The organism is Pseudomonas sp. LBUM1678, assembly GCF_059695575.1.
This window is the reverse complement of record NZ_CP166775.1, coordinates 398222-859594: the sequence shown is the minus strand read 5'-3', so window position 1 is coordinate 859594 and position 461373 is coordinate 398222. Positions and strand designations below refer to the sequence as shown.

Below are 461373 nucleotides of genomic sequence, written 5' to 3'. Positions count from 1 at the left end.
GACCTTTCGCGCTGCCGGCACCAGCCTGTCTGGCCAAGCCATCAGCGATTCGGTGCTGATCGTGCTTGGGGATAACTGGAACGGTCGCGAGATCCGCGGCCAAGGCACACAAATCCGCCTGCAACCGGGCGTGATCGGCGCGCAGGCCAACGCCTGGCTGGCGCCGTTCGGGCGCAAGATCGGCCCGGACCCGGCCTCGATCAACGCCTGCAAAATCGGCGGCATCGTCGCCAACAACGCCAGTGGCATGTGCTGCGGCACGGCGCAGAACACCTACCACACGCTGGCCGGAATACGTCTGGTGCTGGCCGACGGCAGCCGTCTCGATACTGAAGACGCGGCGAGCGTTGCGGCATTTCGCCAGACTCATGCTTCATTGCTTGAGCGTCTGGCGACATTGGGCCGCGAGACCCGCGCCAATGCCGAACTGGCTGCAAGAATCCGCCACAAATACCGTCTGAAAAATACCACCGGCCTGTCGCTCAATGCGCTGGTGGATTTCGACGAGCCTGTGGATATCTTGAGCCATTTGCTGGTGGGTTCCGAAGGCACACTCGGCTTCATCAGCGCGGTGACCTACGACACGGTGATCGACCACCCGAACAAAGCCTCGGCGCTGATCGTGTTCCCGGATGTGGAAACCTGCTGCAACGCGGTCACCGTGCTGAAAAGCCAACCGGTGTCGGCCGTGGAACTCCTGGACCGTCGCAGCCTGCGTTCGGTGCAGGACAAACCCGGCATGCCGGCTTTCGTACAACAGCTGTCGAACAATGCCTGCGCGCTGCTGATTGAATCCCGCGCCGCATCGTCCACTTTGCTACAGGAGCAACTGGCGCACATCATGGCGTCGTTGACATCGTTCCCCGTGGAAAAACAAGTCGACTTCACCGAAGACCCGGTGGAAAACGCTCGGCTCTGGGCGATCCGCAAGGACACCTTCCCCGCCGTCGGCGCGGTGCGCAAAACCGGCACCACGGTGATCATCGAAGACGTGACCTTCCCAGTGGAGCAACTGGCCATCGGTGTGAACCGGCTGATCGAGCTGTTCGACAAACATCACTACGACGAAGCGATCCTTTTCGGACACGCGCTGGAAGGCAATCTGCACTTCGTCTTCACCCAAGGCTTCAACAACCCGGAAGAAGTCGCACGCTACCAAGCGTTCATGGACGACGTGGCGCAGCTGGTGGCGGTGGAATTCGGCGGTTCGCTGAAGGCGGAACACGGCACCGGCCGCAACATGGCGCCTTTCGTGGAGCTGGAATGGGGCAGCGATGCCTATCAGCTGATGTGGCAGCTTAAACGGCTGCTCGATCCCAATGGCATTCTCAACCCGGACGTGGTGCTCAGCGAAGATCCGCAGATCCACCTCAAGCACCTGAAACCGCTGCCGGCCGCCGACGAGATTGTGGATAAGTGCATCGAGTGCGGTTTCTGCGAACCGGTATGTCCGTCGAAAGGCCTGACCCTGAGCCCGCGCCAGCGCATCGTGATCTGGCGGGATATCCAGGCGAAGAAACGCGCAGGCGTCGACACATCGGAACTTGAAGCCGCCTACGAATACCAGGGCATCGACACCTGCGCCGCTACAGGGTTGTGCGCGCAGCGTTGCCCTGTAGGCATCAATACCGGCGAGCTGGTGAAAAAGCTTCGCGGTCGCAAGGCGACGCACACGAAAACCGCCAACTGGCTTGAAGGAAATTTCGCCACTGCATTGCAAGGCGCGCGCTTCACCCTGCATGTGGCCAACGGCGCGCGGATGCTGCTGGGCGCACCGCGTCTGGCGAAGCTGTCGGCGACGCTTACCAAGTTGTCCAAAGGCCAGGTCCCGCAATGGACCAACGCCATGCCGCAGCCGGAAAAAGCCATTCGCTTCAGCCCGGTCGTATCGGATGAGCGCCCTCGCGTGGTCTATCTCGCGGCGTGCGTTTCGCGGGTCATGGGCCCGGCGGCGGGTGATAAAGAGCAGATGTCTCTGTACGACAAAACCCGTGGGCTACTGGAAAAAGCCGGTTACCAGGTAGTCTTTCCGGACAACCAGGACAGCCTCTGCTGTGGTCAGCCGTTTGCTTCCAAGGGTTACTCCGAACAGGCCGAACACAAACGCCAGGAGCTGATCGGCGCATTGCTGCACGCCAGTCGCGGCGGGCTCGATCCGATCTATTGCGACACCAGTCCGTGCACTCTGCGGCTGGTTCAGGATTTGGGCGAAGTTCGACTGGACCTGTACGACCCGGTGCGATTCATCCGTACGCATTTGATGGATCGTCTCGATTTCACACCGCAGGAAGCGCCGATCGCAGTGCATGTCACCTGCAGCACCCAACACCTTGGCGAGAGCCAGGCGCTGATCGATCTGGCGCGCAAATGCAGCAACAACGTGGTCATTCCGGAGGGCATTCACTGCTGCGGATTTGCCGGTGACAAGGGCTTCACCACGCCGGAACTGAACGCACATTCGTTACGCACGCTCAAGGATGCGGTGCAGCAGTGCTGCGAAGGGATTTCGACCAGTCGCACCTGTGAGATTGGCCTGACGCAACACGGCGGAATTGATTACCACGGACTGGTCTATTTGGTGGATCGGGTAACGCGGGCGAGGGTCATGCAAGAAAAATAGAACCCTGATGCGCTGCCGTAGTCCACAGATTAAGCCCGGACATTACCGGGCTTTACCCAAACTCGGCAGCCCGTCCTGACGGCCAGCGGTGCCGGGCCCCTCAGTTCAAGGAGATACACATGAAACGTTCTGTACTGTTAGGTCTGTTCGTTACTGCTTCGCTGATGGCGTCCACCTCGTTTGCCGCCGAAAAAGATCTCTGTGCGACCAACCTGCAAACCATCGAAAATGCCAAGGCACAGATTCCTCCGGAGATGACTGAGCAGGTGGCGGCCTCCGTCAAGAAAGCCAAAGCCGATCACGCATTGGGCACCAAGAAAGGGACTGAAGATTGCATCGCTGAGACTAACCAGACCATGCAGGAACTTCAGAAGTTAAGTGACGGTGGCAAACAATAGTCCCCGCAAAGGCCAACCTTCGGGTTGGCCTTCTGGGCCTTGTTGGCGTACACCGCGCAGGCTTGTTGCTCATCAGGATTCACAGAAACCTAAACCCGCCAAGTGCGGGTTTTGTTGCACCTGGGGTTTGGTAATGCATGACCCGCCCACGTCGCTATAGAAAATGCGACACCCTGCCCAAATCCGCGGAAGTCGCAACGCCGCAGAACCTGTAGGAGCGAGGCTTGCCCGCGAAGAACGCTAACGCGTAATACCTGAGAAACCGCGGTGCACTCTTCGCGGGCAAGTCGGATCTCGGCACCGCTCGCTCCTACACGATTTTCGTCGCTCCGCAATTTCAGCCTCTTTTTACTGCCATTGCTTCTATCAAGCAGCTTTTTCATAGCCCTATTTGCAAAAACCGAATTCCTGCGCAATGCCGCAGTCCTTTAAGTACGCCCCATCAATTGTGGCTTGCTTTCCGACCTCGGCCGAGCCGCCCACCCATACGGCAGCACCGAGACCATCAGTTCAAGGAGATACCCATGAAACGTACCGCACTCGCTGGTCTGTTCATCTCTGCTGCAATGTTGGCCTCTCCCGTATTTGCGGCGGACAACGACCTTTGTACGAGCAAGCTGCAGGAACTCAAAAACAAAGTGAGCTCACTGCCGGCGTCCTCCGGCAACGCCACAATGGAGATCAAAAGACTGATGTCCAGCGCCGAAGCTTCCAAAGCCTCCGGGGACGACAAAAAATGCGTCACCGAGGCCACCCAGGCAATGTCACTCGCTGACCAACAGCGCAACCAACCCACCCCATAATTTCTGGCGGCCAACCTTCGGGTTGGCCTTCTCCCGCGTGTTGGCGTACACTGCACAGGCTTGCTGCTCACCATGATTCACAGAGCAACAGGCACGGGGCCGTTTAGGATTCGACGCCGGTCGCGAAACTTTAGGTGCATGCCGAGTTGGTAACAGAACTCGTAAATCCACTGTTGCAACTACTTATAGTTGCCAATGACGAAACCTACGGCCAGGAATTCTCTCTCGCTGCGTAAGCAGCTTTAGATCCTGAGCTTCTGGTACCTTCGGGTCCAGCAATCACCAGGGGATGTCTGTAAACCCAAAGTGATTGTCATATAGAACAGAATCGCCGTGCAGTACGTTGTGGACGAAGCGGCTAAAACTTACACAACTCGCCCAAAGCACCCTGCCCTTCGGGTCGCTGAGGGTTAACTTAATAGAAACGGCTACGCATGTAGTACCGACAGCGGAGTACTGGCGGACGGGGGTTCAAATCCCCCCGGCTCCACCAAATACGAAGCATGACAAAACCCGCCAAGTGCGGGTTTTGTTGCATCTGGGGGTTGGGGATTTGTGGTGCGCGCATGACCCTGCGAAATTATTAACGCCATTCACACCTCACGGACAGCGCAAAACCTGTGGGAGCGAGGCTTGCCCGCGAAGAGGCCAGTCCTGCTACGAAAAATCGACTGACCATAACCTGCTCCGAGACTCCACAGGCTCATCACAAACGTACTTATATCGCTGAACTCCTGCTGTAGATCCCTCCAACAGCCGAGCCTTGAATATGCCGTCTTGTCCCACATCAAATCCTCCGTTTCCGGAAGGCTCAATCACTACCGCCTTCCCGTCCGTCCTAAGATTCAGGGCTGAGGGTCTCTATCAGGTCTTGGGCAATACCAGCCTAGCAACCCATCGGGGCATTGAGGTCAGAGTAGGTGAAGATGATTTGGTCGTTCCCTACCGGATCCATCACGAAGGAGACGAGCTGGCCTTTGAGCGCTTAACTGGACTTCAGAGCATCATGTACTCGTGTCTTCTTACAAGGCATCACGACGGCCATACCCGCCAGCGTCAACTGGAACGCATACTCTCAGTGCCAGAGCCGTGGATTGTCCCGTTTGTGATTCAGCTTACTGGCGAGTATGTAATCGAGATCCTTAAGACCTGTGAGACCCACCTGCCCGCGCTGGATTCCGAGCTGTACGGCACCTTCATTCGGGCCAACCCCAGATACTTTCAAATGACACAAGATCGCATGATCAGTTATTGGGATCGCTACTACCGGGGCCAATACAAGTACCGCTCCGACTACGTCGGATTCCGTCTATTCGATCGGTTCCGTGAGTTTGCAAAACAGAGCCTTTAAGATTCCTACAAACGCATATTTCCAGTTGGAATTCGTATGACTCCAGAATGGATCGGTCGCGGCAAAACCGTCGCACAGTTGATACAAGAGCTTCGTTCTTTCGAGGATCAGAGTCTGGAGGTTCGCATTTCCATTGATGGGGGCGAATCCTCACAGCCCATTTCTCTTGTTACGAAGCAAGGTAAATATGCCGTGCTAGAGAATCACCAGGTCGTGCCCACAATCGTTCGCCACGATGACTAACGATTGAGCCTTTCAAAGAACCCCAAAGGAAGCAGCGCGATGCCCCCTGCATCCCCACAAGCTCTATCCGAATACAAGCCAGTAAAAACTGGCACATTTCGTAGGGCTCAAACGACCCCGCCCCACCAAATACGAAGCAAAACAAAACCCGCCAAGTGCGGGTTTTGTTGCATCTGGGGGCTGGTTAAACACGACCAGGCCTATTCTGGCGATCTACCCGCGAGGAAGCAGCCATGAAATTCAAAGTACTGACTGCCGCGTTGACCCTTTCCCTGACGTCCGGTTGTGCGCACTACAACGACCGAACCACTGACACCAACAAGAATGGGCGGATTGCCTGTGATGCCGAACCCAAGAATCAGGCTGGTGCTATACGAAGCAGTCTAAGGACTGGAATTGGGGTGGGTTGAAGTTTGGGGTTGGGTCTTCGAACTAGATTCTGGCCTTGTAGGAAACCGCCTGGATTGAAGGCGTTTTCTTAAACAACAAGTCTCGCCGTGATCCTACAGACGCTGTGATTTTCGGGGAGGTTTCCGACAGGTCACGGCGGTTGTCGGGTAGGAAGGTGAGTGGATAGTCTTTGTCGGTCGCTGCACATCAGCGACCGGGCCTGGAAACCCGAGGGAATAGAGCTAATCAGTAGTCCACATGACATACTGCGGCGTTTTTTCGGCCTGCAGTTCAATGTTATGGCGGCTGTGTGCGGGAGACCTTCGGGTCTGCCAAGGGTTAGCTCCTACCTCGGTTTCCAGCCCTCGCACAGCTGCCACCCACTCGCCTGGAAATGAAAGTGGCAGCTCCAATTATTTAGGAGCTTTTACCATGATCAAAGAAACACCAAACCCGCCCGCCCCGGACGACGTTTCCCCCTACGAATCCATCGATTCAAAAAAACTCAACGAAGCCGCTGACCGCGCGCTCGATCACTACCTCAACCCCTCCGCCCTGAAATCACCCGTGGCCCGCAAGCCGAGTACGATGTTTTTCGTTGCGCCGGATTTGAAGGACGAAGACCTGTTGGCCCATACCTGTGAATCCCTGGCCCAGGCCAGTGTGATGGCGAGTGATTTTGCCGGGTATCTGGAAGGCCCACATCGACATAGAGCGATGGCCATTCAGCAGGTGGTAATGCTGGCGGAACTGGCGGTGAATCGGATGTTGGATAACGTTGAAGTGCCGAAATCTGCGCCACGCAGTTGATTCATTGTAGGAGTGAGCCTGCTCGCGATGACGGAGTGTCAGTCGACATCCATGTTGAATGAACAATCGCTATCGCGAGCAGGCTCACTCCTACAAAAGCAGTCAGGTGTATGGTTGAGAGTTAAAGCACTTTCAACTCCACCGACACATGCCCGCGCGTCATCCGCGAATACGGGCAGATCTGATGCGCAGCCTCCGCCAGTTCCCGCTTCACACCCTCCTCCAGCCCGGGAATGTTGACGTTCAACCTGACCGCCAGCTGAAAGTCCCCGCCACCGACCTTGCCCAGATCCACCTCGGCATCCACCGACGTATCTTCCGGCAGTTTGATTTTCATCTTGCCCGCCACCACCTGTATCGCGCCGATGAAACAGGCGGAATAACCCAGTGCAAACAGTTGCTCCGGATTGGTGCCGGGTTTACCCGAGCCCGGCGAGCTGAATTTGACATCGAGCTCCCCATCGCTGGATTTGCCAGTGCCTGTGCGGCCGCCGACGGTGTGGGTTTTTGCGGTGTATAGAACGGTTTCCAGTGCAGTGCTCATGATCGTGACTCCAGATGGGAAGCAACAGATGATGGGGCCGGGAGTTCAAGCCTAGCAGCGCAACCCAGACTGACAAGTGACGTCAGTCGGACGAAAAAAAGGCACTGAGCGATAACCGCCAGTGCCTTTTTTCAGGTCTGAAACAACGATCAGCGCGACAACATAAACGTGTCGTACTCCAGATCTTCCAGCGCCGTCGAAAGCCTGTGTAAACCCAGCAACACACAGATCAGCAGCGACAGCGTAAACCCGTACCCGAAGAAGCTTGGCCCCAGGTACATGCTGAACAGCGTCAGCGTGGCGTTCAACACCGCAAACAGCACGCAAAGCTCCAGCACCACCGTGCGCTTGTCGAGGTAGAAGAACACGTTGAGCAACGCCATGAACACCACCTGAATGCTCACACCGATCAGGTCGATGTAGAACAGCGGCAGGTAATAGCTGGAGATGCCCAGCCATTCCAGCAGGCGCGGTGCGAACAGGAACAACAGCACCGCCGTCAGCCCCTGTACCTTGCAGATTTCCAGCAAACCCTGGCGGATCGACAAGGTCATTTCGGTTTTCAGTTGCCCGATGTGTTGCAGGGTTTCGCCTTCGCGGATCGCCCGGAACAGGCGGTCGTACCACTCGGCAAAGTCGGTCTCGATGCGCACCAGAAACACCGCCATGCCGGGGATGATCGCCAGGTAGGCGAGGAAGATCGGCAAGTCGTAAAGGATCGAGGCGCGCAGCGGGCCGACGATTTCGTTGGAGGTGCCGGGGTTGAACCAGAACAGGAACTTGTCGATCCAGATGCCCAGGTTGTAGAAGAAACCGGTGGCCAGCAGGCTGAGGAAAACGTTGCGCCGGTCGAGGAAATCGAAGGCGATCAGTTTCTCGGCGCGGTACTCGCGCAGGATGTCGTAGAGGAATAGAAACAGCAGCGTGCTGTGCCCGATCAACAGTGCCAGCAGCAAGCCCGGCATCTGCAAAAAGCTCAGCACGTAGGCACTCGCGACCATCAGCGTGTAACCCACCAGCATCACCAGCAGAATGCGGTTATAGGCCTTCATCCCCGAGAGGAAGATGATCACCAGCCACAAGTTGCACAACACCACGAAGTTCGCCAATACCAGTACGCGGTAAATCAGCGGCTCATCGAACAACAAGCCCAGCACGACGATCCCCAATAACCCGGCGCCGAGGGTGACCAGCAACAACACGCCCAACAGGTTGGGCAGGATCTGATCGTACTTGTGCTCGAACAAGCGGTCGGACACGAAGCGGGTGAAGAACAACTGCAAGCCGCCCGTCAGGATCAACGAGGTGGCCATCAGGTACGTCACCGTCACCAGGAACTGCCCGACCAGCATGTTCGGCAGCAACAAGCCGATGCTGATGATGCCCACCAGCATCACGCTGATGATCGACAACACCCACGGCCCGGAACTGATCAGCCCCGCGTAGACGTAGGCGTGCAAGGTCGCCGTGTAGGAATCGCGCGAAAGGATTTTTCGCAGTTCAAAGCCAATACCGGCCATTTAGCTGTTCTCCATGGCGGCTTGATACAGGTCGCGGTAACGCTGCAGCATCAAGGCTTCGGTGTAATAACGGGTGACCCGCAACAAGCCGCTGGCCTGGGCGGCCTGCCAGCGTCGCGGGCTGCGCAACAATTCAAGGATCGCGTTGCAGGTGGCTTGTGGATCGGCAATCGCCACCACTTTGCCGGCGTGCCCGAGGTCACGGTCTTCGGCGCTGCCGCCTTCGATCAACTCGCGACACGAACCCACGTCGCTGCTGACCACCGGCGTACCGGCGGCCCAGGCTTCGAGGATCACCAGCGGCTGCGCTTCACTGATCGAGGTCAGCACCATCAGGCCGAGTTTCGGCAGGATGTCCTGAATGCGCTGGAAGCCGAGGAAATGCACCTTGCCTTCCAGGCCCAGACTGGCCATCAGGCTGCGGCATTCGCTGACGTATTCCGGGTCTTCCTCTTCGGGGCCGACGATCCAGCCTTCGGCTTGCGGCATGGCGCTGATCACACCGCGCATGGCCCGCAGAAATGTTTTCACGTCCTTGATCGGCACCACACGGCCGATCAAGCCGACCACGGGCGCAATGCCGTGAGCGCGGGATTCCAGCGCCGCGGTCCACACCGGCAGGTCGATGCCGTTGGGAATGACTTGGGTGCGAGCCGCGAGGGCGCCGTCCTTGATCTGCCGCTGACGGTTGCCGTCGTAGAGCGCGATGATGTTGTCGGCGCTGTTGTAAGTCAGTTGGCCGATGCGCTCGAAGAAACGTACCCACAACGTGCGGATATAACCCGAGCCGGCATCGAGGCTGCGGTTCAGCGCCTGGCCGGAGCTCTCGGCGATCCAGCTGGCCTGGGCCAGGTCGATCTTGCGTTCCTTGGTGTAGATCCCGTGCTCACTGAGCAGGTAAGTGCAGTTCCAGCGTTGCTTGAGGATGCAGCCGAGGAAGCCCGCATACCCGGTGGAAATCGAATGCAGCACCCGCGCTTTCGGCATGCGTTGTGCGGCTTCGGCGAGCATCAGCAACGGTGACTGCATCGCGCGCAGGGTCCAGAAATAATTGACGAAGGACGGGTCGGCGCAATGCTGACGATAGCCTTCGCTCAATGACTCCCAACTGGCGCGGCTGCGCAGCACATCGTCGAGGGTCATGCGGCCTTGGGCGATGCAGTCGAGCAAGCGTTCGCCCAGCGCCGGATCCGGCGCATCCGGGTGATGCAGGAAGCGATACAAATCTTGCAGCTGCTGTTCGTCGGCCTCGCGGGGCACCAGCAGCTTGTCGGCCGGATGGGTCGCATCCTCGAGGAATACTTCTTCGATGTGCAGCACGTTCGCCGGCACTTCGTAGCGCCGGGCCGGATAGGCGTGACGCTGGCCGCCGATGAACATCACCGAAAAAGTCAGTTCCGGCAGGCCGAGGATCATCTGGTGAATCCAGCTGGAAACGCCGCCGCGCACGTAAGGCCAGGTGCCTTCGAGCAGCAGACAGATGTCGGCAACCGGTGCCTGTTCCTTGTGACTCATGTCCAGCTCCTGACCAATGCGGCGAACGGCGGCCGCTGACGGGTTTCCTCGGGAAGGCGTGCGAGCAGTGCGGGAATTTCGTGGTACCGACCGGCCTCGAACGCCAGCTCGGCACGAAACGGCAGCACTTGTGCCGCGCCCATGCCGTTTTCCTGAGCCTGACTGAGCAGCACCTCGGCACGCTCGACGTCACCACGCTCCAGCGCGATGCGCCCGGCCAGCAGCACCAGCTCACCGCCCTCGCCCGCGGCCAGACCAAGCTCGGCATGTTCGCTGGCTTGATTAAGCACGTGGTCGAGCACGCTGCCTTGCGCCAGGCCCAGATACGCCAGCTCCCAATACCAGCGCGCCAGCCTGCCGTGCAGCGCACCCGCCGCTTTGGCATTGGCGTCGACCAGTTCGCCGAGCGCGATCTGGATGTGTAGGTTGATGTCGCTTTCCTGCTTGTCGAGCATCGAATACGCCAGCAGGCGCACATCGTCACTCGGGTCACCGAGGGCCAGTTTGAGGATCGGCACTGCTTCTTTACCAGGCATGCGCCGCGTGGCCAACAGGGCGGCCAGACGCTGATCCGGGTCCGGCGCATGACGCAACACATCCTGCAAACCGCCATCGGCGAAGATCGGCGAATGCAGTTGCAACTGCGCCCGAAACGGCAGTTTCGGGATGCCCACCGCTTGCCACGCTTGCTTGTCGCGTTTGCGCGGCAGGTACAGCGCCGGGAAGATCGCCGCCACCACGCCGACCGCACCGAGCACCGGCACGAAGAACGCCAGGCTGAAGATAAACAGCGGGCTCCACGGCAGCGGCGAACGGTAGCGCGCCGGCAGCAACAGCCACACGGCCGCGCACAACATCACGCATGCCAGGCCATGGCTGAGGATGAACACCAGCAATTGTTGTAACTCGGGCGCCGCGAGCCACAAACTGGCCCAACTGCCCGCCTCTAACAACAAGGCTCCGCTAAACAGCCACTTGCTGATCATTCAGGCCACACTCGTTGAACAGGAAATTACGCAGCCCGTTGCGTTCACAGCCAGGCTCCAGGTTGAACGGCAACACGCGCACGCCGAGGCTGTCGAGGCTGCTTTCAATGCCAAAGTGTTCGTGCAGCATCAGGTTCATCCGCGCCAGATAACCTTCGGTGCCTTGCGGACTGGTCAACGGCAACAGCACCAGCAACAATTGATGATCGCGGTTGTTACGCAGCGGCAATTGCAGATCGAGGCCACGCTGGCTGCGTTCGAACAGTCGCGACAGCTCATCGTTGGGACGGGTGATTTCGAAGGCGAAAAGGCCGGCGGCCAGTTTGTGTTGCTCGACGTCCACCAGCGAACGCTTGAGTTGCAGCGTGAACTGCTGCGCATCGGCATCGGCCAATTGCAGCACTTGCGGATCGCGGCGCAGCAGGTCGGCGATGTGCCCGGCGAGCAACGACAACAGGCTCAGCGTGCGATCCTGGAAAGCGAAGAACGGCATCTGCCGCACCGCCAGAATCGCCAGCAAACGCCCCTCGGCATCGATCAGCGGAATGCAGGCCTGCAACGACGAGAACTGCGCCGAGCTGCCGGCATCAATCAATTCCTGACGCACGCTGACCAGTTCGCCGCGCTCCAGGCACAGCTTGACCAGACCGTCTTCGGTACCCAAAGGCCCCATGACGCCGATGGTCGCCAGGGCTTCGGGCAACACGTTCTCTTCGCGCTCATCGACGCGATACAACCCGGCCACGCGCAACGTGCCGTACTGTCCAAGCATGGTCACGATCGGATCGGCCAGCGCGGCCAGTGCATCGCCTTCGTCCGGCATCACCCGCAGTTTTTCGCGCAAGCCCAGCAACGAACTGCGCAAGCTCTGATCGCTGCCCGCCACGCGCTGCTCCAGCAGGTCGTGGGAGACCCGCAAAATCTGGTGCGCGCGGGTGAATTCGTCGAGTCGATACTGGCGGTAATCGTTCGCCATCTGCAGACGCTGCAAGCGCCGCTCCCACAGATCGCGAACCTCGCCCACCAGCATGCCGCTGACCAGCACGCCGACGATGAAGGACGGATCGAGCTGGGCGTAGGCTTCATGCCCGATATAGCGCAGCGCAAACAGTGCCGCCACCAACAGGCTGGCGCTGAGCAGGCCACGCACAAAACCATAACGCACACCCAGCAGCAACGGCGCCAGCACCGGCCAGGGAAAACCGGCGTGCATTTGCAACGGGTCTTGCGGGGTCAGCCACAAGCCCAGGCCAATGGCCGCGCCGGTGACCAACAGCGTTTCCAGCCAAGACACCGGACCGCTGGCACGCGGCGCGAGGCTGTAATCCATGTGAGGAGAATTCATTGCATTCACTCGAACCGAAGGGCGCCAACAAGTTTGTCGAGCACCGTTTGCGCGGTGCCGGCGAGGCTTTCACGGGACCAGCCCGCGCGCGCGCCGCTTTTGCTCCAGAGCACACGACCGCTGCTGGCTTCAAGCACGCGCAGGCTGATGCCCACCGCCGGCTCGCCGTCCAGACCGTTCTTGTACTGCCACTCTTCAACGCTGCCGGCGACCACGTAATCAAGCTTCTGATCCCGTGCCCAATCGAGCGCGCCGGCCAAGCGTTCGTTGTCGTCCATCAGCGCTTGTTCGCCCTGAGTGCTGACCGGGTAAACCCGTGGTTGCAGACCATGGCTGCTGAGTACGCTGAGCAGGATCTGCTCGGCGCGTTCACCGGCCTGTGGGGTTTGCGAATAGTTGATCATCGGCACGGTGCCCCACTTCGCGTTACGCGGAAGGTTCGGGCTGGTGTCGCCAGTGAAGCTGGCGCAACCGGCGACGAACAGGACTGCCAGAGCCAGGCTCAGATTACGAATTGCTTGCATCAGTTTTTCTCCTGTAAACATTTCATGATCAGCGTCCGAATCGCACGCCGTAGCTCACACCCAGTGTTCCGCCCGCCTGACCGTCCCCGCCTTGTGGCGCGGATTGGTAGCCGACGGTGAGGGCCAATTCGTCACCGCCCAGCACTTCGACGCCGATCCCGGTGTTGATGCCGTAGTTGAAGGTTTGATCCAGCCATTGCCAGCCCGCCGTCACGTCCACCAGCCAGGTGTATTGCGGGCGAGTGCGCACCAGCGCGCCCGGCAAACCTCGGCGCCAAGAGCTGCCGACATACAGTTGGCCATAACGGCTTTGCAGCAGATCGTCGGCCGTCACGATTGCGGGATCGTCCGAGTCATCAACGCTTTTCACCGGGCCGCCGTTGGCGCTGGACAGGTAGTCCAGGGTGCGGTCCTTGACGTTGTTGTGCTGATAATCGACACCGCTGCGCACGGTCCAGTTCGGCCCGGCGAATTCCAGCGTGTGGTTGTATTCCATCTTCAGCGCCTGGCCGTTGCCCAGGGAATCGCCCGCTCGGGTGGAGAACGATTTCTGTGCGACTTCCCAGCTGATCTGATCCCGCGCCGAGAGCCCGTGACGACCGCCGACCCACACGCTGTCGTGCTGGCCGAAAGCGCGCATCAGGCCGCTGTCTTCGCTTTTGCGGTGCCAGTCCAGACCGGTCTCGATCTGGTCACTGGCGCTCAACTGCCAGGTCCGGGACACGCCCAGGCCGGTGCGGTCATCGTCATCGCGCTGACTGGTGTCGGCGAACAATTTGTAGCCGCCGTCCTCCACCGAACGTTGCAGGGTCAGCGCGGCGTTGCGCTCATCACCCATGCGCGATTCGATCAGTTGATCGCTGTTGTAAGTGCCGTTTTCCAGCTCAAGATTGGCGTACCACTGAGCACCAAGGTTGTGCGCGATTTGCAGACGCGGGGCGTTGAATTCCAGGCCACCGAAATCCTGCTGATGCCAGGACAGCTGCGCGCCCTGAGGCGTCAGTTCCTGGAGCTCCACCGCCTGACGGCGCAGTTGTTCGCGCACGGCGGCCGGCTGATCGTCACCCAGTGCCGATTGGCTGAGGTCGAGGGCTTCGTCGAACCGGCCGAGACGACTCAGGGCCTGAGCGCGTTGCGCCGGGTTCAGGTCGCTACTGGCCAACAGCGTTTCGACTTGCGCCTTGTTACGGCTGAGCAAGGCTTGCTGAATGTCTTCGTAACGCTGGACCTTCAATCCCTGGCTCCGCGCCCAATCAAGCCATTGGTCTTTCTGCGATTCCTGGTTCGTTGCGTCGAGACGCGCCAGCAACCGTTCGAACCACAATTGCAGCATTGCCGGCGAGCCGTCCTTCCACTTCGCCACTTCCTGCTGGGCCTTGGCCGGCGAATAACTGCTGGCCATCAAGCGCAACCAGATCGCATAACGCTGGGACGATGGCTGAATGTTCTCGCCTTCGGGGCTGCGCAGCAGCTTCAAGCGCAAGCGTTGCGCCGCGTCCTGATAACCGGCGCTTTCGAGGGCATCGGCGTAGGCCGCGCGCACCAGCCAATCCTGTGGGCTGGTCTTGAGATACATGCGGTACCAGGCCAACGCTTCGGCATCGCGACCGAGCATCTGACTGGCGCTGGCGAACGGCAGCCAGAGGATTCGGTCCTGCCGCGCCTGGGGTTTCCACTCGGTCAGCAAAGGCTTGAGCGCGGCGGTGTTGCCTTGATCGACGTACAGCCACATCAAGCGCTCGCGGAACAGGTTGTCATCCGGGAAACGCGACAAGCCCAAGAGGTACAAGCGCTGCGCTTCGTCGATATTGCCCTGCTGCACCGCCAAGGCACCGCGTATCGCCAGCACTTGGGCTTGCTCGTTGGCGTCCGGGTATTGCTCGGCGTCTTTGAGCAGTGCGACCACTTGCGGCCAGTCCTGCAATTCCTGGGCTTGCTGCAAGGATTCAACCAGACGCTGCGGATCACGGGTGCGTTTCCAGCTGCCGACCATCATGGTCAATGCGCGCTTCGGATCGCTGCTGCGATACATCGTGATCAGCTGACTCTCGTCGCCATTGTTGAGCGAACCCTTGAGCGCGAGGAGTCGCTCCAGGGAAACCTGCAATTCGTCGTCGAGTTCCAGATCCCACGCCAAGGCAGCACGCAGGCGCCAGTAACCCTCATCGGTGATCTTGCGGTTATCAACCTGCAACACGTCCCACGCCGCCTGATTATCAAACAGCTTCAGGTCGGTATTGGCCCAGTCGATGCGCTCGGTCGTGGTCAGTGCGAAACGTTTTGAGTAACGCTTGTAGACCTCGGTTTTCTGCGCGAACTGCCCAGTGTTTTCGAGGTTTTGCAGCAGGCGCGTCCAGGCCAGGCGATGCGCCGGGTACTTGCGCAAGTAGGCGTGCAACCAGGTTTCGGCTTGGGTCGGCGTGCCGCGGGATTCGTGACCGTAGATCAACGCATCGAGCTCGACGTCAGTCAGCGCACGCTGCTCCATGATCTCGGCGAGCAGGGGAATCGACCGGTCAAAGTCGTACTGCTGACTCGCCAGACGCCAGGCGTGTTCACGGGTTTGCGGATCTTCGTGCAGTTTCAGCAGACGAATCCAATAGCCGAGGGCGGCCTGACTGTCGCCACGCCATTCACCCAGATGCCCCATCTGCTCGAGCAACGCCAGGTCATCCGGGTGTTCAGCCACGAGCTGCTGACCACTGTCCCACGCACCGGCCAGGTCGCCGAGGGCCAGGCGCATGCTGAATTCCTTGCGCAGGATTTGCGGATTGTCAGGCTGCAACACGCGCCACTGATCCAGAAAGCGCTGGGCCAGATCAAAGCGCTTGCTGCCGACGGCAACGTCAACGCCCTGTTCCAGCCACGACGAATCAGTTTGCGGATCCTTTAGCTGATCCAGTTCATCGGCCAGCACACGCGCGGCCTGTTCACCGCGACCGGCGGCCAGCAGACTGTTGAACGCCAGTTGCGCGTATTCACGACGCTCGGAGGCTTGTTGGCTGTCTTGTTTGAGCAGCAGATAAATGTCAGCGGCGCGGCCAGGCTGCTCACCCGCCAGGTACCACTGCGCGGCGGACTTGAGCGCAGCAATGCGCTGAGCCGGATCACGGTCGGCGATTTCTTCGTAGACGCTGGCAGCGAAGGCCGGCGCCTGTAACGTCAATGCTAACTTGGCAAGGTTCTGCAATTGCGGCAGCGGCAGCATGCGGTGATCAAAGCTTTGCAGGCGTTCGATCAAGGCTTTCTGCGCGACCGGATCATCGGCCTTCGCCGCTTCCAGCGCATCCAGTTCCAAGCGGTAATACGCCTGCAACTCGACGACCGGTTTCGGCCAGTTCTCAAGGTGCTGGCGCGCCTTCGGGTAGTCGCCGAGACGGATCAACAGATCGACCAGTTGCAAGCGCAGGTGATCGTCATCCGGGTGCGCCGCCAGCAGCAATTCGGCGTAGTTGGCTGACACCGCATCCGGCTCGCGGCCATCGGGCTGGAACACTTCTTCGCGCTGGAACGTCACCCACAGCAGGCCGCCCACGGCCACGGCCACCACCGCCAATGCCCAGGGATTGAGCAGGCGGCTGCTTTTAGTTGCTGAGGCGTTAGATGCAGTAGAGCTGACCATGACTCACCTGCTTCATTGGTAATTGAAAAGTCCACAGGCCGGCGGATGCCTTGCCTGCGAATTGTTGCCCATCCACTTCCACCCGGCAGCTGCTCGCCGAGCGTACGGAGAAGGTCAGGTCGACCTGCCCGGCAAACGAAAAGCTCACGTGCTTTTCGTCCACATATTTCCAGTCCACCAGCGGCAGATTGGCCTCCTCCAGCGCCGGCCGTTGATCCCGGTCGGAACGCAACACCAGCAACGCCTTGTCGCCGCTCAACGCCACATAACGGCCTTGTGGCAAGTCGCGAACACCGGCGACGCCTTGCGAACGCAGCAGATCCGGCCAGCCCATTTGCGGGTCGAGTCGAAGGGTGCGCAGCGCGTCCATACCGCGAACCTGCCAGTCGCCCTCGGCGGTGCGCGCCAGACTGGCCTGATACAAACCGTGCACGCGATCGAGGTAATCGCTCATCCACAGCGACATCGGTTGCTGGTCCTTCATGTAGCCGTAGATCTCGTTCATCGCCTTGATCGAGGCCTGCTTGGTGCTCGAATAGAAGTGGTAATACAGGTGCAGACCGCGCAGGCGCCGTGGGCTGTCGGTGAGTTCGAAGGTGTCGATCACATCGCGGAAACCGTAATACGGCCCCTTCCACAGATTGGTGTAGAGGTTCTCGTTGATGATCGGCGCGTAGTACTGCAAGCCGCCTTCGGTGGGGCGCAGTAACGGGTTGAGGCCGGTCAGCGACGGGTTGGCCTTGGTCAGCATGGTCTCGGCGCCGTTGACGTTTTTCAGACCCGCGTCGTAGGCCAGCTTCAGCGTGGCGGCCGAGGGCAAGGCATCGCCCGGCCAGAAGATCAACTTCACCGGTTTTTCCGGGGTAGTGAGCTGCTGGTTGATGTAGTCGCGCGAGCCAAAAATCTCACGGCGAAAATCAATTTTGTCGTAGCCCGGGATGGCCATTTTCAAGCCGTATTCCGGGTTGAAATTCTCACGTTTCTGCGCCACTTCCGGCTGCATGAAAAACGGATGGCTGAAGGTGTGGCTGGCGACTTCGACTTTCGGGTTGGCAAACAACTCGCGGGCGATGGGCTCCAGTTCGCGCGCCAGAAACGGGAACATGCCGCGCGGTGAAATCTCGCCTTCGACGATCGACACCGAGGTCAGAAACGGGTTGGGCCGAATGAAATCATCGAGCACCTGCTTGCCGGCATACGGCGTGCCGCGCACTTCGGCGCGCGACGGAAAACCATCTCCGTCGATGTGCACGGTGGCGATGCGGCGGCCGTTTTCGGTGGTGGTGTCCGGACGCGGCTGCACCGGCAGGCGCAGGCTGGCCTGGAGGAAGGCGAAGGGATCGAGAATCCAGCGGCTGCGTTCGTTGTTCGTTTCGAGAACGTAAGGCGCAAGGGCTACACCGCCCCACTCGGCCGTCGCCACCGGGGCGAATGTCTGGCCGTCCGCAGTGGTCAGCAGCAACGCGGCTTTCGGACCTTTGGGCAGCAGGGAAATCGCGGTCAGGTCACGGGATCGGGGCTGCACCGGGGCTTCGAAGGCGCCGATCAGTGCCTTGTCTTGATAGCTGATGGTCAACGCTTGAGTGCCGATCGGCGCCGAGCGATTCAGGCCCAGTCGCTTGAGCAACAGCGGGTCTTGAATCGGCAAGCCGGAAAAGAACACCACCGGGACGTGTTCGTCCAGACGCTTGCCGATCCAGCTATTGAAAGCCGATGCATCCTGCGGTGGGCCACTGGTCATCCAGGTAATGATCCCGGCGTACAAACCGCTGAATCGGTGTTCCGGCAAGGTGCTGTCAACGGGCAGGTAATCCACCCGATAGCCGAGGTATTCGAGCAAACCGCCGAGCAAGGTGTGCCCGGCGTTGCGCACCAGGTCACCTTCGCGCGGATCGTAAAGCAGCGCGATTCGGCGCGGCTGGATTTCGATGCTGCTGATGCCCATCGAGTCCAGTTCAGGCGTACCGATGTAGGGAATGAAGCCCTCATCGCGCAGACGTTTGGCCAGTTTGCGCGCCTCGTCGCGACGCTCCGGTGGCAGGTAGTCGATGGCTACCAGCGGAATGCCTTTGGCGCGCAACGGTTGGATCTGGGTTTCCAGCCATTCGCGGTCGGCTTCAGGCACTGGGCGATAGCGCTTGGCGGAAGCGTCCCAGCCGGCGTGAATGGATTCGATCGCCACGGCGGCGGCCACGCCATCGAGGTCGGGCAACACTTCGAAGCCACGGTTGAAAAACAGCTTCAGGTTCGGCTGGCGCTGGTGTAATTCCCGCAGGAAACCGGCGAGGGCCACACGCTGTGTTTCTCGCGACGACTCTGGCAGCAACTGGAAGCTGTCGAGGGTGTCGAGAAACAAACCGGCGTAGCCTTCGGCCTGCAACGCCTTGGCTCGGCCGAACAAATGTTCACGCCAGGCGGGCGCTGCGAGGTCCATGACCTGACTGTCCCACGCGCCATTGCGCACCGGGCTGACCGCCCCCGTGAGGGATGCCTTGTCGAGTTCGGCCTTGCCACCATGGAACTCGCCCACCGACAGATAGGCGAACGGCTGGCTGCCCAATTTGCGCAGGGTTTTGACGTCGCCCACGGTCATGTGCCCAGGCTCGACCACAGACCAGTCGAACTGAGCCAACTCGGAAATGGGCGGTTGATCGGCGTACCAGAAAACCACGCTGGCGGGTTGCGGCAATGCTGCGGCCTGAACGGCGGGCCCGCTCACGAACAACGCTAAAGCGGCGAGCAGCCGTTTAGCGGCCGCGCGGACACGCGTCCTGCGAAAAACGATTTCCATAACTCACTCTTGAATTGACTGAACCGATACTGCTTGGACGTCGGACAGTAGAACCGGCCGGGTTAGAGGCTGCGGATAAGCTGCGCCAGGCCTTGGCCGATGGCGGTCGGTTCCGGGAGCGTGAAACGCTCGAGCAGGCGTCTGTTATTGGCGCGCGAATGGCGAATGTCGCCCTGACGTGGCGCGTGATGAATCACCTTCAGCGGGCTGCCGGTGACGGTGCCCAATTCAGTGATCAGGTCGTTAAGGCTGGTGGAACGACTCAGGCCAACGTTCACCGCGCCGGGGCTCGGTTCGCTGACTTCCAGGGACTGAACGAGGATGCTCACCAGGTCCTGGACATAGACGAAGTCGCGGGTCTGCGAACCGTCGCCGAAAATCGCCACCGACTGCTCCGCCATGGCCAGCTTGGTAAAGATGCTGATCACGCCGGAGTACGGCGATGAAGGATCCTGGCGTGGGCCGAAGATGTTGAAGAACCGAAAGATCATCGGTTCCAGGCCATGTTCGCGGCGATAGAAATCCAGGTATTGCTCACTCGCCAGTTTGTCGCTGGCATACGGCGTGAGCGGGGATTTTGGTGTGTCTTCGTGAATCGCCGTGCCTTCACCGTTGTTGCCGTAGATGGCCGCGCTGGAAGCGAATACCACGCGCTTGATCCCGGCCTTCACCATGCTTTCGCACACATTGAGTGTGCCGACGAAGTTGCTTTGGTGGGTGCTGACCGGATCATCCACCGACGCTTGCACCGAGGCCACCGCGGCCAGGTGAACGACAGCACCGCACTCGCGCATGGCCTGTGCCACCACGGCGCCGTCGGCGACATCGCCGATGACCAGGCTCAGGTTGGCATTATCCATCGGCAGATTGCTGACTTTGCCGGTCGACAAATTATCCAGCACGCGGACTTTGTAGCCTTTACCCAGCAAAGCTTCTACAAGGTGCGACCCGATGAAACCTGCACCGCCAGTCACCAATACTCGCTCAACAAACATGAAATCTCTCCCTGAACAGTAGAGCGGATACGAGTGGTTGAAGTCCGCCGATTTTATGGCGCAAGGCCACCAAAACGCGGCCGATAATGGGAGATCAAATGGCCACTGTCAATACTTTGTCTAACTTATCGCCGAGCGGTATTTTACCCCGAAAAACGCCACTTATTTGACGACATTTATTAGCTACAGGCTGTCATGCAATTGCCATTTCAGGCCGTCAAACTACGTCTAGACCGGAACTTTCGCCATGTCTCAAGCCCCCCTTATTATCGACGTTCACCCCTGCTTTTCCCCCTCCGCGATGGCTCATCGCGGCATTCGGTAAATCATCGGCAACCAGCACAGCGTTGTCATTGTTGTACGTCATGACGAATCCAGAACCCTTTTTTAGAAACAGCTTTGATGGAACCCTGCGCCGGACGATGCAGCCTGATCGAGGCGGATCGCATCTTTACCAAGCACTCGGATGGGGGCGTTGGGGGTGAGACTTTGGGAGCAAAATTTCAAACACACGAAGAGACCGGATGAGCTGTAATCAACCGGGAGCGCTGTGCTAAGGAAGATAGATATGAACATCTGGATCACCGCCGCCCTCGCGGCCATGGTTTCCCAGCCTGCACACCCCGCGACTGAAGTCGCGCCCCGTGAAGAGCAAGTCCCATTCGACAAGGGCACTGATGCCGTCGTGATCAAACAGTCCATCCAGGGCCGACTCACCGCGCAATACCGTGTGAGTGCAAAGGCAGGCCAGATACTGACCGTCGATCTCAAGCCCTCCAACACGTCTGCCTACTTCAACATCACCGCCAAAGGCGCGGACTACGCGCTGTTTAATGGCTCGATCATGGGCAACCATTTCATGGGCCCGTTGCCCACCGACGGCGAATACACGGTTCAGGTGTACCTCATGCGCAACGCCGCACGGCGCAACGAGGTGGCGAACTACAACCTTTCGTTGAACCTCAGCCCCTCTGATACCTCTGACAGCACCCAGCCGTTTGACCAGACGCTTGAATTGCAGGGCATTCGTTTTCATGTGACGGGGGAATGGGTCGACGGGAACCCAGCAGTGCGCATCTCGCCTCAAGGGCTGGAGATCGATAACGCAGAGGTCACTCGGTCGCTGACCGGCAACATCGTCCGGGCGGAAGTCGCGGACCTTGATCAGGACGGTTCGCCGGAGATTTACGTTTTCGCCAGGTCGCCTGGGCGCGGGTTGCCCGGGGAGTTGGTTGCTTATGCAGCCAATCGCAAGAAATCCCTGAGCGAGATTTACCTTCCGGTTGTTAGTGATAATGCGAAAGTGGCGGAGGGTTATCAGGGCGAGGATGAGTTTGCGGTGGTGGAGGGTTCGTTGGTGCGGCGGTTTCCGGTTTATGAGAGTGCGGATGATGGGGCGGGACGGACGGGGAAGATGCGAGAGTTTCGGTATCGGTTGGTGGCTGGGGAGGCTGGGTGGGTTTTGCGGGGGGATGGGGTTGCGGAGTATTGAGGAACGTCGTTGTGGGCAAACGTCCCATTAGCTCAGTGGTGGAGGGGGAGTTTTCCGAGAGATTGCGGCCTCCATTAGCTAAAAAATCGAGCTCGACTCAAAATCCTCTCAATCAAAGCTTGATCACTAACAGCATGCCCACCTTGCGGTGGCCGATTACTCTGCGGAAAGGCAAGTATTTTACCTGAGGTTGCAGACAGGCTAGCGTCAAAAGCAGCAGCGACATGGATTGCATGTTTTAAGTCACCGCGACCAGAATTGAGCTCATCACGAGTCTCAAAAGGAAAAGAAAGCTGGTCGTCATTTTTCACAGCTATTCTCCTTGCTTACCGTTGCGGACCTCAGCGTCCCGTAAAAAGAAAAAAACTCAGTACCGCAGGGCAGAGCTAACAATTGACTGCACGCTGTACTGAGCTGATGGGCAAACTTTGACTCGTCCCTTTCCTCACCGTCAACCGCCAGATCGCGTAGGAATTACGTCTCCGTGATCGTAGTTCGGTTCTGAGTTATCGATTTTCACAGCGTTGCTCTTAGTAAAACCTTATCAATGATTTTCTGGGAGAGACGTAGTCCCCGTCCTAGGAAATTTCCCGCAACTCGTATCTCCTTTCATGAACTGGCAGGCGCTGTTCATCGACGATAGCCTTCAGGTGTCGCTGCAAATCAGCGATCGGCTTTGACAGGCTGACAACCAGAAACTTTCACTCTTCCTGATAAAACGGCATCCTTGCGCGTGTGCAGTTTTTTCATGGCGGCTGTGCGTGGGGCATCTTCGGATGCACCGGTTTCTGGTTTGCCGGTCTGTCAACCCGCGTATGGCTGCCACCCTTCCCTGTTTGACAGCAGGGGCATGGCAGCTCCTTTACAAACCGGAGATGCACCATGAAAAAACACAGCCCAAATCCGCCAGACTTGGCAACAGAGTCTCCTGATTTATCGGATCTCGCCAAAACAACCGAACGCATCATCAGCGCCCGCCTCCGCAACCCAAACCACTCCGACCCCATCAGCCACGTCTTCACCATCCTCCCCGACGTCGACACGCCAACCCTGCTCGCTCACGCCTGTGAATCCCTCGCTTCACTCAACGTCATGACCACCGACCTCGCCTGCGATCTCGAAGGCTCGCGCCGCAACGTGGCATTGGCGATTCAGCAGCTGGCGGTGCTGGGCGAACTGTTGGTAAACCGAGCGCTGGACAATCTCGATCCGCCCGATGGCGTGTCCGAAGTTCCGCCCGCCAGCCACCACTGAGTGGTCGCGCTCTTTTATCGAATGGAGGTTTTGTCATGGATCGATACATGCCTGTTACCGGCATCGACTGCACCATCGCGTCGCTGCTGATCGACACTGAAGCACCGCTAGACGTACTGCATGAAACCGCGGCTTACCGCATTCGCACCGCGACTCAATTGCTGGAAAGCTTTGCTGTGAACGAGGGTGTTCATAGTGAATTGGCGCGAGTGTTGGTGACATCACTGCGCGATGGCTGCGATTTGATGGATGTCGTCGGCCGACGATTGCAGGCGCAGGTTTCGGCATAGAAAAAAAATGGGTGACCTCACTGAGATCGCCCATTTTTTATGACTGCTGGACTTTACATCTTGAAACCAAAACCCGGAACGCTCTCAGCTCCGGTCAATGCTTTCTCCGTCGTCACATACAACTCACGTATATGCCCAACCAAAAACGTCCAGAACGCCGGTTCATTAACGGTTTGCGCGACCAACTCTCCTGGCAGGAACCGCCCCATCTCCTTGCGAAACTCGAGCACCACTTTCGGATCAGCATCGAGCAGTTCTGAACGCTCCTTGAACAGTTTCAAGAACTCATCCTGTTCGCAGTGATGATCGCTCAGTTTCTTCCCAATCAAATCCAGCTGCGGCGTTACACCTTGCTGACGCAGCCAGACCATGTCCCAGAGATCCCGGTTCTTGATTCGGTCAGGACGCAGAGCGAAAGCCACAATTTTGTCGGCATAGATTTCTTCGCGTGTTTCTGCCTGCAAAATCAGGCCACTCGTGCCCATGTCGACGCCATATGGATTGAGCAGCAACATGGGGTGTGGCTGATAACTCGGGATGGAACACACATCGATGTTGATGCGTTGCGCAGGAAGGCCTTTGCGCCCGGGTCGGGTCTGAACCTTCAGCTTCCAGGTATCGACATTTCCCTCCTCACGAACAGGCTCACCGACTTCAACTTCAAGGCCATATTTGGTTTTCAGCGTTGAGACAAGAACGTGAGCAAGCTCAGTCAGACTCTCCCGATTGAAGTCAGCGCCACCAGTGAAATCCAGATCCTCGCTCAAGCGGTTTGAGCCGTAGCAGGCACGCAAGCAGGTTCCACCGATGAAGGTGAGTTTGGCGAGCATGCCGGCAGAACTCAGTGCGAGCATGATGTCGTGGTGCAGCAATTCCTTTTCCACCACGACGCGCAATGGCGCCAGATCCTGTTTGTTTTTAAGTGCCTCATCTACCAGTTCATCAAACAAACTCATTGGCGACGCTCCAATCGATCAAATCCATGTTTCGTTTCGCGGCCTTCATGTCCCGCAACGCTTGTTGCGGTGTTGCCCGCCATAGGCGGCAACGTAAGTCATAGTGGACCTGGCCAACCAGGTCCTGAGGTTTCTGGCGGGTGTGCACGAATTCGATGGTGCCCCAGCGTCCGCATGAAATGGTGCTGCTTCGACCGGAAGACATCAGCGTGATCCAGTTGATGGGGATCTGAGAGATGACGCCGCTATCGCTCAATGCCGTTTCAAGGCTGATGTAGTTGAACTCCCTGGCACGTAGCCTGGCAGCGGCATGAAACAGCACCAATCCGCTGGACGGTTTGGCCGCTTCAAACAGGTAAAGCCCTCTACACACTCGCGTCAGATGACCATCCGAGGCTGCGCGACTCAATAAGGTTTTGTAGGCACCGTCGGAAATATCTGGCACCAACGATCTGAGATCGTCGGGAGCGAACAGGTAGCGCTCTTCGCTGGCCAAACGGGTCAGTTTTTGGAGAAGCCGCCCCATTGGCTGGGTGGATTTTGAGTGTGGATGCATTTCCATGACTCTACAGAAGGTTTCACTTTATGTAACTTACTGTTGAGTCATTGAAAAAGCCATTATTGTTTTTTCCCGTAACCCACTCACCTATTATCCAAATGGCTCAGGAAATCAGCAGAACGTAATCCATGTGCAGTTACCGCAACATTGATAGCCAAATGTGATGAATACGCAACATTACAGCCAACTCAAATTCCGATTTCACGGATGCCCCCTCGCCCGCCTCACCCCAATCCCCATCAATATCCCCACTACAATCGCCCCCAATGGCAGCGCGCCCACCCAAGTCATCGTCGGAAACACCAGCAAAATCTGCGAATCATTTCCACCCAGCATCATTGATGCACCAATCCCCATCATCACCCCCGCCAGTAAATGCTTCACCGCTGCCCTCCATTCAAACCGCTGATAGCTGAAAGTCCGTCGATGCAGCGTGTAACTGAGCATCCCCACCAACAGCATGACGAACACCGCCACGCGCTGGCTGGTCAGTGAGTTGTCGCCCGAGGCCCAGAACATTTGCGAGAGGTTGTAAAAGAACACGCTCGGGGTCCACAGCGGTTCGAAGGTGTAGAGGGCGCTGGTCAAGGCGCCCAGGAGCATGCTGGACAGCACCAGGTGTTTGTCGCCGTGAACACGGATCAGGAAGAGTAATGCCATCAGCACGATGCCGATGGTCAGCCAGTATTGGTGGCCGGAGATCGTCGGCATTTGCAGGGATTTTTGTTCGGTCAGCATGTTCAGGTGATACCAGAGGACGATCCCCAGCACCCAGCCAAAAATCGTGAAGGCTTTGCTGAGGTTGCCGCTGGCGAGTTTGGTGAGGGTACCGACGCTGCACCCGTCGTTGAGCACCGAGGCGATGCCGAACAGCAACCCGCCACCGACCAGCGACACGTAGCCGACTTCAGGAATGAACAACGGCTGACTGACGCCAAACAGCCTGTAAAACGGTGCCAGTAACAGGCCGAACAGGCCGCAGGAGATGAGCGACACAAACAGCGTCGGTCGGCGCCTGAGCAACAACCCGGTGGCATTGACCAGGCACATGCCCATGCGCTGGGATACCCAACCGATAAGGAAGGCCAGCAGCAGCGAAATCAGCAGTGAGAGCACAGGCCTCCTTGTTTCCGGACCCGGACATCGAACAGGTTCCTGAAGGATAGATCAGCCGCAGCCCAAACTTCGGGTGAACCCGCGAAGGCCTTCTACACTAAAACCGCATACGCCCCAAAACACCCACTCAAAGAGCTCCCATGACCATCCTCAAAGACCGTTTGAAGCAAGGCAAGGATGCTCGCAAGAACTGCCCCCGCAATGCTCAAGCCTCAACGGGGAAAACAACCCGCGACCCGCTCCCGCTGATCAAAGCGTCGAGTAGAGACCGCATCAAATCCCTGGTCGAATTACGCTACGGTCGGATGCTCGATTCCCCCTTCACCTTCTACCGCGGCAATGCGCTGTTGCAGGCTCACGACCTCGCCGCTACGCCAACCATGGGGCTGACATCGCCCATCTGCGGCGATTGCCACCTGATGAACTTCGGCGGTTTCGCCACGCCCGAACGCAATCTGTTGTTCGGCGTCCACGACTTCGACGAGGTCCATCCCGGCCCTTGGGAGTGGGACGTTAAACGGCTGGTGACGAGTATCGTGGTGGCCGCCCGCGACTTGCGTCATAGCGAAACAGTCGAAGAAACGGTCTGTCGCGAAGCGGTCGGTGCCTACCGGGAAACCATGCTGGAGTGCGCCGAACAAAGCGCTCTGGAAACCTGGTACGAGTCCATCCGTTACGACGACCTGCGCAAGCAGGCGAACAAAAAAACGCTCGAGCATATCGAACACGCCATCGAAAAAGCCGAGGGCCGCTCCCACGCCGAACTGCTGCCGAAAATCAGCGAGCGTGACGCCCATGGCCGTCTGATCATTCGTGATGACCTGCCGGAAATTTTCCATCTGCACAAAAACACCACGCTGCTGGATGCCGACGATGACTGGCTGCGCCTCTCGGATTGGCGGCCGATCTACGACGCCTTCATGCGCAAGTATCCAGGCACGCTGCAAGCTGACCGACAAGCGTTGTTTTCACGTTTTCATATCCAGGACATGGCGTTCAAAGTCGTAGGTGTGGGCAGCGTCGGTACTCGGTGCCTGGTGGCTCTGCTGACTGACGATCAGGAATTCCCACTGTTTCTGCAGTTCAAGGAAGCACGCCGTTCAGTGCTGGCCAATTACGTGAAGACAAAATCAAAAGAGCGGCACAACGGCCAGCGGGTGGTCGATGGTCAACGGTTGATGCAGGCGGCCAGTGACCTGTTTCTCGGTTGGACCACCGGCCCCAGCGGTCGACACTTCTATGTGCGGCAGTTGCGCGATATGAAAATCTCGGCCGAACTCGAGACCTTCGATGCGGACACCTTCGTGGCGTATGGACGCGTCTGTGGTCGCGCCCTCGCCCGCGCACATGCCAAATCGTCCGGGCAGGCCGCGCAGATCAGCGGCTACATCGGCAAGAGTGATGCGCTGGCCGACGCGCTGTTCAAGTATGCCAATAGCTATGCTGCACAGAATGAACGCGACTTCGAACGCTTCCAGCAGGCCTGCCACGAGGGACGGTTGCGGGCACGCTCGGAGGCGGACTTTGCGGCAGATCATTTGCCGTAAGCGCTAACTCGGGGAAATCCCTCCACATAAATTTTTCTTCACCCCACCGCCCCTCTCCAACCGTTAAAGTGCGCTCGCTCATTCAAGAAACTACGGTTTGCCCGCCCTCCCGCGGGCTTTTTTTTGCCTTTTGATTGATTAGCGGCAGGTTGCCATCCAAAACCCCGCGCCCTGATGCAAATCACACCCGGCCGCTTCATTGGGTGTAGCATGGATGTCTGTCCATCAGATATCAGTTAGCCATGTCCACGCTAAGCGAAGAGAGCCGCCAGATCGTAGCTTCTCTGGCGCACCGTGTTGGCCCCAATGCTGACATCGCAAGGATCGCCCAGGCGATCATTTCAACCTTGCAGGATATGGATGTAGCCCTCACGCCCATCATCGGCCCGCAGGGAGTTGTCGCGCTTTATCGCCGCAGCCTCCACCTGTGCGCATCTACTCATCCGCGTTTAGCCGGCATCTATGACAAAGTGCCGCCCGGCATGGACCTGACTGCCCTCAAGTCCGTAATCGTTGAGCAAAACGACACCGATGCGCTGTTTTTTGGTGAAGTGTTGCTGACTACCTTTTACGAGCTGCTGACCACGCTCATCGGGCCCTCGCTTACCGAACGCTTGCTTCGTGGCATGTGGGAACCTTCTTTGAGCGACACCCCTTCGCAGGAAAATTCGCCATGAGCACCAAAGTGACTATCAACCGCCTGGCCACCGGCGTGCCGGGACTGGACGAGGTGCTGGGCGGGGGATTACCGGAGTTTTCGTTCAACCTGATCGCCGGCCCGCCTGGATGTGGCAAGACCACCCTCGCGCATCAGATGATGTTCGCCCTGGCGACACCTGAACGCCCGGCGCTGTTTTTTACCGTGCTGGGAGAGCCGCCGCTGAAGATGCTGCGCTATCAGCAGCAATTCGATTTTTTCGACAGCGAAGCGATCAACCATTCGATTCGCTACATCAACCTGGCCGACGACACCCTGGCGGGGAATCTGGACGAGGTGCTGCGGCGCATCGTCAGCGAGGTGGAGGCTCACTCACCTGGGCTGGTGTTTGTCGATTCGTTCCGCTCCGTGGTGCTGGCCAGCCAGACTCAGGACAACCCCAACAACAACCTGCCGCAGTTCGTTCAGCAATTGGGCATGTTGATGACCACCTGGCAGGCGACGACCTTCCTGATTGGCGAATATTTCACCGAAACCGACACCAACCCGATTTTCACCGTGGCCGATGGCCTGATCTGGCTGCGCCAGAGCGTTCAGCGCAACTCCATGGTGCGCAAGATGGAAATCATGAAGATGCGCGGCCAGCCAACGCTGCCGGGGCTGCATACCTTCCGTATTGCGACGTCGGGGATCAAGGTCTTCGCACCGGCCTCCGCCAAGCCGGTTGAAGCACCGCTGGAATTCCCGAGTAAACGCCTGAAAATGGGCGTGCCGCAGCTCGATGATATGCTCGGCGGCGGCTTGCCTCGAGGTTATTCCCTGTTGGTGGCCGGGCCGTCGGGCTCGGGCAAAAGCATTCTGGCGTCAACCTTCCTGGCCGAAGGCGCGCGCAATGGCGAAACCGGCGTGATCGCGGTGTTTGAACAGCGGCCTAATCACACCCAGAACACCACCCTCGCGGGACTGATTGAGAGCGGACAAGTCGGCCTGGTCGACAGCCGTGCGCCGGACCTGTCCATCGACGAAATCGTGCACTTACTGCTCAGCGAGATCAGCCGACTGAAAGCCACCCGTGTGGTGATCGATTCGTTGTCGGGTTTCGAACTGGCGCTGGCACCGACCTTCCGCGAAGACTTTCGTGAATCGCTGTCGCGCATGGTCACGGCACTGACCAGCATCGGTGTCAGTGTATTGCTGACCTCAGAACTGGAAGACCGCTACACCGACCTGCGTTTCAGCCCTTACGGCACGGCGTTTCTCACCGACGCAATCATCGTACAGCGCTATATTGAAGTGCAGAGCCGCTTGTTGCGCATCATGGCGGTGGTCAAGGTTCGGGCCAGCGCCCATTCCGACGAATTGCGCCTGTATCGCATCGACAATAACGGCTTGCAGATCGGCGAAATGTTACCGGATCAGGAAGGGTTACTGGGGGGCCGGCCAACCCGGCAGATCACCACGGACGAGGGGTAAACAGGGACTATGACTGAGGCCAATGGCACGAACGCGCAAACGATGGCCTCGGCCGCTCGCGAGTTGTTCCTGATCGGCCAGAAAACCGTCGAAGCCCGCGCGGTGCTGGCGGCGCTGAAAAAAGAATTGAGCGATACCAACAACCGGCTGGTGGACGCCCAGCAAATCGAACAACGGGTCGAAGCCAATCAGCAATTGGTGCTGGCCATTCTGCTCGCGCAATCGGATGCAGAAAAACCCCAGCGCTCGCAAGAAGAGCAGCGGCTGTTTCTGGAAATGCGCGAGGCCAACGCGCAATTGGTGATCGCGGCCCTCAGCGCGCAAAACCTGCAAGCCTCGGCAGAACATATGCTGGCGCAGCAACGCAACCTCCTCACGCTGGTCGCCCATGAACTGCGCAACCCACTGACGCCCATCAGCATGATCGCCGGCCGACTGGTGCGAGTGCCCAGCGAAGAGCTGCCGCGCATGCAGGCGTTGATCGAGAGCCAGGTGCAACACATGACGCGGCTGGTGGATGACTTGCTCGACGTGTCCCGCGCCAGCACCGGCAAGCTGCGCCTCGATTGCCGGATCGTCGACATGGTGCAGATCATCCACGAGGCCATCGATGTGTGCAGCCCGGTGATGAACACCCGGCACCTGCACTTCACCGCCGACCTGCCCACGTGCGCGCTGTCGGTGAACGGCGACCCGGTGCGGCTCACGCAGATTCTCGGCAACCTGCTGGGCAATGCGGCCAAGTACACCCCCGCGCAGGGCCATGTCACGCTGTCGGTCACGGCCAGGAACAACGTGCTGGAGATGAGCGTTTGCGATGACGGCATCGGTATTTCCGCTCAAGCCCTGCCATTTATCTTCGAGCCGTTTGTGCAAGACGTTCACGCCGTCGGCTTTAACGGTGCAGGCCTTGGCATTGGCCTGACGGTGGTTCGCGAATTGGTGGAAGCCCATGGCGGCACGGTGATCGGCAGGAGCGACGGCGACGGCAAAGGCAGCACCTTTATCGTGACATTGCCGCTGGCGGTTTGAGTTTTTCCGTTGGCCACGTAATGCTTGCGCGACGATCCCCACGAACCGGAGCGCCCATGCCGCTGTTGTCCCTGCCCTGTAAACGCTTGACGCTGGCAGTGCTCGACCCTGAACAGGCGGCACTGGAAAGCGACTTCTACCGGCGTAACCAAAGGCATCTCGCCCGTTGGTCGCCGATTCGCCCTACCGATTATCACAGCCCTGAAAACATCCGCCCGCGCCTTGAAGTGCAAGCCAGTGCTTTCCAAGCGGGCCTGGCGGTGCATTTCGCGCTGTTGGCCCCGGACAACGGCCAGATGATCGGCGCGTGCAACTTCAGCGGCATCACTCGCGGGGCGTTTCAGGCGTGCTATCTCGGTTACCACATCGACGAATCCCATCAGGGCCTGGGCTTGATGCAGGAAGCACTGGAAGCGGCCATCGGCTACATGTTCGATGAGCAGAAACTGCACCGGATCATGGCCAATTACATCCCCGGCAATGAACGCAGTGCGCGGCTGCTGGAGCGTCTGGGATTTGAACGTGAGGGCTACGCCAAGGCCTACCTGAGTATCGCCGGGCGCTGGCAGGATCATGTGTTGACGGCTTTGATCAATGATCGCTTTGAATCCCCGGAACAACGCTGGTCCAGACGTCTCTCGTAATACCCGCAGGCTGTTCACAATTCGTTAAGCATTCGCCCCGTATGCTCGGGCTTCCCGGTCCACCTCCTCGGTAGCCAGAAGTCTATGTCGCGTCCCGCCACTTCACTGTTCCTGCTTGCCGCTGTGCTGTTTTTCTTTGCCTTGGGCAATCATCAACTGCAAGGTTCCACGGAGGCCCGGGTTGCCGGGATCGCCATGCAAATGCACCTGGATAACGACTGGGTGACGCCACGTTTGTTCGGCGAACCGTTTCTGGAAAAACCGCCCTTGAGCTTGTGGCTGGATGCCAGCGCCATCCGTGCATTCGGCGGCACGCCGTGGGCGGTGCGACTGGCCTCGGCGTTCGCCGGTTTGTCCAGCGTGATGCTGTTGTACGCGATGCTGCGCCGGTTCGGCAGGCCCAAGGCGATCGCCTGGACGGCGGGCATCCTGCTCGCGACCATGGCCAGTTACTGGAGCAACGTGCGCGGCGTCGGTGAAGACGCGTTGCTCGCCCTCGGCGTGAGCATGGCGCTGCTGGCGTTCTTTCAGGGACAGCGACAGTCGACGCTCGGCAACGCGTTGCTGTTTGCCTCGGGAATCGCCATCGCCACATTGAGCAAAGGCGTATTGGGCCTGGCGATGCCGGGCGTGGTGATTTTCGCCTATTTGCTGGCCGAGACCTTGATGGACAAGCGCCTGAAACTCTCGGACTGGCTGCGCCCCGGTTTACTGACGCTTGCGGGATTGATCCCGCTGATGATCTGGCTCGCCGTGTTGTATCAGCGCGGTGGCGCGCAGGCCGTGGGGGAAGTGCTGCTGACCAACAGCGTCGGGCGCTTCAGCGGTTCCTTCGTCGAGGCCGGGCATTACGAACCGTTCTACTACTACCTGGCCAAGCTGCCCCAAGCGTTTCTGCCGTGGAATATTCTGGTGTACCTGGGGTTGTGGCACTTCCGAAAAAGCCTGATGGCCAATCGTTACTTGCTGTTTTTCACGCTGTGGATCGTGGCGCAGTTTGTCATGCTGACGTTGGCGTCGAGCAAGCGCACCGTGTATCTCATGTCGATGACGCCAGCGGCGGCGGTGATTGCCGCGGAATATGCGAGTGTCCTGTACGAGCGGCTGAGGGTACGCGAAGGGGCGTCGAATCTGTTGGGGCGCATCGCACGGCATCGACGCGGCGTGGCGATTGGCTTGATCGCGATGGTGATCGGCAGCTACCTGGTCGCCGCACAATGGGCATTGCCCCATGCTGATCGCAAACTGTCGTTCCTGCCGTTGACCGCGCAGATTCAGACGATGCAGGCCAACGGGCAACACGTCGCCCTGTTCCAGGCCAACGAACGGGTGGGCGGCGCCAGCGTGTTCTACACCCAGCGAGTGCTCAAGGGCCTGGACACCGAGGCGCAACTGCATGAATTTCTGGCGGCCTCGCCCTCCAACGTGGCGGTCATGTCCGGTGAAACCGAACCGGCCGCGCCGTTGAAAGTGCTCAAGACCATGAAGGTGGGGCGTCAGGCTTACTACTTTGTAAACCAGTAAGCGGCTCAGCCGTCGGCAATTCAGACTTTTGCAGAACCGGCCTCTCCAGCCGCGCTCGCCCGTAAAACGCCAACGCCGTCAGCAAACACGCCAGCCACACGAAGATCCCGGCCCAGAAGGTGTGGGACATGTAGTGCCAGCCTTGCAGAACCCGCGTCGTGCCGTAGACGAAACCGAGCAGCAACGCGCCATACATCAGCGCTTTGGAATAACGCCAGCGGTATCGGCGAGCCACGAAGTACAGCGCGAGCATGGTGAAGCCACCGGAAGCATGGCCGCCCGGCCAGCAACGGCCATCACCGGCCTCCTTGAACAGCTGGAAGTTGTTGTACCACTCCACATGGGCCATTTTTCCACCGTAGAGGGTCGTTTCAATCGGGCAATACACGCTGGTGTGCGCCTTGAGGAAATGGATCACGCCGGTGCAAATGGCAAACGCAAAGACCACAAACAGAAAATCCCGACGATGTTCACAGGCAAACCGGAGCACGAGCGCTGCTTTGCTGCGTTCCAGAAAGCTGCCAAGACGAGGATGCTTTTGCGTGTTGGTCAGCGGCCAGGCAAACGACAGCATCGCGCCGATCAAGGCAATCTCGGCGGTCCAGTTCGGAATGATGCGCGCCCACTTGTGAGTCAGCTTCTCGAAGAAGTGAACCTTGTCGAGCGGAAACGTCTGGGTGACGGGATCAAACAGAAGATTACTGAAGGCGATGTCGATTTTGGTCATGTCGAACATCAGGAAAACCACGGCCGCGCAGAACAGCGGGATACCGAAATTCACCCAGTAAAACCGATTGCGGGAAGATGTCAGCATGGTGTGTCCTGATCCAGAAGGAATATTCATTCGGAGGTCACCGAGCGCCAGTCGGAGGCTTCGATGAAGCCCAGCATGCGCGGTGCTTTAGCGGCTTTGGCAGAGATAAACAATGAAGCGCCGTAACCGAGCGTGGAGGTCGACAAGTTGAGGTCTTTTTCGAGTTGCGCCATGCATTCGCTATGGGTCACCAGAATCAGATTGCGACCCGCCACTTTGTGCGCCAGGGCATCACGCAACATCGTGCCCCTGCAGCTGATCAGCCAGTCCTCGCCCACACCGACCTTGTTGAACATGTAGCTGGCCGTCTGTGACGTACGAATCATGGGGCTGTTGTAGATATCGGCCTTTTCCAGCCCCAATTGTTCGAACCGTGCGCCGACACTCACCGCGACGCTGCGCGAACGGTCGGTTATGCCATCGTTGCCGCTCAGGCACGCGGCTTTCGAGTGATCACAGCGTTCGACATGGCGTACCAGCACGATCACATCACCCTTGGCCCAACCCTTGGCCAATGCTCGTGCGCCCGCCACATTGCCATGCGCCAAGTCCGGCACTGCGGCCGGCTGCAACAGCCATACGATCAATGGAATGACCAGCAGCGCCGAGGCCAGCACCACCGCGGTAGTTCGATAACGAGCCAAAACGCTCAGATTGATCGAGCGTTTTATCCCGAACAGATTCAGTCTCAATTCCACGTCAAACGGCCTCACCCGCATGCATCTTTGTCATTCGATGCCACGAGGGTAGAGAGGCGCGCGTCGGCAGCCAGTGAAACCCATGTGAAAAAAAGCTTAAGCCTCCGACAAAAACCTTGTTACAGATCTGTCCGGCAAAAACCTTTCAGCTCTCGCGATTGCTGCCGATACAGACCTGCTACACACCCTTGCTGGCACTTAAAAACAACAATCTTCCAGCCAACCGACGATCGAAAGCGCAACGTTCCTGGAGGAATTTGATGAATAGCTGGTTCGGCAACATCAGCGTGAACATGAAACTGGGCCTAGGGTTCGGCCTGGTCCTGGCACTCACCTGCGTACTGGCCCTGACCGGCTGGACGAGCCTGGGCGGGTTGATTGACCGCAGTAACTGGATGAGCGACATCACCCAGCTCAACTCCGGCTTGACCAAGCTTCGTGTGGTTCGCCTGCAATACATGCTGACCAACGGCGATGAAACCGCCGCTCAGAACGTACAGACCACCCTTGACGCCTTTTCCGCCCAGCAACAATCGCTGTTGTCGAAGTTCAAGAGCCCGGAAAACCTCAAGCTGCTCAAAGAGCAAGGCACCTACATCGACGCCTACAAGACGTCGCTGAACAAAATGCGCAGCGCTTACCGCACGGGTAATGGCGCCCGTGATGTCATGACCGCCAATGCCGAAACGGCCAGCACGCTGATCGACGCCATCAGCACCCGCGTGCAACAAATGCCCCTGAGCGATCAACGTTTCGAACAGTTCCAGGCCGTCACCGCCGCCAAGGAAGCGTTCATCCTGGCCCGCTACGAAGTGCGCGGCTACACCGCCACCACCAATGCCGAGACCGAGCAAAAAGCCGTCGTCCAACTGGATTCGGCGATTGCCAGCATGAAACCGCTCAACGCGCAGTTTGCTGACACCCAGCAAGACGCCCTGCGTCAGCTGGAAACCGCGCTCGGTAACTACCGCAGTGCGTTGCTCGCCTATAAAGCGGCCAACACCGATGCCGTGCAGGCCCGCAAGGAAATGACCGACCAGGGCGCTGCCATCGTGACCCTGAGCGATCAGCTGTATCAGATCCAGCTCGATCGTCGTGACGTCGAAAGCGCCCAGGCGCGCACGCTGCAGCTGATCAGCACGTTGCTGGCGTTGTTGGTGGGCATCATTGCTGCCGTGATCATCACCCGTCAGATCACCGGCCCGTTGCGCGACACCCTGGCCGTGGTCGAACGCATCGCCAGCGGCGACCTGTCCCAGGACGTCAAAGTGACGCGCCGCGACGAACTCGGCGTATTGCAGCAAGGCATCGCGCGCATGGGCGTGACCCTGCGTGACTTGATCAGCGGCATCCGCGACGGCGTCACTCAGATCGCCAGCGCCGCTGAAGAATTGTCCGCCGTCACCGAGCAAACCAGCGCCGGCGTCAACAGCCAGAAGATCGAGACCGATCAAGTGGCCACCGCCATGCACGAGATGACTGCCACCGTGCAGGAAGTCGCGCGCAACGCTGAAGAAGCCTCACAGGCTGCAGCCGCCGCAGACGGCGAAGCGCGCGAAGGCGATAAAGTGGTCAACGAAGCCATCGCCCAGATCGAACGTCTGGCCAGCGAAGTGGCGCGCTCCACCGAAGCCATGAGTGTGCTGCAACAGGAAAGCGACAAGATCGGCAGCGTCATGGACGTGATCAAAGCCGTCGCAGAACAGACCAACTTGCTGGCCCTCAACGCTGCGATTGAAGCCGCGCGTGCCGGTGAAGCCGGTCGTGGTTTTGCGGTGGTCGCCGATGAAGTCCGCGGCCTGGCCCAGCGCACTCAGAAATCCACCGAAGAAATCGAAGGCCTGGTGGCCGGTCTGCAGAATGGCACTCAACAAGTGTCGATTGTGATGAACAACAGCCGCGCCCTGACTGACAGCAGCGTCGCCCTGACCCGCAAGGCTGGCGTGTCGCTGGAAAATATCACCCGCACGGTGTCCAACATCCAGTCGATGAACCAGCAGATCGCTGCCGCTGCCGAGCAACAAAGCGCCGTGGCCGAAGAGATCAGCCGCAGCATCATCAACGTGCGCGACGTATCAGAACAGACCGCCGCCGCCAGTGATGAAACCGCTGCGTCCAGTGTCGAGCTGGCGCGGTTGGGGGGGCAGTTGCAGCAGATGGTGAGTCACTTCAGGGTTTAATCCCGTCTGATCACGGATCATTCCCACGTTCCCGCGTGGGAATGATCAACATGCGCTCACCAACTGCATCAGGCTTCCCAAGGATTGATCACCACAACTCCGGGAAACGCGAAGTCCCGAACATTACGGGTGGCAATCGGGGCGCCATGACTTCGACAAATGGCCGCAATTTGCGCATCCGCCATCGACGCCGTTCTACCCTCTGCTTCACCGGCAGCGACAAGCGTCGCGTATTCAACGGCAGCATGGGCATCAAAAGGCAAAATCCGCCCAGCAAAGTCCTCTTCAAACATCGCCATCGCATGTGCTTCAAGCTTTTGCTTACGTTTGCCAAACGGAAGCCGGGCAATCCCATGGAGTATTTCTGCCACGGTGATAGCGCTGATCGCCAGGTCCATTGCCGGTTGCGCATCGACCCATGCCAGGACCTGCAATTCGGGCTCGACGCGCATGAATTCCGAAAGAACGTTGGTATCGAGCACTATCATTCGGAGAAATCCACCGCGGTCGCTTTCTCGTCACGTGGAGGAAGAGCGAGCTCAACTCCGCCGCTGGCGCTGAATCTATTGCGGATTCGACTACCAAGCCCTCCAGCGCGATTAACCGTGACCAAGGCTCTACCTAGAATCAGGCGTGCCTCTTCCTCCATAGAGTGCCCGTTGTGAGCGGCAGCGATCCGCAGTTGTTCCTTTACCTGATCGTCCAGGTTTCTAATCGTAATGCTGGCCATGTCGCCCTCTGCAATCAATGAAATCATTGAAATCATTGAAATCATTGATTGAGGCTAACACACTCAATGACTCTAAACGTTATGCAGATGCCAAACGGTCCTCTTCATCGCCTCGGTATACAACCAAGGCGACTTCGAAATAACGGATCACGGTCCTGTCTTGTCTGTCCCACGACGTAGTCCTACATACGTGCCGCCCCCAGTCCCCTACCAAGTGGCGAAACTTCCGGTCCTCGTCGAACGAAAGCGCTGACAGCGCCACCGCACGCCACTCCGTAATGTCGATGTCTCCACTGACTTGAGGCTCGTCGCCATGGACACCCCCCCCTCGGAAAACAATCCCACCACCGAGAACAGCCATTCCTTAATCGATACATTGATCGGGGCCTTCGCTCCCGAGGGCGAATCGAGCTCATTTGAAAAACTCTTCAAAGAAAAGCTGAACATCACTTCCGTGCTCGACATCACCGGGATGACCGAAGCCGAGTTCAAGGACCGTTTAGCGACCGCGATCAATAACGACGATAAGCTCAAGGCACACGCCGAAAGCATCGACACCGGGACACTCTACAAAGACGCCAGATGTTATGCCGCCCAGATCAGCCACCTTTACCGGGAGCAGCGGACATCGGACGGAACGGCACAGCAACACTGGCATCCGCTGGGCATTCGCGCTGTCGAGAAACAGGGCCCCACCTACACCCATCTGTTCAAAGAGAACTGGGACGACGCGTGCAAGAACGACTCGATCGCCGCCATCGATTCACCGGTCGCCTACCTCAGAGCGCTGTACCGGTTTGCCCTGCAACTGGAATCCAGCACCTCGTCAACAGAGGGAGAAAAAGCCAACCGGATCACGCTGGCAAAACGTCGTCCGGATCTTGCTGATCTGTCGATTGATCAGCAAAGCACCTTCACCGCGCAACCGATGCTCGGGATCGTCAATGCGATCCTGGGCCAGAATATTCAGGACGCGCTGAAGACCACCGACGACAGAAGCAAATCGACCTATGACGTTTTGGCGCAACGGTATTACCCCTTTGCCCTTCCGTACGAGTTTTTCCATCATCAGTGCCTGCTGGGTCTGAGCGCGGACAAACCAACGCTCGGGGAACTGAATTACCTCGTCAGCGAATACCTGCCTGTCACGCAAAACTACAGTTCTCGTTTCGGTACGGTGCAGAACGCCTCCTCCGCTCATGCTCAGAGGCTGATGTCCGGGCTGGGCCCGCAGCAACAGACGCTGCTGACTGAACTTCCATGGGCTGAAAGGCTCCTGTCGGACGCGACACTCGCCAGACTCCCCGCCGAAGAACAGAGCAGGCAAAAAGACCACTACTGGAAAAAGATCTACGGCACGGCATCAACCTCAGACCTGAAAACAGTACAGCTCTTCCTTGAGCGAACCGAACTCAAAGCCGAGCAACTGGAGGCATTGCTGGCGCAAGGCAAACACGCGCCCAACACTTCTGCGCATTACTTATTGTCGGCACCTTACACCCAGCCCTACGGCGCCCGGTACGTAAACGGCCCTCTCGCAACCCCTGAAAAAAGCATGTCGCTGGACAGAGAGAAAAGCCCGGCGGAAATCGCAAATGCGACCGAGGACCAACTCGAACGCCTGCATCGAATGATTCGCCTCCAGCGTTGGCTCGACATTCCTTTCACAGAGCTGGACAGTCTGCTGTGCAGCGCATTTGAATTGAAGCGGCCACGTAATGCCCAGATGCAGCTCGACTGCCATGCCATCCGCGCCCTCGGTGTTTATCGTTACCTGAATCGCAAGTACTCAATCAACGCTGAAGAGTTCGGCGCGCTGCTGCACCAGGTATCACCCTGCGCGACCGGCGATAACATCACGCTGTTCGATAAGGTGTTCAATCAGGCCCGGGTATTTGACACACCGCTGAAGCTCGATGGCCGTGTCTTTCGGGCGGATAATTCGGACCCTGCCTCTCACACCATCCTCCAGCACCTGAGCATCAGCCTTGGCTTGCCTCTGACAGAGGACTCGCTATTGCAGGTCGTCAGAAATACGCAAAAACACCTGGGTTCGCTCAAGTGTGATTTGCCCACGCTGTCGTCCATTTATCGCCAGGCGCGCATCGCGCGGATGTTCGGTCTCTCGATCAGCGACAGTTCGACGCTGGCCAATTTGCTGGGAGGGGAAAACATTTCCAGGTGCCTGGCAACGGGCAACGACGGCATGCGGACACTCAGAATAAGGGGCCAAAATGGAACGCAGTTTTTCGAGCTGATCGCACATCTCCTGCTTCCGGAACAGCACGGTCCGGGCAGCGCCACCCTCCTTGCGGGGTCAAGCCTGCGGACCAACACGTCATGGTTCGCAAACAACACAACAGACAAAAGGCTTGACCTGAGCTTTACCAAAGAATCAGGTGAGATGGATGAGCCGTCGATCTACATCAAGCAGACTCCAACCACTGGTTCGACAGGTATCACTTCGCTGGAGGGCCAGAACATCAAATGGAGTGGCGCTGGTTTCGATGAATTGACCCACCGGAAAAATCCGCGCCTGATACTGCAATCCATTTATCAGGGAGGGGGATTAACCTCGATTGGCACCTTGACTGGCCAGATAACTGAGATGCTTTTGAGTCATGAAGCCCCCCAGGGCGTTTTTGCATTCGACCTCCTCGATGTCCTGATGCAATTGGACTGGGTAACCCGCTGGATCAAAGAGTCCGCCTACGACATCCCCATGCTGCAACGTGTTCTTGAATTGCAAACCAGTGCCGATTATCCGTTGGGGAATTTGCAGCAGTACCTCACTAAATTCATCGCCGACACCCACGCGAGTGTGGTCACCGCACAAGAGTGGGCGGCGCTGGCATTGCCGGGGAAAGTTGATTGGAGGGCGATGCTGGCGAATACCCTGTTAGATGACAAAGGGCTGGTAAAAAACTTCGCCCCCACGATCAAACACGATGTACCACAGACGTTGACCGCCGCATTGAACAGACTCGTCGATGACGACTCCATCAAACTGGACGACGATCACGGAAAAAACCGCAAGCTCAAAGACGAGAGCAAGCAGAAGCTCAAGAATTTTCTCTTGCTGGCCCATGATCGTCAGCAGCATCTGATCGAAGCGTTTTTGCAGGAAACATTCTTGCTGCCCATGAACTGTGCAAAAGACGTCGTGATATGGGCGAGCACTTCAGTCCATCAGATTCTCACCGCGGCCCTTGTGTCTAAAGACTCACATGAGCTCGCGCGTACCTTGCATCCGCTTTTGCGCCACACCGAGGCCGCTGTCCGGTTGCAGTTGAGCAACAAGGCCCTGCGCGCACTTCTGAGCACTGCCCGCTGGCTGGACACGCCGGATGGACAACTGAGGCTCTCGTTCAAAACCTTGTACCTGTTCGATCGCTTCAACCGCTTCATGAGCACTTATCAGCAGCCGGAAGAAAACCTGCTGAGCTACCTGGAGTTCGCCGATTTCAATGGTGGCGAGACAAGCGCTGTCAACGAGCGTCTGGCCCAACTCCTGAACTGGACAGCGGCAGAAGTCACCGTGCTTACCTCGCAGTTGCAGTTCCGCAGGGCCCAAACCATAAGGGACATCGATTGGGTCATGCGTTGTCACAGCGCCTGTAAAGCCACCGGGCTGGGCACGAGTGCGTTACTCGGTGCTGCTGCTCTCAACGAGAGCAGTTCGACTGCCCAATGGAAAACGGTCGGTGAAGCCATCATGGCGGCCAGTCACTAATTCCCATACATGCTCAAGGAGTGAACATGTCTGTTGCTATTGAAAAACAACTGAACGAAAGCCTGCGTGATGCGCAGCTCGGTCTCTATCTGTCTGCGATTGTTGCGCAAGACAAGACGCTGCAAGCCTTGAAGATCGCAGAGCACCTCAAGACGGCCGATGACCTCTACCACTATTGGCTGCTTGATGTGCTGGTCAGCCAGGATGTGCCGACCAGCCCGGTAGCCTGCGCAATTGCCAGTCTTCAGCAGTACATCATCAGCATTCTGGCCAACATGGAACCGGGGTATCACACCGCGCAGATTCCAACTGATCAGGTCGACACCTGGCGCACCGTCATGCATCACTATCAGGACTGGGCCACCAATCAGCGCCTGTACTATTTCCCGGCGGCTTACCTTGATCCGACACTGCGCAAGACCCGCACCGCAAGCTTCGAGCAACTGGAAAACGACCTCAACCGTAACCAACTCACAGCCGAGTCCGTGCAAACAGCGGTGCTGGCCTATCTGACCAGACTGGAAGAAGTGGCCAACCTGCAAATCGTCAACGGTTACATCGACGACAGCGATTTCGCCAACAGTACCTATTACTTCATTGCCAAATCCCGTGCTGCCAATACGTGGTACTGGCGCTCGCTGGACATGGCGTGTCGCCCCTTCGTGGCCGGCTCCCGGACTGCCAAATATGATGCCCCGGAACCGCAAGCATGGTCCGACTGGCACCGCATCAATTTGCCGGTTTCCGACAGCACCATTGAACACACCATCCGTCCGGTCATGTTCAACAATCGTTTGTATGTCATCTGGGCGGATTGCGTTTTTCAGGATCAAGCGAGCAAAGAAGACAATAAGAACAAAACCTTTCCCTTGTTTCGTCTGAACCTGTGCTTCAAGAAATATGACGGGAGCTGGAGTACGCCGCAGACATGCATTCAACATTACTGGTCGGCCGAATCGATTGAAGGCATGAACCTGGCGGAATTGAAGGTAAACACGAGAACCATTGCCGCCTGTCATTCCGCGTCCTCATCACTGTTCATCGCCTTGTATGTCAATAAATTGGGTCGAGAAGAGTTTGGTATCTATCTCGACTTCTGCCTGTCTATCGTCATCGACAAAGACGCCGTTATCCAGTCGACCGCTCACCTCAAAACACTCGATAAAGATAAAGACAAAACACTCATTGAGCTGATCGAGAAGTGGCCACCCTCCAACCCGAGAATGCTCCAGTGCAGTCACTCGTCAACCTTGTCGCAAGCTCCCAGTATCGAATCACGTCTGGACAACGTATTAGGTACAACAGAATTCATCGACTTCTCAACGTCCGAAATAAAGAACAGTGAGACTCCGAAAGCCCCGCCTCGCCAACCCATCCGAATGAACATCACCTTCGCCCGGCACCTGATCGAGCGCGCAGAAACCAGCATGGACATGTTGCTGAGCTGGTCCTCTCAGCACTTGCAAGAGCCGCCCTTCGAAAACTCCAAACCGCCCGAGCAACTGGACTTCTACGGCGCCTATGGTCGCTACTTCGTCGAGTTGTTTCTCTACCTGCCCTGGCTGGTGGCACACCGCTTTAACCAGGAGCGCCAATACGGCGAAGCCGAACACTGGATTCAGTACCTGTTCAATCCCGCCCGAAAAGCAGTCAGTGGCAGTAACCCTGACTACTGGAACGCGGTGCCTCTGATCACCGGCACGCCCAAGCCCGGCCAACCCAGCTATGCACTCCAGGGACCACAGGATCCGCACCAGATTGCACTGAGTCATCCCGTGCACTTTCGCAAAGCCCTGTACATGCTCTACCTCGATATTCTGCTCAATCGCGGCGACACCGCTTACCGGCAGTTGTCTCCCGACAGTCTGACCGAGGCGAAACTCTGGTACTTGCGCGCGCAGGATCTGTTGGGCCCGCGACCGGATATCAGGCAAACCGATCTATGGTCAAAAATCACATTGAAAGCGTTCAGCGAGGAGCCCAACAAAAAACTGCGTGACTTTGAAAAAACCTTGGGAGAACAAGGCAAGCACCTCACGACAACTACCGCTTCAGAGCAGGTCCCTCAAGTGTGTGTCCGTCCGTACGTCCACTCACATTCTGCCCATGCGATTGACGCGCCGCATTCGCGCTTGCCCTTCAACCCCGTGTTGCTGCCACGCTGGGAAAAGCTCGAAAGCCGCCTACACAACCTGCGACATAACCTCGACATTGTGGGCCGCCCCCTGAGGCTCGCGCTCTTCGCGGTTCCAGCCGCTTCAAACAAACGACTCGGCGCCAATCCTTCTCGCGCTGCAGAGCCCGGCCTGGCCCAACGTCTGGGCACCGAGATTCCGCCTTACCGTTTCAGTGCCCTGCTTGCCCATGCCATGAGTGCGGTAGACACGGTGATCCAGTTCGGCGAAACGCTGATGTCGTTCATCGAGCGTAGCGAGCAGGCCAGCTATCAGGAACTTCAGCAACAGCACCTCTGGGATATCGCCACCATGGCGGTCGACCTGCAGACCCAGGCCCTGAAGATCGATCAGAAAACCCGGGAAGCGTTACTGGCCAGTAAAGCCATCGTCGAAAGCCGCCGTGATTACTACAGTCAGCTGGTCAACGAGGTCGTCAATCTGGAAGAAGTGACGGCTGCAGCGTTCCATCTGGAGGGGCGTATCGCTGAAGCCGGCGCCCATGCGGCGCATGCCGGCGGTCAGGGCCTGAAAGTGGTCCCCAACATTTTTGGCCTGGCGGACGGCGGGGCTCGCCTTGAGGGCGGCGCGCTTGCCATGATGGCCATGCAACAAGGAGTAGCAACCGCAGCCTATGGCGCGGGCGAAGCCCTGGAACGTGCCGCGCAGTATCGACGCCGGCATCAGGATTGGACCCTCGCCCGCGACCAGGCAAAGCTCGAAATCGCCCAGATCGATGCGCAGCTTGCGGTGGAAATTGAACGAGAGACTGCTTCGCGGCTGCTTCTGCAACAGACTCAAACGTCGCTGGCTCAAGCTCGGACCTCCTACGACTTTCTTAGCCAGCGCTTCACCAACTCACAGCTTTATCAATGGTTCACCCACCAACTCTCCAGCTTCTACTACCAGGTGTACGACTCGACGTTCTCCCTGTGCCAGTTCACCGAACGGAGCTGGCGTTACGAGACGGCCGACAGCACCACTCAACCGTTCTTCCAGAACCAGACCTGGAACAGCACCTACCGTGGGCTCGGCCCTGGCGAACGTATGAAGCTGGCGCTGATGAAGATGAAAAATGCCTGGCTGCTGGGTAACGAACGTGAGCTTGAAATTCGCAAGACCGTGTCGTTAAACAACCTCCACTTGAAGGAAAACATCACGTCGTCGATCAACAAACCCTGGAACGGTACGCTCGCAGCAGACAACACGCTCATCAAAGGAATGAAAGCCATCCTGCTGGATACGGGTTCATGCGAGTTTGAATTGCCGCAGGCCCTGTTTGATCACGACTACCCGGGGCATTGCCTGCGCCGGATCAAGAGCATCAGTATTTCCCTGCCCGCGGTCCTCGGCCCTTATGAAGATATCCGTGCCACGCTGACCCAGACCGACAGCGAAGTAGTCATGCCCGGCGCCGACAAGACCGTCATGAAAAGTCTGCGCGCCAACCAGCAAATTGCCCTGTCGACAGGCATCGACGACAGCGGTCTGTTCACGCTGAGCTTTCAGGATGAGCGCTACCTGCCCTTCGAATACACCGGAGCGGTATCGAAATGGCAGTTGTCATTTCCCAATCATGCGGCTCAGAAAAGCATGCTCGAATCCCTGACCGACATCATCGTGCACGTGCAGTACACGGCCAGGGCAAATGGAGGTGCGCAATGAGCGAACACGCCGCCCTCCCTGTCACCCCTCCTGCCTTGCCCAAGGGCGGGGGGGCGATTCACAGCATCGGTAACGGCCTCGGTGCAATCGGCTCAAGCGGGAACGCCTCCTGCGAGATTCCGCTGCCCATTTCACCCGGTCGCGGATACGCCCCGGCCCTTGCCTTGCGCTACAGCAGTGCTCAGGGCAACGGGGTGTTCGGCCTCGGTTGGACACTGTCTCTGCCGACCGTCACACGACGCACCCACGCCGGCGTTCCGGCCTACACCCGCGATGATTTGTTCATCGGCCCCGACGGCGAGGTCTTGATGCCTGAGCGGAACCGGACCTCCGGCGTGATCGAATCCAGCAAAAAGCGTTGCAGTGACGGCACTCGGCAGATGGAACACACGGTCGTGCACTATCGACCGCGCATCGAAACCACCTTCAATCTGATCGAGCATTGGTCCAGCGCGACAGACGAACCGGGCTTCTGGCTGATACACAACGCCGACGGCACCCAGCATCTGTTTGGAAAAACGCCATCGGCACGCCGCGCCGATCCCGATGCACCCTCGCACGTGGGCGAGTGGTTGCTTGAAGAGAGCATGAATCCACATGGCGAGCATATTGTGTATGAGTACAACGCGGATTCGACCTCGACGCAGGGCCCTGCCGACACCCGAGCCCAGCGATACCTTGGGCGGGTACGCTATGGCAATTTCGCAGCAGATTCTCAGCTGTACTTATGCAAAGACGGAGGGTTCAAGGACATACGTTGGCACTTCGAAATGTGCTTCGACTACGGTGAGCGCAGCACCGCACTGGATGAAAAACCCGCGTATCGGACAACAAAAACATCGCCACTACGGAGCGATCCCTTTTCGGATTTTTCCTATGGGTTCGAGCTGAGAACCCAGCGCTTATGCCAGCAGATTCTGATGTTTCATTACTTCCCCGATGCAACATCGATGGGGCCCGAGCCGGTGCTGGTTCGCCGCAACGTGATCCAGTATCAGACCAGCCCCCATTCCTATAGCTGCCTGAGCGCAGCGCTGGACCAGGCTTACAGCGAAAGCACCGATGAACTCTATCCTCCTCTGGAATTCACCTACACCGACTTCACGCTGGAACCTGAGGTTCAGCGCTTCAAACCGTTCGAGGCGCTGTCCGGGCTCAATCATCAACAGCGCTTTCAATTCGTCGATCTACTGGGGGAAGGACTGCCCGGGGTGCTGCACCGCACCGACAAAAGCTGGCGCTACAGCCAACCGGTGCGCGATGACCTGGGAGGGGATCATGTCACCTATAAAGCGTTGAGCGATCTGCCACATCTGCCCTTAACCGACAGCCGCAAACCCACCCGACAGTTTCTCGGCAACCTTAATGCAAGCGGACGCCCGGACTGGATCGTGGCGCAACCGGGGCTCAGTGGTTTCTTCACGCTGAAACCCAATGGCACCTGGTCAAACTTCACCGCGCTGGACGCCGTTCCGACAGAGTTCTTCCACCCTCAAGGGCAACTGGCCAACCTGATGGGCGCCGGGCTCAACGATCTGGTGATGCTTGGCCCGCGCAGTGTTCGCCTGTATGCCAACCACAAAGGCGCGGGCTTCGCCGGCGCAACCGAAGTCGATCGCGGGGCTGATGAGGATGATCTGCCGCTGCCCGGCAACTCATCCAGCGAACTGGTGGCCTTCAGCGACCTTCTGGGCAGCGGACAACAGCATCTGGTGCGTATCCGCCGCAACGAAGTGAAATGTTGGCCGAACCTCGGTCGCGGACGCTTCGGCAAAGGCCGGGTGATCGCCACGCCGAATCTTTCATTGGGAGAGTTCGATGCTTCGCGTCTGTTGCTGGCCGACCTCGACGGCTCCGGAAGCGCAGACCTTATTTATCTGGAACCCCACTGCGCGCGGGTTTTCATGAACCTGTGCGGCAATGGCCTGAGCCCGGCGACCGACGTGCCATGGCCACTGGGTCTTCGCTATGACCGGTTCTGCCAGGTCAGCGCCACCGACCTGCAAGGACTCGGCTGCTCCAGCCTGGTGTTTAGCGTACCGGGGGCAACAACACGGCATTGGCGATGCGATTTCGTCAGCACCAAACCCTATTTGCTGCAATCGACCAACAACAACATGGGTGCCGCCGGCAGCATCGATTACCGCAGTTCGGCACAAGAGTGGCTGGACGAAAAAAAACAGGTCATCAAAAACAAAAAAACGGCGATTTCACGCTTGCCGTTCCCGCTGTTTCTGGTCAAACAGCAGGCTCGATTCGACGAAATTACCGGCAATCGTCTGACCCAGAATTTCGAGTATCGACGCGGCTTCTACGACGGTACCGAACGCGAATTCCGGGGTTTCGGCCTGCTTATGCAAACCGACATGGGTGGCGATGAAGCGAGCAATCTGCACACAGTTCCGACACTAACCAAAACCTGGTTCCACGTCGGCAATGAAGTTGATCTGATCATCCATGATCGAGATTACAGCGATGAAAAAGCCGTGCTTCTTAAACAAACCCTCCAGAACCTGGGTGAAAGCTGGACGCCGCGCAGCGACCGGCATGTTCCGGCCAACACCCGGTCCAAAGCCCGCCAGCGTGAAATCGCCCGGGCGCTGAACGGACGTGTCTTGCGGGTAGAGGTTTACGGCCCGGAACAGGGCGACCAGTCAAAGCTCCCGTATTCGGTGCAACAACATCGCTATAAGGTCAACGAGCGCAAGGGCATGGGCAGGCACAGCCCTTATTCGATCCTGCACCCGGTGCTGGCGGAGTCGATTCACTATCAATACGAGCGCTTCCCGCAAGATCCGCGCTGTACTCACACAATCAATTTGCGCTGGGACGCCTACGGCTACCTGACTCACCATCTGGAGATCAACTACGCCCGGCGCATCACAGCGGTCGATGCCAGCCCTTTCACCGATCCCTGGAAAAAAAAATGGTGGGCCGACGCCCATGACGAAGCACAGCAGTTCTTTTACGTGACCGAACATAAAGCCCAATTCATTCACATAAACACAACGCAGAACAGGCGGCTTGGCCTGCCTTATCTGCAACGTACAAATGCTCTGAAACTGCCAAAAGCACCGCTGGCCGAAGGCCTGGCGCCTTCCGGCATCAACCATGAGGCGTTGCTGATCCTGAGCGCCTCGGCTGCATGGAGAGCCCGACAGGTCATGACCGGTCTGTCTTTGCAGCGTTACAGAAAACCCGATGCCAGTGGTCCCTTTGCGGATGGGCAGGCCAGTGTCGAAGCGTTGGTCGATCACACGGAAACAGCCGAACTCAATGAGTTGGCGTTGAAGACTTACGACGTGCTCAAGTCGCAGGCTCCGTCCTTTGATTTGACCCGCCGCCTGGAACTCGCAGGCTACAAAAAATTGCCCATCGCCTTACCGGACGACGCTCAGTGGGATAAGCAGGACAATCTGTGGTCGATTCAACGCCACTTCGTCACGTACAGGAAACTGGATGGTTTCTTCAAACCGCTGAGTTTCAAACAGAGCTCGCAACAGGGTCCAGCCACCTTTACCCATGATCCTTATTGCTGCCTGACCACTGGCATCAAGTTGCCGGATAACTGCATGACCACAGCCTCCGATATTGACTACAGACTCCTCCAACCCACTCGGGTCACCGACGCCAATAACGTCGTTCAGGAAGCGTCGTACGATGCATTCGGCCAGGTTCACGCCATCAGCCATTACAAAAGCAGTGACGATGGCAATATCGGATTCTCGCCACTCTCGACCTATACCCGTCGCTATCACGGCCGGCCTGACCTCGCTATCGAAAACCCGCAGCAGGCATTACAGCAAATCGCCAGCGCTTACTTCTACGACGCGTTCAGCTGGATGGGACGTATCGCGCTCACAACACAGGAGGAACAGGCTTGGAGCAAAGAGGCCATTGCCATGGGCGATCTGCTGCCCGGGGGGTACATCCGCGCCAGCGCCCATGCGCGTCTGGCCCGCAGCGGCATCGATAAAACCCCTTACGAACAAGCACTCCAGACAAAGATCGACAGCGTGCAGCGCGAACCGGTCCACTGCGCCACCTTGCAGGCGGATCGATACCTCAACGATTCCGAAAGCAAAAAAATTCGCATCGGAGTCGAGTGTCGGGATGGCTTTGGCCGCTCGTTGCAAAGCAAACACAAAGCGGGGCAAGGAACAGCGTTAGCGGTCAACGAAGACGGCACATTGAAGTGGAAAAACGACAAACCACAAGAACACGAAGTAAGCGTTCGCTGGCGTGTCAGCGAGTGCGTTGAATACGACAACAAGGGCCTGGTGGCTCGTACCTGGCGGCCGTACTTCAGTGACCGGCACCGCTACATCAACGATGAGTCCCTGCGCAAATCAGGCCTTTGCGATCAGTATTTCCATGACCCCATGGGACGGCTCATCCGCGTCATCAATGCCAAGGGTGACGAACGTCGTCACACCTGGCATCCCTGGTATTCCATCACGGAAGACGAGAACGACACCCAGCCCGAGCTGCCGCCTCAAGGAGGTGGGCAATGAGCGTCAATGTTCATCGCCACACCCCGACCCTGAACGTCATCGACGGACGTGGTCTTGCGCTGCGCGAAGTCCGTTACTTGTGCAATGAATCGATCAAGACACCAGAAGCCCGTGTCACACGTTACCGGCATGACATCAGCGGACAGATCATTGAACACTTCTCGCCCGCAGCCCCGGTTGGCTTGACCACCGCAGACTCAAGGCAAGTCAGCAGCCTGTCAGGGGCCACACTGCTGATCGACAGCATCGATGCCGGCTGGCGTCTGACGCTTTGTGGAGAAGCCGGCCAAGCGTTGGACACGTGGGACTCGCGCGGTAGCCATTGGCAAACCGACTATGACAACCAGCTACGCCCACTGGCGATCCACGAAAAATCCGCGCAGCACACCCGCCAAGTCATCGAGCGCTTCACCTACGCAGCCAACTCAACCGATGAAGCGAAAACCAACCGATGTGGACGGTTGATTCGCCACGACGATCCGGCAGGCAGCGTGCTTTCTTCCGGTTATGACCTGACTGGAAAACTGCTCAGCCAAACGCGCCACCTGCTGAAAGATCAGCACGCCGCCCACTGGCCGGAAGATCTCGACGAACGCAAGGGTTTGCTCGAAAACGGTGCCGGCCATACCACCACTTGGCGCTACGCTCCGACCAGCGAAATCCTCGAGCAAATAGACGCCAAAGGACATACGCAACGTTTCTGGTTCGATGTCGCCGGTCAGCTGGAGAAAGTCACCCTGCAACTCAGTGGCACGCCTGAACAGAGGCTGGTTCTCGATCAAGTCCGCTATAACGCGCAGGGTCAGATTGAATCCCAGGTGCTGGGAGGCAAGATCACCAGCAAGGCGATGTATGCACCTGAAAACGGCCGCATGATCCAGCGGAACATTTCGCGTGCAAACACCGATGTTCTTCAGGAACTGCATTACGCCTACGACGCGGTTGGCAACGTGTTGAGTGTCGAAGACCACAGCAAACCCGAGCAGCACAACGCCAATCAACGCGTAACGCCGCGCAGCACCTACGCCTACGACAGCCTGTATCAGCTGATCAAGGCGACGGGCCGGGAAGAGCAGGCAGCCAGCATCCCCGCGGCGCTTCCTGCCTGGCTATCCAGCCCGGCAGATCGCAGCCGACTGCTCAATTTCACTCAGGCTTACACCTACGATGAACGCGCCAACCTGACCAAACTGCAGCATCAGCGCGAAGGAAATAATTACACCCGCGAGATGAGCATTGCCCCTACCAGCAATCGTGGGCTGTCATGGAAAACCGGTGACCCGTTACCCGACTTTGCAACCGGCTTCGATGACAACGGCAATCTGCAAGCCCTGCAAACCGGCCAACCGCTGCTGTGGAACGCGCGTAACCAATTGCAAAGCGTAACGCTGGTGGACCGCGCAGAGCAGGAGGCAGATACGGAAAGTTACCTCTACGACGGCAGCGGCCAGCGCGTTCGCAAACGGCAAACCCAAAAGGCTCATGCCGTCATTCACGTCCGCGACGTCGTCTATTTGTCCAGTCTGGAAATCCGGGAAAGCACGACGGAAAAACTCGAGGTCATCATTGTTCAGGCAGGAAACTGCAACGTACGGTGCCTGCACTGGAGCCTGGGAACACCTTCAGGCATCAGCAATGACGCGATGCGTTTCAGCTTCGACGATCACTTGGGGTCCAACACCTTGGAGCTGGATGGCGACGGCAACCTGATCAGCGAGGAAGGTTACTACCCCTTTGGCGGCACGGCGTGGAGAGCCGCTCGTAACGTGCTGGAAGCGAAATACCGAACCGTCCGTTACTCGGGCAAGGAGCGTGATGCCAGCGGGCTGTATTACTACGGCCAGCGGTATTACGCGCCATGGTTGCAACGATGGATCAGTCCGGACCCGGCGGGCACGGCTGACGGGTTGAACCTGTATTGCATGGTGGGGAATAACCCGGTGCGATTTGCCGATTCGCAGGGGCTGGTGCGCGATGATCTGGTCAACGCTCCCATCGTGCTCGACTACTACGACCGGTTTTCAGAAAAAACCGTTTCGATGACTGACGCTCCAAGGCGATTTACAGAAGCAAAGGACGGGAAACTCGCCGCGCTGAAATCTCAATATCCCAATCGGACGTATCCTCTGACACCCAAGGAAATCGCCGGGGTCGAAGCCACCTCTCCAGCGTTCAAGGCCTATTCGAAAAAGAAACTGAATGAGTACACCGCACACGCAGCGGTCACGACGGCAGACGGAGGCTTTTCGTCCTGGGAGCATTTCAACTTCCCTGAACAGCTGGGGGACAGGCCCTATCCCGGGGTCGCCCTCTTTCGCAATCCGTTCCCCTCAACAAGCGGGCCGGCGGACCTGGGGGTCTTTGAAGTTACCCACCCAGAAACCTACATGGCTCAAGTTGAACGCGATTACGCCAATCAGAAGGACGTAACACTCCACCCGGCGCTGGCCAGGGACATCCGCGACCATTCAGGTCACTCCGGACATTTATTCCCCATTCAATCCGGCACCCCCGGACGTCATGCAGAAGTGCGGAGCAGGAACGCATTGCTCCATAGCCCATTGGGTGCAAGCGTCCCGCTTGAAAACATCTTTGTGATGACTCAACGACTCAAGGGATTTTCCGATTCCCGGCAAGCAACCGATTTCCCCACCTGCATGAACTGCAACGCCTTGATCCCGAGGGACATCAACATCCCAACCGGCCGACTGGAGCCCATTGACTACGCCGCGCATATGCAATCGATGCGCTCATCCAGAACCCATTATCAGCGCGTCGCCAATCCGTAAACCGGCGTTGCTTACATGCAGATCGCGTTGGTAAACACCAACCGGTTGCCGAACGGATCACTGATGGTCATGTCCTGGCTTCCCCAGGGCATGGCCTGGATCTGTGGGTGGGAAAACGGATATTCCTTCGCCAGCAGTTGCTGCTGAAATGCCTCAAGTTCGTCGGTCTCGATCCGCAACGCCGAACCCGGCGTGCTGTCGCCATGGTGCTCGGACAGGTGCAGTACGCATTCGCCACGGGAGACTTGCAGGTACAGCGGGAAATTCGCTTCGAAACGGTGTTGCCAGTCGACCGTGAACCCCAGGAAGTCGACGTAGAACTCCAATGCCTTGGTCTCGTCGAAAATCCGCAGGATCGGGGTGGTTTTGCCGAAGCTCATAGGGTCGCTCTCGCCAAGTAGGTAAGGCCCGTACGCGGCGGGCATTGATTCAAGAACAGAGTAGCCATCAATGTGCAGTCTTGATGCTTGCGTCTTGATAGGACTCCGCATTTTTGTCGGTACGGGCGTAGAAGAAGTAGCCGTAGTCCTGCAAATAATAATAGGTGTTCAGGCGATTGTACTGGGCCGCCTGCAATTGGCATTTGAGCTCTTTGGCGCTGCCGCTCAGGCTTGCATTAAGCTCGCTGGCCGGTAAGTCACGGGCAACTGTGCAGTCCATGGAGGATTCGTACCGGTTAGTTTCACCGAGGATCGAGTTGACGTTGCGGTACTTGGTGCTGAAACCCACCTGGCTGTTGATCGGCATCTGTCGCCAGTCGCCATGAAAAATCAGGCTGGTGGTGCTGCTGATGTCTCTGACGGAAGTGTCCGTCAGAACGGTGAAGCGCATTTGCTCCGTCAGGGAAAACAATCCCCTGAAACTGATTTGATTTTGCTCGAACCCCTTCCCCACAGAACGCTCGCTCAATTGCTGAGAAGCCTTGTCGACATCGATGAAATACTCCTGACGCAGCTCACTGCTCTTTCCCTTATAGGTGTGAGTTCCGACCACTTCCAGGTAGCTCAGTGTCTTGATCGGTGACGGCAGGTTCAAGGCCTGAATCGCGGACGCGACCGCGTCAGACAACGGAGGCAGTGACACGGGTGAGGTTTTTTTCGCACGCGGGATAAATACCGGCAATTGCGACACCGCTTCGGGCCTCCCGCAGACCAACCCGAATAACCGCTGATGGTTCTCGTTGCTGCCGGAAATGGCTTGTGGCGCGAGCGGGAAATTATCCTGCCCATCGGTCACGGTGTTGCTGGCATTCACGTCGTACACGGCTACCCGACGATAACTTTGCTGGGCGCAATCGACGGCGTAGCGTTCACGTTTTTGCGCAGAGGGCGCGTTGTAACGCTCACCAAGGCCGACGACAGGGCTATCGTAAGCCGCCCAGAAGCGGATCTCGGCCCCGTCAGCCTTGAGGCTGTTACGATCCAGCAACACCCACTGCTGGTCGCCACTGCCGTTAACGAGGCGCCAGTCCGATTTCGGTGTATTTGCGCAGGCCTTGATGAAGTCCGGATTGTTTTTCAACACTGGGTAGATGGTCGCCGGAATCGGCTGGCCCGCGGTGTACTGCTGATTGTTGGCTCCTGTATACAGGCGTCCGTCACCCGTCAGGTAGAGCAGGCTGGCTTGCGGCGCTGTGCAGGACGCTTCCAGTTGAGCGGCCAGTCCGGCGCCTTTCTGCGCCGCACCGAACTTGCTGAGCTGAAAAGTCAGGACGTCGCCTTCGCGCATGACTGAGTCAACGGCGATGGGACGGGAAAGCAACCCGCCATAAGTTTTTTCGGCTTGCGCTGCCTGCCGTGCCTGAGGGCTGACACATCCGGCCAACAGCGTGATCGCGGCCAGTAAAGTAATGCGTTGCATGAATCCCCTCGGCGGCTGACGCCAAATCCTTTGAATGTCAGCACTTCGGCTTGGCGGTGAGATTCTTTAATCTCACAACGCCATCATTGCACCCGCCTCATTGAAACCCGTCACGCAAATCCCCTTCCCGCGCCAGAAACCGTCCTTCCCGTTTGCCGTTCGCCTGGCCTTCGCTGTAACTCAATACCCCGTTGACCCACACGCCCTCAATCCCCTCCGCCGCCCGTTGCGGGTCACGAAAATCTGCTACGTCACGAATGGTCAACGGATCGAACAACACCAGGTCTGCCCAATGTCCTTCACGGATTTCACCCCGTTGCTTCAAGCCAAAGCGCGCCGCCGACAGCCCAGTCATTTTGTGTACCGCGGTGTGCAGCGGAAACAGCCCGACGTCGCGACTGAAATGCCCAAGCACCCGTGGGAAGGCGCCCCACAAGCGCGGATGCGGAAACGGGTCTTCCGGCAAGCCGTCAGACCCGACCATCGACAACGGATGGGCGAGGATTCTTCTTACATCGGACTCGTCCATTCCGTAGTACACCGCGCCCGCCGGTTGCAGTCGGCGGGCAGCGTCGAGCAGGGGCACGTTCCATTCGGCGGCGATGTCCATCAGGTCGCGACCGCCCAGCTCCGGGTGCGGCGTTGACCAGGTGATGGTGATGCGATGGGCGTCGGTGACTTGCTTGAGGTCCAGGGTCGAAGAACTCGCCGCGTAGGGATAACAATCGCAGCCCACCGGATGAGTTTTCGCAGCCTCCTCAAGCGAGGCCAGCAGTTGCGGACTACGCCCCCAGTTGCCGGCCCCCGCGCATTTGAGGTGGGAAATGATCACCGGGGATTTCGCATGTCGGCCGATCTGGAAGGCCTCGTCCATGGCCGCCAGCACTGGTTCGAATTCGCTGCGCAAATGGGTGGTGTACACCGCGCCGAATGCCGTCAGTTCTTCAGTCAGTTGCATCACTTCATCGGTGGTCGCCGAAAACGCACTGGCGTAGGCCAGACCGGTGGATAAGCCCAAGGCGCCGGCCTCGAGACTTTCGCGCAGTTGCTCGCGCATCGCGCGGATTTCATCCGCCGTTGCGGTGCGAAACAGGTCGTCGAGGTGGTTGCTGCGCAAGGCGGTATGGCCCACCAGTGCGGCGACATTCAGCGTGGTGTTCGCCGCTTCGACCGCTGCGCGGTAATCACTGAATGTCGGGTAAACAAAAGCCGCCGAGGTGCCGAGCAGGTTCATCGGGTCCGGCGGATCGCCACGCAGACTCACCGGTGACGCGCTGATTCCGCAGTTGCCGACAATCACCGTGGTCACGCCCTGGCTGAGCTTGGGCAGCATCTGCGGCTGACGAATCACCACCGTGTCGTCGTGGGTGTGCACATCGATAAAACCAGGTGCAAGTACGCGGCCGGCGGCGTCGATTTGTTCGTTGGCGGTGGCATCGTGCAAGTCGCCGATGCGCTCGATACGGCCCTTCAGAATCCCCACATCGGCGGGATAACCCGGGCTGTTGCTGCCATCGATGACCAAGGCGTTGCGAATCAGCGTGTCGTACATCATGTCAGTCTCCCAGCGGCAAGTGATCGTCGCCGCCGCGGTAATCGTCGAGGGCGAGTTTGATCCGCCGCAGACGTTCTTGATTGTCTTCAGGATTGGCCAGCGCCAGCTCGGTGGCAAGTACGTCGATGGCCAGCAGCATGCCGTAGCGCGCCGCCGTGGGTTTGTAGATGAACGAGGTCTCGACGCCTTGCAGCGGCAGCAGCACATCCGCCAATTGCGCCAGCGGCGAATCGGCGCGGGTGATGGCGATAATCCGTGCGCCGTAGTTGCGGGCCAGTTCGACGGCTTCGATGAGTTCCGGGGTGATGCCGGTCAGCGAGCAGGCAATCACGGCGCGTTCGGCATCGAGGCTGGCGGCAGTGACGCGCATCATCACCGGGTCGTGGCATGCCGCAACCGGGTAGCCGAATCGCACCAGCCGCACTTGCAGTTCGTCGCTGCACAAGGTCGAGCAACCGCCCATTCCGAACGCATGAATCATCCGCGCCTTGCCCAGCAGTTTCACCGCATCGGCGAAACGCGACTCGTCGAACGCCGACAAGTGCTGGCGCAAGGTCGACTCGATATCACCGACGATCTGCCCGTAAAACGCCGACTGATCCGGCGTGCCCGCCGGGTCGAGAAAACGGCTGCCGACACCGCTGGCCTGGGCCAGTTGCAGGCGCAGATCGCGCAGGTCGCGACAGCCCACCGTGCGGGCAAACCGCGACAGCGTGGCAGTGCTGACTTCCGCTCGCTGCGCCAGCTCATCGAGGCTGGCGGCGGAGGCAAAGCCGACGTCGTCGAGCATCAGCCGCGCGATGCGTCTTTCCCCGGCACTGAAGGAATCCTGTCGGGCGCGGATCTGATAGAGGATGTCCATGGCAGGCGGCTCCGGTTAAATCAGGTAGGAAAGACCGACGGTCAGCGCGAAAGCGACCACCGAAATAATGGTCTCGAGCACGGTCCAGGTCTTGAAGGTCTGGGCGACGGTCATGTTGAAGTATTCCTTGATCAACCAGAAGCCGCCGTCGTTGACGTGGGAAAAGATAACCGACCCGGCACCGGTCGCCAGCACCAGCAACTCCGGATGCGGATAACCCAGACCGATGGCCACCGGCGCCACAATGCCCGAGGCGGTGGTCATTGCCACGGTGGCAGAACCGGTGGCGATGCGCATCAACGCGGCAAACAGCCAACCCATGATCAACGGCGACAGGTGAAATTCGTCGGCCAGGCTGACGATCTGGTTGGTCACCCCGGCGTCCACCAGAATCCGGTTCAAACCACCGCCGGCGCCGACCAGCAAGGTGATGCTGGCGGTCGGTGCCAGGCATTCATTGGTGAACTTGAGGATCGATTCGCGGTTGAAGCCTTGGGCGATGCCGAGGGTCCAGAAACTCAGCAGCGTCGCCAAAAGCAAGGCAATCACCGAGTTGCCGATGAACAACAGGAACTGGTTAAAACCGCTGCCCGGCGTGGAGATCAGGTTGGCCCAGCCGCCGATCAGCATCAGCACCACCGGCAGCAAAATGGTCGCCATGGTGATGCCGAAACCCGGCAGGCTGTCCCGCGGTTCGCGGTCGAGGAACTGCCGTTCCAGCGGGTTTTCCGCCGGCAGTTGAATGCGCGGCACGATGAACTTGGCGTACAGCGGACCAGCAATGATCGCGGTCGGAATGCCGATCAGAATCGCGTAAAGCAAGGTCTGCCCCACCGACGCCTGATACACCTGCACCGCCAGCATCGCCGCCGGGTGCGGTGGCACCAGCGCATGCACCACCGACAGACCGGCGACCATCGGCAAGCCAACCATCAGGATCGACACGCCGACACGCCGCGCCACAGTAAAGGCGATCGGTACCAGCAACACAAAACCGACCTCGAAGAACAGCGGCAACCCAACCAGGAAGGCGATGCAGACCATCGCCCAGTGCGCGTTCTTCTCGCCGAACCGGTCGATCAAGGTCCGCGCCACCTGCTCGGCGCCGCCGGACTCGGCCATCATCTTGCCGAGCATCGTGCCCAGCGCCACGACCAGCGCGATGTGCCCCAGCGTCTTGCCGACCCCGGCCTCGTACGCGCCGACTACGCCGGACGGCGGCATGCCCGCCAGCAGCGCGAGGCCGATGGACACCAAGGTGATCACAATGAAGGGATTGAGTCGGTAGCGGGCGATCAGAACGATCAGGGCAATGATGGCGATGGCGGCATACACCAGCAGCCAATAGCCGAAGGACAGGGTCATGCGGTACTCCTCGAAAGGGTCACGTCGAAAGTTTTGTGAAACTCTTAAATCATTTCGAAGCGTGATTTTCAAACGAGGTGAAAGTTATTTTCGTGCAGAGGTAAGGGATGTCGCACAGAGGTATGCGAGGTCGGTGGATATGAAAATCAGGCAGGCGTATTTACATCATCCTCATGCTGATCGTTCCCATGCTCTGCGTGGGAATGCAGCCGGGGACGCTCTGCGTCCCAGACGCGGACGCAGAGCGTCCGGTGAGGCATTCCCACGCGGAGCATGGGAACGATCGGCTAGCACTCTCAGTCATGACTGACGCGAGCGCGTTTGAGCAACTTCTTGCAGCGCTCGGACAAGTGCAGGACGCGCAGATGCTTGCCGGCCTTGGCGTAGCGCTCACGCAGCGTCTTGAGCGCGGCGATGGCCGAATAGTCGACAAAGCTCAGGTGGCGGCAGTCGATGGTCACGACAGGCGGATCGTTGGCAGGATCGAACTGATTGAGAAACGGCGTGGTCGAGGCAAAGAACAGCGTGCCGTGAAGGTGATAGAGCTTGCTGCCGTCAGCCTCGACATGAGCATCGGCATACAGCTCGCGGGCCTGCTGCCAGGCAAAGTTGAGCGCGGCAATGATGATCCCGCACAGCACGGCAGTGGCCAGATCGGTGAACACGGTGATGACCGTGACCGCGACAATCACCAAGACATCGTTCAGCGGCACCTTGTTCACCACCCGCAACGAAGCCCAGGCGAACGTCTGTTGCGACACCACAAACATCACGCCGACCAGTGCGGCCAACGGAATGCGCTCGATCAGCGGCGACAGAAACAGAATGAACAGCAGAATCAGCACCCCGGCCACCACACCGGACAACCGTCCACGACCACCGGAACTGAGGTTGATAACGGTCTGGCCGATCATCGCGCAGCCACCCATGCCACCAAACACACCCGAGACCATGTTGGCCGCACCCAACGCCACGCACTCGCGATCCGGGAAGCCACGGCTCTCGGTGATCTCGTCGGTGAGGTTCAGGGTCAGCAAGGTTTCCAGCAGGCCGACCAGCGCCATCAATATCGCGTAAGGCGCGATGATGCGCAGGGTGTCCAGGCTCCACGGAATCTCTGGCAGCGCAAACGTCGGCAAGCCGCCGGCGATGTGCGCCATATCGCCCAAGGTGCGCGTCGGCAGGCCGAGCAGGTAAACCGCCAGCCCGACACTCAGGATCGCCACCAGCGCCGGCGGCACGGCACGCGTCAGGCGCGGCAGCAGGTAAACGATCGCCATCGTCAGCACCACCAACCCGGTCATCATGTACAACGGCATGCCGCTGAGCCAGTCGTCACCGCTTTTAAAGTGCTCGAGTTGCGCCAGCGCAATGATGATCGCCAGGCCGTTGACGAAGCCGAGCATCACCGGATGCGGCACCATCCGCACCAGTTTGCCCAGCCTCAGCAACCCGAACGCCAGCATGATCAGGCCCCCGAGCAACACTGTCGCGAGCAGATACTGCACGCCGTGCTGCACTACCAACGCGACGATCACCACCGCCATCGAACCGGCCGCACCCGACACCATCCCCGGTCGCCCGCCGAACAGCGCGGTCAGGGTGCAAATGATGAAAGCACCGTAAAGCCCCATCAGCGGATTGAGGTGAGCCACCAGCGCGAAGGCAATGCATTCGGGTAGCAGGGCGAAAGAGGTGGTGAGTCCGGCCAGGACATCGGCGCGCAGACGTTTTGGTTTCATGGAGGATCGGACACAACAGAGAAGGAGGGAGCGGATGTTACGGAATAGGGGGCGACCCGGCCAGTTGTTGGTTTGCTGAAAACGCAATCGCGAGCAGGCTCGCTCCCACAGTAGATCTCCGTTGCACACAAAATCTGTGTCCTATGAAGATCAAATGTGGGAGCGAGCCTGCTCGCGATTGCAGCGACGCGGTCTAGAGCGAACTCAAACCATCTCGTCCCGAATCCATTCAACCACCGACGTCCGCTTCGGCACCCAGCCCAACAACTCACGCGCATGCTTGCCGCGAACCCGGCTGTTGGAGCCCAGACCATAGTTGGCCATTTCATAACCCCATTCGGCTTCGGCCTCTTTCAACGGCCAGTCCTGCGCCTTGCCGAGTTTCAGGGCTTCAGCCATGGCAGTGGTCATGTCGATGAACGACGCTTCACCGCTTTCGACGAAGTAGAACGTGCCCGGTACGTTTTTGCTCAGCGCCAACAAATAGAGGGAAACCACGTCTTCGATGTGTACGTTGGACCAGATGTTCTGCCCCGTGCCGACATGCCGAACCACGCCGCTTTTACGCGCCTGTTTCAGCAAACGCGGCAGCTGCACGCTGTCGCGATTGACACCCAGGCTGTGGCCGTAAATCAGGGTGTTGCAGATGACGCCCGAGTTCACGCCGTCTTTCGCCGCCGCGAGGATCAGGTTGTCGACGGCCACGCGGGCAGCCTTGTCCACCGTCGGCTCCGGCAGGTTGTCTTCGAAATAGATGACGTCGCTGGATTTGCCGCCCGACGCATCGCCGACGATGCTCGAACCGCTGGTGTGCAGGAACACTTTGTGGGAGCCGCGCAAGGCATTGAGCAAGGCTTCCACCGCGCCGCGATGGTCGCTGCTGGCGGCGTTGATCACGGCATCGGCTGCGCGGGCTTGTTCGGTCAATAGTGCGCTGTCGTCAAGAGTGCCGATCACCGGGGTGATGCCCAGTGCGCTCAGTTCAGTGGCTTGTTCGGCGTTGCGAACCAGGCCGGTGACCTTGTGGCCCGCCCGGACGAGACCGGTGGCGATGGAGCCGCCGATGAATCCAGCGGCGCCGGTAACGAATACGTTCATGGAGAAACTCCCTGCGTGAATAAGTGATGCATTGAGTATCGAGGACCGTCCCGTGGCGAAACAGACCCGCTGACCCAAATCACTCTTGCGCAGGACTCACGAATCAGCCTTTGAAGTCCGCATTGGCATAAGCCGCCAATTTGCCTTGGATGAAGTCCAGGAAGCACTGGATACGCAGGGCAAGTTGCGAGTTGCGGTAATACACCGCGTTGATCGGCTGGCGATAGCCGCTGTTGAAATCCGCCAGCAGCACCTGCAATCGCCCGGCGCGAATGTCGTCGATCGTCATGAAGTGCGACAGGCAGGCAATGCCCTGGCCTTCCAGCGCCAAATGCCGGATCGTCTCGCCGCTAGAGGCACTGATCGAAGCCTGAATCGGCCAACGATCACCGTGCACATACCGCAGCGGCCACTGGTTGAGGCCTTCGTTCTGGGTAAAACCCAGCAACGCATGCCCGGTCAGGTCCGCAACCGCCTTCGGCGTGCCGTGTTGCTCAAGGTACGCCGGGCTGGCGACGATGTGCAGCGGGCTGCAACCCAGCGAGCGCGCATGCAACGTCGAGTCGGCCAGTGTGCCGATGCGGATGGCGATGTCGGTGCTTTGTTCGAGCAAGTCGATGATCAGGTCGTTGCTGTTGAGTTCGAGCTGGATGTCCGGGTAGAGGCAGCGGAACTCGTCGATGTAGGGCACGATGGCGTGCAGCATGAACGGCGACGCGGCGTTGATCCGCAAACGCCCGGACGGGGTTTGCTGGCGTGAGGTCAGGCGTTCTTCGAGTTCGTCCATCTGATCGAGAATCAGCTTGGCGTGTTCAAAGAAATACTTGCCTTCCTCCGTCAAGTCCATGCGCCGCGTGGTGCGGTTGATCAGCGTGGTATCGAGTTTGGCCTCCAGCCGCGACAGCGTGCGGCTGACCGCCGAAGGCGTCTGCCCGACCTGTTCGGCGGCAGCGGAGATCGACCCACACTCAATCACGCAGACGAAAATCTGCAACTCATCGGATCTGGCTTTCACGTGTGTCCCTTATCGATAATTCTGCGCAGCTCTAATGTACAGAGGAAATCCATGTGGCGAGGGAGCTTGCTCCCGCTCGGCGGCGAAGCCGTCGTGAAATCAGGCGCCATGGTCTAACTGAACCACCGCGTTCATTGGTTGGGGTCCGCTTCGCGCACCAGCGGGAGCAAGCTCCCTCGCCACAAATCAGCGTCCGCTCAAGACATCGATAGTAGCCGAGCCTTAAGCCTTGAGGCCAAACACCTCAGTCAAATGCTGCTCATAACGCGCCACATCACCCTCGATATCCGGACGTTTCATCACATCGACCGCCAGGAAGGTCGGCAAACCGGTCATGCCGAGGAACTCGTTGGCCTTGTGAAACGGGAAGTACACCGCGTCCACGCCCTTGCCTTCGAAGAAATCGGTCGGGTCGTCAAAGGCTTGCTGCGGTGCGTTCCAGGTCAACGACAACATGTATTGCTTGCCGTGCACCAATCCACCGCTGCCGTACTTTTGCGAGGCGTCGGAACGGGTGCGGCCGTCGCTGGCGTAGAGGCTTCCGTGGCCTTCGGTGAAGACTTCGTCGATGTACTTTTTCACGGTCCACGGCGCGCCCATCCACCAGCCAGGCATCTGATAAATGATCACATCGGCCCAGAGGAACTTGGCAACTTCTTCGGCAACGTCGTACCCCTCGTCGATAAAAGTGGCTTTCACGTCGACACCACCACGATCCAGCACGCTCAGCGCGGCTTCATGCAGGGTGGTGTTGTAGCGGCCATCAGAGTGGGCGAACTTTTTGCCGCCATTGAGCAACAGGACTTTTTTCATGAGCAGTCTCGGAAGGTTGGAAATTCGATGGCGGCAGAGTAACGACCTGCCTCGCGCGGAAAAAGCGTTGAATTCGCAAAATTCATTTGACCAATACGCACGAATCGACCGGCGATTGTTGCCATAAACTTGCGCCGACTCTGACTTGAGGAGATTTCTGATGAGTGAAATGCAAGGCTTCATCCTGCACGCCAAGACCCGCCCGGAAAAATCCGACGCCTTCGAAGCGTTTTTCAGCGGCCATGTAGAGGCGAGTCGGGCCGAGCCCGGCTGCATCGAGTACCACATGCTGCGCGACAAACAGGACCCGACCCTGTTTATCTTTTACGAGATCTGGCAGTCCCAGGCCCACCTCGACGTGCACTCGAACCTGCCGCACATGCAGCAATTCCGTGAGGTGCGCATGGAGTACCTGGAGCGGGATTTCGACATTCGCGCCGTCAAGATGCTTAGCCCGTCTTCCGCTACCCGCTGATCAGCAGGTGGCTGCCGAGCACGCCGAGGCCGATGAAGAACACGCGCTTGAACAGCACGGCGCTGATCCGCTGACGCAACCATTGGCCAAGCAACATGCCAAGCACTGCCGGGATCAACGCCAGTAACGACGCACCTAACTCGCCACCGCCGAGGGCGCCGCGCCATAACAGGCCGGCGGCCAGGGCGAGGGTCGAGACGGTGAACGACAGGCCGAGCGCCTGCACCAGTTCATCTTTGCTCAAGCCCAATGCTTGCAGGTACGGCACCGCCGGAATCACGAAGACGCCGGTGGCTGATGTGATAACGCCTGTCAGCACTCCGCACAGCGAACCGAGCCAGCGTTCGGTTCTTCCCTCGACGCGCAAGGTCGGCAGGAATAAACCGCTCAGCGCATAGAGCAACAGCGCCCCTCCCAACGCCCGCACCACCCAGTGACCTCCGGCCATGCCGATCCACACCGTGCCCGCCCCGGTGCCGATGAAGATCGCCAGGAGCATTGGCCACAACCGTTTGATCAAGCCGAGCAAATGCCCACCGAATGCCAGTTGCCAGACATTGGTGAGGGTTGCCGGAATGATCAACAGCGCCGCAGCCTGCGAGGGTGCCATAGCCAGACCGAGCAGGCCCATGGCGATGGTGGGTAAGCCGAGGCCGATGACGCCTTTGATCATGCCGGCCAGTAAAAAAGTGGCGATGACCAGCAAGGAAAGGGCCAGACCGAGGTTTTGATAGAACGCGGCGAGAGTATTCATGGGGCTATCGTGAGCCTGGATTGGCCGGTTGAAAATCTGCCATATACTGAGGTTGCCTCTTGATTTGGCAGAGGCTGAAGAATGTATTGATGCAACCGACGCCTTCGCGGGCAAGCCTCGCTCCTACAGTAGGCCGAGTCAGTTCGGACGACGCGGTCAACTGTAGGAGCGAGGCTTGCCCGCGAAGGCGCCCGCCCAGACAACAAACATCCAGAGGCAGAAACAATGCACTTCGACCTGACCGACCTGCGCCTCTACCTGAACATCCTCGACACCGGCAACATCACCGCCGGTGCCGTCCGCAGCCATTTATCCCTGGCAGCGGCGAGCGCACGCATCCGCGCCATGGAATCTTCGCTCGGCATTGAATTTCTGGACCGTGGTCGTCGCGGTGTCACCCCGACCCCCGCAGGTAAAGCGTTGGCAAAACACGCCCGGGCCCTGCTGCAACAAGCCGAACGCATGCAACAGGACCTGGCCGAATACGCCAAGGGCGTCAAAGGTCAGGTCCGGTTGTTGTGCAACACCACCGCGATCACCGAATACCTGCCGGAGTTGCTCGCTGACTTTCTGCGCGAACATCCGAACCTCGACATCGACCTTCAAGAGTTGCCCAGCGCCCGCATAACCCATGCGTTGCGCCACGGCGCGGCAGACCTCGGGATCGTGTCCGACGCGGTGGACACCGATGATTTGCAGACCCGGCCGTTTCGCGATGACCCGCTGCTGTTGATCCTGCCTTCCGACCATCCACTGGCCGAACAGCCGTCACTGACCTTCGCCGACACCTTGAGCCATGACTATGTGGCGCTGGGCGCCAGCAGTGCATTGGCGATCCACCTGGAAGAACAGGCCTTGCACATTGGCCAGCGCATGCCTATCCGTATTCGCGCTGACGGCTTCGACGGGGTCATTCGGATGGTCGCGCGCGGTGCAGGGCTGGCCATTGTGCCGCGGATGGCCATCGAGCGCTGGCCACAAGCCCAAGGGGTCACGACCCGCGCTCTTCCCGAAGACTGGGCCAACCGCACCCTGAAAATCTGTGCCCGCGACTTCGACAGCCTGCCCGGTTACGCCCGGGCCTTGCTGGAGGCGCTGACGCCGAGAACGCCTTGACTCTACCGTTAGGGGCAGACTCTATGCTGCGAGCTTCATTTCAGGAGTACACGCGATGAGCAAACGAATGCTCGTGATTCTGGGTCACCCCTCCACCGACAGCTTCTGCGGCGCGCTGAGCGAAAGTTACGTCCAGGCCGCCAAGGATGCTGGTCACGAGGTGCGGCTACTGCGTCTGGATGCGCTGGACTTTGATCCGGTCTTGCACGACGGCTATAACACTATTCAGCCGCTGGAGCCGGACCTGCTGAAAGCCCAGGCCGATATCACCTGGGCCGAACACCTGACATTCGTTTATCCGATCTGGTGGGGTGGGATACCGGCGTTGATGAAGGGCTTTCTCGACCGCATTTTCCTGCCCGGTTTTGCCTTCAAATACCGTGAAGGCAAGGCCTTCCCCGACAAACTGCTCAAGGGCCGGACTGCGCATTTGCTGGTGACCATGGACACGCCGCCCTGGTATTACAAATGGGTCTATCGCATGCCCGGCCTGCACCAGATGCGCAAGACGACCCTGGAGTTCTGCGGCATCAAGCCGTTGAAGACCCTGACTTTCGGGCCGATCCTGGGCTCCAAGTCGACTCAGCGCGACGCCTGGCTGGAACAGGCCCGGGTCACCGCCGGCAGCTGACGTCCCGCTCGTTGTTTGCTGACGGCGCGCTCGACGTCGTCAGCCTCCCCACGTCCCCTTCAAGCGGTCGTTCGTCGCTTGTGCGCGTCATTTACACGCAGCTGCAACCTTTGAATGTTATTCACTATATTATTCCCTCCGATCAGGCATGAGGCCTGGTCGCGCTACGCCCTGTTTGATCATCGAGACGGATCTTTATGTATATCGGCAAAGCCGCCCAGCTGTCGGGCACCACAGTCAAAAGCATTCGCCATTACGAAGAAATCGGCCTGTTGCCCGAGCCCAAGCGTGAAGGCAAATACCGCATCTACAGCCAGCAGAGTGTCGAGGTGTTGACGTTCATCAAGTGCGCCCAGCAACTGGGTTTCAAGCTCAAAGAGCTGCAGGTGATGTTGAACAACTACCACGGTGATGAATTCCCGTGGGACATGGCGCAAAAAGCGATCGCCGAAAAAAAGGCCGAGCTGGTCTCCCAGATCGGCGCTCTTGAGCAATTGCACGACGGCCTCGAAGCGTTCGAAAACAACCTCAACGATGCCAGAGAGGAATGTCAGTTCGAGCGTATCGCCCGCTATGGCGAAAAAAACCCGGGCAATACACTGAACTGAATACGCTGCTGCGCTGGATGACCCGGCTCGCAGGTCACTTGCGCACCTGCGTTGCCGGTCATCAGGTCAGCTCAAGGCGGGCTTCCCCACTGCTCGATCTTGCCCAGGCACCGGCGCGACCGGAACAATCGCCGCGAAGAACCACGGCGACACTAGCGTCACCAGCAGAATGGTCATGACACCGCTGGAAAACAGTGCCATCGCAACGAGTGCGCCCAGATCGACAATCGGCTTGAAGTCGGAAAACAGCAGCGCCATGAAGCCCACGGAGAAAATCACCACGTTGACCACGGTCGAACGGCCGACGCTGTGCATCGCCTGCAAAATGGCTGCATCGATATGAATCCCTTGCTGCACCAGCAATTTGATCCGTGACAGCAGGTGCACCGCGTAATCGACCACGCCGACCACCAGGAACGTCACCAGCGTCGTACCGATGTTCAGCTCGATGCCGAACAGGAACATGAAGCCATAGACCGTTACCGAGGTGGTCAATAGGGTAAGCATGCCGAGAACGCCCAACCGTACCGACTTGAGCCAATACATCATCATCAGCGTGACCACCACCAACGCCAGGGAGAAACTCAGGACCTGACCCTGGGTGATTTCCTGCAATACGCCGGTCCAGATCAACGGCGTGCCGGCGTGCGTCACTTCGAGGTTGGCCGGTTTGTTCACCAGCAACCAGGCATCGAGCCGATCCAGCATGCCCTGGTAATCGCTGGCCACCGACGACGTCATGGTGTACAGCGTCAGCGCCTTGGAATAGTCGGCGTTGAGTACGTTATTGAGGTCCGAACCACCGCCGTTCTCGAACAGCATCACGTGTTGCTCGATCAGCGAATTGCCCGGCACCTCGAACCGCTCGACCTGTCCCTCGTCATTGACCGACGTCACCTGTTCCAGTGCCTGGGGCACGCGCAAGAAGTCGGGGTTCATGTCGTTGAGCACCAGGTTCATGCGCTTGACGTAAGTGGCCAGGGAGTAGCCGTAACTGACATGCGGCTGCTGCTTGATGAAGTGGTCGAGCTTGTCGATGAACTGCACCACTTCGGTGGTCAGCACGCCGCGCGGCTCTTTGCTGTCGATGGCGATCCAGCCCGGTGCCGTGCCCGCGACCCTGGCGTTGTTGATGAACTGGTCCGAAACGCGGATATGACTCTCGGGCTTGAAGTAGGCAATGCCCGAGTCTTCGATATCGACACGGAAGGTGAACACCGTCATCAGGGCCAGCAACGGCAGGGTCACTATCAAGATCGGTTTGCGCCACTGAATCAGTCGCGCACAAAACGCCACCAGATAGCGCGAGATGATCGACTCCTTGTGTACCGCGGCCAGGGTTTTCGGGGTTTGATCCTTGCCCCAGATCGAGATCCAGGCGGGAATCAGCAACAGTGAAATGATCAGCGCCGCCGTCAAGCCGATGGACATGAACACGCCGAAATTGCGGATGCTGACAATGTTATTGGTGGTGGAAATCATGAAGGTGGCGATGGTGGTCACCGTCGTCAACACCACCGGCACCACCATCAACCGTTGCGTCTCGCGATTGGCTTCGCGGTTACTTTTACCGGCGTTTTTCTGCTCGTAATACTCGGCCATCACATGGATCGCATCCGAGCAGCAAATGGTGAACAGAAACACTGGAAGTACGCTGGTCAGCAAGTCGAAGGGCACTCGCAACAGGGCCATCAGGCCGAGCGTCCAGATGGTACAGAACAGAATGTTGAACAGCGGCAACAGCACGCCCAGCGGTTTGCGGAAGAAGAAAATCAACAGCAGGGTGATCAGCAAAAAGACAATCGGAAACAGCACCGCCAGGTCATGGTCAATGATCTCTTGCTGGGCCGCGATGAAGATCGGCATGCCGGCAATGAAAATCTCGTCCTTGAACTCGGGGTGCGCCGCCTGATAGTCCGCGACGATGCCACGCACAATCTGATAGGCGCGCAGTTGCGCCTGGGCATCGTCTTGCTTGGTGCCCAGTTCGGCCACCAGCATCGCGACTTTCTTGTCCTTGGAGACCACACCGTCGACCATCAGCTCGTTGCCCATGATCTGCGACTCGACCAACGCCGGGTCCATGTCGTAGGCGTTGAGGGTCTTGTGGATCAGCAACTCGCCATCGTGGGTCAGCACGATGTTTTCCAGATCACCCATGGAAGCCATTTCGCGAATCGGGTTAATCCGCTCGGCGAGAAAGCTAAGGAACAGCTGATCATGGGCATCCCAGTTCTGGCTCTGGGCGTAATCACGCAGAGCCTTGGCCTGGGCGTAGTCATTCTGGGAAAAACCGTTCTCCAGTATGTCCCGCGCCAACAACTGCGCACGACTGTCGTCCGGATACCTGGCGACGATTTGCGCCAACTGCTCCTTGTCGGCGTCGTTGGCCAGGATCATTTTGCGCACCGATTGCGACATCGAAAACAGTGCGTTGAGGGTCGGCTTGTTGAACACCGTCTGCGGGTTGTTGATGGCCACCATCACCGAGTCAAACGTACCGGTGAACTCGCTTTGCAGATCGATGATGGTTTTGCGCGCCGGATGGCTTTCCTTGAGCAGATAAGGGTTGGTGTCGGAGATCAGCGAGCCCAGCGTATAAGTGAAATACGCCGTGACCGCCACCAGCAGGAAAACGATCGCCCGCGCATAGCGCTCGACGAAGTTCAGGTATCTTTCCATGATCATGCGTTCCAGGGTCGTCAGGGTCGGCGCTTAGCGGGCAGACACGGCAAAGTCCGGCACGTCGCCGGTTTTCAGCCCGCGCTTGATGGCGGTCTGGGTGAACAAACGGTCTTCCAGTTGCACGTTGTATTGCAGGTGGTTGAAGCGCATTTCTGAACGCGTGCCGTCGATGAAGTGTTCGGTTTCGCTCAGCACGACGCTGTCGATCGAGTCGATGGTTTCGACTTTCTGCGTGCGCATCTGCTTGACCAGCACGCCTTTGACGTCGAAGAAGTCCTGGCGCATGACCAGGAAATTCTGCTTGTCGATCCACACTTTCAGTTTGTTGTAGCCGGTCTTGGCCAGCACCTCGGGCGACGCCGGTTCACGCTCGATCACGTAGCAGTCGCGGCCCTTGACCTGCTCTTCGCCGACCAGCGTCTGGGAGTAATCCTTGACCCGGATCTTGTCCAGGTCGGCGTAGGAGTACTCGCTGCCCATGAACGAACCGCGCTTGTCGGTGGTGGAGATCCGGCGCGTCTGGCGGCTGACCGGCAAGTACATCCACTGGCTGTCTTCCAGGCCCAGGGTTTCGTGGGGGTTTTCGATATGAAAGGCCACGTCGCGCACGTCGGTGGGGGCGGAGAAATACATGCTGAATTTGTCGCTGTCCGGGTAATCCTTTTGCAGGTAGGTGAACTCGCGAACCCGGGTATTACCCTTCTTGTCGTGGAGGATCAACGACACTTGGGACATGAAGCTTTTGCCGTCGTTTCGATCTCGCACCTGGCGGATGATTTCGTCGGCATTCTTGCCGTCGGCGGCGGTGGCGCAAGCGCCGCTCAGGATCAGCGCGGCAGCGGTCAAAGTTTTGAATAGCGGCAACATGGGAACTTCCCTTTTCGTCAGATAAGTACGGTCGAGCCAATGCGCCAGGGGCACGCAGGCGTCATGGGGTTAAAACAGGTAACCGGCGGACAGCCGCACTTGATCGCGGTTGTCGTACTCGCCGAAGGGTTTGTCGGGCTTGCCGAAGAACACATCCACTTCCAGCCCGAGCTTGATCCAGTCCACCGGTTTGTAGGTGAAGATGCCTTGCAACAGCGCATCGTCCTGAAACGGTGGCGAGGCGGCGACCACCAGCCGGCTCTTGAGTCGGTCCTGCCAATGAGTGCCTTCGGCCGACAGGGTGAACAGGTGCTCGCGCTTGTCTTGCAGCATGCCGTCCTGCCAGTCGAGCAATTGCTGTTGCTGCCACTGCACGGAAATCAGCCAGTCGCGTAGCAAGTAATCGACGCCCAGTAACGACTTGACCATCGAGGTGCTGTCAGCGCCGTAGGCACGGGTCGGATTGGTCACCCGCCAGTTGTCGAACCAGGCAATTTCGCTGCGCACCACGATGCTGTGACCGGCGTCGATCGCCAGCCCCGCGCCGCCCATGGTGTAACGGGGAAACTGGCGCTCCAGTCGCGTGCGGCCGTCATCGGCCAGGCCTTCGACGGCGTACACCGGGTCCTGTTGACGGGCGTTCAATGCGACGAAACTGGTGTCCACCGAACCGATCCGGCCGTTGGCGCTCAAGCCATACGAAAAGCCCTTGTCACCGTCGTAGCCGGGCTTGGAATCCAGCAGGAAATACTGCGGATCCGGCGCGGCAAACAGCGGCGCGTCGAACTCGCTGCCCGCCACCGGCGGCTGGTTTTTCACAAAGTCGGTGACCCACAGTGCCTCCAGTTCCCACTCGCCCACCGGTTGCGCAAACCGCACCATGGGCACCGCGATCCGGCTGTCTTCCAGCAGCGGAGTCAGGCCATCGCGATAGTCCACCGGGTTGACCTGATCGAGCACCCGCAACTCATCGGCACGGCCCCAGACCACTTGCTGCCAGCCGATGGTCACCTCGCCGTCGCCCACCGATTGGCCCCAGTACAAATGCCGCCAGTCGGCGTCAAAGCGGTATTTGTCCCGCGCCCGTTCACTGTATGGATTGTTGCCGTCGTAGCGGGCGTCGTAACGCACCCGGCCCTTGGCCTTGTAGTAGCCACCGTCCCAGTTGTCTTCCAGGTTGGCCTTGAAATACATGGCCTTCTGGGTGACCCGGTCGTCACCGTGCAAGCGCAACGCGGTGGCCACGCCGACCTCGGCGTCGGCGTAATCCGGCTTGAGGTCGTCGACCGTCAATTCAGCCAACGCCGGTGGCGCGACCATGCAGGCCAATACCGCCCACGCGGCGCGGTTAATGTGTAATCCCGCCATGGTTACATTCCCAACCCGACACCGCCGTCGATCACCAGGCTCTGGGCGGTGACCCCGCCCGCTTCGGGGCTGGCCAAGTAACGCACCATCGCCGCGACTTCTTCACTTTGAATGAAGCGCCGCATCGGCAGTTTCTTCTTGGCGTTGCGCAGGATCTGTTCCTGGGTCAGCCCGGCAATGGCCGCTTGCGCTGCCAGTTCACCTTGCAGCATGGGCGTATCGATCCACGCGGGGAGAATCGCATTCACCGTGATCAGCCGTGGTGCCAGGTCCATCGCCAAGGCTTTGGTCATACCGACGATGCCGTGTTTGGAAGCGCAGTACGCGGTGTTGCGAACCTTGCCGGCACGGCCGAGGATCGACGACATGTTGATGATCCGCCCGCGATCCGGCATCAACGGCAGGCACAACGAGGTGACGTAGAACGTACCGTTGAGGTTGACCGAAATCACCTTGTGCCAGTTGTGCAGATCTTCCGGTTCGTTCTCGTTGCAGATGCCGGCGCTGTTGACCAGCACATCGACGTAATCCACTTGTTTGGACAGCATTTTGAAGAATGCTTCCATGCTCGGCAGGTCGGCAATGTTGGCCGCATGGGTTTCGACCCGGGCCTTGATCTGCCCGTGTTGCTCGTCAACCCAGCGTTGCAGTTCCGGCAAATCCAGGTCCAGCAGGATCAAGCGGTGATCAGCATCGGCGGCAAAATTCTCTGCCACCGCCCGGCCTATGCCCTTGGCGGCACCGGTAATCAGAATGGTCCGGCTCATGGCATTTTCAACCCGCCGTTGACCGGCAGGACCTCACCCGTCAGGTACAAACCACGATCGGCGATGTACAGCACCGCCTCGGCGATTTCATGGGGTTCGGCGTAACGCTTGATCAGCAACCGCGCCTGGATTTCCTGTTCCTGAGTGCCGATCAACGCTGTGCTCATTTCCGTGTTAACGATGCCCGGGGCCACCGCATTCACCCGAATGTTGCGCGGCGCCAACTCCACCGCCAGGGCACGGGTCAGCGCTTCGACGCCGCCCTTGGCCGCGGCATAGTTGCTTTGACCCTTGCCGGGTTTCTGCGCGGCCACCGAACTGATGTTGACGATGCACCCGCTGCGCTGGCGCATCATGGACGGCACCACTTGCTGACAGCAGAGCAAGGTGCCGATCAGGTTGGTCTGGATCACCTCGATGATGTCGCGGCTCGGCATCGTCGCCAGCAACCCGTCACGGGTGATGCCGGCGTTGTTGACCAACAGATCGACGCGCTGGAAATGCTGGTCGACTCGCTCGAAAAAGCCCTTGATGCTGTCGCCGCTGCTGACATCGCATTGCAGCGCCAGGCACTCGAGACCCTGCGCCTGCACCTCATCACGCAACGACATAGCGGCCACTTCGTCGCGCACATAACTGAACGCAATCTGATAGCCCGCGCCAGCCAGGGCGAGGACGATCGCCCGGCCGATGCCACGACTGCCACCGGTCACCACTGCTACTTTATTCGGCATGACCGTTCCTTAGAGTGAGTTGTCAGTCTTGAACTGCGCGAGGCTGAAACCATGGGTCGCAGCCAGGGCACGAATCTGCTGCACCTGCTCGCGGCTGATATCGCCGTAGGAGTAGTGCTGTTTCATCCCGGACAAGCCCATCAACACCGACTCCGCCATGCAGGCATACAGCTGACCTTCCTTGAGGTAGGCGCGCACGTTGCGGATCAGGCCATCGCCCAACGGGGTCTGGACAATCCCGCCGTGCATGTACAGCACGTCGGGCCGTTGGCTGGAGAGGTCCTGATCGACGTTCAGCGGCACCGCGATATCGCAGATCACGCTGTTTTCGGCGAAGTGTCCGGCACCGAGAAACGGTTGAGGGGCGTTCGCCGCACAGAGCACGATGCGCGCCTGTTTCAACACATCAAGGTCATTGCTGACGGTGATGAACGCATTCGCACCCAGGTGCTCTTCGACCAGACGCTGCACCCGCTGACCGAGATCGGCACCGGCACCGTGGGCCTGCAACAACGCGTCGATGCCGTCGAGTTTCTGCAAGCGGCTGGCGAGGCGATCGTGCTCGGCGACACCCTTGAGAATCGCACGGGCGGCCTCGGCGTAAATCAGCTGGGCGGTCTTCTCCAGACGCCGCAGGGAGCCGTCGCGGCCGCTACCGATAAGAATCAGGTGTTCGACACTGGTGGACAGCAACGAGGCGTAAGTCGAAGCAATGTTGCCGGCCGCGCCGACCACAGCTGCCGTCTGCTGGCTCAGTTCCAGGCCTTGCTGCTTACAGCCCTGCTCGATCGCTTCCAGGCCCATGCCGATGGTCAGCGCGTTGCCCGAGGTCAGTGCCATGTCGGGGATCTTCAGCGCCTGGCAGTTGTTGGTGACGATCGAGGTGTACATGCCCAGGCCGGCCACGCTGTAGCCATCGGCACGGGCATCACGGATGCGATTGCCGACTTCGTCACGGATGGTGTCCAGGTCACCACTGGCGATGTACGCGGCCATGGCATCGGAATCCATGCACAACGGATACAGGGTGAACTCCACGGCGGTGCCGAGTTTCGAGCGAATCAGCACCGGGCCGATCGGCGCGGCACGCCGCTCCGGAGCCATGCGCTTGATGAACTCGCGTTTCTGTTCGGCGCTGAGGGTGGACAGTGACGGGTCGACATCACTGAGCATATCCGAATCGATCAGGTGATTGATGAACGCCACGCGCGCCACCACGCGAACGCTCTCATCAGGCTTTGGGAGATTTTCTGGCTCCTTGAAACTCACCTCGCGTGCCGGAACTTCGCGGATGCTGTCGGCGCACACCCCGGCCGCCAGCGGGAAGGCATCGCGGCGACGCAGCATGTCGCAGACCTTTTGCAACGAGCCGATCAAGCCGTCGATTTCCTCGAAGGTGATGCACGCCGGCGGCTCCAGGCGAATCACGTTGGCGTTGCTGCCCGACGGCGCGACCCGCAGCGATTCGAATTGCAGCAGGTAGCCGGCGATGATGTAACCCAGCGCATCGTTGTACTGTGCCGACGCCTGGACCAGAGAACTGGTGCCGGTCAGGTCGTGCAGTTCGAACCCCAGCAACAACCCGCGACCGCGCACATCGGCGATCACGTCCGGGTACGCCGCTTTGAGTTCGAGCAACGAGGATTTGAGGTACTCGCCTTTCCTGTTCACGTCCTTGAGCATCGCGCTGTCGTTCTCGAACAAGCGGCGCAACGCCGACAGGGCGATATGGCACGAGGCATCGTCTTCGGCGAAGGTCGAGCTGTGGATGTAGCTGAAATCTGTTTCGTAGTGGCTGGCGCGGATGACCGTCGCGGCAATTTTCATCAGGCCACCACCCAGTGCTTTGGACAGGCAGTAGTAATCGCCCTGCAAGTTGAAATGGCTGGCGCCGAGCAAAGTGCCGGTGCGACCGAAACCCGATTGCACTTCGTCGATGATCAGCGGGCATTGCTGCTCGTTGCACAGGCGACGCAGGCCCAGGTAGAACTCGCTGGCGAACTCGTTGATGCCGCCCTCGCCCTGGATCGGCTCCATCAGCACCGCAGTGATCGCACTGAACGCTTCACGACGCACCTGCAAGGTTTCGCCGCTCCACTCCAGGCTCAGCCAATGCCGTATGTGACGGGCCGGCAAATCCTGGAGTTGCTGAGGCTGTTGCGGGTCAATGAACTCGACATTGAGACCAAATCGGGCAAACGGCTGGCGGTACTGTTTACCGTAAGTCAGCTGGACGGTGTTCACCAACTTGCCGTGGAAGCTGCCGCGCAGGGCGACGAATACCGGCTCGACATGCAACTGCGCAAGGTTGTGTTGACGCACCGCTTCCACCACCTGGCGAACGGTCACGCAAGACAGATTGTCCGGCAGCAACCCGGCGGGCAGGTCGAGGTCGTCGACGTCCAGTTCAACGTAGGCCTTGTCGCTGGCGGTCAAATTGGCCAGGGCGAAATCCCGTTCGTCGAACTGCTTCTGCAAGGTTTTCTGGCGGCGGTATTCGGCGTGTTTGACGGCGATTTCCACCGACTCGGCGCCACTGTTGGAGAAGGTCGAAATGTAACGCTCGCTGTTGTTCAGCTCACGGTTGAACGCCTCGCTGAGTTCGCGCCCCAGCAGACCGGCCGCGCCACGCACGGACATCTGCGCATTGAACGGCACATCGGCGCGCAACAGGCCGCAGAGTTGATCGACGAACTGCGGGTCATTGTGGCCATATAACGCAGCGCCGTAACCGCCGAGAAAGTCGGTGACGGTGACCTCGGCGCCCTGTTTGTCGCGGTAAAACAGCTTGCTGCCCAGCGCCCGGTGGAACTGGCACTCCAAGCCCAGGGCCTGCATCAGTTCAACGAATTTCGGTCGTACGTAATCGCGGTAATCCATGACAGTCATATCCCTTGATCAGAAAAATAGAAGCGATTCATTGCGTTCAAAACGGCTGGCCGGCCGCTTGATAATCGAGTTGGTAACAAGCGCTGAAACCGTTGTCGTCGCGGTTGATGATGAGGCAGTCATGCAGCACCGCGTCCCGTCCCTTGCCGCCCACAAACGACAGGTACGGATCCACCGACTGCTGCAGTCCGATGATCGGTGGCACGCACTGGGCATGCAGTGCGTTGCGGGCCAGGATCAGGTCGACCAGGCTCGGCGCGCCGCTGAGAATGCCGGTCACCGGTACGCCACTGGTGATGTGGGTGGCACCGGCACGGGCCAGCGTGCGGGCCAGGTCGGCGTCCTTGTGCGGATCGCCGCTGGCGCTGCTGACCAGCAGATCGACCTGCTTGTCTGGCAGGTTCAACGATCCCAGGCGCGGATGGGCGGAGAGTCCAGCCAGGCAGGTCTGCGGCCCGCTTGGTAGATCGTCGGCCCGGCGCAAAATCAACGCCGCCGCCCCTTCGCCGGCAATCCCGCCCGTGCCTTGGCGATCGAATGCACGCAAGGTTTGAGAGCCGTCGGTGCTGATCACGCCAGCCTCGGCCAGTGCGGCCAGTGCTAACGGATCGAGTTCACTGCCGGCGCCGACCACAATCGCCGCATCGATGCGACCGCTTTGCAACGCCGCGCACGCCTCGCGCAATGCCGCCAGATTGCCGGCCACGCCTTGCATGTAAGCGTTGCATTCACACTCCAGTTTCAGCGCCAGGCTGACAATCCCGAGCAAGCCGTTGCTCAGACTTTTGAGCACCAGGAACGGGTCGAGCGCGCGCTCCTGCAACACTCGTTGAGCGAGGCGCCGCATGTCGGCGCCGGACCCATCGCGACACTCGTGGAGCAACTCGCCATAGGCCGCCAACGACGGATGGGTATAACCGCCCTGGCAGCAATAGAGGCCGTAGCGCAGCCCGTCGTTACCCGGTTCAAGCCCGGCTTCGGCCAGGGCCTGGCGCACCGCGCTGACACCCCAGATCACGGCCGGCGGGCAGTAGCGCTGGAGGTTCTGGGCCACGTCCTGGCGACTGGTTTGATGGTCTTCATCACTGACATGCCCGAAGGCCGTCACGCGCTCACTGTGGAACAGTTTCGACTGCAGCAAAGCGATGCCGCTGCGGGCTTCACTGGCCGCTGACCAGAAGCGCTGCACGCCCCAGCCGCTGGGTAATACGCAACCGCTGCCAGCGATCGCAACACGCAAGGTTGCGCCAGTCATTGTGAGTGCTCCCGATATTTGCCAATGGCCAGCGAGGTGTTGAGCCCGCCAAAACCGAAGGAGTTGCTCAAGGCAAAATCCACCCGGCGGCTGACCGCTTGCCCGGCGCAATAGTCCAGGTCGCACTGCTCATCGACGTCATGCAGGTTCACGGTCGGCGTGACCAGATCGTTCAGGCACGCCAGTGCAGTGACCATGCATTCGGGGGCGCCGGCGGCGGCAATCAAATGCCCGAACTGCGATTTGTTGGCACTGACAGCCAGGGATCGGTAATGCTTGTGCTCGGCGAACACACTTTTGATCGCCAGGGTTTCGGCGACGTCATTGAGCGGCGTCGAAGTGCCGTGGGCGTTGATCAGATCGATCTGTTGCGCACGCAGGCCGGCGTCGTCCAGCGCGGCTTGCATCGCCAGCGCCGCACCCCGGCCTTCGGGTTGCGGGGCGGTGACTTTGTAGGCGTCCAGGCTGCTGCCAAAGCCGAGCACTTCGGCATAGGGTGTCGCCCCTCGCGCCAGCGCGTGTTCAAGGCTTTCCAGCACCACGAAACCACCGCCCTCGCCGGCAATCAGGCCACTGCGATCACGGTCGAACGGCCGGCACAGATCGACACCCCAGCGCTGTTCGCTCGAGGCCGCGCCGAGCAGGTACAGCGCGGCCATGGTGTCGAGGTTCAGCACCGAATCGGCGCCACCGGCAATCGCCACGTTCACTTCACCGCGACGAATCATCTGGAAGGCATTGCCGATGGCCTGTGAGGCTCCGGCGCACGCGCTGCTGATATTGATCACTGGCCCTTCACAGCCCAGTCCGTCGGCAATCACCCGCGCCAGTCGATCATTGCTCTGGCGCAGCGAGCCCTCGGCATTGACCTGTCCGGCACGGGGCATCAGGTGTTGCCAGCCCGGGGCTTGGTCATCCGGGGCCTGGGTCAACAGCATGTCGGCCAGCATGTGTTGGGGCGCGCCCGAGGCGCAGAGCACGGCGGCTTCACGTAGCTGCTCAGGCGCAAGTCCGCTGTCTTTCACCGCTTGGGTGGCGGCCACCCAGCCAAAGCGGCTGCGTTTTTCCAGGTCAACGGTCCAGGCCGGATGGCCCTTCAAGGCCTCGGGCAACAGGTTCATATCCACGGCCGCGGCGTAGCGCACCGGGAACATGCCATCCTCCACCCCGTCGGGCTGCCATGGACGTACACAATGTTCGGCACCGAGCATTTTTTCCCAAAGGGTCTGCCATTCGAAACCGAACCCGGTAACGGCGCCCATGCCGGTGATCACAATCCGTGTCGCACTCATGTGTGCTTCTCCATGGTTTCACTGGCCAGCAGCAAGGCGCCCCAATGTCCGGCGCGGCTATGGCTGACAAACAGCGTGTAGCCCGGTGTCGCCGAAGCGTTTTGGGTGTGGTGCAAGGCCAGCGCGATCTCGGTCAGCAAGGCGCTGGCGCCAAGATCGCCGGTCATGGCCCGGGCGCTGCGAACGTCCCTTGGGTGTTCAGCGAACAGGGTCATCAATTGCGCATCCTCCGGATTGGCGACGATCTGCTCGACGTCACCGAGGCACAGTTTTTCCAGGCTCAACGCCTGGTCGATGACCCGCCGGGCAACCGCTGCGCCACGTTGCGGATCAGCGCTGTAACCCCGGGCGAACCCGGCGATGCGCAAGGCGTGCGAGGTGTTGGGCAATGGTGCCAAGCCGAGCAACAGCGCGGCGGCACCCTCGCCATAAATCCCCTCGCCTGCCTGATGGGGTTCACGCAGGTACAGGGCCGGCGTCAGGTTCGGACTGCTGCTGACCACCAGCGCCGCGTCGGCGCGTTGCTCGACAATCTGCTGGCAGGCTTCGATCAGGGCATCGAGCCCGGCGTTGTCCTGGGAACAGAATCCGCCCATTGGCCCGTGGCATTGCAACGCTTCGGCCACGTAGGCCATCACGCTGCTGTTGAGCAGCGTCAGGGCATGCAGCGGCGGTGTATTGGCCAACAGTTGCGCCAGAGGCTTTTGCGGTTGCTCGCCGATCGCTTGCACCGCGTCCCAGCAAGGACTTGGCGCGTCGACTTCAGGAATGGCCGCCGTCAGGGCAATCCGTGCCGGCGGCAGTTGCAGGGCCGCCAGCGCGGGGGCCAGTCGCGCCACGCAATGCAACAGACGCAAGCCTTGTGGTTCGACGCTGCGCTGGATCTTGCGGTCGAACAGATCGTTGGCCAGGCGCGGTGCTGGCAGTGGATAAGCCTGTCGCGTCGCGTCGAATGCCAGCGGTTGCGGCGAGGGCGGCATTCCGAGCAGGTCGGCACATTCGCTGCCGGCAGCGTTCAATACGGCCGCCGAATGGATGTAAACGGCAATGCTCATGTCATGCCCTCCCCAGAACCAGCGAGCTGTTGACGCCGCCGAAACCGAACGAGTTGGACATCACCACGTTGATCGACTGGCGCATCGGCTCGCTGAGAAATTTCAGCGAGGGGTATTCGGCGCGGTCGTGATCGTAGTTCAAGGTTGGCAACAGCACGCCGTCCCGCAGGCTGATCAGCGACAGCACCGTTTCAATCGCGCCGCTGCCCGCCAGGGAATGACCGATGGCCGATTTGTTGGCGGTGAACGTCACGTGTTCCTGGCACTCGCCGAACACCCGTTGCAAAGCCAACGCCTCGCAGCTGTCGTTAGCCTGGGTGGACGTGCCGTGGGTGTTGACGTGTTGCACGGCGCTGCTGAGTAGCCCGGCGTCTTCGATTGCAGCTTCCATGCATTCCTCGTATTTGCTGCCATCCCGGCTGCTGGAGGTCATTTTCTGTGCCTCGCACACATTCGCGTAACCCAGCACTCGTCCCAACGGCGTGGCTTTGCGACGTTGGGCATGCTCGGCGGATTCGAGAATGACCATGGCCGCGCCCTCGCTGATCACGAAGCCGCAGCGGTCCGGCATGAACGGTCGACTCTGCTCGCTGGCCGGCAGGTCGGCCTGGCACAACGCGCCGAGGCTGTTGAACATGTAATACGGCAACTCGTTGGCCATCAGTTCGACGGCGCCGCAAATGGCCAGGTCGATTTCGCCGCGCTCGATCGCGCGGTAGGCGCTGCCGATCGCCATGGTGCCGGCGGCGCAGGCATCAGAATGAGTCGAAATGTGATCGCGGATACCGAGCATCTCGGCCAGGTGCAGGGTCTGCTGATCGACCCGGCGCCCGAAGACCGCGCTCGATGGCGCCGGGTTTTCCAGCAGTTGATCCAGATCGACACGCCCGGCCTCATCCATGCAGCGACTGGCCCGATGCAGATCGTGACTGTCCGCGCAGTACTTGTTGGCCCCCAGGAACAATCCGCTGCGGCTGTGAGCAAAGGCTAACGGGGTCAGGCCGGCATGCTGCAAGGCTTGTCGTGCGACAAATTCGGCCAGTACGCTTTGCCGCGGGTGCAGCGCGGCATTGCCGCCGAAACCGGCGGCAATCTGCTGCCACTGGCCGTCGTCGATAAACCCGGCAGCGCTGTTGTTGAACCCCAGCGCCTTGAACCGTGGATGTTCGCGAACACAGGACTGCTTCTGGCAGATCCGCTCGAACAACGTGGCGGCGTCCAGCGCCATGGGCGCCACCAGACCGAATCCGGTCACATAGACTTCTCGTGTCCGCATGAGAACTCCTACACCGTCTCTTGGGCGTGAGTGGCCACAAATTGCTCCACCAGGCGGCGTGAAACCTCGTCGCCGTCAGCCGGCACCAGCCGTGCACTGCAAGCGCCGCAGACCACTTGTTGACGTTCGTTCAGTACGGCTTGATGAGCGCCGCAATCGGGGCAGCTTTGCGGCAGATAATTGAAGAGGTTGCGGCACTGTTGCGCCCAGTTGCGTACGGTGGTGGCGGCAAATACCTGAGCTGGCTGCATACCGGCGTTGAGTTGACCCGGGGAGTAGGCGCTCAGGCTCTGTTCGAGCAAGGCCTTGCCGTTCTCGGTAATGCGACCGTTGGCCAGAAACTCGCTGGCGTCGCCACAGACCGCAACGGCGTGATCCAGCACGCTGGTTTTGGGCAAGGTGCAGCCGTACTGACGACCGAGTTGAAAGCTCAAGTCGACGATGTCCAGCGAATCGGCGCTGAGGTCCTCGACGATACTGCTGTTCTCATCGATATCATCGGCGCTCATCACCAACAGTTGCGCGAGGATCTCGCGGGTGCTGGCAATGACGTTTTCCAACTCCAATGGATTGTTCATCTCTATCTCCCTATATCGTGATTGCTTCATGAATTTCGTATGTGAGAAGTAACTATTCCCACAGCAACTTCTCACGCGGCGGAAATCTAAACTCTGCCCTTAAGGGGAGAGTCAACGAACTCTTTAAAGTTTTTTAACAACTTGAGACGGGCGTCCAAATGGGCTTGCGCACCGCACTCGATTGGTGCGAAGCCTAGCGCCAGGCGACTTATTTACTTAACAAAGGCTGTGTATGGTGGGGGCACGCACTGTATCGCTGGCTTAACAGAGAGGGGCCCGAAAGTATTAACTTCTGGCTGACAGCACAGACGTACAATTAATAGAAACCGGACAAGTAAATAGTTATAACTTCATAACCATTGTTCTATATCAGCGCAGCCGTTAAATAATACGCCTTAACGTTTGCGAGCCGATCCGGGCAGACCGGCACAGCGCTTCTGGGTAACTGAGTGTCGAGCACAGACAACTGACCGAGTGCGGGGCGCTATAGGGTGCGACTTCAGTTCTTGAGCCCACTGCCCGGAGTCCACATGACCGCACCTATTACCGTTCTTCGCGACACCCACCCGCTGCCGGTACTCGATGCCTGCAAATGGGAGAAACTCGAAGGCGACCCGCACACCGTCAACCTCAACGCCTACACCAGCGAAGACGGCAGCAAGATCATGGGCACCTGGATCTGCACGCCGGGCAAGTGGTATGTGGAATACGTGAAGTGGGAATACTGCGATTTCCGCGAGGGGTACTGCATCATCACCCCGGAAGGCAAAGAGCCAATCCATTTGCGGGCAGGGGATATTTTCGTGATTGAGCCGGGGATGAAAGGCACGTGGGAAGTGGTTGAAACCGTGCGCAAGTATTTCGTGTTTGCCTGATGCAAAAAACCGGGAGATCACCCGACGTGATCTCCCGGTCAAAAATACTTTTCAGAGCAACACAGAACCTGTGGCGAGGGAGCTTGCTCCCGCTCGGCTGCGAAGCAGCCGCAAAATCAGCAACCGCGTTTAACCTGTAACACCGCACTCGCCGGGTTTGGGTCCGCTTCGCGAACCAGCGGGAGCAAGCTCCCTCGCCACAAAAGCCCGCTCCACAACCAATGTCTATTGCGGTTTGCGATAGCTGTTAATGATCGCCGAGAAGTCTTTACCACCCTCTCCACGCTGGCTCATCGCCTGATACAACTGCTGGGCCACCGCGCCGAGCACCACCGGTTGGTGCGCCTGACGTGCCGCCTCAGTGGCCAACCCCAGATCCTTGAGCATCAGTTCGGCACCGAAACCGCCGGTATAACCGCGTGAGGCCGGCGCCGCTTCGACGATGCCCGGCCATGGGTTGTACATCTCCGAACTCCAGCAACGTCCGGTGGAACTGTTGATGATCCCGGCCAGCACGGTGGTGTCGATGCCGAGCGCATCGCCCAGTGCCATGGCTTCGCTGACGCCGACCATGGAAATCGCCAGCAGCAAGTTGTTGCAGATCTTGGCGATTTGTCCTGTGCCGACTTCGCCGCAATGGACAATGTTGCGACCCATCTGCGCCAGCACCGGTTGCAGGGTGGCGAACAGTTCAGGGGTGGCGCCGACCATGAAGGTCAGCGTCCCGGCCGTCGCACCGCCAGTACCGCCAGAAACCGGTGCATCGGCCATGGCCACGCCTTGCTTCGCAGCGGCCGCAGCCACATCTCGCGCCGTCTGCGGATCGATGGTGCTGCAATCCACGGCCGGCACGCCTTTGCCGATACCGGCGAGCACGCCATCTTCACCCAGCCAGACGCTGCGCACATGCACCGCGGCGGGCAGCATGGTGATCACCAGTTCTGCACCTTGTGCCGCTTCACGGGCCGAAGCGCTGATGCTGCCGCCCAGTTGCTCCAGTTCGGCCAAAACGGTTTTGTTCAAGTCGACCAGGCTCAGCGCGTGGCCGGCCTTGATCAGGTTGCGCGCCATCGGCGCGCCCATGTTGCCGAGACCGATAAAAGCGATTTTCATGCCTGGCTCCTTAACGCAAGTTGATGGTGGTGTTCACACCGTCGTTGACGCTGTCGTCATCGAACCAGCGACTGGTGACCGTCTTGGTCTGAGTGTAGAACTGCACCACTTGCTTGCCATACGGACCGAGATCGCCGAGTTTGGAGCCGCGCGAACCGGTGAAGCTGAAGAACGGGACCGGCACCGGAATTGGAATGTTGATGCCGACCTGGCCAACGTCGATTTCCGTCTGGAACTTGCGTGCCGCCGCACCACTTTGGGTGAACAGGCCCGTGCCGTTGCCGAACGGGTTGGCGTTGACCAGTGCGATGGCCTCGTCGAGGGTATCGACTTCCAGCACGACCAGCACCGGGCCGAAGATTTCCTGGGTATAGATTTGCATTTCGGGCGTCACGCCGGAGAACAGGGTCGGGCCGACAAAGTTGCCCTTCTCGAAGCCGGGAACGGTCACGTCGCGACCATCCAGCTCAAGCTTGGCGCCTTCCTTGATGCCGCTTTCGATCAGATCGAGAATCCGTGCCTTGGCGCGTTTGGAAATCACCGGCCCCACATCAGTGCCCGGCTCGCTGCCGGCGTTCACTTTGAGTTTCTGCGCCAGCGCTTTCAGGTCTGGCAGCCATTGTTTGGCCGCGCCCACCAGCACAACCACGGACGTGGCCATGCAGCGTTGCCCAGCGGCACCGAAACCGGCACCGACCAGCGCATTGAGCGCTTGTACGCGATTGGCATCCGGCAGCACCACAGCGTGGTTCTTCGCGCCCATCATCGATTGCACGCGTTTGCCGTGTTTACCGGCCAGGTCGTAGACGTGAGTGCCGACCGCAGTCGAACCAACGAAGGACACAGCCTTGATGTCTTTGTGGGTGCAGAGCGCGTCCACCACGTCCTTACCGCCATGAACCACGTTGAGTACGCCCGCCGGAACGCCGGCCTCGATCGCAAGTTCCACCAGGAGCATGGTCGACATCGGGTCCTGTTCGGACGGCTTGAGCACGAAGGTGTTGCCGCAGGCAATGGCCATCGGGAACATCCACAGCGGAATCATCGCCGGGAAGTTGAACGGGGTGATGCCGGCACAGACACCGATTGGCTGACGCAGGGTGTAAGTATCGACGCCGCCTGCGACGTTCTCGGCAAACTCGCCCATTTGCAGGCTGCCGATGGAGCAGGCGTGTTCGACCACTTCCAGGCCGCGGAAGATGTCGCCTTCAGCATCGGCGATGGTTTTGCCTTGTTCGTTGCTGAGTACCACGGCGATGCGTTTGGAGTGTTCGCGAATCAACGCCTGGAGCTTGAGCATGATGCGCATCCTCGCGCCGATTGGCGTCAGCTTCCAGGTCTGGAAGGCGCGATGGGCGGCGCTGATCGCGGCGTCCACTTCCTGCGCGGTGGCGAACGGAACCTTGGCCAGCACTTGCTGGGTCGCCGGGTTGACGATGTCGTGCCACTCGGTGGTCTGGGACTCGACCCACTCGCCGTCGATCAACAGCTTGACGTTCTGGACAGTGGTTTCGTTGGGCGTGAGCGATGCGTTCATGCTGGTCTCCTGGACTTGTTGTTATGCAGGGAGCCAAGGCGGATAAGTCGCCTTGATATGAGGCGTGTGTCGCGAATTGGTTGTCGGACTGTTTTTGGAGTATAGATGTGCAAACTTCTAATAAGTACGCACATAAAAGCCGGTCCATCATGCAAAAAAACATCACGTCCTTAGGTTCGTTGAACTGGGATGACCTCAAGTTTTTCCTCGAAGTCGCCCGCACCCGCAAGGCCAGCACTGCGGCCAAGCGCCTGGCGGTGGATTACACCACCGTGTCGCGGCGCATCAGCTCGCTGGAAGCGGCGCTGGGGACTTTGCTGTTCGAGAAATCCCGGACCAGCGGTTTTGTCCTGACCGCCGAAGGCCAGCGTTTGCTGGGTTATGCCGAATCGATTGAAAGCACGCTGCACATGGCCTGCGAACAGGTTTCAGGTTCTGGCGTGGCGCTGTCCGGACATGTGCGCATGGGTTGCACCGAAGGCTTCGGCAGCTTTTTCATCACCCCGCAGCTGAGCCATTTCGTCGACGCCTACCCGGCGATCTCGGTGGACATCCTGCCGCTGCCGCACTTCATCAGCCTGTCCAAGCGCGAAGCGGACATCGTCATCGCCCTGGAGCGCCCGGAGCATGGCCCGTACGTCTGCTGCAAACTCTGCGACTACAAACTGCAGCTCTACGCGACTCAGGACTATCTGGACAAGCACCCACCGATCCGCCGCCCGGCAGACTTGGGCAAGCATTCATTCATCAGTTATGTAGACGATCTGGCGTTCAGCTCTGAGCTGTTGTACCTGGCGAACGTGCTGCCCGGCGCCAGCGCCAACTTGCGCAGCACCAGTGTGATCGCGCAATTCGTGGCGGCGCAGCAAGGACGGTCGCTGGCGATTCTGCCGTGCTTCCTGGCGGCTCAGGACCCGCGCTTGCTGCCGGTGTCGCCGGAAGAAATCAACATCACCCGGCAATTCTGGATGTACTGCCGGGAGGACCTGCGGAAGCTCAAGCGGATCACCCTGTTGTGGGATTACATCCGCGCCGTCACTGAGCAGAATCAGGGTCTGTTGATGGGTGAAAGTCGGGAGATGCTGTTCGCCGATTAGTCGGCGCTCACCACGACCGATACCCGGCGGTTCTCGGTGCGGCCCGCCGCCGTGGTGTTCGATGTCACCGGCTGACTGCTGCCGAGACCGCGCAGCTGGATGTTTTCTTCTTTCATGCCGACCGTGGTCAGGACGTTGCCGACGCTTTTCGCGCGACGCAGGGAGAGTTGTTCGTTGTAAGACTCTTTACCCGAGGCATCGGTGTGACCGTCGACCCGCACTCGCTCGATGCCTACACCGAGCAATGCCTTGCCGATCTTTTGGACGATCTCGGTACTGGCGGTGTTCAGGCTGTCGTCGTCACTGCCAAACAGCACTTTGCCGGATAAACCAAACGCCCAGCCCTCATCGGTCAGCTCAAAACCTTGCTGTTTCAATACAGCGATTTGCGCCGGGGTCAGGCCCTTTTGCGGTGCGGTCTGGCACCCGGTCAATGCCAGCACGGCCATGAACAAGGTGATCGAGAAAAATCGCAGGGAACGCGGGGTGATTGAGAACACAACAATTAGCTCCTGACTTTAACGTGGGCGACCGGGTGCTCCGACCCGGACGTGTGCTGTGCACCTCGGGAAAGGCGTTTGGCTTGATACATGGCTGCGTCGGCGGCATTGAGCAACGCGCCCGGTGTGGCGCCATGATCCGGGTACACGGCAATGCCGATACTGAGTGAAGTTGAGACCTGGGCATTACCCGGCAACGGGATCGGCAGTTCCATGCTGGCGAGAATCTTGTCAGCAATCCGCTCGGCGTCCTCGGTTTTGTGCAGTGGCGTCAGCAGCACCGCAAATTCATCGCCGCCCAGACGGGCCACCAGATCCTCTTCGCGCAACTGCGCCCTAACCCTGCTGGCCACTGCGACCAGCACGGCGTCGCCGGCGGCATGACCGTAGCTGTCATTGATTTCCTTGAACCGGTCGCTGTCGAGAAACAGCACGGCCACGCGCTCATTGAGCTTGTGAGCATTGCGCAGCGCACGAATCAGACGGCCTTCGAAAAACGCCCTGTTCGGCAACCCGGTGAGGCTGTCGTGGCTGGCCTGGTGCGCCAGGGTTTCGTTTTCGCTTTGCAGGTGGGTTTGCCAGGACTCGAGTTCATCGAGCAAGGCATTGAAGTCGTTGCCAAAATTATCGAGTTCTGCAATGTCGGCGGGCGGCACACGCCGGTCGAATGCTCGATCGCTGCGAGCGGCGTGGGCTACGGCGGCCAGACTGCGCAGAGGCCCCGTGATCCCGCGAAGTTGTCGGCGCGCCAGATAGAGTGCGACCCAGGCGCTGATGGCCGTGCACAGAATAATGCCCATCAGGCCACTGAGCAGAAAGCGCATCAAGCTGCCACCGTGACCGGAGAGCTGGATGCTGCCGATTTCCCGCCCTTGATGGACGATCGGCATACTGATGGGCTTTTCGAGGAAGGCCTTGGCAATCTGCATTTCAAGATCGGAGAACAGCCCCGTCTCCGGTCGCTGCCAACGCGCGAGCAACGTGCCTTTTTGGTCCAGCACCTGGGCGTCGGCGACTTCTTCGGTGGAGGCGATCAAAGCCAGGGCCTCAGTGGCCGCGGCTTTGTCGTTGAACACCACCGCGGCTTCCACCGTGTAATTGATCGAACGCGCGATCAGGTGCAGGTTGTGGTCGGCATACACCCGCAACGCCAACACGCCCAGCAGTGTCAGTGAGATGCTGGCCATGGCCACGCCTACCAGGGCGACGATCAAGTGGCCGCGGCCGATGACCGAGCGCAAGGTTGGGCGACTACCCGGTTTGAATAGACTCATGGCGCCGCCGACTTGCGACGGGACAGTTGCAACACGCTGGGGTGAATGCGCACACCGCTGCGGGCGACGGAGTCGAGGTTGACCTCAAAAGACACCTGATCATCAGTGACCCTGAGGCAAAACAGGCTGCCGACGGTGCATTGATTATCGCTTTCGCTGATGCTCAGGACCGGACGCCCTGTCAGCGAAGCGAAAAGCTGGCTGCGCTCGTCGCCGGTCAATGTGCCGATGTACACCGCATCGCATTCACTGACAATTGACGGGTTGTCGGCCAACAGCCGTCGCACGGTGACGGGGCGACCGGTGGCCTGGGTCGTGCCCTTGACCAGGTCGTCGGTGTATTCGGTAGGGCCGACCACACACAGGCGCAGTTGCGCAGGCTCAACAGGCCAGCGTGCGTAACTGAGAATCCCCAGGACGACCTGAGTGACCGATTTGGCTCGTTGGTCGGCCATGCTCACCGGGGTTTGCGATTGAGCGAACACAGCACCGGTCAGCAAGCAGAGAAACCCCGCGAGCAGCACTTGCTTGCGGCCAACGACACGCCCTGTCGTCCAGACAGCCACCTTCATGCAGGGATTCTCTTCGATGTTACGAAATGATGCCGCAACGATAACATAGCGTTTAAGCCCCAGCGAGGCTGCGCACTACGGCACTTCGGACAGTTTCCGTCGTCCAGTGTCACCCTTTTAATGGCTCGAATCGTTCCCATCTTCCAAATCCAGCATCAACCCGCTCAAGCGCTTGACCTTGCGCCGCACAGCCTCCTCAAACACCCCGGCACGAGGTTCGATCAGGGTGAACCAGTTCTTGGCCCGGGTGATCCCGGTGTAGATCAATTCCTTGGTGAGCACAGGGTTCAGGGCATCCGGCAGAATCAATGCCGTATGGGCAAACTCCGAGCCCTGGGACTTGTGGACGGTCATGGCGTAAACCGTTTCGACATCGTTGAGTCGACTCGGTAGGACGAATCGCACGCCACCCTGGCCATCATTGCGCGGGAACGCGACACGCAGCACGTGCTTGCCTGCCGCGGGCCCTTCACGTTCCGGCAGTTTGAGGGCAATACCGATGTCACCGTTCATCAACCCCAAACCATAATCATTACGCGTCATCAATACGGGTCGACCTTCATACCACTGCTGGTCACTGTCTATCAGTCGAGCCTTGAGCAACGCGGCGGTCACACGTTGATTCAATCCCTCCACCCCCCACGGCCCTTTGCGCACGGCGCATAACAACTGGAAGGCGTCGAAGGCTTGCAACACCTGACGCGCCCAATCGGTCCAGCGTTGATCATCGAGCAGACTGTCGAGCGGTGGCCGTTGGCTGCGAAGAAGGTTCAAGTAGTGGCGATAACCTTGCGGTCCTTCGCCATGGCCTTCGAGCAGCAAGCGTTCCAGCGCCCGGTCTTGCTCACCCTTTAGAGGCAAGGAAAATATGTCGTCGTGACTTCGAGCCGCCAGCAACTTGCGGGCTTCCTCCGGTTGTTGCTGGTTGACCCATCGGGCCAACTGGCCAATGCCGCTGCCCTCACCGAACCGGCGTGAGTGACGAAGCATCACCACTTGCTGGGCCAAGGGGTGAGTTCCGTTAACGTCTTCCTGCAAACCGCTGGCCTCCAGGCTTTCACCACTGACCGTCTCCAGCCACTGGCGAGTCTGCGGACTGTACCAACCGGCCTCGGCGTCGCGGCACAAATCACCCAGCACGGCACCGGCCTCCACCGAGGCCAACTGGTCCTTGTCACCGAGCAACACCAGCCGGGCGTGGGCCGGCATTGCGTCAAGCAAGTTGGCCATCATTTCCAGGTCGATCATCGAGGCTTCGTCTATCACCAGTACATCCAGTGGCAAGCGATTACCGGCATGGTGACGGAAGTGCCGGGTGCCGGGCCGACTGCCAAGCAACCGGTGCACGGTAGTGACATCAGACGGGATCTTGCCTCTTACGTTTTCATCGACTTCCAGCGTCCGGACTTGCTGGCTGATGGACTCTGTCAGCCGTGCCGCCGCTTTGCCGGTAGGTGCGGCAAGGCGGATGCGCAGTGGTTTCCCAGCCTCCACCGCAGGCGCCTGGAGCAATGCCAGCAACCGCACGACCGTGGTGGTTTTGCCGGTCCCCGGGCCGCCGGTGACGATACTGAACGCACTTCGGGTAGCCAGGGCACAAGCGAGTTTCTGCCAGTCGATCACATCGCCGGGTTTGGCCGGACCGAACAAGCCTGTCAGGCGTTGGAGTAAATCATTCGGTGTTGTTTCATGTTCAGCCAAGCGCAGGCGCAGGGCATTGTCGATGCGTCGTTCGTAAACCCAGTAGCGGCGCAGGTACAGGCGCTTGCCCGATAAAACCAAGGGTCGGGATTGCGCAGCCTCACGACCATCGACGGCCAGCGCCACCAGACGACTGGACGCCAGGACCTTGCACCAATGGGCGCCGTCCAGCGCTTCAAGCAATTGCGACGGCAACAACATCGCACCACTTTGCAGATCGCCTTCCGGTGGCAGCGACAGGGCGAAATCCGGCTCTTTGAGCGTCTCGAACAGATCCAGGCAGACATGGCCGTGACCCAGTTGGTGGCTGGTCAATGCGGCGGCGAGCAACACCAACGGATCGTCGTCGGGGGCCAGTTCGTGGAGGAAGGCAACGAAGGCCTTGTCCAGTGCTCGCAGCCAGCCGCGCTCCACCCAGCGCGTCAGCAACAGCAACAAGTCATCGGCGCGACTCAGGGGTGCCAGATCTGCCAGGCTTTCGGCTGCCAATGGCGTGGGCAGCAAATCAGCGAAGGTGCGACTCATAGCAGTACTCCCTGTTCCCAGGCGGGTTCGGCCTTGGGTTCTGGCTTACCCTGGAAGAGTCGATCCAGACGCTCGATCAGCTCTCTGGGTGGACGGGCGAAATACACGCCTTGGGTGGATGCCCGCGTACCGCGCAAGAACAGGTACAGCGCGCCACCGACATGCCGGTCGTAATCGTAGTCGGCAAGCCGCGCCTTGAGTTGACGATGCAGGGCCAACAGGTACAGCACGTATTGCAGGTCGTAACGATTGTCGAGAATCGACTGTTCCATGGCTTGTTCGGTGTAAGCCGCGTCATCGGGCCCCAGCCAGTTGGATTTGTAGTCGGCGACGTAATATTTGCCATCGTGCTCGAACGTCAGGTCGATGAAGCCCTTGAACATGCCATTGAGCAATACCGGTTCAGCGGCCACTCGGGCAACGCCGTTGTGGGTATGTTTACGCACCAGTTCATCAAGCTTGAGCACATCGACTTTATGACTGGCGAACCAGAATTCCATCTCGACGCGATATTGGGTGAGCTGCTCGAACACGACCGGAGCCTGCCCCCCGCCGAGGTGCAACGAAGACCTGAGCAAGTGTTGCAGCCAATCGCTCAGCGTGGTGATCCAGCCTTCCCAGCCACGGCGATTGCAGCGACGGGCAATGGCGTCTTCGACGACCTGCGGAGCAGCAGAAAAACCTTCATCACCGGCCCATTCCAGCAAACCATGGAGAAAGGTGCCGGGGTTCGGGCCGCGGGGGAATCGATGGATATCAGCGCCACCAGCGGCCACCTCTCGTGGAGCCTCTGGATCGAGACGTTCGTCATCAAAGAGCTTTTGCGCTTGCGGGTTCTCCGGGGCTTCGTCACTGCCCACGCTCAGACTGTCGCCGATGCGCAAGGCACTGTACGAGGCGATCCACCAGTTTTCGCTGGCCTTGCGCTTGGGTATCAGCGGCGCAAGCAACCTCGCGTCGTTGCGAGGGGGATGGTAATGCTCGGCCGTTGCTTGTGGCATATCACCATACAGAAGTGCCGGGCAGTCCTGCTGGAGGTCTTCGAGCCAGCGTTTCAAACCTGCGGATTCGGCCAGCGGGGCACCGCCGCCCAGCAAGTAACCCAACGCAGAGAGATGCAGCACCGAGCTGTTGTTATTGCCGCGCTTGAGATCGGTCACCCCGATCCAACTGGCATGTTGCGCCCGTGTCAGGGCGACATAAAGCAAACGCAGATCCTCGGCCAGACGCTCATCATCGGCCTGTGCGATCAACTCGGCAGTCGGCTTCAAGGTCACCTGCGCCTTGCCGTTTGCATCGTGGTAATGCAGCGGTAAACGGCTGCCATCCACGGGTTTTGCCGAGCAGATGAACGGCAGAAACACCAAGGGATACTCAAGCCCCTTGGACTTGTGAATGGTCACGACCTTGACCAGTTGCTCGTCGCTTTCCAGACGCAGGATCTGCTCTTCGCCGGCCTGACCGGACAACGCCAGATGCTCGGACAAATGACGAATCAGCGCTTGCTCGCCATCGAGCTCGGCAGCGGCCTGTTGCAGCAGTTCGGACAGGTGCAGCAGGTTGGTCAGAACACGTTCGCCGTCGCTGCGCGCGATCAGTGATCGAGGTAACTGGAAGTCATGCAGCAAGCGCCGCAGCATTGGCAGCACGCCCTGCTTGCGCCACAGCTCGCGATAACCGCGGAACTGCATGACCCGCGCCTCCCAAGCCAGTTCGTCCTGATTCAGCCGCTCCAGTTCCGCCAGGGACAGGTTCAGCGTGATGCAGGCCAGCGCGGCTCGCAGCGGCCGCTCGACATCCGGCTCGGCGCAGGCTTTTAGCCAGGTCAGCAGGTCATGGGCTTCTTGAGCGGCGAATACCGAATCCTTGTCAGACAGATAAACGCTGCGCACACCGCGTGCGGACAGTTCGCCGCGTACGGCCTGGGCCTCTTTGCCGTCGCGAACCAGGATCGCGATGTCCGCTGGCAGCAGGCCCCTGAAGTCCTTGTCCTTCTCTGTGAAACCTGCCCGACCTTGTTGGCCACCATTGAGTAATTCGGTGATTTCACTGGCGCACGCGGCGGCGAGTTTTTGTCGGTACTCAGCGCCGGACAGTGGCTGATCGGCAGACAGGTGCCAGATGTTCAGAGCCGGCACGAGCTGGCCGTCGATGTGCAGAACTTCTTTGCGCCCTTGAGATTCGACGGGCAGAAACGGCACCGGGTTGTCGCCGTTCCTTTCACGAAACAGGAACGCTCCCCGTCCCAGCTCACGAGACTCGGCGCGCTCGAACACATGGTTCACCGCACTGACCATGCCATGGCTGGAACGGAAATTCGTACCCAGGGTATGCAGACGGCCGGTGGTGGCCTGACGGGCGCGCAAGTAGGTATAGATGTCGGCGCCGCGGAACGCGTAGATCGCTTGCTTGGGGTCGCCAATCAGAAACAGCCCGCATTCGGGATTGTTGTCCTCAATGCGATAGATGCTTTCAAAAATCCGGTACTGGACCGGATCGGTGTCCTGGAACTCATCGATCAGCGCCACCGGAAACTGTTCGCGAATCAGGGTCGCCAGGCGTTCACCACCATCGGATTGCAACGCCGCATCAAGGCGCAGCAGCATGTCATCAAAGCCCATCTCCGCACGGCGACGTTTTTCTTCCTCGAACCGTGCCCCGACCCACTGCGCGGCATGTTGCAGAACGGCAGCGTCGGGGGTCGGCAATGAGTCGAGACTGGCCTTGAGACCGGGCATGGCGTCCAGCCCAGGATGACTGGGGGCTGCGCCTTTCCAGGCTTCGGCCATACCGTCAGGCGTCAGGCGAGTGAAGCCCGTGCCAATATCCAGTTGCTCGAGGGACTCATCTTCAGCCCAGGCTTTCAGTTTTTCGAACCAGGGTTCGAAATAACGGGCCTGCATTTTTCGACCGTCGACGCTTTTGCTCGCAACACCTTGATGACAGATGGCAAGCAGCTCATCCGCCCATTGGCGCCAAGGCATCTTGAGTTCAAGCAAGGCTATTCGTCGTTCCTGCAAGCACTCGGTGATCAGCTCAGCAGGCTCTTTACCTTCAACGCTGTCACGCTCGCTGGCGAACAAACTGCGTACCCGCGGCAATAACGCCGCCGGCCCACCCCAATTACCCCGCACCCAGCTCAGCGCATCACCTTGCATCGGGTAGCAGAACAGCCGCCAGTAATCGCGCAGGACTTCGCCCAGCAAATCGCTGTGATCGGTTTCCAGGGTCTGGGTAAACAGACTGCCACTGTCGAACGCGTGCTCGCGCAACATGCGCTGGCACCAACTGTGGATGGTCGAGACGGCGGCTTCATCCATCCACTGCGCGGCAATGTCCAGACGGTTTGCACAGCCTGACCTTTGTTCGGGGAGGTATTGATCACGCAGTTCTGCGATGAGGCTATCGGGCGCCGTGGTCTCATCACGAAAGTATCGCGCTGCTTCGGCAAGACGGGTGCGAATACGTTCGCGCAGCTCTTTGGTCGCGGCATCAGTGAAGGTTACGACGAGGATTTGCGGCGGCAACAGTTCACGCCCGAATCCACCCGATTCGCCGCCGTGTCCGAGGACCAGGCGCAGGTACAGCGCGGAAATGGTAAAGGTCTTACCAGTACCGGCGCTGGCTTCGATCAGTTGGCTGCCGCTCAGGGGGAATGCCAGGGCCAGCGGTGTCTTCGTGGTCATGAGCGCGCCTCCTCGCTGGTCAATGAACGCCAAGGGGCCTCAAGCATCGGTTTGTACAAAGCGGTGCACCAATCGGGGAAAGTCTCGTCGGCGATCAAAGCGTAGTAGTCGGCGAACTGCCGGGCGAGTGCCGGGCTTTCGCGGCGTTCGCCGTCGGTGGTTTGACCGTCGCCTTCATAGGCTTTGCGAGCAGCGGCGTCGGCTTTGGCCGGGTCAGTTTGAGAGAGCCACGCGAAGGCGGTTTTCACAGCAATCGGAAGGGGTTGGCGCATGCCCGTTTGCCATGCTTGCAACAGGTTACTCAGGGCGTGACGTGCAGCGCCCTCCTCCAGAGGGGTCAGCAGCAGACTGTCGTCACTGGCCACTAACGCGGTGGTCATCGGCATGCCGCTGGCGCAAGCGACCAAGTGATTGACCCAGGGGCGCGTCAGACGATGCCACTTGCGGGTCTTGATCGAACCGATGCTGTTGGGAATAGTGGTGACCGACAGCAAGCCGCCGTCCGCACGTTGATGCAGGCCACTGAGCCAGCCTTCCAGGCGCAGACCTTCCAGCTCCAGGTTGACTGGCAACGCGCTGGTGAGCGGTGTCGGCCACAACGCCAAGAGTTGTTGGTAACGCTGCAACAGATCCGGCAATGGCTCGATCAGCTCTCGCTGCAGACATTCGCCGAACCCGGCCATGGGCAAGAGCCCACTGTTTTGCAGGCGTTTGGCCTGGGCCTCAAGCGCGTCGTCGACGTGATCCAGTTGACCGAGCGCCGCTTCGAGCAAACTGTCACTGAGGCTATAGCGCTGGAGCGCATCGAGTACGAAGGGTTCTTCATCTGCCAAGGGAGCTTCAGCCGCTTCGAAGAACACCTTGAGCCGCTGACTGAAAAAATGTCGCACGGGATTGCGCAGGAAATCCTGCAATTGACCGAGGCTCAGCGGCTCTTCTTGAACGTAGGCATCAAGGGCCTGGATATCAGCCGACTGTTCACTGTCTTGATGAAGCACCTGCCACTCACTTGCGAAGCTGAACAGGGCGTCACCTTCATGAAAATAACGGGCGCTGAAGGGTTGCAGCGGGTGTTCCTGAGTCATGGCCTCAAGCAGCTTTTTACTGTCGGCCTGTAATCGCCAGCCGCCTGCGAGGTGATCGCGGAGTTGGCCAATCAGTACCGAAGCCGGGCGCTCACTATTGTCCCGAATGCTGCGGCCGACCCAACTGATATAGAGTTGGTCACGTGCCGACAACAGGGCTTCTAGCAAGAGATAGCGGTCATCCTCGCGCCGGGAACGATCACCCGGGCGGTAGTCGCTGCCCATGAGATCGAAATCCAGCGGCGGTTGCGCTCGCGGGTAATCTCCGTCGTTCATCCCGAGCAGGCAGACCAGTTTGAACGGAATCGCTCGCATCGGCATCAAGGTGCAAAAGTTAACCGCTCCAGCCAGAAAGCGCTGGGACAGGCGGCCCTGGTCGAGACCTGCCAGCCAGGCTTCTCGGACCACGGTCAACGGCAGCTCATCAAACAAGCCCACTGACTCGCAGGTCTCGAGCCAGGTTTCCCGCAGCTCTTCGAGTTGGGCCAGCAAGTAGTCGTCATGCTCATTACTGGCCTGGAAGAACAGCTGCACCAACGCTTGCAACCGGATGCCCCATTGCTTGGGCGCAGCAGGTTGAGTCAGTTCCTGGTGGGCAATTTCCAACGCATCCAGCAGTGCGACCAAAGGACCGATGAGCGCTGCATCCAGACCGCCGATCTCGTCGTAAGGCTCGATGCCTTCGCAAGCAGTAGCGCTGCCAACGGCATAACCGAGCAGCATCCGGCGCAGGCCGAAACGCCAACTGTTTTGCTCCAGCTCTTCAGGCAGGCCCAAACCCGCACGCTGCTCGGCATTCATTCCCCAGCGAATACCAGCGCCTTCGATCCAGCGGTGCAGGGTTGGCAGGTCACGCTCCTCGACACCGAAGCGCGCGCGCAGTGCAGGGACGTCCAGCAGATCGAGGATCTCACTGACGGGGAAACGGCTGTCAGGCAGCTTGAGTAGATGTTCGACAGCAATCAGCAGCGGGTCACGACCGCGTTGGCCTTGGTCCGCAAGCGTGAAGGGAATGAAGCGCGGATCGAAGCGATCAAGTTGACCGAATACTGCACGGATATGCGGTGCGTAGCTGTCGATGTCCGGAACCATCACGATCACGTCGCGTGGCTTCAAGTCTGGATCAGCACTGAAGCGTGCGAGTAACTGATCGTGAAGGATCTCCACTTCGCGCTGGGCGCTATGGGCGATGTGGAAACGAATCGATTCGTCCTGATTGAGATCGATAACCGGCCAGAGCTCGCGAGTTTCGTTCAGGGGACGCAGTTCAAGGATATCGTCCTGCAGCTGGTTGAGCATGTTCTGTGGCTGGCTATCGCTGAACAAGTCGATGCGCCCATCCCTAAATGCAGAACGGTAGCTGTTGGGATCGTCATAGCTGTCAAGCAGATTGATGTAGTCTCGCCCCTGCTTGCCCCATGCCGCCAATAACGGGTGAGCGTGTTGGTGAAGGGTTTGTGGGTCGAGCACAACTGGCATGCCGGTCTTGCGAGCCTGACGCTTGTATTGATGCCGTAACAGATCTTTATCGGCGACGATGTCTGCCCAATGGTGACGACATGGATTATGTACGCAAAGCAGAACCTGACTGAATCGGGCCAGTCCGGCAAGTGCTTCCAGAGCTTGTGCCGGGAGAGAGGAAATCCCGAAAACGATCACACGAGAAGGTAATCCACTGGGTGCCACGTCGAGGCTGTTGATACGTTCGATGAACCGTTGATGAACACCGGCGCGACTTTGCGCCATGCCTTGCTCACCCACATCCAGCAACAGAGCACGCCACAATTCTGCCTGCCAGCAGTTGGCCGAGGTCAGGGGTTTGGACTCACCTCTGCCGTTTCGCAATTGATGACGACCCTCCGCCCAGTCTTCGAGCCAGTCGGCCCGGTATACCTGGTATTGGTCGAACAGATCCGCCAGCCGCTCAGACAACTGATAGCGCTTGCGTAGATCAGTGTCGTTGGTAAGGAAGCGTTGCAGCGGTTCGAAATGCGGTTGATTGATCAGCTGCGGAAGCAGACGCATCAGGCGCCAGGTCAGAGGGGCCTTGTCGAGCAGGGATTTGACCGGAATTTCATCACGCCCCAGAACCATCCGATAGAGCTGCCACATGAAGCTGCCCGGGAGTTGAACGTCGATCGCTGCCGCAATTCCGCAGCCACCCATGTCGTCGTCTTCCGGATCTTCGGCCAGAGCCAGCTTCAACCACTGGGCGATGCCGTTACTCTGTACCAGGGCAATTTCATTTTCCAAGGGAGCCAGCGGGTAGCGCCGCATCCAGCTGACCACCAGGCTGCGCAACTCGTCCAGGCGATTACCATGAACCACCATAAAACCAGCACTGAGGGACGTCGCGTCCGGCATAAAGGCTTCCTTGGGAAATTACAAAAGCTAGGGCCGAACCTTAGCATTGTCGGGAGACTGTGACAGCCGGGAGCCGTCCGATGTTGCTGTACGAACTTTCCTGCGGACAAAACAAAACCCCAACTGCTTTCGCAATTGGGGTTTCGGAATTTAATCTTGACGATGACCTACTCTCACATGGGGAAACCCCACACTACCATCGGCGATGCATCGTTTCACTGCTGAGTTCGGGATGGGATCAGGTGGTTCCAATGCTCTATGGTCGTCAAGAAATTCGGTAGCCAGGTCGTGGGCCTTTGCAGGTTCACGCTCCAGCGAATGGGTATGTGACAGCTTTTGGTGTTTTGTGCTGCTTTTGTGAGTACAGTCGAACTTTCGGTTCGTTTCGTCTTCACACACCGCAATCTGGCGCTCTTTCGCTTTTCAGCTCGAAGCAAGCAAATTGCTTGGGTGTTATATGGTCAAGCCTCACGGGCAATTAGTATTGGTTAGCTCAACGCCTCACAGCGCTTACACACCCAACCTATCAACGTCGTAGTCTTCGACGGCCCTTCAGGGGACTCAAGGTCCCAGTGAGATCTCATCTTGAGGCTAGTTTCCCGCTTAGATGCTTTCAGCGGTTATCTATTCCGAACATAGCTACCCGGCAATGCCACTGGCGTGACAACCGGAACACCAGAGGTTCGTCCACTCCGGTCCTCTCGTACTAGGAGCAGCCCCTCTCAAATCTCAAACGTCCACGGCAGATAGGGACCGAACTGTCTCACGACGTTCTAAACCCAGCTCGCGTACCACTTTAAATGGCGAACAGCCATACCCTTGGGACCGGCTTCAGCCCCAGGATGTGATGAGCCGACATCGAGGTGCCAAACACCGCCGTCGATATGAACTCTTGGGCGGTATCAGCCTGTTATCCCCGGAGTACCTTTTATCCGTTGAGCGATGGCCCTTCCATACAGAACCACCGGATCACTAAGACCTACTTTCGTACCTGCTCGACGTGTCTGTCTCGCAGTCAAGCGCGCTTTTGCCTTTATACTCTACGACCGATTTCCGACCGGTCTGAGCGCACCTTCGTACTCCTCCGTTACTCTTTAGGAGGAGACCGCCCCAGTCAAACTACCCACCATACACTGTCCTCGATCCGGATAACGGACCTGAGTTAGAACCTCAAAGTTGCCAGGGTGGTATTTCAAGGTTGGCTCCACGCGAACTGGCGTCCACGCTTCAAAGCCTCCCACCTATCCTACACAAGCAAATTCAAAGTCCAGTGCAAAGCTATAGTAAAGGTTCACGGGGTCTTTCCGTCTAGCCGCGGATACACTGCATCTTCACAGCGATTTCAATTTCACTGAGTCTCGGGTGGAGACAGCGCCGCCATCGTTACGCCATTCGTGCAGGTCGGAACTTACCCGACAAGGAATTTCGCTACCTTAGGACCGTTATAGTTACGGCCGCCGTTTACCGGGGCTTCGATCAAGAGCTTCGCGTTAGCTAACCCCATCAATTAACCTTCCGGCACCGGGCAGGCGTCACACCCTATACGTCCACTTTCGTGTTTGCAGAGTGCTGTGTTTTTAATAAACAGTCGCAGCGGCCTGGTATCTTCGACCGGCATGGGCTTACGCAGTAAATGCTTCACCCTCACCGGCGCACCTTCTCCCGAAGTTACGGTGCCATTTTGCCTAGTTCCTTCACCCGAGTTCTCTCAAGCGCCTTGGTATTCTCTACCCAACCACCTGTGTCGGTTTGGGGTACGGTTCCTGGTTACCTGAAGCTTAGAAGCTTTTCTTGGAAGCATGGCATCAACCACTTCGTGTTCTAAAAGAACACTCGTCATCAGCTCTCGGCCTTAGAATCCCGGATTTACCTAAGATTCCAGCCTACCACCTTAAACTTGGACAACCAACGCCAAGCTGGCCTAGCCTTCTCCGTCCCTCCATCGCAATAACCAGAAGTACAGGAATATTAACCTGTTTTCCATCGACTACGCTTTTCAGCCTCGCCTTAGGGACCGACTAACCCTGCGTCGATTAACGTTGCGCAGGAAACCTTGGTCTTTCGGCGTGGGTGTTTTTCACACCCATTGTCGTTACTCATGTCAGCATTCGCACTTCTGATACCTCCAGCAAGCTTCTCAACTCACCTTCACAGGCTTACAGAACGCTCCTCTACCGCATCACCTAAGTGATACCCGTAGCTTCGGTGTATGGTTTGAGCCCCGTTACATCTTCCGCGCAGGCCGACTCGACTAGTGAGCTATTACGCTTTCTTTAAAGGGTGGCTGCTTCTAAGCCAACCTCCTAGCTGTCTAAGCCTTCCCACATCGTTTCCCACTTAACCATAACTTTGGGACCTTAGCTGACGGTCTGGGTTGTTTCCCTTTTCACGACGGACGTTAGCACCCGCCGTGTGTCTCCCATGCTCGGCACTTGTAGGTATTCGGAGTTTGCATCGGTTTGGTAAGTCGGGATGACCCCCTAGCCGAAACAGTGCTCTACCCCCTACAGTGATACATGAGGCGCTACCTAAATAGCTTTCGAGGAGAACCAGCTATCTCCGAGCTTGATTAGCCTTTCACTCCGATCCACAGGTCATCCGCTAACTTTTCAACGGTAGTCGGTTCGGTCCTCCAGTTAGTGTTACCCAACCTTCAACCTGCCCATGGATAGATCGCCCGGTTTCGGGTCTATTCCCAGCGACTAGACGCCCTATTAAGACTCGCTTTCGCTACGCCTCCCCTATTCGGTTAAGCTCGCCACTGAAAATAAGTCGCTGACCCATTATACAAAAGGTACGCAGTCACCCAACAAAGTGGGCTCCCACTGCTTGTACGCATACGGTTTCAGGATCTATTTCACTCCCCTCTCCGGGGTTCTTTTCGCCTTTCCCTCACGGTACTAGTTCACTATCGGTCAGTCAGTAGTATTTAGCCTTGGAGGATGGTCCCCCCATATTCAGACAAAGTTTCTCGTGCTCCGTCCTACTCGATTTCATGACTAAGAGATTTTCGCGTACAGGGCTATCACCCACTATGGCCGCACTTTCCAGAGCGTTCCGCTAATCTCAAAGCCACTTAAGGGCTAGTCCCCGTTCGCTCGCCACTACTAAGGGAATCTCGGTTGATTTCTTTTCCTCAGGGTACTTAGATGTTTCAGTTCCCCTGGTTCGCCTCTTAAGCCTATGTATTCAGCTTAAGATAACCATCTTATGATGGCTGGGTTCCCCCATTCAGACATCTCCGGATCAAAGTCTGTTTGCCGACTCCCCGAAGCTTTTCGCAGGCTACCACGTCTTTCATCGCCTCTGACTGCCAAGGCATCCACCGTATGCGCTTCTTCACTTGACCATATAACCCCAAGCAATCTGGTTATACTGTGAAGACGACATTCGCCGAAAATTCGATAATACTCAATTAAGAGCAACTCACAAATTTTACCTTAGCCTGATCCGTTACCAGTGAAAGTAACGCTCAGTCTATCTTTCTATCACATACCCAAATTTTTAAAGAACGATCTAATCAAAGACTAGAAATCAACATTCATCACCGTCTTGGTGGAATGCTCATTTCTAAGCTTTCAACAAACAGAAGCAGTAGTGGTGGAGCCAAACGGGATCGAACCGTTGACCTCCTGCGTGCAAGGCAGGCGCTCTCCCAGCTGAGCTATGGCCCCGTATTTCTACAGGTTCCCACACAAAATTGGTGGGTCTGGGCAGATTCGAACTGCCGACCTCACCCTTATCAGGGGTGCGCTCTAACCAACTGAGCTACAGACCCAATTTCGGGCTGCTTCTTATCGTCTTCTTCAATGAATCAAGCAATTCGTGTGGGAACTTATGGAGCAGCTGATGTCGTCGATTAAGGAGGTGATCCAGCCGCAGGTTCCCCTACGGCTACCTTGTTACGACTTCACCCCAGTCATGAATCACACCGTGGTAACCGTCCTCCCGAAGGTTAGACTAGCTACTTCTGGTGCAACCCACTCCCATGGTGTGACGGGCGGTGTGTACAAGGCCCGGGAACGTATTCACCGCGACATTCTGATTCGCGATTACTAGCGATTCCGACTTCACGCAGTCGAGTTGCAGACTGCGATCCGGACTACGATCGGTTTTCTGGGATTAGCTCCACCTCGCGGCTTGGCAACCCTCTGTACCGACCATTGTAGCACGTGTGTAGCCCAGGCCGTAAGGGCCATGATGACTTGACGTCATCCCCACCTTCCTCCGGTTTGTCACCGGCAGTCTCCTTAGAGTGCCCACCATTACGTGCTGGTAACTAAGGACAAGGGTTGCGCTCGTTACGGGACTTAACCCAACATCTCACGACACGAGCTGACGACAGCCATGCAGCACCTGTCTCAATGTTCCCGAAGGCACCAATCCATCTCTGGAAAGTTCATTGGATGTCAAGGCCTGGTAAGGTTCTTCGCGTTGCTTCGAATTAAACCACATGCTCCACCGCTTGTGCGGGCCCCCGTCAATTCATTTGAGTTTTAACCTTGCGGCCGTACTCCCCAGGCGGTCAACTTAATGCGTTAGCTGCGCCACTAAGAGCTCAAGGCTCCCAACGGCTAGTTGACATCGTTTACGGCGTGGACTACCAGGGTATCTAATCCTGTTTGCTCCCCACGCTTTCGCACCTCAGTGTCAGTATCAGTCCAGGTGGTCGCCTTCGCCACTGGTGTTCCTTCCTATATCTACGCATTTCACCGCTACACAGGAAATTCCACCACCCTCTACCATACTCTAGCTTGTCAGTTTTGAATGCAGTTCCCAGGTTGAGCCCGGGGATTTCACATCCAACTTAACAAACCACCTACGCGCGCTTTACGCCCAGTAATTCCGATTAACGCTTGCACCCTCTGTATTACCGCGGCTGCTGGCACAGAGTTAGCCGGTGCTTATTCTGTCGGTAACGTCAAAACACTAACGTATTAGGTTAATGCCCTTCCTCCCAACTTAAAGTGCTTTACAATCCGAAGACCTTCTTCACACACGCGGCATGGCTGGATCAGGCTTTCGCCCATTGTCCAATATTCCCCACTGCTGCCTCCCGTAGGAGTCTGGACCGTGTCTCAGTTCCAGTGTGACTGATCATCCTCTCAGACCAGTTACGGATCGTCGCCTTGGTGAGCCATTACCTCACCAACTAGCTAATCCGACCTAGGCTCATCTGATAGCGCAAGGCCCGAAGGTCCCCTGCTTTCTCCCGTAGGACGTATGCGGTATTAGCGTCCGTTTCCGAGCGTTATCCCCCACTACCAGGCAGATTCCTAGGCATTACTCACCCGTCCGCCGCTCGCCACCAGGTACAAGTACCCGTGCTGCCGCTCGACTTGCATGTGTTAGGCCTGCCGCCAGCGTTCAATCTGAGCCATGATCAAACTCTTCAGTTCAAACATCTTTGGGTTTTTAAGAAACCCTAAACTTGGCTCAGCAATCGTTGGTTACATCTTTGATTTCTCGCGGAGTAACTTGTGATGCTGATAATCTTGTTGACTATCAGTCTGACTCCACAAGCACCCACACGAATTGCTTGATTCAGTTGTTAAAGAGCGGTTGGTTAAGATCTTTCGTCTCAACCGAGGCGCGCATTCTACAGCAGCCTCTGTTGCTGTCAAGCGGTTATTTTCAGAAGTTTTCAAAGTTTCCTTTGCAACTTCAACCACTTGCGCTTCCGATCTCTCGTTAGCGGGAGGCGAATTCTACAGCGTTACTCGCTGCTGTCAACACCTCTTTTTCTCCGCTTTCGACCGAGAAGATCGAACCGTCAATCACGCCAAACAACCTGCCTGATCAACTCCCTCTGGGCTTCGATGACCTGAAGCAACTCGCTGTCGAAAACCGCGTAACTCTTTGTTTTCCAAGGAGTTTTCCGTTTCGACTGCGCCGGAAGTGGGGCGAATTATAGACTTCCAGAATCTGCCGTCAATACCTATTTTCACATTTCTGTCATATAGGTCAAAAAAGCCCGAAAACATGAAGGCCGAGCCCCAAGGGGCTCGGCCTTCTCCCTTCTACTTACAAGCTAGGGAACGCGAATTGCGATGCTTCATGGCTAGCACGCTGCGGCCAGCGCTGAGTAATGGCTTTGCGACGGGTGTAGAAACGCACGCCATCCGGGCCATACGCATGCAGATCGCCGAAGAGCGAACGCTTCCAGCCTCCGAAGCTGTGATAAGCCACTGGCACCGGCAACGGCACGTTGACGCCGACCATACCGACTTCGATCTCGTCACAGAACAACCGCGCCGCTTCCCCATCACGGGTGAAGATGCAGGTGCCGTTGCCATACTCGTGTTCGTTGATCAGCTGCATCGCCTCTTCCAGGCTGTTGACGCGAACGACACACAGCACCGGCCCAAAGATCTCTTCTTTATAGATGCGCATCTCTGGCGTGACGTTATCGAACAGGCAGCCACCCAGGAAGAAGCCTTCCTCATGACCGGCAACGCTCAGACCACGACCATCCACAACCAAGGAGGCACCCGAAGAAACGCCGTCTTCTATATAGCCACTGACTTTGTCGCGAGCCTGACCGGAAACCAGTGGCCCCATGTCCAGGCCGCAGGTCGTCCCGGCACCGATTTTCAGCGCCTTGATTTGCGGTACCAACTTGGCCACCAATGCATCCGCCACCTGGTCGCCTACACACACGGCCACCGAGATCGCCATGCAACGCTCACCGCAAGAACCGTACGCCGCGCCCATCAGTGCGCTGACCGCGTTATCCAGATCCGCATCCGGCATCAGCACCGCATGGTTCTTCGCACCGCCAAGTGCCTGAACGCGCTTGCCGCGCTTGGTGCCTTCGGCATAGATGTATTCGGCAATCGGCGTCGAACCGACAAAGCTCAGCGCTTTGACTTCTGGCGCTTCGATCAGCGCATCCACCGCAGCCTTGTCGCCGTGCACCACACTCAGCACGCCTTTAGGCAGACCTGCTTCGATCAACAGCTGAGCGATCAACAAGGTCGAGCTCGGATCACGCTCCGATGGTTTAAGGATGAAGCAGTTGCCGCAGACGATCGCCAGTGGATACATCCACAGCGGCACCATCGCCGGGAAGTTGAACGGCGTGATACCGGCAACGACACCCAGCGGCTGGAAGTCCGACCAGGCATCAATGTTCGGGCCGACGTTACGGCTGTACTCGCCCTTGAGGATTTCGGGAGCTGCACACGCGAACTCAACGTTCTCGATGCCGCGTTTCAGTTCACCGGCAGCATCTTCCAGGGTCTTGCCATGTTCTTCACTGATCAACTGCGCGATACGCGCTTCGTTCTGCTCCAGCAATTGCTTGAAGCGGAACATCACCTGCGCACGTTTGGCCGGCGGCGTGTTACGCCAAGCCGGGAACGCAGCTTTGGCCGAGTCGATGGCTTTCTGAATGGTTTCGCGGCTGGCCAACGGCAACTTGTGGATAGCCTGGCCGGTGGACGGGTTGAACACGTCAGCCGTGCGACCGTCTTCGGTCACCAGTTCGCCATTGATCAAATGCGGGATAAGGCTCATGCGGGGCTCCTGAAAAGTTGTCCACAGGCGCCCTTCAAAGGGCGTCCGTCTTTATATAGAGAGAATAGAAGGGAATATCAGTCGATTTTGTTCAACACTTCGCCGACCGCGTCGAACAGACGATCAAGGTCTTGCGGCTTGCTGTTGAAGGTTGGGCCGAACTGCAGGGTGTCGCCGCCAAAGCGCACGTAGAACCCGGCTTTCCACAGCGCCATGCCCGCTTCGAACGGACGCACGATGGCATCGCCGTCACGTGGTGCGATCTGGATAGCGCCGGCCAGGCCGTAGTTACGAATGTCGATAATGTTTTTCGAGCCCTTCAGGCCGTGCAGCGCATTTTCGAAATGCGGTGCGACTTCGGCCACGCTTTGCACCAGGTTTTCCTTTTGCAGCAGATCGAGTGCGGCCAGGCCAGCCGCGCAAGCAACAGGGTGTGCGGAGTAGGTGTAACCGTGCGGGAATTCCACCGCGTACTCAGGCGTCGCCTGGTTCATGAAGGTCTGGTAGATCTCGGAGCTGGCAATCACCCCGCCCATCGGGATCGCGCCGTTGGTAACTTGCTTGGCAATGCACATCAGGTCCGGGGTCACGCCGAAGCTGTCGGCGCCGAACATCGAACCAGTGCGGCCGAAACCAGTGATCACTTCGTCGAACACCAGCAAGATGTTGTGCTGATCACAAATCTCGCGCAGACGCTTCAGGTAGCCCTGCGGCGGAACCAGCACGCCAGCGGAACCGGCCATTGGCTCGACGAAAACGGCGGCAATGTTCGAAGCATCATGCAGCTCGATCAGCTTGAGCAGTTCATCGGCCAGCGCGATTCCGCCTTCTGTCGGCATACCACGTGAGTAGGCATTGCTCGCCAGCAACGTGTGCGGCAGGTGATCGACGTCCATCATCGCCTGACCAAACATTTTACGGTTGCCGTTCACACCGCCAAGGCTGGTGCCGGCGATGTTTACACCGTGGTAGCCACGGGCACGGCCGATCATTTTGGTCTTGGTGGCCTGGCCTTTCAGGCGCCAGTAAGCACGGACCATCTTCACTGCGGTGTCAGCGCATTCGGAGCCCGAGTCGGTGAAGAACACGTGGTTCAGATTGCCAGGGGTCAGGTCAGTGATTTTCTCGGCCAGTTGAAACGACAGCGGATGACCGTACTGGAAGCCCGGCGAGTAATCGAGGGTGCCCAACTGCTTGGCGACGGCTTCCTGGATTTCCTTGCGAGTGTGCCCCGCGCCACAGGTCCACAAACCCGACAGCGAATCGTAGACCTTGCGACCCTTGTCGTCCGTCAGCCAGCTTCCTTCCGCGGCAACGATCAGTCGCGGATCGCGCTGGAAATTGCGGTTAGCGGTGTAGGGCATCCAGTGAGCATCGAGCTTGAGCTGGCTGGCCAGGGAAGTCGGGGCGTTTTCGGGCAAGTTCATGGGCAAAACCTCGCAGAGCAATAAGCGGCATAGAGATCAAAAGCGTTCTTGCAGCTAAATTGCCACGGGGATAAAGTCGGTGAAATCCAACTTTTCTAACGTTCAGTCAGGCCCACACTAAACTATGAGCAGCCGCCGCCCCGATCCACTCGCGCAAGTCAGCGACTTTGATATCCGCCTGCTGCGGATTTTCCGCAGCGTGGTGGAATGCGGCGGCTTCTCCGCGGCGGAATCGGTACTGGGAATCGGTCGCTCGGCCATCAGCCAGCAAATGAGCGATCTGGAACAGCGCCTTGGCCTGCGGTTATGCCAACGCGGTCGCGCCGGGTTTTCCCTGACCGAAGAAGGTCGCGAGGTTTACCAATCAGCGTTGCAACTATTAAGTGCGCTGGAAAGTTTCCGCACCGAGGTCAACGGTCTGCACCAGCATCTGCGCGGTGAATTGACCATCGGCCTGACCGACAACCTCGTCACCCTGCCCCACATGCGCATCACCCATGCCCTCGCGCAACTGAAGGAACGCGGACCGGACGTGCAGATTCAGATCCGCATGATCGCGCCCAACGAAGTCGAACAAGGCGTGCTCGACGGTCGCTTGCATGTCGGCGTGGTACCGCAGGCCAGCGCACTGTCGGGACTGGAATATCAGCCGCTCTACAGCGAACGTTCGCTGCTGTATTGCGCAGTCGGCCACCCCTTGTTTTATGTCGACGACAAACAACTGGACGACGAGCGCCTCAACAGTCAGGACGCCATTGCGCCGACCTTCCGTTTGCCGGCAGAAATCCAGGCGCACTACCAGGTGCTCAATTGCACCGCCAGTGCCTCGGACCGCGAAGGCATGGCGTTCTTGATCCTCACCGGGCGCTACATCGGCTACCTGCCGGACCACTACGCCAGCCTCTGGGTGCAGCAAGGTCGATTGCGCGCGCTTAAACCCAATGCCCGCTTTTATGACCTGAGCCTCGCATCGGTCACGCGCAAGGGTCGCCGCCCGCATTTGGTGCTGGAAAGTTTTCTGGAAAGCCTGGCCGCGACACGCTGAGAAAATGTGGGAGCGGCGGTGCGGCGATCCCACAGGGGATTGTGGTATTCAGGTTTTATCGCGTCGGGACTTGTCTGGAACCTGTGGGTGCGCTATCAACGCATTTGGTTGCACCCACCCATCCTGTTCGGAAGTGCCTATGACCTTTGAAGTCCCCGCTCACGGCGGCAAACCTGCCAGCCGCATTCGTCAGAAGAACGAAGAGACCATCATCAAAGCCGCCGAAGACGAGTTCGCCCGTCACGGATTCAAAGGCACCAGCATGAACACCATTGCCCTGAATGCCGGGTTGCCCAAGGCGAACCTGCATTACTACTTCACCAACAAACTCGGTTTGTACGTGGCGGTGCTGAGCAACATCATCGAATTATGGGACAGCACCTTCAACACGCTGACCGCCGAGGATGATCCGGCAGAAGCGCTGACGCGTTATATCCGCGCCAAAATGGAATTCTCCCGTCGCCAGCCGCAAGCCTCGCGGATCTTCGCCATGGAAGTGATCAGTGGCGGCGAATGCCTGACCGAGTATTTCGACCAGGACTACCGCGCCTGGTTCCAGGGTCGGGCGGCGGTGTTCCAGGCGTGGATCGATGCCGGCAAGATGGACCCGGTCGATCCGGTGAACCTGATCTTCCTGTTGTGGGGCAGCACCCAGCATTACGCCGACTTCGCCACACAGATCTGCCGTGTCAGCGGCCGCACCAAGCTGACAAAGCAAGACATGGAAGACGCCGGCAATAACCTGATCCGCATCATCCTCAAGGGCTGCGGCCTCACGCCAGCTATCTAATACACTTATGCCTTTTACCCTCAGCGGTTTTTGCGAGTACCGCGAAGAGATTCGCAAAAGCCGTTTCATCACCTTCGCCGCGCCAATCTCCAGCCCCGCTGAAGCCCAGGTGTTCATCGATCAGCACAGCGACTTGAACGCCTCGCACAACTGCTGGGCGTGGAAGCTCGGCGACCAATACCGCAGCAACGACGACGGCGAACCCGGCGGCACCGCTGGGCGCCCGATCCTGGCGGCCATCGATGCGCAGGATTGCGATCAGGTCGCGGTGCTGGTGATTCGTTGGTACGGCGGCATTCAACTGGGCACCGGCGGTCTAGCCCGGGCCTACGGCGGCGGCGCGAATAAATGCCTGCAAGGCGCGGCCAAAGTTGAACTGATCAGCCGGGTGTCGGTGAGTTGTGCCTGTGCATTTGGTGAATTGGCGCTGGTGAAACTGCGCGTCGCGGAGTCGGGCGGTCTGGTGGTGGAAGAAACCTTCACCGCCAATGGCGTGGAGTTGCAATTGGCGATCGGCAAGGAGCAGATCACTGCCTTGCAAACGCAGCTCGCAGACTTGAGTCGCGGGCGCATTGTGTTGCAGCACTGATCGCACCAACACCGCTCACGGCCCTTTCGTCGACCCTGTTTACTTGCCCACATCTGCTGTGCACCCGGCTGTGGATAACCTGCGCATATCCTGCTGTAACCCTTCTGTCATGCGGCTTTGCGGGCTTTGCTCATTTTTCGTCCAATTTCCCACACCAATGACTAATTCCACTAAAAAACAAACAGTTAGCATCGGTTATCACCTTTAGAAGATAGCCGCACAGTGCTTATGCCCGTGCTTTCGGCTTGCGCACAAATACTGTGGAACAACCTGTGGATAACCCGTTCATGGCTGGCGCAGCCCTATACCCGGCATAGGTCGCCGCGTGTTGCTCGTTTTTTGACCAACTGCCAGCGAGCAAAATCAGAGCCTGATCAAAGACTTTGCCCCCAAGTGGTGCCTGATCGGGATTCGAAAAATGGCGAGGCCCAGTCCTCAATGCCTTTGCCACCAAGGATTTTCTGTTTTCCTGACTCAATGGCCAGGAAATTGCTTTATCCACAGGCATATCTCCTGTCGACCCGAGCCAGTCATGCCCAACCCCGTGGTGATCCCCGATCAAACGCCCCGCCTGCAATTGCGCAGAATCAGCAAACGTTACCCCGGTTGCCTGGCCAACGACGCCATCGACCTGAACATTGCTCCCGGTGAAATCCACGCCCTGCTCGGCGAAAACGGCGCGGGCAAAAGTACGTTGATGAAAATCATCTACGGCGTCACCCACGCCGACTCTGGCGAAATGATCTGGCAAGGCCAGCGCGTAAACATGCGCAATCCGGCACAGGCTCGCGGATTGGGGATCGGCATGGTGTTCCAGCATTTCTCGCTGTTCGAAACCCTCAGCGTGGCGCAGAACATTGCCCTGGCGATGGGTGCGGCGGCCGGCACGCCGAAACAGCTTGAGCCAAAGATTCGTGAAGTCTCCCGACGCTACGGCATGGCGCTGGAACCGGAGCGACTTGTCCACAGCCTATCGATCGGAGAGCGGCAACGGGTGGAAATCATTCGCTGCCTGATGCAGGACATTCGCCTGTTGATTCTCGATGAGCCGACCTCGGTGCTCACACCGCAGGAGGCCGACGACCTCTTCATCACCCTGCGCCGACTCGCGGCCGAGGGCTGCAGCATTCTGTTTATCAGCCACAAACTCGGTGAAGTGCGTGCGTTGTGCCACAGCGCCACGGTGCTGCGCGGCGGTCGAGTGGCCGGGCATTGCGTGCCGGCCGAGTGTTCTGATCAGCAATTGGCAAAGCTGATGGTGGGTGAGGCGGCTGAACTGATTACTGATTATCCGAAGGTGATTGGCGGCGATGCATTTTTGAACGTGAACGGCTTGTCGTGGCACAACCCCGACCCGTTCGGCTGCTCCCTGACGGACATTGTCCTAGAAGTGCGCAGCGGCGAAATCGTCGGTATCGCCGGCGTAGCAGGCAACGGTCAGGATGAGTTGCTGGCCCTGCTAAGCGGCGAAGAACGGCTGAGCCGAAACGATAACGCGACGATTCGTTTCGGCGGGCAACCGGTCGCCGATTTGCGCCCCGATGCACGACGCAAACTCGGCCTCGCGTTCGTTCCTGCCGAGCGTCTGGGCCACGGTGCGGTGCCCGAATTGAGCCTCGCCGACAATGCCCTGCTCACAGCGTTTCAACAAGGGCTGGTCAGCAACGGGCTGATCCAGCGCGCCAAGGTCGAGGCGTTGGCGCAAGACATCATCCACCGCTTTGGTGTGAAGACGCCCGATACCCAGGCGCGGGCCCGTAGTTTGTCCGGCGGTAATTTGCAGAAATTCATCCTCGGCCGCGAGATCCTTCAGCAACCGAAATTGCTGGTGGCCGCGCACCCGACCTGGGGCGTGGACGTCGGCGCCGCCGCCACCATTCACCGTGCATTGATTGCCTTGCGCGATGCCGGCGCGGCGATCCTGGTGATCAGCGAAGACCTCGATGAATTGTTCCAGATCAGCGACCGCCTCGGCGCCTTGTGCAGCGGACGTCTGTCGCCACTCAGGGCCACGGTCGACACGCGCCTGATCGATGTCGGCGGCTGGATGGCTGGCCAATTCGACGCCCCTCAATCACTTGCATCCGCAACGGTTTAACGGAGTTTTCCATGCTGCTTTCTCTCGAACCCCGTGGCCAGCAATCGCGCCTGATGCTGTGGTGCTCCCCGTTGCTGGCCGCCGTCCTGACATTGGGCTGCGGCTCGCTGCTATTTATTGCGCTGGGCCATGATCCGCTGCTTACGCTGCACACCCTGCTGATCGCGCCGGTCAGCGACTTATATGGTGTCTCCGAACTGCTGGTCAAAGCCTTGCCGATTCTGCTTTGCGCGCTGGGCCTGGCCGTGGCGTATCAGGCGCGGATCTGGAACATCGGCGCCGAAGGCCAATTGCTGCTCGGCGCCCTGGCCAGCAGTGCACTGGCGGTGAATATCATCGATATGCAAAGTCGCTGGGCGCTGGTGCTGATCCTGCTCGTCGGCACCCTGGCCGGTGCCGCGTGGGCCGGGCTGACGGCGTGGTTGCGCACGCGTTTCAATGCCAACGAAATCCTCACCAGCATCATGCTCAATTACATCGCGCTGAACCTGCTGCTGTTTTGCGTGCATGGGCCGCTGAAGGACCCGGCCGGGTTCAACTTTCCGGAGTCGGCGATGTTCGGCGATGCCAGCCGCTTGCCGCTGTTGATGGAGGACGGCCGGGTTCACGCCGGGGTGTATTTCGCCCTGCTCGCGTTGGTGGCGGTCTGGGTTTTATTGCAGAAAAGCTTTGTCGGTTTCCAGATCAAAGTGCTTGGGCTGGACAAGCGTGCGGCGGGTTTCGTCGGGTTTCGCGAGAAGCGGCTGATCTGGCTGGCGCTGTTGATCAGCGGCGGATTGGCGGGGCTGGCCGGGGTTTGTGAAGTCACCGGGCCGATCGGCCAACTGGTGCCGCAAGTCTCGCCGGGGTATGGCTATGCCGCGATCACCGTAGCGTTTCTCGGGCGACTCAACCCCATCGGCATTCTGTTTTCCAGCTTGCTGATGGCGTTGCTGTACATCGGCGGCGAGAGCGCGCAGATGAGCATGAATCTGCCCCAAGCGATCACCCAATTGTTCCAGGGAATGATGCTGTTTTTCCTGTTGGCCAGTGACGTGCTGATTCTCTACCGGCCGCGTTTGAACCTGCGCTGGACTCGCCGCGAACAAGCCACCGCTGTACACGCAGGAGCGCTGTGATGGATATCGATCTGCTGAGCAATATTTTCTACGCCATGGTCCGTTGCGGCACGCCGTTGCTGTTGGTAGCGCTGGGCGAATTGATCTGCGAGAAAAGCGGCGTGCTGAATCTGGGCCAGGAAGGCATGATGCTGTTTGGCGCGGTGATCGGCTTTATCGTCGCGCTGAACAGCGGCAACCTGTGGCTCGGCGTGTTGCTGGCGATGCTTGCCGGGATGCTGTTGTCGTCTCTGTTTGCGCTGGTGGCGCTGGTGTTCAACGCCAATCAGGTGGCCACCGGGTTGGCGCTGACGATTTTTGGCGTGGGTCTGTCGACCTTCGTAGGCGCGGCGTGGGTCGGTAAACCGCTGGCGGGTTTTGAGCCGGTGGCTATTCCCTGGTTGAGTGAGATTCCGCTGATCGGGCGGATGCTGTTTGCGCAGGATCTGCTGGTGTATCTGTCGTTCGCACTGTTCGCGCTGGTGGCGTGGGTGATCCTGAAGAGTCGTGTCGGGCTGATCATTCAGGCCGTCGGGGAAAGCCCGGATGCGGCCAGCGCCATGGGCTTGCCGGTGTTGGGCGTGCGCGCGCTGGCGGTGCTGTTCGGGGGCGCAATGGCGGGGTTGGCCGGGGCTTATTTGTCCCTGGCCTACACGCCGATGTGGGCGGAAAACATGAGCGCCGGGCGTGGCTGGATTGCCTTGGCCCTGGTGGTGTTTGCCAGTTGGCGCGTGTGGCGATTACTGCTGGGCGCGTACCTGTTCGGGCTCGCCAGCATCCTGCACCTGGTGGCGCAGGGGTTGGGGCTGGCGATACCGTCGAGTCTGCTGGCGATGCTGCCGTACGTCGCGACGATTGTGGTGTTGGTTCTGTTGTCGCGAGATGCGGTGCGTACGCGGTTGTATGCGCCGGTGTCGTTGGGGCAGCCGTGGCGGGCTGGGCATTAGTGGTTGCCTGCACCGGACTCATCCCGAGCAGGCTCGGTCCCACATTAGACCGCGTTCCCCTGTGGGAGCGAGCCTGCTCGCGATGACTGCCTGACCGGCAACACCTGAACCACGCCCCACGCCAATTCAAAGACCAGGAAAATCACCAGCAGTGAACTGGCACCCTGGAGCAAGGCATACAGCTGCCAAGTGGAGAACAGAAATCTGCCAACGGCGTCATAGCGGCCATAAATCTGCTGTGGATCACGAATCCGCAGCACCGCCCAGACACACACAATCGAACCCAACAGATTCACCATCAGCATGTGCATCGGCTCAAACGCCGGTAGCTCTCCAGGCAGATTGAAAGCCTGACTCACACTCAACAGCACCCCATGCAACGCGGCAAAACTCCACGGCGTGATAAACGCCGCCGTCACGATCAAGTCATACCAGGCGCTGCCCCGCACCAACCGGCGATATTGCGTTGAAGTCCACATCGGCCTTGCTCCATAAATTCAGGGAGCAACAAGGCTAAAGCCTGGAGTATGCTCCAGGGTCAAGCCCCTCTCGAGACGTCATGATGCGCATCGGTGAATTAGCCCAGGCCAGCGCCGTCAGCCGCGACACCCTGCGCTTCTACGAGCAGCGCGGGCTGATCGCCGCGCAACGCAGTGCCAACGGCTATCGCGACTATCCGCCCGACATGGTGCAACTGGTGCTGTACATCAAGACGGCTCAGCGGTTGGGCTTTACGCTGGGCGAGATCGGCAACAGCGTCGCCACAATCTGGCAATCGCCAGATCCTGACAGCGCCGTCACGCAATTGCTGCAAGACAAGCTTAAGCTGATTGAAACCCGTATGGACGAACTCGGAGCATTGCGCCACGAGTTGCAACAACGGCTCGGGCAACGCTGTCCACTGAGTCCATGATCCTCATTTATCAAGGAAGCCACTCATGTCCAAGGCAAAAACCGCACTCATCATCGGTGCCTCCCGTGGCCTGGGCCTCGGTCTGGTGAAAACCCTGCTGGCCGACGGCTGGCAAGTCACCGCCACCGCGCGCAATCCGCAAAACGCCGAGGCGCTGCAAGCGTTGGGCAAGGTGCGGATCGAAAAACTCGACATGGACGATCAGCAGGCCGTCATCGCCCTGAGCCAACAGCTCAAGGGTGAAATGTTTGATTTGCTGTTCGTCAATGCCGGGGTCAAGGGGCCGGAGGTGCAGACGCCGGGCGGCGCGACGCTGGCCGAGGTCGGCCAATTGTTTTTCACCAACGCCGTGGCGCCGATCAACCTGGCACAACGTTTTGCCGGGCAGATTCGCCCGGATACCGGCGTGCTGGCGTTCATGAGTTCGGTACTGGGTAGCGTGACCATGCCGGACGCGCCGGAGTTGGCGCTGTACAAGGCGAGCAAGGCTGCGCTGAACTCGATGACCAACAGCTTTGTGACGCAATTGGGCGAGCAGAAACTGACTGTGCTGTCGTTGCATCCAGGTTGGGTGAAGACCGACATGGGCGGTGAAGGCGCTGATATCGATGTGGAAACCAGTACGCGTGGGTTGGTTGATCAGGTGAATGCTTATGTCGGCAAGGGCGGGCATCATTTTGTGAATTACAGAGGCGAAACCATTCCCTGGTAATTCACCACCGTCCCTGTGGGAGCGAGCCTGCTCCGGGCGGCGTTCCGACGATAGCGGAGTGTCAGATACCACTGATGTCGACTGACACTCCATCATCGTCGGAACGCCGCCCGGAGCAGGCTCGCTCCCACAAGGAATCATTCCACACAGGGATTTGGGTTGTTCTGTCGGGCCGGGCTTGCCGGCCAGGCGGTTTTGTTTGAAACTCCGCACCTCGCCCTTGCGGCGACCCTGGATCAGCAGACAGGGTAATCACTGAGCTGGCTAACCTGAACCCCACTTTCAGAGGAGCCGGCCAACATGCCTGCGACCCGTACCTGGTTAAAAAATCCCCTCGCCATCTTTACTGCCAATGGCCTCGACGCCCGTAGTGGTCTGGTTGTGCAAGACGGTGTGATCGTCGAAGTGCTCGCCGCTGGCCAGCAACCGTCCGCGCCCTGTGGACACGTCTTCGATGCCCGCGAGCATGTCATCCTGCCGGGATTGATCAACACCCATCACCACTTCTATCAAACCTTGACCCGCGCCTGGGCGCCGGTGGTCAATCAGCCGTTGTTCCCCTGGCTGAAAACCCTCTACCCGGTCTGGGCCCGCCTCACCCCTGAAAAACTCGCCCTCGCCACCAAAGTTGCGCTGGCCGAATTGCTGCTGTCCGGCTGCACCACCGCCGCCGATCACCATTATCTGTTTCCTGAAGGCCTGGAAAATGCGATCGACGTGCAAGTCGAGAGCGTCCGCGAACTGGGCATGCGCGCCATGCTGACGCGCGGCTCCATGAGCCTTGGCGAAAAGGACGGCGGCCTGCCACCGCAGCAGACCGTCCAGGAAGGCGAAGTGATCCTCGACGACAGTCAGCGTTTGATCGCCGAATACCACGAGCGCGGTGATGGTGCGCAAATCCAGATCGCTCTGGCGCCGTGTTCGCCCTTTTCGGTGACCCCGGAAATCATGTCTGCCAGCGCCGAGCTGGCGAACAAACTCGACGTGCGCCTGCACACGCACCTGGCCGAAACCCTCGACGAAGAAGACTTCTGCCTGCACCGCTTCGGCTTGCGCACCGTGGACTATCTGGACAGCGTCGGCTGGCTGGGCCCGCGGACCTGGCTGGCCCACGGCATCCACTTCAATCCGGATGAAATCGCCCGCCTCGGCGCTGCTGGCACCGGGATTTGCCATTGCCCGAGTTCGAACATGCGTCTGGCCTCCGGCATTTGCCCAACCCTGGACCTGACCGCTGCTGGTGCGTTGCTGGGTCTGGGCGTGGATGGATCGGCGTCCAACGATGCGTCGAACATGATGCTCGAAACCCGTCAGGCGCTGTACATTCAGCGGCTGCGTTATGGCGCGGAAAAGATCACGCCGGAACTGGTTCTGGGGTGGGCGACCAAAGGTTCGGCGAGTTTGCTGGGCCGTACCGACATCGGTGAACTGGCGGTGGGCAAGCAGGCGGATCTGGCACTGTTCAAGCTGGATGAGCTGCGTTTCTCCGGTAGCCATGATCCGGTGTCGGCGCTGTTGCTGTGCGGCGCGGATCGAGCGGATCGGGTGATGATTGGCGGCAAGTGGCGAGTGATTGACGGGCAGGTTGAAGGGCTGGATCTCAAAGGTTTGATCGCCGATCACAGCCAGGCGGCCCGGCAATTGATTGCCGGCACCTGACAGGACGCCTTCGCGGGCAAGCCTCGCTCCTACAGGGATGCGCATTTCCCTGTAGGAGCGAGGCTTGCCCGCGAAGCTTTTAGAGGCCCAACAACGACAACATGATGAACGTCGCAAACAACACGAAATGCGTCATGCCTTCGATGGCATTGGTTTCGCCATCATTGAGGTTGATCGCGCTGACGATCAGGGTGAGGAAGATCATCACCGTTTGCACCGGGGTCATCGCCATCTGGAACGGCTGGCCGGTGTAGAGCGCCATCGCTTCCATCACCGGAACCGTCAGGATCACCGTCGACAGTGACGCGCCCATGGCGATGTTGACTACCGACTGCATGCGATTGGCCAAGGCCGCGCGCAACGCGGTCAGAATCTCCGGCGCGGCAGAAATGGCCGCCACCAGAATCGCCGTAATCACCGGCGGTGCGCCCGTGCCTTCCAGACCCAGGTCGAGGGTCTTGGACATCACTTCGGCCAACGCGCCAATGACCACCACACCGAACACCAGCGTGCCGATACTCAAGGCCAGATTGACCGGTTCAGACTCCTCCTCCGGAACTTTCCTGCGGCGTTTTTCCGGGTAGCTGTAACTGAAGAAATAACTGTGCGGCCCGACCTGCATACGCAGGAACAGGGCGTAGAGCACGACCATCGCGCCAATCGTGAACGCCGAATACATCTTCCAGTTGGCCTCGGGGATGAACTCCGGCACCACCATGGACACACCCATGGCGGTGAGGATCATCACGCTGTAACTGCGGGCCGAGTCGTCGTTATAGGACTGTTCGCCATGCTTGATCCCGCCCATCAACGCGGCCAGGCCGAGGATGCCGTTGATGTCGAGCATCACCGCCGAATAAATCGTATCGCGCACCAACGTGGGTGATGCTTCGTTGCTCATCATGATCGCCAGGATCACCACTTCCACCAGCACCGCGGCCAGGGTCAGGATCATCGTGCCGTAAGGGTCGCCAACTTTTTCAGCGAGCAGTTCGGCGTGATGGGCGACGCGCATGGAGGCGACGACGATGAACGCGATCAGCACCAGGCCGGCGGTCAGCGCAACGGGTTGGCCGCTGTGCAGCATCCAGTGTTCCAGCGGGTAGGCAATGAATGCGGCAATCAGGGCCAGCAGCAGAAACTTTTCTTGCTTGAGGAGTGTGAGCATTGCGGGCCTTTTTTTGCCGAGTGGAGCAAACAGAGTGATGAGCTACTGACTGCGGGGCGGCGCTAACGTTTCGTTACACCTTAGCGCACCAGTGGGTGGCGGCAGGTTCGGGACGTGCACTTTTATCGGCCTAACCGGCCTCATCGCGAGCAGGCTCACTCCCACATTGGAATGCGGTCTCCTGTAGGAGCGAGCCTGCTCGCGATGGCCTCGACACGGTTTCGACTCGTTTGTTGTCCTGTTGGTCAGCAATTTGCATTGCCCCTGCCAACCTCACAACAACATGGAGTTCGAATTCATGCACAAACGTCCGTTGAAGAAGCTGCTTTGCGCCGTTGCCGCGGCCATCGGTCTGAGCGCGAGCCTGACCGTCAGTGCCGCCGACCCGCTGAAAGTCGGCTTCGTCTATATCGGTCCGATTGGTGACCACGGCTGGACGTATCAGCATGAACAGGGGCGCAAGGCGCTGGCCGAGAAATTCGGCAATCAGATCACCACCAATTACGTGGAGAACGTCGCCGAAGGTGCGGATGCCGAGCGGGTGATTCGCAACATGGCCAAGGACAACTACGACCTGATCTTCACCACGTCTTTCGGCTATATGAACCCGACCCTGAAAGTCGCCAAGCAATTTCCCAAGGTGACCTTCGAACACGCCACCGGCTACAAGCAGGACAAGAACCTCGGCACTTACCTGGCGCGCACCTATGAAGGGCGCTACGTCGGCGGTTTCCTCGCGGCGAAGATGACCAAGACTAAAAAGATCGGTTACGTCGCGTCCTTCCCGATCCCGGAAGTGATCCGCGACATCAACGCCATCCAACTGGCCCTGAACAAGTACAACCCCGGCACCGAGATCAAGGTGGTGTGGGTCAACTCCTGGTTCGATCCGGGCAAGGAAGCCGACGCCGCCAACGCGCTAATCGACCAAGGCGTGGACGTGGTGTTCCAGCACACCGACAGCCCGGCGCCCATTCAGGCCGCCGAACGTCGCGGCGTATACGCCGTCGGCTACGCTTCGGACATGGCGCACTTCGGGCCGAAAGCGGTGCTGACTTCGATCGTCAACGACTGGGGCCCGCATTACATTCAGGCGACCCAAAGCGTGCTCGACCACACGTGGAAATCGCAGGACTACTGGGGCGGGTTGAAGGAAGGCACGGTTGAACTGCCGATCAGTGACCTGGTGCCTGCGGCGGTGAAAACCGAAGCCGAGCAGATCATTGCCGACATCAAGAGCGGCGCCTTCCACCCGTTCACCGGACCGATCAAGGATCAGGCCGGCACCGAGAAAATTGCGGCGGGCGCGACGGCCAGCAATGCGGAACTGGCGTCGATGAACTACTACGTTGAGGGCATGAAGGCCGACATCCCCAAGTAATCTTCTTCATTTGAAACACAGTACCTGTGGGAGCGAGCCTGCTCGCGATGTCGGTGTGTCAGTCAATATCTTAATCAACTGAGAGACTGCAATCGCGAGCAGGCTCGCTCCCACAATGGATCTCCACTGTTCCTTAGCCAGTGGCACTTTCAGGACAGCAGCATGAACCAACTCCCGATCATCGACATCGCCCCCCTCTACAGCGATGACCAAAATGCGTGGACAGCCGTCGCTGCCGAGATCGACCTTGCCTGCCGCGAATGGGGTTTCTTCTACATCACGGGCCACCCGATTTCCGCGCAACGCATCAACGCCGTGCTCGACCATGCCCAACGCTTCTTCGCCCTGCCCGCCGCCGAAAAGCTCAAGATCGACATCACCCAAACGCGACACCATCGAGGCTACGGCGCCATCGCCACCGAACAACTCGACCCGAGCAAGCCCAGCGACCTGAAAGAAACCTTCGACATGGGCCTGCACCTGCCGGCCGATCATCCGCACGTGTTGGCGGAAAAACCGTTGCGCGGCCCCAACCGCCATCCATCAATCCCGGGATGGGAAGCGCTGATGGAGCAACACTACGTCGACATGCAAGCGCTCGCCCAAACTCTGCTGCGTGCCATGACGATGGCGTTGAACATTGAGCGCGATTTCTTCGACACGCGCTTCCATGAGCCGGTCAGCGTCCTGCGGATGATTCACTACCCGCCCCGTCACACCGCCAGTTCCATCGATCAGCAAGGCGCCGGCGCCCACACCGATTACGGCTGCATTACTCTGTTGTATCAGGACGCCGCCGGTGGCCTGCAAGTGCGCAACGTCAAAGGCGAGTGGATCGACGCGCCACCAATCGAAGGCACCTTCGTGGTCAACCTCGGCGACATGATGGCGCGCTGGAGCAACGACCGTTACGTGTCGACGCCGCACCGGGTGATCAGCCCGCTGGGCGTCGATCGTTACTCGATGCCGTTCTTCGCCGAACCCCACCCCGACACGCGCATTGAATGCCTGCCCGGTTGCCAGGACGAATCGCACCCGGCGAAGTACCCGGCCACCACCTGCGCCGAATTTCTGCTCTCGCGCTTCGCCGAGACCTACGCCTATCGACGGGAACAGCCAGCGGTGTGATGAACCGGCTGGTCAGGTTTTGCTAATTGTTTCTACGGGCATCTGTAGAATGCTCGCCATCTGCACCTGATGAGAAAAGACTATGTACGACTGGCTGAACGCCCTGCCCAAGGCAGAACTGCACTTGCACCTCGAGGGTTCGCTGGAGCCTGAGTTGCTGTTCGCCTTGGCCGAACGCAACAAGATCGCCCTGCCGTGGAGCGATGTCGAAACCCTGCGCAAGGCGTACGCCTTCAACAACCTGCAAGAATTCCTCGATCTGTACTACCAGGGCGCCGACGTGTTGCGCACCTCGCAGGATTTCTACGACCTGACCTGGGCCTACCTGTTGCGTTGCAAGGCGCAAAACGTGATTCACACCGAACCGTTCTTCGACCCGCAGACCCACACCGACCGTGGCGTGCCGTTCGAAGTGGTGCTCAACGGCATCGCGGCGGCGCTCAAGGATGGCGAGCAGCAACTGGGCATCACCAGCGGTTTGATCCTGAGCTTCCTGCGTCACTTGAGCGAAGAAGAAGCCCAGAAAACCCTCGACCAGGCACTGCCGTTTCGCGAGGCGTTTGTGGCTGTCGGCCTGGACAGTTCGGAAATGGGCCACCCGCCGAGCAAATTCCAGCGCGTGTTCGATCGTGCCCGTCACGAAGGTTTCCTGACCGTCGCCCACGCCGGTGAAGAAGGCCCGCCCGAGTACATCTGGGAAGCCCTCGACCTGCTGAAAATCCAGCGCATCGACCATGGCGTGCGCGCCATCGAAGACGAGCGCTTGATGCAGCGGATCATCGACGAGCAGATTCCGCTGACCGTGTGCCCGTTGTCCAACACCAAGCTCTGCGTGTTCGACCACATGTCCCAGCACAACATCCTCGACATGCTCGAGCGTGGCGTGAAAGTGACCGTGAACTCGGATGACCCGGCGTACTTCGGCGGGTATGTGACCGAGAACTTCCATGCGCTGTACACCGATCTGGGCATGACCCAGGATCAGGCCAAGCGACTGGCGCAGAACAGCCTGGATGCGCGGTTGGTGAAACCTTGAAGGTCACCAAATAACCGTGTGGGAGCGAGCCTGCTCGCGATTGCAGTCTGTCAGTTGACTTAGATATTAACTGACACATCGCCATCGCGAGCAGGCTCGCTCCCACAGGTTCTGTGTTCAGCGGCTACCGGCTTAGTCGATCAAACGGCTCTAAAGCGCCATTTCCAGCTCGGTTTCCTTGGCGAAACGATGGATTTCCCGTTGCCCCGCGGCCGTGATCTGCAAAGCTCGTGAATCGTTGGGCAGGCTCAACCAGCCGGACTGCATGAACAGCTGCAACAACGCAGCACCCAGCGAACCGCCCATGTGCGGGCGTCTTTCGCTCCAGTCGGGACACGCGCAGGCCACTCTGCTGTTGCGATGGGCCAAGGCCTGGATGAACACCCCGCGCGAGGCCAGTTGCGTGGACCCCTTGTGGGTGATCATGACGCGCTGTTCGAACTGCTCGATCCAGCCCGCATCCAGCAGCCGCTGGTAAAGGTCGGCGGCCAGAGTGCCTCCCAGGTGGTCATCGCACAGTCGGGCCCGCAACAACGACGAAGGCGCCGCCTGCGGTTTGGCAATGGGGCTGGGACGTTTGAAAACGTCCGGGACTGGCTGCGGGGTACTGGCCAGCGTCGCGCTGGCCAACGCTTCGATTGCCGCACCGACTTCAGGCGCGGCCAGGCGGAAAAAGCGTTTGCGCCCACGGATTTCGACTTTCAACAGACCTCCGGCGGACAAACGCCCCAGGTGTGCACTGGCCGAAGACGGTGACAGGCCGGCCAATAGCGCCAGCTCTTCGGTCTGACGCGCCGAGCCGTCCATCAAGGCCCACATCATTGCGCTGCGCTTGGGGTCAGCCAGCAACGTGGCGATCTGGCTGATGCAAGGTGCATGTTCCATGTATTCACTCCCTGTTGAATCGTTTCGTCTGCTGCTCAGAGACATCTTGACCAGTAATGTGTCGTCGGCCAAGACGCGGAAACCGCCATAAGCCGGGCAAAGTCCCTCACTCACCTGTGCCATTGCCTCGCAGGTATCACGAAGCTCTGGTGCCTGGCCGAGGGGCCGTGCCGACTGGAACGCGGACTCGCCATCGCGAGATCGACGGTGCGTACATGAGGCGGGCGCTAGTATAAGCGGGTTAACCGCCGGTTCCTGCCCTTGGGAAAGCGTGGGTGGTGATAGTTCCTGACAGAAATTTCGCTATTTGCCTGCGACTAATGATCGATGCCCGATATCGTCGGAAATTGGCTGCCTAAATGAGCGCATCGGCTGGCAAGCATTTCCCGCAAAAGGTTCACCGGCTTACTCAATTGTGCGCGATGGGCGCACAGCAGATTCAGCGGTGCGCGCTCGCAGAGCAACTCCGGCATCAGCACTTTCAATCGGCCGGCGAGCACATCGGCGGCGACATCGAGCCAGGACTTATAAGCAATCCCCGCCCCCGCCACTGCCCACAGCCGCACGACATCGGCATCGTCACTGAAACGATCGCCGCTGACGGTCAGGCCGACTTCGCGCTTGCCGTCGTGGAAGCTCCAGTGATCATGGACCCGGCTACCGAGCATGAACAATAAACAATTGTGCTGCGCCAGTTGCTCCAGATGCCGCGGCTCGCCATGCCTGGCCAGATAACTCGGTGCCGCGCAGAGCACACGGCGGTTTTGCGCAGCGATGGGCAGAGCCACCAGGCTTGAGTCTTCTGGCTCGCCGTAACGCAGGGCAATGTCCACCGGTTGGCGGAACAGGTCGGCGATGCGATCGCCCAGCAACAGGCGCACGGTCAGTTTGGGATGCTCACGCTGGAATTCGTCGAGCCATGGCAGCAACAGGTTGCGGCCAAAGTCCGACGGTGCCGACAACTGCAAAATCCCGCTGACCTGGTCCTGACCGCTGGCCAGCAAGCGACGACCTTCATCGAGGTTGCTTAAGGCGGCCCGGGCATATTCCAGAAAGCCCTCACCTTCGGCGGTCAGACGCAAACTGCGGGTGGAACGCGCCAGCAAACGCGCGCCGAGTTGCTGTTCAATGCGCTTCAGCGCCGCACTGGCCACCGCCGCCGACATGTCCATCACCCGCGCCGCCGCCGACAGACTCCCCAGGTCCGCTGCCCGGACGAACAACTGCAAGTCATCGAAACGCAGCATTTCAGCCCCGATTATCAAAAAAATATTGAAAGAGACTGCTCTTTTAGCGGGTTTTATCTTGCAGAGAAATAGCCAATCATCCATCCCATCGAAATCATCCCGTTTCCGGAGTCGACCATGTCCCAGCCTTTTACCGCCATTGCCACCCTGATTGCCAAAGCCGGCCAGCAAGACGCCCTCGAACAGCACCTGCGTGCACTGGTGGAACCGACCCGGGCCGAGGCCGGTTGCGGTCAATACGACCTGCATCAGGACCTGGCCAATCCCCTGGCTTTCTACATGATTGAACACTGGAGCAGCGACGAGGCTCTGCAAGCCCATGACGCCAGCGCCCATGTCCAGAACTTTCGGGCCAAGGCCGGCGACTTTCTTGAGCACTTCGAACTCAAGCGCCTGCGCACCGTCGCTTGATCCCTTCCTTTATTACCGTTCAGGAGCCTTACATGAAAGCCATCGCCTACTACGCCTCTTTGCCGATCAGCGACGCCAAGTCCCTGCAAGACATCGAACTGCCAGAACCGGTCGCCGGTCCGCGGGATCTGTTGGTGGAAGTCAAAGCCATCTCGGTGAACCCGGTCGACACCAAGGTCCGCCAGAACGTCCAGCCTGAGGGCGGCGCAGCGAAAGTGCTGGGTTGGGACGTGGCCGGTGTGGTCAAGGCTGTCGGCAGTGAAGTCACGCTGTTCAAGGCGGGCGACAAAGTGTTTTACGCGGGCTCCATCGCCCGAGCCGGGGGCAATAGCGAATTGCACGTGGTGGACGAACGCATCGTCGGCCATATGCCGAAGACCCTCGGTTTCGCCGAAGCCGCCGCGCTGCCGCTGACCGCCATCACGGCTTGGGAATTGCTTTTCGAGCGCCTGCAAGTGCGCGAAGGTAAAGCCGATGAAGGCCAGAGCCTGCTGATCGTCGGCGCGGCTGGCGGTGTGGGGTCGATCCTCACGCAACTGGCCAGCCAGCTCACCGGGCTGAACGTCATCGGCACCGCTTCTCGCCCGCAAACCCAGAGCTGGGTGCGCGAGTTGGGCGCCGATCTGGTGATTGATCACAGCCAGCCGCTGAATGAAGAGCTCAAGCGTGCAGGCGTGGACCATGTGACCCACGTCGCCAGCCTGACCCAGACCGATCATCACCTGGATCAACTGGTCGAGGCGTTAGCGCCGCAAGGCAAACTGGCACTGATCGATGATCCGAAAGCGCTGGACGTGACCAAGCTCAAGCGCAAGAGCCTGTCGCTGCACTGGGAATTCATGTACACCCGCTCGCTGTTCGAAACGGCGGACATGATCGAGCAGCACAAACTGCTCAACCGCGTGGCCGGGCTGATCGACGCCGGTACGCTGAAGACAACGGTCGGCGAGCACTTCGGGATTATTAACGCGGCGAACCTGCGGCGCGCCCATGAGCTACTGGAAAGTGGCAAGTCCAAGGGCAAGATCGTGCTCGAAGGGTTCTGAAACAAAATGAAACAGGTGTCGTCCATCTGGACGACACCGTCAGTCCGAGAGTTGAGCGTTGTCACAATTGCGATCGTATTCGGGTCTACAATCGAAACCTCTGCGATGCATTCTTTTACGTAACATCTTTTAAGAGAGGAGAGTTCAGCAATGAAGATCCTGATAAAAGAAGTGGCTAAATCCCAGTGGCAGGTCCGTCTGGACCAACACGCGGTAACGTTCCGCAGCGAAGCTGAAGCACTCGCCTTCACTAGAACCCTTGAAGCGCGATTGTTCGCGCCCCATCAATTTCCCGACCGCCAGCAGCGCGCCGCTGGCTGAGTCCGTCCTCAGACCTGGGCTTGCACCAATGCCCGGGCATTTTGCAAACGCCGGGTGAGCATCGCCGCGCTCACCACCAGAATCCCGCACAGGCTGATGACCATGGCCATCGGCACGGCGCTGCCATCGTGTAAAACACCGACCAACGCTGCCGCTCCGGCGGCGACGCTGAATTGCAGGCAACCAAGCATCGCCGACGCACTGCCGGCGCGCGCGCCCTGCCCGTTCATGGCGCAGGCCGAGGCGTTGGGGAGGATGCAACCGAGGCTGGCGATGCAGATAAACAGTGGAATCAGCAACGGCCATAACTGTTCGGTGTGCATCGCACTGACGGCGAGCAGCGTCAGGCCGGCCCCCACGTAGATCCATACGGTGCGCACCAGCAGGAATGCCGGGCCACGCTTGGCCAGCAATCGCGCGTTGACCTGCGCCACCAGAATGAATCCCGCCGCGTTGGTCCCGAACAGCCAGCCGAAATGCTCGGCCGGTACGCCGTAGAGTTTGATGAAGACGAACGGTGAACCGGCGATGTAGGCAAACATCCCGGCAATGGCGATACCGCCGGTCAAGGCGTGGCCGAGGTAGACCGGATCCGCCAACAGCCGACCGTACTGACGCAACGCCCCCGACAACGGTTGTCGCGGCACATGAGCCGGCAGACTTTCCGGCAACCCGATCGCCACGGCCAACCCCGCCAGCGCACTGAAACCGGTCAGCACCAGGAAGATTGACTGCCAGCCCGTGGTGTTGACCAGCAGTCCACCGAGCATGGGCGCGAGGATCGGCGCCAGGCCCATCACCAGCATCAGCTGCGAAAAGACTTTCGCCGAACCCACCGCATCGCATTTGTCACTGACCACCGCACGGGCGATCACCATCCCCGCGCAACCACCGAGGGCCTGAATGAACCGCGCACCGATCAGCCATTCCAGATTCGGCGCAAACGCGCAGGCCAGGGAGGCGGCGGTGAACAGACCGACGCCCGTCAGCAATGGAATCCGTCGCCCGAAGCGATCCGCTACCGGGCCGTACGCCAGTTGACCGAGGGACAGGCCCAGGAAATACGCGGCCAGTGTCAGCTGAACGTGTTTCTCATCCGTGCCGAACGCGAGTGCCATCGCCGGGAACGCCGGCAGGTAGAAATCGATCGCCAGCGGGCCGAAAGCGCTCAGGGCGCCAAGAATCAAAATGGTACGGAAGTTCATCAGGCATCCAGTTGGGCGTAAGTCGGCAGCCCGACAGTCTAGCCGCGCATCGACGCCTTGAACATTCCGATAGCTCGCTAACTATTAAATACCACTGGGTGAATGCAAAACCAATGTGGGAGCGAGCTTGCTCCGGGCGGCGTTCCGACGATAGCGGAGTGTCAGTCAACATCAACGCTGAATGACACACCGCTATCGCGAGCGGGCTCACTCCTACAGGGGATCGTGCTTGGGCTTAAGCGAGTTTTGCGTCGTAACCTTCTTCGGTAATCGCAGCAATCACCTGATCGACCGTCAGCGCGCTTTCAACGCCGACTTCCTTTGCCGCCAGATCGACCCGCACGCTGGCCGCAGGATCCTTGGCTTGCAGCGCCTGGGTAATGGCTTTGACGCAGTGACCGCAGGACATGCCTTGAACGTTGAACACTTGCATGGTGTGGCTCCTTTTATGAGGGTTGCAGGCAGTCTCGAGCTTGCCACCATGGCAAGGTCAAGTTCTGCAGAAATCTGCCGGGCTGGCAATCGGCGTCGCGCTCGGCCAAGCTGCGAGCATTAATGACTCGACTTCAGGAGATTCAGCCATGCGCTGGTCAGCTCTCAGCCTGTTTGGCTTCCTCAGCCTATTTGCCGCGACACCTTCGGTTCAAGCCGCCGGGGAGGACTATGGCGTACTGATCATTTCCCGCGAGCGCCTCGAAGTCGCCACCTCCTGCGAGATCGGCGTGTACATCCAGGATCAACTGTCGGCGCGGCTGTTCCAGGAGCAAAGCACCTCGTTCAACCTGCCGCCGGGCAATGTGTCCCTGCGCCTCAAACTGTTGCCGGGCCAGGCACCGGGTTGCAACCCGGGCATGCTCGCACCGGGCTCGCAGAACATCACGCTCAAGGCCGGGGATGTGTTGAAATTCCGGATTGCGATGACGCAGGAAGGGATGTACCTCAAGCCCACTGCCCTCGGATACTGATCCAGATCTAATGTGGGAGCGAGCCTGCTCGCGATGGCGGTGTATCAGTTGTGTTGATGTCGACTGACACACCGCTATCGCGAGCAGGCTCACTCCCACAGTTTTACGCGGTGGCATAAATAATGGTGCTTGACCTTGCCAGCATGGCAAGGTTGATCCTGTAGGCATCTTCTACAGGGAGCGCGACCGATGTCCGAATCCACCACTTTCGATCTGCCGATTACCGGCATGACCTGCGCCAGTTGCGCCGGGCGTGTCGAGCGTGCCTTGAGCAAAGTCATCGGCGCCTCTGCCGTCAGCGTCAACCTCGCCACCGAGCAGGCCAGGGTCCAGGCGCCCAGCGACAGCCTGCCGGCCTTGATGGACGCGGTGCAGCAGGCCGGTTACAGCGTGCCGCAGCAAAGCCTGGAACTGAGCATCGACGGCATGACTTGCGCATCCTGCGTCGGCCGCGTCGAACGGGCGCTGGCCAAGGTGCCTGGGGTAAAAAGCGCCAGCGTCAACCTCGCCAACGAACGGGCGCACCTGGAACTGCTCGGACAAATCGATCCGCAAGCCTTGATCGCCGCTGTGACCAAGGCCGGTTACAGCGCCAGCGTCTGGGAAGTCGAACACCCGCAAACCGACCAGCAACAACAGCGCCTGCACCGTGAGCGTTGGGCGTTGATCATGGCGATCGCCCTCGCCTTGCCGCTGGTGTTGCCGATGCTGCTGCAACCGTTTGGCGTGCACTGGATGCTCCCGGCCTGGGTGCAATTCGCGCTGGCCACGCCGGTACAGTTCATTTTCGGCGCACGTTTTTATGTGGCCGCCTGGAAAGCCGTGCGCGCTGGGGCCGGCAACATGGATTTGCTGGTCGCCCTGGGCACCAGCGCCGGCTATGGCTTGAGCCTTTATGAATGGGCCACCGCGGCCGGGCGCATGCCGCACTTGTATTTCGAAGCCTCGGCGGTGGTGATTGCCTTGGTGTTGCTGGGCAAATACCTGGAAAGCCGCGCCAAACGCCAGACCGCCAGCGCCATCCGTGCGCTCGAAGCGTTACGCCCGGAGCGCGCGATTCAGGTCATTGACGGCCGCGAGCAGGACGTCGCCATCAGCGCCTTGCGCCTCAATGACCTGGTCATGGTCAAACCCGGCGAACGCTTCCCGGTAGACGGTGAAGTGGTCGAAGGCCAGAGCCACGCCGACGAAGCGCTGATCAGCGGCGAAAGCCTGCCGGTGCCCAAACAACCCGGCGACAAAGTCACTGGCGGCGCGATCAATGGCGAAGGCCGATTGCTGGTTCGCACCCAGGCCCTAGGCGCAGAAACCGTGCTGGCGCGGATCATCCGTCTGGTCGAAGACGCCCAGGCCGCCAAGGCACCAATCCAGAAGTTGGTGGATAAAGTCAGTCAGGTGTTTGTGCCGACCGTTCTGTTGATCGCGTTGGCGACTTTGATCGGCTGGTGGTTGTACGGCGCGCCGATGGAAACCGCGTTGATCAACGCCGTCGCGGTATTGGTCATCGCTTGCCCTTGCGCATTGGGCCTGGCCACGCCGACCGCGATCATGGCCGGCACCGGCGTCGCCGCGCGCTACGGAATTTTGATCAAGGACGCCGAAGCACTGGAGCGTGCGCACGAAGTTAGCGCCGTGGTGTTCGACAAAACCGGCACGCTGACTTCAGGTGCGCCACGCATCGCTCATCTGAGTGCTATTAACGGTGACGAAGCCGCCCTGCTGCAAATGGCCGGTGCTCTGCAACGCGGTAGCGAACATCCGCTGGCCAAGGCCGTTCTGGACGCTTGCGCTGAACGCGGTTTGACCGTGGCCGATGTCAGCGGCAGTCAATCGCTGACCGGTCGTGGCATCGCCGGCACGCTCGATGGTCGTCGTTTGGCGTTGGGTAATCGCAGGCTGCTGGAAGACAGCGGTTTGAGCGCAGCCCCATTGGCTGACTCCGCAACCGCGTGGGAAACCGAAGGCCGCACCCTCTCCTGGCTGATCGAACAAAGCCCCAAGCCAAACGTGCTGGGCCTGTTCGCGTTCGGCGATACGCTCAAACCCGGCGCGCTGCACGCGGTGCAACAGCTCAGCGCACGGAATATCAGCAGCCACCTGCTGACCGGCGACAACCGCGGCAGTGCCAAAGTGGTTGCGCAAGCCCTAGGCATTACCGATGTCCACGCTGAAGTATTGCCGGCAGACAAAGCCGCCACCGTCGCCGAACTGAAGAAAACCGGCGTGGTGGCGATGGTCGGTGACGGCATCAACGACGCCCCGGCCCTGGCGGCGGCCGACATCGGCATCGCCATGGGCGGTGGCACCGACGTGGCCATGCACGCGGCCGGGATCACCCTGATGCGCGGCGACCCACGGTTGGTGCCCGCCGCGCTGGAGATCAGCCGCAAGACCTACGCAAAGATTCGGCAAAACCTGTTCTGGGCGTTCGTCTATAACTTGATCGGCATTCCGCTGGCCGCGTTCGGCTTCCTCAACCCGGTGCTGGCTGGCGCGGCGATGGCGTTGTCGAGCGTCAGCGTGGTGAGCAATGCGCTACTGTTGAAAACCTGGAAACCCAAGGATCTGGAGGACAACCGATGAACATCGGCCAAGCAGCCCGCCAAAGCGGCCTGAGCGCGAAGATGATTCGTTATTACGAGTCCATCGGCTTGCTCAAGGCCGCCCATCGCACCGACAGCGGTTACCGCATTTATGGCGACGACGACCTGCACACGCTGGCGTTCATCAAACGCTCCCGGGACCTGGGGTTTTCACTCGAAGAGGTCGGCAAACTGTTGACCCTCTGGCAGGACCGCCAGCGGGCCAGTGCCGACGTCAAAGCCCTGGCCCGCCAGCACATCGACGAACTGAACCAGAAGATCCGCGAACTCGGTCAGTTGCGCGATACCCTGCAGGACCTGGTCGAGCATTGTCAGGGCGACCATCGCCCCGACTGCCCGATCCTCAAGAACCTGGAGTCGGGCTGCTGCGCGCAACCCGTTCGCCCCTGATCGCGAGTACCTTCACCACCAGCAACGTGGTGAGGGGAATGCCGTGGAACAGCAGCACCACGGCCCCCGGCGTCCACCACGAATAGAACGGCGCGGCGATCAACATGCCGACGCCGAAGCCGGTCATTTGCAGCAGCGTCAACAAGCTGAAGATTGGCAGGCGCAGGCTGTCCGGCTCACGTTGAAGGCGCGACATCAAGCCGACCTCGGAGAACCCATCGCCCAATCCCGCCGGTAACGAGAACAGCAGCAAACCGTAGAGAGTCTGCTGCTGGAACATCAGGATGAAGCCGAAGGACATCAGCAACACCCCGAAGAAAAATCGCCGTTCCAGGTGTGCATTGTCTGACCCTTTCAGGCGACTGGCGATGCGCGCACCGATCAGTTTTCCGCAGGCCCAGACCGCTAGCATCAGGCCGAGCGTGGTGCTGGCCGACTCGGGAGTCAGCAGTCTGGAAATGATCGGGAAGCCAACGTTGTGCGCGGCGCTGCCCAGGGTGTCGGCCATGGTGACGGCGAGCATCGCGGCCACCACGGGTGTACTGCGCAGGCCTTGGCGCAAGGCATGCCACTCACCACGCGTCTGGATTGGCTCAGTACTGGGCTCCGGTCTGAAAAACCGCAACGGCAGGATAAACAACGCGGCCAGTAGATAAGTGACCACGTTCAACGCAAACACGGTTTCAAAGCCAAACGCCGCCACTAAAAGACCCGCCACCAGGCTTCCGCCGACCATGGCAGCGGACGATGCCGAAGTGATCCAGGCGTTGGTCTTGAGCAGGTGCTCGCCTTCAATCAGGTGCGGTAACTGGCTGTTGAGGCCGATGGCGAACATCGAATTGCCAAACCCCAGACCGAACGCGATCAAGGGTAAAAGCAGTGCTTGCTGGGCGACCGGCAGCACCAGCAGCAGGCCCAGCAAACCGGCGCGCAGCAGATCAAAAGCAATCAGCGGCATGCGTCCGGCCCAGCGGCGATAGAACGAAGTGCCGATCAGGCTGGCGAAAACCCCACCGCCCACGCGGCTGGCGAGGAAGATTCCAACGCTCATGGCGCTGTTGCTGAGCAGGTAAACGTAAGTGGCCAGGGCGACCATGTTGAGAAAGGCACCGAAGTCCGAGACCAGACGGGCGGCGATGATCAACTGGGCGTTGCGGGTGGAGGTGTTCACATTCAGTCCTTGAGTGTGGGGAGCAACAGGGAACAAAAAATCCAGTTACACCGCCGCTCCCACATTTAGATCTTCAGTGTCTGGAGATCAGCATTTACAAAAAACCCGGCCGAAGCCGGGTTTTTCGTTAACCGATCACTGCATCCACGGTGGAGGCGGTTCTTCGGTTTTGCCCGGTGGCGCGTCATCTGCCGCGCGCACCGCTTGTTTGCGCTCTTCATCCAGGCGTGCCGCCTCGATCTCGCGCATGATTCCGCCCACGTCAGCCAACTCTTCCGGTTCGTCGAACTCGCCGGTCAAGATGCTGGCCGGGTGCAAGGTGCCGGCTTCGTACAACGCCCACATTTCCTTGGCGAACCGGGTCTTTTTCAACTCTGGCGCAAACCGGCCAAAGTAGGACGCCATGTTGCCGACGTCCCGTTCCAGCATGCTGAACGCGTGGTTGTTGCCCGCCGCGTCGACCGCTTGCGGCAAGTCGATGATCACCGGGCCGGTCGGGGTCAACAGCACGTTGAACTCGGACAGGTCACCGTGCACCAGACCGGTACACAGCATCAGCACGATCTGCGAAATCAGGAACGCGTGATATTCGCGCGCCTGATCCGGCTCCAGCACCACGTCGTTCAGACGCGGCGCGGCATCACCGTACTCATCGGCCACCAGCTCCATCAGCAGCACGCCTTCAAGGAAGTCGTACGGCTTTGGAACCCGAACGCCAGCACCGGCCAGGCGAAACAAAGCCGCCACTTCGGCGTTCTGCCAGGCGTCTTCGGTTTCTTTCTTGCCGAATTTCGAGCCTTTGGCCATCGCTCGAGCCTGACGGCTGTTGCGCACCTTGCGGCCTTCCTGATACTCGGCCGCCTGACGGAAACTGCGTTTATTCGCCTCCTTGTAGACCTTCGCGCAACGTAACTCGTTGCCGCAGCGCACCACATAAACAGCTGCTTCTTTACCACTCATGAGTGGGCGCAGCACCTCGTCGACCAGACCGTCCTCGATCAGGGGTTCAATGCGTTTTGGAGTCTTCATCAGCTTTTATTGTGGGTCCTTTATTACCAAACACGCGAAAGTCATTCGTTATACGGCAATCCGTTCATTCGGGGGAGGGGTTGCCGACCTATGAACGTCGTGAAGCACACAATGTGCCGGAATAATCGCTCAATCACCGCCGGCCGTCATCGGCCGCCCGAGATCATAGCTGAGCCTGCGCCACTTGGTGACGAAGGGGTGTAAGGGCATTTGCGACAGAAGCTGACACCTGAATTCAAACCCTTCGTAGGATTTTTCTCAACAGGCCTCAATTTCCCCTTCATTCAGCCGAAGTCATCAGTGACAGAGTGATTTGTCCGACAATCGTTCCGACAACAATAACGATGGCGCACTCAAGGAACCGAGTGGATCAACACCGTTTTCGGCTGCCAATACTCCGCGAGTCATCTGCACTGCGTGGGCCTACAAGAACAATCTGGAGCGCGGATGAACATCAAACAGAAGTTGACCTGGGCGTTTGCAATCATCGCCTGCTTGCCCGTGGTGCTGGTCGCCACCCTCGTCGTGCTGAACTTGCGCAGTGACGCCAAGGAGAATTTCGTCGACGGCAGTGGTCGTGAAATTCGTCAGGTCAGCAACGCCATGCAACTGTTTTTCGACGGCATCAGCCAGAACGTCGATTACCTGGCCAAACAACCCCTGATCAAAGACTCCGACGACAGCCTCAAGACCTACATGAGCGCCAACGCCGAGAGCATTCCCCAGGGTGAGATGGACAAAAAGGTCTTCAGCCTCCTGCAGGACCTGGGCAACAGCCATCCGTCCTACGCCTATGCCATCCTCGGCACCGCGGCCGGCGGTTATGTGTCCTGGCCGGACGATGCCAAGCTGACCAATTACGACCCGCGCCAGCGCCCCTGGTACAAGGCGGCCCAGGCCAAACCGGGCAAACCGTTTCGCACCGAGGCCTATTACTGGGCCCAGGATGACGCGACCTACGTCAGCACCGTGCGCACCATCGATAACAAATTGGGCACCAATGGCGGCGTGGTCAGTATCGACGTGACGCTCAAGCAGCTCACCGAAATCGTCAAACAGATCAAGCTCGGTGAAACTGGCTACCTGATGTTGCTGGAAAACACCGGCACCGTGCTGGTCGACCCGAAGCAACCGGAACACAACTTCAAGGCATTGAGCAGCCTGGGCGAGGGTTACGCACAACTGGCCAAGGCCGGCAAAGGCCTGGTGGAAGTCGAGTTGAACGGCGAACGCTACATGGCCAACGTCTGGCCGTCGGAGCAACTGGGCTGGACCTTTATCGGCCTGATCAAGCAAAACGATGTGATGAGCTCGGCGACCCAACTGACCTGGCTGATCGCAATCATCGCCGCTGTACTGGCGGTGGTCTTCGCCATTCTCGGTGCCAGTTTCGCCAGTGTCATCGTGCGGCCGATCCGCAGCGTGGCCAGCGGCCTGGAAGGCATCGCCCAAGGTGAAGGCGACCTGACCAAGAACCTGGAAATCCGTGGCAGCGACGAAACTGCGCAGTTGGCGAGCTGGTTCAACCAGTTCCTGACGGCGATTCGCAACCTGATCCAAAGCATCGGCGGCGCCGCGACCAAGATTCTCGCCACCTCCAAGAGCTCGACCCAGGTCTCCAGCGACATGGCTGAAGCCGCCGGGCGCCAGCGTGAGGCGGTCGACATGGTGTCCACGGCGTTCCACGAAATGGTCGCCACCGCCAACGAAGTCGCGCGCTCTTGCAGTCAAGCGGCGGAATCCGCTGACAGTGGGCAGCGTCAGGCGCGTCAAGGTCAGCAACAGATTGATGCGGCAGTGACCAGCGTTGATCGCTTGAGCCAGGAAATCGAACAGTCGGCGCAGTCGATGCAACAGCTTGAACGCGACAGCAACGACATTCAGTCGATCCTGGGGACCATTCGCTCGATTGCCGAGCAGACCAACCTGCTGGCCCTGAACGCCGCCATTGAAGCGGCGCGTGCTGGTGAGCAAGGTCGTGGTTTTGCGGTGGTGGCAGATGAAGTCCGGGCGCTGGCCAAACGCACCGCAGATTCCACGGCGGAAATCGATGGTTTGCTGGGCAACCTGGCCAAGCGCACCAGCCAAGTGACCCAGCAGATGCATGCGAGCCTGGAAGTGTCGCAACAATCGGTGACCCGCATCGGCGAAGCGCGCAGCAGTTTCGGGCTGATTCGTGAATCGGTGGACGTGATCCGCGACATGAACACGCAGATCGCCACGGCGGCGGAAGAACAGCATCAGGTGGCTGAAGACATCAATCGGCACATCAGCCAGATCCATGGCGATGCGCAGTTGGTGGCAGAACTGGCGAACTCGGCGCGACTGGATTCCCAGAGCCTGGCCGGGTTGTCGAATGAGCTGGACGGGTTGGTTCGCCGGTTCAGAACCTGATCCAGAATCCCGGGGGCCGCTACGCGGCCAATCGCGAGCAGGCTCACTCCCACATCGAATTTCAGTGAGCACAATATTTGTGTTCGACATCGATTCCCTGTGGGAGTGAGCCTGCTCGCGATGAGGCCGTCACTGCCGAAACAACTCTCCAGGGGTAAACCCGAATAACCCCTTGAACGCCGCAATAAACGCCGACGTCGAGTCATACCCGCAAGACAGCGCTGCATTGGTCACGCTGTCGCCCTCCTCCAGCAAACTCAACGACGACAGCAACCGCATCCGCTGCCGCCAGCCTCGAAAACTCAACCCGGTTTCGCGCTGAAACAAGCGCATCAGCGTCTTCTCCGACGTTCCCAAGCGCTGCGCCCATTCCTGCAACGTCACATTGTGCTCCGGGCTTTCAATCAGCTCATTGCACAACCCGAGCAACCGCTCATGCCGCGGCAACGGCAGGGAAAACCCAACCTCCGGCAGATTCGCCAGCTGATCCAGCAGCACATTCACCAACCGCGCTTCCTGGCTGTCGCCCTGTGGATATTCCACCGGCAGCAAGCAAAAACTCTTGATCAGCTCTCGGGCCAGCGGCGTGACTTCCAGCACCCGGCAACGCCCGTCCGCCCATTCACAATCCTCACGGCGCACATAGAGGCTGCGCATCTCGGCGCGCATTGAGGTCACCACCTGGTGCTCAAGATCCGCCGGAATCCAGATCCCCCACTGCGGCGGCGCAAAGAAGCTGCCCTCCGCCGTGTGCACACCGAGAACGCCGCTGATGGCGTAGGAAAACTGCACCCAATCGTGGCGATGAGGCGGCGTCCACGACCCGGCATTCAAACTTTCCGCCCGCGCGAACAGCGGACGCGGCAACGCCTTCAGCGTCGGAATCGTTCGTTCGAGGGAAAGTTGTCCGTTAGTCGGCATTGATTGGCCTTATGTCGCAAGACGGCAGATAGGGCCGACGTTAGGCTAAGTCATCAATTCTTACAAATGTATTCGGTGCCTGTTATGCATGCTTTCAAACACCTCAAACGTGTGGTCACCGACTGGTTCTTGTGCGGCATGCTGATCGCCACGCTGCTGTCGTATTTCTTCCCGGTCTTCGGCGCCACGGGCGGCGGGATGCATGCCGAGTACGTGATCAACATCGGCGTGTTCCTGGTGTTTTTCCTGCACGGGGTCAACCTGTCCAGCGAACAAGTCAGCCATGGCCTGAAAAACTGGAAACTGCATGTGATGGTTCAGGGCTTCACCTTCGCGGTGTTCCCGCTGATCTGGTGGCTGAGCGACAGGCTGTTGGGTTCGCACATTCCGTCGCTGCTGATGCTCGGTTTCTTCTACCTCTGCGCCCTGCCGTCGACCATTTCTTCTTCCGTGGCCCTGACCGGCAGTGCCGGCGGCAACGTGCCGGCAGCGATTCTCAACGCGAGCCTGTCCAGCGTGTTGGGGATTTTTCTGACGCCATTGTTGGTGAGTCTGGTGCTCGGCAGCGGTGCCGGCGGCATCGATCTGGGCTCGACCCTGCTCGACCTCTGCGCCATGTTGCTGCTGCCGCTGGTACTCGGCCAACTGTTGCGGCCGCTGCTCGGCAAATTCTTTGCCCGCCACAAGCGTTACACCAACATCGTCGACAAGCTGGTGATCCTGTTGCTTGTGTACTCGGCGTTCTGCAACTCGATGGTCTCGGGGATGTGGCAACAACAGGGCAACAGCGTGATTCTCACGGCATTGATCGGCAGTGCGATCCTGCTGGCGATCATCCTGTGGATGACCACCCGCACCGCCCGCGCCTTGAAATTCAGCCCGGCCGATGAGATCGCGGCGGTGTTCTGCGCCAGTAAAAAATCCCTCGCGGCAGGTGCGCCGATGGCCGCGTTGATCTTCGGCGCCAACCCGGGCCTCGGCTTGATTCTGCTGCCGATCATGATTTATCACCCGTTGCAGCTGATCGTCTGTTCGGTGATGGCCGAGAATTACGCCAACCGCAACCGCGAGCGTATCGCGCAGCAGAACGCCGAACTGATCAGCGCTCGATAATCGCCGTCACGCCCTGACCACCGGCGGCGCAAATCGAGATCAGGCCTCGGCCCTTGCCCGCCGCGTCGAGCAGCTTCGCCAGGTTGGCAACGATGCGCCCGCCGGTCGCGGCAAACGGATGCCCGGCCGCCAGTGAACTGCCTTTGACGTTGAGGCGGCTGCGGTCGATGGAGCCTAGCGGAGCGTCGAGGCCGAGGCGGGTTTTGCAATACTCCGGATCCTCCCAGGCCTTCAACGTGCAGAGCACCTGCGCAGCGAAGGCTTCGTGGATTTCGTAATAGTCGAAGTCCTGCAGCGTCAGCCCATTACGCGCCAATAGACGCGGCACGGCGTAAACCGGTGCCATCAACAGCCCTTCGGCACCGTTGACGAAATCCACTGCGGCGGCCTCACCGTCACGCAAATACGCAAGGATCGGCAAGCCACGTTCCTTCGCCCATTCCTCACTGCCCAGCAGCACCAGCGACGCGCCATCGGTGAGCGGCGTGGAGTTGCCGGCCGTCATCGTGCCCTTGGCGCTTTTCTCGAAAGCCGGTTTCAGCGAGGCAAGTTTTTCCGGGGTCAGGTCAGGGCGCAGGTTGTTGTCGCGGGTCAGGCCGAGAAACGGCGTCATCAGATCGTTGTGCCAGCCTTCGGTGTACGAGGCCGCGAGTTTTTGATGACTCTCCAGCGCCAGTTGATCCTGATCTTCGCGGGAGATGTTCCAGGTCTGGGCCATCAATTCGCAATGCTGCCCCATGGACAACCCTGTGCGCGGTTCGCCGTTACGCGGGAACTCCGGGATCAAGTCCCGGGGACGCAGTTGCAGAAACGTTTTCAGTTTGTCGCCGGTGGTCTTGGCGCGATTGGCTTGCAGCAGCACTCTGCGCAAACCTTCACTGACGCTGATCGGCGCATCCGAGGTGGTATCGACGCCACCGGCAATGCCGCAATCGATCTGTCCCAGGGCAATCTTGTTGGCGACCAGCAACGCCGCTTCAAGACCCGTGCCGCAAGCCTGTTGGATGTCATACGCCGGCGTATAAGGGGACAACCGTGAACCGAGTACACACTCGCGCGTCAGGTTCATGTCTCGGGACAGCTTGAGGACCGCCCCCGCGACCACTTCGCCGATGCGCAGGCCGTGGAGGTTGTAGCGTTCGATCAAGCCTTCGAGCGCTGCGGTGAGCATCGCCTGGTTACTGGCGGTGGCGTACGGCCCGTTGGAGCGGGCGAAGGGAATACGGTTACCGCCAATAATCGCGACGCGGCGCAGCTGAGTCATGAAAAACTCCTGATCAATTTTCTGAAAGTTAAACCGTCCCCCTGTGGGAGCGAGCCTGCTCGCGATAGCGGAGTGTCAGTCACATCAATTTGGCTGTCACTCCGCTATCGCGAGCAGGCTCACTCCCACAGGGATCTGCATCTGCCTGAAAGTCCTGCTGAACCCAGGTTCAACTAATCTGCTGAGTTCAAGCGTAGGCCTAATCTCGTGGATCGAACGACTGATTGCCATTCGTGGTCCACACTTTGAACCCCAGCTGCCGGAGTGCGTTCCATGTCTGACCGTTATATCGACTTCGCCAATTCGTCCATCGGCCATCGTCTGGTCGGGGCCCTGGGACTGCCGTCTCCGGTGCGCCTGCAGCGTTGGCAAGCAGGCCGTCTACGGCCTGTCGAAGGGGCGCTGTTGATTGGCGGCGGCCCGTTGGCGGAGAAAGTCAGTGCTTTCGCCAATCGCCTGACCGACGCAATCTACAGCTACGGCGCCGAGCCGTCCCTGGCCACCGCGTGGATTCCCGGCCACGGCCCCAAGCTCAAAGCTGTGGTGTTCGACGCCAGCGACCTGGTGCAGACCGACCAGCTCAAACAGCTGCGCGAGTTCTTCCAGCCGCTGATGAAAAACCTCGATTACAGCGCGCACCTGGTGATTCTGGGGCGTGCGCCAGAGACATTGAGCGACCCGTTCGCCGCCAGCGCTCAGCGTGCGATGGAAGGTTTCAGCCGTTCGCTGGCCAAGGAACTGCGCAGCGGCGGCACCCTGCAGCTGATCTATGTCGGTGAAGGCGCCGAGGATCAACTCGAAGGGCCGCTGCGGTTTTTCCTCTCGCCTAAAAGCGCGTTTGTGTCCGGGCAGGTCGTCCGCTTGAAGGCCTGCGCTACGCAGGTGTCGGACTGGACTCGCCCACTGGCCGGGCGCAAGGCGCTGGTCACGGGCGCGGCACGCGGCATTGGCGCTTCCATTGCCGAAACCCTGGCCCGTGACGGCGCCGAAGTGATTCTGCTCGACGTGCCGCCAGCGAAAACCGATCTTGATGCACTCGCTGCACGCCTCGGCGGGCGCAGCATCACCCTGGACATTTGCGCCGAAGACGCCGCTGCGCAGTTGATCGAACTGCTGCCCGACGGCGTCGACATCGTGGTCCACAACGCCGGCATCACGCGGGATAAAACCCTGGCCAACATGACCCCGGAATTCTGGGACGCGGTGCTCGCGGTTAACCTGAACGCGCCGCAAGTGCTGACCAAGGCACTGCTCGACAGCGGAGCCCTGCATGACAACGGTCGTGTAATTCTGCTGGCGTCCATCAGCGGCATCGCCGGCAATCGCGGGCAGACCAATTACGCGGCGAGCAAGGCCGGGCTGATCGGTCTGGCTCAGGCCTGGGCGCCGCTGCTGGATCAGCGCGGCATCAGCATTAACGCGGTGGCGCCGGGGTTCATCGAAACCCAGATGACCGCGCACCTGCCATTCGGCATCCGCGAGGCCGGGCGACGCATGAGTTCATTGGGCCAGGGCGGCCTGCCACAAGACGTCGCCGAAGCGGTCGCGTGGCTCGCTCAACCGGGGACCGGCGCATTCACCGGGCAAGCGTTGCGAGTCTGCGGACAAAGTGTCTTGGGGGCGTAAAGATGATCACCGATTGGCACACACTCAACCGCGAACCGAGCCTGACGGGTCTGTACGTGCAGGCGGCAACGCGACGCAAAATCACCGGCACCACGTTGCCCGATACGGGTTTGCGCTGCGGGGTCGAGGTCGATCCGAAACGCCTGGCGGCGTATCGCAAAGTTTGCGGTTTTGCCGACAACGGATTGCTGCCGCCGACCTATCCACACATCCTGGCGTTTGCCTTGCAGATGCAATTGCTCACGGCCAAGGACTTTCCGTTCCCGCTGCTCGGGCTGATTCACCTGAGCAATCGCATTCGCGTCTTGCGCCCCATGGGCGGAGTGAATCGCGTGCGGGTCAGTGTGCAGGTGCAGAACCTGCAACCGCATGCCAAGGGGGCGACGTTCGATCTGGTGACGTCGCTCGACGATCAGTTGGGGCCGCTGTGGGAGGCTGAAAGCCAGATGCTATGTCGCGGGGTCAAGCTGGAAGGCGAACCTGTCGAGGAAGTCCTGGCCTCCACCCTGGAGATGCTGGAAGTGGCGCGCTGGAATGCGCCAGCGGACATTGGCCGGCAATACGCCAAGGTGTCCGGGGACTACAACCCGATTCACCTGAGTGCCGTCAGCGCCAAATTGTTCGGGTTCCCGACAGCCATTGCCCATGGGCTGTGGAACAAGGCTCGGACACTGGCGGCGTTGAGTGAGCATCTGCCCACGGCGAATGTCGAGATCGCGGTGCAGTTCAGGAAACCGGTGCGGTTGCCGAGTGAGGTGACGTTGCTGGCCAGCGCGGCAGGGTCCAGTGGGGATTTTCAGCTGGTGGGCGCGGGGGATCTGGAGCACATGATGGGGCATTGGCGGCCGGTAGCCTGATTGATTACGGGTGTCTGTAAGATCGCCATCGCGAGCAGGCTCGCTCCCACAAATAGATATCTTGCGGACACAAAACAGGTGATCGCCAGAGAACGAATGTGGGAGTGAGCCTGCTCGCGATGGCGGTGTATCAGGCGACATCTGCATCGACTGCACGACCGTCATCGCGAGCAGGCTCGCTCCCACAGAGGGTTTGTGGTGTTTGAGGGTTTGGTGGTTAGTGCGGTGGATAGTTGGCGAGGATTCGCCCCACAGTTTCACGTATCGCCGTGCTGCGATCCGACGGATTGGTTGTACGGCTGAGCATTTGCTCATCGCTGCCACGCCACACCAGTTTGCCGTCCTTGCCATCGAGCAGGTCGATCTGGATGGTCGCCACCTTATAGGTCACGTTGCGGGTTTCGTTGTACATCGGCCCGCCCCAGTAGCCGTTCCAGGGGTTACCCCAACCGCCGCCATAGTTGGTGGTCACCTGTTGCTGGCGCTCTTCGACGATCAGGTAGGTCTGAACGTTCAATTCACCTTTGCTGCCGGCTGCGGCCGGACGCAGGCCTCGCTGATCGAGTTGATCGGCCACCGATTGGCGGATGCGCTGTTCGGTCAGGTCGCTCTTGATCCGTGGATCATCGGGGCGATATTGCAGGGCGGGTTCTTTCCAGGTCCAGCTGCGATAGGCGGCGAAGTCGCGGCTGGCATCGAAGTCATTATTGACCCGGTTGGCGGCGCAGGCACTGAGCAACGCGGCCACAACCAGTAATGCGAAACGGCGGATCATGATGGTTCTCCGGTTGAAGACATGAACCTGTGGAATGCTTCTCAACTAGAGAAGCTAACTGGGAGGATACGCCGACATGGCCTTTTCTACAGCCTCCCGTATCGCATCGGCACGCTCACTCTGGCTGCCCCGATTACCGGTTTCGGCGCTGGCACTCCACACCGGTTGACCACTTTGAGCGTCGAACAATTCGACCCGCACCACCACGACCTGTTCCTGATACGTGCGCACGATCGGCACCGTGTTGTACATGCCATAACCATTGCCGTAGCGGTTGTAGCCGCCATAACCACCGCCGTAATAACCGTAATCGTCCCGGACCTGGCGCAAACGGGTTTCCAGATGCAGATTGGCGCTGACAAACAGGTCGGCCGGTCGGGCGTTATCGTGTAACGGACGCAACCCGCGCTGGTCGAGGGCGTTGCTCACCGCTTCGGCGACCTGGGCCGAGTCCGCCCAGGCGCTGCCCGGTGGCAGTTGCCCGTTGAGCCAGGCCCAACTGCGGTAACGCCCATAGTCACGCGGCGCTGCCGGGTAAGCGCTGCGGTCGAAGGTGTTGGCCGCCTGAGGCGGTGCGGGCGGCAAGGGATTGGATGTCGCCACATAAGGGTTGCTGCCCTGGCAGGCCGCCAACCCGAGACAGATCACCAGTAACCCTGAACGACTTTTCATTTCGCGCTCCGATCAGACCGGCCGACAGATCCAGTGCAAATAGCGCCCAAGCCCGGCGAAGCTTGGGTGACGGCGGTGGGCCAGCTCCATTTCGAGCAAGTCCACGAGTTCGGCGCGGGCCTGGAATTCCACCGGCATGTAGTCGTGAAAAACCCGCACCCCACTCTGGGTTTCGACCTGCCACAAGCCCTCAAGTTGCGCCGCCAGTTCACGCGGATCAAGGGGCTGCTGCGGGGTCAGGCTCTGCTTCTCGCCGGCCATGTCGTTCTTGCGCATCTTGCGGAAATGGCCTTTGAGCAAGTTGCGATAAATCAGCGCATCGCGGTTGTAGAAGGCCAGTGACAACCACCCGTCCTGCTTGGTCAACTGATGCAGCACCGGCAGGATCGCGTGGGGTTCGGCCAGCCATTCAAGTACGGCGTGGCACAGCACTAGGTCGTAAGGTTCAGTGAGCTGACCGAGCAATTCCTGCCACGGCGCCTGAATGAACGTGGCGGTCTGCCCGGCATCGGCGAAGCGCTGGCGGGCGCCTTCGAGCATCGGTTCGGCGGGTTCGGCCAGCGTGACGTCATGACCGCGCTGGGCCAGCCACAACGACATGTGGCCCAGCCCCGCGCCGATATCCAGCACGCGCAACGGCCGGTCCGGCAGGGTTTCGGCCAGGTCGGCTTGAAGTACCGCCAGACGGATCGCGCCTTTGGCACCGCCGTAGATTTTTTCGGCAAACCGGGTCGCCAGTTGATCAAAATGACGATCGCTCATCAGCTGAACCTCTTTTCGCTGTCCGCGAGTTTGCTGCGCACCACTTCATTCATGTCCAACCCCAACTCGCCGCACAGCAGCAATAGATAGAGCACGATGTCGCCGATTTCCTGCCCGGCGTGGGCAAGCTTGTCCGCCGGTAACTGGCGCGACTGGTCTTCAGTCAGCCACTGGAAGATCTCCACCAGCTCGGACATTTCCACGCTCGCGGCCATGGCCAGGTTTTTCGGGCTGTGAAATTGCCGCCAGTCATTGCGGTCACGGATGGCGTGCAGGCGTTCGGTCAGTTCAACAAGGTTCATCGGGCTCTCCTGAAGGCGTATAGCTTCGGGGGGATCCTCAATCAAGGCAAGGTCTATGTAGCAGCTGGCGCAGCCTGCGTCCGGCTGCGCAGCAGTCGTCAATTCTGTGTGCGAGATTCGCCTGATACACCGAGTTGTGGTGTTCTACGACTGCTTCGCAGCCGAACGCAGGCTGCGCCAGCTGCTACAAGGTTCTTGCGCCATACTCAAACGATCCTGGCAACAGGGAACTCGGCACCGTGATCCATGGCCCAAGGCTCAAGTCCGGCAAGCACGCCACCACTTACATCAGGACGTTTACGACATGCAGGTAGAAAGTTTTTTCGAATGGCTCGGCCAGGCACTCGGTTCGGTCATCCGGTTTATCGTTGATGGCCTCAGCGGCTTGTTCAACCTGTTGAGCCATGCCGGCAGCAATTTTGTCGAAGGCTTGTCCCGTGCTCTGGGCATGGACACTTCGATCATCAGCATCATTGCGCTGATTCTGGGGTTGATGCTGTTGTGGTCGGCGATCCGGGCGTTCATGAATGCGTCGATCATCATGGGGATTATCTGGTTGGTGTTGGGGCTGTGGTTGCTGAGTTGGATTATCCACTGACACCACCAATCCGCCTGTGGGAGCGACGGTGCGGCGATCCGACCTGCTCGCGATGACGTCGTGACAGTCAACATAGATATTGAATGTGCCGGCCTCATCGCGAGCAGGTCGGATCGCCGCACCGTCGCTCCCACATTGGATCGCTATAGATTTCAAATGTGTCGTTACAATGCGCGCTCCCCAAGGAGCCTGCATGTCCAACCTGATTGCCGACTGGCGCGACCGCCCTACCCATCGTCGGGTCTGGGCGCTTGCCGCGCCGATGATTCTTTCGAACATTTCCGTTCCGCTGGTGGCGCTGGTCGACAGCACCGTCATCGGCCACCTGCCCCACGCCCATCAGTTGGGCGCCGTCGCGGTCGGGGCCAGCCTGTATACCTTTCTGGCCTGGGGCATGGGCTTTCTGCGCATGGGCACGACCGGTTTCGCTGCCCAGGCGGCCGGCCGTGGGGATGGCGCGGCGTTGCGGCAGATTTTGTTGCAGGGCTTGTTGCTGGCGATGGGGCTGGCCATTGTCCTGGGCGCATTGGGCGTCCCGTTGAGCGGCGTCGCGATGCACTTCATGCAACCCTCGGCCGAGCTCGACCAACTCACTCGTGAGTTTTTTCACACTCGGCTATTCGGTCTACCCGCTGCACTGGCCAGTTATGCGCTGGTGGGCTGGTTCCTTGGCACCCAGAACGCCCGGGCACCGCTGGCGATTCTGCTGAGCACCAACCTGGTGAACATCGCGCTGAACCTGTGGTTCGTGCTCGGACTGGACTGGGGCGTGGTCGGCTCGGCCAGGGCGTCGGTGATTGCCGAATGGACCGGCGCAGTAATCGGTCTACTGATGACTCGCAAAGCCCTGCGCACCTATCCCGGCCACATCGCCTGGGCCGCATTGGCATTGTGGCAAAGCTGGCGGCCACTGCTGGCCGTCAACCGCGACATTTTTATCCGCAGCCTGGCGCTGCAATCGGTGTTTTTCCTGATTACTGTGCAGGGCGCGCGGCTCGGTGATGCCACTGTCGCCGCCAACGCCTTGCTGCTCAATGGCTTGCTGCTGACCGCCCACGCGCTGGATGGTCTGGCCCATGCCGTGGAAGCCCTGTGCGGGCATGCCATCGGCGCGCGCGATCGAGAGGCGCTGCGTCGCTCATTGGTGGTTGCCTGCGGCTGGTCGTTGCTGGCGAGTCTGGGCTTTGCCGTGCTGTTCGCCTTCGCCGGGCACCTGTTCATCGAGATGCAGACCGACATCCAGAGCGTGCGCGACACCGCGTTTATCTACCTGCCCTACCTCGCAGTGCTACCGTTGATTGCCGTCTGGAGTTACCTGCTCGACGGGCTGTTCATTGGCGCCACGCGGGCCCGGGAAATGCGCAACGGCATGCTGCTGACGGTCATTGTGCTGCTGCCGTTCGCCTGGGCACTGCAAGGCTTGGGCAACCATGGACTGTGGATAACGTTCCTGTTGTTCATGGCGCTACGCAGCCTGACCCTCGGCGGGTTCGCCTGGATTCTGCGCAAGAACGACGGCTGGTTCACAGGCCGGGTTGATTGAGTCGGCATGCACCGGATAGGCGCCGCCATCAATATCGAGCCGTGTGTTCAGGGTTGATCGTTCTGCCACAAGTTGCGCAGGCTATCGAGACGTTCCTGTTGGGTAGCGCCCGGCAATGGCTGCACGGGCGTAGCGCCAGGGTACTGCAAGCGCAGCCATAACCAGCCATCGAGCACCGCGCGTTCACTGAAACCCAGTGCCAGCCCTTCCTGCACGTAGGCCCAAAGGCGGTGGTAATCGCTCCCGGTGGACTGGCTCCAATGCCAGACGTGTTGCTCAAGCAGGCAGGTTTGCAAGGTGTCCCGCTGACGAGGCGTCAGATTTTCTTCGATGGCCAACGGGCTGACGGCAAGCCCCGGATTGAACAACTGCTGCCAGCCCTGACTGCCGATTGCGCGGTCGGCCCAGGTTCCACCGAACCAGCGCAATTGACTGATCGGCCCCAGCCAGCGACTCAGTTCCAGCGCATCGCAGGCATCGAAAAAGTAACTGGCGGTGTGGGGGTTGTAGTAACTCAGCAACGCGCGGTGATGCAGGCCAAAGGTGACCGTGAGCATGCGGCGCAAATGCTCGAGCAACTGCGCCGATGAAGCCTCACTGACCAGCAACAATCCACTCCAGACGTGCGGTTCACGCAGGCACAACTCACCCAGCGCCGGACAGCCCTTGAGGTCGACCAACAGCGGCCCGTGCTCGCGTAACGGCTGCAATTCGGTGCCATCGAACAGCCGGAACCGTCGGACCTGCGCAAACTGCTGGCGCAGCACCGCACCGGCCCGGGGCTCCCCCGGTACGTCGAGTAACAGCCATTGTGCGATGGAGTCGGGCGCCTGGGCGACGATCATGCCGCACCGCTCTGGCCAAGCTGCGTCGCTGCCCGGCAGGTGCAGAAGGCTTGCGCACAATGGCTGAAACTGCCCCCGCCGGGTAACAGACACAGCAGCACAATCGGTTCGCTGGATTGCAACAAACGCAACAATCCGCCGACCGCCCCGTTTTCATCTGCCGACGCGACGGAGGGGAGCTCGGGCAAGCCTGACGCTTGGGTGAAGGGTGGGCCGGGAAGGAATCCGGTGATTAAGGGTTGATCCGGGTCACCTTCGATAAAGCTCACCAGGACCTGCGCACCTTCACTCAACGGCATGACGTGCGCGCCGTCCAGTTCCGGTGCCAACGGCAGCCAGCAGTGGCTGGGCGCAGCGCCTTCGCCCTGATAGACCCAGTCAAATTGCACGGCAACGGGTCTGGATGAATCGGGTTGCACCTCATCGACATCAACCACCCAGGCCCGCTGCAAGCTGTGCATCCGGGGGCTCATGACTGAATGAGGCGCCGCGAAAGGTAACGCCCCGGCAACAGCGCGGATCTGGTTGCCATAAGCAAACCCCGGCGTCTGCCCACCCTGATGCTCGACATGGATCAGCAGCCAGAGACGATTCCAGTCGGCGCACGGATGGCCTGATAGCAAAACGCGTTGGCCGCTGCGCAGCGTCATCAGGTTCGTCTGACCTTCGCCAGCCTGCGTATTGCCTTGAACCTTGAACTGCTGCACGCCGGGCTGTTCGGTGTCGGGCTCAAAGACCATCTCGGCTCCCTGCTGAAATTGTTCCTGCCCATCACCAAAAACCAGACAGTGCCCGCGCCGGCGATGCTCGAAGTGGTAGTGAAGCCGTTCCTGAGCACACAAACGCTGGAGAAACTGCAGATCCGATTCCCGGTATTGCGTGCAGAAATCACGCGGCGGGTAATCGCCACTCAAGTCAAAGCGCCGATCCTTGCCGGCAATGCCATGCTCCTTGAGCACCTGGGCGAGGATCTCGGGTACGGAACGGTTGCTGAAAATGCGCTGGCTGAAACGCTGGGCCAGGCAGGCCAGCTTCGGCCTCAGACGCACACGGCAAAGCCTCGGGGCAGCGCCATGGCCAGCCTGGACGAGCTCATGCAACTGTCCGTGAAAACCGGTCCCCGGCGGCCCGAGATGCAAAAAGGCCGGACGGTACAGCAGGCTTGCCAGGTCCAATGTCGGGTCATCGATCAGCAGATCCACATCGAACACGAAGGGTTCGCTGATCGCTTCACTGCCGGTAAAGGCCAAGACCTCAACGGGGTCGGGCAGACCCTCTACATCCAGACGAAATGACGGCTCGTTGACTGGATCGAACATCGGCGATTCTCTACAGGAGGGGCGGCCGGGGATTCTCTCTGAGAGAGTTGGCCGAGTAGAGTGCCGAAGTACAACTTAGGAAATGACCTACGCGAAAAGAGGACCACATCGCTTGGATAGCCGGGGATGTGAGTCATTTCGCTTTAAATCAGGGAAGTGTCTCACCAGGTCATCTGAAATTTCCGCAGCGTGCGGAACATTTTCTGACAACCTGATGAGAGCGGCGCCTTACCTCAAGAAGACAGGTAAGACGAACGGGTCAGGCCCAGGCGCAGAGCATCGAGGAACTGGGTGCGCTCGGCGGCCGTGATGCGGGCACTCGCGCACTTGTCGCGGTAATGGGTCATCAGCTCTTCCGGCGACAAGTGCACGTAACGCAACATGTCTTCGATGGTGTCGTGGGTTTCGATACCCGCGTGGTACACGCTGCCGTCGGCGTTCTGGTAGATGTTCACCGAATCGGTGTCACCGAACAGGTTGTGCATGTCGCCGAGGATTTCCTGATAGGCACCGACCAGGAAGATCCCCAGCAGGTAGTCTTCACCCTCGTTCAGACCGTGTACCGGCAGGCTGGTTTCGATGCTCTGCTCGTCGACGTATTGCTTGATCTTGCCGTCGGAGTCGCAGGTCAGATCCTGCAGCACGGCGCGACGCAGCGGCTCTTCGTCGAGGCGGTGCAGCGGCAAGATCGGCAGCACCTGACCGATGGCCCAGGTATCCGGCAGGCTCTGGAATACCGAGAAGTTGCAGATGTACTTGTCGGCGAGCTTGTCGTTGAGTTCGTCGAGCACCTGACGGTGCGAACGCTGACGGGCCTTCAACGAGTTGTGCAAGCGACGGCACACGGCAAAGTAGCATTGCTCGGCCAGGGCTTTTTCAGCCAGGGTCATCTTGCCATCGGCATACTGGGTGGCCACGTCGCTCATGTAGTGCGTCGCGCGCCAGTAGGTTTCGGTGACCATCTCGATGTCGGTCGGGCCCAAAAGGTCAACCAGCCACTGCACGGTTTCCGGCAGTTCTTCCTTGTTCTCGATCTGCGGCACGTCGTCGTTGTGCTTCTCGACGTCGGTCACCTGCACCACCAGCATGGCGTGGTGAGCGGTCAGCGAGCGGCCGCTTTCGGAGAAGATGTTCGGGTGCGGCAGGTTCTGCGCGTCGCAGAACTCCTTGAGCATCCCGACCACGACACCGGCGTAATCGTCCATGTCGTAGTTGATCGAACTGGCGTTGCGTGAGTGCGTACCGTCGTAGTCGACACCCAGACCGCCACCGACGTCGATGTGGTCAACCGGCAAGCCGAGGTTGCGCAGTTCGCCGTAGTAACGAATCGCTTCCTTGAAACCGTGCTGGTAGTCCGCCAGGTTGGCGATCTGCGAGCCCATGTGGAAGTGCAGCAGGCGAATGCCCTGATCCAGGCCGGCCGCGCGGAAACGCTCGACCACCGACAGCAGCTGCGCCGCCGACAGACCGAACTTGGATTTCTCGCCACCGGTGTCCGCCCACTTGCTCGAGGCCAGGGACGACAGACGCACACGCAGGCCGACTTGAGGCTTCACCTTCAGCGAGGCCGCTTCTTCGATCACCAGGGCGACTTCGGATTCTTTCTCGATCACGATGAACACGTTGTGGCCGAGTTTCTGACCCATCAGCGCCAGACGGATGAACTCGCGATCCTTGTAACCGTTGCACACGATGGTGCCGCCCTTCGGCGCCAAGGCCAACACGGCCAGCAGCTCAGGCTTGGAGCCGGCTTCCAGGCCGATGGAAACGTCCTGGGTGGCGATGATGTTTTCGATCACCGCTTCTTGCTGGTTCACCTTGATCGGGTACAGCGCGGTGTACTTGCTCTGGTATTCCAGGCGCTCGATGTTGGCGTCGAACGCACCGGTCAGCTGACGCACGCGGTCTTGCAGAATGTCCGGGAAACGCACCAGCAACGGCAAGGACAGGCCGCTTTTGCGCAGCTGGTCGACTTGCTCGAAGAGGTCGATAGGCGAACTGGCCGGACCGTTCGGACGAACTTCGACGCGACCGGCGTCATTGATCGCGAAGTACCCGGCCCCCCAATGGCGAATCCCGTAAACACTGCGGCTGTCCGCAACTGTCCATTGGCTGCCATCGTCTTTGCGTGTGCGTCGTACGGACATTGAAGTCCCCTATAAAGAAGTCATAGAGCGTCGCCTGGGTTCAGGCCGGCGCAGTCTAAAGAATGAAAATGACGATTAGCCTGCATGCAAGGGCCATAGACCTCACATTCAGCGCTGAGTTTAGAAACCGGTCAGAACAGGCTCTGTGAAAACCATGTAGACGACGCCAGGCCAGAGTTGAATCGGGACTGGATCAAGCCGAGGGTGGTTTTCACAGAGGCTGCTAGCCGCCGGATTTCTTCGCTTTGAAACCCAGCTTGATCAATTCAGCCAAGAGTAGCTCGACATGATCGCCCTGGATTTCGATGATTCCGTCCTTCAACGCTCCACCGGTCCCGCACCGTTTCTTCAACGTGGTGGCCAAGTCCTTGAGCGCTTCTTCTGCCAACGGTACGCCGGTGATGGTGGTCACCGTCTTGCCGCCGCGGCCCTTGCTTTCGCGACGCACGCGAGCGATGCCGTCGCCGGCCGGGATAATGGTCTGTTTGCAGATGCAGGCGTCCACCGGTTTACTGCAATCGGGGCAATGACGACCTGCGTCGGTGGAAAATACCAGGCCACCAAGGGCGGCGAAGGATGCGGCTTTTTTGGCCACCGGCAATCCTCTTGGGAGGACAAAGACTGGTCGCGGCAACTTGGGAAGCTGCCATCGACCGCGAAGCCCCACTCAGGCAGGGGCAGCGCTACTGAAACGGTACAACCCTGTAGGAGCGAAGCTTGCTCGCGAAGAACGCAAGGACGATGCGTAAAATCTGGATGCACGCGTTATCGTTAACGTCCATCGCGAGCAAGCTTCGCTCCTACAGAAAGCAATGCCGGTTCAGCTTGAAAAGGTCGCGCAGTGTAACGGCAAAAAGCCGACTTGCTAAGAGCCAATCGGCGCCAATTTATAGCTCTTTTGCGACGTCCTCGCCACGGGCGCGCAGATAGCGCTTCAACGCGGCCAAAGAGTCCGGGCAATAAGGCTTTTGCTGAATTTCCAGGAGGACCTGATCGATGGGGATAAAGCGCGCTTCCAGCACCTCTTCCGGCTGCAGGATCAACGGACCGTCCCACACCGCCGAAAACGCCGAACACCAGAGGCGATTGCCGGTGTCCTCGAAGAAGAAGTGATCATGGGCGGTCAATTCCACGCCGCTCACACCCAGTTCTTCTTCCAGTTCACGTGCCGCCGATTCGGCGTATGTCTCGGTGGCGAGCACCATGCCGCCCGCCGCCACGTCCCAGTAACCGGGGTAAATGGCTTTGCTCAGGGTTCGACGGTGAACGCACAGTTCACCGGAAGAATTGAACAGCATGATGTAGGTGCCACGCCCGATCAGCCCGCGCTCGCGCAGGTCGGAGCGGACCAGGGCGCCGAGCAGGTTGTCCTGCTCGTCGACCCAGGCGATCTGTTCGGCATCCGAGGCCGCGCGATGGGCAGCCTCCTTGGCGGTATCGACCATGACTCAGCCTTGATTGAGCAATTGACGCAGATCGATCACTGCGGCGTTGGCCCGGGAGATGTAGTTGGCCATGACCAGCGAGTGGTTGGCCAGCACACCGAAGCCGCTGCCGTTGAGGATCATCGGGCTCCAGACCGGCTCTTGCGACGCTTCCAGCTCGCGAATGATCTGACGCACGCTGACCGTGGCGTTCTTCTTGGCCAGCACATCGGCGAAGTCGACTTCGATGGCGCGCAGCAGATGGGACAAGGCCCAGGCTTGGCCACGGGCTTCGTAGAACACGTTGTCGATCTGCATCCACGGGGTTTCGACGATTTCTTCATCGACCTGTGGCACTTGGCCTGGGGCCAGGACTTCGGTTTTCAGCGCGGTGTTGAGCTTGACCCGGCCGACGCTGGCCGACAGGCGTTGTGACAGCGAACCCAAACGGGTGCCGACATCGCCCAGCCAGTTGTTCAGGTTGTCGGCGCGGGCATAGAACAGCGCGCTTTTCTGGCTTGGATCGGACAGACGTGCCTGATAACGGCTCAGGGAATTGATGCCTTCCTGGTATTCGGACTCACTGGACGGCAGTACCCAGCTCTTGTTGTCGAAGTTGAAACGCGGCTCGGCCTTGGCCAGGTCAGCGTCTTCGGTGGACTGCGACTGGGAGCGAGCAAAGTCTTTACGCATGGCACGACTCAGGTCGCGGACCTGAACCAGCACGCCATATTCCCAGCTCGGCGTGTTGTCCATCCACAAGCCCGGCGGGAAACGGTCGTTGGAAATATAGCCACCTGGCTTGCTCAGCAAAGTACCGGCGACGGTCTTGAGGGTTTCGACCGTGGTGTACCCGACAACCATCTGCTTGCCTTCTTTTTCGGCAGCCGCTTGAGCATTTTGTTGAACCGGGAACAGCGCAGGCTCCTGGCTCCAATACCACCCCAGCCCAATCGCCACCAGCAGGTAAAGGCCAATCAGCGTGGCCAGCGCCCGGCTGAACAACAGGCCGCCAACGTAACTGCGGGTGGCCGATTTCGGTTCAGCGGCACGTTCAGGCGCGCTGCCCGCGCGATTCTTCCAGTCCAGCATGGCGATATCCTTTCAATCACTTGAGTTCATCGGTTCGACCACAACCCTACGCCATCGTGCCTCGTTTGCCGCGCATTAATCGGGTCGAGGCCCCACTATAAATGAAGCACACACCTTTGTAGCAGCTGGCGTAGCCTGCGTTCGGCTGCGAAGCAGTCGTGAATTCGTACGATGCGGTGTTTCAGAAAGACCTCGCGTTCAGGTTTTACGACTGCTTCGCAGCCGAACGCAGGCTGCGCCAGCTGCTACAAGTATTACGCACAGCGGCGAGCCTAAGCGACCAGCCAGTCAGAAACTGAATGTTGCCGCTTTGCAGATTATTGACACACGACACTCATGGGATTGAAAAGAGGTGCTAGCATAGAGCCACCAGTCGATCTCAGCATGCACCCTAACTAGTAGTCAGGATATGACCGAGCCAGAAGACCCCAGCCGTGAGCGCCTCAAGCACCACTTTGCCCAGCGGGTAATTCATCAGGCACGTCAGATTCTTGAGATATGGCAGCGCCTGCAACGCAGCGAGTGGTCCACTACCGATTTGTCGGAGCTGAGCGAGGCCAACCTGCGCCTGCTGCGCTTTGCCGAGCGTTTCGAACAACCGGAACACACTCAACTGGCGCGTCACATCGGCCAGTCGCTGGAGGCTGTCGACGCCAATCGCGGACGCCTGAGCAGCGGACTGATCACCGACCTCAATCGCTTGATGCAGCGCCTGTCGCGAACCGGCCTGCGCCACGGCGATCAACTCGAACAAACCTTTCTGCCACCGCTGCGCAAGCCGATCTACGTGATGCTGCAAGATCACGACCGCGCCGAGCGCCTGGCCAAGCAGCTGGAATTTTTCGGGCTCAGCGCCCAATCCCTGGACAGCGTTGCTGCGTTTCGCTCCTCGATGGTCGAGCGCCTGCCCGCGGCGATCGTCATGGACGTGGACTTCAGCGGCCCCGGCATCGGCCTGAAACTGGCCGCCGAGGCCCAGGTCGGACTGGACGAGCCTTTACCGCTGCTGTTCTTCAGCTTGCTCGAGACCGACACCCCGACCCGCCTCGCCGCCGTGCGTGCCGGTGGCCAGGAATTCCTCACCGGCACCCTCGAAGCCTCGAGCCTGCTGGAGAAGATCGAAGTCCTGACCTGTGTCGCCCAGTACGAACCTTATAAAGTGCTGATCATCGACGACTCCCGCGCCCAGGCCTTGCACACCGAGCGTCTGCTTAACAGCGCCGGAATCGTCACGCGCACCTTGATCGACCCGATTCAGGCCATGGCCGAACTGGCGGACTTTCAGCCGGACCTGATCATCCTCGACATGTACATGCCGACCTGCACCGGCACGGAACTGGCCAAGGTGATCCGTCACAATGACCGTTACGTCAGCGTGCCGATCATTTACCTGTCGGCCGAAGACGATCTGGACAAGCAACTCGACGCCATGAGCGAAGGCGGCGACGACTTCCTGACCAAGCCGATCAAGCCGCGGCACCTGATCACCACCGTGCGCAACCGCGCGGCACGGGCGCGCAATCTGAAGGCACGGATGGTCCGCGACAGCCTGACCGGTCTGTACAACCACACCCACATTCTGCAATTGCTCGAAGACTGTAGCTTCCGCGCCCGCCGCGAGAACAAGCCGTTGAGTTTTGCAATGCTCGACATCGACCACTTCAAACGGGTCAACGACAGCCACGGGCACCCCATGGGTGACCGGGTCATCAAGAGCCTGGCGCTGTTCCTCAAGCAGCGGTTACGCAAGACCGATTTCATCGGCCGCTATGGCGGTGAAGAATTCGCCATCGTCATGCCGGACACCGATCTCGAAGCAGCCCACAAAGTGCTCGATGAAATCCGTCAGCGATTTGCCGAAATCCACTACCCGGCCCAGCCTCAGGATTTGTGGTGCACGTTCAGCGCCGGGGTGGTTGAGCTGTGCGAACACTCGGACAGCCTGATGATGGCCAGCCAGGCAGACGAAGCGCTGTATCGCGCCAAGGACGGCGGACGTAACCGCGTGCAGGCTGCGCGAACGTCAAAGCAAAGTGCCACTTTTTCATCGGAATGGACCCATTCGGTCATAACCCTGTAACAGAAACGCAATAACTTCAGGCGCTTACCATTCTGCCGTTGGTAGACCCGCGATGCGCCTGAAGCTGCTGACCAATCTCAATACCCTCCTTTTAGTCGCCGTGTGCGTGGCCCTTGGCGCGACGCTCTGGTGGTCGCAAAAAGCCCTCGAACGCCCTTATCTGCTGATGGAGCGTTACCTGGGGCTGTCCCAGCAATTTCAGAATGAAGTGGCGCGCAACGTCGAGGACTACCTCGCCAGCGGCGATGCCCTGCGCCTGAGCAGCGCCAGCCAGTCCATCGACAGCCTGCAAAAGGAACTCGGTGAACTGCCGCCGGCCTTGGCCGACACGTTGCGTCCGAGCCTGTCGAGCCTGAATGAATTCAGCAAAACCGACCTGCTGGCCGCCGGCAAACTCGCTGGTGATCCTCAGGCGCTGTTGCTGCAAGCCGAACGCGAACTGGGCGCCAGTCTCGACCAACTCAGCCAATACGCCAGCGGCAACGCGGCATACCTCGCGCCCTTGCTCGCCGCGTCCCAGCACCTGGGCAAACTGTCGCTGGCCCGGGACAAACTGGTCAGCAGCGGTCGCAGTGAACTGGCCGCCGACGTCGAGCGCGAAGTCGCCAGCATCCGCGCGCAGTCGGAGCTGATCGGCGCCTTGCCGCTGCTCGGCGTGGCGGCCAGCAGCGAATCCGGCACGGATGATTTCGCCGCGATGATGGGGCTGGAGAACACCGAAAAAGCTGTCGCCGAAGATGCTGGCGTCGGCCTCAAACGGGAGCTCAACAGCCTTCTGACACGTTACCCCGCCGAACTGGCGCGGACTCGCGACCAGATCCAGAAGCGCACCGACCTCAGCACGGCGACGCACCTGAAAATCGCCGACGTGCAGCAAGCCATCGCCGCATTGGAGCCGGTGGTTCGTGCCCAGCACGGGCAGATCCAGGGCGAAGTGCGCTTGATGCAAGGCGTGATGATCGGCCTGATTCTGCTGATCGCCTTGTTGATCGACACCTTGCAACGGAAACTGGCCCGGACGCTGACCAACCTCGCCCCCGCCCTTTCGACCTGGGCCGAAGGCGACTTCAGCCAGGACATTCAATTAGGCAAAACCAATCGCGAACTGCACGACATTGAAGCGTCGCTCAATCGCATGCGTGCGTACCTGGTGGACCTGGTGGGGACCATTCGCCTCAATGCCGAGCAGGTCGCCGGCAGCAGCCGCACCCTGGCCGAGTTGAGCAACGACTTGCACAGCGGCGCCGAACACCAGGCCGGCGACACCGCGCTGATTCGTGATTCTCTCGGCGAACTGGAAGCAACGATTCAACAAGTCGCCGGCGATGCCAGCCAGGCTGCCGACGCCAGTCGCCATGCCGGACTGGCAGTTGAGCATGGTCAGAAAGTCATCGGCCTGAGCCTCACCGGCCTGCACGCGCTGGTGGGTGAAGTGCAAGGCAATGCGCAGATGATCGAGCACCTGGCTGAAGAGTCGGCGACCATCGGTGGCGTGCTGACGGTGATCCGCTCGATTGCCGACCAGACCAACCTGCTGGCCCTGAACGCCGCCATCGAAGCCGCCCGCGCCGGGGAGATGGGGCGCGGGTTTGCGGTGGTGGCGGAAGAGGTTCGCTCACTGGCGCAACGCACGGCCGGGGCCACGGCAGAAATCCAGACCTTGATCGCCGGCCTGCAAACCGCCGCGCGGCAATCGGTCGAAGGCATGCGCGCCCAGGTCGAACACGCCGAAGCCACGGCCAATCAGGCGCAGGCGGCCGATGGTGCACTGGATAAAATCGTCGGGGCGATCCAGACCATTTCTGACACTGCCGTGCGCATTGCCGACGTCACTGCGCAGCAGAGTGGTGCTGTCAGTGAGATCCGCGATCACAGCGAGCGGATTCACCAATTGGGTGGGGATAACTTGCTGCGCATCGGTGAAGGACGTGTGCAAGGGGAGAACTTGTTGGTGCTGGGTGGCCGACTGCATACAGCCGTTCAGGCTTTTCGCGTCTGATAGATTGCCATCGCGAGCAGGCTCGCTCCCACAGGGGATCTGCATTCCATTGTGGGAGCGAGCCTGCTCGCGATGGCGTCAGAACAATCACCATCAAACGCCCCGCCCTGCACGCCCGCCCGACGTCCGCTATCATGCCCCCAATTCCGATACGCGAGATTGTCATGCGCCGTTTGCTCTGCCTGCTGCTTTTAGTGCTCGCCCTGCCGGCCTCCGCCGCCGGGTTGCTGGAGAGTCGGCCCAGTTCCACCCTGGGCTCGATCAACAACAGCGCCGACTTCCTGCCGGTGCGCGAGGCGTTTCAGCTGAGCCTGGTAGACAGCACGCCGCAATCAATCAAACTGCGTTTTGTCGCGACAGAGGGTTACTACCTCTATCGTCATCGCTTTCAGTTTCGCGCCGATCCAGCCGAGGTTGGCCTTGGCGCGGCGCAATTGCCCAAGGGCGAACAGAAGCACGATGAGTACTTTGGCGACGTCGAGGTCTATCACGGCATTCTCGACGTCGAAGTGCCGCGCACCGATCCGCGCGCTTTCACGCTGGCCGTGACCTATCAGGGCTGCGCCGACAAAGGCCTGTGTTATCCGCCTGAAACCGAACGCCTGAACATTGATGGCATTGGCGCACCGACGCCCGTCACGGCACAGCGCTGGAGCTGGCGCGAACTCGCCTTGTTCTTTCTCGCAGGTCTGGGTTTGACCTTCACCCCCTGTGTCCTGCCGATGCTGCCGATCCTCTCCGGCGTGGTCTTGCGCGGTCAGGTCGGCGGGTTGCGCGGCTTTAACTTGTCGCTCGCTTACGTCCTGCCAATGGCCGCCTGCTTCGCCCTGCTGGGGGCGTTGATGGGAATGTTCGGCGCTCAGCTCAACCTTCAGGCGCGTCTGCAATCGGCGTGGGTGCTGGTGCCCTTCGCGATGTTTTTTGCGGTATTTGCCCTCGCGATGTTCGGCGTGTTCGAACTCAAGTTGCCACAGGCCATCAGCAGTCGCCTGGACCGGATCGCCGGTCGCACTGAAGGCGGTTCGCTCTGGGGCGCCGCGGTGCTGGGCGTGGTCTCCAGCCTGCTGGTGTCGCCCTGCGTTTCGGCACCGCTGGCCGGTGCGCTGCTTTACATCAGCGCCAGCGGCGATGCGCTGGGGGGTGGATTGAAACTGTTCATGCTTGGCCTCGGCATGGGCGCACCGTTGTTGCTCGTGGCCACCGGTGGCGCGGCTTGGCTGCCGAAAAGCGGGCCGTGGCTGGTCTATGTGAAAAATGCGATTGGCGTGTTGTTGCTAGGATTGGCGATCGGGTTGGTCAGTCGCGTATTGCCGGGCCAGATCACCTTGCTGCTGATCGGTTTGCTGGCCGGTGGCGTCGGTTTGTTCATGGGCGCGCTGGAATTCGTCTACAAACCTCCTCGAAAACGCCTCAGCCAGCTGCTCGGGATGTTCCTGCTGTTTTACGCACTGGCCTGTTGGTTCGGGGCGTTCAGCGGTCAGACCGACCCGCTCAACCCGATTGGCCAGCCGCGCATTATTGCCGGCAATGAACGACCGCAAAACACCAGCGCCTGGCAAACCATCAGCACCCCGGCCGACCTGGACCGGGTCCTCGCCGAAGCCAGATCCGCCGGCACCCCGCTGCTGCTCGACTGGTACGCCGACTGGTGCATCAGTTGCAAAGTCATCGAACGCGAAGTGCTCAACGACGCCACGGTCATCGAACGTTTGAAAGGCTATCGCCTCGTGCGCTTCGACATCACCGCCAGCAATGCCGAGCAGCGCGCACTGCTCGATCGCTACAAACTGTTTGGCCCTCCGGCCCTGATGTTTTTCGGCAAGGACGGTGTCGAACGCGGCGATGTGCGAGTGATCGGCGAGATCAATGCGAAAGACTTCGCCGAACGTGTTGCGAAAGCAAATGACCGGATTTAATCACCCGGTCACATATTTCGCGCAAACATCGGCCATCGTGCTGGCTATTGCATAGAACTGGACAGTCACAAAGGCTTTGCGGCATAGTCGCCGGGTTCTGACAACTGCACACAGATAACAAGGAACAGCAGATGGCGACGCTATTGGTTCTGCACGGCCCCAACCTGAACTTGCTCGGCACCCGCGAACCGGGCACCTATGGCGCTACGACACTGGCGCAGATCAACCAGGACCTGGAACGCCGTGCCCGTGAAGCCGGCCACCATTTGCTGCACCTGCAGAGCAACGCCGAGTACGAATTGATTGACCGCATCCACGCCGCTCGCGGCGAAGGTGTGGACTTCATTCTGATCAACCCAGCAGCTTTTACGCACACAAGTGTCGCATTACGTGACGCGCTGCTGGCGGTGAGCATCCCATTCATCGAAGTGCATTTGTCTAACGTGCACAAACGCGAACCTTTCCGCCATCACTCTTACTTCTCCGACGTAGCGGTGGGAGTGATCTGCGGCCTTGGCGCCAGCGGTTATCGACTGGCCCTGGAGGCTGCACTAGAGCAGCTTGAACAACAAGCTATACGCCCCTGACCGACCCTTGGGAGTTGATGATTCATGGATATCCGTAAAGTTAAGAAACTGATCGAACTGCTGGAAGAGTCCGGCATCGACGAGCTCGAGATCAAGGAAGGCGAAGAGTCCGTACGCATCAGCCGTCATAGCAAGACGCCGGCTCAGCAGTACTACGCGCCTGCTCCAATGCACGCTCCGGCACCGGCACCTGTTGCTGCCGCTCCCGTTGCCGCTGCAGCGCCTGCGGCTCCGGCCGCGCCAGTGCTGAACGGCACCGTTGCCCGTTCGCCGATGGTCGGCACCTTCTATCGCAAATCTTCGCCAAGCTCGCCGTCCTTCGTTGAAGTCGGCCAGACCGTGAAGAAAGGCGACACTCTGTGCATCGTCGAAGCCATGAAGATGATGAACCACATCGAAGCTGAAACCAGCGGTGTGATCGAATCCATCCTCGTCGAAGACGGCCAGCCGGTTGAGTACGACCAACCGCTGTTCACCATCGTTTGAACCGCGGAGAGACTTTGATGACTGCGAAGTTGGAAAAAGTTCTGATCGCCAACCGCGGTGAGATCGCCCTGCGAATCCTGCGCGCCTGCAAAGAGATGGGCATCAAGACCGTCGCCGTGTACTCCACGGCTGACAAAGAGCTGATGCACCTGGGCCTGGCAGACGAATCCGTCTGCATCGGTCCGGCCTCGGCTGCAAAGTCTTACCTGCATATCCCGGCAATCATCGCGGCAGCCGAAGTGACCGGCGCTACCGCCATTCACCCGGGCTACGGTTTCCTTGCGGAAAACGCTGATTTCGCTGAACAGGTCGAGAACTCCGGCTTCGCGTTCATTGGCCCGAAAGCCGACACCATTCGCCTGATGGGCGACAAGGTTTCGGCCAAGCACGCCATGATCGCTGCAGGCGTTCCAACCGTTCCGGGCTCCGACGGTCCACTGCCTGAAGACGAAGAAACCGCTCTGCGCATCGGTCGCGAAGTCGGTTACCCGGTGATCATCAAAGCCGCTGGCGGCGGTGGTGGTCGCGGCATGCGCGTCGTGCATAAAGAAGAAGACCTGATCTCCTTCGCAAAACTGACCCGCACCGAAGCCGGCGCAGCGTTCGGCAACCCGATGGTCTATCTGGAAAAATTCCTGACCAACCCACGTCACGTGGAAGTTCAGGTGCTTTCCGATGGCCAGGGCCACGCCATCCATCTGGGCGACCGCGATTGCTCGCTGCAACGTCGTCACCAGAAGGTTCTCGAAGAAGCGCCGGCACCGGGCATCGACGAGAAGGCTCGCGCTGAAGTCCTCGCACGCTGCGTCAAGGCCTGCATCGACATCAACTACCGTGGCGCGGGTACTTTCGAGTTCCTGTACGAGAACGGCGCGTTCTATTTCATCGAAATGAACACCCGCGTTCAGGTTGAGCACCCGGTTTCGGAAATGGTCACCGGCATCGACATCGTCAAGGAGATGCTCAGCATCGCCGCTGGCAACAAGTTGTCGTACACCCAGGAAGACGTGGTTATCCGCGGTCATGCACTGGAATGCCGAATCAACGCCGAAGACCCGAAAACCTTCATGCCAAGTCCAGGCACGGTCAAGCATTTCCACGCTCCAGGCGGCAACGGCGTTCGCGTCGATTCGCACCTGTACAGTGGCTATGCCGTTCCGCCGAACTACGACTCGTTGATCGGCAAGCTGATCACCTACGGCGCAACCCGTGATGAAGCCATGACGCGCATGCGTAATGCGCTGGACGAAATCGTTGTAGACGGGATCAAGACCAACATCCCGCTGCACCGAGACCTGGTCCGCGATGAAGGCTTCTGCAAAGGTGGAATCAACATCCACTACCTGGAACACAAGCTGGCTGGCGACAAGCACTAAGCTTTAGCCGGATCAACAAAGCCGCCTTCGGGCGGCTTTGTTGTTTCTGGAGATTGCTGAACACCGAACCATTGTGGCGAGGGAGCTTGCTCCCGCTCGGTTGCGCAGCAACCGCAAAACCATTCAACATAATTGCATCAGACCCGGCTCGGCCGTTTGGGACCGCTTCGCGCTCCAGCGGGAGCAAGCTCCCTCGCCACAGATGATTTGTTCACTTCCGGACCCCGTCTACCCGGTCGTCTTCTGTCTCGCGCTCGCGTAAACTTGCGCGCTTCTCGCAGCCCGCTAGGCTGCAATCAATATTTTTCAAAGGTGCCCGCCATGCCTTGGCTGCAAGTCCGTCTCGCCATCAGCCCAGAACAAGCCGAAACCTACGAAGACGCTTTCCTTGAAGTGGGCGCCGTGTCGGTGACCTTCATGGACGCCGAAGACCAGCCGATCTTCGAGCCAGAACTCAACACCACGCCGCTATGGTCGCACACGCACCTGCTGGCCCTGTTCGAAGGTGGCACCGAAGCCGCCAGCGTGCTGGCCCATCTCGAGTTGCTGACCGGCAGCCCGCTGCCCGAGCATCACAGCGAAGTGATCGAAGACCAGGACTGGGAACGCAGCTGGATGGACGATTTCCAGCCAATGCGCTTCGGTCAGCGCCTATGGATCGTGCCGAGCTGGCACGCGGCCCCTGAACCCGACGCCGTGAACATTCTGCTGGACCCGGGCCTGGCGTTCGGCACCGGCACCCACCCGACCACCGCGCTGTGCCTGGAATGGCTCGACGGTCAGGATCTCAAAGACTGCAACGTCCTCGATTTCGGTTGCGGCTCGGGGATCCTGGCGATTGCCGCCCTGCTGCTGGGCGCCAAGGAAGCGGTCGGCACCGACATCGACGTGCAAGCACTGGAAGCGTCCCGCGACAACGCCGGGCGCAACAACATTGCCGAAGCACTCTTCCCGCTGTACCTGCCGGAAGATCTGCCACAGGTTCAGGCCGATGTGCTGGTGGCCAACATTCTTGCCGGCCCGCTGGTTTCCCTGGCGCCGCAATTGTCCAGCCTAGTCAAATCCGGTGGTCGTCTGGCGTTGTCGGGCATCCTCGCCGAGCAAGGTGAAGAAGTCGCCAAAGCCTACGCCCAGGACTTCGATCTGGACCCGATCGCCAATCGCGATGGCTGGGTGCGCATCACTGGCCGTCGGCGCTAGAATGAGCGCCTGCATAAACCGGATCGCCGCATGACCGACAGCTTCGTCACTCAGTGCCCGCATTGCCAAACCAGCTTCCGCGTCAGCCATGCTCAATTGAGCGTGGCCCGCGGAGTGGTTCGTTGCGGCTCGTGCTTGCAGGTGTTCAACGCCGCCAAGCAGTTGCTTGAGCAGCGGGCAGGCAAGGAAGCGGACACACCGGTCGCTCCGGCCATCGTCGAACCGCCGGCACAGCGCGCCATCAGCCAGAAGCAGTGGTCCGCCACGGAAATGGATCTGGACAGCCTGGACCTGGACGAAGAACTCGCCCGGCTCGAACAGCGGGAAATCCAGCCGACCACGGAATTCGGCCAGCATCGCGAAAACGGCATCAGTGCTCGCCGCGACTCTGTCGAGCACGATGATGAACCCTGGTCCGACAGCCTCTTCAGCGAATCGGCGGCTGATCGCGCCCAGGCGGTCGAAGCCGACCAACGGGAAACGCAGCCAGACCCGGGCAAGCACTCGCGCACTGAACCTTCGTTCTCGCTGGAACCGGTTGATCTGGACGACGAGCCCCAGGCGCCGCAACTGCGCCTGAATGATCCGCTCGACATGCCCCTGCGCCATGATCGCCTGTCGGCAACCGATGCACCTGATGCACCTGATGACGACCTGCCCCCGATTGCCCCCCTGCGCAAGCGACACGTACGCAGTGAGTCGACCGAACGTGCCGACGCCTTGCAGGACCTGTCCGACGACCCGCTGCAACTGGATTGGCAAAAACGTCGCTCCCCTTGGGGCCGACGGCTTTTTTGGCTACTGCTGGTGCTGCTCGGTGCTGCCGCTCTCGGCGGCCAATACATCGCTTACCACTTCGACGAACTCGCGCGTCAGGACCAGTACCGTCCATGGTTCCAGCAGCTGTGCCCGCAACTCGGCTGCTCGGTGCCTTCGAAAGTAGACATCGCGAAGATCAAAAGCAGCAACCTGGTGGTCCGCAGCCACCCGGAGTTCAACGGAGCGCTGGTGGTCGATGCGATCATCTACAACCGTGCGCCCTTCTCCCAGCCCTTCCCGCTGCTGGAACTGCGCTTCGCCGATCTTAACGGCCACCTGATCGCCAGCCGTCGCTTCAAACCCGGCGAGTACCTCAACGGCGACCTCGAGGGCATGGCGGAGATGCCGCCACAAACGCCGATCCACATCGCACTGGATATCCTCGATCCAGGCTCCAAAGCGGTGAATTACAGCCTGAGCTTCCATTCGCCCGAGTGAAACGCTTCAGTGTTACGGCTTTGACGGCATATTTCTGACTTCGACCGCTCATACCAAACCGCTGGCGATAACAGAATTACTGTTCAGATTTTGTTCAATTCAGCCTTTATCCAGTCATCGAGAGCGGGTATCATGCCAACCCTTTTTCGAACTCTCATGATCCGGCCCCACAACAGGGAAGTCCTATGTCGGCGGTACGCATCGGTCCATATACATTGCACAACGGCTTGATTCTCGCCCCCATGGCGGGCGTCACCGACCAGCCCTTTCGTCAGCTGTGCAAGCGACTGGGCGCAGGGCTTGTAGTCTCGGAAATGGTCACCAGCGACATGAGTTTGTGGAACACCCGCAAATCGCGGATGCGCATGATCCACGAAGGTGATCCCGAGCCACGCTCGGTCCAGATCGCCGGGGGAGATGCACAGATGCTGGCGGATGCGGCCCGGGCCAACGTCGAAATGGGCGCACAGATTATTGACATCAACATGGGCTGTCCGGCGAAGAAGGTCTGCAACAAGGCCGCCGGTTCCGCCCTGTTGAAGGATGAAGCATTGGTGACCGAGATCCTGCAAGCCGTGGTGGCTGCGGTTGATGTGCCGGTCACCTTGAAGATCCGTACCGGCTGGGACCGGGACAACAAGAACGGCCTGACGGTGGCGAAAATCGCCGAGCAGGCAGGCATTACGGCGTTGGCGGTGCATGGCCGCACCCGTGCCGACCTGTACACCGGTGAGGCCGAGTACGACACCATCGCGGCGATCAAGCAGGCGGTGTCGATGCCGGTCTTCGCCAATGGCGATATCGATTCACCCGAGAAGGCCCGGTACGTGCTCGACGCGACCGGTGCCGATGGTCTGTTGATAGGCCGGGCTGCCCAGGGGCGGCCATGGATTTTTCGCGAGATCGATCATTTCCTGCGTACCGGCGAAAAACTCCCGGCGCTGGAACTGACCGAGGTGGAACGCATTCTGCTAGAGCATCTGGCTGCGCTGCACGTCTTCTATGGAGACGTCATGGGCGTCCGTATCGCTCGAAAGCATGTGGGCTGGTATCTCGCAACCTTGCCGGGCGCCAGGGAGTTTCGCGCCCACTTCAATCGTTTGGAAGATACGGAAGCACAATGCGCCAACGTTCAGGGCTTCTTCGCCGAACGTTATAAGAGCCTGACAGGGGACGGAGAAGGGGTGGCCGCATGACGATGATGACCGAGACTTTAGTGAGTGGAACAGCACCCGTGAGCGACAATGTGAATTTGAAACAGCACCTCAATACGCCGAGCGAAGAAGGTCAGACCCTTCGCGGGAGTGTCGAGAAGGCGCTGCACAATTATTTCGCCCACCTTGAAGGCGCTGCCGTCACGGATGTGTACAACCTGGTGCTCTCCGAAGTCGAGGCGCCCCTGCTCGAGTGCGTGATGAACTACGTCAAGGGCAACCAGACCAAGGCCAGCGAGCTGCTCGGGCTGAACCGAGGCACGCTGCGCAAGAAACTCAAGCAGTACGATTTGCTGTAAGCATTCAATCAAACCAGAAAGGCGCCCGCGTAAAACCGGTCGCCTTTTTTGCTGACTCCTTTGCTTTTGATGGAAATTGAAATGACCGACCAGACTACCCGCCTGCCGATCCGCCGCGCCTTGATCAGCGTTTCCGACAAGACCGGGATCCTCGAATTCGCCAAGGAGCTTGAAGCCCTGGGCGTCGAGATCCTCTCCACCGGCGGAACGTTCAAGCTGCTGCGCGACAACGGTGTTGCCGCAGTGGAAGTCGCGGATTACACCGGTTTCGCAGAGATGATGGACGGTCGGGTGAAAACCCTGCACCCGAAAATCCACGGCGGGATCCTCGGTCGTCGCGGTATCGATGACGCCATCATGAACGAGCACGGCATCAAGCCGATCGACCTGGTCGCGGTCAACCTGTACCCGTTCGAAGCCACCATCAACAAGCCAGGCTGCGACCTGCCGACCGCCATCGAAAACATCGACATCGGCGGCCCGACCATGGTCCGTTCGGCAGCAAAAAACCATAAAGACGTGGCCATCGTGGTGAACGCCAGCGACTACGCCAGCGTCCTCGAAGGCCTCAAGGCCGGCGGCCTCACCTACGCTCAGCGTTTCGACCTGATGCTCAAGGCCTTCGAACACACTGCGGCCTATGACGGCATGATCGCCAACTACATGGGCACCGTGAACCAGGCCGCTGACACCCTCAGCACCGAAGGTCGCAGCGAATTCCCGCGTACCTTCAACAGCCAGTTCGTCAAGGCTCAGGAAATGCGCTACGGCGAGAACCCGCACCAGAGCGCGGCGTTCTACGTGGAAGCCAAGCCTGCCGAAGTCGGCATCGCCACCGCGACCCAACTGCAAGGCAAAGAGCTGTCGTACAACAACGTGGCCGACACCGACGCCGCGCTGGAATGCGTGAAGAGCTTCGTCAAACCGGCCTGTGTGATCGTCAAGCACGCCAACCCGTGCGGCGTTGCCGTCAGCCCGGACGCCGAAGGCGGTATCCGTCAGGCGTACGAACTGGCTTACGCCACCGACACCGAGTCGGCGTTCGGCGGCATCATCGCGTTCAACCGCGAACTGGATGCTGAAACCGCCAAGGCGATCGTCGAGCGTCAGTTCGTCGAAGTGATCATCGCACCAAGCGTCAGCGAAGAAGCCCGCGCCATCGTGGCGGCAAAAGCCAACGTGCGCCTGCTGGCCTGCGGCGAGTGGTCGGCTGATCGCGCCGCTGCCTGGGACTACAAACGTGTCAACGGCGGTTTGCTGGTTCAGAGCCGCGACGTCGGCATGATCGGCAGTGAAGACCTGAAAGTCGTGACCAAGCGTGCGCCGACCGAACAGGAAATCAACGACCTGATCTTCGCCTGGAAAGTCGCCAAGTACGTTAAATCCAACGCCATTGTCTACGCCAAGAACCGTCAGACCATCGGCGTCGGCGCTGGCCAGATGAGCCGCGTGAACTCTGCTCGCATCGCTGCGATCAAGGCTGAGCATGCCGGTTTGCAGGTGGCGGGGTCGGTCATGGCTTCCGATGCATTCTTCCCGTTCCGCGACGGTCTGGATAATGCGGCCAAGGTCGGCATCACGGCGGTGATCCAGCCGGGTGGCTCGATGCGTGACAACGAAGTGATTGCAGCCGCAGACGAGGCTGGCATCGCCATGGTCTTCACCGGCATGCGCCACTTCCGTCATTGATTCAACTCGATCCAAATGTGGGAGCTGGCCTGCCAGCGATAGCATCTCCTCGGTCTAACTGATGAACCGAGTCGCCTGCATCGCCGGCAGGCCAGCTCCCACAGAAAAGCAGCTTCAGCGCTGCCCACAGAATTAGCGTCATCCGAGGTTTTTGAAATGAATGTTTTGATCATTGGCAGCGGTGGCCGTGAACACGCACTGGCCTGGAAAGTGGCTCAGGATCCGCGCGTGCAGAAAGTGTTTGTTGCCCCGGGCAACGCCGGCACCGCCATTGAAGCCAAGTGCGAGAACGTCGCTATCGACGTACTGGCCCTTGAGCAGCTGGCAGATTTTGCCGAGAAGAACGTTTCCCTGACCATCGTTGGTCCGGAAGTGCCGCTGGTCGCTGGCGTCGTCGATCTGTTCCGCTCCCGTGGCCTGGATTGCTTCGGTCCGACGGCCGGCGCTGCCCAGCTGGAAGGTTCGAAAGCCTTCACCAAGGATTTCCTGGCGCGCCACAAGATCCCGACGGCGGATTACCAGAACTTCACCGAGATCGAGCCGGCGCTGGCTTATCTGCGTGAAAAAGGCGCGCCGATCGTGATCAAGGCCGATGGCCTGGCCGCCGGTAAAGGCGTGATCGTTGCCATGACCCTGACCGAAGCCGAAGACGCGGTGCGCGACATGCTCGCGGGCAATGCGTTCGGCGACGCCGGTTCCCGTGTCGTGATCGAAGAATTCCTGGACGGCGAAGAAGCCAGCTTCATCGTCATGGTTGACGGCAAAAACGTGCTGCCGATGGCCACCAGCCAGGACCACAAACGCGTCGGCGACGGCGACACCGGTCCGAACACCGGCGGCATGGGCGCTTACTCCCCTGCCCCGGTGGTCACCGCCAACGTCCATCAGCGGGTCATGGACCTGGTGATCTGGCCGACCGTGCGTGGCATGGCCGATGAAGGCAACGTCTACACCGGTTTCCTGTATGCAGGCCTGATGATCGACAAGGCTGGTAACCCAAAAGTTATCGAGTTCAACTGCCGTTTCGGTGATCCTGAGACCCAACCGGTGATGCTGCGCTTGCAGTCGAGCCTGGTGTTGTTGGTCGAAGCGGCCCTGGCGCAAGCTCTGGACAAGGTCGAAGCACAATGGGATCCACGTCCGAGCGTCGGTATCGTGCTGGCTGCGGGCGGCTATCCTGGCGACTACGCTAAAGGTGTTGCCATCAACGGTCTGGATGCAGCCGCCGCACTGGAAGGTAAAGTCTTCCACGCCGGCACTGCACTCAAGGACGGTCAAGTGGTGACGGCCGGTGGTCGGGTGCTTTGCGCAACCGCCATGGGCGCCAGCGTTGATGCTGCCCAGCAGCAGGCTTACAAACTGACGGCAAAGATTGACTGGGAAGGCTGTTTCTATCGCAAGGACATTGGCTACCGTGCCATTGCCCGCGAGCGTGGCGAAAATCAGGAATAAGCGATCCGTTCGGCAGGGCTTGGGCTTCAGGCCCTTGCCGGACTGTTCCGGCGCCGCGCATAGTTATAATCTGGCATCAACCTACGAAGGGATTTCGCCGTGCGCTGGCTCAGGATTGCCATAGGTTTAACCGTCACGTTGCTGACCTTGCTCTGCATGCTCCCGGCCCAGGCCGCGCAAGGCAGTGGCTGGGCGGTATTGCTTGACGAACAGGGCGACCTGCAGCTGAGCGACATCCGTTCCGCTCGCTACACCAATCAATTCAGCCCCATCGAACTCGACCGCCTCACCGCGGCCGAGCCCCAGGGCGCGTTGTGGCTGCGTTTCAGGCTCGCGCCCGGCAAGCACGAACAATTGCTGCGTGTGTTCGCCCCCGACCTGTCGCACCTTCATCTGTATGTGCTCGACGGCGACACGCTGATCGATCAATTGAACACCGGCACCGGCCAGCCCCAGACTGACCGTCCCCTGCCCAGCAGCGATTTCATGTTGCCGCTGCCGCAAAGCGACAAACCCCTCGACGTCTACCTGCGACTGGTGTCCGAACACCAGTTGCGGCCGTACATCACCCTGCAATCGGCCGTCATGACTGCCGCCAATCAGAACCAGATGCTGATTTACGGCCTGCTGTTCGGTTGCATCGGCATGCTGATCCTGCACAACCTCGTCCGCTATGCCTATACCCGCTCGCGCAGCAGCGTCTGGCTGGCCGGATGCGAAGCCTTGTTGATGCTCAGCCTGTTGCTGTTGCTGAATCTGGCAGGGCCATGGCTACCCAACTGGCACGCGGTGCAGACGCCCGGCGCTTATCTCGCCTTGTTGCTGACGGCGCCCTGCGGCCTGATGTTCGCCTATCGCTTCTTCGCACCGCTCGGGTCGCACCCGCTGAACAAGCTGTTGCTGGGAGACATTCTGTTCATCGTGGTCTGCGGCTTGCTGCTGTTGTTCGTCAACACGCTGCCGCTGAACATCATTACCTACGCCCTGGTCGCCCTGGCGGGCCTGAGCATGTTGTTCGTCGGTGCCTATCACTGGCAAAAGGGTTATCGCCCGGCGCGTCTGTTCGTGGCGGCGATGGTGGTGTTCAACATTGGTACGCTGATCATGTTGCCGGCTCTGTTGGGGCTGACCCTGGTCGCGCCTCAAGGCTTGATCATGACGCTGCTTGCGTTCGTCTGCATCAGCGGCCTGTTGATGAGCATTGCGCTGGGCGAACGTCAGCGCAGCATCACTGAAGATCGTTTCAGCGTCAGCCGCGACCTGGCGGCCAGCAACGCCGAGATCAACGCCAAGGCCGAGTTCCTGGCCAAGATCAGCCACGAAATCCGTACCCCGATGAACGGCGTGCTGGGCATGACCGAACTGCTGTTGGGTACGCCGTTGTCGGTCAAGCAGCGTGACTATGTGCAGACCATCCACAGCGCCGGCAACGAACTGCTGACCCTGATCAACGAGATTCTCGACATCTCCAAGCTCGAGTCCGGGCAGATCGAACTGGACGACGTGCAATTCGATCTCAACGCTTTGATCGAAGACTGCCTGAGCATCTTCCGCGCCAAGGCCGAACAGCAGAACGTCGAACTGATCAGTTTCATCCAGCCGCAAGTGCCGCGCGTGATCAGCGGTGACCCGACACGTCTGCGCCAGACTTTGCTGAGCCTGCTGGAAAACGCCCTGAAGAAAACCGACGAGGGCGAGATCCTGATCGTCGTCGCCCTCGACGAACGCAGCGCCAAACCGCGCCTGCGCATCGCCGTACAGGACAGCGGTGTGCCGATGGAGGCCGAAGAGCGCGATGCACTGATGCACGCTGAACTGCACAGCAAACACTTCCTCTCCGCGACCAGCCTGGGCGGCAATCTGGGGTTGGTGATTGCCCGTCAGCTGATCCGCTTGATGCAAGGGGAGTTCGGTATCAAGAGCGGCGCCAACCAGGGCAGCACCTTGTGGCTGACCTTGCCGCTGGACCCTGATCGTCTCGAGCACCCGACCTCCGACCTCGATGGGCCACTGCAAGGTGCGCGCGTACTGGTGGTGGACGATAACGACACCTGCCGCAAAGTGCTGGTGCAGCAATGCAGCGCCTGGGGCCTGAACGTCAGCGCCGTGCCATCCGGTAAAGAGGCGCTGGCGCTGCTGCGCACCAAGGCTCACCTGCGCGATTATTTCGACGTGGTCCTGCTGGACCAGAACATGCCCGGCATGACCGGCATGCAACTGGCGGCCAAGATCAAGGAAGACCCAAGCCTGAACCACGACATTCTGCTGATCATGCTCACCGGTATCAGCAACGCGCCGAGCAAGATCATCGCGCGCAACTCGGGGATCAAACGCATTCTCGCCAAACCGGTGGCCGGCTACACCCTCAAGACCACCCTGGCGGACGAACTGAACCAGCGCAACAAAGGCGCCGTCTCACAGCATCTGCCCACCGGCCCGACGTTGCCGGTCAAGGTCCCGAGTGATTTCCGTATCCTGGTGGCCGAAGACAACAACATCTCGACCAAGGTGATTCGCGGCATGCTCGGCAAGCTCAACCTGCAACCGGACACCGCCAGCAATGGCGAAGAAGCCTTGCAGGCAATGAAAGCCCAGCGTTATGACCTGGTCCTGATGGACTGTGAAATGCCGATTCTCGATGGTTTCTCTGCCACCCAGCAGCTACGTGCCTGGGAAGTCGGCAACCAGCGGATTCGCACGCCAGTAGTGGCGTTGACCGCACACATCCTGGCCGAGCATAAAGAGCGTGCACGCCAGGCCGGCATGGACGGGCACATGGCCAAACCGGTCGAACTGTCGCAGTTGCGCGACCTGATCGAGCATTGGGTTGCGCAGCGGGATCAGCAGAACCGCACAGTGTCGACCATCTGAGAGCCCTCGGGCTGACGCTCGGTCAGATGTCCAGAGCGCTCAAATATTTCAGGGACTGGGACACCACAGATTTCTTCACCTTCTCCCGGAACGTGCCGTAATGAAGCGTGTTGAAGGTGATCGTGGTTATCTGTTCGGTGCTTTTTTGCTCAAGCGAATCATTTTTGCTGAACATAAACCGAGAGATATCTCGCACTATCGAAAACTCGCGGTGATAGACGGCCATATCCACCTTATGCGCGCCGTTCATCACGCAAGGAATCATCTGAAAGTAGGCGATATCTCCCTTCAGGGTTATGGACTCAAACATTTCGAGCGCCAGAGAATCGCGCTCCAACGCTGTCAGGGCGCGGCTGATGGGTATTGAGAATCTATCACCGATGGATTCCCGGATACGTTGTATCGCCTTGCTGCCCATCGGCGCGACAGGCGCGGGTGAAAACGTTTGAGGTGTGGGCACATCCCATCCCAGAAATCGGAGTTGGTTGCAGTAGTAGTCGAACCAGTCGCCCGATAATCCATCAATCATTGCATCGCGTGTGGCTCTTTGCGCAAAAGCCGTGCTCATGTAGACGTCTTCGCGGTGAGACGCAGGCAGTCCGCTGGCGAACGACACGATACTGCCACCCACCACCGCTGCCGGTGGTGCAATCAGATCCGTCATGACCGAACCTCCTCTGGCTGCGTGGTGCTGCAGATATCGCCGTGCAAGGTCAACCTTGCAACATTGGTCTCGATGCGGTCTTTGACCTTCAGAGCAATTTGATCTCGTACAGGTGCATATATCGCTTCCGACAGCCTCGCCCGGACGTAACGGCGGCTAATGAGGCCTTGTACATCTTCGCCAGAATAGAGGTGCGCCAAAGGGTTGGAACTCAGCAATTGATGGGTTTTGAGCTCGATACATACACTGCTGAACGAAGTCGGTGCTGACGCCACGATCACCAGCAAACGAACATCCATCGCAGGTGCCGGCACCTCGGCGGACTGCTCTTCAGACACTTTTTGCATATGGCTGCGCAACAAGTTGGTTGCCGGGTTGATGTCCGATTCGTTGACAATTCGTGACAACACATCGGTAGTCACATGCCCTTCATCTGCCCCCACTTTGGACATCGCTGCGGCCGCCCACTGAACCGCCGACTCAACACTCTCTGGAGGCAGATTCAAGTCTTCGCGCGCTTTAACGGGCCACCTCCAGATACCATCCAAAACTTTCATGTAGGTGTCATACCAACTCACACCTGGCTCTAGTTGTGTTTTTTTATTGGCTGCCAACTGTGCATACAACACCGTATTGACCACATCATCATAAGTGGTCAGATCCTTTGATTCGGGGACTATCAAAACCGCAGCCCCGACAATCAACACTGAATAATCACATCTCATTCAAATACCCCCCACACAGAGAAGAGCGGTCGTTGTTTCGACCGCCCTTCCAGGCATCTATCAAATATCGTAGTCGAGTTTATCAGTCGAGTACTTCACAAGTTTCGATGCAATCAGCTCACGAGTAGCCGCAGCCTGCAGATCATTCTTTTCGAAAACTGACTCACCGCGATACAGATTTACGTTACGAACATCCACATCGACGAATAACACTTTATGCGATGAGTTCTCGCGTAGAAAACGTACGGCACCAATGGCAAAAACAGTAGTACCGTTAACATCGACACACGAGCCGGCCGATATGCCACCCACACCATGTTTCAGCAAGTTGCTCTCATACAGCGTCAATGCGGTATCGCGTTTTTGCAAGGCGGAAATCGCATCCCCCGCGGTTTTCAGCATCAGAGCAGCAGCCGGGCCCGGTACGGCAAGGCCTGTGACTACCGAAGCAAGGATCTCCAGTACCAACTTGTCCATGCGTACACTGGTTCCCGACACGTCCAGATTGTTGAAGTACTTGCTAGTCTCCGCCCAACCAATCTCACCCATGACTTTACGGAACTGCGCGTACCACTCCTTGCCTTGGTGTTCCAGTGGAAACTGTTTGTTTGCCACAAGCGTCGCATACTGATAAGCATTCTGTGCGTCACTGCGGTTAATACCGGTGAGGTTACCGCTGAAACTAATAAGGCCTTCGCCTACGACCGATGCTTTCGACGGCACTTCAACTTCATCACCCAACGCAAACAAACCGCGAGGCCTAATAAACAGTTGCTCGCCCAAATCATAAGCCTGAAGACTTTTCAAACAGGCAGCAATATGACCTTCACCAGACAAATTATTCATAACTTCTTCCTTTTCGACATTACCGCAAGCTCCTCATGAACTTGCTGAAAGAAACAATAAACAAACAAACTAATCCTGACAAACCAAAACTTGTAACATCATCCACAGAACCAACAACCCACAACTAACTAATTAAATTCAGCCCAATAACCTATACAGTAAAAAATAACTTTCAGATCTTTCAAACTCGACACCCACAGACAATTGGCCGACTGATAGACTCCGACTTACCCTTCTCTGGATGCGAGCCAAAACCATGCTCCACGTGCTATTCAGCGTTTACCTGAAGATGCTGGTGCTCTACAGCCCGTTCTTCGTGTTGTCCTGCTTCATCAGCCTGACCCGCGGTTATTCACGCAAGGAACAACGGCGACTGGCCTGGAAAGTGGCAACCGCCACACTGGTCTCCAGCGTCTTGCTGTATCTGTTCGGGCGGGTAATTTTCAGTGTCTTCGGCATCACCGTGGACGCGTTCCGCATCGGTGCCGGCAGCGTGCTGTTTATCTCGGCGCTGGGCATGGCCCAGGGCAAGTCGGCGGTGCAGACTGACAACGTGCAGCAGGACGTGACCATCGTCCCGCTGACCATTCCATTGACGGTCGGCCCCGGCACCATTGGTGCCCTGCTGGTCATGGGCGTGAGCCAGCCGCATTGGGACGACAAACTCACGGCCATTCTCAGTATTGCCCTGGCCAGTTTTACGGTCGGCGTGGTGCTTTACCTGTCCAACCGTATCGAGCGGATTCTTGGTGACCAGGGCTTGCAGATTGTCAGCCGGTTGATGGGACTGTTCGTGTGCGCGCTGGCGGCACAGATTATCTTCACGGGCGTGAAAGGTTATCTGGTGCCCTGATAAGCCAGCGGACGCAGGGCCTAAACAGCCGGTTCTGCGATCACGTCGAGCTGATAATTCGACATCAGCTGCGCCAACGTTGCGCTGCCGGAAACGCCCTTTTGCTTCAGCAACTCGGTCACTATTTCCGAAACCGCACGTGATCGATAGCCATTGAGCGAAAGAAACACATCACCCCGCAACGCGACATCTGTTGAGTAAACGCCACGAAAAATCAGGCTATGCCCGCTATCCTGACCGTTCATCACCAAGTGTTCATCGACCAGGCTGACCCATAACTGATCCATGATCGAAGCATCCAGAATCAGTTTCCCCGGAATCAAGGGTGGACGCTCAAGCGGATAACGACAATCGACGATCACCGATTCAAGTTTCAACCAGGCCGCCCGGGTCAGCCGGCCAGTCGTTGCCCCCTGCCCCATTTTGAGCACCAGGATGCTGACATCATCGGCAATCAACGGCAGAAGGTCAGTGACCGTCTTCGCCCCCTCGACCACCAGCACTTCGGCGTTTCGCTGCACATAGTCGAGCGGCCCTACCGAGCTTCTCTGCGGATAGGTGTGCAACAGCCCATCCCCGCTTTCGTGCAGCATCACATTGGTTTGATCCCGGGTGCCCACCAGCGTGTATTGCGCAGTAATGGCGGCTTTCGGAATCCGGATCAATCGTCCGGTCCGGACCACATACCATTGAAGGTCATCGGGGTTTTTGACCGACAGGAAATCGGCGCATCGATATTCGTTGGCCAGTGCCGCCAGCCCCTCACTCAATGGCCCTTCCAATGCCATGACCCAGCGGCTGTCCACACCCGTAATCCGTACCGGTTCGTTGTGTTGTAAATCCACCTCCAGGCCATCGAGCGTCGTGGCCCTCAAGCCAGCACCCTCCACCTTCACGTCGGTAAAGATCCAGGGTGCCCACTCCTGCATCGGGGCGGGTAATGCCTCAGCTTGCAAAAGCCTGGTTCCTTGGCCGAATGCAGCGTTCAAGAGTTCCGAATCGATAAAGCGCTGGCGGAAAATCCTGCCCGTTGAGAGATCGAACAACCAGGCGGCTTGACTGTCTGGAGCGATACTCAGCAACCGCACTTCTTTGCCATGGCCGAGATCCGCGAGCAACAGCCGATCCTCCAGGTACCAGGCGCACAAACCGGCGTCCCCCGCAAAGTTGGTCAACCCCAGGAGGGCGAAACTCGACACCGGATACTGCGTCGACACGGCTGGCAATGCGGCCCACCACTGGGTTCGATCCTTGAACCAGGTTTCGGTCAAACCGCCCAAACGCAGATACCCGTCCGGCGTCATATTGAAGAACAGGCCCGAGTCGGTCAGGGCGAGATGACCCTGCTCAACAGCAACAACATTTTTCAACCCGGGAGGGGCAATTTGCCTGGACGACCATTGCTCGCGTCCCTCCACCATCGATCGCTGCTGTCGCATGAGGCTTCCAACAGGCTTGTCGTAAGTGACGAATACCTCTCCCTCGGCACCGGCGGGAGCGACAAGCAAAAGGGTATTCAAAGCCTTGATCGAATCTTCCCATCCCCTCGCATGGTGACGTCGGGCAGCCGCACGGATGATCAACCCGTCAACATCGCGGACCCAGACCAGATCACGAGACGTGTCTTCGAACTGCCAACAAATCGAAACCAGCGCACCGGGGCGCCAATTCACGGTATCGATGGACTCTGCCGGCAACACATAGTCGCCCAGTACCTGCTTCCAGTCCGTGAGCGTGTCGCCCTGTAAAACGGCCTGCAATGCCGGATCGTGACCGCGGTTGATTGAGCCAAGCAACACGGCCCCTTCATGGATCATAAAAGTCAGCTCATCGTGCGGGCCATCCTTTGGCGTGGACTGCTGCACGACCTGAATGCCGCCGTTGGCCACAGCCTCACAGCGGGTAATGGTCAAGCCCTCGCTGACCAGCAAACGATAGCGTCGGACCAGCGTGCCGGTGGTCGCGTCGACCTGCCAGACATCGAAACTCTCGGGGTGATAGAAATAGGCCGAGCCTTCGACCACCGCTCCCAACACCACCTCATCGGCCAACAAGACATTCGGATCGCGGATATACAGAAAACGATCCTGAGCCGAGTCGTAATAGGCGACCACCGTCCTCGGCTCGTCCGGTTTTTCAAACGGCACCACAAAGTTGTGAACGGCGGTGTAAGGCATGGCCAGTCGATGTGCACGAGCCAGTGACTTGAAGTGATCCAGCAACGCTTCCTCGCCGAGCGCCGGATCGGCCTCCTCTTCGACCACCTCCAACGTCAGGGCAACAAGATCAACGCGCATGATTGTGTTACCCGCAAGCTTGAGCAACACATCGTGAACACCGCCGCCTGTGAACGTCACACCCAACGTATTCGAAATGAGGCGACCACCAGCGGCTATCCGGATGTCTGCCTCGGCCAGCCACGGAACCTGCAGCACCCAGCGCATGGCCGTATGGCCGGGCGCGTCGAGCTCAAGGTCCACCCCGGGATTGAGCAGCACGGAGCATTGGGCACCGGCACCTTCGATCCGGTAGGTAACCAGGCCGTGCCACGCTTTCGGCAGAGCAGGCACCACCAGCGAGCGCTCAACGTTGTCGAGACGAACGTTGAACACCGTTGCTTTGTAGACAGGGTTCAGCCGGTTGACCACGTACTCGCCGGGAAACGAGTAGAACGAAAACAGAAACTGCCATTGCCCCTGTTCGTTCTTTTTCTCCAGGCGACGTGCCGTATCAAAGCCGCCGGCATGACGAAACGAGACAAACGGCAGCAACTTGTACTCATAGCCGTACCAGGTTTTTGGGGTGGCGGGCAATACGATCGTCTGCCCGGGCTGCGGCGAAAAAGACGCCGAGTCGGGCAACCCCAGGCCTACGCGGATATCGGTGGCGCGGTCGTAATCCACATCGAAATCCGGGACCCCGAAATGGTCGCGAAGCGGGAACAGTTTCGGGCTGTCAAAACGGACCACCGATGCGCGCAAATCAAGCTCGGCGCATACCAGCAAGGGATGTGCAATCCAGGCATTCGAGGCCTTGTCCAGATGATAGCCGCCCTGTAGATAAGCCTTTTCCAGCCCCTCAAAAAACCGGGCGACTTCTTTGGCTTCCTCGGCAATGGTGGCAAACCCTTCGGCCAGCGCAGCGACGCCCACCGCCAACCCGCCCAGAATCACCCCGGCACCGCCCAGCACCGCCGCCACGGTACCCGCGCCCGCCAATGCCGCACCCAGCCCGGCTGCGCCCAACACGGCGCTCGCGGAGTCGAACGCCAACTGCGTCCCGAACTGCGCCTTTTCAATGTCATTGGTGGCATGGCTCAACTGGTAAATATCAAACCCGACATTCACCATCCCCAGTACCGTACCGACGCCTTCATTGGCCACATGACCCAAGGCCTTTTGCACCAACGGCGCACTGGTGCGGGCGATCAGTTTTTCATCGTCCAGCGCCTGGCGCACCAGTGCCACAACGCCAATCACATCCACCACGTTGCCGTGGACCAATTGGGCGTAGTTGACGTAGGCATGCAAGCGAATGGCAGTGGTCAGTGCCTTGTCACCACCGCTGTCCGCGCCTTCGTGATGACGCAGTGCGTTCATCAAGGCTTGCACGGTGAAACCGGCATTGAGCGTATGGACACTGCCGGCGTCCGTCGGGTCAGACAAGCTGGCCGCTTCATGGGGTTGCGCTGCCAACGTATGGAAGGTTTGCGAGAGGTAGTTCTTGATCCTCAGGAATCGCGGATCATCGGTGGTGACGCGCACAATGGTGTGAGCTGGATCGGTATCGACCAGACTGATTTTGTACTCACCTGCCGGGGTTATCTCCAGGGTCTCGAACAACGCAACGGTGCCCGACGCCAGCCCGTGTTGCTCCTGCAACTGCCGAGTCGCTTGCGCGATCTGCCTGCCCCACCAGTGGGCGCCCAGTTCCAGTAACGAACTGCCCAGGACACCGTTATTGACCAGCGACTGTCCGCGCGCGCTGGCCAGTCGCTGTCTGACCCGCGGCGCTTGTTCTGGCAGGCTGCCCGAATCGGAAAGACTGGACACCCGCACGCCCGACGACAGTACCTTTTCATTGAGTCGACCCGCGTCGAGCTCAATCAGATCAAAGGCCGGACGAGCGGGCTCGCCATAAGCGGCGTAAGGCCTGGCCATCTCTTGTCCAACAAAAAAATGAGTCAGCGCTGCGCTGAACGCCTTTGCAGTATCGAACTCGAAAACACCAAAATTCGGATCGTAGAAATGATAGGTACTGCTCTCGCCAACGACACTTTTGGCCACCAGCATCGAATGGTTATCCGAGTTGAGCATCAACGTGCTGCTGCCGGTTTTCTCTTCAAGCGTTGCAATCACCTGTGCCAGATCGGAGCGCTCCACCGCCCCCCCCAGGTCATGAACGTCGACATCGCGAAGCTCTTCGAGAATGCTCACGAATGCAGTCGAATCGCTGGTACCCGGTTCAATGACCGCCAGGTAAAACCGCTCACGAAGGAGGTTGCCCGCTTCGCTCCCCTTGCTGATCGCAGCCGCCATGGCCAATGCCAACGGGTAGCAACGCCCGGCGATCCGGTCACCGGCGCCATGAAGCAACAAGTCCTGAGGCACCAGCTTGAAGGTGCCTTGATCGAAGCTTTCCAGCACATCGGTCATGCGCTCGCTGATGCGGTCACGGAATTCGAGTTTGGCCACCTGCTGAATCCGGGCGACCTGGCGCCCCCATTGCAGCAAGGTCAGTGACTGCTCCAGCGCCAGCTTCTTCAACTCGATGCTTGTCTCGGACAACGCGACGGAGGGTGTTGAGGCACTGGCCAGACCATCAACAAACGCGGGGTGATTTTCTTTGAACAACTCTCGCTCAATGGCCCCGTAACGGTGTGATACCCCCAGTTCAGACACGTTGTTGGCAAGGTTTTCCAGCCGCGCGCTGACCTGATTAAAGTGCCCTTGATCCATGGCCCGCGCGCCCAGCAACGAGCCGATCAACAGCCGCTGCCGTGGATTAAACTGCTCAACTTGCAACGTGCCACGACCAATTCGGTGAAGCAATTCATCCAGAGGTAAATCCCCGGCTGCCGGCTCACCCACCAATGACGGCGGTAGCGCGATCTCCTGCGCGATGATGGATTGACGCTCGTCAAAACTCAGCTGCAATGTCTTGTCGAAAGTCACCTCACCGGTGGTCCGTTGACTCATCGCTCGCCAGAAGGGTTCACCCAGGTGTTGCGCCAGCGATTGCAGCAATTCGGTCGACAACACATGTCGACCTTCAATGACGGGCCAGCCATGGTCGAAATGGATCGTCTGGCTCTTTAGCAACTGATCCACTTTTCCCACGTAACGCGCCTTGAATTGCCCGGTTTCCCAACGTTGCTTTTCGTTCTTTAGCCAGGCGACGGTGTCGCTTTCGTTTTCTTTCCAGGAATGGTCCAACTCCTCCTCGGTATGTCGGTTCACTGTTGCGGAGGGGTCAATCGCCACATCCTTGCGCCAGACGCCCGCGGCGCGAGGGGTGAAGTGCATTTTCGCGTAATCGGCGAGCGCATCGCGCATCGCAGCGGGCCCAGTCAAATAGATGGTCACTTCGCTTTGGGGGCGAATACCATCGCTGTAGTAACTCGCTGCAGCCTTGACCAGAAAATAAAGCGCGAGCTCTACATCCGTTGGCAGCGCTTCCAAACGGCCGAACTGTGTTTCGACGACGTCCTGCGCAATACGGCTCATCGCCTCAGCATCGACAGCGGCGACCTGTTGCTCCATGGCCAAGCGGGCCGTGGTATCCACGATCTCATAATTGAGTTTGAAGCGATCGATCACGGCGCTCAACATCGCCGATCCGGGATGAGCCATGAGAAACGCATTACTCAGGCTCCCCCCTTCGGCAACCGCTCGCAGCCCGTTCGGACGAACGAGACGTTCTTGGGGCGCGTGAAAAACACTGGTCAATGGCGGGCTACTTTTAGCGAAACGTTCCAGCGCCGGGCGATGTTCTTCAGGAATGCGCTCGAAGTAACTTTTGTATTTACTTCTTGATGCTACGCGACCAGGCATCCATTGCGGATTTTGATCCAGCAACAACTGCAATACAGGCAGGCGTACATCATCGCTCAAATCACTGATGTCCACATCGCCCAGCCTCTCTACAAGAGGAGGCAGATTATCGACATCAGCATACATTCCGCCTTCCGCCATCAAAGCCTCGATGCGTACTACATCGGAGGCCGCGGCAAAGTTGCCTCGCAGACTGATTTCCCGTTGGTAAATGGCCTGCAAGTGAAGCGGTGTAACATTTGCTGCAATATCACGAAGTTCCACACCCTCCTCACCCATGGCGGAAATACTCTGGACATTCTTGTCCCGCAAGGCTTTCAACGTTGTTTCATTCTGGCCATACCCACGAACCAGCAAATCAATTCGCGCTTCATCCGCGCTAATACCGCGCTCTACTGCTTTGTTGATATGGGCGAACATTTGTTGTTTGAGAACAATGGCCCGCTCTTCATATTTATCACTAAGATCAATATCCGATTCTGTGCTATGTCCGCCATTAACCATCGCATCGGCCTTCGTGGCCTCGACAACGATCCGGTTGGTTTCATAGGCCAGTAACGCATCGCTGTCGTACCAGAGCTTCACGGCATATCCCTGCCCGGCCAACACCTTGCTCCAGACATCGATATAGTCGCGCTGGATTGTTCCGAGGCCACCTCCAAGCCAGACGAAGTGCAGATTTTTCGGCACTTCCGTGGCCGCGGCACTCAGCTGTTCAACGCTGTCGGACAGGCGCGCCTGAAAGCCTTCGACCCTGTCGCGGATTTCAGTCAGCCCCGGAGCGGCAGCGCCCTGCGGCGCAGTTTGCGGGTCCACTCCGGCTGCACGTCGTCGCCGGCGCTTGGGCTCGACGAAAGACCCGAGCGCCTCGCGGAGCAAACCCAGCGGTGCGAGCATCCTCGGAAAATCGAGCATGGCGATACAAGCGAAGTAATATCGAAATACCGCGTCGTATTCATCTGTCCCTTGATGTTCCTGTAACGCCTGTTCAAGATCGGACAATTTAAATAGATCAATAAAATCGACATAGCCGTTTACACGACGAACAGCTTGCTCACCCATAAAGATTACTTCCCTGTAAAAATAAAAGCGGGCCACCCATCAAGGTAGCCTTCTCAAAAAACACTAACCGAACAAACTTCCAGCCTCAAAGAAGAAAACAAACAATTGATGACCAAACGAACATCCAGAAACTTTAAACCCATCAAAAATCACAAATAAAAAACAAACGAAAAGACAACCACCAACGAATACGGCAGTTCTCTTTACGCCAAAGCAAACATCAACTTACATCAAGGCATCGAACCGTCTGCCGCAAAGACTTCCTGTTCATTCACGACAGACAGTTATAAAAGCGGCCTCAGGACGAGGCCGCCGACATTTACGAAGTTGGCTTGTCGCCGTACCAACGAGGCGTATACACCCACTTGCCACCCTCGGCACGCGGGAACACGCAGGTGGTGGAAGAGCCGATCAACACCATGGTGCGCATGTCGACCTGATCGGGGGTCAGTTCACCGAGTGTGGTGACGCGTAACGTCTGGCCAGGACGACCAATATCGCGTCCCAACACGACCGGCGTTTCAGCGGTGCGGTGCTGCGCGACAATCTCCAGTGCGCGGCCCAACTGCCAAGGGCGCGAACGCGAGATCGGGTTGTAGAACGCCAACGCCAGGTCGGCCTGAGACGCCAGGTCCAGCCGCTTCTCAATAATTGCCCAAGGCTTGAGGTTGTCCGACAGCGACATCACGCAGAAGTCATGGCCCAGTGGCGCGCCGGCCTGAGCCGCCGTTGCCAGGGACGCAGAAATGCCCGGAAGAATCTCCAGATCAACGCTGTGCCAGCTCGGCTCGCTCGACTCGTGTAACGCTTCGAGCACCGCCGCCGCCATGGCGAATACGCCCGGATCCCCCGACGAAACCACCACCACCGATCGCCCTTGAGCCGCCAGTTCAAAGGCGTGGCGAGCGCGCTGCATTTCCTCGCGATTGTCGGTGCAATGCAGCACTTGATCCTCGCGAAATGGCCCGGCCATGCGCACGTAGGTTTCATAACCCAGCACGTCATTGGCCCGCGCCAGTTCGGCCTTCACTGCCGGCACCATCAGTTCGGCGGCGCCAGGGCCCAGGCCGATCACAGCCAAACGACCGCGCGCACGACCGATCTGTGCAAGCTTCAGTGGCTGACTGGCCACTGCGATGGCGATACCGGTATCCGCCGACACAACGGTAGCGTTCGGCACGGTGTGGCGAACCAGCTCGCTGACGCCGCCGCTGACCGAGGCAAACCGCAGCGGCACGCCCAGTTCAAGCGCTACTTCACGCAACGCAGGGTTGACCATGTCCAGATCGCTGGCAAGCAGACACGCCAGCGACTGCACCGCGATGTTCGCCTGATGCAACGCCGCGCGAATCGCATGCGGCAAATCCGCCACATCGGCGTTCACCGCCACCAGTACGCTGCGCGGGTAGATCAACAATTCATTGGCCGTCGGCGTGCGCTCGGCACTGCCGACATGGATCGACAACTGTGCCTGCGGGTCTTCCGGCAGCTGCGCTTGCGCCAGCCACGGCGCGGCGCCTTCGATGCGCACGCTTTGCCCGGCGAGCAAATCCGAGACGAAGCGCTTGCCCAGTTCCAGATCGCCGAGGGCATAACCGCTGGGTGGATTGAGCAGGCAGGTGCCGAAGCGCAATTCACCGCTGGTGGTGATCGCCGCAGTGACCTCGAGGCCGGCAGCAATCTCCCGCGCCATGACGTTTACGCCACCGAGGCCGCCGAGCAGCGGCACCACGGCGCTGCCGTCTTCGGCCACAGCCAGCACCGGTGGCTCGGCGCCCTTCTCCAGCAGCAACGGCGCCAGCGTGCGGATCACGATGCCCGCCGCGCACAAGGCAATGATCGGCGTGTCTTGCTGATAGAACTCGCGCAAGGTCGCGCCGAACTCGTGATAGACACGGTCCGCGCCTTCAACCCGCTCGCCCAGGCCGTGGATCAACGCGCCGGGGTAGACCTGTTGAATCTTGCGTGCAGTGGCGAGGCTGCCATTGCCAAGAATGACAATCGCCGGAACTGGACGGGCCATCAGCCTTGCCACCGTTCGCCGGGCACGATGATCAACGAGAAGTACGGCGAGGACATCGGCTCGACCTGATCCAGCGCAACGATTTTCTGATTGGCCATGGTCGCGCGCTCGACGTACAGCGCACGCTCTGCCAGACCGAGTTCTTCGAGTACCTGACGGACCTTGGGGAAGTTACGCCCCAGCTTCATGATCACGGCGGCATCGGCATCGGCCAGACGACGCTTGAGATCGTCCGCGGGCAATACACCCGACAGGACCGACAAACTCTGATTGCGATACACCAGCGGCGCGCCCAATACAGAAGCACCGCCGAGCATCGAGCAGACACCCGGCACAACTTCGGCTTCATAGCGCTCAGCCAGACGATCGTGCAAGTACATGTAGGAGCCGTAGAAGAACGGATCACCTTCGCAGATCACCGCCACGTCACGACCGGCGTCCAGATGCGCGGCGAGTTCTTCGCCCGCTGCATCGTAGAAATCGCTGATTACTTGCTCGTACGACAGCGGTGCCGGCAGCGCTTCAGTGGTCACCGGATACACCAGCGGCAGCAGCGTCTGTGCGTCCTGCAAATGCGCTTCGATGATGCCGAAGGCGTTGCCTTTTTTGCCCTTGGCGACGAAGTACGCCACCACCGGCGATTCGCGCAGTAAGCGCAGGGCTTTGACGGTAATCAGTTCCGGATCACCGGGGCCGACGCCCAGGCCGATCAAACGTCCAGGTGACTGCATCATTCGATCTCCGTGGCGAGGGCGTTGATGGCGGCGGCGGCCATGGCGCTACCGCCCAGCCGGCCTTGCATGATGACAAACGGCACGCCGCGACTGTCTGCCGCCAGCGCTGCCTTGGATTCCGCGGCGCCGACGAAGCCCACCGGGAAGCCAAGGATCAGCGCCGGTTTCGGTGCGCCGGCATCGAGCATTTCCAACAGATAGAACAAAGCGGTCGGCGCGTTGCCGATCACCACCACGCTGCCTTCCAGATGCGGGCGCCACAGTTCCAGCGCGGCGGCGGAACGGGTGTTGCCCAACTCACGGGCCAGCTCCGGAACGCTTTCATCGCGCAGGGTGCAGATCACCTGGTTGTTGGCCGGCAACCGCGTGCGGGTCACGCCTTCGCTGACCATCCGCGCATCGCACAGAATCGGCGCGCCAGCGGCCAGCGCCTCACGCCCGGCCTTGCCCGCACCTGCGGAAAATTGCAGCCCGTCGATGGCATCGACCATGCCGCAGGCGTGGATCACCCGCACCGCGAGTTTTTCCAGATCGGCCGGGATTCGCTCGAGGTTGGCCTCGGCACGAATGATCGCGAAGGAGTTGCGATAGATCTCCTGACCGTCGCGGATGTAATCAAGCATCTAAGGGGCTCCGTGAGCGGGCGTCGAGCAAGGCTGCGACCGCTTCAATAGTAAGATTGCGTGCGTGCAGCGCGCCGAAACCCGGCTGCGCGGCATCGCGAAAATAGAGGTCGTAGTGACCGGGAGAAACCGCCAGCAAAGTGACCGGTGCGATGTGCGCGGCCGCGCAGGAACGCTGGCAGCCGGACAGGTGCACGTTCAGCGTCTGGCCGTGGCGTTGCAGCAGCGCCGCCAGTTGTCGGGCATCGCCCTTGGTGTCGGCCAGTCCTTTGCCGCAACCGGTCGAGCCGGTGCAGGCGATGAGATGCGCCAGGGCATCGTCGGCCGAGCAACGCAGACCGAAGTGTTCGAGGCTGTGGATAACTTGAGGCGCGTCATCACCAAGGACGCCGGGCAATAACAGACTTTGCCAAGGCGTGAAACGCAACGTGCCGTCGCCCTGTTCGCGGGCCAGTTGTGCGGCGCCCCTGAGCATCGCCGGATTCAGGCGGCCCAGCGGCGGCACTGCGCCGATGTACACACGCCCGGCGTCACGCTGTGGATGGGGGCCGATGTGCAGGGCACCTGGATTTGCCTCGCGCTGCCAAGCCTTGATGGACATCAACGGCACACGTTCGGCGAGGCGCGCGAGAAACGTGTCGAGCGAACACTCGGCGAGCAGATGCCGCAGGCGGGTCTGCTCGGGGCGCGCCAGTTCCAGGAACAACTCCAACACCGCGACCACCAATGCGTGGCCCTGCTCCAGCAACACCGCACCGACGGGCAGGTCGACGAGGCAACCTGCCAGACCAAATGCAAACACCCGCTCACCGTCTCGTTCAGCTGCGGACAACCAAAGGTCATGAGGGTGTTCGAGCATTGCCAGACTTTCACCGCCATCCAGTTGCACGGCGAACTTGGCGCTGAGGTCGTGGAAGCGTTCGTCGCTTTGCAGCGTGGAGAGGATCTGTTCGGCCAGTGGGCGCGTATTGATCAGCATCTGCTGATCAATGCCAGCGCCAGGACTGAGCATCAGATTGCGCACATCGTCGCCCGCCGCGCTGGTCGGACCGAGCCCGGCCGCCATCAGGCTGTCGATCAAGGCGCCGTGTTCACTGCCGATCCCGCGAATTTGCAGGTTGGCGCGGTTGGTTGCCTCGATCACCCCGCCAGCGAAACGCTCGGCGGCATCGGCCACCGCTTCGGCCTGGGCCGCACTGATTGAACCGCCAGTCAACTTGATCCGGCAGATGCCGCCATCCAGCGCCTGGACAATACGCAGCAACCCCGGGCAGGCCGAGGGGCGTAAGGCTGAAGACATCGGGCGTTCGTTCAAGGGGGCGACCGGCAATGGGGGAAAGACGCTTCACGGGCGAAGGCGCGGTATTATGCCTGCTTTGTTCGACGGCATGAAAAGCCTGCCCGTCGGAACAACTCGTTTGAAGACTATTTGAGGGCTACAGATGTCACCCTGGCTGACAGTAGTGGGAATCGGCGAAGACGGCTTCAAGGGCCTGGGCAAAAACGCCCGGCACGCCCTGTTGCGTGCTTCGCGGATCGTTGGCGGTCAGCGACAACTGGATTTGCTGCCGGCCTGCATCCGTGGCGAGCGGCAGTTGTGGCCCAGTCCATTTTCCCTCGCCCCTCTGCTCGCGCTGCGTGGCGAACCGGTCTGCGTGCTGGCCAGCGGTGATCCGATGTTCTTTGGCGTCGGTGCCAGCCTTGCCCGGCAAGTGCCCAACGATGAAATGCTGATCCTGCCCGCGCCCTCTTCTTGCTCGCTCGCTGCGGCGCGCATGGGTTGGCCGTTGCAGGAGGTGGTGACGCTTTCGGTGGTTGCCCGGCCGATCGCCGCACTGAACGCGCAGTTGTTCAGCGGCGTGCGTTTACTGGTGCTGAGCAACGATGGCCAAAGCCCCGCCGGCATTGCGGCACTGCTGCGTGAGCGCGGTTTCGGTCCGAGTCGTCTCAGCGTGCTGGAGCATGTAGGCGGTGCAGCCGAACGACGCATCGATGGTGTGGCCAATGACTGGAACGCTCCATCGGTCGCCGATCTGAACCTGATCGCCATCGAGTGCATCGCCGAGCCGAACACGCCGCGCCTCTCCCGACTGGCCGGTCTGCCGGATTCGGCCTTCAAGCACGACGGTCAGCTGACCAAACGCGACGTCCGTGCGATCACCCTTGCGCGCCTCGCTCCGGTCCCCGGCGAACTGCTGTGGGACGTCGGTGCCGGCAGCGGCTCGATCGGCATCGAATGGATGCGCACTCACCCCGGTTGCCGCGCGCTGGCGATCGAAGCCGATGAAGGTCGACAACAGCTGATCGAACATAACCGTGACGCCCTAGGCGTGCCCGGTTTACAGCTGATTCGCGGCAGTGCGCCGCAGGCCTTGGCCGGGCTTGAACGCCCGGATGCGATTTTTATTGGCGGCGGGGTCACCCGGGAGGGGGTGCTCGACACCTGCTGGGCGCAGCTCAAACCCGGTGGTCGACTGATCGCCAACGCCGTCACCCTGCAAAGCGAAGTGACCCTGATGGCCTGGCGCGAACGTCACGGTGGTGAGCTGACCCGCATTCACGTCGCCCAGGCCCAGCCGCTGGGGGAGTTCGACACCTGGCGTCAGGCACTGCCGATTACCTTGCTGGACGTGACGAAACCTCTCGATGCGTGACGAAACCGCCGAACAACCCGCACCGCTGCGCAGCGGCCTCACCACCGGCAGTTGTGCCACCGCGACCAGCCTCGCGGCGGCCCGTTTGTTGTTGAGCGGGATGAGCGCAGACGCCGTGGAAATTGTTCTGCCCAAGGGCAAGCAGGTGCAAATGCGCCTGGAGTTCTGCCGATTGATCGACGACGGCGCCGAAGCCGGGACGATCAAGGATGCCGGGGATGACCCGGACGTGACCCATGGCGCGTTGCTGTATTCCCAAGTGCGACTGAGCCACGAGCCGGGTATCCGTTTCAGTGCCGGTCGCGGTGTCGGCACGGTCACCCGGCCAGGGCTGGTATTGGGTGTCGGCGAACCGGCGATCAACCCGGTGCCGCGCAAAATGATCACCGAACACCTGACGCTGTTGGCCGAAGAACTCGGCTACAGCGGCGGCTTTGAGGTCACGGTCAACATCGAGGACGGCGAAGCACTGGCGCTGAAAACCATGAACCCGCGCCTGGGCATTCTTGGCGGGCTGTCGATCCTCGGCACCAGCGGCATCGTCCGGCCGTTTTCCTGCGCGGCCTACATCGCCTCGATCCACCAGGGTATCGATGTCGCCAAAACCAACGGTTACCTGCACATCGCCGCGTGTACCGGCAACGCCAGCGAAGACACCATGCGCCGCGTCTACGACCTGCCGGAAATCGCCTTGATCGAAATGGGCGACTTCGTCGGCGCTGTTCTCAAGCACTTGCGCAAAGTGCCCGTGGATAAGCTCAGTCTGTGCGGCGGCTTCGGCAAGATCAGCAAACTGGCCGCCGGGCACATGGATTTGCACAGTCGACATTCCAGCATCGACCTGCCGCAACTGGCCGAATGGGCCGCTGCGATTGGCGCCGATGAGGCGTTGCAGCAAGGCATTCGCGAGGCCAATACCAGCCAGCAAGCCTTGGCGATGGCCAGCGCGGCGGGCATCGCCCTTGGTGATGCGGTGTGTCAGCACGCATTGGACTTCGCCCGCAGCGTGGTGCCGGCACAGGTTCAGGTTGAAGTGTTTGCCATCGATCGCCAAGGCGGGATTGTCGGCCATGCAGGAGCTTTTCAATGAAGCGCATTTTGCTGCTGGGCGGCGTGACCGAAGCCTTGGCCATCGCCCGCACGCTGGGGCCAGAACATCTTTACAGCCTGGCCGGTGTCGGCCGAGTGCCGACGGATCTGACCTGCCAGGTGCGCGTCGGCGGATACGGCGGCGCCGAAGGCCTGGCGCAGTTCATTCGCGATGAAGGCATCGACCTGCTGCTGGACGCGACCCACCCTTACGCCGCACAAATCAGCCAGAACGCCGCCATCGCCGCGTATCTGACCGGCATTCCCTGCTGGGCCCTGCGCCGTCCGGCATGGCAACCGCAGCCGGGTGATGACTGGCGTGAAGTCAGCGATTGGGGCGAACTGATCGAAGCCCTGAAACCCTTCCGCCGCCCGCTGTTCACCCTCGGCCGCGAACCGCTGCAGCACTTGCACGAAATTCCGCCGGAGCAATTCTGGACCTTGCGCGCACTGGACGTTTACCCCGGCAACGAACGCTGCGAAGTGATCGGCGCACGCGGGCCGTTTTTGATCGAGGATGAACGTGAGCTGTTTGAGCGTCGACAGATTGATGTGTTGATCAGCAAGAACAGTGGCAGCACGGCGACCGAACCGAAGCTGGAAGTGGCACGAGAGCGTGGGGTGCCGGTGATTGTGTTGCAGCGGCCGGTGTTGCCGGGAGTGGATCGGGAGTTTGGGTCGGTGGGTGAGGTACTGAAAGCCCTGATAGCAGAAATCGCCACATAACCTGTAGCAGCTGGCGAAGCCTGCGTTCGGCTGCGCAGCAGTCGTAAAATCTTGCACCGCGATTCTGCAGGTAAACCGTGGTGTCAGGATTTACGACTGCTGCGCAGCCGAACGCAGGCTTCGCCAGCTGCTACAGTGCGCAACGCCCTACATCTCTATCGGACCGCACACACAGCATCATCCAATTTGGCTGACTAGTCGGGTCGTAACCCCACCCCTATATTTCCGAGCACCTTCAATGTAGCGCTCGGAAGACGAATGACTGAAAAATTCTCTCGTTTCGATATTGCGGAGTTTCTCCATACACCTGCCGATATGTGGAACTACCTCAAGGCTAGTGAAGAGGAGGATTCGGGAGACGGACGTTTCATCCGTTTAGCGTTCAAGGACGTCAAACACACCATCCGTGCACGAATTCAAAGTGACCCACATTTTGCTCAGGCAATCCGAATCGAAGTCGCTACACTCTTTCATAATGGCGAAACGGAAATGGCTCACAGCCTGTTGCTTCTGTTAACTCAAGCGCTGCGACACCACACCGCACGCCGCTTTTTTACTTATCGGCCCTGATCAGGCTAAATAGCCGCGCCTGATCGCCCACCCAACGGATTTTGTCCCATGTCCCGACAAAGGCTCGCAATTGCCTGGATCGCCTGCTTCGCAGTGCTGTTCAACATGCTCGCCATGCCGATGACCGGAGCCATGGCACAGTCGGCGAAAACACCCGCCGAGCAATTGTTGTGGGGCAGCTTCTGTACGTCCAGCGGCACGAAGATGGTGGCAATTTCCCTGGCCTCGCTGGAGCAGAAAGCGCCGCAAAGTGACGATCATTCCAACATGCAGCATTGCTGGTGCTGCTCCGGTTCCGCACCTTTGGTAGCGTTGCCCGGGCATGTGCCGCAGCTGTATTTCGCCCGATTCGACGCCAACCGAAGCGTGCCTGCGACCTCTCTCGAAACACCTACCCCACGCCAGCAATGGCCGAACCTCAACCCCCGCGCTTCCCCTCTGGTGTGATTCCTTCTCGCAATTGACCTGCGTCTTGAATCGCTCTGGAGAACCGCCATGTTGAACAAACTCATCGTTCTGGCTGCGTTGCTGCTGCCTGCCTGCTTTGCCAATGCCCATGAATACAAGGTGGGCGAACTGGAGATCGCTCACCCGTGGTCGCAGGAGTTGCCGCCCAACGCACCAACCGTAGCGGCCTATTTTGTCATTCAGAACCCAGGCAAAACCGCTGACCGCCTGCTCAGCGTCGACTCGCCGATTGCAGGTATTGCGCAATTGCATGAGCACGTCATGAAAGACGATCTGATGAAAATGCAGCAAGTGCCGAGCGTCGATGTTCCTGCCGGTGGCAATGTCACGTTTGCGCCGATGGCCTATCACGTAATGCTGCTGGAGTTGAAAGACCGCAACCTGCTGAGCGACGGCAAGCGCTTCCCGCTGACCATGCACTTCGAAAAGGCCGGTGACGTGACGGTCGAAGTCTCAGTGCAGAAGAAGCCGCCGGAAGACTCGCAGATGCACGCCCACGCCCAGTAATCGACTGAGCCGAACACGCCATGCGCCCGCTTAGCGCCAGGTCATCCGCACACCGTCGTCAGTCGTCGAGCCTGACGCGCGGCGGCTGGATCAGCCTGTTCGCCATGCTGATGATCTTTATCGGCCCGCTGATTTCTCAGTCGATGCCGATGGATCAACGCGCCTCGTCGATGTCGATGAGCATGTCGATGGACATGTCGGCCATGGAGCACGACGACCACGGCGCGCAACCCGCCGCCGAGCACTGCCCGCCCAAAGCCTCGCACCACGCGCTCTGGGAAAAATGCGGCTATTGCAGCCTGTTGTTCAATTGCCCGGCGCTGACCGGCGGCCAGACCTTCGCCGCGTTTAATACGCCAACAGCCACCACCTTCACCACACCCTCCCCGCGCCTGGGCCACGCCCGTCAAACCTTTTTCCCCGGCGCCAGAACCCGCGCACCACCCATCGTCGCGTAAACACGCACCTCCGATTTCACACGGTTTTGAAAACAACCTAAGCAACCTGGGGCAGTGAGCCAGTGTGGCGAGGGAGCTTGCTCCCGCTTGAGTGCGCAGCACTCATAAAAGGGGCCGCTACGCAGCCCAGCGCGAGCAAGCTCGCTCGCCACAACAGCTCGCGCCCTCAGGGATTGCTCCGGTTGTCCGCCGTGTCGTTTACGACTGTTCGATGGAAATTGTCATGTCCAGGTTTGCTGCTGACACACGCTTGAGCCCTGCCCAAGCTTCTTTTGCCCCGAACGAATCGAGTATTCGTTTCAGGCACGCCACCGCCGTCCTTTGCGGCGCATTGCTGACACCCTCGGTGCTGGCCAACGAACACGCGGGCCACAGTGAAGAGCTGAGCCCGACGGTGATCACCGCCATCGCGCCGAGTTCGCCACTGACCATCGTCACCAATCCCAAGGACCCGCGCCAACCGGTTCCGGCCAGTGACGGCGGCGATTACCTGAAAACCATCCCCGGCTTCGCCCTGGTACGCAACGGCGGTACCAACGGTGATCCGGTGCTTCGCGGCATGTTCGGTTCGCGGCTGAACATCCTCACCAACGGCGGCCAATTGCTCGGCGCCTGCCCCGGCCGTATGGACGCGCCCACTTCCTACATCTCGCCGGAAACCTACGACAAACTCACCGTCATCAAAGGCCCGCAAACCGTGCTGTGGGGACCGGGCGCATCGGCGGGCACCATCCTCTTCGACCGTGAACCGGAAAGCTTCGGCGAACTGGGTACGCGCGTGAACGCCAGCGTATTGGCCGGCTCCAACGGCCGTTTTGACAAAGTGGTAGACGCCGCTGCCGGCGGGCCGCTGGGTTACGTGCGCGTGATCGGCAACACCGCGCACGCCGATGACTACAAGGACGGCAACAACGACACCGTGCCGTCGCGCTACGACAAATGGAACGGCGACGTGGCGCTCGGCTGGACGCCGGACGCCGACACCCTGCTGGAACTGACCGCCGGCAAGGGCGATGGCGAAGCGCGTTACGCCGGGCGCGGCATGGACGGCTCGCAGTTCAAGCGTGAAAGCCTGGGCCTGCGCTTCGAGAAGTCCAGCATCGGCGACGTGCTGGACAAGGTCGAAGGGCAGATCTACTACAACTACGCCGACCACGTGATGGACAACTACACCCTGCGCACGCCGTCGGGCACCGGGATGATGGCCGGCCCGATGGCCTCCAACGTCGACCGCCGCACCCTCGGCGCGCGAATCAAGGCCACCTGGCGCTGGGCCGATGTGCAGCTGATCAGCGGCGTCGACGCGCAGACCAACGAGCATCGCCAACGCGGCAGCATGGGCATCGATACCTACAAGGACCTGCCGTATACCAAGGATGCCGACTTCCATAACTACGGTGTGTTCAGCGAACTGACCTGGTACGCCGCCGACCGTGACCGGCTGATTACCGGCGCGCGCCTGGACCGTGCCTCGGCCAAGGATTATCGGCAGACCACCGGTTCCGGGATGATGACCCGCCCCAACCCGACCGCCGACGACACCCGCGCCGACACCTTGCCGAGCGGCTTCGTCCGCTACGAGCATGACCTGGCCGACAGCCCGACCACGTTGTATGCCGGCCTCGGTCACACCCAGCGTTTTCCGGATTACTGGGAACTGTTTTCACCCAAGTCCGGCCCCGCCGGATCGGTGAATGCCTTCGATTCGATCAAGCCGGAAAAAACCACCCAGCTCGATTTCGGCCTGCAATACAAGACCGAAGACCTCGAAGCCTGGGCTTCGGGTTACGTCGGGCAAGTGCGCGATTACATCCTGTTCAACTACACCCCGACCATGATGGGCACCACCTCCCAGGCTCAAAACATCGACGCGCGAATCATGGGCGGCGAACTCGGCGCGGCCTACCAACTGACCTCCAACTGGAAAACCGACGCGACCCTGGCCTACGCCTGGGGCAAGAACACCAGCGACGGCAACGCATTGCCGCAAATGCCGCCGCTGGACGCGCGTTTCGGCCTGACCTACAGCGAAGACAACTGGAGCGCCGGGGCCTTGTGGCGCGTGGTCGCGGCGCAGAACCGCATCGACCGGAACAAGGGCAACGTCGTCGGCAAGGACTTCGACAAGACCTCGGGTTTTGGCGTGTTCTCGCTTAATGGTGCCTACCGCATCAACAAAAACTGGAAGGTCAGCAGTGGCGTCGACAACCTGTTCGGCAAAGCGTACGCCGAGCATTTGAACCTGGCCGGCAACGCCGGTTTTGGCTACCCGGCCAATGACCCGCAGGCCATTAAAGAACCGGGGCGAACGCTCTGGACCAAGGTGGATATGAGTTTCTAAGAGCATCGCGAGCAGGCTCGCTCCCACATGGACCGTTTTAAACCTGTGGGAGCGAGCCTGATCGCGATCGGTTGCGCAGCAACCGCAAAACAAACAACTAAAAGATCCATGCCAAAGCGGAGCACACGTGATGAAACAGCCCAAAGTGAATTTCTACAACCTGGCCTGGCGCTGGCATTTCTATGCCGGTCTGTTCGTCGCGCCATTCATGGTGATGCTGGCACTGACCGGTGTCATTTACCTATTCAAGCCGCAACTCGATCCGTTGATGTACGGCAGCCTGATGAACGTCCCGGCCGGGCATCACAGCGTCCCGGCCGACGACCTGCTCAAGCGGGTGAAACAGGCGTATCCACAAGCCACGATCAAACAGTACCTGCCACCGGTCAACGCCGAGCGCAGCGCTCAGTTTGTGGTGATCAATGGTGGCACCGAGCTCAACGTATTTATCGATCCCTACCAGGGCGACATCCTCGGCGAGCAAGACGCCAAGAAAAATCTGCAAGCGGTGGCCCGAGCGATTCACGGTGAATTGATGATCGGCACCGTCGGTGATCGATTGGTCGAACTGGCTGCCGGCTGGGGCGTGGTGCTGGTGGTTTCCGGCGTATTCCTGTGGTGGCCGCGTGGCCAGGCCGCGGGTATTTTGTGGCCGCGCCTGACCAGCCGCGGTCGCGTGCTGTGGCGCGATTTGCATGCCGTCACCGGTTTCTGGGGTGCATCGCTGCTGCTGGTGATGCTGCTCAGCGGCATGACCTGGACCGGGTTCTGGGGCCAGAAATACGCGCAAGTGTGGAACGTGTTTCCGGCCGCGATGTGGGACAACGTGCCCAAGTCCGACGTCGAGGCCCGAAGCCTGAATACCGCCACGCGCCAGACCGTGCCCTGGGCCATGGAAAACACGCCGATGCCGATGTCTGGCGACCACGCCGAACACATGGCCCACGACGGCGCACAAGCCGGCCCTGCCGCGCCGACCATCAGCCTGCAAGACGTGCAGAACATCGCCGTGCAACGCAAGGTCGAGCCGGGTTACAGCATCACCTTCCCAACCACTGCAACGGGCGTGTTCACCATCGCCGTGTTTGCCGACGACCCGCGCAACGACGCCACGCTGCATGTCGATCAGTACACCGGTGATGTCCTCGCCGACGTGCGCTACGAGCAATACGGCACTGTCGCCCGCGCCACGGAAATCGGCGTGATGTTGCACGAAGGCAAGATGTTCGGCGTGTTCAACCAGATCATCGTGTTGCTGATCTGCCTGATGATTTTGCTCAGCGCGGTCAGCGGTGTGGTGATCTGGTGGAAGCGTCGTCCGCAAGGCAAGTTCGGCGTTCCGCCGCTGCGCCACGACCTGCCGAAATGGAAAACCGCGATGGTGATCATGTTCGCCCTGGCCGTGGCGTTTCCGTTGGTGGGTGCTTCGTTGGTGGTGGTGTGGGTGCTGGATCGCGTGCTGTTTTCGCGGTTTACACGCCAAACTGAATCGGCCTCACCTTCATCATGAAACAGGCGAGATGCGCGGTTTAGAGGGATCTGTAGACTTTCCGCGCTTATCTCCCGGTCAAATTTAGTGTTACGGTATAACCACAAAACACCCTTCTGATTCAAAGGCCCCATCGCGAGCAGGCTCGCTCCCACGGGATTTGCGCGATCCCTGTGGGAGCGGGCTTGCCCGCGATAGGGCCATCAGCCGCACCGAAAATTTCAGAGTTAACGCATGACCTCGCTGAACCTCACAAACCTCGCCTGGACGCCCCTGGGCCACGGCCATTGCCATCACCAGTTCCAGCTGCGTGATGCCTCTCTGCACGTGGCCGGCGGTGAGTTCGTCGGGTTGATCGGCCCCAACGGCAGCGGCAAGACCAGCCTGCTGCGTTGCGCTTATCGCTTCAGTAAGCCGGAGAGCGGCGAGGTCCGGCTCGACCACCACAACGTCTGGAAGCAATCCTCGCGCTGGTGCGCCCGACGCATTGCCGTGGTGTTGCAGGAATTCCCCGACGCTTTCGGCCTGACCGTCGACGAGGTGGTCGCCATGGGCCGCACACCGCACAAAGGCCTGTTCGACGGCCACACCCTCGAAGACCGGAATCTCGCGACTCAGGCCCTCGAATCCGTCGGCCTCAAAGGCTTCGAAGACCACGCCTTCGCCACCCTCTCTGGCGGAGAAAAACAACGCGTGATTCTCGCCCGCGCCCTGGCCCAGCAACCGCAATTGCTGATTCTCGATGAGCCGACCAACCACCTCGACCCGCGCTATCAGCTCGAACTGCTGCAACTGGTCAAACGCCTGAATACCGGCACCCTGGCCAGCATCCACGACCTCAATCTGGCCGCCGCTTTCTGCGATCGTTTGTACGTGATCAATCACGGTCGCATCGTCACCAGCGGCACACCGAAAGAGGTCCTGACCACCCCGCTGCTGCGCGAAGTATTTGGCGTGGAAGCGTTGATCGATGAACACCCCTTGCACGGCTACCCACGAATCACCTGGATAACCCAACCATGACTTTGCGTTCCCTGCTTTGCGTCACCCTGTTGCTGGGCAGTGCCCAAGCGTTGGCCGAAGCCACGAAATACCCGTTGACGATCCAGAGCTGCAACCGCGAAGTGACGTTCAGGCAAGCGCCGAAACACGCGGTCAGCCACGACATCAACATGACCCAGATGATGCTCGCCCTCGGCCTCAAGCCGAGCATGGCCGGGTACAGCGGCGTCACGGGATGGAAGTCGGTCACGCCCGAGATGCAGACCATCCTCGACGGTTTGCCAGAGCTGGCAGCCAAATACCCGTCGGTGGAAACCCTGCTCAACGCCAATGTCGATTTCTTCTTCGCCGGTTGGGATTACGGCATGCGCGTGGGCGGTGACCTCACGCCGCAAACGCTCCAGCCATTGGGTATCAATGTCTACGAGCTGACCGAGTCCTGCGCCTTCGTCATGAAGCGCCCACCGGCCAGCCTGGAAGACACCTACAACGACCTGCGCAACCTCGGCAAAATCTTCGACGTGCAGGATCGCGCCAATGCCCTGATCGCCGACATGCAGGCGCAAGTCGCCGAAGTGCGCAAGGATTTGCCCGCCGATAAGCCGCGGGTGTTCCTCTACGACAGCGGCGAAGACCGCGCCATGACCTCCGGTCGACTCGGCATGCCACAGGCGCTGATCGATGCAGCGGGCGGGCGCAACATCCTGGACGACGTCGAGGCCAGTTGGACTCGGGTCAACTGGGAAAACGTGGTCGAGCGCAATCCGCAGGTGATCGTGATCGTCGATTACGGCGAAGTCACCGCCGAGCAGAAGGAGCAATTTCTGCTCAGTAACAAGGCGCTGCAATCGGTGGACGCGATCAAGAACCAGCGCTTCATCGTGATTCCATACGTGCAGGCCACGCCGGGCATCGACAACGTGTTGGCGGTTGATACCCTGGCCAAAGGTTTCCACGGCGAATGATCGATCGTCGCTATGCCTTGCTGCTGGTGACGCTCGGCGCGCTGTTGCTGGTGTCGTGCGTGGTGTCGCTGGGCTTCGGTCCGGCGCGGGTTCCCGTGGACGTTGTGTGGCGGATCTTGCTGCACAAGATTTTGGGTATCGGCGTTCCGGACTGGACCGCCGGGCAGGAACACATCGTGTGGTTGATCCGTGTGCCGCGCATGCTGCTCGGTGCGTTGGTGGGTGCTGGCCTGGCGTTGATCGGCGCAGTGTTGCAAGCGGTGACGCGCAATCCGTTGGCCGACCCGCATCTGCTCGGGGTCACGTCTGGCGCGACCCTTGGCGCGGTGATCGTGGTGCTGCATGTCGGTGAAATCGTCGGGCTGCTGACCTTGCCGATCGCAGCGTTTATCGGCGCGCTGCTGAGCATGTTGATCGTGCTGATGATCGCCAATCGTAACGGTCGCCTGGACAGTGATCGGCTGTTGTTGTGCGGCGTGGCGGTGTCGTTCGTGATGATGGCGATTGCCAATTTGCTGCTGTTCCTCGGCGATCACCGGGCGAGTTCTGCGGTGATGTTCTGGATGCTCGGCGGTCTCGGGTTGGCGCGTTGGGAGTTGCTTGCGGTGCCGGCCGCCAGTGTGTTGCTGGGTTTGGTTTTGCTGCTGGGCATGGCCCGCCCGTTGAACGCGCTGATGGCTGGTGAACAGACCGCCGTGACCCTCGGCTTGAATGCTCGTACCGTGCGGCTGCGGGTGTTTTTGATTGCGTCGTTAATGACGGGAGTGCTGGTGTCGATCAGTGGCTCCATCGGGTTTGTCGGGCTGATGGTGCCGCACATTGCCCGTCGATTGGTCGGCGCCGAACACCGGCGTTTGTTGCCGGTGTGTGTGCTGTCGGGCAGTGTATTTCTGGTGTGGGTCGATGTTGCCGCACGCACCCTGATCGCCCCCGAGGACTTGCCCATTGGCGTGGCCACGGCGGCGATTGGCGGGTTGTTTTTCATCGGCCTTATGCGCAAGCGTTGACCGGGTCCTACTGGATCAGGCTCCTGACACGGTTACAACTCATCCCGGGGAAGCTGGACGGATACGTCGGGAAACTGTTGGCGTACGTTTTTCCAGTCGGTGCCCATCCGCCCGGCCAGGCGCCAATAACCGCCGGCCTTCAACACTTCCAAATGGCTGTTGTTAGCCAGCCTGGAAATGAAAGCATCGAACGACAACACAGTGGTCCATTGATCACTGGGGGGTTGCACCAGCTTGACTTTAAGCAGTGCTTGCTCCGCGATCGAATAGGTCGGTACGTATTTCAACAATGCACCGTCGCGTGACGAATAGTAGAACGCCGTAAGACCAAAACCTTTGTTTTTCACGACCTGGGTGTGCGAATGAATCGAGTCGGGAGAGGCGAAATACGCAGCGTCGACATTTGATCCCGATCGCGCGTCATCTGATTGAGCAATCTGATGACTAGCCATCCATGTGTAACCGTCAGGCAAGCGTGGCAATCGGGTGCCGGGTGAAGCTGAAACGTCGCTCGCCGTGCGGAAGATCAGCCCGATGGCTGCATCGGGATCACGCGTGCCTGCGAGGGGTTGCATGCCAACGTATGAATAGGTACCGGGTTTAGTCAGGATTGCGCCTGTACACGCCATTCCTCGATTGAACCGTGCCGCTCGAAGCTGAGCATAACGAGCGGCATCGTCCGGATGATGAAACATCGGTCCAAACGGCAGCCTGGCCTTGCTTGCCCACCTGGCTTCGACGGACACAGACGGCATACCGGCAATCCAGTCCTGACCCACCTCCCCCGGCCGGGACCAGTAAGCGCTGGTCAACAGCACCTCCAGTTTCCCCGCCGCCGCCATACGCCGAACGTAATCGGTCATCGTGAATGAGCCACGGTTGATAGCGTCCTGATCACGTTGAGCCTGCGCCGTTGTCGCAAACGGATTGTCCCTGACTTGGACCTGGCCAAATCTATCCTGAGACACAACCGGATCGAAGGGGGCGAGTTCAAGCCGTAGCAATGCGCCGTCGCCACAGGAAAAATAAATCGGCCTGTACCCGTTGGACGTACGGACGCTGTCACGCGCCAGGCTCACATCCATGGGTGAAAAGAAGTGCCGATAGTCATCGTCCGACAGCCCCAGCGGCGTAGCGGCTGCACACATGATGAGCCCACTGTCCACGTAGCGATAAGGCAATACACCGGGGAAGACACGGTCATACGCTAACCGCGAGTTGCGCACACTCACGGGCAGCGTTGCGATGTATGAACCGTCGCGAGCGTTGCGCAGGATAAATCCAAAGCCAAGGAGTGAGCGACTGCCTGCCTGTTCATGTGCCAGACGTGCGGCATCCTGCTCCTGAATGCAGACCGCGCTATAAGCCGGTTCCACCAAAGCCCTTGGGTAACCTGTCGTATGGGCTATTGCCTGATACGGTTCAAACTCCGTGACGTCACGAGGCGCCCCCCAGAGACGGCTTACTGCAACCACCTTCAGATACCCGGAACTGACCAGCTTTTTAACCCACGCGGTCGGCGTCAAAGCACCGGCATGGATCTGTTCCTTGATCCAGGTGGCATCCAGATCACGAGCCGGTTTACCCGACAGGCTGATCGCAATGCCCAGATCCGCGCGGATGCGCTCCCAAGTGCCGATCCGGTAACGGATGATCGCTCCGTCGGGTGCAAACAGGTATTCATCGAGCGCCTGGGTTCTACTCATGAAAGCGGTGTAAACGGAATCGACAGAGAGCATGTTGCGATAGAGCTCTTTGTCGACGTCGGACAAGAGCACAGGTAACGCGCGCAGCACCCGTGAACGATAACGCGCAACGACCGTGCAGTCTGGCGGAAACAGGCCCCGCTCGACCGCAGCCTCCGCAAAGATCCACTGGGTATCAAAATCTTCCTGGAGAATGTCGACAGGATCAGTGGCCACATACCTTCCATCAGAGCGCAGTAGAATCAGACCACCGAATGCTCTTGGCGTGCCGGCGGGCACCTGCGAACGCGCATGCACGGCGGCGTCATCAGCCGTCAGGAACACCGGGCCGAGCGGACGGCGCTGCAGGTTCTGGTACGGCGCCCAGTGAGGGCCGACTGGCCCTTTCCTGTCCCAGCACACACTGGTGCGCAACACCTGCAATGCATCGTTGCGGGCGACCGTCGCGACAAAATCGGTTGCGTTCGACACGCCCTTGGCCAGATTGTTTTGAATGGCCTCCAGGCCCATGTTCGGGACATCGTTGTCGAACAGCGGGGTGTCCGGGCGGGGCACATACTTCAGCAGCGCGCCGTCCGGCGTCGACACGTAGAGTAAAGCCGGAACTCTTTCCCCGAAGACAGGGCGTTTTTTTGCGTTGTAGACAGCGACCCACAAATCTTTCGGAACAATGAAATGCTCGGCCAACCAGCGTCGGGGGGCATCCCGCTCATGCTTGACCCACTGGCGCGAGTAGAAATAGGAGTGAAGGGTGAATGATTCGGGATAGACATATTCTCCGGATTTTGGGGAACGGCGGAACAAACTGCGCTCCAGGAAAAGCTTGTCTCTAGGAAAACTGACGGGAACCAGTTCGCCCGCGACATATTCATCTTTGTCCTTGTGCTTGAGAATGAACCCGTACCAGGTCTGCCCTTCATCACGCTGTGCGGAGTTCCGCGAATGACGATCCAGAGCCGCTTCATCGGCAGACTGGAAAACCGCACCCATCGGCACCCTGTCCGGGACGCTCCGCGCCCAAGGCCCGGGAACGAGAGGCTCTGTGACTTTCCCCCGAGGTCGCCAGCGCCCGTTGCTGATAATGACCCGCAAATCGCCGGCGGCCGCCGCCTCTGTCACAAGTTGTTCCGGTTTGACCACTCCCTTTTCCAGGTCGAGGGCAAGTTTGCCGGGCGATTGGGTGGTTCCCAACTGTTTGAGCAGTGCCTGCGAGCGCGAGTCATCCGGAGTGAAACTGATCAAACTGTCTTCGGCGCCCGACAGATAAACCGATAACGTAGTTATCAGGATATTGCGCAGTTCCTTGACACTGAACATCAGCAGGCTCGTCGCCGCATCGTCGACGGACCATTCCAGATCCGCTATTTCGTGTGCGTCGAGTGTCGAAAGCGCCGGGTGAGAATAAAACCGACTGTGCAAGACATGATTGTCGGGGACAAGCTGGTGATGCGTGCTCGAACTGGCCGGTTGTTCAGCGGGTTCAGTAATCACGTACCGTTGATCATTTCGCTGAAGGATATAGCCGTAGTAGCCGCGATTACGGCGCCGCCCTACCCGTTCGTGGGCATAACAGGCAGCGTCGTCCGCCGAAAGAAAGGTCCGGCCCAACACACTGAGTGTTGATACAACGCTTGTCGAGTCGGACTGTTGTGGTCGCTCATCCATGAGGGGGTACTCCATTGAGTCTTCATTGAGCCCCACTGTTGCACTGTGAACTACGCCCATGGCGGTACATAGTTATTCCTCTTCCCTGACGGATCGCGTTCGCGTGACCACGGCGGGATTGGCCGGTTGTTTTTCATCGGCCTCATGCAACGCCGCTGAGCCATGCCCACCTGGGGGGGCACGGCTCATCCGGCACTCAGTTCACGGAAAGCCGCGCTCTACAGTTCATATCGGTCCGGCTTCACGTCTGGCTTCACGTCTGGTTTTACAGCCGGCATCCAGGTCGAACTCAGACGTCCGCGACGGAGCCAGTAACCATCGACGTCCACTACTTCAAGCCGGCCGACGCTGGCGAGTCGGGCGAGGTATGCAGCGACCCCGTCCTTTGCCTCCTCATTGAAAAATGCGGTTTCCTGCGCCGAGAAGCTGGGGGTAAATTTGAACAGCGCCCCCCCACGACCGGTGAAGTAGTAACAGCCACCGGAGACCCCGCTCTTTTTCACCACGTCCCTGCTGAACCACAGGTCCGCCAGGGCCAGGTTATCCAGCAGCAATCGATCAGACTCGCTGGGGTCCTTCACGAACAGATTGAAGCGTTTGTAGAACTGATGAACAGCCACCCATTTGTAGTCCCGGGGAAAAACCGGCATTGGCAAGGGCTGCGCCCCTGGCAAGGTGCCCGATGCAATGGGCCCGCCCGGCCCCGAGTAAAACAGCGCGCTGGCAGCGCCACTGTCGATGCCGTCTTCAAGCGGCTCGACGGCGACGAACGAAGAAGACGCCTGGTGGAGCAGCACGCCCCCCAAATACTGCTGGCCGACGTACTCGCCGATCTTTCTTTGGGCCGAGCGAGCGGCGTCATCGGCATGCGCGAATACAGGCCCGAAAGCAAAGCGGTTATCCCGCGCCCACCTGATCAGCCCGATGCCGCTTTTCACACCCCGGGCGTCAACCCTGAACGGCGACCAGAAAGCGCTGCGCACCACGACCTGCAACTCACCGTTAGCGATCACTTTGCGCAGATAGTCGATCAGCGATTCGTACCCTGATTGCACAATTTTCTCGTAGGCCACCGTGGCATGAAACAAGGTCCATTCAGGTGCCTTGGTCTTGGGGGCATAGCGCAACAAGGCGCCATCGGCGCAGGAAATGTAGACGTTGAGGAACGTTGATTTTTCAGCCGTGCGCACACCGACAGCGTCCAGCCCGTAAGACAGATCCCGAGGCGAGATGAAGCTGTGCGTCACGTCATGGGGTAAGAGGCCTGGACGGGTCGACGGACACAAATAGATGCCCTCGACTCGATACCCCAACGGCAGTAACGCTTCGGGAAACACCCGCTCGATCGTGAGATGCCCTTGTCGCCCGTCGATCGGGAGCGTCGTGACGTACCGTTCGCCTTTCAGCGACTTGAGCACAAAACCGAACTTCAGGCTGGCACGCGCGCCCACCGTGCGATGGACATACCGTATCGCATCGTCCATCTGCGTGAAGACCGGGCTGAGCGCCGGATCGGCAATGGCAAATCGATGCACGTCCAATGAGATAACGCCGGGATACGCACTCCAGTCTGACAACCGCCGGGCCTCACCCCACAGTCGACTTCCCTGAATCACTTGCAACCGGCCGGCGCTTGCCACCTGATTGACGTACTCAGTCGGGGTACGCGTGCCGTTGCGCATGTGCAGTTCTATCGGGGTATGCCGGCGCTGCAATGAGCTGGGTGGCGCCAATGCCCGGGCGAGTTGCTTTTCGCTAGCGCTTGCACTGAGGGTGTAGCTGATCAGGCTGCCGTCCAGCCCCAGCAGATACTCCTTGCCGGGCGACAGCGATGGGGAAAGTCCGGAACCGGTCAGGATGTCCGCAAGAAAATCGGTGGAGAACATGTTGAGGTACACGTCCCGCTCGCGGTACGAAAGCGCGAAAATCGGCTCGACCTGGACGCGGGAATGGTAGCGGGCGACGACCGTGCTTCCGGTCAGAAACAAACCCTGTTCAGTCAATTCATCCAGACGAATCCAACCGGCAGGGAAATTCTCGATCTCGACGGCCACCGGCAACGTCGCGACAAACAAACCATCGACCCGTCGCAGCACCAGGCCACCGTAGATCCGCTCGCGCCGCGAGCCCAACTGCGCCAGCGCATAGCGCGCGGCATCGTCCTGCGACAGAAAAACCGGGCTGAGGGCTCGCCGCTGGAGCTGCACGAAAGGCTTCCAGTCAGGGCCGACAATGCCCGCCTCGTCCCACAGCTCACTGTTACGCAGTACCTTCAGTTCTCCGGCCTTGGCGATCAATTGAATGACGTTGGCATAGGGTGGCGTGTCCTTAGCCAACGCCGACGTCAGTTGCTGCATACCCTCATCGTCGAATTGCGTTGAGGTGGCCGAGTACTGGTACCGCAACAACGCCCCATCCAGTGTCGCGATAAAAATGCTCAGGTCCTGAAAATGCGTAAGGCGTTGAGTTTTGTTGTCGTCGTAGATCGCTGTAGCCAGATCGCTGATGGACGCGAAATGCCGGGCAAACCAGGCGTCCGCTGTCGATAAACCCTTAGGCAGCCAGCTTGCCGAGTAATAAAGCGCGAGGGTGCGAAACTCGTCGATCAACACGGGAGCGCCAAAGTCGCTCGCCTGGTTCAGTGCACCCAGGCGCCTGACAGGAACAGTTTCGGTCGCCACATACTCCTCGCGTTCCTTGTGCTTGAGGATAAATCCCCAACCCGCCGCAGCCGCACGATAGTCGAGCCTGGCTCGATGACGAGCATTCAGCACCGCGTCTTCGGTGCTGGCAAAAATCGCCCCGAGCACCGGAGCGGAAACGCCTTTGCGGGTTGCCTGATTGTTTGACTCATCACCCAGCACCGTCCCTCTCGGGCCCCACACGTCGTTGCCGACCACCACGCGCAATCTGCCCGTATTGGCCAGTTCGTCTACCGCTGCGCCGGGCTCAAGTGTGCCGGCCGCCAGCTCCTGATCTATCTGCGTTTTGCCATCAGCGAGCACCGCAACCCGCCCTTGCAGTTTGTTGCGAGCCTCCACTTTCGAGACATCGGGGCTGTAAACCAACAGGCAGTCGGCCGAGCCGGACAGGTAAAAATCGACAACCTGCGCACTCTTGTCAAACACCGAGCGAATGTCTTCGGTGGTGAACATTTGCGTGGCCGTCAGTTGCTCTTGCACGTCAGTACGTGCGATGGCCCTGGAATCGGCTTGCCAGCGCGAGGCGTACATCCCATGAAACGTATGTCCCTCGGCCAGCACAATCGGTGCGCCAGTGGCGTCGAGGGGACAGAGCCTGTCCAGTGCAAACCGTGGTGTTGCGGCAAACACCGGTACCGTGGCGACGAACCGTTTGTGTTGATCTTGCAGAATCATTCCGGCAAAGCCTTGCTCCCTCCGGCTGCCGATGTATTCATGGGCAAAACGAGCGGCATCGTCTGCCATGAGGAAGGCGGGGCTCAAGCGCCTAGACCCGGCATAGGGTTGCCAGTCGGTGCCAACGTTCCCGATAACATCCCACAGTGCACTGTCCTTCAGCACCGTCAGCTCGCCGCCTGCTGCCGCCTGCCTGACGTAGTCCGCAGGCTTGAGCGTGCCCGCCTTCAATCGAATATTGAAATCCGCGCTGTTCTCCAACGGGACTTCATGCAGGTGCCCCGAGGGGCGGTACTGCAACACCGCACCGTCGCGGGTCCGGGCGTATACCGTCAGATAATCCGGGTACTCCTGCCGGTGAACATCCCCTAGCGAAAACCCGATGCCTGCGGCCAACTCGTCCGGTGAAAAAAACCGCTCATACAGCCAGGGCTCAATGGCACTCTGCGCCCCATCGCTGTGCGGCATGAAATAAACGCCGTTCAGGTCAAAATCGAGCAGGGGCTCCAGCTTGCGATCGGCTTTCAACGGAAAGGTTTTGACCAGTTCGGCTGCCGGCTGACTGGAGAGGACCGGATAGGTCGCCATGCACTCCGAGCTGCCGGCAGAGGTCACGACAAACCCCAGATGAACGCTGCCGGGGGACGGGGACACCGTCGCAGCGGCCGCTTCGATGGCCTTGTCCACTTGATCGAACACACCACAAAAAAACGGCTGTACCGGCGTCAGACTTCGCACCGCAGCGGTACCCAGCGTCCAGCTCGCCGACACGTTTCCTCGTACGCCGCCCCACTGTTCATTGGCCACCAGTACGCTCAGCGTGCCGGTATGGGCCACTTTTTGAATCAGGTGTTCAACGTCTGAGAACGGCCCGAAAGCCTTGAAGGCCTGCTCAAAGAGTTTTTTCTCTTCTGCCGGCTGGGTGGACTCGTACTTGATCAGTGAACCATCCGGCCCCGACAGATAGTGACGCTGGCCATAGGCACCCGGGTCCTGCATGTGCTGCAGGATATGGTCTGTCGAAAAAAAGCCGAGGCTTAGCTTGATCTGCTCGGCCGTCCAGTCTGGATGAAAACGCAGGACATCGGCGTGCCTGGCCGAATGAGAAAGGTAATACGCCGCGCCGCTGTAGCCGATGGGGACGAAAAGCTCCCCGGGCTTGTCGGTAGACAGCAGGGTGCCAAAATCGAAACGCCCTTTCATGCCTGCCAAAGGTAGCGTGGGCTGAAATTTACCGTCGGCCCGTTGCACGATTACACCGCCGTAGTACCGGTCACGGCGCGCGCCGATCTGCCGGTGAACCCAATAGGCCGCGTCATCCGCACTGATGAACGCCGGTCCCAAGGCCGGAAATACTGCCGTGCGTCGGGGTGTTGAAGGTGTGCTGGTAGAAGTGCCGTTCATGCGCTGCTCACTCGATTGAGAAGCCAACGATGATCGAGATCCCGGAGCGCCGCAGGTGGTACATATTTATCGCCACCAGGTTTTCTGCTTTTGGCGCAGCTGGCACCAATGCCGCGCACGACGATGCACCCTCGCCTTGATCAAGCCCCAGTCTGGTGCGTCGCCAGAATCGCCGAGGGCTCTATCACGCTGTTTCCCTGCCTGTGCCGATCAGGCACAGCCCTTGCTAAAGACCTTTCAGTCGTCCGCTCTGCCAACCCAGAAAAATTATTAACGTTCATGGAGATCGCACAATGAAGCGTCGCAGCTTGATCAAGGCTTTCACACTCACGGCAAGCATTGCCGCGATGGGCATGACCTGGACCGTCCAGGCCGCCGAGACCATCAAGGTCGGTATTCTGCATTCGTTGTCCGGCACCATGGCGATCTCCGAAACCTCGCTCAAAGACATGGCGTTGATGACCATCGACGAGATCAACGCCAAGGGCGGCGTGAACGGCAAGATGCTGGAACCGGTGGTGGTCGACCCCGCATCGAACTGGCCGCTGTTCGCGGAAAAGGGTCGTCAATTGCTGACTCAGGACAAGGTCGCCGTGGTGTTCGGTTGCTGGACGTCGGTGTCGCGTAAATCGGTGTTGCCGGTGTTCGAAGAACTCAATGGCTTGCTGTTCTACCCGGTGCAATACGAAGGCGAAGAGATGTCGCCGAACGTGTTCTACACCGGCGCGGCGCCGAACCAGCAGGCCATCCCGGCGGTGGAATACCTGATGAGCGAAGAAGGCGGCAGCGCCAAGCGCTACTTCCTGCTGGGCACCGACTACGTGTACCCGCGCACTACCAACAAGATTCTGCGCTCGTTCCTGCATTCCAAAGGCGTGGCGGACAAGGACATCGAAGAGGTCTACACCCCGTTCGGCCACAGCGATTACCAGACCATCGTGGCCAACATCAAGAAATTCTCGGCCGGCGGCAAGACCGCGGTCATCTCCACCGTCAACGGCGACTCCAACGTGCCGTTCTATAAAGAGCTGGCCAACCAGGGCTTGAAAGCCACCGACGTTCCGGTCGTGGCGTTCTCGGTCGGCGAAGAAGAACTGCGCGGCATCGACACCAAACCGCTGGTGGGCAACCTCGCGGCATGGAACTACTTCGAGTCGGTCGAGAACCCGGCGAACAAGAAGTTCGTTGCCGACTGGAAAGCCTACGCCAAGAAACACAACCTGCCGGGCGCCGACAAAGCGGTGACCAACGACCCGATGGAAGCCACGTACGTGGGCATCCACATGTGGGCGCAAGCGGCTGAAAAAGCCAAGTCCACCGACGTCGACAAAGTCCGCGAAGCCCTCGCCGGCCAGACCTTTGCCGCGCCGTCGGGTTACACGCTGACCATGGACAAGACCAACCACCACTTGCACAAGCCCGTGATGATCGGCGAGATCCAGGCCGATGGTCAGTTCAACGTCGTGTGGCAGACCGAAGGGCCGATCCGTGCCCAGCCGTGGAGCCCGTTTATTTCGGGTAACGACAAGCGGCCGGATTATGCGGTGAAGAGCAACTGAGTCGGATCTGGAGTTTGGGGTGGGTCTGAGATCCACCCCTCACCCTAACCCTCCCGAGACGTCGGACCGCCCCAGAGGGGCGAGGGGACTGACCGAGTTGTCTGGTCGAAATACTGCGACCTGCAATCTCAAGTCGAACTCAGGATTTTAAAAGCATGAAGATCGGCCCCCTTTCCCCCTCTCCCCATTGGGGAGAGGGCTGGGGTGAGGGGTCGATTTAACAGGAACACCACTTATGCCCACCGCCCTTTACCGCGTCATCCTCGCCCTCGCGCTGCTACTGCCGATGGCCACCCATGCGGGCGATGCCGAAGACTTCGTCGCCGCCAACCCCGTGCAGCAAGCCAAACTTCTCGAATCCTGGGCCGCGCAGCCCGACCCGGCCCGTGTCGAATTGATCAACGCCCTGCAACAAGGCGAGTTGACCGTCGACGGCCAACCGAAAACCCTGCGCCTGAATAACCGCCTGCGGGGTCTGATCGACACCGCGGTGGCCAGCCACCAATTGCTCGCCGCCGACGCCAAAATCCGTCTGGCCGCCGCGCAGCAATTGCAGAAAAGCGCCAAACCCGCGCAGTTGAAATACCTGGATCGGCAACTGGCCGGCGAAAAAGATGAAAGCGTCCATGCCGCATTGAGCCTGGCCCTGGCCAACCTGCAACTGGTCGACACCGACCCTGCCGTGCGCCTCGCGGCGGTGCGTCTGCTTGGCGAAACCGGCGATCCACTGGCGCGCACCCGCCTCGAAAGCCTGCTGGAACCGGGGGTCGAAGCCGACGCCAACGTGCGCACCGCCGCCGAAACCAGCCTGGCGCAAGTCAAACGCAAACTGCTGATCGGCGAGATCCTCGGCCAGGCCTTCAGCGGCATGTCGCTGGGTTCGATTTTGCTGCTCGCAGCATTGGGCCTGGCGATCACCTTCGGCCTGCTCGGCGTAATCAACATGGCCCACGGCGAGATGCTGATGCTCGGCGCGTACTCGACCTACGTGGTGCAGCTGATGTTCCAGCGCTACGCCCCGCAAGCCATCGAGTTCTACCCGCTGATCGCATTGCCGGTGGCGTTTTTCGTCACTGCCGCGATCGGCATGGCGCTGGAACGCACGGTGATTCGTCACCTCTACGGCCGCCCGCTGGAAACCCTGCTGGCGACCTGGGGCATCAGCCTCATGCTGATTCAGCTTGTCCGATTGGTGTTCGGTGCGCAGAACGTTGAAGTGGCCAACCCGGCGTGGCTCTCGGGCGGGATTCAAGTGCTGCCCAACCTCGTGCTGCCGTACAACCGCATCGTGATCATCGCTTTCGCGCTGTTTGTGGTGGTGCTGACCTGGTTGCTGCTGAACAAGACACGCCTCGGTTTGAACGTTCGCGCCGTCACCCAAAACCGCAACATGGCCGCCTGCTGCGGCGTGCCGACCGGGCGGGTCGACATGCTCGCCTTCGGCCTCGGCTCCGGCATTGCCGGCCTCGGCGGCGTGGCGCTCAGCCAGATCGGCAACGTCGGCCCCGACCTCGGCCAGAGCTACATCATCGACTCGTTCCTGGTGGTGGTGCTCGGTGGTGTCGGTCAGTTGGCCGGTAGCGTCCTGGCCGCGTTCGGCCTGGGCATCGCCAACAAAATTCTCGAACCGCAGATCGGCGCCGTACTCGGCAAGATCCTGATCCTCGCGCTGATCATTCTGTTCATCCAGAAGCGTCCGCAAGGCCTCTTCGCACTGAAAGGACGGATGATCGACTGATGAACCAGCCTCTGATGCTCACGGCCAGCCAAAAGGCCGGCCCCAAAGTCACGATCGCCGTCGGTGCGGTGGTCCTCGTTCTGTTGCTGGCGTTGCCGCTGCTCTCGCTGTTGTCGCCAGACAGCGCGTTTCACGTCTCGGCCTACACGCTTACGTTGGTGGGCAAGATTCTGTGCTACGCCATCGTCGCCCTGGCCCTCGATCTGGTCTGGGGTTACGCCGGCCTGCTGTCTCTCGGTCACGGCCTGTTCTTTGCCCTCGGCGGTTATGCGATGGGCATGTACCTGATGCGCCAGGCGTCGGGCGATGGCTTGCCGGCATTCATGACCTTTCTGTCGTGGACCGAATTGCCGTGGTACTGGACCGGTACCAGCAGCTTTCTGTGGTCGATGTGCCTGGTGGTGTTGGCGCCGGGTTTGCTGGCGCTGGTGTTCGGGTTCTTCGCCTTCCGCTCGCGGATCAAGGGTGTGTATTTTTCGATCATGACCCAGGCCCTGACCTTCGCCGGAATGCTGCTGTTCTTCCGTAACGAAACCGGGTTTGGCGGTAACAACGGCTTCACCAACTTCCGCACCATTCTCGGGTTTGGCATAACTGAACCGGGTACTCGCGCGGTGCTGTTTTTCGCCACGGTGGTGTTGCTGGTGGCGAGCCTGTTTATCGGTTGGCGGCTGGCGCAAAGCAAGTTTGGCCGGGTGCTGACGGCGCTAAGGGATGCGGAAAACCGCCTGATGTTCTGCGGCTACGACCCGCGGGGTTTCAAGCTGTTTGTCTGGGTGTTGAGCGCGGTGCTGTGTGGTCTGGCCGGTGCGTTGTACGTGCCGCAGGTCGGGATCATCAACCCGAGTGAAATGTCGCCGACCAACTCCATTGAAGCTGCCGTTTGGGTGGCCCTCGGTGGACGCGGCACGCTGATCGGTCCGCTGCTCGGCGCCGGCGTGGTCAACGGGATGAAGAGCTGGTTCACCGTAGCGTTTCCCGAATACTGGCTGTTCTTCCTCGGTGCGCTGTTCATTGTCGTGACCTTGTATTTACCCAAAGGCGTGATCGGTCTGCTGAAAAAGAGAGGTGAATCATGAGAGTCACTGCGACGGCTGAATTCATGCTCGAACCGGCGTTTTTTCCGCCTCTGGAACCCAACCGCGACGCCGGCAGCAGCCGCGACGCCATCGGCCTCGGGCAACGTGTCGGCCCCGGCCTGGACACTCGCCACGGCACGATCCTGACCCTGGAAGACATCAGCGTCAGCTTCGATGGCTTCAAGGCGCTCAACGATCTGAACCTTTACATCGGCGTCGGCGAACTGCGCTGCATCATCGGCCCCAACGGCGCCGGCAAGACCACGCTGATGGACGTGATCACCGGCAAGACTCGCCCCAGTCACGGCAAAGCCTGGTTCGGTGAAACCCTGGACCTGACGTCGATGAGCGAAGTGCAGATTGCCCAGGCCGGCATCGGTCGCAAGTTCCAGAAGCCGACGGTGTTCGAAGCCTTGAGCGTGTTCGAGAACCTGGAGTTGGCGCAGAAAACCGACAAGTCAGTGTGGGCCAGCCTGCGGGCTCGCCTCAGTGGCGAACAGAAAGACCGCATCAGCGAGGTGCTGGACACCATTCGCCTGACGGCCTCGGTCAATCGCCCCGCGGGGTTGTTGTCCCACGGTCAGAAGCAGTTTCTGGAAATCGGCATGCTGCTCATGCAAGACCCGCAACTGCTGCTGCTCGACGAGCCGGTGGCGGGCATGACCGACGCCGAAACCGAGTTCACCGCCGAACTGTTCAAAAGCCTGGCCGGCAAGCATTCGCTGATGGTGGTGGAACACGACATGGGCTTCGTCGGCTCCATCGCCGACCACGTCACCGTGTTGCACCAGGGCAGCGTGCTGGCCGAAGGGTCGCTGGAACAGGTGCAGGAAAACGAGCGGGTGATCGAGGTCTACCTCGGTCGCTGAACCTGCCAACACGGACACTGTGGGAGCTGGCCTGCCAGCGATAGCAGTGGGTCAGGCAACATCAATGCTGAATGTGCCGCCCCCATCGCTGGCAGGCCAGCTCCCACAGGGGTTCTGTTTGAAATTAAGGAATCTGGACATGCTGCAAGTCGACAAGCTGCACCAGTACTACGGCGGTAGCCATATCCTGCGGGGCCTGACGTTTGACGTGAAGGTCGGCGAAGTCACGTGCCTGCTGGGGCGCAACGGCGTGGGCAAAACCACCTTGCTCAAATGCCTGATGGGTTTGCTGCCGGCCAAGGAAGGCGCGGTGAACTGGGAAGGCAAGCCGATCACCACGTTCAAGCCGCACCAGCGGGTGCATGCCGGGATCGCTTATGTGCCTCAGGGACGCGAGATTTTCGGCCGGTTGACCGTGGAAGAAAACCTGCTGATGGGCCTGTCGCGATTTCCTGGCTCTGAAGCCAAGGAAGTCCCGGCGTTCATCTACGAGCTGTTCCCGGTGCTGCTGCAAATGAAGCAACGACGCGGTGGTGACTTGTCCGGCGGCCAACAGCAACAATTGGCGATCGGTCGCGCACTGGCCAGCCGTCCACGGTTGTTGATTCTCGATGAACCCACCGAAGGCATCCAGCCGTCGGTGATCAAGGAGATCGGCGTAGTGATCAAAAAACTCGCGGCCCGCGGAGACATGGCGATTCTGTTGGTGGAGCAGTTCTACGACTTCGCCGCCGAACTGGCCGATCAGTACCTGGTGATGTCCCGGGGCGAGATCGTGCAGCAAGGTCGCGGCGAAAACATGGAAGCCGAGGGTGTACGTGGTCTGGTTACGATCTAATCTGAAGCGTCCTGACGATAATTAGAAAATATGAATTTACCTCTCCCCACTGCCCTGTTTACCCCGAGTTGGCACGCCGAGCTGGAACTGGCTTACGCCCGTTTCGGCGACAGCACGCGCCCGGTCCAGCGCCGGCACAAAGGCCCGCTGCGGGTGCAGAAGCACCTGTATGCCGAAGGGCCCGAGGTGTGCCAACACATCATTGTCCACCCACCGGGCGGCATTGCTGGCGGTGATCGGCTGGATATCAGCGCCAGCGTCGGCCGCCAGGCCTGGGCGCAAATCACCAGCCCGGGTGCTGCCAAGTGGTATCGCGCGGCGGGGCCCGCCTATCAGCGTCTGGCATTGAAAGTGGCACCCGGTGCGACACTGGAATGGCTGCCGCAAGAGACGATTATCTTCAGCAACGCTCAGGCCGAACTCAGCACCTCCATTGATCTGGAGGGCGACGCCCGGTTGTTTTACTGGGACATTGTGGCACTGGGCCGGCCGGCCAGTGGCGAGCGCTTCGACCTCGGTCATTTTCAGGCGCAACTGGATATCCGCCGTGACGGCCGGTTGCTCTGGCACGAACGCCAGCGCATTGTCGGGGATGATGGCCTGCTCGATTCGCCGATTGGCCTGGATGGGCAACCGGTGTTTGCAACGTTGCTGGTGACGGGGGAGATTGATAGCGAGCTGCTGGAAACCTGTCGCTCGCTGCCCAATGACGTGCGCGGGGATCTGACGCAATTGCCGGGGCTTCTGGTTGCCCGGTGCCTGGCCAGTGAAGCGCTGTTGGCGCGGGGCTGGTTGATTGATTTGTGGCGTTTGCTCAGGCCTGCATTGCTCGGCCGGGAAGCCTTGCCACCCAGAATATGGAGCACCTGAAATACGATCCCCCTGTAGGAGCCGGCTTGCTGGCGATGGCGATTTATCAGGCGCCTGATTTGTTGAATGTGCCGTCGCTATCGCCAGCAAGCCGGCTCCTACAGGTTACGTGTTTACAGATCCGAATACCTTTTATCTGCCCAGATGGATTCCAAACGATGGACCTGACCCCACGCGAAAAAGACAAGCTGCTGATCTTCACCGCTGGCCTCGTGGCCGAGCGGCGTTTGGCGCGCGGCGTGAAACTCAATTACCCGGAAGCCATGGCTTACATCTCCGCAGCGCTGCTCGAAGGCGCGCGTGACGGCCAGACCGTGGCCGACCTGATGCACTACGGCACCACCCTGCTCAGCCGCGAACAAGTGATGGAAGGCATCCCGGAAATGATCCCGGAGATCCAGGTTGAAGCGACCTTTCCCGACGGCACCAAACTGGTCACCGTTCACCAACCCATCGCCTGAGGACGCGCCATGAGCTATCAAATCCGCGATGCGCTGCACGCCGACCTGCCGGCGATCCGCGACATCTACAACGACGCCGTGCTCAACACCACGGCGATCTGGAACGAACAGGCCGTGGACCTCGGAAACCGTCAGGCCTGGTTCAGCGCCCGGCAAGCCCAGGGTTATCCGATCCTGGTGATTGTCGACGGTGATAACAGCGTGCTGGGCTACGCTTCATTTGGCGACTGGCGGCCGTTCGACGGTTTCCGTCACACCGTTGAGCATTCGGTCTACGTGCGCAGCGACCAGCGTGGCAACGGTCTCGGCCCGCAATTGATGACGGCGCTGATCGAGCGCGCCAAAGGCTGTGACAAACATGTCATGGTCGCGGCCATCGAAAGCGGCAACGCTGCTTCCATTCGTTTGCATCAACGGGCCGGTTTCGTGATCACCGGTGAGATGCCGCAAGTGGGCACCAAATTCGGCCGCTGGCTGGACCTGACCTTCATGCAACTGACCCTCAATCCTGGCGCGGAGCCGCCGCCCGCCAACAAGGAGTAATTGCCGATGAACGCTGCCCAACTGCGCCGCGTCAATGTTGAAAGCTTTGCGCACTATCGCCAGGGTTTGATTGACCTGCTGCTCGACGCCGTCGGCTATGGCGCCAGTGTCGGGTTCATGGCCAATCTGGACGCCGCTGCGGCCCGCGCCCATTTCGATGACGTTCAGGACAACCTGAACAAGGGCAACGTGCTGCTGTGGGTGGTGGTCAAGGACGAGCAAGTGCAGGCCAGCGTGCAGCTGACCCTGTGCCAGAAGGCCAATGGCCTGAACCGTGCCGAAGTGCAGAAGTTGCTGGTGCGCGAACATGCGCGCCGTCGGGGTCTGGGCCAACAGTTGATGAGCGCGCTGGAACAGGCCGCGCTCCAGCACAAGCGCGGCATGCTCTACCTCGACACCGAAGCCGGCTCCCCCGCTGAAGATTTCTACAAGGCCCTGGGTTACACCAAATCAGGTGAGATCCCTGACTACGCCTGCGACCCGAGCGGCCAGTACAAACCGACCGCCCTTTACTACAAGATTCTCCAGGGGGCCCATTGATGATTCCCGGTGAATACCAGATCCAGCCCGGTGACATCGAACTCAATGTGGGCCGCCGCACTGTCAGCCTGAAAGTGGCCAACAGCGGCGACCGGCCGATCCAGGTCGGCTCCCATTACCACTTCTTCGAAACCAACGACGCCCTGACCTTCGACCGCGCGGCCAGTCGTGGCATGCGCCTGAACATCCCCGCGGGCACTGCCGTGCGCTTCGAACCAGGGCAGAGCCGCGAAGTTGAGTTGGTCGACCTGGCCGGGCATCGCCGGGTGTTCGGGTTTGCCGGCAGGATCATGGGTGACCTCGACTGATCGGCCCCTGTGGCGAGGGAGCTTGCTCCCGCTCGGCTGCGCAGCAGTCGTAAAACCCTACCGCCATGGCTATTCAGCTAAATAGCGCCACCTGTATTGCGAGCGCTTCGCACTCGAGCGGGAGCAAGCTCCCTCGCCACAATGGACCGCGGATTGCCGCAACTTACTTTCAAGGCGTGCACATGAAGATTTCCAGACAAGCCTACGCCGACATGTTCGGCCCCACCGTCGGTGACAAGGTCCGTCTGGCCGATACCGAGCTGTGGATCGAAGTGGAAAAAGACTTCACCACCTACGGGGAAGAAGTGAAATTCGGCGGCGGCAAAGTCATCCGCGACGGCCAGGGCCAGAGCCAACTCCTGGCCGCAGAGGTTGTCGATACCCTGATCACCAACGCGCTGATCATCGACCATTGGGGCATCGTCAAAGCCGACGTCGGCCTCAAGGACGGGCGCATCGCCGGCATCGGCAAGGCCGGCAACCCGGACGTCCAGCCAAACGTGACCATCGCGGTCGGCGCCAGCACCGAAGTCATCGCCGGTGAAGGCATGATTCTCACCGCCGGCGGCATCGACACGCACATCCATTTCATTTGCCCGCAGCAGATCGAAGAAGCGCTGATGAGCGGCGTCACCACCATGATCGGTGGCGGCACCGGTCCGGCCACCGGCACCAACGCCACCACCTGCACCTCCGGGCCGTGGCACTTGGCGCGCATGCTCCAGGCTGCCGACGCGTTCCCGATGAACATCGGCTTGACCGGCAAAGGCAACGCCAGCCTGCCGGAGCCGTTGATCGAACAGGTCAAGGCCGGCGCCATCGGCCTCAAGCTGCACGAAGACTGGGGCACCACACCGGCGAGTATCGACAACTGCCTGAACGTCGCCGACCAATACGACGTGCAAGTCGCCATCCACACCGACACCCTCAACGAGTCGGGCTTCGTCGAAACCACCCTCGCCGCCTTCAAGGGTCGCACCATCCACACCTATCACACCGAAGGTGCGGGTGGCGGCCACGCCCCGGACATTATCAAGGCCTGCGGTTTTGCCAACGTGCTGCCGAGCTCGACCAATCCGACCCGGCCGTTCACCCGCAACACCATCGACGAACACCTCGACATGCTGATGGTCTGCCATCACCTGGACCCGAGCATTGCCGAGGACGTGGCCTTCGCCGAAAGCCGCATCCGCCGCGAAACCATCGCCGCCGAAGACATCCTGCACGACCTCGGCGCGTTCTCGATGATCAGTTCCGACAGCCAGGCCATGGGCCGCGTCGGCGAGGTGATCACGCGCACCTGGCAGACCGCCGACAAGATGAAAAAGCAGCGCGGCGCGCTGCCCGGTGATGGCGAGGGCAATGACAACTTCCGCGCCAAACGCTACATCGCCAAGTACACGATCAACCCGGCGATCACCCATGGCATCAGCCATGAAGTGGGCTCGGTCGAAGTGGGAAAATGGGCAGATCTGGTGCTCTGGCGTCCGGCGTTTTTTGGCGTCAAACCGACCTTGATCCTCAAGGGCGGCGCCATCGCGGCCAGCCTGATGGGCGATGCCAATGCGTCAATTCCGACACCGCAACCGGTGCATTACCGCCCGATGTTTGCCAGCTACGGCGGCTCGTTGCACGCCACCAGCCTGACCTTCATCAGCCAGGCGGCGCAGGAGGCCGGGTTGCCCGAAGCCTTGGGTTTGAAGAAGAAAATCGCCGTGGTCAAAGGTTGCCGCGACGTGCAGAAAACCGACTTGATCCACAACGACTATCTTCCGACTATCGATGTCGATCCGCAGACTTATCAGGTCAAGGCAGACGGCGTTTTGCTGTGGTGTGAGCCAGCGGATGTGCTGCCGATGGCCCAGCGATATTTCCTGTTTTGACCGCTCGACTGGCCTGACCAATCGAATCGAAATCGCACGGACCTGGCATGCCAGGCCCGTGCGAAAACCAACAGCAATCAGCTATCCGGCTGCACGGTAAATGGGATTTCTACCTTTTGCAGTTTTGCCCGATCGATCGCCTGCTGTGTGAGGGTCTTGAGCAACGCCTTCTTGTCTTCATCGATCACCTCCAGCTCAGCGGCGTATTCCGTATCGGTCATGACGCGTCCCGGCGCAAAGTCGCTTTCCGGTTTGTTCAGTTCAGCGCCGAGCACCCTGAGCTCTTCCTTCACTCGAGCCTTTTGCTCAAGCGAAAGCGTCGTGTCGGTCGCGCGCCTGTCCAACGCCATGTAGAACTCTGTCGTGGCATCGATCCGGCGTCTGAAGCCTTTGAAGGCAGTTCGGTTGGAACCCTCGACATAGGCTGTCCAGAACGGTTGCTCGACGAGCAGATCGCTGAGCAGTTCGCCCTCTTCAAGGTCCAACACGCGTAGGTACGCAGACTCGATCATCTCTGGCGTTACGCCCGCAATCTTTCTGAACTGCATGTTTCGAGACTGCCATGGCAGGTCCAGTCTGTCGGCAAGATCCGTCATGAATGCCAGGTGAACTTCAACTTCATCAATCGTGCCTGTCACCTCGTCCGTGGCATTCACGCGCCTGAACTCCTCGCCCGTCGCCTCGCGCTCGGAGATCGTTTTGCGGGCAATCCTGCTCAGTTCATCCAGTCGTGACTTGCCCCGCGCCAGTGACACCAGCTCCCCCTCTACCAGCGAGGGGTTGGCCAGTTCATAGGCCTCATGAATCAGCACCTCCAGCCCCATGGCATTGAACAGCTGCGCGCCGGCATCAACGCACGCCGTGGGCACGGTGGTCAGGGTGAAGAGTTTTTGCCGAAGCTCGGTATTTTTCGACATCGCCTCGAGCATGCGCCAGACCTTGGCGGTCATATCGACCCGAAACCCAGGGTCGCTCTTGAAATGCCCCGATTCGGTGAGTTTGCGAATCTCGTTGAAAAAACCGACTGATCCGTGCTCATCCTCGACGCTGTTCCAGACCTCTTGTTTCGCCACCCATTCCGGCCGTGTCATGCCAGACTCCCAATCAAGACTGTCGCGCACGCCACGCGGCGGATAGGGTCGATCAGGGTCCATGCCGACGGACTCGATGTAGTCCCTGAGCGTTTGCAGATTGGCCTCCGCCAACCACGGCGGCTCCCGGTTCAACACCGTGCGCGCCAGCAGTTCCGCCTGGACGGAACCATGAGGCACCGTCGGAATCTGGGTGATTTCGTTACCCTGCATATCGAGGAAAAAATGCCGGAACCGGGGTTGTGCGAACAACCCCTCAGGCCAGAGATGAATGCCGGTGTCAGCCAGGATCAGCGTATGCAGCCGTCTCATGCTGCCAATATCCGGGACTCGTCCCAACGGATTGCCGAGCAGGTCCAGGACCTCAAGCCGTGTCAGGTTGCGCAGGTCGGCGACGCCTTGCGCGTCCAGGACGATCCGGTTTCCTCGCAAGTTGAGTTCTGTCAGCGCGCGCATGCGGCCGATGGCACGAGGCAGCCCGGTGAGCGCATTGCCGTTGATGTTGAGCGAACGCAACTGGGGGAAATGGTCGAGGAAGGAAGCATGCGCGTCGGTCAATTCGGTCAGGGTCAGATTGAGGCGTGTGACGTGATCGAAATTGCCTTCCAGCGCGGGCATGGTTCCCAGATGACGCCCCAACGGCATGTTTTCCAGGTCGAGCACTGCGCCGCGCAGTTCGCCCAATGAATCCACGTCGCGCAACCCGATTTGCTGCCAGCATTCCCTGACAGCCTTGTAGATCGCGTTTCTGGATTGCCATTCGGCGATGCCGGCAGGCATGAAGCCGTACGCTTCGGTCGGAGATTTCAGCCAGCGTTGAAAGTTGTCGTTGAGCCGATTGAACTCGGCTTCGAGTGCGCTCGCCCTCTGCTCCAGACTGACTTCACTGCCGCCCTCTTGCAGGTAAGCCTGGGCTTCGGCCTCCGTCCACCCGGGGCGAACGACTCGGACCCGCTCTTGCGGCGTTATTGGCCCGGTGACCTGACGTACCCCCTGAGCAACCCCGCGCATGCCGCCCCTCAGGCGCATGGTGACGGGATCGAACCTCGGTTTGCGCACAGGGTTATCCGCAAGAAGGGCACTGAACGTGTCCCGTGGTAACGGCGCTTTCTGGATGGCGTGTTTGAGGGTCGTGCCTTGATTGATGTGATACCCCAATGCGTTTCGTTCGGCATCAGGCAGGGCATGCAACACCGAAGCGTAAAGATCATCGGCCCCGTGCAAGTGAAGATCCTCGGTATCGCGGGTTTGGTACTGACCGTCCTCACTGACCAGGATTCTGCGGTAAGTGGCATCTGCCGGACCGACGCTTTCGCGCAACGGACCGTCGAATGTAGATTCACGGATTTCGATCCGAACGTTTTCGGGCCAGTTGGGCAGTGCTTGCAACGAGCGCAGTGCCAGCCGCTCGGTGTCCGCTCCGTACGCCATATCGAGGAAGAGCCCTTCATAGGCGCGCGCGGTTCGTATCGCCTGCAAGGTGGCTCTCACACGTTCTCTGAGTTGCAAGGGGATGCGCGACGGTCCGGTAATGTTGAGCAGGTCTTGCGGTTCGATGTCTGCCAGCAACTCCCGCGCTACCGCAGTGGGGAGTTCGCTGAAGGCGTCCTGGAGCACCCGCACTTGCGGGTTACTGGTCTGTTGCAAACGACGATTCAGCGCGTCAAACAGAGGCCCGCGCCGATTACCGGCTCGTTCGGCAAGCTGGTTTTTCAAGGCATCGATTCGGATTTGCTCGTCAGTGGAAATGCCTCGCCCGAGCATCGCGTGGATGTCGGGCTCGTTTACAAACTTCACGGCAAGCTCCGGCAGTTTCCCTGCGCGGACCTCGGCACGGCTTATCTTCAGGGTGTTGGCCGGCAGTGCATCGACGTTGCCAAACCTTATGGAGCGCCCACCCTGCCCGGCACCGTCAATAAGCTCGATGCTTTTGAGCTCAGGCCATCTCGGCAGTTCAACCAGCAACCGGGGCACCTGTTCGATGAAGACTTCCGGAACCTCATTGAGCCTTATCTGCCCGGGCAGCTTTTGCACATCAGCCCAGGTCTTGAACCGTTCGATGGTGTCGGTCAGCAACGCTGGCGGCGCATCGTTGACGACATGCAACCTGCGCAAATCGTCTTCCGCTACTCCACTGACGAGACGAATCTGCTCCAGCGTGTCATCCGTGAAAACCTCGACCGACGACCCCATGCGCCGCATAAGCGTGGTGTTGTCCCATTCGAGCGGGCGGTCGAGTTCTGTCTTCCACGCGCCGCCACCGTTGTGCTCCAGTTTCGGTTGATAAGCCTGTGGCCGATCCGGATGACGCAAGCGTGGCTGGCCGGTGCGTGGATCGTTTATCACTTCGAAGTGTTGGTTTTCATGCGTGAGGATGTCTTTTTCGCCGTGCCGGTACAGCCCCCGCTCGTTTGGCTTCGCCTCTGTGGGCAACGCCATGTCATGGGCGTAAGGCGCAAGGTCCGGGTTCCAGAGGCGCGTCTTGCCATCAGTCGACTCAACCTTTTGCAACTGATCGATAAAAGCCGATGGTTTGACAGGCGCAGCCGCACGGGCGGGCAAGACATGCCCGGCGGCCATAATGGCCAGCTGCGCAAAATTGATCATGACACCGGTGAGATGGGCCGCCGCTTCTTCCTTGTCGCCCTTGCTCCAGTCTTCGAGGCCTTCCATGGTTTCGAAGAGCATCTGCCCGACCATGACCGCCAGCATCGCTTCGCCCAGATAGGGAACCAACATGGCGCCAAAATTGAACACGTTCCAGCCGATGTTCAGGTAACTGCTCAGGCGATTCCAGCGCGTGGTGGCGTCTTCATCCCCGGTCGGCACGGCGATCTGCCGCGCATCTGCAATCGCCTTCTCCCTTCGCCACAGAGCCATTTGCGGCCAGAGATCGCCAGGAATGATATCGGTGACGGGCTCCGCGTTGGCATTTTCAACGGCTGTTTCCCGCCACCATGGCCCCATGTCCAGCGACTCGCGCTGTTTCCAGGTGAAGGTCGAGAGCCGCTCGCGAACCCGGGCAAAAAATTTGCCTTTGTCTTTTTGCGCCACGAAACGGCTGAAAAACTGTTGATAGCTCGGCGAGCGCAGCTGGCTCGTCAGTTCCTTCATGAAGTCAGTGAAGGATTCGTATTCTTTGAAGGGGTGGTCGGGATCATCAGGGACATACGCAATCAACGTCCCGTCGAGACGACTTTGTTGATAAACATCATCCCTTTGCAACATGGCGTCGACGAGACCACTGGGGCCATTGGCGAAAAACGCCTCGAGCAACTTGAACTGTTCAAACTCCTGTCCCGGGAGCAATGTCAGACGGCGCGACCATTCCAGCATCGTTCGTTGATGCTGCGGAATCAGCGCGTCGTAAGTTCGTTTGATTGTTGACGGGTCCGCCACCGCACTGAACAACACAATCCCGGACAACCTGAAGCCCATGAGCGAAAGCCGATGGCATTGCAAGGGACGACGCCCCATCAGAATGCCTGGTTCGTTGTCCCGAATCTGCCGAAGTTTCCCGTAGCCATAGGACGTGATGTCTTTTTTCAGATACGCGATCAGCGCCGATTCGTTGAAAGCGGCTTTTTCACTGGCCGTGGATTGCCGCACAACTGTCGCTTTGGCCGCGACCTCTTCGGGTGCCAGCAATGCCTTGATGTGCTGCTGATATTGCGCACCGATATCGAGCGACCGACACAGGGCAGCAAATCGTTCGACCGTCAGCGCCTGCCGCTGAAGTTCGTTTTCGTCGTCCCTGATGAAGATGCCCGATCCATCGCGAAATGCGCCCTCCTGCGTTTCGGGCGCCTCGAAATTGTGCAACGCCGCTTCCAGCAATGAGGATTGTCTGAGCCGACTGGCATTGGTATCGATGCCGATAGCCAGTTTGGCAGGGATGTACAGTCGAATCAGCGTCGCATTGACGTCCAGTTCCAGATTCAATTGTTCTTTTAATGCCTGAACCAGCAGGGGTCTGGCAAAGGCATGAATGTCCTGCTGCACGTTCTTCAGCGTATCCTCCAATGGACCCTGGAGGCGCCAATGTTCGTCGATCAACTCCTTGAGGTACTGGCGATCAATGGCCCTTGCATTCAAATACCATTCAGGAAATTCCGGTTTCGAATGGGCAAGTGAAACAAGGCGTGAGGCGGGTGCATCTTTGATCGGCGAGGGCAGTTTGCTCAGAAGATAATCACGATAGACATCGGTTTCTCCCTCTTCTCCTGCGTACCCGGTCGTTATCTGCAACAACGGAGTGCCCGAAAGTTCGCTCATTTCGCAAATCCTTATGCGATGAAAGGAACGCCCAGACTATTGATTGGCGACAAAAACAAAAGCGCAAAAAACAGCCCAGAAATCAGTAATACATCACAATCGCATCGGATTTCAGAATGCAAAAAACAAGTAATTACCACCCGAACGCCGCCGAAAAGAGCCTCCCGCGTAATGGTAGTTTTTAGCCAGTAACAAAGAGGCTAAGATGCGCCAGACTTCCCCTCAGGACTCCGGCCATGCGCCTACCCGAATTCATCAGGCAACACGTGGACCGTATCGTCGATGAATGGGAGCAGTTCGCCAGCACCATCACGCCGGCGGCCGAGCACATGGACAGGGTCGCCTTGCGCGATCACGCCAAGGCCATTTTGTTGGCCGCGGCACGCGACATGACCTCGGCGCAAACCTCCAGTGAGCAGATGGCCAAGGCCAAGGGTGAGGGCCCGGAAAAAACCCCGAGCCTGGATGAGGCTGCCGCCAGCCATGGCGAACTGCGGCATACCGTGGGGTTTGATCTGGTGCAGATGACGTCGGAGTTCCGTCATCTGCGGGCGTGCGTCATCCGTTTGTGGGTCGCCAGCCTGGAGTCGCCGGACCTGGCCTATTTCCAGGACATGATCCGTTTCAACGAAGCCATTGACCAAGCACTCGCCGAATCCACCGCCGCTTACGCCGAACAGGTCAATCGTTCGCGGGATATCTTTCTGGCGATCCTCGGGCATGACCTGCGGGCACCTTTGCAAGCGGTGAGCATGTCCACCGAATTGCTGATGCGCAAAGTAACGCTTGAAGGCGATGCACTGGCCTGCGCGATCAATATCAAGCATGGCGCGCGGCACATGGCGGTGATGGTCAGCGATTTGCTGGAGCTGGTGCGCAGTCGACTGGGTAAAAGCCTGCCGATCGAACCGGCACCCATGGACCTGGCCGATTCCGTCCATGCGGCGATTGCCGAAGCCTGCGCCGGTAATCCGGAGTGCAATCCGACGGTCGACGTAGTGGGAGACACCCGAGGTGCCTGGGACGCCGGGCGGGTTGGCCAACTGCTGCAGAATCTGATCGGCAACGCGTTGCAGCATGGTTTGAACAAACGTGACGTAACAGTGACCCTGACAGGCGAGCCAGACACGGTTCGCCTCACGGTGCATAACTACGGCGTGCCAATTTCCGAGGACGCGATCGGCACGATTTTCGATCCGCTGGTGCGCAGCGCCGACGAAGAACTCGGCCAGCCTTCCACCAGCCTTGGCCTGGGGTTGTTTATCGTCAAGGAAGTGGTCGACGCGCACGGCGGGACGATTGAGGTCAGCTCCAGCGAGACGGATGGCACGCTGTTTACTGTGGTGTTGCCGAGAAAGGCATGAAGGCGTAAGACCGAGTCATCGTTCATCGTCGGAACGCCGCCCGGAGCCGGCTCACTCCCACATTGGATCGGGTTCCTCCAGAAGGAATACGGACGAATGTGGGAGCGGGCTTGCTCGCGAAGGGGCCATGTCAAGCGACACAAAACCATCAGAACACCTACTCGACCACCAACCGCCCCAACCGCTGCTTGAGCATGCGATTCTCGGCCCGCAGCTGCTGGACCTCTTCAAGCAGGTCCAGCGCCAGGGCGACGCCTTCCCACTCCAGTTCCAGGTCGCGCCGCAGCTTGGCGGCACGCTTGGCCAGGGCCAATTCATAATCGTTGAAACGCCAATCCTTGGGCTGCGTGCCCTGAGGTTCGAGGATGCCGTGCTCGACGATTTCGATCACGTAGACGTCCGACAGGTCGGTCGCCTCACAGAATTCTGCCATGTCCAGTTGAACGATCAGGGGGGCGCTCATGAGGGGCTACTCCGTCTCTTGGATCAGAAATTTTCTCTCGGGTCGAAAGCGGCTTTTTTTGCCAGTTCCTGCCACAGGGCCTTGACCTCATCGCTCGACGTCTTGGGCATGACTGCCTTCAATTGCACGAACAGGAAGCCGCGTTCGCCCGCCTTGTTCAGCAGACCGTGGCCCTTGGCGCGCATGCGCTGGCCATTCTGACTGCCGGCCGGCACCTTGAGGTTAATCTTGCCTGTCAGTGTAGGCACTGCCACTTCGGTGCCCAGCGCCAATTCCCAGGGAGCCAGCGGCAAGGTGATGATCAGGTTCTCGCCTTCGACATCGAATTTGGGGTGCGGCGCGAAGCGAATGATCAGGAACAGGTCGCCATTGGCGCCACCACCGGTGCCCGGCGCACCCTGACCCTTGAGGCGGATGCGCTCGCCGTCGGCCACGCCGGCCGGGATCTTCACGTTCAGGCTTTTACTGGTGTTGCTGACATGCTGGCCGGCAGCGTTGTACTGCGGCACCTGGAAAGTGACCTTCTTCGACTCGTTCGAGAGGGTTTCTTCCAGAAAAATCCCAAGTTCCATTTCCACGTCTTGCCCTCGACGCCCGGCGCTGCGGCCTGACTGTCCACCACCAAAACCCGGACCACGGTTGCCGAAGATCGAACTGAAGAAGTCCGAAAAATCGCCCGAGTCCTGACCACCACCGAAACCACCGCCGCCACGACCCTGCCAACCCGGCGGCCCCTGGAACGGCTGGCCATGCTGGCCGTATTTGCGCAAGTCGTCGTATTCGGCGCGTTTGTCGGCACTTTTCAGCGCCTCGTAGGCTTCCGAGGCGTCCTTGAACTTGGACTCGGCGTCCTTTTCCTTGCTGACGTCCGGGTGGTATTTGCGCGCCAGTTTGCGATAGGCGGCCTTGATCGCCTTGTCGTCAGCCGTCGGCTCCACACCGAGAATCTTGTAATAGTCTTTGAAGTCCATCGAGGGAATCACCATCCGTTATCGATATCGCGCCGCCACCGGCAGTCTGCGCTCATTGGCAGACGTCGGGTTGACCGATCTCAAGTTGTTGACCGGGCAGCGCATCAGAAGTTTATCGGCAGCGGCGGGCGGTTCTTGCGACCGTCCTGTGGCTGCCAGGCCCAATGCAGACAAGTTTGGGGCAAAGGATAGTCTTTCAAGGCGCTAATAGCTGAGATTTAGCGGATAGTCGGCCTTCGAATATTCGCCGCACTGGCATACACTGCGCGGCCGTTTTTTAACCGGAACTCGAAAGACATGAAAAACGCATCTCCAGCCCGTGCCTGTGGTATCGACTTCGGCACGTCCAACTCCACCGTCGGCTGGCTGCGCCCCGGCATGGAAACGCTGATCGCGCTGGAGGACGACAAGATCACCCTGCCCTCGGTGGTCTTCTTCAATATGGAAGAACGCCGCCCGGTGTACGGCCGGCTGGCGCTGCACGAGTACCTGGAAGGCTATGAAGGCCGGTTGATGCGCTCGCTCAAGAGCCTGCTGGGCTCCAAGCTGATCAAGCACGACACCAGCGTCCTCGGCACGGCGATGCCGTTCAAGGACCTGCTCGGTCTGTTTATCGGTCAACTGAAGAAGCGCGCCGAAACCGCCGCCGGTCGGGAGTTCGATGAAGTGGTGCTGGGCCGCCCGGTGTTCTTCGTCGACGACGATGAACTGGCCGACCAGGAAGCCGAAAACACCCTGGTGGACGTCGCGCGCGCCATCGGCTTCAAGGACGTTTCGTTCCAGTACGAACCGATTGCAGCGGCATTCGACTATGAGTCGACCATCGAAAAGGAAGAGCTGGTGCTGATCGTCGACATCGGCGGTGGTACGTCCGACTTCTCGCTGGTGCGCCTGTCCCCCGAGCGTCGCACCCACGACAACCGTCACGATGACATCCTCGCCACCGGCGGCGTGCACATCGGCGGGACCGATTTCGACAAGCAGCTGAGCCTGCAAGGCCTGATGCCGCTGTTCGGCTACGGCAGCCGCATGAAGAGCGGCGCCTACATGCCGACCAGCCACCACATGAACCTGGCGACCTGGCACACCATCAACTCGGTGTACTCGCAGAAGTCGACTCTGGCGCTGGGCAGCATGCGTTACGACATCGAAGACACCGGCGGCATCGATCGTCTGTTCAAGCTGATCGACCAGCGCGCCGGCCACTGGCTGGCCATGGAAGTGGAAGAAACCAAGATCCAGCTGACCCACGCCGACAGCCGCCACGTGCCGCTGGACCGCATCGAGCCGGGTTTGAGCGTGGAGTTGAGCCGGGCACTGTTCGAATCGGCCATCGACAACCTGCTGGAGCGCGTACGCAACAGCGTCACGCAATTGCTGAACGACGCCAACGTGCGTGTCGATCAGGTCGACACGGTGTTCTTCACCGGCGGTTCGAGCGGGATTCCGGCGCTGCGTAACAGCGTGTCGGCGATGTTGCCGAATGCGCGGCATGTGGAAGGGAACATCTTTGGCAGCATCGGCAGCGGGCTGGCGATTGAGGCGATGAAGCGTTACGGCACGATGGATTGATCCCGCAGTGATCGTTCCCACGCTCTGCGTGGGAATGCATCCCGTGACGCTCGGCGTCACAGCCTCAACAGCGGACGCAGAGCGTCCATGGCGGCATTCCCACGCAGAGCGTGGGAACGATCGGGTGGTGGTTAAACCATCCCCACCTGCTTCAACTCACTCTTCAGATACGCGTAATAAATCGGCCCCGCCACAACCCCCGGCAGGCCGAACGCGGCCTCGAACACCAGCATTGCCAGCAGCAACTCCCACGACTTGGCGCTGATCTGCCCGCCGACAATGCGCGCGTTGAGGAAGTATTCGAGCTTGTGGATAACAATCAGGTAACCCAGCGCCGCCACGGCCACCCAGATCGACAGCGACAGGCCGACGATGGTGATCAGGGTGTTCGATATCAGGTTGCCGATCACCGGCAGCAGCCCTAGCAGGAACGTCAGCACGATCAGGGTTTTGGTCAGCGGCAGCTTGATGCCGAACATCGGCAGGACCACCGCCAGGAAAATCCCGGTGAAGAAGGTGTTGAGCAGGGAAATCTTGATCTGGGCGAACACGATGTTGCGAAACGCCTGGACCAGCAGGTGCAAGCGGTCGAACAGCGCGGCGGCCAATGGCTTGCGCTTGGTCAAGTCCGGCACGCGCTGCAAGGCAATGATCGCCCCCAGCACCATGCCGATCAGCAGCGTCACAAACATGTGCGCCGCGTCCTTGCCCACCAGTTGCAAGTCGCTCAGGTGTTTGCTCATCCACTCGCCAATCGCCACGCGGAATTCGGCGGCACTGGCGGGCAGATAGGCGTCGATGAACGGCGGCAGTTGCCCGCGCGCACGGTCGACGACAACCATGAATTTGTCGAGAGATGCCCCGGGGTTCTCCGCTTCGTGCAGCAAAAAGCTAATGGCGCCGGCAAAGATCAGCGTCAACACACTGACCACCAAAGTCCCCAACAACGCCACCGCCAGCCAACGCGCACGCCGACCTTCGATCAGCCGCTGCAATTGCGGGGTGAGCATGTTGACCAGTTCGAACACCAGCAAACCGGCCAGGAGGCTGGGCAGCAGTCGCAGCGGGATCACCAGCAGCAAACCACCAAAAATGATGACCCAACTGATCAGCAGCAGAACTTGGCGTTGAGAAAACGTGGGCATACAGCCTCAAAACGAACGACGTAAAAGGATTGGCAGTCTGCCAGCGTTCGGAGGCCAGCACTAGGGATTGTGTAGGTCGACCTTAGTGGGGCATTGGCGATTTTTTGCAGCGTCCATGCCGGCCTCTTCGCGAGCAAGCCCGCTCCCACAATGGATCTGTGTTCGCAGGACTTATGTGGGAGCGGGCTTGCTCGCGAAGGGGCCCTCACAGCCGCCACAATCTGCCGCCCCCTATGACTAAGTTATCTATTTTTTCTTCAGGCAATCACTCATGAAGGCTTTACGCGCATCGCCTTTCAAAGCCTGGGTAGCCGCGGTGGCGTTGCAGGTTTTCATCTTCTCTTGCTGAGGGGTCAGGGCTTTCGCGTCATTGGCGGCCGGCGCCGCTTTGAGGCAGGTGCTCATGAAGGCTTTGCGCTCATCGCCCTTGAGGCTTTTCGCGGTGGCGTCAGCGTTGCAGGTAGTCATCTTGTTCTGTTGCTCGGTGGCAGCGAAGCCTTGGGCGCAAAGCAGCAAACCGATCATCAACAAAGGGACACGCAATATCTTCATGGAGTTTCTCCTTGTTGCCGCACCAAGGGGTGCGGCCTCAATCTGGAGTGTAGACAACCCCTGTTACACCTTCATCCACGACGCATCAGAGGGTCTTCAATCGGTATCTGTGTCCTCGCCCAGAAGATCCTTGAATGCCTCCCGGTATCGTGTGTATGCATTAATCCGGTTTTCAATGACCAACGCAGGCATCCGCTCGAAGGAAACTGGTGTGCCTCCCTCGACAGCATAGGTCTGGCCAAGCTTATCCAATGACGTCCATTGGACGTATGTCCGCGCCGTCTTCAGATACAGCTTGTTCATTTTTATCTGTCGATACGTGTTTGCCTCAGAAACCGCGGGCAATGTCGCCGGGCCTGGTGGCGTGTCATTGATAAACCTGTATTCGCCCACGGCCGGCCCTGCGGGCAGTGTCTCCAAGGGCGTCGTTACAAACTCGAATGTCCCTTTGCTGGCCAGGTGCGCGGCGGGAAATTCCGGCCAGGAGTCAGCGACGACCAATCCATTGAGATTGCTCAAATCATCACCAATCACCACATACTGATGGTCAAACCCGGAGACTTTGACGATGTGAATAGCGGACGTCCGGGGTTGGCTGGCGAGGATCGAAAACGTGACTTTGGAGTTCTCCGAGCAATTGCCGCCCTTGATTGCGATGGCCTTTTCTGACGCTTGCGCGATTGTCAGGTCCGAGGTGAACACGCTCTCCGCCCCAAGGTCCATTCCCCTGAGGTGTTTAATACCCGCGATTGCCGAACCGCCTTTCTCCCACATGCTCGCCAACTGATTACTCGACAACGGCAAGAGCTCCTTGGCTCGATAGATCGCTTCCTGTGCCATTTTCAAGTTGGCCATGATTTGAGCCGACACCTGAATCGGCTCCCCGGACGTGGCTACGTCTTCGAACAGCAACTCTCTATATTCACTTAAATCCCTCAGCTTCGGATTCGACGTTACACCGTTCTCCCGGACTGAACGTATCAGCGCCTGGTATTCATTGGCGCGCCCGGTCTGTTCCAGATTCCGCGCATACATGCCCAGATTTCGTTCCGACTCCGTGAGCGGCACCAGGCCCTCTTCGGTAAACAGACGCCCGGTCAAGGCGTCGAACTGCTCAGGCCGTATGAGTGACTGCAATTCGGGTAATACTTCAATGCTGTCGAGGACTGGCTGATTATTCCCCTCACCGTTAGCTTTGATCACTGCGTAATGCATCGATAAAACGCATTCATCAGAAAATCGCTCGTGCAACAACTTCAAACCGCGCAAGAAGTTGTATCTTTCAATCATCGGAGTCGATTCATGAAACGAAAGATCAATCAGCTCTTTATATTTACCCGCTATGAACTGCAACTGTGCCACTTCCCCAATAGAACTTGGCGGCCCTGCGCGAAGCCGCATGAAGTCCGGGTCGAACGTGGACCGATACGGTTGCGGGAGATTGGGCAGGAGTTCCAGTAAGCGGTACGGCATCAACGCATTCCTGCGCAAACAGGTTTACAAACTTTTTACATCACTGATTTTTAGTGACTCGCGCTTATCGACCAAAAACGTTTCAAGGATCGAATTGTAGAAATCTGTAGCGGGATACAGGGCATTGCCTTCGACATCGTGAGCCCGGTAAGTCCCGTATCCGTCCTCTACGAAAGTCAGGTGAGTCGTCACGTTACTTTGACCGAATGCGCCCAACAGTTCGCCATCGAAACTGTCCTGACGAATTTCGATGCGAATGTCTTCCCCCCAGAGCCCCAAAGCTCCCGACGTATATAGAGTCAGCGTGAAGTTATCAGGCGAATTGACCGAATCCAGATAAAAACCTTCGTACGCGCGGCTGACAAGGATGTCCTGAAGCGCCCAGTGACCCAGGGTTTGAAGTCTTTCGGGGAGAATCCCACGCCTGATTTTGTCCAACTCTGCCGGCGTGGCGATGTCTACCAGCTCTCGCGCCACAACTCCCGGCAACTTCAACTGCTCCTGAACGAATAGCGCTTCGGTAGTCGTGGCCTTATCGACATCGCGATAACGTTGATCAAACAGGTAGGTTTTATACGGGTCAGCCAGCTGTGCAAGTTCGCGCCTAAGGTGCCTGGCATTCGCTTCAAGCGTGGCCGGCGGTTCATCGGACGCAACGTTCAGCAGGGATTTTGTTTCAGCCTCATCCAGATGCGACAGCACGGTTTTGAGCAGGTCGCCGTCGAGCAATTGATCGCGTGGTATGGGCACCGGTGATGAGCCTTCACGTTCAATTGTGCTCAGCACCTTGCCATTGGCATCCAGCAATGACATCGCCTTGTCTGGCCAAATTACATTGAGCAGTTCGAACTGAAATAACAAATCGGCCTGCAAATAATCTTGCGCACGATCGCTGCGCAGGTTGTCGATGAAGCGACCCATCTCGCGATCAATCCTGAACCGGGCCACCGTGTCCTGAAGCAAGGGGATGATGCGCTCATGGTTGGCGTACATGCGTCGGACTGCATTTATATCGGCGCGACTCACTGCAAGTATATCGGCGCCGGCCTCTTCCAGACCTTGAGCCTGCGAACCGAGACGGTTGATCAGGGTCTGCTCATCCCATGCATACGGCCGCTCGCCTTCGATCACCCGCTGGTAAGCATATCGAGGGTCGGTCACGCGCTCGGGCTCAGTCTGCAGGCGCCACAGCTTGCCGACCGGATCGCGTATGAGTACGGGGCCAGTAGCGGTCAGTTCATTAGGCAGCTTGGCGCGGTACAGCCCGGTTTCAGGGTCTTTGCCAACTTGTACGATGCCAACGTCTGCAACCTCGGCATACAGACGGTTTCGGAATGTTCGCAAGCCGTCGGCGTTGGCTTCTGTCAATTTGCCCGTCGCAGGAACCCGATAGGCTGTCAGCGGATGCTGCGCCGATGCGATTGCGGAAGTGGAGTTGGAAGTGGAGCTAGAGCTGGAACTGGAAACCCTATCGCTGGCTGCTATCGACGACGTGCCGGCTGCGGGCGTATCGATGCTCTCGGGGATTCTGCTCGTCCCGGACAAATCAAGCCGGCCTGCTCCCGTCACCGGGTCGACATCGACTCGCGGAGTATCGACCCGTGGGGCATCGGTCCGCGAGGTGTCAGGGCGCGGTGTCTCTCCACCCCCTGTCGAGACAGGTCTGTGAGTGTCGGGGCTGGTATTGCCTCTGGGAGGCCGTCTGGCTGCCATGAATCTTCATCCTTGTAATTGACTGTGGCGTCGCTGCCGATTGTGAATAAGTTCAAACACGCAAACATATTACTTACCCACAATAATAACTTGCAGAAGAATAAAAATCCTGCCGCCTCTTGTATATCAATTAATGAATTCCGAACAACTTGTGCATATTTATATTTAATTCACAGAATCCTTCATCAACAGCCTATTTACCAGAAGCAAAGTTCGAACTAATGCGTAAGAAAGTTCTCGGAAGGGATCAATACACGCTGTTACGTCGATAATGCTCCGGCGTGCACCCGGCCTGACGCGCAAACATGGCGATAAATGCCGAACCGCTGCTGTAACCCAGATCGAAAGCGATGGCCTGCACGCTGCGCGGACTTTCCAGCGCCTCGATTGCGGCAAGGAAGCGCAGTCGCTGGCGCCACTCACCGAAACTCATGCCTAACTCGCGGACGAACTGCCTGGCCAGGGTCCGCTCACTGACATGCACCTGCGCCGACCAATGCGCCAGTGGCTGGTGATTACCCGGGTCGGCGTTCAATGCCTGGAGGATCGCCAGAAGACCGGGACTGCTGGCGTACGGCAGATAACATTCGTGCACCGGCGCCTGTTGCAGTTGGTCGACCAGCACCTGCGCCAGACGTTTGTCGGCGTCCTGTTCGGGAATCTTCACGTCGCGAGCGGCGAAGTCCTTGAGGATCGCCTTGAGAATGTCGCTGATCGCCAGCGTGCAGGCTTGCTGTGGCAGCGCGTGGCACAACGTCGGCGCCAGGCAGACCGCGCGATAGTTGATCGGTTGATTGCTGTAGAAACTGTGCTCGGTCTCGGGCGGCACCCACACGGCGTACTGCGGCGGCGACATGAAGCGGCGGCTACCGATTTCCATGTGCAACACACCGTTGGCCGAATACTCGAGAGTGCCCCACGGGTGACGATGGGTCGAAGCGTATTCGTGGGTATCGAAGTCGGCATAACGGAAGTACACCGGGGACGGCAGTTCCGGGAAGTCGAGCAGGGCAATGTGTTTACTGGTCATGCTGTCCGTCATCAGGGGCAGGTTGTCTGGATCGAAGTATAGGCTTGCATCCAGACAGGCGGATAATTGCCCCTCACTTATGCTTCTGGTTTTTTCTGATGCAATACGCTTATCCCCTGCTGGCCATTTTCATTTGGGCCGGCAACACCGTGATCACCAAGATGTCAGCCGGGGCGATCTTTCCCGCCGAGATTGGTTTCTACCGCTGGCTGCTGGCCGGAATTCTGTTCACGCCCTTCATGCTCAAACCGGTGATCGCTCAATGGCCGCTGATTCGCCCGAACCTGGGCAAGATTTTCATCCTTGGCGTGCTCGGCATGGCGGTCTATCAAAGCTTGGCGTACTTCGCCGCAACGCTGACGACGGCCACCAACATGGGGATCATTTTGTCGCTGATGCCATTGATGTCGCTGGCCATGGCAATTGTCAGCCTTGGCCAGCGTTTGACGGCGGGCGCGTTGGCGGGCGCGGTGCTGTCGTTTGCCGGGGTTCTGGTGGTGGTGTCGTCCGGCAGCCTGGGGGCGCTGCTGGAGCATGGCGTGAACCTGGGTGACGCGATGATGCTGATTGCCACGCTGGCCTATGCGATTTACAGCACCCTGTTGAAGAAATGGCAGCTGCGTCTGCCACCGCTGGTGTTGTTGTATTTGCAGGTGCTGGTGGCGGTGGTGGTGCTGTTTCCATTGTTTGTCGCTTCACCAAAGGTTGGCCCGACCTTGCAGAATATTCCGCTGGTGCTTTATGCCTGCCTGTTGGCTTCAATGCTTGCGCCGTTGGCGTGGATGCAGGCCGTGATTCGCCTGGGGCCGAGCCGGACCACGCTGTTTTTCAATTTGCTGCCGTTGATTACGGCGCTGATTGCGGCGGCGGTGCTGCATGAACAACTGGCTATGTACCACTTGGTGGGTGGGGTGTTGACGTTGGGTGGGGTGGTGATTTCGGAGCGTTGGACCACGGTGCTCGGCAGGGCGTAAACCTCTGTGGCGAGGGGGCTTGCCCCCGTTCGGCTGCGCAGCAGTCGTAAAACCAGCCAACTCAGTAAGTCTGAAGAGTTGCAGGGGGCCGCTTCGCAGCCCAACGGGGGCAAGCCCCCTCGCCACAGGACGGCTAAACGCCAGCCGCTTTCAACCGCGCCGCATGCTCGACAAACAACCGCACCGGATCAGCCCCTTTCCCCACCAGCCCCAGCGACTGATTGACGATGTCGAAGTGATCCATCGGATACTCATCGCCAATCACCGTCCCAAGGTGCGAGCTGTAACGCCCGACCATCCCGTCGCAATGCCCCGTTTCGCGCACGAAGGTTCTGGCAAACAACCGGCAACTGCGATTCGTCCCGTCGAACAGGTTGCCCCCGCGATCCGTCTTGCCCGGCTGCAACGTCCCGGACCAGGAGTAATAGCGCACGCCGTTGACCTCTTCCGGCCCGTGACCGCCCCAGGTTTCAGGCAGGCCCTGTGGATAACGCTGATTGAACAGCGCCACCCCGGCAGTCGTCAGGGACTCATGGGAAGCATGGATATCCACAGGGAATTTCGGCCCGCGATAGCCGGTTTCCAGCAGGCTCATCAACCCGCCGATCACCCGCAGTAAAAACGCCAGCAGCCGGCCCTTTGCGCTGTCGGCCGGATAATGTTTTTCCAGATAATCCGCCAGTTCCGAGCCATGATTGGGCCCCGCGACAGAAGTGACAGAAGCCACGCGATCCGGGCGTTTGGCCGCCGCGTAACGGGCCGTGAGCGAACCCTGGCTGTGGCCGATCAGGTTGACCTTCTCGGCCCCGGTTTCCCGCAGGATCTCTTCGATCCGCGCCAGCAGCTGCTCACCGCGCACCTCACTGGAATGGAGCGGCGAGACCTGCACCGCAAACACCGTCGCCCCGCCCCGGCGCAACGCTGAAATGATCCCGTACCAGTACGGATACAACACCAGACGGATAAACCCGAGCATTCCCGGGACCAGCACCAACGGGTAACGCGTAGCGGAACCTTGCGACATGGGCGAACATCCTTGTGATCGGTGAGATGAAGCAAGGCGCGATGCAAGACATCAGCCAAGCATCGTCACCCAAGATGACAACTCGACGACCAGTCTATGACATCCGCCCTACTTCAGCCCCACCACGCCCGCCACGATCAGCCCGACCGACACCAGCTTGATCGCCGTCAGGCTTTCGCCCAGCAACGCAAAGCCGAGAAACACCGTGCCCAGTGAACCGATGGCGGTCCAGATCGGGTAGGCGATGCTCACCGGCAACTCGCGCATGGCCAGGGTCAGGAAGTAAATCCCCCCGACGGCAGCCACGACCGTGATCAGCGATGGCCAAAGCCGGGTGAAGCCTTCGGCGTACTTCATGCCCATGGCGAAGGTGACTTCGAACCCGGCGGCGATCAGCAGAAACCACCAGGCCACCTAAAACTCCCTGGCCAGGGTCAGCAAACGCTGCTCGGCCTCAGCCGCCGAAATCTCGAAAGTGCGCGCGGCGGACTCTTCGCCTTCAGCGGCCACCACGGTGATGTCGGTGATGCCGATGAATCCCAGCGCGGTGCGCAGCAACGGATCGGCATGGTTCATCGCCTCCAGTTCACCGCCCGGCCCGAACCCGAAGCCGCCGCGACTGGTGACGATCAGGGCTTTTTTACCTCGCACCAACGGCTCGTACTGGGCCACGCCATTGTCCAGCGTGTGATTGAACGTCAGCCCGAGCCGCACAATCTGATCGATCCAGGCCTTGAGGCCGCTGGGCACGCTGAAGTTGTGCATCGGCGTGGAAATCACCAGCAGATCGTGGCCCAGCAACTCGCCGACCAGTTCATCGCTGAATGCCAGATCGGCCTGCATCGTCAGCGGTCGTGCGTTGGGCTCGGGGTAAAACGCCGCGGCCACAAAGGCCTCGTTGACCGGCGGTATCAAGGCCCGACCGACTTCCCGGCGAGTCAGGTGAGACTCGGGATGTCGCGCCTGCAAGGCCGACAGAAACACTTCGGCTAAACGCCGGGAATGAGAACGTTCGCCGCGCGGGCTGGCGTGGACTGCAAGAATCTTACTCATCTGAATCTCCTTGAGGGCTAAACTAAAACTGCTTGTGGCTTGCAGCTTGTAGCGCGCAGCCGCCCTTATTCAACTGAGTAGAAATCAGTCCGGATGAATCCATTTCATCCATGGAGTGTTTGAATGTTTGCCTCGCTGCCGCTGACCGCCCTGCGCGCCTTTGAATCTGCCTCACGCCTGCTCAGTTTCAAGGCTGCCGCCGAAGAACTCTCGGTGACGCCAACGGCGGTGTCCCATCAGATTCGTTCGCTGGAGAGTTGGCTCGGTGTGCCGCTGTTCGAGCGGCTGCCACGGCAAGTTCGCCTGACCGACTGCGGCGAACGGCTGTTCCGCAGCCTGCATGGCGCGTTGCTGGAAGTGGCGCAAAGCGTCGACACCCTGCGCCCGCAACGCAGCGGCGCGAGCCTGACGATTTCCACCACGGCAGCCTTCGCCGCGCTGTGGCTGGTGCCACGATTGGGTCGGTTCTACGCCCGTCATCCGAACATCAGCCTGCGCCTGGATACCCATTGCGAGGTCATCGATTTGCATCAGGACGCCAGCGTCGATCTGGTGGTGCGCTACAGCCTTGGTGACTACCCGAACCTTTATGGCCTATGCCTGTTCGACGAATCGTTCGGTGTCTATGGCTCGCCCGAGCAAGTGGCCCTGGCGGCTGATCGGGCGCCCACGCTGATCAGCGTGCGCTGGCATAACTCCAAACTGTACGCCCACGGCTGGGCGGCCTGGTGCGCGCAGTCCGGCGAGGCCTGGCTGACGGGAGAACCGGCGGTCCGTGAGTACGACGAAGAGCATTACGCCCTGCAAGCGGCGATCGCCGGGCAAGGCCTGGTACTGGCGAGCAACATTCTGGTGTCGGAAAGCGTGGCCAGCGGTTTGCTGGTGGCTTATCGCGGCGAGATCCAGGTGGATGGCGCCGGCTACAGCGCGCTTTGCGTGCCTGGGCGCGAACGACATCCGCCGGTTCGGGCGTTCTTTGCGTGGTTGCGCGAGGAGGCATTGCTGTCTGGACACGCCTTGGCGTGATTGCTTCAACCCTGATCGGCAAATGCCCAATTACATAAAACTTTTCGCCGTGCCCGTCACTCACACCTTACGCAGCGATCACTTCTCTAGAAGGTGACGCAAACCGGATTAGCCTCCAGGAGAACGAGATGAGTGACATGCATTTGTCTGATGTAACCACCCTTCGCGAACGTGCCCGCAAGAACGTCGAGAACGGTGCGGTGACCGAAAGCTACAGCGCTGACATTGATGAAGTGTTGCGCCTGCTCAACGAATCGCTGGCCACCGAACTGGTCTGCGTATTGCGCTACAAGCGCCACTACTTCATGGCCAGCGGCTTGAAAGCCAACGTCGCGGCCGATGAATTTCTCGAACACGCGAAACAAGAAGCCGAGCACGCCGACCGTCTGGCCGAACGTATCGTGCAACTCGGCGGAGAACCGGAGTTCAACCCTGACCTGCTGTCGAAAAACTCCCACGCGCAATATGTGGCGGGTAATTCACTTAAAGAGATGGTCTATGAAGACCTGGTCGCCGAGCGGATCGCAATCGACAGCTACCGCGAGATCATTCAGTACATTGGCGAAAAAGACCCGACGACCCGGCGCATCTTCGAAGACATCCTGGCTCAGGAAGAAGAGCATGCGGATGATATGGCTGACATTCTGAAAGATTTGTAGCGCCTGTCAGATTGCTATCGCGAGCAGGCTCGCTCCTACAATGGACCTGTATTCACAGAAACAATGTGGGAGCGGGCTTGCCCGCGAAGGCGTCCTGACGGACGCCGCAGATTTACTTGGTGGGCTTGACGGTCACCGGCGCCTTGCCCGCCTTCATCTGCTCCAGCAACGGCGCGCACTGATTTGGCTCACCCCCGCTCGGTGCCACCAACGCCAGCAACCCCGCCGCCGGCGCCGCAATCAGACCCAACGCAACCATCCCCGCGCCCCGCAAAATCAGCGGCACAGCCTTCACACCCGCATCCGGCTTGATGAACTTGCCCCGCACATACAGCGGCGATCGCAACGAAATCAATCGCCAGCCTTTGGACTCCGGGTTAATCGTCAGGTCCAGTTGCTCCGTCGCCATGTTCGCGGTGCCATCGATATAGATGATCGCGTTCTCGGTATCGAACACAAACAATCGAGTGGTGGCCAAACCGGTCTTGATGTCGAAGTCGGCCGCTGCACAATTGATCTTCACTTCCTTATCACCAAAGATCTTGCCCACCACGTAGTTGCCGACGTTGAGCCCGGCCAGCTCCATCAACTCACGGCTGATGGCACCGTCATTGATCAGCATTTTCAGATTGCCATCGGCGCTGCCCAGCAGCTTGGCCACCGAGTTGCCGCGGCCGGTGATGTCGGCATCGCCATTGAGCTCGCCGAAGCTGGTTTTCATCGGTTCAAAGGTCGGGAACAGCTGCTTGAGCTTGAACTTGCGCGCGGTGAGTTTGGCCCGGCCTTCCAACGGTTCGGTCCGGCCATTGAGGCGAATCTGTGCATCCAGGTTGCCGCCCGCCACGCCGAAACGCAGGGGCTCGAGACTGAGGACACCATCGGTCAGCACCAGATGCGTGTAGAGATCCTTGAACGGCAGTTTTTCGCTGTGGACGATGCGCTTGCCGGTGAATTCGACGTCGGCGTCCATATCGCGCCAGCGCTCGGTCTTGAACTCCTCGACCGGCAACACCTTGTCCGTCGGCTGCTTGCTTTCGCCACCCCGGGCCTTTTGCTTGGCATTGGAATCGGCGCCGATCAGCGGGGCCAGGTCGGCGAACAGCAGTTGATTGGAAACCAGCGACCCACTGAGTTTCGGCCGCGGCTGGCTGGCGACGTAGGCCAGGCTACCGTGAATGTCGCTCTCGCCGATCTTGCCGTTGAACTCTTCATAGCGGAACACCGCGCCGCCTGGCTCATGCAGCTTGGCGATCAAATGCCCGTCGGTCGCGTACGGCGGTGTATCCGGCAGCGTCACACCGGTAAGCGGATAGAGATTGCCCAGGCTGGTGCCGGCCAGTTTCAAGCGCAAGTCCAGGGCGCCGAGGTTCAGCGGATCGGTCAGTGTGCCGGCCAGCTCGACGCTGGTGTCGGCGATTTTCACTTGCGCCTGAAGCGGGAACGGCCTGGCCGCATCCTGCAACGCCAGCAACCCGCCGATCTTGCCTTCGCCCGCGAGTTTCTGATTGTGGTACTGGCCTTTGACCTTCAACGCGAACGCGTAATCCTGCGGCGCTGCGCCTTTCTCCTGCGCGGTTTTCGCGGCTTTGTCGCCGACGATATCGCTGAACGGAATCGGTTTGCCCAGCGGATCGATCAGCACATCGAGCTGAGTCTTGAGGTTTTGGTCGTCGAGGGTGACATGGCCCTTGTCGAAGCCGATGGCACCGATGTCCACCACCCAGCTCGAAGGCTCGGCGTTCGGATCTTTGGGGTCGAATTTGAACGTCCAGTTGGCGCGGCCATCGGCCAGACGCTGCAGGTCAGCATTGGGCTCAGTCAGGTCAATGCGCGGAATGACCACCCGTTGCGCCAGCAGCGCCAGGGGAGAAATGCGCAGCTCGACGCGTTTGAGGGTGACCATCTGCGGCTTCTTCGACCAGTCCGGGTTACCCAGGCTCAAGTCTTCAGCCACCACGTGCGGCCACGGTACCCAGGCTCGCCAACCGCCCTCTTCGGGCTCACGCTGCCAGACCACCGCGAGGTTGCCATTGATGGCAAACGGACGATGCAGCTCTTCAGAGACTTTGGCGTTAAGGGGCAGTTTGATCCGGTTCCAATCGAAGAACACGATGATCAGAACCAGTACCGCCAGCAAGACAATCAGGCTGGCGAAGGTCCAGGTAACAATTTTACGAGTGCGCGTCATTGCACAGGGCTCCTGATACGACTGAGCGCCCTGACTGCGACGCACGTGTGAAACGTTAGGCCAGAACAAGCCTGCCATGAAATCTACGACTGAAAAACGGCTCGCAGGTTTAACCGAAACGCTGATTAATCCTCAAATAATCGGCCGGGGACAGACTGCCCCCGAATCCGGTGTTACCGCCCCGCACTTTTGTGCGGCACGAGCGGGTCGAAAATACCCACTCCAGGGCAAAAACCTTCGCCGGAAACGCCCGTTCTAGAGCGCTTTGGCAGAACAATCAATTCCGTTGATTATTACCATTGCGTTTATGAACTTTTATATCGACTTATCGAGAGTAGCATTGCCCTCGTACCCACTTTATCGCCCTCCCAAGGAGCAACCATCATGAAACGCCAATTACTGCTTAGCCTTACCCTCTCAATGCTGGCCAGCACCGCTTTTGCTCTGCCCGCCGCTGACCAGGCCACTCCGCAAGTCAAAGACAGCCACTCGGTGTTCAGCCAAACCGTCGCTGCCGATGGTTCCGACCGCACTCCACAAGGCCAGACCCTTGCCGAAGGTGGTAATGATCGCCTGAAAGAAAAAGGCTTGATCACCCAGGATGGCTCGGACCGTACCCCACAAGGCCAAACCCTCGCCGCTGATGGTTCCGACCGCACTCCACAAGGTCAAACCCTGGCTGCCGACGGTTCCGATCGCACCCCACAAGGTCAAACCCTGGCTGCTGACGGTTCCGATCGCACTCCACAAGGCCAAACCCTGGCTGCTGATGGTTCCGACCGCACCCCACAAGGTCAAACCCTGGCTGCTGACGGTTCCGACCGTACTCCACAAGGTCAAACCCTTGCTGAAGGTGGTGGTGACCGTGTAATCGAACGCAACAGCACTGTGAGCTGAGCCCATGGCGGCCCTGAAAAAAAGCCCAATCCCCGGATTGGGCTTTTGACTTTATAGGGTTTGACCGTTTTGAAGCTGCATTTCCCCGCTTGATCCCCCGATAGTCGTTCGACGCCAGCGAAGCCGATTTGCTAGAGTGCGCCGCTGTCCCTGTCCAGAAAAACACCCTTGCGATGCTGCCCCGCGCCGAACAGAAACAACAAACCCGCAACGCCCTGATGGACGCTGCCCGTCACCTGATGGAATGTGGTCGAGGATTCGGCAGCCTGAGCCTGCGCGAAGTCGCGAAAACCGCCGGGATCGTGCCCACCGGTTTCTACCGGCATTTCGCCGATATGGATGAACTGGGCCTGGTGCTGGTCAGCGAAGTCGGCCAGACCTTTCGCGAAACCATTCGCCTGGTGCGTCATAACGAGTTCGTCATGGGCGGCATCATCGACGCGTCGGTACGGATCTTTCTCGACGTGGTCTCGGCCAATCGCTCGCAGTTCCTGTTTCTCGCCCGTGAACAGTACGGCGGATCGCTACCGGTGCGTCAGGCCATTGGCCGCCTGCGTGAAGACATCAGCTCGGACCTGGCAGCTGACCTGTCCTTGATGCCGAAACTGCAGCATCTGGATATCGCCGGTTTGAGCGTGATGGCTGATCTGATCGTCAAAAGCGTGTTCGCAACCTTGCCGGACATCATCGATCCGCCGGCCGAGGCCCTGCCCGAGCACCTGACGCCCCAGGCAAAAATCACTCAGCAGCTGCGCTTCATCTTCATCGGCCTCAAGCACTGGCAAGGCCTCGGAAGCACCGAATAACCCCTGTAGGAGCGAGCCTGCTCGCGATGAGGGAGTGTCAGAAAACAAATGTTTGGGATGACACTCCCTCATCGCGAGCAGGCTCACTCCCACAAAATGTACTCAAGGCATCAAATTGGTGCCACCAAACAACCCTCGCACCATTCCAGTTCAAAATTCTGCAACACCCTGAAACACCCACTACGCTCCGACAGGTATTTCCTACGTATCGCCCGATTGGCAAGCACCTTGCTCTAGCCTGAGCATTGTTCATTGCTGGAAGCCTCCCGATGCTGGTGATTCATCGCAGAATCGACCCTCAACCCGTCTGGGCCGCCGAGTTGCACCTGACCTTCGAAGCCCGGAGCAAAAGCCGTCTGCGCTGTTTCAGTGCCGAAGGTGAGGACGTCGGGTTGTTTTTGGAGCGCGGCCAGCCGCCACTGCATGACGGCGAATGCCTGCAAGCCGAGGACGGGCGCATCGTCCGTGTCTGCGCCCGCCCCGAACAGCTGCTGCACGTCACATGCGCTAACGCATTCGAATTGACTCGCGCCGCGTATCACCTGGGCAACCGCCACGTCGCCCTGCAAGTCGGTGATGGCTGGCTGCGCCTGCTCGACGATTACGTGCTCAAGGCCATGCTCGAACAGCTGGATGCCCGTGTTGAAAACATTGAAGCCTCGTTCCAGCCGGAACACGGCGCCTATGGCGGCGGCCATCACCATTCGCGCCACGGCGACGAGGACTTCAACTACCCGCCGAAACTGCACCAGTTCGGCGTCCGTTTATGAACCCGGCCTGGGCGCTGCTGCGCCTGGCCAGCCCACAACTGCCGATTGGCGGCTACAGCTATTCGCAAGGCCTGGAAATGGCCGTGGATAACGGCCGGGTGAAGGATGCAGACAGCGCGCGACGCTGGATCAGCGATCAACTGCTGCTGAACCTCGCGCGTTTCGAAGCGCCGCTGCTGCTCGCCCATTGCGTGGCCGCCGCCGAAGAAAACTGGGCAGAGTTGCTGCAACGCTGCGAAGAACACCGCGCCAGCCGGGAAACCCGCGAGCTGCATCAGGAGAGCCGGCAGATGGGCTATTCGTTGCAGCAACTGCTCAATGGTTTGCCGGAGCTCGATGCGCCGGCCCGCGCCTTTCTCGAACAGCGCCCCGAACCGCACCTGGCCCTCGGCTGGGCGCTGGCCGCTCGCGCCTGGACGATCAGCCCGCAAGATGCGCTGGCGGCGTGGCTCTGGAGCTGGCTGGAAAATCAACTGGCGGTGCTGATGAAAACCTTGCCGCTCGGCCAGCAAGCAGCACAACGCCTGACCAGCGAACTGCTGCCGTTACTGCAACAAGCCCAGCAGAACGCCACCCGAATCAACCCCGAACACTATGGCAGCGCCGCGTTCGGCCTGTCCCTGGCATGCATGGCCCATGAACGCCAGTACAGCCGTCTGTTCCGTTCCTAGGGCCTTTAAATCTGGAGAATCACATGAACACACAACCCCTGCGCGTCGGCATTGGCGGCCCGGTCGGCTCCGGCAAAACCGCCCTGACGCTGGCGCTTTGCTTGGCCCTGCGCGACCGCTACAACCTGGCCGTCGTCACCAACGACATCTACACCCGCGAAGACGCCGATTTCCTGGTGCGCAACGAAGCCCTGGCGCCTGAGCGCATCATCGGCGTGGAAACCGGCGGCTGCCCGCACACGGCAATCCGCGAAGACGCCTCGATCAACCTCGAAGCCGTGGATCAACTGAACCGCCGCTTTCCGGGCCTGGATCTGATTCTGGTGGAGTCCGGCGGCGATAACCTCTCAGCGACTTTCAGCCCGGAACTGTCCGACCTGACCATTTACGTGATCGACGTTTCGGCCGGCGACAAACTACCGCGCAAGGGCGGGCCGGGGATCTGCAAATCCGACCTGCTGGTGATCAACAAGGTCGACCTCGCGCCGCTGGTGGGTGCTTCGCTGGAGATGATGGACAGCGACACCAAACGCATGCGCAACGGCAAGCCGTTTGTCTTCAGCAACCAGAAAACCGGTTTGGGCCTGGAAGAGATCATCGCCTTCATCGAACGCCAGGGCTTGCTGACCGCAGCCTGATCACGACTTATCAACAAGGAAGCTTATCCATGACACTTAAACGCATTCTGGGCGCCATCGCCCTGCTGCTGACGCCGGCCATCGCCTTCGCCCACCCGGGCCATGGCGACAACGGTTGGGTCGCCGGCATCAGCCACCCGATTGGCGGCCTCGATCACTTGCTGGCGATGGTTGCGGTCGGTCTGTGGGCAGCGCAGCAGAAAGGCGCCGCGCGCTGGGCGCTGCCGTGCACATTTGTTGGCACCATGCTGGTTGGCGGGCTGCTGGGTTTTGAAGGACTGAATCTGCCGGCGCTGGAAAGCGGGATTGCGGCATCGGTGCTGGCGCTGGGTCTGGCGGTTGCGTTGGCAGTTCGTCCGCCGTTGAGCGTGGCGGTGGGGGCGACTGCCTTGTTTGCGCTGTTTCATGGTGTGGCGCATGGGCTGGAGTTGCCAGACATGTCGAGCCCTTGGGCTTATGCGGCGGGGTTTGTGGCGGCGACGGCGGCGTTGCATGCAGCGGGGTATGGCGTGGTGCGCGTGTTGCCGCAAGCAGCGGCGCCGTTGGTTCGATTGGCTGGGGCGGCTTCGGCGGCGACTGGTGTGTGGTTGCTCGCAGGTTGATCTTTTATTGCCTGTGATGACCCCATCGCGAGCAGGCTCGCTCCCACATTGGAATGCGTACTCCTGTGGGAGCGGGCTTGCCCGCGAAGGCGGCCTGACAGACACCGCATCTCTCAGGCCTGCTAACATGTCGCGCAATCAACCCTGCCGTGACGACGCCAGCCAATGCCGCCTGTTTCCCGCTCCGCCTCCCAGCCTGAATTGACCGCTCTGTTCGCATCGGTGCAACAGCATTTCCAGGACGTGATCGTGCCGCTCTGGCAAGGCCCCGGCTGGAATGCCGACATGGCGTTGCCTTATGAAGCGCTGGACGCCGGGCATCAGCCGCTGCCGCCCCAGCGATACAGGGCGATGGCTTGCGCGCGGCAGCTGTATCTGTTTTCCAGCCTGATTGGCCAGGTGCCGGCTGCGGAGGATCGCGCCGCGGCGCTGTTCCGTTCCTTGCAACAGCATTTCCACGACGCCGAACACGGCGGCTGGTTCTACAGCATCGACCCGCAAGGTGCGCCGCTGGATCAGCGCAAAGACCTCTACACCCATGCCTTCATCCTGTTCGCATGCGCCCATTACTGGGACAAGGTTCGCGAACCGCTGGTGGAATCGGTGCTCAACGCCACGCTGGAAGTGCTGGCGCGACGCTTCGCCACAGGCGACGGCCTGTATGAAGCCTGCCTCGACCGTGACTGGTCCTCGCTCAACTCCGGCCCTCTGCAAAATCCCCTGATGCACCTGGCGGAAGCCTTCCTCGCGACCCTGTCGGTGCGCGAAGACATCGCCGTGCAGCGCGCGCTGGTCGAGTTATGTACAGCCATGCAGAAGCGTTTTATCGACCCGCAACACAGCGTGTTGATGGAGAAACCGCTGGGTGCTGTGGATAACTGGTTTGAACCGGGGCATCAGTTTGAGTGGTATTTCCTGCTGGAGTCTTCGCCGTTACTGCGCGGTTCAAAACTGCATGCTTCGCTTGAGCGTGCATTTGCGTTCACCGAGCAACTGGGCGTCGATCCGCAAACCGCTGCAGTGCGGGCGTCGCTCGATCTGGACGGCCACCCCAAGGATGCCACCCAACGCATCTGGGCCCAGGCTGAATACCTGCGCGCCCTGACGTTGCGCCCGGACAGCGAAGCCTTGGTACAACACCAATTGCAGGCGTTGCAGCAACGCTTTCTGCATGTGGACGGATGGTATGAATGCCGCGATGAGCAGGGCGAAGTCAGCCGCAAGGACATGCCATCGACGACGCCTTATCACTTGGCGACTTGCTACAGCGGGTTGGTCGATTATCTTCGCTGACTGATCGAACGCCTTCGCGAGCAGGCTCGCTCCTACATTTGATCTCTGCTGTTCACAAATAATGTGGCCAAAGGAAATCTACTGTGGGAGCGAGCCTGCTCGCGATTGGCCGTTACGCGGTCTTAAGCTTTGTTATTACGCTCAATCGCAAACCCGGCCCACGTCTGGCTCACCGGCATCAGCTCCAGGCTGTTGATGTTGATGTGCGCCGGCGCATTGAGTACCCAGAAAATAGTCTCGGCGATGTCCTGCGGCTGGATCGGCTCGGCGCCAGCGTAGGTCGCGTTGTAACGCTCCTGATCACCCGCAAAACGCACCAGCGAGAACTCACTCTCGCACAGGCCCGGCTCAATATTGCTGACGCGCACACCAGTGCCTTGCAGGTCGCAGCGCAGGTTCAGCGAGAACTGCCCAACGAATGCCTTGGTCCCACCATAGACATGGCTGCCCGGGTACGGATAGTTGCCGGCGACGGAGCCGAGGTTGACGATACCGGCACCGCGACCATGGGCGATCAGGCGTGGCAACAGCAGGCGAGTGGCGTACATCAGGCCTTTGATGTTGGTGTCGACCATGGTGTCCCAATCATCGAGATCGCACTTCGGTGCCGGGTCAGCACCCAGTGCCAGGCCGGCGTTGTTGATCAGCCCGCGCAGCTTGGCAAAGGACGGCGGCAAGTTGGCGATCGCCTCCTCCATGGCCTTGCGATCACGCACGTCGAGCACCAGGCCATGGACCTCGGTCTGCTTCGACAACTCGGCGCACAGGGCGTTGAGGCGTTCTTCACGACGGCCTGTCAGCACCAGTTTCCAACCGGCATCGGCAAAACGACGGGCACAGGCTTCACCAAAACCGGAGGTCGCTCCGGTAATAAACAGGGTGTTGGACATCGTGTTCTCCTTGCTTCGGCTGATCGACAGCCATTGGAATAGAAAATCAACAGGCAGCATGCCCGGCCTTGCTCACAGCGGCAACCGTCGTAAAAACTGTACGAAAAACGATCAACCTCGCCAACGCCATAGTCGCCGTGGCTTGCAGGCATGTACGCGCACCTTATCCACAGGCCGGTCCACAGTTTCCGGGGGCAAGTGGAAAAGCTGGAAGCCGCTATCCACAAGGCTTTGCGGGGAGATTACAAAGTTTTTTGCTTGACCCTCGGGTGTCAGCTGTGTAGCTCAAGGCATTTTGCACGATGGGATGATCAAACCGACGATGGCGCCAAGCCAGTAACTACGGCCCTCAGCCGAGTCTTTCCAGAGTTTAACCACAGACTTATCCACAGGCTCGCCCTTCACATTTCGAGTCAGTTTGGTCGCCAACAAAAAGGTTGACAAAGCCGGTTCCGGGTCCAGCAAAAACGCCTGATCAAAAAACAACCACATCGCTGCAAGCCACGGATTCAAAGGCTCGCAGACAGCTACTCCCACGTTATTCACAGCCAGCTCCACAGCAAACGGGGACAAGTCAAAAGCGTGACAAAACAACTATTTGCAGCGGCTTTATGTCGCGCTTCAAGAGCTTGTGAATATTGTTTTCCACAATTTCAAAAAAGCATATGCGGCCCCTGTGGGAGTGAGCCTGCTCGCGATAGCGGTAGATTAGTAAAAAGCTTGTCGTCTGACACTCAGCTATCGCGAGCAGGCTCACTCCTACAGGGGGAATGGGGTGTATTGGAGGTGTAAAAAAGCCCCGGCGATTGCTCGTCGGGGCTGTGGATATTTCGGCGACGTATCAGTGCCCGCCGAGATAAGCGTTACGCACCTCCTCGTTGACCAGCAGCTCCTTGCCGGTGCCGGTAAGGCGAATCTCACCGTTGACCATCACGTACGCCCGGTCTGACAACTTGAGGGCGTGGTTGGCGTTCTGCTCGACCAGGAAGATGGTCATGCCGGTACTCGCCAGCTCCCGCAGGGTCGCGAAAATCTGTTTCACCACGATCGGTGCCAGCCCCAGGCTTGGTTCATCGAGCAACAACAGCTTGGGCCGACTCATCAGCGCACGGGCGATGGCGAGCATTTGCTGTTCGCCCCCGGACATGGTCATGGCCCGCTGGGTACGCCGTTCTTCGAGCCGCGGAAACAGCTCGAACATGCGCTGCATGTCTTCCTTGGCGTACTTGTCACCGATAGGGATGGTGCCCATCAGCAGGTTTTCCTCGACGGTCATGTCGGGGAAAACGCGCCGGCCTTCAGGCGATTGAGCAATGCCGTTGGACGCAATGTAGTGCGACGACTTGTGGGTGATGTCCACGCCCTGATAGATGATCTGCCCGTCCGCCGCTCGCGGCTGGCCGAAGATCGACATCAACAGGGTCGATTTACCGGCGCCGTTGGAACCGATCAGGCTGACGGTTTCACCTTCATTAATATGCAGCGAGACTTTTTTCAGGGCCTGGATCGGCCCGTAAAACACATCCAGATCCTTGAGTTCGAGGATGGGTTGGCTCATAGCACCACTTCCTCTTCATCAGCGCCCAGGTAGGCCGCAATCACTTTCGGGTCGTTGCGAATCGCATCAGGTCCGCCCTCGGCGATAACGATGCCGTGGTCCAGCACCACGATGTGGTCGGAAATGCTCATTACCATGCCCATGTCGTGTTCGATCAGCACCACGGTCAGATCGTGCTCGTCGCGCAGCAGACGGATCATCGCGCTCAGCGCTTCGGTTTCCTGAGGGTTGAGGCCGGCAGCCGGTTCGTCGAGGCAGATGATCTGTGGCCGGGTGCACATCGCCCGGGCGATTTCCAGACGGCGCTGTTGGCCGTAGGACAGTTCACCGGCCAGACGGTTGGCGCAGTCCACCAGGTCCACGACTTCAAGCCAGTAGAAGGCATGGTCCAGCGCATCGCTTTCGGCCTTGCGGTAGCCCTTGGTGTTGAGGATGCCGGCCAACATGCTGCGGTTGACCCACATGTGCTGGGCCACCAGCAGGTTTTCCAGCACCGACATTTCCTTGAACAGGCGAATGTTCTGGAATGTCCGCGCCAGCCCGGCACGGTTCACCAGGTGGGTGCCGCCGAACATCTTGTAGCGGAGCCGGGTGATGAAGCTTTTCGGCGAAACGAAATCCGTGGCTTTGAACGATTCACCCAGCAGCTGGATGACATCGGTACGCTCGCCGCGGGTATTGAGTTCGATCTTGCCGCCGGAGGCCTTGTAGAAACCGGTCAGGCAGTTGAACACGGTGGTCTTGCCGGCGCCGTTGGGGCCGATCAGGGCGAAGATCGAGTTGCGATGCACCTTGAGGCTGACATCGCTCAACGCCTTGATGCCGCCGAAGTGCATCATCAGCTTCTCGACCGAGAGTACGACTTCGCTCATGGCGCTACTCCTTTACGCGGGGTCACACCGGTACGGCTGATCCGAATCAGGCCGCGCGGTCGCCAGATCATCATCAACACCATCAGGATGCCGAACAGCAGCACACGGTATTCCGCGAAGCCACGCAGCAGTTCCGGGGCCACGGTCAGCACGAACGCTGCAATCACCACGCCGATGGTCGAGCCCATGCCGCCAAGTACCACGATGGCGAGGATCAGTGCCGATTCGAAGAATGTGAAGGAGGTCGGGTTGACGAAGCCTTGATAGGTGGCGAAGAACACACCGGCCAGGCCGGCAGTCGATGCACCGATGGTGAACGCCGAGAGCTTGACCAGTACGTGGTTCAGGCCCATGGAGCGGCAAGCGATTTCGTCTTCACGCAAGGCTTCCCAGGCGCGGCCGACCGGCATCTTGACCAGACGATGCTTGATGTACAGCACGGCCAGCACTACCAGGAACAATACCGCGTAGATGAAGTAATACTTCACGTCCGGGTTATAGGCGATGCCGAAGAACTCATGGAACGGGACCCCCCCCTCCTTTGCGCGCTTGCCGAATTCAAGTCCGAAGAAGGTCGGCAACGGAGCCGCCATGCCATTCGGACCGCCGGTCAGGGACAGCCAGTTGTTAAGAACCAAGCGAATGATTTCGCCGAAACCCAGGGTCACGATCGCCAGGTAGTCACCGTGCAGACGCAAAACCGGGAACCCGAGGATGCAACCGGCAAGGCCCGCGGTGATCGCCGCCAGCGGCAGCACCGTCCAGAAACCCAGCCCCAGGTATTGATAACCCAGTGCCAGGCCGTAGGCACCGATGGCGTAGAACGCCACATAACCCAGGTCGAGCAGGCCGGCCAGACCAACCACGATGTTCAGGCCCAGGCCCAGCAATACGTAGATCAGCCCGAGGATAACCACGCCCAGCAGGTAGGAGTTGGAGAAAAACGGGAACACCACGGCAACGACGATCACCAGCGGGATGATCCAGCGCAACCGGGATTTGTAATCAGGTGGCAGTACATGAACCCCGGAGCCGGTGCTTTCAAAGCCTTCAAGAATTTTCAGGCCCTTGGGGGTTTGCAGGAACAGGCTCAGAGCAAACCGGCCAGCCATGACGATGGCGACAATCCATGCCACCCGGGTCGTTTCCAGATTGAAGCCGTAGCCGTCGAGGACCACGCCGACAATCGGGCCGAACACAATCAGGGCGACAAGGCCGGCAAGAATCGCGTCAACCAGGCTTCTTTTGAGATCAATGGTTTTTTTAGTGGTTGAAGACATCGCTTACACCTTCGACACAAGAGGACGGCCGAGCAGGCCTTGGGGCCGAAAGACCAGAACGAGAACGAGCAGCGAGAAGCTGAAAACGTCTTTGTAGTCCGAGTTGACCAAACCTGAGAACAGCGACTCGGAGATCCCGAGAATGATCCCGCCGAGCATCGCGCCTGGCAGCGAGCCAATACCGCCGAGCACCGCGGCGGTGAACGCCTTGATACCGATGATGAAGCCGGCATAGAAGTCGAACGTGCCGTAGTTCATGGTGATCAGCACGCCGGCCAGGGCCGCCATCGCTGCACCGATGATGAACACGTAGGAAATCACGCGGTCGGTGTTGATCCCCAGGATCGAGGCCATCTTGCGGTCTTGCTGGGTGGCGCGGCACATGCGGCCGAGCTTGGTGTACTTGATGATGTAGGTCAGCAGAGCCATGCCGGCGAAGGCGGCAATCAGGATAAACACCTTGGTGTAGGTCAACTGCACGAAGCCGGTGCCGATTTCGACGCGCCAGGCGCCTGTCAGCAAGGTCGGAACGCCTTGTTGCTTGGCGCCTTGGGCGATCTGGGCATAGTTTTGCAGGATCAGCGAAATCCCGATGGCGCTGATCAGCGGTGCCAGTCGGGTGGAGTTTCGCAGGGGTTTATAGGCGACGCGCTCAATGACCCAGCCATACACCGCCGTGACCACGATGGTGAAGATCAAGGTGCCGAGCATCAGTAGCGGGAAGGATTCAATACCGAAGTATGCCAGCAGAGCCAGACTGATTGCCGCGAGGTAAGCGGAAATCATGTAAACCTCGCCGTGGGCGAAGTTGATCATGCCGATGATGCCATAGACCATTGTGTAGCCGATGGCGATCAGGCCATAGACCGACCCGAGGGTCAGGCCGTTGACCAGTTGCTGCAGGAAAATACCATCCATAACGCAATCTCACGCATTTGAGAGACTGCACAGAAGCCGGGTGCGACGGACCGGGGTTCAGCCGCCGGCGCAACTCGGTTGTGTGCAGCTCTACGAGAAAAGACAGACGGGCCTTCTGGCGGATACCAGTCAGCTAACTAACGGTGAACGCAATCTTTGTGGCGAGGGAGCTTGCTCCCGCTGGGCCGCGAAGCGTCCCCAAAAACAGGACTGCTACGCAGTCCAACGGGAGCAAGCTCCCTCGCCACAGGCCGTTCACACGTTCATATCACTTCTGTTTTTCCAGCTGGTGGTATTTGCCGTCCTTGTCCCACTGGTAAACCACGTAGTCGGAGACTTTCAGGTCGCCCTTGGCATCCCAGGTCTTCTCGCCCATCACGGTTTTTACCGGATTTTTCTTCAGCCACTCGGCGGCTTTCTCGCCACTGTTGGACTTGGCGCCGTTGAAGGCTGCGGCCAGGGTCTGAACCGAAGCGTAGGCGTACAGGGTGTAGCCCTCAGGCTCGGTACCGGCCTTGCGGAACGCGTCTACCACGGTTTTGCTGTCTGGCAGCAGGCGTGGGTCGGCGCCGAAGGTCATCAGCACGCCGTCTACGAATTGCGGGCCGCCAGCGGTGGTCACCAGTTCGTCGGTCACGATGCCGTCATCGGACATGAACTTGACGTCTTTGAGACCTTGCTCACGCAGTTGACGAACCAGAGGACCGGCTTCCGGGTGCAGACCACCGAAGTAGACGACGTCGGCGCCAGCGCCGCGGATTTTGGTGACGATGGTGCTGAAGTCTTTTTCACCACGGGTCAGGCCTTCATACAGCACCGGCTTCACGCCGCGTTTTTCCAGCTGGGCCTTGGTTGCATCCGCCAGGCCCTGACCGTAGGTGTCCTTGTCGTGCAGGACGACAACTTTTTTGCCCTTGAGCACGTCGACGATGTAGTCGCCGGCCACGATGCCTTGCTGATCGTCACGCCCGCACATACGGAACATGGCACTCAGGCCGCGTTCGGTAACCGCCGGGTTGGTGGAACCAGGGGTGATTGCAATGATGCCCGCTTCGTCGTAGATCTCGGAGGCCGGGATGGTCGACGAGGAGCAGAAGTGACCGACCACGCCGGCGACTTTCTGGTTGGTCAGGTCCTTGGCGACCGTCACAGCCTGTTTCGGTTCGCAGGCGTCATCGCCCTTCACCAGTACGATTTTTTCCCCGTTGACGCCGCCCGCCGCGTTGACCGCGTCGGCTGCAGCCTGTGCACCCTTCATGTACTGCTCGCCAAATGCCGCGTTGGCACCTGTCATCGGACCCGCCACACCGATTTTCACATCAGCCTGTGCAAACGCAGAAACACCCAACGCAGTTGCCACTGCGAGGGCCAGAAAGCCTTTCTTGTAAAACGTCTGGGACATGAGGTGGTGCTCCAAGGTTTTTTTTAGTTGGCACTTCGACTTCTCTGAATGCTCAGAGCAAGTGCCGTGCCATCGGTTTTTTATTCTGAGAAAAGTCGCTGCTTTATTGTTATTTCGACTGTTTCGATCCCATTTTCATTGGGCGTGCAACCGTCTAAACCGCGGAAGGTGAAACCATTTATTTTTAAAGGCGCAACCCGCACGCGCCATCATTGCAACCGCGGCGCCAAACGACGTGCAACCAGCCTGTAACAACGTGCGTCACCGAAGTGCACACTGCTGGTGCGGTACTGCTACAACCCGCACCTTTTACAGGCTAGTCGCTGCGCCGAAAAGCGCCGCTTCCAGCAACAAATTTCAACAATCAAATAACGATCCGCAAGCACTGGCCTGCGTGATACAGCGAGAACCCGGCCTCGTACAGACAACTGCGCAAACCCACCCCTGCCAGTGGCTGCATGGGGGCGAAGGGAATCGGCAGCGCCTGAGGATTTCCGTTACACAGATAATCGGCGAAGGCTTTGCCAACCACCGTCCCCGTCGTCACGCCCCGGCCGTTATAACCGGTGACTGCCACTAAACCGGGCGCCGGCTCGAACAAACGCATCAAGTGGTCGGGGGTAAACGCAATGCAACCGGTCCAGGTGCATTCCCATTCCACGGGTTGGAGGTAGGGGAAATAGTGCTGCTGAACCCGATCCGCCCAAGCCTTTAGAAACCAGGCCGGTTTCTGATTGCCATTGCCGAGACTGCCAAGTAACAGACGACCGTCCTTATCGCGACGAATACTGCTGAGTACCTGGCGAGTGTCCCAGGAACCCTGGCCGCCGGGCAGGATTTGCTGTGCGGCATCTTCAGTCAGTGGGACCGAAGCCACCTGATAGTAATAACCGGGGAAGAAATTGCGCCGCAGCTCGGTCCAGTCGCCTTCGGTGTAAGCGTTGGAGGCAATCACCACTTGCTCGGCGAGCACCGAACCCTGAGCGGTTTGCACCGACCAGCGTTGGCCCTGACGTTCGAGTCGGGTGACCGGAGAATGATCGAACAGCTGACCGCCGAGGCTGATGGCCGCTTTGGCCAGCCCCGTGGTGTAAGCCATCGGGTTGATCGTGCCAGCACGCTTGTCGAGCAACGCGGCAGCGATTTTTTTGGTGCCCGTCGCTTGCTCGCAGGCTTGTCCGGTCAGCAACTCGACCGGCGCGCCGCGACGCTTCCATTGTTCTTCACGACTGCGCAGATCGGCTTCGCCACGGGCGTTGTGCGCCATGTGCAGCGTGCCTTCGCGGCGTAACTGGCAATCGATGTTGTACTTGTCCACAAGGCTGAACACCAGGGACGGTGCCGCGCCCAGCATGCGATTGAGCTGACTGCCGACCGCTTCGCCGAACCCGGCTTCGATCTCGTCCGGTGGAATCCACATCCCGGCATTGACCAGCCCGACGTTGCGCCCCGAACCGCCATGACCGGCGCGATGGGCTTCCAGCACGCAGACCGTTTTACCTTTTTCCAGCAGATGCACCGCCGCCGACAGACCGGTGAAACCGGCACCGATGACGCAAACGTCGACCGTCACTTCGCCCTTGAGCGCCGCGTTGTCAGGCCTTTGCGGCGTCAGTTTTTCCCACAGACACTCTTCGCGTAACGGCATTGCCAGACTCCAACAGAAACCTAACAAACAACAAAGCAAGAGCTTCGCGGGCAAGCCTCGCTCCTACAGGTTTAGTGCCGTGTCAAAAAACCGTGGCACACACAATCCTGTAGGAGCGAGGCTTGCCCGCGAAGGGGCCCGTCAGTCGAACGTAATGCCCTGAGCCAACGGCAACTCCAGCGAATAGTTCACGGTGTTGGTCTGACGGCGCATGTAGCCGCGCCATGCATCGGAGCCCGATTCACGACCACCGCCCGTTTCTTTCTCACCCCCAAACGCGCCACCAATTTCCGCGCCGCTCGGGCCGATGTTGACGTTGGCGATGCCGCAGTCGCTGCCCACCGCCGACATGAACTGCTCGGCTTCACGCACGTCGGTGGTGAAGATGCACGAGGACAGACCTTGTGGCACCGAGTTGTTCAAGCGCAGGGCTTCGTCGAAGTCCTTGTAACCGACCACGTAGAGAATCGGCGCGAAGGTTTCGTTGCAGACCACATCGCTCTGCTCCGGCATTTCAACGATGGCCGGCGAAACGTAGTAAGCATTCGGGAATTTGTCTTCCAGCTGGCGTTTGCCGCCGAACACCCGGCCGCCTTCGCTCAAGGCTTGCTCCAGCGCGTCCTGCATGTTTTCGAAGCTGTGCTTGTCGATCAGCGGCCCAATCAGGTTGCCCTCGAGCGGATTGCCGATGCGGACCTTGGAGTAGGCAGCCTTGAGGCGGGTGACGATTTCTTCCTTCACCGACTCATGGGCAATCAGACGACGCAGGGTGGTGCAACGTTGGCCGGCGGTGCCGACGGCGCTGAACAGGATGGCGCGAACAGCCATGTCCAGGTCGGCGCTTGGGCCGAGGATCATGGCGTTGTTGCCGCCCAGTTCCAGAATGCTGCGGGCGAAGCGTGCGGCGATTTTCGGCGCCACTTCACGGCCCATGCGAGTGCTGCCGGTGGCGCTGATCAGCGCGACACGCGGGTCATCGACCAGGGCTTCGCCGGCATCGCGGCCGCCAATGATCACCTGGCTCAGGTGTGGAGGTGCATCGCTGAAGTTCTTCAGTACGCGGTCGAACAGCGCCTGGCAGGCCAGTGCGGTCAGCGGGGTTTTCTCGGACGGTTTCCAGATCACCGGGTTGCCGCAAACCAGCGCCAGCGCAGTGTTCCAGGCCCAGACCGCAACCGGGAAGTTGAACGCACTGATCACACCGACGACGCCCAGCGGGTGCCAGGTTTCGCGCATGTGGTGGCCAGGACGCTCGGAAGCGATGGTCAAACCGTACAACTGACGGGACAGGCCGACGGCGAAGTCGCAGATGTCGATCATTTCCTGAACTTCACCCAGGCCTTCCTGAGTGATCTTGCCCGCTTCCCAGGACACCAGCTCGCCGAGGTCGGCCTTGTATTCGCGCAGGATGTCGCCCAGTTGACGCACCAGTTCGCCACGGCGCGGTGCCGGGACCTTGCGCCACAATTCGAACGCATGATCTGCACGACTGATGTGCTGCTCGACTTCAGCGGCACCTTCCCAGTTCACGGCGGCAATCTGGCTGCCATCGATCGGCGAATGCACCGGCACTTTGCCGTTCTGGTACAGGGCCGGGTTCACACCAAGACGATCAAGCAATGCGGCAACCATGGGTCACTCCTCAAGCAAAAAACAGAAAACGTGCAGCCGGACATTCACGACTGATCAGACCTGTAGTTTTAGCTCCCCGGAGGTTACCCAACAAACGACCTTTAAGAGAGATATCATTCCGTTTATTCATGCTTTGAATTGCTGGCAGTAAAGAAACAAGAAAAAAGGACCGTCCATGCTGAATAAACGCTACTTGCCGTCGATCACTGCACTGCAGTGTTTCGAGGCCGTCACCCGGCATTTGAGCTTCACCCGGGCCGCCGAAGAGCTGAACCTGACCCAGAGCGCCGTCAGCAAACAGGTCGCGCAACTTGAAGAGTTGCTGCAGCACCTGCTGTTTCGCCGGGTGCGCCGACGCCTGCAAATGACCCCGGCCGGTGATTTGTACCTGGTGGAGGTACGAAAAATCCTCACGCAGGTCGAGATGTCGACCCATTACCTGCGTTCTTACGGCGGCGAGACCGAAGTCTTGCGAGTTTCAACGCCTCCGACCTTCGGCGCGCGCTGGCTGGTGCCACGCTTGAAAGGTTGGCGCCTGCGCCATCCCTCGATCCATCTGGACCTGTGCAGCGAGCAGGAAGCCGATGACTTGCTGCAAGGTCGCAGCGACCTGGCGTTCTATTTCGGCCAAGGCTCGCGACCCGGCACCGAATGCCTGAAGCTGTTTGGCGAAGAACTGGTGCCGGTTTGCGCCCCCGGCAGCCTGCCGGACACGCCGTTCACCGATCCTACGCAACTCACCGACCTCGTCCTGCTGCAAAACGCCTCGCGCCCCCAGGCTTGGCACGACTGGTTCGACAGTCAGGGCTACCACACCGAACACAGCTACCACGGCCCGCGCTTCGAAACCTTTTACATGTGCATCCGCGCCGCCCAAGTCGGCTGCGGCGTGGCATTGTTGCCGCGCTTTCTGGTGGAAGAGGAATTGGCCGATGGCAAACTGGTCATACCCTGGCAGCACGCGATGCCCAGCACCGATGCCTATTACCTGGCGTATCCGGAGCATTCGGCGGAAGTGCCGAAAGTGCGGGATTTTGTGAAGTGGATGCTGGAGCAGATTGATAGCCCGGATGCACCGTAGATTTGAAGCCCCGGCTAATCCTTGTGGCGAGGGAGCTTGCTCCCGTTGGGCTGCGCAGCAGTCCTGTATTGGGGCGCTTCGCACCCAGCGGGAGCAAGCTCCCTCGCCACAAGGATATGCACTGTCTAAAAAATCACTGGCAATAACTGCCATTGATATGCGCCACTAGCCCCATTCATTGAAACAGCTGCAACGTCGCTGCCACGGGCCGCGGCCAGCCTGGAGACCCCCCGTTATGAGCGAGAGCGTGTTTGGCGATCGCATCGTGCAGAACCTGCTCGACACCGACTTCTACAAACTGACGATGATGCAGGCAGTGCTGCACAACTACCCGAACGTGGACGTCGAATGGGAGTTTCGTTGCCGTAACAGTGAGGATTTGCGCCCGTACCTGGCGGAGATCCGCTTCCAGATCGAGCGTTTGGCCGAGTTGAGCCTGAGCGCCGACCAGTTGAGCTTCATGGAACGCATCAGCTTCATGAAGCCGGACTTCCTGCGTTTTCTCGGGCTGTTCCGCTTCAACCTGCGCTACGTCCACACCGGCATTGAAAACGGTGAACTGTTCATCCGTCTGCGTGGGCCGTGGCTGCATGTGATCCTGTTTGAAGTGCCGCTGCTGTCCATCGTCAGCGAAGTGCGCAACCGCTATCGCTACCGCGAAATCGTGCTGGAACAAGCCCGCGAGCAGCTCTACCGCAAATTCGACTGGCTCACCGCCAACGCCAGTGCAGACGAATTGTCCGAATTGCAGGTAGCCGATTTCGGCACACGCCGTCGCTTCTCGTACCGTGTGCAGGAAGAAGTGGTGAACGTGCTCAAGCATGATTTCCCCGGGCGTTTCGTCGGCACCAGCAACGTGCACCTGTCACGAGAGCTGGACATGAAACCCTTGGGTACCATGGCCCACGAATGGATCATGGCTCACCAGCAACTCGGTCCACGGATGATCGACAGCCAGATTGCCGCCCTCGATTGCTGGGTCCGCGAGTACCGCGGCCTGCTGGGGATCGCCCTCACCGACTGCATCACCACCGACGCCTTCCTCAACGATTTCGACCTGTATTTCGCCAAGCTTTTTGACGGTTTGCGCCACGATTCCGGCGACCCGGTGATTTGGGCGGAAAAGGCCATTGCTCACTACCACAAACTCGGCATCGACCCGATGAGCAAGACGCTGGTGTTCTCTGACAGCCTGACACTGCCCAAGTCCCTGGAAATATTCCGGGCATTGCGCGGTCGGATCAATGTCAGTTTCGGGATCGGGACTAACCTGACGTGCGATATTCCGGGTGTCGAACCGATGAGCATCGTGCTTAAAATGGCGGCCTGCAACGGTCAGCCCGTGGCAAAGATTTCCGATGAGCCTGGCAAGACTCACTGCAAAGACCCGAATTTCGTCGCCTATTTGCGACACGTTTTCAAAGTACCTGCCGCCCTTTCCAGCACATCTGGCACCACTAGCAAGGAGTGAATTCATGCAAGCCGTACAGCGTGAGATTGCTGAGCAGCTCAACGTTCAACCGCCGTTCGCCGACCATGCCGCCCTTGAGGCCGAAGTCGCCCGACGGGTCAGCTTCATTCAGGACTGCCTGGTCAATTCCGGGCTCAAGACCCTGGTGCTCGGCATCAGCGGCGGCGTCGATTCCCTGACCGCCGGCCTGCTGGCCCAGCGCGCCATGCGTGAACTGCGCGAGCAAACCAGCGACAAAAGCTACAAGTTCATCGCCGTGCGCCTGCCGTACGAAACCCAGTTCGATGAACACGACGCCCAGGCCTCGGTGGATTTCATCGCCCCGGACGAACGTCATACCGTGAACATCGGCCCGGCAGTGAAATCCCTGGCCAATGAAGTGGCGGCCTTCGAAGGCAAGCACGCGGTCTCTGTGGATTTCGTGCTCGGCAACACCAAGGCACGGATGCGCATGGTGGCCCAGTACACCATCGCCGGCGCGGCACAGGGCCTGGTGATCGGTACCGACCATGCGGCAGAAGCGGTGATGGGCTTCTTCACCAAGTTCGGCGATGGCGCCTGCGACCTGGCCCCGTTGAGCGGTCTGGTAAAGAACCAGGTTCGGGATATCGCCCGCAGTTTCGGCGCACCGGAATCGCTGGTCGAAAAAATCCCCACGGCCGACCTTGAAGACCTGTCGCCGGGCAAACCGGACGAAGCGTCCCACGGCGTGACCTACGCCGAGATCGACGCGTTCCTGCACGGCAAGCCGGTGCGGGAGGAGGCGTTCAAGATTATTTGTGATACGTATAAAAAGACTCATCACAAGCGTGTGATGCCGTTCGCGCCTTGAAATTGCTGGTGTCTGTACTGACGCCATCGCGAGCAGGCTCGCTCCCACAAGGACCACGCTGTACCTGTGGGAGCGAGCCTGCTCGCGATGAACGATGACGCGGTCTTTCGTCAGGCATAAAAAAAGCGTCCCGATCGGGACGCTTTTTTTATGTGCTCGAATCGATTACTTCAGCGTAACCGTACCTTTCATCATCGAGATATGGCCCGGGAATGAGCAGAAGAAGCCGTACTTCTCGTTGGCATCGAGCTTCGACACGTCGAAGGTCACCGAGTCGGTTTCCTTGGCACCAATGATTTTGGTGTGGGCGATGACGCGAGCATCACCTTCCGGCAGGTAGCTCTTATCGATGCCAGCGGCCAGGCCAGCGGTGGCGATCGGCTGCATGTCAGCTTCTTTGCTCAGCACCCAGTTATGGCCCATGACGTTTTTCGGCAAGCTGCCGGAGTGGGTCAGTTCAACGGTGAACGTCTTGCAGCTTTTGTCGATTTCGATGGCCTTGGTGTTGAAGGACATCTGATCGGTGGAGTCGACAGTGACCTTGCATTCGGCAGCCATCAGTTGGCTGCTGGCCAGTGTCAGCAGGGATACCGCAACAAGTTTGGCAAACATGGTGAATCTCCAAGGCAGGGTTAACAAAAGTGCGAATGGACAGAAGACTGCCTGAAAACTTCGCAAGTTCCTATGACCTGAATCAAAAATTGTATACAACTTTCGGGCTATGACACCTATCGAAACAATCTACCAGCCAGACGTCTGGCCCGGCCCTATCATCAGGGCGTCATCCCTCATCTGGAGCGCCTGTCATGTCCTTTAACAGCCTGTTACGCAGTTTGCTCGCTGCTTATGCCTGCGGCGCCAGCGGTACATACGAAACACCTGAACGCGAAGTTTAGACCTTGGAGCGCCGCGCGCCTGCCTTTACTCTGTGGCCATCCTGACCATGGAGTAAGGCATGTCTTTAGCGTCCGTTTGTGTATTTTGCGGTGCCAGCACCGGCACCAACCCGGCTTATCGTGAAGCGGCTGTCGCCCTGGGGCGAGCACTGGCCGAGCGCAAGCTGACCCTGGTTTATGGCGGCGGCGCCGTCGGGCTGATGGGCATCGTCGCCGATGCGGCACTGGCGGCCGGCGGTGAAGTAATCGGGATCATCCCGCAAAGCCTCAAAGACAAGGAAATCGGCCACAGCGGCCTGACTCGCCTGGAAGTGGTCGACGGCATGCATGCGCGCAAGGCGCGGATGGCCGAGCTCAGCGACGCATTCATCGCGCTGCCCGGCGGCCTGGGCACTCTGGAAGAACTGTTCGAAGTCTGGACCTGGGGCCAGCTCGGCTACCACGGCAAACCGCTCGGTCTGCTGGAAGTGAACGGTTTCTACAGCAAATTGACCGGTTTTCTTGATCATATCGTCGGCGAAGGCTTCGTTCGCGAAGCGCACCGTGACATGCTGCAAGTGAGCGAATCGCCGCAAACCCTGCTCGATGCCCTGGACGCTTGGCAGCCGACAGTGGTGCCAAAGTGGACAGAGCAAAAACCCAGCTAACGGCTCGGCACCGATACAGGGCAGAATATGCGCCGCTCAACCTCACCTTCGACCCCAGAGGATCGCCCATGGCTAAACCTAATTATTCCTTCGCCAAACGTCAGAGAGACTTGGCCAAGGAGCAGAAGAAAGAGGAAAAGCTTCAGCGCAAGAAAGCTACAGCTGAAGAAGAAGCAGCAGCACTGAACCCGGATGCCGAAGGCGAAGTGGCTACAGACGAAACTGAAGCACCGAAAGATCAGGCGCCCGACGCCTGAGACCCTCAGGGCCCGATGATCTGATCAGGCCCACCGGATCTGTGTCCAGGGTCAGCAGCGACGTTGCTGACCCTCACAGTCCCCTCTGAAAAATCCATCCCGAATTTATGCACATTCCCCTGAGGGAGCGAGCTTTGTGGCGAGGGGATATTTGTCAGTCCAGTGGCATCACGGTGACGCGGACTTCGGGGTCGTGGTTACCGCCTCCCAGAATCACCCCACGCAACGGCGAAACATCGGAGAAATCCCGGCCCCAGGCCAAGGTGATGTGTTCCAGCGCCGGCTGCACATTGTTGGTCGGATCGAAATCGACCCAGCCCAGTACCGGGCAAAACACTGAAACCCAGGCATGGGACGCATCGGCGCCGATCAATCGCGGCTGGCCGGGCGGCGGCTGGGTCAGCAGGTAGCCACTGATGTAACGCGCCGCCAGTCCACGGGAGCGCACGCAAGCGAGCATCAGGTGAGCAAAGTCCTGACAAACCCCGCGTCGACGTTCCAGTACCTCCACCAGCGGCGTCGCCACTTGGGTCGCTTCGGCGTCGAAGGTGAATTCACTGAAAATCTTCTCCATCAATGCCTGGACGCCCAGCAACAACGGCCGCCCCGATGGAAAACAGCTTTCCGAGAATTCGACAAAATTGCGTTTCAAATGCACGTAGGGCGATTCGAACCGGTAACGGCACGCTTCCAGCAACTCAGGGGAAAGCGGCTGACTGTTGTAGGTCAGCGCATTGCGGGTTTCTTCCCACGCAGGGGATTGATTGAAATCCAGCGCTGGCCGGGCCAGCACCTCGACAGTGAGCCGAGCATTGACCAGCAATTCATCGTGCGGCCGCTCAAACGCCAAACGAGTGAGCGGATTGCCAAACACATCAAGTTCATCCCGGCGCGAGGTCGGGTCGGGACTGATCTGCAAGTGTTGCTCGGTGCAACGCTGCCAGGCACAGGCCCGTGGCCACAGGTGCGCGAGTTGCTGGGCCAGGGACACCGGGCTGTCGTAGTGATAATGGGTGTCGTGGAGAATCTGGTAATGGGCGCTCATCAGACGGACACCGTGCGCTGGCTGACATCATCGACATGGGCGAAATGGCGCAAGGCCAGGCGATCCGACACTTGTCCGCTGGCATCGGCGATCTCTTGGAGCAAATCGGCCAGACCGTTGATGGCGGCGCGGACGCTGGCTTCGCCGAACAGCGAATTCTCCAGGCAGCCCAGATCGAAACGCGCCAAGCGCTCCACCAATTGCGGCAGACCCGCTTCGCGAGGCGCACCAAAATCATCGTTTAAGCGTTTCAGTGTGCGGGTCACCAGTTTCAACTGGAACAGCACCGCGTGAGGGTTTTGCTCGTCGAGCAGCAAAAGATCGAGCACCGGAATCAACTGCGCCACCGCCAGGTACCGCGAGCGGTAAGTAATGCTGCTGTTGCCCAGTTCCAGCAGCCATTCCAGCCCGGCCTGATCGAAAGCACCGGCACCGCGCAGAAACGCCGCCAGGCTGGCACTGAGAAATTGCAGGCGCTCGATCCGCCGGCCAATCATCAGGAAACGCCAGCCTTCATCCCGGGTCATGTCGTCCAGGGCAAAACCGGACAGCGCCGCCAGGGACATCACCAATCGGTTGAGGAAATCCAGCAACTCGCCGAAATCCGGTTCTTCGGTTTCCAGTTCCATGGCTTCGCGCTGCAACTCCACCAGCGCCTGCCAGTTTTCCCGCGAGAGCTTGCCGCGCACTTGCGAGGCCGCCCACTGCAAGCGCTGCAGGTTGGAGCGCAGGCTGAAGGGCCAATCATCGCCGAGTAGCGCGGCCAACAGTCGCTCGGGCAACTCGCCTTCGTCTGGCAACAGATTCAGGCGCTCGCCGAGATCGACCGCCGCTTCCAGGGCCTGCGGATCATCGCCATCGACGTAGCGCGCCAGCATGATCCGCAGCAGTCGCGCGCTGTCATCACAACGCTCGCAATAGCGGCCAAACCAGAACAGGTTCTCGACCACCCGCGATGGCAGGTACGGATCTCGTCGAACAAGGTCATGCACACCAATCGTGCGCTGGGTTTTCCATTGCTCGCCGCTGGGTGGACGATCCCCCAGCACCCAGGTGTCTTTGCTTGCACCGCCGCGCTGCATCGACACCACTTCGGCATCCGCCTCGGCGGCAACCCGGGTCAAACCGCCGGGCAATACCCGATAACCGTCGCGACTGGCCACCGCATACACACGCATTCCGATGGCGCGCGGTTGCAGCTGACCATCCTCGGCCTGCCAGATCGGTGCTTGGGACAATTGCGCCAATTCTTGCGCGACATAGGCATAAGGGCGTGCCTGCATGCGCTCGGCCAAGGCCTGGCGCTGTTTTTCACTCAGATCGCGGCCAAACACGGGGGCGAAGCTTTGCGACGGGAAGGCGGGTTTGATCAGCAACTCGGGCAGTTTCTCTAACGCTTGGGCCAGCACCGGCGCTTCGCCGCACCACCACGTCGCGATGGAGGGAAGGATCAGTTCTTCGCCGAACAGGAATTGATTGATCTTCGGCAGAAAGCCCAGCAACCCCGGCGACTCCAGCACGCCACTGCCGAGGGCGTTGGCCACCAACACCCGCCCCTGCCGCACGGCTTCGAGCAAGCCCGGCACGCCGAGGGCGGAATCGGTACGCAGTTCCAACGGATCGCAGAAGTCGTCGTCGAGCCGTCGCATGATCGCGTGAACCCGACGCAGGCCACTGAGGGTTTTCAGGTACACCGTGGCATCACGCACCGTGAGGTCGCCGCCTTCCACCAGCGGATAACCGAGCTGGCGCGCCAGATAAAGATGTTCGAAATAGCTCTCGTTGAAACGCCCCGGCGTCAGCAGCACGATCAGCGGCACGTCATCATCGCTTGGCGCCTGACGGGCGAGGGTTTCCTGAAGCGTGCGGAAGAACCCGGCCAGGTGCTGCACCTTCAGGTCGCGGTACAACTCGGGAAAAGCCCGGGACACAATGGTGCGGTTTTCCAGCGCATATCCGGCACCGGATGGCGCTTGAGTCCGGTCCGCCGTCACCCACCAGCGGCCATCCGGCGTACGCGCCAGATCGACGGCATACAAATGCAGAAACGCCCCGTCCGGCGGCGTAATGCCCTGACAGGGCCAGAGAAAATTGTTGTGACCGAACACCAGTTCCGCCGGCAGCAACCCTTCGGCAATCAAGCGCTGCGGGCCGTAGAGGTCAGCCAATACGGCGTTCAACAGCCGAGCCCGCTGGGCGATCCCGGCCGATAACTGCTGCCACTCATCCGCAGCAATCACATGCGGCAGCAGGTCGAGTTCCCACGGCCGGTCGGCCCCCTTGGGGTCGGCGTAGACGTTGTAGGTCACGCCGTTTTCCTGGATCTGCCGGGTCAACAGTGCCTGACGCTGCACCAATTGCGCTGGCGTGCTGCGTTGCAATTGGTCGAACAACCGGCGCCAGTGCGGGCGCACGGCGCCGCTGTCGTCGAGCAGTTCGTGATAAGTGCCCGCCGTCAGCGGGTAGCGGTCAAGCAGGTCAGGCATGGAAAGCTCGGCAGACAGCAAAGAACGGTCAGACTATCGCAGGCTCATGACGCTCGGATATACGAAACATCCGAGCGTCGCGTACGGTTTAGAAACGTCGTAAATCGAGTGTCATCGGCAGCTCGTCGTTAATTTGCAGAATCGGTACAGGAAGTTTCCCCGGGCTGTGTCCGATGCGGAAGAAACGCGCCATCCGCCGGCTCTCGGCTTCATTGGCATTCACCGGCAAACTGTCGTAGTTGCGCCCGCCCGGATGGGCGACGTGGTACTGACAGCCACCCAGCGAGCGCTGCATCCAGGTGTCGAGCAGGTCGAACACCAACGGTGCGTGGACCGGGATGGTCGGTTGCAGGCAGTTGGCCGGTTGCCAGGCACGGAAGCGCACGCCAGCGACGAACTCGCCGACCCGTCCGGTCGGCTGCAAGGGCACTGGAACGCCGTTGCACGTCAGCAAATAACGCTGCGGCGTCAGGCCGTTGAGTTTCACTTGCAAGCGCTCCAGAGACGAATCCACGTAGCGCACCGTGCCGCCGACCGCGCCCTCCTCACCCAGCACATGCCAAGGCTCCAGCGCCTGGCGCACTTCGAGCTCGATGCCGCTGACGGCGTAATCGCCGACCTTGGGAAAACGGAATTCCAGGTGCGCAGCAAACCACTCCGCCCGCACGGGGTAGCCGGCGGCATTGAGATCGACAATCACATCCGCGAAGTCCTGTTCGATAAAGTGTGGCAACAGGAATCGGTCATGCAGCTCTGTGCCCCAGCGCGCCAGTTTCGGCGGCGCATATGGCTCGCGCCAGAACCGCGCCACCAGCGCCCGCAGCAACAACTGCTGCGCCAGACTCATGCGCGCATGCGGCGGCATTTCAAAGGCGCGCAATTCGAGCAATCCAAGACGCCCCGTCGCGCCATCGGGCGAATAAAGTTTGTCGATGCAGAACTCGGCGCGGTGCGTGTTGCCGGTCACGTCGATCAGCAAGTTGCGCAGCAACCGGTCGACCAGCCATGGCGCGCACTCCTCGCCCGGCTCTGGCATTTGGGAGAAGGCGATTTCCAGTTCGTACAACGCATCGTTGCGCGCTTCATCGACACGCGGCGCCTGGGACGTCGGGCCGATGAACAGTCCGGAAAACAAGTAGGACAAGGACGGGTGGTTATGCCAATAACTGATCAGGCTGCGCAGCAGATCGGGACGGCGCAGAAACGGTGAGTCAGCCGGCGTCGCGCCACCCAGTACGAAATGGTTACCGCCGCCCGTGCCGGTGTGCCGGCCGTCGATCATGAATTTCTCGGTGGTCAGTCGGGTCTGGCGTGCTTCTTCGTAGAGAAACTCGGTGCGCTCGACCAGCTCATCCCACGTGGCGGACGGCTGCACGTTGACCTCGATCACGCCCGGATCGGGGGTGATGCGGAAGTTGCTCAGGCGCGGATCGCTCGGCGGCTCGTAGCCTTCCAGCAACACCGGGCAATGCAGTTCCTGAGCCGTGGCCTCGATCGCCGTGACCAGCTCCAGATAATCCTCGACCCGTTCCAGCGGCGGCATGAACAGGTACAACCGGCCTTCCCGAGCCTCGGCGCAGAACGCAGTGCGGGTCAGCCAATCGGCGGATTCATCGACCTCCAGATCCCGCTCAATCGCTTCGGCGGGTGCGCCCGGACTGTTCAACTGCTGAGTGTCGGGAAGCGCGGGAAATTCCTGGTTGGGGTCGTTCGGGTAGATAAACGGATACTCGGCTGCTTTCACCCAGGGCTGCGACCCCAGCGGCAAGCGATAACCCAGCGGCGAATCCCCCGGCACCAGTCGACAATGGTCGTCACGCAGATACCAGCGACCGCTTTGCCATTGATCGCCCTTGGCGGTGCGCGCCAGCGGCAGGACCTGGCCGATCACCTTGTCCAGCCCCTGACTGAAGACTTTACGCAGACGCGCCCGCTCCAACGGTTCTTCGAGACGTGAATCTTCGGCGCTGACGTTCTGCGGCAAAGTCCCTTCGCGCCAGAGGTAATAGAAATTGTCTTCGTAGGCCGGAAAAACAAAGCGCGTCGGAATTTTCAGGCGTTCGGCGACACTCGACAGAAAACGCCCGGCCAGCTCACCGTCGGCGCCGTAGTCTTCTTGCTCATCGGCGATCAGCGCGCTGTTGTGCCAGATCGGCACGCCATCGCGGCGCCAGTAACAATTGAGCGACCAGCGTGGCAGTTGCTCGCCGGGGTACCACTTGCCCTGACCGAAATGCACCAGGCCCTTGGGCGCGTAGTGTTTGCGCATGCGCTGGAACAGCTCTGCGGATAGCCGACGCTTGTCCGGCCCGAGCGCGGCGGTGTTCCACTCGGCGCCGTCCGGGTCATCGATGGAAACGAAGGTCGGCTCGCCGCCCATGGTCAGGCGCACGTCGCCTTCCAGCAAGTCGGCATCGATCTGCCGGCCCAGCGCCTGGATCGCCAGCCACTGGTCTTCGGTGTAGGGCTTGGTGACCCGCGGCGCTTCCCAAATCCGCTCCACGGACATTTCGTGGGTGAATTCGCACTCGCACGGTTCCACCAAGCCACTGATCGGTGCCGCAGAGCCCGGATCGGGACTGCACGCCAACGGAATGTGTCCTTCACCGGCAAACAGCCCCGAGGTCGCGTCCAGGCCGATCCAGCCGGCACCGGGCAAGTAGACCTCGCACCAGGCGTGCAGGTCGGTGAAGTCGACTTCGGTGCCCGAAGGGCCGTCGAGGCTTTTGACGTCGGCGGTAAGTTGAATCAGGTAGCCGGAGACGAAACGCGCCGCCAGCCCGAGGTTGCGCAGCAATTGCACCAGCAACCACGCCGAGTCGCGGCAGGAACCGGAAGCCTGTTCAAGGGTGTGCTCGGGCGTTTGCACCCCCGGCTCCATGCGGATCAGGTAGCCGATGTCTTCGCTCAGGCGCTGATTGAGCGCCACCAGAAAATCCACGCTCGGCAGCGGCGTGCGGTCGATGCCGTCCAGATAGGCCTTGAACGTCGGCGTCAGGGGCAAGGTTTCCAGGTACGGCGCCAGTTCTTTGCGCTCGTCCGCGGCGTAAGTGAAAGGGATCTTTTCCGCGTAGGGCTCAAGGAAAAAGTCGAACGGATTGAAGACCGCCATCTCCGCCAGCAAATCGACCTCGATCCGCAGTTCATCGGTTTTCTCCGGAAACACCAACCGCGCCAGGTAGTTGCCCTGGGGGTCCTGCTGCCAGTTGATGAAATGCTGCTCGGGGGAAACTTTCAGCGCATAGGACAGAATCCGCGTGCGACTGTGGGCGGCCGGGCGCAGGCGAACGATCTGCGGACCGAGTTCGACGGCGCGGTCGTAGCGGTAATGCGTGACGTGGTGCAATGCGACATGAATCGACACGGCGTGCCTCCTGCGAGCCTTAAGCGTATTGGAAAGCGCGCAAGACTTATGCCATCCAGCAGCGCTGGCGCTTTCTTCGGTTGCTTGAGGCAGTACAGCACCAAAATCGGGCGATGCGGGAAATTGGTTGGGAGGAGTTGCACGGAAATGTTGCGATCGGGGCCTGTCAGCCAGAATTTGCTGCGGCTGTACCGGCCTCTTCGCGGGCAAGCCTCGCTCCTACAGGTTTTGTGTCGAATCACAATTCCGCGAGCGACACATGACATGTAGGAGCGAGGCTTGCCCGCGAAGAGGCCAGATGCCCCAACACAGCTTCTCGTTCCACTCCCGCGAGGGAACGATCATTTCCCGACATCCACAACGCAAAACGCCAACCCGAAGGTTGGCGTTCTGTTAACAGCACTCAGTGCTTAGCGCGGCACAACCGGCTTGCGCGCAGGCTTCGGCCCTTTACCTTTGGCCGCATCCTTGCGCTCCTTGGCCGCCTGCTGGTTGCGCGCGAATGCCGCCGCCTTGGCCTGTTCACGCTTGTCCCACGGATTGCCGCCATCGCTGGCGCGCGGTGGCAAGCCAGTGTGCTGAGTCAGGATCTTGGTGGTCTTTTCCCCTGCCACTTTATGGCTGCCGGCGGGTGTCGAGTTCTTGCGACGGGCGCTCTGGTAGCTGTCGGTCGCCGGCTGATGCAGCGGGATCAATTGGTTCTTGCCCGGCCCGATCAGGTCGGCGCGGCCCATTCGGGTCAGCGCTTCACGCAGCATCGGCCAACCTTTCGGGTCGTGATAACGCAAGAACGCCTTGTGCAGACGACGTTGCTCTTCGCTCTTGACGATGGTCACGCCGTCGCTCTTGTAAGTGACCTTACGCAGCGGGTTCTTGCCCGAGTGGTACATCGCGGTGGCCGTGGCCATCGGCGACGGGTAGAACGCCTGCACCTGATCGGCACGGAAACCATTGCCCTTGAGCCAAAGGGCCAGGTTCATCATGTCTTCGTCGGTGGTGCCCGGGTGGGCGGCGATGAAGTACGGAATCAGGTACTGCTCTTTCCCGGCTTCCTTGGTGTACTTCTCGAACATGCGCTTGAACTTGTCATAGCTGCCGATGCCCGGTTTCATCATCTGGTTGAGCGGACCTTCCTCGGTGTGTTCCGGGGCGATCTTCAGGTAACCACCGACGTGGTGCGTCACCAGTTCCTTGACGTATTCCGGCGACTCGACCGCGAGGTCGTAACGCAGGCCGGACGCGATCAGGATCTTTTTCACACCCGGCAACGCACGGGCGCTGCGATACAGCTGGATCAGCGACGAGTGATCGGTGTTCAGATTCGGGCAGATGCCGGGGAACACGCACGACGGCTTGCGGCACGCGGATTCGATTTCCGGGGTCTTGCAGGCAATGCGGTACATGTTCGCGGTCGGGCCGCCGAGGTCGGAAATGACGCCGGTGAAGCCTGGCACCTTGTCGCGGATCTCTTCGATTTCGCGAATGATCGACTCTTCGGAACGGTTCTGGATGATCCGGCCTTCATGCTCTGTGATCGAGCAGAATGTGCAGCCGCCGAAGCAGCCCCGCATGATGTTCACCGAGAAGCGGATCATGTCGTAGGCCGGGATTTTTTCCTTGCCGTACGCCGGGTGCGGGACTCGTGCGTAAGGCATGCCGAACACGTAGTCCATTTCTTCGGTGGTCATCGGAATCGGCGGTGGGTTGAACCAGACGTCGACTTCGCCGTGCTTCTGCACCAGCGCACGGGCGTTGCCCGGGTTGGTTTCCAGGTGGAGCACGCGGTTGGCGTGGGCATAAAGCACCGCGTCGCCGCGGACCTTTTCAACCGACGGCAGACGAATCACGGTCTTGTCGCGGGTCATTTTCGGGCTGGCCAGAATCTGCACGACCTTCGCTTCGCTCGGATCCTCTGCACTTGAAAAAGTCGCACCCTTTTCCTGCTCGATGGTGCAAGCCGCAGTGTCCTGGGTGTTCACGTACGGGTTGATGATCTTGTCGACCTTGCCCGGACGGTCGATACGCGTGGAATCGACTTCGTACCAGTCTTTCGGCGTATCGCGACGGATAAACGCCGTGCCGCGCACATCGGTGATGTCTTCGATCTTGTGACCGTAGGACAGGCGCTGGGCAACTTCGACGATCGCACGCTCGGCGTTGCCGTAGAGCAGGATGTCGGCACAGGCATCGATCAGGATCGAGTTGCGCACCCGGTCCTGCCAGTAATCGTAGTGGGCTATGCGGCGCAGGGAAGCTTCGATGCCACCGAGCACGATCGGCACGTCCTTGTAGGCTTCCTTGCAGCGCTGGCTGTAAACCAGGCTCGCGCGGTCCGGACGTTTGCCCGCCATGCCGCCGGGGGTGTAGGCGTCGTCGGAACGAATTTTCTTGTCGGCGGTGTAGCGGTTGATCATCGAATCCATGTTGCCGGCCGCGACGCCGAAAAACAGGTTCGGCTCGCCGAGCTTCATGAAATCGTCTTTGGACTGCCAGTTTGGCTGGGCAATGATCCCGACGCGAAAGCCTTGCGACTCCAGCAGCCGGCCGATGATTGCCATACCGAAAGACGGGTGATCGACGTACGCATCACCGGTGACGATGATGATGTCGCAGGAATCCCAGCCAAGCTGATCCATCTCCTCCCTGCTCATCGGCAGGAATGGCGCGGGACCGAAACATTCGGCCCAGTACTTGGGATAGTCAAATAACGGCTTGGCTGTTTGCATGACGATGACCGGTGTTGAGATGAAAAATCGCGGGCGCGGAATATAGCACAAAAAATAACCAATTCCGACGGCTATGGTCGGAAATCGCGCAGACGTTTGTTTGAAGGCCTGAAGGCAGCATAGCCTTCTGTGGCGAGGGAGCTTGCTCCCGCTGGGCTGCGAAGCGGCCCCAAAACCTGTGACCGAATTTCATCGGGCAGAACGAATTCTCTGACTTTACGACTGCTTCGCAGCCGAGCGGGAGCAAGCTCCCTCGCCACAAAAGCTTCCTCGCAACAGGATCCGGCAGGATTACTCGTCGTCGAAGTTGTAGCTGCCCGGCGCGAGGTTTTCGAAGCGAGTGTACTTGCCGATGAACGCCAGTCGCGACGTACCGATCGGGCCGTTCCGCTGCTTGCCGATGATGATTTCGGCGATGCCTTTGTGCTCGGTTTCCGGGTGGTACACCTCGTCCCGGTACACGAACATGATCACGTCGGCATCCTGCTCGATCGCTCCGGACTCCCGGAGGTCGGAGTTGATCGGGCGTTTGTTCGGTCGCTGCTCCAGGGAGCGGTTGAGCTGAGACAACGCCACCACCGGGCAGTTGAATTCCTTGGCCAGGGCTTTCAAGGAACGGGAGATCTCGGAAATCTCGTTGGTCCGGTTGTCGCCGCCCGAACCCGGGATCTGCATCAACTGCAAGTAGTCGATCATGATCAGGCCGACATCGCCGTGCTCACGTACTAAACGCCGGGTCCGCGCGCGCATTTCCGAAGGGCTGATGCCCGCCGTATCGTCGATGAACAGCTTGCGATCGTTGAGCAGGTTGACCGCCGAGGTCAGGCGCGGCCAATCGTCGTCTTCCAGGCGACCGGCGCGGACCTTGGTCTGGTCGATACGACCGAGGGACGACAGCATACGCATGATCAGCGATTCGCCTGGCATCTCCAGCGAGTAAACCAGTACGCACTTGTCACTGCGCAACACGGCGTTTTCCACCAGGTTCATCGCAAAGGTGGTTTTACCCATGGATGGACGGCCGGCGACGATGATCAGGTCGGACGGTTGCAGGCCGCTGGTCATCCCGTCGAGGTCGGTGTAACCAGTCGACAGGCCAGTGATGGCGTTGTCGGTGTTGAACAAGGTGTCGATGCGATCGATAGCCTTGGTCAGCAGGTCATTCACGCTCACCGGGCCGCCGGTTTTTGGCCGGGCCTCGGCGATCTGGAAGATCTGCCGTTCGGCTTCATCGAGGATCTCTTCAGCCGTGCGGCCTTCCGGGTTGAAAGCGCTGTCGGCAATCTCGGTGGCGATGCCGATCAACTGACGCAACGTCGCCCGAGCGCGGACGATCTGCGCATATGCCTTGATGTTGGCGACGGACGGCGTGTTTTTTGCCAACTCACCCAGGTAACCGAGGCCGCCGACTTGCGACGTCTGACCTTCCTTGTCCAATTGCTCGGCAAGGGTCACGACATCGATGGGGGAGTTCAGATCGGCGAGCTTGGCGATCGCGCGGAAGATCAAGCGGTGGTCATGTCGATAGAAATCGCCGTCCGACACTTGATCCAGCACGCGTTCCCAGGCGTTATTGTCCAGCATCAAACCACCGAGCACGGCCTGTTCGGCCTCGATGGAATGCGGCGGCACCTTCAGGGCAGCGGTTTGCAGATCGTATTGCTCGGGAGCGGAGATATCGTTCATGGCCACTTGGAATTAGGGGGGATCAGAAAGACAAAGGGCACGACCTGTAAACAGGATCGTGCCCGATGTTACCGGCAAGCACCCAAGGGTGCCAACCGACAGTGCTGCTTAAGCTGCTACCACGACAACGCGTACGGTGGCTTCAACTTCGGCGTGCAGGTGCACGGCTACGTCGAATTCACCTACGTTACGGATGGTGCCGTTCGGCAGACGAACTTCGCTTTTTGCAACTTCAACGCCAGAGGCGGTGAGTGCATCAGCGATATCGTGAGTACCGATCGAACCGAACAGCTTGCCTTCGTCACCAGCGGTGGCAGTGATAGTCACTTCCAGCTCAGCCAGTTGGGCGGCACGGCTTTCAGCCGAAGTTTTACGGTCTGCTGCGGCTTTTTCCAGCTCAGCGCGACGCTCTTCGAACGCGGCCAGGTTGGCAGCGGTCGCAGCGGTAGCTTTGCCGTAAGGCAGCAGGTAGTTACGACCGTAACCAGCCTTGACGTTTACTTTGTCACCCAGGTTGCCCAGGTTGGTGACTTTTTCCAGAAGGATCAGTTGCATGTGAAAATCCTCTTAACTTTTAACCTTCACCGTTCGCGCTATCGGCGTCTTTCGGCGCCGAACGACCGCGAAAATCAATCAGGCTGTCGACGATGGCCAAGACCACCAGCAACGGATAGATCAGCTGCATGAACAGCAACAGCGTGACGTACAACCCCACCAGCCAGAACCTGGCCAGTCGCTTTTGCGCCACCAGCCCGTGAATCAGGGCCAGCCCGGCGAACACCAGCGGTACGCTGCACAACGGCGTCAACATGGCCATCTGAGGACCGATGTTCGGTCCCAGAAGCATGAACGCCAGCAGCAACATCGCTGGTAAGAGCGGGAATCGGATGGCGCGAAACTCGCGACCAAAACCACCCGGGTTGTACAACAACGCCTGCCAGTAGCGCCCGACAATCAGGCTCAGCACACTGACGATTTGCAACAAGGCCGCAATCAGGCCGGTCAGGACCGGTGCAATCAGGGACGCAAAATGCGCTTGCTCGTCTACCGACAACTTCTGGTAGACATCACCGAGGAGCGACGGCATGACTTTTATCAAAGCCTGCGCCAGCATCTCGATTTGGGGAGCAAAAACTGTCCCCAGCACCACTGCAAACACCACTCCCATCGCTATGCTGACCAGCAGCACGCGGTTCCAGGACTCGCTTGCGCGCAAAACCAACGCAAGGCTCCAAGACCCCAACAGCACCAGAAGTGCGCGTGGGTCATCGGAATAAAGCCACCAGGCCAAGGCCGGTAACAGTCCCAAAGCAAGGACGCCAAAGGCGTCCTTCAATCCGCGCCGCAGGAGCACGAAGCATCCAGCGGCAGCACCCAACCAATACAACAACGGCAATGCCGCGCATCCAGCCACTACGAGAGTGGCCTGCATACGGCCGCGCATGATGAACTCAGCTATGGCACGCATGCATTCAATCCTTTGCTACGTGTCGACTGCCCGGTCTCAGCGGCCGTGGCTGTCGGTGTAGGCCAGCAGGGCCAGGAAGCGGGCGCGCTTGATAGCGGTGGCCAGCTGACGCTGATAACGAGCTTTGGTACCGGTGATGCGGCTTGGAACGATTTTGCCGGTCTCGGATACGTAGGCTTTCAGAGTGTTGAGATCTTTGTAATCGATCTCTTTCACGTCTTCAGCGGTGAAGCGGCAGAATTTACGACGACGGAAGAAACGTGCCATTTGATAGGCTCCTTAAAAGGTCCGTGGATTACTCGTCAGCGTTATCGCTGTTGTCGCTGTCATCACTATCAGCGCTTTCAGCGCCTTCGTGCTCAGGACGGTCGCGACGCTCACGGCGCTCACTGCGGTTTTCTTCAGCCTTGAGCATCTCGGATTGGCCAGTAACGGCTTCTTCGCGACGGATGACCAGGTTACGGATCACTGCATCGTTGTAGCGGAAGTTGTCTTCCAGCTCGGCCAGGGCCTTGCCAGTGCACTCAACGTTCAGCATCACGTAGTGAGCCTTGTGAACATTGTTGATTGCGTAGGCCAGTTGACGACGGCCCCAATCTTCCAGACGGTGGATTTTGCCGCCGTCTTCTTCGATCAGCTTGGTGTAACGCTCAACCATGCCGCCGACTTGCTCGCTTTGATCCGGGTGGACCAAAAAGATGATTTCGTAATGACGCATGAATGCTCCTTACGGGTTGTAGCCTGCCGCTAAAAAGCGGTCAGACAAGGAGTGAATGACACTTATGGACTTGCTTGCGATAGACACATGCGTGCCTGCCGTCACAGCAAGGGGCGCAATTGTAGAGAAGGGACAGGAGAGGTGCAAGGCAATTGGTGATTATTTGAACAGTTCGTTCACACCACCAATCTTTGCATTGGTACATAACCAATGTGGGAGCGGGCTTGCTCGCGAATGCGGTACATCAGTCAACATTGATGTCGACTGACACTCCCTCTTCGCGAGCAAGCCCGCTCCCACATTTGGATCGCATGCGGCTTAAGACTTCTTGGCGGTTCCGGCGGCTTTTACGCTGCGCTGGCGCTGGGCCTCGAACAGGCAAACGCCAGTCGCCACCGAGACGTTGAGGCTGCTGACGCTGCCGGTCATCGGCAAGTGCACCAAGTAATCGCACAGGTCGCGAGTCAGACGGCGCATGCCGCTGCCTTCGGCGCCCATGATCAGGATGGTCGGGCCGGTCATGTCTTGCTGATACAGACTCTGCTCAGCCTCGCCCGCCGTACCGACGACCCACAAGCCGCGCTGCTTGAGTTTTTCCAGGGTGCGCGCCAGGTTGGTCACGGCGACCAACGGAATCACTTCCGCCGCGCCACAAGCGACTTTTCGTACCGTCGGGGTCAGGGTGGCTGACTTGTCCTTCGGCACGATCACCGCCAGCGCACCGGCCGCATCGGCCGAACGCAGGCAAGCGCCGAGGTTGTGCGGATCGGTCACGCCGTCGAGCACCAGCAACAACGGTGCACCTTCGGAGCGATCCAGCAACTCGTCGAGCATCGCCTCGCCCCAGACCTGGCTCGGACTCACGTCCGCGACCACGCCTTGGTGCACACCATCCACCCAGGCATCGAGTTCACGACGCTCGGCGTTGCCGACGGGCACGCGATTTTCATTCGCCAGCGCGATCAGCGCTTGTACACGCGGCTCACTGCGGCCTTCAGCCAGCCAGATCTGCTTGACGCGTTTCGGGTGGTGGCGCAGCAACGCTTCTACCGCGTGCACGCCGTAGATCTTTTCCAACTGACTCATGACTTGGCCTTAGGTTTACGTGCCCCGCCGCTTTTGGCTGGAGCCGAACCCGCTTTCGGCGGGCCTTTACGGTGTTTGCCTGGCTTGCTGCCGGGGGCCTTGTCAGGCGCCGACCGCCCGGTCTTTCCCCCAGACGCCGCTTTACCGCCGCTTTTCGCTTCAGACAGCAACGCCTGTTTCAATTCACGGCTTTTACGCAGTTCGGCGTTTTTCGCCGCGGCATCGCTTGGGCGATAGGCTTCGACAGCCTTTTCCTTGGCAGGACGACGACCGGTTTTCGCCGGAGCCGGCTCTGCCGCGGTTTTCGCAGCAGCCTTGGAAGCTGGTTCAGCCTTTTCAGTCCCGCGCTTTTTGCGACCGATCGGTGCGCTGATGGTTTTTTCCGCCATCTCGAAGTCGATCTTGCGTTCGTCGAGGTCAACGCGCATCACACGCACTTCAACGGTGTCGCCAAGGCGGAAGCTGCGACCGGTACGCTCACCGGCGAGGCGGTGGTGCACAGGGTCGAAGTGGTAGTAATCGCCCGGCAGCGCGGTGACGTGCACCAGGCCTTCGACGTAGATGTCGGTCAGCTCGACGAACAGGCCGAAACCGGTCACGGCGGTGATCACACCCGGGAACGATTCGCCCACGCGATCTTTCATGAACTCGCACTTGAGCCAGTTCACCACGTCGCGGGTCGCTTCGTCGGCACGGCGCTCGCTCATCGAGCATTGCTCGCCGAGCTGTTCCAGCGCCGCTTCGTCGTACGGGTAGATGCGCGCTTTGGGAATGGTCATCGCGCCGGCACGGCGAACGTGCGGCGTGTCCTGCTTGGAATGGATGACGCTGCGGATCGCCCGGTGCGTGAGCAAGTCCGGGTAGCGGCGGATCGGCGAGGTGAAGTGGGTATAGGCTTCGTAATTCAGGCCGAAGTGGCCCTGATTATCGGCGCTGTACACCGCCTGGCTCAACGAGCGCAGCATGACGGTCTGGATCAGATGGAAATCCGGACGGTCCTTGATGCTGGCCAGCAATGCCTGGTAATCCTTCGGCGACGGGCCGTCCTTGCCTTTGTGCAGGGACAGGCCGAGCTCGCCGAGGAAGGCGCGCAGTTTTTCCAGACGCTCCGGTGGCGGGCCGTTGTGAACGCGATACAGCGCAGGGATTTCGTGCTTCTTGAGGAATTCAGCGGTGGCCACGTTGGCCGCCAGCATGCATTCTTCGATCAGCTTGTGCGCATCGTTGCGAACGGTCGGACGGATTTCGGCAATCTTGCGCTCGGTGCCGAAGATGATCCGGGTTTCCTGCGTTTCGAAATCGATCGCGCCACGCACGTGACGAGCGCCGAGCAGCACTTTGTACAGTGCGTAAAGCTGCTTCAGGTGCGGCAGAACATCGTTGTACTCGCCGCGAAGCTGACGCGCCTCGGTGAGTTTCGGCGTCTCCAGCATCGAGCTGACCTTGTTGTAGGTCAGGCGCGCATGGGAATGAATCACTGCTTCGTAGAAGCAGTAATCAGTCATCTCGCCGGTTTTCGAGATAGTCATCTCGCAGACCATGGCCAGGCGATCGACGTGCGGGTTCAGCGAGCACAGTCCGTTGGACAACTGCTCCGGCAGCATCGGCACTACGCGCTCGGGGAAGTACACCGAGTTGCCGCGAACCTGGGATTCGTTATCCAGGGCCGAACCGATTTTCACGTAGCTGGAGACGTCGGCGATCGCCACGTACAACTTCCAGCCACCGGAGAACAGGCGCAACTTGCCCGGCTTGGCTTCGCAGTAAACGGCGTCATCGAAGTCGCGCGCGTCTTCACCGTCGATGGTCACGAACGGCAGGTGACGCAGGTCGATGCGCTTCTCTTTGTCTTTCTCTTCGACTTCAGGCTTGAGCTTGGCGGCTTCTTTCAAGACCGCTTCAGGCCAGACGTGCGGGATATCGTACGCGCGGAGGGCGACATCGATTTCCATGCCCGGCGCCATGTAGTTGCCCACGACTTCGACCACGTCGCCTTGCGGCTGGAAGCGTGGCGTCGGCCAGTGAGTGATCTTCACTTCGACGAACTGACCGACCTTGGCATTGGCGTTGCGACCCGGGGTGACCAGCACTTCCTGCTGGATCTTCGGATTGTCGGCAACGACGAAGCCGATACCGCCTTCTTCGAAGTAGCGTCCGACGATGGTCTCGTGGGCACGGGAGACCACTTCGACGATCATGCCTTCGCGGCGACCGCGACGGTCGAGGCCGGAAACACGCGCAAGGGCACGGTCGCCATCGAACACCAGACGCATTTGCGCCGGGCTCATGAACAGGTCGTCGCTGCCGTCATCCGGGACCAGGAAGCCGAAGCCGTCACGGTGACCGCTGATGCGGCCGAGGATCAGGTCGAGCTTGTCCACCGGCGCATACGTGCCGCGACGGGTATAGATAAGCTGAGCATCGCGCTCCATGGCGCGCAGGCGGCGACGCAGGGCTTCGATCTGGTCTTCTGTGGTCAGACCAAACTCTTCGACCAGCTGCTCGCGGTTAGCAGGCGAACCCCGATCAGCAAGATGCTGAAGGATCAGTTCGCGGCTAGGAATAGGGTTATCATATTTTTCCGCTTCACGAGCGGCCTCGGGATCGAGGGACTGCCAATCGGCCATTAGAGAGTTTTCACCTTGTCTATATGCGGGTTAGTTTGGCATAGGCGTAATGAAACGGGAAATTTCAGACTGTGACAGCCCATCTAAAGCCTTATATCGACAGCGCAAAGCTGATTTAAATGCCGCTGGTAAAATTTTCCAGGTTTTTTTGATGCCAGGGGTTTACAGTTAAAAAGACGCTCCGTATAGTGCGCGCCATCGACGACGCACTAGCGTTGCCGATACTGCCCAGATGGTGAAATTGGTAGACACGCCAGCTTCAGGTGCTGGTGACCGCAAGGTCGTGGAAGTTCGAGTCTTCTTCTGGGCACCAATTTAGAGCTTGAGATTAGATCAATTTCAAGGCTCACACAAAAACCCGCGAAAGCGGGTTTTTTGCATTCTAAACATCTGATTTATTAAATCTAAATCAGGGGTTTACAGATTAAAACGCTCTCCGTATAGTGCGCCACATCAACAGCGGCAACGCTGAAGATTATGCCCAGATGGTGAAATTGGTAGACACGCCAGCTTCAGGTGCTGGTGACCGCAAGGTCGTGGAAGTTCGAGTCTTCTTCTGGGCACCAATTCAAATTCAAGGTCAAGATCTTGGATTTCACAGAAACCCGCGAAAGCGGGTTTTTGCGTTTCTGGCGTTTGAAAAACCAATCTCCCTACATCTGAATCACGCGATTTGTAGCAGCTGGCGAAGCCTGCGTTCGGCTGCGCAGCAGTCGTAAAATCTGAGCGCAGGGTCTTTCTGATACACCGCATCGATTGATTTCACGACTGCTTCGCAGCCGAACGCAGGCTTCGCCAGCTGCTACAAGTGCCTGCGCCAGCCGCTCTAGCAGACACTTCCCAGCCCCGCAAGGCGCACATGAGAAACAATATCGTTTATCATTGTTTCAAGTTTTTGCAATGCGACAGTGAGGAACCCTGCGAATGATGTTCAGAAATACCCTGCGCCGCGGCCTGACCTTCACCCTGCTCGGCCTGGCACTCGCCACCCCCCTCACCCAGGCTGCTGACCCAGTTTCCCTGACCCTCTACAACGGCCAACACAAGGAAGTCGGCGACGCCATCGCCAAAGCCTTCGAAACCAAGACCGGCATTCACGTCAACGTCCGCAAAGGCAGCAGCAACCAGCTCGCCAGCCAGATCGTCGAAGAAGGCGATCGCTCCCCTGCCGATGTGATCTACACCGAAGAGTCGCCACCGCTGAACAAACTCGGCGAACAAGGCCTGCTGGCCCAGACCGATGCCGCCACCCTCGCCGTTTTGCCAAAAGACTACGTTGCCGGCAATGGCACCTGGATCGGCATCACCGCTCGAGTCCGCGTCGTCGCGTTCAACCCGAAACTGATCGATGAAAAAGACCTGCCCAAGTCGGTCATGGAATTCTCCGATCCGAAATGGCAAGGCAAGGTCGGCTTCGTGCCTACCAGCGGCGCGTTCCAGGAACAGGCCGTGGCAATCATCAAAGTGCACGGCATGGACGCGGCCGAAGAATGGCTGACCGGCCTGCGCGCGTTCGGCAAGACTTACAGCAACAACATGGTTGCACTCAAGGCCGTGGAAAACGGCGAAGTCGCCACCGTGCTGGTCAACAATTACTACTGGTTCGCCTTGCAGCGCGAAAAAGGCCAGCTCGATTCGAAACTGCATTACTTCACCGGCGGCGACGTCGGCGGGCTGATCACCGTTTCCAGCGCCGCCGTGCTGAAATCCAGCAAACATCCAAAAGAAGCGCAGCAGTTCCTCGCCTACATGGCCAGCGAAGAAGGTCAGCGCGTGATCACCCAGACCACCGCCGAATACCCGCTGCACAAAGGCATGGAATCCGATCGCGGCCTCAAGCCATTCAGCGAACTCGAGGCACCGAAAGTGACCCCGGCCGACCTCGGCAACGCCGAAGAAGCCCTTGACCTGGAACGTGACGTTGGCTTGAACTGATGAGCGCATCGTTATCCGCCCCCGCCTCGGGTTACGTGCCACGATGCAAGCGGCCGTCGATCTGGCTGCTGCTACCGGTTTTGCTGTTGGTTGTACTCAGTCTTTTGCCGCTGGCGTATGTTGGGCTCAAGACCTGGCAAGCCGGCTGGGCCGAGGCGCTGCACTTGCTGTGGCGGCCTTATGTGTTCGGGCTGCTGCGCAATACGCTGGCGCTGATGGTCGGCGTGACAGTCGCTTGCGGCGTGATCGGCTTGTCCCTAGCCTGGTTGCTGGAACGCAGCAATCTGCCGGGACGGCGGTTGTGGGGCGTGATCCTGTGCTTGCCGTTCGCTGTGCCGGCGTTCGTCAGCAGTTTCACCTGGGTGTCCCTGAGCGCGCATTTCGAAGGTTTGGGCGGGGCGATCCTGGTGATGACCCTGTCGAAGTACCCGCTGATATTTCTGCCAGTCGCGGCGACCCTGCGCAATCTCGATCCTTCTCTTGAGGAGTCCGCACGGACCCTGGGGCAGAATCGCTTGGGCGTGTTTTTCAGAATCACCCTGCCGCTGCTCTGGCCGTCATTGCTGGCCGGCTCGCTGCTGATCGCGCTGCACATGCTGGTGGAATTCGGCGCCCTGTCTATCATTGGCCTGCAAACGTTCACCACCGCGATCTATCAGCAATTCGAACTCGAATTCAGCAACGCCAACGCGGCGATGCTGTCGGCGGTGCTTCTGGCGCTGTGCCTGGTGCTGTTGTGGCTTGAGCTGCGCGTACGCGGCAAAGGTCGGCACGTGCGCACCGGCCAGGGCGCTGCGCGACGTGCGGAACAGGTTCGATTGGGACCGTGGACGGTCGCCGCACAGGTTTACTGCCTGACACTGGCGATCATCGGCAGCGGTATTCCGCTGGGGATGCTCGCGTACTGGCTGGCGGTAGGTTCGTCGGCGGCATTCCCGGTGGCGGCGATCAGCGAGGCGCTGTTGTCCTCCCTGGCGCTGTCGCTGGGCGGCGCAGCGCTGTGCCTGGTGCTGGCGGTGCCGGTGGGATTGTTGGTGGTGCGTCATAAGGGCCGACTGGCGATCTGGGCCGAGCGCTTGCCGTATCTGCTGCATGCACTGCCAGGCTTGGTGATTGCGCTGACGCTGGTGTATTTCGCCCTGCACTACGTGCCGGCGCTGTACCAGACTTCGGCGTTGCTGCTGATCGCTTATGCGCTGCTGTTTTTGCCACTGGCTCAGGCGCCGATTCGCACGGCGCTGAACAAGGCCGCGCCGCAACTGGAAGAGGCAGCACGCACGCTGGGAGCGTCGTCTTTCAGCGCGTTTTGTCGGGTGACGCTGCCGATCATCTTCCCGGCGCTGGGTGCGGCGTTCGCGCTGGTGTTTCTGGATGCGATGAAGGAACTGACGGCGACGCTGCTGCTGAGTCCGACCGGGCTCAACACACTGGCGACTGAGGTTTGGGCGCATACCGCGAATGTGGAGTTTGCGGCGGCGGCGCCTTATGCGGCGTTATTGATTTTGGTGTCGGGGTTGCCGGTTTACCTGTTAACAACACGGATGTATTTGAGCCGCTGAAAAGCTTCGCGGGCAAGCCTCGCTCCTACCAGGGATCGCGTTCCCCTGTAGGAGCGAGCGGTGCGGCGATCCGACTTGCCCGCGAAGGCGCCAGACCAGTCAATACAGATCTAAGCCCTGAACTGCCCCAGGCTCGCCTTCAACTGCGCCGCCAACCCATCCAGCACCTTGCCACTGGCCGTGGTTTCCACCACCGCCTGAGCCGCTTTCTCAGCTTGCGCATGAATGGTCTCAACCCGACCCCGCACCGCTTGCGCGCCTTGCGCCTGATGGGCCGCCGCCTGCGTCGCCAGACCAATCGCCGCATGCACCTGCTCGACCGACGCCTGCACCGATTGCTGCAACCTTGCGCTATCACGCAACACCAGCAAGCCTTCATTGGCCTGACGCCCGGCCTGGCCAATCGCCGCCACCGCCTCACGCGCACCTTGCTGCAAGGCCACGATGTGCGCCTGAATATCGCCGGTGGAGCTCTGGGTCTTGCTTGCCAGCGCCCGCACTTCGTCCGCCACCACCGCAAAGCCGCGACCGGTCTCGCCGGCACGCGCCGCTTCAATCGCGGCGTTGAGTGCCAGCAGGTTGGTTTGTTCGGCGATCCCGTGAATCACCGTCAGCACCACTTCAATCTGCTCACTCTGCTGCGCCAGCCGCTCGATGACTTTCGACCCGGTATCGACCTGCCCGGCCAACGCCTCGATCAGGCTGCCGACTTTGGCCGAGGTCCGGGTGTTTTCATCGGTCGCCGAACGAATGTCCACCACCTGCTGCAACGCTGCCTGCATGGCGTGGCTTTCTGACTGCGCTTCATCGGCCATCTGCGACAACGCGCGCAAGCTCTCGGCCACTTCATCACGCTGCATGCCCGCCGCTCTATCGGCTCCAGCATTGCGCAGGGTCATTGCGCCGATTTCCACGCCGGTGCGCTGAGCCACATCACCCGCTTCGCGCACGATTGGCTGCAACTTATCCACAAAGCGGTTGACCGCCGCGGCCATGTCGCCGATTTCGTCTTTGCTGTTGATTTGCACACGCTTGGTCAGATCACCCTCGCCAGCCGCCAGGTCATCCATCGCGGCGATGAGCATTTTCAAGCGATTGACCACTCGACGGCCTAGCACAACAGCGAGCAACAACAGCACACCGCAACCGACCAGCGCCAGGAACATCCCGATGCGCCAGCGCAACGTCGCCGCCGCTTCCTGAACGGTGCTGGTGGTGTTGGCTTTCATTTCCGACGCCGTGGCCTGCGCGGACGTCAGACGTGCACGCATCGCCGTGGCACTGTCTGCCGCTGCGCCTTTGAGGCTGTCGCCGACCAGCTGATCACCACTGGCGATCAGCGCCGCAAAACGCTTATCCAGGGCTGCCAGATCGGTTTCCACCGAAGCAGTGGAGACGCCCATCAAGACCTTGCCGATTTCCACGCCATTGGGGTTGATCGAGGCTTCGAGGTAATAGACCGACGGATCGTTCTTCGCCGCATCCAGCACTTTGTCCAGCGCACGCTCACCCTGACCTTTCTCCAGCAACGCCTTGTTGATCGGGTTTTCGCGGTTGAGGTAGCGCGTCAGGTGCTGACCCGTCGCGTCGTCATACACCACGAACAACACGTTGGGATTGCGCTGGGCCCGGCGGGCAAATTCGGACAGGGTTGGAACGTCGCTGTCCCACATGGCGCGAGGAGCAACGGAGGCCAGCAGCTGCGCCATGTCGTTGGCCGAATCTTTCAGATCCTTCTCCAACGTTGCACGCAGTTGCACCTGCTCGTCTTTCAATCGCGTAGACAGGCCGGCGGTGAGTCGCTGACGGGTGCTGGTGGAGAGATTGTCCAGGCTCGACGTGACTTCACGCCCCGCCTGCTCAAGTTCAGCAGACAGTTTTTGACTGTCGGCACCCAGGCGCACACCGAGATCGGCTTCAAGCGCAGTCACCGTGCTCCGAGTCAGGGCGACAGCCACCAGCACCTGCACCAAAAGGGCGATACCAAGGGTAACGAACACAGGCCGCAACAAACGGCTTTGTAACAATGAGAGAACGGCCGACACTTGGAATCCCTCTGCTTTGGCGCCATTAAATTGATGGCGCGCTGGAAGCGATGCTTTTATTCAACATCACAGCAAAGGTCATGCCGTCCGGCAGGCATAAACGACAAAGGGTCCAATTAAGGACCCTTTGCTTTCTACATCAACGACTTATTAAGCGAACGGGTGACGCAAAACGATGGTTTCGTTGCGGTCCGGGCCCGTCGAAATAATGTCAATCGGCGCACCGACCAACTCTTCAACACGCTTGATGTAGTTGCGAGCAGCTTGCGGCAGCTCTTCCAGCGTCTTGGCGCCGACGGTGGACTCGGTCCAGCCTGGCATCTCTTCGTACACCGGCTCCAGGCCGATGTAGCTGTCGGCGTCAGTCGGTGCGTCGATCACTGCACCATCCTGGTTCTTGTAGCCAACACAGATGTTGATGGTTTCCAGACCGTCCAGCACGTCCAGCTTGGTCAGGCACAGGCCCGAGATGCTGTTGACGTCGATAGCGCGACGCAGGATGACGGCATCGAACCAGCCGCAACGACGGGCACGGCCGGTGGTAGCACCGAACTCGTGGCCACGCTTGGCCAGGAAGGCGCCAACGTCGTCGAACAGCTCAGTCGGGAACGGACCCGAACCGACGCGAGTGGTGTAAGCCTTGGTGATGCCGAGGATGTAATCCAGGTACATCGGGCCAAAACCCGAACCGGTGGCAATGCCGCCCGCGGTGGTGTTGGAGCTGGTGACGTACGGGTAGGTGCCGTGGTCGATGTCCAGCAAGGAGCCCTGGGCGCCTTCGAACATGATGTCTTTGCCAGCGCGGCGCAGCTCGTGCAGCTCGGCGGTGACGTCGAGCATCATCGGCTTCAGCAGCTCGGCGTATTCCATGCACTCATCCAGAGTTTTCTGGAAGTCGATCGCCGGCTCTTTGTAGTAATTGACCAGGACGAAGTTGTGGTAATCCAGCAACTCGCCCAGCTTGGCGGCGAAACGCTCACGGTGGAACAGGTCACCGATGCGCAGACCGCGACGTGCAACCTTGTCTTCGTAAGCCGGGCCGATGCCGCGACCGGTGGTACCGATCTTCAGCTCGCCACGGGCCTTTTCACGGGCCTGGTCCAGCGCTACGTGGTAGGACAGGATCAGCGGGCAGGACGGGCTGATACGCAGGCGCTCACGCACCGGTACGCCTTTCTCTTCCAGCTTGATGATTTCCCGCAGCAGAGCGTCGGGTGCAACCACCACGCCGTTGCCGATCAGGCACTGCACGCCTTCGCGCAGCACGCCCGACGGGATCAGGTGCAAGACGGTTTTTTCGCCATCGATCACCAAGGTGTGACCAGCGTTGTGGCCGCCCTGGTAGCGCACTACGGCGGCAGCATGTTCGGTCAGCAGATCAACGATCTTGCCTTTGCCCTCATCACCCCATTGGGTGCCCAGGACTACGACATTCTTACCCATAACACTTGTCCTCATTCGCGCAAACTTGGTGCCGGCCGCGGCCGGCGGGAAAACTCAAGAAGCCAGTGGCGATACTTGCCAAAGCCCGTTCTGCTGAATCAATTGCCGGTCGCAGTCCGCTTCACGGGCGGCGGCCAAAGGTTGTCCAGGCAACGCCTGAACGACACGCTGACCCTCACTGCGCAACTGGCAAACCTGCTGCCAGAGTGCCGCATCCGTACTGTCAGGCATCCAGATACCGCCAGACGGTAGCTCGATCTCAGCACGCCCCAGGGTCACCAGGGTTTTCAAATCGGTAGAGAAGCCGGTTGCCGGACGCGCGCGACCGAAGTCGGCGCCGATGTCGTCATATCGACCGCCCTGAGCAATTGACTGGCCCACGCCCGGTACAAACACTGCGAACACTACACCGGTGTGGTAGTGGTAGCCGCGCAACTCGCCCAGATCGAAGTAAAGCGGCAATTCCGGAAAACGCGTGGACAGACGCTCGGCAATCGCCAGCAGATCGTCCAGCGCTGCCAGAACAGGCGCCGGTGCTCGCGCCAGACGCTCGCGGGCAGCGCTCAATACTTCGCGACCGCCACACAAATCGACCAACGCTCGCAGCATGCCCGACAGATCGGCAGGCAAACCTTCGGTCAAGGTAATGACCTCGTCGATCGCCTTGCGTTGCAACGCATCGAACAACTGCTGTTCAACTTCACCGGACAAACCGGCCGCACGGGCAAGGCCGCGGTAGATGCCGACATGACCGAGGTCCATGTGCACATCCGGCACATCGGCCAGTTGCAGCATGGCCAGCATCAGGCTGATGACTTCCACGTCGCTGCTCGGGCTGGCATCGCCGTACAACTCGGCACCCAGCTGGATCGGGCTGCGCGAGGACGACAAGGCACGTGGCTGGGCATGCAGCACGCTGCCGGCATAGCACAGACGGCTCGGGCCTTCGCGACGCAAGGTGTGCGCATCGATGCGCGCCACTTGCGGCGTGATGTCGGCACGAAAGCCCATCTGCCGGCCCGATTGCGGGTCGATGACCTTGAAGGTACGCAGATCGAGGTCCGAGCCCGCGCCGGTCAGCAGGGATTCGAGGTACTCGATATGGGGAGTCACGACAAACTCGTAACCCCAGCTCTGGAACAGATCCAACACCTGACGGCGCGCGACTTCAATGCGCGCCGCCTCTGGTGGCAGTACTTCTTCGATGCCATCTGGCAGCAGCCAGCGGTCTACCGTTGCCATTACGCCATTCCCCTATGATCCGGGCGGCCAGCCGTTGGGCAAGCCTTGAGTGAAGCAGAAAATGATCGGCTCATGTGCAAACCACGCGCATAAACAACGTGGCGAAAAGCCTGAAACCGGCTTCGCCAACCACTTTCCTCGAAAAACCTTTGAGCCATTCAACTCAGGCGTCTGCCTAAAAAACCGCAATCAAACGTGCAGACGCAAAAAAGCCGGGAATTTCCCGGCTGCCGCATCATACACACGTTTTCCCAAAGGATCACCCCGCCCGAGGCTTTAGCCGCCAGGCGGGGGATGATTCAGGTCAACGTCGTATCAAGGCTTGGCTTTTTCCAGGTAACGGAAGAAGTCGCTGCTTGGGTCCAGGACCATGACGTCGGATTTGTTCGCGAAGCTTTCACGGTAGGCACGCAGGCTACGGTAGAAACCGTAGAACTCCTGGTCCTGGCCGTAGGCCTTGGAGTAGATCGCAGCAGCCTGGGCGTCACCGTCACCGCGAACCTCTTCGGATTCACGATAGGCTTCAGCCAGCAGCACGCGGCGTTGACGATCGGCGTCGGCACGTATGCCTTCTGCCAGCTCGTTACCCTTGGCGCGGTGCTCGCGAGCTTCACGCTCACGCTCGGAGCTCATACGCTCGAACACACTGCGGTTCACTTCTTTCGGCAGATCGATGGCCTTGACCCGAACATCAACCACTTCGATGCCCAGCTCTTTTTCCGCCATCTTGTTCAGCGAAGCCGTGATATCGGTCATCAGCGCATCGCGCTCACCGGACACCACTTCGTGCAGCGTGCGCTTACCGAACTGGTCACGCAGGCCCGACTCCAGACGACGGGAAAGACGCTCGTCGGCAATCTGCTTGAGGCCGGAGGTCGCGGTGTAGTAACGCTCAGCGTCCTTCACGCGCCACTTGGCGTAGGCATCGACCATGACGGCTTTCTTTTCCAGCGTCAGGAAGCGTTGTGTCGGTGCATCCAGCGTCATCAGGCGTGCGTCGAATTTGCGCACCTGGTTAACGTAAGGCACTTTCACATGCAGGCCCGGCTGAACATCAGTCTGGACCACTCGACCGAACTGCAGCAGCACCGCGCGCTCGGTCTGAGCCACGATGTAGAAGCAGTTCCAGGCAGCGATGGCCACGACGACGACGACAATTAGGGCGATCAGCGATTTATTGCTCATCAGCGACTCTCCCTGGTACGAGCTTGCTGTTGCTGCAGATCGGCTGCCGCACGCGCATTCGCTTCATTGCTGCTGGCTGCCGCACCGGTCACCGGAGCGCTGGTGTTGCGACCACTTTCGACCATTTTGTCCAGCGGCAAGTAGAGCAGATTGCTCTGGCCATTCTTGTTACCGGTCACGAGAACCTTGCTGGTATTGCTGAAGACTTCCTGCATGGTGTCCAGGTACAGACGCTCACGGGTCACTTCAGGTGCCTTGCGGTACTCGCTCACCAGTTTGGTGAAGCGATCGGCCTCACCCTTGGCGCGCGAGACGGTTTCGTCGCGGTAACCGTTGGCATCTTCGATGATGCGCTGGGCCTGACCACGGGCTTCCGGCACGACGCCGTTGGCGTAGGTTTCAGCCTGGTTGCGCGAACGCTGCTCGTCTTCACGGGCGCGGATCACGTCATCGAAGGCTTCCTGCACTTCACGCGGTGCCGCTGCGCTCTGTACGTTGACCTGTGTGACGGTGATACCGGTGCGATAGGTATCCATGAAGCGTTGCAGACGCTCCTTGATTTCGCTGGCCATCAACTCACGACCTTCGGTCAGCACCTGGTCCATCGCGGTGGAACCCACCACATGGCGCAAGGCACTTTCGGTCGCGTGCTGCAGGCTGATTTCCGGCTGATCGACGCTCAGGACGAAGTCCTGCAGGTTGCTGATCTTGTACTGCACGGTCAGCGGCACTTCGACGATGTTCTCGTCTTCAGTGAGCATTTGACCCTGCTTGGTATAGGCACGCTCACGCGTGACGTTTTCCAGGTACTTGCGATCGATCGGCGGGAAATAGATGTTCAGGCCCGGGCCGACGGTTTCGTAGTACTTGCCGAAGCGCAGCACCACGGCTTGCTCCTGCTCGTCGACTACGTAGACCGCGCTGTACAGCCACACAGCCGCCAGCACGACCAGGCCGATGCCGAGCAGGCCGCCGAAGCCGCCACTCTTGCCCGAACCACCGCCGTCATCACCACGTTTTTTACCACCACCGAACAACCCGTTCAGGCTTTCCTGCAGCTTTCGGAAGGCCTCGTCGAGATCCGGTGGTCCCTTGCGGTCGCCGTTATTGCGGCGCTTGCCACCCCAAGGATCCTGATTATTCGAGTTGCCACCCGGCTCATTCCAAGCCATAGCGCTCTCCATCTGATAAAGCAAAGACGCACCCACGGCGCGCCGACCAATGCTACAGAATGCCTGTCACCACGGCACAACCGCTTTCTCAGGCTTTTATTGCAAAGTGTGTTGCTCGATGAAATCCATCGGCTGCAATCCTTCGCGGCTCACGAGTCGATTCAACTCGATCCGTGGCAAACGAACGGCCAGCAGGCAGGTGCCTTCTTCGTCGTGTTCTTCTTTCTGTACCGCGCCCAGTTCGAAAAACTGTGCACGCAGTCGCGCAAAACGCTGAGGCAAGCGCAAGGTACCGATAAACAAATCACCGCCCAGCAACTCGGCAATGGCTTGCTCAAGCAATTCCAGTCCACTGCCATCACGCGCCGACAACCAGACCCGTTGGGGCTTGCCGTTTTCGTCGCGCTGGATTTGTGGCTCAACGCCTTCAAGCAAATCGAGTTTGTTATAGACCTCGAGGATCGGCAAGTCCTGGGCACCGATCTCGCCCAGCACCACCATCACTTGCTCGATCTGCAACATGCGATCCGGTTCGGCCGCATCAATCACGTGCAACAGCAGGTCGGAATTGCTCGACTCTTCGAGGGTAGACCGAAATGCCTCAACCAGTTTGTGGGGCAAGTGGCGGATGAAACCCACGGTGTCAGCCAGGACAATCGGCCCCAGGTCGTCCAGTTCCAGACGGCGCAAGGTCGGGTCCAGCGTGGCAAACAACTGGTCAGCCGCGTACACGTCGGATTTCGTCACGTTATTGAAGAGCGTGGATTTACCGGCGTTGGTATACCCCACCAGTGACACGGTAGGAATGTCAGCACGCGAGCGGCCGCGTCGGGACTGTTCGCGCTGACTGCGCACTTTTTCCAGCCGGCCCTTGATCTGTCGCAGGCGAACCCGCAGCAAACGGCGGTCGGTTTCCAGTTGGGTTTCACCCGGGCCACGCATGCCGATACCGCCACCTTGACGTTCAAGGTGAGTCCAGCCACGAACCAGCCGGGTGCTCATGTGGTCAAGCTGGGCCAGTTCTACCTGGAGCTTGCCTTCATGGGTACGGGCACGTTGGGCGAAAATATCGAGAATCAGACCGGTGCGGTCGATCACGCGACACTCGAAAACACGTTCGAGGTTACGTTCCTGACTTGGCGTAAGGATGTGATTGAAGATCACCAGATCGGCCTCTTCGGCATGGACCAGGTCGCGTAGCTCCTCGACCTTGCCGCTGCCAATCAGGAATTTGGCGGTTGGCCGATGACGCGGCACGTTAAAAAACGCAACGGTCTCGGCGCCGGCCGAATTAGCCAACTCCTGAAACTCCTGCGGATCTTCGCGCGCCTCAGGGTCCTGTCCATCCAAGTGAACGAGGATCACTCGCTCACCACCACCGTGGCGCTCAAAGAACAAAGGAGACTCCTATCAGGCGTTACCTGGCTCAGCGTCACCTGCTTCGGATTCGGTTGCGCTAGGCAGACGAATTGGACGAACCGGCACCACTGTAGAGATAGCGTGTTTGTAAACCATCTGGCTGACGGTGTTCTTCAGCAGGATAACGAACTGGTCGAAAGACTCGATCGTGCCTTGCAGTTTGATCCCGTTGACCAGGTAGATGGACACCCCAACTTTCTCTTTACGTAAAGTATTCAAGTAAGGGTCTTGTAGCGAATGCCCTTTTGACATGTGCCGCACTCCTTTAAGGATTCAATATAAAAAATAGGTAAACAGATGGCTTGTGGCCGTCACACCCCCAAGGATAGACGGCAATTGCAAGGACTCAGCTCAATATGGAGATGGTCCCCAGGTATTTCAAGGCGCGCGGCAGATTGTCGCAATCCAGGCTGTCCAGCCAGTGTAAATCAGCCCAACTGCGCAGCCAGGTGAACTGACGCTTTGCCAATTGGCGCGTGGCAATGATTCCACGCTCCTGCATCTCGGCTTGCGTCAGCTTGCCATCCAGGTAGTCCCAGACTTGTCGGTAGCCTACCGCACGTATAGACGGCAACCCTGAATGCAGGTCACTTCGCTTACGCAGGGCTACGACCTCGTCAATGAATCCCTGTTCCAACATAACTGTGAATCTTTGTTTAATTCGCTCGTGCAGTACCTGGCGATTTGCCGGAGCAATGGCCAAGTTCGCGACAGTATAGGGCAATTGTTGCAGTCCCGAAGCGGCTGCTTCAGTACTTTGCGCACTTTGTCTCAGTCGCAGCTCGGTCATGCTCTGACCGCTGACGCGATAAACTTCCAGCGCTCGACTGAGTCGCTGCGGATCGTTCGGATGAATTCGCGCCGCAGAAACCGGATCGATGACCGCCAACTGTTCGTGCAAGGCTTGCCAGCCAAGGCGTGCAGCCTCTTCTTCGATCTGCGCGCGAACCTCGGGATCCGCCGCCGGCATTTCTGCCAGCCCTTCGACCAAAGCCTTGTAGTAGAGCATCGTGCCGCCTACAAGCAGTGGAATTTTGCCTCGCGAAGTGATCTCGGCCATCGCCTCAAGTGCATCGCGACGGAAATCGGCGGCCGAATAGCTCTCGGCCGGGTCGAGAATATCGATCAAGCGGTGCGGAAATTCGGCCAGAATCTCTTTCGAGGGTTTGGCGGTGCCGATGTCCATGCCGCGATAGACCAGCGCCGAATCGACGCTGATCAGCTCGCAAGGCAGGACCTTGGTCAGCTCGATGGCCAGGTCGGTCTTGCCCGCTGCGGTCGGGCCCATCAGGAAAATCGCAGGAGGGAGCTGGCTCATCAACGACCGCGCAAGAACAGTTTGTCCAGATCGTCCAGGCCCAGCTGGGTCCAGGTCGGTCGGCCATGGTTGCATTGACCGCTGCGCTCGGTGTTTTCCATGTCCCGCAGCAGACCGTTCATTTCCGGCAGCGCCAGACGCCGATTCGCCCGAATCGCGCCGTGGCAGGCCATGGTGCCAAGAAGTTCGTTCAGGTGCGCCTGGATGCGGTCGCTGGTGCCGTATTCCATCAGATCGGCCAGCACATCACTCACCAATCGATTGGCTTCGGCTTGCTTGAGCAAGGCCGGAATCTGCCGAATGGCCAGCGTTTCCGGACCGAGACGCTGCAATTCAAAGCCCAGGCGCTGGAACCATGCGACGTTCTCTTCGGCGCAATCGCCTTCGCGCTCGCTCACCGCCAACGATTCCGGAACCAACAGCGGCTGGCCACTCAGGCCTTCGCTGGCCATGGCGATTTTCAAGCGTTCATACATGATCCGCTCGTGGGCGGCATGCATGTCGACCAGCACCAGGCCCTGGGCGTTTTCCGAGAGAATGTAGATGCCTTTGAGTTGCGCCAAGGCGTACCCCAGCGGTGGGATATCGTCCTGCCCGGCCGGAAGTGCAGCCGCGTTAGCTTCTGGCAGCGGCGCAAAAAACTCCTTGTACGCAGCCTGAGCCTCAGCCGCCGGCACGCCGGACTGAGGTCGCGGCGTGTACTGATACTGATAACCGGCGCCAGCGCCCGAGCCTGCCGCGGTATTGAATGACGGTTGTGCCTGCGGCTGCTCCAGCAACGCATTGGCCGCCAGGCGCATTTCGCCCTGTGGGCCGAACTCGCCGGCATCGATACCGGACGGGCGAACAATCGCCGTCGCCACCGGCGCCGCCAGATGATCATCCGGACGCACATCGCCCAAGGCGCGGTGCAAGGTGCCGTAGAGGAAATCGTGAACCATGCGCCCGTCACGGAAGCGCACTTCGTGCTTGGTCGGGTGCACGTTGACGTCGACACCGGCCGGATCGACCTCGAAAAACAGCACGAACGTCGGGTGCCGACCGTTGAACAGCACGTCGCGATACGCCTGGCGCACCGCGTGGGCCACCAGTTTGTCGCGCACGGCACGGCCGTTCACAAAGAAATACTGCAAGTCCGCCTGGCTACGGTTGAACGTCGGCAAGCCGACCCAGCCCCACAAATGCAAGCCATTGCGCTCGATTTCGATCGGCATCGCCTGCTCGAGGAAACCCGAGCCGCAGATGGCCGCCACTCGCCGCGCGCGCGCCGCGTCGTCATGGGCTTCGTGCAGGCTGAGGATGGTTTTGCCGTTGTGACGCAAATGGAACGCCACGTCGAAACGTGCCAACGCCAGACGCTTGATCACTTCTTGCAGGTGATCGAATTCGGTTTTTTCGGTCTTGAGGAATTTACGCCGCGCCGGGGTGTTAAAGAACAGGTCGCGCACTTCCACCGAGGTGCCCACCGGATGGGCCGCGGGTTGAACGCGAGGCGCCATGTCCCGACCTTCGGTCTCAACCTGCCAGGCCTGATCGGCCTCCTTGGTGCGGGAGGTCAGGGTCAAGCGCGCCACGGAACTGATCGAAGCGAGGGCTTCACCGCGAAATCCGAGGCTCATGACCTGTTCGAGGTCTTCGAGGTTGCGGATCTTGCTGGTGGCGTGTCGCGCCAGGGCCAGCGGCAGGTCATCGGCGGAAATGCCGCTGCCGTCGTCGCGCACCCGCAGCAGCTTGACGCCGCCCTGTTCCACATCGACATCGATGCGCCTGGCGCCGGAGTCGAGGCTGTTTTCCAACAACTCCTTGATCACCGAGGCCGGGCGTTCAACCACCTCACCGGCGGCAATCTGGTTCGCCAGTCGCGGGCTGAGCAGCTCGATGCGAGCCGTATGGGTCAGCACTTGGTTCATTCTTTGGATGCCAGTTCAGTGCCGGGAATGGTCAGGGTCTGACCGATTTTCAGCTCGTCGCTTTGCAAATTATTGGCACTGCGCAAGGTGGCCGGAGACACTTGATAACGCACGGCAATCATCGCCAGCGTCTCGCCCGGATTCACCCGGTGGTCGCGTGGGCCCTGGGCGATTTTGCCGGAATCACGCAGCCAGGCGATGTAGGTGCCTGGCGGCGGGTTCTGCTGGAAGAACTGGCGCACGCCGCTGCTGATCGAACGCGCCAGCGCCTGCTGGTGGTTCGCTGCAGCCAGCTTGGACGCTTCGTTGGCGTTGGAGATGAACCCGGTTTCCACCAGGATCGATGGGATGTCCGGCGACTTCAGCACCATGAACCCGGCCTGCTCCACCCGCTGCTTGTGCAGGGGCGTGACGCGCCCGATGTTGCTCAAGACTTTTTGGCCAACGTTCAGGCTGGACGTCAGGGAGGCGGTCATCGACAAATCGAGAAGTACGCCCGCGAGCATGCGGTCCTTGTCGTCGAGGCTGACGTTGCCGGCACCGCCGATCAAGTCGGAACGGTTTTCGCTGTCGGCCAGCCAACGGGCCGTCTCCGAGGTGGCGCCGCGATCAGACAGGGCGAACACCGACGCACCGAACGCAGCAGCCGAAGGCGCAGCATCGGCGTGGATCGAGACGAACAAGTCGGCGCCTTTTTTGCGGGCGATTTCGGTACGGCCGCGCAACGGAATGAAGTAGTCGCCGGTACGGGTCAGTTCGGCGCGGAAGCCTTTCATGCCGTTGACCTGGCGTTGCAATTCGCGGGCGATGGCCAGCACCACGTCTTTTTCACGCTGACCACGAGAGCCCGAGGCACCCGGGTCTTCGCCGCCGTGACCGGCGTCGATCACCACGATGATGTCGCGCTTGCCGGCAGGCGCAGGCGGCAGTTTCACCGCGGGTTCCACAGGAGTGACCGGCACCGGAGCCACCGTCGCGACATTGGTCGTCACCGGTATGGGCGCGGCATCGGCGGCGTTATCGAACAAATCGACCACCAGGCGATTGCCGTACTGGGCATTTGGCGCCAGGGTAAAACTTTTTGGCGTGACGGCTTTTTTCAGGTCGATGACCACCCGCAGATCGGTCGGCGTGCGTTGAGCCGAGCGCATGGCAGTGATCGGGCTATTGGCGCTGTTGACGTTCAACGGCGCACCAAGGGTGGCGCCATTGATGTCGATCACCAGCCGATCCGGTGCGGTCAGGGTGAACACGCTGTGTTGCACCGGCCCGGACAAGTCGAACACCAGCCGTGTGTTGTCCGGCGCCCGCCACAGGCGAACGCTGTTGACCTTAGTCTCGGCCACAGCGTCGACGGTCACCGCCAAAAACAACATCCCTACGGCAGCTACCATCGCGCGAAAGCGCATACCTGACCCCATCATTTAATTGGTTTCCAATGCCAAAGCGGCACACCAGGACTCGCCGCGCGAGCCTTGGGACAAAATTTTCAGCGAACGCCCGCTGTCTTGCGGGGTAATGGTAATGGTCAGGTCGGGCTTTGGCAAAAAGCCTGCACCCTTCCGGGGCCATTCGATCAGGCACAACGCGTCGTCTTCGAAGTAGTCACGGATGCCGAGGTACTCCAGCTCCTCCGGATCGACCAGTCGATACAGGTCGAAATGGAAGGCCCGAATGTCGCCGATCTCATAGGGCTCGACCAAGGTAAACGTCGGGCTCTTGACTGCCCCGACATGCCCCAGGCCACGGATGATGCCCCGCGACAGCGTGGTTTTACCCGCCCCCAGATCACCTTCAAGAAAAATCAGACCGTGCCCTTGGGTGGTTTGTGCGATACGTGCGCCAAATTCGGTCATCGCCTCTTCATCGGCCAGGTACAGGGTTACTTCAGACACGGTGCTTGCTCCTCCAACAACTGACGAATGGCTGGGATCAGATCACTGGCCGCCAGCCCACGGCCCGATTTACCTTCTTGCGCGCCGGCATTGGCGTGCAGCCAGACCGCCAGGCAGGCCGCGTCGAACGCGTCCATGCCCTGGGCCAGCACCGCGCCGACCAGACCGGCCAACACATCACCCAAACCGGCGGTGGCCATGGCCGGATGGCCCTGATGACACAACGACAGGCGCCCATCGGGGCTGGCGATGAGACTGCCGGCGCCCTTGAGAATCACAATAGCTGTATATTTTTTGCTCAGTGCGTGAGCGGCGGCCGGGCGATCAGCCTGAACCTCGGCGGTGCTTATCCCCAACAACCGCGCAGCTTCACCCGGGTGCGGCGTGATCACGCAGTCCTTGGGCAAGCTCACGTGCCTTGAAGCCAGCAAATTCAGCGCATCGGCGTCCCACACTTGTGGCAACGGCGCGTTGGCTGCCGCCGACAATAGACTGCGGCCCCAGGAAGCCTGACCCAGGCCCGGGCCGACCACCAGCACGGAAACCTTTTGAAGCAGTTCCATCAGTTGATTGGCCGACGAAGCCCCCAACACCATCGCTTCAGGGATTCTCGCCAACGCCGCCGGCACATGTTCACTGCGCGTGGCTACGGACACCATGCCCGCACCACTGCGCAGGGCACTTTGTGCGCTCAGCAGAATGGCGCCACCAAAACCCCGATCACCGCCAATCAGTAATACATGGCCGAATTTGCCTTTATGGGCAGTTGGCGCGCGGCCCGCCAGCCGCGGCAAGTTGCCGGGCGTAAGGCGACGCGCATCAACGGTGACACCGTTAAACGACTCGGCGCAGGCTTGCAGATCGTTGAACACCAGCTCGCCGACCACATCCGCAGCGTCGCCCGTGAACAAACCCAACTTCAAGCCTATGAAAGTCACTGTCAGATCAGCGCGAACAGCCGTGCCGAGCAAGCGCCCCGTATCGGCACACAAGCCCGAAGGGATATCCACCGCCGCCACCGGCAGGCCGCTGGCATTGATCGCGGCGATCACGCTGGCGTAGGGCTCTCGTACCTCGCCCGTCAAACCGGTGCCGAGCACGGCGTCCAGCACGATACCGCGCAACTCTGACTGCATCGTGAAGGTTTGAACCGCGACGCCTTCGGACACCGCCTCGGCATGGGCAAGTGCCGCATCCCCCTGCAAACACTGAGGATCACCAGCCGCCAGCACCCGCACATGCCAACCGGCACGCCGGGCCAGCACCGCCACCAGATAACCGTCGCCCGCGTTATTGCCGTGACCGGCCACCACGCTCAATTCATTCGCCGACGGCCACTGACGGACCAGCGCACGCCAGGTCGCCCGCGCTGCGCGCTGCATCAATTCGAAGCCCGGCGTGCCGGCCGCGATCAGGTTCGCATCGAGGGCTCGCACGTGCGCGGCGCTGTACAGCGCGTCGGGTAAATCATCTTTAGTGTGCGGCATGCGTCTTCGGGCTCCGATGTCTGGCAGAATTATACGCACCTCAGCTCCGGTTTCTCTCGCCTCATGCCCGCTATTACCACAGACCTGCCCGCCCTCGCCCAATCCATCAAGGAATGGGGTCGCGAGCTGGGCTTTCAGCAAGTCGGCATCAGCGGTCTGGACCTGGCTGAGCATGAGCAACACCTGGAGCGCTGGCTGGCGGCCGGCTACCACGGCGAAATGGAATACATGGGCGCCCACGGCAGCAAACGCTCACACCCGGAAGAACTCGTCCCCGGCACCTTGCGCGTAGTTTCACTGCGCATGGACTACCTGCCCGGCGATACCCAAATGGCGCAGTTGCTGGCCCAACCGGAAAAAGCCTACGTATCGCGTTATGCCTTGGGCCGCGATTACCACAAATTGATCCGTAAACGTGTGCAACACCTGGCAGAAAAAATCCAGGCAGTCATCGGGCCGTTCGGCTACCGCGCCTTCGTCGACAGCGCACCGGTGCTGGAAAAAGCCATTGCAGAAAAGGCGGGCCTGGGCTGGATCGGCAAAAACACCCTGGTGTTGAATCGCAAGGCCGGCAGTTACTTCTTCCTCAGCGAGCTCTTTGTTGATTTGCCGCTGCCGGTAGACCCACCTCACAGCACCGAACATTGCGGACGCTGCACCGCGTGCCTGGACATTTGCCCGACCAACGCCTTCGTCGGCCCGTATGTGCTGGACGCCCGGCGCTGCATTTCCTACCTGACCATCGAACTGAAAAGCGCGATCCCCGAAGATTTGCGACCACTGATCGGCAATCGAGTATTCGGTTGCGACGACTGCCAGATCGTCTGCCCGTGGAACCGCTTCGCCCGCCCGTCCGGCGAAAGCGACTTCAAGCCACGGCACAATCTGGACAATGCCGAACTGGCCGAACTGTTTATGTGGGATGAGGACAAGTTCCTCAGCAGCACTGAAGGTTCACCGCTACGTCGGGCAGGTTACGAGCGCTGGTTGCGAAACCTCGCGGTAGGGTTGGGGAACGCACCATCTAGCATTCCGGTGCTGGAAGCGTTGAAGGCGCGACGGGAGTATCCGTCAGAGCTGGTGCGTGAGCATGTGGAGTGGGCGTTGAAGCAACATGAGCAGCGCGCTGGCAACCATGGAACTCGCCCTTAGCGATTCAAGTTTATCCACTTGGCACTGCGCCCCTTCCCAGTCGACTCAATTAGTCCTTCAGCTTTCAATGAACGCAAAACCATACGCACGGTGTCACGACTCACGCCAGGGCAAGCCTCTTCAAGCTCAGTAATCGAAAACGGCAGGGTGCGCTTCAACGCTTCAACGCTTCAACTCGAACTCGATCGCTTTTGCCTCCATGGCGCTTATCGATCTTACCAACACGCTCCTCAAACTCCTTGTAAGCGCGAAGAAGCGCGCCCCAGAAATAGTTGAGCCATGGTTGAACATCGTGCCTGCCTTCATGCCAACCTTGAGAGCTAACCTCAAGCGTTACGTAGTAGCTTTCCTTTGAGTCCTCGAAGATCCGCTCAAGGCTGATAAAACGGCCTACGCGATAATCAAACTGGTAAAGCAACAACAAGGTAAGCAGTCGAGCTAAGCGCCCGTTGCCCTCTGAGAAAGGGTGTACGCAGAGAAAGTCGAGAATACTCAGCGGGACCAATACCAGCGGGTCTGCCAGATTCTGATCCAGTGCTCTGCGGTATTGCATGACCATATCGACCATTGCAATGGGTGTTAGATGTGCAGCGACCGGTTGAAAGCGGATACGTGAACTGCCGTCCGGATGGCGCTCAATGATGTCATTGTTCGTTGCTTTCCACTCCCCGCCATCCTGCGGTAAATAGCGATAAAGCATGCCGTGCAACTGCCGAATGACGCCCTCGGAGAATGGCATCCCCTCTGCCGCTTCATGGATAAGAGAAAGCGCATCGCGGTACCCCGCAACTTCTTGCTCGGAGCGACTTTTCGGGTCGGCATTTTTGATAATCAACGACTTCAACCGACTTGGCGAAACAACCACCCCCTCCAATCGGTTCGATGACTCTGTGGACTCGATGACTGCAAGCTGCTTCAGGTCCTGGAGAATTTCTGGGGACTGGGAAACGAACAATTGTTGCTTGCCACGATACTCACCGAGAGCCCGCAACGTCGCGACCTGCAATCCGTTGTAGCGAAGTGTTAAGAGAAACTCAGGACTAAGTGACCGCATAGATGTTTTACCTGCCAAATAGGGTAACCCAACCATAAACAGGGTAATTCAATAGCCAACCACCCCATTTATGAACTTTTTACCCAATTTTCACTGAGCAACCTAGGCGACTTCCTCGGCAGGATATTTCGAAGCACACATTTATCAGACCATGCATACCGCTGAAATCAGGCTTCGTCGTTATAGACGAACTTCGGCATTTCCCAGTGGAAACGAATCGCGAGCAACCGCAGCAGGAAACCGCCAAACAGGGTGATCAGAATCGCCTGCTCGCCGGGTAACTGCAGGTAGATGCAAAGCATGTAGCACCATGCCGCGGCGAACGAGACGCTGGCGTAGAGTTCGCGGCGGAAGATCAGCGGGATGTCGTTGCAGAAGATGTCGCGCAGGATGCCGCCGAAAACCCCGGTGATCACGCCGCTGACCGACGCCACCAGCATGCCGTGGCCCATTTCCAGGGCAGTCATGCAGCCGATCAGGGTGAATGCCACCAGCCCCACGGCGTCGAGCACCAGAAACAGCGAGCGCAGGTGGCGCATCCAGCGTGCAGCGAAGACAGTGAACATCGCCGCGATCGAGGTCAGCACCAGGTATTCCGGGTGTTTGACCCAGGTCAGCGGATAGTGACCGAGCAGCACATCACGCACCGAACCGCCGCCGAGCGCCGTGATGCACGCGATCAGCACCACGCCAAACCAGTCCATCCCGCGACGGCCGGCGGACAGGGCACCGGTCATGGCTTCGGCGGTGATGGCGATCAGGTAAAGCATCAGCAACATGGTGGCGGTCCTTGCAGAAAGGCGCGCAGTCTAGCCATTTCGGTGCGGCACCAAAAGAGGGCCAGAACAGACACCGAATACCTGTGGCGAGGGAGCTTGCTCCCGCTGGGCTGCGCAGCAGCCCCTATTTCCTGACAACGCATTCCTTCAGATAAACCGTGCCTGCTGACTTACGACTGCTGCGCAGCCGAGCGGGAGCAAGCTCCCTCGCCACAAAAGCCCTCTCGGTGCCAAATCAGAACTTGATGAAATGCTTGCGGTAGTGCTGCAGCTCGGCGATGGATTCGCGGATGTCGTCCAGGGCCAAGTGAGTGCTGCCCTTCTTGAAGCTGTCGCGCACGTCCGGCGCCCAACGTGCGGCCAACTCTTTAAGGGTCGACACATCGAGGTTGCGGTAGTGGAAGAAGCTTTCGAGGGATTTCATGTGGGTATAAAGGAAGCGACGGTCCTGGCAGATGCTGTTGCCACAGATCGGCGACTTGCCCTTCGGCACCCATTGTTCCAGGAAGGCGATGGTTTCGGCTTCGGCTTCGGCCATGCTGATGCGGCTGTCGCGCACCCGCTGGGTCAGGCCCGAGCCTCCGTGTTGACGGGTGTTCCACTCGTCCATGCCGGCGAGGATCTCGTCGCTGTGATGGATAGCGATCACTGGCCCTTCGGCCAAGGTGTTCAGGTCACTGTCGGTGACGATGGTGGCCATCTCGATGATGACGTCGGTATCAGGGTTCAGACCGGTCATTTCCAGGTCGATCCAGATCAGATTCTGTGGGTTTTGCATGTGTCGGCTCCTAGGCAATGCTGCGCAGTTTAGCCTAGGGCGGCGCCCGGGCGTGCTAAACTCGCGGCCGTTTTACCTAATCGCTGCATTCTTGATACGGAACACCCATGGCCAAACGCCAACTCAATCGTCGTCAAAACTGGCGCATCGAAAAAATTCAGGGCGAGCGCGCTGCCCGCGCCGCCAAACGCGAGTCCTCGGCTGTCGAGGCACTTGAGGGCGGCGACCTGGGTCCGGAACAGACGGGCCTGGTGATCGCGCACTTCGGTGTGCAGGTCGAAGTCGAGGCCCTTGAGGGCGAACTGGCCGGCGAAGTGTTCCGTTGTCACTTGCGCGCCAACCTGCCTGCGCTGGTGACCGGTGATCAGGTGGTCTGGCGTGCCGGCAACCAGGGCATCGGTGTGATCGTGGCGCAACTGCCGCGTAAGACCGAACTCTGCCGTCCGGACAGCCGTGGCCAGCTCAAACCTGTAGCCGCCAACGTCGACATGATCGTCATCGTTTTCGCCCCGCTGCCTGAACCTCACGCGAACCTGATCGACCGTTATCTGGTTGCTGCCGAGCACGCCGGCATCCGGCCGCTGCTGCTGCTGAACAAATTCGACCTGATCGACGAGCAGAACGCCCCCGCGCTGAATGCCTTGCTGGCGGTTTACCGCACGCTGGGTTACCCGGTGCTGGAAGTCTCGGCGCACCACGGCAACGGCATGGAGCAACTGCAGAAGCAGCTCGACGGACGCATCAGCGTCTTCGTCGGCCAGTCCGGCGTCGGCAAGTCCTCGCTGGTCAACAGCCTGCTGCCGGAAGTCGAAGCGCGGGTCGGTCCATTGTCCGAGCTGTCCGGCCAGGGCACCCACACCACGACCACCGCGCGGCTGTTCCACTTCCCCGGTGGCGGTGAGTTGATCGACTCCCCGGGCATCCGCGAATTCGGCCTGGGCCACGTCAGCCGCGCCGACGTCGAAGCCGGCTTCATCGAGTTCAACGACCTGATCGGCACCTGCCGTTTCCGCGACTGCAAGCATGACCGCGAGCCGGGTTGCGCCCTGCTCAAGGCCCTGGAAGAGGGTCGCGTGCAGCAGCAACGGATGAACAGCTACCGCTCGATCATCGCCAGCCTGCCCGAAACCAGCTACTAAACAGACACACCAGCCGCTCCGATGCAGACGGGGCGGCTGGTTGTCAGTTGCTCCTTGCAAATCCCCCGCCGATTAAACGTCAGATTGCTCTGTAGGGCATTTGCGCGCCTGTTTGAAGGACCCGTCTCTTTAACCGTGTAGCCCTTGTTGCAGCCATCCAAGTGCATACATTCAAGCCCTCTTCGCACTCCGGCGATACCGAGGGATATCCATGCAAACCTATCATTTGTTCATCAGCCACTCGTGGAGTTATCCCCACGCCCACGACAACCTCGTGCGGCTGCTCAACGCCAAACCCGGCTTCACATTCAAAAATTTTTCGGTGCCAACGGACAACCCGATCATCGGCGCGCAGACCGATAAACAACTGGAAGAAGCCATCGAGAACAAAGATCAGGCCTTGCTCGGCGGTGCTGATCATGGCGGGGATGTATTCCACGTACAGCAAGTGGATCAACAAGGAAATCGAGATCGCCCGGCGCATGGGCAAGGTGATCATCGCGATCAAGCCCTTTGGGGCGGAGCGGATTTCTGCCGTAGTACGCCAGGCGGCACATGCCGAATGCGCCTGGAACACCAACAGCATCATCAGTGCCATTCGCACTCACGCGGCGGGGTGAGCCATGCGCAAGGGATTGTTCATCGGGATCAACAACTACAGCCATGTTTCCCAATTGAGTGGCTGCAACAACGACGCGATGGCCATGGCCTCGGTGCTGAAAACCGACGCCGACGGGGACCCGAACTTCAAGAATATCGTGCTGACCTCAGCCGAGGGTTATCTGGGCCGCGAGGTACTCGAAGGCCACATCCAGGATTTGTTTTCCGGGGACTGTGATGTGGCTCTGTTGTATTTCGCCGGCCACGGTAATTTCGACACCGATACCGATGAAGGCATGCTGCTGCCCCAGGACTACAAGTCGGCCAAGGACGGGATCCGGCTCAGTGACATTCTTAACTGGGCCACCAAAGCGACGAAGATCAAAAACAAAGTCATCATTCTCGATTGCTGTCAGGGCGGCGCTCTCGGGGAAATGCGGGCCTTGCGTAGCGAAAGCAGCGTGATCGGCGAGGGCATGACCATTCTCACGGCCTGTAAAAAAGAACAACCGGCAATGGAAGGTTCAGGTCACGGCATCTTCACCGGTTTGTTGCTGCAGGCATTGCACGGTGGAGCCGCCAATATTCTGGGGAAAATCACCCCCGGCAGCCTTTATTCCTTCGTCGACAACGCGCTCGATGCCTGGGAACAGCGGCCGGTTTTCAAGACCAATGTGTCGCAGTTCATTTCATTGCGTGAGGTCTCGCCACTGATCCCCAAGGAAATACTGCGCAAGCTCCCCGAATGGTTCGCCGAAGCAGAATCGGTGTTTGCGCTCGACCCCAGCTACGAACCGACCGAAACATCGTTCGACCCGGACCACGGCGAAGTTTTCGCCCAACTGCAAAAGTGCAACCGACACAGCCTGATCGAACCGGTAGACGCCGAGCACATGTATTACGCCGCCCTGAACTCCACCGGTTGCCGCCTCACCGCCCTCGGCGCCTATTACCGCGAACTCGCGATCAAGGGACATTTCTGATGCCAGTGTTTATCAGCTACCGCCACACCGACCGCGCGCAGGCAATGGTCATCAATGCACGCCTGAAACAGGCAAACATCAAAACCTATCTCGATGTGCTGGACACCGAATCCCAGCAAACCGACGACATTACGACGGTCATCACCCGCAACATTACCGAATGCACGCACTTGCTGGCAGTGGTCTCACAAGAGACGGCCATGTCCTGGTGGGTGCCGTTCGAAATCGGTGAAGCGACCATCAGTGATCGACGGATCTGCTCCTACAAGATCGGGGCCAGCGCGCTGCCGCTGTACCTCGATAAATGGCCGAAACTGAGCAACGATGTCGACCTCAGCTTTTTCATCGATGCCTACCGCAAAGAGTCCATGTCCAAACGCTCAATAGGAATGGAGTCCTTCAGCGAATCCGTTGGCGGCACCTACAAGAGCGACGCCGACCTATTTCACGACCAGCTCAAAAACCGCATCCGTCGCGGCTTCTGACAGGCACAAAAAAGCCGCGATCATCTCGCGGCTTTTTTGTGGGTCACTGCTTCGGCGGTTCCGCCGGTTTCGGTGCCGGGTCTTCGAAGATATTCAGTCGCTCGCGTAGCTCATGGGCTGGCAGCGGTTGTTTATCCGCCGGCAATGCGTTCGGATCGACTGGCGTGGCCGGCACTTCGCCCGGGCCACCCTGCCCTTGCGTTGGCGCAGGTGCAGGAGCCGGTTCAGCACCTTGCGAACCTTCGATGGCGCGCTGGGCTTTCTTGGTCAGCACCACGATGTCGATCCGGCGGTTGACCGGGTTGAACGGGTTATCGCGATCGAACAGCGCCGACGAGGCATAACCGACCACCCGCGCCACTTGCTGATCCGGATAGCTGCCGGCGACCAGCGCACGGCGAGCGGCGTTGGCACGGTTGGCCGAGAGTTCCCAGTTGCCGAAATCACCGGTGCCCGAGTACGGCTTGGCATCGGTGTGGCCGCTGATGCTGATCTTGTTCGGCACCGCTTTGATGGTGTCGGCCATGGCCAGCAGGATGTCTTCGAAATACGGTTTCAGACGCGCTGAGCCTGAGTCGAACATCGGCCGGTTTTCCGCGTCCATGATCTGGATACGCAAGCCGTCCTGAGTGATCTCGAACAGGATCTGGTCCTTGAATTTTTGCAGCTGCGGATTTTCATCGACCTTGTTCTGCAACTCTTGCAGCAACAGTTCCAGGCGTTCTTTCTCGACCTGCTCGGCCATGCCTTCGACCTGGTCGGTGTCGACGGTGACTCGGTCGGGTTGCGGCTGAGACTTCACCTCGGGGTTGAGGGTGTTCTCCGGCGCCAGGGTCGGCGAACCGCCCAAATCGATGATGTACGGCGTGCCGCTTTCGGAAAAACCGACCGGGTCCTTGAAGTAACCGGCGATGGCAATCTTCTGTTCCGGCGTTGCCGTGGACAGCAGCCACAGCACCAGGAAGAACGCCATCATCGCCGTCGCGAAGTCAGCGAAGGCGATTTTCCAGGAGCCCCCGTGATGCCCGCCCGCGTATTTTTTTACGCGTTTGATGATTATCGGCTGGTTATTTTCCATGACTTAGCGACCGCGAACCGCTTGTTCCAGCTCAGCGAAGCTAGGACGGTGCGCCGGGTACAGAACCTTGCGGCCGAATTCCACCGCCAGCGATGGCGGCATACCGGAAGCCGAAGCAACCAGCGAGGCCTTGATGGCTTCGTAGACGTTCAGTTCTTCCTTGGCTTCGTGGGCCAGGGCATGGGCCAGCGGGCCAAAGAAACCGTAGGCGGCGAGAATACCGAAGAAGGTACCCACGAGTGCCGCACCGACGTGTACGCCGATCATTTTCTGATCGCTTTCACCCAAAGAAGCCATGGTCACCACGATACCCAACACGGCCGCGACGATACCGAAGCCGGGCATGGCGTCGGCGATGCCGTTCACGGCGTGGGACGGATGATCCAGGTCTTCCTTGAGGCTGGTCAGCTCCATGTCGAACAGGCCTTCAAGCTCATGGGGAGCCATGTTGCCGGAGGACATGATGCGCAGGTAATCGCAGATGTACGCCGTCATGCGGTCATCTTTCAGAACGGCCGGGTACTTGGCGAAAATCGGGCTGGCGGCAGCATCTTCGATGTCGCCTTCGATCGCCATCATGCCTTCGCGGCGGCTCTTGTTGAGGATCTCGTAAATCAGCCCCAGCACTTCCAGATAGAACGTGTGGTTGAAACGCGAGCTGAACATTCCCAAGGATTTCTTGAGAACGTGTTTGAACATATGACCAGGGTTGGCCTGCAGGAATGCACCGAGGGCCGCACCCCCGATAATCATCACCTCGAAAGGCTGGATCAGGGCGGCAATCTTGCCGTGGGAGAGCACGTATCCGCCGAGCACGCTCGCGAATACGACGATGATGCCGATTAATTTAGCCATAGGTAGGAGAGCACTTACTGAGTCGGGTTCAAGGTCATATTCGGAAGTTAAAAAATCTCTTCTTCTACTTATCGGCAAAACTGCGCCAGACTATAGCCAGTTCAAACGAAAAGCTAATTTAGCCCTCTGTGGGCATAGGTAATGCAGACGATGATCACGTCCAACCATGGCTAACGAAACGAACCTCCCAACCCCAAAACCGAACACCCTTGAAGGCTGGGTCAAGCTTCTCGATGGTGTGCGCCTGCCGGTCCCGCAAGACAGTCACGACCGTGTCTGCAAGGCCCTCGCCGATAACCGCAGTTCATTGCGCGACATCGCCGAACTGTTGCAAGACAGCCCGGCCCTGGCCTTGAGCGTGATTCGCGAAGCCAATCGCCACACCCACGGCAGCATGACCGAGCCTGCTGAAAACCTTGAGGTGGCGATCAATCGCCTCGGCTTGAAACGCACTGAAGAATTGCTCGCCCGGTTGCCAGCCGAACCCCAATCACAGATACCCGTGGCGTTGCGTCAGCTGCAATTGATCAGCCAGCATGCGACCCAACAGGCCAACGGCTTTTTCGCCGGACGCCTGGCGCGGCTCTGGCAGGACATCCACTGGGGCAGCCTGCTGTTTCTCTCGCCGCTGTGGCCGATGGCGTTGACTCATCCGCAGTTGCTCGAAGAGTGGGAACTGCGGGTGATTCATAAAGGCGAGTCAGCACGCAACGTCGAAAAGCAATTGTTCGGCGTTCGCTTGCTGGACATCTGTCAGGCCCTGGTGGATATCTGGCGTCTGCCGATCTGGGTGCAGCAAGGTTATCGGCTGCTGCTCAACGAGCAGCGAGAACTGGTCAAAGTCCTGCGCATTGCCCGCGACAGCGAGCACCCTTTGCGCCAGCAAAACCGTCTCGATGACGATCCAACACTGCGTCGCTGGCTCAATCAGCCGGCCAATACCGTGCTGTTGGCCAATGGCCTGGCACTGTCGGCGCAACAGGCCTGGGACAGTCCGCACAGCGAACGCTGGCAATACCTGACCAGCCTTTACCTGCAAATGCCGATGAGCGAAGTGCAGCAGCAATTGCATCAACAGGCCGTCAACAGCGCGCACCAGCACGCCATGCCGGACATCTGGCACCCCGCCGTTGCGCTGATCTGGCCATCGGGCATTAACCGTATTCACGCCGGTTTGCTACCGGCACCGGCGCCGACCACCGAAGACCTGACGGCGTGGCGCAAGCAATGCGCCGAACTGCTGGTCGAACCGAGCCGCTTCACCAATGCAATGCACTTGACCACGTCTGCACGGGACGCGCTGGTCGCGTGCGGCATGCGTCGGGTGATGATTTTGATGGCCGACCGCACCCACGCCAATTTGCGTGCGCATCAAACCGCCGGGCTGTCGAAGGACGCGACGGGGCTGAACCTGGCCGTCAGTCAGAGCACCGTGCTGCAACGCCTGCTCTCGCAACAGGCCCAGGTGCGATTGACCCCGGCCAACAACGCCCAGTTCTCGGCCCTGCTGCCGGCCAGTCTGCGCGCGCAGTTTCGCGGCGAACACTTGCTGCTGCGTTCACTGGTCAATAATGGTCGGGTGATCATGGTCGTTGTTGCGGATCAGGGCGGCGGGCCGTTTTCGGAAATCACCGTGCAAGCTTTCGGCAAAACCGCGCAGTGCATTGAAAAGGCACTCCATAGCTTTAGCCAGCGCAGCCAATGACGCTGCGCTACAATCCTCCCCTTTGTGCTCTGGAGACCTCACATGTCTGACTTCTCTGGCTTGGCGCTGGTCATCGAGCCGAGCGACTTGCTCCCTCGCCTCGAGTCCCGCGAACTGATTCTGGTGGACCTGACCAGCAGCGCCCGCTATGCCGAAGGGCATATTCCCGGTGCGCGCTTTGTCGACCCCAAACGTACGCAACTCGGTCAGTCGCCAGCGCCGGGGCTGATGCCGCCGCAAGCGGCACTCGAAGCGTTGTTCGGTGAGCTTGGACATAACCCCGATGCGGTCTACGTGGTGTATGACGACGAAGGCGGCGGGTGGGCCGGGCGCTTTATCTGGCTGCTCGATGTCATCGGCCACCGCAATTACCACTATATAGACGGTGGCCTGACGGCGTGGCTGGCAGAAGGCATGCCCATGTCGATCCAGATCCCGGCCCACGTTGGCCGCCCGGTTGCGTTGACCCTGCACGACGAACCGACCGCCACCCGCGAATACCTGCAAAGCCGTCTCGGCGCCGCCGACCTGGCGGTCTGGGATGCGCGCGGCCCGCTGGAGTACTCCGGCGAGAAAGTCCTGGCAGCCAAGGCCGGGCACATTCCCGGCGCGGTGAATTTCGAATGGACGGCCGGCATGGATCAGGCCCGCAACCTGCGCATCCGCACGGACATGCCGCAGATCCTGGAACAACTCGGCATCACCAAAGACAAAGAAATCATCACTCACTGCCAGACTCACCATCGCTCTGGCTTCACTTATCTGGTGGCCAAATCCCTCGGTTATCCGCGGGTCAAAGGCTACGCCGGCTCCTGGGGCGAATGGGGCAACCATCCCGATACGCCCGTAGAGATTTAAGGTTTTAAGGACAGTTAATGAATAAGCGTTTGTTTATCCTCAGCCAATACCTGCTGCCTCACCACTTGCTCTCGCGACTGGCCGGCTGCATTGCCGAATGCCGCGTGCGCTGGTTCAAGAACGCCTTTACCGCCTGGTTCGCCAAGCGTTATCAGGTGGACATGTCCCAGGCCCTGGTCGAAGACCTGACCGCTTACGAGCATTTCAACGCGTTCTTCACTCGCGCACTGAAAGACGGCGCTCGCCCGCTCGATGAAACCCCCGGCGCGATTCTCAGCCCGGCCGACGGCGCGGTCAGCCAACTCGGCCCGATCGAACACGGCCGCGTGTTCCAGGCCAAGGGTCACAGCTTCAGCGTGCTGGAATTGCTGGGCGGTGATGCCGCGAATGCTGCGCCGTTCATGGGTGGTGATTTCGCGACGATTTACCTGTCGCCGAAAGACTACCACCGCGTGCACATGCCACTGGCCGGCACCCTGCGCGAGATGGTCTACATCCCGGGCCGGATTTTCTCGGTCAACCAGACCACCGCCGAAAACGTGCCTGAACTGTTTGCCCGCAACGAGCGCGTGGCGTGCATTTTCGACACCGAGCGCGGGCCGATGGCCGTGGTGCTGGTGGGCGCGATGATCGTGGCCTCGATTGAAACCGTGTGGGCCGGGTTGGTGACGCCGCCGAAACGCGAGCTGAAAACCTTCCGTTACGACGAAGCCGCCCGCGCGCCGATCCATCTGGAAAAAGGTGCGGAGCTGGGTCGCTTCAAGCTGGGTTCAACCGCAGTCGTGCTGTTCGGGCCGGATCAAGTGAAATGGGCTGAAAAATTGGCGGCCGGTTCGCCGGTACAGATGGGCCAGGGCATGGGCCTGCCAATCGCCTGATCTGGCTAATCCGCCCCGTCGAACGTCTTCGAAGGGGCGGACATTTCGGTAGCGCCGTTACTCTATCTGTCCACGAAAGCCGATCGGCCCTTCGTTGGCGTAGGTATTGGTGCCACTGAGGTTTTTCCCTCCGTCATTGGAGGTGACGCTCAACGCCACAACGTTCTGATTATCACGGCCGCCGATGACCCACTTGCCACCCGGATGCCATGGAGCGTCGTTGCCGCCCCACTGATTTTCCACGTTGTACTGGTTCTGGCCCGTGCGTTGAGCCTTGAAGCCAATGGGACCTTCACCGGCGTAAGTCATGGTGCCGGTGAAGCTCTTCCCGCCATCGCCCGATTTGATCTCGATCGCGACCACGTTCTGGTTGTCCCGCGCGCCTAACACCCAGTCTCCGCCCGGATGCCAGGGTGCCGAACTACCGCCCCATTGATTTGCCACTACGTATTTAGACATGAACCTCATCTCCTTGAAGTTACAAGAGACCTGCCCTGCGTAGGTAGCAGGCCGTACGACTGTGCGTATCCAGTCGCACGTGTGTCAGATTAGTAGTACACCCGAACGGCACTCAGTTGACAGACAAACGGTAGACATCCGTAGGTGCTACAGTCAGGTCATTCACTGCCCATTTCCCGGTTGGAGTTTTCCACGGCATGAATGAGACCAGTCCCCACCTGCTGCTACGTGCACCGATCCCGACGCAGTTGCGCCTGTCCTTCTGTGAACCGACGCCGCGCGACCTCAAGCGCTGGATCGCCAACCTGCCCAAAGCCAACATCGGCGAAACCGCCCGCCTGCTCTATCAAGGCTTGAGCGAACTCAACCAACTGCTCACCCCCAGCGACAATCGCCTGCAACTGCTCGAACTGTTGCGCCCCGAGGTGTATTACGTCTGCAAACACCTGGAGCGGCATTTCCTGCATCAAGCCATTGTGCTCGACGAACGTTCGCGCAAGATCGCCAACCTTTGCCAGGCCCTGCAAAGTCACTTGGCGATTGGCTACAAACAGATCGTCGTGCGCATCACCCCTCGCTTCAGCAAGGATCGAGCCTCTCTGCTGACCCAAGCGCTGCAGCGGGCGATGCATTGCCTGAACGGGCCACTGATTCGCTCTACTCAGCTGTATTGTCCGGTACCGGAAGGCCTGTGGCTGGAGCTGCATCAGCTGTATCGGATCGCCTGCGCGCACAAACTCCAGCATCTGAGCCTGCGCGATGAACTGGCCAGCCAGACGAAAACCCTGAGCATCGAACAGACGTACGTGACGGCCCTGCTGCTGGGCGCCTCCCGCTGCAATCAACTGCGCCAGAACCAGATCGCCCGGCTCGCCGAGGTGCTGGAGCCCTGGAGCCAATGGATCAAGTTGCAACCTGGCCAACCCGCTGACGGACTGTTTGCCATCGCGCCGGACCTCGACACCGGGCCGCGCTATCGCTCAAAGTTCAGGGCCGAGCAGCAGGACAGCTTGCTGGGGATTGATCCGCAGCCACTGGTCGCCGCCATCGAAGCGCATTTGCAAGGCACTATCGGCACACCGCCGCTGCCCGTACCGACCGGGCTCAGCCTGGATACGCTGCAACACCTGCACGCCGCATGGGGCCAGGCGGCCGAGCGCAGTTTTCAACGCACCGTTGGCCAAGGCAGTTTGACCCTGTGCGTGGGCATGAGCGCGTTGCACTTCTACCTGGGCGGGCAACGTTCGTTCAGCGATATTCTGAAAAACCCCGGCACCCGGCTTGCGCAGTTTTCGGCAACGTCCCCGGCAGGCCGGGAGAGCGACCAATGGGGCCAGGCGTTCGACGCCGCTCCCCACGCCACGGCCGATGCCTTGCTGCCTTACGAAGAAATTGAATACCCGCACCTTCAGAACGACGACGGCCACGAGGCGGCCGATAGCAATCGGCATTTTCCGACGTACGCTTTGCCGGTCATCAATCACAGTCCCGGCGGTTATTGCCTGGCGTGGCCCAACGCGGTACCCGCCGAGTTGCAGGCTGGCGAGATGGTCGGCATCCAGGACTCTGCCAATCAGGGCTGGAGTATTGCGGTGGTGCGCTGGATTCGTCAGGTGCGTGGCGGTGGTACGCAGATGGGGATTGAGCAGGTCGCGCCTTACGCCGAGCCTTGCGGGCTGCAACTGGTGCGAACGCGGGACGACCACAGTCAGTATTTGCGTGGCCTGTTGCTGCCGGAAATCAGCGCCATCGACCTGCCCGCTACGTTGCTCGCCCCGCGCCTGCCCTTTCAGGAAGGCAGCAAAGTGCTGATCAACACCAACGGCCAGGAGCGCCGGGCCGGACTGGATCGGCGGGTGGCGAGCACCAACAGCTTTAATCAGTTTGCTTACCGCTCGCTGGAAGCGAGCAGAAACGACAACGCCGCGGGGAGCGGCGCTGAAGAGGATTTTGATTCGTTGTGGAAGTCGCTTTGAGGAAGAAGCAGATCCCTGTGGCGAGGGGGTTCACCCCCGTTCGGCTGCGCAGCAGTCGTAAATCCAGATAACTCGGTTCGCCTGAGAGGACGCAGGGGTCCGCTTCGCAGCCCAACGGGGGTAAACCCCCTCGCCACAGGGGCCCAGCCAGACTTCAGAGCTGCCCGTCACGATCCCTAAAGCCCAGCAGATACAGCACGCCATCCAGCCCAAGGGTGGAGATCGCCTGCTTCGCCGACTGCTTCACCAGCGGTTTGGCCCGGAACGCCACGCCCAGACCGGCAATCGCCAGCATCGGCAAATCGTTGGCACCGTCGCCGACGGCAATGGTCTGCTCAAGACGCAAACCTTCCTTGTGCGCCAGCTCCTTCAGAAGATCTGCCTTGCGCTGCGCATCGACAATCGGCTCGACCGCCACGCCGGTGACCTTGCCGTCGACCACTTCCAGTTCGTTGGCAAACACGTAGTCGATGCCCAACTTGGCCTGCAGTTGCTTGGCGAAGTAGGTGAAGCCGCCCGACAGAATCGCCGTCTTGTAGCCCAGACGCTTGAGTTCGGCGAACAGGGTTTCTGCACCTTCGGTCAGACGCAATGACGCACCGATCGAGTCCAGCACACTGACGTCCAGCCCCTTGAGCAAGGCCAGGCGTTCCTTGAAGCTCGCGCGAAAATCCAGTTCACCCGCCATCGCTCGCTCGGTGATTTCCGACACCTGGTCACCCACGCCCGCCGCCTTGGCCAGTTCGTCGATCACTTCGGCCTCGATCAGCGTCGAGTCCATGTCGAACACCGCCAGGCGGCGGTTACGACGGAACAGCGAATCTTCCTGGAAGGCGATGTCGACGTTCAATTCCTGGGCGACGCTGAGAAATTCGGCCCGCAGCGCCTGCGGGTCAGCCGCTTCGCCACGGACGGAAAACTCGATGCAGCCTTTGCCCTGGTCGGCCGGGGTGTCCAGCGGCATACGCCCGGACAAGCGATCAATGTGATCGATGTTCAAGCCATATTTGGCGGTGATGGAGCTCACGGCCTGCAATTGCCCGGCGGTCACTTTGCGGGTCAATAGCGTCACGATGTGGCGTTTTTTGCCCTGGTTGCCGACCCACTGCTGGTAATCCTCTTCGGACACCGGCGTGAAACGCACCTGCTGATCGAGCTTGTAAGCCGTAAACAGGATGTCCTTGAGCACCGACTTGCCTTGCTCGGTGTCAGGAATTTCAACCAGGATGCCGAACGACAAGGTGTCGTGGATCACCGCCTGACCAATGTCGAGAATGTTCACACCACCCTGGGCCAGAACGCCGGTAATGGCCGCAGTCAGACCCGGACGGTCGACTCCCGTGATGTTTATCAGGACGATTTCGCGCAAGGCGCACCCCCGCAAGTGGAAAAAAACCGCATTCTACCCACTTTCAGTGACCATCGGGCACCGTGAGCGCTTTGCCGGTCTAGGGCCTGTCGCTATACTGCGCGTCAACTTCACGGACAAAAGAGCCGAGCTCAAGTGAACCGGCCCACGCCAGTAAAAACCGATAACTTCTTTCTGCTGATCTTCCGTGCACTGCGCCACCGCCGTGTACCGATTGCATTGCGCATTGCCAGCCATAACGTGATCCTGGTCGCTCTGGCCCTGGTGATCTATGCCTGTGTGATGGGTTTGCAGTTCAAGCAGGCCATGCACGAGCAGGCGGATGCGCTGGGCGAAAGCCTGACCACGCAGACCGCCACCTCCGCCACGGAGCTGTTGGTGTCCAACGACATCCTCAGCCTCAACGTGCTGCTCAACAACCTGACCAAAAACAAGTTGGTGGCCCACGCCGCCATCTACAGCGTGGATAACCGCATCCTCGCCGAAGCCGGTCAACGTCCCAAGCACAGCTTGCTGGGCGAAGCCGAGGGCATGTACCAGAGCAAAATCACGTTCCAGGACGTGACCGCCGGGCAACTGCGCATCAGCCTGGACATGGATCAGTTCCAGCAGCCGATGACCATCAGCCTGCAAAGCATGGGCATTTTGAGTGCGATTCTGCTGGCCCTGTCCTTGGCCTTGAGCCTGCGCCTGGGTCGGCACATCTCCACGCCGTTGCTGCAACTGCGCGTGTGGCTGCGCAATATCGACGAATACACCCCGGCCACCGAGCGTCAGGACGAGATCGGCGACCTGGCCCGTCAGCTGCACGCCAATTTCGCGCCGGAGCCGGCCGAACCGGAACCCGTGCCTGAGCCGGAATACGACGAAAGCGAATACGAAGACGCCGACGATAACGAGCCGACCTTCGAAGTGCGCAACCTGCGTGATCCGAGTTTCGATGAAACCAAGCCTGTCGCCGGCCTCAAGCCTGCGCCACGGCGCAGTGTCAGCACCGTTGAAGATGACGATGATGACGATGCATTTGCCGATTTGCGTGATGAATCGGCCGACGCTGCGCCTAAGCCGGTAGCAAAACCGGTGGTCTCTAACGTGCCACAGCACAGCGCCGTCCTGGCCGTGCAACTGGGTGCTCAAGATCAACTGCGCCGTCTGCCTCGTACACGCCTGGAAGAATTGCTCAAACGCTATCGCGATTGCCTCGACCAGGCTGCGTCACTCTATGAGGGTGAGCTGCATAGCCTGAACGATGGCAGCACGCTGATGGTGTTCCACACCGAAGACAGCGGCGACGACTACCTGACCAACGCGATCTGCTGCGGTGAGCTGTTGCGAGCGCTGGGCCATCAGTTGCAGATCGAAGTCGCGGACAGCGGCATCACCCTGCAATTGCAGCTGGGCCTGACACTGGGTGACGAGTTGTTCGGTCTGAGCCAGATCGACCTGCTGCTGACCGAAGCCGCTCAGGATGCCCTGGCCTTGTCGCAACACAGCCGCAATCTGCTGCTGGTGGAGCGTAAGATCAGTGACGACGCGCTGATCCGCCAGCGTGCGCGGATCCGCCCGATTGCCAGCCCTGAGGGTGCTTGTTGTGTGGAGCGGTTGATGGAGCCTTATCCGTCGATGCTTGAGCGGCAACTGGCGCGGATGCATGAGCGTCGGGCGTAAATAGCCCCGTTACAAAGAAGCCCGCACACGCGTGATCGTCTGCGGGTTTTTTGTTGCCTGTTCTGGCCCCATCGCCAGCAGGCTGGCTCCCACATTGGATCTTTGGCATACACATGGCCCCTGTGGGAGCCAGTCTGCTGGCGATGGGGCCGGGACAGGCAATGAGATTCCACCCAGCAGAAACAACAAAGCCCGCATCTCTGCGGGCTTTGTGTTGAATCAATCCAGGCTTAGAACCTGAACACTTCCATATCGGTGCGAATCGGTGAAGCCATCGGAATCTTCGGCTGCTTTTCCTGTTCCGCCGCCGGAGCCACTGGCTTGGCAGCCGGTTTTTTTGGCGCTTCGGCAATCGGTGGCTGGTTAGCCAGTGGCTTGAGCGCTACCGACAACTGCTCGGCCAGACGCTGCAGCAACACACCCTGTGCCTGGACCTGAGCCGCCGTACCGCCAGCGTGCTGTTCCTGCAGGTGAATGATGCGGTTATCGCGAACCTGGCCACGACGGTCGATCAGACGCCATTGCGCATCCAGGATCGCTGGCTGCGATTCGCCCGAGTCCAGGCGAGTAATCGTCATCAGTACCTGAACATCCGGCGTGAAGCCGGCGGTTGCAGGCGCCAGCACAACGCGCTGGCTGTCCAGATGACCCGCTACCTGACGCAGCAATAGCTGATCGATGTCGGAAGACAAGCTACCCGCCCAACGACCGTCAAGCGATGCCTGCAAACTGCCATCGGGCTGTCGCTGCAACAACGTTTCGCGTTGCAGGTAATCCGCAACTGTTACCGGGCCCAGCAAAACCGCCATGCCCGCGCTTTGCGCAGGCTCAGCCGGACTTCCGCTGTCCAGCTGGTACAGCGACACCGGTTGGTGAACGCTGCAACCCGCCAGGCCAAGAACGCCGGCGAGCATCAAAATAAAAGGAAGGCGCAGAGCAGTCATCGTCCCATCCAGGTGGTTGCCACAAGGCTAGCCACAGTGAAAATACTCAATAAATATGAAGAACGCTCGGCCACGCCGGCGCTTGAAAGGCCATATCATCCGTGAATATGCGTTCCGACTCCAGCGCCAATGCGTCGATCTACGCGTTAAATCGTAGATCGAGCGCTCTAGGACGCTTAATTGAGGTTTTCGACGAGCAGCGCATCGACCCGCTGGAAGCCACGTGGCAGTTTGTTACCACGACGCCCACGCTCACCTTTGTAGTGTTCGAGGTCGTCCGCTTTCAGCGACAACGTACGTTTTCCGGCCTGCAGCACCAGCGTGGCGCCATCCGGCAGTACGGCGATGTCTGTGACATATTCTTCGCGGCTGGCCACACGCTCACCGTTAATCCCGATGATCTTGTTGCCTTTGCCCTTACCTAATTGTGGCAGATCGCTGATCTTGAAGATCAGCAGGCGACCTTCGGTGGTCACCGAGGCCAACCAATTGTTCTCGCGGTCCGTCACCGGGCGCGGAAGAATGACCTTCGAGTTGTTCGGCAAGCTCAACAACGCCTTGCCGGCCTTGTTCTTGGCTTGCAGGTCTTCACCCTTGACCACGAAGCCGTAGCCGGCGTCGGAGGCGATCACGTACAGCGAATCGTCTTCCGGCATCAGCACGCATTCGAAGGTCGCCCCTGGCGGCGGCGTCAGACGGCCGGTCAGCGGTTCGCCCTGGCCTCGGGCCGATGGCAGCGTGTGCGAAGGCACCGAATAGCTGCGACCGGTGGAGTCGATGAACACCGCAAACTGGTTTGAACGACCCGGCGCCAAGGCCTTGAAACCATCCCCGGCCTTGTAGGAAAGCCCGGTGGCGTCGATCTCATGCCCCTTGGCAGAACGAACCCAGCCTTTTTCCGACAGCACGACGGTCACTTTCTCGTTCGGCAGCAGATCGTGCTCGGTCAGGGCCTTGGCTTCAGTGCGCTCGACGATTGGCGAGCGACGGTCGTCGCCGTAGGTTTCGGCGTCCTTGATCAGCTCGGTACGCACCAGTTTTTTCAGCTTGGCTTCGCTGCCCAGCAGGGCTTGCAGCTTGGCCTGTTCCTTGAGCAGTTCATCCTGCTCGGCGCGCAGCTTCATTTCTTCCAGTCGCGCCAACTGACGCAAACGGGTGTCGAGAATGTAGTCGGCCTGGATTTCGCTCAGGGCAAAGCGCGCGATCAGAGCGGCTTTCGGGTGTTCCTCAGTACGGATGATGTGAATCACTTCATCCAGGTTGAGGTAGGCAATCAGCAAACCGTCCAACAGGTGCAGACGACGCTCAACCTTATCGAGGCGGAATTGCAGACGACGCCGCACAGTGTTGACGCGGAACTCCAGCCATTCCACCAGCAGCGCACGCAGGTTTTTCAGCTGCGGCTTGCCGTCCAGACCGATGATGTTGATGTTGACCCGGTAGCTCGACTCCAGCTCGGTGCTGGCAAACAGGTGTTGCATCAGCGCGTCGTGGTCAAAGTTTTTCCGCGCGCCCGGAATGATCACGATCCGGCATGGGTTTTCATGGTCGGATTCGTCGCGCAGGTCAGCGATCTGCGGGGCCTTTGACGGTTTGGCCTGCATCATCGCAGCGATCTGTTCCAGCACCTTGGCACCAGAGACCTGATGCGGCAGCGCGGTGACGATGATGTCGCCGTCTTCGATGTGGTACACGGCGCGCATACGCACCGAGCCTTTGCCGGTTTCGTACATTTTCAGCAGATCGGCGCGGGGGGTGATGATTTCCGCTTCGGTCGGGTAATCCGGGCCTTGGATGTGCTCACAGAGCTGTTCGACCGTGGCTTTGGGCTCATCGAGCAAACGCACGCACGCCGTCGCGACTTCACGCAGGTTGTGCGGCGGTACGTCGGTGGCCATGCCCACGGCGATGCCGGTGGTGCCGTTGAGCAGGATGTTCGGCAAACGTGCAGGCAACACCAGCGGCTCGTCGAGGGTGCCGTCGAAGTTCGGGCCCCAGTCCGCGGTGCCCTGGCCCAGCTCGCTGAGCAGCACTTCGGAATAACGCGACAGCCGCGCTTCGGTATAACGCATGGCGGCGAAGGACTTGGGATCATCCGGCGCACCCCAGTTACCCTGGCCGTCGACAAGCGTGTAGCGGTAACTGAACGGCTGGGCCATCAGGACCATGGCTTCGTAGCAGGCCGAGTCGCCGTGCGGGTGGAACTTACCGAGCACGTCACCGACGGTACGCGCCGACTTCTTGTGCTTGGAATCGGCGTCCAGCCCCAACTCGCTCATCGCATAGATGATGCGCCGCTGTACCGGTTTCAGGCCGTCGCCGATATGCGGCAAGGCACGGTCCATGATCACGTACATGGAGTAGTTGAGGTAGGCATTTTCGGTGAAGTCAGCCAGTGACCGGCGTTCTACACCGTCCAGGCTGAGATCAAGGGAGTCGCTCATGCGGGCCTCATCGGTTCGTTGTCTGGCGCAGCAGCATGGTGCCACCGCGCTGGGTAAATTCAAGTTTGTTCAGCGCGCTCATACCGAGCAGCACTTGCGTGCCATCCAGGCCTGGCACGACGATGGCGCGCACATCACGCAGCACAATGTCGCCCAGTTGCAGCCGGTCGACGCGGGTTCGATAACCCTCGGTGCGACCATTGGCCGTGCTCAGGGTCACCCCGAAGCCTTTTTCCAGTTTCAACCGTTCTGCCATTTCCGCCGGAATCGCCACATCGGTCGCCCCGGTATCCAGCATGAAATCAACCGGCTGGCCGTTGATCTGGCCACTGGCGACGAAGTGGCCCTGGGTGTTGCTGGCCAGTTTCACTTCAATAAAACCTTCGCTCTGTTCAGAGCTGACGACCACATTGGGATTTTGCTGCCGATCTTCCCATTGACCGAAAAACCGTGTCGCCAGAAACAGCGCCGCGCACCAGGCCAGCACCATGAACACCCGGCCGGCGCGTTTCCCCGGCGTCTGCTGGCTCACGGCTTGGCACTCCAACCACCTTCAGGCGCAGCGAAGCGCCAGACAACCGGGCGAACCTCGCCATCGGCGCGGGCATCGTTATTGTTGTCGGTGCCGACCCAGGCACCCTCGGCGTCGACAATCAATGCTTCGGTCAGACCAAACGGATTTTGATAGCGTCGGTGTTCCTGCAAGGCTCCATCGGCAAACGACCAGCAGCGCTCGACCTTGGCCGTCACCGGGTCACGGCGGCAGATCTGGTAAGCGTTGCGTTCAAGCGTAAACAGCTTGCCGTTGAACAGCGACAGGTCGGCAAAGTCCCGAGTCACGGCTTTGGCCCGTGGAAACTGTGCCGGCTGCATGTCTTTCCCCGCTTCGCTCAGCAACACGCAGCCACCGTCGCAATCCCACACCGTCTGTTTGCGCTTGATCAGCAGCAAGCCACGGCTTTGACGCTCGGCGGCGAGCCACAATTGATCGCCCGCCGGGTTGATCGCCAGCCCCTCGAACAGCGCATTGAATTGCAACAGCATGCCGCTGGCCCGCGCTTCGCGGACCAGCATCGGCGAGATCTTCAGCCAGGACGAAGGCCCTACGGGCGGCACTTGCAGGACCGCAGCATGGGACTCGCTGACGATGTAGCGATTACCGGCGCTGTCGCACGTGATGCCTTCAAAATCCAGGTCCCCGCCCCGTACAAACGATGCGACCCAGGCCCGCGAACGCAATCCCCAGGGCAAACCGCTGTCCGGCACCGGAGGTACGCCGATGCCCACGGTTTCGGCCTGCCAGACCGTGTCCCGGGTATCAAGCCGGTAGATCTGATCATCGTCGCGATCGGAGATCGTCCACAGGTCCTTGCCACACTGGGCCAACCCCGACAGGTTACCGCCGCGCATGCCGTCGACGGGATGCTCGGACAACAGGCGCAACTCCGGTGCCGGTTCGGCAAACGCCGAAACGGAAGTCAGAAGTAACGCAAATGCCAGGGCAAAGCCAACCCGCATCAGCCAAGAACCTCGGCGAGGTTGCCTTTGGATTCCAGCCAGGACTTGCGATCGCCGGCGCGTTTCTTCGCCAGCAACATGTCCATCATTTCTGCGGTTGCGTCGTAATCTTCCAGCGTCAGCTGCACCAGACGCCGAGTGTTCGGGTCCATGGTGGTTTCGCGCAGCTGCGGCGGGTTCATTTCACCCAGGCCCTTGAATCGGGTGACCTGCGGCTTGCCGCGTTTCTTCTCGGCCACCAGACGATCGAGAATGCCATCGCGCTCGGCGTCATCGAGGGCGTAGTAAATCTCTTTACCCAGGTCGATGCGGTACAGCGGTGGCATCGCAACGTAGACGTGACCGGCATCCACCAACGGACGGAAATGCTGGACGAACAAGGCGCAGAGCAAGGTGGCGATGTGCAGACCGTCGGAGTCGGCGTCGGCGAGGATGCAGATCTTGCCGTAGCGCAGCTGGGCGATGTCCGCCGAACCCGGATCGACACCGATGGCCACGGCGATGTTGTGCACTTCCTGACTGGCCAGCACTTCGCCGCCATCGACTTCCCAAGTGTTCAGAATCTTGCCGCGCAATGGCAGGATCGCCTGGAATTCTTTGTCCCGCGCTTGTTTGGCCGAACCGCCGGCGGAATCACCTTCCACCAGGAACAGCTCGGAACGCATCGGGTCCTGCCCGGCACAGTCTGCAAGCTTGCCCGGCAGTGCCGGACCCGCCGTGATGCGCTTGCGCTCGACCTTCTTGCTGGCCTTTAGACGACGGCCGGCGTTGTTGATCGCCAGTTCCGCCAACAGCATGCCGGTTTCCGGGTGGGCGTTGAGCCACAGGCTGAACGCATCTTTGACCACACCGGAAACGAAAGCCGCCGCTTCACGGGACGACAGGCGTTCTTTGGTCTGGCCGGAAAATTGCGGCTCCTGCATCTTCATCGACAGCACGAAAGCGATGCGCTCCCAGACGTCTTCCGGCGCCAGCTTCACACCGCGCGGCAGCAGGCTGCGGAATTCGCAGAACTCGCGCATCGCATCGAGCAAGCCCTGACGCAGACCGTTGACGTGCGTACCGCCCTGCGCCGTAGGGATCAGGTTGACGTAGCTTTCCTGCACGCTGTCGCCACCTTCCGGCAACCACAGCAGCGCCCAATCGACCGCTTCCTTGTTACCGGCCAGGCTGCCGCAGAACGGCTCGTCCGGCAGACGCTCGAAGCCGTTGACCGCGTCGACCAGGTAGGAGCGCAGGCCGTCTTCGTAATGCCATTCGACTTTTTCGCCGGTGGCCTTGTCTTCAAAACTGACCAGCAGTCCCGGACACAGAACAGCCTTGGCCTTGAGCACGTGTTTAAGGCGGCTGATGGAGAATTTCGGCGAATCGAAATACTTCGGGTCCGGCGCGAAGAACACGCTGGTGCCGGTGTTGCGCTTGCCGACGGTGCCGATTACTTCCAGATCGGTTTTCTTGTAACCGTCGGCGAAGGTCATCTGGTATTCGTTGCCGTCACGCTTCACGCGCACCCGGACTTCGGTCGACAAGGCGTTGACCACCGAAATACCCACCCCGTGCAGACCGCCGGAGAACTGGTAGTTCTTGTTGGAAAACTTGCCACCAGCATGAAGCTTGGTGAGGATCAGCTCGACGCCCGACACACCCTCTTCCGGATGAATGTCGACTGGCATGCCACGGCCGTCATCGCTGACTTCCAGGGAGTGGTCGGCGTGCAGGATGACCTGCACCGACGTCGCGTGCCCGGCCAAGGCTTCGTCGACGCTGTTGTCGATGACTTCCTGGGCGAGGTGGTTCGGCCGACTGGTGTCGGTGTACATGCCGGGGCGTTTGCGCACCGGGTCGAGGCCCGAGAGGACTTCGATGGCGTCTGCGTTATAAGAGCTAGCGCTGGGAGTGGCCATGGGGTCTCGTCGTCCGCCTGTAAAAAGTGTTCTGTGAAAAAGAGTGTTCTGTGAAAAAGAGGCGACAGATCACAGTGCTGTGAAATCGATCGCCTGATACAAATCTGCGCCGATACCGGCAAAACTCAGCATTGCCGGAAGTTGCGCGGCAAAACCCTGGAAACTATGGTCGCCGCCGGCCTGGATGCGCAAGGCACAGGCGCGGTAATACTGCTGGGCGAGGCGATAGTCCAGCGTTTCGTCGCCGGTCTGCAACCACACCTGAAACCGCTGCGGATCCCGGGGCGCCGGCACTTCCAGCTCGGCCAAGGCCGTCACGTGGTCGTGGGTCAATTCCCAGGCCTCATCGGTATACAGGTTTTTCTGCGTCCCCAGGAACCCGTCGAACATCCGGTGCGGACTGACGGCAGGGTTGATCAACAGGGCCTTGAGGCCATGGCGCTCCGCCAGGTGAGTCGCATAGTAGCCGCCGAGTGAGCTGCCGACCAGCAGTGGCCGCCCCAGCTCTTCAATCGCCTGCTCCAGCTGACCGATGGCTTCGCGCGGATGGTGATGCAGGGCCGGAACGCGCAATTGATCGCTCAAACCCAGCCGTTCCATCACGTGCACCAGCTGCGTGGCCTTTTTCGATGAAGGTGCGCTGTTGAAACCGTGGATATAAAGGATCGAACCGGACATTTGAACTCCCTGTGCGTCGGGTAAAGAAGGCGGAGTTTACAGGGAGTCGGGGGAATCGGGGATATAGGCAGGAATCAGGTTGCCCAAACGGACGCCATCGCGAGCAGGCTCGCTCCCACAGGTGACCGAGTTGTCCAGACGGACGCGGCCCAATGTGGGAGCTTGCTCGCGATGAACGATAACGCGGTTTATCTGGAAAATTTATGCTGGATCGACATTATCCAGCGCCCGATTCACCGCCAGTTCGGCCAGCATGACTATCTGTTGAATCGCCATCGCCGTATGCCGGTCCGGCCCATGCAGGCGCGCGGCAAAATCACTGGCCATGACACTCGCCGACGCCAGGGATTCACAGGAATGGGCTAAAAGGCTTTCCGTGTCCATTTCGGGGACGATCATGAACATCGTGCTGGGTTTGCGGGCGGGGGGATTGGGGGTTGGTTTGAACATGGTAGTACTCCAGAGGAAGAGTGGAGCCACTTACAAATTACCGCGAAGCAATTTGGGTGGCAGCTGTACGCAGGTTCGCGGACCGATCCTCTGGCAACTCGGCATACCCGAAGGTATCCCGCGCACAGCCGCCATGACACGAAACGACAGACAGCCGAAAGCGCTGTCGTTAGGCGGGGGCGATTATGCCTGAGAAAACGGGCCGCGAAGCCCGATCGCTGAATGTGTCAGCGACAGGCAAAAGGCTAGAGAAGCCGCGTCTGACGGGCAACCTGAAAACTTCGTGGGAAGGTTCTGAAATTTTTGCTGACCATTAAACAGCGTCGCCGGTGAGGCCGCCTTCGCGGGCAAGCCTCGCTCCTACAGGGGAATTTTGTACATCCGCAAGATATTGGTCGGCTGTCAGGCCGCCATCGCTGGCAGGCCAGCTCTCACAGTGGAATTTTGTACATCAGCAAGATATTGGTCGGCTGTCAGGCCGCCTTCGCTGGCAGGCCAGCTCCCACAGGGGAATTTTGTACATCAGCAAGATATTGGTCGGCTGTCAGGCCGCCTTCGCTGGCAGGCCAGCTCCCACAGGGGAATTTTGTACATCCGCAAGATATTGGTCGGCTGTCAGGCCGCCATCGCTGGCAGGCCAGCTCCCACAGGGGAATTTTGTACATCCGTAAGATATTGGTCGGCTGTCAGGCCGCCATCGCTGGCAGGCCAGCTCCCACAGGGGAATTTTGTACATCAGCAAGATATTGGTCGGCTGTCAGGCCGCCTTCGCAGGCAAGCCAACTCCCACAGGGGAATTTTGTACATCCGTAAGATATTGGTCGGCTGTCAGGCCGCCTTCGCAGGCAAGCCAGCTCCCACAGGGATTTTGTACATCCGCAAGATATTGGTCGGCTGTCAGGCCGCCATCGCAGGCAAGCCAGCTCCCACGGGATTTTGTACATCAGCAAGATATTGGTCGGCTGTCAGGCCGCCATCGCTGGCAGGCCAGCTCTCACAGTGGAATTTTGTACATCCGCAAGATCTTGGTCGGCTGTCAGGCCGCCTTCGCGGGCAAGCCTCGCTCCTACAAGGGCCCGGCGTACATGCTTTTCACCACTCAATAGGCCGAGCGTTAGCTCGCCTGCTTTTGATTTTGATCTGCCCGCCCCTTCGGGAGGCTGAGTGGAGGTGTTCATCCGGGGAGTGGCGCGTAGCGCCGTTCGACGCAGTCGAACACGCTGCATGTAGGTGCAGCGAAGCCAACCGGAGGGCAGTGTCCCCGGATGGATACCGGAGCGAAGGAACGCCGAGCCTTAGCGAGGGGCTGGACGCTTGGGGCGAGCGTTTTTTTTGCTTACTTTTTTTAGGCGCTTGTAAAAAAAGTGAGTCGCCGTAAGGGCGAAACCCTAAGTGGCCGTTACCGCAGGAATGGATATGTACCCGATCAACCACAACATGGTCGGCCCACAGGCCGCCAAGTTCACAACCGTCAGTAACCGTTGGACCCGTAATCAACCTGGAAATCAAACCCGGCAACCCGCTCAACGCCAGTTTCAATCTGCCCATCCGGCAACAACCGCAACCACCGATACCCCGGCGCCTGCTCCCCAACCTTGAAATCATCACTCCCCGGCTCAAACTGAATGCAAGTCGAAGGCGAAGCAATCAACCGCACACCATTGCGATCCCAATCAACCTCCTGATGCACATGCCCCCACAACACCGCACGCACCTGCGCAAAGCGATCCAGCACCGCAAACAACGCCTCAGGATTACGCAACCCGATCGGCTCCATCCACGCACAACCAATCGACACCGGATGATGGTGAAAACACACCAAATGATGCCGCTCAGGCGCCTCACTCAGCGAACGAGCCAACAACTGCAACTGCTCATCCTGCAAATACCCCGGCACCGACCCCGGCACCGCCGAATCCAGCAAAGTGACCCGCCAGTTACCGACATCCACCACCGGCTCCAGCAACGCGCTATGCACAGCCGCCTCGGCCATGATTCGCGGTTCATCATGATTGCCAGGAATCCAGCGCGCCGGCGCATCGAGCTGCCGGGTCAGGTCGCGAAACTGCTGATAAGACTCCAGCGTCCCGTCCTGAGACAAATCACCGCTGGCAACAATCAGATCAATCTGCGGCTGCTGAAGGCGCACCAGCTCAATGACCTTCTGCAGGCTGTCCCGGGTATTCATGCCCAGCAACGTCCCGTCCGCTTCGGCAAACAGATGACTGTCGGACAGTTGCACCAGCAACGCCGAATCGGCGGTGGTCAATGTGGATACGCTCGGCAAGGCGTTCTCCCAGGCTGAATCACGGGATTGGATGAGTGCCGCAATTATGCTGGGGGACGATCAAAAGGGGAAACCTGTGAACCTGACGCAGTTCACACTCAGCGCACAACGGCGTACTCATGCCCACACGCCAGACAATGGCTCAGCCACTCACCCAGGAACATATTCAACTGGGCCTTTTCGTCCGGCTGATGCATTGAGGCATTCGGGTAAGGATAGACGCCGCGAAAGCGTCGTGCATGTTCGGCGCTGACCACTTCGGCCATGCACGCATCGTGATAGACCTGCACTTCCAGTTGCGGCACCGGCAGCCACGGCAGGCTGTGTTCCTGGCGCACTTGCAGGGTCGTGGTGTACGGACAGACCTGCAGCACCTCGAGGGCCAGCACGCCGAGCATCTGGTCACCGTGGGTCACGGCAATGCGCCGGGCCTCCGGTTCGTTGCGCATGTCCGGCAGCAGTCGCATCAGGCGCGCGTAGTTGGCCTCGCAAGCGGCTTGCAGCCCGACGAGGTCCACCCGATAGCGATCGCGCAACTTGTTTACGACCATAGCCCCCTCACTTCAGCGCGGTTCAAAGCTAACCATTGCAAGGCAATGATGCTGGCCGCGTTGGCAATTCGTCCGTCGCGTACGGCCTGCAGGGCATCTTCGAACGCCCAGACCGTGACGCGGATATCTTCTGCTTCTTCCTCCAGCCCATGCAGGCCGCCGACTCCGGTGCTATCGCAACGCCCCAGGTACAAATGTACAAATTCGTTGCTGCCGCCCGGCGATGGAAAGTATTTGGTCATCGGCCAGAGCGCCCCGAACACAAGCCCAGCTTCCTCCTGCGCTTCGCGGTGAGCAACTTCTTCCGGTACTTCATCCTTGTCGATCAGACCGGCGACCAACTCTATCAGCCACGGGTTGTCGGTCTTGCCCATGGCGCCGACGCGAAACTGCTCGATCAGCACCACTTCATCGCGCTGCGGATCGTACGGCAGCACGCACACCGCATCGTGGCGAACAAACACTTCACGATTGATCTCGCGACTCATGCCACCGGCAAACAACTCGTGGCGCAAGTGCACACGATCGAGCTTGTAGAAGCCCTCGTAGCACTTTTCGCGCCGAACGATATCAACGGCGGTCGGAATGGCGTTGGCAAAATCAGTCATGACTATCCTCTTTACTGCAAATCCGTTACGAGGCTCCTTTTTGTTACGTACAACCTCGACTTCGCGCCATCCTAACGCGCTCGCGCCGTTTGATGCAGCCCCTTTCCCGTCAGCGGGATAGACGGTGAGGGCGAAACCAACTCTAATTAGCTTAGTGGCGAACTGACTGCTTTGTTGAGAGTCGAAGCGGATAACTTTTTGCCTTTCCCAGTTTTATGAAGGACACCCATGTCACTTTTTAAAATCGCCTCCGTGGCCGCAATCGCCCTGACCCTGGGCGCCTGCCAGAGTTTGTTCCAACCCAACTACCGGGCGCCGCTGGAAACCACCCGCGACGCCTCCGAAACATTGAAACCGGGTTGCACGACACCTGAATGCCCGCTGGTGAACATCGATACGCTACGCTTCCCGGACGAGCCTCAGCTGGACGGCATTATCGAAAAACGCCTGCTGCAAATGACCCGCACCTCGCCTGATGCCCCTGCGGCACCGACGCTGGCGGCCTATCGCGATGAGTTTTTGCGCACCGCCGGCCCGCGCAACAGCAGCTACCTGCAAGCCAAAGTACGCGAGCAGCATGACGGCTTGGTGATCGTCGAATTTTCCAGCTACCTGGACACCGGCGGCGCGCATGGCACGCCGGGTCGCAGTTTCATCAACTATTCGCGCCAGCAGCATAAAGTGCTGACCTTGTCCGACATGTTGGTACCGGGGCAGGAAGAGGCATTCTGGAAAGCCGCGCAAGTGGCGCACAACAGCTGGCTGATCAGCACCAAGCTCGATCAGGAACCGGAGTTCGTGAAGCAGTGGCAATTCCAGAAAACCCAGAACGTGGCGCTGACCTACGGCGGGGTGATCCTCAAGTACGAAACCAGCACCATCGCGCCTTACGCGCTGGGCCATGTCGAACTGAAGATCCCTTACCCACGCCTGAACGGCATTCTCAAGCCCGAGCTGTTTCCCGGCCGTAACTGAAGGCCCGGCCCAGCACCAGCTGAAGCAGCCCTGCCAGAATCAACGACGGCAGGGTTGCGCCGATGTCTGGATACAGATTCGCCAGCAAGTGATAAGTGCTCACCCCGCCCAACCAGGCGAGCAACGCCGGCCAGCGCAACGCGGCTGACGCCACTTGGCTCCTGCGTTTGCGCAGGATGAAGTGATCCACCAGCACCACGCCGAACAGCGGCGCAAACACCGAGCCGATCAACAGCAGAAAATTTTGATACTGGGCCAACGGCGCCAGGCACGCGATCAGCGTGCAGACCACGCCGATGGCCAGCGCCAGGTGCTCGACTTTCAGGCGCAACAGAATCCCGCTGGAAACCGCCGCCGAGTGAATGTCGGCGAAGGCGTTTTCCGACTCGTCCAACAGAATCAGCAACAGCGGAATCCCCAGACCGGCACCCGCCAATGCCAACAGCAAGGCATTCACTTCACCGCTCGGCGCAAACGCCAGGGTGTACGCCACGCCAAGGCTCATCAGCCAGAAGTTACCGATAAAGAAACCAATCGCCGTGCCGCCGAACACGTTTTTCGCACGCTTGCCGAAGCGTGAGTAGTCGGCAATCAGCGGCAGCCACGACAGCGGCATGGCGATGGCAATGTCGAAGCCCACGGCAAACGGCATGGAGCCGTCACCGGCCTGCGCCCACAATGCAGGCAGATCGGCTTTGGCGAACAGGTTCCAGGTCAGCCAGATGCATGCGGCCAGCAGCAGCCAGATGCCCCATTTGCGCAGGATCTGCCGCACGAAGGTCAACGGACCGCTGACCGCCAGCAAAGTCGCCAAGCCACCGAAGAACAAGGTCCAGAGCAGCGGGTTCGACAGCAGACTGCCTTCGCTGAACGCACGGGCGCCGAGCAGGCTGGCCGCGTCGCGCATGACGATGATTTCGAACGAACCCCAGCCAATCAGTTGCAGCAAGTTCAGCACGGCCGGCAGGCTCGCGCCGCGTTTGCCGAGGCTGAGTTTGAGCGCGGCCATCGACGACAGGCCCGTGTCACTGCCGATCACGCCGACGGCGGCCAGCAGCAGAACGCCGACCAGCGTGCCGAGGAAAATTGCCAGCAGCGAGCCGGACAAGCCCAGGCCTGGCGCGAGCAGTGCGCCGGTCTGCAGCACCATCAGGCCGATGCCGAGTGAGAACCACAGGGAAAACAGATCGCGACCGCCGAAGACACGCTTGTCGATTGGCACCGCGATGTCAGGGGAGTAAGTGCTGGGTTGAATGCTCAAGGGTGTTATCTCAGAGGGACATTTGTTGTTGTGTAGATCGCTATCGCCAGCAGGCTGGCTCCCACAGGGGACATGTGAACGCCACAGATCCAATGTGGGAGCCAGCCTGCTGGCGATGGGGCCTGTGCAGGCCCCACCCTTTCAGGTCAGATCAAACCTTCTTGTACAGCTGACTGCCTTCCTGCTTGAACCGCTCGGCCTGTTCCGCCAATCCCTGGGCGACTTCGGCGTCGACGGTTTCGATCCGCTGGTTGGCCGCGTATTCGCGGACTTCCTGGGTGATTTTCATCGAGCAGAATTTTGGCCCGCACATGGAGCAGAAGTGCGCGACCTTGGCCGAATCCTTCGGCAGGGTTTCATCGTGATACGAACGCGCGGTGTCCGGATCAAGGCCCAGGTTGAACTGGTCTTCCCAACGGAATTCAAAACGCGCCTTGCTCAAGGCATTGTCGCGAATCTGCGCACCCGGATGCCCCTTGGCCAGATCGGCAGCGTGTGCGGCGATCTTGTAGGTGATGATCCCGGTCTTCACGTCATCCTTGTTCGGCAGGCCCAAGTGCTCCTTCGGCGTCACGTAGCAAAGCATGGCGCAACCGAACCAGCCGATCATCGCCGCACCGATACCGGAGGTGATGTGGTCGTAACCCGGCGCGATGTCCGTGGTCAGCGGGCCGAGGGTGTAGAACGGCGCCTCGTCGCAGCATTCCAGCTGCTTGTCCATGTTCTCTTTGATCAACTGCATCGGCACGTGGCCAGGGCCTTCGATCATGCATTGCACGTCGTGCTTCCAGGCGATTTTGGTCAGTTCGCCGAGGGTTTCCAGCTCACCGAATTGTGCGGCGTCGTTGGCGTCGGCAATCGAGCCCGGACGCAGGCCATCGCCCAGCGAGAAGCTGACGTCGTAGGCCTTCATGATTTCGCAGATGTCTTCGAAATGGGTGTAGAGGAAGTTCTCTTTGTGATGCGCCAGGCACCACTTGGCCATGATCGAACCGCCACGGGAGACGATGCCGGTCACGCGCTTGGCGGTCAGCGGCACGTAGCGCAGCAATACGCCGGCGTGGATCGTGAAGTAGTCGACGCCCTGCTCGGCCTGTTCGATCAGCGTGTCGCGGAACAGCTCCCAGGTCAGGTCTTCGGCAGCGCCACCGACTTTCTCCAGGGCCTGGTAGATCGGCACCGTACCAATCGGCACCGGCGAGTTACGGATGATCCACTCGCGGGTTTCGTGAATGTGCTTACCGGTGGACAAGTCCATGACCGTGTCCGAACCCCAGCGAATGCCCCAGGTCAGTTTCGCCACTTCTTCTTCGATGGACGAACCCAGTGCGCTGTTGCCGATGTTGCCGTTGATCTTCACCAGGAAGTTACGGCCGATGATCATCGGTTCCAGTTCGGTGTGGTTGATGTTCGCCGGAATGATTGCGCGACCGCGGGCGATCTCGTCACGGACGAATTCGGGAGTGATGATTTTCGGCACGCTGGCGCCGAAGCTGTGACCGGCGTGTTGCTGGTCCAGCAGCCCGGCGGCGCGGGCCACTTCGAGCTTCATGTTTTCGCGGATGGCGACGTATTCCATCTCGGCGGTAATGATGCCTTTGCGGGCGTAGTGCATCTGGCTGACGTTGGCCCCGGCCTTGGCGCGGCGCGGGTTATTCACATGGGCGAAACGCAGCTTGGTGAGTTCGGCGTCGGCGAGGCGTTCCTGGCCGAAGTTCGAGCTCAGGCCGGGCAGGCGTTCGGTGTCGCCACGGGATTCGATCCATGGCGAACGCACATCGGCCAGGCCTTTGCGCACGTCGATGATGACGTTGGGGTCGGTGTACGGGCCCGAGGTGTCGTACACAACGACAGGCGCGTTGATCTCGCCGCCGAAGTCGGTCGGGGTTACGTCGAGGCTGATTTCGCGCATCGGCACGAGGATGTCCGGACGGGAGCCCTGAACATAGATTTTTTGCGAGCGGGTAAACGGTTGAACCGATTGTTGATCGACTTGGGCCGAGTCACTCAGGTTCGTAGTGTTTTTTAGTTTTATCGTCATCACGGGCTCTCCAGACAGCATCCAGGCAGTGGAATTTTGTCGGAGCGAACCTGTAACGAATGGACGCGACCAATCAGCCGTAACGAAGCCGTTGGTGCTGTGCTCAGTGCTCGAGGGGTGTTCGATTGTCGAACAACATCCCGGACGAAGCACAAGAGGACTCGCCGGGTGACGAGAAATCTTGTTCCCTACGCAGGCGCTAACCTGATCAGGTTCAACGGGATCCGAAATTATTCGATCTCAGCCTCATAGCAAGGCACCCCGACAAGAACCCGGCCAGTCTAGACACAACTGGCAAAGAACGCCAACACCGCGGTAAACACCATGATGAATGGCGCAATTACAGGATTGTTGCCGCACGCAGGCGCAACTACACTCGCCGAGCCATGCTGCGCCTTGACGCTGTATGGGCCGCGCCGTAGCCTTGGCGCTCAAATTATCAGCGTAATTTTTAGGGATGGCCACATGCTGCGCAAACTCTCACTGGCCCTTGCCGTGTCTTGTGCGTCCAATGGAATGGCATGGGCAGCAGAAGCGCCCTTATCGACCAAAACCGATCTGGTCAGCGTCTACCAGGAAGCGGTGGACAACAACGCCGACCTGGCTGCCGCCCGCGCTCAATATGGTGCCCAGAAAGAGGTGGTACCTCAGGCTCGCGCCGGGCTGTTGCCCAATCTTTCGGGCGGCGCTGAACTGGCCAACGTGCGCACTGCAATCGATCAGCCATCGGCCACCGCCAACCGTAACGCTCACTCGTATCAAGCGACGTTGGCTCAACCCTTGTTCCGCGCCGATCGCTGGTTCCAGTTCCAGGCCGCCAAAGACGTCAACGAGCAGGCCGCGCTGCAACTCTCGGCGACCGAGCAAAACCTGATCCTGCAAACGGCCGACAGCTACTTCAACGTCTTGCGTACCCAGGACAATCTGGCCTCGACCAAGGCTGAGGAAGCCGCGTTCAAACGCCAGCTCGATCAGTCCAACGAACGCTTTGACGTCGGCCTTTCGGACAAGACCGACGTGCTGCAGTCGCAAGCCAGTTACGACACCGCACGTGCCAATCGCATCGTCGCGCAGCGCCAGGTGGATGATGCGTTCGAAGCCCTGATCACCCTGACCAACCGTCAGTACAATTCGATCTGGGGCATTTCCCATACCTTGCCGATCCTGCCGCCCGCACCGAACGACGCCAAGGCCTGGGTCGATACGGCCGCCAGACAGAACCTCAATCTGCTGGCCAGCAACTACGCCGTCAGCGCCGCCGAAGAAACCCTCAAGCAACGCAAGGCCGGCCATGCGCCGACCATCGATGCCGTGGCGAAGTATGAGAAAGGTGACAACGATGCGCTGGGGTTCAGCAACCCGAACGCTTTCGGCCAACCGTACAAAGGCAACGTCGAGCAGACGTCGGTTGGGCTGCAACTGAACATCCCGATCTACAGTGGCGGCCTGATCAACTCCCAGGTGCGCCAATCGTATGCACAACTGGACCAGTCCGAGCAGCAACGTGAATCCCTGCGCCGGCAAATCGTCGAGAGCACGCGCAACCTGCACCGCGCGGTGAACACCGACGTCGAGCAGGTACAGGCGCGCAAGCAGTCGATCATCTCCAACCAGAGCGCGGTGGAAGCGACCGAAATCGGTTATCAGGTGGGGACGCGCAATATCGTCGACGTGCTGGATGCGCAGCGTCAGCTGTACACCTCGGTGCGCGACTACAACAACACGCGCTACGACTACATCCTCGACAACCTGCGCTTGAAGCAGGCCGCCGGCACGTTGAACCCGGGGGACTTGCAGGACCTGGCGCGCTATCTCAAGGCCGACTACAACCCGGACAAGGACTTCCTGCCGCCGGATCTGGCCAAGGCTGCGGCGGCGCAGTTGAAGGCGAATCCTCCCCAGTAAAAGGTAAACCTGTGGCGAGGGAGCTTGCTCCCGCTGGGCTGCGAAGCAGCCCCGGCATTCTGCCAGTCACGTCGCAATTGCAGGTTTCACGACTGCTTCGCAGCCGAGCGGGAGCAAGCTCCCTCGCCACAGGTGTCAAGTCAGTTAATCAACCGCCCCAACCCATCCAGCAGCCGCTGCAACGCGCCCTGATTGGTGCGCATCACTTTCAATCCCGCTTCCGCCATTCGTTGCGCATCGCGCGGCAATTCGAACAGTCGCTGTATCGCCAGCGCCAGGCCCTCGGCATCTTCTACTTCCTGCAACGCACCAGCGCTGCGCAATTGCGCGGCGATTTCGAGGAAGTTAAACAGGTGCGGCCCGCTCAGCACCGGTTTGGCCAGCGCCGCCGGTTCAAGCAGGTTATGCCCGCCGTTCGGCACCAGGCTGCCGCCGACAAACGCGCTGTCTGCCAGGGCGTAGAGAAACAGCAACTCACCCATGGTGTCGCCCAGCAACACCGAGGTATCCGTCGTGACTGGCTCGCCGGAAGAACGACGCACCGTGGTGAACCCCTGCTGCTGGCACAACTCGAACACCGAGTTGAAACGCTCCGGATGCCGCGGCACCAGAATCAGCAAGGCATCGGGATGATTGGCGAGCAACTGACGATGGGCCGCCAGCACCACTTCGTCTTCACCTTCGTGGGTACTGGCGGCTATCCACACCGGACGTTCCTGCGCCTGCCATTGCGCGCGCAATTCGGTGGCACGCAGCAGCAGTTGCGGATCAATCGTCAGATCAAACTTGATTGAGCCGGTCACTTCGACGGTGTCCGCACGCGCACCCAAGTCACGGAAGCGCTGAGCCTCGGCTTCGGTCTGCACCGCGAACAGGCTCATCTCGGCGAGCATCGGCTGGGTGAGTTTTCTGAAGCGGCCATAACCCTTGGCCGAACGCTCGGACAATCGCGCATTGGCCAACGCCACCGGAATCCCGCGCTTGGCGCATTGATGGATGTGGTTGGGCCAGAGTTCGGTCTCCATGATCACCGCCAGTTTCGGCTGGACCCGATCAAGGAATCTCGCCGCAGCGCACGGCAAGTCGTAAGGCAAATAGCAGTGCTGGATGCGCGGCTCGTTGGCAAACAATGCGTGGATGCGTTCCGAACCGGTCGGGGTCATGCAGGTCACGGTAATCGGCAGCTGTGGATAACGTTGCAGCAAGGCGCGAATCATTGGCGCCGCGGCAATGCTTTCACCCACGGATACCGCGTGTACCCAAATGCCGCCCGATTTCATCACCGGCAAGCCAAAGGAAAAACGTTCTCCAATGCGCTTGGCATACGCTGGCGCCTTGCGCGAACGCAGCCACAGTCGAATCGCTACCAATGGCAGCCCCAGGTAAAACAGCGCGGTGTAGAGAGTTCTATTCATGGCGGCGGAGTTTATCGGTTTTTTCGCCGATCGCCTGCAAGTGCACGGCAAAACGTTCAGCCAGCCAGCGAGCCGCCGGGCCGAGGGGCTCGTCGCGACGCCAGACCAGTTCGACGACCAGCGCCGGCGGGGTCCATTCGCTGTCCAGTTCGACCATCAGATCCTGATACGCCGGGTATTGCACCACGTGTCGCGGCAGCCAGGCCCAGCCGAGGCCGCGCACCAGCCATTCAGCCATCACGTAGAAACTGTCGGCACGCCAGACCTGCGGGCTGGCCGGCTCGCTGCCGGGGTAGACGCTGGACTGGGTCGACATCAGCAACTGACGATGCTGCGCCAGTTCCCGACAATCAACCTGTGCCTGTTTCGCCAGCGGATGACCGACGCCGCACACGGTGACCATTTCGACGCTACCCAGCACCCGACGCTCCAGCGCTTCGGGTATCTGGTCGTGATAAAACAGCAGCCCCAGATCGGCCCGACGCTCCACCAGTTTGCGCGCCACATCTCCTTGGGCAGCGCTGGTCAGCTGCACTTCAACGCTGGGAAATTTTTCGGCCAGGGCTGCAAAGCTTTCGATGATCGGCTGATAGGGCATCGCCTCATCCTGAGCCACGCGCAAACGCGCCTCCTGGCCACGCATCATCGCCAGTGCCCGACCGTTCAGGCGTTCGCACTGACGCAAGACTTCCCGCGCCTCTTCCAGCAAGGCATTGCCGGCCTCGGTGAGCTTCGGCTGACGACCGCTGCTGCGATCGAACAGGCTGACGCCAAGGTCTTCTTCCAGCAGCGCAATCGAACTGCTGACCGCCGACTGCGCCTTGCGCTGACCCCGCGCCACGGCGGAAAACGAACGCTGCTCCGCTACGCTGACAAACAAGCGCAGTTGCTCCAGATTCCATTGCATGTTGGCCAACCCATCTTCAGAACAGATAGGTAATGACTTTACCGCATCTGGCGAATCTCTAAAATGCCGAACTCAGACAGCAACACTTCACACGAGGATGCACCTATGACCGCTTACTACTACCTGGCCATTGCCATCTGCGCCGAAGTGATCGCGACCGTTTCGATGAAAGCCGTCAAAGGCTTCAGCACCCCGCTGCCGCTGATTCTGGTGATTGTGGGTTACGGCATTGCCTTCTGGATGCTGACCCTGGTGGTGCGCAGCGTTCCGGTGGGTGTGGCTTATGCGGTGTGGGCCGGCATGGGGATCGTGATGGTCAGCGTCGCGGCGCTGTTTATCTATGGGCAGAAACTGGATGTGCCGGCGATGTTGGGGATGGCTTTGATTGTGCTGGGCGTCGTCGTCATCCAGCTCTTCTCCAAAACCGCGGGGCACTGACTGACACCCCCAATCCCCTGTGGCGAGGGAGCTTGCTCCCGCTCGACTGCGAAGCAGTCGTAAATAGCCTGATGCGGTTTATCGGAATAACCGCATCTTTAGATTTTGGGGCCGCTTCGCGACCCAACGGGAGCAAGCTCCCTCGCCACGGGTCCTGCGTATAGCCTCTGTTGAGAGGCAATAAAACCTCCAATCTATGAGTCTGTATACTGCGCCCTCGTCTTGAACACTGAGGTCGCTGCATGCCATCCGTTATTTCCACCGACGTTCTGATTGTCGGCGCTGGTGTCGCCGGCCTCTGGCTGAATGCGCGCCTGCGCCGCCAGGGTTTTTCGACCGTGCTGGTGGAAAGCGCCAGCCTCGGCGGCGGGCAGAGTGTGAAATCCCAGGGCATCATCCACGGCGGCGCCAAGTACGCGCTGCACGGCGCCCTGACCGGGGCCTCGGAAGCCATCGCCGACATGCCGCGCCGCTGGCGTGAAGCCTTGGCCGGCGACGGTGAGCTTGATTTGTCCGGCGTGCGCCTCCTGTCCGAAGCCCATTACCTTTGGTCCCCCGGCACCCTCGCCGGCAACCTCACCAGTTTCTTCGCCAGCAAAGCGGTGCGCGGCCGTGTCGATCAGGTCAAGGGCGACCAACTGCCGCCGGCCCTGCAAGACAAGCGCTTCAAGGGCAAGGTTTACCGATTGGCGGAACTGGTGATCGACGTGCCGAGCCTGATTCAGCGCCTGGCCGATCTGGCCGGTGATGGCCTGCTCGCCGGCCAGAAGATCGAACCATTGCTGGAAGGCGGCGTGCTGGTGGGCCTGAAAGTCGACGAGCGCGAGATCCGCGCCCAGCGCATCGTGCTCAGCGCCGGTGCCGGCACCGCGTCGCTGCTCGAAGCACTGGGGCTGAGCCAGCCCGCCATGCAGCGCCGACCGTTGCACATGATCATTGCCAAAGGCCCAAGCCTCAAACCGCTGTACGCCCACTGCCTCGGCGGTGGCACCAAGCCGCGCATCACCGTGACCACCCATCCGGCCGCCGATGGCCAATGGGTCTGGTACATGGGCGGCGACATCGCCGAAGCCGAAGGGGTTGCCCGCGAACCTGCCGAGCAAATCGCCACCGCGCAGAAAGAGCTTGGGCAGTTGCTGCCATGGATCGACCTGAGCACCGCGCAATGGGCCACCTTGCGCGTGGATCGCGCCGAACCGCTGCAATCGGGACTGACCCGCCCTGACAATGCGTTCCTTGCCGAAGAAGGCCGACTGCTGGTCGGCTGGCCAACCAAACTGGCGCTGGCACCGGACTTCGCCGATCGGGTCATGACGTCTTTGCAGCGCGACGGCATTCAGCCAAGCCATCCGGCGCCGCTGCCCGACCTGCCAAAACCACCGATTTGCATTCCAGCCTGGGAGCAACTGCTGCCGTGAGCCAACCGACCCTGCACGATCTGCATCGCCCCTTGGGCAGCACCGGCCTGCTGGTTTCACCGCTGGGCCTGGGCACGGTCAAGCTTGGCCGCGATCAAGGCGTGAAATACCCCAACGGTTTCCAGATTCCCGGCGATGACGAAGCGCGCATGTTGCTCAACCTCGCGCGCAACATGGGCATCAACCTGATCGACACCGCCCCGGCCTATGGCCGCAGCGAAGAACGCCTCGGGCCGTTGCTGCGGGGTCAGCGTCAGGAGTGGGTGATCGTCAGCAAGGTCGGCGAAGAGTTTGCCGACGGCCAGTCGAGCCACGATTTCAGCGCCGCTCATACACGACTGTCAGTGGAGCGCAGCCTGCAACGCCTGGATACGGATTTTATCGACCTGGTGCTGGTGCACTCCGACGGCAACGACCTGGCAATCCTCAATGACAGCGAAGTCTACGCGACCCTCGCTGCGCTCAAGGCCGAAGGCAAGATTCGCGGCTTCGGTTTTTCCGGCAAAACCGTCGAAGGTGGTTTGAAGGCTCTGGAACAGGGTGATTGCGCCATGGTCACCTACAATCTGAACGAACAGAGCGAGAAGCCAGTCATTGACTATGCTGCTGCTCACGGTAAAGCCATTCTGGTCAAAAAAGCCCTCGCCAGCGGTCACGTCTGCCTGAGTCCGGGCGTGGACCCGGTGCGCGCCAGCTTTGAGTTGTTGTTTGAGCACCCGGGTGTTGCCAGTGCTATTGTCGGGACCATCAATCCGCTGCACCTCGCCCACAACGTCGCGACCGTTGCCCAGGTCCTACGTAGAAACTGATGCCGCCCACGCGGCCTTAAGCAGGAGCCGACATGCCGCGTACGCTCATAAGAAAGAACCCGAGCAACTTCAAGACCCTGCCGTTATACGTCGAAGCGACTCCCGAAGGCTTGAGCTATCAGAGCGTCGGGATGCCGCTCAATTTCTCCCAGACCCTGCAACGTCGCCGTCCGGTGACGGTGCCTGACACCGAGCGGTTCGCTCTGGAACTGGCCAATCTTGGGGTCTCGGTGCGCCTGACCCTGCATTGGCAGAATCGCGATTACTGGGTATTGGTGCGTCAGCGCCGGCAAGACCGTGGCGATGTGGTACTCAAGTTGATCTCCGGCTACGTGCCGGCCCATGAGCTGAACCTGCCGCTGCACACGGCGATCCAGGAGATTGCCGAAGAGTGCCTGCTGGAAACCCCGGAAGGCTGGCTCGGTGGTCGCTTCAATGACACCTGGCTGCCGGCGCCCTATTCCTCCGCGCTGCATTATCGCGAGGCTTTGCCCTTTCGCCTGACACCGTTGTCCGGCTCGGCGCGGCCGGTGCGTTGCGCCAAAATGCAGTTGATCGAACGTCCGTGGGCTTACGTGCATTTGCCGACCGCGTCGCTGCAACTGATCTATGACTTGCGCCTGGACGTGCCCAAGGAAGCCAAATCCCTGAGTTTGTTTCATGTCGACGAACGACTGGAAGGTGATCAGCTGGTGGCCCGGCTCGATCGCAAGCGCCCCGATTTGTATTTGATGCCGCTGCAGGACGGCCAGCCGATGGCCGAGCTGTATACCTTGAAAAAGGATCAGCTGTACCCGGCGAGTACGCGCGGGTTGTACCTGGCAGAAAGTTTTGCCCAGCAGGAAGGTTGGCTGGTGAAGGATGAGCGGATTCGCTGGAAGGATTGGGTGCGACAGCAGGGGTTGAGCCCGCCGGGTAAGGATTCAGGTTTGGCGCGGTTGCGTGGGAAGGCGAAGCAATTGCTGAAGAAAATCGTGCCGCGCAAGAAAGTCAGCTCTTAAAAGCAAAGATCAAAAGATCGCAGCCTCGTTTCACTCGACAGCTCCTACATTGAAATTCGATTCCCTGTAGGAGCTGTCGAGTGAAACGAGGTTGCGATCTTTTATGGCATCACTCGGACTTGCGGATCTTCTCGACTATTGCGGTAGTCGAGCTGTTTGCCACCAGCCCCAGCACTTTCACGGTCCCGCCGTAAGCAGTCACGATGTCCGCGCCGACCACCTGGTCGATCCCGTAATCCCCGCCCTTGACCAACACATCCGGCTTGACCTCGCGCAGCAGGTTTTCCGGGGTGCCTTCAGGGAAGCTGATGACCCAATCCACTGCGCCCAGACCGGCCAAGACAGCCATGCGACGGTCGACGCTGTTGATCGGCCGACCCGGCCCTTTCAGGCGGCTGACCGAGGCATCGTCGTTGACCGCAACGATCAGACGATCACCTTGGGCACGAGCCTGCTCGAGGTAGGTCACGTGGCCGGCATGCAGGATGTCGAAGCAGCCGTTGGTGAAAACGATCTTCTCTTTATGCGCACGCGCATCGTCCACCGCCAGCAATAACTGCTCAAGGCCCAGCACACCGCGCTCGGAACCTTCCTCACGCTGGATGGCGCGACGCAGTTCCGGCGCGCTGATCGCCGCCGTACCGAGTTTGCCGACCACGATGCCCGCCGCCAGGTTGGCCAGGGCCACCGCGTGTGGCAGTTCTTCGCCCGCGGCAATTGCGGCCGCCAGCGTGGAGATCACCGTGTCACCGGCACCAGTCACGTCGAACACTTCACGCGCACGGGCCGGCAAGTGCAGCGCCGGGTGATCCGGGCGCAGCAAGGTCATGCCGTGTTCGCCACGGGTCACCAGCAGCGCGCCGAGGTCCAGGTCGTGCATCAACTGCGCGCCCTTGCTCACCAGCTCGTGCTCATCGGCGCAACCGCCGACGATGGTTTCGAATTCGCTGAGGTTCGGCGTGATCAGGCTCGCACCACGGTAGATCGAAAAATCCTTGCCCTTGGGATCGGCCAGCACCGGAATGCCACGGGCACGGGCGGCCTGGATCAGCACCTGATGGTTTTTCAGTGCGCCTTTGCCGTAGTCGGACAGCACGAGCACCTTGATGCCTTCGAGCAGCTCGTTGACTTGCTCGCCAAGCGCCAGGGCGTCGGTGGCGAAGGGCTCTTCGAAGTCGATACGCAGCAGTTGCTGGTGACGGCTCATGACCCGCAGCTTGACGATGGTTGGTTGGTGCGCAATGCGCTGGAACAGCGCGCGCACGCCAGCACCCTTGAGGCTATTGGCCAGGCTGTCGGCCGCTTCGTCATCGCCGGTCACGCCGACCAGCGAGGCCGGTGCGCCAAGGGCGGCAATGTTCAACGCAACGTTGGCGGCACCGCCCGGGCGGTCCTCGATTTGCTCGACCTTGACTACCGGTACCGGCGCCTCAGGGGAAATCCGTGAGGTACCACCATGCCAGTAACGGTCGAGCATGACATCGCCGACCACCAAGACAGGGGCTTGATCGAATCGCGGCATGGACAACTTCATGGAGCAACCCACATACAAAATGAACAGGGGCGCGATATTACCACAGGGTTGGCGCTGGCTTGCGCGACGGCTGCAACAGGATGATCTGACGGGGAAAACTGTTCATTTATTGATCAGAAATGCCGATAGTCGATGGCAAGCGTCCGCCAGGTCCGATTCCTCGGTGTCGATCTCGCACTCCGCAGACAGCGGCGCCTCGTAAGGGCTGTCGATGCCCGTGAAGTCCTTGATGCGCCCTTCCCGTGCCGCCCGATACAAACCCTTTGGGTCGCGTTGCGCGCACACCGCGAACGACGTACTCACATGCACCTCAATGAAATCGCCTTCGGCGAACAACCGACGCGCCGTTTCACGCTCGACGCGAAATGGCGAGATCGCCGCAACGATCACAATCAGACCAGCGTCGACCATCAGCCGCGCCACCTCGGCCATGCGCCGGATGTTTTCCCGGCGGCACTGCGCGCCCATCCCCAGATCACGGCACAACCCATCGCGCAGGTTGTCGCCATCAAGAAGAAAGGTGTGCAATCCGCGCTGATTGAGCAGCAGTTCAAGGGCATTGGCCAGCGTCGACTTGCCCGCCCCCGAAAACCCCGTCAGCCAGAGGCAACGCGGTCGCTGGGATTTGATCGAGGCCCGGGCCTCACTCGACAGCGACAAATTGTAGGGTCTGATCGCACAAACCGGCATCGACAGCGCCTCATTCATAACCGAGCATCTCGTAATCACGCTGATATACCCGTCGCACCAGCCGACGGGTACGCACCGAGCAGAAGTCGCGGGCCAGCACCGGCAGCCGCTGCCGGGAGCTGTTGACGTGTGGCAGCAGCGCCGAGTAACCCAACTGCTCGCAGATGAGCTGGAAGTCCCGCTCCAGGTGCTCGTGGTAACCCATGAAATCCAGGGCCAGGCGCCCCAGGGAGTCGGTGAGAAAATCCGTTTGCGCGGCGAAATGCAATTGCCGGTGGATCGTTTCCGGGTGCAGCCAGCGACCGACAAAGTCGTCGAAGTCACGGTAGTGGCTGACCAGTTTCTGCGCCGCGTGATCGCGCCGACCCAACGCGTTGCCCCGCAAAAACGCGTAGGCCGAGTAGGCCCTTTCCAAAGGATCGCGAACGAACGCGAATTTGAAACTGGCGACAAACTGCTCGGGAAACTGCTGCTCGTACCAGTACAACGGCAAGTGTCCCGGGCTCCAGTGATCGAACATCGCCGCACATACGCTGCTCCCGGCGCACTTGGGGACGTGGATGAACAGACAGGAATGCTGCTCGAACGCCTGGGGAAAACGCAGGTTGGCCGACATCGACTTGTTCACCACCTGGCGGTCTACCACCGACAGGCGCCCCAACAGGAAGGCCCGTTGCGGTTTGGGCAGGAGTTTCCAGAGATAACGTTGCAACATGGCAGCACCCGCGCGAAAGGGATGACCCTCTCGATTGAAGTCAAAGTTCGTTCAGGAACCTTAACAAGCGCGGTGCGGAGTTTTATTCAGGTTTGGTCAAGAAAGGTAAAGGTCTGGATACAAATCACCGGGCGCATTGCACGCCCGGTGAACAAGGGTCAGGCAATGTCTTCCGCCGGGGCGTCAAGGCCCATGGCGTTCAGTCGGGAGTAGTAACCGTTGTGCGCCAGGAGTTCGGCGTGGGTGCCGCGCTCGACGATCCGGCCCTGATCCATGACCAGAATCAGATCCGCCTTCTCGATGGTCGACAACCGGTGAGCGATCACCAGGGTGGTCCGGCCTTTCATGACCTGGTCCAGTGCCGCCTGAATATGCCGCTCGGACTCGGTATCGAGGGCCGAAGTGGCTTCGTCGAGAATCAGCAACGGAGCGTTCTTCAATAGCGCACGGGCAATCGCCAGGCGCTGGCGCTGACCGCCAGACAGCAACACGCCGTTCTCGCCGACCTGGGTGTCCAGGCCTTCGGGCAACTGCGCGATGAAGTCCATCGCATAGGCGTCTCTCGCCGCTTTTTCGATGTCTTCACGGGGCGCGCCGGCCAGATCGCCATAAGCAATGTTGTTGGCCACGGTGTCGCTGAACAGGGTCACGTGCTGGGTCACCTGGGCGATGTGCTTGCGCAGGTTCAGCAGTTTGTACTGTTCCACTTCAACGCCATCGATCAGGATCTCGCCCTTGTCGTGGTGATAGAAGCGTGGAATCAGGTTGGCCAGCGTCGACTTGCCGCTGCCCGAACGCCCGACCAGCGCGACCATTTGCCCCGGCTCGACCGAGAAACTGATGTCATCCAGTACCTGGCGATCGGTATCGGGGTAGGTGAAGCTCAGGTGGCGCACGTCCAGACGACCGCTGACGGCGTCACGCTCGACGGTGCCGGTATCGATTTCAGGCGCGACATCCAGTTGCTCGAAGATGCTCTCGGCACCGGCCACGCCTTTCTGGATGGTCGAGCTGACTTCGGACAATTGGCGGATCGGCTTGGGCAGCAGGCCGGCCAGGGTGATATACGCGACCATGTCACCGGCGGACGCATCGCCGCGCAGGTACAGCACCAGGAACATCAGCACCGCCATGGCGCTGTAGATCACCAGTTGCAGCAACGGCGTGTAGATGGCGCCGGTACGGGTCATGCGCAGTTGCTTGTCGGTATTGCCTTGGCTGGCCGCCAGGAATCGTTTCTGCTCGTAGATTTCGCCGCCGAAGCTGCGCACCACGCGATAGCCCTGGATCGTTTCCGAGGACACGTGAGTCACGTCGCCCATGGCGGCCTGAATCTTCTTGCTCTGCTTGCGGAATTTCTTGCTCGCGGTACTGACCATTACCGCAATCAGCGGCAGGATCGCGACCATGACCAGGGTCAGCTTCCAGTTCATGAACAGCAGCGAGGCGAACAGGAAGATCACCGTCATGCCTTCACGGATTACGACCTTGATCGCATCCGTGGCCGCCCCCGTGACCATCGTCACGTTGAAGGTGATACGCGAAATCAGATGACCCGAGTTATGCTTGTCGAAATACCGATTGGGCAAAACCAGCAGGTTATTAAACAACTGCACACGCAAGTCATGGACCAGCCCGAGGGAAACCTTGGCCAGAAAGTAGTTGCCCAGATAAGATCCCAGCCCCTGCCATGCGGCGATCAGGATGATCAGCAACGGCACCGCCTGCAGCAGTTGCAGGTCGCGCAGGTAAGGCACGGTTGGAAACAGCACCGCCTCCGGGTTGGACAAGCCGTCTACGAAGTACTTGAGGATGTAGCCGAGCATTGGCTGCGTCGAAGCGAAAATCAGGAAACCGACGATGCTGATCAGAAACAGACTGATGTACGGCCGGACATAGCCGAGCAGGCGGAAGTAGATTTTCAAGCTCGAAGGGCTTGCGGAGAGACTGGAGTCGGTCATATCACGCGAATATCGATAAAAAGGACGCCGACTTTAGCACAGCTTCCTCAGGGTTCTGGCAATCGCATAAAGGCTGTTATTGTTAGGCATCAAATTCAGCATCAAATAGCCATCACCCCGAAATGGCCGATCAACTTCAGGATTGAATCTCTCAGTATGCAACTCAGCGGTTTCAATAGCGTGTCCAATCGAGTCTTCGATTTTATCTGCCTCTGGATTCTTCCAGTCGGCTATTTCCTGCTCCTTTGCGCGCTGTTTTTTCTGCCGGGCCGAAGTTTGCATCACAAGCTTTTTTATGGACTGTTCAGCATTCCGTCGTTCATTGCCATTTGCCTGCGGCCTCGTGAACTCAAAGAGTTGCTGCGTGAACCGATCTTTGCCGCAGTGCTGCTGTTCGCGGCCTGGGCCATGATGAGTCTGATCTGGGGTCCCGGCAGCGAAAGCATTGCCGCACAGCTCAAGGCACCGCTGCATACCCTGCTGTTGTTTGGTGGCTGCTACTTGCTTGTGCGTTATCGCAGCGAAATCCTCCAGCCCTTGTTGTTTACCGCCGCGATGGTGGGCCTGATCGGTACGGCCTACTACTTGTTCAGATTTGCTCAAGTCTACGAGCCTGGGATGCGCCTGATCGGTGGCGGCGCGTTCGACAATCCTTTGCTCAGCTCCCATATATTCGGTTTTTTTTGCGCGTACTGGCTGAGCCTGAGCATGACCTGCAAGCGCCAGAAGGTGCTCTGGCTGAGCATCCCGGCGATGGCCATCATGTTCGCCGCGGTGATTGCAACGGGGTCCAGAACCCCACTGGTTGCACTGACCCTGGCTGCTCTGTGGCTGAGCTTCATTTGCTGGGGTCGCAGGTCTATGGTCTTGCTCGGTGCGCTGCTCGTCAGCGGGGCAACGGTGACCATGGTGTTCTCGCAGATGATCATCGAACGCGGCGACTCCTATCGCCTTGAAATCTGGCAGTTGGCCCTGAAAAAAATTGCTGACCACCCGTGGATCGGTCATGGCTATAACGCTGATCTGGCCATCGACCCCGGCGTTGGTACGAACTTTCAGGAACCCCATAGCTTTGCCTTGGGCGTGCTCTATTACGTCGGCATTCTCGGCCTTCTCCCGTGGTTGTTCTTTCAGGCCTGGGGCTTGCTCATCAGCTGGCGCAATCGCCTGCAACCGTTGTTCGTCATTGCCTCGACGTGGTTGATATTCGGTATCGGCGCGGGCCTGACCGAAGGTGGCGGCATTATTTCACGACCCAAGGAGCACTGGTTCCTGCTGTGGATTCCGTTGGCGCTGATCGCGGCGCTGAGCATCAATCAGCGCGCCAGACGCCTGCTGGCGATACCTGTGAAGACGCTGGCGCCGACCGCTCAACAGCAGTTGATCACCGACGCGCAAATTATTGAAGAAGATGGCCTGGGGCCGAAAGTCCTGCGTCTGGTCGATGGCAGCTTTCTCAAATTGTTTCGCCGCCGTCGCTGGTACACCTCGGGCAGTTTCAACCCCTATTCCGAACGCTTTGCCGTCAACAGCGAGCAATTGCGCAACGTGGGGATTCCCACCCCGCAAATACTGAACCTGTACCGGCTCGACGATGGCAGCAGCGCCGTGCACTACTCGCCACTGCCGGGCAACACCTTGCGCCAGGTGCTGCAAGGCATTACGGCTCCGGCAGTGCGTCAAGCACTGGTGGAACGGTTCGGCAAGTTCATGGCGCAACTGCATGAGCAAGGCGTCTATTTCCGCTCGCTGCATCTGGGCAATGTGCTGGTGCTGGAAGATGGCGAGTTCGGCCTGATCGATGTGGCTGACATGCGCATCTATCCGTCTTCGCTGAGCCTGTCCCTGCGTCAGCGTAATCTGCGCCATATGCAGCGCTACACGGTAGATCGGCGCTGGCTGTTCGAAGATCACTTCGAGGCACTGCTCCAGGGATACGCCACCACAGCGTCGAAAGCTGCTGTCGATAATCTGCACAGGCAAGTGCTGGCCGGAAGTTCCCCGGCCCGGGCTCATTGATGACTGAAACCAACCCACTTATTGCGCTGGCAGCCTATCTGCTGGCCATCGTGACCGCCGCCCTGTTGTTGCGCGCCGTTCCGAAAATCGCCCGCCACCTGGAACATTCCGGCGAAAGCCGCTATGCCAGCATTGATGGGCTACGCGGCTATCTGGCATTCGGTGTGTTCGTGCACCATTCGATCATTACCTGGATCTTCCTGCGTACCGGCGTTATCGAATTTCCGCCGAGCAACTTCTATTCACAGCTTGGCCAAGGCAGCGTCGCGCTGTTTTTCATGATCACCGGTTTTCTGTTCTGGAACCGGTTGCTCACACAGGGACGTCAACACGACTGGCTGGCCTTCGCAGTCTCTCGGGTGTTTCGCCTCTACCCGTTGTACTTGCCGCTGATGTTGACTGTATTTGTCACGGTGTTCTATCTGCAGGACTGGGAACTCAAGGAGCCCGGCATCCGACTGGCTGGGCAGATTCTGGCATGGCTGACCTTCGATAGACCGGACGTCAACCAGTACCACCAGACCGGCATGCTGATCTCCAACGTCACCTGGACTCTGGGCTACGAGGTGTTTTTCTACCTGGCATTGCCATTGGCCGGCATGGTCTTCATTTATCGTGGCAGCTGGCTGCAAGTAGTGCTGTGCCTGATCGGCATTTACGCTCTGTACCAGTTGGTCGGTTGGGAGCACTCACTGAAGAAGCACTTTCTGGCGAGTTTCCTGGGCGGCATTGGTGCGGCGTACTGGATACGCCGACCGCACTTGGTGGCCTGGGGACAGACGCGACTGGCGGGGATTATCGCGTTGCTGGCGCTGGCGGTTGCCTTTACGGCATTCAACCGCGCATTCAACCTGCTGCCGCTGCTGCTGCTTTCCTTGTTTTTTGTGATCGTGGCCTCAGGAAACACCCTGTTCGGCGCTCTCAAGCCGCGCAGCATCCGCTGGCTCGGAGAAATCAGCTACAGCACCTATTTGCTGCACGGCTTCGTGCTTTGGGTGATGGTGCAACGCCTGCCGCTGGTGCTGCACCTGGACGCTCGTGACACCTGGACCTATCTGTCGCTGCTGGCGGTGTGCAGTTGCCTGCTGATCGTCTTCAGCAGCTTGACGTTCTTGTACATCGAGAAGCCAGGCATGGCGGCCGGCCACAAAGTCTTGCAGTGGCTGCGCCAGGGCAAAAAGGCCGACAAGGGCCTGACGGAGAAGATTGCTCGCTGAGCTGAAGCTGATAACGCCCTATGTAGCAACTGGCGCAGCCTGCGTCAGCTGCTACACCGATCGCGTTAGGCCTTAGTCTTTTTCCAGCGGTGAGAAGTACAGTCGCCCCAGACCACGCCAGGTCTTCTTGTTCCAGGCCTTGAACGGGATCTGCGCCAGCAGTTCGCGGGCCAGCTTGCGATCTCGGTTGGCGGTCTTGAGGAACATCGAACTGAGGAATTTGTAACGCACCTCGTCGTACAGCGGATGATCGCTGAACAACGCGTACGAGCGCAGGATGTTGTCGATCATAAAGCGGTGGTTCTTGTAGGAGTTGGTGGCGTGCTTGCGATAGCGCGCCATCAGCACATTCAAGCCATCGATAAAGTAACCGGCACGGGTCACCTTCAGCTCGATCAGCAAGTCTTCCAGTCGAATGTTCGGATCGAACCCCCCCACCTTGTCCAGCGCTTCCCGGCGAATCATCAGGGTTGGCGCGGGGGGATAAGGTTTGCGTTCCAGAAACATGTCATCGAAATCAAGACGACGGAACGGCACATCTCGGCGCTGACGTTTCTCTGGGTACAGATTGCCGTCGGCATCGATCAGCTCGATGTTGCCGGCGCAGATACCGACCTCGGGCTTGCCGTCCATGTAGGCAACCTGCGTCGCGATACGCTCCGGCAGCATGATGTCATCGGAACCGAACGGCACGATCAGGCTACCGCTGGAGCGCGCGATAGCACCATTGAGCGTGTTGGTCAGCCCCTGATTCTGCTGAACCCGAAAATCGAAACCGTGCTGCGCCTGCAAGACCTTGATCCGCTCGACGCTGTCATCCTTGGAGCCGTCGTCGACCACCAGGAGCTCGATGTTCTTATAGGTCTGGTTGAGGACGCTGAGAATGCTTTCCTCGATGTAGCGAGCGTGGTTATACGACGCGATGATGACGGTTACGAGGGGTTGCGCGTCGCTCATGGTTGTTCCTTGCGGGCCTGATCCAGGCCGGATTCGATCAAGTTCAGGTACTCCTGGCGGAACACCTCGATGTCATGTTCTTGCTGGAGATATCGGTAGGACTGTTCGCCCTTGGCCTTGAGCTCGTCATCCGACAGCCCGAGATAGTTATCCAGCGCCGCAACCAGGCTCGGCACGTCCTTGGGTGTTATCGCCAGCCCACCCGCGCCTTCAATCAGCGGCAGCATGGCCGGCACGTTGGAGGCGATCACCGGCAGATGCCCGCTCATACCTTCGAGCAGCGCCAGACCCAGGCCCTCAGCCAGGGACGGCATGGTCCAGACGTCGAACGCGCGAATGTACTGCAAGGCGATTTCCTTGAAGCCCAGCAGGTGCGCACGACCGCTCAGACCCAGGCTTTCGATTTCGGCTTTCAGGCGCGACTCTTCGCGACCGGCACCAATGATCGCCAACTGGGTGTTCGGGTACTTGTCCTTGAGGGCGGCAAACGCCTGCAACAGATAAGTGTGGCCCTTGACCGGCACCAGGCGGCCCAGCGCACCGATCAAGCGCACCGACGGATCGATGCCCAACAATTCGCGGGCACGCTCGCGGCTGTGCTGCAATCCCTCGGCCTGCTTGATGTCGATTGCGTTGGTAATGGCGTAAGTATTCTGGTCGGTAAAACCGCAATCACAGTCCAGCAGGTACTGCTTGACCGCAGGCGACACACCGACGAAGCGCCAGTGACGATCGATCAGGCGCTGGGTCTGGCGACGCCGGTAAAACCGGTCGTACTCGCCAAAACCGTGGGAAATGCCGATGCACAGCGGAACCTTCAACCAGCGGTTGAGCGTCAGCATCATGTTCACCGGTTTGAAGCGGTTACAAATCACCACGTCGAACTTTTCCGCGCGGCAGAACTTGTACAGCTGCCACATCGCGCGCAGGCGCATGCCCTTGAGGGACTTGTCGGAAAACTCGAAATACACCGAACGGTCGGCCCGGCTCACAGCCTCGCCTGGCCCAGGCTTGCCACGCAGGAATGCCGCAGTGACCTCATAGCGATCACTCGGCAGCGCCTTGACGATCTGCTCCGCGAGGTCGGCAAAATCATGGGCTTTGACGTTGTAGTCAGGCTGCAACTGCAGAACCTTTGACCGTTGACTCATAACTCTCCTCGGTGAAAACCTGTCGCATCGATGACCCAGGCCGGTTCGGCGGCAATACGCCTGACCTCGGCTGGATCGGGTGGAGGCAACCGTGACCACTCGTTGCGTTTCCAGCAAACGAAGTGGAAATACGGAAACCGGCGATCGCCATCGCGATCATTACTCAAACAGCCATTGCGCCAATACCATTGATGCGGAAAATCATCCGTGCCGTCGTGCCACTTGATGCAGCCACCCGGCGTGCTGAACGCCTCGGTGAATTCACTGCGACGACGCCACGGATTGAGCTTGCCCACCAAGGTGAACAAAGGCTCGGGGAAATTCTTGCGCCAGAGGAAGATCCGACTGAATGCGCCCTCGTCCAGCGCGTGGTGCGCCTGATCCGTAAAGCGCTTTCGCCAGTCCTTCATCTGCATGAACAATTCACGCTTGCGGGCGTTGTTGCGCATCAGGCAAAGATGCCCTGCTACCCGCCGCTCGTGAGTCGAGAACAGGTCATAACCGGCCAGCCGATCAGGGGTGAAGTAACTTCGCAGGTCACCATACACCAGATCAATATCGCCGAACCCCCAGAAATCATAGCCTTGCAGGCGGTCGGCATGAATATGCCCCAGCGCCGGCTTGATGTCGCAGAGCTTGTAAGCCGCATCCGGCGCAAAGTCGATATCCAGCCGCTGAGACACTATCCCGCAGTAGTCACTGAACGTCATGCACTCGACAGTGACGTTGGGTGGCAGATTGTCGGGCGTGCCGCAGTCGCTGAACAGCAACCAATCGATATCGGCATTGCGACGACAACTCTCCAGAAAAAACGGCATCCAGAACGGCCATTGGCCGAAATACGGGATCAGAAAAACAATGCGCGGGCGTGGGTTGATCACAGAAGAATCACTGCAGTTGTTTAAGACGCGGCCATGCTAGGCCGCGAAGTGCTTCATTTCTGCTGTTGAGATGTTTCAGCATGCTTCAAAAGCCATAACAATTCATGACGCCTGACCGCTTTGCGAAAAAATTCGTTCTCACCATAAAAGGGCGGCACTCTTCCGGCCAACAGACGCTGTATCAACCGACGCAAACGTCGCTTGAACGGCATGGGCGGTTGCAGGTCATGCATCATGCCCAGCGCCATGGCTTTATCACGCTGAAGGTCCAGCGGCAGTGGCAGACAGCAAGGCTGCATCGGCGTTGCCGGATCGAAGGCCGGCGGCAACGCGATACCATGTCCCGCATCGCCCATCGGCCAGCGGTCGTTATCGTGCAGATGATTGGCGTATCCGAGCAAAGTGGTGGGCTGCCATTCAAGGCCTTTCAAGGCTTCGAGGACCGCTTGCTGGGCGCAAAGATGATCGGGATGCGGATCGAGCGTCGGGTGTGGCAGCACGATCACTTCAGGGCGCGCGCGCAACAATAGCTCACGCACATCGGCCAGCAGGTTGTTCCAGGTCGGCGCGCCGTCGATGTCGCCCGGCAAGGTAAAGGGATTCAACTGGCGATAGACGCGGGTGTCACTCAACTCGGCTTCACGCGAGCCCATCGGCTTGGACGGCGCGGCCTGCATCGCCGCCAGTTGCAGGCAAAAATAACCCAACTGCACGCAATGCGCTTCAGGCACACCCGCCCAACGCGGCACAGCGATGCTGTCCCAGGCGCGCAAGCGGCCCTTGAGTCGGGCGGCCTCGACCTTGTTCAGGCCGATCTGCTGATAATGTTCGGCTTCGATTTCGCCGGCAGTCAGGGTGACTATCCAGGCTTCGTCAGCCTGGCTGTACAAGCCATAGGCGGCCAGTTCGGCGTCGTCAGCGTGGGGCGCGATCACCATCACTCGCTGGCGCCGATAATCCGGTTGTTCGAACGCCCACAGTACGGGCTCGCCGAGCAGCCGGCAGAAACGCCCGCGCAGCCGTAACTCACCCCGCGACAGCACTTGCGACTGACCACTGAGGTTCAGATAACGCAGGCCGTTTACGCCACGCTCGAACGTTTGTCGGTCGGGATTCTCGCCACCTGCCAACTCGACCACCGGATCGATAAAGCGTCCCAGCCACGTGCTTTTTATCCGCAGCGCCAATACCAGCGTGGCGTCGTCGACCAGCATGACACCCTCGTCCAGCCGTAAACGCTCCCCGTCCAGGTGAACCTTGGGCTTTTGCGTGTACGGCGGAAAACTGTATTGGTAATCGTCTTTCGGTGAATAGAACAAATGGTCGGCGAACCAAGCCTCGTGGGCAATCCAGCCCAGCACCGCGAGCACCAGCGGCAACCACCAAGCCACCAGCACGCCGATGGCAATCAACAGCACCAGCGCGATCAACAGGCCGATCCGTTTGTTGCGCCGATGGCGCTTGAGCAGTTGCTGTTTGCGGCTCATGGGTTCACTCACACGGTGAAGACCGGCACGGGATTGCACCAGCGATCCTTGTATTCTCTATCGGCGCGGCCGAAGGAAAACCGCAAGGGTTTATCCAGGGCGCGAGCGTGTTCCCAGGCACTTTGGGTGTTCAGGAAACTCAGCACGCTACCGGGGCTGAACTCGCGCGTTTCAGGATCGACGCCGCCGTTGATGTACTCGACGCTGATCCACTCCGGCGCCTCGACGCGGTACACCAGTTGAATCGCAATCGGTGCATCGTTGAGGAAAATCACCGAGCCGATCAGCAAGTCGCGCAGCAGTTCGATCACCTCAGCCATGCGCTCGGCTCCGGTGGCCGGGAAGCCCCAGCGACGCTGGAACAGATCGCAATAGATTGCTGCCAGCTCAGCGCTGGAAAAATCGGCGACCGGCCGCACCACCCCGCCCGCCTCTTCCAGCAGACGCAATTCACGGCGCTGGTTGTAGCGAAACTTCTTCGACAACTCTTCGGGCGTGCGGGCCATGGCCAGTTGTTCAGTCTGCAACTTGATGTCGGTAAAACGACCTTCGCTGAGCGCCGACAAATAACGTCCGCGATGGCGCAGCGGTGCTTGCGCATCAGCGGCGGCCGGCAGGATCAACTCGGCATTGCCGAGGTCGAACAAGCCCTTCTTACCGCGGCGCTTGAGCACGTCTTTGGACAGCGCCAGGTCGCGCCCCCAGGTCGGGATAGCGGCTTTCACTTCACCGTTTTGCTCCCAGGCCAGATAACGCACCGGGATCCCGGCCAACTGCGCAAGACGTTCAACGACCAAAGGATGTGTCGCGACGCTGCCGCCAAAACGTTGCCAGGCCTGTGCATAAGTCGAGGCGTCGACCACCGCCCAGCCCCGTTCGCGCCAGCCTTGAAATCGGTTGAGCATCAGCCCCTCGGTGCCAGTTCTGTAACGTGTGGCAAATGCCAGAAAGCATCGCGTACCGCGCGGTCGGAGAAACGCTCACGCAGGCGGTCGAGCATCATCTCGGCGCACTGGTGACGCTGCTGGTCGTCCATCGCAGCCAGATGTTGCAGCCCTTGGGCCAAGTGTTCGGCATCGCCCAGCGGAAACAGAATGCCCACGCCTTCGACGACTTCCTTCGCCCCACCGCACGCGGTGGCGAGCAACGGTACACCGGCCGCCATGGCTTCGAGCAGCACCATGCCGAAGGGTTCGTGATCAGAACTCAGGGCAAACACATCGAATGCACGGAAGTAGCGACGGGCATCCGGCACTTGACCGAGAAACAGCACTCGATCACCGATACCCAGTTCCCGGGCCAGGGCCTTGAGGTCCTGTTCCAGTCGACCGCTGCCGAGGATCACCAGTTGGCTGTTGGCCGGCAAGCCCGGCAATGCCTCGGCAAAACCGTGCAGCAGCGTGGTCTGGTCTTTGTCTGGATGCAGCCGCCCGACGTTGCCGACAATCCAGGCATCCGCCGACAGACCGAGGGTTTCCCGGGCTTCGCGCACCGACACCTGGCTGGTCTGCAACGCCGGCACATCGACACGGTTATAAAGCGTCTGAATCCGCCCGGCCGGCCATTTCGGCAGGCAACGGCGCATGTCGTCACGCACCGCATCGGAGACTCCGAGCAGGCTCAGGCGCTTGCGGAAAATATGGGCGAACAGTTTGCGGGTGCCGCGTTTGTAATCGCCAAATGCGTGATGCACGCCGATCACCGGCAGCGAGGTGCCGAGCAAGGCGATGTAGATCGGCTTGAAACGGTGAGCAATGCAGAAACTGAAGTTTCGCGAGGCGGCGATCTTGCGCAGATCGCCGATGGCGCCCAGCTTCAGGCCACGAATGGCCTTGGAGCTGTACTCCATGAACAGCACTTCATCGGAAGCGCAGTTCGCGGCCACTTCGCTATCGGCGGCCCCGGTCAAAAAGACCGTGGTCACGCGATAGCCAGTCCCCGCAAACAGGCTGGCGTACTGCCGCGCGCAGTCCAGGAACGGCCCGTCATAGCCGTGGCAGAACTGCAACACATGGCGTTCAGCCGAGCGTGTCATAAGCGTTGGCGCCCTCTTTGACCACCAGGATGTCTTCCATGATCAGATACTGTAGATCGGAACCGAAGAACATGTTCAGCGCGTCGGTCGGCGAGCAGATCATCGGCTCGCCACGACGGTTGAGCGAGGTGTTCAGCGACACGCCGTTGCCGGTCAGCACTTCCAGCGCCTTCATCATGTCGTAGTAGCGCGGGTTGTATTCGCGCTTGAGCACCTGGGCCCGGGAGGTGCCGTCTTCGTGGACGACTTCCGGCACACGGGTCTTCCACTCTTCCGCCACTTCGAAGGTGAAAGTCATGAACGGCGCCGGGTGATCGATCTTGATCATCTGCGGGGCCACGGTGTCGAGCATCGACGGGCAGAAAGGCCTCCAGCGCTCGCGGAACTTGATCTGGTGGTTGATGCGGTCAGCCACGCCGACAGCGCTTGGGCAACCGATGATCGAACGACCGCCCAAGGCACGCGGACCGAACTCCATACGCCCTTGGAACCAGGCCACCGGGTTGCCATCGACCATGATTTTGGCGATGTTTTCCGGCATGTTTTCGAGCTTGCGCCATACCGGCTTGCTCGGGTGACGGGCGCACGCAGCGACGACGTCTTCGTTGCTGTACGACGGGCCGAGGTAGACGTGTTCCATCTTCTCGACCGGCACGCCACGGGCGTGGGACACGTAAGCAGCTGCTCCGACCGCCGTACCGGCATCGCCGGACGCAGGCTGGACGAACAGTTCCTTGACGTCATCGCGAGCGATGATTTTCTGGTTGAGCTTGACGTTCAACGCACAGCCGCCAGCGTAGGCCAGTTTGCCGGTTTCCTTGAGCACGTCGCCCAGGTAGAAGTCGATCATCTGCAGCGCGATCTTTTCGAACAGTGCTTGAATGCTCGCGGCGTAGTGGATGTACGGCTCGTCGGCGATATCACCTTCGCGCTTGGGACCCAGCCACTCGATCAGCTTCGGCGAGAAGTAGTAACCTTTGCCCTTCTCTTTATAACGACGCAGGCCGATGACGTTGGCGTAGTCGGTGTTGATCACCAACTCGCCGTTTTCGAACGAGGCCAGGCGCGAGAAATCGTATTTGCTGGCATCGCCGTACGGCGCCATGCCCATGACCTTGAACTCACCGTCGAGCATATCGAAACCGAGGAACTCGGTGATTGCGCCGTAGAGGCCGCCGAGGGAGTCAGGATCGAAGAATTCCTTGATCTTGTGGATCTTGCCGTTTTCGCCGTAACCGAAGAAGGTCGTGGCGTACTCACCCTTGCCGTCGATCCCGAGGATCGCGGTTTTCTCTTTGAAACCGGAGCAGTGGTAAGCACTGGAGGCGTGGGCCAGGTGATGCTCGACTGGTTCGATCTTGATTTTTTTCGGATCGAAGCCCAGTTGCTCGAGGCACCAGACGATCTTGTTGCGATAGCGCTTGTAGCGACGGTTGCCCATCAGGATCGCGTCGAGGGCGCGGTCCGGCGCGTACCAGTAACGCTTGGCGTACTGCCACCGAGCCTTGCCGAACAGGCTGATCGGGGCGAATGGGATCGCGACCACGTCAACGTCGGATGGCTTGATGCCCGCCTGCTCGAGGCAGAACTTCGCCGATTCGTAAGGCATGCGGTTCTTTGCATGTTTATCGCGCACAAAGCGCTCTTCTTCAGCCGCCGCGACCAGCTTGCCGTCGATGTACAAGGCTGCGGAAGGATCATGGCTAAGGGCGCCGGACAGGCCAAGAATCGTCAATGCCACAGGGGTCTAGCCTCTTTAGTCTGCATGCAGGCGACAAGCGCCTCAGAAATTAATGTGCCCCTCGCAAGGGGCGAGAGACAGCTAAAGGGCGGGATTATAGCTTAAAAGCGGCGGCAAGCCTCTAGCGGGAAGTGGCAAGCTGGCGCGTTGACAGATGAAGGACCCCGACATAAACTCCTGCGCAAATGGACTGGGGGATCCCGGTCGGCGTTCTAGCCTCGGTGAGTTTCATCGGGGCTTTTCGCTTTCTGAAAGAGGGAAAATTTTCAAACCCCAGTTTTCGAAACCCTCCCCCACATTTTCGCGACCACCACTGCAGTAGAACTTACGCTTGAGCACGTCAAAGGCACGATTTTCTTGCCCTGACCGTAAAACGCTCATACCAATGGGTCTTGCAACAAGATCCGCTAGCTGTAACCCCGTGGAATTCACTTGCTTGGTTGCAAAGACGATGTCGAACGGCAACTGAATGCTCAGCCGGTTCGCGCCATCACACATCCGACGAAATTCCAGTTCAAGCTCGTTATCCTCCCTTTTTCCGCGACGCTCGAAAATCACATGAGTCAACGCACTCTGCTGATTCTTTTCCTGTAGAAACTCATAAAGCGTTTCCAGGCAGAAGCCGAGGGCGACGTGATAAGGATTGTGAATCGGACCTTGTTTTTCGCGAAGAGCAGCTTTGTCGATAACGCAACTGATTAGCACGAAATTGCTTGCGTTAATGATGGCCGTCAACTCTTCCAGAAAGGCATGTTTGTGATGCCTGGATGTGAACAGGCTAGAGAAAGCTCCCTTTTCTTTCCGGATTTCCAACTCATGCAGACCGACCAGGTCGTGCCCCATATGATTGAACTTAAACTTCTGAATGGCAGGGATAACCTTCTCGCAATAATGCCTTTTATGAAATACACAAAATGCGAGCACAAACATTGGATAGTTTGGATCTAATGTTTGCATCCCATGATCACCGCTTTCATCCACATAAATTATGAAATCGCTATACCTCCCGGACGGAGGTAAGAGCTTCTTCGCCTCAACATTTGCTTCGAATTCGCTTTCGTTTTCAAAAAGAAAAAACTGTTGTGAGGGCAAAGTCGGGGTCGACACTGAGCAAGTCTTCCTTATTTTTTGAGCCAGGTGCGTTTGGTGCAGCACTGACACGCTGGAATACGAAAGCGTTACCCACGGCCTGCCCGCCAGTAAATACCGAGATTGCCGTCGGTGGCCTGGAGGTAAATCGTGTAGGGCAAGGAAACGGTGTCCATGACCCCCGACAGGGTCAGGTCCAGTAATACGAAGGGGACGAGGAAGCCGGTGGGATCAGGCGGGGCGTTCAAGATGCAGAAGTCGTAGGCCAGGCCGCTGTAAATGCGCGGAATGGTCTGGCAGTAGGTTTTTTGCTTGCGCAGGCCGCGAGCGGCGTCTTCGTCATCTTGCAGCACCGTCAGTGCGGTGCCGCAGCCCGATAAAACCAGTGAGAAAGTACCGATCGCAACAGCCGTTTTTATGGTCAAGATTTGCCCTCCGTGAACGTCAGGCAAATTAGCATCGTGGCTATTCAGGGCACAGTTCATGGGGTCTGTGGATCATGTAGGACTGTTCACAAGAACTTGTCCTCTAGATCTCCATGAGTAGGACTGGCCACATCGCCAGCAGGCTGGCTCCCACACGGGATCTGCGCCGCACAGTAGATCAATGTGGGAGCGAGCCGGCTCCGGGCGGCGTTCCGACGATTGGATTCAGGCAGCGCCAGAGATGTCTTTGGGCAGACGCTGGTCAATGACCTGATAAAGCGCGCTGCTCTCAGGCCAGTTACGCATGAACCGCGCCCGGTCCCGCGCATACGCCGGGGCAAAGCTGCTCGTCGAGCCATGCTGACACATCGAATCCAGATCGATCAGCGCCCAGCGATCCTGCTGCCAGAACAGGTTGTGGCCTTTGAAATCCCCATGACTGATCCGCTCGCGAATCAGCTCGGCGAACAAATGATCCAGCGCCACCAACTCAGCCTCGGGCGCATCACCACGTTCAACGTAAGGCGCAAAGCGCTCGATGATGTCCGGCCCCGGCAGATACTCGGTCACCAGATACGCCCGACTGCGCAGCCAGAGAAAACGCTTCTCCAGCAACGCCAACGGTTTGGGCGTGGCGATGCCGAGGAAGGCGAGGCGATTGCCTTCGCGCCACGAGTGCCAGGCACGGCTCGGGCGCCAGAAGCGTTTGAGCCAGTGTGCAAAGCCTTTGATGTTGTAGCGCTTGATCACCAGCGTCCGACCATCAACCTCGACTTTTCCTACGCTCGCCGCACCGCCGGTCTTATAGAGATGACCCTGGTCGAGCAACGCATCGGCCTGCTCCAGCACCGGCAGCATTGCCGCTTCTTCTTCGCGTCGAATCGCACGCAAACCAAAAGCCCCGCGCTGGACGCTGAAAAGCGTGCATTCGCGCCCGACCTTGATCAGGTAGCCCTTCAAGCGCCAGCCGCGAACCTTGTCGATCTGTTTCTGCAACGCTTCCATCGGCAACGCGTGTTCGCCGTTGCTCAACAGGTAATACACCAGCAATTCTTCAGTGAACGGTTCCAGCGACTTGGGCAACTGGGCAAAAAATACGCCGAGGTTTTCCAGGACCTTCTGCCGTGACAGCGGCTGGCCCGGCGTTTCAGCGCAGACGCCGCCGCCATCGATGAGATACAACCGACCCCGCTGACGCAAGAGGTTGTCCAGATGCAAGTCTTCCTGCCAAAGCCCCTTGCGATGCATTTGGCCAATAGCGCCCAGCGCCTCGGCCAGCACGGCCCCTTGCATATCCGCCAGCACCGGCAGGTGTTCGACCTGCTTCCAGGTATCCCCCAGGCTTTCGGCGCCCTCGAGGAAATCGAACAGCAACCAGCCGCCTTCGCCCTCTTTCAAGCCGTCCACCAGCAGCTGCGGCGTGGTCAGCCCTTGATCGGCGAGCAAACGCACGCCGTCCAGTTCACGCTGGAAATGCCGCGCCGCTTTGCTGCCGACCAACAACTTGGCCAGCACCGGCCGGCCGCGCCACACGCCGGCCCCCACGTAACGCTGCCCCGGCAAGACTCGCAGCAGGCTCAGCAGCTGCAACTCGGCGGGACCTGCAGCATCGGCCAGCGAAATGCTCATCGGCAGGCTCGGGCTGCGGCCGGCGTCTTTCAGTTCGGACAACCGCATCAGCGCGTCTCCTTGTGACTGCGCCGTTCGGTCAGGCGCGAAACCCAACTGTCCACCAGCGAACTGTCCCGCGGCTGATCCACATAAACCGCCAGCAACTCGCGCAACTGCGCTTCAGTCCACTCCGGCGCGCGGCGCAGCAACGGTTCCAGGTCCTTGACCCGGTCACGCTGACCGAACAGCAACGGCCGGGTCTTTTCCAGGTCGATCAACTGCGCCTGATAACCATCGCCCGTGGCCTGCAGAAAAATGTGTTTGGGGTAGAAACAACCGTGGACCTGACGCACGCCGTGCAGGCGTCGCGCCAGTTCGCCACAGGCTTTCATAATGGCCGAGTGCTGCGCCTCGCTCAGGTCCGACCAGCGCTGCAACAGCGAATCCAGGTCATTCCAACCGTCCAGCGCGCGAGTCAGCAGAACCGCCCGCACTTCGCCGGCGACCTTGCGCTCACCGAAAAACGCCGCCTGCAATGCAGGAATGCCCAGCTTCTGATAACGACTGATGTTGCGAAATTCGCGGGCAAAACTTGGTTCGCCAAACGGCGCATGGAAAGTGCGCGTCAGGTAGTTGCACTGGCGCTTGAGGTAGTAGCCATGACCTTCCAGATCCAGCCGAAACACGCTGCTCCAGCCGCCACCGACGGTGTTGGGTTCATCCACCGCGTCGAGCTGCTTGGCCCAGAGTGCGTCGAACGTGCCGAGGCCATGACGCTCAAGCAGCGCACGGTCTTCAGCGGCCAGAAAATCAGTCATTCGCGCCCCTCGAAAAATCTCACTACGTGTCGGATGCGTTTTTTGTCGTCGGCATTCAACCGGTCACGCTGGCGGTATTGCAGGTAAAAGCGCAGGCGCTGGGTCGCCGACAGGTGGTATTTGGCCACCTTGTCGAGGCAGGCCAGGTCCTTGGTGATCCGGTACTTGAGCCAGAAACCGCGCCAGAAATCGCCGTTGGGGCAATCGATCAGGAACAGCTTGGCCTCATCGTCGATCAGCAGGTTGCGCCACTTCAAATCGTTATGGGTGAATCGGTTGTCGTGCATGGTCCGGGTGTAACCGGCCAACTGACGACTGACGGTATCGACCCAGGCACGGTCCGCCAACTTGGGATCGTGCCGGTCCGCGAGGGCCGACAAGTCTTCTGTGTTCGGCAGTTCGCGGGTGATCATCGCGCCACGGGCATACGCCGCGCCGCGCCGTTCCAGACCCCAGGCAACCACTTCAGCGGTGGGAATGCCCCACTTGGCGAAGCGCTTGAGGTTCTGCCATTCGGCCTTGACCCGGGGCTTGCCCAGATAACGACGCAGGCCTTTGCCGGCGCCGCTGTAGCGCTTGACGTAATAATTGACGCCGTTGCGATTGACGCGGATGACCTCGGACAACGGGTCGCGGGTCAGGCGTTCGCCCTGAAGCGCGAACACCGCTTCCAGGCTGCCAAAATCTTCCGCCAGATCGCTATAAGCAGGTTCCAGTTTCCAACCCGGCATCAGAGCGCATCCCCGTATCGCTGTTTACGGTCGTAGAGTTTGTTGGCCTTGCCTTCGAGCCAGGCGAGCAATCCGGCCTCCTCACCCAGAATCTGACGCAGCGGCTGCTGGAAGTAGCCCTTCAGGAATCGCAGTTTGTCGCGCTTGGTCAGGCCGATGTCCAGGGCCGAAAAGTACAGCGCCGCCAGATCCTTGTTGCGCCAGCGCTGAGTGATCGCCGGACGGGTCTGGGCGCGGTGCAGGTCGATTACCGAGAGCTTGAAGTCATCAGCCGTCACCGGTTTGTCGGTGTGCAGCAGGAAGTGGCAGATGTAGCAGTCGCGATGGTTGACCCCGGCGCGGTGCATCATGCCGGTCATGCGTGCGACTTCGGCGATCAGCGCCCGCTTGAGTTTGGGCTCGGGCGGGTTCTTGATCCAGTCGATGCTGAAGTCTTCTAGGCTGACGGTGGGCGCCAGCTCTTCAGTGACAATAAACGAATGCTGATCCGCCGGGTTGCTGCCCTTTTCGCCGTAAGCCACTGCCGTCATGGTCGGCACGCCGACTTCTTTCAGGCGTTGAATGGCCTTCCACTCCTGACCCGCGCCGAGTACCGGCAGCTTGGCCGTCAGCAAGTTCTTGAAGATCTCGCCCCAGCCGACGCCACGGTGGATCTTCACGAAAAAACCATTGCCGTTCACTTCAGTGCGTAAGGTGCGGCGCGCTTCCAGTTCACGGTAAACCTCGCCCTGCAAGCCTTCGACTTCGGTGAACGCATCGCGCCCGGCCCAAAGGCTCTTGAACGGTTCAGCCAGCATCAACTTCATTAAGCGTGCTCCGCCAGAATCACATCGGCCGCGTGCTGCGGCATGCTGTAGAGGTCGGCCGTCTCAGCGAAGGCCAGACCGTTGCGGCTCCAGGCCGCCCGTGCCTGAGCGTCGTTCAACATGCCGGTCAGGTACTGAGTCAGTTGTGCCTGATCGAACGGTTCGTCCAACACCAGGCCAGCGTCGGCCTCGGCAATGTAATGAGCGTAACCACAGACCGCGCTCACCAATACCGGCAACCCGGCGACCAATGCTTCGAGCAGCACGGTCCCGGTGTTTTCGTTATACGCCGGATGGATCAACAGGTCGGCACCCAGCAGGAAACGCGGGATATCGCTGCGCCCCTTGAGAAACGTCACGTTGTCGCCGAGCCCCAAGGTGGCGCTCTGCATCTGGAACAATTTGGGGTCATCCTGGCCAATTACAAACAGCCGGGTGCGTTTCTTCAGATCAGCGGGCAACGCGGCCAGCGCCTTGAGGCTGCGATCCACGCCCTTGGTCTTGAACCCGGAGCCGATCTGCACCAGCAGTAGTTCATCATCCTTGAGGTTGAATTCACGACGGAAATCGGCACGAATTTCGGCGGCATTGGCCGGCGCGCGACGGTCCTGGGAGATGCCCGGCGGCAGCAAATGGAAGCGTTCCAGCGGCGTGTCGTAATGCTTGATGAACAGCGGCTGCTGGACCTCGGAAATCATCAGCACTTCGGTCTTGGCGTCCTTGGCGAACACTGCGCGCTCGTACTCGGCAAAGTGCCGGTAGCGGCCCCAGCGACGGTACAGCGAGTTACGCAGGTTCTGCGCCTTGTCTTCGAAGCAGCCGTCGGCGGCGTAGTAAACGTCCAGGCCCGGCATCTTGTTGAAGCCGATCAGACGGTCCACGGGACGCTTGGCCAGATCCGCTTCCATCCATTCGCTGAGCTTCTCGTTGCGCCGATGATTGAAGAACGCCTTGACCGGCGCCACCAGCACTTCGAAACCCGGCGGGACATCGCCTTCCCAAATCAGCGTGTAGACGCGAATCTGATGGCCGCGCTGCTGACATTCCAGGGCGATGCGCATGAAGTCGCGCTGCAAGCCCCCGAACGGAAAGTACTTGTACAAGACGAATGCCAATTGCATCAGCGCAGCTCCTCAGCCAGTAACAACGTGCTCAGTCGGGTCGCGACACGCTCGGGATTCAGACGCGTGAAGCACAGGGGCCACTCGCGTTTCAGGTCGAACTGACGGGCATCTTGGGCCGTCGGTTGATAGGTGCATTTCTTTTGCAGGCACGGCGCGCAAGGAAAGTCGCTGGCGATGTGAATCTGCGCCTTGCCGTAGGCGCCGGTCAGGCCCGGGTTAGTCGGGCCGAACAGCGACAGCGTCGGCACATCGAGCGCGGCGGCCAGATGACCGAGACCGGTGTCCACTGCCACGCAGGCTTGAGCGCCGGCCAGCACCTTGCCGACACCGGCCAGGTTCAGTTTGGGCAGCACTTCGACATGCCTGAACCCGGCAGCAATGCGCTCGGCCCGGGCTTTTTCAACTGGATTGCCCCACGGCAACTTCACGGCGACGCCGAGATACCCAACGCGCTCGGCCAGTTCGCGCCAATAGGCTTCCGGCCAGTGTTTGGTGTCCCACGTGGTGCCGTGCAGGAACAGCACGTACGGGTTCTTGCGCGGCAGTTCCACCAGGCGTTCGACGTTCAGGCCGTAATCGCCCAGACCTTTGGGCAAGTCGTAGCCCAACGCCAGGGCGAACAATTGGCGGACCCGCTCTACTGCGTGCTGCCCACGGCCCACCGCCAGACGACGGGAATAAAAGCGCGAGGCGATTGGCTCACGCGCCGAGTCCTTGTCGAGTCCAGCGACCGGCGCTTTGACATAGCGCGTCAACCAGGCGCTTTTCAGCAGGCCCTGGGCGTCGATCACCAGATCGTATTGAGTGGCGCGAACGCTTTGCTTGAAACGCTTCCACTCGCCACTTTTGATGGTCTGCCAGAGGTTCTTGCGCCAGCGACGGATCGCCACCGGAATCACCTTGCCCACGGCCGGGTGCCAGGTCGGGATTTCGGCGAAGCCTTCTTCCACCACCCAGTCGAACGTGATGCCGGGAATCGCCCGCGCCGCGTCGGTCAACGCTGGCAATGCGTGAATCACGTCGCCCAGCGAAGAAGTCTTGATCAACAGAACGCGCAAACTATTTGACCTCGACCACAGTGCCCTGCAACCGCTGCAAGGCTTCGTTCACCGCTTGCGGCATGAGCTGGCGCAGGCAGTTGTAATGACCGAAGCGGCAGGTGCGATCGAAGCACGGGCTGCATTCGAGGCCCAGGCGCACGATCTCGACGTGCTCGGCCAAGGGTGGCGTGAAGCCCGGCGAGGTCGAGCCGTAAACCGCCACCAACGGGCGGTTCAGCGCCGCGGCGACGTGCATCAGGCCGGAGTCGTTGGACACCACCGAATCGGCGCAGGACATCAGGTCGATGGCTTCGGCCAGGGAGGTACCGCCGCTGAGGTTGACCGACTCTTCACGCAGGCCGGGTATCAGCCGCGCGCGGATGTCTTCGCCGACCGCGTGATCGTTTTTCGAACCGAACAACCAGACTTGCCAGCCTTCGCGGATCTTCGCTTCGGCGACCTTGGCGTAGTGCTCGGATGGCCAGCGCTTGGATTCGCCGAACTCGGCACCGGGGCACAGGACCAACACCGGGCGGTCGAGGGCCAGGCCAAACTTGGCCAGCGCCGCCTCGCGGGTGACCGGGTCGATCTGCAGGCTCGGCCGTGGATACGGTGTCGGCAGTTCGGCATCGCGCTCATAAGCCAGCGCCATGAAGCGCTCGATCATCAGCGGATAACGTTCTTTATCGAGGGTGCGCACGTCATTGAGCAGGCCGTAGCGAAACTCGCCACGCCAGCCGGTGCGTTTCGGAATGCCGGCGAAGAACGGCACGAGCGCCGACTTCAAGGAATTTGGCAGCAGGATCGCCTGGTCGTACTGGCCGGCCAGGGATTTGCCGATGCGCCGGCGCGTCGCCAGCTCCAAGGCGCCGTGGCCGAGCGGAAAGCTCAAGGCCTGACGGACTTCGGGCATGCGCTCCAGGATCGGCCGGCTCCACTCGGGGGCCAGGACGTCGATTTCGCATTGCGGGTGGCGTTGCTTGAGACACTGAAAAAGTGTCTGCGCCATCACCATGTCACCGACCCAGCTGGGCCCAACGATCAGAATTTTCATGTGGTTTCCAAAAACGAACCGGGGAGGCATACGCCTCCCCGCCTCGAGAATCCAGCACCCGCAGCCTTGGCTGTCAGGTCATTTGGACGAGCCGGTTGGGGCTCATCGGATCAATTTCATACACATCAATATCAGTCAGCATAAAACTCTGTGGCGAGGGAGCTTGCTCCCGCCGGGCTGCGAAGCAGACCCAAAACCTGCTACTGCATTCTCATCTGACAGACCGCACAATTTGATTTGGGAGCGCTTCGCACTCCAACGGGAGCAAGCTCCCTCGCCACAAAAGCCCGCCACGTCCCAAGTCAGCTTCAGCTTAGCCCCAGTTCACGCCAGATCCGCAATACCTGCCGCCGTTCGTCCGCGAACTGGTCGCCCGGTATCACCCCGGCGTCCTTCTGCAAGGCCTGCCGGTGCGCGGCGGAGCGGTAGGCTTTATAGGCCTCTCGCAGCAAACTGGCATCTTCGGCGGGCATCAGCCCTTCGTGTTCCAGCTCTTCCAGAATGCGGATGTTGTCCGTCCAGCGCAGCAATGGCGGGTGTGTTTCGGACCACGCCAGGGCCGCGTATTGCACCATAAATTCAATATCGACGATACCTCCGGCGTCCTGCTTGAGATCGAACAGCGCCGTGGCCTCGAAGGCGTTTGCCGCGGTGCCGGCTGCGGTGCTCTTGCTGCCGAGGTTATCGCGCATCTTGGCGCGCATCTCGCTCACCTCCTGGCGCAAGGTCGCCAGGTCGCGCGACTTGCCCAATATCGCTGCGCGAACCTTCTCAAAGGCCTGGCCGACATCCTGACTGCCGACCAGCACCCGCGCGCGCACCAGCGCCTGGTGCTCCCAGGTCCAGGCTTCGTTTTCCTGATAACGGGCAAATGCACCCACCGAACTCACCAGCAACCCCGAGGCACCGGACGGTCGCAGGCGCATATCGACTTCATACAGCTGACCGGAGTTGGTCTGGGTCGTAATCAAATGAATGATTCGCTGCCCTAATCGGGTGAAAAATTGCGCGCCGTCGATAGGTTTCGGCCCGTCGGTTTCCGCCTGCGGGTCGCCATCGTGAATGAACACCAGATCCAGGTCTGAACCATGCCCCAGTTCCAGCCCGCCGACTTTCCCATAACCGACAATGATGAAGCCCGGATCGCACAAGGTGCCGTCGGTGCGCAGTGGCGTGCCGTATTTGGCCACGGTCTGGCGCCAGGCCAGCGCCAGCACTTGCGCGAGGATCGCTTCAGCGAGCCAGGTCAGGTAATCGCTGACCTTCATCAACGGCAGGCTGCCGGCGATTTCCGAAGCGGCGACCCGCAAGCGGTGCGCCAGTTTGAAATGGCGCAGGGCTTCCATTTGCTGCTCGAGGTCGTCTTCGGGAATCCGTGTCAGACGCTCGCGCAATTCGGCGGCCAGTTCCGGCGCCAGGGGCGGCTTGAACAACCGGCCTTCGTTGAGCAATTCGTCGAGCAGCAGCGGGAAGCGGGTGATTTGCTCAGCAATCCACGGGCTCGCGGCGCACAAGGTCAGCAACCGTCGCAGCGCGCCGGGGTTCTCGGTCAGCAACACCAGATACGCGGAGCGACGGGCCACTGCTTCAACCAGTGGCAGCACGCGCTCCAGCACCAGATCCGGATTGGCGTGCTCGACAGCCTGTGCCAGCAATCGCGGAATAAACGCATCGAGGCGTTCGCGCCCCAAGCGTTGCATCGCGCGCAGTTGCGGGCTGCTGCGCAAACCGGCCAATGCCTTCAAGGCCTTGGTGGCATCGGCAAAACCGCCCTCTTCCAACTGGCGGCAAGCAGCCTCTTCATCCTGGGCCTCTTCCCACAGCGGCAGCCATTCACCGCCGACCACCACTTCGCTTTCAGCACCTTCCTCTTCATCGGGATCGGCGATCACCTGACCGAAATGCCAGGCTACGCGACCACGCCAGTACATCAGCTGTTCATGGAAAGCCTCCCAGTCAGCGAAGCCCAACATAAAGGCAATGCGCGCCTGATCCTGCGCGCCGTCCGGCAGCATCTGGGTCTGGCGGTCGGCAATCGCCTGGATCGCGTGTTCGGTGTAACGCAGGAATTCGTAGCCTTCGCGCAGTTCGCTGATCACCGCCGGCGGCAAGTAACCCTGACCTTCCAGGGTGCTCAGTACTTTTAATAGAGGACGTTGCTGCAGGCTCAGGTCGCGACCACCGTGGATCAGCTGAAACGCCTGGGCGATAAATTCCACTTCGCGGATGCCGCCCGATCCGAGCTTGATGTTGTCGGCCATGCCCTTGCGCCGCACTTCCTGCTGGATCAGCTGCTTCATGGTGCGCAGCGCTTCGATCGCCGAGAAGTCGAGGTAACGCCGGTAAACGAACGGGCGCAGCATTTCTTGCAGTTGCGCGCCGGCCACTTGATCGCCGGCCACCACCCGCGACTTGATCATCGCGTAGCGCTCCCAGTCGCGACCCTGGTCCTGGTAATACTGCTCCAGCGCGTTGAAGCTCAGCACCAGGGCACCGGCCGAGCCGTAAGGCCGCAGGCGCATGTCGACGCGGAACACAAAACCGTCGACGGTCATCGGGTCCAGCGCCTTGATCAGGCGCTGGCCGAGTCGAATGAAGAATTCCTGGTTATCCAGCGAGCGCTTCACGCCGACGGTTTCGCCGCCTTCGGGGTAGGCGAAGATCAGGTCGATGTCCGACGACAGATTCAACTCCACCGCGCCGAGCTTGCCCATGCCGAGAATGACCATCTGCTGCGGCTCGCCGCTGCGCCGGCCGGTCGGCACGCCGAACTGCTGGCAATGCCGCGCGTATAACCACTGATAGGCCTGATCGATGCTCGCATCGGCCATGTCCGAGAGGTCGCGACAGGTCTGGATCAGATCAGCCTGACGAGTCAGGTCGCGCCAGATGATTCGCACTTGCTGGCGGGTGCGCTGACGGCGCAGGACACGACCGAGTTCGTCTTCGGTTTCCGCCGCATTCACTGCCGCCGCGATCTGCCCGCACAACTCCCCGGGGGCGAAACTGCGATCCAGTTCGCCGGACTGCACCAGTGCCAGCAACATCAACGGGTCACGCACACTTTGTTCAGTCACGAAGTCGCTGGCGGCGGTGACGCGAGCGAATTGCGCCCAGCGTTCCGGCGTCCAGGCAGACAGGCCATGGTCGCCTTCCAACTCGCCAACGGCGGTGCGGAACGACTGCTCGGCGCGGGTGACAAACGGCAGGAGAATGCCGGGCAGTTCGGCAAGCGGAGGAAGGCTCATGGTCTATCCTTGATCGGCGTGTAGAGGGCTGCATGTAGTGAATTTTCAAATCGCACTACGTGATCGACTGTCGAACAAAGGTTAGAAATAGCTGAAATATCTTTCTTTTTGGCAGACAGCATCAAGCTTTCACCTTTTTCGGTTGGCAAAAGACCAACCTTAACGATTATTCTCACAACGCAGCCGGAGGCCACAAGCCGCTCATCTGTAGTTTTACTACTCGTATATACATTCGAAAGGCTGAAATGCCCGATGATTTGTAGTAAAACTACACGCCGCCGGAACAACCTCTCGGCAATCCAAGAATTTATATCGTCTGCCCACAAGGCCAGTCGCAAACTCAGGCAACCGATTCTGGAAGCCTTTCCGCCCTGGAGCAAGCCATGCAAGACCTCGATCCCGTCGAAACCCAGGAATGGCTGGACGCCCTGGAATCGGTTCTCGACAAAGAAGGCGAAGACCGCGCTCATTATCTGATGACCCGTATGGGCGAACTCGCAACCCGCAGCGGTTCGCAGTTGCCTTACGCCATCACCACGCCATACCGCAACACCATTCCCGTTACCCACGAAGCACGCATGCCTGGCGACCTGTTCATGGAACGCCGCATTCGCTCGTTGGTACGCTGGAACGCGATGGCCATGGTGATGCGTACGAACCTGAAAGATTCGGACCTGGGCGGTCACATCTCCAGCTTCGCCTCCAGCGCAACCCTGTATGACATCGGCTTCAACTATTTCTTCCAGGCCCCGACCGACGAACACGGCGGCGACCTGATCTACTTCCAGGGTCACACCTCGCCAGGCGTTTACGCCCGTGCGTTCATGGAAGGCCGCATCACCGAAGACCAGATGAACAACTTCCGCCAGGAAGTAGACGGCCAGGGCTTGTCGTCCTATCCGCACCCTTGGCTGATGCCTGATTTCTGGCAGTTCCCGACCGTATCCATGGGTCTGGGCCCGATCCAGGCGATCTACCAGGCACGCTTCATGAAGTACCTGGAAGCCCGTGGTTTCATCCCTGAAGGCAAGCAGAAAGTCTGGTGCTTCCTGGGCGACGGCGAGTGCGACGAGCCGGAATCCCTGGGCGCGATCTCGCTGGCTGGCCGCGAGAAGCTCGACAACCTGATCTTCGTCATCAACTGCAACCTGCAGCGCCTCGACGGCCCGGTTCGCGGCAACGGCAAGATCATCCAGGAACTCGAAGGCGTGTTCCGCGGTGCTCAGTGGAACGTGACCAAAGTCATCTGGGGCCGTTTCTGGGACCCACTGCTGGCCAAAGACGTCGACGGTATCCTGCAACGTCGCATGGACGAAGTCATCGACGGCGAGTACCAGAACTACAAAGCCAAAGACGGCGCGTTCGTGCGTGAACACTTCTTCAACACGCCAGAACTCAAGGCGATGGTTGCTGATCTGTCCGACGACGAGATCTGGAAACTCAACCGTGGCGGCCACGACCCGTACAAGGTCTACGCGGCGTACCACGAAGCGGTCAACCACAAAGAACAACCGACCGTCATCCTCGCCAAGACCATCAAGGGTTATGGCACCGGTGCCGGCGAAGCGAAGAACACCGCGCACAACACCAAGAAGGTTGATGTTGAAAGCCTGAAGCTGTTCCGCGATCGTTTCGACATTCCGGTTAAAGACTCCGAGCTGGAAAACCTGCCGTTCTTCAAACCCGAAGAAGGCAGCGCCGAAGCCCGTTATCTGAGCGAGCGTCGCACTGCACTGGGCGGTTTTGTGCCGCAACGTCGTGCCAAAAGCTTCGACATTCCGACCCCGCCACTGGATACCCTCAAGGCGATCCTGGACGGCTCGGGCGACCGTGAAATCTCCACCACCATGGCCTTCGTGCGGATCCTCGCGCAGCTGGTCAAGGACAAGGAAATCGGCTCGCGCATCGTCCCGATCATCCCGGACGAAGCCCGTACCTTCGGTATGGAAGGCATGTTCCGTCAGTTGGGCATCTACTCGTCCGTCGGCCAGCTCTACGAGCCAGTCGATAAAGACCAGGTGATGTTCTACAAGGAAGACAAGAAGGGCCAGATCCTCGAAGAAGGCATCAACGAAGCGGGCGCCATGAGCTCCTTCATCGCTGCCGGTACTTCGTACTCCAGCCACAACCAGCCAATGCTGCCGTTCTACATCTTCTACTCGATGTTCGGCTTCCAGCGTATCGGCGACCTGGCCTGGGCCGCTGGCGACAGCCGCACCCGTGGCTTCCTGATCGGCGGCACCGCCGGCCGGACCACGCTGAACGGCGAAGGCCTGCAACACGAAGACGGTCACAGCCACATCCTGGCTGGCACCATCCCGAACTGCCGCACCTTTGATCCAACCTACGGCTACGAGCTGGCGGTGATCATTCAGGACGGCATGAAGAAGATGACCGAAGAGCAGCAGGACGTTTTCTACTACATCACCGTGATGAACGAGTCCTACCAGCAGCCAGCCATGCCGGCCGGTGTCGAGGAAGGCATCATCAAGGGCATGTACCTGCTCGAAGAAGACACCCGCGAAGCGGCGCACCACGTTCAGCTGATGGGCTCCGGCACCATCCTGCGTGAAGTCCGCGAAGCGGCGAAGATCCTGCGTGAAGAGTTCAACGTTGCCGCCGACGTCTGGAGCGTTACCAGCTTCAACGAACTGCGTCGCGATGGCCTGGCCGTCGAGCGCACCAACCGTCTGCACCCGGGCCAGAAGCCTAAACTGAGCTATGTCGAAGAGTGCCTGAACGGCCGTAAAGGTCCGGTCATCGCCTCCACCGACTACATGAAGCTGTTCGCTGAGCAAATTCGTCAGTGGGTCCCGTCCAAGGAATTCAAAGTCCTGGGCACCGACGGTTTCGGCCGCAGTGACAGCCGCAAGAAGCTGCGTCACTTCTTCGAAGTCGATCGTCAATTCGTGGTGTTGGCAGCCCTGGAAGCACTGGCTGACCGTGGTGATATCGAACCTAAGGTGGTGTCTGAAGCCATCGCCAAGTTCGGGATCAACCCGGAAAAACGCAACCCACTGGACTGCTGAGGAGACACTCTGTGAGCGAACTCATTCGCGTACCTGACATCGGCAGCGGTGAAGGTGAAGTAATTGAACTGTTTGTGAAGGTCGGCGACCGTATCGAAGCCGACCAGAGCATCCTGACGCTTGAATCGGACAAGGCGAGCATGGAAGTGCCGGCGCCGAAGGCCGGCATCATCAAGAGTCTGAAAGTGAAGCTGGGCGATCGCCTGAAAGAAGGCGATGAACTGCTGGAACTGGAAGTCGAAGGTGCCGCTGCTGCGGCCCCTGCGGCTGCCGCTGCGCCGGCTGCAAAAGCTGAAGCCAAACCGGCTGCTGCTCCTGCCGCTGCCGCTCCAGCGCCAGCTGCCGCGCCTGCTGCTGCCAGCTCCCAGCAAGTGAACGTGCCGGACATCGGTTCGGCGGGCAAGGCCCAGATCATCGAGATCCAGGTCAAGGTCGGCGACACCGTCGAGGCTGATCAGTCGCTGATCACCCTGGAATCCGACAAGGCCAGCATGGAAATCCCTTCGCCCGCCGCTGGCGTGGTCGAAAGCATCAGCGTCAAGCTCAACGACGAAGTCGGCACCGGCGACGTGATTCTGGTCCTGAAAGTGGCGGGTGCTGCGGCCCCTGCTGCTGCCGCACCAGCCCAGGCCGCTGCGCCTGCTGCCGCTGCTCCTGCGCCAGCCGCTGCGGCACCTGCTGCACCGGTTGCCGACAGCGTTCAGGACATTCATGTCCCGGACATCGGTTCGTCGGGCAAGGCCAAGATCATCGAAGTGCTGGTCAAGGCTGGCGACACTGTCACCGCTGACCAGTCGCTGATCACCCTGGAATCCGACAAGGCAAGCATGGAAATTCCATCGCCTGCCGCTGGCGTGGTGGAAAGCGTTTCCGTCAAGCTGGACGACGAAGTCGGTACTGGCGACCTGATCCTGAAACTGAAAGTCAAAGGCGCTGCGCCTGCTGCGGCACCGGCTCCGGCCGCCGCTCCTGCTGCTGCTCCAGCGGCCGCCAAGGCTGAAACCGCTCCAGCTGCCGCTGCGCCTGCCGCACCGGCGGCTGCACCGGCCAAGCCGGGCGCCAAGGTTCACGCTGGCCCGGCTGTCCGCCAACTGGCTCGTGAATTCGGCGTCGAGCTGAGCGCGGTCGGCGCAAGCGGCCCGCACGGTCGTGTGCTGAAAGAAGACGTGCAGGTTTACGTCAAAGCCATGATGCAGAAGGCCAAGGAAGCACCGGCCGCTGGTGGCGCAACCGGCGGCGCGGGCATCCCGCCGATTCCGGTCGTGGACTTCAGCCGCTTCGGTGAAACCGAAGAAGTGCCGATGACCCGCCTGATGCAAATCGGCGCGTCGAGCCTGCACCGCAGCTGGCTGAACATTCCGCACGTGACTCAGTTCGATTCGGCTGATATCACCGACCTGGAAGCGTTCCGTATCGCTCAGAAAGCCGTTGCAGAGAAGGCCGGCGTCAAGCTGACCATCCTGCCGCTGCTGCTCAAGTCGTGCGCGCACCTGCTCAAGGAACTGCCGGACTTCAACAGTTCGCTGGCACCAAGCGGCAAGGCGATCATCCGCAAGAAGTACGTGAACATCGGCTTCGCGGTCGACACCCCTGAAGGCCTGCTCGTACCGGTCATCAAGAACGTCGACCAGAAGAGCCTGTTGCAACTGGCAGCCGAAGCCGCCGTACTGGCCGCCAAAGCCCGCGACAAGAAGCTCACCGCTGACGACATGCAGGGCGCCTGCTTCACCATTTCCAGCCTCGGCCACATTGGCGGCACCGGCTTCACGCCGATCGTCAACGCGCCGGAAGTGGCGATCCTTGGTGTTTCCAAGGCAACCATCCAGCCAGTCTGGGACGGCAAAGCCTTCCAGCCGAAACTGATGCTGCCACTGTCGCTGTCCTACGATCACCGTGTGATCAACGGCGCCGCTGCTGCACGCTTCACCAAGCGTCTGAGCGACCTGCTGGCAGACATCCGCACCATCTTGCTGTAACCCCGGCCGGCCCTCCTTCACCGGAGGGCCTGTCGCGTTCCACGTTTTCCGAGCGCCACGCTCGTACCTCAACCCCGCCAATTTGGCGGGGCTTTTTTTTGCCTTCAATAAAGTTTCTTCCTACAGCCGTGGCTTACTTCGCCCACAACTCAAGTCCACTTCCGCTCGATATTTTTTGCCGCTCAATAACTAGGCTTAGTTCGACAGAATTTTCTTATGAAGACTGCGAACCTCTTTTGCTTAGTTAGCGTTATTTCGAATGGATTCGAACATGTTCAAACCGACTGTCGGCCCTATTATTGGCCACACCACAACTAACCACGTGCGTATTTTTCTGCGCGGCGAACTTCAAGACAACTCATTGGTGTTTGCCGGTATTCGTTATCGGCGTTATGGAGAAGAGCGTTGGTCCCAAGGCGTATTTGCCAAGCTGTCCCTCTTGCGCGACATGGCCGATGTGATTGCGCTCAACGACCTCGCCACCGATACCGAGTACGAATACCAGGCCGGATGGTTCAGCCCCATGAGCCCGGTGCATACCGTGGAGACCGTCCAGGAACTGCCGCTGCAATGGCCACGGGAGATTTATCGCTTTCGCACCCAGTCCAGCAAAGCCAGCACACCGCGGGCGTACGTCGTCGGCTCATGCCGCTACCTGCGCCTTACTGCAGGTTTGGCCATCGCACCACAGGCGGGCGACCGGATTTTTGCCTCGATTACCGAACTTGCGCAGCAGGCCGAACCGCGCATCAGCGCAATGTTGATGACCGGCGATCAAATCTACGTAGATGACCTGAACGTCATTGCGCCTGACCGGGAATACAAGGAAATACTCAGCAAGTACCGCGCGGCTTTTTCCCAACCGAATATCACCAGGTTAATGTCAAACGTGCCCACTTACATGATCCTCGACGATCATGAAATAGAAGACAACTGGCCCGCCAATGAGAGCAAGGCCGATGCTTATTTATATAAAAACGCCATGGCAGCCTATGAGATATACCAGGCCAGCCACAGCCCGGCGCATGATTTATTGGCCAATGGTCAAGTAAGCCGAAAACTGGAACAGTATTGGTATCAGTTCGCCGAAGGCGATATTGAATGGTTTGTCACCGACAGCCGAACCCGGCGCAGTTTGTCGGCCGATGATCGACGCATCCTCGACCATGAGCAGGAACAGGCGTTGTGTAAATGGCTGATCCACAGTCCGGCCCGGATCAAGTTCGTGGTCACCAGCGTCATGTTCTACCCCGACCGCAAACTCAACGGGGATGACGCCTGGAAAGCCTTCCCGGAACAACGCCTACGGCTGCTGGAGACGATTCGTACGCATCGCATCAAGAACGTCATCTTCATTTCCGGCGATGTCCACGGCTCCCTGACCAGTCGCCTGACCCACAGCGAGGATCCGGATCTCGAAGTCCACACCATCGTGTCGTCACCCCTGTGCAACAGCAAACTGCTGCCGTACGCCTCCGCTTCCACCTTCATTCTCGATCAGGCACTGGCGCGAACCGCAGCGGGAGATTACCGGCATGAATTGACCAGCAAGGTGGTCAGCGAAGACAACTTTGCCCATCTGGTGGTCGATCGGGAGCAGATTCAGGTCAATTACCACGACCGGAACGGCGAGCGCCTGCAATCGATCAACATCCCGTTGCGCTAAGGCAATGAAGGCCAAATGCATTAGTTTTCGGCCCTTGCTGGAGAAATCTTCGCTCCTGCCGACATATTCTTATAGCACTTGGCCTTCATGTCTCTTGTCAGTCAGTGTCGCAATGATGCAACCTTGCCGCAGGCAACAGTAAAGAGGGCGAGAGCCCGGCGCGATCAGCACATTCGAAGCGAGTTTCCCTCAATGAAAAGCCAACCTGATGCCGCCAGCCGTATGGTGGCCGAGGTAGTGACGCAATTGCCTGTGCCCTCGCGGCTCGGCATGCTGCGTTTCGAACGGCTGAATGAAGCTAGCTGGGCACTCCTGTTTCTCGATCCCAATTGCGAACGACAGTTCGGTCTGCCGGCCGTGGAGCTCTGCGCCCTGGTCGACTCGCCTTACGCCAGCCTGATGGAGCCCGAAGCGCGCTATCAACTGCACGACGCGATTCAGCAACAACTCAGCGACGGCCCGCATTACCTGATCCGCTACAACCTGCACACCGCCAAAGGCTCTCTGAGCCTGCTCGAATTGGGCGAAGCCTACCGCCAACACAATCGACACCTGCTGCGCGGCTACCTGATGGTCGTGGACGGTTTGTTCGAGGGTGAACCGCTGCTGCCGTCGCTGGACCTGGAAACCCAGAACTCGCGCCTGCAAATTGCCCTGGAACTCAATCAGCGCGCCCAGCTGGAACAGCTGCAGCATCTGGACCGGGTCCGCGCGCAGCAAGACTTGATCCTGCTGCTGACCCGCCAGCGCTACAGCACCAACAATTCCCTGCAAGAAGCCGCCGAACTGATCACCCGCAGCGCCTGCGATATCTACGAAATCGACTGCGCCAGCCTGTGGAACCTCGAAAATTCGATGCTGGTGCCGATTTCGGCCTATCACCGCGCCTCCGGGGAATACCTACTGCCGGATCCGATCGACGTCAGCGGCTTTCCGGATTACCTCGACGCCTTGCACAGCAGCCGCGCCATCGACGCCCACAACGCGATGCGCGACCCGCGCACCCGGGAAATGGCCGAGAGCCTGCGCCCGCGCGATGTGAACGCGATGCTCGACGCCAGTATCCGCATCGACGGCCAGGTGGTCGGCGTTCTCTGCCTGGAACAGACCGGCGCAACCCGCGCCTGGCAGTCGGACGAAATCGCTTTCGCCGGCGAGTTGGCCGACCAGTTCGCCCAAGTCATCAACAACCACAACCGCCGCACCGCCACCAGTGCCTTGCACTTGTTCCAGCGTGCAGTCGAGCAAAGCGCCAACGCCTTTTTGCTGGTTAATTGCGATGGCGTGGTGGAATACGTCAACCCGAGCTTCACGGCGATCACCCAGTACAGCACCGAAGAAGTCCACGGCCAGCGGCTGTCGGAACTGCCGGCACTGGAAAACCTCAGCGAGCTGCTGTTCGACGCGCCCTCGGCGCTGGCCAAGAGCAACAGCTGGCAGGGCGAGTTCAAGAGCCGCCGTAAAAACCTCGAACCCTACTGGGGCCAGTTGTCGATTTCCAAGGTCTATGGCGACAACCGTGAGCTGACGCATTACATCGGCATCTACGAAGACATCACCCAGACCAAACTCGCCCAGCAGCGCATCGAGCGCCTGGCTTACACCGACAACCTGACCAACCTCGGCAACCGCCCGGCGTTCATCCGCAACCTCGACGAACGCTTCGCCCGAGACAGCGACACGCCGATCAGCCTGTTGCTGGTGGACATCGACAACTTCAAGCGCATCAACGACAGCCTCGGTCACCAGACCGGCGACAAACTGCTGATCAGCCTGGCCCGCCGTCTGCGTAATAGCTTGAGCCCGAGCGGCAGCCTGGCGCGGTTTGCCAGTAACGAATTCGCCGTACTGCTGGACAACACCGGCCTCGCGATGGGCCAGCAAGTCGCCAACCAGTTACTGGCGACCCTCGACAAGCCGATGTTCGTCGACAACCAGCTGATCAGTGTCACCGGCTCCGTGGGCCTGGCCTGCGCGCCGCTGCACGGCCGCGATCCACAGACCCTGATGCGCAACGCCGGCCTGGCGCTGCACAAGGCCAAGGCCAACGGCAAACACCAGGTCCAGGTGTTCACCGAAGCGCTGAACGCCGAGGCCAGCTACAAACTGTTCGTCGAGAACAACCTGCGCCGCGCCCTGACCCAGAACGAGCTGGACGTGTTCTATCAGCCCAAACTGTGTCTGCGCAGCGGACGCCTGCTGGGCATGGAAGCGCTGCTGCGCTGGAACCATCCGGAAAAAGGCATGATCCGCCCGGACCAGTTCATCAGCGTCGCCGAAGAAACCGGCCTGATCATCCCGATCGGCAAATGGATCGCCCGCCAGGCCTGCCGCATGAGCAAAGACCTGACCGCCGCTGGCCTGGGCAATCTTCAAGTGGCGATCAACTTGTCGCCCAAGCAGTTCTCCGATCCGGACCTGGTGGCGTCCATCGCCAACATCCTCAAGGAAGAAGCGCTGCCGGCGAACCTGCTGGAGCTTGAGCTGACCGAAGGCCTGCTGCTGGAAGCCACCGAGGACACCCACTTGCAGCTCGATCAGCTCAAGCGCCTGGGCCTGACCCTGGCCATGGATGACTTTGGCACCGGTTACTCATCGCTCAGTTACCTGAAAAAATTCCCGATCGACATCATCAAGATCGATCGAAGCTTCATCCACGAAATCCCGGACAACCAGGACGACATGGAAATCACCTCCGCGGTGATCGCCATGGCCCACAACCTGAAACTCAAGGTTGTGGCTGAAGGCATCGAGACGGCTGAGCAACTGGCCTTCCTGCGGCGCCACCGCTGCGACGTCGGCCAGGGCTACCTGTTCGACCGACCGATCCCGGGCGCCGAGCTGATCGAAAAGCTCAAGCGCTACCCCCGCGGCCCGCTCGTCTGAGCACACCGCAAATCCCCTGTGAAACACCCCCAATCCCTGTGGGAGCGAGCCTGCTCGCGATAGCGTTGGATCAGTGGCGTGGATGCGGACTGACACGCCGCCATCGCAAGCAAGCTCACTCCCACAGAGGCAAACGGGTAGTGCGTAACCGGCCGGCATTGGGCAAACTGCGTGTCTGACAATTTACATTCAACCTGACTGAGGGGACTGATGATGGTCTTGCGCTCGGAAATCCTGGTGAACAAAAACGTGCTCCCTACCAAAGAACAAGCTCTGCCTGGCCGCGAATCCCCCATGACCGTGCCGGAAAAACACTTCGTCCACGACGCCCCGCTGCTGGGCCCGTTTGCGATGGACGTGGATTTCGCGATCTTCGGCCTGGGCTGCTTCTGGGGCGCGGAACGCAAGTTCTGGCAACGTGAAGGTGTGGTCAGCACGGCGGTGGGTTATGCGGGTGGTTTCACGCCGAACCCGACGTATGAAGAAGTCTGCTCGGGCCTGACCGGCCACAGCGAAGTGGTGCTGGTGGTCTACGAGCCGGCAAAAGTCAGCTACGAAGAGCTGCTGAAAATGTTCTGGGAATTGCACAACCCGACCCAAGGCATGCGCCAGGGCAACGACATCGGCACGCAGTATCGCTCGGTGATCTATGCGACCAACCCGACTCAACTGGACGCCGCCAGGCACAGCAAGGACGTGTTCCAGGCCGAGTTGACCAAGGCCGGGAAAGGCGAAATCACCACTGAAATCGACGAAGCGCCGACGGTCTACTTCGCCGAGGCGTATCACCAGCAGTACCTGGCCAAGAACCCTGAAGGGTATTGCGGGATTGGCGGTACGGGCGTTACCTGCCCGATCTGATCTAGCGCAAACCTGTGGCGAGGGAGCTTGCTCCCGCTCGGCTGCGAAGCAGTCGTAAATCGGTAGGCGGGTTCTTACTGAAAGAACACCGATACCGACTTTAGGGCCGCTCCGCGCCCCAGCGGGAGCAAGCTCCCTCGCCACAATTTCTTGGCTTACTCAGCAATCAACCAATCCATCTGCCACCCACCCTGGGTCTGCCCAAGCTTCTTGGACAACCACGGCAGCAACTCACGCAATTCCTCTTCCAGCCCCCACGGCGGATTCGCAATCGCCAACCCGGACCCATTCAAACTGTTCGGCGTGTCCAGCGGATGCACCAGCAACTCCACCCGCAACAACTTCGGCGCGCCACTACCAGCCAAATCCTGATAAAAACGACGCAACATGCGCTGGTCCTTCACCGGGTACCAGATCGCTGCCACGGTTTGGCGCATCCGGCCAATCGCCTCTTTCAGCGACGCCGCACACCGCTGCATCTCATCCAGCTGCTCAAACGGCGGATCAATCAACATCACCGCCCGCTTCTCCTGCACCGGCAACATCGCCCGCGGCACATGCCAGCCTTCGCCCAAGTGAACCTTCACCCGGCGATCACCGGCCATGTTGTCCTTGAGCAGCACGCCGTCCTCCGGGTGCTTCTCGTTAAGCATCACCCGATCCTGCGGCCGCGTCAGACGCCGCGCCAGCTCAGGCGAACCCGGGTAATAACGCAACTGGCCATCCGGGTTCATGTCGTGCAGCACCTTCATGTAATCGGCGGTCAGCGCCGGCAAATCCGGCTGATCCCACAACCGCGCAATACCTTCCAGGTACTCACCGGTACGGCTCGCCTGGTCGCCCTGCAAGTCATACAGACCAATGCCAGCGTGAGTGTCGAGATAGGCAAACGGCTGCTCCTTGCGCGACATCAGGGCGATGAGGCGGGTCAAAGTCAGGTGTTTGAACACATCGGCGTGATTGCCGGCATGGAAGGCGTGACGATAATTCATGATTGCTCCTGCGAAGGCCGGGAAGTTTACCTTGTACCGAGGCGAACGTCAGGGGTTCGCGGCTGAGCGGGCGTTCGGTCTAGCAATCGCAATCACTCCCCCGCGCCGGAGCCACCGAAGTCTGCGATTTTTTGATCTTGCTCATTTGGCGAGCAACATCAGGTCACACTTTGCCAAAGACCTACCATCGTGAAGCTTACACATGAGTGCGAAGATCGGACCGACCTGACGCCCGTAAAATGGAGATTTACATGGGACGGAAAATGATTGGTATCGGTGCGCCTACCTCAACCGGCGGCACCGTACTGGAAGGGAATGTCGGTATTAACATCGATTACGCTGTAAGCACCTCATCCATTGGACACTTGGCAAGTTGCCCAGCCTGCAGCAAAGGAAAAGGCCCCATCGTCGCGGTCGGTCCCAGAACCATTACGTTGCCGGCCGGATTGGTTGCCCTGGAAGGTGACTACGTTGCCTGCGGCTGCCCTCCACAATCCAACAAGGTGATGTCCGCTCAGTCATCTGTATATGGCGGAGCAGAACACAACAAAGCAGATTTTTCAGGCACCACTGCCCTGCTGAATCGTCCCAAGTCCATCACCGATATTTCCATGTCCTATGGCGATGAGCAGGTTCCTGTTGAGTCAGTTTCCCGGTTTTACACCGACTTGAATATTCATGTGAAAACCTCGGGTTATTTGCCCGGCGATACGGTCACCGTCAACATTAGCGGACACACCGAGAAAGTATTGACAGGGATAGTTGGGGCCAAAGGCGTAGCCATCATTCCAAACGCATTTGGAAGCGAAATCATTGACATGGAAGGGGAAGCATAATGGCTCAAGTTGTCATCAATGCTGGCGGAGTGTCTTCCAGCATCTCGGTTAAAAGGCCTCGCTTCAGCACTCTATGGAACGCATATGCAGAAGTAGGTCATAAGGGCTCAGTCGAGGTTTACGGACTTGTCGGAGGCGGAGTCGAAGCGGCAAGAGCGGAGAAGCCTGATGCTTATGCGAATGCCTGCGCATTGAGGATAAGCAGAGCGTTTAATTACGGCGGCTACAAAATCCCCAAAGGCACGATCATACAAAACCAGCCCATCTATCGACTGAGTGGAGCGGACCAGCTGCCTTACATTATGAAGGTGGTCGATTTTCTCGCCTTTCTTAGACACAACTGGGGCGAGCCCGACCATACGCTGACGCAAACCAATTCAGATTTTATAAATGGAAAAAAAGGCGTCATTGTTATGGAAATCACCGGATGGAGCGACGCGTCAGGCCACGCAACCCTTTGGAACGGGAGCGCGACCGGTGATGACAGTGACTACCACAGGCAAGACAGCCATACCTATGACAATCCAAGGGTAAAGCTGGAAAAAATAAACTTTTGGGAGTTGAAGGGATGACACACTCGCGGCTAATTGTGCTGGCACTGCTGCTCGTTGCAGGGCAAACCATATCTGCTGAAATCAATATCGATAAGGCGCGAGAAACGCTTAAAGATTATGGATTGGCCAACTGTATTTCCAGCCAATTCAAGGACGAGTCAGACATCAAATCGGACATTAGACTTGCGATTGGCGCCTACTCGTCGATGGGCAAAGGTCAGCATCTGATCATTCAAAACGAGGACACCCTCGAGGTCACACACGACCCTTACGCAGAAACCGAGAAGTACATGCGTAATGCCTATGCAAAGACCTCATCCGTCAGCAAGCATTCTGATAAAAAAATGGTCTTTTATGGTTGCCTTGAGGTTTACAACTCCAGGGAATTCGACACATTCATTCAGTCTCAGGATCAATACCTGCCAAAGTAGATCATCAAAATGAGTAAGGACGATCCTTCCTACAATCAAACAGGAAGGATCATTCTTATTCAGATGCTAGGGCCGAGCCTGCAACCGCCGCCCAATCACGTCCAGCACATCACAGCCATCGCGCAATGGAATGGCGCAGAGCAAAGCGAAATCACTCAGGATGAACGACTCACACTCGACCGAACCGCGCATCGACAGGTTCTCAAGCACCTGCGTGACGGCGCGAATTCGATAGCTGGCAGCGTCATATAAAACATCGAGCGGCGCGTGGGTATCGACGAACAGCGTGGGCATGTCGTTGCAGTTGCTGGTGAGGGCCATGAAGCGGTTATCGGGATGGGGGACTGGTTTTTCGTAGGGTGGATCGGGGTGAAGATTTTTCATTTGAAGCTCCCAAAGAAGAATAGGAGCTGCCATCAGCCTTCCTACAGGCTAGGGTGGCAGCTATACGCGAGGTAGGAATATCGAGACCTTTGGGAAAACTCGACCACGCCGAAGCGTGCCCGCGCATAGCCGCCGCAAATGATCTTACGGACGCCTGTTAACGGCCGCAAACCAAGCATTGACGCTAAGAGCATCCCATCGGTCTTGAAGGGTTCCTACACCCCGCCACTGAAATTTCAGTGACAACCAAAGACTATCGATGGAATTCATTTCAAACCAGTTCATGGAAACCGCCGCGACGTGAAGGAAAATTCCGACGAGCTTGTCCAGAAATTTCGTCACGCACCCGCATCGATGTATGGAGAATCTTTAATAACTTGCAAGCTAAAGCATCCCGAAAATATGTTCCAACCAAACTCGCCCTGACGTCCATGCATAGGGGTAATAGTAGGAACATCCTATTTCTTCAAACAAGAATGCTTGTAGTTCTTCTTCACTCTGGACAGTGCGCAAAACGACCTGTAACTCGTCCTTTACCTGAGAAATCGTTTTTAACGATGATTCAGCAACGAATGATCGAACGACATCATTCTCAAGCTCGTGATCACAATGCCAATCTTCATGGAAGTAGCCCGCAAGGAATTGGAATAACGCGGGAAATCTAGTGCTCATTATTCTGCACACCCTGATCCCTAGGTTAAGTACTAACCCTCACCAAGTTGAAAAATCCTCCTGACTCGCTTTATACAGATCATCAACCCACGCCTCGGATAACTTGAGGTACACATCTTCAAAAAACGCTCTAGGATTTTTCATTTCATTCCACCCAAGAGGTAGTAACGAATGAGACATCGGATCATGTTCCAAAATTTCAGCAAAAACACTCGAGTCACCATCAAGAGCCTCTCCCAACACAAAGAACAAAACAAACTTGTGCCGATAACTCAAAGCTTCGAAGCGCTTGACAATAAACCGAGATATTAAAAATTCTCTATCTGAAGGACAGTCAGGGTCGAACGCCAACAACTCAACCCCAAGACTCTCCTCGCGATCATATATATCGAACCCACCGAGAAAGTGCCCAAGGCTTGGGTTATATGGAACATTCAGATACGGATGCATCAACATTAGATTTTCTCTATCGGGTAAAGCGCTATAGGCTGCAGTGTCTCAAAGTCGAATTTCATCTCAAAGGCATTCATCTGAGGAATAAAACGCGGATTTGCTGGATCTAAAGGATTAGGCTCATATCCCTGACCTACATTTTCAGCCTCCATACCTACTAACAAATTTCCTTTACTATCCTCCCCAGTAAAACGAGACATTTTTCTAGCCTCCCTTGTCATCGCTTCATTATAAGCATTCAGCTGCGCTGTATAGCTTATAAACTTAGAGCTTGGAACGGCTCTCCACCTCTTTCTTTCACCATGAAGTTCGCAGCTAGTGGTTTGCTGCTGAACAGCAGAACCCGCACTCTTCGCCAAACTCTTACACGTAGCTCGCAGTATAGAAATCAATTTTTTAGGTATTAATAACGTCATTTTTCAAAAACCGACTATAACGAAACACAATAAAATACATAAAAGCAAAAATAGAGAAAGCGGGCAGATTTATTTTGCCCGCAAGTTGCGCAACCTCTGTCAGAAAGACACGTCTATTCGATCTACCTGAATTTTTACAAATCGCCCGTTCAGATGAGGATAGTCATAGTGAATATCCTGATCCGAAAAATCAACAAAAGATCGAAACACTCCCCCATCCAAATACCCATAAAGCGCGCATGAAAATCCGGCATCTTTCATTTGTATCAGTGTAGTGACGGGCCCCTCTGCCGCAGCAATAACATCGTTGTCGGGAAGCACCAAATCGAACTCAACGTCATAGGTTTCTCCCACTTCAATTTTTGATGGGCAGTAGCTTGCGAAGCATTTAATTTCCAAACCTTTAACGAGCAACAAGACTTCGTCCTCGTCCACCGGATCTACTGCCAGCACTACTACTTCATATCTATTAGTCATTCGCTGGCCTCACTAATTTATCGCGTGCATTACCATTTATAGTTTTCCAGAATTCTTTTCCGCTTTTCGTGTGCAACGTCGTAATTTCCTGCTTATCATTTGTGCCTACAAAAGCGAACTTTGCTTCACCTTTCCGATTATTGCCTATCAACTGCAAATAACCCGTGCGAATTTCATTTTTGTATTCGTACTCCACACGCGTGCCATGATTCACAACATCGCGGGTTATCAGTAAATACTCTTCTTTGCTCATAGCCTTAAATTCTGCGCCGTGCTTTTTATAGTGCCTAATCAGCTTTTCTTCATCAGCAAAATTTTGAGGGCGTGTTTTTGGTTTAGGAACCTTCCGCTCACCTTCATCAACCTTAACCCCAGTCGTAACATCCGGCGCCTCACACCCAGCCTTACCCGACTGCGGACAATTCCCGCTCAACCCCAACGGATCAACCCACCCCGTCGGATTCGGCGTGTACTGGTACTGATTCAGCCCACCCGCCAACTTCACCGGGTCCGGTGTCAGATACCGTCCAACCTCCGGATCATAGTACCGATGCCGGTTGTAGTGCAGACCGCTCTCCGCATCAAAGTACTGCCCCTGAAACCGCAGCGGTTGCTCAAGTTGCTCGCCCCCGCCGAACGTCTGGTGCGTGACTTTGCCGTAGGCGTTGTACTTCGCCGACCACACGATCTCGCCGCCAAAATCGGTCAGTTCCTGCGGCGTGCCGAGGTGGTCGAGTTGGTAGTAGAACGGGCAGGCCTTGCGCGGGCCTTTGCCGTCGAGCATGGCCAGTGGTCGGAAGCTGCCGGGTTCGTAGACGTAGCTGCGGTAGTGCTCGCGGCTGCTTTCGGCGATGAGGTTGTCGCCTTGCCAGAAGAACTCGGTGGTTTTGCCGTCGACGGTTTTGGCGATGCGGCGGCCGAAGGCGTCGTAGCGATAACTTGAGCAACGTCCGTTTGGCATCGTGACGCCGACCAATCGGTGTTGGCAGTCGTAGCGGTATTCGGTGACGAGTTTTTGCGCGGTGCCGCGGCGTTCGCGGATTAGATTGCCGAAGGCGTCGTAGTCGTAATGCCGGTCACCTTGCATCAGCAGGCGATTGCCTTTAACGGTCGCCAAACCGGGCCGATCCTGCATCAGCAGGTTGCCGGCCGGGTCGTGGGCGAAGGTTTCCGGTGGGTCGTCGCGGGTGTGGCGCACCCGGGTCAGGCGGTTGAGCGGGTCGTAGTAATAGCTGCGTTGGCCGTGGCGGCTGTCGGCGATGGTCGCGAGGTTGCCGTTGACCGCGTAGCCGTAATGGCGCATGTACAGCGGTCGGGTTTGCTGGTTGATCGCGTGGGCTTGCAGCCGGCCCTGTTCGTCGTAGTGGTAGTGGCTGGTGAGCTGGCCTTGCTGGCGTTGTTGTTCGCGACCGAAGGCAAACTGGTGAGTGGTGAGCCGCGCGCCGTGGAGGTCGATGGCGGTCAGCGCGCCGCCCTTGGCGTGGTGGTAATCGAGTTTGCTGCCGTCCGGCAGGCGCAGGCGGTTGAGCTGGCCGCAGGCGTCATAGCCATACCGCAACGTGCCCCAACCTTGATGCTCGGTGATCAGCCGGTCCTGATGGTCGTATTCGAATTCCAGCGGATGGTCGTGGCCGTCGTCGACGCCGATCAGTCGGCCGAGGCTGTCGTAGCGGTATTCGACCTTGATGCCGTCGGGCAGCGTTTTGACCAGCAACCGCCCTGCCGAGTCTCGTTCATAAGCGGTGACGAGTTGCGAACCATCGTCGCCGAACTCGGTTTTCTCCAGCAGGTGGCCGTTGAGGTCGTAGGCGTACGCCGTGCGTTGGCCGTCGAAGCCGGTTTCCTGTCGGATCAATCCGCCGGGCGTGTAGTCCAGGCGATATTTTTCGCCAGATTCGTTTTCGATTTCCGTGAGCAACAGCTGCGCGTTGTCGTAGCGATACTTGAGCTGGGTGCCATCGGCATTGAGGCGGCGGCTGACCAGGTGCAGATCGTCGACGTATTCGTAGCGCGTAACGCGGCCCAGTTCATCGCGTTCGGCGGTGATTTTTCCGTAGGCGTTGTAGCTGAAAGCACGGACAGCACCGGTAGGCAGTGTCGTCTGGATCAGTCGGCCGACGGCATCCCATTGGGACTTGGTGACCGCACCGTGTTCATCCTGCCGGGTAATCTGCCGCCCCAGCGCATCGTAGGAAAACCGCCGCTGACCGCCGTCCGGCAGCGTCTCTTCGACCAGTTGCCCCAAGCCATTCCAGACGAAGACATGCCGACTGGTGTCCGGGTAGCGGATCGACAGCAGCTGACCTTTTTCGTCGTAGTGATAGTGGGTGACGTGGCCGTCGGGGTCGGTCGCTTCGGTGATGTCGCCCTGGGCATTGCGCTGATACTTCCAGACGGCTTTGCCGCGATAGCGCGCGTACAGGAAACCGTTGCGGTACTCGTAGGACGTTGGTTCGTCTTGGGGGGGAATCAGCGCCACCAGTCGTCCGACTTCGTCGTAGCGGTATTCGGTGACGGCGCCGAGCGGGTCTTGCTCGGCAATCAAACGACCCTGGTCGTCATAGGCCTTGAGGTGTTCGCCGCCGCCCAGCTCGACCTTGCGCACCAGCCGCGCCTGCTCGTCGTGGACGTAAACCTCTTCGCTGCCGTCGATGTTGTGGACGGTGACGCTGCCCTCGTCATCCCAGAGATAACGCGCATCCATTTGTGAAAACGACGCCCAGTGGCGGATGCATCGGGCAGCCTTGCCGGACCTTTCCCACTCCCAGAAGAAACTCGCCCCACCGGCCAGTTGCCGCTGGAGGATGACGTGCTGATCGTCGTAGTCGTAGCGCTCGCTTTCGCCGATGGCGTTGGTGGCTTCGATGAGTCGGGCGCGTTCGTCGTAGCGGTAACAGACCAGTGTTTGCTCGGTCTGCCAGGCTTCTTCGAGGGTCTGGGCGGGGACAAAAACCTGATAGTCGACGGCGACCAGATGGCTGCGTTCATAACGCAGCAACAAGGCGCGGCCGGCACCGTTGTCGAGTCGCTGGATGCGGTCCTGGCGGTCGCGGGTGATGCGCAGCCGGTTGTCGTAAGCGTCGCTAATGGTTGTCAGAAAACCATTATGAAAATGGTAGAAACGTGCCTCGTCGCCGGCGACGGCGAGGATCAGTTCTTCGGGTTCATTGCCGAGGTAAATCGCGGCGCGCGAGAGGCTGTTGTGAATTGCCGGGCGTGCGCTGCTCGGCAGCGGGAACGTGGTGCGACGGTTTTCGTGGTCGATCCAGATGACGGTGTCGCCGTCGATTTCCAGCCGATGGGATAACGAATGGCTCCAGCCGAAACCGAGGCCGCAGTCGATCTCAGCGGCGCTGGTGCGGTAGAGCCGGGTGAAGTCGAACGGCAGAATGCCGTCCAGCGAACCGTCGGTGAGGGTCAGCAGTTCTTCACCGGTGACCATCGAGACCGGGCATTTGTTGGTGGCGGTTTTATCGACGGAATCGGCGCTGTCGCCGTTGGGGTTTTTCGCTTGATCCGGGACGTTGTCGTGGTGTTCGTTTTGCTTAAGCGTGGTGTTGCGCTTGGCATCCCAGCGCAGTTGCATGCGACCTTGTTTCAGGCCTGCCGCCACACCGCGCGCGGCCACTTTTTTGTAGCGATCAACATAAGTAATGAAGCTGTTGATGATGTTGAAGATCGCTTTGACGAAACCCACAACAGCGTCGGCGATCCGGGCGCCGTAGTTGGCAAGGCGCATACCCAAATAGGCAATGCCTGCGCCTGCACCCGCAAAAGTCAGAACTACTCCGATCAGAATATCGATGAGCAGTTGCACCACCACGGTTGAAACCGCTTCGGCCGTTTTTCCGGTGATTTCGCTGGGAGGCAGCATCTCCAACCAGAGGCTGGCCGTGCGCAACAACAGACAGAGGGCCGCTTCATCGCTGACCAGCAGTTGGACCTTTTCCATCGTTGCCGGGAATTTCTCCGCCAGTTCGGCCAGTTGGGCGGCACCGCTACCCAGGCGGTCAACGAACTTTCGGGGATCCTGGAAAATGTCCGAGAGCAGGCTGATGCTGTCCCACACACCAACAATCGCGGCCCAACTTCCAGCGAGCATTCCGTTACCCGCGGCTGCAAAAGCCGACTGCGACCACTGCGGCTTGAACCCTTCCCACTCCTTGCGCAGCCAACCTTCCAGTTCCGAGGTCAGGCCATCGTAAGAGGAAAAGAGATCCTTTATTTGTGCCGGGGTCACTTCACTCTGGACATGGACGCGATAGAACTTGCCGGCCGTGCCTGTAAATTTTCCTCTGCCCTGTTCATCGAGCGTGACCGGTTTGCTCTCACCACCATCCATGGCAATCACATCGACTGAAATGTTCCCCAGCGGAATGTCGTAAACCGATTCAAACTTGCTCTCGATCTCCAGAATCCCGCTTTCCGGGCACTGCGCAACACTGGAGAAAAAATCATCATCACTTTTGCTTACGGACTTACTGGTATTCCCCAGTTTGATCTTCCGCTCCATGTCCATCAGCGACGGCATGTCCGCAACCCGGCTAACCCTGTCCGCATTCCGGCTCAAGAATTCGCCAAGCTGCTCGCGATACAAAACCAACGTGTCTTTAAAACCGTCGAGCTCCTGCTCGATACGCACAATCTGATCCATCAGTTCAGCTCCGCCATCAGATAATCCACCAAGGCTTGTTTCGGTGCTTGAGGCAGGTCGGGCGTCTGCAGAAAGATCGCGACTTTGTGCCGCAAAACGGGCTCAGAAAACGCCTCAAAAAGATCAGGACGGTCCTCGCTTAACCACTTCACCAAGTTGTTGATGCGGGTTGTCGCGGACTCGGCGGCGAGGTCTTCGAGCAGCGTTTCAGAAACTTCCCACCACGGAAAAACCTGGGAAGTTTTCAATGCACTGCCGCCGATATCGAGCGGCTGCCCATTGATCAAACAGCGGTCAATCACCGGCATTAACTGCGTGGCGTTAACGTCGGCAGATTGAAGAATCGGCAACAGATAACGCCCATCCCAGAAGCGGAAAAACACCGCATTACCGTTGGGCAACAGAACTTGTGTGAGGCTGCGCAGATGCTCGACCAGCACCTCTTGAGAGGCAGAAGAAACCGCCAGCCAACCCCAGTCACAAGACTCGGTCGTGGCGGCCCATTCGAGAAACCCATTGCCAACGGCGACGATTCCGACATAGGGCATCACCGGTTCCCACTCGGCATACGGGGTGTCGGCCCAGATCGGGCTCGGCGCTTGTGCCGTGGTCGTTTGCTGCCAGGCGTTCAGCGGCTGCGCAGCACTCGCGCTGCCGAAAATCGCAAATAACTGCTCGGACGGTTTGAGCGGTTGGCGTTCCAGCCAGGCGTGGGGGGACAAGCGATCAGGCTGCACAGACACCGTCCTTACAACGCTCGCATTCTTCGCAGAACGGCGCATCGCTTTGCAGGCTCATGATCTGTGCAGCGCTCAGCAGGGCGGCCGGGGCGGCGGCGAGTTTCAACGGCGCATTCGGCGACACGGGCGCGGCAGCCATCGCCGGCATCAGCGCGCCCCCAACCTGAATAGGCACACTGCTGAAAATCCCGCCCGGGCCAATGTTGATCCACTGTCCGCCCGCCTGAATCGTCGCGCTGGCGCCGCCGTCGATCACCACTTGCTGACCGGCGCTGACGTGGAATTGCTGACTGGCGTTAAGCGCCTGACTGGTCACGCGGATGTGTCGATCGCCGACCACCAGCAGGTGATCGTCGAGCTTCACTTCGGTCTGACGCTGGCCGTGGGTGATGCGCTGTTCGTCAGCCTTCAGCTCATGGCGAGCTGTTCCCGTGACGACGATGCTGCGCTGGTTATCGACCTGCACCTGTTGATCGTTCAACACGTGCTGTGTCCAGTTTCGCTGGGCGCGCAGGTAGATCTCCTCGGCCCCTTTGCGATCCTCGATGCGCAACTCGTTGTAACCGCCACCTCCGGGACTGCTTTGGCTGCGGAAAATACTGCGGGTCTTGTCGGCGGGCAGATCCAGCGGCACCGGTGTTGCGGCGTTGGGCAGGCACCCCATCACCAGCGGCTTGTCGGCATCGGCGTCGATGAAACCCACCAGCACTTCCATGCCGACTCGGGGGATCAGCACGCTGCCGTAATGGTCGTGGGCCCAGCCCGTGGCGACTCGCAACCAGCAACTGGAATGTTCGTTGAGCTGACCGTCGCGGTCCCAGGCGAGCTGGACTTTGACCCGGCCATGTTCGTCGCAATGGATTTCGCTGTCAGACGGGCCGGTGACCACGGCAGGTTGGTAACCGAGCATGCGTGGCTTTTCCGGCCCCAGCGGTGGACGAAACGAAACGTCCCACGGCGTCGCCAGAAAGGTATTGCGGTAGCCCTGGAAGTCATCCGGGTCGTCGCTGGTGGCCGACTCTTCCAGCACTTGCGGCTGTCGGCCACGGTGTTCGATTGCGGTGATCAGCCACAGGTCGTTCCACGTCTGACGCGGATGCTCGGCAAGGTGCAGGAAATGTCCGCTGACCAACGCAGAATCGTCGCCGCGACCTTCGGCCTGACGAAAGTCCGTGTTGTGGCGCTCCAGCGCTCTTTGCGTCAGTTGTTTGCCGTATTCGCGATCAGTGAATTGGCCGGGAAAGTGGTAGTCCTCCAGCACCGGGCGCTGTTCGCTGTCGACACGGTTTTCAAGTTGCAGGCGCGGCTTCTGAAAGTCGTAATCGCGACGGGTAACCGCCGTGGTGCGGGTCTCAAGTCGTACGTTGAATCGCTTGATGGCCGGCGCATCCGCCGCCATGCCGCTGCCTGGCAGGTACAGCGTCGGCTCGGGCAGACGCGGGAACACCGTTTGATCGTCGCCGAACACCAGCAGATGCCCGTCGGGACTGTGCTGGAAGTGGTAATGAATGCCGATCTCGGCACACAGCCGCTGGATAAACGCGAGGTCGCTTTCGGCGTACTGCACGCAGTACTCGCGAGGCGCGTAGTCGCTGCCGAGTTGAAATTCGAACGCATCGCGCTGGATGCCATGGTCCTTGAGGACCTGCGCGATGATCGCCGGCACGCTTTTGTGCTGGAAGATCCGCTGATTGATGCGCTGACCGAGGTAGGCCAGCCGCGGTATGAGACTGATTTGGTATCCCGTCAGACGTTTCCCGGAGTCGCTTTGACCGACGCGAAAGATCTGACCGTGTATGCCGCAACCTTGTGCATCGAAACTCAGAAAGGCCTGACGATGCAGCAGGCTTTCGAGCTCGATGTCCGGCCGGTCGCTGACCAGTTCCAGGTCAAAGCGGTAGGGTTGGCTGATGGCTTCCGTGCCCGTGAACTCAAGCACTTTGAGCTCATTCTGGACGCCGTCGATCGTCAACGTGAAACGCGGTTGATTGGCAGGAGCGAACATCCGATGTGTCTCTGCAGAATGAAGGCGGGCGATTCTGCATGAGCGACAAGGGGTGTTGAGGGAGGGACAGGAAAATCAGATTTGCCCTACTTTTTTAGAGATTTATCCTTCAAAAATAGGTGCGTTTGGCTACAGACATTTCCCTCAAGACCACTACCAAACACTGTGGGAGCGAGCCTGCTCGCGATTGCGGTTGTTCATTCAACATTGATATCGACTGACTCGACGCTATCGTCGGAACGCCGCCCGGAGCAGGCTCGCTCCCACAGGGGATCTGCGCCACGTCCTTCACAATCGGAAGACAAAAAAACGGCCCGCCTCCAAAAGGAAGCGGGCCGTTTTCATGTTCGGCAAAAGGTCAGAGCATCAGCTCATCCCCATCACTTGTTCAGGCGGAAATCAGCCTCGGCAGCGGCGAAGCGCTGCAGCATGCCGGCAGTCGGCGCGCCCAGTTTGCTGACGATGTAGATCGCCAGGCTGGCGAAGATGAAACCAGGGATGATTTCGTACAGGCCCAGCAGTTCGAAGTGTTTCCACACGATCACGGTGATCGCGCCGACCAGGATGCCGGCCAGTGCGCCGTTGCGGGTCATGTCTTTCCAGATCACGGAGATCAGGACAACCGGACCGAAGGCAGCACCGAAACCGGCCCAGGCGTAGCTGACCAGACCCAGTACACGGTTTTCCGGGTTAGCGGCCATCGCGATGGCGATCAGGGCAACCAGCAGCACCATGGCACGACCGACCCAGACCAGTTCAACCTGGGAAGCGGATTTACGCAGGAAGGTTTTGTAGAAGTCTTCGGTCAGGGCGCTCGAGCACACCAGCAACTGGCAGCTCAGGGTGCTCATTACGGCAGCCAGAATGGCCGACAGCAGGACACCGGCAATCCATGGGTTGAACAGGATTTTCGCCAGTTCGATGAACACGCGCTCGTGGTTTTCGGTCACTGGTGCAGCCAGTTCAGGATGCGCCGAGAAGTAAGCGATACCGAAGAAACCTACAGCGACGGTGCCGCCCAGGCACAGGATCATCCAGGCCATGGAGATGCGACGTGCTTTAGCGATCGACTTGACCGAATCCGCCGCCATGAAACGCGCGAGGATGTGCGGCTGGCCGAAGTAGCCCAGGCCCCAGCCCATCAGCGAAATCACGCCAATGAAGGTGGTGTTTTTCAGCATGTCGAAGTTGCTTGGATCTTGCGCTTCGATGGCCAGGAACGTGGTATCAACACCGCCGGTCGCCAGCAGCACGATGATCGGCGTCAGCAACAGGGCGAAGATCATCAGCGTGGCTTGTACGGTGTCAGTCCAGCTCACTGCCAGGAAACCGCCGACGAAGGTGTAGGCAATCGTCGCCGCAGCACCGGCCCACAGCGCTGTCTCGTAGGACATGCCGAAGGTGCTTTCGAACAGACGGGCGCCGGCCACGATGCCGGATGCGCAGTAGATGGTGAAGAACACCAGGATCACGACGGCAGAGATGATCCGCAGCAGGCCGCTTTTGTCTTCGAAACGGCTGGAGAAGTAATCCGGCAGGGTCAGTGCATCGCCGTTGTGCTCGGTCTGCACGCGCAGACGGCCGGCGACGAACAGCCAGTTCAGGTAAGCACCGATGATCAAGCCGATGGCGATCCAGCTTTCGGAGAGACCGGACATGTAAATAGCGCCCGGCAGGCCCATCAACAACCAGCCGCTCATGTCGGAGGCGCCGGCGGACAATGCAGTCACGACGCTGCCCAGGCTACGGCCGCCCAGAATGTAGTCAGAAAGGTTGTTGGTGGAGCGATAGGCCATGAAGCCGATCAGCACCATTGCTGCGATGTAGATCACGAACGTGATCAGTGTTGGATTGCTTACGCTCATTAAGTTACGCCCTGGCTTTGTTTTTATGTAGCGGCGGCTGGTGAACCGCGCGCAAACGACGACGTTTGACAGACGATTTCAGGTCCCGCGCATTTATGACTGATGTTTCCCCAGGAAAGCCATCAGCCGGCACACCTGTCTTTTATGACCGGTTGCACCTTGGCCGCGAATGCTATTCAACAAAGCAAATAAGGTGCAACCCATTTTTTGAGAATAAGTTGCACCTAGTCGGATTTACCTGAAAAAGCCCTGTTTTTGCTCCCTTTTAGGACAGTCCATGCGGTTTTCTAGAATTAAAAGCACCAAGCAGGAGCGGTACGTTCGTACCGGAATTTATTTCCTGACGAGCTGCTTAATATTCCGACAAAAAAAGGGTTGCACCCGGTTGCACCTCAAAGGTTGCCCAGCTAATCTTGCGGCCAGCTGATGCCACGCGGTCGTGGCAAACATGAGGATAAAAATATGGCTACCACCACCCTTGGGGTCAAACTTGACGACCCGACCCGCGAACGCCTCAAGGCCGCTGCGACCTCGATTGATCGCACGCCGCACTGGCTGATCAAGCAGGCAATTTTCAATTACCTGGAAAAACTCGAGGGTGGTGCAACCCTGACCGAGCTGAGCGGTTTGACCAAGGATTCCGACGACATCGTCGACGCGCCTTTGGATCACGCCCACCAGTGCTTCCTCGAATTCGCCGAAAGCATCCTGCCGCAATCGGTACTGCGCGCCTCGATCACCGCCGCTTACCGTCGCCCTGAGCCTGAAGTTGTGCCAATGCTGATCGAACAGGCGCGTCTGCCTGCTGCGATGGCCGAAGCCACCAACAAGCTCGCCTCCTCGATTGCCGAGAAGCTGCGCAATCAGAAGAGCGCCGGCGGCCGTGCCGGAATTGTTCAGGGCCTGTTGCAGGAATTTTCCCTGTCGTCCCAGGAAGGTGTAGCGCTGATGTGCCTCGCCGAAGCGCTGCTGCGAATCCCGGACAAAGGCACCCGTGACGCGCTGATTCGCGACAAGATCAGCACCGGCAACTGGCACCCGCATCTGGGCAACAGCCCGTCGCTGTTCGTCAACGCCGCGACCTGGGGCTTGTTGCTGACCGGCAAACTGGTCGCCACCCATAATGAAGCGGGCCTGACGTCCTCCCTGAGCCGCATCATCGGCAAGAGCGGCGAGCCGATGATCCGCAAGGGCGTCGACATGGCCATGCGCCTGATGGGCGAGCAGTTCGTGACCGGCGAAACCATCGCCGAAGCCCTGGCCAACGCCAGCAAGTTCGAAGCCAAGGGCTTCCGCTACTCCTACGACATGCTGGGTGAAGCTGCACTCACCGAGCACGACGCCCAGAAATACCTGGCCTCGTACGAACAAGCCATTCACTCGATCGGCAAAGCGTCCCACGGTCGTGGGATTTATGAAGGCCCGGGCATTTCCATCAAACTCTCGGCACTGCACCCGCGTTACAGCCGCGCGCAGTACGAGCGTGTGATGGATGAGCTGTACCCGCGTCTGTTGTCGCTGACCTTGCTGGCCAAGCAATACGATATCGGCCTGAACATCGACGCCGAAGAAGCCGACCGCCTCGAGCTGTCGCTGGATCTGCTGGAGCGCCTGTGCTTCGAGCCGCAACTGACCGGCTGGAACGGCATCGGCTTCGTGATCCAGGCATACCAAAAGCGTTGCCCATACGTGATCGACTACGTGATCGACCTGGCTCGTCGCAGCCGTCATCGCCTGATGATCCGCCTGGTAAAAGGTGCGTACTGGGACAGCGAAATCAAGCGCGCCCAGGTCGAAGGCCTGGAAGGCTATCCGGTCTACACCCGCAAGGTGTACACCGACGTTTCCTACATCGCGTGTGCTAGAAAACTGCTGTCGGTGCCGGAAGTCATCTATCCGCAGTTCGCCACCCACAACGCCCACACCCTGTCGGCCATGTACCACATCGCCGGTCAGAACTATTACCCCGGTCAGTACGAGTTCCAGTGCCTGCACGGCATGGGTGAACCGCTGTACGAACAGGTTGTAGGCAAAGTTTCCGAAGGCAAGCTGAACCGTCCGTGCCGCGTGTACGCACCGGTCGGCACTCACGAAACACTGCTGGCGTACCTGGTGCGTCGTCTGCTGGAAAACGGCGCGAACACCTCGTTCGTCAACCGTATCGCCGACCAATCCATTTCGATCCAGGAGCTGGTGGCCGATCCAGTGGCCAGCATCGAGCAGATGGCGACGCTGGAAGGCGGCTTCGGCCTGCCGCACCCGCGTATCCCGCTGCCGCGTGATCTTTATGGTGCCGAGCGCGCCAACTCCAGCGGCATCGACATGGCCAACGAACATCGTCTGGCTTCGCTGTCCTGCGCCCTGCTGGCCACTGCCCACAACCACTGGAAAGCTGCGCCGATGCTCGGTTGCGCGTCCAGCACAGAAACCCCTGCGCCGGTTCTGAACCCGTCCGATCTGCGTGACGTGGTTGGCCATGTACAGGAAGCGACCGTCGAAGACGTCGACAACGCGATCCAGTGCGCCCTGAACGCTGCGCCGATCTGGCAGGCTACCCCGCCCGCCGAACGCGCCGCGATTCTGGAACGTGCCGCCGATTTGATGGAAGGCGAGATCCAGCCGCTGATGGGCCTGCTGGCCCGTGAAGCCGGCAAGACCTTCGCCAACGCCATCGCCGAAGTGCGTGAAGCCGTGGACTTCCTGCGTTATTACGCAGTGCAGGCACGCAACGATTTCACCAACGACGCCCACCGCCCGCTGGGTCCGGTGGTGTGCATCAGCCCGTGGAACTTCCCGCTGGCAATCTTCAGCGGCCAGGTTGCTGCAGCATTGGCTGCCGGTAACCCGGTACTGGCCAAGCCTGCGGAACAAACTCCGCTGGTGGCGGCTCAAGCCGTGCGTTTGATGATCGAAGCCGGGATCCCGGAAGGCGTGCTGCAACTGCTGCCGGGCCGTGGCGAAACCGTTGGCGCTCGTCTGGTCGGTGATGACCGGGTCAAAGGTGTGATGTTCACCGGTTCGACCGAAGTTGCGCGTTTGCTGCAACGCAACGTCGCTGGTCGCCTGGATGCACAGGGCCGCCCGATTCCGCTGATCGCCGAAACCGGTGGCCAGAACGCGATGATCGTCGACTCCTCGGCCCTGACCGAACAAGTTGTGATCGACGTGGTGTCGTCGGCCTTCGACAGCGCCGGTCAACGTTGCTCGGCACTGCGCGTCCTGTGCTTGCAGGAAGATTCCGCTGACCGTGTCATCGAAATGCTCAAGGGCGCCATGGCTGAATGCCGTCTCGGCAACCCTGAGCGCCTGTCTGTGGACATCGGCCCGGTGATCGACGCCGAAGCCAAGGCCGGCATCGAGAAGCACATCCAGGCGATGCGCGACAAAGGTCGCAACGTGTACCAGGTGGCCATCGCCAACAGCGAAGAAGTCAAACGCGGCACCTTCGTGATGCCGACCCTGATCGAACTGGAAAGCTTCGACGAACTGCAACGGGAGATCTTCGGTCCGGTGCTGCACGTGGTTCGCTACAAGCGCAAAGACATCGATCAACTGATCGGTCAGATCAACGCTTCCGGCTACGGCCTGACGCTGGGTGTGCACACCCGGATCGACGAGACCATCGCCAAGGTGATCGACAACGTCAACGCCGGTAACGTCTACGTGAACCGCAACATCGTGGGTGCCGTGGTTGGCGTGCAGCCGTTCGGCGGTGAAGGCCTGTCGGGTACTGGCCCGAAAGCCGGTGGCCCGCTGTACCTGTACCGCCTGCTGTCGACACGTCCTACCGGTGCTATCGAACAATCCTTCGCTCGCGGTGACGCCATCGTTGCACCGGACGTTCGTCTGCGTGATGCCATGAGCAAACCGCTGACCGCCCTGAAAGCCTGGGCCGACAGCAACAATTTTGCCGACCTGAGCACCCTGTGTGTGCAGTTCGCAGCGCAATCGCAAAGCGGCATTACCCGTGTTCTGGCGGGCCCGACCGGCGAGCGCAACAGCTACGCCATCCTGCCGCGTGAACACGTGCTGTGCCTGGCGGAAGTCGAAGGCGATCTGCTGACTCAACTGGCGGCGGTGTTGGCCGTCGGCGGCTCGGCGGTATGGCCGGAAGCTGAATTGACCAAGGCACTGTTTGCACGTCTGCCGAAGGACATTCAGGCGAAGATCAAACTGGTTGCCGACTGGAACAAGGACGAAGTGGTGTTTGATGCGGTTCTGCATCATGGCCATTCCGATCAGCTGCGTGCGGTGTGCCAGCAAGTGGCCAAGCGTGCCGGGGCGATTGTTGGGGTTCATGGGTTGTCCCAGGGCGAAACCAGCATTGCGCTGGAGCGTCTGGTGATCGAGCGGGCGTTGAGTGTTAACACCGCGGCGGCGGGTGGTAACGCCAGCTTGATGACCATCGGCTAAACGCAATAAGACCGGGCATCCGCAACGGACGCCCGGTCAGCAATATCCCCTGTGGGAGCGAGCCTGCTCGCGATAGCGGTGAGTCATCCGACACATGTATTGGATGACACATCGCTATCGCGAGCAGGCTCGCTCCCACAGTTGTTTTGTGGCGTCTGCTAAGTCGTTGCGCGGCTCCACCATCACGCTCATCAATCATCCTGTTCAGCCTTTATTCCCACGCCTAGACTCGGTCCATTCCAAAAAAAGGTAGGCCGCCATGTCCGAGACGTTGCTCAGTTCCCGCAATCTGGCTTTCGAGCTGTACGAAGTCCTCGATGCCGAAGGCCTGACCCAGCGTGAGCGTTTCGCCGAGCACAACCGCGAAACCTTCGATGCCGCCATCGGCACTGCCCGTAGCATCGCCGAGAAGTTCTTCGCCCCGCACAACCGCAAGGGCGACGAGAACGAGCCGCGCTATGAAGACGGTCAGGCGATTCTGATTCCGGAAGTGAAACCGGCGGTGGATGCCTTCCTCGAAGCCGGCTTCCTCAACGCGGCGCGCAGTTTCGATGCGGGCGGCATGCAACTTCCTACGCTGTTGTCCCAGGCCTGCTTCGCGCACTTCCAGTCGGCCAATGCCGCGTCCACCTCGTATCCGTTCCTGACCATGGGCGCTGCAAACCTGATCGAAAGCTTCGGCACTGAAGAGCAGAAGCAGCGCTTCCTGCAACCGATGATCGATGGTCGCTTCTTCGGCACCATGGCGCTGACTGAACCCCACGCCGGTTCGTCGCTGTCGGATATTCGTACACGCGCCGAACCTGCGTCTGACGGCACTTATCGACTCAAGGGCAACAAGATTTTCATCTCCGGCGGCGATCACCCGCTGTCGGAAAACATCGTGCACATGGTGCTGGCCAAGTTGCCGGATGCACCGGCCGGGGTGAAAGGCATTTCGTTGTTTATCGTGCCCAAGTTCCTGGTCAACGATGACGGCAGCCTCGGCAAGCGCAACGATGTCTTGCTGGCGGGCCTGTTCCACAAGATGGGCTGGCGCGGCACCACGTCCACCGCGCTGAACTTCGGCGATAACGGCGAGTGCGTAGGCTACCTGGTGGGCAAGCCGCACCACGGTTTGAGCTACATGTTCCAGATGATGAACGAGGCGCGTATCGGTGTCGGCATGGGCGCGGTGATGCTCGGCTACGCCGGTTACCTGTATTCCCTGGAGTACGCCCGCGAACGTCCGCAGGGTCGTGTTCCGGATAGCAAAGACCCGAACACCGCGCCGGTGGCGATCATTCAGCACGCTGACGTTAAACGCATGCTGCTGACGCAGAAAGCCTATGTCGAAGGCTCGTTCGACCTTGGGTTGTACGCAGCACGACTGTTCGATGACACCACGACGCTGGAGACTGAATCCGAGCGCAAACAAGCGCATGAGCTGTTGGATTTATTGACACCCATCGTCAAGTCCTGGCCATCGGAGTTCTGCCTGAAGGCCAACGAACTGGCGATCCAGATTCTCGGTGGCCACGGTTATACCCGCGAGTACCCGGTGGAGCAGTATTACCGCGACAACCGTTTGAACCCGATCCACGAAGGCACCCACGGCATTCAGTCGCTGGACTTGCTGGGGCGCAAACTGGCGCAGAACGGTGGCGCGGGGCTCAAGCAATTGATCCGCTTGATTGCCAACACCGCCGAACGGGCGCAGGCGTATGAGTCGTTGACCGCGTTGCGTGAACCGCTGGAGAAACTGGTCGCGCGCCTGCAAACGGTGACCATCGGTTTGCTCACGGATCTGGGCCAAGGCAAGGTCAACAGCAGTCTGGCGAACTCGGCGTTGTACCTGAAGGTGTTCGGGCACACGGTGATTGGCTGGCGCTGGCTGGAACAGGCGATTCGCGCTGAGGAAGGGTTGGCCGATGGGAATGTGGCGGATGTGAGCTTCTATAAGGGCAAGCTGCAGGCGGCACGGTATTTCCTGACGTGGGAAGTGCCGGGTTGTCACCATGAGCTGGCGATTCTTGAGGCTCGGGATGATGTGTGTCTGGGAATGCAGGATGAGTGGTTTTGATAATGGAGGGTGAGGCGAAGTTTTTCACCAGGCATCAAATCCACCCCTCACCCCAACCCTCTCCCCAGTGGGGAGAGGGGGAAAGGGGGCCGATCTGCATAGTTTTCAGAACCTGAGCTCGACTCGGTTTTTCAGGTCGATGTAATTCGAAGAACAACTCGGTCAGTCCCCTCTACCCCTTGGGGAGAAGGTTAGGGTGAGGGGCAGCCCTAACTGACACACCACAAAACCTCACTTCAACCGAAACCCACCCATCTGCCGCGCCAAATCATCCGCCAGCCGCTGCAACGTCTGGCAATCCTCACGGCAAGCCCTGACCTCCCCGGCCGTCGCCCGAGCCAAATCAGAAATCCCCTGCACATTGCGATTGATCTCTTCCGTCACCGCCGACTGCTCTTCCGTGGCCGTCGCCACTTGATGATTCATGTCGCTGATGCGCTCGACCTGCCCGGTAATTGCCGTCAATGACGCTCCCGTGCGCTGGCTCGATTCGACACCCGTGCCCGTCGCCGCCTGCCCGGAATGCATGGATGAAACCGCATTCTCCGCGCCCTGCTTGAGGCTGCCGATCATCTGCTGAATCTCGTCGGTGGACGCTTGAGTCCGCCGCGCCAACGTCCGCACTTCATCCGCCACCACCGCAAACCCACGGCCCATGTCCCCGGCGCGGGCGGCTTCGATGGCGGCGTTAAGTGCCAGTAAATTGGTCTGCTCGGAGATCCCGCGAATCACCGCCAGCACCTGATCGATCGACGCAACCTGATTGGCCAGTTCGCCAACGGCACCCGCCGCGATACCGATTTCATCGGACATGCTTTCTATATGCCGGATCGACCCGTCCACAACCTCCCGCGCCTGCATGGCTTCATCGCGAGCATTCTGCGAAGCGACGGCGGCGTTACCCGCGTTCTGGGCGATTTCCTGCACCGTCAGACCCATCTCGTGGACAGCAGTGGCAACCATGTCGGTCATTTCCTGCTGACGACCAGAACGTTCGGCAGTGTTATCTACCACGCGCGCCACTTGGCCGACGGCGGTGCGCAGACGCTCGCTGGTGGTCAGCACTTCGCCGATCATTTCGCGCTGACTGTCGAGGAATCGATTGAAGCCGCGCGCCAAGTCACCGAGTTCATCGGCGCGGCTGGAATCTAACCGGTGGGTCAAATCTCCCCCACCGCTACCGATGGCTACCAGCGCAGCTGTTACCTGACGGATCGGCCGCACCAACCCACGGGCCAGCAATACCACCAGCAACAGACACACCAGCGCCACTGCCAGACCAATTGCGCTGCTCATCCACATGGCGCGACGAGCTTCGGCGTAGATCTGCGACTGTGGCACTTCGGCCACCAGGGTCCAGCCCAGGTCCCGCAATGGCAGGCTCAATGCCAGAAAATCTTCGCCGTCGCGGGTAAAACCACTGTTGGTGGCGGACGCTTTGGAAATAGAGAGCTGACCCATCACAGCTTGCGCCGCCGGGGCTCCGATTTGCTCGGCCAATGTGCGCTTGCCGCTGAATTGCGCCTCGGGGTGAACCTGGATCAAACCGTCGGAACGCACGAGATAGACCTTGCCGCGCTCACCGAAGTTGAAGTTGTGGATCAGCTCCGACAGCTCTTTCATGCTCAACCCCAGCCCTGCAACGCCCACGACTTTACCGGCCTGCTCGACCTTGAGGTCGATGAACAGCGCCAATTCTCCGGTCGCGGTGTCATTGTCGATATTGAGGGTGCGGGGCTGGTTGCTGTCGAGGAAGGCGTAGAACCAGGCGTCTTTGGGATTGGAGCGGCTGAGGGTCCGGTCCAGGCCTTTTTCAGTGAAATAGTGGTTTGAAACCGTGCCGACGATCAGCGCGGTGAAGGCTTTGTGTTCGGCGCGGATGCCTTCCAGATACTGCACAAACGCAGGGGTCTGGGCACTGTTTTCACCCCCGGCCAACCAGTCGCGCACCATGCTGTTGCTGGCGATGTCCTTGGCGGCGGTGAGGGGTTGGACGAGGATTCGTTCGATGTCGTTGCGCATCGCTTCGATGCTCGACGGCAGTGCCTGTTCGACCAGATAGCTCTGGGCGAGACGGTTGACCACGAGGGTATAAATGCCAACCACGATCAGGATGCTGACCAGCAGGGCGGTGCCCATACTGAGGATCAACTGCCATTGAATACTGCGTCGCCAGAACTGCATGGAGCACCCCCAAAGAATAAGAGGCTGAAACACTGCAACAGCCGTGCCGATTGTATACAACTAAACCGACAATCTATTCTTTGGTTGTGCGCAAATCCGATCAGGCCTGATTGATCGTCTTGGAGATCACTTCAACCGTGGCGCTGACTTGCTCTTGGTAACGGTCGAGTTCCTGCTGGTGCTGCTTTTGCATTTCGATCTGCTGGGAACACAGATTCATCGCGGCCAGCACCAGCAAGCGGTCACCGATCAGCGTCGGGTACTTCCTCTTGGTGTCGGCCAAGGCAGCTTTCAACATCATTGCGGCGTCCAGCAGGGTTTGCTCTTCCCCGGCCGGCGCCTTGATCGAATAGTCCTCCCCCAGGATCGAGACGACTTTTACCCCTGCGGCGCCGTGATTCATGCGCTGACCGGGCCGGCGCTGACGCGCTCAACCAGGGCCTGTATGCGAGCCGCGGTGGCGCCTTGTTTCTCTTCCTGTTCCATCAGGCTCAGTTGCAGGCTTTCGTTTTCATCCTTGGCCTGGGCCAGTTCTGCACTCAAGGTTTGGTTGGTGCCAAGCAGCGTCTGGTTCTGTTGCACCAGGTCGTTGACCAGCTGTTCCAATTGGCTAAGGGATGCTTCCAACATTTTGATTTTCCAAGCATTTTCAAGGGGCGCGTACGATAAAGAAAAGTCACCACGGATGCCAGGGTTATTCAGGCGCAAGGCCTTGATTTTCCTGGCGGGCGACCTTCCTCGTGAGCTTTAAAGACTGCGATTGGCAAATCTGGTTCCTTCACTTCGTCGCCGGGGCTGGTCTGCGACAAAAACGCACACGCACTCAAGACTTTAGTCGCATGACCGATAAGTCACTCATACGTCAGCTTCAGCGCCGCACGGGTGCGCTCACTTTGGTAAACAGCATGTCCCTTCGTAATATGAATATCGCACCGCGGGCGTTCCTCGGTTTCGCCCTGATTGGCGGCTTGATGCTGGTTTTGGGGGTGTTTGCCCTGAACCAGATGAGCAAGATCCGCGGTGCCGGTGAGAACATCGTCGAGAGCAGCGTGCCGAGCATCAAGGCGCTGGATGAGTTCACCCAGCTGACGCTGCGCCTTCGGGTCCTTTCCTATCGCCTGTTGACCAACCGCGAACCCGACGTGCAGCAAAAAACCATCGAACTGTTCGACCAGCGCAATCAGCAAATCCGTGCCGCTCAGACTGAGTATGAAAAATTCATCAGCAGCCCTGACGAGCGTGCGGCTTACGACCAGTACGTGCAGTTGCTTGGCCAGTATCATCAGCTTGAAGACCGGATGAAGAGTCTGTCGCGCAACAACCAGGTGGAAGAACTGCGCACCTTGCTCAACAGCGATCTGTTGACCAACTCTGAAGCCGTCAACGCCGTGCTCAACCGCCTGATGCTGATCAACAACCAACAAGCAGTCGACCTTAATCAGCAGGCAACTGATCAGTACTCCTCGGCATTCAACCTGGTCGTCACCCTGCTGGTGATCGCCTCCGGCCTGACCGTGCTGTTCGCCTGGCTGCTGACCAACAGCATCACCAAGCCGATCGCCAATGCCCTGACCGCTGCCGAAGAAATCGCCGAGGGCAACCTGACTCGCCCGATCACGGTTGATGGCGAAGACGAAGCCGGCCGCTTGCTGCTGGCCATGTCGAAGATGCAGGACAAGTTGCGCGACACCCTGCAACGAATTTCCGGTTCGGCCACGCAACTGGCGTCCGCTGCTGAAGAGTTGAACAGTGTCACCGACGAAAGCGCCCGTGGCCTGACCCAGCAGAACAACGAAATCGAACAGGCCGCCACTGCGGTCAATGAAATGACCAGCGCTGTGGAAGAAGTCGCACGCAACGCCGTGAGCACTTCCGAAGCCTCGAAGAACGCCACCACGTCGGCCGGTGACGGTCGTGACCTGGTGCAGGAAACCGTCAGCGCCATCGAACGCATGAGCGCCGATGTGCAGAGCACCGCGACTTTGATTGGTGATCTGGCCAATGAATCCCGTGACATCGGCAAGGTGCTGGACGTGATTCGCGGCCTGGCTGACCAGACCAACCTGCTGGCATTGAACGCAGCAATCGAAGCTGCGCGAGCCGGTGAAGCCGGGCGTGGTTTCGCGGTGGTGGCGGATGAGGTGCGTGCACTGGCGCATCGCACTCAGCAGTCGACCAGCGAAATCGAACGCATGATCGGCAGTATCCAGAGCGGTACCGAACACGCGGTGGATTCGATGCGCAACAGCACCGAACGCGCCGAATCGACCTTGAACATCGCGCGTGGCGCAGGTCTTTCGCTGGACACCATCAACAGCGCCATTGTCGAGATCAACGAGCGCAACCTGGTGATCGCCAGCGCGGCGGAAGAACAGGCGCAGGTCGCCCGTGAAGTGGATCGCAATCTGGTGAACATTCGTGATTTGTCGGTGCAATCGGCGACCGGGGCGAATCAGACGAGTGCGGCGAGTAATGAATTGTCGCGATTGGCGCTGGACCTGAACAACATGGTTGGGCGGTTTAGCCTCTGATCTGGATATGTGCCCGCCACAAGAGCCACCCCTCACCCCAGCCCTCTCCCCAAGGGGGAGAGGGGGAAAGGGAGCCGATCTTCATGCTGTTCAGAACCTGAGTTCGGCTCGATAGCTCAGGTCGCAGTATTTAGAACAAACACCTCGGTCAGTCCCCTCGCCCCTCTGGGGAGAGGGTTAGGGTGAGGGGCCGGTCGCAAGCCGAACAAAAAACCTGAACACCACACCGTCAAAACCTTTTTGACAGCATCACATTTCAACAGGTTAGAATCGCTGGCACGCAGACTGCATGGTCAGTTTGTGCCCGCCTTTCAGCTTTCTGGAGTATTGCCTTTGAATGCGACGACCATCAACAGCCTGTTCTTGATCGGCGCGTTGCTGGTAGGTGCGAGCATTCTGGTGAGCTCACTTTCCTCGCGCCTCGGCATTCCGATTCTGGTGATCATCCTGGCGGTGGGCATGTCGGCCGGCGTCGATGGCGCCGGCATTATTTTCGATAACTACCCAACAGCTTATCTGGTCGGCAACCTCGCGCTGGCAGTCATCCTGCTCGACGGCGGGTTGCGCACCCGGGTTTCCAGCTTCCGCGTGGCGTTATGGCCGGCGCTGTCGCTCGCGACGGTCGGGGTGTTGATCACTACCGGGCTGACCGGCATGGCAGCCGCGTGGCTATTCAACCTGAACCTGATTCAGGGACTGCTGATCGGCGCCATCGTCGGCTCGACCGACGCCGCTGCGGTGTTCTCGCTGCTGGGCGGTAAAGGCCTGAACGAACGGGTCACCGCCAGCCTCGAAATCGAATCCGGCAGCAACGACCCGATGGCGGTGTTTCTCACCGTGACCCTGATCGACATGCTCGCCAGCGGCCAGACCGGCCTGCACTGGAGCCTGCTTGCGCACTTCGTGCGTGAGTTCGGCATCGGTGCCGTCATCGGCCTCGGCGGTGGCTGGGTCATGCTGCAATTGGTCAATCGCATCAACCTGGCCAACGGTCTCTACCCGATTCTGGTGATTGCCGGCGGCCTGGCGGTCTTCGCCCTGACCAACGCCTTGCATGGCAGCGGTTTCCTGGCGGTCTACCTCTGCGGCCTGGTGATCGGCAATCGTCCGGTGCGCAGCCGCCACGGCATTTTGCACATGCTCGACGGCATGGCCTGGCTGGCGCAGATCGGCATGTTCCTGGTGCTGGGGCTGCTGGTGACGCCGCATGACCTGTTGCCTATCGCCCTGCCCGCTCTCGGCCTGGCGCTGTGGATGATTCTGTTTGCACGGCCGCTGTCGGTACTGGTCGGTCTGCTGCCGTTCAAAGCGTTCCATGGCCGAGAAAAGGCGTTTATCTCCTGGGTCGGATTACGCGGCGCGGTCCCGATCATTCTGGCGGTGTTCCCGCTGATGGCCGGCCTGCCGAATGCCCAGCTCTACTTCAACCTCGCCTTCTTTATCGTGCTGGTGTCGTTGCTGGTGCAGGGCACGAGCCTGCCGTGGGTGGCGAAGCTTTTGAAAGTCACCGTTCCGCCAGAGCCGGCGCCGATCTCTCGCGCGGCGCTGGAGGTGCATGTCACCAGCGAGTGGGAGCTGTTCGTTTATCGCCTCGGCGCCGAAAAATGGTGCATCGGTTCACCCCTTCGTGAGCTGAAAATGCCCGAAGGTACGCGTATCGCCGCACTGTTTCGTGGCCAGCAACTGCTCCATCCGTCGGGTAGTACGGTGCTCGAAGTCGATGATTTGCTGTGTGTTATCGGCCACGAACACAACCTTCCAGCCCTCGGAAAACTCTTCAGTCAGGCACCGCAACGCGGCCTCGATTTGCGCTTCTTCGGCGACTTCGTTCTCGAAGGAGACGCCCAGCTGGCTGCGGTTGCGGCGCTGTACGGGTTGAAGGTCGAAGGCATCGATCCGGACATGTCCCTGGGCCATTTCATTGCACACAAAGTCGGCGGTGCTCCAGTAGTCGGCGACCAGGTGGAGTGGAACAACACCATCTGGACCGTCGCGGTCATGGAGGGGAACAAGATCGGCAAAGTGGGCGTCAGATTCCCCGAAGGAAGTCGCCCGGGTCCCGGACTCTTCCTCTAAACTCCACACTTCGTCTCGTTTTCGATCGGTCTCTATGTCAACCCTGCGCACTTTTTTCATCATGGCCCTGTTGGGCTTGAGTCTTTCTGTCGGTACGTTGCAAGCGGCCGAACCGCCGACCAGCGAAGCCGTGCAGGCTAATCTGGACAAGATTGCCGAGCGCAAACTGCCGGAAGCGGATCAGAAGGCCCTGCAATCCGTCCTGCAAAGCACGCTGACCCAGCTCGGCAACCAGCGTGATTACGAACAAAAGCTGGTCGCACTCAAGCAGCAGTTGGCCACCGCACCCAAGCAGAACATCGAAAACCAGCGTGAGCTGACCAAGCTCAAAGCCACCCGTATGCCGCCGGTGCCGCAACGCTACGCTAACCAGTCGATCCAGCAGCTTGAGCAAATGCTCACCGAGCGCTCGACCCAGCAGAGCGACCTGCAGAAGGCGCTGGCCGACGCCAACAGTCTGGTGATTACCGCCCAGACCCGCCCCGAGCGCGCACAGGCCGAAATTTCCGCCAGCCAGACACGCATTCAACAGATCAACAACATCCTCAAGGCTGGCAAGGACGCCGGCAAGACCCTGAGCGGTGAACAGCGTGACCTGCTGAATGCCGAGCTCGCGGCACTCAATGCGCTGATTCCACTGCGTCGCCAGGAACTGGCCGGCAACAACCAGTTGCAGGACCTGGGTAACAGCCAGCATGACTTGCTATCGGAAAAATCCGATCGTCTGGATCAGGAAATCCAGGAGCTGCAAACCCTGATCAACCAGAAGCGCCTGGCCCAGTCCCAGGAGACGGTGACGCAGCAGTCCATCGAAGCGCAGAAGTCCGGCGGCAGCACGCTGCTGGCCACCGAAAGCGCGGCCAACCTGAAGCTCTCGGACTACCTGCTCAAAAGCACTGACCGCCTCAACGAAGTCACCCAGCAAAACCTGCAGACCAAACAGCAGCTGGACAACGTGACCCAAAGCGATTCGGCGCTGGATGAACAAATCAACGTGCTCAAGGGCAGCCTGCTGCTCTCCAAGATTCTCTATAAACAGAAACAGGCCCTGCCGCGTCTCAAGCTCGACCGCGACCTGGCCGACCAGATCGCCGACATTCGCCTGTACCAGTTTGAAGTGAGCCAGCAACGGGAATTGCTCAGCAACCCCGCGACCTATGTTGACAACCTGCTGTCCACCCAACCGCCGGAGCAAGTCACCCCGCAGCTGCGAAAAAGTCTGCTGGAACTGGCCACTACCCGCGCGGACCTGCTGGAGCGACTGAACCGCGAACTGAGCGCGGTCCTCAACGAATCCATCACCTTGCAACTCAATCAGAAACAATTGCTCAGCACCGCGCAAAGCCTGCGAGCGACCCTCGACGAGCAGATGTTCTGGATTCCCAGCAACAAGCCGCTGGACCTGGAGTGGATGCGCGCGGTACCGGAACGCCTGGAACGGCAGGTCACTACGCTGCCGTGGGCTTCCAGCCTGAGCGAACTGAGTGATGGCCTGACCCAGCGGCCGCTGCTGTTCCTGCCGTTGGCGTTGTTGATCGGCGCCCTGCTGTGGCGGCGTAAAAGCCTGTATGCCCGATTGAGCAAAGTTCACCAGGACATCGGCCACTTTAAACGCGACAGCCAGCTGCATACGCCGCAGGCCATCCTGATCAATATTTTGCTGGCGATGCCGGTTTCGCTGGGCCTGGCCTTGTGCGGCCTGGCGTTGCAGATCGACGCCCGCGGGCAGAACGCCAACATGGGCGCGGCGCTGCTGCAAATGGCCCAGGCCTGGTTGGTGTTCTACACCGCCTACCGAACCCTCGCACCGGGCGGCGTGGCTGAACTGCATTTCCGTTGGGAAAAACCCCAGGTCGAATTCCTTCAGGGCTGGGTCCGCCGCCTAGGACTGGTGGTGATGGCATTGGTCGCCGTGGTGGCGGTGGCCGAGCTGCAACCAGCGACGCTGGCCGATGACGTGCTCGGCATGCCAGTGGTGCTGATCTGCTACGCCTTGATGGCCTGGCTGCTCAGCCGCCTGCTGGTTGCGAGCCCGACACACCAGAACGCTTCGCTGTTTCGCAAAGCGGTCGGGGTGATGTTCACCGTCCTGCCTGTCGCGCTGTTCGTCGCCGTGTGTTTCGGCTACTACTACACCGCGCTGAAGCTCAGTGACCGGTTGATCAACACCCTTTACCTCCTGATGTTCTGGCTGGTGATCGAAGCCACTTTCGTTCGCGGTCTCAGCGTTGCAGCACGACGCCTGGCCTACCAGCGCGCCCTGGCCAAGCGCCAGGCTGCGAAAGAGGCTGGCGACGGCGAAGCGGTGATCGAAGAGCCAACGCTGGACATCGAGAAGGTCAACGAACAGTCCCTGCGCCTGATCCGTCTGGCGCTGCTTGGCGGTTTCATCGCGGCGCTGTACTGGGTCTGGTCCGATTTGATCTCGGTATTCTCATACCTCGACAACATCACCCTTTACGAATACACCAGCGGCACCGGCGCCAACATGAGCATGGTGCCAATCAGCATCGGCGACATGCTGGGCGCGCTGATCATCATTGGCATTACCTTTGCGCTGGCGCGTAACTTGCCCGGCCTGCTGGAAGTGTTGGTGCTGTCCAAGCTCAACCTGGCTCAGGGCAGCGCCTATGCTACGACCACTTTGCTGTCCTATGTGATTGCCGGCGTCGGCTTCGTCTCGACCCTGTCGACCCTCGGCGTGAGCTGGGACAAGTTGCAATGGCTGGTGGCGGCGCTGTCGGTCGGTCTCGGTTTCGGGATGCAGGAGATTTTCGCGAACTTCATCTCCGGCATCATGATTCTGTTCGAGCGTCCGGTTCGGATCGGCGACACGATCACCATCGGCAACCTGTCGGGCACGGTCAGCAAGATCCGCATCCGCGCCACGACCATCACCGACTTCGATCGCAAGGACATCATTGTCCCGAACAAGACGTTCATCACCGGGCAACTGATCAACTGGTCCCTGACCGACACCATCACCCGGGTGACCCTCAAGCTCGGCGTCGATTACGGTTCGGACCTGGACCTGGTGAAAGAGCTGCTGCTCAAAGCCGCACGCGATAACCCGCGCGTCCTGAAAGACCCGGAACCCCACGTGTACTTCCTGAACTTTGGCGAAAGCACCCTCGACCACGAGTTGCGCATGCACGTGCGCGACCTCGGTGACCGCAACCCGGTCCTCGACGAGGTCAACCGCTTCATCAACCGCGAGTTCAAGAAGCAGCACATCAACATCTCGTTCCGGCAGATGGAGGTTTACCTCAAGAACCTTCACGGCCAGGAATACAAAATGGTGCCGATCGAGCCGGAGGCCAAAACCATCGTGCCGCTGCTGGATGGCAAGTCGCCCCTTCAGCCGCCGCCCGCCAAGCTCGACTAACCGCCCTATCCCTAGCAGAATGCTCGGACATTCTGCTGGAGATGGCCGTTGAAAGCCCTCGACGAACTGACCTTCGATAATCGCTTCGCCCGCTTGGGCGACACGTTCTCCGCCCATGTGCTGCCCGAGCCCATCGACAACCCGCGTCTGGTGGTGGCCAGCCCTGCCGCCATGGCGCTGCTCGACCTCGACCCGGCCGTGGCGCACACCCCGGAGTTCGCCGAGCTGTTCAGCGGCCACAAACTCTGGGCCGACGCAGTGCCTCGGGCGATGGTTTATTCAGGGCATCAGTTCGGTTCCTACAACCCACAGCTGGGCGATGGTCGCGGCTTGTTGCTGGGCGAGGTCTACAACGAGGCCGGCGAACATTGGGACCTGCACCTCAAAGGCGCCGGCCAGACACCTTTTTCGCGCATGGGCGATGGACGCGCGGTACTGCGTTCGTCGATCCGCGAGTTTCTCGCCTCCGAAGCGCTGAATGCCCTGAACATCCCGACCACCCGCGCCCTGTGCGTGATCGGCTCCGACACCCCGGTGTGGCGCGAGAAACAGGAACGCGCGGCCATGGTTCTGCGCATGGCACCGAGTCATGTGCGATTCGGGCATTTCGAATATTTCTACTACACCAAACGCCCCGAGAAGCAGAAAGAACTCGGCGAGCACGTGCTGGCCATGCATTTCCCGGAATGCCTGGAACAACCGGAACCGTATCTGGCGATGTTCCGCGAAATCGTCGAACGCAATGCCGAGCTGATTGCTAAATGGCAGGCGTACGGTTTCTGCCACGGCGTGATGAACACGGACAACATGTCGATCCTCGGCATCACTTTCGACTTCGGTCCGTTCGCCTTCCTCGACGACTTCGACGCGCACTTCATCTGCAATCACTCCGATGACCAGGGTCGCTACTCTTTCAGCAACCAGGTGCCGATCGGCCAATGGAACCTCAGCGCCCTCGCCCAGGCACTGACGCCGTTTATCAGCGTCGAAGCCTTGCGCGAAACCCTCGGCCTTTACTTGCCGCTGTATCAGGCCCACTACCTGGACCTGATGCGCCGCCGCCTCGGGTTCACCACGGCCGAAGACGATGACCAGAAACTGCTGGAGCACCTGCTGCAACTGATGCAGAACAGCGGCGTCGATTACACGTTGTTCTTCCGCCGCCTGGGGGATGAATCCCCAGAACTGGCCGTCGCCCGTTTGCGTGATGACTTCGTCGACATCAAGGGCTTCGATGCCTGGGCCGAGCTGTACGTCGCCCGGGTTGCCCGTGAAGGCGAGGTTGATCAGGAACAGCGGCGCAAGCGGATGCACGGGGTCAATCCGCTGTACATCCTGCGCAATTACCTGGCACAGAAAGCCATCGATGCGGCGGAAAGTGGTGACTACTCAGAGGTTCGGCGACTGCATGCGGTGCTGAGCAATCCATTCGACGAGCAACCGGGGATGGAGAGCTACGCCGAGCGGCCGCCGGAGTGGGGGAAGCATTTGGAGATCAGTTGTTCGTCGTGAGGCTGGTCAGATAAAGACGTCTACCGGCACATTGAACCGCTCGGCCAACCAGCGGATCTGCCGCAGGTTGAGCTGGCGCTTTCCGCTCAGGATCTCGGAAATGACCGACTGTGGGCCGACACCAGGCAGCTCGCTTTGAGTCAATCCATGTTCACGCATCATGTAACCAAGCACTTCGGCACCTGTGGCTTCGGGCATTGGGTGATGCTTGTGATCCCATTCCTCAATCCAGTCACCGATGATGTCCACCAGACTCATCAGAGGATGCGACTCGTCAACTCCGGTCATTTCGAGTAACTCGTCGAGTGCCTGCACCAGCGTGTCATAGTCGTCTTCGTTTTTGGGTTTGCGTAGCAATGGCGATACGAACTCCCAGTGTTCGGCCGCGTTTTTGATCAGAACACTCATGTTCTTCCCTCCTTCCATTTACCGCGGTCATATTCGCGGTGATCCAGCACATGCTTGATGTAGATTTTTTGATGCTGATATCGAACATAGGCGATCAGCCGTAATTTGTTACCGCCAATATCGAAAACGTGAAACTCACCGACCTTGTCGGTTGCGGGAAATGAAGATTTCATTGCCGCAAAATCACTTGGTTTGACACGCTTTACCATTCGATACCACTGGTCCAGTGCACTGGCCGCCTGCGGCCACATTTCCTTGGCGTCCCATATTCGTTTTTCGGAAAACACTCGCATGCAATATCCTTATCGCATTTTGCTATGAGTGAGTTAATCACAGGGATTTTTTATCGCAAGTTGCGATACCCCTAAACAGACCAACGGTCTCAGTCGGATGCTTCTCTTAGCCTAGTTTCACCGCCAGACGCTGCATGATTGAAAATATGAGCAAACGTCTCCACATAGGAGTGATCGGCTTCTTACCAGGACCACCCTCATGACAGACCCACTCCTCATCCCCTGCCCCCACTGCAACGGCCTCAACCGCATCCCCGCCGAACGCCTCAACGACCACCCAAAGTGCGGCCGCTGCAAGGCTGAGGTGTTGCTGAACAAACCGTTCGAATTGAAGCAAGGCGATTACGCCAGCCAGATCAAGGGTGATTTGCCGCTATTGGTGGATGTGTGGGCGGAGTGGTGCGGGCCGTGCAAGTCGTTTGCGCCGGTGTTCGAGCAGGCGGCGGGGCAATTGGCGGGTAAATGTCGGATGGCGAAACTGGACAGTGAGGCAAATCAGCAATTGTCGGCGCAGCTGGGGATTCGCTCGATTCCAAGTTTGATTCTGTTCAAGAACGGCCGGGAAGTGGCGCGTCAGAGCGGGGCGTTTCCGTTACCGCAGTTGATGAGCTGGTTGCGTAGCCAGGGGATCTAAAACCACCACGATTTAATGTGGGAGTGAGCCTGCTCGCGATAGCGGTGTATCAGTCAACGTTTACATCGACTGATACGGCGCTATCGCGAGCAGGCTCGCTCCCACAATGAATCGGTGTCATTGACGGGACTCAGGCGTTTTCGAGCAGGTTATGCAGCTCGACGAATTGCTGCGTCAGCTTGTGCCGTGGATCGAGGTGGATCAGCGGCGTATTGGCCTGGTGGGATTCGCGCATGCGCACCGAGCTGGTCAGGTACACCGGCAACACTGGCAAACCTTCGGCGATCAACTCGTCGAGAATTTGTTGCGGCAGGCTGGCACGGGCCTGGAACTGATTGACCACGATGCCTTCGACCTCCAGGCCTTCGTTGTGGTCGTCCTTCAATTCTTCGATTTCCGCCAGCAGGCCGTACAGCGCCTGGCGCGAGAAGCTGTCGCAGTCGAAGGGGATCAGCACCCGGTCCGCGGCTATCAATGCCGATACCGCGTAGAAGTTCAGCGCTGGCGGGGTATCAAGGTAGATGCGGTCGTAATCTTCCCCCAGCTCCTCAAGCAGTTTGCGCAGCTTGTTGATCTTGTGTTTGGCCTCAAGCTTGGGCTGCAAGTCGGCCAACTCGGCGGTGGCGGTAATGACGTGGAGGTTTTCGAACGGCGTTTCGTAGATATCGACCTGGTTTTTCTTCGAGAACGGTCCAGAGGACAGGGTTTGCTTGAAGAAGTCGGCGATGCCCATCGGGATGTCATCCCCGGTGAGGCCCGTCAGGTACTGAGTGGAGTTGGCCTGGGCATCGAGATCCACCAACAGGGTGCGATAACCCTCGCTGGCGCTGACCGCCGCCAGATTGCAGGCAATGCTGGATTTGCCCACGCCACCTTTCTGATTGAACACCACGCGCCGCATGTGAAAAACCTCCGTGTATCAAAGAATGACCGAGTGTAGTAGTCCATGGCGCTGCTTAGCTACCTCGTCGGCATGGGGACTACACAGTCAGCGGCAATCTCTCAGTAAAAAACCGCAAAACCTGCCATTGATCACGGACAGAGCCGACAGACGTACTCACCACGACCGGGGATAATGGCCAAACGACAGCTTTCCGCGGACCAACCAGTACATTTCATTGAGCAAAATGTAACCATCATTTGCTACACGCCCGCCGCAACGGGATAATGCGCGCCACTCGGCGCCAAGCGCCACGCAAGGCGTCGCGTTTTTCTGCGACTCGCCGCGTAAGGAAGCCCGCAGGGGCGGGATGAATGCCTTTGATCAACTTCAACATCGCCCAATGGCGCGCATGGGCCCCTGGGCTCGAAAGCGTGGACGATTGGCAGGCCTGGAGCCGACAACCGGTCGTGCCCCAGAGCAGCGATGCCGCCCCCGACGTGTCTTTTCTGCCGGCCATGCAGCGCCGGCGGCTCAGCCGTCTGGCGCGGATGGCGTTCAGCGTGGGCTGGCCCTTGGCCGATGGTCGCCGGGACCTACCGTTGGTCTTTATTTCCCGGCATGGCGAAACACCCCGCACGTTCGAAATCCTGAGCGATCTGGCAGCAGAGCAACCGTTGTCGCCGACTCAATTCAGCTTGTCGGTGCACAACGCAGTGATTGGCCTGTGGTCGATCATGCGCGGTGAAACCAGCGAGATGACTGCCCTTGCCGCCGCCGGTGACGGCCTTGAACACGGCATGCTAGAGGCCGCGGCGCTGCTTGCCGAAGGCGCGCCTGCCGTTCTGCTGATCGTCACCGAAGAACAACCGCCCGAAGCCTATTCAGCCTGGATCGACGACGTGCCGTTCCCCTATGCCGTTGGTCTGTTGCTGACACCGGGTACCGACTGGCAGCTGTCCCTGAACAGCACTTCAGATGCGTTGTCCAACGCCCACTGGCCCCATGCCCTGAATCTCTTGCGTACCCTGCTTGGCCAGCAGACTACCTGCCAACATGCCTGGAAAAATCGTGTATGGACCTGGCAACGCAACCTGTAACCGAAAAAAACCGCGACGCCTATTACTGGCGTCTGCTGGCGACCGCCGCAAGCTTCACCCTGTTCGGGTTGGGCGGGCTGTGCCTGCGGCTGGTAGTTTTCCCGTTGCTGAGCTGCCTGCCCGGCGATGCACAGACTCATCGGTTACGGGCACGGCAAACCGTCAGTCGCTGTTTTTGGTTTTTTGTCCGGTTCATGGCCCGTACCGGTGTACTGACCTACGACATCCAGGGCGCGGAAAAGCTCGGTCGCCCGGGCCAGATGATCATGGCCAATCACCCGTCGCTCATCGACGTGGTGTTCCTGATCGGTCTGGTGCGTCACGCCAACTGTGTGGTCAAAAACAGCCTGTGGGAGAACCCCTTTACCCGTGGTCCGCTGCGCCGCACCGAATACATCAGCAACGACGGCAGCATGGACATGCTCGACGCTGCGGCTGACGCACTGAAAAGCGGCCAGACCCTGATCATCTTTCCCGAAGGCACCCGCACCCAGCCAGGCGAACCGCCGGCCTTTCATCGGGGCGGCGCGGCAATCGCCCTGCGCGGTGCGAAAATCCTGACCCCGGTGATCATCAAGGTCAGCCCGACCACATTGACCAAGGCCGAACCCTGGTATCGCATCCCGAAACGTCGCGTGCACTTCAGTTTTCGCGTCGGGGCCGATATAGACCCACAAGCCTTTGCCGCGTGTGGTCCTGCGCCTCAGGCTTCGCGCAAGCTCAACGATTATTTGCACTCTTACTTTATTAAGGAGCTCGCCGAAGATGAGCGATCTGTACCGTGAAATCAAAGAACTGATCATCGAATCCCTCGGCCTCGAAGACATCAGCGCACAAGACATCGGCGACGACCAGACGCTGTTCGGCGAAGGCCTGGGCCTGGACTCGGTAGACGCCCTGGAACTCGGCCTCGCAATCCAGAAAAAGTACGGCATCAAAATCGACGCCGACGCCAAGGACACCCGTAATCACTTCAACAACGTGGCGAGCCTTGCGGCGTTCGTCACCGCAAAACAGGCAGCTTGAGACCGGACCATGCAAACTCGTGACGACATTTTCAACACCCTGCGCGATGCCTTGGTCGAACTCTTCGAGCTGGACCCTGAGCGCGTGAGCCTCGACTCCAATCTGTATCAGGATCTGGAAATCGACAGCATCGACGCCGTCGACCTGATCGACCACATCAAGCGTCAGACCGGCAAGAAAATCGCCGCCGAAGAATTCAAATCGGTGCGCACCGTCAGCGACGTGGTCGAGGCGGTCTACCGTCTGGTTCAACCGGCCGCATGAGTCGACTGATCGGCCTTGGCCTGCTGCTGGCGGGCCTGTTGTACCCCTTTGCGGTGTATTTCGGCATGGAACACTTTGCTCCGTGGCAGTTCGGTCTGCTGCTGGGCAGCCTGTGGCTGGCGCGGGCGCTGCTCGGTGCGCGTCGCCCCGGCAACCAGTGGATGGCGCTCACCGCGATTGGCTTCTGCCTGTTGCTGGCACTGTTCGACAGCCCGCTGCTGCTGCGTTGGTATCCGGTGCTGATCAGCGCGTTCATGCTCGGGCTGTTTGGCCTGAGCCTGAAAATCGGGCCGCCGATGGTTGAACGCCTGGCGCGCCTGCGTGAACCGCATTTGCCGGCCAAGGCGATTGTTTATACCCGCCAGGTGACGATCGTCTGGTGTGTGTTTTTCCTCTGTAACGGTTTGCTCGCCGCCGCCCTGACTCTTTGGGCGCCGCTGAGTTGGTGGATGTTGTACACCGGCCTGATTTCCTATGGATTGATGGGCCTGCTGTTTGCCATTGAATGGCTTATACGACAACGGGTACGAGGCCACCCATGAATTGGATAAAACTTGAGCAGCTGTTGCTCAAGGCTCAGCCGGAACGTGCCGTAACGGCCGAACCCGCATTGAATCACGCACACCTGTGCGAACAGGCGTTGAGCCTCGCGGCCGGCCTGCAATCCCAGGGCGTGCAGCGCATTGCCGTGCACCTTGAAGACGCCGCTGACCTGGCGATTGCACTGCTCGGCGCCTGGCGTGCCGGGGTCAGCGTGCTGCTGCCTGCCGACCTGCAACCGCAGACTCGCCAACGCTGGTCGAGCGAAGTCGATCTGTGGCTGACCGATCTGGCCGATGACGCGCACCTCATCGATTATCAGCATCCGCCAATGTCGCCTGTGACACTGGACCAGGACGCCTGTCATCTGAGCCTGTGTACATCCGGTTCCAGCGGCGAACCCAAGCGCATCGACAAAACCCTGCGTCAGATGGCCAATGAAGTCCAGGCGCTGGAGCAGCTCTGGGGTGCCGATCTGGGCCAGGCGTGCATCATCGGCAGCGTCGCCACCCAGCACATCTACGGTTTGCTGTTTCGGGTGCTGTGGCCGCTGTGCGCCGGGCGCCCGTTCGTACGAAAGCAACTGGCTTTCCCGGAAGACTTGCAGCGCGCCAGCCGCGAACACCCGGTGTTTGCCTGGGTTGCCAGCCCGGCGCTGCTCAAGCGCATGGGCGACAATCTCGACTGGCCAGCCTTGAGTGCGGTTCGCCGAGTATTTTCCTCCGGTGGCGCGTTACCGGCCGAGGCCGCACAAAGCCTTCACGAGCGCCTGCAGCAATGGCCGACGGAAATCCTCGGCAGCTCGGAAACCGGCGGCATCGCCTGGCGTCAGGGTCACGATCTCTGGCAGCCGTTCGCTGGCGTCGAGCTGAGTCAGGACCGCGATGGCGCGCTGCTGATCGCCTCTCCTTACTTGCCGGCCGGCCACATCGAACACACCGCTGATGCCGCCAGAATCGCTGCCGACGGTCGATTCGAGCTGCTCGGACGGCTGGACCGGATCGTCAAACTGGAAGAAAAACGTATCTCGCTGCCGATGCTGGAAAAGGCGCTGATGGACCATGACTGGGTCGCAGAAGCACGCCTCGGAGTGGTCCAGGAAAACCGCGCCTCGCTGGGCGCCCTGCTGGTGCTGACGGACGCAGGCCTGCATGCCTTGCGCAATCAGGGCCGACGCACCCTCACGCAGGAACTGCGTCAGCACTTGAGCCAGCATTGCGAAGCCCTGGCCCTGCCACGGCGCTGGCGATTGCTGCGGCAGTTGCCCTTGAACACACAAGGCAAACTGCCTCAGGCCGACGTCGAAGCCTTGCTGCTGGCCCCTCGCCCCAAGGCGCCGGAAGTGTTGGAGCAGGTCGAAGTTGAGGGTGAGTGGAGCTTGCAACTGGCAGTGCCGCCGGACCTGGCCTACTTCAGCGGGCACTTCCCCCAAACGCCAGTTCTACCCGGTGTGGTACAGGTGGATTGGGCGTTGAGCCTCGGCCAGCAATTGATGGACCTGCCGGCCAGATTCGCCGGCATGGAAGTGCTGAAATTTCAGCAACTGGTGCGTCCGGGTGATGAAGTCCAGCTGCACCTGCGCTTCGACCAGGAACGCAGCAAATTGTATTTCGCCTATCGCAATGAAACCGCGACCTGCTCCAGTGGGCGGATTTTGCTGGAGGCGGCCTGTGAATAATTTGAGTTCCCCTGTAGCAGCTGCCGAAGGCTGCGTCCGAGTGCGAAGCGCTCGCATGGCATCCACCACCATTCTTCTGACAGATCGCAAATACCGGTTTACGACCGCTTCGCGGCCGAACGCAGGCTTCGCCAGCTGCTACAACGGCGAGGTGTGACCGGTATGCATAACCCCTGCGCAATCATCCCGGTCTACAACCACGAAACCGCGGTTACCACGGTGGTCGACGCGCTGATCGCCAGTGGCCTGCCGTGCATTCTGGTGGACGATGCCAGCGATCAACCCTGCGCCAGAGTACTCGACCAACTGGCCCGGCGTGAGATGGTCAACCTGATCCGCCTCGCCACCAATCAAGGCAAGGGCGGTGCGATCATGACCGGGTTGCGTGAAGCCTCGCGCCTGGGCTTCAGCCACGCCTTGCAGGTGGACGCCGATGGCCAACACGACCTGCAAGATGTCGCGACGTTCATCGAACAATCACGCGCTCATCCCGACGCGGTGATCTGCGGCTATCCGCAATACGACGCCAGTGTGCCGAAAGGCCGTTTGTACGCCCGCTACCTGACGCACGTCATGGTGTGGATCAACACGCTTTCATTGCAGATCCGCGATTCCATGTGCGGTTTCCGCGTTTACCCATTGCCACCGACCCTGGCGCTGATCGACTCGGCGAAGATCGGCAAGCGCATGGATTTCGACTCGGACATCCTCGTGCGGCTGGCCTGGCGCAATCTGCCGATGCAGTGGCTGCCGACCAAGGTCCATTACCCGCTGGACGGTGTCTCGCATTTCCGTATGTTCCACGACAATGTGCTGATTTCGAGCATGCACACCCGGCTGTTCTTCGGCATGTTGCTGCGGGCGCCGGTGATCCTCTGGCGGCGGTGGCGAGCATGAGCAGCAACGTGGATAAAGAACACTGGGCCGACCGTCAGGAGCGCGGCAGTTTCTGGCTGATGAAGCTCACCGCCTTCGGCGCCAAAGTGCTGGGCCGGCGGCTGCTGAGTCCGGTGCTGTACGGCATCGTCCTGTACTTTTTCCTGTTCGGTCGCAGCGCCCGCCGCAGCGCCTGGCAATACCAGCAGCGCCTCGCGGACTGGAGTGCCCGGCCTGAATTGCGTCCGACCCACTGGCGAGTGTTCGGCCAGTTCATGGCCTTCGCCGATTCGATGCTCGACAAACTCGACGTGTGGAACGGCAAGCTGAGCATCGACCACATCGAAATCGTCGACCCGGCGCTGCTGCGCACTCAGCTGCGCGGCACGCGCGGGCAGATGCTGGTAGGCGCGCATTTGGGCAATCTCGAAGTCTGTCGCGCACTGGCGGAAATCGGTGAGAAAGTCACCATGAACGTGCTGGTGCACACCAAGCACGCCGAGCAATTCAACCGCTTGCTGGGTGAAGCCGGTGCAACCAATCTGCGGCTGATTCAGGTCAGTGAGCTGGACCCTGTGATCATGCTGCAACTGCATGAACGCCTGGAGCGCGGCGAGTGGCTGGCGATTGCCGGCGACCGCGTCCCCCTGCATGGCGGGCGCAGCGTGACCGTGGACTTCCTCGGTCATCAGGCCGCGTTTCCTCAAGGGCCGTGGTTGCTCGCCGGCCTGCTGAAATGCCCGATCCATCTGCTGATGTGCCTGAAGAAACCGACAGGCCAATATCGAGTGACCCTCGAACCGTTTACCGAAGCCGTGGCGTGGAAACGCAGCGACCGCGAACAGGTCATTCATCAGTGGGCTTCGCGCTACGCCGAACGCCTGGGTCACTATTGCCTCGAAGCGCCCCAACAATGGTTCAACTTTTACCCTTTCTGGAAGACCGATGACGACGCCAACGCTTGAGCCGGTAACCTTCGGCGAACTCCCTTTGCGCATCGAAGACGTGCTGGCCGCGGCCAACCGTCAGGTGCCGACGCAGTTGCAAAGCGACCCTGCGTACCGTGAGCGCATCGCCAAGGGCGCGCGATTCCTCGATTCCCTGCTGGACAAGGAAGGCGTGATCTATGGCGTGACCACCGGTTACGGCGACTCCTGCGTGGTCGCGGTGCCGCTGCATCACGTCGAGGCGTTGCCCCGTCATCTGTACACCTTCCACGGCTGCGGCCTGGGCAAACTGCTCGACGCCCAAGCCACTCGCGCGGTGCTGGCCGCGCGGTTGCAGTCGCTGTGCCACGGCGTGTCCGGGGTGCGCGTGGAACTGCTGGAGCGCCTTCAAGCGTTTCTCGAACACGACATCCTGCCGCTGATTCCGGAGGAAGGTTCAGTGGGCGCCAGCGGTGATCTGACGCCACTGTCCTACGTCGCCGCGACCTTGTCCGGCGAGCGCGAAGTGATGTTCCGGGGTGAGCGCCGGCTAGCAGCCGATGTCCATCGCGAGCTCGGCTGGACACCGCTGGTGCTGCGCCCGAAAGAAGCGCTGGCGTTGATGAACGGCACCGCCGTGATGACCGGCCTTGCCTGCCTGGCCTACACCCGCGCCGATTACCTGCTGCAACTGGCCACCCGCATCACTGCGCTGAACGTGGTCGCTCTGCAGGGCAATCCCGAGCACTTCGACGAGCGCCTGTTTGCCGCCAAACCGCATCCGGGGCAGATGCAAGTCGCCGCGTGGTTGCGCAAAGATCTGGCGATCGACGCGCCGACCGCTCCGCTGCATCGCCTGCAAGACCGTTACTCGCTGCGTTGCGCGCCGCATGTCCTCGGCGTCTTGGCCGACAGCCTGAACTGGCTGCGCTCGTTCATCGAAATCGAGCTCAACAGCGCCAACGACAACCCGATCATCGATGCCGAAGCCGAACGCGTGCTGCACGGCGGGCACTTCTACGGCGGTCATATTGCATTCGCCATGGACAGCCTGAAAAACCTGGTAGCCAACGTGGCCGATCTGCTGGATCGCCAACTCGCGCTGCTGGTGGACGAGCGTTACAACCATGGCTTGCCGAGCAATTTGTCCGGCGCCACGGCCGACCGCGCGATGCTCAATCACGGCTTCAAGGCTGTGCAGATCGGCACCAGCGCCTGGACCGCCGAAGCGCTGAAAAACACCATGCCGGCCAGCGTCTTCTCGCGCTCCACCGAATGCCACAACCAGGACAAGGTGAGCATGGGCACCATCGCCGCCCGCGATGCAATCCGCGTGCTGGAGCTGACTGAACAAGTCGCCGCCGCCACCCTGCTCGCCGCCAACCAAGGCGTATGGCTGCGCAGCAAGGCTGAGGACGCGCGTCCACTACCGCCAGCGTTGGCGGCCATGCACGAAGCGTTGGCCAAGGACTTCCCGCCGGTCATCGAAGACCGTGCACTGGAAGGCGAATTGCGCCTGTGCCTCAAGCGTATCGCCGAGCAACACTGGAGGCTGCATGCGTAGCAAGGGAGTGCTTCACACCGATACGGAAATCCTCGTGCCGTTCTTTGACGTCGACACCATGAACGTGGTTTGGCACGGCCATTACGTCAAATACCTGGAAGTCGCCCGTTGTGCGCTGCTGGACAAGATCGGCCACAACTACACGGCGATGGTCGAGTCGGGTTACGCATGGCCGGTGATCGACCTGCAATTGCGTTATGTGCACGGCGCGGTGTTCGGTCAGAAGCTGAATGTGCGCGCCAATCTGGTGGAGTGGGAGAACCGTCTGAAGATCAATTACCTGATCAGCGATCTGCAAACCGGTGAGCGCTTGACCCGCGCCAGCTCCGTACAGGTCGCCGTCGACATGGCCAGCCGCGAAATGCAGTTGGCCTCACCGAAGATCTTCACCGATGCCGTTGAAAGGATGCTGGCATGAACTTGCTTAAAGCCCTCTGTAGCAGCTGGCGAAGCCTGCGTCGATCGGTCCGCGCTCGGGCGCAGCAATCGCCCAGCGTTTCTCCTGATGCACCGCAAGCACAGGTTTTACGACGGCTTCGCCGCCGAACGCAGCCTCGCGGGCTCGGCAGCTGCTACCTGTTCGTGGTGGCGCTGGGTTTTTCTTCGTTGGCGCAGGCGTTCGATTTGCAGCAGTTGAGCGATCAACTGGCCAAACCCGATGTGATCCACGGCAAGTTCATCCAGGAAAAACACCTGCGCGCATTGCCCAAGCCGCTGACCAGCAAGGGCACGTTCGTCCTCGCTAAAAACCACGGTTTGCTGTGGTTGTTGAAAACCCCGCTGCAACAGGATTACCGCATCAGCGCCAAAGGCATTGCCCGACGTGACGCCCATGGCTGGCAAATGCTCCCGAGCAAGAGCGCCGGTGCCGAGCAAAACCGTTTGTTCCTCGCCGTGCTGCAAGGTGACAGCAGCGGGTTGCAACGGGACTTCGAGCTTGCTCTGAGCGGCGACGCGCAAAACTGGAAACTGACACTGACCCCACGCTCGATGCTGCTCAAGCAAGTGTTCAACCAGATCAACATCACCGGCAGCGAATTGGTGCACAGCATCGAACTGCTGGAAACCCAGGGCGACAGCACCCTTTTGCGCATGCAGGACAGCACCAGCACCCAACCGTTGAGCGACGCGGAGCAACATGACTTTGCCGAGTGAACGCAGGCTTCCGTGGCTGTTTCTGATCCTGCTGCTGGCGGTGCTCGCGCTCGCCGGTTGGCAATGGCGCGACGGTGCACCGCTGTCGGCCAACCTGATGGAACTGGTGCCGGGCACGGCGCCGGACGCGCTGGAACTGCGCGCCGAACAACGCATGCAAGAACCGCTGAACCGCGAAATGCTGGTGCTGGTTGGCCATAAGGATCGCCCGCAGGCCATCGCCATGGCGCAGAAACTGGGCGAGCAGTGGCAGGCCAGCGGTTTGTTCGAGAAGGTTCAGTGGAACCTGCAAGCCGACTTGCCCGCGCTGCGCACGCAACTGCTGCAAGGCCGACTGGCAATGCTCTCGGCGCTGGACCGGCAGCAACTGATCGAGCACCCCGACGCCTTTATCCAGCAGCGCGTGCAAGCGCTGTTCGACCCTTTCACCGGTTTCAGTCTGGTGCCGAGCCAGGATGACTGGCTGGGCCTGACCGGACGTATCCAGAACAGCCAGCCGCAACACGGCGCCGTGCAACTGGACATCGGCAGCGGTGCGCTGGTCGCCGATGCCGACGGCAAGAGTTGGGTGTTGCTGCGGGCAAAAACCACGGGCAACGCCTTCGACATGAGCCTGCCGCTGCAAGTGGCTGACCTGCTCGAACACAGCCGCGAAGAAGCGGCTCAGGCCGACGTGCAACTGCTCGCCGCCAGCGGTTTGCTCTATGCGGCCAATGGTCAGCGACAGGCCACCCGCGAGATGACATGGGTCGGTGGCGGCGCCACTGTGGGCATTCTGTTGCTGCTGTTGCTGGCCTTCCGGCGCTGGCGTGTCTTGCTGGCTTTCGTTCCAGTGCTGGTGGGCATGCTGTTTGGTGCGGTGGCGTGCGTGGCGCTGTTCGGTCACATGCATGTGATGACGTTGGTGCTCGGTTCGAGCCTGATCGGCGTTGCCGTGGATTACCCGCTGCATTACCTGTCGAAAAGCTGGAGCCTGAAACCCTGGAACAGTTGGCCGGCGTTACGCCTGACCCTACCGGGCCTTACGCTGAGCCTGATCACCAGTTGCATCGGCTACCTGGCCCTGGCCTGGACGCCGTTCCCGGCCCTGACCCAGATTGCCGTGTTCTCCGCCGCCGGCCTGCTCGGCGCCTACCTGTCTGCGGTGTGCTTGCTACCTGCGCTGCTCAAGGGCGTGAACCTGCGACCGGCGCGCTGGCCGCTGCGTGTCTGCGAGTGCTTGCTTAACCTGCGTGAAGCGCTGCTCAAACACGTGAGTACGCCGGTGTTGCTGGCGCTGCTGATTGCTTTCTGTGTCGGCGGCTTGCTGCAGCTCGAGAGCAAAAACGATATCCGTCAGTGGATCGGCGCCCCCCAGCAATTGACCGACGAAGCCCGGACCATTGCGCGCATCACCGGCTATCAGCCGACCAGCCAGTTCTTCCTGGTGCGCGCGGCCAATCAGCAGGAACTGCTCGAGCGCCAGACCGCGCTGAGCGAGCGGCTGGATCAGTTGGTCAACCTGGAAAAACTCCAGGGTTACCTGTCGCTGAATCAACTGGTCAGCCAACCGAGCGATCAGCGCAAAGTGCGCGACGCATTGAGCAAGTTGCCGCAGTTCTGGCAGCCCTTGCTCGACCTCGGTGTACCGGCAGAAGCACTGCAGTCCGAGCTTGCAACGTTGCAGGCGCTGCCCGTCGAAGACATCGACGCATCGCTGGTCGGTCCGCTGGCGGAACCTTATCGCACTCTGTGGCTGGGACCGACCGATGACGGCGTAGCGGCAATGGTCAGCCTGCAAGGTCTGAACGATCCTGCGCTGTTGCAGGTTCAGGCGCTGGACTTGCCGGGCGTCGAACTGGTCGACCGCCTCGGTGAATTGAACAGCGTTTTCGCGGCGACTCAGATCAGCGCGGCGGAGCTTAAACTCGCCTCCTGCGTGTTGATCGTGCTGGTGCTGATCCTGCCCTTTGGCTTCGGTGGTGCGCTGCGCATTGTTTCGCTGCCCTTGCTCGCCGCCCTGTGCAGCCTCGCCAGCCTTGGCTGGATGGGCCAACCGCTGACCCTGTTCAGCCTGTTCGGCCTGTTGCTGGTGACGGCGATCAGCGTCGATTACGCGATCCTCATGCGCGAACAGGTCGGCGGCGGCGCCGTGAGCCTGCTGGGCACCTTGCTGGCCGCAGTGACCACATGGCTGTCATTCGGTTTGCTGGCGGTGTCCAGCACGCCGGCGGTGAGCAACTTCGGTCTGTCGGTGAGCCTGGGCCTGGCCTTCAGCTTCATCCTTGCGCCGTGGGCCGGACGCCAAGTGCATGCCGCCACCGTCGCGGAGCGGGCAGCATGATGATCGCCTTGTTTTGGCTGATGGCCCTGGCGATGTTCGCCGTGGCCACCCGTGTGGGCAGGCACTTTGGGCTGATCCCGATTGTTAGCCAGTTGCTGCTGGCGACCTTCGGCCTGCCGTTGCTGATGTACTTCTGGATCGAGCCGGGCTGGCAACTCAGTGGTGCCGAACTGATTTCGCCGGTGTGGCTGAAAAACCTCTACAGCCTCGGTTTTGCCTTGTTGCTGGGAAACATCCTCAGCGATGTGATCGACCTGCGGCTGGATCGCCAGAGCCTGAAAATCGCCCTGCCGAGTTTCTGTATTCCGTTCGCCTGCGGGCTCGTCACGTCGGTCTGGCTGTTGCCGCCGCAACCGTGGATCAGTTCGCTGGCGGTCGGCCTGGTGTTCGCCATCACCGCCATTCCGGTGTTGTTTTTGTACCTGCGACACATCAACTACCCACCCGACGCAACCCGGCGCCTGGTGCAAACCGCAATTCTCATCGACCTGACGTGCTGGACGCTGTTCGGCTTCGCTCAAGGCAGCCTGCACGTGAGCAGTCTGCTGCTGCCGCTGGCTGGCGCCTGCCTGCCTCTGCTCCTGCGCCTGCTCGGGTTGCGGCAACCGTTGCTGCACACCGGCTGCTTCTTCGCGCTGCTGGTGGTCGCCGAACACTTCAAGCTCAACGCACTGATTTTCGGCATCGGATATCTGCTGTGCATGGCCGCGCTGAAAGTGCCACTGGTGTTGCCGTTACCGGCGATCTGGATGAGCCGCTTACAGACATGGATCGCCATTCCGCTGATCCTCACCTTCGGCATCGTGCAGATCAATGTCCACGCTGCGATGGCCAGTCTCGGTTGGGTGCAATTGGCGGCGCTGCTGCTGTTGCCGATTGCCAGCAAACTGCTGGGCAACTGGCTCGGCCTCGGCTGGGCGGGCGCGTCGTTTGAAGGCGCCAGTCGCTGGCGCGAAAGCCTGCTGCTGAATATTCGCGGTTTGAGTGAGATCATCTTTCTCAACCTGCTGCTGCAACAACAACTCATCAGCCCGGCGCTGTACTTTGCGCTGATGGTGATGGGCCTGATCGCTACACTGCTGCCGGCACTCGCCGGCATGCACCAATCCCCTTTGAATATCGCCGCCCCGGCAAGGAGCCCCCGTGCCAACAGTTGAAATGGAACGTCGCCAGGTTGTTGTCATCGGCGCGGGTCCTTCGGGTGCCATTGCCGCCGCGCTGCTCAAGCGCAAAGGGCACGACGTGCTGATGATCGAGCGCCAGCACTTCCCAAGGTTTTCCATCGGTGAAAGCCTGTTGTCGCACTGCCTGGATTTCGTCGAAGAGGCCGGCATGCTCGAAGCCGTGAACGCCGCCGGGTTCCAGTTGAAAAACGGCGCCGCGTTCGCCTGGGGCGAGCACTACAGCGCCTTTGATTTCGGCGACACGTTCAGCAACGGCAAGCCGACCACTTTCCAGGTCCAGCGCGCCGATTTCGACAAACTGCTGGCCGATCAGGCTGCGCTGCAAGGCGTGGAAGTTCGCTATGGCGAAGCCATCGTCAACGCCGATTTCAACCTGGTAAAACCACAGCTCGATGTGCTGCGCGAAGACGGTAGCCAGTACCGCGTCGAAGCCGATTTCGTGCTCGATGCCAGCGGCTACGGTCGCGTGCTGCCACGCTTGCTGGACCTTGAGGCGCCGTCGAACTTCCCGGTGCGCCAGGCCGTGTTCACCCACATCGAAGACCATATCGACAGCCCGACCTTCGAGCGAGAAAAAATCCTCATCACCACCCATCCGACCCATCGCGACATCTGGTTCTGGACCATCCCGTTCAGCAACGGCCGGTGCTCGGTGGGCGTGGTCGCGGCCGCCGAACATTTTGAAGGCCGTATGGAGAATCTGGACGAGTGCCTGCGCGGCTTCATCGCTGAAACTCCAAGCCTGGCCGGCGTCCTGAAAAATGCCGTGTGGGACACGCCGGCGCGGACCATCGGCGGCTACTCGGCCAACGTCAAAACCTTGCACGGCCCGGGCTTTGCGCTGCTCGGCAACGCCGCAGAATTCCTCGACCCGGTGTTCTCCTCCGGCGTGACCATCGCCATGCGCTCGGCCAGCATGGCCGCCAGCGTTTTGCACCGGCAACTGCAAGGTGAAAGCGTCGACTGGCAGACCGAGTTCGCCGCCCCGCTCAAGCGCGGCGTCGACACGTTCCGCTGCTACGTCGAAGGCTGGTACGCCGGGACCTTCCAGGATGTGATCTACCATCCGGGCAGCTCAGCGGATATCCGCCGTATGATCAGTGCAATCCTCGCCGGTTACGCCTGGGACGAGCGCAATCCGTTCGTCAGCGAACCCAAGCGTCGGCTGCGTGTGTTGTCGGAACTCTGCGCAAGAGATGTCACATGATCCGTTCCCTGCTTCTGGGTTGCCTCTTGCTGCTGAGCGCTTGCGCCAGCCAGGCGCCGCTGCCTGGGCAAACCGAAAACCTGCCGTTGCCGCAGCAATTGCACCTTCAGCGCTTACTGGCTGATCAGCGTCAGGACTGGGTGCTGGTGATTGCGCGTGAAGGCCCTGGCATTCGCTGGTCGATGATGGACTTGCTGGGCATTCCGCAGGCACGCCAGAAACTGATCGATGGCCAGTGGCAAGCCGACGGCCTGTTGCCGCCGAATCCGGAAGCCCGGGAATTGTTCGCCGCATTACTGTTCGCGCTGACCCCGCAAAGCGAATTGCAGGGCAGCTACCCCGACGCCTGGCAACATGGATCGCAACGTTCCCTGCCCGCTCGCTGGGACGTACATTACTTGCAACCTCTGAGATTTGAGTTGAACCTGCCTAAAGGTCCGAAGTACCTGGTCACGCCTCTGAGCGGTGAAACGCCATGACCGCTTACCTGAATGCCCTCGGGGTGATCTGTGCCCTGGGTCGCGACAAACAGGAAGTCGCGCGCAACCTGTTTGCCGGCGATTGCTCCGGCATGCGCAGCGAGTCCGGCTGGGTGCTGGAGCGGTCGTTGCCGGTGGCGGCGGTGCGTGGCGAACTGGCGCCGATCCCGGCACAACTGGCAGCGCAAAGCAGCCGCAACAACCAATTGCTGCTGGAAGCCGCGCTGCAAATTCGCGACGAGATTGATCAAGCGATCCAGACTTACGGCCGTGATCGAATCGGTGTGATTCTGGGTACCAGCACATCCGGCATCGATGAGGCCAGCCGTGGCCTGGCCCATTACATCCGTGAACATGAATTCCCCGCCGACTACGACTATCAGCAGCAAGAGCTCGGCGCGCCGGCCAACTTCCTCGCCGACTGGCTGCAATTGAGCGGCCCGGCGTATGTAATCTCGACCGCTTGCACCTCCAGCGCCCGGGCGCTGATGAGTGCCCAACGCCTGCTGGATCTGGGGCTCTGCGACGCGGTCTTGTGCGGCGGCGTCGACAGTTTGTGCAAGCTGACCCTCAACGGCTTTTCGGCGCTGGAAGCGGTGTCCGAGCAGCGTTGCAATCCGTTTTCAGCCAACCGCAACGGCATCAATATCGGCGAAGCCGCCGTGCTGTTTCTGATGAGCAAAAAGGCCGGCGACAGCCAACCGATTGCCCTGCTCGGCAGCGGCGCCAGTTCCGATGCGCACCATATCTCGGCGCCGGAGCCGACCGGCCGAGGTGCCCTGCAAGCGATGACCAAAGCCCTCAACCGCGCGCATTTGCAGCCCGGACAAATCGGCTACCTGAACCTGCACGGCACCGCCACCCAACACAACGACGCAATGGAAAGCCTGGCGGTCTCGGCCCTGTTCCCGCACAGCGTGCCCTGCTCTTCGACCAAACCGATGACCGGACATACGCTCGGCGCGGCCGGCGCCCTGGAAGCAGCGTTCTGCTGGTTGAGCCTGAGCACAGGCAACCACGAGCATGCCCTGCCGCCCCACGTCTGGGACGGTCAGCCCGACCCCGACTTGCCGGCCTTGCAATGGGTGACCCCGGCCGATCGCCTGACGTCCATTGCACCTCGCTATCTGATGAGCAATTCCTTTGCCTTCGGTGGCAACAACGTCAGCCTGATTATCGGAGACGCCCCATGATTGACTGGCCGCTCGCCGAACTGCTGCCGCACGCTGGCGACATGATCCTCATCGATCAGATCCTGGCGTTCGATGACGAGCAGATTCACACCCGCCTCACCGTCAAGCCCGGTGGCCTGTTCAACCGTCCCGACGGCAGCCTGCCGGCGTGGGTCGGCATCGAACTGATGGCCCAGAGTGTCGCCGCCTACGCCGGTTGCCATGCGCGCCAGCGCGGTGATGCGGTGGCGCTGGGGTTTCTGCTCGGCACCCGCAAATTCGAATGCAACGTGGAGCACTTCCCCGCGGGCACCGAGCTGACCATCCACGGGCTGCGCTCGCTGGAAGACGACAACGGCATGGGCGTGTTCGAATGCCACATCAACGCGCCCGGCATTCACGCCACCGCCCGCCTGAACGTGTTCCGCCCGCCTCAGGCCGCTCAATACCTTCATGAATCCCAAGGAGCCCAGTGATGACTGAGTCCGTACTGGTCACCGGTTCCAGCCGTGGCATCGGCCGCGCCATCGCATTGCGTCTGGCCCAGGCCGGGCATGACATCGTCTTGCATTGCCGCAGCGGTCTGGCCGACGCCATCACTGTTCAAGGCGAAATCCAGGCGCTGGGACGCAACGCTCGAATTTTGCAATTCGACGTCTCCGACCGCGCCAGCTGCAAAGCCATCCTCGAAGCCGACGTGGAAGCTCACGGCGCCTATTACGGCGTGGTGCTGAACGCCGGCCTGACGCGCGACGGTGCTTTTCCGGCGCTGAGCGAGGATGATTGGGATGTGGTGATGCGTACCAACCTCGACGGTTTCTACAACGTGCTGCACCCCGTGATGATGCCGATGATCCGGCGTCGTGCTGCCGGACGAATCGTTTGCATCACCTCGGTCTCCGGGTTGATCGGCAATCGTGGCCAAGTCAACTACAGCGCCTCCAAGGCTGGTTTGATCGGCGCGGCGAAAGCGCTGGCGATCGAACTGGGCAAGCGCAAAATCACCGTCAACTGTGTCGCACCCGGCCTGATCGACACAGCCATGCTCGACGAAAACGTGCCGGTGGAAGAACTGATGAAAATGATTCCCGCACAGCGCATGGGCACCCCGGAAGAGGTCGCCAGCGCGGTGAATTTCCTGATGTCGGCGGAAGCGTCGTACATCACCCGGCAGGTTCTGGCCGTCAACGGAGGCCTGTGCTGATGAAGCGCGTCGTCGTCACCGGCATGGCCGGCATCACTTCACTGGGCAGCGACTGGGCCACCATCGCCGGCCACTTCGCGGCCAACCGCAGCGGCATTCGCCGGATGGACGAGTGGGATCGGTTCACCGAACTCAACACGCGCCTGGCCGGGCCCATCGACGACTTCAAGGTCCCGAGCCACTGGACCCGCAAGCAACTGCGCAGCATGGGCCGGGTTTCGCGCTTGGCCGTCGGCGCGTCAGAACAGGCGCTGGCCGACGCCGGACTGTTGGGTGACCCGTCGATCAAGGACGGGCGCATGGGCGTCGCCTGCGGCTCGTCCACCGGCAGCACCGACGAGATCAAGGCGTTCGGCAACATGCTGCTCAACTCGGTGGCCGAGGGCCTGAACGCCAACTCTTACGTGCGGATGATGCCGCACACCACCGCAGCGAACATCAGCATCTTCTTCGGCCTCACCGGTCGACTGATCCCGACGTCCAGCGCCTGCACCAGCGGCAGCCAGGGCATCGGCTACGCCTACGAATCCATCAAGTTCGGCCGCCTGCCGCTGATGCTTGCCGGTGGCGCCGAAGAACTCTGCCCGACCGAAGCCATGGTCTTCGACGCGCTCTACGCCACCAGTCTGAAAAACGATGCCCCGCAAACCAGCCCGCGCCCTTACGACAAAGACCGCGATGGCCTGGTGATCGGTGAAGGCGGCGGCATGCTGGTGCTCGAAGAGCTCGAACATGCGTTGGCACGCGGCGCGCACATTCATGCCGAACTCGTCGGTTTCGGCAGCAACGCCGACGGCCAGCACACCACCCGCCCAGAGCAGGTCACCATGCGCCGGGCCATGGAACTGGCGCTGGAAGACGCCGGGCTACAACCGTCAGATATCGGCTACGTAAACGGTCACGGCACGGCTACAGAACAGGGCGACATTGCCGAAACACTGGCCACCAGCGCGTTGTTCGGCGAGCACATGCCGATCAGTTCGCAGAAGAGCTTCCTCGGTCACACCCTGGGCGCCTGCGGTGCGCTGGAGTCCTGGTTCAGCATCGAAATGATGAACCGCGATTCGTACGTGCACACGTTCAACCTCGACGAGGTCGATCCGCATTGCGGCAAGCTCGACTACCTGCGCGGCGAGTTCCGCCAGATGAGTAATGAGTACGTGATGAACAACAATTTCGCCTTTGGTGGCGTCAACACCTCGTTGATTTTCCGTCGCTGGTCGTAACCAAATTAATCCGGGTCAAGGAGACCTCCATGCACTTCAAGAAACTCGCTGCCGCCGCCACCCTGCTGATCTGCGCCCTCCCGGCCGTCAGCCAGGCCCGTGACACGCCGGTGTACCTGCCCTTCGACAAAGCCGTCGCCGAAGCCACCCGCACCGGAAAAATCGATGGCAGCGTGAAGTTCTACCTGGCCGGCAACACCCCGGCCGGCAACGTCACCGTCATCAGCGCCGGTTCCGTGACCAACAAGAAAACCAACGCCTTCAACAAGTCTGACGAAGTGGCCTGCGAATGGGTCGCGCAATCGGCAATCATCAGCTTGTTCCAGGCGGCCAAGAGCACCGGGGCTAATGCGGTGACCAACATTGTCAGCTTCTACAAGAGCAATGAGCGTAAAGACGCCAAGAACTATGAATGCCACGCGGGGGCGATCATGGCGGGTGTTGCGTTGAAAGGGGATTTGGTGAAGGTTCAGTAACACTAGAAACGACAAAGGGCGCCTTTCGGCGCCCCTTCACAAACAGGTCGGCTTGTCATCGCCCTGTACCTGTCTGGCTCTGCGATGGCTGGTTGCCCAGGATCCTCAGAGTCTCACAAGCCCCTTTCGGGAACGGGAGGAGTATTGCGTGAAACCGAAACAGGGGCAACCACTGGCCATTCGCCTGACTGCGCCACTTCCAATGCCATCACAAGCCAAGAGCATTGCGCACCGCCACTTTTATTGCGTAAAACTCATCTGTTTCAAGTTGTGAAATAACATAAACACGCTTCCCCTGACGGTCTCGACTTTTGATTCGGTCCAGTCTGGAGAGACTTACTGTCGCAACCATATCGCATTTCGCCCAGCAGACTGGACTGGCACCCTGGAGATGACTTTGAAGCTCCAGATGATGGTCAAGTACACGATCCGGAGCAGTGGTGCTCAGAGGCACAACTGTCACGAGTAAGCTGTTGGTTTTGTGTTTGCGTATCACGACAACAGGCCTGACTTTGATCATCTCGGGAACTTCAAACCCCCTGAAATCACAAATCAGCACGCTGCCTTCCCTCGGTTGATATAGAAGTGGCATCCATGGCACTCATCGAAAGAAATCGATTTTGCTCAACATCCGAGGAAATCACTAAACCGGATCCGTTACTTTAAGTGTCCCTGCACTCAAGCCCGATCAACCTTTCTCGTCAACAACTCCACAAACGCCTTGGCCATCGGCGATTTCTGGTCCTTGCGCTGCACCAGCCACACCGCCGACACCGCCTCCGGATCGAGCAGCGGCCGGTACACCACGCCGTCAATGCGCATCCGCTGATAGGACGCCGGCAGCACCGACACGCCCAACCCCGCCGCCACTAACCCGATAATCGTCATCGCTTCGCCAGCCTCTTGCGCGAAGTGCGGGCTGAAGCCGGCATCCCGGGCCAGGCTGAGCAACTGTGCGTACAAACCACTGCCATAACTGCGTGGGAAAAATACGAACGGTTCGAGGGCCAATGCCGACAGGAACAACCCTTCTTCACTGCCGTTGACCAGCGGATGTTTGGAGCTGAGCACCGCCACCAGCGGCTCACGCATCAATTCCACGACGCTGAGGGAATCCGGCAACCCGAGTGGTCGCATGATGCCGACTTCGATCGACTCATCGACCAGCGCATCGGCCACTTGTGTGCTGCTCATTTCCCGCAGATTCAAATGCACCGCGGGGAAGCGCTGGCGGAACGAAAAAATCGCCTGGGGAATGGTTGAGTTGAAAGGTGCCGATGAAGTGAAGCCGATTTTCAGCTCGCCCAGCTCACCCAGTTGCGCACGCCGAGCCACATCCGCCGCTTTGTCGACCTGCGCCAGCACCAGTCGCGCCTCTTCCAGAAACAGCCGACCGGCTTCGCTAAGCTCGACCCGACGATTGGTGCGCTCGAACAGCCGCGCGCCAACCTCTTGCTCCAGCGCCTGAATCTGCTGGCTCAGTGGCGGTTGCGAGATGCCCAGCACTTGGGCAGCGCGGCCGAAGTGCAGTTCTTCGGCGACGGCGATGAAGTAGCGCAAGTGACGCAATTCCATGAAAACTCCATTAGGTCGTAAAACCTATCAAACAGGTCGAACAATATATTGGATTGAATCATTAGGCAGCTATATGCTTTTTTCATTGCCTGACCGGCTGCGCCCTCCGAGGTTCGAAGTGAAAACTGCTGTCGCCCCCCTTGCCCATGAAGTTCCGCCCGCTGCGGTGGATGTTGTCGCCGAATTGAAAGAGATCTATATCGAGAAAGGCACACCGATGTTCATGCGCACGGTGCTGGCGCTGTTCTCCGGCGGCTTCGCGACCTTCGCCCTGCTCTACTGCGTGCAGCCGATGATGCCGCTGCTGTCTCACGAGTACTCGATCAACGCGGCGCAGAGCAGCCTGATCCTGTCGGTGGCCACCGGGATGCTCGCCATCGGCCTGCTGATCACCGGTCCGATCTCCGACCGTGTCGGGCGCAAACCGGTGATGGTCGCGGCGCTGTTCGCCGCCGCGCTGTGCACCATGGCCAGCGCGATGATGCCGAGCTGGCAGGGCGTGCTGGTGATGCGTGCATTGATCGGGTTGTCGTTGAGCGGCCTGGCGGCGGTCGCCATGACGTACCTGAGCGAAGAAATCCACCCGCAGCACATCGGTCTGGCAATGGGGTTGTACATCGGTGGCAACGCGATTGGCGGGATGAGCGGCCGCTTGATCACTGGTGTGTTGATCGACTTCGTCAGCTGGCACACCGCGATGCTGGTGATTGGCGGGCTGGCGCTGATCGCCGCGACGGTGTTCTGGAAAATCCTCCCCGAATCACGCAACTTCCGCGCTCGCTCGCTGCACCCGCGCAGCCTGCTCGACGGCTTCACCATGCACTTTCGCGACGCCGGTCTGCCGCTGCTGTTCCTCGAAGCCTTTGTGCTGATGGGCGCGTTCGTCACGCTGTTCAACTACATCGGCTATCGCTTGCTGGCCGAGCCGTACCACATGGACCAGGTCTTCGTCGGGCTGCTGTCGGTGGTGTACTTGTCGGGCATCTACAGCTCGGCAAAAATCGGCTCTTTGGCCGATCAACTGGGCCGGCGCAAAGTGCTTTGGGCGACGATTGTGCTGATGCTCGCCGGCCTTGCCCTGACCATGTTCACGCCGCTGCCGGTGGTGATTATCGGCATGCTGATCTTCACCTTCGGCTTCTTTGGCGCGCACTCGGTGGCCAGCAGCTGGATTGGGCGTCGGGCGATCAAGGCCAAGGGGCAGGCGTCGTCGCTGTACCTGTTCAGCTATTACGCAGGGTCGAGTATTGCGGGGACGGCGGGCGGGGTGTTCTGGCACTTGGGCGGGTGGAACGGGATCGGATTGTTCATTGGCGCGTTGCTGGTGATTGCGCTGCTGGTGGCGTTGAAGCTGGCGAAGTTGCCGCCGTTAGGTGGCGTCAAAGCCTGACACCAATCCCTGTGGGAGCGAGCCTGCTCGCGATGGCGGCGTAACAGGCAACATTGATGTTGAATGTTATGGCCTCATCGCGAGCAGGCTCACTCCCACACTGACCGCGTACGATCTGGTATCTCAAACAAAAACACCCGGCAAAAGCCGGGCGTTTTTTATTGGGCGACGATCACTCGTGATACTGCGCCGACAGTTCATGCACGGCGCGCATGAACGCACCCGCGTGTTCCGGGTCGACTTCAGGCGTGATGCCATGGCCGAGGTTGAACACGTGGCCGCTGCCCTTGCCGTAACTGGCGAGGATCCGGCCGACTTCGGTGCGAATGGCTTCTGGTTTCGCGTAGAGAACGGTCGGGTCCATGTTGCCTTGCAGGGCGACTTTGTTGCCGACGCGCTGGCGGGCTTCGCCAATGTCGCAAGTCCAGTCCAGGCCAAGGGCATCAGCGCCAGCGTCGGCGATGCTTTCCAGCCACAGGCCGCCATTTTTGGTGAACAGGATGACCGGCACTTTGCGGCCTTCGTGCTCGCGGATCAGGCCGCTGACGATTTTGCGCATGTAGGCCAGGGAGAATTCCTGGTACGCCGCCGCCGAGAGGTTGCCGCCCCAGGTGTCGAAGATCTGCACCGCTTGCGCACCGGCCATGATCTGGCCGTTGAGGTAGCTGGTGACCGACTGCGCGAGCTTGTCGAGCAGCAGGTGCATGGCTTGCGGGTTGTCGTAGAGCATGGCCTTGGTCTTGCGGAAGTCTTTCGACGAGCCGCCTTCGACCATGTAGGTGGCCAGGGTCCACGGACTGCCGGAGAAGCCGATCAGCGGAACGCGACCGTTCAGTTCGCGGCGGATGGTGCTGACCGCATCCATGACGTAGCCGAGGTCTTTCTGCGGATCGGGAATCGGCAGGGCTTCGATGTCGGCCATCGTGCTGACGACTTTCTTGAAGCGCGGACCTTCACCGGTTTCGAAGTACAGGCCTTGGCCCATGGCATCGGGGATGGTGAGGATGTCGGAGAACAGTATCGCCGCGTCCAGTTGTGGATAGCGGTCGAGCGGCTGCATCGTGACTTCGCAAGCGAACTCCGGGTTCATGCACAGGCTCATGAAGTCGCCGGCCTTGGCACGGCTGGCGCGATATTCAGGCAGGTAGCGACCGGCCTGACGCATCATCCATACCGGCGTGACGTCTACGGGTTGCTTGAGCAGGGCGCGAAGGAAACGGTCGTTCTTCAGGGCAGTCATGTCGGCATCCGGAAAAAAAGTGCGGGCATTTTCTCAGAGCCGGGCGCAAAAGGCACGGCAAGCGCCGCACCTTTTGTCTATCGGGTCAATTTGTCGCAATGAAATGCAGACTTTGCAGCACCACACAACACTGTGGGAGCTGGCCTGCCGGCGATAGCATCACCTCGGTTTGTCAGGCAGACCGAGGTGATGCTATCGCTGGCAGGCCAGCTCCCACAGGTATTGCGGTGCAACTTCAAACCGGGTTTAGACGCCCAGGTAATCCAGGATCCCTTCAGCCGCATTTCGGCCTTCGAAGATCGCCGTCACCACCAGGTCAGAACCGCGAACCATATCGCCACCGGCGAAGATTTTCGGGTTGCTGGTCTGGTGCTTGTACTGACCTTGCTCCGGGGCCACAACGCGGCCCTGGCTGTCGGTCTGGATGCTGTGCTGTTCGAACCACGACGCCGGGCTCGGACGGAAACCGAACGCGATGACCACGGCGTCGGCCGGGATGATCTCTTCGGAGCCCGGGATCGGCTCTGGGCTGCGACGGCCACGGGCGTCCGGTTCGCCGAGACGGGTCTCGACCACCTTCACGCCTTCGACCTTGTCTTCACCGACAATGGCGATCGGCTGGCGGTTGTAGAGGAACTTCACGCCTTCTTCCTTGGCGTTCTTCACCTCTTTGCGCGAGCCCGGCATGTTCGCTTCGTCACGACGATAGGCGCAGGTCACCGACTTGGCGCCCTGGCGGATCGACGTACGGTTGCAGTCCATCGCCGTGTCGCCGCCGCCCAGTACCACAACCTTCTTGCCTTTCATGTCGACGAAATCTTCCGGCGACTTTTCAAAGCCCAGGTTGCGGTTGACGTTGGCGATCAGGAAGTCCAGCGCGTCATGCACGCCCGGCAGGTCCTCACCGGCAAAGCCGCCCTTCATGTAGGTGTAGGTGCCCATGCCCATGAACACGGCATCGTATTCTTCGAGCAGTTGCTCGACGGTCACGTCCTTGCCCACTTCGGTGTTCAGGCGGAACTCGATGCCCATGCCGGTGAAGACTTCGCGACGATTGCTCAGCACGGTCTTTTCCAGCTTGAACTCGGGGATGCCGAAGGTCAGCAGACCACCGATTTCCGGGTTCTTGTCGAACACCACCGGGGTCACGCCGCCGCGCACCAATACATCGGCACAACCGAGGCCAGCCGGGCCTGCGCCGATGATCGCGACACGCTTGCCAGTCGGTATGACCTTGGACATGTCCGGGCGCCAGCCCATGGCGAACGCGGTGTCGGTGATGTACTTCTCGACCGAACCAATGGTCACCGCACCGAAGCCGTCGTTAAGGGTGCAGGCACCCTCGCACAGACGATCCTGCGGGCACACCCGGCCGCACACTTCCGGCAGGGTGTTGGTCTGGTGCGACAGCTCGGCGGCCTGGAGGATGTTGCCCTCGGCCACCAGCTTCAGCCAGTTCGGAATGAAGTTGTGCACCGGGCACTTCCATTCGCAATACGGGTTACCGCAACCCAGGCAGCGGTGGGCCTGATCGGCCGAATGCTGGGGTTTGAAGGGTTCGTAGATCTCCACGAACTCTTTCTTGCGTTGACGCAACAGTTTCTTCTTCGGATCTTTGCGCCCGACGTCGATGAACTGGAAGTCGTTATTCAGACGTTCAGCCATTGTTAAAACCTCATCAAACTCTTCTGGCGCATATCACTGCGGGTTGGCACGGGTGCTGGAAAGCAACGATTTCAGGTTGGCAGCCTTGGGCTTGACCAGCCAGAAACGACGCAGATAGTCGTCGAGGTTTTCAGCGAGGTTACGGCCCCACTCGCTGTCGGTTTCCTCGACGTATTCGTTCAGCACGCGTTGCAGGTGGCTGCGATAGGCTTCCATCGCCTCACCGCTGATCCGCTGGATTTCCACCAGTTCGTGGTTGACCCGGTCAACGAAGCTGTTGTCCTGGTCGAGCACGTAGGCGAAACCGCCGGTCATGCCTGAGCCGAAGTTGTAACCGGTCTTGCCCAACACGCAGACGAAACCACCGGTCATGTACTCGCAGCAGTGATCGCCAGTGCCTTCCACCACGGTGTGAGCACCGGAGTTACGCACCGCGAAACGCTCGCCCGCGGTACCGGCAGCGAACAGCTTGCCGCCCGTGGCGCCATACAGGCAGGTGTTACCGATGATGGCACTGTCCTGAGTCTTGTAGACGCTGCCCTTCGGCGGAACGATGACCAGCTTGCCGCCGGTCATGCCTTTGCCGACGTAGTCGTTGGCGTCGCCTTCCAGGTACATGTTCAGGCCGCCGGCGTTCCACACGCCGAAGCTCTGACCGGCCGTCCCTTTGAAGCGGAAGGTGATCGGCGCATTCGCCATGCCTTGGTTGCCGTGCTTGCGAGCGATTTCACCGGAGATCCGCGCGCCGATCGAACGGTCGCAGTTGCAGATGTCCAGGGCGAAATCGGCGCCGCTCATGTCGTTGATGGCCGAGGTGGCCATGTCGACCATTTTCTCGGCCAGCAGGCCTTTGTCGAACGGCGGGTTGCGCTCAACCTGGCAGAACTGAGGCTTGTCTGCCGGGATGTGATCGCTGCCGAGCAACGGGGTCAGGTCCAGGTGATTCTGCTTGGCGGTCTGGCCTTCGAGGATGTCCAGCAGATCGGTACGACCGATCAGCTCTTCGAGGGAGCGCACGCCGAGCTTGGCCAGCCACTCACGGGTTTCTTCGGCGACGTAGGTGAAGAAATTCACCACCATGTCGACGGTCCCGATGTAGTGATCCTTGCGAAGCTTCTCGTTCTGAGTCGCGACGCCGGTGGCGCAGTTGTTCAGGTGGCAGATGCGCAGGTATTTGCAACCCAGGGCGATCATTGGCGCGGTGCCGAAGCCGAAGCTTTCAGCGCCGAGGATCGCTGCCTTGATCACGTCGAGGCCGGTTTTCAGGCCGCCGTCGGTCTGCACCCGGACTTTGCCGCGCAGGTCGTTGCCGCGCAGGGTCTGGTGGGTTTCGGCCAGGCCGAGTTCCCACGGAGCGCCCGCGTATTTGATCGAGGTCAGCGGCGATGCACCGGTACCGCCGTCGTAGCCGGAGATGGTGATCAAGTCCGCGTAGGCCTTGGCCACGCCGGCGGCGATGGTGCCGACGCCTGCTTCTGCTACCAGCTTCACCGAGACCAGCGCCTTCGGGTTGACTTGTTTCAGGTCGAAAATCAGCTGCGACAAGTCTTCGATCGAGTAGATGTCGTGGTGCGGCGGTGGCGAAATCAGGGTCACGCCCGGCACTGCGTAACGCAGCTTGGCGATCAGACCGTTGACCTTGCCACCTGGCAGCTGACCACCTTCGCCGGGCTTGGCGCCCTGGGCGACCTTGATCTGCAGCACTTCAGCGTTGACCAGGTATTCCGGGGTGACACCGAAACGACCGGTGGCGACTTGCTTGATTTTCGAGCTCTTGATGGTGCCGTAACGCGCCGGGTCTTCGCCGCCTTCGCCGGAGTTGGAACGCGCACCGAGGCGGTTCATGGCTTCGGCCAGGGCTTCGTGAGCTTCCGGCGACAGGGCGCCGAGGGAGATGCCGGCGGAGTCAAAGCGCTTGAGCACCGATTCCAGCGGTTCGATCTCGCTCATGTCCAGCGGCGTGTCCAGGGTCTTGACCTTGAACAAATCGCGGATCATCGACACCGGACGGTTGTCGACCAGGGCCGTGTATTCCTTGAACTTACTGTAGTCGCCCTGCTGCACAGCGGCTTGCAGGGTGTTGACCACATCCGGGTTGTACGCGTGATATTCGCCACCGTGGACGAACTTCAGCAGACCGCCCTGCTGGATCGGCTTGCGCGGACTCCAGGCTTCTGCGGCCAGGGCTTTCTGCTCGGCTTCGATGTCGACGAAACGCGCACCCTTGATGCGGCTCGGCACGCCACGGAAGCTCAGCTCGCAAACTTCTTCGGACAGGCCGATGGCTTCGAACAGCTGCGCACCGCGGTACGAGGTGATGGTCGAGATGCCCATCTTCGACAGGATCTTCAGCAGGCCCTTGGTGATGCCTTTGCGGTAGTTCTTGAACACCTCATAGAGGTCGCCCAGCACTTCACCGGTACGGATCAGGTCGCCCAACACTTCGTAGGCCAGGAACGGATAGACCGCCGAGGCGCCGAAACCGATCAGCACCGCAAAGTGATGCGGGTCGCGAGCGGTGGCGGTTTCCACGAGGATGTTGGAGTCGCAACGCAGGCCTTTCTCGGTCAGGCGATGGTGCACAGCGCCGGTCGCGAGCGAAGCGTGGATCGGCAACTTGCCCGGGGCAATGTGACGGTCACTCAGCACAACCTGGGTGCGACCGGAGCGCACGGCTTCTTCAGCCTGATCGGCAACGTTGCGGATGGCCGCTTCGAGGCCGACGCTTTCGTCGTAGTTGAGGTCGATGATCGCGCGCTCGAAGCCCGGGCGATTGAGGTTCATCAGCGAGCGCCACTTGGCCGGGGAAATGACCGGCGAGCTGAGGATCACGCGTGAGGCGTGTTCCGGCGACTCCTGGAAGATGTTGCGCTCGGCACCGAGGCAGATCTCCAGCGACATGACGATGGCTTCACGCAGCGGGTCGATCGGCGGGTTAGTGACCTGCGCGAACTGCTGGCGGAAATAGTCGTACGGCGTGCGCACGCGCTGGGACAGCACGGCCATCGGCGTATCGTCGCCCATCGAGCCGACGGCTTCGTAGCCTTGTTCGCCGAGCGGACGCAGCACTTGGTCACGTTCTTCGAATGTGACCTGGTACATCTTCATGTACTGCTTCAGCTGGTCGACGTCGTAGAAAGCCGAACCGTGGTCGTTGTCTTCCATGGTCGCCTGGATGCGCAGGGCATTCTTGCGCAGCCATTGCTTGTACGGATGACGCGACTTCAAGCGGTTGTCGATGGCGTCGGTGTCGAGGATCTGACCGGTTTCGGTGTCCACGGCAAAGATCTGACCCGGGCCAACCCGGCCCTTGGCGATCACGTCTTCAGGCTGGTAGTTCCAGACACCGATTTCCGAGGCCAGGGTGATGAAACCGTTCTTGGTCGTGACCCAACGCGCAGGACGCAGGCCGTTACGGTCGAGCAGGCACACCGCGTAACGACCGTCGGTCATTACCACGCCGGCCGGGCCGTCCCACGGTTCCATGTGCATCGAGTTGTATTCGTAGAACGCACGCAGATCCGGGTCCATGGTTTCGACGTTCTGCCACGCAGGCGGAATAATCATCCGCACGCCACGGAACAGGTCGATGCCACCGGTGACCATCAGCTCAAGCATGTTGTCCATGCTGGAGGAGTCGGAACCGACGCGGTTGACCAACGGGCCGAGCTCTTCCAGATCCATCAGATCGTTGGTGAACTTGGTACGACGGGCCACGGCCCAGTTACGGTTACCGGTGATGGTGTTGATTTCGCCGTTGTGGGCGAGGAAGCGGAACGGCTGAGCCAGCGGCCATTTCGGCAGGGTGTTGGTGGAGAAGCGCTGGTGGAACACGCAAATCGAAGTTTGCAGGCGCTGGTCGCTGAGGTCTGGATAGAAGGCGGACAGATCCGCCGGCATCATCAGGCCTTTATAAATAATGGTCTTGTGCGAAAAGCTGCAGATGTAGTGATCGGTGTCGGCGGCGTTGGCCACGGACGAGCGACGACGAGAGGTGAACAGCTTGATCGCCATGTCCTGATCGCTCAGGCCTTCACCGCCGATGTACACCTGTTCGATCTGCGGCAGGCGCTCCAGGGCCAGGCGGCCGAGGACGCTGGTGTCGATCGGCACTTTGCGCCAGCCGACGAGTTGCAGGCCGGCCGCCAGGATCTCGCGGTTCATGTTCTCGCGAGCGGCTTCGGCTTTGACCGGGTCCTGGTTGAAGAAGACCATGCCCACGGCATATTGCTTGGGCAGTTCGACGCCAAAGGTTTCCTGGGCGATCGCTCGCAGGAACACATCCGGCTTTTGAATCAGCAGACCGCAACCGTCACCGGTCTTGCCGTCGGCGTTGATCCCACCGCGGTGGGTCATGCAGGTCAGGGCCTCGATGGCCGTTTGCAAAAGGGTATGACTGGGCTCGCCCTGCATATGGGCTATCAGGCCGAAACCGCAGTTATCCTTGAATTCATCTGGTTGGTACAGACCTGCTTTCATAGACACTTTCTCACCAGGCTGCCTCTTTCCGAGGCAAATTTCTTTTCAATTCAACCACTTGCGATCCGCGCCGAACGTACGCCGGCTTAGCGGGGGCAAAAGGGTGGTCATTGTACACAGCGACACAGAGGCTCACAAATTTGACGACGAACTGTCGCAAATCTATGTCGCATTTGTGAAAGGTTTAAAGCGATCTGCTGTGCTAGTCAAAACTTTTTTAATTTTGACCGCAACGACTCAAAGACTACTGTGACGCAGACACCACAAGGCACGCGGCCTGGAGAGGCGGCATGCGCTTGCAGAAATTTTGAGGTGCTTGGAGAGGCGGCCTGGGTAAGGCCGCCGAATCTTCAGCGAGTTGTTGCCAGTTCCTGTTGGACGCTGGCGACAGTGCGAGGCCAAGGTTTACCAGCCTGAACCTTCGCTGGCAAGGCCTTGATGGCGGTAAGGGCTGCATCACGGTTGGCGAAGTTACCGTAAGTGATGACGTAAAGCGGCTTGCCGTTGAGGACTTTCTTGAAATAACGGTACTCGCCGCCCTGCTCTTTGACGAAGGTTTGCGCACTCGCTTCGGAGCTGGTGCCGAGGATCTGCACCACGTAGTTGCTCGTCGGTTGCCCGGCGTACCAGGCACCACCGGCGCCTTTCGCAACAGCGGCAGTGGCTGGTTTTTCGGCAGGCTTGGCGGTGGCCACGACGGCAGGCTTGGCTGGCGCTGGGGCCGGGGCCGGCTTCACGGCTGGCGCAGTCGGGACTGGCTTGGCTGTGGCGACCTGAGTCGGTGCGGGCACCGGTTTGGCGGCAGGCGTCGGCGCAGGGCCAGGCTGGATGCCCGCAGGCGGCGCGGTGGTGGTCACGGTTGGCGGTGTAGCGCTGGAGCCCTCGACCGGCACACCGTCGTCGCCTTCGGTGATGCCACCGGCCGCTTCGGCCAGAGGACCGCGCATGACCGGTTGCGAGTTGCCGACCAGCGGCAATGGCATCGGTTGCGAATTACCGGCGAATTCGACGGCAGGAGCACCGCCACTGCTAGGTTGTGGCGTGCCTTGGCCGAGCGGCAGTTGCGCCTGTTCGTTGGCAGGCGCGCCGGTGGTCGGTGCTTTGCTGCGACCCGGCATCAACCAGGCGGCGGCTACCGCGACCACGACGACGGCGGAAATCGCCAATACGTGTTTCTTCGGCATGTTGAACCCCATACTTGGACGCTTAACCGCAGAGCGGCTGGCAATCATGGCTTCGATCATCGCATCGCGGGCAACCTGGTTGATGGTGCCAGGCCAGCCGTCGGAGCTTTCGTGAATATCAGAGATCTGATCTGCGGTGAAAAGTTCGATACCCCGGCCGGCGCCTTCGAGACGCTGGTCCAGGTATTCGCGAGTTTCTTCCTCGGTGTAAGGCTGCAACTCGATGACGTGGAAACGCTCTTCCTCGAGGCTCAGCGCGTCCAGTTGCGCAATCAGCGAGGACTCACCGAACAGGAACACATGCGGACGACCTTCCGGTGCACCGGCAGCCAGGGCCAGCAAGGCCTCCAGCGCGGATTCGTCGAGTTGCTCGGCGTCATCCACCAGCAAATAGACTTCCTGCCCGGTCAGCGCCAGTTGCACGACCTGCGACAGAATCGCATTGACCTCTGCCTGGGCGACGTTCAATGCCTGAGCCACCTGACGCAGCACGCCGGCAGCATCGCCAGCGCCACGGGCGGAAACCACCACGCTCTGCACCGACTGCTTGTTCGTACTGGCCACCAGGGCCTGGCGCAACAGGGTCTTGCCACTGCCTTGCGGGCCGGTGACCACCAGCAGCAACTGGCTGTAGCGTGCCAGGTGATGCAGTTGCCCCAGCACCGGTTTGCGCTGGGCCGGGAAGAATTTGAAGCCAGGCACCCGTGGAGCAAAAGGGTCATGACTCAACTGGTAATGGCCGAGGAAAGCCTCGTCGGCATGCAAACTAGTCATCGGGATCTTATTAACCTTTAAGCTGAGCCAGGGCGCGGTAATCCGCTCCCAGCGTGGCCTGTAAAACTTCTTTCGGATAATCGTCGGTCACCACCGCTTCGCCCATGTGGCGCAGCAGCACCAGGCGTAAACGACCGTCGATCACTTTCTTGTCAATTGCCATGTGTTCGAGAAAATCGGCTTCAGTCATCTCTTCAGGCGGGATGACCGGCAGGCCGGCACGCTGAAACAGACGAATGCCGCGATCGCGCTCCTGTTCGCTGATCCAGCCCAGTCGCGCAGACATTTCCAACGCCATTACGGTGCCAGCAGCGACGGCTTCGCCATGAAGCCAGACACCATAGCCCATATGGGTTTCGATAGCGTGTCCGAAGGTGTGCCCCAGGTTCAACGTGGCCCGAACACCGGTCTCCTTCTCGTCGGCACCGACTACCTCGGCCTTGGCCGCGCAGGAACGTTCGATGGCGTAGGTCAGGGCGACCTGGTCCAGAGCGCGCAAGCGATCAACGTTTTCTTCGAGCCAGGTCAGGAACGGCTCGTCGCAGATCAGCCCGTACTTGATGACTTCCGCCAGCCCCGCAGAGAGCTCGCGGGCCGGCAGGGTATTGAGGGTCGCGGTATCGATCAGCACCACATTCGGCTGATAGAAAGCACCGACCATGTTCTTGCCCAGCGGGTGATTGATCCCGGTCTTGCCGCCCACCGAGGAGTCGACTTGCGACAGCAGCGTGGTCGGAACCTGAATGAAATCGACACCGCGCTGATAGCAGGCCGCCGCAAAACCGGCCATGTCACCAATCACACCGCCGCCGAGGGCGATCACCGTGGTGCGACGGTCGTGGCGAGCAGTCAGCAAACCGTCGAAAATCAGTTGCAGGGTTTCCCAGGTCTTGAAAGCTTCGCCGTCGGGCAGCACCACGGAAATCACCGAGAACTGCGCTAGGCTGCGGGTCAGACGTTCGAGATAGAGCGGCGCGACGGTCTCGTTGGAGATGATCGCTACTTGCCGCCCGCGAATATGCGGGGCCAGCAGCTCAGGCTGATCCAACAAACCTTCGCCAATGTGAATCGGGTAGCTGCGCTCGCCTAGATCGACCTTGAGTGTCTGCATGTGTCCCCACAGTGAAGATGGAATCAGGCGTCCTGCCTTGAGTTAACGAATGTCCACGGCGTCTGCTGGTGTGACGCCGTTCGGTAGCCATCCGCCACAACCTTGAGCGGTCGTGACAGGACGCCGAGGATAGCGCATTTCGCGCCTCGCTTTAACGGGGAGGTAGCTGCTGCAAGCGTTCGAGAATATCGAGCACCACCATTCGCGGCGGCCGCTCATCGGTTTCAATCACCAGGTCGGCGATTTCCCGATACAGCGGATCGCGGATCGCCAGCAGATCCCGCAGGGTCTTCGCCGGATCGGCGGTGCGCAACAATGGGCGATTTCGATCGCGGGACGTGCGGCCGACCTGCTGCTCGACAGAGGCATGCAGATAGACCACCCGACCGCCAGCGTGCAACGCCCGACGATTGGCTTCGCGCATCACCGCGCCGCCACCGGTCGCCAGCACCACGCCGTCGCAGCCGCACAGCTCGGCAATCATCGCCTGCTCGCGGTCACGAAAGCCCGGTTCGCCTTCTTTATCGAAAATCCACGGGATATTGGCGCCCGTGCGCAATTCAATTTCCTTATCGGAATCTTTGAACGGCAGGCGCAGCTCTTTGGCCAGCAACCGGCCGATGGTGCTTTTTCCAGCCCCCATCGGTCCAACAAGAATCAAATTTCGCACAGAATCAATGACTCACAGCAATCGCCTGGTTATTCATGATACGCGGAGTGAGAAATACCAGCAGCTCGGATTTTTTCTCCGAAACCACGTCACGCCGGAAAAGGCGGCCAAGATACGGCACATCACCGAGAAATGGCACCTTATCTACAACCTTGCTCTGAGTATTTGAGAAAACCCCGCCAATCACGATGGTCTCGCCATCATTGACCAAAACCTTGGCATTGACCTCGTTTTTCTTGATCGGCGGTACATCCTGGACCTTGTTCAGGTAGTCCGGTTCGTCCTTGGTGACCTTGACCTCCATGATGATCCGGTTGTCCGGGGTGATCTGCGGCGTGACCTCAAGGGACAGCGACGCCTCCTTGAACGACACCGAAGTGGCACCGCTGGAGCTGGCTTCCTGATAGGGAATCTCGGTGCCCTTGAGGATTTTCGCGGTTTCCTTGTCGGACGTGACCACCTTGGGTTGAGAGACGATTTCGCCGTTACCAGTCTTCTCCATCGCGGTCAGCTCCAGGTCCAGCAGCACGTTATCGGTGATGAAGGCGATGCCGATTCCGGAGGTATTGCCCGCAGCGCCCAGGTCGACAAACGGCGAGTTGGTGCTGGTGCTGCCCGGGGTACCAATGGTGGTCGACGAACCATTACTGACGCCGGATGTGTTCCAGTTGCCCTTGTTCTGCACCGAGCCCCCCCAGCGCACGCCGAGGCTTTTGTCGTAGTCGACGTTGGCTTCGACGATTCGCGCCTCGATCATCACCTGACGCACCGGGATATCCAGCTGCGCAACGATGCGACGTAGTTCGTCGAGTCGGTCCTGGGTCTGGTAGGCAATGATGTTGTTGGTCCGTTCATCAACCGTGATCGAACCCCGTTCGTCGATTTTCGATTCGGCACTGGTCACCGACGTGAACAGCTTGGCGATGTCGGCAGCCTTGGCGTAATTGACTTGCAGCAGCTCTCGACGCAGGGGCGCGAGGTCGGAGATCTGCTTCTGCGATTCCAGTTCCTGACGCTCTCGCGCGGCGATTTCATCGGCCGGCGCCACCAGCAGGACATTACCGATCTTGCGCTTGTCCAGGCCTTTGGTTTTCAGCACCAGGTCCAGCGCCTGGTCCCACGGCACGTTCTGCAGACGCAGAGTGATACCGCCCTGCACCGTGTCGCTGGCCACCAGATTGAGGTTGGTAAAATCGGCGATCAGTTGCAGCACCGAGCGCACATCGATGTCCTGGAAATTCAGCGAGAGCTTTTCACCAGTATAGGCAAAACGTTCGGCATTACGCTTTTGCAGGTCGTCGACAGTCATTGGCCGGATGCTGACAGTCAGTTTGTTGTCGGTCTGGTAGGTCGAATAATCGAAGGCGCCGCTGGGCTCGATGCTGATCGTGGCCCGGTCGCCCGTGGCGCTGGCGTTGACGAACTGCACCGGGGTGGCGAAATCCTTGACGTCCAGACGTACGCGCAACGGCTCTGGCAATTGGGTTTTGGCAAAACCGAGGATGATCTTTCCGTCGCGCTCCTGAATGTCCGGGGCGATGGACGGATCCGACAGATCAATCACCACATTGCCTTCACCCTGCGTACCGCGCTGGAAATCCACACCTCGGATGGCCTTGCCCACAGGGGCATAGGCTTTCGCCGGGGCGGGCGTTGCAGTCGCAGTGCGAGGTGCACTGGCGGGCGGCCGGGATGCCTTGTTATTGGCACCCTCCCCGACCACTACGATCAGTTTGTTGCCTTCGACTCGTGCGCTGTACGGGGTCAGCTGCGTCAGATTGATGATCAACCGCGTACGGTCCTTGGCTTCCACAACCGTCGCGCTGCGGGCATTGCCGCCTCCCAGGTCACGACTCTTGCTCGCCAGCTTAGTGACGACGCCTGGCAGATCCAGCGCAATTCGTGCAGGCGACTCGGTCGTGTAACCGTGGGGCTGTGGTGGCGGGCCATCGAAAGATAACTTCAACTCGACACGATCACCCGGCAGCGCGGCGACATCCAGCGCATTGAGGTTGGCCGCTTGTACCATCGGCGACAGCAACGCTATCCATAGCGAGATACCGAGGGTTGAGAAAATCCTGTTCATTATTCGAGTTCCACTATGAGTGCTCTTTCAAAGGGATGGTCCGTGGCCGTTCCAGCCAGGCACCTTCGCCATCGGGAACGATTTCGACCACATCGACTTGCGAGCCGTTGATGGCGACGATCCGCCCATCGTTACGCCCCAGGTAATCGCCGACTTTCAGCCGATGCACTCCGCCTGCTCCGCGCAACAGTGCAAAGGAGCCGGTCGCATTGGAGATTGTGCCGACCATTTCAAACTGCTCGATGTTGAAACCTTCGAGGTATTGCTTGGCCCGGCTGGGGTCGGGTTTGACGTTGCGCGAGCCGCGCTGCTGACCCGCCAGGTCGACCCTGACCTGCCGGGAAAACGGGCTGCGCAGGTTGGCAGCGTTGTAGGTGAATGTTGGGTAAGACCGGAATGTCGGCGTTGGTTCAATCTTGCCCGGCGGCCGCAGGCGCACTTCGTTCATGTAGGCGTCGAGGTCGCCGACGTCATTGTCGCTGCCGCAACCGGCCAGACCGGCGAGCAACAAAACCATCAATAAGCAACGAATCGGGGTCATTTCTGCAACCCCTTGTCGTTGTAGCGGTAGGTCTTGGCAAGGATGCTCATGCGCAGTTTCGGACCGCCCTCCGGGTCAGCCGGCGCAAGGTCGAAATCATGCAGCGTAACGATCCGCGGCAACCCGGCCACGCCACTGACGAACGTCGCCAGGTCGTGATAGGCGCCGGTAACGGTGATCTGGATCGGCAGTTCAATGTAGAACTGTTGGGAAACCTCCGGGAGCAACTTGATCTCTTCAAACTCCAGCCCGCTACCGAGGCCGGTACGGGTGATGTCTTCCAGCAGCCCGGGCACTTCGGTGTCGCTGGGCAATTGCCGCAGCAGCACACCGAAAGAGTTCTCCATCTCTTTCATCTGCTGGGTGTACAGCTCCAGGTTTGCCGCCATGCGAGCTTTGGTCGCGAATTGCTCCTTGAGGGTCGACTCCTCTTCACGCTTGAGTGTGAGGTGATCTTCCTGATCGCTGATGTAAAAGGTGTACCCCAGGGCCAACACCAGAACCATGAGCAAGCCACCCGCCAGGGCCTTGATCGCCGGCGGCCAGGAACCCATGTTGTTGGTGTCCAGATCGTTGATGTCGATCTTGCGCAGGCCTTCAAACCATTCGGAGGGGCTCATTTGCCAGCCTCCACAACGGCGGGCTGAGTCTGACGGACGGTCAACTGGAAGACGTTGGCCTGATCCAGCTGCCCGGCGGTGGTGGCTTTGACTTCCGTGAGGCTCGGCGCATCGAACCAGTCGGACGCGTCCAGATTGCGCATCAAGTCCGAAACACGATTGTTCGATTCCGCCGCGCCGGTAATGGACAGGGTTTTGCCGGCCATTTTCACTTCGGTGAAATACACCCCGTCTGGCAAGGTGCGCGCCAACTGGTCGAAAATACGCCCGCTGATCGGACGGTTACCTTGCAGGTCCTGGATGATGCGCATGCGCTCGACGAGCTGCTGGCGACGGGCCTTCAGGTCGCTGATCTGCTTGATGCGCTCGTCGACCACGGCAATCTGTTTGCCGATGTAATCGTTACGGGCCACTTGCCGGTCTATTGCACTGCTGATGACCTGGTCCGCGATGAAAATCGCGCCCACCGAACACATCAACACGCCGGCCAGCGCCAGCAAAAAACGTTTGCGACGCTCTTCACGCAGCTCTTCGCGCCAAGGTAAAAGATTGATCCGCGCCATCAGTCGAAACTCCTGAGGGCGAGCCCGCAGGCGATCATCAGTGCTGGCGCATCGCTTGCCAGGGCCCCGGCGTTGACCTTGCTGCTCAATGCCATGTCGGAGAACGGGTTGGCCACCTGGGTCGGCGTGCCCAGCCGCTGTTCGATCAGGCGATCAAGCCCCGGGACTGAAGCGGTACCGCCCGCCAGCAGGATGTGATCGACCGCGTTGTACTGACCGGAAGCAAAGAAGAACTGCAACGACCGGGAAACCTGCTGCACCAGAGCATCGCGAAAAGGCTGCAAGACTTCGCTGACGTAGTCATCCGGCAACCCGCCCTGCTTCTTCGCCAACCCTGCCTGCTCGATGGTCAGGCCATAACGACGCTGGATTTCCTCCGTCAGCTGACGACCGCCGAACAATTGTTCGCGGGTGTAGATGATCCGCCCGTTGTACAACACGCTCAGGGTGGTCATGGTCGCGCCGATGTCGACCACCGCCACGGTCAGCCCTTCCTGCGAGACCGCCAGCTGAGCCGCCAGCAAGCTGAACGAGCGCTCCAGCGCATAAGCCTCGACGTCCACTACTCGCGCCGTCAGGCCGGCCAGCGCAAGGGCGGCTTCACGCACCTCGACGTTTTCCTTGCGACAGGCTGCCAGCAGCACATTGACCCGCTCGGGGTTACGCGCCGACGCGCCCTGAACTTCGAAGTCGATGGCGACTTCATCCAATGGGTAGGGGATGTACTGATCGGCCTCGATCTTCAGCTGGTTTTCCATCTCGTCGTCGGAAAGACCGGCGTCCATCTCGATGGTTTTGGTAATGACTGCCGAACCGGCGACGGCCACGGCGACATTCCTGAGGCTGGTTTTGGCCTTGAGCAGCACGCGAGAGAGTGCCTGGCCCACGCCTTCGAGTTCGGCGATGTTTTTCTCGACCACCGCGTTGGCGGGCAAAGGCTCGACCGCATAGGCTTCGACCCGATAGCGGTCGCCCTGGCGACTGAGCTCAAGCAGCTTCACCGACGTGGAGCTGATGTCGATCCCCAGAAGCGTGTTGGCTTTTTTATTGAAGAGTCCTAGCACTACCAATTCCCTATGACTATCCGTGTCTTACGGACTCTGTAATACCCGTTGCGTTCAAACCACCCGTCTTGACAGCAGCGCAAATGACGCTCTCGACGTAAAAATGCTTATAATGCCCAGCGTTTTTTTCCGGTTTTTACTGCAAGCGCGGGTCGTTCCCTGTTTATCTGAACCCTGTTGCCTAATTCATTCTTTGCCCTGGATATCCCAAAGCCTTGATTCGTCTGCTGAAATTTTTCGGTTGGTCCATCGTCGCCGTTTTCTGCGGACTGCTCCTTGGTCTGAGCGGCGCGTTTCTTTACCTTAGTCCGGGATTGCCATCCGTGGAGGCTCTGAGAAGCATCCAGTTGCAGATTCCATTGCGGGTGTACAGCAGCGACAACAAGTTGATCGCAGAATTTGGCGAAATGCGCCGCACGCCGATCCGTTTCGCCGACATTCCCCCCAATTTCATCAATGCGTTACTAAGTGCTGAAGACGACAATTTTGCCAATCACTACGGCGTCGATCCCAGCAGCCTGATGCGTGCTGCGACTCAGCTGATCAAAAGCGGACACATCCAGTCCGGCGGCAGCACGATCACCATGCAGGTGGCGAAGAACTTCTTTCTGACCAGCGAACGCAGTTTCTCGCGCAAAACCACCGAAATCCTCCTGGCCCTGCAGATCGAGCGGCAGCTGACCAAGGACGAGATCCTCGAGCTGTACGTCAACAAGATCTATCTGGGTAACCGCGCCTACGGCATCGAAGCCGCCGCGCAGGTTTACTACGGCAAATCGATTCGTGACGTCAGCCTGGCGCAGATGGCGATGATCGCCGGCCTGCCAAAAGCCCCTTCGCGCTTTAACCCGCTGGCCAACCCGGCCCGCAGCAAGGAACGTCGCGACTGGATCCTCGGGCGCATGTACAAGCTCGGCAAGATCACCGAAGCCGACTACACCACCGCGATCAACGAGCCACTCAACGCCAGCTACCACGTGCCGACGCCAGAAGTGAACGCGCCGTACATCGCTGAAATGGCCCGTGCCGAAATGGTCGGCCGTTATGGCAGCGATGCGTACACCGAAGGTTTCCGCGTGACCACCACGGTGCCGAGCAATTTGCAGGAAATGGCCAACACCGCGGTCCACGAAGGCTTGATGACTTACGACCAGCGTCACGGCTATCGCGGTCCCGAGTCGCGCCTGCCGGGCAAGACTCGCGAGGCCTGGGCCACCGAGCTGACCAAACAGCGGACCATTAGCGGACTTGAGCCGGCCATCGTCACTCAGGTCGACAAGAACGGTCTGCAAGTGATCACCCGCACCGGTGAGGAACACGTCGCTTGGGACAGCATGAAATGGGCACGTCCATTCCTGAACACGAACAGCATGGGCGCCAATCCGAAGCAGCCGGCGGACGTGGCCCAGGTTGGTGACCTGATTCGCGTGCAGCGCCAACCGGACAACTCACTGAAATTCAGCCAGATCCCGCAAGCGCAAGGCGCGCTGGTGTCCCTTGATCCGCAGAACGGCGCCATTCGCTCGCTGGTCGGTGGTTTTGCCTTCGAGCAGAGCAACTACAACCGCGCCATGCAGGCCAAGCGTCAGCCGGGTTCGAGTTTCAAGCCCTTCGTTTACAGCGCCGCGCTGGATAATGGCTACACCGCCGCCAGCCTGGTGAACGATGCTCCAATCGTGTTCGTCGATGAATACTTGGACAAGGTCTGGCGTCCGAAGAACGACACCAACACCTTCCTCGGCCCGATCCGCCTGCGTGAAGGGTTGTACAAATCGCGCAACCTGGTATCGATCCGACTGGTGCAGGCGCTGGGCGTCGATCGCACCATCGATTACATCAGCAAGTTCGGCTTCAACAAGCAGGACCTGCCGCGCAACTTGTCCCTGGCCTTGGGCACCGCGACCCTGACGCCAATGGAAATCGCCACTGGCTGGAGCACCTTCGCCAACGGTGGCTACAAAATCAGCCCGTATATCATCGACAAGATCGAAAGCCGTAATGGCGACACGCTGTTTGTCGCCAACCCGCCGAGCGTTCCTCAGGGCGACGTTGCGACCAATGGCATCGCCGCACCGACCGACGCCCAGGCGTTCACGGTCAATGCGACCCCGGGCGAGGCTCCGGCCGCACCCGGCACTGCGCCGCAAACGCCAGCCGTGGCCGAACGCATTGTCGACGGTCGCACCACCTTCATCCTCAACAGCATGCTCGAGGACGTGATCAAACTCGGTACCGGCCGCCGCGCACTGGCCTTGGGTCGCAGCGACATTGCGGGCAAGACCGGTACCACCAACGAATCCAAGGACGCCTGGTTCTCCGGCTACAACGCCGATTACGTGACCACCGTCTGGACCGGGTTCGATCAGCCGGAAAGCCTGGGCAAACGCGAGTTCGGCGGCACTGTCGCGCTGCCGATCTGGATGAATTACATGGCTGCCGCCCTTAAAGACAAGCCGCCTCACACCCAGGCAGAACCGGAAGGCCTCCTCAGCCTGCGGGTCGACCCGGTCAGCGGTCGTGCGGCCAGCCCGGGCACGCCAGGCGCGTACTTCGAGCTGTTCAAGGCCGAGGACACGCCACCATCGGTGAATGAGCTGGGTAACGGCAATGCGCCGGGTAGCCCGCTGCCAGCGGATGAAGGGGCGCCGATCGATCTTTTCTGATCGCCTGAAGCAACGCAAAAGCCCCGCCTTCGAGAGAAGTGCAGGGCTTTTTATTGCCTCACATTTTGCGTTGACTGCCCCGGCCTCTTCGCGGGCAAGCCTCGCTCCTACGGATATGAATCGTTCCCAGCGTTTGCGGACAACCCGCCCCTCGTAGGAGCGAGGCTTGCCCGCGAAGAGGCCCTCACAGACACCACAAAAACCACAGGCAGAAAAAAGCCCCGACTCACAAGAGCCAGGGCTTTCGGTTGAAGCGCTACAACGACTTAGCCGTTGAACACGTCATCCACGCTTTTCAGCGGGTAGTTCTTCGGATACGGCAGGGTCGCTACGCCGGTTTCGATGGCAGCCTTGGCCACGGCATCGGAGATCAGGGTGATCAGGCGGGCATCCATCGGCTTGGGAATGATGTACTCACGACCGAATTCCAGCTTGATGCCACCGTAGGCGTCACACACTTCCTGAGGAACGGGCAGTTTGGCCAGTTCACGCAGGGCGTTGGCCGCTGCTACCTTCATTTCTTCGTTGATGCGCTTGGCGCGAACGTCCAGGGCACCGCGGAAGATGAACGGGAAGCCCAGTACGTTGTTGACCTGGTTCGGGTAGTCCGAACGGCCGGTCGCCATGATCACGTCGTCACGGGTGGCGTGAGCCAGTTCCGGAGAGATTTCCGGATCAGGGTTCGAGCACGCGAACACGATCGGGTTGGCCGCCATGGATTTGAGGCCTTCAGCGCTCAACAGGTTCGGGCCGGACAGGCCAACGAACACGTCTGCACCGGTCAGGGCGTCAGCCAGGGTGCGCTTGTCGGTCGCGTGAGCGAAGACAGCCTTGTACTGGTTCAGGTCGTCACGGCCGGAGTGGATCACGCCGGTACGGTCAACCATGAAGATGTTTTCGATGTTGGCGCCCATGCTCACCAGCAATTTCATGCAGGAGATGGCGGCCGCACCGGCGCCCAGGCAGACGATCTTGGCGTCAGCCAGGGTTTTGCCAGCGATTTCCAGGGCATTGATCATGCCGGCCGCGGTAACGATCGCGGTGCCGTGCTGGTCATCGTGGAACACTGGAATGTCGCACTGCTCGATCAGAGCGCGCTCGATCTCAAAGCACTCAGGTGCCTTGATGTCTTCCAGGTTGATGCCACCGAAGGTGATGGAGATACGCTTGACGGTGTCGATGAAGGCTTGCGGGCTTTCGGAGTCGACTTCGATATCGAAAACGTCGATGCCGGCAAAGCGCTTGAACAGCACGCCTTTCCCTTCCATGACAGGCTTGGAAGCCAGTGGGCCAAGGTTACCCAGGCCAAGAATCGCGGTGCCATCGGAAATGACTGCAACCAGGTTGCCTTTGCCGGTGTATTTGTAGGCCAGTTCAGGATCGCGGGCGATTTCGCGTACTGGTTCGGCTACGCCGGGGCTGTAGGCCAGCGACAGATCGCGGGCGGTAGCGGTGGCCTTGGTGAGCTCGACACTCAGCTTCCCTGGACGAGGATGGGCGTGATATTCGAGAGCGGCAGTTTTCAAATCAGACATGTGGGCATTCCGCTTTTACTGTTGGACAGACGGACCGCCGAGGATACGCGTGTCGCAAAGTCCCCACAAGACTGACCAGTCACCCCTGTCAAGCGCCCTGCCTTACGACTTTGGGCCAAGAGCCCCGGAACACAAGGGATGGACTGTTCACAATCAAAAGAAAAAATGTCTACAATTTTTCTCAACGTACCACTTGCAGCATCGCCGGATCGGTCAACGGCAGAAGCCAGCGCGCCTGCCCGGGTTGCAAACCACCGCGGCGCGATCGATCCACCACCCAGCCACGCGCCTCAATCTGCTTGCCCTTCAGTCGCTCAAGCGATGCCACATCGAATTGCCCGAGCAAATTGGGTGCAACACGCAATACAACCGAGTCCTGCAACTCAATCCAAACCCCGCCGCGATTGCGCTGAACCTTGCTCACACGACCACTGAGCACAGCGAAACCGGAGGCGTTGATCTGCTCCGCTTTCAGTACAGGTGATTGCCGCCACAGACCAAGACCGGCCTGGCGGGCACTGCGTTCGGCAGCTTGCTGGCAGCCGACCAATTCGACATTCGGCGCGACCGCCACTTGAAAACCGAGGCCCTCGGCGAGCATCTGCGCTTCGAAGTTGGCGCCATCCGCACCGTAGACATGGGCCAGCGTGCGACCGTAATGGTCCTTGCTCTCCTTACCCGGCAGCAAACTCACGCGTCCGTTGCTGGCGTCCACCAGCGCTTCCAGGCGTTTGCGCGCGATGACAGCAAACGGCTCGTCGGAACGGCCCTGTTTGCCCAGCTCAGGCGTGTTCAAGCCGATCATGCGCACGCTGCGGCCATCGCTGAGGCGCAAAGTGTCGCCATCCACCACACGTTGTACTGCGACGGGCGTCAGGCCGCTCGGCACCGGGCAGAAGGCCTGGGCGCCGGACAACCAAAACGCAGACATAAAAAAGGCGCCCGCGAGGGACGCCTTTTTCATTAGCAAGGTAAAGCCCATCAGGCCTTCGAACCTTACTCTGCTGCAGCAGGTTTCTTGCCGAAAGCACCGAAACGGTCTGCGAAGCGCTGAACGCGGCCGCCAGTGTCCAGAGTCTTCTGCTTACCGGTGTAGAACGGGTGGCACTCGTTGCAAACGTCGATCGGCAGAGCTTTGCCGAAGGTCGAACGAGTTTCGAACTTGTTGCCACAGCTGCAAGTAACAGCAATGACTGGATAATCTGGATGGATTTCAGCTTTCATGGTGTCTTCCTCGGGCTGCGTGCCGCCACCCAACACTATTGTTGAATACCGCACGTAATTAGGCCGCGGATTCTATCAGACATTGACAATCGCGCAAGCTGTCGCTTCTACCGACCGTCTGCTAGGCTCCCGGTCCAAAGCGCCGTCCCACAGGGATTGCGCCCGCGCTTCATTTATCGCCCGCCCAAAGAGAATCCCCCGCGTGCCCGACGCCATTTTGCGCCTCGCCCTGCCTTCGCCGCTGCGCCGCCTGTTCGATTACCGCGCCCCGGCCGGCGTTCTGCGCGCCCAGTTGCAACCGGGCATGCGCCTGCGGGTGCCGTTCGGCCGCCGGGAGATGATCGGGATTCTGGTGGAGGTCACCGACACCAGCGAAGTGCCAGTAGAAAAGCTCAAACCGGCCCTGGCCCTGCTCGACGCCACGCCGCCGTTGCCACCAGCGCTGTTCAAGTTGTGCCTGTGGACCTCGCAGTATTACCAGCACAGCCTCGGCGACACCTTGAGTTGGGCGCTGCCAGTGTTGTTGCGCCAAGGCGAACTGGCCGAGGCGCGCCAGGAACGCTTCTGGTCCGCCGCACCCGGCGCCAGCCTTGATGATCCGCGCATCGCCCGTGCGCCACGCCAGCGCGAAGCCCTGGCGACATTGGCCCAGCACCCTCACGGCGTCGCCCATCAGTTATTGAGCAAACTGATGCTGAGCAAGGACAGCCTCGATTTATTGCTGGCCAAGGATCTGGTGCAGGTGGAAATCCGCAAGCACGCCCCCGGTGCCCGCCACGAACACTGGCTGGCGCAACCGGAGCTGCCGCTCAACCCTGAGCAGCGCGCCGCGTATGAAGCGATACGCGCCGGGTTCGACAGTTATCACGCGTTCCTGCTGGCCGGCGTCACCGGCAGCGGCAAGACCGAAGTCTATTTGCAGCTGATTCGCGAAACCCTCGAGGCCGGCAAGCAAGCGTTGGTGTTGATCCCGGAGATCAACCTCGGCCCGCAGACCCTGGCGCGCTTCGAGCAGCGTTTTAATGCGCGCATCGCCCTGATTCACTCTGCGGTCAATGATCGCGAGCGCCTCGAAGCCTGGCTCGCCGCCCGGGACGGTGACGCCGACATCATTATCGGCACCCGCTCGGCGCTGTTCACGCCGATGAAAAATCCCGGCCTGATCATCATCGACGAAGAGCACGACGGCTCCTATAAACAGCAGGAAGGCTTGCGCTATCACGCCCGCGATCTGGCGTTGGTGCGCGCGCGGCAGGAAAACATCCCGATTGTCCTCGGCTCCGCCACGCCTTCGCTGGAAAGCCTGCACAACGCCTACACCGGTCGGTACGGTCTACTACGACTAAACGAGCGTGCTGGTGGCGCCAAGCAACCGCGATTCCTGCGCCTGGACGTAAAAAGCCGTCCGCTGGACAGCGGTATTTCCGGGCCAATGCAGCAAGCAATCGGCCAGACCCTGGCGGCTGGCCAGCAAGTGCTGGTTTTTCTCAATCGTCGCGGTTTTGCGCCGACGCTGCTTTGCCACGATTGCGGCTGGATGTCCGAGTGTCAGCGCTGCGATGCGCGAATGACCGTGCACCAGCGCTCCGGTGAACTGCGCTGCCACCATTGCGGCTACGTCGAGCGCGTACCTCGGCACTGCCCGAAATGCGGTAAGGTCGATTTGCGCCCGGTGGGTGCCGGCACTGAGCGTGCGGAAGAACGCTTGGCGATTCTATTTCCGGACGTCCCGGTGCTGCGGGTCGACCGCGACAGCACGTCGCGCAAAGACGCGATGAATCAACTGTTCGCCACCATCCAGAAAGGCCAGCCGTGCATACTGGTCGGCACGCAAATGCTTGCCAAAGGGCACCACTTTCCACGGGTAACCCTGGTGTCGATCCTCGATGCCGATGGCGGGCTGTTCTCCGGCGACTTCCGCGCCAGCGAGCGCATGGCGCAGCTGATCGTTCAGGTTGCAGGCCGTGCCGGGCGAGCCGAAGAGCCGGGCAAGGTGATTATCCAGACGCACCTGGCCGATCATCCGCTGCTGGTGCAATTGACCGAACAAGGCTATTTCGCCTTTGCTGAACAGGCTTTGAGTGAGCGTCGCTCTGCGGGATTGCCGCCGTTTGCGCATTTGGCGTTGCTGCGGGCCGAAGCGCACAAACCGGGGCAGGCCGAAGGTTTTCTCGATGAGGCGTGCAGCGAGGCCGAGCGTTTGTTGGCTGAGCAGAATCTGACCGGGATTGAGCTGCTCGGCCCGGTACCGGCGCCGATGGAACGTCGCGCAGGACGCTATCGTGCGCAGTTGTTGTTGCAGGCCACGGCCCGGGCACCGCTTCACCGGCTGTTGAGCAGTTGGTTGCTGATGCTGGAGCAGATGCCGAGTGGGCGGGCGGTGCGTTGGTCTCTCGATGTCGATCCCGTGGATTTGTATTGATTGGTAGATCGCCATCGCGAGCAGGCTCGCTCCCACATTGGATCTGTGTGTACCGCTAACCCTGTGGGAGCGGGTTTGCCCGCGAAGGCTGACTATTTGTCACCACATATCCATAACCTGCCCTCTATAGTTGGCAAGCACGTCTGGGCAACGGATAATGCCCAGTTTTTCCACTAGCGCATCCAGGCGCCGCCGCGCTTGCGGTCGAAAGAGAACACCATGAAAGACACCATTCGCCAGCTGATCCAACAAGCCATCACCCAACTCGTCAACGAAGGTGTGTTGCCTGAAGGCCTGTCGCCGGCGATCCAGGTGGAAAACTCCCGTGACAAGAAGAACGGCGACTTCGCCAGCAACATCGCCATGATGCTGGCCAAACCGGCGGGCATGAAGCCGCGTGATCTGGCGGAAAAAATCATCGCCGCGCTGCCGGCTGATGAAAACGTCACCAAGACCGAAATCGCCGGCCCGGGCTTCCTGAACTTTTTCCAGAACACCGATGCCCTGGCCACTCGCCTGGACGCCGCCCTGGCCGATGAGCACATCGGCGTGCGCAAGGCCGGCCCGGTACAACGCACCGTCGTCGACCTGTCGGCCCCGAACCTGGCCAAAGAGATGCACGTCGGCCACTTGCGTTCGACCATCATCGGCGACGGCGTGGCGCGCGTTCTGGAGTTCCTCGGCGACGACGTCGTCCGTCAGAACCACGTCGGCGACTGGGGCACCCAGTTCGGCATGCTGATGGCGTACCTGCAGGAAAACCCGATCACCAGCGACGAACTGTCGGACCTGGAAAACTTCTACCGCGCCGCCAAGCAACGCTTCGACGAATCCGAAGAGTTCGCCGATCGCGCCCGTGGCCTGGTGGTCAAGCTGCAAGCCGGCGACCCGGACTGCCTGGCGCTGTGGACCAAGTTCAAAGACATCTCCCTGTCGCACTGCCAGAAAATCTACGAGCTGCTGAACGTCAAACTGACCATGGCCGACGTGATGGGCGAAAGCGCCTATAACGACGACCTGATCAACGTGGTCAACGACCTCAAGGCTGCGGGCATGCTGGTCGAGAGTAATGGCGCGCAGTGCGTGTTCCTCGACGAATTCAAGAATGCCGACGGCGACCCGCTGCCGGTGATCATCGTCAAGGCCGATGGCGGCTACCTCTACGCCACCACCGACCTGGCGGCCGTGCGTTATCGCAGCGGCAAGCTCAAGGCTGACCGCGCGCTGTACTTCGTCGACCAGCGTCAGGCATTGCACTTCCAGCAAGTGTTCGCGGTCGCCCGCAAGGCCGGCTTCGTGACGCACCCGATGGAAATGGAACACATGGGCTTCGGCACCATGAACGGCGCCGATGGCCGTCCGTTCAAGACCCGTGATGGCGGCACCGTGAAGCTGATCGACCTGCTGACCGAAGCCCAGGAGCGCGCCTACACCCTGGTGAAGGACAAGAACCCGGAGTTGGCCGAAGACGAATTGCGCAACATCGCCAGAGTCGTGGGCATTGGCGCGGTGAAATACGCCGACCTGTCCAAGCACCGCACCAGCGACTACAGCTTCAACTTCGACCAGATGCTGAACTTCGAAGGCAACACCGCGCCGTACCTGCTGTACGCCTACACCCGCGTGGCCGGTGTGTTCCGCAAACTTGGCAAGGATTTCAGCGAAGTCGAAGGCCAGATCGTTCTCGAAGCCGCCCACGAACACGAGCTGGCAGCCAAGCTCGCGCAGTTCGGCGAAGTGTTGAACAACGTTTCCGACAAAGGCACGCCGCACATCCTGTGCACCTACCTGTACGATGTCGCCGGCCTGTTCTCCAGTTTCTATGAGAATTGCCCGATCCTCAGCGCCGACACCCCGGCGCAAATGCAGAGCCGTCTGCGCCTCGCCGCGCTGACCGGCCGCACTCTCAAGCAAGGCCTGGAACTCTTGGGTCTGGAAACTCTGGAGCGTATGTAAGTTGGCTGCCAAGAAAAAACCTGCACCCAAGCGTGGCGCCAGCCGTTACCAAGCTCCTGCAAAGCAACCGATCCCGGGCTGGCTGTGGATGGCGATCGGCCTGACGGTCGGCGCGTTCATTGTGTTCCTGATGAAACTGGAACCGGGCAAGGGCAGCGAGAGCGTCAAGCGCGAGAAGATCGAACAGCAGAAAGCCACCAAAATCGCCGAGGCCAACAAGACCCCGCCGAGCCCGACGCAACCGGTGAAGCCGAAGTACGACTTCTATACCTTGCTGCCGGAATCGGAAGTCATCGTGCCGCCGGATGCCGTGCCGGAGAAAACTCTGCCGACGCCACAAGTGCCGGCGGTTCCGACCACGCCGGTCACACCGGAGCAAGCGGCGAAGATCGACACCGCGCGCGCTCAGGCCGCACTGGCCGGAATCACTCCGCCACCTGCGCCACCAGTGTCCAAAGCCGCACCGGTGACCAAGTTCTTCCTCCAGGCCGGTTCGTTCCGCAAAGAGGCTGACGCGGACAAGGTTCGGGCGCAGATCATTTTGCTGGGGCAGGCAGTGGCGGTTGAATCCGGTACCGTGAAGGACGAGACCTGGTTTCGGGTATTGGTCGGACCGTTCAGCAACCGCGAACAGCTGACCACGGCGCAGAAACAACTGGCCGGCGCCGGTTTCAGCAACCTGTTGTTACAACAACGCCAGAACCGCTGATTTCCTCAGCGGCACCGCGTTATCGTTCTTCGCGGGCAAGCCTCGCTCCTACAGGGAATGCACCGTTCACGATATTGTGAACGCCGTAAAATGCACCGTTCGCCGTACGTGTGAACGGTGCATTACCTGTAGGAGCGAGGCTTGCCCGCGAAGGCGCCAGAACAAACAACACACCCTTCCCTGCCAGACACCGCTCGTCCCCTATCCCGCCCCGCAGTTGAAAAACCCATCACCACCCCCATATGAGTTGGCATAAGGCATTTTCGCCCCGCTGCGTGGAGACTCTCCCTTGACCACCATCGTTTCAGTTCGCCGCCACGGCAAAGTCGTCATGGGCGGCGACGGCCAGGTTTCTCTTGGCAATACCGTGATGAAAGGCAACGCGAAGAAAGTTCGTCGCCTGTACCACGGTCAGGTGATCGCCGGTTTTGCCGGGGCCACCGCTGACGCCTTCACCCTCTTCGAGCGTTTCGAAGGCCAGCTTGAGAAACATCAGGGCCACCTGGTTCGCGCTGCGGTCGAACTCGCCAAAGAATGGCGCACTGACCGCTCCCTCAGCCGCCTCGAAGCCATGCTCGCGGTCGCCAACAAAGACGCCTCCCTGATCATCACCGGCAACGGCGACGTGGTCGAACCCGAAGAAGGCTTGATCGCCATGGGTTCCGGTGGCGGTTACGCCCAGGCCGCCGCCAGCGCGCTGCTGAAGAAAACCGATCTGTCGGCTCGCGAAATCGTCGAAACCGCGCTCGGTATCGCCGGCGACATCTGCGTATTCACCAACCACACCTTCACCATTGAGGAGCAGGACCTCGCCGAGTAAGCCTGTTTCGGCCTTGCGCCACGGCTCACTTTTGCTTGAGGACCGCCAATTACTATGTCCATGACTCCCCGTGAAATCGTCCACGAACTCAATCGCCATATCATCGGCCAGGACGATGCCAAGCGCGCCGTCGCCATCGCGCTGCGTAACCGCTGGCGCCGGATGCAGCTGCCCGAAGAGCTGCGCGTTGAAGTAACGCCCAAGAACATCCTGATGATCGGCCCGACCGGTGTCGGTAAAACCGAGATCGCCCGTCGCTTGGCCAAGCTTGCCAACGCGCCGTTCATCAAAGTCGAAGCGACCAAATTCACCGAAGTCGGCTACGTCGGTCGCGACGTTGAATCGATCATTCGTGACCTGGCTGACGCAGCGATCAAGTTGCTGCGCGAACAGGAAATGACCAAGGTTCGCCACCGCGCCGAAGACGCCGCTGAAGAGCGCATCCTCGACGCCCTGCTGCCACCGGCACGCATGGGCTTCAACAATGACGACGCCCCGTCGGCCGACTCCAACACCCGCCAGCTGTTCCGCAAGCGCCTGCGTGAAGGTCAGCTGGATGACAAGGAGATCGAAATCGAAGTCGCCGAAATGGCCGGCGTCGATATCTCCGCGCCACCGGGCATGGAAGAAATGACCAACCAGTTGCAGAGCCTGTTTGCCAACATGGGCAAGGGCAAAAAGAAAAACCGCAAGATCAAGGTCAAGGAAGCGCTGAAACTGGTGCGTGACGAAGAAGCCAGCCGCCTGGTCAACGATGAAGAGTTGAAGGCCAAGGCGCTGGAAGCGGTCGAACAGCACGGCATCGTGTTCATCGATGAAATCGACAAGGTCGCCAAGCGCGGCAATTCCGGCGGCGTCGATGTGTCCCGTGAAGGCGTGCAGCGTGACTTGCTGCCACTGATCGAAGGCTGCACCGTCAACACCAAGCTGGGCATGGTCAAGACCGACCACATCCTGTTCATCGCCTCCGGTGCGTTCCACTTGAGCAAGCCGAGCGACCTGGTGCCGGAGCTGCAAGGTCGTCTGCCGATTCGTGTTGAGCTGAAGGCGCTGACGCCGGAAGACTTCGAGCGCATCCTCAGCGAGCCGCACGCGTCGCTCACCGAGCAGTATTGCGCCCTGCTGAAAACCGAAGGCCTGGTCATCGAGTTCCAGCCGGACGGCATCAAGCGCATCGCCGAGATTGCCTGGCAGGTCAACGAGAAGACCGAGAACATCGGTGCCCGTCGCCTGCACACCTTGCTCGAGCGTCTGCTCGAAGAAGTGTCGTTCAGCGCTGGCGACCTGGCCAGCGCCCATGACGACAAGGTGATCCTGATCGACGCCGAGTACGTCAACAGCCACCTCGGTGAATTGGCGCAGAACGAAGACCTGTCCCGTTATATCCTGTAGGTCACATTCTGTGTGAGCGGGCTTCTGTGGCGAGGGAGCTTGCTCCCGCTGGGTCGCGAAGCGACCCCAAAATCGGTGAATGCGGTTAATCAGGAAGACCCCATTCGCCGGATTTACGACTGCTGCGCAGTCGAGCGGGAGCAAGCTCCCTCGCCACAGGATCACCCGCCAACACAGGGCCTCCATTAAGACGGACGACCGGCCCCATGACGACCCAACTCCCCACCGACATCAAACTGCACAAAGCCTCGAAAACCCTGTCGCTGAAATACGCGTCTGGCGAGGAACATCATCTGCCCGCCGAGTTCCTTCGCGTGCACTCTCCTTCCGCCGAGGTCCAGGGCCACGGCAAACCTATCCTGCAATTTGGCAAGATCGGCGTAGGCCTGACCAAGGTAGAACCGGCCGGTCAGTACGCACTGAAATTGACCTTCGACGACGGCCACGACAGCGGCCTGTTCACCTGGGAATATCTGTACCAGTTGGGCGTGCGTCAGGACGACCTTTGGAACGATTATCTTGCCGAACTGAAAGCCGCCGGCAAAACCCGCGATCCGAATGAATCCATCGTCAAGCTGATGCTCTAGGTCAGGCCTCTTGCTCTTTAGAGGGCATTTTCTAATTCCATCTGTTTGAATGCTCCGCTCCTGGGTCAATGATTGGCCCGCTTGCGAAAAAAATTAAACTCGGGTAACCAATGGAACTGGCAAGTTCCCTGCAGTGCTCTCTGCGGTAAAAAGCAGTGATGCAGAATTAACGGTCACCCGAGCAGAAGTACCTGGCATTGGCTGTGTACCTACACAGCTGGACCCTGGTACTCGTCTCAGGACAATGGAGCGTCGTAGATGAGTAACAAGAATAACGATGACTTGAAATATCAGGCCTCGGAAAATACTTTGGGGCTGAATCCTGTCGTTGGGCTGCGTGGAAAGGATCTACTGGCTTCTGCTCGAATGGTGCTCAGGCAGGCCATCCGGCAACCGGTTCATAGCGCAAGGCATGTCGCTCATTTC

Annotated in this window: 364 protein-coding genes, 4 tRNA genes, 3 rRNA genes, 1 other RNA gene, 6 pseudogenes and 1 riboswitch (2 of these 379 only partly in view); of the genes and pseudogenes, 172 read left to right on the top strand and 206 right to left on the bottom strand. The window is 59.7% G+C overall.

The window, feature by feature from the left end; translation table 11 throughout:
* The 6 genes from ACA070_RS03740 to ACA070_RS03715 form a co-directional block, all read left to right on the top strand.
* Nucleotides 1-2620, top strand: partial view of an FAD-binding and (Fe-S)-binding domain-containing protein gene (locus ACA070_RS03740; RefSeq protein ID WP_497450092.1) — the 3' portion only. Its footprint begins 200 nt before the window's first position; 2620 of the gene's 2820 nt are visible here — the last part of the coding sequence; the start codon falls outside the window, past its left edge; it ends in the stop codon at nt 2618-2620.
* Between the two features lie 119 nt (nt 2621-2739).
* On the top strand, nt 2740-3018 hold the full coding sequence (locus tag ACA070_RS03735) for a PA2433 domain-containing protein (protein ID WP_497450091.1): 279 nt from the start codon (nt 2740-2742) through the stop codon (nt 3016-3018).
* A 524-nt stretch (nt 3019-3542) separates the two neighbouring features.
* A complete protein-coding gene (locus ACA070_RS03730; RefSeq protein WP_497450090.1) occupies nt 3543-3821 on the top strand; it encodes a PA2433 domain-containing protein in 279 nt (92 codons plus the stop codon).
* 95 nt (nt 3822-3916) lie between these two features.
* Nucleotides 3917-4314, top strand: a transfer-messenger RNA (tmRNA) gene (ssrA, locus tag ACA070_RS03725).
* 378 nt (nt 4315-4692) lie between these two features.
* Nucleotides 4693-5172 (top strand): hypothetical protein, encoded by a 480-nt coding sequence (locus tag ACA070_RS03720; RefSeq protein WP_497450089.1) that lies wholly within the window; start codon nt 4693-4695, stop codon nt 5170-5172.
* Between the two features lie 1065 nt (nt 5173-6237).
* A complete protein-coding gene (locus ACA070_RS03715; RefSeq protein ID WP_497450088.1) occupies nt 6238-6615 on the top strand; it encodes a DUF6124 family protein in 378 nt (125 codons plus the stop codon).
* Nucleotides 6616-6736: 121 nt separating this feature from the next.
* On the opposite strand, the gene ACA070_RS03710 is transcribed toward ACA070_RS03715, so the two are convergent.
* From ACA070_RS03710 to ACA070_RS03670, 9 genes are all read right to left on the bottom strand, one after another.
* Nucleotides 6737-7159 (bottom strand): organic hydroperoxide resistance protein, encoded by a 423-nt coding sequence (locus ACA070_RS03710; protein WP_497450087.1) that lies wholly within the window; start codon nt 7157-7159, stop codon nt 6737-6739.
* A gap of 149 nt (nt 7160-7308) precedes the next feature.
* Complete coding sequence (gene pelG / locus ACA070_RS03705; RefSeq protein ID WP_497450086.1) at nt 7309-8679, bottom strand: exopolysaccharide Pel transporter PelG; 1371 nt, start codon at nt 8677-8679, stop codon at nt 7309-7311.
* Nucleotides 8680-10194, bottom strand: coding sequence for a GT4 family glycosyltransferase PelF (pelF, locus tag ACA070_RS03700; RefSeq protein WP_497450085.1), 1515 nt, complete (start codon nt 10192-10194; stop codon nt 8680-8682).
* Nucleotides 10191-11180 carry a tetratricopeptide repeat protein gene (locus tag ACA070_RS03695; RefSeq protein ID WP_497450084.1) on the bottom strand — a complete coding sequence of 330 codons (990 nt, stop codon included), beginning with the start codon at nt 11178-11180 and terminating at the stop codon, nt 10191-10193. The genes pelF and ACA070_RS03695 overlap by 4 nt, the downstream gene beginning before the upstream one ends.
* Nucleotides 11158-12525, bottom strand: a complete 1368-nt coding sequence (locus tag ACA070_RS03690; protein ID WP_497450083.1) for a PelD GGDEF domain-containing protein — start codon at nt 12523-12525, stop codon at nt 11158-11160. Before ACA070_RS03690 ends, ACA070_RS03695 begins: the two co-directional genes overlap by 23 nt.
* Nucleotides 12526-12530: 5 nt before the next feature.
* Nucleotides 12531-13049 (bottom strand): penicillin-binding protein activator LpoB, encoded by a 519-nt coding sequence (locus tag ACA070_RS03685; protein WP_222589693.1) that lies wholly within the window; start codon nt 13047-13049, stop codon nt 12531-12533.
* 28 nt (nt 13050-13077) lie between these two features.
* Nucleotides 13078-16671: a tetratricopeptide repeat protein gene (locus ACA070_RS03680; protein ID WP_497450082.1), complete on the bottom strand. Its 3594-nt coding sequence runs from the start codon at nt 16669-16671 to the stop codon at nt 13078-13080.
* Nucleotides 16649-19462, bottom strand: a complete 2814-nt coding sequence (locus tag ACA070_RS03675; RefSeq protein WP_497450081.1) for a bifunctional glycoside hydrolase/polysaccharide deacetylase family protein — start codon at nt 19460-19462, stop codon at nt 16649-16651. Before ACA070_RS03675 ends, ACA070_RS03680 begins: the two co-directional genes overlap by 23 nt.
* Nucleotides 19463-19524: 62 nt before the next feature.
* Nucleotides 19525-20457, bottom strand: coding sequence for an NAD-dependent epimerase/dehydratase family protein (locus tag ACA070_RS03670; RefSeq protein ID WP_497450080.1), 933 nt, complete (start codon nt 20455-20457; stop codon nt 19525-19527).
* A 568-nt stretch (nt 20458-21025) separates the two neighbouring features.
* Here ACA070_RS03670 and ACA070_RS03665 point away from each other — a divergent pair.
* Complete coding sequence (locus tag ACA070_RS03665; RefSeq protein WP_497450079.1) at nt 21026-21949, top strand: hypothetical protein; 924 nt, start codon at nt 21026-21028, stop codon at nt 21947-21949.
* A 74-nt stretch (nt 21950-22023) separates the two neighbouring features.
* On the opposite strand, the gene ACA070_RS03660 is transcribed toward ACA070_RS03665, so the two are convergent.
* The gene (locus ACA070_RS03660; protein ID WP_497450078.1) at nt 22024-22260 is read right to left on the bottom strand and encodes a hypothetical protein; all 237 of its coding nucleotides are present in this window, start codon (nt 22258-22260) and stop codon (nt 22024-22026) included.
* A gap of 571 nt (nt 22261-22831) precedes the next feature.
* Between ACA070_RS03660 and ACA070_RS03655 the strand changes: the two genes are divergently transcribed.
* Together ACA070_RS03655 and ACA070_RS03650 are read left to right on the top strand one after the other, a co-directional pair.
* Entirely contained in the window at nt 22832-23203 is a 372-nt protein-coding gene (locus ACA070_RS03655; RefSeq protein WP_497450077.1) for a DUF6124 family protein, read from the top strand.
* A gap of 35 nt (nt 23204-23238) precedes the next feature.
* The gene (locus ACA070_RS03650) at nt 23239-23493 is read left to right on the top strand and encodes a hypothetical protein (RefSeq protein WP_010463676.1); all 255 of its coding nucleotides are present in this window, start codon (nt 23239-23241) and stop codon (nt 23491-23493) included.
* 53 nt (nt 23494-23546) lie between these two features.
* Here ACA070_RS03650 and ACA070_RS03645 read toward each other — a convergent pair whose 3' ends face one another.
* From ACA070_RS03645 to ACA070_RS03635, 3 genes are all read right to left on the bottom strand, one after another.
* Complete coding sequence (locus tag ACA070_RS03645) at nt 23547-24449, bottom strand: nucleotidyl transferase AbiEii/AbiGii toxin family protein (protein ID WP_497450076.1); 903 nt, start codon at nt 24447-24449, stop codon at nt 23547-23549.
* Complete coding sequence (abiEi, locus tag ACA070_RS03640; protein WP_497450075.1) at nt 24436-25005, bottom strand: type IV toxin-antitoxin system AbiEi family antitoxin; 570 nt, start codon at nt 25003-25005, stop codon at nt 24436-24438. The genes ACA070_RS03645 and abiEi overlap by 14 nt, the downstream gene beginning before the upstream one ends.
* A gap of 204 nt (nt 25006-25209) precedes the next feature.
* Nucleotides 25210-26124, bottom strand: coding sequence for a YeeE/YedE thiosulfate transporter family protein (locus ACA070_RS03635; RefSeq protein WP_497450074.1), 915 nt, complete (start codon nt 26122-26124; stop codon nt 25210-25212).
* Between the two features lie 140 nt (nt 26125-26264).
* Here ACA070_RS03635 and ACA070_RS03630 point away from each other — a divergent pair, with 140 nt between their 5' ends.
* The 6 genes from ACA070_RS03630 (at nt 26265) to ACA070_RS03605 (ending at nt 33002) form a co-directional block, all read left to right on the top strand.
* Entirely contained in the window at nt 26265-27671 is a 1407-nt protein-coding gene (locus ACA070_RS03630) for a DUF2252 domain-containing protein (RefSeq protein WP_497450073.1), read from the top strand.
* A gap of 242 nt (nt 27672-27913) precedes the next feature.
* The gene (locus ACA070_RS03625; RefSeq protein ID WP_497450072.1) at nt 27914-28348 is read left to right on the top strand and encodes a hypothetical protein; all 435 of its coding nucleotides are present in this window, start codon (nt 27914-27916) and stop codon (nt 28346-28348) included.
* Nucleotides 28345-29802, top strand: a complete 1458-nt coding sequence (locus ACA070_RS03620; RefSeq protein WP_497450071.1) for an ATPase domain-containing protein — start codon at nt 28345-28347, stop codon at nt 29800-29802. Before ACA070_RS03625 ends, ACA070_RS03620 begins: the two co-directional genes overlap by 4 nt.
* Nucleotides 29803-29811: 9 nt before the next feature.
* Nucleotides 29812-30834 carry a sensor histidine kinase gene (locus tag ACA070_RS03615; RefSeq protein WP_497450070.1) on the top strand — a complete coding sequence of 341 codons (1023 nt, stop codon included), beginning with the start codon at nt 29812-29814 and terminating at the stop codon, nt 30832-30834.
* Between the two features lie 56 nt (nt 30835-30890).
* Complete coding sequence (rimJ, locus tag ACA070_RS03610) at nt 30891-31478, top strand: ribosomal protein S5-alanine N-acetyltransferase (RefSeq protein ID WP_497450069.1); 588 nt, start codon at nt 30891-30893, stop codon at nt 31476-31478.
* Nucleotides 31479-31562: 84 nt separating this feature from the next.
* On the top strand, nt 31563-33002 hold the full coding sequence (locus ACA070_RS03605) for an ArnT family glycosyltransferase (protein WP_497450068.1): 1440 nt from the start codon (nt 31563-31565) through the stop codon (nt 33000-33002).
* Here ACA070_RS03605 and ACA070_RS03600 read toward each other — a convergent pair.
* Nucleotides 32953-33816, bottom strand: coding sequence for a phosphatase PAP2 family protein (locus ACA070_RS03600; RefSeq protein ID WP_497450067.1), 864 nt, complete (start codon nt 33814-33816; stop codon nt 32953-32955). The genes ACA070_RS03605 and ACA070_RS03600 overlap by 50 nt on opposite strands.
* Before the next feature lie 26 nt (nt 33817-33842).
* Nucleotides 33843-34514, bottom strand: a complete 672-nt coding sequence (gene pmrG / locus ACA070_RS03595; RefSeq protein WP_497450066.1) for a lipopolysaccharide core heptose(II)-phosphate phosphatase PmrG — start codon at nt 34512-34514, stop codon at nt 33843-33845.
* 260 nt (nt 34515-34774) lie between these two features.
* On the opposite strand from pmrG, the pseudogene ACA070_RS03590 reads away from it, so the two are divergent.
* Together ACA070_RS03590 and ACA070_RS03585 are read left to right on the top strand one after the other, a co-directional pair.
* Nucleotides 34775-35788, top strand: a pseudogene (locus tag ACA070_RS03590) (methyl-accepting chemotaxis protein); the annotation flags it as partial.
* 42 nt (nt 35789-35830) lie between these two features.
* Nucleotides 35831-36694: a methyl-accepting chemotaxis protein gene (locus ACA070_RS03585; RefSeq protein ID WP_497451907.1), complete on the top strand. Its 864-nt coding sequence runs from the start codon at nt 35831-35833 to the stop codon at nt 36692-36694.
* A 68-nt stretch (nt 36695-36762) separates the two neighbouring features.
* On the opposite strand, the gene ACA070_RS03580 is transcribed toward ACA070_RS03585, so the two are convergent.
* Both ACA070_RS03580 and ACA070_RS03575 read right to left on the bottom strand, forming a co-directional pair.
* A complete protein-coding gene (locus tag ACA070_RS03580) occupies nt 36763-37182 on the bottom strand; it encodes a type II toxin-antitoxin system VapC family toxin (RefSeq protein ID WP_497450065.1) in 420 nt (139 codons plus the stop codon).
* Nucleotides 37179-37424, bottom strand: coding sequence for a FitA-like ribbon-helix-helix domain-containing protein (locus ACA070_RS03575; protein ID WP_497451906.1), 246 nt, complete (start codon nt 37422-37424; stop codon nt 37179-37181). Before ACA070_RS03575 ends, ACA070_RS03580 begins: the two co-directional genes overlap by 4 nt.
* 313 nt (nt 37425-37737) lie before the next feature.
* On the opposite strand from ACA070_RS03575, the gene ACA070_RS03570 reads away from it, so the two are divergent.
* From ACA070_RS03570 to ACA070_RS03555, 4 genes are read left to right on the top strand one after another with little or no spacing between them, the layout of a single operon-like run.
* The gene (locus ACA070_RS03570; RefSeq protein ID WP_497450064.1) at nt 37738-41157 is read left to right on the top strand and encodes a Tc toxin subunit A; all 3420 of its coding nucleotides are present in this window, start codon (nt 37738-37740) and stop codon (nt 41155-41157) included.
* A gap of 26 nt (nt 41158-41183) precedes the next feature.
* The gene (locus ACA070_RS03565) at nt 41184-44996 is read left to right on the top strand and encodes a Tc toxin subunit A-related protein (protein WP_497450063.1); all 3813 of its coding nucleotides are present in this window, start codon (nt 41184-41186) and stop codon (nt 44994-44996) included.
* Nucleotides 44993-49510 carry a SpvB/TcaC N-terminal domain-containing protein gene (locus ACA070_RS03560; RefSeq protein ID WP_497450062.1) on the top strand — a complete coding sequence of 1506 codons (4518 nt, stop codon included), beginning with the start codon at nt 44993-44995 and terminating at the stop codon, nt 49508-49510. Before ACA070_RS03565 ends, ACA070_RS03560 begins: the two co-directional genes overlap by 4 nt.
* Nucleotides 49507-52299: an RHS repeat-associated core domain-containing protein gene (locus ACA070_RS03555; protein ID WP_497450061.1), complete on the top strand. Its 2793-nt coding sequence runs from the start codon at nt 49507-49509 to the stop codon at nt 52297-52299. Before ACA070_RS03560 ends, ACA070_RS03555 begins: the two co-directional genes overlap by 4 nt.
* Before the next feature lie 11 nt (nt 52300-52310).
* Here ACA070_RS03555 and ACA070_RS03550 read toward each other — a convergent pair whose 3' ends face one another.
* From ACA070_RS03550 to mdaB, 9 genes are all read right to left on the bottom strand, one after another.
* On the bottom strand, nt 52311-52679 hold the full coding sequence (locus ACA070_RS03550; protein ID WP_461984060.1) for a glyoxalase superfamily protein: 369 nt from the start codon (nt 52677-52679) through the stop codon (nt 52311-52313).
* 67 nt (nt 52680-52746) lie between these two features.
* Nucleotides 52747-54159, bottom strand: a complete 1413-nt coding sequence (locus ACA070_RS03545; RefSeq protein WP_497450060.1) for a hypothetical protein — start codon at nt 54157-54159, stop codon at nt 52747-52749.
* 97 nt (nt 54160-54256) lie between these two features.
* On the bottom strand, nt 54257-55714 hold the full coding sequence (locus ACA070_RS03540; protein WP_497450059.1) for an N-acyl-D-amino-acid deacylase family protein: 1458 nt from the start codon (nt 55712-55714) through the stop codon (nt 54257-54259).
* A gap of 1 nt (nt 55715) precedes the next feature.
* Nucleotides 55716-56576: a MurR/RpiR family transcriptional regulator gene (locus tag ACA070_RS03535; RefSeq protein ID WP_497450058.1), complete on the bottom strand. Its 861-nt coding sequence runs from the start codon at nt 56574-56576 to the stop codon at nt 55716-55718.
* A gap of 15 nt (nt 56577-56591) precedes the next feature.
* Nucleotides 56592-57941, bottom strand: coding sequence for a GntT/GntP/DsdX family permease (locus ACA070_RS03530; RefSeq protein ID WP_131060841.1), 1350 nt, complete (start codon nt 57939-57941; stop codon nt 56592-56594).
* 296 nt (nt 57942-58237) lie between these two features.
* The gene (locus ACA070_RS03525) at nt 58238-59683 is read right to left on the bottom strand and encodes a SulP family inorganic anion transporter (protein WP_497450057.1); all 1446 of its coding nucleotides are present in this window, start codon (nt 59681-59683) and stop codon (nt 58238-58240) included.
* 204 nt (nt 59684-59887) lie between these two features.
* On the bottom strand, nt 59888-60781 hold the full coding sequence (locus tag ACA070_RS03520; protein ID WP_497450056.1) for an NAD-dependent epimerase/dehydratase family protein: 894 nt from the start codon (nt 60779-60781) through the stop codon (nt 59888-59890).
* Between the two features lie 103 nt (nt 60782-60884).
* Nucleotides 60885-61796 carry a LysR substrate-binding domain-containing protein gene (locus ACA070_RS03515; RefSeq protein WP_497450055.1) on the bottom strand — a complete coding sequence of 304 codons (912 nt, stop codon included), beginning with the start codon at nt 61794-61796 and terminating at the stop codon, nt 60885-60887.
* 222 nt (nt 61797-62018) lie between these two features.
* Nucleotides 62019-62609, bottom strand: a complete 591-nt coding sequence (mdaB, locus tag ACA070_RS03510) for an NADPH:quinone oxidoreductase MdaB (RefSeq protein ID WP_497450054.1) — start codon at nt 62607-62609, stop codon at nt 62019-62021.
* Nucleotides 62610-62769: 160 nt separating this feature from the next.
* On the opposite strand from mdaB, the gene ACA070_RS03505 reads away from it, so the two are divergent.
* Entirely contained in the window at nt 62770-63084 is a 315-nt protein-coding gene (locus tag ACA070_RS03505; RefSeq protein ID WP_497450053.1) for a putative quinol monooxygenase, read from the top strand.
* Here ACA070_RS03505 and ACA070_RS03500 read toward each other — a convergent pair.
* Entirely contained in the window at nt 63074-63838 is a 765-nt protein-coding gene (locus ACA070_RS03500) for a sulfite exporter TauE/SafE family protein (protein WP_497450052.1), read from the bottom strand. The two genes, ACA070_RS03505 and ACA070_RS03500, sit on opposite strands and share 11 nt — an antisense overlap.
* A 225-nt stretch (nt 63839-64063) precedes the next feature.
* On the opposite strand from ACA070_RS03500, the gene ACA070_RS03495 reads away from it, so the two are divergent.
* The 3 genes from ACA070_RS03495 (at nt 64064) to ACA070_RS03485 (ending at nt 66193) form a co-directional block, all read left to right on the top strand.
* On the top strand, nt 64064-64954 hold the full coding sequence (locus ACA070_RS03495; RefSeq protein ID WP_497450051.1) for a LysR family transcriptional regulator: 891 nt from the start codon (nt 64064-64066) through the stop codon (nt 64952-64954).
* 55 nt (nt 64955-65009) lie between these two features.
* Nucleotides 65010-65585: an NAD(P)H-dependent oxidoreductase gene (locus tag ACA070_RS03490; RefSeq protein ID WP_497450050.1), complete on the top strand. Its 576-nt coding sequence runs from the start codon at nt 65010-65012 to the stop codon at nt 65583-65585.
* 197 nt (nt 65586-65782) lie between these two features.
* On the top strand, nt 65783-66193 hold the full coding sequence (locus tag ACA070_RS03485) for a MerR family transcriptional regulator (protein ID WP_497450049.1): 411 nt from the start codon (nt 65783-65785) through the stop codon (nt 66191-66193).
* Between the two features lie 66 nt (nt 66194-66259).
* Here the strand turns inward: ACA070_RS03485 and ACA070_RS03480 are convergent, their stop codons facing one another.
* The 11 genes from ACA070_RS03480 to ACA070_RS03430 all read right to left on the bottom strand — a co-directional run bounded on the left by ACA070_RS03480 (nt 66260) and on the right by ACA070_RS03430 (nt 80959).
* Nucleotides 66260-68875, bottom strand: coding sequence for an efflux RND transporter permease subunit (locus ACA070_RS03480; RefSeq protein ID WP_497450048.1), 2616 nt, complete (start codon nt 68873-68875; stop codon nt 66260-66262).
* Nucleotides 68876-68908: 33 nt separating this feature from the next.
* The gene (locus tag ACA070_RS03475) at nt 68909-69745 is read right to left on the bottom strand and encodes an outer membrane lipoprotein-sorting protein (RefSeq protein WP_497450047.1); all 837 of its coding nucleotides are present in this window, start codon (nt 69743-69745) and stop codon (nt 68909-68911) included.
* Between the two features lie 69 nt (nt 69746-69814).
* A complete protein-coding gene (locus tag ACA070_RS03470) occupies nt 69815-71113 on the bottom strand; it encodes a DUF1302 domain-containing protein (RefSeq protein ID WP_497450046.1) in 1299 nt (432 codons plus the stop codon).
* 2 nt (nt 71114-71115) lie between these two features.
* Entirely contained in the window at nt 71116-71880 is a 765-nt protein-coding gene (locus ACA070_RS03465; RefSeq protein WP_497450045.1) for an SDR family NAD(P)-dependent oxidoreductase, read from the bottom strand.
* Entirely contained in the window at nt 71877-72614 is a 738-nt protein-coding gene (locus ACA070_RS03460) for a 3-oxoacyl-ACP reductase family protein (RefSeq protein ID WP_497450044.1), read from the bottom strand. Before ACA070_RS03460 ends, ACA070_RS03465 begins: the two co-directional genes overlap by 4 nt.
* Before the next feature lie 9 nt (nt 72615-72623).
* Nucleotides 72624-75494: an aminotransferase class III-fold pyridoxal phosphate-dependent enzyme gene (locus tag ACA070_RS03455; protein ID WP_497450043.1), complete on the bottom strand. Its 2871-nt coding sequence runs from the start codon at nt 75492-75494 to the stop codon at nt 72624-72626.
* A gap of 46 nt (nt 75495-75540) precedes the next feature.
* On the bottom strand, nt 75541-76758 hold the full coding sequence (locus ACA070_RS03450) for a beta-ketoacyl synthase N-terminal-like domain-containing protein (protein WP_497450042.1): 1218 nt from the start codon (nt 76756-76758) through the stop codon (nt 75541-75543).
* Entirely contained in the window at nt 76755-78050 is a 1296-nt protein-coding gene (locus ACA070_RS03445; RefSeq protein ID WP_497450041.1) for a beta-ketoacyl-[acyl-carrier-protein] synthase family protein, read from the bottom strand. The genes ACA070_RS03450 and ACA070_RS03445 overlap by 4 nt, the downstream gene beginning before the upstream one ends.
* On the bottom strand, nt 78047-79105 hold the full coding sequence (locus ACA070_RS03440) for a beta-ketoacyl synthase (protein ID WP_497450040.1): 1059 nt from the start codon (nt 79103-79105) through the stop codon (nt 78047-78049). Before ACA070_RS03440 ends, ACA070_RS03445 begins: the two co-directional genes overlap by 4 nt.
* Nucleotide 79106: 1 nt before the next feature.
* A complete protein-coding gene (locus ACA070_RS03435) occupies nt 79107-80381 on the bottom strand; it encodes a beta-ketoacyl-[acyl-carrier-protein] synthase family protein (RefSeq protein ID WP_497450039.1) in 1275 nt (424 codons plus the stop codon).
* A gap of 8 nt (nt 80382-80389) precedes the next feature.
* On the bottom strand, nt 80390-80959 hold the full coding sequence (locus ACA070_RS03430) for an acyl carrier protein (protein ID WP_497450038.1): 570 nt from the start codon (nt 80957-80959) through the stop codon (nt 80390-80392).
* 530 nt (nt 80960-81489) lie between these two features.
* Here ACA070_RS03430 and ACA070_RS03425 point away from each other — a divergent pair.
* The gene (locus tag ACA070_RS03425) at nt 81490-81834 is read left to right on the top strand and encodes a cupin domain-containing protein (protein ID WP_007946320.1); all 345 of its coding nucleotides are present in this window, start codon (nt 81490-81492) and stop codon (nt 81832-81834) included.
* Between the two features lie 225 nt (nt 81835-82059).
* Here the strand turns inward: ACA070_RS03425 and mmsB are convergent, their stop codons facing one another.
* Both mmsB and ACA070_RS03415 read right to left on the bottom strand, forming a co-directional pair.
* Nucleotides 82060-82947 carry a 3-hydroxyisobutyrate dehydrogenase gene (gene mmsB, locus ACA070_RS03420; RefSeq protein WP_497450037.1) on the bottom strand — a complete coding sequence of 296 codons (888 nt, stop codon included), beginning with the start codon at nt 82945-82947 and terminating at the stop codon, nt 82060-82062.
* Nucleotides 82948-82957: 10 nt separating this feature from the next.
* A complete protein-coding gene (locus ACA070_RS03415) occupies nt 82958-84484 on the bottom strand; it encodes a CoA-acylating methylmalonate-semialdehyde dehydrogenase (RefSeq protein WP_497450036.1) in 1527 nt (508 codons plus the stop codon).
* Nucleotides 84485-84633: 149 nt separating this feature from the next.
* Here ACA070_RS03415 and ACA070_RS03410 point away from each other — a divergent pair, with 149 nt between their 5' ends.
* A complete protein-coding gene (locus ACA070_RS03410) occupies nt 84634-85581 on the top strand; it encodes a LysR family transcriptional regulator (protein ID WP_497450035.1) in 948 nt (315 codons plus the stop codon).
* On the opposite strand, the gene yfiB is transcribed toward ACA070_RS03410, so the two are convergent.
* The 13 genes from yfiB to aptA all read right to left on the bottom strand — a co-directional run bounded on the left by yfiB (nt 85578) and on the right by aptA (nt 106233).
* The gene (yfiB, locus tag ACA070_RS03405) at nt 85578-86030 is read right to left on the bottom strand and encodes an outer membrane lipoprotein YfiB (RefSeq protein ID WP_497451905.1); all 453 of its coding nucleotides are present in this window, start codon (nt 86028-86030) and stop codon (nt 85578-85580) included. The genes ACA070_RS03410 and yfiB overlap by 4 nt on opposite strands.
* A gap of 56 nt (nt 86031-86086) precedes the next feature.
* On the bottom strand, nt 86087-87355 hold the full coding sequence (gene dgcN / locus ACA070_RS03400; RefSeq protein ID WP_497450034.1) for a diguanylate cyclase DgcN/YfiN: 1269 nt from the start codon (nt 87353-87355) through the stop codon (nt 86087-86089).
* The gene (gene yfiR, locus ACA070_RS03395) at nt 87352-87927 is read right to left on the bottom strand and encodes a regulatory sequestration protein YfiR (RefSeq protein ID WP_497450033.1); all 576 of its coding nucleotides are present in this window, start codon (nt 87925-87927) and stop codon (nt 87352-87354) included. The genes dgcN and yfiR overlap by 4 nt, the downstream gene beginning before the upstream one ends.
* A 117-nt stretch (nt 87928-88044) precedes the next feature.
* Nucleotides 88045-90153 (bottom strand): exodeoxyribonuclease V subunit alpha, encoded by a 2109-nt coding sequence (recD, locus tag ACA070_RS03390; RefSeq protein ID WP_497450032.1) that lies wholly within the window; start codon nt 90151-90153, stop codon nt 88045-88047.
* A complete protein-coding gene (gene recB, locus ACA070_RS03385; protein WP_497450031.1) occupies nt 90150-93839 on the bottom strand; it encodes an exodeoxyribonuclease V subunit beta in 3690 nt (1229 codons plus the stop codon). The genes recD and recB overlap by 4 nt, the downstream gene beginning before the upstream one ends.
* Nucleotides 93836-97288: an exodeoxyribonuclease V subunit gamma gene (gene recC / locus ACA070_RS03380; protein ID WP_497450030.1), complete on the bottom strand. Its 3453-nt coding sequence runs from the start codon at nt 97286-97288 to the stop codon at nt 93836-93838. Before recC ends, recB begins: the two co-directional genes overlap by 4 nt.
* Before the next feature lie 154 nt (nt 97289-97442).
* Nucleotides 97443-97558, bottom strand: a 5S ribosomal RNA gene (rrf, locus tag ACA070_RS03375).
* A 187-nt stretch (nt 97559-97745) separates the two neighbouring features.
* Nucleotides 97746-100637, bottom strand: a 23S ribosomal RNA gene (locus ACA070_RS03370).
* A gap of 249 nt (nt 100638-100886) precedes the next feature.
* Nucleotides 100887-100962: transfer RNA gene (locus ACA070_RS03365), tRNA-Ala, on the bottom strand.
* 27 nt (nt 100963-100989) lie between these two features.
* Nucleotides 100990-101066, bottom strand: a tRNA-Ile gene (locus tag ACA070_RS03360).
* Nucleotides 101067-101148: 82 nt separating this feature from the next.
* Nucleotides 101149-102687, bottom strand: a 16S ribosomal RNA gene (locus tag ACA070_RS03355).
* The 16S, 23S and 5S rRNA genes sit together here with 2 tRNA genes alongside, the layout of an rRNA operon.
* A 625-nt stretch (nt 102688-103312) precedes the next feature.
* Complete coding sequence (locus tag ACA070_RS03350; RefSeq protein ID WP_497450029.1) at nt 103313-104806, bottom strand: CoA-acylating methylmalonate-semialdehyde dehydrogenase; 1494 nt, start codon at nt 104804-104806, stop codon at nt 103313-103315.
* A gap of 77 nt (nt 104807-104883) precedes the next feature.
* Complete coding sequence (gene aptA / locus ACA070_RS03345; RefSeq protein ID WP_497450028.1) at nt 104884-106233, bottom strand: omega-aminotransferase AptA; 1350 nt, start codon at nt 106231-106233, stop codon at nt 104884-104886.
* 124 nt (nt 106234-106357) lie between these two features.
* Here aptA and ACA070_RS03340 point away from each other — a divergent pair, with 124 nt between their 5' ends.
* The 3 genes from ACA070_RS03340 (at nt 106358) to ACA070_RS03330 (ending at nt 108657) form a co-directional block, all read left to right on the top strand.
* The gene (locus tag ACA070_RS03340) at nt 106358-107278 is read left to right on the top strand and encodes a LysR family transcriptional regulator (protein WP_497450027.1); all 921 of its coding nucleotides are present in this window, start codon (nt 106358-106360) and stop codon (nt 107276-107278) included.
* A gap of 139 nt (nt 107279-107417) precedes the next feature.
* Nucleotides 107418-108068 carry a TetR/AcrR family transcriptional regulator gene (locus tag ACA070_RS03335; protein WP_497450026.1) on the top strand — a complete coding sequence of 217 codons (651 nt, stop codon included), beginning with the start codon at nt 107418-107420 and terminating at the stop codon, nt 108066-108068.
* 7 nt (nt 108069-108075) lie between these two features.
* Nucleotides 108076-108657 (top strand): IMPACT family protein, encoded by a 582-nt coding sequence (locus ACA070_RS03330; RefSeq protein ID WP_497450025.1) that lies wholly within the window; start codon nt 108076-108078, stop codon nt 108655-108657.
* Between the two features lie 226 nt (nt 108658-108883).
* Here the strand turns inward: ACA070_RS03330 and ACA070_RS03325 are convergent, their stop codons facing one another.
* A complete protein-coding gene (locus tag ACA070_RS03325; RefSeq protein WP_497450024.1) occupies nt 108884-109159 on the bottom strand; it encodes a hypothetical protein in 276 nt (91 codons plus the stop codon).
* A gap of 30 nt (nt 109160-109189) precedes the next feature.
* Here ACA070_RS03325 and ACA070_RS03320 point away from each other — a divergent pair, with 30 nt between their 5' ends.
* The 3 genes from ACA070_RS03320 to ACA070_RS03310 are packed head-to-tail and all read left to right on the top strand — an operon-like array spanning nt 109190 to nt 112799.
* Nucleotides 109190-110755, top strand: a complete 1566-nt coding sequence (locus ACA070_RS03320; protein WP_497450023.1) for an ABC transporter ATP-binding protein — start codon at nt 109190-109192, stop codon at nt 110753-110755.
* A gap of 11 nt (nt 110756-110766) precedes the next feature.
* Nucleotides 110767-111873: an ABC transporter permease gene (locus ACA070_RS03315; protein WP_497450022.1), complete on the top strand. Its 1107-nt coding sequence runs from the start codon at nt 110767-110769 to the stop codon at nt 111871-111873.
* A complete protein-coding gene (locus tag ACA070_RS03310) occupies nt 111873-112799 on the top strand; it encodes an ABC transporter permease (protein ID WP_497450021.1) in 927 nt (308 codons plus the stop codon). The genes ACA070_RS03315 and ACA070_RS03310 overlap by 1 nt, the downstream gene beginning before the upstream one ends.
* A gap of 44 nt (nt 112800-112843) precedes the next feature.
* On the opposite strand, the gene ACA070_RS03305 is transcribed toward ACA070_RS03310, so the two are convergent.
* Nucleotides 112844-113278, bottom strand: a complete 435-nt coding sequence (locus tag ACA070_RS03305; protein ID WP_497450020.1) for a hypothetical protein — start codon at nt 113276-113278, stop codon at nt 112844-112846.
* An 83-nt stretch (nt 113279-113361) separates the two neighbouring features.
* Between ACA070_RS03305 and ACA070_RS03300 the strand changes: the two genes are divergently transcribed.
* The 3 genes from ACA070_RS03300 to ACA070_RS03290 all read left to right on the top strand — a co-directional run bounded on the left by ACA070_RS03300 (nt 113362) and on the right by ACA070_RS03290 (nt 116083).
* On the top strand, nt 113362-113712 hold the full coding sequence (locus ACA070_RS03300; protein ID WP_077750226.1) for a MerR family transcriptional regulator: 351 nt from the start codon (nt 113362-113364) through the stop codon (nt 113710-113712).
* A 25-nt stretch (nt 113713-113737) separates the two neighbouring features.
* Nucleotides 113738-114424: an SDR family oxidoreductase gene (locus tag ACA070_RS03295; RefSeq protein WP_497450019.1), complete on the top strand. Its 687-nt coding sequence runs from the start codon at nt 113738-113740 to the stop codon at nt 114422-114424.
* Nucleotides 114425-114724: 300 nt separating this feature from the next.
* A complete protein-coding gene (locus ACA070_RS03290; protein WP_497450018.1) occupies nt 114725-116083 on the top strand; it encodes an 8-oxoguanine deaminase in 1359 nt (452 codons plus the stop codon).
* Between the two features lie 79 nt (nt 116084-116162).
* On the opposite strand, the gene ACA070_RS03285 is transcribed toward ACA070_RS03290, so the two are convergent.
* Nucleotides 116163-117251: a calcium:cation antiporter gene (locus ACA070_RS03285; protein WP_497450017.1), complete on the bottom strand. Its 1089-nt coding sequence runs from the start codon at nt 117249-117251 to the stop codon at nt 116163-116165.
* Nucleotides 117252-117549: 298 nt separating this feature from the next.
* Here ACA070_RS03285 and ACA070_RS03280 point away from each other — a divergent pair, with 298 nt between their 5' ends.
* The 3 genes from ACA070_RS03280 to ACA070_RS03270 all read left to right on the top strand — a co-directional run bounded on the left by ACA070_RS03280 (nt 117550) and on the right by ACA070_RS03270 (nt 120796).
* A complete protein-coding gene (locus tag ACA070_RS03280; protein ID WP_497450016.1) occupies nt 117550-118632 on the top strand; it encodes a BMP family ABC transporter substrate-binding protein in 1083 nt (360 codons plus the stop codon).
* A gap of 162 nt (nt 118633-118794) precedes the next feature.
* Nucleotides 118795-119760, top strand: a complete 966-nt coding sequence (locus ACA070_RS03275; protein ID WP_497450015.1) for a 2-oxoglutarate and iron-dependent oxygenase domain-containing protein — start codon at nt 118795-118797, stop codon at nt 119758-119760.
* A gap of 82 nt (nt 119761-119842) precedes the next feature.
* Nucleotides 119843-120796: an adenosine deaminase gene (locus tag ACA070_RS03270; protein WP_131058934.1), complete on the top strand. Its 954-nt coding sequence runs from the start codon at nt 119843-119845 to the stop codon at nt 120794-120796.
* Between the two features lie 150 nt (nt 120797-120946).
* Here ACA070_RS03270 and ACA070_RS03265 read toward each other — a convergent pair whose 3' ends face one another.
* Nucleotides 120947-121681, bottom strand: coding sequence for an ArsR/SmtB family transcription factor (locus tag ACA070_RS03265; RefSeq protein WP_497450014.1), 735 nt, complete (start codon nt 121679-121681; stop codon nt 120947-120949).
* 317 nt (nt 121682-121998) lie between these two features.
* A complete protein-coding gene (gene vimR / locus ACA070_RS03260; RefSeq protein ID WP_461979140.1) occupies nt 121999-122928 on the bottom strand; it encodes a transcription regulator VimR in 930 nt (309 codons plus the stop codon).
* Nucleotides 122929-123045: 117 nt separating this feature from the next.
* On the opposite strand from vimR, the gene ACA070_RS03255 reads away from it, so the two are divergent.
* The 3 genes from ACA070_RS03255 (at nt 123046) to ACA070_RS03245 (ending at nt 124706) form a co-directional block, all read left to right on the top strand.
* Nucleotides 123046-123339 (top strand): putative quinol monooxygenase, encoded by a 294-nt coding sequence (locus ACA070_RS03255; protein ID WP_438659709.1) that lies wholly within the window; start codon nt 123046-123048, stop codon nt 123337-123339.
* A 32-nt stretch (nt 123340-123371) separates the two neighbouring features.
* A complete protein-coding gene (locus ACA070_RS03250; RefSeq protein ID WP_497450013.1) occupies nt 123372-124385 on the top strand; it encodes a zinc-binding alcohol dehydrogenase family protein in 1014 nt (337 codons plus the stop codon).
* A gap of 150 nt (nt 124386-124535) precedes the next feature.
* On the top strand, nt 124536-124706 hold the full coding sequence (locus ACA070_RS03245) for a hypothetical protein (protein WP_497450012.1): 171 nt from the start codon (nt 124536-124538) through the stop codon (nt 124704-124706).
* A gap of 8 nt (nt 124707-124714) precedes the next feature.
* Here ACA070_RS03245 and ACA070_RS03240 read toward each other — a convergent pair whose 3' ends face one another.
* A complete protein-coding gene (locus ACA070_RS03240) occupies nt 124715-125911 on the bottom strand; it encodes a multidrug effflux MFS transporter (protein WP_497450011.1) in 1197 nt (398 codons plus the stop codon).
* Nucleotides 125912-126146: 235 nt separating this feature from the next.
* Nucleotides 126147-126344 (bottom strand): cation transporter, encoded by a 198-nt coding sequence (locus ACA070_RS03235; protein ID WP_461957076.1) that lies wholly within the window; start codon nt 126342-126344, stop codon nt 126147-126149.
* 148 nt (nt 126345-126492) lie between these two features.
* Here ACA070_RS03235 and ACA070_RS03230 point away from each other — a divergent pair, with 148 nt between their 5' ends.
* The 3 genes from ACA070_RS03230 to cueR all read left to right on the top strand — a co-directional run bounded on the left by ACA070_RS03230 (nt 126493) and on the right by cueR (nt 129869).
* Nucleotides 126493-126876, top strand: a complete 384-nt coding sequence (locus tag ACA070_RS03230; protein ID WP_497297263.1) for a hypothetical protein — start codon at nt 126493-126495, stop codon at nt 126874-126876.
* A 189-nt stretch (nt 126877-127065) separates the two neighbouring features.
* A complete protein-coding gene (locus ACA070_RS03225; protein ID WP_497450010.1) occupies nt 127066-129459 on the top strand; it encodes a heavy metal translocating P-type ATPase in 2394 nt (797 codons plus the stop codon).
* Nucleotides 129456-129869 carry a Cu(I)-responsive transcriptional regulator gene (gene cueR, locus ACA070_RS03220; protein WP_497450009.1) on the top strand — a complete coding sequence of 138 codons (414 nt, stop codon included), beginning with the start codon at nt 129456-129458 and terminating at the stop codon, nt 129867-129869. Before ACA070_RS03225 ends, cueR begins: the two co-directional genes overlap by 4 nt.
* Here the strand turns inward: cueR and ACA070_RS03215 are convergent.
* Both ACA070_RS03215 and ACA070_RS03210 read right to left on the bottom strand, forming a co-directional pair.
* A complete protein-coding gene (locus ACA070_RS03215; RefSeq protein ID WP_497450008.1) occupies nt 129823-131040 on the bottom strand; it encodes an MFS transporter in 1218 nt (405 codons plus the stop codon). The two genes, cueR and ACA070_RS03215, sit on opposite strands and share 47 nt — an antisense overlap.
* 135 nt (nt 131041-131175) lie before the next feature.
* Nucleotides 131176-132069, bottom strand: a complete 894-nt coding sequence (locus ACA070_RS03210) for a PA4780 family RIO1-like protein kinase (RefSeq protein WP_462028721.1) — start codon at nt 132067-132069, stop codon at nt 131176-131178.
* Nucleotides 132070-132516: 447 nt separating this feature from the next.
* Here ACA070_RS03210 and ACA070_RS03205 point away from each other — a divergent pair.
* Together ACA070_RS03205 and ACA070_RS03200 are read left to right on the top strand one after the other, a co-directional pair.
* A pseudogene (locus ACA070_RS03205) lies at nt 132517-133557 on the top strand (cache domain-containing protein); the annotation flags it as partial.
* A 138-nt stretch (nt 133558-133695) separates the two neighbouring features.
* Complete coding sequence (locus tag ACA070_RS03200; RefSeq protein WP_370655161.1) at nt 133696-134463, top strand: methyl-accepting chemotaxis protein; 768 nt, start codon at nt 133696-133698, stop codon at nt 134461-134463.
* A gap of 129 nt (nt 134464-134592) precedes the next feature.
* Here the strand turns inward: ACA070_RS03200 and ACA070_RS03195 are convergent, their stop codons facing one another.
* Nucleotides 134593-135384: an AraC family transcriptional regulator gene (locus tag ACA070_RS03195; protein WP_497450007.1), complete on the bottom strand. Its 792-nt coding sequence runs from the start codon at nt 135382-135384 to the stop codon at nt 134593-134595.
* 84 nt (nt 135385-135468) lie between these two features.
* Here ACA070_RS03195 and ACA070_RS03190 point away from each other — a divergent pair, with 84 nt between their 5' ends.
* Complete coding sequence (locus tag ACA070_RS03190) at nt 135469-136497, top strand: bile acid:sodium symporter family protein (protein WP_497450006.1); 1029 nt, start codon at nt 135469-135471, stop codon at nt 136495-136497.
* On the opposite strand, the gene ACA070_RS03185 is transcribed toward ACA070_RS03190, so the two are convergent.
* Nucleotides 136484-137761, bottom strand: coding sequence for an acetyl-CoA C-acetyltransferase (locus ACA070_RS03185; protein WP_497450005.1), 1278 nt, complete (start codon nt 137759-137761; stop codon nt 136484-136486). The genes ACA070_RS03190 and ACA070_RS03185 overlap by 14 nt on opposite strands.
* Nucleotides 137762-138034: 273 nt before the next feature.
* Here ACA070_RS03185 and ACA070_RS03180 point away from each other — a divergent pair, with 273 nt between their 5' ends.
* Complete coding sequence (locus ACA070_RS03180) at nt 138035-139387, top strand: 3-oxoacyl-ACP reductase (RefSeq protein ID WP_497450004.1); 1353 nt, start codon at nt 138035-138037, stop codon at nt 139385-139387.
* A gap of 2 nt (nt 139388-139389) precedes the next feature.
* A complete protein-coding gene (locus tag ACA070_RS03175; RefSeq protein ID WP_497450003.1) occupies nt 139390-140244 on the top strand; it encodes a MaoC family dehydratase in 855 nt (284 codons plus the stop codon).
* A 217-nt stretch (nt 140245-140461) separates the two neighbouring features.
* Here ACA070_RS03175 and ACA070_RS03170 read toward each other — a convergent pair whose 3' ends face one another.
* From ACA070_RS03170 to ACA070_RS03155, 4 genes are read right to left on the bottom strand one after another with little or no spacing between them, the layout of a single operon-like run.
* A complete protein-coding gene (locus ACA070_RS03170; protein ID WP_462028727.1) occupies nt 140462-141019 on the bottom strand; it encodes a DUF4136 domain-containing protein in 558 nt (185 codons plus the stop codon).
* A gap of 54 nt (nt 141020-141073) precedes the next feature.
* The gene (locus ACA070_RS03165) at nt 141074-141691 is read right to left on the bottom strand and encodes a DUF4136 domain-containing protein (RefSeq protein WP_497450002.1); all 618 of its coding nucleotides are present in this window, start codon (nt 141689-141691) and stop codon (nt 141074-141076) included.
* Nucleotides 141692-141703: 12 nt separating this feature from the next.
* Nucleotides 141704-142453 (bottom strand): methyltransferase domain-containing protein, encoded by a 750-nt coding sequence (locus ACA070_RS03160; protein WP_461957064.1) that lies wholly within the window; start codon nt 142451-142453, stop codon nt 141704-141706.
* Nucleotides 142453-142755 (bottom strand): MazG-like family protein, encoded by a 303-nt coding sequence (locus tag ACA070_RS03155; protein ID WP_109627796.1) that lies wholly within the window; start codon nt 142753-142755, stop codon nt 142453-142455. Before ACA070_RS03155 ends, ACA070_RS03160 begins: the two co-directional genes overlap by 1 nt.
* Nucleotides 142756-143059: 304 nt before the next feature.
* Here ACA070_RS03155 and ACA070_RS03150 point away from each other — a divergent pair, with 304 nt between their 5' ends.
* Together ACA070_RS03150 and ACA070_RS03145 are read left to right on the top strand one after the other, a co-directional pair.
* Nucleotides 143060-143353 carry a hypothetical protein gene (locus tag ACA070_RS03150; RefSeq protein WP_010463857.1) on the top strand — a complete coding sequence of 98 codons (294 nt, stop codon included), beginning with the start codon at nt 143060-143062 and terminating at the stop codon, nt 143351-143353.
* A gap of 193 nt (nt 143354-143546) precedes the next feature.
* Nucleotides 143547-144896 carry an MATE family efflux transporter gene (locus ACA070_RS03145; protein WP_497450001.1) on the top strand — a complete coding sequence of 450 codons (1350 nt, stop codon included), beginning with the start codon at nt 143547-143549 and terminating at the stop codon, nt 144894-144896.
* A gap of 47 nt (nt 144897-144943) precedes the next feature.
* Here the strand turns inward: ACA070_RS03145 and ACA070_RS03140 are convergent, their stop codons facing one another.
* From ACA070_RS03140 to ACA070_RS03115, 6 genes are all read right to left on the bottom strand, one after another.
* A complete protein-coding gene (locus ACA070_RS03140) occupies nt 144944-145741 on the bottom strand; it encodes a DUF4123 domain-containing protein (protein WP_497450000.1) in 798 nt (265 codons plus the stop codon).
* Nucleotides 145738-147060 (bottom strand): type VI secretion system Vgr family protein, encoded by a 1323-nt coding sequence (locus ACA070_RS03135; RefSeq protein WP_497449999.1) that lies wholly within the window; start codon nt 147058-147060, stop codon nt 145738-145740. Before ACA070_RS03135 ends, ACA070_RS03140 begins: the two co-directional genes overlap by 4 nt.
* 233 nt (nt 147061-147293) lie before the next feature.
* Nucleotides 147294-149207 (bottom strand): arginine decarboxylase, encoded by a 1914-nt coding sequence (speA, locus tag ACA070_RS03130; protein WP_497449998.1) that lies wholly within the window; start codon nt 149205-149207, stop codon nt 147294-147296.
* A 223-nt stretch (nt 149208-149430) separates the two neighbouring features.
* Nucleotides 149431-149802 carry a translation initiation factor Sui1 gene (locus ACA070_RS03125; protein WP_497449997.1) on the bottom strand — a complete coding sequence of 124 codons (372 nt, stop codon included), beginning with the start codon at nt 149800-149802 and terminating at the stop codon, nt 149431-149433.
* 292 nt (nt 149803-150094) lie between these two features.
* Entirely contained in the window at nt 150095-150652 is a 558-nt protein-coding gene (locus ACA070_RS03120) for an NUDIX hydrolase (RefSeq protein WP_497449996.1), read from the bottom strand.
* A 3-nt stretch (nt 150653-150655) separates the two neighbouring features.
* Nucleotides 150656-151723 (bottom strand): DUF2333 family protein, encoded by a 1068-nt coding sequence (locus tag ACA070_RS03115; protein WP_497333089.1) that lies wholly within the window; start codon nt 151721-151723, stop codon nt 150656-150658.
* Between the two features lie 409 nt (nt 151724-152132).
* On the opposite strand from ACA070_RS03115, the gene gcbA reads away from it, so the two are divergent.
* The 13 genes from gcbA (at nt 152133) to ACA070_RS03050 (ending at nt 170149) form a co-directional block, all read left to right on the top strand.
* Complete coding sequence (gene gcbA / locus ACA070_RS03110; protein ID WP_497449995.1) at nt 152133-153803, top strand: diguanylate cyclase GcbA; 1671 nt, start codon at nt 152133-152135, stop codon at nt 153801-153803.
* A gap of 52 nt (nt 153804-153855) precedes the next feature.
* Entirely contained in the window at nt 153856-155802 is a 1947-nt protein-coding gene (locus ACA070_RS03105) for a methyl-accepting chemotaxis protein (protein ID WP_497449994.1), read from the top strand.
* 164 nt (nt 155803-155966) lie between these two features.
* Nucleotides 155967-157718 (top strand): protein-disulfide reductase DsbD, encoded by a 1752-nt coding sequence (locus tag ACA070_RS03100; RefSeq protein WP_497449993.1) that lies wholly within the window; start codon nt 155967-155969, stop codon nt 157716-157718.
* Between the two features lie 131 nt (nt 157719-157849).
* Nucleotides 157850-158305, top strand: a complete 456-nt coding sequence (gene aroQ / locus ACA070_RS03095; protein WP_007947649.1) for a type II 3-dehydroquinate dehydratase — start codon at nt 157850-157852, stop codon at nt 158303-158305.
* Between the two features lie 24 nt (nt 158306-158329).
* Nucleotides 158330-158791: an acetyl-CoA carboxylase biotin carboxyl carrier protein gene (gene accB, locus ACA070_RS03090; protein ID WP_054044024.1), complete on the top strand. Its 462-nt coding sequence runs from the start codon at nt 158330-158332 to the stop codon at nt 158789-158791.
* Nucleotides 158792-158808: 17 nt separating this feature from the next.
* The gene (gene accC / locus ACA070_RS03085; RefSeq protein ID WP_497449992.1) at nt 158809-160167 is read left to right on the top strand and encodes an acetyl-CoA carboxylase biotin carboxylase subunit; all 1359 of its coding nucleotides are present in this window, start codon (nt 158809-158811) and stop codon (nt 160165-160167) included.
* A gap of 321 nt (nt 160168-160488) precedes the next feature.
* The gene (gene prmA, locus ACA070_RS03080; RefSeq protein ID WP_497449991.1) at nt 160489-161367 is read left to right on the top strand and encodes a 50S ribosomal protein L11 methyltransferase; all 879 of its coding nucleotides are present in this window, start codon (nt 160489-160491) and stop codon (nt 161365-161367) included.
* Nucleotides 161368-161397: 30 nt separating this feature from the next.
* A complete protein-coding gene (locus ACA070_RS03075; protein WP_497449990.1) occupies nt 161398-162624 on the top strand; it encodes a DUF3426 domain-containing protein in 1227 nt (408 codons plus the stop codon).
* A gap of 185 nt (nt 162625-162809) precedes the next feature.
* Nucleotides 162810-163820, top strand: a complete 1011-nt coding sequence (gene dusB / locus ACA070_RS03070) for a tRNA dihydrouridine synthase DusB (protein WP_497449989.1) — start codon at nt 162810-162812, stop codon at nt 163818-163820.
* Entirely contained in the window at nt 163817-164137 is a 321-nt protein-coding gene (gene fis, locus ACA070_RS03065; RefSeq protein WP_007945216.1) for a DNA-binding transcriptional regulator Fis, read from the top strand. The genes dusB and fis overlap by 4 nt, the downstream gene beginning before the upstream one ends.
* Before the next feature lie 81 nt (nt 164138-164218).
* A complete protein-coding gene (gene purH, locus ACA070_RS03060) occupies nt 164219-165826 on the top strand; it encodes a bifunctional phosphoribosylaminoimidazolecarboxamide formyltransferase/IMP cyclohydrolase (RefSeq protein ID WP_497449988.1) in 1608 nt (535 codons plus the stop codon).
* 156 nt (nt 165827-165982) lie between these two features.
* Nucleotides 165983-167278 (top strand): phosphoribosylamine--glycine ligase, encoded by a 1296-nt coding sequence (gene purD / locus ACA070_RS03055; protein WP_497449987.1) that lies wholly within the window; start codon nt 165983-165985, stop codon nt 167276-167278.
* Between the two features lie 99 nt (nt 167279-167377).
* Nucleotides 167378-170149, top strand: a complete 2772-nt coding sequence (locus tag ACA070_RS03050) for a hybrid sensor histidine kinase/response regulator (protein WP_497449986.1) — start codon at nt 167378-167380, stop codon at nt 170147-170149.
* Nucleotides 170150-170171: 22 nt separating this feature from the next.
* Here the strand turns inward: ACA070_RS03050 and ACA070_RS03045 are convergent, their stop codons facing one another.
* The 3 genes from ACA070_RS03045 to ACA070_RS03035 form a co-directional block, all read right to left on the bottom strand.
* The gene (locus ACA070_RS03045) at nt 170172-170813 is read right to left on the bottom strand and encodes a hypothetical protein (protein ID WP_497449985.1); all 642 of its coding nucleotides are present in this window, start codon (nt 170811-170813) and stop codon (nt 170172-170174) included.
* Nucleotides 170810-171520: a hypothetical protein gene (locus tag ACA070_RS03040; protein WP_497449984.1), complete on the bottom strand. Its 711-nt coding sequence runs from the start codon at nt 171518-171520 to the stop codon at nt 170810-170812. Before ACA070_RS03040 ends, ACA070_RS03045 begins: the two co-directional genes overlap by 4 nt.
* Before the next feature lie 78 nt (nt 171521-171598).
* Complete coding sequence (locus ACA070_RS03035; protein WP_497449983.1) at nt 171599-172384, bottom strand: hypothetical protein; 786 nt, start codon at nt 172382-172384, stop codon at nt 171599-171601.
* A gap of 256 nt (nt 172385-172640) precedes the next feature.
* Here ACA070_RS03035 and ACA070_RS03030 point away from each other — a divergent pair, with 256 nt between their 5' ends.
* Entirely contained in the window at nt 172641-173237 is a 597-nt protein-coding gene (locus ACA070_RS03030) for a MarC family protein (RefSeq protein ID WP_007937197.1), read from the top strand.
* Between the two features lie 20 nt (nt 173238-173257).
* Here ACA070_RS03030 and ACA070_RS03025 read toward each other — a convergent pair whose 3' ends face one another.
* The 5 genes from ACA070_RS03025 to cobG all read right to left on the bottom strand — a co-directional run bounded on the left by ACA070_RS03025 (nt 173258) and on the right by cobG (nt 185032).
* A complete protein-coding gene (locus ACA070_RS03025) occupies nt 173258-180352 on the bottom strand; it encodes a TcdA/TcdB pore-forming domain-containing protein (RefSeq protein ID WP_497451904.1) in 7095 nt (2364 codons plus the stop codon).
* Nucleotides 180353-180671: 319 nt separating this feature from the next.
* On the bottom strand, nt 180672-182375 hold the full coding sequence (gene cobJ / locus ACA070_RS03020; RefSeq protein ID WP_497449982.1) for a precorrin-3B C(17)-methyltransferase: 1704 nt from the start codon (nt 182373-182375) through the stop codon (nt 180672-180674).
* On the bottom strand, nt 182375-183106 hold the full coding sequence (locus ACA070_RS03015; RefSeq protein ID WP_497451903.1) for a precorrin-2 C(20)-methyltransferase: 732 nt from the start codon (nt 183104-183106) through the stop codon (nt 182375-182377). The genes cobJ and ACA070_RS03015 overlap by 1 nt, the downstream gene beginning before the upstream one ends.
* Nucleotides 183106-183732 (bottom strand): precorrin-8X methylmutase, encoded by a 627-nt coding sequence (locus ACA070_RS03010; protein ID WP_497449981.1) that lies wholly within the window; start codon nt 183730-183732, stop codon nt 183106-183108. Before ACA070_RS03010 ends, ACA070_RS03015 begins: the two co-directional genes overlap by 1 nt.
* Complete coding sequence (gene cobG / locus ACA070_RS03005; RefSeq protein ID WP_497449980.1) at nt 183725-185032, bottom strand: precorrin-3B synthase; 1308 nt, start codon at nt 185030-185032, stop codon at nt 183725-183727. The genes ACA070_RS03010 and cobG overlap by 8 nt, the downstream gene beginning before the upstream one ends.
* Nucleotides 185033-185174: 142 nt before the next feature.
* Between cobG and cbiE the strand changes: the two genes are divergently transcribed.
* From cbiE to ACA070_RS02945, 12 genes are all read left to right on the top strand, one after another.
* On the top strand, nt 185175-186386 hold the full coding sequence (cbiE, locus tag ACA070_RS03000) for a precorrin-6y C5,15-methyltransferase (decarboxylating) subunit CbiE (protein ID WP_497449979.1): 1212 nt from the start codon (nt 185175-185177) through the stop codon (nt 186384-186386).
* Complete coding sequence (locus ACA070_RS02995) at nt 186379-187476, top strand: cobalt-precorrin-5B (C(1))-methyltransferase (protein ID WP_497449978.1); 1098 nt, start codon at nt 186379-186381, stop codon at nt 187474-187476. The genes cbiE and ACA070_RS02995 overlap by 8 nt, the downstream gene beginning before the upstream one ends.
* Nucleotides 187473-188201 (top strand): cobalt-precorrin-6A reductase, encoded by a 729-nt coding sequence (locus ACA070_RS02990; RefSeq protein WP_497449977.1) that lies wholly within the window; start codon nt 187473-187475, stop codon nt 188199-188201. The genes ACA070_RS02995 and ACA070_RS02990 overlap by 4 nt, the downstream gene beginning before the upstream one ends.
* A gap of 258 nt (nt 188202-188459) precedes the next feature.
* Entirely contained in the window at nt 188460-188771 is a 312-nt protein-coding gene (locus ACA070_RS02985) for a hypothetical protein (RefSeq protein WP_497449976.1), read from the top strand.
* Between the two features lie 48 nt (nt 188772-188819).
* The gene (locus tag ACA070_RS02980) at nt 188820-189218 is read left to right on the top strand and encodes a DUF2946 domain-containing protein (RefSeq protein WP_497449975.1); all 399 of its coding nucleotides are present in this window, start codon (nt 188820-188822) and stop codon (nt 189216-189218) included.
* A 48-nt stretch (nt 189219-189266) separates the two neighbouring features.
* On the top strand, nt 189267-189746 hold the full coding sequence (locus ACA070_RS02975) for a copper chaperone PCu(A)C (RefSeq protein WP_497449974.1): 480 nt from the start codon (nt 189267-189269) through the stop codon (nt 189744-189746).
* A 20-nt stretch (nt 189747-189766) separates the two neighbouring features.
* Nucleotides 189767-190204: a DUF2946 domain-containing protein gene (locus ACA070_RS02970; RefSeq protein ID WP_497449973.1), complete on the top strand. Its 438-nt coding sequence runs from the start codon at nt 189767-189769 to the stop codon at nt 190202-190204.
* A 223-nt stretch (nt 190205-190427) separates the two neighbouring features.
* Entirely contained in the window at nt 190428-192545 is a 2118-nt protein-coding gene (locus ACA070_RS02965; RefSeq protein WP_497449972.1) for a TonB-dependent copper receptor, read from the top strand.
* Nucleotides 192546-192675: 130 nt separating this feature from the next.
* Nucleotides 192676-194055, top strand: a complete 1380-nt coding sequence (locus ACA070_RS02960) for a PepSY-associated TM helix domain-containing protein (RefSeq protein ID WP_497449971.1) — start codon at nt 192676-192678, stop codon at nt 194053-194055.
* Nucleotides 194056-194268: 213 nt separating this feature from the next.
* Nucleotides 194269-195057, top strand: coding sequence for an ABC transporter ATP-binding protein (locus tag ACA070_RS02955; RefSeq protein WP_497449970.1), 789 nt, complete (start codon nt 194269-194271; stop codon nt 195055-195057).
* Nucleotides 195054-196001, top strand: coding sequence for an ABC transporter substrate-binding protein (locus ACA070_RS02950; protein ID WP_497449969.1), 948 nt, complete (start codon nt 195054-195056; stop codon nt 195999-196001). Before ACA070_RS02955 ends, ACA070_RS02950 begins: the two co-directional genes overlap by 4 nt.
* Nucleotides 195998-197008, top strand: a complete 1011-nt coding sequence (locus ACA070_RS02945; protein ID WP_497449968.1) for a FecCD family ABC transporter permease — start codon at nt 195998-196000, stop codon at nt 197006-197008. Before ACA070_RS02950 ends, ACA070_RS02945 begins: the two co-directional genes overlap by 4 nt.
* 32 nt (nt 197009-197040) lie before the next feature.
* Here the strand turns inward: ACA070_RS02945 and ACA070_RS02940 are convergent, their stop codons facing one another.
* Entirely contained in the window at nt 197041-200379 is a 3339-nt protein-coding gene (locus ACA070_RS02940; protein WP_497449967.1) for a hypothetical protein, read from the bottom strand.
* A gap of 218 nt (nt 200380-200597) precedes the next feature.
* Entirely contained in the window at nt 200598-205160 is a 4563-nt protein-coding gene (locus tag ACA070_RS02935; RefSeq protein WP_497449966.1) for a hypothetical protein, read from the bottom strand.
* Between the two features lie 293 nt (nt 205161-205453).
* On the opposite strand from ACA070_RS02935, the gene urtA reads away from it, so the two are divergent.
* The 11 genes from urtA to ureC all read left to right on the top strand — a co-directional run bounded on the left by urtA (nt 205454) and on the right by ureC (nt 215848).
* Nucleotides 205454-206719, top strand: coding sequence for an urea ABC transporter substrate-binding protein (urtA, locus tag ACA070_RS02930; protein WP_461979036.1), 1266 nt, complete (start codon nt 205454-205456; stop codon nt 206717-206719).
* A gap of 235 nt (nt 206720-206954) precedes the next feature.
* The gene (gene urtB / locus ACA070_RS02925; RefSeq protein WP_497449965.1) at nt 206955-208457 is read left to right on the top strand and encodes an urea ABC transporter permease subunit UrtB; all 1503 of its coding nucleotides are present in this window, start codon (nt 206955-206957) and stop codon (nt 208455-208457) included.
* Nucleotides 208457-209536: an urea ABC transporter permease subunit UrtC gene (gene urtC / locus ACA070_RS02920; protein WP_497449964.1), complete on the top strand. Its 1080-nt coding sequence runs from the start codon at nt 208457-208459 to the stop codon at nt 209534-209536. The genes urtB and urtC overlap by 1 nt, the downstream gene beginning before the upstream one ends.
* Complete coding sequence (gene urtD / locus ACA070_RS02915) at nt 209533-210405, top strand: urea ABC transporter ATP-binding protein UrtD (RefSeq protein ID WP_497449963.1); 873 nt, start codon at nt 209533-209535, stop codon at nt 210403-210405. Before urtC ends, urtD begins: the two co-directional genes overlap by 4 nt.
* A 139-nt stretch (nt 210406-210544) precedes the next feature.
* Nucleotides 210545-211243, top strand: a complete 699-nt coding sequence (urtE, locus tag ACA070_RS02910) for an urea ABC transporter ATP-binding subunit UrtE (RefSeq protein WP_077748951.1) — start codon at nt 210545-210547, stop codon at nt 211241-211243.
* Nucleotides 211244-211273: 30 nt separating this feature from the next.
* The gene (locus tag ACA070_RS02905) at nt 211274-212113 is read left to right on the top strand and encodes an urease accessory protein UreD (RefSeq protein WP_497449962.1); all 840 of its coding nucleotides are present in this window, start codon (nt 211274-211276) and stop codon (nt 212111-212113) included.
* 158 nt (nt 212114-212271) lie between these two features.
* A complete protein-coding gene (gene ureA, locus ACA070_RS02900; RefSeq protein ID WP_177062639.1) occupies nt 212272-212574 on the top strand; it encodes an urease subunit gamma in 303 nt (100 codons plus the stop codon).
* Between the two features lie 9 nt (nt 212575-212583).
* Entirely contained in the window at nt 212584-213117 is a 534-nt protein-coding gene (locus ACA070_RS02895) for a GNAT family N-acetyltransferase (protein ID WP_497449961.1), read from the top strand.
* A gap of 6 nt (nt 213118-213123) precedes the next feature.
* A complete protein-coding gene (locus ACA070_RS02890) occupies nt 213124-213657 on the top strand; it encodes a GNAT family N-acetyltransferase (protein WP_497449960.1) in 534 nt (177 codons plus the stop codon).
* Complete coding sequence (locus tag ACA070_RS02885; RefSeq protein WP_109627750.1) at nt 213657-213965, top strand: urease subunit beta; 309 nt, start codon at nt 213657-213659, stop codon at nt 213963-213965. Before ACA070_RS02890 ends, ACA070_RS02885 begins: the two co-directional genes overlap by 1 nt.
* Nucleotides 213966-214147: 182 nt before the next feature.
* Nucleotides 214148-215848: an urease subunit alpha gene (ureC, locus tag ACA070_RS02880; RefSeq protein WP_497449959.1), complete on the top strand. Its 1701-nt coding sequence runs from the start codon at nt 214148-214150 to the stop codon at nt 215846-215848.
* A gap of 77 nt (nt 215849-215925) precedes the next feature.
* Here the strand turns inward: ureC and ACA070_RS02875 are convergent, their stop codons facing one another.
* A complete protein-coding gene (locus tag ACA070_RS02875) occupies nt 215926-221214 on the bottom strand; it encodes an NEL-type E3 ubiquitin ligase domain-containing protein (protein ID WP_497449958.1) in 5289 nt (1762 codons plus the stop codon).
* A gap of 236 nt (nt 221215-221450) precedes the next feature.
* Between ACA070_RS02875 and ACA070_RS02870 the strand changes: the two genes are divergently transcribed.
* Nucleotides 221451-222578 carry a sensor histidine kinase gene (locus ACA070_RS02870; protein ID WP_497449957.1) on the top strand — a complete coding sequence of 376 codons (1128 nt, stop codon included), beginning with the start codon at nt 221451-221453 and terminating at the stop codon, nt 222576-222578.
* A 157-nt stretch (nt 222579-222735) separates the two neighbouring features.
* On the opposite strand, the gene ACA070_RS02865 is transcribed toward ACA070_RS02870, so the two are convergent.
* Nucleotides 222736-223041 carry a chaperone modulator CbpM gene (locus ACA070_RS02865; protein ID WP_462028774.1) on the bottom strand — a complete coding sequence of 102 codons (306 nt, stop codon included), beginning with the start codon at nt 223039-223041 and terminating at the stop codon, nt 222736-222738.
* 23 nt (nt 223042-223064) lie between these two features.
* Nucleotides 223065-224012 carry a DnaJ C-terminal domain-containing protein gene (locus ACA070_RS02860; RefSeq protein WP_497449956.1) on the bottom strand — a complete coding sequence of 316 codons (948 nt, stop codon included), beginning with the start codon at nt 224010-224012 and terminating at the stop codon, nt 223065-223067.
* A gap of 297 nt (nt 224013-224309) precedes the next feature.
* Between ACA070_RS02860 and ACA070_RS02855 the strand changes: the two genes are divergently transcribed.
* A complete protein-coding gene (locus tag ACA070_RS02855) occupies nt 224310-225584 on the top strand; it encodes an Hsp70 family protein (RefSeq protein WP_076028828.1) in 1275 nt (424 codons plus the stop codon).
* Nucleotides 225585-225715: 131 nt separating this feature from the next.
* Here the strand turns inward: ACA070_RS02855 and ACA070_RS02850 are convergent, their stop codons facing one another.
* From ACA070_RS02850 to ACA070_RS02830, 5 genes are all read right to left on the bottom strand, one after another.
* Nucleotides 225716-226729: an AI-2E family transporter gene (locus ACA070_RS02850; RefSeq protein ID WP_497449955.1), complete on the bottom strand. Its 1014-nt coding sequence runs from the start codon at nt 226727-226729 to the stop codon at nt 225716-225718.
* Between the two features lie 246 nt (nt 226730-226975).
* Nucleotides 226976-227281 carry a PsiF family protein gene (locus ACA070_RS02845; protein ID WP_497449954.1) on the bottom strand — a complete coding sequence of 102 codons (306 nt, stop codon included), beginning with the start codon at nt 227279-227281 and terminating at the stop codon, nt 226976-226978.
* 96 nt (nt 227282-227377) lie between these two features.
* Nucleotides 227378-228754, bottom strand: coding sequence for a hypothetical protein (locus ACA070_RS02840; RefSeq protein ID WP_497449953.1), 1377 nt, complete (start codon nt 228752-228754; stop codon nt 227378-227380).
* 24 nt (nt 228755-228778) lie between these two features.
* A complete protein-coding gene (locus ACA070_RS02835) occupies nt 228779-230467 on the bottom strand; it encodes a hypothetical protein (protein WP_497449952.1) in 1689 nt (562 codons plus the stop codon).
* Nucleotides 230468-230714: 247 nt separating this feature from the next.
* The gene (locus tag ACA070_RS02830) at nt 230715-231497 is read right to left on the bottom strand and encodes an AraC family transcriptional regulator (RefSeq protein WP_497449951.1); all 783 of its coding nucleotides are present in this window, start codon (nt 231495-231497) and stop codon (nt 230715-230717) included.
* 98 nt (nt 231498-231595) lie between these two features.
* On the opposite strand from ACA070_RS02830, the gene ACA070_RS02825 reads away from it, so the two are divergent.
* A complete protein-coding gene (locus ACA070_RS02825) occupies nt 231596-232471 on the top strand; it encodes a DMT family transporter (RefSeq protein ID WP_497449950.1) in 876 nt (291 codons plus the stop codon).
* Between the two features lie 133 nt (nt 232472-232604).
* Here the strand turns inward: ACA070_RS02825 and ACA070_RS02820 are convergent, their stop codons facing one another.
* The 3 genes from ACA070_RS02820 to ACA070_RS02810 all read right to left on the bottom strand — a co-directional run bounded on the left by ACA070_RS02820 (nt 232605) and on the right by ACA070_RS02810 (nt 234548).
* Entirely contained in the window at nt 232605-233495 is an 891-nt protein-coding gene (locus tag ACA070_RS02820) for an alpha/beta fold hydrolase (RefSeq protein ID WP_497449949.1), read from the bottom strand.
* Between the two features lie 108 nt (nt 233496-233603).
* Nucleotides 233604-233909 (bottom strand): DMT family transporter, encoded by a 306-nt coding sequence (locus tag ACA070_RS02815; protein ID WP_462028782.1) that lies wholly within the window; start codon nt 233907-233909, stop codon nt 233604-233606.
* Nucleotides 233910-234548 carry an FMN-dependent NADH-azoreductase gene (locus tag ACA070_RS02810; protein WP_497449948.1) on the bottom strand — a complete coding sequence of 213 codons (639 nt, stop codon included), beginning with the start codon at nt 234546-234548 and terminating at the stop codon, nt 233910-233912.
* 123 nt (nt 234549-234671) lie between these two features.
* Between ACA070_RS02810 and ACA070_RS02805 the strand changes: the two genes are divergently transcribed.
* Complete coding sequence (locus tag ACA070_RS02805; RefSeq protein ID WP_497449947.1) at nt 234672-235574, top strand: LysR substrate-binding domain-containing protein; 903 nt, start codon at nt 234672-234674, stop codon at nt 235572-235574.
* A gap of 128 nt (nt 235575-235702) precedes the next feature.
* Nucleotides 235703-236233: a ferritin-like domain-containing protein gene (locus tag ACA070_RS02800; protein ID WP_497449946.1), complete on the top strand. Its 531-nt coding sequence runs from the start codon at nt 235703-235705 to the stop codon at nt 236231-236233.
* 112 nt (nt 236234-236345) lie between these two features.
* Here ACA070_RS02800 and ACA070_RS02795 read toward each other — a convergent pair whose 3' ends face one another.
* Entirely contained in the window at nt 236346-238421 is a 2076-nt protein-coding gene (locus tag ACA070_RS02795; RefSeq protein WP_497449945.1) for an AsmA family protein, read from the bottom strand.
* Nucleotides 238422-238805: 384 nt separating this feature from the next.
* On the opposite strand from ACA070_RS02795, the gene ACA070_RS02790 reads away from it, so the two are divergent.
* From ACA070_RS02790 to ACA070_RS02760, 7 genes are all read left to right on the top strand, one after another.
* A complete protein-coding gene (locus tag ACA070_RS02790) occupies nt 238806-239318 on the top strand; it encodes a hypothetical protein (RefSeq protein WP_497449944.1) in 513 nt (170 codons plus the stop codon).
* A gap of 173 nt (nt 239319-239491) precedes the next feature.
* The gene (locus ACA070_RS02785) at nt 239492-240124 is read left to right on the top strand and encodes a TetR family transcriptional regulator (RefSeq protein WP_010464134.1); all 633 of its coding nucleotides are present in this window, start codon (nt 239492-239494) and stop codon (nt 240122-240124) included.
* 269 nt (nt 240125-240393) lie between these two features.
* Complete coding sequence (gene ureE / locus ACA070_RS02780) at nt 240394-240894, top strand: urease accessory protein UreE (protein ID WP_497449943.1); 501 nt, start codon at nt 240394-240396, stop codon at nt 240892-240894.
* Nucleotides 240891-241565: an urease accessory protein UreF gene (locus ACA070_RS02775; RefSeq protein ID WP_497449942.1), complete on the top strand. Its 675-nt coding sequence runs from the start codon at nt 240891-240893 to the stop codon at nt 241563-241565. Before ureE ends, ACA070_RS02775 begins: the two co-directional genes overlap by 4 nt.
* Nucleotides 241566-241588: 23 nt before the next feature.
* A complete protein-coding gene (gene ureG / locus ACA070_RS02770) occupies nt 241589-242203 on the top strand; it encodes an urease accessory protein UreG (protein WP_497449941.1) in 615 nt (204 codons plus the stop codon).
* Nucleotides 242204-242232: 29 nt separating this feature from the next.
* Nucleotides 242233-242805 carry a HupE/UreJ family protein gene (locus tag ACA070_RS02765; RefSeq protein WP_497449940.1) on the top strand — a complete coding sequence of 191 codons (573 nt, stop codon included), beginning with the start codon at nt 242233-242235 and terminating at the stop codon, nt 242803-242805.
* 165 nt (nt 242806-242970) lie between these two features.
* Nucleotides 242971-244098 carry an AGE family epimerase/isomerase gene (locus ACA070_RS02760; RefSeq protein WP_497449939.1) on the top strand — a complete coding sequence of 376 codons (1128 nt, stop codon included), beginning with the start codon at nt 242971-242973 and terminating at the stop codon, nt 244096-244098.
* 122 nt (nt 244099-244220) lie between these two features.
* Here ACA070_RS02760 and ACA070_RS02755 read toward each other — a convergent pair whose 3' ends face one another.
* The 9 genes from ACA070_RS02755 to amaB all read right to left on the bottom strand — a co-directional run bounded on the left by ACA070_RS02755 (nt 244221) and on the right by amaB (nt 254298).
* The gene (locus ACA070_RS02755) at nt 244221-244988 is read right to left on the bottom strand and encodes an SDR family oxidoreductase (RefSeq protein ID WP_109627729.1); all 768 of its coding nucleotides are present in this window, start codon (nt 244986-244988) and stop codon (nt 244221-244223) included.
* Nucleotides 244989-245273: 285 nt separating this feature from the next.
* Nucleotides 245274-245534, bottom strand: coding sequence for a hypothetical protein (locus tag ACA070_RS02750; RefSeq protein WP_497449938.1), 261 nt, complete (start codon nt 245532-245534; stop codon nt 245274-245276).
* A 295-nt stretch (nt 245535-245829) separates the two neighbouring features.
* A complete protein-coding gene (locus ACA070_RS02745) occupies nt 245830-246546 on the bottom strand; it encodes an ABC transporter ATP-binding protein (RefSeq protein WP_131058841.1) in 717 nt (238 codons plus the stop codon).
* Nucleotides 246543-247418, bottom strand: a complete 876-nt coding sequence (locus ACA070_RS02740) for an ABC transporter ATP-binding protein (RefSeq protein ID WP_497449937.1) — start codon at nt 247416-247418, stop codon at nt 246543-246545. Before ACA070_RS02740 ends, ACA070_RS02745 begins: the two co-directional genes overlap by 4 nt.
* Nucleotides 247415-248698, bottom strand: a complete 1284-nt coding sequence (gene livM / locus ACA070_RS02735) for a high-affinity branched-chain amino acid ABC transporter permease LivM (RefSeq protein WP_497449936.1) — start codon at nt 248696-248698, stop codon at nt 247415-247417. The genes ACA070_RS02740 and livM overlap by 4 nt, the downstream gene beginning before the upstream one ends.
* Nucleotides 248699-248701: 3 nt before the next feature.
* On the bottom strand, nt 248702-249616 hold the full coding sequence (locus ACA070_RS02730) for an ABC transporter permease subunit (protein ID WP_010464150.1): 915 nt from the start codon (nt 249614-249616) through the stop codon (nt 248702-248704).
* 268 nt (nt 249617-249884) lie between these two features.
* Nucleotides 249885-251018 (bottom strand): ABC transporter substrate-binding protein, encoded by a 1134-nt coding sequence (locus ACA070_RS02725; protein ID WP_497449935.1) that lies wholly within the window; start codon nt 251016-251018, stop codon nt 249885-249887.
* 364 nt (nt 251019-251382) lie between these two features.
* Nucleotides 251383-252666 carry an L-pipecolate oxidase gene (gene amaA / locus ACA070_RS02720; RefSeq protein WP_497449934.1) on the bottom strand — a complete coding sequence of 428 codons (1284 nt, stop codon included), beginning with the start codon at nt 252664-252666 and terminating at the stop codon, nt 251383-251385.
* Between the two features lie 141 nt (nt 252667-252807).
* On the bottom strand, nt 252808-254298 hold the full coding sequence (gene amaB, locus ACA070_RS02715) for an L-piperidine-6-carboxylate dehydrogenase (protein ID WP_497449933.1): 1491 nt from the start codon (nt 254296-254298) through the stop codon (nt 252808-252810).
* A gap of 175 nt (nt 254299-254473) precedes the next feature.
* On the opposite strand from amaB, the gene ACA070_RS02710 reads away from it, so the two are divergent.
* The 3 genes from ACA070_RS02710 (at nt 254474) to nadE (ending at nt 257682) form a co-directional block, all read left to right on the top strand.
* The gene (locus ACA070_RS02710) at nt 254474-255379 is read left to right on the top strand and encodes a LysR family transcriptional regulator (protein WP_438660606.1); all 906 of its coding nucleotides are present in this window, start codon (nt 254474-254476) and stop codon (nt 255377-255379) included.
* Nucleotides 255380-255614: 235 nt separating this feature from the next.
* Complete coding sequence (pncB, locus tag ACA070_RS02705; RefSeq protein WP_497449932.1) at nt 255615-256850, top strand: nicotinate phosphoribosyltransferase; 1236 nt, start codon at nt 255615-255617, stop codon at nt 256848-256850.
* A 4-nt stretch (nt 256851-256854) separates the two neighbouring features.
* Nucleotides 256855-257682 carry an NAD(+) synthase gene (gene nadE / locus ACA070_RS02700; RefSeq protein WP_497449931.1) on the top strand — a complete coding sequence of 276 codons (828 nt, stop codon included), beginning with the start codon at nt 256855-256857 and terminating at the stop codon, nt 257680-257682.
* A gap of 165 nt (nt 257683-257847) precedes the next feature.
* On the opposite strand, the gene azu is transcribed toward nadE, so the two are convergent.
* Nucleotides 257848-258294, bottom strand: coding sequence for an azurin (gene azu, locus ACA070_RS02695; protein WP_497449930.1), 447 nt, complete (start codon nt 258292-258294; stop codon nt 257848-257850).
* Between the two features lie 343 nt (nt 258295-258637).
* Here azu and ACA070_RS02690 point away from each other — a divergent pair, with 343 nt between their 5' ends.
* A complete protein-coding gene (locus ACA070_RS02690; protein ID WP_128874311.1) occupies nt 258638-259225 on the top strand; it encodes a cytokinin riboside 5'-monophosphate phosphoribohydrolase in 588 nt (195 codons plus the stop codon).
* A gap of 68 nt (nt 259226-259293) precedes the next feature.
* On the top strand, nt 259294-259482 hold the full coding sequence (locus ACA070_RS02685; RefSeq protein WP_007947526.1) for a hypothetical protein: 189 nt from the start codon (nt 259294-259296) through the stop codon (nt 259480-259482).
* A gap of 154 nt (nt 259483-259636) precedes the next feature.
* Here the strand turns inward: ACA070_RS02685 and ACA070_RS02680 are convergent, their stop codons facing one another.
* From ACA070_RS02680 to rnr, 11 genes are all read right to left on the bottom strand, one after another.
* Nucleotides 259637-260527: a transglutaminase family protein gene (locus ACA070_RS02680; RefSeq protein ID WP_497449929.1), complete on the bottom strand. Its 891-nt coding sequence runs from the start codon at nt 260525-260527 to the stop codon at nt 259637-259639.
* The gene (locus ACA070_RS02675) at nt 260527-263013 is read right to left on the bottom strand and encodes a circularly permuted type 2 ATP-grasp protein (RefSeq protein ID WP_497449928.1); all 2487 of its coding nucleotides are present in this window, start codon (nt 263011-263013) and stop codon (nt 260527-260529) included. Before ACA070_RS02675 ends, ACA070_RS02680 begins: the two co-directional genes overlap by 1 nt.
* 88 nt (nt 263014-263101) lie before the next feature.
* The gene (locus ACA070_RS02670; RefSeq protein WP_497449927.1) at nt 263102-266377 is read right to left on the bottom strand and encodes a transglutaminase family protein; all 3276 of its coding nucleotides are present in this window, start codon (nt 266375-266377) and stop codon (nt 263102-263104) included.
* Nucleotides 266378-266787: 410 nt separating this feature from the next.
* Nucleotides 266788-269103, bottom strand: coding sequence for a YgiQ family radical SAM protein (locus tag ACA070_RS02665; protein ID WP_497449926.1), 2316 nt, complete (start codon nt 269101-269103; stop codon nt 266788-266790).
* A gap of 291 nt (nt 269104-269394) precedes the next feature.
* The gene (gene dnaB, locus ACA070_RS02660) at nt 269395-270789 is read right to left on the bottom strand and encodes a replicative DNA helicase (RefSeq protein WP_497449925.1); all 1395 of its coding nucleotides are present in this window, start codon (nt 270787-270789) and stop codon (nt 269395-269397) included.
* 108 nt (nt 270790-270897) lie between these two features.
* Entirely contained in the window at nt 270898-271344 is a 447-nt protein-coding gene (gene rplI / locus ACA070_RS02655; RefSeq protein WP_003197251.1) for a 50S ribosomal protein L9, read from the bottom strand.
* Nucleotides 271345-271363: 19 nt separating this feature from the next.
* Nucleotides 271364-272257: a hypothetical protein gene (locus ACA070_RS02650; RefSeq protein ID WP_497449924.1), complete on the bottom strand. Its 894-nt coding sequence runs from the start codon at nt 272255-272257 to the stop codon at nt 271364-271366.
* Nucleotides 272258-272293: 36 nt separating this feature from the next.
* On the bottom strand, nt 272294-272524 hold the full coding sequence (rpsR, locus tag ACA070_RS02645) for a 30S ribosomal protein S18 (RefSeq protein WP_002551829.1): 231 nt from the start codon (nt 272522-272524) through the stop codon (nt 272294-272296).
* Between the two features lie 28 nt (nt 272525-272552).
* Nucleotides 272553-272975, bottom strand: a complete 423-nt coding sequence (rpsF, locus tag ACA070_RS02640; protein ID WP_003217491.1) for a 30S ribosomal protein S6 — start codon at nt 272973-272975, stop codon at nt 272553-272555.
* Between the two features lie 318 nt (nt 272976-273293).
* A complete protein-coding gene (rlmB, locus tag ACA070_RS02635) occupies nt 273294-274061 on the bottom strand; it encodes a 23S rRNA (guanosine(2251)-2'-O)-methyltransferase RlmB (RefSeq protein ID WP_282481578.1) in 768 nt (255 codons plus the stop codon).
* Nucleotides 274058-276688, bottom strand: coding sequence for a ribonuclease R (rnr, locus tag ACA070_RS02630; RefSeq protein ID WP_497449923.1), 2631 nt, complete (start codon nt 276686-276688; stop codon nt 274058-274060). Before rnr ends, rlmB begins: the two co-directional genes overlap by 4 nt.
* 226 nt (nt 276689-276914) lie before the next feature.
* On the opposite strand from rnr, the gene ACA070_RS02625 reads away from it, so the two are divergent.
* The 4 genes from ACA070_RS02625 (at nt 276915) to ACA070_RS02610 (ending at nt 280182) form a co-directional block, all read left to right on the top strand.
* A tRNA-Leu gene (locus ACA070_RS02625) sits at nt 276915-277001 on the top strand.
* Nucleotides 277002-277167: 166 nt separating this feature from the next.
* Nucleotides 277168-277254 (top strand) — tRNA-Leu (locus ACA070_RS02620).
* Between the two features lie 358 nt (nt 277255-277612).
* Nucleotides 277613-278623, top strand: coding sequence for an iron ABC transporter substrate-binding protein (locus tag ACA070_RS02615; RefSeq protein ID WP_497449922.1), 1011 nt, complete (start codon nt 277613-277615; stop codon nt 278621-278623).
* Entirely contained in the window at nt 278623-280182 is a 1560-nt protein-coding gene (locus ACA070_RS02610) for an ABC transporter permease (RefSeq protein WP_497449921.1), read from the top strand. Before ACA070_RS02615 ends, ACA070_RS02610 begins: the two co-directional genes overlap by 1 nt.
* A gap of 110 nt (nt 280183-280292) precedes the next feature.
* Here the strand turns inward: ACA070_RS02610 and ACA070_RS02605 are convergent, their stop codons facing one another.
* The 12 genes from ACA070_RS02605 to ACA070_RS02550 all read right to left on the bottom strand — a co-directional run bounded on the left by ACA070_RS02605 (nt 280293) and on the right by ACA070_RS02550 (nt 295298).
* Complete coding sequence (locus ACA070_RS02605) at nt 280293-282227, bottom strand: methyl-accepting chemotaxis protein (RefSeq protein ID WP_497449920.1); 1935 nt, start codon at nt 282225-282227, stop codon at nt 280293-280295.
* A gap of 150 nt (nt 282228-282377) precedes the next feature.
* On the bottom strand, nt 282378-283670 hold the full coding sequence (locus tag ACA070_RS02600) for an adenylosuccinate synthase (RefSeq protein ID WP_010464193.1): 1293 nt from the start codon (nt 283668-283670) through the stop codon (nt 282378-282380).
* A 54-nt stretch (nt 283671-283724) separates the two neighbouring features.
* Complete coding sequence (locus ACA070_RS02595; protein ID WP_497449919.1) at nt 283725-284912, bottom strand: ATP phosphoribosyltransferase regulatory subunit; 1188 nt, start codon at nt 284910-284912, stop codon at nt 283725-283727.
* Between the two features lie 315 nt (nt 284913-285227).
* Nucleotides 285228-286097 (bottom strand): protease modulator HflC, encoded by an 870-nt coding sequence (gene hflC / locus ACA070_RS02590; RefSeq protein WP_497449918.1) that lies wholly within the window; start codon nt 286095-286097, stop codon nt 285228-285230.
* Nucleotides 286097-287269 carry an FtsH protease activity modulator HflK gene (gene hflK / locus ACA070_RS02585; RefSeq protein WP_497449917.1) on the bottom strand — a complete coding sequence of 391 codons (1173 nt, stop codon included), beginning with the start codon at nt 287267-287269 and terminating at the stop codon, nt 286097-286099. Before hflK ends, hflC begins: the two co-directional genes overlap by 1 nt.
* A gap of 96 nt (nt 287270-287365) precedes the next feature.
* Nucleotides 287366-288667: a ribosome rescue GTPase HflX gene (hflX, locus tag ACA070_RS02580; RefSeq protein WP_497449916.1), complete on the bottom strand. Its 1302-nt coding sequence runs from the start codon at nt 288665-288667 to the stop codon at nt 287366-287368.
* Nucleotides 288668-288679: 12 nt separating this feature from the next.
* Nucleotides 288680-288940, bottom strand: coding sequence for an RNA chaperone Hfq (gene hfq / locus ACA070_RS02575; RefSeq protein WP_007902656.1), 261 nt, complete (start codon nt 288938-288940; stop codon nt 288680-288682).
* Nucleotides 288941-289034: 94 nt separating this feature from the next.
* Complete coding sequence (miaA, locus tag ACA070_RS02570; RefSeq protein WP_462028818.1) at nt 289035-290006, bottom strand: tRNA (adenosine(37)-N6)-dimethylallyltransferase MiaA; 972 nt, start codon at nt 290004-290006, stop codon at nt 289035-289037.
* Complete coding sequence (mutL, locus tag ACA070_RS02565) at nt 290006-291916, bottom strand: DNA mismatch repair endonuclease MutL (protein WP_497449915.1); 1911 nt, start codon at nt 291914-291916, stop codon at nt 290006-290008. The genes miaA and mutL overlap by 1 nt, the downstream gene beginning before the upstream one ends.
* Nucleotides 291913-293292 (bottom strand): N-acetylmuramoyl-L-alanine amidase, encoded by a 1380-nt coding sequence (locus ACA070_RS02560; RefSeq protein ID WP_497451902.1) that lies wholly within the window; start codon nt 293290-293292, stop codon nt 291913-291915. Before ACA070_RS02560 ends, mutL begins: the two co-directional genes overlap by 4 nt.
* A 48-nt stretch (nt 293293-293340) precedes the next feature.
* Nucleotides 293341-293811, bottom strand: coding sequence for a tRNA (adenosine(37)-N6)-threonylcarbamoyltransferase complex ATPase subunit type 1 TsaE (gene tsaE / locus ACA070_RS02555; protein ID WP_497449914.1), 471 nt, complete (start codon nt 293809-293811; stop codon nt 293341-293343).
* Nucleotides 293799-295298, bottom strand: coding sequence for an NAD(P)H-hydrate dehydratase (locus tag ACA070_RS02550; protein ID WP_497449913.1), 1500 nt, complete (start codon nt 295296-295298; stop codon nt 293799-293801). Before ACA070_RS02550 ends, tsaE begins: the two co-directional genes overlap by 13 nt.
* A gap of 63 nt (nt 295299-295361) precedes the next feature.
* Between ACA070_RS02550 and queG the strand changes: the two genes are divergently transcribed.
* A complete protein-coding gene (gene queG / locus ACA070_RS02545; protein WP_497449912.1) occupies nt 295362-296450 on the top strand; it encodes a tRNA epoxyqueuosine(34) reductase QueG in 1089 nt (362 codons plus the stop codon).
* On the opposite strand, the pseudogene ACA070_RS02540 reads toward queG, so the two are convergent.
* The 3 genes and pseudogenes from ACA070_RS02540 to orn form a co-directional block, all read right to left on the bottom strand.
* A pseudogene (locus ACA070_RS02540) lies at nt 296447-297504 on the bottom strand (Fic family protein). The gene queG and the pseudogene ACA070_RS02540 overlap by 4 nt on opposite strands.
* Before the next feature lie 167 nt (nt 297505-297671).
* Nucleotides 297672-298283 carry a trimeric intracellular cation channel family protein gene (locus tag ACA070_RS02535; RefSeq protein ID WP_007945604.1) on the bottom strand — a complete coding sequence of 204 codons (612 nt, stop codon included), beginning with the start codon at nt 298281-298283 and terminating at the stop codon, nt 297672-297674.
* A gap of 235 nt (nt 298284-298518) precedes the next feature.
* Complete coding sequence (gene orn, locus ACA070_RS02530) at nt 298519-299061, bottom strand: oligoribonuclease (protein ID WP_056746367.1); 543 nt, start codon at nt 299059-299061, stop codon at nt 298519-298521.
* Nucleotides 299062-299168: 107 nt separating this feature from the next.
* Between orn and rsgA the strand changes: the two genes are divergently transcribed.
* The 4 genes and pseudogenes from rsgA to ACA070_RS02510 all read left to right on the top strand — a co-directional run bounded on the left by rsgA (nt 299169) and on the right by ACA070_RS02510 (nt 302268).
* Complete coding sequence (rsgA, locus tag ACA070_RS02525) at nt 299169-300200, top strand: small ribosomal subunit biogenesis GTPase RsgA (RefSeq protein WP_010464204.1); 1032 nt, start codon at nt 299169-299171, stop codon at nt 300198-300200.
* Between the two features lie 211 nt (nt 300201-300411).
* A pseudogene (locus tag ACA070_RS02520) lies at nt 300412-300820 on the top strand (TIR domain-containing protein).
* A 3-nt stretch (nt 300821-300823) separates the two neighbouring features.
* The gene (locus ACA070_RS02515; protein ID WP_497449911.1) at nt 300824-301783 is read left to right on the top strand and encodes a caspase family protein; all 960 of its coding nucleotides are present in this window, start codon (nt 300824-300826) and stop codon (nt 301781-301783) included.
* Nucleotides 301783-302268, top strand: a complete 486-nt coding sequence (locus tag ACA070_RS02510) for a toll/interleukin-1 receptor domain-containing protein (protein WP_497449910.1) — start codon at nt 301783-301785, stop codon at nt 302266-302268. Before ACA070_RS02515 ends, ACA070_RS02510 begins: the two co-directional genes overlap by 1 nt.
* Nucleotides 302269-302311: 43 nt before the next feature.
* On the opposite strand, the gene motB is transcribed toward ACA070_RS02510, so the two are convergent.
* Nucleotides 302312-303346 carry a flagellar motor protein MotB gene (motB, locus tag ACA070_RS02505; protein WP_497449909.1) on the bottom strand — a complete coding sequence of 345 codons (1035 nt, stop codon included), beginning with the start codon at nt 303344-303346 and terminating at the stop codon, nt 302312-302314.
* Between the two features lie 3 nt (nt 303347-303349).
* The gene (gene motA / locus ACA070_RS02500) at nt 303350-304201 is read right to left on the bottom strand and encodes a flagellar motor stator protein MotA (RefSeq protein ID WP_497449908.1); all 852 of its coding nucleotides are present in this window, start codon (nt 304199-304201) and stop codon (nt 303350-303352) included.
* 166 nt (nt 304202-304367) lie between these two features.
* On the opposite strand from motA, the gene ACA070_RS02495 reads away from it, so the two are divergent.
* The 3 genes from ACA070_RS02495 to asd are packed head-to-tail and all read left to right on the top strand — an operon-like array spanning nt 304368 to nt 307642.
* A complete protein-coding gene (locus tag ACA070_RS02495; RefSeq protein WP_497449907.1) occupies nt 304368-305906 on the top strand; it encodes an HDOD domain-containing protein in 1539 nt (512 codons plus the stop codon).
* A 42-nt stretch (nt 305907-305948) separates the two neighbouring features.
* Nucleotides 305949-306764, top strand: coding sequence for a rhodanese-like domain-containing protein (locus tag ACA070_RS02490; RefSeq protein ID WP_497449906.1), 816 nt, complete (start codon nt 305949-305951; stop codon nt 306762-306764).
* A gap of 17 nt (nt 306765-306781) precedes the next feature.
* The gene (gene asd / locus ACA070_RS02485; protein WP_497449905.1) at nt 306782-307642 is read left to right on the top strand and encodes an archaetidylserine decarboxylase; all 861 of its coding nucleotides are present in this window, start codon (nt 306782-306784) and stop codon (nt 307640-307642) included.
* Between the two features lie 57 nt (nt 307643-307699).
* Here the strand turns inward: asd and ACA070_RS02480 are convergent, their stop codons facing one another.
* Entirely contained in the window at nt 307700-308101 is a 402-nt protein-coding gene (locus tag ACA070_RS02480; protein WP_462028829.1) for a lectin OAA family protein, read from the bottom strand.
* A 197-nt stretch (nt 308102-308298) separates the two neighbouring features.
* On the opposite strand from ACA070_RS02480, the gene ACA070_RS02475 reads away from it, so the two are divergent.
* Entirely contained in the window at nt 308299-310077 is a 1779-nt protein-coding gene (locus tag ACA070_RS02475) for a cyclic-di-GMP receptor FimW-related protein (protein WP_497449904.1), read from the top strand.
* A gap of 154 nt (nt 310078-310231) precedes the next feature.
* On the opposite strand, the gene serB is transcribed toward ACA070_RS02475, so the two are convergent.
* Nucleotides 310232-311446, bottom strand: a complete 1215-nt coding sequence (gene serB / locus ACA070_RS02470) for a phosphoserine phosphatase SerB (protein WP_059405832.1) — start codon at nt 311444-311446, stop codon at nt 310232-310234.
* A 135-nt stretch (nt 311447-311581) separates the two neighbouring features.
* Between serB and ACA070_RS02465 the strand changes: the two genes are divergently transcribed.
* A complete protein-coding gene (locus ACA070_RS02465; protein ID WP_497449903.1) occupies nt 311582-313114 on the top strand; it encodes an AhpA/YtjB family protein in 1533 nt (510 codons plus the stop codon).
* Nucleotides 313115-313344: 230 nt separating this feature from the next.
* On the opposite strand, the gene ACA070_RS02460 is transcribed toward ACA070_RS02465, so the two are convergent.
* The 10 genes and pseudogenes from ACA070_RS02460 to ACA070_RS02415 form a co-directional block, all read right to left on the bottom strand.
* Nucleotides 313345-314058, bottom strand: a complete 714-nt coding sequence (locus tag ACA070_RS02460) for a PqiC family protein (protein WP_497449902.1) — start codon at nt 314056-314058, stop codon at nt 313345-313347.
* 176 nt (nt 314059-314234) lie between these two features.
* Entirely contained in the window at nt 314235-316502 is a 2268-nt protein-coding gene (parC, locus tag ACA070_RS02455) for a DNA topoisomerase IV subunit A (RefSeq protein ID WP_131058790.1), read from the bottom strand.
* A 7-nt stretch (nt 316503-316509) separates the two neighbouring features.
* On the bottom strand, nt 316510-317034 hold the full coding sequence (locus ACA070_RS02450) for a retropepsin-like aspartic protease family protein (RefSeq protein ID WP_497449901.1): 525 nt from the start codon (nt 317032-317034) through the stop codon (nt 316510-316512).
* Nucleotides 317031-318020, bottom strand: a complete 990-nt coding sequence (locus tag ACA070_RS02445) for an esterase-like activity of phytase family protein (RefSeq protein WP_497449900.1) — start codon at nt 318018-318020, stop codon at nt 317031-317033. Before ACA070_RS02445 ends, ACA070_RS02450 begins: the two co-directional genes overlap by 4 nt.
* The gene (parE, locus tag ACA070_RS02440; RefSeq protein WP_497449899.1) at nt 318020-319924 is read right to left on the bottom strand and encodes a DNA topoisomerase IV subunit B; all 1905 of its coding nucleotides are present in this window, start codon (nt 319922-319924) and stop codon (nt 318020-318022) included. The genes ACA070_RS02445 and parE overlap by 1 nt, the downstream gene beginning before the upstream one ends.
* Nucleotides 319925-319993: 69 nt before the next feature.
* Nucleotides 319994-320602 (bottom strand): YqiA/YcfP family alpha/beta fold hydrolase, encoded by a 609-nt coding sequence (locus tag ACA070_RS02435; protein WP_497449898.1) that lies wholly within the window; start codon nt 320600-320602, stop codon nt 319994-319996.
* A gap of 201 nt (nt 320603-320803) precedes the next feature.
* Nucleotides 320804-321022: pseudogene (locus ACA070_RS02430) on the bottom strand (DUF6124 family protein); the annotation flags it as partial.
* Between the two features lie 1501 nt (nt 321023-322523).
* Nucleotides 322524-323339: a 3',5'-cyclic-AMP phosphodiesterase gene (gene cpdA / locus ACA070_RS02425; RefSeq protein ID WP_497449897.1), complete on the bottom strand. Its 816-nt coding sequence runs from the start codon at nt 323337-323339 to the stop codon at nt 322524-322526.
* 98 nt (nt 323340-323437) lie between these two features.
* A complete protein-coding gene (locus ACA070_RS02420; RefSeq protein ID WP_131058783.1) occupies nt 323438-323890 on the bottom strand; it encodes a DUF1249 domain-containing protein in 453 nt (150 codons plus the stop codon).
* The gene (locus ACA070_RS02415; protein WP_131058782.1) at nt 323881-324498 is read right to left on the bottom strand and encodes an NUDIX domain-containing protein; all 618 of its coding nucleotides are present in this window, start codon (nt 324496-324498) and stop codon (nt 323881-323883) included. The genes ACA070_RS02420 and ACA070_RS02415 overlap by 10 nt, the downstream gene beginning before the upstream one ends.
* Nucleotides 324499-324726: 228 nt before the next feature.
* On the opposite strand from ACA070_RS02415, the gene ACA070_RS02410 reads away from it, so the two are divergent.
* Entirely contained in the window at nt 324727-325473 is a 747-nt protein-coding gene (locus ACA070_RS02410; RefSeq protein WP_497449896.1) for an RsiV family protein, read from the top strand.
* Here the strand turns inward: ACA070_RS02410 and cytX are convergent.
* Together cytX and thiC are read right to left on the bottom strand one after the other, a co-directional pair.
* A complete protein-coding gene (gene cytX, locus ACA070_RS02405) occupies nt 325442-326734 on the bottom strand; it encodes a putative hydroxymethylpyrimidine transporter CytX (protein WP_497449895.1) in 1293 nt (430 codons plus the stop codon). The two genes, ACA070_RS02410 and cytX, sit on opposite strands and share 32 nt — an antisense overlap.
* 151 nt (nt 326735-326885) lie before the next feature.
* Nucleotides 326886-328775, bottom strand: coding sequence for a phosphomethylpyrimidine synthase ThiC (thiC, locus tag ACA070_RS02400; protein ID WP_416740561.1), 1890 nt, complete (start codon nt 328773-328775; stop codon nt 326886-326888).
* Nucleotides 328776-328943: 168 nt separating this feature from the next.
* Nucleotides 328944-329049: riboswitch (TPP riboswitch) on the bottom strand.
* Nucleotides 329050-329240: 191 nt separating this feature from the next.
* On the opposite strand from thiC, the gene ACA070_RS02395 reads away from it, so the two are divergent.
* On the top strand, nt 329241-330680 hold the full coding sequence (locus ACA070_RS02395) for a TolC family outer membrane protein (RefSeq protein ID WP_497449894.1): 1440 nt from the start codon (nt 329241-329243) through the stop codon (nt 330678-330680).
* A 140-nt stretch (nt 330681-330820) separates the two neighbouring features.
* Here ACA070_RS02395 and waaA read toward each other — a convergent pair whose 3' ends face one another.
* Nucleotides 330821-332095, bottom strand: coding sequence for a lipid IV(A) 3-deoxy-D-manno-octulosonic acid transferase (waaA, locus tag ACA070_RS02390; protein ID WP_497449893.1), 1275 nt, complete (start codon nt 332093-332095; stop codon nt 330821-330823).
* Nucleotides 332088-333002 carry a LysR family transcriptional regulator gene (locus tag ACA070_RS02385; protein ID WP_497449892.1) on the bottom strand — a complete coding sequence of 305 codons (915 nt, stop codon included), beginning with the start codon at nt 333000-333002 and terminating at the stop codon, nt 332088-332090. Before ACA070_RS02385 ends, waaA begins: the two co-directional genes overlap by 8 nt.
* Before the next feature lie 105 nt (nt 333003-333107).
* Between ACA070_RS02385 and ACA070_RS02380 the strand changes: the two genes are divergently transcribed.
* From ACA070_RS02380 to ACA070_RS02365, 4 genes are all read left to right on the top strand, one after another.
* Nucleotides 333108-333440: a DMT family transporter gene (locus ACA070_RS02380; RefSeq protein ID WP_008027887.1), complete on the top strand. Its 333-nt coding sequence runs from the start codon at nt 333108-333110 to the stop codon at nt 333438-333440.
* A gap of 242 nt (nt 333441-333682) precedes the next feature.
* Complete coding sequence (locus ACA070_RS02375) at nt 333683-334858, top strand: NAD(P)/FAD-dependent oxidoreductase (protein ID WP_497449891.1); 1176 nt, start codon at nt 333683-333685, stop codon at nt 334856-334858.
* Nucleotides 334855-335667 (top strand): aldo/keto reductase, encoded by an 813-nt coding sequence (locus ACA070_RS02370; protein WP_497449890.1) that lies wholly within the window; start codon nt 334855-334857, stop codon nt 335665-335667. Before ACA070_RS02375 ends, ACA070_RS02370 begins: the two co-directional genes overlap by 4 nt.
* A 32-nt stretch (nt 335668-335699) precedes the next feature.
* Nucleotides 335700-336668, top strand: coding sequence for a metal ABC transporter ATPase (locus ACA070_RS02365; protein WP_497449889.1), 969 nt, complete (start codon nt 335700-335702; stop codon nt 336666-336668).
* Nucleotides 336669-336777: 109 nt separating this feature from the next.
* On the opposite strand, the gene hldE is transcribed toward ACA070_RS02365, so the two are convergent.
* The 5 genes from hldE to ACA070_RS02340 form a co-directional block, all read right to left on the bottom strand.
* Nucleotides 336778-338202, bottom strand: a complete 1425-nt coding sequence (gene hldE / locus ACA070_RS02360; RefSeq protein WP_497449888.1) for a bifunctional D-glycero-beta-D-manno-heptose-7-phosphate kinase/D-glycero-beta-D-manno-heptose 1-phosphate adenylyltransferase HldE — start codon at nt 338200-338202, stop codon at nt 336778-336780.
* 102 nt (nt 338203-338304) lie between these two features.
* Nucleotides 338305-338910, bottom strand: coding sequence for an adenylyl-sulfate kinase (gene cysC, locus ACA070_RS02355; protein ID WP_497449887.1), 606 nt, complete (start codon nt 338908-338910; stop codon nt 338305-338307).
* Nucleotides 338903-339607 (bottom strand): sulfotransferase family 2 domain-containing protein, encoded by a 705-nt coding sequence (locus ACA070_RS02350; RefSeq protein ID WP_497449886.1) that lies wholly within the window; start codon nt 339605-339607, stop codon nt 338903-338905. Before ACA070_RS02350 ends, cysC begins: the two co-directional genes overlap by 8 nt.
* 158 nt (nt 339608-339765) lie before the next feature.
* A complete protein-coding gene (gene msbA / locus ACA070_RS02345) occupies nt 339766-341568 on the bottom strand; it encodes a lipid A export permease/ATP-binding protein MsbA (protein WP_497449885.1) in 1803 nt (600 codons plus the stop codon).
* Between the two features lie 33 nt (nt 341569-341601).
* The gene (locus ACA070_RS02340; RefSeq protein WP_497449884.1) at nt 341602-341850 is read right to left on the bottom strand and encodes a hypothetical protein; all 249 of its coding nucleotides are present in this window, start codon (nt 341848-341850) and stop codon (nt 341602-341604) included.
* Here ACA070_RS02340 and ACA070_RS02335 point away from each other — a divergent pair.
* Both ACA070_RS02335 and ACA070_RS02330 read left to right on the top strand, forming a co-directional pair.
* Entirely contained in the window at nt 341845-343587 is a 1743-nt protein-coding gene (locus ACA070_RS02335) for an O-antigen ligase family protein (RefSeq protein ID WP_497449883.1), read from the top strand. The genes ACA070_RS02340 and ACA070_RS02335 overlap by 6 nt on opposite strands.
* Entirely contained in the window at nt 343587-344804 is a 1218-nt protein-coding gene (locus ACA070_RS02330; protein WP_497449882.1) for an acyltransferase family protein, read from the top strand. The genes ACA070_RS02335 and ACA070_RS02330 overlap by 1 nt, the downstream gene beginning before the upstream one ends.
* Nucleotides 344805-344876: 72 nt before the next feature.
* Here ACA070_RS02330 and ACA070_RS02325 read toward each other — a convergent pair whose 3' ends face one another.
* From ACA070_RS02325 to ACA070_RS02240, 18 genes are all read right to left on the bottom strand, one after another.
* On the bottom strand, nt 344877-345761 hold the full coding sequence (locus ACA070_RS02325; protein WP_497449881.1) for a glycosyltransferase: 885 nt from the start codon (nt 345759-345761) through the stop codon (nt 344877-344879).
* Nucleotides 345758-346912 carry a glycosyltransferase family 4 protein gene (locus ACA070_RS02320; RefSeq protein ID WP_497449880.1) on the bottom strand — a complete coding sequence of 385 codons (1155 nt, stop codon included), beginning with the start codon at nt 346910-346912 and terminating at the stop codon, nt 345758-345760. Before ACA070_RS02320 ends, ACA070_RS02325 begins: the two co-directional genes overlap by 4 nt.
* Complete coding sequence (locus ACA070_RS02315) at nt 346909-347793, bottom strand: DUF6625 family protein (protein WP_497449879.1); 885 nt, start codon at nt 347791-347793, stop codon at nt 346909-346911. Before ACA070_RS02315 ends, ACA070_RS02320 begins: the two co-directional genes overlap by 4 nt.
* A 53-nt stretch (nt 347794-347846) precedes the next feature.
* Nucleotides 347847-349280: a PIG-L deacetylase family protein gene (locus ACA070_RS02310; RefSeq protein WP_497449878.1), complete on the bottom strand. Its 1434-nt coding sequence runs from the start codon at nt 349278-349280 to the stop codon at nt 347847-347849.
* Nucleotides 349281-349288: 8 nt separating this feature from the next.
* Complete coding sequence (locus tag ACA070_RS02305) at nt 349289-350185, bottom strand: antimicrobial resistance protein Mig-14 (RefSeq protein ID WP_497449877.1); 897 nt, start codon at nt 350183-350185, stop codon at nt 349289-349291.
* Nucleotides 350185-351315, bottom strand: coding sequence for a glycosyltransferase (locus tag ACA070_RS02300; RefSeq protein WP_497449876.1), 1131 nt, complete (start codon nt 351313-351315; stop codon nt 350185-350187). Before ACA070_RS02300 ends, ACA070_RS02305 begins: the two co-directional genes overlap by 1 nt.
* Nucleotides 351299-353056 (bottom strand): carbamoyltransferase family protein, encoded by a 1758-nt coding sequence (locus ACA070_RS02295; protein ID WP_497449875.1) that lies wholly within the window; start codon nt 353054-353056, stop codon nt 351299-351301. The genes ACA070_RS02300 and ACA070_RS02295 overlap by 17 nt, the downstream gene beginning before the upstream one ends.
* Nucleotides 353057-353284: 228 nt before the next feature.
* Nucleotides 353285-354163 carry a DUF3800 domain-containing protein gene (locus tag ACA070_RS02290; RefSeq protein ID WP_497449874.1) on the bottom strand — a complete coding sequence of 293 codons (879 nt, stop codon included), beginning with the start codon at nt 354161-354163 and terminating at the stop codon, nt 353285-353287.
* A gap of 71 nt (nt 354164-354234) precedes the next feature.
* Nucleotides 354235-354570, bottom strand: a complete 336-nt coding sequence (locus ACA070_RS02285; RefSeq protein WP_497449873.1) for a YceK/YidQ family lipoprotein — start codon at nt 354568-354570, stop codon at nt 354235-354237.
* Between the two features lie 225 nt (nt 354571-354795).
* A complete protein-coding gene (locus ACA070_RS02280) occupies nt 354796-356247 on the bottom strand; it encodes a lipopolysaccharide kinase InaA family protein (RefSeq protein ID WP_497449872.1) in 1452 nt (483 codons plus the stop codon).
* Nucleotides 356247-356999 (bottom strand): lipopolysaccharide kinase InaA family protein, encoded by a 753-nt coding sequence (locus ACA070_RS02275; protein ID WP_497449871.1) that lies wholly within the window; start codon nt 356997-356999, stop codon nt 356247-356249. Before ACA070_RS02275 ends, ACA070_RS02280 begins: the two co-directional genes overlap by 1 nt.
* Complete coding sequence (locus ACA070_RS02270; RefSeq protein WP_497449870.1) at nt 356996-357730, bottom strand: lipopolysaccharide kinase InaA family protein; 735 nt, start codon at nt 357728-357730, stop codon at nt 356996-356998. The genes ACA070_RS02275 and ACA070_RS02270 overlap by 4 nt, the downstream gene beginning before the upstream one ends.
* Complete coding sequence (rfaP, locus tag ACA070_RS02265; RefSeq protein ID WP_497449869.1) at nt 357730-358536, bottom strand: lipopolysaccharide core heptose(I) kinase RfaP; 807 nt, start codon at nt 358534-358536, stop codon at nt 357730-357732. The genes ACA070_RS02270 and rfaP overlap by 1 nt, the downstream gene beginning before the upstream one ends.
* Nucleotides 358536-359657: a glycosyltransferase family 4 protein gene (locus tag ACA070_RS02260; protein ID WP_077747649.1), complete on the bottom strand. Its 1122-nt coding sequence runs from the start codon at nt 359655-359657 to the stop codon at nt 358536-358538. Before ACA070_RS02260 ends, rfaP begins: the two co-directional genes overlap by 1 nt.
* Nucleotides 359657-360718, bottom strand: coding sequence for a lipopolysaccharide heptosyltransferase I (gene waaC, locus ACA070_RS02255; RefSeq protein ID WP_497449868.1), 1062 nt, complete (start codon nt 360716-360718; stop codon nt 359657-359659). The genes ACA070_RS02260 and waaC overlap by 1 nt, the downstream gene beginning before the upstream one ends.
* 1 nt (nt 360719) lies before the next feature.
* The gene (gene waaF, locus ACA070_RS02250; RefSeq protein WP_497449867.1) at nt 360720-361754 is read right to left on the bottom strand and encodes a lipopolysaccharide heptosyltransferase II; all 1035 of its coding nucleotides are present in this window, start codon (nt 361752-361754) and stop codon (nt 360720-360722) included.
* A 308-nt stretch (nt 361755-362062) separates the two neighbouring features.
* Complete coding sequence (gene glnE / locus ACA070_RS02245) at nt 362063-365002, bottom strand: bifunctional [glutamate--ammonia ligase]-adenylyl-L-tyrosine phosphorylase/[glutamate--ammonia-ligase] adenylyltransferase (RefSeq protein WP_497449866.1); 2940 nt, start codon at nt 365000-365002, stop codon at nt 362063-362065.
* Nucleotides 364999-365391, bottom strand: a complete 393-nt coding sequence (locus tag ACA070_RS02240) for a hypothetical protein (protein ID WP_497449865.1) — start codon at nt 365389-365391, stop codon at nt 364999-365001. The genes glnE and ACA070_RS02240 overlap by 4 nt, the downstream gene beginning before the upstream one ends.
* On the opposite strand from ACA070_RS02240, the gene aceE reads away from it, so the two are divergent.
* From aceE to msrA, 5 genes are all read left to right on the top strand, one after another.
* On the top strand, nt 365386-368031 hold the full coding sequence (aceE, locus tag ACA070_RS02235) for a pyruvate dehydrogenase (acetyl-transferring), homodimeric type (RefSeq protein ID WP_497449864.1): 2646 nt from the start codon (nt 365386-365388) through the stop codon (nt 368029-368031). The two genes, ACA070_RS02240 and aceE, sit on opposite strands and share 6 nt — an antisense overlap.
* 11 nt (nt 368032-368042) lie before the next feature.
* A complete protein-coding gene (gene aceF, locus ACA070_RS02230) occupies nt 368043-370007 on the top strand; it encodes a dihydrolipoyllysine-residue acetyltransferase (protein ID WP_497449863.1) in 1965 nt (654 codons plus the stop codon).
* A 271-nt stretch (nt 370008-370278) separates the two neighbouring features.
* The gene (locus ACA070_RS02225) at nt 370279-371673 is read left to right on the top strand and encodes an alkaline phosphatase D family protein (RefSeq protein ID WP_497449862.1); all 1395 of its coding nucleotides are present in this window, start codon (nt 370279-370281) and stop codon (nt 371671-371673) included.
* A 192-nt stretch (nt 371674-371865) separates the two neighbouring features.
* Entirely contained in the window at nt 371866-374559 is a 2694-nt protein-coding gene (locus ACA070_RS02220) for a sensor domain-containing phosphodiesterase (protein WP_497449861.1), read from the top strand.
* A gap of 213 nt (nt 374560-374772) precedes the next feature.
* Nucleotides 374773-375420 carry a peptide-methionine (S)-S-oxide reductase MsrA gene (gene msrA, locus ACA070_RS02215; RefSeq protein ID WP_497451901.1) on the top strand — a complete coding sequence of 216 codons (648 nt, stop codon included), beginning with the start codon at nt 374773-374775 and terminating at the stop codon, nt 375418-375420.
* Between the two features lie 155 nt (nt 375421-375575).
* Here the strand turns inward: msrA and ACA070_RS02210 are convergent, their stop codons facing one another.
* A complete protein-coding gene (locus ACA070_RS02210; protein ID WP_462028872.1) occupies nt 375576-376412 on the bottom strand; it encodes a 23S rRNA (adenine(2030)-N(6))-methyltransferase RlmJ in 837 nt (278 codons plus the stop codon).
* 251 nt (nt 376413-376663) lie between these two features.
* Between ACA070_RS02210 and ACA070_RS02205 the strand changes: the two genes are divergently transcribed.
* The 3 genes from ACA070_RS02205 to ACA070_RS02195 are packed head-to-tail and all read left to right on the top strand — an operon-like array spanning nt 376664 to nt 378233.
* Entirely contained in the window at nt 376664-377248 is a 585-nt protein-coding gene (locus ACA070_RS02205; RefSeq protein ID WP_497449860.1) for a PAAR domain-containing protein, read from the top strand.
* Entirely contained in the window at nt 377248-377820 is a 573-nt protein-coding gene (locus ACA070_RS02200; protein WP_497449859.1) for a type VI secretion system amidase effector protein Tae4, read from the top strand. Before ACA070_RS02205 ends, ACA070_RS02200 begins: the two co-directional genes overlap by 1 nt.
* Nucleotides 377817-378233: a T6SS amidase immunity protein Tai4 family protein gene (locus tag ACA070_RS02195; RefSeq protein WP_497449858.1), complete on the top strand. Its 417-nt coding sequence runs from the start codon at nt 377817-377819 to the stop codon at nt 378231-378233. Before ACA070_RS02200 ends, ACA070_RS02195 begins: the two co-directional genes overlap by 4 nt.
* A 66-nt stretch (nt 378234-378299) precedes the next feature.
* Here ACA070_RS02195 and ACA070_RS02190 read toward each other — a convergent pair whose 3' ends face one another.
* From ACA070_RS02190 to putP, 9 genes are all read right to left on the bottom strand, one after another.
* Nucleotides 378300-378617, bottom strand: coding sequence for a hypothetical protein (locus tag ACA070_RS02190; protein WP_497449857.1), 318 nt, complete (start codon nt 378615-378617; stop codon nt 378300-378302).
* Nucleotides 378618-379001: 384 nt separating this feature from the next.
* The gene (locus tag ACA070_RS02185; RefSeq protein ID WP_497449856.1) at nt 379002-379289 is read right to left on the bottom strand and encodes a contact-dependent growth inhibition system immunity protein; all 288 of its coding nucleotides are present in this window, start codon (nt 379287-379289) and stop codon (nt 379002-379004) included.
* A 39-nt stretch (nt 379290-379328) separates the two neighbouring features.
* Complete coding sequence (locus ACA070_RS02180) at nt 379329-379745, bottom strand: hypothetical protein (RefSeq protein ID WP_497449855.1); 417 nt, start codon at nt 379743-379745, stop codon at nt 379329-379331.
* Complete coding sequence (locus ACA070_RS02175) at nt 379745-380158, bottom strand: hypothetical protein (RefSeq protein WP_497449854.1); 414 nt, start codon at nt 380156-380158, stop codon at nt 379745-379747. The genes ACA070_RS02180 and ACA070_RS02175 overlap by 1 nt, the downstream gene beginning before the upstream one ends.
* 99 nt (nt 380159-380257) lie before the next feature.
* Complete coding sequence (locus ACA070_RS02170) at nt 380258-380635, bottom strand: UCP019853 family protein (RefSeq protein ID WP_497449853.1); 378 nt, start codon at nt 380633-380635, stop codon at nt 380258-380260.
* Nucleotides 380628-385289, bottom strand: a complete 4662-nt coding sequence (locus ACA070_RS02165; RefSeq protein ID WP_497449852.1) for an RHS repeat-associated core domain-containing protein — start codon at nt 385287-385289, stop codon at nt 380628-380630. Before ACA070_RS02165 ends, ACA070_RS02170 begins: the two co-directional genes overlap by 8 nt.
* Nucleotides 385289-386026: a DUF4123 domain-containing protein gene (locus ACA070_RS02160; protein WP_497451900.1), complete on the bottom strand. Its 738-nt coding sequence runs from the start codon at nt 386024-386026 to the stop codon at nt 385289-385291. Before ACA070_RS02160 ends, ACA070_RS02165 begins: the two co-directional genes overlap by 1 nt.
* A complete protein-coding gene (locus tag ACA070_RS02155) occupies nt 386016-388034 on the bottom strand; it encodes a type VI secretion system Vgr family protein (RefSeq protein WP_497449851.1) in 2019 nt (672 codons plus the stop codon). Before ACA070_RS02155 ends, ACA070_RS02160 begins: the two co-directional genes overlap by 11 nt.
* Before the next feature lie 380 nt (nt 388035-388414).
* On the bottom strand, nt 388415-389899 hold the full coding sequence (gene putP, locus ACA070_RS02150) for a sodium/proline symporter PutP (RefSeq protein WP_497449850.1): 1485 nt from the start codon (nt 389897-389899) through the stop codon (nt 388415-388417).
* A 462-nt stretch (nt 389900-390361) separates the two neighbouring features.
* Here putP and putA point away from each other — a divergent pair, with 462 nt between their 5' ends.
* Both putA and ACA070_RS02140 read left to right on the top strand, forming a co-directional pair.
* Nucleotides 390362-394312, top strand: coding sequence for a trifunctional transcriptional regulator/proline dehydrogenase/L-glutamate gamma-semialdehyde dehydrogenase (gene putA / locus ACA070_RS02145; RefSeq protein WP_497449849.1), 3951 nt, complete (start codon nt 390362-390364; stop codon nt 394310-394312).
* A 259-nt stretch (nt 394313-394571) separates the two neighbouring features.
* Entirely contained in the window at nt 394572-396374 is a 1803-nt protein-coding gene (locus ACA070_RS02140) for an acyl-CoA dehydrogenase (protein WP_497449848.1), read from the top strand.
* 231 nt (nt 396375-396605) lie between these two features.
* Here the strand turns inward: ACA070_RS02140 and ACA070_RS02135 are convergent, their stop codons facing one another.
* The 4 genes and pseudogenes from ACA070_RS02135 to ACA070_RS02120 all read right to left on the bottom strand — a co-directional run bounded on the left by ACA070_RS02135 (nt 396606) and on the right by ACA070_RS02120 (nt 399188).
* Nucleotides 396606-397313 (bottom strand): methyl-accepting chemotaxis protein, encoded by a 708-nt coding sequence (locus ACA070_RS02135; RefSeq protein ID WP_497451899.1) that lies wholly within the window; start codon nt 397311-397313, stop codon nt 396606-396608.
* Nucleotides 397314-397517: 204 nt separating this feature from the next.
* Nucleotides 397518-398396 (bottom strand): annotated as a pseudogene (locus ACA070_RS02130) (cache domain-containing protein); the annotation flags it as partial.
* Nucleotides 398397-398658: 262 nt separating this feature from the next.
* Nucleotides 398659-398961 (bottom strand): cell division protein ZapA, encoded by a 303-nt coding sequence (locus ACA070_RS02125; protein ID WP_131061408.1) that lies wholly within the window; start codon nt 398959-398961, stop codon nt 398659-398661.
* Nucleotides 398958-399188 carry a hypothetical protein gene (locus ACA070_RS02120; RefSeq protein WP_131061409.1) on the bottom strand — a complete coding sequence of 77 codons (231 nt, stop codon included), beginning with the start codon at nt 399186-399188 and terminating at the stop codon, nt 398958-398960. Before ACA070_RS02120 ends, ACA070_RS02125 begins: the two co-directional genes overlap by 4 nt.
* 275 nt (nt 399189-399463) lie before the next feature.
* Here ACA070_RS02120 and ACA070_RS02115 point away from each other — a divergent pair, with 275 nt between their 5' ends.
* The 4 genes from ACA070_RS02115 to selO all read left to right on the top strand — a co-directional run bounded on the left by ACA070_RS02115 (nt 399464) and on the right by selO (nt 408062).
* On the top strand, nt 399464-401089 hold the full coding sequence (locus tag ACA070_RS02115) for a methyl-accepting chemotaxis protein (protein ID WP_497449847.1): 1626 nt from the start codon (nt 399464-399466) through the stop codon (nt 401087-401089).
* Between the two features lie 333 nt (nt 401090-401422).
* Nucleotides 401423-403165: a potassium/proton antiporter gene (locus tag ACA070_RS02110; protein ID WP_462028888.1), complete on the top strand. Its 1743-nt coding sequence runs from the start codon at nt 401423-401425 to the stop codon at nt 403163-403165.
* Between the two features lie 34 nt (nt 403166-403199).
* The gene (gene mscK, locus ACA070_RS02105; RefSeq protein WP_497449846.1) at nt 403200-406550 is read left to right on the top strand and encodes a mechanosensitive channel MscK; all 3351 of its coding nucleotides are present in this window, start codon (nt 403200-403202) and stop codon (nt 406548-406550) included.
* Nucleotides 406551-406598: 48 nt separating this feature from the next.
* Entirely contained in the window at nt 406599-408062 is a 1464-nt protein-coding gene (gene selO / locus ACA070_RS02100; RefSeq protein WP_497449845.1) for a protein adenylyltransferase SelO, read from the top strand.
* Nucleotides 408063-408068: 6 nt separating this feature from the next.
* Here selO and ACA070_RS02095 read toward each other — a convergent pair whose 3' ends face one another.
* Together ACA070_RS02095 and ACA070_RS02090 are read right to left on the bottom strand one after the other, a co-directional pair.
* Nucleotides 408069-408470 (bottom strand): helix-turn-helix domain-containing protein, encoded by a 402-nt coding sequence (locus ACA070_RS02095; RefSeq protein ID WP_497449844.1) that lies wholly within the window; start codon nt 408468-408470, stop codon nt 408069-408071.
* Nucleotides 408467-408763, bottom strand: a complete 297-nt coding sequence (locus ACA070_RS02090) for a type II toxin-antitoxin system HigB family toxin (RefSeq protein WP_497449843.1) — start codon at nt 408761-408763, stop codon at nt 408467-408469. The genes ACA070_RS02095 and ACA070_RS02090 overlap by 4 nt, the downstream gene beginning before the upstream one ends.
* A gap of 199 nt (nt 408764-408962) precedes the next feature.
* Between ACA070_RS02090 and trxC the strand changes: the two genes are divergently transcribed.
* Nucleotides 408963-409397, top strand: a complete 435-nt coding sequence (trxC, locus tag ACA070_RS02085; protein ID WP_497449842.1) for a thioredoxin TrxC — start codon at nt 408963-408965, stop codon at nt 409395-409397.
* A 130-nt stretch (nt 409398-409527) separates the two neighbouring features.
* Here the strand turns inward: trxC and ACA070_RS02080 are convergent, their stop codons facing one another.
* Nucleotides 409528-410298, bottom strand: a complete 771-nt coding sequence (locus ACA070_RS02080) for a ParA family protein (RefSeq protein ID WP_403103163.1) — start codon at nt 410296-410298, stop codon at nt 409528-409530.
* Between the two features lie 353 nt (nt 410299-410651).
* On the opposite strand from ACA070_RS02080, the gene ACA070_RS02075 reads away from it, so the two are divergent.
* The 20 genes from ACA070_RS02075 (at nt 410652) to ACA070_RS01980 (ending at nt 428677) form a co-directional block, all read left to right on the top strand.
* Nucleotides 410652-411377, top strand: a complete 726-nt coding sequence (locus tag ACA070_RS02075; RefSeq protein WP_497449841.1) for a beta-ketoacyl synthase chain length factor — start codon at nt 410652-410654, stop codon at nt 411375-411377.
* Nucleotides 411353-412162, top strand: coding sequence for a lysophospholipid acyltransferase family protein (locus ACA070_RS02070; protein WP_497449840.1), 810 nt, complete (start codon nt 411353-411355; stop codon nt 412160-412162). Before ACA070_RS02075 ends, ACA070_RS02070 begins: the two co-directional genes overlap by 25 nt.
* Complete coding sequence (locus ACA070_RS02065; protein WP_497449839.1) at nt 412143-412403, top strand: phosphopantetheine-binding protein; 261 nt, start codon at nt 412143-412145, stop codon at nt 412401-412403. Before ACA070_RS02070 ends, ACA070_RS02065 begins: the two co-directional genes overlap by 20 nt.
* Nucleotides 412404-412412: 9 nt before the next feature.
* A complete protein-coding gene (locus tag ACA070_RS02060) occupies nt 412413-412667 on the top strand; it encodes an acyl carrier protein (RefSeq protein WP_008025124.1) in 255 nt (84 codons plus the stop codon).
* Nucleotides 412664-413209, top strand: coding sequence for a COG4648 family protein (locus ACA070_RS02055; RefSeq protein ID WP_497449838.1), 546 nt, complete (start codon nt 412664-412666; stop codon nt 413207-413209). The genes ACA070_RS02060 and ACA070_RS02055 overlap by 4 nt, the downstream gene beginning before the upstream one ends.
* Complete coding sequence (locus ACA070_RS02050) at nt 413206-414885, top strand: ApeI family dehydratase (RefSeq protein WP_497449837.1); 1680 nt, start codon at nt 413206-413208, stop codon at nt 414883-414885. The genes ACA070_RS02055 and ACA070_RS02050 overlap by 4 nt, the downstream gene beginning before the upstream one ends.
* A 162-nt stretch (nt 414886-415047) precedes the next feature.
* Entirely contained in the window at nt 415048-415782 is a 735-nt protein-coding gene (locus tag ACA070_RS02045) for a glycosyltransferase family 2 protein (protein ID WP_497449836.1), read from the top strand.
* Nucleotides 415779-416726, top strand: coding sequence for a lysophospholipid acyltransferase family protein (locus tag ACA070_RS02040; RefSeq protein ID WP_497449835.1), 948 nt, complete (start codon nt 415779-415781; stop codon nt 416724-416726). The genes ACA070_RS02045 and ACA070_RS02040 overlap by 4 nt, the downstream gene beginning before the upstream one ends.
* On the top strand, nt 416707-418251 hold the full coding sequence (locus tag ACA070_RS02035) for an HAL/PAL/TAL family ammonia-lyase (RefSeq protein ID WP_497449834.1): 1545 nt from the start codon (nt 416707-416709) through the stop codon (nt 418249-418251). The genes ACA070_RS02040 and ACA070_RS02035 overlap by 20 nt, the downstream gene beginning before the upstream one ends.
* Nucleotides 418244-418669, top strand: coding sequence for an acyl-CoA thioesterase (locus ACA070_RS02030; protein WP_497449833.1), 426 nt, complete (start codon nt 418244-418246; stop codon nt 418667-418669). Before ACA070_RS02035 ends, ACA070_RS02030 begins: the two co-directional genes overlap by 8 nt.
* Complete coding sequence (locus ACA070_RS02025) at nt 418666-419406, top strand: outer membrane lipoprotein carrier protein LolA (RefSeq protein ID WP_497449832.1); 741 nt, start codon at nt 418666-418668, stop codon at nt 419404-419406. The genes ACA070_RS02030 and ACA070_RS02025 overlap by 4 nt, the downstream gene beginning before the upstream one ends.
* Nucleotides 419390-421729 (top strand): MMPL family transporter, encoded by a 2340-nt coding sequence (locus tag ACA070_RS02020; RefSeq protein WP_497449831.1) that lies wholly within the window; start codon nt 419390-419392, stop codon nt 421727-421729. The genes ACA070_RS02025 and ACA070_RS02020 overlap by 17 nt, the downstream gene beginning before the upstream one ends.
* A complete protein-coding gene (locus ACA070_RS02015; protein WP_497449830.1) occupies nt 421726-422886 on the top strand; it encodes a cation:proton antiporter in 1161 nt (386 codons plus the stop codon). The genes ACA070_RS02020 and ACA070_RS02015 overlap by 4 nt, the downstream gene beginning before the upstream one ends.
* Nucleotides 422873-424120 (top strand): NAD(P)/FAD-dependent oxidoreductase, encoded by a 1248-nt coding sequence (locus ACA070_RS02010; protein WP_497449829.1) that lies wholly within the window; start codon nt 422873-422875, stop codon nt 424118-424120. The genes ACA070_RS02015 and ACA070_RS02010 overlap by 14 nt, the downstream gene beginning before the upstream one ends.
* A complete protein-coding gene (locus ACA070_RS02005) occupies nt 424117-424599 on the top strand; it encodes a hypothetical protein (protein ID WP_497449828.1) in 483 nt (160 codons plus the stop codon). Before ACA070_RS02010 ends, ACA070_RS02005 begins: the two co-directional genes overlap by 4 nt.
* Entirely contained in the window at nt 424596-425792 is a 1197-nt protein-coding gene (locus tag ACA070_RS02000; protein ID WP_497449827.1) for a beta-ketoacyl-[acyl-carrier-protein] synthase family protein, read from the top strand. The genes ACA070_RS02005 and ACA070_RS02000 overlap by 4 nt, the downstream gene beginning before the upstream one ends.
* Entirely contained in the window at nt 425789-426247 is a 459-nt protein-coding gene (locus tag ACA070_RS01995; RefSeq protein WP_438660486.1) for a hotdog family protein, read from the top strand. Before ACA070_RS02000 ends, ACA070_RS01995 begins: the two co-directional genes overlap by 4 nt.
* Nucleotides 426247-426975, top strand: coding sequence for a 3-oxoacyl-ACP reductase FabG (gene fabG / locus ACA070_RS01990; protein WP_462028909.1), 729 nt, complete (start codon nt 426247-426249; stop codon nt 426973-426975). The genes ACA070_RS01995 and fabG overlap by 1 nt, the downstream gene beginning before the upstream one ends.
* A complete protein-coding gene (locus ACA070_RS01985) occupies nt 426975-428201 on the top strand; it encodes a beta-ketoacyl-ACP synthase (RefSeq protein ID WP_497449826.1) in 1227 nt (408 codons plus the stop codon). Before fabG ends, ACA070_RS01985 begins: the two co-directional genes overlap by 1 nt.
* A 29-nt stretch (nt 428202-428230) precedes the next feature.
* Complete coding sequence (locus ACA070_RS01980) at nt 428231-428677, top strand: excinuclease (protein WP_497449825.1); 447 nt, start codon at nt 428231-428233, stop codon at nt 428675-428677.
* 208 nt (nt 428678-428885) lie between these two features.
* Here the strand turns inward: ACA070_RS01980 and ACA070_RS01975 are convergent, their stop codons facing one another.
* Nucleotides 428886-429269, bottom strand: coding sequence for a type II toxin-antitoxin system PemK/MazF family toxin (locus ACA070_RS01975; protein WP_497449824.1), 384 nt, complete (start codon nt 429267-429269; stop codon nt 428886-428888).
* Nucleotides 429270-429355: 86 nt separating this feature from the next.
* Nucleotides 429356-430252, bottom strand: coding sequence for a LysR family transcriptional regulator (locus ACA070_RS01970; RefSeq protein WP_497449823.1), 897 nt, complete (start codon nt 430250-430252; stop codon nt 429356-429358).
* A 166-nt stretch (nt 430253-430418) separates the two neighbouring features.
* On the opposite strand from ACA070_RS01970, the gene ACA070_RS01965 reads away from it, so the two are divergent.
* The gene (locus tag ACA070_RS01965) at nt 430419-431642 is read left to right on the top strand and encodes an MFS transporter (protein WP_497451898.1); all 1224 of its coding nucleotides are present in this window, start codon (nt 430419-430421) and stop codon (nt 431640-431642) included.
* Nucleotides 431643-431814: 172 nt separating this feature from the next.
* Here ACA070_RS01965 and hemE read toward each other — a convergent pair whose 3' ends face one another.
* The 11 genes from hemE to ACA070_RS01910 form a co-directional block, all read right to left on the bottom strand.
* Entirely contained in the window at nt 431815-432882 is a 1068-nt protein-coding gene (hemE, locus tag ACA070_RS01960) for a uroporphyrinogen decarboxylase (RefSeq protein WP_497449822.1), read from the bottom strand.
* A gap of 246 nt (nt 432883-433128) precedes the next feature.
* On the bottom strand, nt 433129-434547 hold the full coding sequence (locus ACA070_RS01955; protein ID WP_109627581.1) for an FAD-dependent oxidoreductase: 1419 nt from the start codon (nt 434545-434547) through the stop codon (nt 433129-433131).
* Nucleotides 434548-434580: 33 nt separating this feature from the next.
* On the bottom strand, nt 434581-439026 hold the full coding sequence (gene gltB / locus ACA070_RS01950) for a glutamate synthase large subunit (protein WP_497449821.1): 4446 nt from the start codon (nt 439024-439026) through the stop codon (nt 434581-434583).
* 350 nt (nt 439027-439376) lie between these two features.
* Nucleotides 439377-440984 (bottom strand): SPOR domain-containing protein, encoded by a 1608-nt coding sequence (locus ACA070_RS01945; RefSeq protein WP_497449820.1) that lies wholly within the window; start codon nt 440982-440984, stop codon nt 439377-439379.
* Nucleotides 440985-440994: 10 nt separating this feature from the next.
* On the bottom strand, nt 440995-442095 hold the full coding sequence (gene aroB / locus ACA070_RS01940) for a 3-dehydroquinate synthase (protein WP_102593630.1): 1101 nt from the start codon (nt 442093-442095) through the stop codon (nt 440995-440997).
* Between the two features lie 151 nt (nt 442096-442246).
* Nucleotides 442247-442765: a shikimate kinase AroK gene (gene aroK, locus ACA070_RS01935; RefSeq protein WP_497449819.1), complete on the bottom strand. Its 519-nt coding sequence runs from the start codon at nt 442763-442765 to the stop codon at nt 442247-442249.
* A gap of 4 nt (nt 442766-442769) precedes the next feature.
* Entirely contained in the window at nt 442770-444851 is a 2082-nt protein-coding gene (locus tag ACA070_RS01930; protein ID WP_497449818.1) for a type IV pilus secretin PilQ, read from the bottom strand.
* A gap of 13 nt (nt 444852-444864) precedes the next feature.
* Nucleotides 444865-445392 carry a pilus assembly protein PilP gene (locus tag ACA070_RS01925; protein WP_497449817.1) on the bottom strand — a complete coding sequence of 176 codons (528 nt, stop codon included), beginning with the start codon at nt 445390-445392 and terminating at the stop codon, nt 444865-444867.
* A complete protein-coding gene (gene pilO, locus ACA070_RS01920; protein ID WP_497449816.1) occupies nt 445389-446012 on the bottom strand; it encodes a type 4a pilus biogenesis protein PilO in 624 nt (207 codons plus the stop codon). The genes ACA070_RS01925 and pilO overlap by 4 nt, the downstream gene beginning before the upstream one ends.
* Nucleotides 446009-446575 (bottom strand): PilN domain-containing protein, encoded by a 567-nt coding sequence (locus tag ACA070_RS01915; RefSeq protein WP_497449815.1) that lies wholly within the window; start codon nt 446573-446575, stop codon nt 446009-446011. Before ACA070_RS01915 ends, pilO begins: the two co-directional genes overlap by 4 nt.
* Nucleotides 446575-447639 carry a pilus assembly protein PilM gene (locus tag ACA070_RS01910; protein WP_462028925.1) on the bottom strand — a complete coding sequence of 355 codons (1065 nt, stop codon included), beginning with the start codon at nt 447637-447639 and terminating at the stop codon, nt 446575-446577. Before ACA070_RS01910 ends, ACA070_RS01915 begins: the two co-directional genes overlap by 1 nt.
* A 218-nt stretch (nt 447640-447857) precedes the next feature.
* Between ACA070_RS01910 and ACA070_RS01905 the strand changes: the two genes are divergently transcribed.
* Nucleotides 447858-450302 (top strand): penicillin-binding protein 1A, encoded by a 2445-nt coding sequence (locus tag ACA070_RS01905; protein WP_497451897.1) that lies wholly within the window; start codon nt 447858-447860, stop codon nt 450300-450302.
* 266 nt (nt 450303-450568) lie between these two features.
* Here the strand turns inward: ACA070_RS01905 and ACA070_RS01900 are convergent, their stop codons facing one another.
* The 3 genes from ACA070_RS01900 to rpmE form a co-directional block, all read right to left on the bottom strand.
* On the bottom strand, nt 450569-451837 hold the full coding sequence (locus ACA070_RS01900; protein WP_046031175.1) for a malic enzyme-like NAD(P)-binding protein: 1269 nt from the start codon (nt 451835-451837) through the stop codon (nt 450569-450571).
* Nucleotides 451838-452018: 181 nt separating this feature from the next.
* A complete protein-coding gene (locus tag ACA070_RS01895; RefSeq protein ID WP_497449814.1) occupies nt 452019-452819 on the bottom strand; it encodes a thermonuclease family protein in 801 nt (266 codons plus the stop codon).
* A gap of 14 nt (nt 452820-452833) precedes the next feature.
* Nucleotides 452834-453061: a 50S ribosomal protein L31 gene (gene rpmE, locus ACA070_RS01890; protein WP_131061460.1), complete on the bottom strand. Its 228-nt coding sequence runs from the start codon at nt 453059-453061 to the stop codon at nt 452834-452836.
* A 202-nt stretch (nt 453062-453263) separates the two neighbouring features.
* Here rpmE and ACA070_RS01885 point away from each other — a divergent pair, with 202 nt between their 5' ends.
* The 7 genes from ACA070_RS01885 to phaC all read left to right on the top strand — a co-directional run.
* Nucleotides 453264-455483: a primosomal protein N' gene (locus ACA070_RS01885; protein WP_497449813.1), complete on the top strand. Its 2220-nt coding sequence runs from the start codon at nt 453264-453266 to the stop codon at nt 455481-455483.
* Between the two features lie 219 nt (nt 455484-455702).
* On the top strand, nt 455703-457439 hold the full coding sequence (gene argS / locus ACA070_RS01880; protein ID WP_497449812.1) for an arginine--tRNA ligase: 1737 nt from the start codon (nt 455703-455705) through the stop codon (nt 457437-457439).
* 1 nt (nt 457440) lies between these two features.
* Nucleotides 457441-458148: an SPOR domain-containing protein gene (locus ACA070_RS01875; protein ID WP_497449811.1), complete on the top strand. Its 708-nt coding sequence runs from the start codon at nt 457441-457443 to the stop codon at nt 458146-458148.
* Between the two features lie 289 nt (nt 458149-458437).
* Nucleotides 458438-458968, top strand: a complete 531-nt coding sequence (gene hslV, locus ACA070_RS01870) for an ATP-dependent protease subunit HslV (protein ID WP_007899242.1) — start codon at nt 458438-458440, stop codon at nt 458966-458968.
* A gap of 54 nt (nt 458969-459022) precedes the next feature.
* Nucleotides 459023-460360 carry an ATP-dependent protease ATPase subunit HslU gene (gene hslU / locus ACA070_RS01865; protein ID WP_462028929.1) on the top strand — a complete coding sequence of 446 codons (1338 nt, stop codon included), beginning with the start codon at nt 459023-459025 and terminating at the stop codon, nt 460358-460360.
* Between the two features lie 206 nt (nt 460361-460566).
* Nucleotides 460567-460947 (top strand): gamma-butyrobetaine hydroxylase family protein, encoded by a 381-nt coding sequence (locus tag ACA070_RS01860; protein WP_497449810.1) that lies wholly within the window; start codon nt 460567-460569, stop codon nt 460945-460947.
* A 258-nt stretch (nt 460948-461205) separates the two neighbouring features.
* A protein-coding gene (gene phaC, locus ACA070_RS01855) for a class II poly(R)-hydroxyalkanoic acid synthase (protein ID WP_497449809.1) crosses the window boundary here: on the top strand, nt 461206-461373 show its 5' end (the start). It continues 1512 nt past the right edge of the window; 168 of the gene's 1680 nt are visible here — the first part of the coding sequence; the start codon lies at nt 461206-461208; its stop codon lies beyond the right edge, outside the window.

Excerpts from the sequence above, each read along its gene's own strand:
- ACA070_RS03630 (WP_497450073.1), top strand. The coding sequence starts at position 26,265 with ATGACCATCCTCAAAGACCGTTTGAAGCAAGGCAAGGATGCTCGCAAG.
- ACA070_RS02975 (WP_497449974.1), top strand. The coding sequence starts at position 189,267 with ATGTTGAACAAACTCATCGTTCTGGCTGCGTTGCTGCTGCCTGCCTGC.
- trxC (WP_497449842.1), top strand. The coding sequence starts at position 408,963 with ATGACAGACCCACTCCTCATCCCCTGCCCCCACTGCAACGGCCTCAAC.
- hfq (WP_007902656.1), bottom strand. The coding sequence starts at position 288,940 with ATGTCAAAAGGGCATTCGCTACAAGACCCTTACTTGAATACTTTACGT.
- ACA070_RS03685 (WP_222589693.1), bottom strand. The coding sequence starts at position 13,049 with ATGCAAGCAATTCGTAATCTGAGCCTGGCTCTGGCAGTCCTGTTCGTC.
- waaA (WP_497449893.1), bottom strand. The coding sequence starts at position 332,095 with ATGAATAGAACTCTCTACACCGCGCTGTTTTACCTGGGGCTGCCATTG.
- ACA070_RS03350 (WP_497450029.1), bottom strand. The coding sequence starts at position 104,806 with ATGAGCCTTATCCCGCATTTGATCAATGGCGAACTGGTGACCGAAGAC.
- ACA070_RS03490 (WP_497450050.1), top strand. The coding sequence starts at position 65,010 with ATGAGCAAACGAATGCTCGTGATTCTGGGTCACCCCTCCACCGACAGC.
- ACA070_RS03190 (WP_497450006.1), top strand. The coding sequence starts at position 135,469 with ATGCATGCTTTCAAACACCTCAAACGTGTGGTCACCGACTGGTTCTTG.
- speA (WP_497449998.1), bottom strand. The coding sequence starts at position 149,207 with ATGTCCGTACGACGCACACGCAAAGACGATGGCAGCCAATGGACAGTT.
- ACA070_RS02805 (WP_497449947.1), top strand. The coding sequence starts at position 234,672 with ATGTTTGCCTCGCTGCCGCTGACCGCCCTGCGCGCCTTTGAATCTGCC.
- mmsB (WP_497450037.1), bottom strand. The coding sequence starts at position 82,947 with ATGAAAATCGCTTTTATCGGTCTCGGCAACATGGGCGCGCCGATGGCG.
- ACA070_RS02765 (WP_497449940.1), top strand. The coding sequence starts at position 242,233 with ATGACACTTAAACGCATTCTGGGCGCCATCGCCCTGCTGCTGACGCCG.
- ACA070_RS03440 (WP_497450040.1), bottom strand. The coding sequence starts at position 79,105 with ATGAGCATTGCCGTTTACATCCATTCGGCGGCCGTATTGAACGCTGCC.
- ACA070_RS03045 (WP_497449985.1), bottom strand. The coding sequence starts at position 170,813 with ATGACGGATCTGATTGCACCACCGGCAGCGGTGGTGGGTGGCAGTATC.
- accB (WP_054044024.1), top strand. The coding sequence starts at position 158,330 with ATGGATATCCGTAAAGTTAAGAAACTGATCGAACTGCTGGAAGAGTCC.
- ACA070_RS03605 (WP_497450068.1), top strand. The coding sequence starts at position 31,563 with ATGTCGCGTCCCGCCACTTCACTGTTCCTGCTTGCCGCTGTGCTGTTT.
- ACA070_RS02305 (WP_497449877.1), bottom strand. The coding sequence starts at position 350,185 with ATGCTCAACCGATTTCAAGGCTGGCGCGAACGGGGCTGGGCGGTGGTC.
- ureG (WP_497449941.1), top strand. The coding sequence starts at position 241,589 with ATGAACACACAACCCCTGCGCGTCGGCATTGGCGGCCCGGTCGGCTCC.
- orn (WP_056746367.1), bottom strand. The coding sequence starts at position 299,061 with ATGCAAAACCCACAGAATCTGATCTGGATCGACCTGGAAATGACCGGT.
- rfaP (WP_497449869.1), bottom strand. The coding sequence starts at position 358,536 with ATGAAGTTGATGCTGGCTGAACCGTTCAAGAGCCTTTGGGCCGGGCGC.
- recC (WP_497450030.1), bottom strand. The coding sequence starts at position 97,288 with ATGCCGGACGCGACGTCCCTCAGTGCTGGTTTTATGGTGGTTCATGGT.
- ACA070_RS02755 (WP_109627729.1), bottom strand. The coding sequence starts at position 244,988 with ATGTCCAACACCCTGTTTATTACCGGAGCGACCTCCGGTTTTGGTGAA.
- ACA070_RS03665 (WP_497450079.1), top strand. The coding sequence starts at position 21,026 with ATGAACATCTGGATCACCGCCGCCCTCGCGGCCATGGTTTCCCAGCCT.
- ACA070_RS01955 (WP_109627581.1), bottom strand. The coding sequence starts at position 434,547 with ATGGCTGAACGTCTGAATAACGACTTCCAGTTCATCGACGTCGGGCGC.
- ACA070_RS03335 (WP_497450026.1), top strand. The coding sequence starts at position 107,418 with ATGACCTTTGAAGTCCCCGCTCACGGCGGCAAACCTGCCAGCCGCATT.
- ACA070_RS03470 (WP_497450046.1), bottom strand. The coding sequence starts at position 71,113 with ATGGCGGGATTACACATTAACCGCGCCGCGTGGGCGGTATTGGCCTGC.
- ACA070_RS02650 (WP_497449924.1), bottom strand. The coding sequence starts at position 272,257 with ATGCGTGCCATAGCTGAGTTCATCATGCGCGGCCGTATGCAGGCCACT.
- ACA070_RS02045 (WP_497449836.1), top strand. The coding sequence starts at position 415,048 with ATGCATAACCCCTGCGCAATCATCCCGGTCTACAACCACGAAACCGCG.
- ACA070_RS02795 (WP_497449945.1), bottom strand. The coding sequence starts at position 238,421 with ATGACGCGCACTCGTAAAATTGTTACCTGGACCTTCGCCAGCCTGATT.
- urtB (WP_497449965.1), top strand. The coding sequence starts at position 206,955 with ATGCCCACCGCCCTTTACCGCGTCATCCTCGCCCTCGCGCTGCTACTG.
- rimJ (WP_497450069.1), top strand. The coding sequence starts at position 30,891 with ATGCCGCTGTTGTCCCTGCCCTGTAAACGCTTGACGCTGGCAGTGCTC.
- ureE (WP_497449943.1), top strand. The coding sequence starts at position 240,394 with ATGCTGGTGATTCATCGCAGAATCGACCCTCAACCCGTCTGGGCCGCC.
- ACA070_RS02745 (WP_131058841.1), bottom strand. The coding sequence starts at position 246,546 with ATGAGCCAACCCATCCTCGAACTCAAGGATCTGGATGTGTTTTACGGG.
- aroQ (WP_007947649.1), top strand. The coding sequence starts at position 157,850 with ATGGCGACGCTATTGGTTCTGCACGGCCCCAACCTGAACTTGCTCGGC.
- ACA070_RS02165 (WP_497449852.1), bottom strand. The coding sequence starts at position 385,289 with ATGGATCAGATTGTGCGTATCGAGCAGGAGCTCGACGGTTTTAAAGAC.
- ACA070_RS02185 (WP_497449856.1), bottom strand. The coding sequence starts at position 379,289 with ATGAGCACTAGATTTCCCGCGTTATTCCAATTCCTTGCGGGCTACTTC.
- hslU (WP_462028929.1), top strand. The coding sequence starts at position 459,023 with ATGTCCATGACTCCCCGTGAAATCGTCCACGAACTCAATCGCCATATC.
- cbiE (WP_497449979.1), top strand. The coding sequence starts at position 185,175 with ATGTCACCCTGGCTGACAGTAGTGGGAATCGGCGAAGACGGCTTCAAG.
- ACA070_RS02115 (WP_497449847.1), top strand. The coding sequence starts at position 399,464 with ATGTCCCTTCGTAATATGAATATCGCACCGCGGGCGTTCCTCGGTTTC.
- ACA070_RS02005 (WP_497449828.1), top strand. The coding sequence starts at position 424,117 with ATGATCCGTTCCCTGCTTCTGGGTTGCCTCTTGCTGCTGAGCGCTTGC.
- ACA070_RS03545 (WP_497450060.1), bottom strand. The coding sequence starts at position 54,159 with ATGCAACGCATTACTTTACTGGCCGCGATCACGCTGTTGGCCGGATGT.
- ACA070_RS03340 (WP_497450027.1), top strand. The coding sequence starts at position 106,358 with ATGAGCAGCCGCCGCCCCGATCCACTCGCGCAAGTCAGCGACTTTGAT.
- ACA070_RS02825 (WP_497449950.1), top strand. The coding sequence starts at position 231,596 with ATGCAATACGCTTATCCCCTGCTGGCCATTTTCATTTGGGCCGGCAAC.
- queG (WP_497449912.1), top strand. The coding sequence starts at position 295,362 with ATGCCCGCTATTACCACAGACCTGCCCGCCCTCGCCCAATCCATCAAG.
- ACA070_RS03195 (WP_497450007.1), bottom strand. The coding sequence starts at position 135,384 with ATGCCGACTAACGGACAACTTTCCCTCGAACGAACGATTCCGACGCTG.
- ACA070_RS02385 (WP_497449892.1), bottom strand. The coding sequence starts at position 333,002 with ATGCAATGGAATCTGGAGCAACTGCGCTTGTTTGTCAGCGTAGCGGAG.
- ACA070_RS03330 (WP_497450025.1), top strand. The coding sequence starts at position 108,076 with ATGCCTTTTACCCTCAGCGGTTTTTGCGAGTACCGCGAAGAGATTCGC.
- ACA070_RS02515 (WP_497449911.1), top strand. The coding sequence starts at position 300,824 with ATGCGCAAGGGATTGTTCATCGGGATCAACAACTACAGCCATGTTTCC.
- ACA070_RS01860 (WP_497449810.1), top strand. The coding sequence starts at position 460,567 with ATGACGACCCAACTCCCCACCGACATCAAACTGCACAAAGCCTCGAAA.
- ACA070_RS03585 (WP_497451907.1), top strand. The coding sequence starts at position 35,831 with ATGGGCGTGACCCTGCGTGACTTGATCAGCGGCATCCGCGACGGCGTC.
- ACA070_RS03280 (WP_497450016.1), top strand. The coding sequence starts at position 117,550 with ATGCACAAACGTCCGTTGAAGAAGCTGCTTTGCGCCGTTGCCGCGGCC.
- ACA070_RS02310 (WP_497449878.1), bottom strand. The coding sequence starts at position 349,280 with ATGAGCCGCAAACAGCAACTGCTCAAGCGCCATCGGCGCAACAAACGG.
- ACA070_RS03030 (WP_007937197.1), top strand. The coding sequence starts at position 172,641 with ATGCTCCACGTGCTATTCAGCGTTTACCTGAAGATGCTGGTGCTCTAC.
- ACA070_RS02120 (WP_131061409.1), bottom strand. The coding sequence starts at position 399,188 with ATGTTGGAAGCATCCCTTAGCCAATTGGAACAGCTGGTCAACGACCTG.
- putA (WP_497449849.1), top strand. The coding sequence starts at position 390,362 with ATGGCTACCACCACCCTTGGGGTCAAACTTGACGACCCGACCCGCGAA.
- ACA070_RS01975 (WP_497449824.1), bottom strand. The coding sequence starts at position 429,269 with ATGCCACTTCTATATCAACCGAGGGAAGGCAGCGTGCTGATTTGTGAT.
- ACA070_RS03560 (WP_497450062.1), top strand. The coding sequence starts at position 44,993 with ATGAGCGAACACGCCGCCCTCCCTGTCACCCCTCCTGCCTTGCCCAAG.
- ACA070_RS03715 (WP_497450088.1), top strand. The coding sequence starts at position 6,238 with ATGATCAAAGAAACACCAAACCCGCCCGCCCCGGACGACGTTTCCCCC.
- hldE (WP_497449888.1), bottom strand. The coding sequence starts at position 338,202 with ATGAAGTTGTCCATGCCGCGATTCGATCAAGCCCCTGTCTTGGTGGTC.
- ACA070_RS02270 (WP_497449870.1), bottom strand. The coding sequence starts at position 357,730 with ATGCCGGGTTGGAAACTGGAACCTGCTTATAGCGATCTGGCGGAAGAT.
- ACA070_RS03445 (WP_497450041.1), bottom strand. The coding sequence starts at position 78,050 with ATGAGTGCGACACGGATTGTGATCACCGGCATGGGCGCCGTTACCGGG.
- accC (WP_497449992.1), top strand. The coding sequence starts at position 158,809 with ATGACTGCGAAGTTGGAAAAAGTTCTGATCGCCAACCGCGGTGAGATC.
- ACA070_RS02320 (WP_497449880.1), bottom strand. The coding sequence starts at position 346,912 with ATGAGTCAACGGTCAAAGGTTCTGCAGTTGCAGCCTGACTACAACGTC.
- ACA070_RS02885 (WP_109627750.1), top strand. The coding sequence starts at position 213,657 with ATGATTCCCGGTGAATACCAGATCCAGCCCGGTGACATCGAACTCAAT.
- aceE (WP_497449864.1), top strand. The coding sequence starts at position 365,386 with ATGCAAGACCTCGATCCCGTCGAAACCCAGGAATGGCTGGACGCCCTG.
- ACA070_RS02035 (WP_497449834.1), top strand. The coding sequence starts at position 416,707 with ATGACGACGCCAACGCTTGAGCCGGTAACCTTCGGCGAACTCCCTTTG.
- ACA070_RS02850 (WP_497449955.1), bottom strand. The coding sequence starts at position 226,729 with ATGCCCACGTTTTCTCAACGCCAAGTTCTGCTGCTGATCAGTTGGGTC.
- ACA070_RS03175 (WP_497450003.1), top strand. The coding sequence starts at position 139,390 with ATGATCACCGATTGGCACACACTCAACCGCGAACCGAGCCTGACGGGT.
- motA (WP_497449908.1), bottom strand. The coding sequence starts at position 304,201 with ATGGCTAAATTAATCGGCATCATCGTCGTATTCGCGAGCGTGCTCGGC.
- ACA070_RS02595 (WP_497449919.1), bottom strand. The coding sequence starts at position 284,912 with ATGGCAACGGTAGACCGCTGGCTGCTGCCAGATGGCATCGAAGAAGTA.
- ACA070_RS03270 (WP_131058934.1), top strand. The coding sequence starts at position 119,843 with ATGTACGACTGGCTGAACGCCCTGCCCAAGGCAGAACTGCACTTGCAC.
- ACA070_RS03310 (WP_497450021.1), top strand. The coding sequence starts at position 111,873 with ATGGATATCGATCTGCTGAGCAATATTTTCTACGCCATGGTCCGTTGC.
- ACA070_RS02890 (WP_497449960.1), top strand. The coding sequence starts at position 213,124 with ATGAACGCTGCCCAACTGCGCCGCGTCAATGTTGAAAGCTTTGCGCAC.
- ACA070_RS02775 (WP_497449942.1), top strand. The coding sequence starts at position 240,891 with ATGAACCCGGCCTGGGCGCTGCTGCGCCTGGCCAGCCCACAACTGCCG.
- ACA070_RS02095 (WP_497449844.1), bottom strand. The coding sequence starts at position 408,470 with ATGAGTGTTCTGATCAAAAACGCGGCCGAACACTGGGAGTTCGTATCG.
- ACA070_RS02210 (WP_462028872.1), bottom strand. The coding sequence starts at position 376,412 with ATGAATTATCGTCACGCCTTCCATGCCGGCAATCACGCCGATGTGTTC.
- vimR (WP_461979140.1), bottom strand. The coding sequence starts at position 122,928 with ATGCTGCGTTTCGATGACTTGCAGTTGTTCGTCCGGGCAGCGGACCTG.
- ACA070_RS02960 (WP_497449971.1), top strand. The coding sequence starts at position 192,676 with ATGAAACAGCCCAAAGTGAATTTCTACAACCTGGCCTGGCGCTGGCAT.
- urtD (WP_497449963.1), top strand. The coding sequence starts at position 209,533 with ATGAGAGTCACTGCGACGGCTGAATTCATGCTCGAACCGGCGTTTTTT.
- ACA070_RS02410 (WP_497449896.1), top strand. The coding sequence starts at position 324,727 with ATGTCACTTTTTAAAATCGCCTCCGTGGCCGCAATCGCCCTGACCCTG.
- ACA070_RS02415 (WP_131058782.1), bottom strand. The coding sequence starts at position 324,498 with ATGACTGATTTTGCCAACGCCATTCCGACCGCCGTTGATATCGTTCGG.
- ACA070_RS03025 (WP_497451904.1), bottom strand. The coding sequence starts at position 180,352 with ATGGGTGAGCAAGCTGTTCGTCGTGTAAACGGCTATGTCGATTTTATT.
- dgcN (WP_497450034.1), bottom strand. The coding sequence starts at position 87,355 with ATGAGTCTATTCAAACCGGGTAGTCGCCCAACCTTGCGCTCGGTCATC.
- ACA070_RS03300 (WP_077750226.1), top strand. The coding sequence starts at position 113,362 with ATGCGCATCGGTGAATTAGCCCAGGCCAGCGCCGTCAGCCGCGACACC.
- ACA070_RS02845 (WP_497449954.1), bottom strand. The coding sequence starts at position 227,281 with ATGAAGATATTGCGTGTCCCTTTGTTGATGATCGGTTTGCTGCTTTGC.
- ACA070_RS03180 (WP_497450004.1), top strand. The coding sequence starts at position 138,035 with ATGTCTGACCGTTATATCGACTTCGCCAATTCGTCCATCGGCCATCGT.
- ACA070_RS02015 (WP_497449830.1), top strand. The coding sequence starts at position 421,726 with ATGATGATCGCCTTGTTTTGGCTGATGGCCCTGGCGATGTTCGCCGTG.
- ACA070_RS03550 (WP_461984060.1), bottom strand. The coding sequence starts at position 52,679 with ATGAGCTTCGGCAAAACCACCCCGATCCTGCGGATTTTCGACGAGACC.
- ACA070_RS03010 (WP_497449981.1), bottom strand. The coding sequence starts at position 183,732 with ATGCTTGATTACATCCGCGACGGTCAGGAGATCTATCGCAACTCCTTC.
- rplI (WP_003197251.1), bottom strand. The coding sequence starts at position 271,344 with ATGCAACTGATCCTTCTGGAAAAAGTCACCAACCTGGGCAACCTGGGT.
- ACA070_RS02330 (WP_497449882.1), top strand. The coding sequence starts at position 343,587 with ATGACTGAAACCAACCCACTTATTGCGCTGGCAGCCTATCTGCTGGCC.
- ureC (WP_497449959.1), top strand. The coding sequence starts at position 214,148 with ATGAAGATTTCCAGACAAGCCTACGCCGACATGTTCGGCCCCACCGTC.
- ACA070_RS02950 (WP_497449969.1), top strand. The coding sequence starts at position 195,054 with ATGACTTTGCGTTCCCTGCTTTGCGTCACCCTGTTGCTGGGCAGTGCC.
- rsgA (WP_010464204.1), top strand. The coding sequence starts at position 299,169 with ATGGCCAAACGCCAACTCAATCGTCGTCAAAACTGGCGCATCGAAAAA.
- recB (WP_497450031.1), bottom strand. The coding sequence starts at position 93,839 with ATGACCACGAAGACACCGCTGGCCCTGGCATTCCCCCTGAGCGGCAGC.
- ACA070_RS02785 (WP_010464134.1), top strand. The coding sequence starts at position 239,492 with ATGCTGCCCCGCGCCGAACAGAAACAACAAACCCGCAACGCCCTGATG.
- ACA070_RS03540 (WP_497450059.1), bottom strand. The coding sequence starts at position 55,714 with ATGATGTACGACACGCTGATTCGCAACGCCTTGGTCATCGATGGCAGC.
- ACA070_RS03100 (WP_497449993.1), top strand. The coding sequence starts at position 155,967 with ATGCGCCGTTTGCTCTGCCTGCTGCTTTTAGTGCTCGCCCTGCCGGCC.
- ACA070_RS01895 (WP_497449814.1), bottom strand. The coding sequence starts at position 452,819 with ATGGGCTTTACCTTGCTAATGAAAAAGGCGTCCCTCGCGGGCGCCTTT.
- ACA070_RS02800 (WP_497449946.1), top strand. The coding sequence starts at position 235,703 with ATGAGTGACATGCATTTGTCTGATGTAACCACCCTTCGCGAACGTGCC.
- waaF (WP_497449867.1), bottom strand. The coding sequence starts at position 361,754 with ATGAAAATTCTGATCGTTGGGCCCAGCTGGGTCGGTGACATGGTGATG.
- ACA070_RS02600 (WP_010464193.1), bottom strand. The coding sequence starts at position 283,670 with ATGGGTAAGAATGTCGTAGTCCTGGGCACCCAATGGGGTGATGAGGGC.
- ACA070_RS03465 (WP_497450045.1), bottom strand. The coding sequence starts at position 71,880 with ATGAGCCGGACCATTCTGATTACCGGTGCCGCCAAGGGCATAGGCCGG.
- mdaB (WP_497450054.1), bottom strand. The coding sequence starts at position 62,609 with ATGAAAAAAGTCCTGTTGCTCAATGGCGGCAAAAAGTTCGCCCACTCT.
- ACA070_RS03555 (WP_497450061.1), top strand. The coding sequence starts at position 49,507 with ATGAGCGTCAATGTTCATCGCCACACCCCGACCCTGAACGTCATCGAC.
- mutL (WP_497449915.1), bottom strand. The coding sequence starts at position 291,916 with ATGAACCAAGTGCTGACCCATACGGCTCGCATCGAGCTGCTCAGCCCG.
- yfiR (WP_497450033.1), bottom strand. The coding sequence starts at position 87,927 with ATGAAGGTGGCTGTCTGGACGACAGGGCGTGTCGTTGGCCGCAAGCAA.
- rnr (WP_497449923.1), bottom strand. The coding sequence starts at position 276,688 with ATGGCCGATTGGCAGTCCCTCGATCCCGAGGCCGCTCGTGAAGCGGAA.
- ACA070_RS02135 (WP_497451899.1), bottom strand. The coding sequence starts at position 397,313 with ATGGGTCTGACGGTGCAGGAAATCGCCCAGAACGCGGGTAACGCCGCC.
- ACA070_RS03520 (WP_497450056.1), bottom strand. The coding sequence starts at position 60,781 with ATGAACGTATTCGTTACCGGCGCCGCTGGATTCATCGGCGGCTCCATC.
- azu (WP_497449930.1), bottom strand. The coding sequence starts at position 258,294 with ATGTTTGCCAAACTTGTTGCGGTATCCCTGCTGACACTGGCCAGCAGC.
- aptA (WP_497450028.1), bottom strand. The coding sequence starts at position 106,233 with ATGAACTTGCCCGAAAACGCCCCGACTTCCCTGGCCAGCCAGCTCAAG.
- ACA070_RS02990 (WP_497449977.1), top strand. The coding sequence starts at position 187,473 with ATGAAGCGCATTTTGCTGCTGGGCGGCGTGACCGAAGCCTTGGCCATC.
- parC (WP_131058790.1), bottom strand. The coding sequence starts at position 316,502 with ATGAGCGACTCCCTTGATCTCAGCCTGGACGGTGTAGAACGCCGGTCA.
- ACA070_RS03505 (WP_497450053.1), top strand. The coding sequence starts at position 62,770 with ATGAGTGAAATGCAAGGCTTCATCCTGCACGCCAAGACCCGCCCGGAA.
- ACA070_RS03475 (WP_497450047.1), bottom strand. The coding sequence starts at position 69,745 with ATGTTGCCGCTATTCAAAACTTTGACCGCTGCCGCGCTGATCCTGAGC.
- ACA070_RS02940 (WP_497449967.1), bottom strand. The coding sequence starts at position 200,379 with ATGGATGAGCGACCACAACAGTCCGACTCGACAAGCGTTGTATCAACA.
- pilO (WP_497449816.1), bottom strand. The coding sequence starts at position 446,012 with ATGAGCCCCTCCGAATGGTTTGAAGGCCTGCGCAAGATCGACATCAAC.
- purH (WP_497449988.1), top strand. The coding sequence starts at position 164,219 with ATGACCGACCAGACTACCCGCCTGCCGATCCGCCGCGCCTTGATCAGC.
- ACA070_RS02340 (WP_497449884.1), bottom strand. The coding sequence starts at position 341,850 with ATGCAAACTTCGGCCCGGCAGAAAAAACAGCGCGCAAAGGAGCAGGAA.
- ACA070_RS02665 (WP_497449926.1), bottom strand. The coding sequence starts at position 269,103 with ATGCAAACAGCCAAGCCGTTATTTGACTATCCCAAGTACTGGGCCGAA.
- ACA070_RS02760 (WP_497449939.1), top strand. The coding sequence starts at position 242,971 with ATGCCGCCTGTTTCCCGCTCCGCCTCCCAGCCTGAATTGACCGCTCTG.
- ACA070_RS02610 (WP_497449921.1), top strand. The coding sequence starts at position 278,623 with ATGAGCGCATCGTTATCCGCCCCCGCCTCGGGTTACGTGCCACGATGC.
- ACA070_RS02790 (WP_497449944.1), top strand. The coding sequence starts at position 238,806 with ATGAAACGCCAATTACTGCTTAGCCTTACCCTCTCAATGCTGGCCAGC.
- miaA (WP_462028818.1), bottom strand. The coding sequence starts at position 290,006 with ATGAGCCAGCTCCCTCCTGCGATTTTCCTGATGGGCCCGACCGCAGCG.
- ACA070_RS02830 (WP_497449951.1), bottom strand. The coding sequence starts at position 231,497 with ATGACCAGTAAACACATTGCCCTGCTCGACTTCCCGGAACTGCCGTCC.
- ACA070_RS02870 (WP_497449957.1), top strand. The coding sequence starts at position 221,451 with ATGCGCCTACCCGAATTCATCAGGCAACACGTGGACCGTATCGTCGAT.
- ACA070_RS02945 (WP_497449968.1), top strand. The coding sequence starts at position 195,998 with ATGATCGATCGTCGCTATGCCTTGCTGCTGGTGACGCTCGGCGCGCTG.
- motB (WP_497449909.1), bottom strand. The coding sequence starts at position 303,346 with ATGGAAAATAACCAGCCGATAATCATCAAACGCGTAAAAAAATACGCG.
- ACA070_RS03730 (WP_497450090.1), top strand. The coding sequence starts at position 3,543 with ATGAAACGTACCGCACTCGCTGGTCTGTTCATCTCTGCTGCAATGTTG.
- cobJ (WP_497449982.1), bottom strand. The coding sequence starts at position 182,375 with ATGGCCCGTCCAGTTCCGGCGATTGTCATTCTTGGCAATGGCAGCCTC.
- ACA070_RS03165 (WP_497450002.1), bottom strand. The coding sequence starts at position 141,691 with ATGAAAAGTCGTTCAGGGTTACTGGTGATCTGTCTCGGGTTGGCGGCC.
- dusB (WP_497449989.1), top strand. The coding sequence starts at position 162,810 with ATGTCGGCGGTACGCATCGGTCCATATACATTGCACAACGGCTTGATT.
- ACA070_RS02220 (WP_497449861.1), top strand. The coding sequence starts at position 371,866 with ATGAAAAGCCAACCTGATGCCGCCAGCCGTATGGTGGCCGAGGTAGTG.
- ACA070_RS02200 (WP_497449859.1), top strand. The coding sequence starts at position 377,248 with ATGGCTCAAGTTGTCATCAATGCTGGCGGAGTGTCTTCCAGCATCTCG.
- ACA070_RS03650 (WP_010463676.1), top strand. The coding sequence starts at position 23,239 with ATGGATCGATACATGCCTGTTACCGGCATCGACTGCACCATCGCGTCG.
- ACA070_RS02985 (WP_497449976.1), top strand. The coding sequence starts at position 188,460 with ATGACTGAAAAATTCTCTCGTTTCGATATTGCGGAGTTTCTCCATACA.
- ACA070_RS02740 (WP_497449937.1), bottom strand. The coding sequence starts at position 247,418 with ATGAGCGAAGTCGTACTCTCGGTCGAGAAGCTGATGATGCACTTCGGC.
- ACA070_RS01970 (WP_497449823.1), bottom strand. The coding sequence starts at position 430,252 with ATGGAATTGCGTCACTTGCGCTACTTCATCGCCGTCGCCGAAGAACTG.
- gltB (WP_497449821.1), bottom strand. The coding sequence starts at position 439,026 with ATGAAAGCAGGTCTGTACCAACCAGATGAATTCAAGGATAACTGCGGT.
- ACA070_RS03690 (WP_497450083.1), bottom strand. The coding sequence starts at position 12,525 with ATGAATTCTCCTCACATGGATTACAGCCTCGCGCCGCGTGCCAGCGGT.
- ACA070_RS02020 (WP_497449831.1), top strand. The coding sequence starts at position 419,390 with ATGACTTTGCCGAGTGAACGCAGGCTTCCGTGGCTGTTTCTGATCCTG.
- ACA070_RS02615 (WP_497449922.1), top strand. The coding sequence starts at position 277,613 with ATGATGTTCAGAAATACCCTGCGCCGCGGCCTGACCTTCACCCTGCTC.
- ACA070_RS02055 (WP_497449838.1), top strand. The coding sequence starts at position 412,664 with ATGAGTCGACTGATCGGCCTTGGCCTGCTGCTGGCGGGCCTGTTGTAC.
- ACA070_RS02970 (WP_497449973.1), top strand. The coding sequence starts at position 189,767 with ATGCGCCCGCTTAGCGCCAGGTCATCCGCACACCGTCGTCAGTCGTCG.
- ACA070_RS02445 (WP_497449900.1), bottom strand. The coding sequence starts at position 318,020 with ATGCGGGTTGGCTTTGCCCTGGCATTTGCGTTACTTCTGACTTCCGTT.
- ACA070_RS03645 (WP_497450076.1), bottom strand. The coding sequence starts at position 24,449 with ATGAGTTTGTTTGATGAACTGGTAGATGAGGCACTTAAAAACAAACAG.
- ACA070_RS03680 (WP_497450082.1), bottom strand. The coding sequence starts at position 16,671 with ATGGTCAGCTCTACTGCATCTAACGCCTCAGCAACTAAAAGCAGCCGC.
- ACA070_RS02480 (WP_462028829.1), bottom strand. The coding sequence starts at position 308,101 with ATGTCTAAATACGTAGTGGCAAATCAATGGGGCGGTAGTTCGGCACCC.
- ACA070_RS03670 (WP_497450080.1), bottom strand. The coding sequence starts at position 20,457 with ATGTTTGTTGAGCGAGTATTGGTGACTGGCGGTGCAGGTTTCATCGGG.
- ACA070_RS02855 (WP_076028828.1), top strand. The coding sequence starts at position 224,310 with ATGAAAAACGCATCTCCAGCCCGTGCCTGTGGTATCGACTTCGGCACG.
- abiEi (WP_497450075.1), bottom strand. The coding sequence starts at position 25,005 with ATGCATCCACACTCAAAATCCACCCAGCCAATGGGGCGGCTTCTCCAA.
- ACA070_RS02350 (WP_497449886.1), bottom strand. The coding sequence starts at position 339,607 with ATGTTGCAACGTTATCTCTGGAAACTCCTGCCCAAACCGCAACGGGCC.
- ACA070_RS02375 (WP_497449891.1), top strand. The coding sequence starts at position 333,683 with ATGCCATCCGTTATTTCCACCGACGTTCTGATTGTCGGCGCTGGTGTC.
- ACA070_RS03600 (WP_497450067.1), bottom strand. The coding sequence starts at position 33,816 with ATGCTGACATCTTCCCGCAATCGGTTTTACTGGGTGAATTTCGGTATC.
- ACA070_RS02435 (WP_497449898.1), bottom strand. The coding sequence starts at position 320,602 with ATGTCCGGTTCGATCCTTTATATCCACGGTTTCAACAGCGCACCTTCA.
- ACA070_RS01915 (WP_497449815.1), bottom strand. The coding sequence starts at position 446,575 with ATGGCGCGGATCAATCTTTTACCTTGGCGCGAAGAGCTGCGTGAAGAG.
- ACA070_RS02675 (WP_497449928.1), bottom strand. The coding sequence starts at position 263,013 with ATGCCTGACCTGCTTGACCGCTACCCGCTGACGGCGGGCACTTATCAC.
- cysC (WP_497449887.1), bottom strand. The coding sequence starts at position 338,910 with ATGAATGAGGCGCTGTCGATGCCGGTTTGTGCGATCAGACCCTACAAT.
- ACA070_RS02955 (WP_497449970.1), top strand. The coding sequence starts at position 194,269 with ATGACCTCGCTGAACCTCACAAACCTCGCCTGGACGCCCCTGGGCCAC.
- ACA070_RS02560 (WP_497451902.1), bottom strand. The coding sequence starts at position 293,292 with ATGTTGTTTTTGGCGGTGACCGTCGACGCTGTGGCCGAGACTAAGGTC.
- ACA070_RS03295 (WP_497450019.1), top strand. The coding sequence starts at position 113,738 with ATGTCCAAGGCAAAAACCGCACTCATCATCGGTGCCTCCCGTGGCCTG.
- ACA070_RS03255 (WP_438659709.1), top strand. The coding sequence starts at position 123,046 with ATGTCCCAGCCTTTTACCGCCATTGCCACCCTGATTGCCAAAGCCGGC.
- ACA070_RS03235 (WP_461957076.1), bottom strand. The coding sequence starts at position 126,344 with ATGCAAGTGTTCAACGTTCAAGGCATGTCCTGCGGTCACTGCGTCAAA.
- ACA070_RS02065 (WP_497449839.1), top strand. The coding sequence starts at position 412,143 with ATGAGCGATCTGTACCGTGAAATCAAAGAACTGATCATCGAATCCCTC.
- ACA070_RS03430 (WP_497450038.1), bottom strand. The coding sequence starts at position 80,959 with ATGAACAATCCATTGGAGTTGGAAAACGTCATTGCCAGCACCCGCGAG.
- ACA070_RS03435 (WP_497450039.1), bottom strand. The coding sequence starts at position 80,381 with ATGCGGACACGAGAAGTCTATGTGACCGGATTCGGTCTGGTGGCGCCC.
- ACA070_RS02730 (WP_010464150.1), bottom strand. The coding sequence starts at position 249,616 with ATGGATGGTATTTTCCTGCAGCAACTGGTCAACGGCCTGACCCTCGGG.
- pelF (WP_497450085.1), bottom strand. The coding sequence starts at position 10,194 with ATGAGTCACAAGGAACAGGCACCGGTTGCCGACATCTGTCTGCTGCTC.
- ACA070_RS02980 (WP_497449975.1), top strand. The coding sequence starts at position 188,820 with ATGTCCCGACAAAGGCTCGCAATTGCCTGGATCGCCTGCTTCGCAGTG.
- ACA070_RS02030 (WP_497449833.1), top strand. The coding sequence starts at position 418,244 with ATGCGTAGCAAGGGAGTGCTTCACACCGATACGGAAATCCTCGTGCCG.
- ACA070_RS03115 (WP_497333089.1), bottom strand. The coding sequence starts at position 151,723 with ATGCTGGACTGGAAGAATCGCGCGGGCAGCGCGCCTGAACGTGCCGCT.
- ACA070_RS02275 (WP_497449871.1), bottom strand. The coding sequence starts at position 356,999 with ATGACTGATTTTCTGGCCGCTGAAGACCGTGCGCTGCTTGAGCGTCAT.
- msbA (WP_497449885.1), bottom strand. The coding sequence starts at position 341,568 with ATGACCGACTCCAGTCTCTCCGCAAGCCCTTCGAGCTTGAAAATCTAC.
- ACA070_RS02995 (WP_497449978.1), top strand. The coding sequence starts at position 186,379 with ATGCGTGACGAAACCGCCGAACAACCCGCACCGCTGCGCAGCGGCCTC.
- ACA070_RS03145 (WP_497450001.1), top strand. The coding sequence starts at position 143,547 with ATGTCCAACCTGATTGCCGACTGGCGCGACCGCCCTACCCATCGTCGG.
- ACA070_RS03210 (WP_462028721.1), bottom strand. The coding sequence starts at position 132,069 with ATGAAGACTCCAAAACGCATTGAACCCCTGATCGAGGACGGTCTGGTC.
- argS (WP_497449812.1), top strand. The coding sequence starts at position 455,703 with ATGAAAGACACCATTCGCCAGCTGATCCAACAAGCCATCACCCAACTC.
- nadE (WP_497449931.1), top strand. The coding sequence starts at position 256,855 with ATGCAAGCCGTACAGCGTGAGATTGCTGAGCAGCTCAACGTTCAACCG.
- dnaB (WP_497449925.1), bottom strand. The coding sequence starts at position 270,789 with ATGAACGATATCTCCGCTCCCGAGCAATACGATCTGCAAACCGCTGCC.
- ACA070_RS03290 (WP_497450018.1), top strand. The coding sequence starts at position 114,725 with ATGCCTGCGACCCGTACCTGGTTAAAAAATCCCCTCGCCATCTTTACT.
- ACA070_RS02965 (WP_497449972.1), top strand. The coding sequence starts at position 190,428 with ATGTCCAGGTTTGCTGCTGACACACGCTTGAGCCCTGCCCAAGCTTCT.
- fis (WP_007945216.1), top strand. The coding sequence starts at position 163,817 with ATGACGATGATGACCGAGACTTTAGTGAGTGGAACAGCACCCGTGAGC.
- hflK (WP_497449917.1), bottom strand. The coding sequence starts at position 287,269 with ATGGCTTGGAATGAGCCGGGTGGCAACTCGAATAATCAGGATCCTTGG.
- rpsF (WP_003217491.1), bottom strand. The coding sequence starts at position 272,975 with ATGCGTCATTACGAAATCATCTTTTTGGTCCACCCGGATCAAAGCGAG.
- ACA070_RS02810 (WP_497449948.1), bottom strand. The coding sequence starts at position 234,548 with ATGAGTAAGATTCTTGCAGTCCACGCCAGCCCGCGCGGCGAACGTTCT.
- ACA070_RS03320 (WP_497450023.1), top strand. The coding sequence starts at position 109,190 with ATGCCCAACCCCGTGGTGATCCCCGATCAAACGCCCCGCCTGCAATTG.
- asd (WP_497449905.1), top strand. The coding sequence starts at position 306,782 with ATGAATAAGCGTTTGTTTATCCTCAGCCAATACCTGCTGCCTCACCAC.
- ACA070_RS03580 (WP_497450065.1), bottom strand. The coding sequence starts at position 37,182 with ATGATAGTGCTCGATACCAACGTTCTTTCGGAATTCATGCGCGTCGAG.
- ACA070_RS03265 (WP_497450014.1), bottom strand. The coding sequence starts at position 121,681 with ATGGAACATGCACCTTGCATCAGCCAGATCGCCACGTTGCTGGCTGAC.
- ACA070_RS02935 (WP_497449966.1), bottom strand. The coding sequence starts at position 205,160 with ATGAACGGCACTTCTACCAGCACACCTTCAACACCCCGACGCACGGCA.
- ACA070_RS03500 (WP_497450052.1), bottom strand. The coding sequence starts at position 63,838 with ATGAATACTCTCGCCGCGTTCTATCAAAACCTCGGTCTGGCCCTTTCC.
- gcbA (WP_497449995.1), top strand. The coding sequence starts at position 152,133 with ATGACCGAGCCAGAAGACCCCAGCCGTGAGCGCCTCAAGCACCACTTT.
- ACA070_RS03450 (WP_497450042.1), bottom strand. The coding sequence starts at position 76,758 with ATGACTGGCGCAACCTTGCGTGTTGCGATCGCTGGCAGCGGTTGCGTA.
- putP (WP_497449850.1), bottom strand. The coding sequence starts at position 389,899 with ATGAGCGTAAGCAATCCAACACTGATCACGTTCGTGATCTACATCGCA.
- yfiB (WP_497451905.1), bottom strand. The coding sequence starts at position 86,030 with ATGGCCGTGCTGGCATTGACCGGGTGCCAGACCGCACCGCAAAAGGGC.
- ACA070_RS03185 (WP_497450005.1), bottom strand. The coding sequence starts at position 137,761 with ATGACTCAGCTGCGCCGCGTCGCGATTATTGGCGGTAACCGTATTCCC.
- ACA070_RS03105 (WP_497449994.1), top strand. The coding sequence starts at position 153,856 with ATGCGCCTGAAGCTGCTGACCAATCTCAATACCCTCCTTTTAGTCGCC.
- ACA070_RS02280 (WP_497449872.1), bottom strand. The coding sequence starts at position 356,247 with ATGCGGTTGTCCGAACTGAAAGACGCCGGCCGCAGCCCGAGCCTGCCG.
- ACA070_RS01995 (WP_438660486.1), top strand. The coding sequence starts at position 425,789 with ATGATTGACTGGCCGCTCGCCGAACTGCTGCCGCACGCTGGCGACATG.
- ACA070_RS03455 (WP_497450043.1), bottom strand. The coding sequence starts at position 75,494 with ATGGATTACCGCGATTACGTACGACCGAAATTCGTTGAACTGATGCAG.
- ACA070_RS02875 (WP_497449958.1), bottom strand. The coding sequence starts at position 221,214 with ATGAGCGAACTTTCGGGCACTCCGTTGTTGCAGATAACGACCGGGTAC.
- ACA070_RS03285 (WP_497450017.1), bottom strand. The coding sequence starts at position 117,251 with ATGCTCACACTCCTCAAGCAAGAAAAGTTTCTGCTGCTGGCCCTGATT.
- ACA070_RS03135 (WP_497449999.1), bottom strand. The coding sequence starts at position 147,060 with ATGTTCGATCCAGTCAACGAGCCGTCATTTCGTCTGGATGTAGAGGGT.
- ACA070_RS03565 (WP_497450063.1), top strand. The coding sequence starts at position 41,184 with ATGTCTGTTGCTATTGAAAAACAACTGAACGAAAGCCTGCGTGATGCG.
- ACA070_RS03410 (WP_497450035.1), top strand. The coding sequence starts at position 84,634 with ATGCAAAAAAACATCACGTCCTTAGGTTCGTTGAACTGGGATGACCTC.
- ACA070_RS03535 (WP_497450058.1), bottom strand. The coding sequence starts at position 56,576 with ATGGACATCCTCTATCAGATCCGCGCCCGACAGGATTCCTTCAGTGCC.
- ACA070_RS03495 (WP_497450051.1), top strand. The coding sequence starts at position 64,064 with ATGCACTTCGACCTGACCGACCTGCGCCTCTACCTGAACATCCTCGAC.
- ACA070_RS02155 (WP_497449851.1), bottom strand. The coding sequence starts at position 388,034 with ATGTTCGCTCCTGCCAATCAACCGCGTTTCACGTTGACGATCGACGGC.
- hflC (WP_497449918.1), bottom strand. The coding sequence starts at position 286,097 with ATGAGCAATAAATCGCTGATCGCCCTAATTGTCGTCGTCGTCGTGGCC.
- ACA070_RS03150 (WP_010463857.1), top strand. The coding sequence starts at position 143,060 with ATGCAGGTAGAAAGTTTTTTCGAATGGCTCGGCCAGGCACTCGGTTCG.
- amaB (WP_497449933.1), bottom strand. The coding sequence starts at position 254,298 with ATGGTTGCCGCATTGCTTGATCGTCTTGGTGTGAACCCGGCCCTGTAC.
- ACA070_RS03140 (WP_497450000.1), bottom strand. The coding sequence starts at position 145,741 with ATGATCGTCGCCCAGGCGCCCGACTCCATCGCACAATGGCTGTTACTC.
- ACA070_RS02725 (WP_497449935.1), bottom strand. The coding sequence starts at position 251,018 with ATGTCCCAGACGTTTTACAAGAAAGGCTTTCTGGCCCTCGCAGTGGCA.
- ACA070_RS03530 (WP_131060841.1), bottom strand. The coding sequence starts at position 57,941 with ATGACCCTGTCCTTCGGCTATTGGCTGCTGGTGTATGCCGCCATCGCC.
- ACA070_RS03735 (WP_497450091.1), top strand. The coding sequence starts at position 2,740 with ATGAAACGTTCTGTACTGTTAGGTCTGTTCGTTACTGCTTCGCTGATG.
- ACA070_RS03275 (WP_497450015.1), top strand. The coding sequence starts at position 118,795 with ATGAACCAACTCCCGATCATCGACATCGCCCCCCTCTACAGCGATGAC.
- amaA (WP_497449934.1), bottom strand. The coding sequence starts at position 252,666 with ATGCCGTTACGCGAAGAGTGTCTGTGGGAAAAACTGACGCCGCAAAGG.
- ACA070_RS02510 (WP_497449910.1), top strand. The coding sequence starts at position 301,783 with ATGCCAGTGTTTATCAGCTACCGCCACACCGACCGCGCGCAGGCAATG.
- ACA070_RS02040 (WP_497449835.1), top strand. The coding sequence starts at position 415,779 with ATGAGCAGCAACGTGGATAAAGAACACTGGGCCGACCGTCAGGAGCGC.
- ACA070_RS02710 (WP_438660606.1), top strand. The coding sequence starts at position 254,474 with ATGCTGAATAAACGCTACTTGCCGTCGATCACTGCACTGCAGTGTTTC.
- ACA070_RS02865 (WP_462028774.1), bottom strand. The coding sequence starts at position 223,041 with ATGAGCGCCCCCCTGATCGTTCAACTGGACATGGCAGAATTCTGTGAG.
- mscK (WP_497449846.1), top strand. The coding sequence starts at position 403,200 with ATGTCAACCCTGCGCACTTTTTTCATCATGGCCCTGTTGGGCTTGAGT.
- cobG (WP_497449980.1), bottom strand. The coding sequence starts at position 185,032 with ATGTCTTCAGCCTTACGCCCCTCGGCCTGCCCGGGGTTGCTGCGTATT.
- ACA070_RS02260 (WP_077747649.1), bottom strand. The coding sequence starts at position 359,657 with ATGCAATTGGCATTCGTCTTGTACAAGTACTTTCCGTTCGGGGGCTTG.
- ACA070_RS02075 (WP_497449841.1), top strand. The coding sequence starts at position 410,652 with ATGCCTTTGATCAACTTCAACATCGCCCAATGGCGCGCATGGGCCCCT.
- ACA070_RS03250 (WP_497450013.1), top strand. The coding sequence starts at position 123,372 with ATGAAAGCCATCGCCTACTACGCCTCTTTGCCGATCAGCGACGCCAAG.
- ureA (WP_177062639.1), top strand. The coding sequence starts at position 212,272 with ATGGACCTGACCCCACGCGAAAAAGACAAGCTGCTGATCTTCACCGCT.
- ACA070_RS03570 (WP_497450064.1), top strand. The coding sequence starts at position 37,738 with ATGGACACCCCCCCCTCGGAAAACAATCCCACCACCGAGAACAGCCAT.
- ACA070_RS03655 (WP_497450077.1), top strand. The coding sequence starts at position 22,832 with ATGAAAAAACACAGCCCAAATCCGCCAGACTTGGCAACAGAGTCTCCT.
- thiC (WP_416740561.1), bottom strand. The coding sequence starts at position 328,775 with ATGACGATAAAACTAAAAAACACTACGAACCTGAGTGACTCGGCCCAA.
- ACA070_RS02205 (WP_497449860.1), top strand. The coding sequence starts at position 376,664 with ATGGGACGGAAAATGATTGGTATCGGTGCGCCTACCTCAACCGGCGGC.
- ACA070_RS02685 (WP_007947526.1), top strand. The coding sequence starts at position 259,294 with ATGGCTAAACCTAATTATTCCTTCGCCAAACGTCAGAGAGACTTGGCC.
- ACA070_RS01985 (WP_497449826.1), top strand. The coding sequence starts at position 426,975 with ATGAAGCGCGTCGTCGTCACCGGCATGGCCGGCATCACTTCACTGGGC.
- ACA070_RS03155 (WP_109627796.1), bottom strand. The coding sequence starts at position 142,755 with ATGAACCTTGTTGAACTGACCGAACGCCTGCACGCCATCCGTGACCGC.
- ACA070_RS02460 (WP_497449902.1), bottom strand. The coding sequence starts at position 314,058 with ATGACTGCTCTGCGCCTTCCTTTTATTTTGATGCTCGCCGGCGTTCTT.
- ACA070_RS03200 (WP_370655161.1), top strand. The coding sequence starts at position 133,696 with ATGGCTGAAGCCGCCGGGCGCCAGCGTGAGGCGGTCGACATGGTGTCC.
- ACA070_RS03305 (WP_497450020.1), bottom strand. The coding sequence starts at position 113,278 with ATGTGGACTTCAACGCAATATCGCCGGTTGGTGCGGGGCAGCGCCTGG.
- ACA070_RS03480 (WP_497450048.1), bottom strand. The coding sequence starts at position 68,875 with ATGGAAAGATACCTGAACTTCGTCGAGCGCTATGCGCGGGCGATCGTT.
- ACA070_RS02195 (WP_497449858.1), top strand. The coding sequence starts at position 377,817 with ATGACACACTCGCGGCTAATTGTGCTGGCACTGCTGCTCGTTGCAGGG.
- ACA070_RS02170 (WP_497449853.1), bottom strand. The coding sequence starts at position 380,635 with ATGACTAATAGATATGAAGTAGTAGTGCTGGCAGTAGATCCGGTGGAC.
- ACA070_RS02225 (WP_497449862.1), top strand. The coding sequence starts at position 370,279 with ATGTTCAAACCGACTGTCGGCCCTATTATTGGCCACACCACAACTAAC.
- livM (WP_497449936.1), bottom strand. The coding sequence starts at position 248,698 with ATGTCTTCAACCACTAAAAAAACCATTGATCTCAAAAGAAGCCTGGTT.
- ACA070_RS03415 (WP_497450036.1), bottom strand. The coding sequence starts at position 84,484 with ATGAACGCATCGCTCACGCCCAACGAAACCACTGTCCAGAACGTCAAG.
- ACA070_RS02180 (WP_497449855.1), bottom strand. The coding sequence starts at position 379,745 with ATGTTGATGCATCCGTATCTGAATGTTCCATATAACCCAAGCCTTGGG.
- ACA070_RS02840 (WP_497449953.1), bottom strand. The coding sequence starts at position 228,754 with ATGCCGTACCGCTTACTGGAACTCCTGCCCAATCTCCCGCAACCGTAT.
- ACA070_RS02475 (WP_497449904.1), top strand. The coding sequence starts at position 308,299 with ATGAATGAGACCAGTCCCCACCTGCTGCTACGTGCACCGATCCCGACG.
- ACA070_RS01945 (WP_497449820.1), bottom strand. The coding sequence starts at position 440,984 with ATGACTAGTTTGCATGCCGACGAGGCTTTCCTCGGCCATTACCAGTTG.
- aroB (WP_102593630.1), bottom strand. The coding sequence starts at position 442,095 with ATGCAGACACTCAAGGTCGATCTAGGCGAGCGCAGCTACCCGATTCAC.
- ACA070_RS03675 (WP_497450081.1), bottom strand. The coding sequence starts at position 19,462 with ATGGAAATCGTTTTTCGCAGGACGCGTGTCCGCGCGGCCGCTAAACGG.
- ACA070_RS03170 (WP_462028727.1), bottom strand. The coding sequence starts at position 141,019 with ATGATCCGCCGTTTCGCATTACTGGTTGTGGCCGCGTTGCTCAGTGCC.
- urtC (WP_497449964.1), top strand. The coding sequence starts at position 208,457 with ATGAACCAGCCTCTGATGCTCACGGCCAGCCAAAAGGCCGGCCCCAAA.
- ACA070_RS03225 (WP_497450010.1), top strand. The coding sequence starts at position 127,066 with ATGTCCGAATCCACCACTTTCGATCTGCCGATTACCGGCATGACCTGC.
- ACA070_RS02300 (WP_497449876.1), bottom strand. The coding sequence starts at position 351,315 with ATGACACGCTCGGCTGAACGCCATGTGTTGCAGTTCTGCCACGGCTAT.
- recD (WP_497450032.1), bottom strand. The coding sequence starts at position 90,153 with ATGAGTCGCACCTTCGCTGATTTGCTGCCCACGCCATTGGCAGCCGAA.
- rpmE (WP_131061460.1), bottom strand. The coding sequence starts at position 453,061 with ATGAAAGCTGAAATCCATCCAGATTATCCAGTCATTGCTGTTACTTGC.
- ACA070_RS02325 (WP_497449881.1), bottom strand. The coding sequence starts at position 345,761 with ATGAGCGACGCGCAACCCCTCGTAACCGTCATCATCGCGTCGTATAAC.
- ACA070_RS03035 (WP_497449983.1), bottom strand. The coding sequence starts at position 172,384 with ATGAATAATTTGTCTGGTGAAGGTCATATTGCTGCCTGTTTGAAAAGT.
- ACA070_RS02860 (WP_497449956.1), bottom strand. The coding sequence starts at position 224,012 with ATGGACTTCAAAGACTATTACAAGATTCTCGGTGTGGAGCCGACGGCT.
- ACA070_RS02190 (WP_497449857.1), bottom strand. The coding sequence starts at position 378,617 with ATGAAAAATCTTCACCCCGATCCACCCTACGAAAAACCAGTCCCCCAT.
- ACA070_RS03120 (WP_497449996.1), bottom strand. The coding sequence starts at position 150,652 with ATGGTCGATACCGCCAAGGAGGCTGCCCATCGCGCGGCCTCGGATGCC.
- glnE (WP_497449866.1), bottom strand. The coding sequence starts at position 365,002 with ATGAGCCTTCCTCCGCTTGCCGAACTGCCCGGCATTCTCCTGCCGTTT.
- ACA070_RS02365 (WP_497449889.1), top strand. The coding sequence starts at position 335,700 with ATGCCGCGTACGCTCATAAGAAAGAACCCGAGCAACTTCAAGACCCTG.
- ACA070_RS03525 (WP_497450057.1), bottom strand. The coding sequence starts at position 59,683 with ATGAAACCAAAACGTCTGCGCGCCGATGTCCTGGCCGGACTCACCACC.
- ACA070_RS02125 (WP_131061408.1), bottom strand. The coding sequence starts at position 398,961 with ATGAATCACGGCGCCGCAGGGGTAAAAGTCGTCTCGATCCTGGGGGAG.
- ACA070_RS02490 (WP_497449906.1), top strand. The coding sequence starts at position 305,949 with ATGTCTGACTTCTCTGGCTTGGCGCTGGTCATCGAGCCGAGCGACTTG.
- ACA070_RS03425 (WP_007946320.1), top strand. The coding sequence starts at position 81,490 with ATGACCGCACCTATTACCGTTCTTCGCGACACCCACCCGCTGCCGGTA.
- ACA070_RS02050 (WP_497449837.1), top strand. The coding sequence starts at position 413,206 with ATGAATTGGATAAAACTTGAGCAGCTGTTGCTCAAGGCTCAGCCGGAA.
- pelG (WP_497450086.1), bottom strand. The coding sequence starts at position 8,679 with ATGGCCGGTATTGGCTTTGAACTGCGAAAAATCCTTTCGCGCGATTCC.
- ACA070_RS03160 (WP_461957064.1), bottom strand. The coding sequence starts at position 142,453 with ATGAGCGATCGTCATTTTGATCAACTGGCGACCCGGTTTGCCGAAAAA.
- ACA070_RS02070 (WP_497449840.1), top strand. The coding sequence starts at position 411,353 with ATGGACCTGGCAACGCAACCTGTAACCGAAAAAAACCGCGACGCCTAT.
- ACA070_RS03575 (WP_497451906.1), bottom strand. The coding sequence starts at position 37,424 with ATGGCCAGCATTACGATTAGAAACCTGGACGATCAGGTAAAGGAACAA.
- ACA070_RS03075 (WP_497449990.1), top strand. The coding sequence starts at position 161,398 with ATGACCGACAGCTTCGTCACTCAGTGCCCGCATTGCCAAACCAGCTTC.
- ACA070_RS03620 (WP_497450071.1), top strand. The coding sequence starts at position 28,345 with ATGAGCACCAAAGTGACTATCAACCGCCTGGCCACCGGCGTGCCGGGA.
- ACA070_RS02090 (WP_497449843.1), bottom strand. The coding sequence starts at position 408,763 with ATGCGAGTGTTTTCCGAAAAACGAATATGGGACGCCAAGGAAATGTGG.
- ACA070_RS02820 (WP_497449949.1), bottom strand. The coding sequence starts at position 233,495 with ATGTCGCAAGGTTCCGCTACGCGTTACCCGTTGGTGCTGGTCCCGGGA.
- pncB (WP_497449932.1), top strand. The coding sequence starts at position 255,615 with ATGAGCGAGAGCGTGTTTGGCGATCGCATCGTGCAGAACCTGCTCGAC.
- rlmB (WP_282481578.1), bottom strand. The coding sequence starts at position 274,061 with ATGAGTCAGTTGGAAAAGATCTACGGCGTGCACGCGGTAGAAGCGTTG.
- parE (WP_497449899.1), bottom strand. The coding sequence starts at position 319,924 with ATGGCCACTCCCAGCGCTAGCTCTTATAACGCAGACGCCATCGAAGTC.
- ACA070_RS02690 (WP_128874311.1), top strand. The coding sequence starts at position 258,638 with ATGTCTTTAGCGTCCGTTTGTGTATTTTGCGGTGCCAGCACCGGCACC.
- ACA070_RS03240 (WP_497450011.1), bottom strand. The coding sequence starts at position 125,911 with ATGAACTTCCGTACCATTTTGATTCTTGGCGCCCTGAGCGCTTTCGGC.
- ACA070_RS03015 (WP_497451903.1), bottom strand. The coding sequence starts at position 183,106 with ATGCAGTCACCTGGACGTTTGATCGGCCTGGGCGTCGGCCCCGGTGAT.
- ACA070_RS01900 (WP_046031175.1), bottom strand. The coding sequence starts at position 451,837 with ATGTCTGATTTGAAAACTGCCGCTCTCGAATATCACGCCCATCCTCGT.
- ACA070_RS02060 (WP_008025124.1), top strand. The coding sequence starts at position 412,413 with ATGCAAACTCGTGACGACATTTTCAACACCCTGCGCGATGCCTTGGTC.
- ACA070_RS02080 (WP_403103163.1), bottom strand. The coding sequence starts at position 410,298 with ATGCGGCGCGTGGTGTTCAATCAGAAAGGTGGCGTGGGCAAATCCAGC.
- ACA070_RS02895 (WP_497449961.1), top strand. The coding sequence starts at position 212,584 with ATGAGCTATCAAATCCGCGATGCGCTGCACGCCGACCTGCCGGCGATC.
- ACA070_RS02140 (WP_497449848.1), top strand. The coding sequence starts at position 394,572 with ATGTCCGAGACGTTGCTCAGTTCCCGCAATCTGGCTTTCGAGCTGTAC.
- prmA (WP_497449991.1), top strand. The coding sequence starts at position 160,489 with ATGCCTTGGCTGCAAGTCCGTCTCGCCATCAGCCCAGAACAAGCCGAA.
- ACA070_RS01930 (WP_497449818.1), bottom strand. The coding sequence starts at position 444,851 with ATGAACAGGATTTTCTCAACCCTCGGTATCTCGCTATGGATAGCGTTG.
- ACA070_RS02420 (WP_131058783.1), bottom strand. The coding sequence starts at position 323,890 with ATGGTCGTAAACAAGTTGCGCGATCGCTATCGGGTGGACCTCGTCGGG.
- ACA070_RS02550 (WP_497449913.1), bottom strand. The coding sequence starts at position 295,298 with ATGCCGCACACTAAAGATGATTTACCCGACGCGCTGTACAGCGCCGCG.
- ACA070_RS02495 (WP_497449907.1), top strand. The coding sequence starts at position 304,368 with ATGGCTAACGAAACGAACCTCCCAACCCCAAAACCGAACACCCTTGAA.
- rpsR (WP_002551829.1), bottom strand. The coding sequence starts at position 272,524 with ATGGCACGTTTCTTCCGTCGTCGTAAATTCTGCCGCTTCACCGCTGAA.
- ACA070_RS02680 (WP_497449929.1), bottom strand. The coding sequence starts at position 260,527 with ATGAGCGCCCATTACCAGATTCTCCACGACACCCATTATCACTACGAC.
- ACA070_RS01925 (WP_497449817.1), bottom strand. The coding sequence starts at position 445,392 with ATGACCCCGATTCGTTGCTTATTGATGGTTTTGTTGCTCGCCGGTCTG.
- urtE (WP_077748951.1), top strand. The coding sequence starts at position 210,545 with ATGCTGCAAGTCGACAAGCTGCACCAGTACTACGGCGGTAGCCATATC.
- fabG (WP_462028909.1), top strand. The coding sequence starts at position 426,247 with ATGACTGAGTCCGTACTGGTCACCGGTTCCAGCCGTGGCATCGGCCGC.
- ACA070_RS03230 (WP_497297263.1), top strand. The coding sequence starts at position 126,493 with ATGCGCTGGTCAGCTCTCAGCCTGTTTGGCTTCCTCAGCCTATTTGCC.
- ACA070_RS02000 (WP_497449827.1), top strand. The coding sequence starts at position 424,596 with ATGACCGCTTACCTGAATGCCCTCGGGGTGATCTGTGCCCTGGGTCGC.
- ACA070_RS02380 (WP_008027887.1), top strand. The coding sequence starts at position 333,108 with ATGACCGCTTACTACTACCTGGCCATTGCCATCTGCGCCGAAGTGATC.
- ACA070_RS03485 (WP_497450049.1), top strand. The coding sequence starts at position 65,783 with ATGTATATCGGCAAAGCCGCCCAGCTGTCGGGCACCACAGTCAAAAGC.
- ACA070_RS02025 (WP_497449832.1), top strand. The coding sequence starts at position 418,666 with ATGAACTTGCTTAAAGCCCTCTGTAGCAGCTGGCGAAGCCTGCGTCGA.
- urtA (WP_461979036.1), top strand. The coding sequence starts at position 205,454 with ATGAAGCGTCGCAGCTTGATCAAGGCTTTCACACTCACGGCAAGCATT.
- hemE (WP_497449822.1), bottom strand. The coding sequence starts at position 432,882 with ATGACTGCCCTGAAGAACGACCGTTTCCTTCGCGCCCTGCTCAAGCAA.
- ACA070_RS03710 (WP_497450087.1), bottom strand. The coding sequence starts at position 7,159 with ATGAGCACTGCACTGGAAACCGTTCTATACACCGCAAAAACCCACACC.
- ACA070_RS02535 (WP_007945604.1), bottom strand. The coding sequence starts at position 298,283 with ATGTTGCTGATGCTTTACCTGATCGCCATCACCGCCGAAGCCATGACC.
- ACA070_RS01980 (WP_497449825.1), top strand. The coding sequence starts at position 428,231 with ATGCACTTCAAGAAACTCGCTGCCGCCGCCACCCTGCTGATCTGCGCC.
- purD (WP_497449987.1), top strand. The coding sequence starts at position 165,983 with ATGAATGTTTTGATCATTGGCAGCGGTGGCCGTGAACACGCACTGGCC.
- ACA070_RS03695 (WP_497450084.1), bottom strand. The coding sequence starts at position 11,180 with ATGATCAGCAAGTGGCTGTTTAGCGGAGCCTTGTTGTTAGAGGCGGGC.
- ACA070_RS03460 (WP_497450044.1), bottom strand. The coding sequence starts at position 72,614 with ATGCCGAATAAAGTAGCAGTGGTGACCGGTGGCAGTCGTGGCATCGGC.
- ACA070_RS03625 (WP_497450072.1), top strand. The coding sequence starts at position 27,914 with ATGTCCACGCTAAGCGAAGAGAGCCGCCAGATCGTAGCTTCTCTGGCG.
- ACA070_RS03315 (WP_497450022.1), top strand. The coding sequence starts at position 110,767 with ATGCTGCTTTCTCTCGAACCCCGTGGCCAGCAATCGCGCCTGATGCTG.
- cueR (WP_497450009.1), top strand. The coding sequence starts at position 129,456 with ATGAACATCGGCCAAGCAGCCCGCCAAAGCGGCCTGAGCGCGAAGATG.
- ACA070_RS02835 (WP_497449952.1), bottom strand. The coding sequence starts at position 230,467 with ATGGCAGCCAGACGGCCTCCCAGAGGCAATACCAGCCCCGACACTCAC.
- ACA070_RS03245 (WP_497450012.1), top strand. The coding sequence starts at position 124,536 with ATGAAGATCCTGATAAAAGAAGTGGCTAAATCCCAGTGGCAGGTCCGT.
- ACA070_RS02395 (WP_497449894.1), top strand. The coding sequence starts at position 329,241 with ATGCTGCGCAAACTCTCACTGGCCCTTGCCGTGTCTTGTGCGTCCAAT.
- ACA070_RS02175 (WP_497449854.1), bottom strand. The coding sequence starts at position 380,158 with ATGACGTTATTAATACCTAAAAAATTGATTTCTATACTGCGAGCTACG.
- msrA (WP_497451901.1), top strand. The coding sequence starts at position 374,773 with ATGGTCTTGCGCTCGGAAATCCTGGTGAACAAAAACGTGCTCCCTACC.
- ACA070_RS02905 (WP_497449962.1), top strand. The coding sequence starts at position 211,274 with ATGAATTTACCTCTCCCCACTGCCCTGTTTACCCCGAGTTGGCACGCC.
- ACA070_RS03615 (WP_497450070.1), top strand. The coding sequence starts at position 29,812 with ATGACTGAGGCCAATGGCACGAACGCGCAAACGATGGCCTCGGCCGCT.